Genomic DNA, 461,373 nt, shown 5'->3' on the forward strand with positions numbered 1-461,373 from the left:
TCAGGCTCGGGAAGTAAACCGTCCCGGCAGGGCCGCAACCCGAGCCGGGGCAGCCGACTGCTGGGTGTACTGCCGTTCATCCTGGCCCTGGCCGGAGCGCTGGTGCTGGCCTACCCGGTGCTGGCCACGCAGCACAATAACGCCCGCCAGCAGGAGATCGCCGACCAGTACCAGGCGGAGATGGACTCGGTCAGTCCCGACGTACTCGCCGCCGAGCTCGCCAGCGCGGATGAGTACAACCAGGAGCTGGCCTCCGCCCCGATCCTCGACCCGTGGCTGGACCAGCAGCGCCCCGACACCCCCCAGTACCAGGCGTATTTGGCAGAACTGGACCTGGACGAGGTCATGGCGCGGATCGTCATCCCCAAGATCCACGTGGACCTGCCGGTCTACCACGGCACCGAGGCCGAGACTCTCTCCCGGGGCGTCGGCCACCTGTTCGGCACCGCCCTGCCCGTGGGCGGGACCTCCACCCACTCCGTACTGACGGGCCACACCGGCATGGGATCGGCCACGCTCTTCGACGACCTAACGAAGGTGGAGGAGGGCGACGTCTTCTACATCACCGCCGCCGGCCGCACCCTCAAATACGAGGTCAACGACATCCGCGTGGTACTGCCCACCGAGACCGAATCGCTCAACAAGGTGCCCGGCGAGGACCTGGTCACCCTGATCACCTGCACCCCCTACGGCGTCAATACCCACCGGCTGCTGGTCACCGGTACGCGTGTGGCGATGGACCCGGTGCAGGCAGCGGCGGAGCAGGCCGCGGCCACCCCTGCGCCCATGCGGCCGTGGATGCTGTGGCTGATCGGTGCCGTGGTGTCCATTTTGGCCGTGCTCGCCGTCGCAGCCGGGCGGCGGGTGGTACGTCGGGTGCGCCACGCGCCCCGCTCCTAAGTCGCGGAATATCTCAGATATCTGACGTTTTAAATGCGTGCTTCAACTCAATAGGGTTACCTCGATAACCAGCTTGCCGCGACGCCGACACGGGTATGCCACAGGTTTGGCACAGGTCGGCTCGCACGGCCTATGCGTCTCCAGGGGGTACTAGGGTTGGGCCACCAATAAGTCAGATCTTGCGTCTTGTGCGTTAAGTGGCTGCGTTCCGCCGTCCCCATGGAGTTTGTGGCTCTTCCCTAACCCCTAGTGCTTTCAAGGAGCTGTCAGTGAAGCACATGCTGCGTCATGCTCAACGTGACGGTGCCCGCCGTGCGCGGCGCTGCCATCCTACGCTGTCTGGACTTACTGCGCTCTTTCTTTCGGGTTCCCTCGCCGTGTGTTACCTGGTAGCTCCTGCTGCTCAGGCGGTCTATGCGGCGCCTGATGGAGGGTCCGGCCGCTTCGAGTCCGTCATCGACTGGATCGATTGGACCGAGGCCTCAAACGTCACCGTTGACAACAGTGGTCGGATGATCCTTCCTGATGGAGCGAACTCTACGGTCTGGTCCACTCCATCGCGGGTTGGTGACGGCCTGTGGCGATCAAGCCAGTGCAGCATTAGTGAGGTCGAGACTCACTACGAGGTCACCCATGAGGGTGTGACCGAGACCTACGATGCCGGCCTTGTGGTCGGTTACGATACGGGGTCCTGGATCGGCGACGGCATGGCTCGTCTTTACAACGACTCGACACGATACGACAATGGCGTCGAGATCGACCCGAATTATGGCGTTCCCGGGATCTCATATCGGAATGTCAATGTGCGTTCGGGCCTTCCTATCGGCATCGCCAACGCCCAGGGTGGACGTTACAACGAGTCTGCGAACGCGTACTTCAAGATTCAGTGCAAGACCTACATCGTAGAATCCGCCGTCCAGCCGACGAAGTCGGAGATCGCGGACCTGCCCAAAACGGAGCTTCCCATGGAGGGCTTCGTCTACGCCGACGCAGAGGGGTCGAACTGGAAGAGCGGACAGTACGAGTCGGAGACGGTCGCCCCGATCCCGATGGACGGCTATGGGGCCTCCGATGTGAAGTGGCGCTACCTTGAAACCGCTCGCTCCGAGGGATGCACGGTGCACTCCTGGGTCGGTCAACGTGACTTCCCCTATCCGACTGGCGTGAAGAACGGCTTCCAGTTGCGTCCTGCCACCGCCTCAGGCGGCGAGGCCTCCGAGTGCGCGACACGGACCACGGGTAGTCCGTCCAATTACGAGGGCTACGGCCCCTCCTCGATACTCTTCATGGAGAAGGCCAATGGTGGCTATGTCGAGCTCAAAGGCGGTGGGGTCTCCGCCATCGCCTTCGGCGTCGTCACCTACTTGGACTACGGAGACGCGCCCGAGAGCTACGGAAGCGCCGCCTCTCTTTTCCAGCCCAACTGGGAACGAGGCGAGCTGGGAGAGGATATTGCTCCCAGCCCCGCCCCCGTCGGGGCCGAGGGAACCTGGTATGACCTCAGCGCCGCTCAGGAAGCCGGACAGGCCGTCCGGGTGAGCGCGCCCGACATCCGCTTGGGCAATTTCACCGACCCGGACATCTTCCAGTACTACTCGGAGAATGCCGACCTTGATGACCGCTACGACTCGAACGTCGACTTCAGTCCGCCCGATGACGAGGACGCGTTGTCAATCGACCCGACGGCTCCGGTCGGCTCTGACAACTGGGACGGTATCATCCGCACCGCCCCAGGTCTTGAGTGGACGAAGCACGACATCATCTGCCATGGCGAGGGCAATATCGTCGGATGGATCGATTGGAACCACAACGGTACTTTCGACGACGCCGAGGCATCCGCACCCACGGTGTGCCCAGCTTCCGGACGGGCTTCCCTGACATGGACTGTGCCCTCAGACGTTGTCCGAAGCGTCGATGGAGAAACGGGGAGTGCGTCCTCCACCTTCATGCGCCTGCGTATCACGGGAGACAGGAATCCGGATGGTTCCCTCGTTGTCCCGCGGGCCACCGGTGTGACCCTATCCGGTGAGGTTGAGGACTACGGGAAGATCACCGTGATGGTTCCCACCCTCGAACTTATCAAAACGGTGGATAACGCTTATGCCTCAGAGCAGGTGCCCGGCTTGTCAGCCGAGCAGTGGACTGTTGGCGCGAACGGAACGGTCCCCCTGTCCGGGCAGGGGAGTACGGGCGGGCCACGGGCCGTTGGCCAGGAGTCGATGACCCTGTATGAGAGCTCGGATGACCCCCAGGCCGTCGGATACCAGGCGGGTCAGTGGGAATGCACCGAGACACCGGGAACCGACTCGGAGACGTACTCCTCGACCGTCAGTGAATCGACCGACGGAGAGGCGACACTGACGGTCAGGAACCAAGACCGCGTCACCTGTACGATTGCCAACACCACCAAGCCCGGTACCTTGACGTGGAACAAGGTGGAAGTCGATGGTTCCACCGCCATCGGCGGGTCGCAGTGGACCCTGTCCGGGCCGGGCGTTCCGGAGGGCACCCTGGTCGCCGACTGCGTGGACACGTGCGAGGCCGGCGACTACGCGGACCAGGACCCGGCGGCAGGCGCCTTCAGGCTTACCGGACTTCGCTGGGGCGACTATGCGATTGAGGAGGCGGTTGCGCCTACGGGGTACAGGCCCGTTACCGGCTCCTTCGCCTTCACTAGGATCGAGGGTTCGTCCGTGGAAGGAGCCTTGATCGAGGCGGAAGGCGTTGTGAACGGTGGCGTGGTCAATGAGCGTCTAACCGGCTCGGTGAGTTGGACGAAGACCGATGCGGACAATGGCGAGCCTCTGGCAGGAGCCGCCTGGGGGCTGACCGGACCGGAGGTGCCCGAGGGCACGGTGGTCGACGACTGTGTCGCCGAACCCTGCACACCCGGTGCCTACAGGGACGAGGACCCGGCTGCGGGTTCCTTCAAAGTAGGCGGCCTGGTCTGGAGCGACGAGAGCTACGTCCTGACCGAGGTGGCTGCGCCGGCCGGATACCAGATGGATGCCACTCCACACGCGTTCGTCATTACGACCGACAGCCTCGACTACGCGTTCGCCGAGCCCTTTGAGAACTCCAAGACTTCCGTTCCGTCCCTCCCCCTTACCGGTGGCCTCGGCTCCGACTGGTTCCTGATCGGTGGCGGGGTCCTGGCCCTGGTCGCCGTGGTCGTAGGAATCGTGAGGAGGCGGCGCGCGCAGGCCTGACCAGTAATCACGTCATCCAATCGCATCCGCGCGGCCCGCCGCGCACGAACAAAGGACACTCGACCCCATGAGAACCACTTCCCACGGTCTCGGCAGCCGCGCGGCCGCGGCCCTCGGCATGATGGCGCTTGCCGCAACCGGCCTGGGCCTTGCCGCGACGGCGCAGGCCGCTGACCTGGCCAACATCGATACCGGGGCGACCGGATCGATCCTGATCCACAAGCACGAGGCAGGCTCGCAGAGCGCTAACGGAACGCCCGACGGCAAGACCACAACCGGTGGCGACCCCGTTGAGGGAGTCGTCTTCACGGCCTATCGGATTACCAACCTGGACCTGACCGTGCAGGCTGCCTGGGACGGCCTGGCCGACGTCGCGGTTCCCGCAGACGCATGCGGCTCCGATAACCGTTCGCCGCAGCTGGGCAGCTACACCTTCGATACGGGTACGGCTAGCACCCCCACCGATGCGAGCGGCGAGACCAGCATCAACCCGTTGCCGGTGGCGGCATACCTGGTGTGCGAGACCAGTGCGCCCAGCACAGTGAAGACCGCTGCTGCGCCGTTCCTCGTGACCATTCCCTTCCCGAACAACGCGGCCAACACCGCCAGCGCGGACGGGAGCTGGTTGTATGACGTGAACGTCTACCCGAAGAACGTCGTCGTCGAGGCTCCCACCAAGGGCGTGAACGTGACCGCAAATGGTCTGAACACCGATGATCAGGTCTCCTTCCCGGTGGCTGCGAAGGTCCCGAGCATCGCCGACACTGACTCGTTCAAGTACTTCGTAATCTCCGACCCGCTGGACTCCAGCCTGTCCGATGGGAACGTGGCGTCGGTGAAGCTCAACGGCTCGGACGTCGACGCGTCCTACTACACGGTGACAACGGGGCAGACGGTGTCGGTCGGCTTCAACCGGGCCGGTCTGGCCTATCTGAAGACCCAGCCGAACGCGCAGATTGAGGTCGTCTTCACGGCCAAGACCGGGACCGTGCCCTCTGGCGGGATCATTGAGAACACGGCGACGCTGTACGTAGACACCACTCCGGGTGACACTCCGGATGAACCGCCGGTGACTCCCCCGGACGAGCCGGGCACGCCTACCAATAAGGTGGTCACCTCGTGGGGCGACGCGCGCGTGTCCAAGGTCGACGCGGACAACAGCAAGGCCCTCCAGGGCGCTACATTCCAGGTCTACAACGCCGCAGACCCCTACGCGACCTCATGCGACAACGCCGTCAAGGTCGGCGATCCGATCGCGGTCAACGGGGCGACTGAGTTCGCCTCCGACGGGGATGGGCTGGTGTTCATTGCGGGTCTGTTCGTTGACCAGAAGGCCGGTGCCGCCACGGATGAGTCGGTTGCGCCCGAGCACACCCAGCGCTGCTATGTGCTGGTCGAGACCGCTGCTCCCGCCGGATACGTACTGCCCTCCGACGCGGACACGCCGCTGACTGTCACGGCTGGGGTCACCGCGGCCGCTGACTACGACCTGTCTGTGCCCAACACCAAGCAGAATGTGCCTCAGCTGCCCCTTACGGGTGCCAACGGCGCGCTGCTGATGATGCTGCTCGGCGTGGCCTTCGTGCTGATCGGCGTCGGCAGGGCATTCGTGTCACGCTCGAAGAAGCCGGCAGCATCGCAGGACTGACCCCACCAGTGGCGGCATCGCGCACTAGGCCCGGACCACCGATCGTCTGAGCCCGGCGGCGTGGCGGGGAGGACACACGGCCTCCCCGCCACGCCGCGTGCCTGTCACCGGCTTCGGGAGAGGAGGATCCTTGTCAACCAGACCCCGGCGCTCCCACCAGGTCGGTGATGGTGGCGACCGATGGCGCTTGTCGTGTCCGGCTTTGGTGTCTGCCCTGTTGGCGTTGGCCGGCATGCTGCTGTTCGCCTACCCGACCGTCGCCGCCTGGGTCACCCAGTACAACCAGTCCAAGATCATCACCACCTACGCCTCCGACGTCGACTCCGCCGACCCGGACGCCGCCGCCCAGCTCGCCCAGGCGCATGCTTACAACGACGCCCTTTCCACCGGCGCGGTGCTGGAGGCCAACACCAACGTCCCCACCGGCGTCGGCGAGGGCGGGGACGACACCCCCGACTACGACTCGGTCCTGGACGCCAACGGCGCCGGGCTCATGGCCCGACTGCGCATCCCCGCCATCAACCTGGACCTGCCCGTCTACCACGGCACCAGCGATGAGACCCTGCTGGCCGGCCTGGGCCACCTCGAGGGCACCTCCCTGCCTGTCGGTGGCGCGGGCACGCGCTCGGTGATTACCGGGCACCGCGGCCTGGCGGACGCCCGCATGTTCACCGACCTGAACCGGGTCGGCGTGGGGGACAAGTTCGTCATCGAGGTGTTCGGGGAAGCACTCACCTACCAGGTGATTGACACCAAAGTTGTTGAGCCCGATGAGACCGAGGCGCTGCGCGCCGAGGAGGGCCGGGACCTGGTCACCCTGGTGACCTGCACGCCCCTGGGCATCAACACCCACCGCATCCTCGTCACCGGGGAGCGCGTCTACCCCACCCCCCAGGAGGACCTCGACGCCGCCGGGCAGCCGCCCACGGTTCCCTCATTCCCCTGGTGGGCGGTGGGCCTGGCGGCCGGCTTCACCCTTGTGGGCCTGTACGTGTGGCGCTCCGGCTACCCGCCCCGCAAGCGGGTGGCCCGCTCCCGTGCCGCAGGCGCCCCCACGCCCCAACCGGTCGCCTCAGAGGTGACTTCAATGGAGGAAGCCGTATCATCCGAGCCTAATGACGTATCCCAACCACCGTCCGACTGACCTCCCTGACACCATTACCGGGTCCGGCCGCCGCTACCGCGTCCTGGCCGGACTGCTGGCCCTCGCCTGCGGCACGGGCGTGATCGGCGTCTGGTGGGTGTCGGTGGTGCACCCGACCGGACAGACCATGGAGCAGGCGGCCTTCGCCGGCTCGCTGATCGGCGCCCGCTTCGTCTCCGACCACGCCCGCAGCCTGCTGCACGTTGTGTCCCTGCCCGCGGCGATCGGACTCGTGCTCGCCGTGCTCCTAGGTGCCCTGTGGCGGGGCAGCAGACGCAGGGCCCTGTGGGCGGCGGGCGCCGTCGTCGCCATCAACATCTCCACACAGGTGCTGAAGTACCTGATCCTGTGGCGCCCGGATCACGGCCTGTCCCAGCGCTTCGGCGGTATGAACACCCTCCCCTCGGGGCACACCGCCGTGGCTGCCTCAGCGGCGGTCGCCCTCGTCCTGGTGACCCGGCCCCGTTGGCGTCCTGCCGCCGCCTGGGCGGGGGCGCTGCTGGCCGCCGCCATGGGCTACTCCACCCTCGTATGCCAGTGGCACCGGCCCGGCGACGTGCTCTCCGCGCTGCTGCTGGCCACCGCCTGGGGTGCGCTGGCGGTCGCCGGCGGCGCCTGGGCGGACGAGGAGACACAGGGCGCCGAGGCGCCCGGCGAGACCTCCCCGGTCGGCTACAGGGCGGCCCCGGTGGGAGTTACGTCCGCGGGGCGCCTGTCGGGGGCCGCAGTGCTCGGTGGGCTCGGGATCCTCTCGGGAGCGGCGGCACTGGCACTGGCGGTGCTCAACTGGAGGGGCGTCCTCGCCGTCGGCGGGACCCCCACCCCCGCCACTATCCAGGCCCTGGGCCGCACCGGCACCTTCATCGCCTACGCGGCCGGTGCCGTGGGAACCGTCGCCATGGCCTGCATGGGCATGGCGGCGCTGGCCCTGCTCACGCCGCGGGCCGCAGCCGACGGCGCACCGCGAGTGGCACACTGAGGCCATGGCTCTTCCCCAGAAGCTGCTCAGCAAGGACGAGATCGTTGTGCGCCACATGCGCACCCACCCCAAGGTCCTGCTGTGGCGCATCATTGTTCTCCTCGCCCTGCTCAGCGCCGGCGTAGTCGTCTCCGTCCTCCTCACTGACGCCAGCTGGCGCACCGGCGCGGTCATCGCGCTGTGGGTCGTGATCCTCGTGGTACTCGTGCCCGCCTTCTTCGTGCCCTGGCTGCGCTGGATGACGACGACCTACACGGTCACCTCCAAGCGCGTCATCACCCGCGCGGGCATCATCAACAAGACCGGCCACGACCTGCCGCTGTCCCGCATCTCCGACGTCCAGCAGGAGCGGACCATCACCGACCGCCTGTTCCGCTGCGGCAGCCTGGCTCTGCAGACCAGTGCGGATGAGCCCCTCGTGCTCGTTGACGTGCCCGATGTGGAGATGGTGCAGGTGGAGATCTCCAACCTCCTCTTCCACGACGTCGAGGGCGCCGTCAACGCCGACCCCGACGACTGAGCGGGGCGTATGAGGCACTCCGGCACGATGAGCGCCCAGTGGACCGGGTCGATCGGCGTCAGACGGCGGCCTCTGCGGACGGGGTCGCAGGCAGCGCCACGGTGAAGGTGGTGCCGTGGTGCTCCGCGCCGGTGCGGGAGTCCACGGTGAGGGTGCCGTGGTGCGACTGCACAATCGCCAGCGCGATGCTCATGCCCAGTCCGGTCGAGCCGGTGCGCCGCTCCCGGGAGGCGTCCCCGCGGGCGAAGCGCTCAAACAGGCGCTCGCGCACAGCCGGGGCGATGCCCGGGCCGTCGTCGGCGACGCGGATCACCAGGGTGCCGGCGTCGCCGCGCGAGAGGGTGGTGGTCACTCGGCTGCCCGCCGGGGTGTGGACGCGGGCGTTGGCCAACAGGTTGACCATCACCTGTCGCAGGCGCGCCTCGTCTCCCATCACCAGCGTCGGCGCGGGAATGAACTCCGCAGCCGCCTCGGGACTCAGCTGCGCGGGCGGCTCAAGGACCGCCAGGTTCAGCTCCCAGAGATGATCGGGTCCGGCGGCGCGGGCGTCGGAGACGGCGTCCACGACGATCTCCACCAGGTCCACCTCCGCGTGCTCGAGCTCGCGTCCCGCGTCCAGGCGCGCCAGCAGCAGCAGGTCCTCCACCAGGGCCGTCATCCGCACAGACTCCGAATGCACCCGCTCCAGGGCGTGCACGGCCTCCTCCGGCAGGGCGGTGTCAGCGCCGCTGCGCTGGATCAGCTCGGTGTAGCCGCGAATGGAGGCCAGAGGTGTGCGCAGCTCATGAGAGGCGTCGGCGACGAACTGGCGCACCTGTGTCTCACTGCGCTGCCGGGCCGTGAGCGCCTCATCGACATGGCCGAGCAGGGTGTTGAGCGCGTTGCCGACCTGCCCGATCTCCTGCGAGGAGGCCACGTCCGCGGCCTCGACCCGCTCGCGGATGCTGACCTCGCCGCGGGCGAGCGGCTGAGAGGCTACGTGTTCGGCCGTGTCCGCCACCCGCTCCAGCGGAGCCAGCGCCGTACGCACCATCGTCCTGCCCGCCAGCGCCGCGATCACTGCCCCGATGATGGCGATCAGCAGCTGAGCGAGCAGCTGGGTGCGGATCAGCTTCTCATCGCCCGCCGTGGACAAGCCGGTGATCACCACGTCGCCGCTGGAGGAGTCCTCGGTGACCAGCACGCGGTAGTTCCCCAATGAAGCGATGGATACCGTGACCGGTTCGCCGGTGGCCTCCAGCGCCAGCAGGGCCTTGCACTCGGCATTGGTGAGTGTGCGGTAGTTGCCGTCCTCGTCGATGTAGCCGGCCTTCACCATGGTGACCGCCGAGCCGGAGCCATCTGCGCCGTCGTGCGCGCCGGAGGCGATCACCGTCAGTGTGCCGGTGGACTGCCCGACGGCGTCCAGGCCGATCGGCACGTCGCCACTCGGCGCCGCCGGCGGGGTACTGCCATCCTGGGGGAACTGAAGACCTGGATACGGGCCCTTGCCCTGGTCGGCGGAGAGCTCGCCGCTGGGGACGGCGGCCTGGCGGCGGGCCGCGACGCGGTCGGATGCGGCCGTCAGCTGCTCGTCGAGCCGGTCTGTCAACGAGTGGCGCAGCATGAGGGTGGACAGCGCCCCGATGCTGCCCGCCATGACCAGGACGATGCCGATCACGCCGACGACCAGCCGGGTCCGCAGGCTGCGTGGTCTTTGGTGCACGAGCCCGAGACTAATCGAGTGCCCAGCACGGCGGCTGGCGGCGGGTTCCCGCCGACGGCGCCCGCCGGCCACGATCCGCACCATTGCGTGCCGGGACTACTGGGCGACGGCGGGCTTGAGCACGTAGCCGACCCCGCGCATCGTGTGGATCATGGGCTCGCGGCCCTTGTCGATCTTGCGGCGCAGGTAGGAGATGTACAGCTCGACGATGTTGGCCTGCCCGCCGAAGTCGTAGTTCCACACGCGGTCCAGGATCTGCGGCTTGGACAGGACGCGGCGGGGGTTGCGCATCAGGTAGCGCAGCAGCTCGAACTCGGTGGCGGTCAGGCGGATCTCGTCTCCGCCCCGCCAGACCTCGTGGGAGTCCTCATCCATGCGCAGGTCGCCTACCTCCAGCACGTTGGAGGGCTTCTCCGAGCCGACGCCCGAGCGCCGCAGCAGGGCCCGCAGCCGGGCGACCACCTCCTCCAGTGAGAAGGGCTTGGTGACGTAGTCGTCGCCTCCCGCGGTGAGCCCCGCCACCCGGTCCTCGACGGCGTCCTTGGCGGTCAGGAACAGGACGGGAACATTGGGCTGGTGTCCGTGGATGCGGCGCATGACCTCCAGGCCGTCGAAGTCGGGCAGCATGATGTCCAGGACGATGACGTCCGGGTCGAGCTCCTGGGCGTAGCGCACCGCGGCCCTGCCGGTGCCGGCGGTGGACACCTCCCAGCCCTCATAGCGCAGCGCTGAGGCGAGCAGATCGGCAAGGGTCTGCTCATCGTCAACGACCAGAACGCGTATGGGGGAGCCGTCAGGGCGGGTGAGCGTCTCGGTGGGGGTTGTCATGTAGGTGATTGAACACGCCCTTGCTGTGCTGAAGCTGTGAATTCTGAGTTACGAACGATGCGGTGCCGCCGCACCCATGAGGAGGGCGGGCACGCTCTGCGGAGGGGTGCAATGGGCCTCCACCGACGGGGGAGCACGGATTGCGGATGAGCATGGCGCCAGGCTATGGCACCATGGTCTCCGGCGAGTCGGGTTGAGCCTGATCACGCGGCTCGCGGATCGGCGTCGCCGGTCGTGGAGCCTTCCTCGTCCCGTTCCCACAGGAGTGTCATGGAATACGTTGTTGGCAACGAGCGCCGCTTCGGTGCCGCGGACCTGTTCTTCTCTACCACTGACGCCAAAGGTGTCATCCGGAGGACCAACAGGGTGTTCAACACGCTGTCCAGGTACAGTGCGGAGCAACTCGTCGGAGCTCCGCACAACATCATCCGCCACGACGACATGCCGGCGGGCGCGTTCCGGCTCATGTGGGATGAGCTCGAGCAAGGGCGTCCCGCTTGCGTCTACGTACTCAACCGGGCCCGTGACGGGCTGGACTACTGGGTCTTCGCCACCGTGGCGCCCCTGGCCGACGGCTACCTCTCGGTGCGTGTGCGCCCGAACAACCATGCGTTGTTCGCCCCCGTGAAGGAGATGTACGCGCGCGTGCGCGCCGCCGAGTGCGACTATGCCGCCCAGGGGCACAGCCGCCACGAGGTGGGGCGGTACGGCGCCGCCTTGTTGACCGAGGAGTTGCACCAGGCGCATTTTCGCGGGCTCTACCCCTTCGCGAGGGCCGCTCTGCCGCGCGAGTTGGCGCTGCTGGTGGCCGAGGGCGTACGGGTGCCACAGCGCGCCCAGGTGGATAGCCCCATGTCCGCAATCCTGTCGGTCATGTCCGCCATCGAACGCGACACTGATGAACTGGTCCGGCAGCTGGGCGAGTATCAGGACCTGATCAACAGCCTGGGATCGTGGATGACGGGGGTGCGCTCTGTCGGCGACCGGGCCGCTCGGGTGGGTGCGCTGGTAGCACAGGTGACCAGCCCTGACCCGGAGTCCTCCGTGCCGACCGTCTCCGTGCGGGTCAAGGAGCGCAGCGCCCGGGCCGTCGAGGTGCTGCAACAGTTCAACTCCTCCCTGGTGGAGTTGTATGAAATGGTTTCGGAGGTGCGCTTCCGCTCCTCGCTGATGCGCCTGCACACCTTGATGGCGGGTATCTTTGCTGCCGCAGTTCTGGACGGGGAGGAGCATGACTCCACCGAGGCGATCGGTGGCCTTGCTCAGTCGCTACTGACGGATCTTGAGTCGCTGGTGCCTTCCTGTCAGAACGCTGCGGATCTGGCGGAGCGCCTGGATGCGGACATGCGCTCGTTGGTCTCCGACCTGGACCGGATCAGGCGTCCCTTCCAACGGTGGATTCGCGCCCTACAGGAGGAGGGGGCACAGTCGTTGAGCGATGGCACCGACATCGGGGTCGTCTTGCAGGAGGCCGCGGAACTGAGCGAACGGGGATTCCCGGAGACCGCCACCCTGGCTGAGTTGGCGGCCAAGGCGCGCAGCGTCGTCGTCACTCTGGAGGAGGCTGTTATTCGCGAGCGGGTTGCGACGGTCCATGAGTCGCTGGCGCAGATGCAGGAGTGACAATCGTATAAAACGACGTCGACGCTCGAATTTGACCTTTAGAATGTTACGGGTCGGTGTTGGCGAGGACTGCCCAGGGCGTTGGGCTCTGGGTTGCCCGGGCAGTACGTGCAGCGGGCGGAAGGGAAGAGGGCCGCGTGGAATCGCAGATCGGATATGAGCGACTGTTCGATCCGGAGGACATCTTCTTCTCCACGACGGACACCAAGGGTGTGATCCAGAACACCAATCGGACCTTTGACGTCCTGTCGCGTTACTCGCGCGATCGGCTCATCGGGGCCGCTCACAACATCATCCGGCACCTGGACATGCCGGCCGGCCTCTTCCGGCTGATGTGGGACGACCTCCAGGCGGGCAGGCCCGTGTGCGCATACGTCACCAACCGTGCATTGGACGGGTTGGACTACCGGGTGTTCGCCACGGTGGTACCCCTGAGCAACGGCTACCTCTCGGTACGGATCAAGCCGATGGATGCCGCCACCCAGAAGCCGGTGGAGAAGGCCTATCGCAGGGTGCGTGCCTTCGAGCGTGACCTGGCCGCCCACGCAGCCTCACGCCATCAGATCGGCGAACACGGCGCAGCCGAGTTGGCCAAGGAACTTGAGGCGTTGGGATTCGACTCCCTGTACGAGATGACGCAGGTTGCGCTGCCCCGTGAGGTGGCATCTCTGGTCGGGGCCGGTGTGCGTGTGCCCGCGGTTGCCTCGGGAACGCGCGGACCGGTGACGCGTATTCTCGGAGCAGTGGCTGCGATCGAGAGGGAGACCAACGTCCTGGTCTACGAACTCGACGAGTACATGCGGCTCATCGTGGCTATGGAGGCCGCCCGCGGCGCGATCGTGGCGGCGCAGTCCCGGGCCGTGCGCATCAGCCGGCTGGTGTCGCGAGATGTAGGGGCAGGTGACCGCGCCCGGTTCCTCGCCGGGCAGATCGGTGAGTTGATTGAGGGTGCGGACGCCGAGCTGGACAGGCTGCCGGACCGCCTGCACGTCATGAACGACGCCGTCACCGAGCTGCGATTCGCCGTCGCCCTCATGCGTCTGCTCACTCTGATGGTGGGGCGCTTCGCCAGGTCGATCCTTGACGGCTCCGAGGAGGACCCGCTTCAGTCGCTGCGCGACCTGCATGAGGCTCTGGAGTCCGGTTTCGCGGGGCTGGCCCCTGCCCTGCGCGTTGTGGGTGCTCAAGCGGGTGAGCTGGACGACGCCCTGCGTACCGTGACCTCCGGCCTGGACCGGGCCGCGCGTCGTCTCGGGCACTGGGTGGACGTTCGCGGAGGCAATGGGGTCTTCGGATCAACCGCGGTGGTCACGGAGGTCTCCTCACTTGCGTCGCAGGGTTTCCCTGAGGTGCGTCCGCTGGCACAGCTGGCTGCGGAGTGCCGTGGGTTGAGCCTGGACTACAACGCGGCCGAGGCCGACAGGTGCTTGGCGGAGGTGCGTGAGGCTCTGGCCGAGCTGTCATGACTTCGCTAATGGCCGACCCCGCCGTGCCGATGTGGATTGCGGTACGTTACGCTCACTTGGGTGGGGCTCAGTCGGCTCCCGCCGTCACGGCTGCGGGACCGTGACGGTCCCGCCCTCTTGTGAGGTTTGCTCGTAATGAGAAAGGTCGCCCGTGTCCAAGAAGCTCGTCATCGTCGAGTCCCCCAACAAGGTCCGCTCCATCGCCGGGTACTTGGGTAAGGACTTCGACGTCGAGGCCTCGGTCGGTCATATCCGCGACCTGGCCCAGCCCTCCGAGTTGCCGGCCGCCGAGAAGAAGGGGCCCTACGGCAGGTTCGCCGTCGACGTGACCGACGGGTTCAAGCCCTACTACGTCGTCAACCCGGACAAGAAGAAGACGGTCACGCAGCTGCGCAAGGCGCTCAAGGACGCCGACGAGCTCTACCTGGCCACCGATGACGACCGTGAGGGCGAGGCCATCGCCTGGCACCTGCTGGAGGTCCTCAAGCCGAAGGTGCCTGTGCGCCGCATGACCTTCACCGAGATCACCAAGGAAGCGGTCACCCGCGCCCTGGACAACACCCGCGACCTGGACACGCACCGGGTGGACGCGCAGGAGACCCGCCGCATCCTGGACCGGCTGGTCGGCTATGAGGTCAGCCCCGTGCTGTGGCGCAAGGTCCGCGCCGGCCTGTCCGCCGGGCGCGTGCAGTCCGTGGCCACTCGGCTGGTGGTGGAGCGCGAGCGCGAGCGCATGGCCTTCAAGGCCGCCGGCTACTGGGGCGTGGAGGCGCGCCTTTCCACCGACCTCGCCGCCGGCAGCTCTCTGCGCTCGCCCGCCGGGGACGACTCCTCCTTCACCGCCCGCCTGACCGCCCTGGACGGGCGCCGCGTGGCCACCGGCCGCGACTTCACCGACGCCGGAGTGCTGCGCCCCGCCGCCGTGAAGGCGGGCACCGTCCACCTGCACGAGGGCGCCGCCCGCGCCGTCGCCGATGCCATCATCCGGGCGGTGCCCCGCGTGGCGGAGGTTGAGGACAAGCCGTACCGGCGGCGCCCGGCCGCGCCCTTCACCACCTCCACCCTGCAGCAGGAGGCCAGCCGCAAGCTGCGCATGAACCCGCGCGAGACCATGCGGGTGGCGCAGGCCCTGTACGAGAACGGCTTCATCACCTACATGCGTACCGACTCCACGGTGCTGTCGGGGCAGGCGGTCGCCGCCGCCCGCGGTCAGGTGGCCGAGCTATACGGGCCCGAGTATGTGGCGCCCAAGCCGCGCGTGTACGCCACCAAGACCAAGGGGGCGCAGGAGGCGCACGAGGCGATCCGCCCCGCCGGTGACCACTTCCGCACCCCCGCGCAGGTATCCGGGCGCCTGACCGGCCCCCAGTTCCGCCTGTACGAGCTCATCTGGCGGCGCACGGTCGCCTCCCAGATGGCTGACGCCACCGGCTCCACTGCGACCGTGCGCGTGGACGTGCCGCTGCGGCCGGCCGACGGCGGCTCCCGGGACGCCGGTATCACCTTCAACACCGCATCCCTGAGCGCCGCCGGCACCGTCATTACCTTCCGTGGCTTCCTGGCGGCCTACGAGGAGGGCCGCGACGCCGACCGCTACGAGTCCGAGGCCGCGCCCGCCGTGACGGCCGCGGCCGCCGGTGGTGCCGGCGACGGCGTCGGGCGCAGCGGGGCGGCGGGAGCCGTGAAGTCCGGTAAGGACCGGGACGTACGGCTGCCCGCCATGATCGTCGGGCAGGAGCTGAGCGCGCTCGCCGCGGAGGCGGCCGGGCATGAGACCACGCCGCCGCCCCGCTACACGGAGGCCTCCCTGGTCAAGGCCCTGGAGGAGAGGGAGATCGGCCGCCCCTCCACCTACGCCTCCATCATGTCCACGATCTCCGACCGCGGCTACGTGGAGCACCGGGGCCAGGCGCTGGTGCCCACCTGGCTGGCCTTCGCCGTCACCCGGCTGCTGGAGGAGAACTTCAGTGAGCTGGTGGATTACGACTTCACCGCCTCCATGGAGGCGGACCTGGACCGCATCGCCGCGGGCGAGGAGGACCGGGTCGACTGGCTGACCCAGTTCTACTACGGGCCGCAGGGGCGGGCCGGCGTGAGCGACGCCGCGCCGTCGGAGACGGGCACCGCGGGCGAGAGCCAGGGCCTGAAGGCACTGGTGGACGGCCTGGGGGAGATCGACGCCCGCGCCGTCAACTCCATCGACATCGGGGAGGGCATCACCCTGCGCGTGGGCCGCTACGGCCCCTACCTGGAGGACGCCGAGGGCAAGCGCGCCAATGTCCCCGGCGACCTGGCCCCGGACGAGCTGACCGTGGCCAAGGCCCGTGAGCTGTTCACCCGTGCCGCCGACGACGGTCGCGAGCTGGGCGCGGACCCCTCCACCGGCCACACCATCGTGGCCAAGGACGGCCGTTACGGGCCCTATGTCACCGAGATCCTGCCCGAGCCGGAAACCGCCCCCGAAGCGGAGGAGGGCGTCGGAACGACGGCGTCGAAGCCGGGTGGGAGGGCTACGGCGCGCAAGTCGCGGAAGGGGCCCAAGCCGCGTACGGCGTCGCTGCTCAAATCGATGGACCTGGCCACCGTCACGCTGGAGCAGGCCCTGGACCTGCTGAGCCTGCCGCGCGTGGTGGGCCAGGACGGCGAGGGCGTGGACATCACCGCGCAGAACGGCCGCTACGGCCCGTACCTGAAGAAGGGCACGGACTCCCGCTCCCTGGAGAGTGAGGAGCAGTTGTTCACGGTGACCCTGGAGCAGGCGCTGGAGCTGTTCGCGCAGCCCAAGCGCCGTCGCGGCCAGGCGGCTGCGCGGGGTCCCCTGCGGGAGCTCGGCACCGACCCGGCCACGGGGCGTCCGGTGGTGATCAAGGACGGCCGCTTCGGCCCTTACTTCACCGACGGGGAGACGAATGTGACGCTGCGCCGCGACGACGACCCGGCCACCGTCGCCCCCGAGCGCGCCTACGAGCTGCTCGCGGAGAAGCGCGCCAAGGGCCCCGCCAAGAAGCGCACCACTCGCAAGACCACGACCAAGAAGACGACGGCGAAGAAGGCGGCCACCGGCAAGTCAGCCCGCTGACCCCTTCGCCGAGATCGGTAGAAGTGGCGACATGTGTGACGCAAATGACGACGGGTGCCGCCGGTCGCCCTGCATAGGCGACCGGCGGCACCCGAGGCGAATCTGGTTGGTCGGCTTTTGTCGGCCGGCGCACATATGCGTCACGCTGTCTGAGCGGACGAGAGCTTCTCCTGCTTCCGCTTCTTCATGAGGAGCACAACTACGATGACGAGTTCGGCAACGTTCAGTACCGTGATCGCCCCGCCGAACACGGGTATCTTCGTAACCGCTCCACTGAAGATGAGGTAATCCCACAGGAAGTGCGAGGTGATCATGAGGCCGATGCTCTTGGTGTAGTCATACATCAGGGCGTAGAACAGCCCTGCGATGAAGGTGGTCACTAGCTGCAGCAGCATGTTCGGGAAGGGCAGTCCGGCGAGTATGTTCACCGAGTGAAGCAGGCTGAACACCACAGCGGAACCGAGTAGGGCGCCTCGGATCTGCGTTCCTCGGGGCTCCTGGAGCAGGCCGACGTAAAGAACCCGGCGGAACATCATCTCCTCAGCGAAGCCGATGAGCGCGGTGGCGACCAGCGGGGTTGCAAATGCGGGGGTGAGTTCTCCATGAGTTGCCCAGTAGTAGAGGGTCATGCCGACGACCGGAATGAATATGATCAGGAACAGGGGGTACCGTCGCGGTCCCTCAGGGGCGGGCAGCTGCTTCCGCATGGCAAGGAAGCTGCCCAGCGCCCATAGTGCCAGCAGGGAGACGAATGGCAGTATCGTCTTCACGAAGCCGGCATCGTTGTAGGACACGTTGAGGACGCGGTAGATCAAGAGGTTCGAGATCCCCATCCCCGCGATGTAGATGATGGCGCATATGAGCGCTAGTCTTGCTGTCCTGGTTGTCGGCATACGGCCTCCTCGTCGGAATGGTGATTCTGACTAGATCGGATGGAGCCCTTGCGGGCGTGGTGTACTGCGAGCACATATCGGTCTGTGCATCGGCGCGAGCTATCGCATCGCAAGCGCGCATGGTAGCACGCACATACTCGAATTAGATAATTGAAACCTCTGAAGTGGAGACTCTGGTTTCAGGGGCGCTTGCGCGGGTCTGGGCGAGGTCCGCTCAAGGGGCGGACGGTTCGGGTGCGCCCGTCTCGGCGTCGAGGGAACGTGTGGGGATGGGTGCCTCGCTGGTTATGCGCGTGCGGAACTCTTCGGGAGTGGTGTCGGTGAGTGTTGTGGAGCTCAGCTCTGACAGCTGCACCAGGCGTCGCAGCAGGGCCAGCGCCGTGCTGCGGACATCGCGATGCTCGCTCAGCGCCGTCACCGCGGCGCCGTCGACCGTGGCGATGACGGTCTCCGCTGTGAGGTACAGACCGAGCCCATTGACCACGCGGTCGACGGCGGCATTCAGCCTATTACGTCCCTCCCCGTAGGCGCGGCCGACGGGTGCAGAGCTGTTGGCGGAGATCAGCTGCATGTAGTGGCCCAGGTAGGGGCCGGCATCGGGCAGGGTGGCTGCGAGGAGAAGCTGGACGACCTCCTCCAGCGAGGGAGAGTGATCCAGCGCCTCGACCTTTCTGGCGACACGTTCGGCGCGCTCGGCCCACAGGGCGATGTTCACCCGTCCAGCCTCGTAGAGCAGGTCATCCAGGCCGGAGAAGTAGTAGGTGGTGGCGGACAGTGAGCAACCGGCTCGCTCGGCGACGCCACGATGAGTCACAGCGCTTGGGCCCCCCTCGCGGATGATGGCTGCGGCTGCGTCGATGATCGTGCGGCGTCGCGCCTCGCCCTTGGACGTGGTCGCACTTCTAGGGATGCCAGTGCTCACAATGCTATGATATTAGCTGCCGCCCATACCTTGCGCAGTCCGGTCTCAGCTAGCGGTTGCACCCGCCGCTTATGTGGCGCAGGCGGCGTCATCGTCAGTGGGATCGGTCTTTAGATCGGCACGCAGGCGTACACGAGAAGCGAGTAGCGACGCCAGCGCGAGAGCGGCGACTGCGGTGAGCAGGTATGCCGGAGCGATGGGTGTGCCGGCGACCTTGATCAACCAGGTGGCGATGAAGGGTGACGTACCCCCGAGCAGGGTGTTGGCCATGTTGAAGGACAGGGCGAAGCCCGAGTAGCGAACGTCGGTGGGGAACAGCTCGGCGAGGAAAGAGGCCAGCGTGCCGTCGTTCAAGGTGAGCATGAGTGCGAAGAGCAACTCACAGCCTATGAGCACTAGCAGCGAGGCATGTGTCATGACGTGGAATACGGGAACGGTGCCGATGATGAAGGCCACGGAGGCGATGATCATGATGCGTTTTCGTCCCAGCAGGTCGGACACATGCCCCATGACCATGATCAGTGCGATGTAGACCGCCAGAGTCACCGATGTCGACAGGGTTGCCTGGGACTCCGGGAAACCGAGTTGAGAGGTGACAAAACTGGGCATGTAGTTCAACAGTAGGTAGAAGGCCACAGCGTTCAGGCAGGAGATGCCGAAACCCGCCAACACGGCTCCGCGGTGGTGGCGCAGCAGTCTGCGCAGGGGTTCGATGCCCGACGACGGCGTGCCCGCCAGCTGCCCGGACGCAGCGACCTTCGCCTGCTCCAGCCTACTGCGCAGCTGCGTATAGGCGGGGGAGTCCTCCAGGTGGGTGCGAATGTAACGACCGACCAGTCCCAGTGGCCCGGCCACGAGGAAGGGGACCCGCCAGCCCCAGGTCACCATGGAGTCGTGGTCCAGCGCGGCGAAGAGCGCCGAGACCGCCAGCGAGCCGACGAGCAGGCCGGCAGCGGTGGATGCGGGCACCAGAGACACGTAGACGCCTCGCCGCGACGGCGGTGCGTACTCCGCCAGGAAGGTGGCGGCGCCGGCGTACTCGCCGGAGGCGGAGAAGCCCTGAACCATGCGCGCTGTCAGCAGGGCGACCGCCGCCCAGATACCGATGTGGTCGTAGCCGGGTAGGCAACCTACGACCACCGTCGAGCCGGACATGAGCAGAATGGACCAGGCCAGTGCCCACTTACGGCCTTTGCGGTCGCCCCAGGCGCCCCAAACGATCGCGCCCACGGGGCGCAGAATGAATGAGACGGCGAAGACGGCGAAGGCGGACAACAGGCGCGTGCTCGGATCCGAAGCGGGGAAGAAGACCTCACCGATGACGATGGCGAGATAACCGTAGGACGCATAATCGAACCACTCGATGAAGTTGCCGATGAAGGAGGCGCAGGCGGCGCGCCGTACCGCGCCCCGCCGCTTCCTCATCCAGATGCGTACTGTCAGGCATGGATCCGTCTCCGACCAAGGGCATCAATGACAATGGGTGCGAAGCCGCCGCCCACGATCAGCACGCCGCCGATAATCCCCGCGGGTGCCAAGCGTCTCGTGGAACAGCAACAGTCCGCAGACCACGGCCACTGGGCACTCCCAGTAGGAGATGGTAGACATCTCCACCGCGGGTAAATTGCGGCCGGCGACGACCAGGAATCCCAGGGCGAACAGGCCGCAGACCAGGAACAGGCCCGTGGCCCAGGTCCAGTTTGACGACGTAAATGAGGCCACTCCGTGCCATGGGCGAAGGATCACGGACATTATGGCGGTGGCGACGGCCGCCCACAGGAAGTTCCATACCCCGCGCACAATGGAGTCCACGTCCTTGCGGTAGCCGTTGAAGAACAGAGAGAGCCCGTAGAACACACCGGAGAGTAGCCCCATGAGATCGCCCAGGGCCTTCTGGGGATACTCCGCGGAGGACGCGGACAGGTCCAGTCCGAAGGCGATGGCGCCGTCGCGGAAGTCGATGATGCCCATGGTCAGGAGCATGCCGACGAATACCAGCAACAGGAACAGTCCGTTGAGCGGACTGATCATCTCCTTGCGGAAGATGCGTGCCAGCAGCGTGCAGAACAGCGGTCCGGTGTAGATCAGGAAGACGGCATTGGCGATCGAGGTCAGCAGGGTGGAAGAGATGTACAACCCGAGCGAAAGTCCGATACTGATACCTCCCATGACCACCGCCGGACTCAGGCGGGTGGACCTGAACAGCCCCAGCTTCTTGGTGAGCAGTAGCAGGAGCATGAAGCCGACGAAGCCGGTCCCCATGCGACCGAATGCTAGGAAGGAGCCGATGACGGCCTTGTCCTCGGAGATGAGCCCGGCGGTGGCGCCGCGGGAGAAGGTCCCCACCAGGCCCATGCCGGTGGCGGACAGGATCATGGCGATTGCGCCGAGCTTCTTGTTCATGATGTAGCCGCTCGTCGAGGCTGACGGCTCGGTGTGCATATCAGTTCCTTGCAGTGGGAGCAGTGTGATCGGTCGGTTTCGGATGTCGCGGGGGCGTGCGCCGTCATGTGTGACGATGGCGCACGCCACCACCTGACGCCCGGGGGAGGAGCGCAAGCAGGGGTGCGATCGGCTCCTCCCCCGGGGCTTGGCAGAGTACGTCCGACGGTGTGTCGAACGCCGCGGTGTTCAGTCCCCGCGGCCGGGGGCTTCAGACTCGTGTCGGGTCATCGACCTGGTTCGGGAAGTAGTCCTCGCAGCCGCCCTCGCGGTAGACGTCCGCGGTGGCGCAGTGCAGGGCGCCGCCGAAGGGGTAGGCGTCGCGGAACGGCACGGGGATGACGTTCATTCCGAGCTTGTCCATCTGCTCCATCTGGTGGACCTCGGAGGCCTCGCAGATGACCGTCTTGTGGTCGAGCACCAGGCAGTTCATGGACAGCCACACCGAGGAGTAGCACAGCGGCGGGGGCGTGTCGTGAGCCGGCTGGGCGGCGTCGACGATCTGCCAGTCGTTGGCCTCGAAGATCTTGCGCTGCTCCTCGGGCAGGCGACGCTGCGGGTTGTTGATGATCAGACCGGGCCGCAGCGGCACGAAGGTCGCATCAATGTGGATCGGGTAGGGGTCGCCCGGGAAGTTGACCGCGTGCACCCGCAGGTCCGGGTAGTAGCGCTTGAACCACTCCATGGCCGTGCGGTTGGTGGTCAGGCCGTGTTGGATGAACAAGTCCTTGCCCAGCCGGAGCACGTCGGCGGCGTCCCACATGGGCTCCACCTCGGTGGTGACGAAGTCCTTGTTCGCGGTACGTTCGAGCCGCTCCTCCAAGGAGATCTGCTCGTCGTAGTAGTTGTGCTTGTAGGACTTGTCGGTCAGGCGGGGGCGAGGGGCCTGGGTCCACTTGAACTCCGGGTCCTCGTCGAAGTACTGCTTCATGAGCGGCCAGTAGGCCAGATACTCGAAGTAGCGGCAGCGGAAGGAGTTGGCGGAGGCCATGATCTCGTTGCCGATGGTGAGCAGGATGTCGCGCGGCGGCATGCACGTCATCATCGAGTCGTTGCGGAAGTCCGGCGTCTGAATGTGCTGGTTCCACTGCAGCGGGGTGGGGCGGTCGACCTTGACGCCGTGCTCCTCAAGGGTCTTGGCGAGAAAGTCGAGTTGGGCGGCCGCCTTCTCCACGGTCTCCAGGGGGCGGGGCCCCCACATGCCGCGCATCTCGGAGTCGATCGGCACCTTCTCGGAGGTGGCGGGCTCCTCCGGCGGGATGACGGAGTGCTCGGCACGGCCGACGATGACGTGCTTGAGCGGGTCGAAGTCGTTCCATGAGTTGACGATCTTCGTCATGGTGGTCACTTCCTTAGTGAGTGTGTGTCTGTGCGTCTGCTGCCTGGTAGTTGCGGACGGTTGGTCGGTCCTTGAAGACCTGGTGGTTGATTGCTGGCATCACCTTCTCGACGTGTGTCTGGGTAGGTTCAGAACTGTTGGTGACGGGGGAACATGAGACCCGGCATAGGCGGGCGGATGTCCTCCGGTCCGCCGTAGTCCCCGCCCGCGGTGACGATGGTTCCCGCGGTGCCGTCGATAATCTCGGTGGCGTCCTCCAGGCGGCCAATGGCGGCCATGTCTCCGGTCAACTCCACGAAACGGCACACCGCCTCCACCTTGGGTCCCATTGAGCCGGCGGGCAGGTCCAGGGCGCGCAGTGATGCCGGGGTGGCCCTGTCGATGCGCTTCTCCTGCGGGGTGCCATAGTCGGTCCTCACGCCGTCGACATCGGTGAGAATGAGCAGGGCGTCTGCCTCCAGGTGCTCCGCGAGCACGGCGGCGGTCAGATCCTTGTCGACGACGGCCTCGACGCCCTCCAGCTTGCCCTTGGCGTTGCGGATCACCGGTACGCCACCCCCGCCGGAGCAGACGACTACGGCGCCGGCTTGAAGCAGGATGCGGGCCATGCGCGTCTCGATGAAACGCTGCGGTTTGGGAGAGGCGACCACACGACGCCAATGGGCGCCGTCGGGCTTGACGGTCCAGCCCCGCTCGGCCGCAAGCGCCCGGGCCGTGGCCTCGTCGTAGACCTCGCCCACGAACTTGGTGGGGTTGTTGAAGGCCGGATCGCCGGAAAGGACCAGGGTCTGGCTGATCAGCGAGGCGACGTGGCGGCCCGGCAGTGCGTTCTGCATGGCCTGGAGGAGCCAGTAGCCGATCATGCCCTGGGTCTCGGCTCCGAGTGTGTCGAAGGGGTAGGGCTCGCTCAGCCGCTCGTCGTTGGCGGACTCCAGAGCCAGCGTACCGACCTGCGGGCCGTTGCCGTGGGTGATGATGAGCTCATGCTCCTCGGCCAGCGCGGCCAGCGCCTTGGCCGCCCGCTTGACGTTGTCGATCTGGGTGCGGGCGTCGGGCTTGTCTCCCCGACGCATGAGCGCATTGCCTCCGAGTGCGGCGACGATTCTCATGGTCGCATCAGTCCCATTCGCCCAGGGTCGCCACCATGACGGCCTTGATGGTGTGCATACGGTTCTCCGCCTGGTCGAAGGCGACGTTGCGCTCGGTCTCGAAGACGTCGTCGGTCACCTCCAGGCCGTCCAGTCCTGTCCTGGTGTAGATGTCCTCCCCGACGGTCGTGTTGCGGTCGTGGAAGGCCGGCAGGCAGTGCAGGAATTTCACGTCCGGGTTGCCAGTCCGCTCTACTAGGGAGGCGTTGACCTGGTAGGGCTTGAGCAGGGCGATGCGCTGATCCCATACCTCCTTCGGCTCGCCCATGGACACCCACACGTCTGTGTACAGGAAGTCGGCTCCCTTGACGCCCTCATCGACGTCGGAGCCGATGGTGATCCGGGCGCCGGACTCCTCCGCCAGGCGCCTGGCCGAGGCGACGACGTCGTCGGCGGGCAGCAGTTCGGCGGGCCCGACCAGGCGCACGTCCATGCCCATGAGGGCCCCGGAGACGAGCAACGAGTTGGCAACGTTGTTGCGACAGTCGCCCAGGTAGGCGAAGGAGATCTCCTTCAGCGGCCGCTCCGCGTGTTCCAGCATCGTCAGCTGGTCGGCCAGGGCCTGGGTGGGGTGCCAGTCGTCGGTCAGCCCGTTCCACACCGGCACGCCGGACAGGTCGGCGAGTTGCTGGACGTGTTCCTGCTTGTGGCCCCGGAACTCGATGCCGTCGAACATGCGCCCCAGCACGCGGGCGGTGTCGGCGACGGACTCCTTGTGCCCCATCTGAGAGCCGGAGGGGTCGAGGTAAGTGGTACTGGCTCCCTGGTCGGCGGCGCCGACCTCGAAGGCGCAGCGAGTGCGCGTGGAGGTCTTTTCGAACAGCAGGGCGATGTTCTTACCCTTGAGGCGCTGGACCTCCCGGCCCGCCCGCTTGTCGGCCTTGAGCTGGCCGGCCAGATTGAGCAGGATGCTCCACTGCGAGGCCGTGAAGTCGAGCTCCTTGAGGAAGGAGCGCCCGGACAAAGGATGCGGCATGTTGTTCTCCTGATGTGTTTCGAATGTGGATGGATCAGTCAACGGGATTGCGCAGGACTGGACAGCTCATGCAGTGTGGTCCGCCACGGCCGCGGCCCAGCTCCGAGCCGGGGATGGTGAGTACTTCGATGCCCTGGCTGGTCAAGTACCTGTTGGTGTTGACGTTGCGCTCGTAAGTGATGATCGTGCCGGGGGCGATGGCCAGGGAGTTGGCGCCGTCGTCCCACTGCTCGCGGGCGGCGGAGCGGGAGTCCTGGGGGGTGGTCAACACGACGATCTCATCGAGCCCGAGGGCCTCGGCGATGACTCGGTGCATGAGCTCGGGGGCGTTCTCCCTGACCTCGATCTCATCGGGGCTGTCGCCGGGGCGCAGTGTGACGGTGGGGAGCATCCCGGCGCCCGCATACTTGGTGAAGGTGCCGCGGTCCACCATCGTCATGATGGTGTCCAGGTGCATCTGCGCACGCGACTTGTGCATGCGCACGGCGACGACCTCACGAACGCCTCCGGCGAAGAGCTTCGCCGCCAGATGCTCCACGCCCTGCGGGCAGGTACGTTCGGAAACGCCGATCATGACCGCGCCGTTGCCGATGATTTGGATGTCGCCGCCCTCGATGCTCATTTCGCGGCCGAGCGTGCCATCGTTCCACAGGGGGAAGTCGGCGTTGGCGAACAGCGGATGCCACCGGTAGATGGCCCGATAGTTGAGGGTCTCGCGGCGGCGGGCGGTGCGGCGCATGGTGTTGACCGAGACTCCGTCGTAGATCCAGCTGGAGGAGTCCCTGGTGAACAGGTGGTTGGGCAGAGGCGATAGCAGGAGGTCCTCGTCGTCGATGGAGGACATGACCATCGAGGAGACACCGGGAAGCTGTTCAAGGAGCTCTGCCTTGGTGATGCCGGCGATGAGTACCTCGGCCAGTACCGCGGCGGGGGCCTCCTCGGCCCACCGGCGCACCGTGGGGGCGGCCGTGAGGCCGGTGTGATCAGGGGTGAGCGCGCCTTCGAGCAGGTACTCCCGGGCCGCGGGGACCTCAATGGTGTCAGTGAGGAGGTCCTGGAGATAGAGGACATTGACGCCGCGCTGTTTGAGGATCGCCGCGAACTGGTCGTGATCCTGCTGGGCCCTCTCCAGCCACAGCACGTCGTCGAACAGGAGCTCGTCCTTGTTGTCCGGGGTGAGTCGGTTCATCTCCCTGCCGGGGCGATGAAGGATGACCGTTGCTAGTTCGCCGATCTCAGAGGCGACGGAAAACTTCATGTCGTGTCTCCAGGTCTTGATCTTCGGCACACCTGCGTGCCTGCGTGGGGTGAGTGCCCCGTCACGATTGGGACAAGCGTACCAATGTTCGTGTGAACCTAAAAGAGGGGTGGGCGCATTTCTGGTACGTTTGTGCGAAAAGTCTAGCCCGGGCGGCGGGCGGCCTTCCTCTGAGAGCCCAGCTCACGCAGGTATTCGCAGGCGATGTTTGGACTTCCTGGGGTGGGTGTGGTGAAGAGCGGTCAAACGTTGGTCTTTGTAGATAACCACAGTTTCGCTGGTCTTGCTTGCTGGTCGGCGGCCGGACGACGCCTCCGCGGCTGCCGACAGCTCGCCAAGGTCGGTCTCAGGCGCCGCCCCGCCGCGCTCTCAACGCGTAAGAGCTGTGAATGTGACTTGCGACCGGATCGCAAGATTGCGACAGGGCGGCGACAGCCTGGCGGTATGCGGGCCTGTAATCTTCCGATACACGATTTGTTGACCCCCGGAAGGAACACCTGTGCGTATCCCCAACAAGCTCCTGGTCCCCGCCACTGTCCTCGCCCTGGGCGCCTCCCTGGCCGCCTGCTCCATCAGCGTCGGCGGCTCCGACGGCGAGTCCGCACCCTCGCAGGAGACCACCGCCGTTGTCGCCACCGAGGAGGCCACGCAGGAAACTGACGACGCGGATGACGTCGACAGCGGCGACACCGCCACGGATGAAGCCGAGGGCGCTGACGCGGACAAGGCCGACGCCGATGGCACCGCGGCTGCCGGGGCCTCTGGCTCCGGCACCGACGGCATCACCAACCCCGACTGGCTCGGCGTCATCTCCGGCGGCATACAGGAGTCCGTCTCCGGCGATTACGGGATCCAGAGCTCCGGAGGCACATACAACCTTGTCGGCGAGCTCGACAGCCTGGCCATTCAGGGGTCTGAGGTCACGGTTTCCGCGCAGAGCGTCGGGACTCTCACCGTGCAGGGCTCGGACGTGACCGTCTACGTCCGCGAAGTGGACGATGTGGTGGCCTTCGGCTCGAACGTGAAGGTCTACTACCTTGAGGGCGACCCGACCGTGCAGGACATCGGCGCCAACAACACCGTCGAGAAGCTGAGCGACTGACCGGCGCGCCCGGACATCCCACTGCCCCCGGTCTAGAACCAATGCCCCGCCCCGCCCCGCCCGCCGCCTCAGCGGCACCTGTACCGGCCATCGCGCCTACCGCGACCGTCCTACTCGTCGACGACGAGGCCCCCATCCTCACCTCACTGGGCTCCTACCTGGAGCGCAGCGGCTACCGGGTGATGCGCGCGAGTGACGGCGTGGAGGCACTCGGCCTGCTAGCCGCCTACGACATCGACATCATCGTCAGCGACGTGCTCATGCCCCGCATGGACGGCCGCGAGCTGGTGCGGCGGGTGCGGGCGGGCGGCACCTGGACCCCGATCATCCTGCTCACCCAGGTAGACGCCACCTACGAGCGCGTCTCCGCCCTGGACGACGGCGCCGACGACTACCTTTCCAAGCCCTTCGACCCCGCCGAGCTGACCTCCCGTATTCGCGCCGTCCTGCGCCGCACCCGCGGGGTGGGGCAGCCACTGACCGCTGCGCCCCGGCTGGTGTCCGGGGAACTCGCCCTGGACCGGGCCGGCCGCCGCGTCACCCTGGCCGGCCGTGAACTGTCACTTACCCCCAAGGCCATCACCCTGCTCGACTTCCTGATGAGCCACCCCGGCGAGCTGCACACCCGCGAGGCGCTGCTGTCCGCCCTGTGGGGCATCGACTTCGTCTCCTCCACGCGCGCCGTCGACCACCGCATCCGCGAGATCCGTCGGGCTCTGGGCGACGACGCCGCCAACCCCACCTACATCGAGACGGTGCCCCAGGGCGGCTACCGCTTCCGTGCCGAGGTGCACGCATGAGCGCCGCCGAGCCACGAGACATGCGTGGGGCACCGCCGGGAGGCGGACGGCCCGAGGCCGGCTCCGGGGGTGACAGGCGGGGCGGGCGTGGCCGCCTGTGGCTGTGGTGGGTGTGTGGCGTCGTCGGCGTCGTGGCGCTGACGATCCTGGCGCAGCTGCTGTGGAGCGGATTGAGCCTGTACGTGACCGTCCGCGTGCCCGTGGTCGTGGGGACGGCAGGGGCGGTGGTGCTGCTCATCGCCGCACTGGCCGTGCTCATCCGCATCCGTCGGCGCGCCGCCGTCCGGCGCCTGCGCGAGTCCGTGCAGGCGGAGTCCCGCACCCGCCACCGCCAGTTCCTCCAGCGTCTAGACCATGAGCTGAAGAACCCACTGACGGCGGTGCGCGCCGCCGTCGCCGACGCCTCCCGTACCGCCGGCCCGGCCGTGGCCGCCGACCTGGAGGTGGTGGACGCCCAGTCGCGGCGGATGAGCCGCCTGCTCACCGACCTGCGCAAGCTCGCCGAGTTGGAGACCGCCCCGCTCGCCCTGGAGGAGGTCGATCTGGCCGAGACGGTCCAGGACGCGGTCTCCGCCGTAATCGAGGAGGCGGCCGGGCGCGGCGCCGCCGTGCGAGTGCGCCTGGACCTGCCGGCCGTGCCCTGGCCACTGCCGCATGTGCGCGGTGACGGCGATCTGCTCTACTCCGCCGTCTACAACGTGATCGCCAACGCGGCCAAGTACACCCCGGAGGGTGGCGCCGTTGAGGTGCGCGGCCGGGAGGAGGCCGGCGCCGTCACCATCGAGGTGGCCGACACCGGTATCGGCGTGCCCGAGGCGGACCTGGAACGGGTCTTCCACGAGTTGGAGCGCGCCGGCAATGCGGGCGGCCTGCCGGGCTCCGGGCTGGGCCTGGCCCTGGTGCGCACCATTGTCGACCGGCACGGCGGGCGGGTGCGCATGGCCTCCCGCGAGGGGGTGGGCACCCGGGTTTGGCTGACGCTTCCGGTGGCCGGTCCGCCCCGCAGCGTCCCGCTTCCACCCGAATGACCGCATGAGGCCGACGAGGCCCGAACCAGACCGCATACCGACAGGCCAGGAGATCAAGAGATGAGGAACACCACCATGTATTCCCCGACTACTTCTGCTCAGCTGTACCGCTCCGGCCGTACGCCGGTGGTACTTGTCGCCGCCGGGGCCCTGGCACTGGCCCTGGCCGGCTGCTCCGGTGCCGGCTCGACGGCGACCCCAGCCCAGACCCCGGGCGGGCAGGAGCCCGCGCCGCAGGCATCAGTTACCGAGTCACCGCAGCTGAGCCCCTCCGCCACGGCCGACTCCGCCTTGGCCGTACCCGGCTATCAGGTCGGTGAGGTGCCGCCGATCCCGCTGTTCACACTGCCCGACCTTGGCCTGCTGACCGCATCCACGGGCAGCCTCACCCCGGACCTGACCGGGAACATCCAGTCCCGCCCGGGGATCACCGTCTCCCCGGCGCGCTGTGACGAGGCGGGGCTTCTGGCCGGCGGCATGACCGTCGTCGGCGGGGACGGCTCGGTAGTCACCTCGGACGGCGACTCCTCCCTGGTCAATGACGGCGAGGGCGGCGCCGTCTATCAGGACGGCACGGTGAGCATCGTCAACAACGGCGACGGCTCGGGTACGTACACCGATGACACCACCAGCATCGTGGTGGAGACCGACGGCACCGGCACCTACACGGATGCGACCCTCAGTGTCGTCGTCGGGGACGATGGCGCCGGAACGTATGACAATTCCGCCACCGGGGAGTCGATTGTGATCGGTGGCGACGGCTCGGGCGTGTACTCCACCCTGACCGTCACCATCACCAATGAGGGAGATGGCTCCGGCACGTACACGGATCTCGCATCCGGACTGAGCATTGTCAACGAGGGCGACGGCACCGCGCTGGTCAGCCGGGGCGTGCTGAGCATGGAGGTCGGCGCCGAACCACTGGCCCCAGTGGGGAGCGTCGGGTCCTTCCCGAGCATTGACGCGGCCCAGCCGGTCGAGTCCTGCGGGACGGTCATCACCCTGGAGGACGGGGTTCTGTTCGACTTCGGCTCCGCCGAGATCCGTGCCGATGCCGCTGGCACCTTGGAGGAGCTCGCCGGCCTGCTCCAGGATGCGCAAGTGCCGACCGCCAACGTGTACGGGCACACGGACTCGATCTCGGATGAGGACTTCAACCAGGCCCTTTCCGAGAATCGTGCCCAGGCCGTTGTTGACGCGCTGGCCAACAAGGGCGTGACCGCCTCAATGGAGGCGACGGGCTTCGGCGAGACTCGGCCGGTGGCGCCCAATGAGAATGCGGACGGCTCGGACAACCCGGCCGGCCGTCAGCTCAACCGCCGCGTGGAGATCTACGTGCCGGCCTTCTGAGGCGGCCGGGTGCGTCAGCGGGTGCTCGGTGGTGTCATGGAATGCACCACTTTGGGAACTGCTGCCGCCGGTGGCGGCGACTGCGCCCTCGGATCACGCGGTTTGTCGGCTCCGGAACACGGCCACTACTTGGAAAGTGGTGCAGTCTGTGGCAGGGGCGGGTCCGTTGCGCGGGGCCGCCCCGCCCCGGCGCGGTCTCCGGCTACGCTGACGCCGTGAACTTGTCCGCTTTCGCCTCGGTGCCGCCCGCGCACGCCCATCCCGGCCTGTTCATCTCCTTCGAAGGTGGCGACGGAGTCGGCAAGACCACCCAGATTGAGCGTTTGAGCGCGCTGCTGGAGGCTGCCCACATCGAATTCCGGCGCACTCGCGAGCCCGGCGGCACCGAGCTGGGGGCACAGATCCGTCGGCTGCTGTTGCACGGCGGCCAGGTGAGCCCGCGGGCCGAGGCCCTGCTGTACGCCGCGGACCGCGCCCATCACGTCGCCACGGTGGTGCGCCCCGCCCTCGGCCGCGGCGAGGTGGTGCTCACCGACCGCTACCTGGACTCCTCGGTGGCCTACCAGGGCGCGGCCCGTGCGCTTGGCCCGCAGGAGGTGCGCGACCTGTCCCTGTGGGCCACCGACGGCCTGCTGCCCGACCTGACCATTCTGCTCGACGCCGACCCTGCCGTCGGTTCCGCGCGCGCCGGTGCACGTGGGTGCCGGGACCGGCTGGAGCGCGAGCCCGACGCCTTCCATGCCGCCCTGCGCGAGGAGTTCCTGGTACTGGCGCGGCAGGAGCCCGAACGCATCGAGGTCGTCGCCGCTGACCGGCCCGTGGAGGAGGTGGCCGCGGAGGTGGCCGGGCTCGTCGAGCGCCTTATCTCCGCTCGTGGCACGAGCGCACAGCTGAAGGCCTTCCGCGCCGCCGCTAGGCTGGAGGCGTGAACCAGTCCAGCTCTACCGCGGCCGCGGGCCGGATGCTCACTTCCTCCCCGCAGGAGCAGGCATGACCGTTTGGGACGACGTTGTCGGCCAGGAGCGCGTCGTCGCCGCCTTCCGGGCCGCCGCTGAGGCCGCCCGCGCCGTCGTCGCCGCCCGCGCAGGAGACGGCGGCCAGGCTCCATCCGCCCGGCCGACGGCGCCGGAGAACGCCGACGCAGCACCTGCCGCCGTGGCCAACGTTGACACCTCTGCCATGACCCACGCCTGGCTGGTGACCGGCCCGCCCGGCTCCGGCCGGAGCGTGGCCGCCCGCGCTTTCGCCGCAGCCCTGCAGTGCACCGGTGAGATACCCGGCTGCGGGCGGTGCAAGTCCTGCCGCGAGGTGATGAGCGGCGCCCACCCCGACGTGGTGCGCATGGCCACCGAGAAGCTCCTGATCACCATGGATGAGGTCAAGACGCTGATCGGCCAGGCGCAGCGCCGCCCCTGGACCGGCCGCTGGCGGGTGATCCTGGTTGAGGATGCCGACCGCATGGCGGAGCGCACCACCAATGTGCTGCTGAAGTCGATTGAGGAGCCCCCGCCGCAGACGGTGTGGATCCTGTGCACGCCCAGTGCCGACGACGTTCTGCCCACCATCCGCTCACGCTGCCGCCTGGTCACCCTGCGCATCCCGCCGGCCGACGCCGTCGCCGAGCTGCTGGTGCGCCGTGACGGCGCCGACCCGGACCTGGCGGCCCGTGCCGCCCGCGCCAGCCAGTCCCACATCGGGCTCGCCCGGCACCTGGCCACCGATGCCGGCGCCTGGGAGCGGCGCCGGCGCCTCCTGCTCGCCCCCATCTCCCTGCGCAGTGTGGGCGACGCCGTGCTCGCCGCCGCCGACCTGGTCGATGCGGCGGAGGAGGAGGCCAAGACGGCCACCGCGGAGCGCGACGCCGCCGAGAAGGCGGCGCTGATGCGGGCGCTCGGGCTGGAGGAGGGCGGGCGGGTACCGCCTTCTTTGCGCGCGCAGGTCCGGCAGCTGGAGGAGGACCAGAAGCGGCGTGCCCGCCGTGCCCGCACGGACGTGCTCGATCGGGCGATGATCGACCTGCTGTCCTTCTACCGGGATGTGCTGGCCGCCCAGCTCGGCAGCGACGTCGAGCAGGTGAACATAGACCTGTCGGACGCCGTGGCCCAGGTCGCCGCCGCCACCGGGCAGCAGCAGTCGCTGGCGCGCATCAGTGCCATTGAGGAGTGCCGCGGCCGATTGCGTTCCAATGCGGCGCCACTGCTGGCGGTGGAGTCCCTCATGGTGCAGCTGCGCCCCCAGGCGTGAGGGGCGGCGGCCGACGCCGGGGCGGCCTCAGCGCTGCCGGTCCGCCGCGGGGGCGAGCTCGGTGGCGGCCCAGGAGGACAGCAGCCGCAGCGCCTCCGCGCTTGAGCTGCCGGGCTCGGCCCCGTATACGAGCATGGTCATCCCCGGTGTCGACGCCATCGCGGCGGGCTCGTAGTACAGGTGCATCTGGCCGACGACCGGGTGGTTGACCACCTTCTCCGCGCGGCACACGTAGCCGACGTCGTGCCGCGCCCACAGATCGGCGAACTCCCGGCTGCGCGTGGACAGCTCGCCGATGAGGGCCTGCAGGCACGGGTTGTTCGGGTCCGAGCCGGCTTCGAGCCGCAGCATGGCCACCAGGTCCTCCGCCCCTGCCTGCCAGTCGGGGAAGAAGGTGCGCGCACGCGGATCCAGGAAGATGAACCGCGCCATATTCGGGTGCGCGCCGGCGACGTCGGGGATCGGGTCGATGAACATGGGGGAGTACAGCGCCCGGGCCATGTTGTTGGCGGCCAGGTAGTCGCCCGAGCCGTTGCGCACCGCGGCCGGCATCACCATCGCATCCAGGATCCACTGGGTGTCCTGCCGTATCGCGCAGCTCTTGGGACGCGCGCGACGACGCCGCACCCGCCCCGTGGGGGTGATGGTGCGAGCCAGGTCGATGAGGTGCTGGCGTTCGGCGTCGTCCAGCAGCAGCGCGGAGGCGAGCGCGTCCAGGACCTCTTCGGAGGCGCCGGCCGCGTTGCCGCGCTCCAGGCGCGTGTAATAGTCGACGCTCACCCCGGCGAGCATGGCGACTTCCTCCCGGCGCAGGCCCGGCACGCGCCGGTGTCCGGCGACGACGGGCAGTCCCACCATCTGCGGGGTCACCTTGGCCCGGCGCGTAGTCAGGAAGTCCTTCATCTCCCTACGGGCGTCGGCGGGCACGGAGGGCGGCTGCTGCTTCATGGGTGAAGGCTATGCGCCGCGATGGGACGGAGGGAGGACCGCTTAGACCCCGTCAGGTGGCGTGGGGTCTTCGGGCGGCGGTGGCGCGGGGCTGAGGGACCGGGCTGAGCCTGGCGGCGCCAGGTGGCTGTGCGAGGCGGCGGATCTTTAACAGCTGCGTCGCAATGGTGGGGAATCCGCCCGTCCCGCGGCCGGTCGGAACCAGGTCGGCTCGTAGGCTGCCCGGGTGAACATCCTCCAGGGACGCCCTCGCCACGCGCTCGCGGCGCTCACCATCGCGTTCACCGCGGTTGGCCTGGCTGCATGCGGTGCCATATTCCCCGCCACGAGTGTCAGCCCCTCGGCTGCAGCCAGGGCGACGCAGGCCGCCACCGCGGTCGTCCCCGCGGGGCTGGAGGGCTACTACAGCCAGGACATCGAGTGGTACCCGTGTGAGGAGGGGAGCATGACCGAGGCGGACGGCGGCGCCGACTTCGAGTGCGCATACGCCGCCGTGCCCCTGGACTACGCCGACCCCGACGGGCAGACCATCGACATCGCCATGAAGCGGCGTGCCGCCTCGGGTTCCGCAATCGGAACGCTGTTCATCAACCCGGGTGGGCCCGGGGGCTCCGGCGTGAACCTGGTGGAGTCGGTCGACGGCTACTTCTCCGACTCCCTGCTCAGGTCGTACGACGTGGTCGGCTTTGATCCGCGCGGCGTCGGCGCCTCGACGGCGATCGACTGCCTTACCGACGCGGAGCTGGATGCGGACCGGGCCGGCTCCGAGGTGGACTCGGCCGTGGGAGCCCCGGCCAAGGACGACGCCGCGGACGCGGCCGAGACTCAGGCGGAGGTGGAGGCGTACGCCTCGTGGTACGAGGACAAGTGCGAGGCCAACACTCCCGCGGACCTGCTCGACCACGTTGACACGGTCTCCGCCGCCCGTGACCTGGATGTGCTGCGCGCCGCCGTCGGCGAGGACGTGCTGACCTACCTGGGCTACTCCTACGGCACCTACCTGGGGGCGACCTACGCCGAGCTCTTCCCCGCCAACGTGGGCCGCATGGTCCTGGACGGCGCCATTGACCCGACGCTGAGCGCCGGCGAGCTCACCCTGGGCCAGGCCGACGGCTTCGAGAAGGCGCTGCGCGCCTATGTGGAGGACTGCCTCGCCGGCGACAACTGTCCTCTGAGCGGTGGCGTGGACGGCGGTGTCTCCCAGATCCGGGACTTTCTCCAAGTCACCGCCGACGCGCCGATCCCCACCTCCGATCCCGACCGCCCGCTTACGTACTCGCTGGCCGAGTCCGCGGTCCTGGGCATCCTGTACCAGTCCGAGTCCTGGCACGTGCTGACCCAGGGCCTGGACCAGGCGATGAACCAGGACGACGGCTCCGTGCTGTTGCGTGTGGCCGACCTGTTCGCCTCCCGGGAGGGCGACGGCTCGTACAGCGGCAACGGCAATGAAGCCATCAATGCGATCAACTGTTTGGACTATCCGGTGGTCGGTGACGCCGACAGCTGGGAGGAGGAGCGGGAGGCGCTTGAGGAGGTATCGCCGACCTTCGGCGCGGACCTGGGCTACTCCGACCTGTTCTGCCAGGCCTGGGGGCACGAGTCCACGCGAGAGCGCACGGAGATTCACGCCTCCGGCGCCGCCCCGATACTGGTGGTCGGCACCACCGGCGACCCCGCGACTCCGTACGCCTGGTCGCAGGCGCTCGCGGAGCAGCTCGACGACGCCCGCCTGGTGACCTGGAGGGGTAATGGGCACACCGCTTATGGGCGCTCGGACGCGTGCGTGAGCGACGCCGTCGACGACTACCTGCTGGCCGGCGTGCTGCCGGAGGCGGGACTCACCTGCGGCTGAAGGTGCGCCGTCGGGCGGGCGAGGGGCCGGCCGCCTCAGCGCTCGGTCGGCTCTGTGAGCTCTCCGGCCAGGTTCCGCCCCATCCAGGTCCCGAGCTCGGCCCCACGCATTCCCTGTGAGGCCAGGAACTGTAGTTTCGCGTAGGTGGCCTCCAACGTCATGTCGTGGCTGCCCACGGCACCCGCTTCGGCGGCTCCGGCTCCGGCGGCGTAGCGGCCAAGTGCGACCTCCGCCTGGAGGCACTGGGAGGCGACCACTACGGTGACGCCTGCCCGTGCCGCGCGGGACAGCGCGGACAGTGGGCCGTCGTCGGCCGCGGGCAGGTTGCCGACGCCGAAGGCCCGCAGGATCACAGCCACCGGTGCAGGAGTCAGCGCGGCCTCCAGGCGGGCGGCGGTCAGTCCGGGCACCAGGTCGATTACGACGACGTCGTGGCGGGTGTAAGGCGCCGGCGCGGGGCGCCCGGTGCTCGCGTCGTGCTCCGCGCGCTGCGCCGACCAGTGCCAGGGGGCGCCGGCGGTGGCGAGCGGGGGGATTGCGGGGGAGTCGAATCCCTGGAGGTCCCAGGTGGAGGTCTTGGTCGCCCGGTTGCCGGCCAGTAGGCGGCCGCCGAAGAACAGGTGCACTCCGCGCGGCGCACCGTGAGTAAGCGCGTAGACGGCGCCGGTGACGTTGGCGGCGGCGTCGGAGTGGGCGGCGCCCAGCGGCAGTTGGGAGCCGGTGACCACGACCGGCCGGTTGAGATCGGTCAGTGCGTAGGACAACGCGGCGGCCGTGTAGGCCATGGTGTCGGTGCCGTGCAGCACCACGAACGCGTCGGCCCGATCCGCGTGTCGGCGTATCTCGTCGATGATCGTCTGCCAGGTCTCAGGGGTGGTGTCTGAGGAATCGAGCAGCGGGCTCAGGGTCGTGAGCGTGTAAGTTGCACCGGACGACGACGCCTCCCGTGGCGAAGAGCCGGCAGGGCGCTGCGCCTTGGATATCGGGCGTGTGGGAGCGGGCGGGACCAGCCGGGACAACCAGCTGTCAAGGTCGGCGCCGGGGCGGAGTCCGCGGGGCGAATCGACCATGCCGATGGTGCCGCCGGCGTAGATGAAGTGGATGTGCATAAGTCCAGGGTACGCAGCTCTTGGCCCGGCATTGTGCTCCAAACCACCGTCCGGGATTGGGGTGGCGGATTGCGCGGCGCGGCCGTCAGGCGGTAACGTGCGTCTCGCCGCTTTGGCGGCAGGCCACCTTAGCTCAGTCGGCAGAGCGATTCACTCGTAATGAATAGGTCGTGGGTTCGATTCCCACAGGTGGCTCCGTCAATCGTTGGACCGAGGGTTTGTTCGATGATAGAACTAGCCCCGCCATGCCGTAATTTCCGATTTCCTTGCTTCAATTGGCTGGTTATGTCTATCCTGTTACCCGGGATGATCCCGCACCAGAGGTGGGACCCGCATGATCTGTGGCAAGGAGGACCAATATGGCACAGAAGACCCAGATTGTTCTTGTGGATGACATCGACGGCTCTGAGGCGACTCAGACCATTACCTTCGCTCTCGATGGTGTCACTTACGAGATCGACCTCAACGAGGAGCACGCGGCCGCATTGCGCGAGTCGATCGAGGAATGGACGGTGAAGGCCCGCCGCCGTGGCGGTCGCCGCACGCTCCGTCGTCGCCCGCCTACGGGCGTCACCCAGAAGATTCGTGAGTGGGCCCGTGCCAACGGCTATGAGGTCTCTGACCGTGGGCGCATTCCTGCTCCGGTGCGCGAGGCCTACATGGCGGCCAACAACCCCAGCAACAACGGCTGAGGCGAGCACGCGGCCGCCCCGGGGCGGCCGTGCGCGGCCGCGGCGGAATCGCGCGGCGCGGAACCGTCCGTGTCACCAGGCCCCTGGATCCGATTTAGGACCCAGGGGCCTGGTGACGTCTGCCCGGGCCTGGCACAATGTGCCCCATGGCTTACACCCTTGTGCTGCTCCGCCACGGCGAGAGCGAATGGAACGCTAAGAACCTGTTCACCGGCTGGGTGGACGTCGCGCTGTCTGAGAAGGGGCGTGCCGAGGCCGTCCACGGCGGTGAACTCCTCAAGGAGGCCGGCGTCCTGCCCGACAAGCTATTCACCTCCACGCTGCGGCGCGCCATCATGACCGCGAACCTGTCCCTGGACGCGGCCGACCGCCACTGGATCCCGGTGGAGCGGCACTGGCGGCTCAACGAGCGCCACTACGGCGCTCTCCAGGGCAAGAACAAGAAGGAGATCCGCGACCAGTACGGTGACGAGCAGTTCATGCTGTGGCGCCGCTCCTACGACGTTCCGCCGCCGGCCATTGAGCTCGGCTCGGAGTTCTCCCAGGACGCCGATCCGCGCTACGCCGGCGAGCCGATTCCCGCCACCGAGTGCCTGAAGGACGTCCTGGAGCGGCTGCTGCCGTACTGGGAGGAGACCATCGTCCCGGAGATCAAGACGGGCAAGACGGTCATGATCGCCGCTCACGGCAACTCTCTGCGTGCCATCGTCAAGCACCTCGATGAGATCTCCGACGACGACATCGCCGGTGTCAACATTCCCACCGGCATTCCGCTCGTCTACGAGCTCGATGAGGAGACCCTCAAGCCCATCAAGAAGGGTGGTCGCTACCTGGACCCCGACGCCGAGGCGAAGATCGCCGCGGTCGCGAACCAGGGCAAGTGACTTGCTGATTCGCTGAGCAGGGCGCGCGCTGCGCCGGAGTTCACGCTCCGGAGTCGTGCGCAGTGATGGACACGGCGGGGCGGGACGACGATTCATGAGTCGTCCCGCCCCGCCCCGTATGCCGCACGAGCGCATCCGACGGCTCGCGGCCGGGCACAACCGGGTTACGCCTGGTCACGAGCACCGCTCGCGGGGGCTATGGCCGCAGTTCCGGGAGGTGGCGGGGTCCGCGTGTGGCGGCGCCGCGGTCAGGACTCATTCGGGCCGGGCACGGTAATGCCCGAGACCAGGTAGGCCATGCGGCGAGCGACCGACGTCGAGTGATCGCCGAATCGTTCCAGGAAGCGCCCCATGAGTACTGCATCGACGACTTGCTGACGGGTGAGCTCGATTTCCGGGTCGAGGATCATCTGGAAGGACTGCCGGTGCAGCGCATCCAGCTCGGCGTCGCGGCGCTGGATCTCAGCGGCGAGCTCCAGGTCCTGGGTGTCGATCAGGGTGCGCACATCGCGGCCGGCCTGCACCGCCGCGTCAGCCATTTTCACCATGAGGCCGAAGATCGGCTCTGGCGCCGGCGGGAGCGGGTAGCGTCCCCGGGCGATGGCCGCGACGTGGCGGGCGAGGTCCCCCTGCCGTTCCAGGGTCTGGGCCATGCGTAGTGCGGAGATGACGTTGCGCAGGTCGCGGTCCACGGGCTGCTGACGCGCGAGCAGCATGACGCACATGTCGTCGATGTCGCGTTGGAGGTCGTTGATGCGCTCATCGGCGTCGATCACCTGCTCGGCGACGATGATGTCCCCGGTGCGCAGGGACTCGGCGGCACGCTCAATGGCGGTGGCCACCTGCGCCGCCATTGACGCCAGGTCGGTTCCCAGCTGTTTCAGCTCCTGGTTGAAGATGTCGCGCACGGTGAGCCTCCCAAGTCGCTGGCGCGGCGCCGGGCTCGCGGATCACCCGGGCACAGCTCTACCCTAGGGGGCGTGGGAACCGTTTGGTTGATCATCGCCGTGGCCGTAGCGGGTGTCGCCGCCGGCGCGGCGGCAGGACTCGCCCTCGGGCACGCCACTCGCGATGCCCGTGGCAACGGGATAGTAGCCGGGTCCACGCTCGAGCGCGATGGGCTGATCCCGATTCTCGCCGCGCTGAGCTCGACCGTCGTACTGCTCGACGACGACGGCGAGGTCCTGCGGGCCTCCGCGGCCGCCTACACCTACAACATCGTGCGCGACGACGAGGTCAGCGAGCCGCAGGTCGCCGCGATGATCGAGCGCGTACGCGCCACCGGCAGGGCGGAGGACGCCGAGATCACCGTGGCGCGGGGGCGCGTTGCGGGCGCCGGCAACTTCCACTTGCAGATCCGTGTGGCAGGCATCGGCCGCGGGCGCGTCCTGGTGCTCATCGAGGATCGCACCGCCGCCCGACGCGTGGAGGACATGCGCCGCGACTTCGTTGTCAACGCCTCCCACGAGCTCAAGACTCCGGTCGGCGCGATTTCGCTGCTGGCTGAGACCGTGCGCGAGAACGCCGACGATCCCACGCTGGTCGCCGACTACGCCGCGCGCATGAACCGGGAGTCGCACCGCCTGGAGCTGCTGGTGGGGGACATCATCGAGCTCTCCCGCCTGCAGGACGGGGATGCGCTGGTGGAACCGGAGGACGTGAGCGTCGACGACGTCGTCGTCGACGCCCTGGACCGGGTACGGGTGGAGGCGGATGCCAAGGAGGTCGCGCTGGTGTCCGGCGGCACCGAGGACCTGCACGTGCTGGGTGACGCCTCCCTGCTGGTCACCGCCGTCAGCAACCTGCTGGACAACGCCATCCGCTACTCCGACCCGCGCACGCGCGTCAGCGTGGGGCTGAGCACGGACGCCGACGACCCGGAACTGGTGCGCATCGCCGTCGTCGACCAGGGGATCGGCATCCCCAAGGACGCGCAGTCCCGCGTATTCGAGCGCTTCTACCGGGTGGACAAGGCGCGCTCGCGGGCCACCGGCGGCACCGGGCTGGGCCTGTCGATCGTCAAGCACGTGGCCGCCGACCACGGCGGCACCGTGGAGCTCTGGTCCACACCCGGGCGGGGGAGTACCTTCACTCTGGTGCTGCCCAGGCACCGTACCGCGGCGGACCAGTCGGCCCCCGACCTCGAGGCGGTCCAGGCGGTGGCCAGCGGCGCCGCCGGCGCCTCATTCGCCGCCATAGCCGCCATCTCCGATGCACCGGATCAGCGTGCCGAGCAGAGCACGCGCCTCCCGGGGCCGGACCCGGAGGAGGAACAGCCATGACTCGCATCCTGCTGGTGGAGGACGAGGAGAACTACCGTGAGCCGCTGGCACTGAACCTGCGGCGTGACGGCTTCGACGTCGTCGAGGCGCAGGACGGCGCGGCCGCCATCCATCGGTTCGAGGCCTCCACCGCACCGGATGGCCCCGGCTCCATCGACCTGGTACTGCTGGACCTGATGCTGCCACGCATGTCGGGTGCCGAGGTGTGTCGCCGCATCCGCCGCTCCTCCCGCGTACCGGTCATCATGCTCACGGCGCGTGACGCGGAGATGGACAAGATTGCGGGACTGGAGCTCGGTGCTGATGACTATGTCACCAAGCCCTACTCATACCGCGAGCTCGTCGCCCGGGTGCATGCCGTGCTGCGTCGCACCGTGGAGGAGGTGCCCGAGGAATCGGTGCTGACTGCGGGGAGGGTGAGCATGGATGTGGCCCGTCACGAGGTGAGCGTGGACGGACAGGTCATCGCCATGCCCAAGCGCGAGTTCGAGCTGCTGGAGCTGTTCCTGCGGCACCCCGACCACGTGCTCACCCGCGGCCAGATCATTGAGCGCCTGTGGGGCGCCAACTACGTGGGTGATACCAAGACGCTCGACGTACACGTCAAGCGCATCCGCGCCAAGATCGAGGTCGACCCGAGCTCCCCGAAGCTGCTGACCACCGTGCGCGGCGTGGGCTACCGGCTGGTGACCGCGCCTGACCCCGGGCCTGCCGTGTGAGCTAGCTCCCCGGCCTTCCGGCGTCATTTCCTGATAAACTAGTACCCCGCGACAAATCTGGAGTGACCTCACACATGACATTTGAAGTCGGCGAGACCGTTGTCTATCCCCACCACGGAGCCGCCCGGATCATTGACATCCGGCAGCGCAAGGTCAGGGGTGAGGAGAAGACCTACTTGCAGCTCGAGGTCGCGCAGGGCGACCTGACGATTCTGGTTCCGGCAGACAGCGTCGACCTCATCGGGGTGCGCGACGTCGTTGACGAGTCCGGGCTTGAGCGCGTCTTCGAGGTTCTGCGCGCGCCGCTGACGGAGGAACCCACCAACTGGTCGCGGCGCTTCAAGGCGAACCAGGAGAAGATCGCCTCCGGTGACGTCATCAAGGTCGCCGAGGTCGTGCGCGACCTGTCCCGTCGTGACACCGACAGGGGCCTGTCCGCGGGGGAGAAGCGCATGCTGGCCAAGGCCCGGCAGATCCTCGTCTCTGAGCTCGCGCTCGCGCAGAAGACCGCCGAGGAGGAGGCTGAAAGCACGCTCGATGAGGTGCTGGCCTCCGGCACGGCGGCCTGAAGGCATCCACCCCGGTTCCCGTTGTCTTGACACTCGTCGCGGCCTGAAACCCGGCTGCGGCCGCGCGGTCCCGCGACACTGGTAAGGTCCCGCGCATGTCGGATAAGACCGCTGGGATCGCCGTCGCCGTACTCACTGCTGCCGGCTCCGGCACCAGGCTCGGCGCCCGGTGCCCCAAGGCGTTGGTGGAGGTTGGCGGCGAGTCCCTGCTGCACCGGGCCGCCCGCGGCCTGCTCGCCTCCGGCGTCATCGACCACATCACCATCACCGCTCCCGGCCCCGAGGTCGACCGTTTCACCGCGGAGGTTGTCGACCTCGCGGGTGAAGGGGCTGTCGCCGTCGTTGCCGGCTCGCCGGACTCCCGGCAGGCCTCGGTCGCCCTGGGACTGGACGCCGCGCTGAAAGCACGCCCCGAGGCTGAAGTGGTGTTGGTGCACGACGCCGCGCGCGCCCTGACCCCGCCCGACCTGATCCGGCGCATCGTCGCCGCCGTGCGCGCGGGGCACGACGCCGTCGTCCCCGGGCTGCCCGTGGTCGACACCGTCAAGGAGGTGACCGACGAGGGGGAGCGGGTGGAGCGAGTGGTGGGCACCCCGGACCGTGCACGGCTGCGGGCGATCCAGACCCCGCAGGGCTTCGCCCGCGCCACACTCGAGGCCGCGCACCAACTGGGGGCGCTCCGCGCCGCCGATGAGGCCCAGGCCGCCAGGGACGACGCCGCTCTGGTGGAGGCGATGGGCGGCCGGGTCGTCGTCGTCGCCGGGGACCCGCTTGCCCTGAAGGTGACTACGCCACTGGACCTGGCTCTCGCCGAGGTACTCGCCCGCCGGGAGGGCATTCGGTCTTAGGCTCTAGGCCATGAGGCCACATATTCCGGGACGGGATGCCGAGTTCACCCCGGCCGGGGCGGCGGACGGTGACCGCGCCGCGCCGACGCGCGGCAAGCTGCTGACCTGGCCGGTCCTCGCCTGGGGGTTGTGGGACTGGGGCTCGGCGGCCTTCAACGCGGTGATCACCACCTTCGTCTTCTCGGTCTACCTCACCAGTTCAGCGTTCGGCGATCCCGCCGCCAACGGAGTCGGCCCTCTCGGTGGGGCTTGCCCTCGCGGGGGCATGCATTGCCCTGCTCGCCCCGGTCACCGGGCAGCGCGCCGACCGTGCCGGCAGCACCGTGTTTTGGCTGGGGGTGTACACGGCGATCGTGGTCGCTGTCAGCGCGGCTCTGTACTTCGTGCTGCCCGAGCCCGGCTACCTGTGGCTGGGAATCACGCTGCTCGGGATCGGCAATGTGTTCTTCGAACTGGCATCCGTCAACTACAACGGGCTGCTGTCCCGCCTGGCCACCAAGGACCGGGTGGGCGCCGTGTCCGGGCTCGGCTGGGGCATGGGCTACCTCGGCGGCATCGTGCTGCTGCTGATCCTGTACGTCGGCTTCATCAACCCGGAGGTCGGCTGGTTCGGGGTGACGGACGAGAACCGCATGGATATCCGTGTTTCCATGCTGGTGTCCGCCGGCTGGTTCGGTCTGTGCGCGATCCCCGTGCTGGTCACCCAGTCCGGCAAGCACGCCTGGCGGCGGTGGGCCGCGATCGAGGCCGCCGCCGGTGGGGACGACCGCGCCCTGGCCGGGTTGGAGAGCGAGCCCGTGGATCCGGTTGAGGCGCCGGCGCGGATCATGCGCCACGAGCCCCTGGCCGCCTCCTACAAGCACCTGTGGCGCACGCTCGTGGGACTGTATCGCACCCATCCGGAGGTGCTGTGGTTCCTGCTGGCGGCGGCGGTATTCCGCGACGGGCTGGCCGGGGTGTTCACCTACGGCGGGATCATCGCCCAGAACACCTTCGGCTTCACCTCCGGCGAGGTGATCGTCTTCGCCGTTGCCGCCAACGTGGTTGCCGGCGTCGCCACCATTGCCGCCGGACGGCTGGACGACCTGCTCGGCCCCCGCCGAGTCATCCTGGGCGCGCTGACGGTGCTGGTAGTGGCCGGCCTACTCGTGTTCGTCCTGCACACGGCGGGCGCACGAGTCTTCTGGATACTGGGCCTGGTGCTGTCCGGTTGTGTGGGGCCCGCCCAGTCCGCGGCCCGCTCCTATCTGGCCCGGCTGGCACCGCAGGGGCGTGAGGGCGAGATCTTCGGCCTGTACGCCACGACCGGGCGGGCCGTGTCATTCATGGCGCCCATGATGTACGGAGCATCCATTTGGGTGGGCACGCACATGGTAGGCGCCGGTGCCGGCTACTGGGGCATTCTCGGGATCGTGACGGTGCTCGCCGTCGGCCTGCTGCTCATGCTGCGGGTCCAGGACCCCGCCGGACGCATCATCGTTGGCGAGTGAGGCCCCGCGCGTTTACATGAGCGCGGGCAGAGGCAGCGGCACTGTTCCAGGCTGGCATGCGGGCCCCGCCGCACACATAGGAGTGCAGCAGCGGACTCAGCGGCGCTGCTCCCGGCCGACGTGCGTGCCCCCGCCGCACGCTTACGAGCATGACCTGCTCCGAGCGAAGAGGCTTTTCGCCCGTCATTTCAACGTTCTCGTATTTCGGACGAAAATGTGGATGTGCTCCTGCGTGCGCCGAGGAGCTCGGCGCACGCAGGAGCACATCGACGCTGCTAGCGTGATCGAGTTTTCCGCGGAATCTCGCGGATCTTGCAATCGGTCCCGATGGTTGAGCGTGCGGCGGTCTCAGTCGTCGGAGACGGTGATGGTCACCGGGATGTTGCCGCGGGTGGCATTGGAGTAGGGGCACATCTGGTGAGCGGCCTCTGCCAGCGCCTGCGCCGCATCATGCGGCTGCGCGGGAATGACAACCTCCAACTCGACGGCCAGGCCGAAACCGCCCTCGCCGTTGGAGCCGATGGATACCCGGGCGCCGACACTGGAGTCACCCAGTTCAGCCTTCTGCATGCGGGCCACACCCTGCAGGGCGGAGTGGAAGCAGGCGGCGTAACCGGCGGCGAACAGCTCCTCCGGGTTGGGCAGGTTCGCGCCGGAGCCGCCCATCTCCTTCGGCACGGCCAGGTCGGTGTCGATGCGGCCGGTGGAGGAGGCGACGTGACCGTTGCGGCCGTCACCGGAGGCCAGGGCTTCGATGGTGTAAATGGGAGTGATGGCGTCGGGCATGGTGGACCTTCTTATGCTGTGCGGTTACGTAGTGCTGATGTCTGTCCGTACAGGGCCGGCATCCGATTGGACGGCCGGCCCAGCACGGACGTCCGACGGGGGACAGGATTGCGTGTATCGGTAGCTTTGTCAGCCCCGCAGGTCCGGGAAGTCCTCGGCGGCGTCGGACTCGCCCTCGCGCGCTGCGTGCTCCTCGTACTCTGCGCGCAGGCGGTCCAGGTCCTCCTTGGTCAGCGGGCCCTGCGTGGTACCGGCGGAACCGTCCTGGCGCGTCCAGGAGACGACTAAGCCGTCCTCGTAGCCGAAGCGCGCCAGGTGCCGACCGGCGACCTCCTCCAGGCGCGGCAGCTCCTGCGCGGAAGCCGACAGGGTCAGGACGAGTGCGTCGTCCTCGCAGGCCAGGTCCGCCACGCCGGTCACGGCCCCGTCGCGGTTGAAGACCAGGTGACCGGTGGACTCGGCCCCATTCCACTCGCCGTCGATCCTGCGGCTCATGTGGCTGACAAGGCGGCGCCCGTAGTCGGCCGGCTTGACGGTCGCCACGCGGGCCACCGAGCGGGAGCCGAAGTCCGGAGTCTCATTCGCATTTGCTGAACTTGTGGTCATGTAATGAGGCTAGCGTCGTGATTGAGGCCCGCCTAGCCTTATCGCCCATGGCTGAGTACCCGGGATATCGCCCGCATCGGGAATACGACGAGTGCCTCAGGCGGGTCGCCCCATGGGCGCCGCGGGTCGGTTGCTGAGCCCGATGACGACGGTCTCACTGTTACCGGAACTCCCGGAGCCGAAGGAGACCCGGGCGGAGCCATCCGGGTCTTCGGCGGTGGCCGAGCGCGAGCACGCCAGGGCGATGATGCCGGGCGCCGGCACCAGGTAACCGTCGTCGAGGTAACGCTGGTCGGCCGCGGAGACCGCGGTGTGGCCCTCAATAGCGTCGCGGTCCAGGTGTACGGCGGTGGCGCCGTCCGGGGCGACGATGTCGAAGCCGACGTCGTCTGGGGAAGAAGTGCTTCCGGAGCGCCTGGTGGTGAGGATGTCGAGGTACCCGCGGCCGGAGGCCCGCTCGGTCAGCGCCTGGACGGCGCTGACCTGCCCGGTAGCGGGATCGAAGACGGCGTCGGTGGAGTCGGCCGAGGAACCGGCTTGGACGCGCAGCGTCCTGGCGGCGTGGTTCTGTACCGGTGCCGTGAAGTCACCCAGGGGCACGACGGATGTGGGCGTGGCGCCGGATAGGGCGTCGAGGTTGACGGCATCCAGGGGGTGGACGGTTGTCTCGGCGGTGTCCTGGCTCTGGTCCGCGAGCTTCTGGTAGACGGTGTCGGGGGCGTGGTAGCGCACGGTCCACCCGTCGACCACGACCGGGCCGCCATGGCGTCCGGCGGGGACGATGCCGTCGACGGTGGTGATGGCGGTGGGGTCATCATCGGGCGCGAGGGTCAGCTCGCACCATCCCTCCCGGTCGCTCGGGCAGTAGGTGCCCAGGATGAGGGTCGAATGCCCGCCCTGGAAGAACGAGGCGGGCTCCCAGCCGGAGATCGCGCAGCCCCAGTCGTCCTCGCAGACCGGGAGACGTGTCTCCGGCACTGTGGTCAGGAGGGAACCATCCGTCAGCGACAACACGTCGTCGTCGACCATGAGCACGTGGTCGGTGATCTGTAGGTGGTTCTCGGTGCCTGACCAATCAGGATTGGAGTGGTGGTGCATGTGTTCGAAGGCGATGCGCCCGGTGGCGGTGTCGATGCCCACGAGCAGGGTGCGGGTCGGGCCGGCGCCGTAGGCGACGACCAGGTGTGCGCGGTTCGGGCTGAGGGCCGCGTAGCAGGACGCCTCCCGCTGGTCGCCGTCGCAGTCGCCGATCGCAATGGTTGACGCCGCGCGGGTTTGGATCCAATCGGTGTAGCCGCTGTTGGGATCGAGTCCGAGAACGCCGTGGTCGGTGATGACCATGGGGGTGAACGCTCCCGCCACGACGCCTCGGACGGGCTCGGTCTCGTCGAACACCCGCTGCCAAGCGACGTCGTCGTCGATCGTGTCGGGGACCGTCACCGGGCGCACGGCGGTCAGCCACACGGACCGGGCGCGGTCCGGGAAGGACAGGTACGGGACGATGACCGTGGAGGCGGCGATGACCAGCGTGAGAACTGCGGCGGCCAGCGCTGTCGGCGTGGGGCGCAGGCGGCGTTGGAGCGGTCGGGGCGCCGCTGGGTGCCGCTGTCGGGTCAGGCGCAGCAGGACGTCGGCGGTGACGGTCAGGGCCAGCCCCGCGGCGGTGATGGTGAGTGGGAACAGCGTCGGATAATTCATGCCGATCTCCCCGGACTGTTGCAGCCACAGTCTGCCGAGGAGGACCGTCATAGTGAATGCCGGCACGATGACCAGGAGCAGCACGAGCAGAGTGACGACCCGGGTGCGGTGATGACGGGGGCGTACGCCGACCAGGCGCGTATAGCACACCCAGACCAGTATGGCCACGGGCATCAGTAGGGCGAGACCGAGGATGAGCACGTCGGCCGCGGCCTCCAGCATGCCGGGGTTGCGTGATGCCTGGCTCATGGCCCGGGCTCCGGCCACGACGGCGGTGATCGCTCCTCCTGCGCGCAGACCGCATAGGACCTCGAAGGTGCTCCGGGTCTCGGTGGCGGCTTCACGCATGGACGACGGCGGAGGGGGCGGGACCTCCGGGGCGGGGCGGGTGCCGTAATCGGCGGATCGAGCGCCTGAGGACGGTGCTGCGTCGTGGGAGGTGGAGCCGTGGGAGGGACACATGAGTTAAGGATGACAGCTGACGGCGGAGTAGGGGGCACTTCGTGGTGGCGTTGTCATCGGCCGATCGCGGTGAGTTCCTAGCCGAGGCCGACCACCACGGTTTGGTGGTTGCTGGAGGGTTATTCATGGGGTGTATGTGAAGGTGAGTGCGAGTATGGCGGTGACGGTTGTTGGGAAGGTTTGTATGGGTCCTCTGTAGCCGGTGTGCAGGGTGCGCCAGGTCTTGAGGTTGGCGACGGCTCTCTCGGCGACATAGCGGATGCGGTTGATCGAGGTGTTGCGGCCTGTTTTCCGAGAAGCTTGGACTACGACACCCAAAGCCTCTCAGGAGCAGGCCGTCCTAACCCCCACCCGCCACACGCGCGTGTCGACAATCCCCCACACCCCCATGAATAACCCTCCCGCGAGCACGTGGTAGTAGTGGCCGGCCTGCTGCCAGGCCCAGACGCCGGTGATCACTGCGATGACCAGGGCGCCGAAGCGCAGACCGCGCAGCGCCTCTGTGCTGCGACGCCGGGCCGAGGTGACCGGGGCGGACGCGGGCGCAGCGTCGTCGTCGGGGGAAGCATCCACGATCCCAGGGCGACATACGGTGCCGCGCCTGGCCATGGGAAGTGCTGCCGAGATACCACGACGCGCCCCACAGCCTCCTGCCGGAGATTGTGGGGCGCGGCGTCGTCGGGTGCGTGCCGATGCTCTCCCCGGATCAGCGGTTGTCGAAGTGGGAGTCGAAGGCGGCGTCGGGCAGGTCATAGACGTGCTCGCGCGCGAACTTCAGGGCCATCGGGGCGCCGTGGAGGCGGTCCATGCCGGAGTCCTCCCATTCGATCGAGATGGGGCCCTCGTAGCCGATCTGGTTCAGTGTGCGGAAGTAGCCGTCCAGGTCGGCCTCGCCCAGGCCGGCGGAGACGAAAGTCCAGCCACGGCGCGGGTCGTCCCAGGGCAGGTGGCTGGACAGCCGGCCGTTGCGCCCGTCGAAGTGGGTCTTGGTGTCCTTGCAGTGGACGTGGTAGATGCGGTCGGCGAAGTCGGTGAGGAAGACGGCCGGGTCGATCTGCTGCCAGATCATGTGGGAGGGGTCCCAGTTGATGCCGAAGGCCTCACGGTTGTCGATGGCGTCCAGGGTGGCCTTGGTGGTCCAGTAGTCGTAGGCGATCTCGCTGGGGTGGACCTCAAGGGCGAACTTGACTCCCTCGGAGTCGAAGACGTCGATGATGGGGTTCCAGCGGCGGGCGAAGTCCTCATAACCGTCGGCGATCACGTCGGCTCCCACCGGCGGGTACATGGCCACGTACTTCCAGATCTTGGAGCCGGTGAAGCCGGTCACGACCTTGGCGCCGAGCTTGGCGGCCACCTTGGCGGTGAGCCTCAGCTCCTCGGCAGCGCGCTCGCGCACACCCTCCGCATCGCCGTCGCCCCAGACACGATCGGACAGCAGGCCGCGGTGGCGGAAGTCGATGGGGTCGTCGCAGATGCACTGGCCGGTGGAGTGGTTGGAGATGGCGTACACGCTCAGGTTGTGGCGGGCCAGCGTGTCCTTCCACTGCTGGCAGTAGGCGTCATCCTCGGCGGCGCGGTAGACGTCCAGGTGGTCGCCGGCCACGGGGACCTCCAGGCCGTCGAAGCCCCACTGCTCCGCCAGGGTGCACACCTCCTCGAAGGGCAGATCCACCCACTGGCCGGTGAACAGGTTGATGGGACGCGGCATGGCGAAGCTCCTTTGCAAACGTATGGTCGTCCGGAGGCTGACGCGGCGGCGCACGACCGGAGCCCCCCGACGAATGCGAAGCTACCGATCTCGGGCGGGGTACGGACAGAGCCAGGGGCCCGCCTTCTGCGCGCAAGGTGCAGAAGGTCGGTGCTGTGCGCTCTTAGGTCATGTCGTGTTGTTCGTTTGCGGTTGTGGGTCGGTACTGGTGATGTGGGAGGTGGCCTGGTCGCCGGCGGTCGGCGGGGCGAGTGGGCCTTGCGCCGCCCCGTTGGACCGCTCACGCCCCGTTGGACCGCTCACTTCCCGTTGGACCGCTGTAACCGGCGGCTACGGCGGTCCAACGGGGGCACAGGGGTCCAACGGGGGGACAGCGGTCCAACCAGGCCCGACCGGCCACGCACACGGGCACCCGACCGCGCACCGCCGCCCAAGCACTCGGACAACCGGACCTAGGCGTCGTGCTCGCGCAGCCAGGCCAATGAGGCCGCGATGCCCTCGAAGACGTCGCCCGCATAGTCATCGAACTCGACCACGCGCAGTGCCCGCGGCGCCGCACGCAGCGACGCGGCGACGTCGACCTCGCCGCTGCCGGCCGGCCGCTGCTGGGCCGTGTACTGCGCCATGACGGCGGTGATTGCCTCGCTGCCGTCGGGAAGTCGCGGGGGAGTGGAGGGCAGGACGCCGTCCTTGACGTGGATCGCCCTGACCCGGTCGCCCAGGCGCCGCAGCAGCGCCGGTGCGTCCGCGCCGCCGAACGCGGCCCAGAACGCGTCCACTTCCAGGGCCACACCCGGCTCGAGGGCGTCGGCGAACACCTCAAGCGCGTGCCGGTCGTTGATCAGCGTGGACGTCTCCCAGGCGTGGTTGTGGTAACCGAGTGTTATCCCGGCCTGTGCGGCAAGGGCTGCCACCGCATTTGTCTTCTCCGCCAGTCGGGCGACGTCATCGGCGGTCCGCCAGCGGTCTGGCGGCAGGTACGGGTCGATGAGCAGCTCGACGCCGATCTCCTGCGCCGCCGCGAGGGTCGGCTCGGGGTCCTCGGCCTCGATGACTGAGGCGTGCGCGGTCGGGGCGGCGAGCCCGGCGGCGTCCAGGGCACCGCGCAGCCGCTCCGCCTGCTCGACGAAGGCGAAGGCCTCGACGCGGGTGTAGCCGATCTCGGCGATACGGGCGAGGGCGCCCTCCAGGTCTGCGGTGAGGGCGTCGCGGACGGTGTAGAGCTGGACGCTTGGAGCTGACATGGCGGGATCCTCCTTGACCGGTTCCCGCTATCCTCCCGCGGGCGTGCCGGAATCGCCAGGTCGGGGCGGTGCGCAACTGCACGTCCTGGGCGGAAGGGTCCTGCAAATCCCTACCTTCGGAGTCTGCGGATCCCTACCTTCAGCCATGCTGTGGGCATGGATACGGCACAGGAAGTGGGTATTGCCGACCTCCCGCGCGCCGTGGATGCGGCGGTCAGCAAAGCCCTCGAGTCCGTCGGGACCGTTGCGTTGTAGGGGCCGCGGGGATGCGGAAAGACCATGACCGGCCTGCATCACGCCGGATCGTACGTTCTGCTCGACGTCCCCGAGGCGCAGGCCGCCGCCGACGTCGACCCGCGCATATTGCTCGAGGGCGAGACGCCACGGCTGCTCGATGAGTGGCAGACCGTCCCGCAGGTCTGGAACCTTGCTCGCCGGGCGGTCGACTTCTCGAACCAGCCTGGGCGTTTCATCCTCACCGGTTCGGCTGTGCCTACCGCTGGCTCGGTAAAGGCACACCGGCGCGAGCCGATTCATCCGTATACGTCAGCGCACCATGACCTGGGCGGAGAAGACCGATGAACTGGCAACTCCAGGCATCGGGCTGCAAGACCTCTTTTCCGGCTCGCAGCTGACACCGTCAATGCGCACCAGCCCACTCGCCGATGTAGTCAACAATGTGCTCACTCCGGGCTTCCCTGCCTTGCGCGCAGCCGGCGCGCAGGTGCGGACCCGTGCGTTGAACGGCTATCTTCAGGACATCGCTACCACCTACTTGTTTACGCCGAGGCGGTGGGCGGCCGCGTGCATCGCCACCGGCGTTCCGGGCCGTCATCACCAGAATCGTCGTGACCCTTGCGACGGCCGTCCTCACTTTCTGGCTGATCGTGCGAAAGCCGGTCTCCGTTGCCTGGCCCGGAAGCGGCGCGGACCGTAGCGTAGTGGGCGTTCGGCGTCGACGGCGTCGGGGTGATCCCGCCCCGGACCGGTGACGACCGGGCTGGCCGGGAGCCGACGCAGACTCCCGGGTACCGGGGTTGAAAGGGCTATTCCCCCGGAACTGTGCGGTCGTCCGCGCTCGCAGTTCCGCGCGCCCGGCCCCGACCGCCTTACTTCCCACATGCAGAAGAAAGGACGGAAACATGGCACTCAAACGCGGAGTGACGCTGTACGCGCTCCAGGACGCCTACGGCCGGGGTGGCCTCGGGCTGGAGGGGTGCGTCAGTCTGGTTGAGAACATGGGCGCCCAGGGCATTGAGTTTCTCAGCGACCAGATGCTCAAAGGCGCCCAGAATGCCGGCGATGCCGCTATCGATGAGTTCAACGCGATCATGGAGCGACACCCGCTGGAGCGCGTTGCCAACGACATCTTCATCAATTCCTCCCTGTTCAGAAATCGGTGGCTGACCCTGGAGGAGCAGGTGGCCTCCCTTCAGGCGGATCTGCGGCTGGCGAAGCGACTCGGCTTCCCGCTCGTGCGCCTGGTCTCCCGAACCGACCCGGCCGTGGTACCGCCCGCGCTGCCGCTGGCGGAGAAGCTGGGCATCACCATGGCGGTCGAGGTACACGCAGGTATGAGCTTCGACCACCCCCTCACCGCCGCCTGGATCGGGCAGATGCGGGATCTGGACAACCCGCACGTCGGACTCGTGGTCGACTTCGGCATCTACTGCCACCGCTACCCCGAAATCGCTACGAACTACTTCCGTGTACAAGGGGTCAGCGAAGATGTGGTTGCGTACATCGCCGACATCTACGCCTCCGGATCCGACGGTCGCCGAGCCTTCCCGCGCGCTACTAAGGAGGGGAACCGGGACGTCTACGAGTTCCCCGAGGAGCTCACGCGCCTGTTCAAGTCGCCGGTGGATGAGGTGTACGCGACCAACGCCTCCGGCTATGAGAACACGTCCCTGGACACCTTGGACGAGTACCTGCCGTGGATCAAGTCCTTCCACGCCAAGTTCTGGGAAATGGTTCCCGACGGCGTCGGCGGCTACCAGGAGGCCTCCATCGACTACCCGGCCGTTGTCGCTCGCCTGAAGCAGCTCGACTACGACGGCTACCTGTGCAGTGAGTACGAGGGGCAGCGCTTCATCATCCCCGGGGACCCGATTCCCGACGTCGAGCAGTTGACCCGCCACCAGCAGATGCTCCAGGCACTGATCAGCGGAGAATGAGGCAGCCGGAACCGTCACGCCCTCAAGCCGGAACAGCCGCGTTTCCCGGGGCGATGGAGATCAGGTCGGCTCGTATTGGACGATCGCCGGAGCGCCGGTGGACAGGGCGAGCAGCTGGGGAATGATCGTTGTGAAGTGCGCCGAGGCGTTGTGCGTCTCAATGGCGTCGTCGTCGGCCCATGCCTCCAGGAAGGTGAGGGTCGCGGCGTCGTCGCGGGCGCGCAGCAGTTCGTAGGAGATGTTGCCGGACTCAGCGCGCGAGGCCTCCACCAGCTGACGCGCCGCGGCGGTGAACTCTGCGACGGCGTCGGGACGGACGGTGAATGTGGCGATGATGCGGATCATGGGAACTCCTTCGTGCAGGGGCGTGGCTGCCGGCGGTGCGGCTGCGGCATTACAACCGACCTCGGCATGTAACTTCTACCGACCTCGGTACGTAAGATCAACCGACCTCGGCATGTAACTTCTACCGACCTCGGTACGTAAGATCTACCGATCTCGGTGAGAGAAGGGGCGGGACGGGTGCGGGGTCAGGCGGGGTCAGGCGGTGGCGGCGGTGAACACCGAGTCGACGGCCAGCAGGGCGCAGCCGCGCAGCTCGTCGTCCAGTCCGCTGGCGGCGGGCAGGATCTCCAGGTCCGTGGTGGCCAGGGACAGCGCGCGCTCATCCACGATGCGCCTGATTACGTCCAGGAACATGGGGCACCCCTGCGGCATCGGCCCGGCCAGCACTACCCGTCCGGGGTTGAAGAAGCTGACGAGCATGGCCAGGGCGTCCCCGACGGCGGTCGCGGAGCGCACCATCAAGGTGACGCACTCGGTGTCGCCGGCATTCACGCCGACGACGATGTCCTCAATCGTCAGCTCGCCGCGTTGATCCAGGCATTCCTTCAAATGCGGGCTCAGCCCCTCGACTGCGGCCCGGCGGGCGTCACGCAGAAGCGCCCAGCCCCCCGCCACCGCCTCCAGGCAGCCGGTGCGCCCACAGCGGCAGATCACCGAGTCCACCCCGGACACCTGGACGTGCCCGATGTCGCCGGCGGCCCCCGCGGCCCCCAGGTGCAGGTGCCCGTTTGACATGATCCCCACCCCGATGCCGGTTCCCACCTGCAGGTAGAGGATATTGCCGGGCTCCCGGCTGGCCTGGTCGGGGAGTGCCGAGGCGTAGCCCAACAGCATGATGTTGACGTCATTGCCCGTACTCACCGGTACGTTCAGGGCCGCCTCAAGGGCGCCGACGACGTCGTAATTGTCCCAGCCCGGCATGATTGGGGGACTCGATGGCCGACCGGTGTCCTGATCGATCGGGCCGGGGAGCGAGACGCCGGCCGCCCACGCGGGTGGCTCGTGCCCGCGCGCCATCTCCTGCAACTCCGCGGCGGCGCGCGCCAGCGTGGCCTCAGGGCCGCGGGTGATGGGCCAGTTCAGGGTACGGTGCTCGAGCGGGTGCCCGGCCAGGTCCGTCACCGCCAGGCGCAGAGTCGAGGTGTGTACTCCCACGGTCAGCACCAGCCCGGACTCCTGCCGGAATCGCCAGGTGGCCGGGGCGCGGCCCCCGGTGGACGGTGCTGAGCCGTTCGGTGCGATCAGCCCGGCAGCGATCGCGGTGTTGATCAGGGCGGAGATGGTGTTGCGGCCCATCCCGGTGGAGCGTGCCAGCTGCTGCCGGGTAATCGCATGGCCAGTGCGGATGAGGTTGACGGTGGTGAGCACATCGGTGTCAATTGCGGCGATGGGACTGGACACGGCTGCCTCCCGGGATGAATGACCGCGGCGCCGCTGCGGGATGGGGCGTCGACCTGACATCAGCCTAATTCAGGCGTTAGCACAACCGCGCCCGCGCCGGCTGTGCTCGTGGCCTGCGGTGGCCCGCCGGCTCGCGCCCTCCGCTGTCACCAGCCCGCCGCATCGTGACCAGGGCGGGCTTCGACGTCGTCGCCGGGGCTAATGCCGTGATCGTGCAAAAGCCGCATCCGGGCGTCTGGCCGCCGGGAGCCGCCGCGCCATAGCCTCGGTGCATCCGGGGAATCCCGAGACAGTAGCGGCTATCAACCACGGGCAATCCCGCCCGCGGCGCCTGCCGGCCGCACGTGAACTCAGACCCTCCAGGAACCCTCCAAGGACGGAGAGAGGACGGATACATGACTATCAAGAAGGGCGTCTCCCTGTACTCACTGCAGGACGCCTACGGACGCGGCGGCCTCGGGCTCGAGGGCACCGTCGCTGCCGTCGAGGAAATGGGGACGCAGGGCATCGAGATCCTCTCCGACGAGATGATCCGCGGCGCCGCGCGCGCCAGCGAGGAGACCCTCACCGAGTGGGAGGCGATCATGGAGCGCCATCCGCTCGAGCGCGTCTCCAACGACATCTTCATCAACTCATCCCTGTACAAGAACCGCTGGCTGACACTTGAGGAGCAGGTCGAGCTGCTCAGCGCGGACCTGCGCCTGACTCACCGCCTGGGCTTCCCGCTGGTGCGCATCGTCTCCCAGACGGACCCGGCGGTCATCCGCCCGACCCTGCCGCTGGCGGAGAAGCTGGGCATCACCATGGCGGTCGAGGTACACGCCGGCATGAGCTTCGACCACCCGATGACGGAGGCCTGGATCAAGGAGATGAAGGAGGTCGACAACCCGCACGTCGGGCTCGTGGTCGACTTCGGCATCTACTGCCAGCGGCACCCGCGCGTGTCCACCAACTACTTCCGTGAGACGCTCGGGGTCAACGAGGACGTCATCAAGTACATCGACGACATCTTCGCCCGCGGTACCGACCCGCGCCAGTTCTTCCCCCGCAACCCGGAAAACCCGGACGACTACCTGTTCCCGGAGGAGCTGACCCGGCACTTCCGCACCTTCCAGGACCGCTTCTACGCCATGATGTCCACCGGGTATGAGAACACCCCGCTGGACACCCTGGACGAGTACCTGCCCTACATCAAGTCCTTCCACGGCAAGTTCTGGGAGGTCACCGATGAGGGCGAGGAGTACTCCATCGACTACGGCCGCATCTTCACCCGGCTGAACCAGCTGGGCTTCGACGGCTACGTGTGCTCCGAGTACGAGGGGCAGCGCTTCGTACTGCCGGGCGAGCCCATCGCCGACCTCGAGCAGGTGCGCCGTCACCAGGAGCTCATGGAACGGCACATAAGCGACGGCAAGGACGACGGCGCCGACGCCGCCCAGAACGACGGAAAGTGAGCAGCACTCATGTTCGACGGATACATTTTCACTGAGAACTCTCTGGCCAACGTCGTGGAGGACGGCAAGACCGCCGGCTTCCAGATGCGTACCCGCATCCCCTACTACCGGGGCATTCCGCTGTCCATGGTGCACGACGTCGAGGTCGAGGTGGATGGCGAGGCCGTGCCCCGCGAGGACATCCGCTTCACCGCCGACGACGGCGAGCACTGGTTCACCCTGGAGGAGATGGAGACGGTCACCTTCTTCCGCTGGGAGTACGCCGACGAGGCCACCGTGCGCGTGCTGCGCGAGGGCGGGCTCGCCCCCGGCGAGCACGAGGTACTGCTGCGGGTCTCGGCGCGCGTGGCCTACATTCCCGTGCCCTTCTCCGGCGAGATGAAGCGCACGGTCACCGTCTGAGGCCACCTCAGGCACATCCCGACGACGGCGGCCCGGTTGGCTCCTCGCCACCGGACCGCCGTCGTCGGACACCGGTTCCGCAACCGCCCACAACCGCCACAGCCCCGACCATTCCGAAAGCCGAAGGAGACGTTCCCATGAACCGTATCGACAGCCGCCACCTGGTGGTCGGGGGACACCCCCGGCTGCTGGTGGGCGGGCAACTGCACAACTCCACCAGCTCCGACATCGAGCTCGCCCGCGTCGCCTTCGACCGGGTGGTTGAGCTCGGCGGGAACGCCGTCACCGCCACCGCCAGCTGGCACCTGGTGGAGCCCCGCGAGGGCGACTTCGACTTCACGGGCGTGGACGCGCTGATCGGCCTGGCGCGCGAGCGCGGCCTGGCGCTGACCCTGCTGTGGTTCGGGGCGTTCAAGAACGCCGCCTCCACCTACGCGCCCCGCTGGGTGCGTGCCGACGCCGGGCGCTTCCCGCGTGCGGAGGCCGGCGCCGACGGCGCCACCGGTGCCTTCACCCGACCGGGCACCCCCGTGCTGTCGGTGTTCTCTCCCGCTTTGCTGGAGGCCGACCGGCGCGCCTTCACCGCCCTGGCCCGCCACATCGCCGAAGTGGACGCCGACGGCACCGTGGTCATGGTGCAGGTGGAGAACGAGACCGGCCTGCTGGGCGCCTCCCGCGATCATGCGGCCGACGCCGAGGCCGCCTGGTCCGCCCCGGTGCCGACGGCGCTGCTGGACTGGCTCGCCGCGCACCCCGAGGCCACCGGCACCGCCTCGCGGCTGTGGCGCGAGCAGGGAGCGCCCGCCTCGGGCACGTGGACCCAGGTGTTCGGAGCCGGTCCGGGCGCCGACGAGGTCTTCATGGCCTGGGGCTTCGCCTCCTACTGCGAGGCGCTGGCCGCCGCCGCGGCCGAGCACCTGGACGTCGCCTACTACGCCAACGCCTGGCTGGGCCCCCAGCCGGGGCAGGAGCTGCCGGGCCAGTACCCCAGCGGTGGGCCCGTGGCCGGCGTCGTGGACGTGTGGAAGGCGGCGGCGCCGACGCTCGCCCTGCTCGGCCCCGACATCTACGTCGACGACGTCAAGGGCGCCGTGGCCGGATACGTGCGGGAGGACAACGCGCTGCTGGTGCCCGAGTCGCGGGTGGCCGTCGGCAACGTCTTCTGGGCCGTCGGCTCGGGGGCGGTCGGCTTCAACGTCTTCGGGGTGGACGACCTGCGCCCCGACGGACAGTTCGCCGCCGCCTACCACCTGCTCACCGGGGCGGAGGACGTGATCGTGGCGGCGCAGCGCGACGGCCGTATCCGGCCGGTGCTGCTGGAGGCGGATGAGACCGCCGTCGTCGAGCTGGGCGGCCTGACCTGGACCATGCGCGGCGCCGCCGACGTGCTGAGCAGAATCTTCCTCGATGCCGGCGTACAGGTGCGCACGCAGGCCCGCGGCGAGCAGGAGAACCTGGAGGAGGCGCTCATGCCCGCCCCGGCGGACACGCGCGCCATGGGCGTGCTGATCGACCTGGGAGAGGACGAGGTGCTGGTGATCGGCCAGGGACTCATGCTGGAGGCGGCCGGTGCCCCGGGCGAGATCGTGGAGATCGACGACGCCGTCGAGGGCCGCTACGAGGCGGGGGAGTGGGTGAGTGGTCGCAACCTCAACGGCGACGAGCGCCTGAACCTGCTGCCGCTGGACCGCCTGGCTGCCGTGCGGGTGCGCGTGCTGCGGCGCTGAGAACGGCGACGCGCCGTCTTCACCACCGTCGACAGCTAGGGCGTGAAGGACAGTCCCCAACCGGTGGACGGGGGAGCCTGAGGACCACGTCCTGGGGACCTCCCGGGGCGGGTGGTCGACCAAGGTCCACGCCGCCGCCGATGCCGCCTGCGGGGTCCTGACACGTCTCCTGACTGCCGGTCAGGCGGCCGACTGCCCGATGATGATCCCCGTCCTAGACAAGATATGTGTCCAGCGCCCTGCCGGTGGGCGGCCCCGCACGCGCCCGCAGATGATGCTGGCCGACAGGGCCTACTCCTCACGCGCGAATCGTGACTGGTTGCGCGCCCACCACATCGCAGCGACCATCCCCGTCAAGGCAGACCAGGCCGAAAACCGCCGCGCCAAGGGATCCCGAGGCGGGCGCCCTCCCGCCTTCGACCCTACGGCGTACAAGGACCGCAACGCTGTGGAACGCTGCTTCGGCCAACTCAAGCAGAACCGGGCCATGGCCACCAGGCACGACAAACTCGCCGTCCGCTACCAAGCCACCACCCACATCGCCAGCATCGGCCACTGGCTCAAACGACTTACATAACACGCCCTATTTGAGTGGGCTGCGTGCGCCCGTGGGGGACGCGGAGTCGCCTTCGTGAGCACGCTGGCGCTGTTGGGAGCGTCGTCCCGGAGCCGGGTTGTCGACGTGGGTGCCTGTGGGCGGGCCGGTTGTGTGCTTAGCGAGGATTGGTGTGCGCAGTCAGGCGCGTAGGGCGTTCTCGCGGTGTCGGGGGCCTGGTTGCCGACAGTCGAAGGGGGCGAGTGGGTCTTGTACCGCCCCGGTTGGACCGCCCACGCCCCGGTTGGACCGCTCACGCCCCGGTTGGACCGCTCACGCCCCGTTGGACCGCTCACGCCCCGTTGGACCGCTGTAACCAGCGGCTACGGCGGTCCAACCGGGGAACAGGGGTCCAACGGGGGAACAGCGGTCCAACCGACAGGCTCAACGGCCACGTACACAGACACCCAACCGCGCACCGCCACCCAAGCACTTACACAACAGGACCAAATGCGGGCGTGACGAACGGTGGTGTCAGCTACGCACTCATGCTTCTGTTTCGATGGGGTGCGACGTGCTGGCCTGTCTGGATTCGTCGGCGTTGTCGATCGCGGCGAGTGCGCACGCGAGCACTTCCTCCGAGGTGAAACGCTCCGTGGTTGTCTCCATCTCGACTTCCGCCGCGGCCAGCGCCTCGGTGATCTCCCGGTTGAGCGCGAGCGCCTCGTAGTGCTCGATGCTCATCACCACCATGTCACCAACCCCATTGCGGGTCAGGAAGACCGGGCGATTGTCCTCATGGACGGTTGCGGAGATCTCCGTGAATTTGTTGCGCAGGTCCGAGAGCGGGCGGATGACGGGCACGGGTGTCTTCTCTCATCAGCGACGATCTATCATGAAGATGATAGTAAGCTGGCGAGGTCGGGGTGGTTTGGCTCGTGACAACGCACGGTTTCGGTGCGTCACTGGTTCCGGTCTTGATGAAATGGGGCGGGAAGCGGTAGGCGAAAGGCGGTCACGCGTCCTGACGGCGGTGGGTGACCAGCTCCTGCACCCCCACCGGGGAGCCGTGGGGGAGCCAGACGTGCATGACGTGAGCGGATAGCAGGCGGTCGGTGACCATGCGGCAGGCACCTGCCAACGCGTCGTCGCCGTTGCCCATGCGTACGCGCAGGCGCTCGGAGGTGGCCGGCAGGACGCGACGCCGCAGAGCCTGACCGACCGCGCGGGAGAAGAAGCCGCCGGCCTCGGCCACGCCACCGCCCAGCACGACCTCCCCGGGGTTGTAGGTGGTGGTCAGTACCGCCAGCACCACCGAGAGCCGGTCCGCGGCCTCGGTCAGCAGTCGCATGCATACGGGGTCGCCCTCCGCTGCGCCGCGGAAGACGTGTTCGCAGCGGATGCCTCCGGATTCGTCGAGTCGGCGCAGATAGGAGGAGCGCTTCAGGGCCTGCGCGGTGACGGCCGCCTCCTCCATGGCGCCGCCGGATAGCGTCGTCTCCAGGCACCCCTTGCGTCCGCAGCGGCAGGCGCGTCCCCCCGATCCCGTCATCTGGATGTGGGCGATCTCCCCGGAGGCCGCGGCGGCGCCCCGGTGCACCTGCCCGCGGGAGACGATGCCCATGCCGAGCCCCAGGCTGAGGCGGACATATAGAAGGTCCTGGGGGGCGCCGATGCGCTTCGCGGCGGCCAGCGCCAGGACGTTGACCTCGTCGTCGACCCACACCGGTAGGCCCAGCGCCTGCGCCAGGCGGCTGCGCAGCGGGAAGCCGGTCCAGCTGAGGGTGTCCGAGGCGCCGCCGGTCCTGGCCGTGGCCGGGGCGATCAGGCTCCCGTCGCGGAAGTCCACGGTGGTCGGGATGCAGGCGCCCACGCCCCAGGTAGGTGGAAGCTCGGGGTGGCGGTCACGCAGCGCGGTGAGGTGCTCCAGGGCGTGCCGGGTGACCGTCTGCGGATCGCTGAGAATGCCCTCCTCCCAGCTGGCCCGATCGATGATTGCGCCGTTCAGGTCCGTCAGTGCGGCGGTGCTGGAACGGTAGGAGATCGACAGGGCCAGGATTGTGGCCGCGGACGGATTGAACCGCCACATCTCCGGGGCGCGGCCGCCGGTGGACACGCCCCGGCCGGCGGGGGAGAGCAGCCCGAGCTCGACGGCGGTCTTGAGCCGCCGGTCGACGGCGTTCCGGCCCAGCGTCAGGGTCTCGGACAGGTCGGCGCGGGAGACTCCCTGGGGATACTGCCGTGCCTCAGCGACGAGGTCGGCCAGTTGGGATACGTGGGCGAAGGAGGGGCTGCGGGGCTGCGTGGCAGCGCGCGTGGGAGTCCCCTGCGGGGACGATGAGGAGTTGGGCGGCCGCAGCTCGTCATGCCTGCTACGTTGGGGCGTCACACGGGCAGTGTCCGCCGCGCTTCGGTGCGCGTCAACCGAAATCAGGGCATCAATGCTGCGACTTTTGCCTCTAACGTGCAAAACATTCGGATTATCGTCTGGGCTCCAACTCTTTTGCTGCATGGGTGGCGAGAGTCCCCTGAGCGGGGGCGATGGGTTGCGAGGGAGGCGATGTGGGGTATGCGATGCGGGCGGGGCATACCTGGCCTTATGCACGGGGAGTGCGAAAGTGTGGCCTGCTCCACTTGTTGGTCGTCGTGGGTGCGCGTTGACTGGCTGTCAGAACGCAACGAGGTGCGGACGTCGCAGTCCCTGGCCTCGGGAGTTCCGGGCAGAGCAGCCCGCACTTCGCATCACAGAAAGGCCCGTCATGACGACGCAGTCTGCGGCACCCGCCAAGAAGGGGGCCCAGGTCCCCCTCAAGGAGAAGATCTCCTACGGCTTCGCCGAGTTCGGCTCCCAATTCATCTGGACCACAGTCGGCTCCTACCTCATCACCTTCTACACCGACATCGCGCTCATCCCAGCGGCGGCGGCGGCGAACATCCTGCTCGTCGCCCGTGTTCTGGACGGCTTCCAGGACCTCGCCTTCGGCTACGTGGCCGAGCGCACGAAGAGCCGCTGGGGCCGCTTCCGTCCCTACGTGATCTTCGGTGCCCCGCTGCTGTCGATCAGCATGATCCTGGCGTTCTGGATGCCGTTCCACGGCGGTAACGGCGCCAAGATCGCCTGGGCGGGCATCGCCTACGTGCTCCTGTGCTTCCTCTACACCGTCGCCAACATGTCCTACGGCTCACTGGCCGGCGTCATGACCACCGACTCCGGCGAGCGCGTCATCCTCAACTGGGTCCGTAACATCGGCTCTCAGGCGGCCGGGCTGATCCTGGACGTGGCCACCCCCTTCCTCCTGGTCTCCCTGGTTGCCTCCGAGGCCGCCAAGGATCGCGGCTTCGATAACCGCTCCTACTTCCTGACGATGCTCATCTTCGCGCTTATCGCCTTGCCGGCCTTCCTCATCACGGGTCTCAACGTTCGCGAGCGCATCACCATGACCCCCGAGCAGCAGAAGGTTCCCTTCAGCCGGACTGTTAAGGCGGTCGTGACCAACGATCAGCTCATGGTCGTCTTCTTCACGCTGCTGTTCCAGCTGTTCGGCCTCTTCGGCCGTATCGGCATCATGTTCTACTACTGCCGCTGGATCCTGGGTAACCCGCTCCTCATGGCCGGTGTCATGCTCGCCTTCCGAGTCGGCACGATCATCGGTAGTGTCACCCTGCCGCCCTTCGCCCTCAAGCTGGGCAAGCGCAACATGATGATGGCCTCGGTGCTCTCAGGCGGACTTATCCTCCTGCTCATCTTCTTCTTTGGGCAGACCAACATCACGGTGCTCCTCGCGCTGCAGTTCCTTTACGGCCTGTCCGGCTTCGCCTCTCCGATCGCCCTTTCCATGGTGCCCGACGCCGTCGACTACTACGAGCACAAGACCGGCATCCGCGCCGATGGCACCTCCTACGCGACCGTCTCCCTGTCCACCAAGTTCGCCAACGCGATCGGTGGCGCCGCCGCCCTGTACATCATGGGCTGGTTCGGTTACAACGGGGCCCTTGAGGTGCAGAGCGCCAGCGCGCTCACGGGCATCAATATCGCCGCCAACCTGGTGCCGGCCATCATGGCCTTCCTCGCCTTTGTCCCGCTCCTGTTCTGGAAGCTGGACACCAAGACGATGGCCAAGATCTCCGCTGAGCTCGAGGTCAAGCGCGCCGCCCGGGCGGAGGCCCTCGCCGAGGGAGTCAGCCGTGAGGAGGCCGAGCGCCTCGCCGAGGCGGCCGAGCGCGCCGCCGCGGAACGCGGCGAGATCTGATTACGCCGCGGGCGGGCGCAGGCGGATGATCGGTCCCAGGACCGGCACCCTCCTGCGCCCGCCCGACCCAACTCAAAGCCGCCCGCCCCATCCACCGCCGAACCGCTCAACGAGGAGCCCCACATGAACGCCGCCGCAGCCGTCAACTCCGCCGACCACGCCGACACCAGCCCGAAGAGCCCCGCCGCCCAACTCACCGACGCCCAGCGCGAGCGCATCGAGTCCATCCTCGCCTCCCTCACCTGGGAGGAGAAGCTGGCGCAGGCACAGGTCACCTTCAAGATGACCACCGAGGAGTGCCTGGAGGCGGCGCGTGCCGGTATCGGCGCCCTGTTCTGGCCCGGCAACGCGGCCGACGCCAATGCGATCCAGCGCGCCGCGGTGGAGGAGACCCCGCACGGCATCCCCCTGCTCATCGGCCTGGACGTCATCCACGGCCAGCGCACCATCTTCCCCACCCCGCTGGCCATGGGGGCGTCCTTCTCCACCGCCGTCGCCCGCTCCTGCGCCGCCGTCTCCGCCGTCGAGGCCCGCTCCGGCGGCGTCACCTGGACCTACTCGCCCATGGTGGACGTCGCCCGCGACCCGCGCTGGGGCCGCGTCGCCGAGGGCTTCGGGGAGGACCCCCTGCTGACCGGCGAACTCGGCGCCGCCATGGTTGCGGGCTACCAGCACGAGCGCCTGGACGAGCCCGGCACCATGGTGGCCACCGCCAAGCACTTCATCGGCTACGGCGCCGTCGAGGGCGGTCGCGACTACAACACCGTGGACATGTCCGACCAGCGGCTCCACTCCGTGTACCTGCCACCCTTCGCCGCCTGCGTGGACGCCGGCGTCGGCTCCGTCATGGCCTCCTTCAACACCGTGAACGGCCGCCCTGTGCACGCCAACCGCCGCCTGCTCACCGACCTCCTCAAGGACGAGCTCGGCTTCACCGGTGCGATCGTCGGCGACGCCTCCGGCGTGGAGAACCTCATCCCCCACGGTGTGGCCGCCGACCTGCGCGACGCCGCCCGCATGTCGCTGTTCGCCGGGCTCGACATCGAAATGGGCGGGCACCTGCACGACCCGGCCGCCCGCCCCGACCACCCCGCCCTCCTGGACGGTGACGACCCGGCCCTGGTGGCCCGCGTCGACGACGCCGTCCGCCGCGTTCTGGCCCTCAAGCTGGCCCTCGGCCTGTTCGACAACCCCTACGTGGACCCCGCCGCCGAGATCACCGCCCCCACCCCGCAGCACCTGGCCGCCGCCCGCGCCGCCGCCGAGAAGTGCCCCGTGCTGCTCACTAACGACGGCTCCCTGCCGATCGCCCCCACCGCCCGCCGCATCCTGCTGGCCGGCCCGGCCGCCACCCACACCGACCACCTGGGCGCCTGGGTGCAGCACTTCGCCGCCCCACCCACCCGCTCTCTCGCGGACGCGCTGGCCGCGGCCCTGGAGGCCCGCGCCGCCGACGCCGGCACGCCCGCCCCCGAGCTGACGGTGCTGGGTGGGCAGGACCCGCTCGGCGTCACCGGGGAGGAGGTCGACGCCGTCGCCGCGGCCGCCGCCGACGCCGACCTGGTGATCCTCGCCCTGGACGAACCCAGCCAGCTCACCGGCGAGGCCACCTCCCGCGCCGACCTGCACCTGCCCGGCGACCAGGCCGCCCTCGTCCACGCCGTCGCCGCCACCGGCACGCCCCTGGCCGTGGTGCTCGTGGCCGGGCGCCCGCTGGTCGTGGAGGACTGGATCGAGGAGCCGGGCGCCGTCCTGGCCGCCTGGCACCTGGGCACCACCGGCCCGGAGGTCATCGCCGACGTCCTGACCGGCGCCATCAACCCCTCCGGTCGCCTGCCCATCGGCTTCCCCCGCCACTCCGGGCAGCTCCCCGCCACCTATGACGCCCACGAGAACACCGGCCGCCCCGCCACCCGCGGCGGGGAGATGATCAAGCCCGTCTTCGACATGGGCCTGGACGGCCCCGCCAACCTCCAGGAGTTCTTCACCTCCAAGTACCGCGACCTGCCGCTCGGCCCGCGCTTCCACCTCGGCCACGGCCTGTCCTACACGAGCTTCGCCTACCGCGACGCCGCCCTGAGTCGCGCCACCATCTCCCGGGCCGAGCTCGACGCCGGCGCTACCGTGGAGGTCACGGCCGCGGTCGCCAACACCGGGGAGCGGGACGGTGAGGACGTGGTGCTGCTGTTCACCCGCGACGTGCTCGCCTCGCTCGCCCCCGCCGTGCGCAGGCTCGCCGGCTTCCAGCGCGTCACTGTTCCCGCCGGCGGCAGTCAGGCGGTCTCCTTCCGGCTGGACCGCAGCCACCTGGCGCTGTGGGATGACGACGGGGAGGGCTGGCGCGTCGAGCCCGGCGATTTCGAGATCCGCCTCGGGGACGACCCCGACGCCGAGCCCCTGCTGCTGACCGTCACCGACTGACCTCGCGCACAAGCACCCGTAAGTACGTACGAGGAGGTACGACCCATGCGCTTCAACTCGATCCACGACCCCGTCGTCGTCACCGCGGGCCCCGAGAAGGTCGGCCGCGTCGCCGGCGTCCACGGCGAGCGGATTCACGTCCTGGACGGCCTGCCCCCGCGCGGCCCCGGATTCACCGCCGAGCATCAGGCCCAGGCGGCCCGCTACGACCTGCCGGTCGAGCCGGTCGACCTGCCCGAAGTGGACCGCCGGGACGATGCGGCCCCCGGCCCGCACGGGGACGTGCCCGTGCGCGTGTACACCCCGCACGGGCTCGCCGCCCCCGACGCCGCCGGCTGCCGCGGCGCCGTCGTCTGGATTCACGGGGGCGCCTTCATCTTCGGCGACCTGGACATGCCCGAGGCCGACCACACCGCCGCCCGCCTGGCCGAGGCCACCGGGCTGCCCGTGATCAGCGTCGACTACCGGCTCGCCGTCGACGGCGTCACCCATCCCGTCCCGCACGACGACTGCTGGGCCGCCTACCAGTGGGTGCGCGCCGGCGGGCATGGACTGCCCACCGACCCGGCCAGGGTGGCCGTCGGCGGCGGCAGTGCCGGAGCCTGCCTGGCGGCCTCGGTCGGCTTGCACGGGCGCGACGCCGGGCAGGCCCCCGTCGGCGTCTTCCTCGCCTACCCGCTGGTGCACTACCCGCTGCCGGAGCCATCCGCCGAGCTTGCCGCCGTGCTCGCGACTCTCCCTCCTCTACTGTGGGCCGGCCGTGAGGCCGCTGTCGCCCAGAACGACTACCTCATCGGGCAGCTCCTCGGACCCGAGATGACCGGCGTCGAGCACTTCGACTACGCCATGCCCGGGAACGCCGAGTCCCTGGCCGGCTACCCGCGCACCTACATCGAGAACTGCGAGGCTGACGACCTGCGCGCCTCCGGGGAGCGCTTCGCCGAGCAGCTCGCCCAGGCGGGCGCCGACGTGGAGCAGCACACCGTGCCGGGGGAGACCCACGGGCACCTGTCCGTGCCCGGCCTGCCCACCGCCAAGGCCACCTGCGCCCACTTCGCCGCCTTCATCGGCGACGTGCTGCGCTGAGCCCCACCCCACCTCCCCCGACCACCCGAATGCTGTACACAACCGCCGTCGCACCACCGGAGTAACCAAATGACTACCACCGACATCCCGTCCGTCGCCCCCGCCTGGGGGCGTGGCATCGAGAACCAGCGCCGCGCCAACCTCGGCGACGGCACCTACCGCAACCCCGTCATGGGCGGCGACTACCCCGACCCCACCGTCCTGCGGGTGGGGGACCGGTACTACCTGACCTACTCCTCCTTCGAGTCCAGCCCCGGCATCGTGCTGTGGCGCTCGGAGAACCTGGTGGACTGGGAGCCGGTCGGCCCCACCTGCCCGGAGCCCTGGGGCAGCGTCTTCGCCATCGACCTGGTTGAGCACGCCGGCCGCTACTACATGTACATCCCCTTCATGCCCACCTCCTGGTCGCGCGTGGACGCCCCCACCATCGCGGTGATGTGGGCCGACGACGTCGAGGGGACCTGGCACGGCCCCATCGACCTGGGCCTGCGCGGCTACATCGACCCCGGGCACGCCGTCGGGGAGGACGGCGAGCGCTACCTGTTCTTGAACGGCGTCGCCCGGGTCCGGCTCACCCCCGACGGCCTGGGAACCGTCGGCGAGGTGGAGCACGTCTACGACGGCTGGCACTACCCGGAGGACTGGGTGGTGGAGGCCTACTCCCTGGAGGGCCCCAAGCACGTGCAGCGGGACGGCTGGCACTACCTGGTCTCCGCCGTCGGCGGCACCGCCGGCCCGGCCACCGGGCACATGGTCATCGTGGCCCGCTCCCGCAGCATCGACGGCCCCTGGGAGAACATGCCCACCAACCCGCTGGTGCGCTGCACCGACGCCGCCCAGCCCTGGTGGTCCCGGGGCCACGGCACCCTGCTGGAGGGACCCGGCGGGCAGTGGTACGTCATCTACCACGCCTACGAGCGGGGCGCGCAGGGGCTGGGTCGGCAGATCCTGCTGGAACCGGTCGACTGGACCGACGACGGCTGGCCCGTCGCCCGCGGCGGCGACCTCACCGCGCCCCTGCCCCTGCCCGGTGGCGGCAGCGAGCAGCGCCCCCACGGCGTCGCCCTGTCCGACGACTTCCACGCCCCGGCCTGGGGCTGGCGCTGGACCTTCGACCGGCCGGGTGCCGACGAGACCGCCCGCGCCGCCTTCACCGAGGCGGGCCTGGTGCTGGCCGGGAAGGGCCAGGACCCGGCGTCGGCCTCACCCATGACCGTGCGCGCCCCCGACCGCTCCTTCCGCGTTGAGGTGGGCGTCGAACTGCTGGACGGCGCCGGCACCGGGGACGAGCCGACGGCGGGCCTGCTGCTGTTCTTCAACCACCGGCTCTTCCTCGGGCTGGAGCTGGCCGCCGGGCGCCTGCAGGCCTGGACCGGCGGCACCCGCACCTGGGGGAGCCAGCCGCTGCCGGAGGGCACCCGCGCTCTGGAACTCGCCCTGGAGAAGCGCGAGCACATCGTGCAGATGTACTACCGCAGCCCCGGGCACACGGAGTGGACCCACTACCCGCTCACCCTGGAGTGCTCCGGCTACCACGCCAACACCGCGAACGACCTGGTCTCGCTGCGGCCCGCCGTCTTCGCCGCCGGACCCGGCAGCGCCCGCATCACCGACTTCCGCTACCGGGCCCTGTAAGGGCCGCACGTCACAGCCAGGAGCACACCATGACCGCGCCCGCCGACCTGCGCCGACCCGCCACCCGTGCCGCCCTGACCCGGGCGCGCTTCGCCACCCCGGAGATGACCGACCGGCCCGGCATCCGCTGGTGGTGGCAGCAGCCGGTTCCGGTTGAGGAGCTGCTCGAGGAGCTGCGGGCCATCGCCGCCGCCGGCTTCGGGGAGGTGGAGATCGCCTTCTCGCCCGGCTTCTGGGCCGACGCCGCCCAGCGTGAGGCGCTGGCGGCCGTCCTGGCCGAGGCCCGGCAGCTGGGGGTGGGGGTGGCCATGACGCTCGGCGCCGCCTGGCCGCTGCAGACCCCCAACACCACCCGCGGCACCGCCTACGCCGCCCAGGAGCTCCAGTACGGGGTGAGGTGGGTTGAGGGCGAGGGCCGGGCGGAAATCCGGGGCGACGCCGGCCGGGCAGGCGCCGAGGAGTCCGCCGAGACTCATGGGCCCGGCGGTGGCCGTGGCGGCGCGGTCACCACCCCCGTCCCCACCCCCTTCGACGACGCGGAACTGACGCGCGGCGGGAGGCTGGTCGCCGTCGTCGCCGCCCGGGTGGTCCGACGCGGCACACCACCGCGGGTGGTGGACTCCGGCAACCCCTGGGGCAAGCCGACCAAGATCATCGCGCCCGAGCACTCCACCCTCCTGGACGAGACCACCCTGACCGACCTGACCGGGCAGGTGCGCGGGGAGGGGGCCGGCGCCGTCGTCGACTGGGAGCCCGGGCCGGCGCAGTGGGCGCTCATGGCCTTCTGGAGCCGCGACAGCGAGCAGGGGGTGACCAGCTTCCTGGACGGTGCCGCCGCCCGCGCCGCCCTGACCTACCTGGACGAGCACCAGCTCGGGCCGGAGGGTGCTGCCGCCCTGGGGGCGGAGGGGGCCACCGGCACCGAGCTGTTCGAGGACTCCCTGGAGCTGAACGCCGACTGCCTGTTCTGGAGCCCCGACCTGCATGAGCGCTTCCGGGCCCGGCGCGGCTACGACCCCACCCGCTACCTGCCGCTCCTGATCGCCCACGGCCAGTGCCGGTACTGGGTGCCCGAGGCGCCCCCGCGTCCCGACTTCGACTCCGCCGACCCCGACGGCGCCCCGACCTCGCTGGGGCGGCGCGTGCGCGCGGACTACGACCGCACCGTCACCGACCTGTACGTCACCGACCACCTGGCCCTGATCCAGGACTGGGCCGTCGGGCACGGCATGCGGCACAAGGCGCAGGCCGCCTACGGGCAGAACCTGGAACCGGTCCGCTCCTTCCGGGAGCTGGTGCGCTGCGGCGGGCGCGCGGAGGTGGAGTCCCTGAACTCCGGGGACCGTGTGCCCATCAGTATGGGCCACCCGAACTGGCGCTTCGCCCTGGACTGGCAGCGCAGCTGCGTGGCCGGCGCCCACCAGGGCGGGGCCGTGCGCGTGTCCACCGAGCTCGGCGCCCAGATGGACAAGTGCTACGACTTCTCCCTGGCCGACTACCGGCACATGCTGGACAAGGAGTGGGCGGTGGGCATCACCAAGCCCTTCGTGCACGGCTTCGCCGCCCAGGATGGCGAGGCGCCCTGGCCCACCCGCGGCCGATTCGGCACGGTGGTCTCCGAGTCCTGGAACCACCGGCACTTCCCCCAGTGGGAGCACTGGAAGGGCCTGACCGACTACTGGGCGCGCGGCACCGCCGTGCTGGAGACCGGCACGCCCCGAGCGGATGTGGCCGTCTACCGGGACGGCTTCCTGACCACCGCCGCCCGCGGCAACGCCGAGGCCGACGCCACCGCCCCCGGCCGGCTCATCGACGCCGAGCCCCTGGAGCGCGCCGGCTACAACGTGCAGATCCTCGACCCGGTCGGTCTGGCCGAGGAGGGCGCGATCGGCGTCGGACGTGACACGGAAGCCGGTGGGACGGTGCTCTTCCCCGGCGGGCCCGCCTACCGGGCGCTGGTACTGGATGCCGCGCTTCAGGGCGGCGCGATCCCGTTGGATGCGGCCCGCGCGCTGGCGCGCGCCGCCGCGGCGGGACTGGCGATTGTGCTCGTTGGTCGGCCGCCCACCGGGGATGCCGGCTGGGGTGGCGCCGACGCCGACGCGGCGGTGCGTGAGGCGGTCGCTCCGTGCTCGCGGGGCCGCGCGTGCAGCGGGTGGACGCCTGGGCGCAGGTGCCCGGGGCGCTCGTGGCACTCGGGGTGCGGCCTCGCGTGGCCTGGAACGGGCCGGTGCTACTGACCCAGGTGCGTGACGCCGCCGAGGGCCGCTACGTGCTCGTCTACAACCCCGCCGCGCAGGCGGTGGCGCTGCCGCTGGAGATCGAGGGGACCGGGCGCATGGAGGTGTTGGACCTGGACACCGGCGAGATCACACCGGTGGGTGCCGAGGCGGCCGCCGGGTGCACGCGGGTGGAGGCCTGCCTGGAGCCGCTCGGCTTGGCGATGCTGCGATTGGTATCCGCGCAGCCCGGGCCGGGTACCGGTGAAGTTGCGGGGGCGGGCGGGGCCTGTGCCGTTGCCGGGGCCGTCGTCGGTGCGGGTGCGGCCGGGCCCGGGCGGCGAACCGGAAGCGGCGGCGGGGAGTTCGTGCTGACGGACTGGAGCCTGACCGTCATAAGTGAGGAGCCCGCCGGGCCCCGCACCATCGTCCTGCCCGGGCAGGGACCCGGCGACTGGCGCGACATCGCGGTGCTGAAGGACATCTCTGGAACCGGCGTGTACCGGGCGCGCGTGGAAGTCGGTAGTGGCGCCGACGCTGGCCGGGCTGCGCTCGCGGATGCGGTGCTGACGCTCGGGGAGCTGGGCGGAAGCGCCCTGGTGCGGGTGGGCGACCGGGTCTTCGGGCCGGTGCTGCGCGATGACGCGGCCGTCGCGATCGGGGGCGCGCTGGCGGCGGCCGTGGCCGCGGGCCGCGAGCCGATCATTGAGATCGAGGTGCGCACGACGCTGCGCAACGCCACCCTCGCGGCCGACGCCTACATGACCGGCCCCTGGGCGGTCGAGCACCCAAGCAGCCCCCACGGCCTCCTCGGCCCCGTCCACCTCCACTACCCCCTTCGCCGAGGTCGGTAGATCTTACGTACCGAGGTCGGTAGATCTTACGTACCGAGGTCGGTAGATCTTACGTACCGAGGTCGGTAGATCTTACGTACCGAGGTCGGTAGATCTTACGTACCGAGGTCGGTTGATCTTACGTACCGAGGTCGGTAGATCTTACGTACCGAGGTCGGTTGCTATAACGGCTGCTGCCGGGTTGTGCCCTCCGGGCGGGCCGGCCGGCACAGGAGACGGCGCGCTGCGCGATGCGGGCCGGCGGTGGGAAGTCGATGAGAGCGGTGCTCGTGGAGGACCAAATGGCGGCCCCGGCGTGCCCGCGACATATTCAGTGTCGCAGGCACGCCGGGGCCGTCTCTTCCCTGCCGATACCGGGCGAGCCAACTCGCGGATCGGGTACTCCCGCACCCAGACTGGGGCGGCGTCAGACGTTGGTTATGCCCAGGTGGTCCAGTAGGCCGGGCACGTTGATGCCAACCCCGTCCGCGGGGGTGCGCACCACATACTCGGCGATGGCGGCCAGCGGGTCCGGGCCGAGCGCGGCCTGCACGTGGGCGAACTCATCGGGCAGGCCGGTCTGCGCTCCGGCGTAGATCCGCTCCAGCGCGCTGCGCAGCCGACGGCGGGTGCGGTACTGGTCGTACTTGACCTTGACCATGTGCTGACGGGCGTCAGTGAGCACCACGCCTTCCACGGGACGGTCCTGGCTTGCCAGCGCATCGTCGTGGAGCACCCGGTCCAGCTCGACGCGGGACCCCACAGTGGCCAGCACCTCCACGCATGCCAGGCCGAGCCCGGCCAGCTCAGCCAACAGCTCGTCGCGACGGCGGAAGGCGAAGCTGTTGTCAATGACAGCTAGGGCCGTGACCTCGGGACGGTGTGACTCGTCCACGAGGTGGGGGTCGCAGGGCAGCGTGACCTCGAGGGCCACTGACACGTCGTGGTCGGACAGGAAGCTCATGAGTAGTCGGCGCGCCTCACCGGCTACTGCCCGCTCCACCGCCTGGGCTGCGGCCTGACCGTGGCCGGTGTCCCCGGCCTTGGTCCACACGTGAAGATCTCCGTCCAGGGCGAACATGATGCCGAGGAACCCGTTGACCTTGCGGGTCAGGGTCACGGGGTAGGTGAGTTCGTCCAGGGTGGTGCCGCGCTCACCGACGTTGAAGAACTTGTCGAACCCGCGGCCCACGACCTTCCCATCGCGCACGAACAGCCCGCGGGCGGTGGTGGTCAGCTCATCCCAGTTGCCCTTGAAGAAGGCTCGCCGGGTGAACATGTAGGACACCACCCCGTCAGGTCCCTCGCGTCGACGGATATCCGGGTGGGCGTCCAGGCGGGCGACGACGTCGGAGCCGGAGTCGGCAACGTCGCAGGCGCCCCCGTCGTCGCGGTACTCCTGGACACGGACCTCCAGGGCGCCACCCTTACCGGCCCGCAGGCGGGCCACGCGCAGCGCGCCGCCATCCTCCACCTGGTTCTCCAGGTTGTAGACGCCCGCCACGGCGTCGGCAGGGGCGGGGTGGCTGTGATGCGTACCGTTGCGGTGACCGTGGAGCTGGACCACCTGCCCGTCGTCCAGGACCAGGAGCTCGTCGACGTGGTCATAGGTGGAGCGCCCCGAGTAGGTCAGGGCACGCCGGGAGGTGCCGTACATGAACTCGTGGTCAACCAGGTGCGCCAGGCCGCAGCCCGACTGCCGCCCGGCCAGGGCACGCTCCAGCGCCGCCTGAGTGACGCCCCCGTGAGTAACCACGCACACGGTGTCACAGCCGTGGACCTGGAAGGTACACAGCGGCACAGTACGCCGCAGCAGGCCCAGGATGTCGCGGTCGCTGTAGCGGGTCCTGATCTGGTCACGGCTCGTGCTGGTCTGTTCGGACGGCCGACCGATACGGCGGATGAGCTGCAGCATTCGCAGCTCGTGGTTTCCCTGGATCAGCACCACGCGGGTGGGATCAAGGGCACGCACCTGTTCGAATACGCCCAGCGCGTCGGGCCCGCGATCGAATAGGTCACCTGCGAACACGATCACGTCACCGTCGGGGGTGTCGGCCAGCGCCTGGGACAGTGCATGGGAGCACGACTGGACGTCACCGATGACCGTCACGCCCTGGGTGGTGAGCATGACGTCCTCGGCGGAGAACAGGCTGGTGCCGGTGGCTGCGGCCGCGGAGGTGCCAGCGGCAGGGGCGCCGTCGATCGACGGGGCGTCGTCGATCGGCGAGGCCGTGCCATCCGCACAGGGTGCGGCGACAGGCGCTGCGTCGGCGTCGGCCCCTGGCGCGCCGGCAAGCGGTTCGTCAGACGCACCGGCGGCCACGTCTGCCACGGTGTCCGCGTAGGAGAAGAACCTGGCCACAGCGGCCGGGTCGGTGGGGCTGATCCTCTCTACGGACCCCACCACGGCATTGGCCTGGGCGCGCTGGAGCATACGCTCCAGGGCGGCCTCGTCCAGCCTGTCGGGACCACGGGTGATGTTTCGCCGACGCAGTTCGGCGTCGCTGATGCCCTCCTGGCAGTCCACCAGGCCCACCCGGTAGTGGTAGCGCATCGCCAGCTCACGCCACTGGTTCTGCTCCTTGGGGGTGAGATTGGTGGAGTCGACGACGACAGTGGCTCCGCGGCCCATGCGCGCCTCGGCGGCGTCGAACACCATCCGCCAGATCATCTTTTCCGCGCCGCCCAGCAGCGAGGTGGCGCCGTCCAGGGTCATGGCGCGCGGGTACACGAGTTCACGAAACTGGTCGGCAGAGACCACTAGGTTCTCCAGCCCATGGCGACGTATCCAGGTGGTCTTGCCACTCCCGGGCGCCCCTCTCATCAGCAGTAACCGACGCATTTTCTTATTCTCCTTCCTGTCAGTACCTCGTTTCAGCTTTCCGTTATCCGTCGACTCGTTCGCAGTCGTTTGCCAGCACGCGTGCGCTCATGCTCCCTCACAGTCGGAGTGGTCTGCGGTCCGACGGCGACTGGGCCAGGCCACCGGGTCGAGCTGCCGCGGGGGAGTCGTGGGCTTAGCGCCCTGGCGTTTTTTGGCGGGGAGCAGGCCCGACGACGCCGGTGTGCGTAGCGCGGGTCCGTACCGCGGCTCCTAACGCTCCTACGGGGCTGATTGACGTCACAGTCCCGGCCGCGAGACCCTTGCGAAAGGGAGGGCCTGCGGGCTACCCGGAGCCGTAGCGCGAGCGCTCACCGCCATTCCTGGAACGGCAGTTACCCGCGGAACCCGGAACGCCCTGAGGTCCTGCTTTTCAAGAGCAGCCAGCCATTCGCGCGCAATGCCGCGAGGTGCGGGCACCACCCGTGCCGGAGCTAGGGACGGCTCAACTGAGCTTTCGTCGTGGACTCAACTGCTCTCGCCCCCGCGTGGCTGCAATGCGCACGTCACTCTGGTGCCGTTTGACATGAAGCAACGACACTGGAGGCATTGAGGATGAGGACAGCACGGGCCATTTATACATCCTTGATGGCTCGCTGGCAAGACGTGCTCCTGGGGCGGGGTGTCCGCGCGGACCCCGGCAGGCCTCGGCGCCGTCGGCCTCGCGGCTTGACAGGCCAGGTCGTTTCCGGGGTGATCGTAGGACTGAGCTAGCCGGGGGAGGGCGGTGAGGCGGCGGTGGTGCAGGGGTCAGACGCCGGTTCTGTGGTGGGTTTTCCACAGGCGCTGACTCCGGGGTGGCGCCACCGCGCTGGTCTCGGTACGGTTGCGGGCGTCGGTGACAAGCCGGCATCCCAGCTAGTCCCATCCGGGTCCTCACTGAGGAGGCCGCCCTCTCATGTCCGCTACTCCCGCAACCCGCTCATCCCGCCGGCGCCGCAGACCACTGTCCACTGTTTCCCTGGCCCGGCTCGCCGCCGCGCTCGGCCTGGTTCTCCTCGGGGCCGGCTGCTCGCACGACAGCGGGGCGAGTGGCCTGCCCACCCCTGCCTGGACCCCCTCGCCCACCGCCAGCGCCACGCCCACGCTCCCGCCCGAGCAGGCCGAGGCCAGGGCCACCGCCCTGGCCATGGAGCCCCCGGACCCCTACACCCCGGAGTTCACCCCCACCGGCGCAGCCGACGCAGCCACATACTTCTTCGAGCTGTTCCCGTACGTATTCGCGACAGGCGACCTGGACGCCTGGAAGAACATGAGCGAGGACAACTGTTCCTATTGCGTAACCGTATCCGACAATGTCAAAGAACTACACGATTCGGGCGGCTGGGCCGATCCCTGGGAGCAGGAGATCACGCCGCTGGAGTGGTGGACCGACCAGGAGGACCCCAACCGCTACGTCGTACGAGCAGACGTCACCTCACATGCCCACACCGAACATCCGGGAAACAACAATCCCCCAAGAACAGTCGAAGAGTCTCGCGGCGTTTTTCTGTTGCAGGCATATTGGACCGACGGCTGGAAAGTAGAAGCAGTTCAGCTTGAGGAAGAGGATGACTCAGAATGAGGCTGGTTTGCACAATGCGCAGGACTGCCTGGGCCTCGGCATTGCTACTACTTATCTGGTTTGTCGCCCCGAGCGTGAATGCCGACGAGCCCCCGCTGAGTGACGTCAAAGCTGGCGCGCATGGTAATTCTGTGACTGTTTCTGGTGGGCGGTCGCAAGAGGTGGTGGAGTCGGTTCCGGGCGCGCCGGTCCCCGGGGGCGGCTACCCCGGAGGCGCGCAGCAGCCAAGCGCCGAGGGCGTGCGCTACAAGTACGGGCCACCCACCCCCAGTGCCCCTACGGCACCATCTCCTCCCCAGCGGCGTACGCCCCATCTGGCTAAAGTGCCTGGACGCCCCCCAGCACCGCCGGAGGCACAGTAGTAGTCACGTCACCGCCACCGACGCCGCCACCCTCCTGGCCGACGGCTCGGGCATCACCGCCAGCCCCCGGGCGACCAGGTCCTGATCAGCAAGGACTTCATCGTCTACACCAGCCCCGACACCCAGGTACTGACCACCACCGTCGCCGGCACCCCGGTAACCATCCACGCCACCCCCACCAGCTACACCTGGGACTGGGGCGACGGCACCACCACCACAACCACCACCCCCGGAGCCCCGTGGCCCAACCAGACCGTCACCCACGCTACACCCACACCGCCCAAGACGTAACACCACCCTGACCACCACCTGGAAAGCCACCTACACCCCCGCCGGAGGCACCACCACCCCCATCACCGGAACCATCACCACCACCAACACCACCACCCCCTACGACCTCGTACGCACCCTCACCTACCTCACCGACCAAGCCGAAACCCAACAAGGACACTGACACCACCACCCACACACCACCCACACACCACGCCGGAACCGAACCCTCCCCAGACCGCCACCACGGCGCGTCCCAGGACACCGGTCCGACGTCGTCCGTCACTTATGCACGCACAGGGCGTAAGCCTGTGCGGTTGGCCTTGGGTTCGGCCACGCTTGCCGAGTTGAATCGATCCTGTGAGGCGGGAACGCATCCTGCCGGGCCCAGCCACCGCCGGCGGGCTCAACCCGAACACAGGAGTTCAGACATGAGCAAGAAGCTTCGCATCGGCATCGTGGGCCTGGGATTCATCGGAACCCAGAAGCACCTGGTGGGCCTGGCGCAGCACAAGGACAAGTGCGAGATCGTCGCCTTCTGCGACTTCGACATTGAGCGCGCCGAGGCCGGCAAGGCCCAGTGGGGCAACGAGGACGCCTACACCACCACCGATTACAAGGACCTCGTGAACGACGACTCCATCGACGTCATCCACGTGTGCACCTGGAACGCGAACCACTGCGAGATCACCTGCGCCGCCCTGGAGGCCGGCAAGCACGTCATGGTGGAGAAGCCCATGGCCGTCACCGGCGAGGACGCCCGCAAGATGCGCGACACAGCCAAGCGCACCGGCAAGAAGCTCACCGTCGGCTTCCAGTACCGCCAGCGCGAGGAGTACCAGTTCCTCAAGGCCCTGGCCGACGAGGGCAAGTTCGGCGAGATCTACGCCGCCAAGGCCCACGCCACCCGCCGCCGCGGCGTGCCGATCTGGGGCGTGTTCACCGACAAGACCAAGCAGGGCGGCGGCCCCCTCATCGACCTGGGCGGCCACTCCATCGACGTCGCCCTGTGGCTGATGAACAACTACGAGGTCGCCTCCGTCACCGGCGTGGTCAACTACAAGCTGGCCGACAAGCCCGCCGGCAACATCGGCGGCGAATGGGACCCGGCCACCTACGAGGTTGAGGACTCCGCCTTCGGCTTCGTCACCTTCAAGAACGGCGCCTCCCTGTTCGTCGAGGCCTCCTGGGCCCTGAACATCAAGGCCGCCCGCGAGGGCTGCATCACCATCATGGGCACCGAGGCCGGCGCCGAGACCATCCAGGACCCGGCCGGCTCGGCCAACCTGGTCGTCGACGTCAACTCCATCGAGGGCGGCAAGCAGGTCAACACCGGCTTCGGTGAGGGCGGTGCCTACTTCTCCGCCGGTGCCGCCGGCGGCGCCCAGACCGGCTTCTCCTACATGGGCGGCCTGGAGGCCGGCCTGTGGCTCGACGCCATCCTGAATGACACCGAGCCCTACGTGACCGCCGACCAGGCCGTCGTCGTCACCGAGATCCTCGACGGCATCTACAAGTCCGCGGCCCAGGGCGGCAAGCCCGTCTACTTCGACTGACGGCCCGACGGCGTCGCTCGCCCGGCCCGACGGCGTCGCCCGCCCGGCCCGACGGCGTCGCCCGCCCGGCCCGACGGCGTCGCCCCTGCCGCAGTCCTAATCCATCAATACCCGCCGCACCGTCCCGGCCGCGCCCTCGGGCGCAGCCTGACGGACAGCAACAGGTTCGGCCCCGGTCCCCACCGCGGGGCCGGGGCCGAACCGCACCGCGGCCGGTTCCCGGCCGCACCAACCTGCAAACCGCACTCAGAGAGGAGCGCATCAATGACCTCGCAAATCAAACGCGGAGTCAGTCTGTACTCATATCAGCACGAATACGTTCACGGCACCATGGACCTCGAGGATTGCGTCGCCGCAGCCGCCAAGGAGGGTGCGCTGGGGATCGAGACCCTCGGCGAGCAGATGATCCCCGGTTTCCCCTTCCCCGGGCAGGCGGATCTGCCGGACTCCTTCTACTCCTGGTGGCAGGACCTCATGGCGAAGTACGGCACCACGCCGACCGTCCACGACATGTTCCTGGACACCAAGCGCTACCGCGGCCGCCTGCTCAACCACTCCGAAATGGTCGACTCCCTCAAGCGGGACATCCGGCACACCGCCAAGCTCGGCGCCAAGGGCATCCGCATCATCGTCAACACCCCGCCCGAGGTCGTCGAGTCCGCGGCCCCCTATGCGCGCGACCACGGCGTGTGGATGGGCGTGGAGGTCCACTCGCCATACTCCTTCGAGGACGACTGGATCAAGCGGCACCTGGAGGTCGCCGCGCGCGTGGGCTCCGACGTCGTCGGCTGCGTACCGGACATGGGCATCTTCGTCCACAAGCTGCCGCGCGTCGTCGTCGACCGGGCCCTGCGCGACGGCGCCGACCCGGAGCTGGCCCACGAGATCGTGAACACCTACAACTCCCACGGCGACACCCAGGCCCTCTTCGACCGCCTGGAGCGGCAGGGAGTCGACGGCGTCACCCTGGGCCTGGCCCGCAATGGCATCCACATGATCGCCCAGCCCGTGGACTGCCTGCGCGACCACGCCGAGTTCATCAAGCACATCCACGCCAAGTTCTACGAGATGCACCAGGTGGAGGGCTTCGACTACTGGCACGAGTACTCCATCCCCTACCACGAGATCGTCCCCGTCCTGGAAGAGATCGGCTACGACGGCTACCTCTCCAGCGAGTACGAGGGAAACCGCCACATCGAGGACGCCGAGCCCGTCGACTCCGTCACGCAGGTCGCCGCCCACCAGAACATGCTCAAGGCACTGATCGGGAAGGAGAACTGACATGTTCGACGAGATGATCATTCGCGAGGGAAGCGTCCGCAACGTCACCGGCCCCGACGGCGAGGCGGTGGGCTTCTCCTTCGAGGCCCACATCCCCTACTACCGCGGCCTGGGACTGTCCATGATCGAGACGCCCGACGTCGTCGTCGACGGCGAGGCGGTGCCCGCGGAGGACCTGCGCTTCACCTACGACGGCGTGACCCGCACCTTCGCCGAGCTAGCCGACGTCTCGGACGTGCGCTGGGAGCTGCGCACCTTCGCGACCATCACCGTCCTGCGGCCCGGCGGCCTGGCCCCCGGCGAGCACGACGTGCACGTGAACCTGCGCCTGCGCGTGTCCTACCTGCCGTTCGTCTCCGAGAACCGCTTCACCCGCAGGGTCGCGGTGGCCTAAACAGTGTCACCTCACTGCTGCCTCACTAGCTACCAAACTCGAACCAACCGAAGGAATCACCCATGCCCACCAAATTCATGAAGCTCGGCTTCGACGAGCAGGTGCTGCGCCGGCTCGCCAACGACTCCGACGGCTACGTCCTCGACGTCGGCCTCAACTACTACCGCGGCACCCCGATCTCCGCCGTCGAGCGGATGGAACTGAGCGTCGACGGCGAGCGGGTCGACGACGACCGCATCCTGGTGGAGATCAACGGTAAGTTCCTGCGCCTGAAGCAGGTGCCGCTGGCATTCACCGAGTACTGGGGCGTCAAGACCCCGATCCGCCTGCACGTGACCGGCGAGCCGCTGGCGGCCGGGCCGCACCACGTCGACTTCGTGTGCGAGGCGCGCGTCGTCTACATGCAGTTCGCCCCCGGCGTCTACGGAATGTTCGACGCCTCCGCATCCGCCACCCTCGCCGTCGCCGAGAACTCTGAGAACTGAGGAGCAAGACCACCATGGCAACGATCAACGGCATTGAACAGGGCATTTCCTGCTACAGCTACACCCAGGAGTTCATTGAGAACGACGACTGGAGCATCAACACGATCTTCGAGCATGTCGCCGCCAAGGGCGTCAGCAAGGTGGAGCTGGTCGGTGCCCAGACCTTCCAGCAGTACCCCACCCCGCGGCCCGAGGAGATCGACGCAGTGCTGGCCGCCGGCGCCAAGCACGGCGTGGAGGTCTTCTCCTACGGCGGTTACGTGGACCTGGGGCGCATCACGGGCTACCGGATGAGCCGGGAGGACATCCTCTCCGACATCCGCCTGGACATCATGACCGCCCGCAGTCTCGGCGCGAAGTATCTGCGCGCCACCGGCTTCGAGCCGGAGCTCGCCCCCGCCGTCAACGACCTGGCCGAGCGCTACGGCGTGCAGATCGGCTTCGAGATCCACGCCCCGCACACCCCGGCCGACGCCACCACCCGCGGCTTCATGGAGACGATCGAGAAGAATCAGCTCGGGTGCTTCGGACTGGTGCCCGACTTCGGCATGTTCATTGAGCGGCCCACCGAGATCGCCATCAACCGCTACGTGGGCCTGGGCGCCAAGCGGGAGACCCTCGACTGGATCATTGCCAACCGCCACAACGGCATGACCGAGGAGGAGATGCAGGAGCACGTCGCCAAGAACATGGGCGGCGGCGAGGGGGAGAAGGTCGCCATCTCCGAATGGTTCGGCTACCTGTCCTTCGCGCCGGCGGAGCTCGACTCCTTCGCCGCGATGGTGCCGTATGTGAAGTACGTGCACGGCAAGTTCTACCACCTGGAACTCGACGCGGATGGCAAGGTCTTCGAGCCGACGATCCCGTATGAGAAGGCACTGTCCATACTGGCCGACGGCGGCTTCCAGGGCGCCTTCATCTCCGAGTATGAGGGCCACGCCTTCTACCTCAACGACGCCGACGAGCAGCTCGACCGCCACCTGGCTCTCGGGAAGAGCATCCTCGAGAGCCTGTGACGGGACGGACCGGCCCCGCCCCTCTCGCCGAGATCGGTAGATCTTACGTACCGAGGTCGGTAGATCTTACGTGCCGAGGTCGGTAGGTGTTACGTGCCGAGGTCGGTAGTTGTTACCGTACCAACGTCGGTTGAAAAGGGCGGCTGCTCTGGCAATTGGGGCGGTGAAAACGGGCTCTTCCGGTTCGAGGGGGTGGTGGTTCCAGCTTGGGTTGCGCGGTGTGGGTTAGTGGTTGGGGCGATGAGGTAATCGTCGGGCCGACGAGGACGACCCCGCTGCAGGCAGGACGGTCGTCGATGGGATCATCTGCAACGCCACTTCGGGGTTAACAACGCTACTTGACGGTCTGCTGAAGGGCACTGAGGTGTACAACAGACGGTTAAGTAGCGTTGTTAACGTCCAACCGGCGCAGCAGACACCCAGCCCGGCGCCATCACCACACCCACAAACCGAAAGCGCCGGTTTTGGTCGATATGGCTCATCCCCGTAACCATATCTACCGACCTCGGTACGTAAGATCTACCGACCTCGGCGGCGGGGAAGCGGGATCACTCCAGCTCGAAGGCGCCGGTGTAGAGCTGGTAGTAGGTACCGCGCTGCTCGATCAGCTGGTCGTGGCTGCCGCGCTCGATGATGCGACCGTGGTCCAGCACCATGATCGCGTCCGAGTTGCGCACCGTGGACAGCCGGTGGGCGATCACGAACACCGTCCGGCCCCGCATCAGGTTGTCCATGCCGGCCTGCACCAGTGCCTCGGTGCGGGTGTCGATGGAGCTGGTCGCCTCGTCCAGGATCATCACCGGCGGGTCGGCGACGGCGGCGCGCGCGATCGACAGCAGCTGCGCCTGCCCCTGGGACAGGCTCGAGCTGTCGCCCGAGATCACCGTCTGATACCCGTGCGGCAGACGGCGGATGAAACCGTCGGCATTCGCCAGCTTCGCCGCCGCGATGCACTCCTCATCGGTGGCGTCCAGGCGCCCGTAACGGATGTTGTCCATGACCGTGCCGGTGAACAGGCGCACGTCCTGCAGCACCACGCCCAGTGAGCGGCGCAGGTCCGCCTTGGCGATCTTGTTGATGTTGATGCCGTCGTAGCGGATCTTGCCGTCGTCGATGTCGTAGAAGCGGTTGATCAGGTTGGTGACCGTGGTCTTCCCGGCGCCGGTGGCGCCCACAAAGGCGATCTTCTGCCCGGGCTCGGCCCACAGGGAGACGTCGTGGAGAACCTCCTTGACGCCGTCGTAAGAGAAGTCGACGTGCTTCATGACGATCTCACCGCGCAGCCGCGTGTAGGTGACCGTGCCGTCCGCCTGGTGGGGGTGACGCCAGGCCCACACGTCGGTCTTGTGATCGGCGGGCTGAACACCGCCGTCGGGCGTCTCGACGGCGTCGACCAGACCCACATAACCGCCGTCCTGCTCGGGCTGCTCGTCGATCAGGGCGAAGACGCGGCCGGCACCCGCCAGGCCCATGGCGATCAGCGCGACCTGCTGGGAGGCCTGGTTGATGGTCTGGGACAGCTGCCGCACCATCGTCAGGTAGGAGACGATGATGCCGACGGTGATCGTGCCCATGCCGGCGAAGCCGATGTTGGTGACCTGCAACTGAATGAGCAGACCACCCACCATGGCGACCAGCACATACAGCAGGTTGCCAAGATTACCCATGACGGGCCCGAGGATATTGCCGTACTGGTTGGCCTTCTCCGAGTCGGAGAACAGCTGCCGGTTAAGGGCGTCGAAGTCGGCCTTCGCGGCCTCCTCGTGGTTGAAGACCTGGACCACCTTCTGCCCGCCCATGATCTCCTCGATGAAGCCCTCCTCGGTGGCCAGCGACTGCTGCTGGGCAACCATGTAGCGCGATGACTTCCCGCCGAGGTTGCGGGTGGCGCCGACCATGATCGCTGCCACCGCCAGCACCAGGATCGTCAGCCACAGGCTGTAGTAGAGCATCATCGCCAGCATGGCGCCCAGTGTCAGACCGGACTGGATCAGGGTCGGCACCGACTGACCGATCAGCTGGCGCACGGCGTCGGTGTCATTGGTGTAGGTCGACATGATCGCGCCGTGCGCGTGGGTGTCGAAGTACTTGATCGGCAGGGACTGCATGCGGTCGAACATGTCGTCACGCATGTGCTTGAGCGAGCCCTGCGTTACCACCGCCATGATCCGCGAGTACAGGAAGCTGGTGATCACACCGAGTGCGTAAACCACCCCCATGGCGGTGATGATCCGCACAAGCGTCGGCATGACGGCGTCCAGCCCCATGCTCAGGCCGGGGGTGATCACCTCGTCGACCACCCGCTGCATGAAGATCGAGGCGATGGTGGAGGCCACCGAGGCGATCACGATGCTGACGGCGACGATGATCAGTTGCCACGGGTAGTAGTGGAATACGTAGGCGAGCAGGCGGCGTGCCGGGTGCTCGATATGCGGCAGGTCGTGCGGGTCGGGCTGCTCGTTCCGGCTCGGCGCGGACCGGTCGGCTTCGGCTGGGGAGGTGCCGACGACGGCGGTCGCCTCACCGGAGCCGGGGCGCTCCTCGGGCTGGTGCTTGCGGTTGGGCGCCATGGTCAGGCCACCTCCTGTTCCTGACTGGTGCGGTTCTGCGAGGCGTAGATCTGCTGGTACTCCCCGCCGGCCGCCATGAGCTCGGCGTGCGTGCCGCGCTCCAGGATGTGGCCGTCGTCGAGCACGATGATCTGGTCGGCATGCTCCACTGAACTCAGGCGCTGGGCGATGATGATCTTGGTGGTGTCCGGGATCTGCTCGGCGAAGGCGCGGCGGATGAGTGCGTCGGTGCGCGTGTCGACGGCGGAGGTGGAGTCGTCCAGGATCAGGATCTGCGGCTTCTTCAGCAGGGCGCGGGCGATGCACAGCCGCTGCTTCTGGCCGCCGGAGACGTTGGTGCCTCCCTGCTCGATGCGAGTGTCGTAGCCGTCGGGGAACTGGCGGACGAACTCGTCGGCCTGGGCGAGCTCGCAGGCGTGGATGAGCTCGGCGTCGGTGGCGTCGGGGTCGCCCCAGCGCAGGTTCTCCTTGATGGTGCCGGCGAACAGGACGTTCTTCTGCAGGACGACGGCGACGGCGTCGCGCAGGGTCTCCAGGTCGTAGTCGCGCACATCCACGCCACCCACGGTCACCCGGCCGGAGGTGGTGTCATACAGGCGGGAGATGAGCTGGATGAGGGTGGTCTTGGCCGAGCCGGTTCCGCCCACGATTCCGAGGGTGGATCCCGACGGGATCGTCAGGTCGATGCCGTGCAGGACGTCGGACTCGGCGTCGTCGGAGTAGCGGAAGGAGACGCCCTCGAAGCGGACCTCGCCGTCGGGAACCGAGGTGCGTCCGTCGGCGGGAGAGGTGAGGCTGGGACGGTGCTCGATGACCTCGGCGATGCGGTTGGCGGACTCCACCGACATCGACACCATAACGAAGATGAACGCGAGCATCATCATGGAGGCGAGGATCTGCACGCCGTAGGTCATCAGGGAGGAGAACTCGCCTGTGGTCAGCTCGGTCGCGCCGCTGGCCACAACCACGCGCGCGCCCAGGTAGTTGACCAGCATCAGTGCCACGTAAATGAAGAAGACCATGATCGGGCCGTTGAGGGCGAGGATCTTCTCGGCGTAGGTGAAGTCCTTGCGGACCTGTTGGGAGGCGGCGCGGAACTTCGTCTTCTCGTGCTCCTCGGTGACGAAGGACTTGACCACCCGGATGGCGGAGACGTTCTCCTGCACGGAGTTGTTCAGGGCGTCGTACTTCTTGAAGATCCGCCGGAAGATTGGGAACACGTAGGCGGCCAGGCCGATAAGTGCGCCTCCGAGCAGCGGCAGCATGATGATGAAGATCAGCGCCAGGCGCGCGTTGATCGTGAGCGTCATGATGATGGAGAAGACCACCATCAGCGGCACGCGCACGGCCACGCGGATGATCATCTGGTAGGCGTTCTGTACGTTGGTGACGTCGGTGGTCATGCGGGTCACCAGCGACGACGTCGAGAAGTGGTCGATGTCCGCGAAGGAGAAGTCCTGCACCCGGTAGAACAGGTCCTGGCGCAGGTTGCGGGCGAGGCCGGCGGCGGCTGTGGCGGCGCGCACGCCGGACATGACGCCGCAGGCGAGCGAGATGAGCGCCATGACCACGAGTGCCAGGCCTATGCGCAGGATGGGGCCCATGGAGCTGCCGGTGAGTGTGTCGATGAGCTCGGCCATCATCAGGGGCAGGATGCACTCGAGCCCGGCCTCGCCCACCATGAACAGCGGCGCCTGCAGCGACGGCTTGCGGTACTCACGCAGGCTGCGCATGAGTGTGCGTACGGTCTTCACAGAGGTCTTCCACCAATTGTTCGGGCGGTTGGATGGCGGCATAGTCTACCGAGCCGCGGTTCCCGGGCACAATGTGCACCGGCGCAGTATTGGTGATATGCGGTTGAGGGTGGCCTCAGTCGCCGTCGAGTGCGCGCACGACCCTGGCGGGTATACCCCGGCGACGACGCTCCCGCCGGGCACGTCCTTGGTGACGACGGCGCCTGCGGCCACGACGACGCTGCTGTCGATGGTCACGCCCGGCAGCACGGTGACGTTGCCGCCCAGCCACACGTGGTACTCCAGGCCGACCTCGAGCCTGTCGAGCTCGCTCATTGACTCCGGGGGAATGCCCGAAATAGCCCTGGTAGGCCCGGTAGAAGTTGCTCGTGCTGGAGTAGCCCACGGTCCGGGTGATCTCCTCCACCGGCAACGTGGTCCGCTCCACCAGCAGGGCGGCTCGTTCCACGCGCAACTGGAGGACCAGTTGGGAGAAGTTCTTGCCGGTCTCCTTACGAATCAGCGTGCTCAGGTAGTTGGGGTGGTAGCCCAGGCGGTCGGCCAGCACCCGCAAGCTTGCCCTGCCCAGGTCCCGGGATTGCGTGTCGGACGTGCTCTGCCCGCCATTCCCGGGCCACGAGCTCCACCAGCGCCAGTGCCAGCGGCTTGAGCACCTGCTGGGAGTCGCCGCGGCAGTTGGCGTATTCCACCATCATGATCTCCAGCAGCCCGTGCACGGGGGAGGAGGCGGGGATGGTGACGTGCCGGAAGGCGTCACTGAAGGTGTCGTCGCGCAGACCCAGATAGAGGTCCAATAGCTCGGCGTCGGCCATGACCGGTGGGAGGAAGTCCCGGTAGAAGGCCTGGGCGCGCACCAGCACGCCCACAGTGGTGCACTGGTCTCCCGCGCTGGAAGCGCAGCGCGTAGCCGTTGAAGGGCTGCCCGGCGTACATCTGGCCCCCGTGGACGGTCACCAGGTTCCCGGGCCGGTGGCTGAGCGCCCGGTAATCGCCCTGGTAGGCGTAATTGAGGAAGAAGAACCCGTGGCGGTGGAAACGCTCACCAATGCTGCTGCCGCGGAAGGCACAGACCATGACGTCCTCGTCGTCCCCGCCGAACCACTCGAAGCCGACCTCGGCGCCGTCGGTTCCGGGTACCTCCCGGATGGAGAAGTGTCCAAATCCGGCATAAACGAGTCGGCGAGGGCGGTGCTCGTTTCGCAGATCGTTGGAATTACACCATTCCTCCAGCCACCATAAGACGCACCGGTGGTGTTCGTGCCGAATCTGGACAGCACGCGGGGCGTTCACTGGGAGTGGGCGTGGACGGGTTCGCGCTGGGGCTGTGCGCCGCAGCCGGGGCGGAGGCGACGGGAGCGTCGGTGGGTCGGCCCGGAGGCGCGGCAAGGCGAGCGGGATGGCTTACTACGCCGATTCGCCGTCTACTACGCCGGTCAGCGGTCGGTTGAACGCCTGACAGGTACACAACCGACCGCTAACCGGCGTACCCAACGCCGAAGTGGCGTAGTAGAAACGGCCGACTATGAGCAACGACGACCTCGTATAGCCCCCCGTGATAGCAGAACTGCTGCAGCAGCTGGTTGACTGCGGACCGCGGAAGCACCGGGGCGTTTAGAAGGAGGTGTCGAAGGCCGAACCCAGTCGGCGCGACGCAGATGCCTCCGGCAAGCGCACTCCCAACAACACTTCAAACCCGGAGGACTAACGAAGCCTCCTCCTAGCTATACCGGCAGCGGTAAGGGGCACAGGTCGGAATCGGCATGGCGCGCTCAGCCACCAACCATTGAGGGCGCGCCACTGCCATATCGACCGACCTCAATGGTTATAGCGAACGACCTCGACGAGAGAGGGCTAGGCGGTCAGTCCGGCGGTCAGGTTGCGGGCGGAGACGGCTAGTAGCGCCGCCATGAGCACAATGTAGAAGCGGCGCACCGCGGCGTTTGAGCAGCGGCGGTTGATCCGTGTGCCCACCAGCCCGCCGACGACGGCCGCAGCCACCACCACCGGCAGGGCCCGGAACGTGAAGTCGGCGGGCACGCCACTGATGGCCACCGCGGCCAGCTTGGTGATCTGGGAGAAGAAGATCGTCGCCAGCGAGTAGACGGTCGCCTCCTTCATCTCGAAGGAGAACAGCAGTGTCAGCAGGGCGATGTTCAACGGCCCGCCGCCGATCCCGAGGAACACCGAGATCGCCCCCAGGAACACCCCGACCGCGGCCACCGCCGCCGCATTGCGCAGCCGCCAGTGCGGCAGGCGCTGCGCCGCCAGCGTGTAGGCGAGGATGCCCAGCAGGGTGACGCCCAGCAGGCCCGCCTGGACCGCCTTGATCCGTCCCTCGCCCAGCGAGTCCGCGGCCAGGTTGAACAGCCGTTCGCCGATCCAGCCGCCGGCCATGGACCCCGCCGACACCGATATGACCAGGCGCGCCTCGAAGCGGAAGCCCGCCCGCAGCTGGGCCGCGATCGAGACCAGGCACATGGCGAATACCGCCACCGCCGAGTACACGCCGATGGAGGCGGCCCCGTGCACGCCCATGAGGTCGAGCAGGGGCTTGATGATGACGCCGCCGCCCAGGCCGGCCACCGCTCCCGCGGTGGTGGCGGCCAGGACGACGACGGCGTACAGGGCCTCGGTCACGATCGGGCCCAGGTACGGGTGAACTCGGCGACTCGGGCGGCCGCCGCCTCGGCGTCGAGCCGCACCGGGGCGATGGCCTCGATGAGTACCTCGGCGCATTTCTCCCGCGACAGCACCCCGCTGTTCAGGGCGAGGTCATAGCCGCGCAGGTCGCCCCAGCCGGTGGGGGAGACGGCGTGGTGGTAGGCGGCGCGGGCGCGGTCCTGAGCGGCGATGTGGCGGTCGAGTTCGGTGGCCGTGGCCCCCACCAGCTGCGGGAAGTGCGGGTCGTACTCGGCCCGCGGTCGCAGCGCCTCCCGGTCGCTGCTGTAGACCATCACCCGCAGCACGTCGTCGCGTCCCGCCAGGAGCGCCGTCGCCGCACGTCCGTGGATGATGCAGGGCCCGGCGTCGGCCGCGGCCCGGATCGCCCGGGACAGCGCCGCCTGTACCTCGGCGAGTGGGCGGCCGTCCGGGAGCTCCGGGGAGATCGTGGCCCCGGCGACCGTGGAAGCCCCGTGGGACGCGGCGGGCGCTGCAACCGAATGCGTGCCGGCTGCGGCCTCGGCGGCCGCGGCGTCGGACAGCACCCGGTCCAGGCGGGCCAGGTACTCCGGCGTCAGCCAGTCCCCGCCCGCCAGGGTGCACAGCTCCCGGTCCTCCACCAGCTGCATGCCGGTGGCCGCACCGGCGATCACGGAGATCCATCGCCCCATGGAGCAGTACTCGCTGTCCATGGCCACCGCGCGGATGCTCCGGCTGGGCAGCACGGTGCGGGCCACGGAGTCGTCGACGGCGGCGCCGGCCCCGGTGGCGTGCGCGCGGCCGCCACCCGCGCGATCCCGACCATCGCCTACAGCGGCGCCCTCACTCATCGCCCGCCTCCTCCGCGTCCTCCGTGTCGGCCGCCTCCGCAGCCGCGTCGTCGGCCCCCTCATCCCCGAGCCAGGCGCCGTTGGAGGCGATCACCCGCCGGTACCAGTCGAAGGAGTCCTTGCGGTACCGCTTGAAGGTGCCCTGCCCGGCGTCGTCGACGTCCACGTAGATGAAGCCGTAGCGCTTGGACATCTCCCCGGTGGAGGCGGCTACCAGGTCGATCGGCCCCCAGGAGGTGTAGCCCATCACCGGCACGCCGTCGATGTCGATCGCCTTGCGCATCTCCCGCAGGTGCCGGCGCAGGTAGTCTATGCGGTAGGGGTCGTGGACGGTGCCGTCGGCCTCCAGGGCGTCCACGGCGCCGAGCCCGTTCTCCACCACCATCACCGGCAGCTGGTAGCGGTCGTACAGGAGGTTCAGGGAGTAGCGCAGTCCCATCGGGTCGATGCCCCAGCCCCAGTCGGAGCGCTCGATGTGGGGGTTGGTGTAGCCGGTGTCCAGGCCGTTCAGGCCCCGCAGGATCCCCTGGGTCTTCTGCCCGGTCACATGCGTCATGTAGTAGGAGTAGGAGATGAAGTCCACGGTGCCCGCACGCAGGACCTCCGCGTCGCCGTCGCGCACCGGCAGCTCGATGCCCTCCCGCTCCAGCTCGCGCAGCTTGTAGCGCGGGTAGGCGCCGCGGCACTGCACATCGCAGTAGAACAGCATCTTCTGCATGAACTCCATGGTGCCGATGACATCGGCCGGATCCGGGCTGGCGGGGTAGGCGAAGTGCCCGCAGAACATCATGCCCACCTGGTTGTCGGGGTCGATCTCGTGGGCCAGGCGCACCGTGCGCGCGCTGGCCAGGAACTGGTGGTAGGCGGCCCGCATGCGCACCGCCTCATCCTCGGAGTCGATGCCGCCGGCGTTCCACGGGTTGGTGGACATCACATTGATCTCGTTGAAGGTGAGCCAGTGGCGTATCCGCCCCCGGTAGCGCTCCAGCAGGGTGCGGGCGTAGCGGACGTAGAAGTCCACCACCTTCCGGTTCTCCCAGGAGCCGTAGCGTTGCAGCCCCAGCGGGTTCTCGAAGTGACTGATGGTGACCAGCGGGGTGATGCGGTACTTCTCCAGCTCGTCCAGGATCCGGTCGTAGAAGGCCAGGCCCGCCTCGTTGGGCTCGGTCTCGTCCCCGCTCGGGAAGATGCGCGACCAGGCGATGGAGAAGCGGTAGACGTTGAAGCCCATCTCCGCAAACAGGGCGATGTCCTCGGCGTAGCGGTGGAAGTGGTCGATGGCGGTGTGGCTGGGGTAGAACTCGCCGGGCTCGACGCCGTCGGTGATGCGGCGCTGCTTCACGCCGCGCACGCCCGCGGTCAGTACGTCGGCGGTGGACGGTCCCTTGCCGTCGGCGTCCCAGGCGCCCTCGATCTGGTTGGCGGCGGTGGCGCCGCCCCACAGGAAGTCAGCGGGGAATCCCATGGTCTGGTTCCTTTCAGTGCTGGTCAAGTGCTGGTTGGGTGCTGGTTGAGTGCTGGTTGAGTGGTCGGTGCGGATGGTCGGTTTCGGACCCGCATTTGCGGGACTGGGCGGGTGCGCCGGACGGGCTCAGGTGGTCAGGACGAGCACGTCGTCGCCGGCCGCGACCGGCCCGGAGGCGGCCGGGCGCACCGAGGAGTACTGGGCGGTGTTGGTGACGACGACGGGCGTGGTCACCTCGTAGCCGGCGGCCTTGATGGCCTCCACGTCGAACTCCACGAGCAGGTCCCCGCGCTTGACCGCGGCGCCCTGCGCCACGTGGGTGGTGAAGTGCTCCCCGTCCAGGGAGACGGTGTCGAAGCCGATGTGCATGAGCAGCTCGGCGCCCGCAGCCGTGGTCATGCCGACGGCGTGGCCGGTGGGGAACATGACCGTGACGGTGCCGTCGGCGGGGGCCACCAGGCGCCCGGAGGCGGGGACGATGGCGATGCCCTCGCCGAGCGCGCCCCCGGAGAACACCGGGTCGGACACCTCCGCCAGTGCGATCGCCTCCCCGTCCAGGGGCGCGTGAATCTCCTCGTCGACGATGGTCACGTCCTTCTGGTTGCCCAGGTCGTCTGCGCCGTTAGCGGGCGCCGCAGCACCTTCGACGTTGGCGGCGTCGGCCTGCTCGTCGATGCCCCAGGCCAGGGAGATGACGAAGGCGGTCAGGAAGGCGATGACGACGGCGACGATCGCCCAGATGAGAACGGACAGGTTGCCGGGCTCCTCGGGGTTGATGTAGGAGGGCAGGGCGAGCAGGCCGGGGGCCACCTGGGCGAAGCGGCCCACACCCATGACGCCCACGACCAGGCCGCCCACGCCGCCGCCGATCATGGCGGCGATCAGCGGCCGCTTGAAGCGCAGGTTGATGCCGTACAGGGCCGGCTCGGTGATGCCCAGGACGGCGGTGAACCCGGTGGAGGCGGCCACGGAGCGGGTGTTGACGTCCTTGGCGCGCAGGGCCACCCCCAGGGCGGCGCCGCCCTGGGCGACGTTGGACACGAGCATGCCGGGGCCGACGAAGGGGTCGCGGTGGGTGGTGGCCAGCAGGTTGATGCCGATGGGAATGATCGCGTAGTGCATGCCCACCATGACCAGCAGCGGAGTGAGCGCGCCCATGAGCGTGGGCACGAGCCAGGGCGCCACCCCGGAGATCGCGTTCACGCCGGCGGCCAGTCCCTGCCCGGCCCAGTTGCCCAGCGGCGCCAAGACCACGAATCCGGTCACGCCCACCACCAGCGAGGTGATCAGCGGCGTGGAGACCATGTGGACGGCACTGGGCATGATCCGCTTGGCCAGCGGCTCCACGTAGGACTGGAGCCAGACCATCAGGAAGATGGGGATGACCGAGGAGGAGTAGGTGCCGGCCTGCACGGGCAGGCCGAACAGGCTCAGGGACGGACCCCCGTCTTGGGCGGCACCGGCCAGGGACACGAAGGTCGGGTGGATGAGCATGGCCCCCAGGGCGGCGGAGACATACGGGTTGACCTGGAACTTGTGGGCGGCCGACACCCCGATCAGCACCGGCAGGAAGTAGAAGGCGGCATCCCCCATGAAGGTGAGGAACTGGTAGCTCATCGACTCGGCGTCGAGCAGGTGGGCGGCCAGCAGGATGGCGGCGATGGCCTTGAGCATGCCCCCGCCCACGATGGCCGGAATGATGGGGAAGAAGGACCCGGCGATCATGTCCAGGGCACGCGCCAGCAGGTTCTTGTCCTCCTGCGGGCCCGCCCCGTCGGCGGGTGCGGTCGCGAAGGACGCCTGGGAGTTGATGTCCTGGTAGACGTCGGCGACGCCGGGGCCGATGACCACCTGGTACTGGCCGCCCTTGGCGACGACGTCGATCACCCCCTTGGTGGTTTTCAGGGCGGCGGTGTCCGCCAGGGACTCGTCCTTGAGAACGAAGCGCAGGCGGGTGGCGCAGTGGCCGAGGCTGGAGACGTTGTCCTGGCCACCGACCTTCTCCAGAATCGTGGAGGCGAGCTGGGAGTCAGCCATTGAGAACTCCTTGGTGCGAGGCGGGAATGCGAGGCGCTCTCAGTTTGCGTTGGTTTTCCGGCTATATGTGGGTCGGGGTCGATTCCTCGAACAGTGTTTCGCCGCGGCGGGATCGAGCAGACGTCGGCGCTGGAACAGTGTTGCGGCCGTGGGACGGGGAGCCGACGGGGCCGTAACGGCGTCGGCGGGTCAGGGGAGGCGGCGACGGCGGGGTGGGAGGTGACGACGGCGAGGAGCAGCGGGGGACGCCGTCGTCGGGTCAGAGGGTTCCGGCGTCGTCGTCCCGGCGGCTCCAGCGGTCGCGCAGCACCGGGTTGGTAGAGCCGCGCCGGAACTCATAACCGTGGACGAGCGCAGTGCGGTGACGCAGATTCGCGTCGTGATCCAGGTTGAAGACCGCCGAGTACAGGGAGTCGAGGAGGAACAGCGTGGACAGGGACATGGCGTAGCCGCCGAGCTTCTCCACCAGGCGCTCGCGGGTGGACACGTGCAGCACCAGGTCGGCCAGATCCGCCAGGCGGCTGCGGCCGTAGGAGGTGATGGCGATGAGTGCGGCGCCGCGACGGGTGGCCATGGCGACGGCCCGCAGAGTGCCCGCGGTCTCGCCCGAGTAGGAGATGGCCAGCGCCAGGTCCTCCTTAGCCAGCGTCGAGGCGGTGTAGAAGCCGCGGTCCGCCAGGGGGTGGACGGTCACCTGCCGGCCGATGCGACTCATCTTGTCGGCGAAGTCGGCGGCGACGTCGGCCTGCACGCCCTGGGAGAAGACGTGGACGGTGCGGGCGGCGGCAATGCGCGCGGCCGCCGCAGTGAGGACGGCCGGGTCCAGCAGCCCGGCGGTGTCGTCGATCGTCTCGTGGTAGAGGACGGTGAGCTTCCCGGCGAGGGACGCGTCGTCGTCGGCCGCGGTGAAGGGGTGGTTGGCGTCGATATCGGTGAAGGCGCTGGACAGGTAGCGCAGTTCATCCAGGTAGGCGTCTCGGAAGTCCGGGTAGCCCTCGAAGCCGAGGCGCTGGCACAGACGGACCACGGTGGAGGGGGCGGTGTGCACCTGCCGGGCGATGGCCCGGGCCGATAGTCCGCGGATGGCGGCACCGAGCTGGAGCAGGTGGTCGGCCACGGCGCTCTCCGCCGCCGAGAACCCGGTTTTGTCCTGCAGATCCTCCCTGATCATTCAGTCATGGTAGCGGGTGGGCGGGGCCGGGGGATGAGTCTCATCGCGGCCTTGACGGCCCCGTTTGGCCGGGTAGATGGAGGACTGGCCGTCTTCCGGGTGTGGTTCCTGGCATGGCGCGGTGGCCGGCAAGGGATGCTCAGGCAGCCCCGGCCGGTGGACGGCTGGTGGACGGCTGGTGTGCTTCGGTTGACGGTTCGTGGGTTTCGACGACGGTTCATCACTTGGCACCAACGGTTCGCCACTTGTTGCGACGGTTCGCGGGGTAGACACACGAACCGTCGCAGTTCCTGACGAATCGTCGACCCGAACACACGAACCGTCACCGGAGATGACGAACCGTCAACCGGAAGGCACGAACCGTCGTCGTAAGAGACGAACCACCGCGAGACGACCCACCCGGACCGCCACGCGCAAGCAGGAGGACCATGCGCCCAAACCCCACACACTCACACCGATAACCCGCGGTGTCCGGGCGTACGTCCGCGGGGGCCGTAGCAGGGATACGGGCCGACGGCGCCTGCGGCGGGTGCAACAAAGGCCGGAGACCTCGCTGTCTCCGGCCCGAATGCGTTGGCCTCGTCCTGCACGTGCAGGGGGCGTGATTGCTCGTGATCGCTACTGACGCGGCGCGTCGGCCGGTCAGGGGTGAGTGGTCACTGCTGCTCGTCGGTGGTCTTCTCGGTGAGGCGGTCGTTGACGGCCTCGGCGATGGCGCGAGCGGTGTTGGCGTCGATGGCGCTGAAGAACATGTGTTGCTCCTTTAGAAGAGTTGAATCGGTGTTGTTTGTACCGCCGAGCTGACCCAATCGGATCGCCCGGGCATTCGGGCCATCCGAGCCGGTTACCTGCTCGGTGGCTGGTGGCATCACGCTATCAACGCCGGTGGCGCACAAATGCGCCCTGATCGCGGTGACCCGCGCCACCGGCTCCATGATCAGGTGTTGTGGGGCTTGGAATTTCAACGAAAAACAGCATCGTGTCGGGGTGCTTGCGCGGCCGTGCGCTTCTGCCCGCACCGGGCATTTCGGGGGACCCGGGTCACCCTGGGGCCGTGGCCGATACTCCGGTGCGAGGCGGTGCGGCGTCGGCCCCGGGACGGCCCCGGAAATGGGGGTGGCGCGGGCCCAGGGCGGTCCGGGACCGGGCGCGGCGCGGGTCTCGGGCGGCCCCGGCGCCAGGTGCGTCGTCGAACCCCGGGCGGCCCGGGAACGGGTCGTGTCGCCGCGACACGTCGGATCGGAAGCCCGCCCGGTGCACGCCGTTTGCGCAGGGCTAAAGCGTCACGTCCTGGGTGGGGCGGGACAGCTCCCCGGCCGCGTGCGCGCGAGCGATGTAGTCGCAGGCGCGGGCGGTGACCGCCATGATCGTCAGCGCCGGCCCCTCCGTGGAGCCGGTGGGGAAGGAGGCGGCGTCCGTGACGAACAGGTTGGGAACGTCCCAGGCCTGGGCGACGCCGTTCAGCACGCTGGTGGCCGGGTCGTGGCCCATGCGGGCCCCGCCCGCCTCATGGATGGAGACCCCCATCATCAGACTCATACGGATCCCGACCCGGAACATGGCGCGCTGGGCGGGGTTGAAGTCCGGCCACACCTGCTTGGAGTGCACCCCGAAGGTCGAGGCCACGAAGTTGGTCCGGTAGCCGCCGGCCTGCATCATCTCGGTGACGTCCCGAACCGCGGCGGCGACCATGGTGCGGTCGTTGTCGTCCGGGCGGCACACGATGTGCGCCGCGGGAATGCCCCACTTGTCCTTCACTCGCCGCGAGAGGGTCACATGGTTGCCGTACTGGGGCAGCATCTCGCCGCCGGCGCCGAAGCCGAACATGGCGGGGGAGTCCTCCGGCACCGGCACCCGCCCGGCCAGCCCCTGGAAGGAGTAGCCGCGCTTGTAGGCCTCGGTCTGGCCGTGCAGGTTCTGGTAGCGGGGGATCAGGAAGCCGCCGGAGTTGCCGTAGAAGGGATCCTCCTCGCACTGTGAGGAGGGACCGAAGTAGCCGGGGCGACGGGCGTCGTCGCCGAAGCCCAGCGTCATGGACTGCTCCATGAGGTAGCGCCCCACCAGCCCGTTGGAGTTCGCCAGCCCGCCCGGGTGGCGGCTGGACCCGGAGTTCAGCAGCAGCCGCACCGACTCGATCGCCGAGGCGCACAGCATGACCACATCGCCGGTCACCCGGTGCTCGCGCCTGGTGCGGGCATCGATGAAAACAGCGCCGGTGGCCAGGCCGGTGCGGGCATTGGTGGTGATGCGGGAGACGACCGCGCCGGTGCGGATGGTCAGGCGGCCGGTCTTGCGGGCCTCGCGGATGCCCGGGGGGACGCGGTCCAGGAAGGGGGCCTGGAAGCGCCAGGAGATCACATGGCGGTCGGGCCACCGGGATTCAACAACCTGCTTGAACTCCTGCTCCATGTCATTGAGGTGTCCGGGGCCCACATACCTGCCGGCGGGAGGGTGCTCCACCCCGGGGTCGGCGTCGCCGTAAACGCCGACCAGCTCCTCCACCCGGTCGTAGTAGGGGGCCAGGTCCGCGTACTCGAAGGGCCAGTCGATGCCGACGCCGTCGAGGCTGGCGGCCTTGAAATCGACGTCGCTCATGCGCTGGAGCACCCGGCCGTAGGCGTGCATGCGCCCGCCCAGCAGCCGGGAGCGCACCCACAGGTAGGGGGCGTCTAGGGGGTAGGTGTAGGGGTTGGACACGTCGTCGACCAGGAACCGGGAGGAGGAGTCGGAATAGAAGGAACGGCGGGCCTGGTTGAACTGGCGGCTGCCGAGCATGCGCTTGGCGCGGGTCATAATGTCCATGCCCATCGGCTTGGGCTTGCCGTACACCGGCGGTGTGAAGTCCTCCTCGGTCAGCTCGCGGCCGGCCTCGAGCAGGAGCACGTCCATGCCGGCGGCGGTCAGCTCGCGCACCGCCGTCGAGCCGGCGGGGCCGGAGCCGATGACGATGGCGTCGAAGCGGCGGTCGATGTTGGGGGATGCGTTCTCCTGGTCCAGGTTGCTCATGTTGTCCACGTCCTTTGTGGGCCCGGATGGGAGCCCGCGGTGGCTCCAATCCGGTGCTGGTTGATGCGTGCAGCGCCCGCTCAGCGGGAGTACCGCCCGCGGCGCAGCGCGCCACGGCGCTGCGGGCCGACTGAAGCCACCGTATGAATCCGCCCCGATGACGGACAATGTCGCGGCCCCGGGCTTTTGCCCCGAGCGGGCGAAAGCCGTTCTCAAGTCGACGAGAATCGGATGAAAGGCCCGGTAATGTGCGGTTTGCCGTCAGGTACAGGACAAGGAGGTGCCACATGGACGATCAGGACGCCCGCGCCCGCGCCGGCCTGCTGTTCGACGCCGCCTGGCCTCCCTACCGCACGCTCAAGGCCCGCGCCCACGACCTGTGCCGCCGCTACAACGCGCTGGACGAGCTGGACCCCGCCCGCGCCGAAATCCTGCCGCAGCTCTTCGCCGGCCTCGGCCCGGAGGCGTACGTGCGCGGTCCGCTGTACGTCAACTGCGGTTTCCACACGACCATCGGCGCGCGCTTCTTCGCCAACTTCAACCTCACCCTGCTCGACGACGTGCCCGTGACCATCGGCGACGACGTTCAGCTCGGCCCCGGCGTCACCATCGTCGCCGGCACCCACCCCCTGATCGCCTCCGAGCGCCGGCACCTGACCTACCCCGACGGGCACAGCGGCGGCGCCGAGTACGGCGACCCCGTCGTCATTGAGGACCGCGTCTGGCTCGGCGCCAATGTCACCGTCATGCCGGGCGTCACCATCGGACACGACGCCGTCGTCGGTGCCGGCAGCCTGGTCACCCACGACGTGCCCGCAGGCTGGCTCGCCTTCGGCACTCCGGCCCGACCGGTCCGCGAGATCACCGACGCCGACTCCGTGCACAGCCCCACCTCCGCCGTCTATGGGCGCCTGAGCTCGCAGCGCCGCCCGGCCGGAGCCGACGGGCATTGACCGCCGGGACGGTGCGCCTGCCCGGCCCGCCCGGCGTACCGCCCCTCAACGCGCACCACCCCTCCCACCCGGGCGGCTTCGTGCAGTGCGCAGCTCGGACCTCAAAGCCCGCCGTGAAGAAAGCAGTACCCGTGTCCGCACAATCCCCAGTCGCCCCCGGCAAGACCATGCCCAGTCCTTACCGGGTCGCCGCCGTCGTCATGATCGGCTCATTCATGTCCGTCCTGGACGGCACCATCATCAACGTCGCCATCCCCGCACTGCAACGCCACTTCGCCGCGCCCGACGGCGTCCTGCCCGCATACTCGACGGTGGCCTGGACCGTGACCGGCTACGCGCTCGCGGTGGCGGCAATCATCCCGCTGACCGACTGGGGCCTGAAGCGCATCGGCGCCCGGTGGATGTACATCGGCTCGATCACCCTGTTCACAATCGCCTCCGTGCTGTGCGCCCTCTCCCCGAGCCTCGCCTTCCTGATCGTCATGCGGGTGGTGCAGGGCCTGTGCGGCGGCTGCATCATGCCCGTGGGCACCACGCTGGTCGCTCGCGCCGCCGGCCCGAACAACCTCGGCCGCATGATGAGCCTGATGGGCATCCCCATGTTGATCGCACCCGTGATGGGGCCGATCCTGGGAGGCTGGCTGGTGGAGGCGGCCTCTTGGCAGTGGGTGTTCCTCATCAACCTGCCCTTCGGGGCGGCGGCCGCCGGGCTTGGGCTGGTCCTGCTCCCGCGCGACGACGAGCGCGGCACCGTCCGCCTGGATGTCCCGGGCGTGGTGCTGATGTCCCCCGGCCTGGCCCTGACCCTGTGGGGCGTGTCGAATGCGGGCGGCGGCGCGGCCGTCACTGCACCGGTGGTATGGGTGCCGCTGGTGCTGGGCCTGGTGATGGTGGCTGCATTCGTGCGCCGGAGCCTGCGCGCCGAGCATCCGCTGCTGGATCTGACCGTCCTGCGCCTTGGCGGATATCGCAATGCCATTGTCCTGGCGATCTTCTTCCAGGCGGGATTCACCGCGGACCTACTGCTTCTGCCCGCCTACTTCCAGCAGGTGCGTGGTCTGGGCGCCATGGCGGCCGGTTTCTTCATCGCCCCTACTGGTCTAGGGGCACTCATCTCGATGCCCATCGCCTCCAACCTTGTGGACCGGCTGCCCGCTGGGCGGGTGGTGCCCTTCGGTATGGCGGCCATGTTCGCCTCCGTGCTTGCGTTGACTCAGGTTGGAGCGGACACGAGTCTGTGGTGGCTGGGGGTCGTGCTTTCGGTGCAGGGCTTGGGGATCGGCGGCACCATGATGCCGGTGTCGACGGCGGCCCTGCAGGCGGTCGACCGCGAGGAGGTCGGCAACGCCACCACGCTGTTCAACATCGGGCAGCAGGTTTTCGGCGCCGTCGGCATCGCGATCGTGTCCGTGCTGCTAGCGCTGTTCCTGGCGGGGACGGATGCGGGCGCGGCGGCGGTGGCCGGCGAGCTGAGCGGGACGGAGTTGGCGGACGGCCTCGCCCAGGCCGCGGGGGCGTTCGGCCGAGCCTTCTGGATGCCGACCGTTTCCATGGGCCTGGCGCTGTTCATGGCCTTCCGCCTGCCCATGCGTCGTGAGCGCGCCACCATCCCGGCCGAGTCCTGAGTTTGTGAGCGCGTCCCGGCCGCGCCCTTCACCGTACGTGTTGGCTTTTCACGTACGCGTTTTGGAGGTTTCCCCGTGCCAGGACATCGAATAACTCTAGAACGCGTACGTGTGACGGAAAGTCGTATGCGAGGCAGCGTCCTCCGGTTGTCTGCGTCGGCAGACGCCCGACTCCGGGTTCGCATCTGTAGGCCGTGACGGTGCGGGGCGTGGTGGCGTCCCCGACCCTCGGCCGACTGTGCTTCGCGCTTGAGGGTACGGCCGCTCGGAACAACAATGCGGAGGCCGTCCACGGGCGCCGCAGGCCACGTTCGGGTGTGGCAGGCTGCGCGCGGGTGCGGGAGAGGCCGTCCTCGGGCCGACCAGAGCACGCCACCAGCCGCACCCCCCAAACACGAAGAGTCCGGAGAGCGCAACCGACCTTGGCACGTAAGTTCTACCGACCTCGGTACGTAAGTTCTACCGACCTCGGTACGTAAGATCTACCGACCTCGGTACGTAAGTTCTACCGACTTCGGTACGTAAGTTCTACCGACCTCGGCGGGTGTGGCGGTGGGCGAAGGCGTGTACCAGGGCACTCACGAAGGCCCGCTGCGCGGGCGTGGCACCGCCACCGTGCCCGCCTGCGGCGCTCTCGAAGTATGTGACTGCCTGTCCCAGCTGCTCCAGGCGAAAGGCCATGGCGCGGGCATGCGCCGGATGCACGCGGTCGTCTGCGGCCGAGGTCACCAGCAGCACCGGCGGATACCGTCGCCCCGCCCGTAGAAGGTGCAGTGGCGAGTACTCCCGCATCCACGCCCACTGCTCCGGGTCATCCGGATCACCGAACTCCGCCGCCCACGCCGCCCCGGCCGACAGCTGGGTGTACCGGCGCAAGTCAGTCAGTGGCACCTCCAGTACGGCCGCCCCGATACGTTCGGGATGCCGGGTCAGTACCTCTCCCGCGAGCAGGCCCCCGGCCGAGGAGCCGTACAGGCAGATGTCCTCCGGGGCGGCGATCCCGCGCTCCACCAGCGCATCCAGCACCGCCACCAGGTCCTCAACCACCCGGTGTCGGCCCGCGGCGGTGCCCGCCAGGTGCCATCCCGGCCCGTACTCGCCGCCGCCGCGCGCGTTGACCACCACATAGGTGCCGCCCCGCTCCAACCACGCCTTCCCGGTGACGGGCTCGTACCCCGGCGTGAGCGACTTCCCGAACGCCCCGTAGGCGTGCACCAGCACCGGCGCCGACGACGCCGTCGGCCGGCCGATCTGGAAGTAGGGCACCCGGGTGCCGTCCGCGCTGGTGGCCACATGTTGACTCACCCGTACGCCGCGCGCGTCGAACCGGGCGGGCGCCTGCCGCACCACCGTCATTCCGGTGAGCTCCCCCGACGCCGTCAACCGGGCGACGGCGAGCGTCGAGGGCGTGGTCCAACCGGACGCCGAGATCCACAGGTAGTCGGTGTCCGCCGGGCGCAACGGCGTGGCGGACACCGACAGCAGCGCCCGTCCCGGACGCAGTTCGGTGCCGTCGGTGGTGTGGGTCGTCGGCAGGTCGGCGGCGCCGGTCAGGTCGATCCAGTGGTGCCCCCAACCGCCCGCCGCTGCCCCCGTGCCGGAGACCCCGTCGCCACGCCCGGGCGGCGTGCACACCTCCAGGCGGTGGGCGACGTCGTCGAGCACCGTGAGCACCAGGTGGCCCGCGGTCCAGGCGGCCGACAGCAGCGTGGATGAGGCGGAGGGCGCGAACAGGACCTCCGCCTTCCGGTGCCCGTCCAGGAAGCCCGCCAGGCCGGCGCCCAGCAGGGTGCCGGCCGGATGCGTGACACCGCCCGCCTCCCAGGGACTGCGCAGCTCGATGGTCAGCCAATCCCGGCCGACGCCGGCAAGGCTGTCCTCCGGGACCTCAAGCCGGATCGCGTCCGCCGGGACGACATCGCCGTCAGCAGTGGTTACCGTGCCGACGCGCGCCCTTCCGTCCAGCGCGGCGCGGGCGGGCCCGGTGCCTGCCGGGCAGCCGGCCTCGTCGGGCAGCAGCCAGATGCGTGTTTGTTGGAAGCTGGGCATGGTGGTCAGCCAGGTCCGCCCCCACGGGTCGCGGGTGGCGAAGGCGGCGACGGCGTCGCCTCCCGCGGTCACCAGCACCTCCGCCTGGTCGGGTGCCTGCCCGCGCCGCAGGCGCCGCACCTGCCGGGGGTAGCCGGCCCGCGACACCGTCCCGGGCCCGAAGTCGGCGGAGACGATGACGGACTCGCCCGCGTCGTCACCCCAGGTCATCGTTCCCTTCGACGCCGGACGGTGGAAGCCCCCGTCGGCAGGTGCGATGAAGCGTCGTGCCTCCAGGTCGTACTCCAGGGTGAGGCTCGCGTCGCCGCCGCCCGGAGACAGCGTGACCAGGGCGCGGCGGCCGGCGCACGGGCCGGTGGTGAGCACCTGCGCCCCGCCCCACACCAAGTCGGCGTCGCCGGTGTACCCGATTTCTGGGGGCCGGGCACCGGGCGCATTCAGGGCGTCCAGGTCCAGTAGGACCTCCCACTGGGCGGGGGTTGGGGCGCGGTCGGCGCGGGAAGGGGCGCCGGCGGCATAGGAGTCCCAACTGGTGCGGCGCCAGAGGCCCCGGGGATGATCGGCGTCGGTCCAGAAGTTGTAGAGCATGCCGGCCCGGTCGGCGACGGCGGGAATCCGGTCCGGGCAGTCCAGCACCGACTTCAGGTCGGCGGACAGGCCTACGAAGTCGGGGGAGGAGCTGTACTCCAGGCGGGTTTGCCGGTTATGGGCTTCCGCCCAGGCCGTCGCCCGCGTCCCGCCGGCCTCGTAGAGCCAGGCGGGGGCGACGCCGTCGCCGGGAGGAGAGTCGCTCGCGGCGCCGGCCGGGGCGAGGGTGCTCACGGGAGTGCGGCGGGAAAGCCGGTCAGGCCTGCTCGGGGTGGATCACCTCGTGTGTGCGGGAGGACTCCACGATGGCCTCCAGGACCGTCAGGCAGCGGATCACCGACTCGTTGGTGATCACCGGCTCGGCGACGCCGTCGACCACGTCGCGGGCATTGCGGTAGAAGTCCATGACGTCCACGTCCACCTCGGGCAGCGGCAGCACCTCCACCGGCGGGGTAGTGCTCGCCAGGGCCTTGTAGTCGAGGATGCGCGGAGCCATCGTCTTGGTCAGGCCGACGCCCGCCTGCACGGGGGTGGCGTCGTCCTCCTCGGCGCCGGTGCGGCGCACCATGCGGCCGTTCATCTCCCAGTCCTCGATGACCACGGTGCCCTCGGCGGACTGCATCCAGAACTTGGCCTCCGGCAGGAAGGAGGTGGTGGACACGTCCACCATCGCCCGGAAGCCGTTGGCGAAGGTCAGGTGCGCGCGGAAGCCGTCGTCCACCTCGTGGCCGAGCGCGAAGGACAGCTCTCCGTGGACGTCTACCACGGGGGAGTCCACCATGGTCAGCAGGCGGTCCACGGTGTGCACGCCCCAGTCCAGGATCATGCCGCCGCCGTGCTCCGGCAGCTGCCGCCAGTCGCCGGGGATGCCGCGCGAGCCGTGGATGCGCTGCTCCAGGTAGGTGGGGGCGCCGATGAGCTGCTCGTCGTAGATCTTCTTGATGACGTTGAAGTCGGGGTCCCAGCGGCGGTTCTGGTGCACCATGAACAGCTTGCCGGCCTCATGGGCGACGGCGGCGACCTCACGCATCTCGGCGGAGTTCATCATGGCGGGCTTCTCACACAGCACGTGCTTGCCTGCATGCAGGGCGGCAATGGCGTAGTCGCGGTGGGAGTCGTTGGGGGTGCAGATGAAGACGATGTCCACGTCCGCGTCGGCCAGGAGGTCGGCGGCGGAGGCGTACACGTGCAGGCCGTCGGCCTCGGCGTCCTGGTTGGCGCGCGGGTCGGTGTCGTAGATGCCGACGACGTCGATGGCGACGTCGTCCAGTGCCCGCAGGTTGCGGGTGTGGTAGACGCCCTGGGTGCCGTAGCCGATGACGGCGAGCTTGTGGGTGGGAGCGGGGCCTGAGTTCACGGCTTCCTCGGACACGGTGACCTCCGAAAGTGTTTGTGCGGCGCAGTTGCGGCCGGCTGCGATCGGTTGCTCGCGGCGACTTCGTTGCCGCCGCCGCGTATACCGCGACAGTAGGCGGGGCACGGGCGCGTGCGGCAGGGCGCAGGGGGCCGCTTCCGCCCGGATCGGCAATAAGGGCGGGGGCTGCGGACGTGGCTCCTGGGCCCGACTACGGCGCCGCGTGCCCGAACACGTCCGCGCCGGAGGCGGCCCGCCGGGCGAAGGCGTGGATGAGGGCGGTCGTGGCGGCCCGCTGGGCGGAGATCGCCGTGCCTGCGTGCCCGCCCTCGGTCTGCTCCACGTAGCCGACCTCAAGGCCCAGTTCCCGCATGCGGTAGGCCATGGCGCGGGCGTGCGCCGGGTGCACGCGGTCGTCGGCGGTGGAGGTGAGCAGCAGCAGCGGCGGATACTCCCGCCCCGGCACCAGGGCGTGGAAGGGGGACAGGGGTCGCATGGTCTTCCAATCGTCGGGATCGTCCGGGTCCCCGAACTCGGAGCGCCACATGGCGCCGGCCAGCAGGCGCGTGTACCGCTCCAGGTCCAGCAGTGGCGCCTCCGCAATTGCCCCGCCAATCAACTCGGGGTGGCAGGTGAGCATCTCACCGACCAGCAGCCCACCCGCGCTGGCGCCGTGTACCACCAGCTGCCCTGCCGAGGTCACCCCGCGGTCGATCAGCGAGCGCGCCACCGCAGCGAAGTCCTCCACCACCCGGTGCCGTTCCCGGCCGGTGCCGGCCCGGTGCCAACCCGGCCCGTACTCGCCGCCGCCACGGGTGCACGCCACCACGTAGGTGCCGCCCCGTTCCAGCCAGGCCTTGCCGGTAAGCGGCTGGTAGCAGGGGATCTGGCTGGTGCCGAAGGCGCCATAGCCGTACAGCAGGGTTGGGCCGGGCGACGGCTCCCGCGCCGGGGACCCCGTCGCAGGCGCGCTCGCAGCCGGAACCGACGCCGTACCGCCGTCGCCGGTGCCTGCATTCGCACCGGTGTGTGGCCGACCGATCTGGAAGTAGGGGACGCGCGTGCCGTCCGCACTGACCGCCACATGCTGGCTCACCCGCACCCCGCGGGCGTCGAAGCGGGCCGGCGCCTGCCGCAGCACCGACATGCCGGTCACCTCGCCCGCGTCGGTCAGGCGCGCGAGGGTCAGCGTGGGCGGGGTGGTCCAGCCCGAGGCGGAGATGAACAGGTAGTCGGTGTCCCGCTGCCGCACCGCCTGCGCGGTCACCTCCAGCAGTGGCCGACCCGGCCGCAGCTCGGTGTGATCCCGGACGGCGGCCGTGAGGCCCCGTCCTGCGCCGTCTCCGGCAGAGACCGGCTGTGCGACGCCGTCCCGTTCGTCCGGGCGGTAGGCGGCCCCGGTCAGGTCGATCCAGTGGTGGCCCCACTCGCGCCCGCCCATGCCCCGGGCCTGCTGCGACGGCGGGGTGCACACCTCCAGCCGGCCGGCGACGTCGTCCAGCACCGTGAGCACCAGGTGATTCGCGGTCCAGGCGGCGGCGGAGATGAAGGAGGACGGCGTCGGGGCGAACAGCACCTCCAGGCCGTCTCGTCTCCCGTGCAGCCACTCCTCCAGCGGCGCCGCCAGCAGCATGCCCGCCTCATAGCGGCGCCCCGCCACCTCCCAGGGCTCGCGCAGCTGGATCGTCACCCAGTCGCGCCCCACCCCGACGGAAGCCGACGGCGGGGCTTCAAGCAGGACCGCGTCCGTCGGCACGATCTCCTCGTCGGCCGCGAGCGCCCGCCGTGCCTCCGCCTCGCCGCCGGGCACGACGGCGTCGTCGGGCAGCCACCACACGCGCGTGCCGCCCAGGGCATCCATGCGCATCAGCCAGGTGCGGCCCCAGGCGTCGCAACTGGCCCGGGCGACGACGGCATGAGGGTCCGCGGTGATCAGTACCTCCGCATCCTGGGCCGCCTGTCCGCGGCGCAGCCGGAGCGCCTGCCGGGGCATGCCCGCCGGTGACAGTGATCCGGCGCCGAAGTCGGCGGCGAGCAGGCAGGTGTTGCCATCTGCGCCCCAGGTCAGGGTCCCCTTGGACAGGGCCTTGTTGAAGCCGCCCTCGGCGGTGGTTAGGAAGCGCCGCTCCTCCAGGTCGAACTCCTGGGTGGTGGTGGCGTCCGTCCCGCCGTCGGACAGGCTCACCAGGGCGCGGCGTCCGGCCAGCGGGCCGGTCTGTAGCACCTGCGCCCCCGCCCAGGCCAGGTCGCGGCCGCGCCGACGGCGCTCGGCGTCCAGGTCGAGCAGCACCTCCCACTCGGTGGCGGAGGCGTCGTCGGGGCGCGGTGGGCGGGAGGGGGCGCCGGCCGCGTACGACGCCCAGGTGGTGCGTCGCCACACTCCGCGTGGGTGGGCGGCATCGGTCCAGAAGTTGTAGACCATGCCCGCCGCCTCGGTGACCGCGGGGAGCCGGTCGGGAGCCTCCAGAATCTCCTGCAGGTCCCGGGTCAGGCGCAGGTAGTCCACGTCGTCGGTGAAGGCGGACATGGTCTCATCCGTGCGCGCCGCCGCCCAGGCCAGGGCGCGCTCGCCGGTGGGCTCGTCCAACCAGGCGGGCACCGGCGGCAGGCCGGGGCCGGCGGTGGCCTGCGACCAGTCCGCCTGCGACGGCGTGCTGCTCCGCTCTGGGGCGGCTGCGGCGTCGGGCGGAGGGGCGGCGTCGGTGCGGTCCACCGCTCCATTGCAGCACATCCCGGGCGGACGCTAACCATCTCCCCGCGGGGTGTGGTGTTGGAATGCGCGGTGACCTCGGCGCACGGGCGGCGTGCCCGCCCGCGGCGGCTCTCCGTTGGCGCTCGTTCCCGTGCGTGGCGGCCCAAAGTGTCCAGGATCGGCACAAACGACGCCGACGTCGCCGACAGCGGTGGGCAGAACGTTGGAATCATGCGGTTTCAGAAACGGTCCCAGTGGTCATCGACGGCCTTTGTGCCGAACTCGGACATTCTGCCCCGCGGCCAAGGCGCCCGGGCACACCACCCACCCACCAGCACCCAACCCACCCGGCCGGCAACACCCAGCACCGGCACACCCGAACCGGAAGAGCCGGTTTACTGTCGAGGACGTCCTGCCGGGCAGCGCTCTGGAGGGCCGGGCCGCGTCGTCACGGGCTAACCCGCGTCTTCGAACTGAGATGAGGCTCGTTTGCTTGTCAGGCGAGCGCGCGAGCGGGCACAATAGAGGGGAGTCACCCGGAGGCAACCGGATGACTCCCCGACGTAAGCGGCTCAGCCGAACCACTTACTGAGGGCATCCACAAGGACACCAATGGCCCGGATCAGTTGAGCGAGTGATTCGAGTATTTCGCTCAGCTTCCGGGCCATTCCCTTGTCCTTGCGGACTTTGGCATGTCGGCCTTTCGGCTTGGACACGGCCCCCACCTCCTCCCGTACCTCATCTTCTTCCCCGGCAAGGACACTGGGTGTTCCGGGAGAAGGTGCCGGAGAAGGCGGGTTCAGTGTAACTTCGAGCACAGACGCATATCGGTGCCGACAACCGCCGGGCGGCCTAATGAGTCGTTCAGACGCCGTCGCGCACCATGCCCGCCCGCATGTGGCACGCTGGGGCCATGCGCAAGGAAGCCTTCCCCCGGACCGACTGGCCCCGTGTCGTGGTCACCACCGACCCTGAGCTGGATGACCTGAACTCCATGATCCGCCTGCTCACCCACTCCGCCGAGATCGACCTGTGCGGCCTGGTGTACGCGGGCAGCAAGTTCCACTACACCGGCGACCCCGCCCGCGGCATCGCATCTCACCGCTGGCCCGCGCCCGGCGCCAGGCTCCACATCGACGAGGCCATCGACGCCTACGCGCAGGTGGAGGACACCCTGCGCGTGCACGACCCCCGCTTCCCGACCGCCGCCTTCCTGCGCTCACTGGTGCGCATGGGCAATATCGCCGCCGAGGGGGAGATGGACGAGGTCACCCCCGGCTCCACGCTCATCGCGGACCTGCTGCGGGACATCGCGCTGACCCCGGACGGCGCCACCGGCGAGGGCGGCGCCCTCCAGGACGCCGCCCGCCCCCTGTTCATCCAGGCCTGGGGCGGCATCTCCACCTTCGCCCGCGCCCTGCGCACCGTCGAGGAGGAGCTCGGCGGGCGGGAGGACTGGCCGGTACTCAAGCAGCGGGTACTGGATCGGGTGGTGCTGTCATCCTTCGGGGAGCAGGACTCGACCCTGGAAGGCTATATCCGCCCGCACTGGCCCGGCCTGGAGCACCGCGAGGTCGCCACCCTCACCTGGGGGTACACCACCCGGGACGTGCTGCTCCCCGCCGACCTCGAACTCGTCGGTGCGCAGTGGACGCGCGAGCACGTCAGTGCCCGGGGCCCGCTGGGGGCCGCCTACCGGGTGTGGGGCGACGGGCGGCGCATGGCCGCCGACTTCGACCCCGAGGACTACTTCGGCCAGACCGGCAAGACCGAGGCGCAGCTGCGCGAGGAGGGCTATCAGGTGTGGATCCCGGTGCAGGAGCCCGGCGCCTTCATCTCCGAGGGCGACACCTCCAACTTCACCCTGCTGATCCCCAACGGCCTGCACTCCTGGGAGGACGCCACCTTCGGCGGCTGGGGCGGCCGCCAGGTCCCCCACCCTCAGCTTCCCGACACGCTCACCTCGGATATGCGTTTCGACCTGCCGGGCCTGCCGCAGCCCGACTACCCCCAGCAGGTGGTCGACCGCGCCGCCGACGGCACCACCCCGCCCGAGTACCACATGACCCGCTGGTGGCGGGCCCTGCAGCACGAGTTCGCCGCCCGCCTGGCCTGGTCGGTGACGCCCCGCTACGAGGACGCCAACCACCCGCCGGCCGTCGTCGTCGAGCACCCCGACGGCGGCAGCGGGCTGGTGCGGCACGTGCGCCCCGGCGAGGTGGTCACCCTGACCGCCACGGCCACCGACCCCGACGGCGATCACGTGCTGCTGCGCTGGTGGGCCTACCCCGAGGCCGGGCCCAACCCGTGCCCGACGCCGCCGCGCATCCGGGACGACGGCGCCGGCACCGCCGTCGTGACCGTGCCCGCCGAGGCGCGCCCCGGCCAGGCCATCCACCTGATAGTGGAGGGCACCGACACCGGTACGCCGCCGCTGACCCGCTACCAGCGCGTGGTGCTGGAGGTCGCCTGAGACCGGTGCGCGCCTCGACGCCCCAACCCGGCCGACGGCGTGGGCGTCCCGGCGCTCAGCGCCCGGTCGGCTCCACCACGAACGTCAAGCGCTGCTCACCCAGCTCCCCGGCACGGACACCGACCTGCACCGTCCCCGGCTCGGCGCCTGCGCGCACAATCGCCAGGGCCCTGCCGCGGTACAGCGGGGTGGTGGTCTCGTCATAGGAGGAGGCGGGTCGAGGGTCGGCCGAACCCAGGGCCGCCAGGCGTCCCGCGCCCGACACCTCCACACTCACCGGCGTGCCGCCGACCATGGCGACGTTCCCGCGCTCGTCCACCGCCTCCAGCTCCAGGAAGGCCAGGTCCTGGCCGCCGGCGCGGAGCCGACCGCGGTCGGCCCTCACCCGCAGGCGCAGCGCGCCGCGCTGAGCGGGCAGCGTGGCGCGGCCGACCTCGCGGTCGCCGACCCTGGCGACTGCGGTCAGGTCCTCCGGGCCGTAGGGGACGATGAAGCGGGCCACGCAGCCATGGGCGACGCCCGCCGGCCGCGTGCCCAGGGAGCGGTCACCCACGAACAGCTCCACCTGCGGCGCATAGGAGTACACCTCCACCTGCGCCCGCGTTCCGGCGGCGACCTCGGGCCACACCCACGACGGCACGGCGTCGGTTCCGCGCCAGGCCGCCTTATGCACCCGTCGGCCCGCCCTATCCAGGGGCCGCACGGCGATCTCCGGGTTCTTGGCCCGAGTCCACACGGTGCGCGCCAGCGCCATCGACCCGTCCGGGTGTCCGGTGATGTCGATGGCGCCGACACCGGCCGTCACATACGGGTAGGGCTTGTCGAATCCACCGGGCTCCTCGCCGTAGGTCCACAGCCCGATGCCGACCTCGCCCAGATAGTCCCAGCCGGTCCACATGAAGTCCCCGATCACATGATCCAGCTCCTCCACCAGGCGCCAGTTGCGCACGATCTCGTGCGGCATGGTCTCGCTGCCCACGATCACCCGCCCCGGATGCAGGACGGCGTCCTTGCGGTAGCGGGAGGCGGCGTAGTTGTAGCCGGCCACGTCCAGGGCGTCGAGCACGCCCGCGCTGGCACGGTCGGCCGCGCGCGTCGCCGCCGCCCGGGACATCAGCGAACCCATCCGGGACACCAGCAGGTTGTAGGCGGTGGACCCGAAGACGGACTGCCGCTTCGGACCGCCGGACTCGCCGCGCGCCCGCTCCTCGTCCTGCTTGCGCCGCTGCCCGGCCGCGTTGTTGTCCGCGACGAGGTCCCGTCCCCGGGCGGTCATCAGGTTGATCATGAGGTTGATGCCCGCCGTCGTCGGCCGGGTGGGGTCCAGGCGGTGCAGCCGGGAGACGATGCGGCGGGCCGTGCGGATGCCGCGCGGGGTGGCGGACTCGCCCACCTCGTTGCCGATCGAGTACATGATCACGCAGGGGTGCAGGCGGTCCTTGCGCACCAGCGCCTCGGCGTCGCCCGCCCACGACTGCTCGAAGTGGGAGGCGTCGTCATGGGGGTTCTTGGCCTGGAACCACATGTCCCACAGCTCGTCCATCACGTACAGCCCCAGCTCGTCGCAGGCCGCCAGCAGGTCGCGTGAGGCGGGGTTGTGGGCGGAGCGGATGGCGTTGAAGCCCTGCTTCTTGAGTATGCGCACCCGCCGGCGCTCGGCGTCGGCGAAGGTCGCCGCCCCCAGAATGCCGGAGTCGTGGTGGATGCAGGCGCCCCGCAGCGCCGTCGGCCGACCGTTGACCAGCAGCCCGCGGTCGGCGTCGACCTCAATGGTGCGCAGGCCGGTGCGGGTGGTGGCCGCATCGAGTACGACGTCGTCACCGGCCTCATTCGCCCCGGTCAGGGTGACCGTCAGCTCGTACAGGTGCGGGTCGGTGTCGGACCAGGGGTGGGCCGCGGCCACCCGCAGCGGCAATTCGACGACGCCTCCGTTGGTGGACACCGAGCCGCGGGCGGCCTCACCGGAGTCGTCGGTGAGGACCGCCGTGACGGTGACGGCGGCGGCGTGGGGGTTGTCGATCTCGATGCGGGCGGTGGCCGTCGCGCTCGTGCCGGTGGGGGAGTGCTCCAGGCAGACCACCGGCAGGGAGGTGCCGCCACGCGTCAGGCGCACCGGGCCGGTGCGCCGCAGCCACACGTGCCGGTAAATGCCGGCGCCGGAGTACCAGCGGGTGGACGGCTGCCGCGAGTTGTCGACGAGGACTTCGATGACTGCCTGTGTACCCGGGGCAGGCGACCCCAGGTCGACCTCGAACTCGGTGTAGCCGCCGCGGCACCCGCCGACGCGCACGCCGTCGAGGAGCACCGTGGAGTTCTTGTACACGCCCTCGAATACCAGGGATAGGCGGTCATCGCCCAGGTCGTCGGGCACGTGCAGTGACTTGCGGTAGCGGTAGGTGCCGCCGGGGAACCAGCCGGCGCCGGAGGTGGTGGCCGTGGCGGCGCTGCGGGGCTCATGGATCATGGCGTCGTGCGGCAGATCGACGGCGGTCCAGGGCCCAGGGGCATCCGGGACGTCGGAGGCGGCGTCGGTCTGGCGGGCCGCGGCGTCGCCGTCGGGCTCACGGCGCAGCTGCCAGCCGGCGTCGAATAGAACGGTGGTGGACATGACGGTGCTCCTTGAACAGTCGGACGGGGTGGGCGAGCGGCCGCGAGGTCGGCGGCATCAGGCGCCGGGCTCCAGTGAGGCGGCGTTCTCGGCGGCGATCCGCCCCAGCCAGGCCAGGGAGGGCTTCGGCGTGCGGGCGAAGTCGCGCTCGCGGTCCACGGCGATCAGCCCGAAGGTCGGCTCCCAGCGGCCCCACTCGTAGTTGTCCAGCAGCGACCAGTGGCAGTAGCCGCGCACATCCGCGCCGTCGGCCACGGCCGCGATCAGGCCGCGCAGTGCCTCGGTGGTGTAGGCGATGCGGCGGGCGTCGTCGGCGGTGGCGATGCCGTTCTCGGTGACCAGCAGGGGCTTGCCGCAGCGCTCCCAGTAGCGGCGCAGGTTGATGCCCAGCGCATCGGGACGGTAGGCCCAGCCGGTCAGCGTGTTGTCGGGCGAGTCGGGGTGCGGGACGGGCCCGGAGGCGTCCACCGGCTGGGAGGTGTAGGCCTGCACGCCGATGAAGTCGTCCTCGGCGGTCGCGTCCAGGTACACGCCCTCCCACTGGTGGAAGACCTGCTCGAATACCTCCTCATTGCCCGGAGTAGGGGTGAAGGCCTGAGCCGCGAGCGCCCAGCCGACCTGCGCGTCCGGCACGCTCTGGCGCAGCACGGCACGGGCGGCGGCGTGCATGGCGATCAGCTTCGGCGCCAGCTCGAGCGACGGGGCGGGCAGGGCGGCCCTCTGGTCGGTGGAGGCGAGGCCGGCCGCGCGCAGCTCCTCGGCGGACTTGCCGATGACGGCGGTCATGCCGCTCATCAGGTTCAGGATATTGGGCTCGTTGATCGTGACGATCCAGTGCACGTCGTGCAGGATCTCGGAGACGTAGCGCACATAGGCGGCGAAGCGGTCGGCGGCGTCCGCACGCTGGATGCCACCGCCGAGCGCGAACCACAGCGGGCAGGTGAAGTGGTGCAGGGTGATGATCGGTTCCAGGCCGTACTCGTGGCAGGCGTCGATCATGTCCCGGTAATGCAGCAGGGCGGCGCGGGAGAACTCGCCGTCGGCCGGCTCAATGCGCGCCCACTCGATGGAGAAGCGGTAGGCCTTCAGACCGCCCGCGGCGGCCAGGCGGATGTCCTCCCGGTAGCGGTGGAAGGAGTCGCAGGCCGAGCCGGATTTCTCCGGCAGCAGGCGGGCGGGTGAGTGCTCCACGGCCCAGAAGTCTGAGGCGATGTTGTCGCCCTCCACCTGGTGGGCGGCGGTGGCGGCACCCCAAATGAAGTCGTCGCGTAGGACGGTCATGGTGTTCCTTTCGTCTTTGAAAAGGTCCAATCGGGCGGTATAACGTGTTGAGGGAGTGCGTGTGTGAGGGATTCGTGCTGTCTAATGGATGTGGGTCACCCCTTCATTCGTGGTGAGTCTTCCAGGGCGCGCCGGTAGATCCGCGCTGTTGTAAAGATTGATCCGGAACCAGCCGCCGCGGCCGAGTTCCGCCGTAATGCGTCCCTTGCGTATCTCCGACGAACGCAGGGTCACCGTGTCATTATCCGCTGTGGCGGGGATGCTGCTGCAATCCAACTCCTCATCGCCGAGGGCGAGTGTCAGACCTCCCAGCCGCGCCGGGTGGGTCTGTGCGCCATCGGGGGTGTGAGCGGCCAGATGCAGTCCCGTCCCGACGTTGCCGAACCGCAGACGCAGCTGTCCGTCCTTCACCTCCATGCCCAGTAGTGTGGGCGCCTCACATAACACGTCCTCGCCGTAAATGATCTTCTCCGCGAGCAGCGCCAGCCGCTCGCCCACGGGCTTTTTCTTCTTCGGGTGAATGTCCAGCTCCATGCCGATATCGGTGATCACCGCCATGCCGACGCCGGGAACGGTATCCGCAGTGTGCTGCTGCGCCTCACGGATGATGGCGTATGGCTCGCCGACGCACTGCATCCAACGGCCGAAGGGCGCGAGTTGGACGAAGAGGAAGGGGAGCTCGTCATTCCAAAGTCTACGAAAGCACCTGATCAGTGCGGGGAACAGTGTCGCATACAGTTCTGGGTGGGCATCGCCGTCGGACTCGCCCTGATAGTACAGAATGCCCCGCACCCCGTAGGGGGCCACCTGGCTGAGCATGCTCTCGTACAGGCCGCAGGGACGCTTCTCATTCTTCGGTCCCATGGGTGGGGCCATGGCTGAGAAGTCGATCTGGGGAGGGGGCGTCATGTCCCCGTACAGGTCTCTAAGAATTTCCTCCAGGCTCCTGCCCTCCATCAGCATTACGCTGGCGGCGTCGGCAAACGGTTCGGTGCGCCAAGAAGCGGGGTCGGTGCGGAAGCGATTCTCGTAGGTCTCCGGGTCAAGGTCCGCCAAGGCCTCCCGGTACTCCTCCAGATACAGTCCGCCTCCGCCCTCCTCGATGGCCTCCTCGCTCATCCAGGCACATGCGGGAGTTCCACCCCAGTTACAGCCGACGATGCCTATCGGAACACCGTATCTCGCCTGTAGTGTCTTGGCGAAGTAGTATGCCGGTGCGGAGAACCACTGTAACTGGTCTGCTGTCGCCCTTCTCCAGAATCCGAAGTTTCTCCCGTAGTCGGCCTCGTTGATTTGATCCGGGTAAGACACCTCCGGGTAGTCGAAGAACCGGATGTCGTCATTGGTGCAGGTCTCCATCTCGTCGGCGAAATCCGCGTCGTACCGCATGTAGAACTCCATGTTGGACTGTCCGGCGGCGAGATACACGTCTCCGACCTGCACGTCGTGGAGGAAAACGGAGTCGTCTCCGGAAGCGATCTGGATCGTCTCCTGGAAGGAGGCCTCCAGCGGGCCGATCTCGGCGCGCCAGCAGCCGTTCGTCGCTGCGCGGCAGCTGGCAGTCATGTTCTGTACGGTTATCGACACCTCGTCGCCGGCCCCGGCCGTGCCCCAGAAGGCGATCGGCTTGCCGCGTTGTAACGTCATGTGATCTTGAAATATCAGGGCGAGTTTCAACAATCTAGGGCTCCTCGTCTCTGGGATCTCGTGAAGGATGATGGGTGGGACTAAAGCGGCCAGGACGTAAAGCCCTCGGCACGGATGCGCCAGGTGCCGTCGTCGGGGAATCCCGGATGCTCCTGTGAGCCCTCCCAGCCGCCGACCATGAGGGCGACGGCGGCGAGCAGCCCGCCGTTCCCGGGCAGGTAGATGGGGATCATCGAACCCATGCCCGGGTTGTTTCCCACGGCGTCGTAGCGGTTCTTCGCCCCCTGTTGCAGGAGAAGGTCCACGGCGTCCCCGGGGTGGCCGAGCCGTGTGGCCGTCATTGCCATCACCGGGTAGTCCCAGCCCCAGGCGGAGTCCCACTGCCAGCCCTGCCGCACCCAGTCGAGGGTGGCTGACATGGCGGTCGCGTCGATGAGCGGCGTGGGCGGCAGGAATCCGAGGGCCTGCAGGAATGACGGGTGGTCGTCGGTGCGTACATCGGGGCTTCCCGCCACGGCGGTATAGCGGCCTGCGACCCGCTCCGGGGCGGGCAAGGCTGCCTGGATGGTGTCCCAGGACTCCTTACGTCCTAGGCCGCGTCGGAGCCGGAAGCGCTGGGCGATCTCCAGGCCGAACCACCAGTAGGCGAGCTCGAAGGTGGGGTCCCGGGTGGTGGCGGCGTCGTAGAACTCCTGGGCGGGCATCACCGGCGGGCCCAAGTGAGCGACTCCGCCGCTGACGCTGGGGAAGGACGCCATGAACTCGGCGGTCTCATCGAGCAGTTCGGCGACGGCGCCCAGCAGGCGGGCACGCCCGGTGGCGGCCTGCGCCTCGGGGCGGGTGCCGTAGGCGCTCCAGCACAGCTCGGCCAGGTACAGCAGGTGCGGCTGCTGCCAGATCAGGAAGGGTCCAATGTCGCCCGGGGCCTCGCGGGCGTCCGGACCTATTTCCTTGGGCCAGCGGGCGCCGCGGCAGCCCTGGGCGGCGGCGGTCTCCCGTGCTACAGGTAACGCACAGCGGTACCAGTCGAAAGATCGCTCCAGGAGTTCGGGGCGTCCCCAGGCGGCGAACTGTGCGGCATGCCACCAGTGCATCTCCAGGTGGAACTTGCCGCGCCAGGTGTTGGTCACCAGGCCGCTCTCCTGCGGTGGGGTGAGGCCGCCGCCGCCGGCTCGCAGCAGGTACTGGGACAGGACGATGCGGCGTTCCAGTTCGGCGGCACGTGAGTCCGTGGAACCGGCCAGCTCCACGGCGGCGCCGGAGTTCCAGTACTCCTCCCAGAAGGCGGCGGAGGAGGCGAGGACCGCGTCGACGTCGTCGGGCGGGGTGGCGGGTGCCGCATACAACTCACTGCCCGGGCCGGATACGGGCGCGAAGGCGGCAACGACACCGAGCGTCGCGGTCCCGCGGGCGGGAGCGAGTACCAGGGTGCGGGCGTCGGTCAGGGCTGCTGCCGCCGGGGCGTCCCAGGTGAGTGTGATTCGGTAGGCGGTGGTGTCGATGCGGCGCTCGACGACGGCACCCCACTGCCCGGCCTCGCGCAGGATCACCTCGCCTTCGGGCTCCTCCCCCCAGAGGGCCGCAGGGGAGAAGCCCGGGTTCGGATCGGGCAGGGACAGGCGCACAACGAGGCCGCCGTCGGCGAGCAGCGGGGAGGACACGCGGGTGCCTACGATCGCGCCCGTTCCGGCGACGGCGGTGACCACCCGCACCGGGGCGCCCTCGTAGTTGAACTGGGAGGTAAGTATCCCGCGCCACAGGTCCAGGTGCGCAGTCAGTCCCGTCAGCGCGTCGTGCTCCAGCTCGGTTATGGCGGGCGCGGCCAGCCCCAGGCGTCCCAGGTCCAGCCGGTGCGGGTTGGAGCCGAGCCACATGCCGGCCAGGTCCGGCGGCTCGGGCGCGACCTTCCCGGAGGCGATCGCCATCATCCGCTGCAGGGAGGGGCGGTCCGGGTAGTGCACCGGGCCGCGGGCGGTGCTGTAGGCGGTCATGGCGTCGGCGAGGGTGTGACCGGATGGGTTGGGCTGCTCGTGCCAGCCCCAGGTGGATTGGGTGGCGCTCTCGACGATCCTGGTGTTCAGGGAGTCGGGAGCGCGCGGGTCGAGTCGGGACGGGTCGTGGGCGGCGGTGAAGGTCTGCAGGCCGGTGGCGTCGGCGCTGAAGGCGAAGTCTCCGTTGCCCAGTGTGAGCACAAGCTCCGGGGAGTCGGCGTGCAGGTGGACATTGTGACGGGATACCAGGGCATGGCGGTCGATCATCTTTGATCCGGGTCCTGTTCTACGGGGTCGTATCGTCGCGTTGATGGCAGCGTGGGCGAGGTGTCAGATGCCGCGAATCACCTCTGCCATGGCGTCCCGGGCGCGCAGCAGGTCCCGACCGGTTATGTCCGCGAATGCCTGCAGGGTCTCCGCCTCCAGGTCGAAGTCCGGGGCTACCACCCACAACTGCTGCAACCCGTCCCAGGCCGCCAGGAACCGCCGCGCCATCGCTTCGGCGGGCTGATCGGTGCGCGCCAGGCCGTGCTGCTGCAGGGCGCCGATGATGATGCCGATGCCGTCGATGGCCTCCGCGTAGTGAGCGGTGAAGTGCTCATGCGCCGCGGATCCCGGAATCTGCGCCTGTCCGGCGAGGTAGGAGTACAGGCGGAGCCGGGCGTCGTCGCAGGCGGTGCCTCGGACCAGGCGAGCGATGATCGCCTCCGCGTCCCGGGCGGTGAGCGCCTGCTCGCCGGCGGTCTTGCCCTCCCGGAAGTCGACGAGTGCGCCCCGTCCTTGGATCACCTCGTCGAAGTAGGCGAGGGCAGCGACCAGCAGGTGGTCGCGGCTGGGGAAGTGGTAGAGCATGGTGCGCTCGGCCATGCCGGCCCTGCGCGCCACGGCCGCGGTGGTGAGGCGTTCGTGACCGACCTCCTGGACCACCTCGTAGGCGGCCCGGGCGATCGCCTCCCGCTTGACGGCCGTCTTGGCGTACGGGCCGCGGGAGCGTTGCGCGGTTGGCATGCTTCTCCTCCAAAGTTGATGCAGACCCAAGTTTCGAAGGTTCCCGCTCTTGCGTCAACCCCCTTGACACCGTTTCAATTTCATACTTCACTTCAGTTTCATTGATCCGTCTTCGTCAATGACGACCGAAGTCAGAAGGAATCTCATGACCGCATCCGCAACCGGAGGGGCCGTTCCCTCCACCGCCGTCGAACCGGGCCGCGAGGAGGCCCGGAAGCCGAGCAACGGCCGGAGGGCCGATCCCGACTACGTCTCCTGGCCCGTCAGGCTCGGCTGGTCCGCCCGCGCGCTGTCGCTCGCCGCCAACGTCATCATCCTGGGGTACTTCAGCCTCTACGCCACCGACACCCTCGGCATGAGTCCCGCCCTGCTGGGCACGCTCATGCTGGCCTCCAAGCTCTTCGACGGCTTCACCGATCTGTTCGCCGGATGGGTTATCGACCGCACCCACACGCGCTGGGGGAGGGCCCGCCCCTACGAGTTCGCCATGCTCGGCCTGTGGATCTCCATCTGGGCGCTGTTCTCCATCCCGGCCGGGTTGCCGACCGGCGCCAAGGCCGCCCTGCTGTTCGTGCTGTACACACTCGTCAACTCCGTCTTTGCCACGCTCGCCCAGGCGAACCAGACTCTATACACTGCGCTCGCCTTCCCCACCCGCGTGGCCATCGGCAAGGTCTCGGCCTTCGCCGGCCTGTTCATCTCCGTGGGTGCCGTCGTCATCTCCGTGATCATCCCGCAGGGACTGGCCTGGGCGGGAAAGGAACCCGGCCGCTGGTCCGTGCTTATCCTCGCCCTGGCGGCGCCAATGGCCGTCCTGGGGATGATGCGCTTCGTCTTCGTCAAGGAGACCGTCGTCCAGCCCGCAGACACCACGGAGAAGGTCACCTTCCGGGAGATCTTCGCCGCCCTGCGCGACAACAAGTGGATCTGGATCATCTTCGTACTGGGCGTACTGCAGAATCTGCTGTTGAACGTCGGCGCCGCCGCCTACTACTTCCGCTACATCGTCGGAGACATCGGCATGCAGTCCTGGATCTCGCTCGCATCCCTGGTGGCGATCCCGGCAGTGATGGCTATTCCGCCCCTGATGAAGCGCTTCAAACTCAGCTCGATCATTATCGCGGGCCAGCTGTTATGCGTCCTGGGCAACTGTGTGCTGTTCCTGGCGGACACCAACATCGCCCTACTCCTGATCGGCACCCTCATCATCGGCATAGGCACACTGCCGCTGTCCTACATGATCGGAATCCTCATCATCGACTGCGCTACCTACAACGAGTGGAGAGGCCACCGGCGCCTGGAATCGATCATGGGTGCGGTCCAGTCCTTCTCCGCCAAGATCGGTACCGGTCTGGGCCTGGCCGCCGCCGGAGCCTTCCTCGGCGCCTTCGGCTATGACGGCAGCCTTGACGCGCAACCGGATTCCGCCGTCTTCGCCATACGCGCGCTGTTCACCTGGATTCCGGCACTGATTGCCCTCCTGATGGTGATCACTCTGCGCTTCTACAAGCTGGAGGACCTGCTGCCACAGATCAATCAGGACCTGGCTGCCCGCCGCGCCGCGGAGGCTACTGCCGCGGGACGTATCGCCGACAGCGACTCCGTCAACTCCACCGACACCCCCACCGACAGACCGTGAAAGGAACGACGCCATGTCCGCCAACAAATACCCCTACCAGGACCCCGCCCTGCCCGTCTCCCAGCGCGTCGAGGAGCTGCTGGGACGCATGTCGACGTCCGAGAAGATCGGCCAGCTGCGGCAGTACTTCTACTTCGCCCCCACCGACGAGGATGTGCTCGAGGAACTGATCGCCGCCCTGCCGTCCGAGCATCAGGAGTACGCCCGCCAGCCCGCGCGCATCCGTGCCGCCCTCGACCGGGGCGAAGTGGGATCCCTGCTGTTCCTCACGGACCCGAGGCTGATCAGGCGGTTGCAGGAGCGCGCGATCGCCGGAAGCCGCTGGGGGATTCCGCTGCTGTTCGGATTCGACGTCATCCACGGTCTGCGCACCATCTTCCCGGTGCCGATCGCCTCTGCGGCCTCCTGGAACCCGGCGGGCGTTGAGGCCGCACAGCGCATCGCCGCCAGGGAGGCCGCCGCCGTCGGCATCCGCTGGACCTTCGCCCCGATGATCGACATCGCCCGCGACCCCCGCTGGGGCCGCATCGTCGAGGGCGCCGGGGAGGACCCCTGCCTGGGGGCCGCCATGGCCGCCGCCCAGGTGCGCGGCTTCCAAGGCGGAGCCGAGGGAACCGCGGATGCGGAGCATCCGGCCTCCGGCACCTCCGCCTTCCCCGCCGACGCCATCCTGGCCGGTCCCAAGCACTTCGCCGGTTACGGTGCGGCCGACGGCGGGCGCGACTACGAGGACGTCGACCTGTCCGACGACGCCCTGCACAACGTCTACTACCCGCCCTTCCACGCGGCCATCGAGGCCGGTGCGGGCAACATCATGGCCGCCTACATGGACCTCAACGGCGTTCCCGCCGCCGCCAACCGCCACCTGCTGACCGATGTGCTGCGCGGCGAGCTCGGTTTCAACGGCTTCGTCGTCTCCGACGCCAATGGCGTCAACAACCTGACCACCCAGCGGCTCGTCCCCGACACCGCGGAGGGCGCCGCCCGCGCCCTCACCGCCGGACTGGACATGGAGATGGCCAACGGCCCGGCCGCATTTGAGCACCTCCAGGCCGGTCTCGATACCGGTCGTGTAGACGAGGCCGCGCTGGACACGGCGGTCCGCCGGGTGCTGGCCGCCAAATTCCGCCTCGGTCTGTTCGAGCACCCCTATGCCGACGCCGACGCGTCCGCCGTCCTGAATGACCCTGCGCACCGGGAGGCCGCCCGGCGGGCGGCGGAGGAGACCCTGGTGCTGCTGGAAAATGACGGTACTCTGCCGCTGACCGCCGGTGATGGTGCCGTGCACCGGATCGCCGTACTCGGGGACCTGGCGGACTCCAAGCGCGATGTGCTCGGCCCGTGGGTGTTCGACAAGGACGTGGAGGAGTCCGTCTCCATCCTCGATGGAATCCGGGCGCGCGCCGGCGAAGGCGTCGCTGTCGAGTACGCCCGTGCGCTGGCGACCGCCGAACGCACCCAGCCCTCCATATTCGACCATTTGGATACCGGCCGCCTGCCCGCCACCCCGGAGGGCTTCGACGCGGATGCGGAACTCGACCACGCCGTAGGCCTGGCCGCAGCCAGTGAGGTGGCGATCGTCGTCGTCGGCCAGAACCAGAACATGATCGGCGAGAAGTCCTCCGCCTCCACCCTCGACCTGCCCGGCCGCCAGGCCGAGCTGCTGCGGCGCGTCATCGCCACCGGCACCCCCACCGTGGTGCTGGTGATGAGCGGTCGTCCTCTGGACCTGTGCCCGGCCGACGGCGCCGCCGCCATCCTCCAGGTCTGGTACCCGGGTACCCGGGGAGGGGAGGCCGTAGCCGCCGCTCTCTTCGGGGACGTCTCCCCGGCGGGACGCCTGCCCTTCACCTGGCCCCGGCACGTGGGGCAGCTGCCGACTTATTACGCACACCGCACCACCTTCGCCCCCGAGGGCGCAGATACCCGTTACTGGAATGATGCCTCAACCGCACCCCGTTACGTCTTCGGGCACGGCCTTAGCTATGCGGCCTTCGCCTACGGGCCGGTGCGCGTGCCCGAGTGCATGGTGGTGGGTGAGACCGTGACGGTGAGCGTGGACGTCACCAACACCTCCCGCATCGACGCCGATGAGGTGGTCCAGCTGTACATTCACCAGCGCTACGGTACGGCCACCCGTCCGGTGCGCGAACTCAAGGGATTCCGGCGCGTGCATGTGCCCGCGGGGGGGAGACGGTGACGGTGAAGTTCCCTCTCGGACCGGATCAGTTGCGCTACTGGTCCACGGCGACGTGCGAATGGGTGCAAAGTGAGACCACCCTTGATGTCGCCGTCGGGGGCAGCTCCGCGGTGCCGTTCAGCGATCGAATAAAGGTAACCGCCCGATGATCAGTAACCCCGCACCACTCGTTGGTCCCGTCCTGACCGACCTGGACGATGCCGCCTGGCTCGCCACACCCACGCCGACCCCTGTGGCCGGAAACCGACCCGCCTATGAACTGCGCACCCACCTGACCGTCTCCGCCGCCGAGGCCGCCGGGCCGGCCCGACTCACGGCCACCGCCCACGGCATCTACGAGGCGTTCATCAACGGCGCGCGTGTCGGCGACGTCGAACTCGCCGCCCCCGGGGCCACCAGCTACCGCAAGACCCTGTACGTGCAGACCTGGGATGTCGCCGGAATGCTGTGCGAGGGGGAGAACGAGTTGCGGCTGGTGGTCTCCGACGGCTGGTTCCGGGGCCGCTGCGGCCCCAGTCGAGTTCCGGACAACTATGGCGAGGTCACCGCCGTAATCGCCGCTCTCACGGTCGGCGGCTCGCCGCTGGCCGGGGATGAAGCCGGGACCCCGGCCCCCGCGCCGGGTGGTCACCGGGCCCGGCTGGGAGGTCGCCGTCGGCGCCATTACGGCCGCGGATCTCATGGACGGACAGACCACCGATCTGCCCCGAATCGGGCGGGAGAAGTGGGAGCCCGCCGCCATCGCCGACACCCCGCTGACCCGCGACCGCACGCGACTGGCAGCATCACCCGCCCCGCCCGTACGGCGGGGGGAGCCGCTGCCCGCGCGGCACATCTCCCGTCTGCCCTCGGGACGACAGATCGTCGACTTCGGGCGAATGCTTAGCGGCTGGGTGCGTCTGAGCGATCTAGGCCCCTGTGGCACGCGCCTGAAACTCACTCACTTCGAGGTGCTCGACGCCAACGGTACATGACGACGAGGCACTTACGGTACGCTCCGCCCTTCCGAAAGGAGCCCTACCCGTTGGGTCAGGTGGACACGATTATTTCGCGGGGAGTCGCCGAGGACGTCGTCGAGCCCCGGCACACCACTCACGGCTTCCGCTACGTCGCCATCGACGGCGCCGATTGGCCCTTGGATCCGGGCAGGATAACCGCGATCGAGGTCCGTAGCGACCTGATGCAGCGCGGTGGCTTCACCTGCTCCAACCGGGACATCAATCGACTGCACGCCAACACGGTGCGGGCCTGGCGGTCCAACTCCTGTGACCTGCCCACCGACTGTCCGCAGCGGGAGCGCTGGGGCTACACCGGCGACTTTCAGGTCTTCGCCCGCACCGCCGCCTTCCTCGACGACGTCGGCGGTTTTGCCCGCAAGTGGCTGCGCTCCCTCGCTGACGAGCAGCGGGAGGACGGCACCATCCCCAACGCCGCACCGGACACGGGAACCGATGACTCCAGCCCGCTGCCGGATCTGTCCGGTGCCGCCGGCTGGGGTGATGCGGCCACCATTGTTCCCCTGGGAGATGTACCGTGCCTACGGCGATGTCGAGGCACTCGCCGAGGCCTATCCGATGATGCGGCGGTGGGTGGAGCGCGTCGAGCGGGTGGCCGCCTCCGACCGTCATCCCACACGGGCCAAGAAGCACGCCGAGTGGCGCGAGCACGACCGCTACCTGTGGGACACCGGTTTCCAATGGGGGGAGTGGACTGAGCCGGGTGTCCAATGGGATCCCCGAGGAGACTTCGGCATTGTGGCCACCGCCTACTTCGCCCGCTCGGCGCGCATACTCGCCGATACCGCCGAGATCCTCGGCAAGCGGGACGACGCCGTGCGATTCGGCGAGTTGTCGGATCGGGTGGCGGCCGCCTGGCGCGCCGAGTTCGTCGATGCGACCCCGAAGTCGGCTCAGTCGGGTATGCGGCTGACCCAGCCGACCCAGGCGAATTACGTGCGTGCTCTCGCCTTCGACCTGGTTGAGCCCGCACAGCGGGAGGACGCCGCCGCGCGCTTGGCCGAATTGATCCGCAAGAACGGCTGCCGACTGTCGACCGGTTTCCTGTCCACCGGCCTGCTCCTGCCCACGCTGGCCGACGCCGGCTACCTGGACCTGGCCTACCAGGTGCTGCTTCAGCCCAAGGAGCCGGGCTGGTTGGTCATGGTCGAGCGCGGTGCCACCTCCATCTGGGAGGAGTGGGATGGCATTGACGCCGAAGGGCGGCCGCACAACTCCCAGAACCACTACGCCAAGGGCGCGGTCAGTACCTTCCTGCACGAGTACGTGGCTGGCATTCGTCCTGCCGCGCCCGGTTACACGGCGGTGGAGATCGCGCCCAGTCCCGGAGGCGGCCTGTCCAACTGCCAGGCGATCCTTAAGACGGCCGCCGGTCTGATTGACATTGCCTGGACGATCACCGACGGCGTCTTCCGGATGCGGGGAGAGACACCGCAGGGAACGCCGACCACGCTGCGTCTTCCCGACGGGGGTGTGGTGGAGACCGTCGGCGGGAGGTTCTCGGAGTCCTGCCCGCTTCCCGAAGCGACTGACATTTCAAAGTAATGCAGCCCGCCCGGTCCGGCCCGAACCGTTTCGACCGACCTCGGCGGTTATATCGACCGACCTCGGTGAGGGGGAGCGGCGGGGTGGGCCGCCAGGTCGACGGCGGTGACGACGACGGCGCTGGGGTGGGCGGCGTCGTGCAGCACCCGCATGGTCACCGGGGCCCCGCCCGCCGGGTCGGCCACGCTGTAGCGCGGCCAGTTGGAGCCCGCCAGGTCTACGCGCAGGCGGTGCCCGGCGGGCAGGTGCACGCCGGTGGACCACATGTCCACATCCACCTCCACGGGTTCGCCGGGGGTGAGCGGGTCGCGGCGCTCGGCCCCGGCGCGGGCGCTGAGCCGCAGCACGCCGTCGGTCAGCAGGGTGGAGGTGCCGTCCGGGCTCACCTCGGTCAGGGCCGCGTGCAGGTGGGCGTCGACGGCGTCCGCCGCCACCCAGGCGCGCAGCCGCACCGGGCCGAGCAGCGTCACCGGCTCGGTCAGCGGCGCGCTGGTGAACACCGCTACGTCGTCGCGCGCCTCGATACTGCGCTGGTCGTGCGGGCCGGCGTTCTCCGGCGGACCCATGAGCATCTGGCCGCCCGCGGTGGGCACCGGCTCGGCCGGGTCGTGCACCCAGGCGGTCCAGCCCGTTGAGGCGTCGTCCCGCTCCGCCTGGCCGTCGGGAGTGTGCAGCACCCCGCCCGCGCCCAGGCGCCAGGCCTGCTCGACGGCGTCGGGGGCGGGCCAGGCGGGCAGGTCGATCCACCGATCCGCCCCCATGACATAGACGCGCACGGGGTCCTCCGGCAGGCGCGCCGCCGCCTGCTCATCCCCGAGGGCCGCCTTCCAGAAGTCCAGGCTCAGTTCCCCCAGGCCGACGTCGTCGGTGCCGCCGCCGGGGAAGTCACGCCCGGCCAGATGCCCGTCAAAGGTCAGGTGCGTCCAGGGGCCGACCACCAGGCGCACGTCTCCGGGACGGCCCCGCGCGGCGGCGCCTGCGGCCATGGCCGTGAAGTTGCGCAGGGTGCCGCCCTGGAACAGGTCGTACCAGCCGGACACGTGCAGCGTCGGCACCGCCAGGTCCGCCAGCCCGTCCACCGGGTAGACGAGCCGCTCCCAGTAGGCGTCGTGCAGCGGGTGGCGCACCCAGTCGACCACGTGCCCGCCGGCCCGGTGCGCCGTAGCCAGGTCCTGCGCGGCCTGTGCGATCCCGACCCGTTCCAGGTAGGGCGTGAAGGCCTCAACCGGTTCGGGCAGCGTCTCCTGTGGGGCGTCCGGGCGCCCGTCGCGCCAAAGCCCGGTGCGCACCTGCTGGCGCGCCCACTCGTACGACGGCCCCTCCAGCAGTACGCCGCCGCGCATGGCCAGGTCGTCGTCATAGGTGGAGGGGGACACCCAGGCGGTCATGGCGGCCAGGTGCTCGGTGTCGGCCAGGGCGGCGGTGAACTGGGTGGTGGTCAGGTAGGAGTTGCCGAAAGTGAGTATCCGCCCGTCGCACCAGGGCAGGGCGGACAGCGCCGCGCGCGTGGCGGTGCCGTCCGCGGCCTCGTCGACGTAGAAGCGGAAGTCGCCGTCGGAGATGTCCGTGCCGCGGCAGGCCTGGGCGACCACCGCGAAGCCCTCGGCGATGGCCCGGTCCAGGCTGACAGCCGCCTGCATGCCCAGCACTCCCGCCATGAGGCCGGGCGTGGCCGGGTCGACGCCGGACACCTCGGACACCATGGGCCGCCAGGCCCCGAAGTAGGGGCAGCGGGTCAGCAGCACCGGGTGGGTGCCGTCGTCGGCGGGGCGTACGACGTCGGCGCGCAGCACGGTCCCGTCCGGCATGGGGAGCTCCAGCACCTCATGGATGGCGTGGGAGGCGGGGCCGTCTGCCTCAGGCAGCTTCAGGGCGGCGCGCACGGAGGCGGGGATGTTGCCGGCCGGTTCGGGCGCCGGGCCACCGGGCGACGGCGATGGCCGTACCGGGGTCCGGTCCGGCTGCGCGGCGGCTTGACTGTTGTCGGACATGATGCGGGCTCCTATTGCGCGGATTCGGCGTCGGCCAGCATGGCCAGCTCCAGGGGATAAACGATCTCGTCGACGGCGCCGGCGGGGGCGGCCGGGCCGCCGTAGCGGCGTCCGGTGCCGGCCCGTGCCCAGGGCGCCCAGCCCGGTGCGCCGTCGCGGATGAAGCGCACCCAGTCGGCGTGCATGACATCGGCCAGTGACTGCGGGCGTGGTGAACCCTGGACGCCGTCGGCGTGCGGGTGGGCCAGGCAGTCGAAGACGAAGGGCACCTCCATGCAGTGGGTGGACAGGCCGCCCGCCGGCGCGGGCAGGGCCGAGCACCAGGAGAAGTCGTACAGCCAGGTGCGGTCGGCCGCGACCGGGTCGGCGCCGCGCCGCCGCACCCACTGAAGTACCGGCAGGCGGAACAGGCCGTTGGAGACCACCTGGCCCACCAGCAGCTCCTCGTCGCCGGCCAGTTCCGGGTAGGTGGCGGCCAGCTGCGTGATCCGCTCCGGGCGCATGCCGGCCTCGGCCAGCAGCTCCGCGGCGCCGCGCCCGGCCATCTCTCCGGCGAGCGCCCGGCCAATGGGGGTGAGCTCGTGGCGCACTCCGCCGCACAGGACCGGCACATTCGCCGCCGCGGTCGCCGCGTCCAGGGTGGCGGCGGGGATGATGTCCCCGTCCACCACCGGCATGAAGGTGCGGGAGATGGCCCGGGGCGGGCGGATGAAGCGCGACAGGTCGGCGGAGACGTCGAACAGCGGGAACTCCCGGCCGAGCTGCTCCGAGACGTCCAGCACCCGTTCCTCCGACACGGAGCGCCAGCCCGCCAGCTCCGGGGTGATGCCGGCGATCTGGGCGGCCCGCTCCCCGATCACGCGGGCGTCGGCAGTGGTCGCCGCCGTCGTACCGCCCGACTCGCAGATCACCCCGTGCAGCAGGCCGCGGGCGCGCGGGGACACCAGCAGCACCAGGGCGGATGCGCCCCCGGCGCTCTGCCCGCCGACGGTGATCCGCTCCGGGTCCCCGCCGAAGGCGGCGATATTGTCCCGCACCCACTCCAGGGCGAGGATCTGGTCCAGCACGCCGCGGTTGACCGGGGCGTCGGAGTCGGGGATCCAGCCGAAGCCGTCGAAGCCCAGCCGGTAGGAGATGGACACGGTGACCACGCCGTCGCGGTTGAAGGCGGCCCCGTCGTAGAAGGGGCTGGCCGGGCTGCCCGCGTAGAAGCCGCCGCCGTGAATCCACACGAGCACCGGCAGGCGGGCGTCCGCGTCCCCGGGTGCGGAGGTGAAGACGCTCACCGCGAGGACGTCGTCCCCGGGGATAGACGGCTCGGGGATGGCGGTGGTCTCCCCGAAGGGACGCCGCTGCGGGGTGGGACCGGGGCGGGAGGCGTCCCGCACGCCCTCCCAGCGTCCGCGGCGCACCGGCGCCAGGAAGCGGCGTGGGCCGGTCGGCGGCTCGGCGAAGGGAATCCCGTAGAAGACGGCGGAGCGGCTGAAGCGGGCGGGGGAGCCGGTGGCCGAGATGATCCGCCGCCAGACCCCGCGCACCGCCCCGCAGGGGGCCGTGACCACCGGGCCAGGGCCGGGCTCGGGGACGGCCACCGGCGTGGAAGCGGGGTGGGCGACGGGACTGGGCGCGTCGGGAGTCGGCTGGTCGGCGGGCATGTCACTTGACCTTCTTGACCGGGTAGATGGCAAGTGCCGCCAGCAGCAGCATGACCATGGCGAAGACGTAGATCATGCGGTACCCGGCGGCGCCGGCGATGCGGGCTACCAGCTGGCCGGCGATCACGGGGGCCAGCATCTGCCCGATGTTCGTGGCCGCGTTGGCCACACCCAGGTCGCGGCCCGCGGCCTCCGGGTCCGGCAGGACATCGATGAACAGGGCCTGGTCCACGGTCATGAAGGCGCCGAAGGCGAAGCCGGACAGGGCCGACATGATCAGCAGGCTCGCAACCGTGGGCCAGACGGCGGGCAGCGCATACAGTGCCATGAGCGCGAAGGAGGAGTAGATGACAAAGGGCTTGCGGCGCCCCAGCTTGTCCGACAGCCGTCCGGAGACGAGCATCATGATGATCATGCCGGGCATGGCCACCAGGCTCAGGATGGGGACCATGGCATTTGCCTCTGCCTGGGTCAGGGCCGGGCGCACATAGGACTGGAGGACGTACAGGTTGAAGGTGGTGGAGGAGGTGTAGCCGAGGAACATGAGCAGCCGGGCGAACCACACCCAGCGGTAGTCGCGGTCGCGCAGGGCGATGGTGAAGCCGATGATGAAGGTCTTGACGTCAAAGCGCGGCAGTTCCAGGTCCTTGGAGGAGCGGTCCTTGGCCAGCAGTACGAAGCAGGCGGCGCCGAAGGCCACCAGAATCGCGAAGATGTAGTAGGCGTCCAGGCCCATCGCGTTGAAGGCGTTGCCAGCGACCAGTGAACCCGCCAGGCCGCCGATCATGGTGCCGATTCCGGAGAAGGCGGAGACCGTCGCCAGACGGTTCTCCGGAGTACGGTCGGCGATGGTGGTGACCAGCGGCGCCTGCATGAAGTTCAGGGCCACCTGGGCCACCACCCAGAATATGGTGATCAGTAGGATGGTGCTGGAGTAGCGCAGTCCGATCATGAGCAGGGCGCCCACGAACCCGCCGGCGCAGATCCAGAAGGAGCGCCGTCCCCAGCGCGAGCGCCACCGGTCGGAGATGACCCCGACGATCGGCTGGGCGAACATGGTGAAGAGGGAGCCGATGGCGCTGACCACGGACATGGCACTCGCGCGGGCGCCGTCGTAATGGTTGTAGATGTCCGTCAGCTCGGCGGCGTCCGCCCCGGTGTAGGTGCCGGAGGCGAGCTGCTGGAGCACCTCTGAGGTGACGTGCGGATAGTCGCCGAAGAACGCCTGGAACTCCACCATCTGCACCTGGTTGGGCAGCAGAATGCCGGGAATGGCGGAGTAGCACGAGAACAGGAACATGCCCGCGATCGTGTAGGCGAACAGGTACTGGTAGAACGGGCGCCCGCCCAGGTACTTCATGGAGGTGCCGGGGCGGGTGGGCTCCTGGATATTGGGGTCCTTGCCCACCTGCGGGACCGTGGATGGTTGGGACATGGGAACTCCTTTGTTCTCGTGTGGATGTTTGCTCAGGCCACCAGGTGGTGGCGGCCGTGAGACAGCTCGAGGGGCGGCTCCCCCTCGCGTCCCGGCAGGGTCACCCGCGCCCGCGCCCCGACCGGGACGACGACGTCGAGTTCCAGGCGGCCCTCGCCGGCGGCGGCCGCCTGCGCGGACACCTCACGGCCGGCCTCGTCCACCAGCCGCCAGGAGGAGGCCGCCCAGCCGTAGGGGGTGCGGTGCACGGCCTCTGCGCGGGTCAGGCCCCCGCCCGGCGTCGGGGCCACCTCGATCACCCGGTAGCCGGGCTCGGCCGGCGCCAGGCCCGCGACGCTGCGCTCCAGCCAGGCCGCCACCGCTCCCAGGGCGTAGTGGTTGAAACTGGTCATGTCGCCGGGGTTGATGCTCCCGTCCGGCAGCATGGAGTCCCAACGCTCCCAGGTGGTGGTGGCCCCCATGGTGACCGTGTACAGCCAGCTCGGGCAGGAGGTCGTCAGCAGCAGCCGGTAGGCGGCGTCGGCGTGACCGGTCGCCGTCAGCGCCCCGGTGAGCACGGGCGTGCCCGCGAAGCCCGTGGACACGTGCCCGCCGGAGGCATCCACCAGCTCGGCCAGCCGGTCCCCGGCCACCTGGCGTTGCTCCTCCGAACCGGTCAGGTCGAAGGTGATCGCCAGGGCGTAGGCGGTCTGCGTGTCGGAGGTCATGTGCCCGGCTCCGTCGGTGAAGCGGGCGCGGAAGCCCTCCCCGATCGCGTCCGCCAGGGCGGTGTAGTGAGCGGCGTCGTCGTTCTTGCCGAGGACGCCCGCCCAGCGGGCGACGATCCGGGCCGACTGGGCGAAGAAGGCGGTGGCCACCAGGTAGGGGTCGGTCATCGCCTGCATGGGGTTGTCCGGCGGGGCGGAGGGGTCCAACCAGTCGCCCAGCTGCATGCCGGAGTCCCACACGTGGTCGGCGGCGGCCAGGGAGTCCACCAGATCCACCCAGGCCCTGGCGGAGTCGTACTGCTGGGCCAGCAGGCCGCGGTCGCCGGTGGCCCGGAACAGCTCCCACGGCACCACGGTGGCGGCGTCGCCCCACACGGCCGCCGGCCGCGGCGGGGTCCAGAGCCCGCCCGGAATCACGGGCACGTACCAGGTGACGGTGCCGTGCGCGGCCTGCTCGATCGCCAGGTCCGCCAGCCATGAGGACAGCAGCCCGGTGCAGCCGTAGTGGAAGGCCGCGGTGGGGGCGAAGGCCTGGATGTCGCCGGTCCAGCCCAGGCGCTCGTCGCGCTGCGGGCAGTCGGTGGGCAGAGCGACGAAGTTGTCCCGCATGGACCACCGCGAGTTCTCATGCAGGCGGTTCACGCGCTCGTCCGAGCAGTCGAAGGCGCCCAGCCGCTCCATGGAGGTGTGCACGACGACGGCGGTGATCGCCCCGGCCTCAATGTCCCGCTTGGCGGCCGCCGCCCCACCCGGCCAGCCGGCCACGTCCGCGTAGCGGAAGCCGTGGATGGTGAAGGCGGGCTCCCACTCCTCCACGCCGTCGCCGGCCAGCGTGAAGCGGTCGGTGGCGGCGGCACCGCGCAGCGGGCGCGTACCCAGTCGGCCGTCCTCCAGCACCTCGGCGTGCCGCAGTGTGATGGTGGTGCCTGCCGGGCCGGCCACGCGGATGCGCAGGCGGCCGGACATGTTCTGCCCGAAGTCGATCAGTACGCGCTCCGGGGCGGTCTCGATCTCCGCCTCCCCGATCGACATCGCCTGCCGCTCCTGCACCGTGACCGCTACCGGAAGCAGCGTCTCCTGCGCGCGCACCGGGGCATCCAGCGGCATGATCAGCTGCTCGGCGTCCGAGGCGCCCACGGCCACCGGCGACCATTCGGCGTCGTCGAACCCGGGCGCCGACCAGCCGGGAGTGAGCAGGCGGGCGTCCACCGTCTCACCCTCATACAGGCCGGTGAACAGGATCTCGCCGGCGCCCGCCCGCCAGCCCGGGCCGGTGGCGACCGTGGTGCGGGTGCCGTCGGCGTGGGTGAGCTCGAGCTGGATGATGGCGGCGACGTCGTCGCCATACAGGTTGCGGTAGCCGCCGTCGAAGCCGATGTGTCCGCGGTACCAGCCGTCGGCCAGCTGCGCGCCGAGCGCGTGGCGGCCGACGCCGTCGCCGGCGGGGGAGGAGTCCAGCAGTTGAGCGGTGACGTCGTAGGCGCGGGCCACCAGGCGCTGCCCGTATACGGTCCAGCCGGGCACCAGCTCGTCGGCGCCGACGCGGCCGCCGTCGAGCTCGGCGCGGATCAGGCCGTGGGCGCTGACATAGACGCGGGCGGCCACCACCGGGCGGTCGACCGTGAACTCGTGGCGCACGCGCGGCGGACGGCGATCGCTCTCGGGGTTCTCCGGCCAGGCGGGGCCGACGGGCAGCGCCTCCCAGTCGGCGGCATCCAGCAGGCCGGCCTCGTAGACGACCGGCTCGGACCATTCGGTGGTGGCGGGTGCCGAGGCCGACGGCGCGGTGGCGGAGGCGGCCACGGCGACGGAGCCGGTCACGCGCACCCGCACCACCGCGCGCTCGCGGGAGGCGAGTGCGGGGGCGGGCCAGTCCACCAGGACGCCGTCGGCGGAGGGAAGCGTGAGTGTTTGCGGGTTACCGAGCGGGTTTCCGGCGGCGTCGGTGCGGGTCAGCTCGAGCTCGGCGTCGGTGCGGGTCAGCTCGAGCTCGGCGTCGGTGGGGGTCCAGCCGGCGGGGGCGGTGGGGATCTCCCAGGACAGGCGCGGTGTGGGGGAGGCGCCGCCCAGGATGTCGCCGGGGAGGTATTGATCGAACTTGAGGTGAGTGGGGGCCGCCAGGTCGCCGACGGGGTCGGGCAGGGCGGCAGCGGTGATGGCGGGCTCGGGGACGGCGGGCCGGGCGGTCGGGAGGACGCCGTCGGGCTTGGAGGCTGCGACCTCGGGGAGTGAGCCCGGCGCCGCGGCTGACGGGAGCTCGGACGCGGTGGCGGGCTGCTGCGGTGCGTGAGGTGCTGGTGTTGTCTGCGTTGACACGATGTGGCTCCGTCTGCGGTGACAAGGGGCGGGCGTTGAAACGACTCAAAGGTTAATTGTAGGGGTGGGGCCGAGTCAATGGGCGAGTGAGCGAAAGGGGGTGAGGAGGTCAAGGGACGCGCGGTCGACTTCCGGGTTGGCGGCAGCCCGGCAGGCGGTGTCCGAAGCGCGCGTTGAAGTCCCCGCAGACCTGAGTGCGACCCTGAGCGGGCGAGCACGTCCTGTTCATCCCGGATACGACCTCCTCACCCCGAATACGACCACGGCCGCCCGAGTACGACCTCCTCGTCCCGAATGCGACCCCGGGCGGGCGAACACGTCCTTTTCAGCCCTAAACCCTCCCGAATGTGGAGGGTATCGGGCGGATGAGGTCGTATTCGACCGGCGTGGGGTACTCGAATACGACCTCGTCGGACCGAAGACGTCCTCGCAAGCCTCAGAACGACCCCGCCCGACCGCCCGAGTACGACCACGTGCGCTCGAGTACGACCTCGCCGCCCCGAGTACGACCTTGGGTGGGCGAACACGTCCTCGTCGGCCCGAGAACGTCCTGCGTGTCGTTCGGACATGTTCGCCCACCCGCGCAAATGGACCCGCACTACTCCCACAGGCCGGGAACGCGGCGGGCGTGCAGCGTCACGCTTGGCGGCATGTGCTCCATGACTCTCGACGTCAGTCGGGCCTCGTCATTGAGGTCTGCGTACGTCACTCGCATGAACGACCAGCCCATGGCGCCGATGGCGTCTTGTCGGAGCTTCTCCTCCCAGAGGTCGTCATTCACGCTGTACTTGCTGCGGCCGTCGAACTCGATCGCCAGCCGCAGATCCGACCAGGCGAGGTCGAGGAAGCGCTGGCCGCCGGCTTCGAGCAGGATTTCGTATTGCAGCTCCGGTGGCGGCAGCCCGAGTGCCACAACCAGCCGCCGGGTCAGGCTTTTCACCGGGTGACTCCGAGAAGGGGCTCGCCATGGCGACGATGGCGCGGGCGCGCACCGCTCCCCGCCGTGGTCCTTCGGCCTCCACCGCCGCCAGCAACTGGGGGCGAACGTGCTCCCACCGGGACTGGGCCTGCTGCGGGTTGAAGCGGTCGGGGCGGCACAGCGCCCGCATGGCCGAATCGACGATCGTGATCGACTCGCGCGCAGGCAGGTCGAAGGCACAGTCGACCGCCGTTCTCAGCAGGGTCGTGACCGGTAGCCCGTTGACCACCTCCACATCTTCGGGCTGCAGGCGGGAGCGACGGCGTCTCAGACTGACGGCACGACCCGCCCCGGAAGGGTGTGGAAGGCTCGCATCCGCGAAGTCGATGGGAGCCAAGGGCTGCCGTGCGCGCTTGGGGTTTGTGGGCACTGCGATGCGAATGTCGGTTTCGCCGCGGCGCAGCCACAGGCCGTGTACGAGTGCCCCGGCCTCATGGGTGAGTACGACCGCGGATCTGGCTGAGTGAACGGCAGCGACGCAGCGGGCCAGGCCAACCTCGCGCTGCTGTGCCCACACTGCCTGCCCGGGAGTCGGAAGCAGGCTGACGCCGGGAGAGATCTGCACGCGGGCGTCCACGGTCCGAGCTCTGCTGGGGCGCCCGGCGTAGGCGAACTCGATGGTTGGTAGCGGAGGCGGTGCGGGTGCGCTGCGACTGAATTGGAGGGTGTTCTTGCACGCAATAGTCGTTGGGGTGAACCCGTCCGATCTTGAGTTTTTGTTGGTACTATGCGGAATTGTCGGTTGGGTTGGAGTTGGGTGGTGCGGCTCCAGTGTGCAACGGGCGCCTCGTTGCACGCTGGAGGCGGCTCATGGCTGCTGGCGGTCTCAGTAGAACCGCGGAATCGTGCGGATTGTGGGATTGGGCTCCGAGGAGAAGTGTGCAATGCGGCGGGCTACGGCGCGAGCGCGCACTGTTCCCCGTCACGGCCATCACCGCATAACCAGGTCTACGCCACATCAAGAGACTTGACTCGAGGAGATCGCAGCTTGTCCACGGGCGGCCGGTCGGTCCTGTGGCGAAGAATCGATGCGGGCGGCAGATAGTAAGCAGGTGGCGCCGGAGATGAATCGGGACCGCTAGCGAGGGTGCTCCCATCACTTGCGGTTGACGCATGCCCTAGGTGTTGACAGCATCGCACGGACGGTCTACCTTTCGTATGTAGAACGGTCTACGAACAACTGAAGGGGCGCTGGCGCCTCCTCCGGGTCGACCGTTCGCGGTTCGCGCCGTCGATGACGGTGTGCGCGTCTAGGGCCCCCGGCGGGGTGATTGCATGAAGGAAGACCAATGACAGAGAAGCCAATGCCGCCCTCTCAACTACGACCGACATCGTCGCGACGGCGTCGCCCGCTCTGGGGTGGCTGGCGTAGAGGGATACGCCGCATGATTACGCCAACGGGGCGTCTGCTGTGGCTGGGGGCATTCCTGTGTTGCGCATTGTCGTTGATGGCCGGCGGTATGCCGGTCGCCCGCGCCGCCGCGGCGCCTCTGGGGAGTGGTGAGTCGTGTGCTACTTCGACTACGGGTGCGGTTATTGTCACTGCCGAGTGCCTCGACGCTACCTACGCCGATGCCGTCATCGAATCGGAGGAGGATGTTACCTCGCCGACAACGTTGCACATTGTGCGGGGCTACTTCGAGGGGACGTCATCGCGGTTCGCCGTTTACCTGCCTCCCGCTGGGCGGTGGCAGGGCCGCTTCTTCCAATACACCTACCCGCTCACCGATGAGAACGCCGCGGATGAGACGATCCTGTTCGGTGTTAACTCCGGCGGATACACCGTCCAAGCCTCCGGCTCAAGCGGCTACAGGCACGCGGCGGCGGCCGCCAAAGTGTCCCGTGAGATCGCCGCCTCCTACTACGGCGACGATGGGCGCCATATATACGGCTACTTGTATGGGCCCTCTGGTGGTTCCTTCCAGACCGTCGGTGCCGTCGAAAACACCACCGGCGTCTGGGACGGCTTTGTCCCCACGGTAATGGGCACGCCCGTGTCCATCCCCAATAACTTCTTCATCCGCGCGATGGGACGATTGGTTCTCGGTGACGTGCGCCAGCAGATTTCCGGCGCCGTACTCAACGGCTCCGATCCGTACGCCGGTCTGAACGATGCGCAGACCCTGATGCTGGAGGAGATGACTGCCCTGGGCGTCCAGCTCGAGGGCTGGGAGGACCCCGACTACCTTCTTGGCTACAGCTTCGATGACGGTCTGCTCGGTTATGTCGCAATGGTGAAGAGGATGGACCCGACCTACGCCGACGATTTCTGGAATGAGTCCGGCTACCTCGGCACCGAAGACTCCCCGTTGGGTGAAGTCGTCAGAGCGGCACTGGTGGATACGACTCTTTCCGTCACTGCTGTGGAGCGCGACGGTGCCGGGTCCCCGGCCGCGCTCATGACGGAGGGTTTTCCCGCTGGTGCCTTGGATGAAGGCCTCGACATGCAGGTACTGGATAACGATGGCGCCCCCGTGGGAGAGCTTGTCGGCACGCTCGACGCTACAACCGGACGCATTCACCTGGATGAGGGGAGCGATGCGGCGGCGTTGGCGGCGCTGGCGGAAGGTACACAGATCGCTGCCGACAACCGCTGGTCGATAGCGGCGCGCTCTTATTACCGCCACCAACTTCCGCCCCAGGAGGAGGGCTTCACGGTATACAACCGCTTTTACGACGACGCCGGTGAGCCGCTCTATCCGCAGCGGCAGTCGCGCATTGCAGGCATGATGGCGAGTTCGATCTCGGGTGGTGCCACCTACTCGGGCCTGTTCCAGGGGAAAGTCATTCTGGTGTCGAACTTGCAGGACGTCGACGCCTACACCTGGCACGCTCCCTGGTATGTCGAGCGCGTGCGTTCAGCCCAGGGCGATGCCGGGGTGGATGAACGGTTGCGGATCTACGTAAACGAGAACGCCGATCACCTTGAAGGCTCGGTAACCGGCGAGAAGTCGACCCGGATCGTCTCCTACGATCCCATGGTGCAACGAGCCCTGCGTGAACTGGTGGCGTGGGTGGAGGAAGACGTCGAGCCGGCGTCTTCCACCTCATACACCGTTGCCGGTGGTCAGGTCGTCCTGCCGTCCACAGCGGCGGAGCGGGCGGGTGTGCAGCCCGTGGTGACTCTTGCTGCCGACACCACCACTGCTGAAGTCGGGCAACCGGTCCGATTCGAGGTGAGTGCCGATATGCCGGCGTCCGCAGGAGAGGTGGTCCGTATCGACTGGGAGTTCACCGGAACCGGTGATTACGTCGAGGCCATGCAGACGTCCGAGGAAAACGTACGTGCGAGTGTCGAGCACGTATTTTCTGAGCCGGGTGCCTACTGGGTCACCGTGCGGGCGACGTCGGCTGCCGCAGAAAACTCCGATTCTTTCGCCCAGGTGCAGAACCTCGCCCGGGTCCGCGTGGTCGTGCGGGAAACCGGGAGCCAGTCGGACCCGACTCCGATGTCGACACCCTCGGCCACCGATGCGGCGCCTACGCCGCTCGCGACCCGCCCCGCAGTGCAGTCGGCCTCCACCATCGCGCCGAGTACCGCAGTGACTGCGAGCGCGACAGTGCCCGGCGCCGCGGTGTCGGCGACCACGACGCCATCTGCGACGAGTGACTTGGCGAAGACATTGGCCCGGACCGGTGTACCGGCAGTAGCGCTGATGGCAGGTGCTGTATCCGTTCTCGCGCTCGGCGCGCTATTGGTGGCTCGACGACGCGCCTGACTGCGTCCGGTCCGGAGGCGTGCAGAGGTCGTTCGCACGCCTCCGGACCGTGCTGTGGGAGTCACAGGTCGGGGCTGCCGCGCGCGAGAACAGGATGGCCCCGGCGAGGCGTCACCGGCGGGCAGGGGGAGGCGCGGTTGTGCTACGAGTCACCAACGTGGGCTCGATGATGCGCCGGGTCGGCTCAGCGCGCCCGTTGATCCGTTCCAACAGTAGGTCGATCGCTGCTTTGCCGGTCTGCTCCCCCGATTGGTCGATGGTGGTCAATGAGACGCGCCGCAAGGCCGTGGCGTGGACATTGTCGTAGCCACTCACGCTCATGTCCCCGGGGACGGTCAGGCCTTGTTCTTCGATATAATCAAGTACTCCGAAGGCGACGGCGTCGGTTCCGGCGAATATGGCGGTAGGGCGATGCCGTCGTGTGAGTGCACGTTCGGCGGCGTCACGTCCCCCGGCTTCCGAGTAGTAGGTCTCAATTACGTCCGGGGTGAGCCCGTGGTTTTCCATCGCTCGGACGAATCCTCGGCGCCTCATCGTTTGCGACAGTAGATAACCGTTCTCAACGCTGGAGAGCGGCATGGCGGTGTGAGCGATCCACTCATGTCCCAGCGACACCAAGTGGTCGACCATGAGCTGTGCGCCATGATGCTCGTCGGTGACGACGGTGTCGAAGAGTTCCGGCTCCCCGTGGAGCGCCACCGTGGTCAGGGGCATGGTCTTGGCCAGTCGATTGAGAGACGCCATGTCGAGCCTGGGGGAGATCAGAATGATGCCGTCGACTTGCAGATCCACAAGCGAATCGATACGTCTGCGGTAGCCTTCAGGTGAAGTGCCGGCGATGGTGAGGATGTCCTGGTAGGGGGTGTCGGCGAGGCGGGAGGCAACGGCTTCGGCCACCTCGAACTGGAAGGGCGATTGGAAGTCCGTGAGTACCAGGCCGATGGTCTGCGAGCTGCCGCGCATGGTGCGCGCCCCGGTGCGGGGGCGATAGTTCAGTTTCTCGATGGCGGCCTCGACCCGCTGCCGCATCTGATCGGAGACCCCGTAGGCGTTGCGGAGCACTTTTGAGACGGCGGCGACCGAAACCCCGGCCTCGGCCGCAACATCCTTGATGGTGGCGCGCTTGCGGGGCTTCGACTGGCCTGATGGTACGGGAGATGCGGACACGTGGGCATTCTAGATGTAGTGCACCGTTCTACATAGCGTGAGATGGTGGCGTGGCTGTCGCGGTCGTTGCGCGAGATGGCAGGTCTGGGGGCTTGAGTGGCCGACTCTCGTGTATGTTGCGTCGCGAGACCATCTCCTTGACAACCGTCTTCGGAGGTTCTATCGTCGTCGTAGAACGTTGCACAGTCCGGTTGTGCAAGGTTCCGGCCGACAGTCGACGCCGACTCGGCCAGGAGTTCGTATCCCATCCGTCCAAGGGAGGACATCATGCGACTCGTCACCCGTCGCTCCATGCTCACCGGCTCCGCTGCTGTAACTATCGGTGCGATACTCGCCGCCTGCACCGGAGGAGCCAACAATACCGGCGGCGGTGCGGCCTCCGGAGGCGCCAAGGACACTCTCACCCTTGGCATGACCGCCGATATCGAAGGCTGGGATCCCAACAATCAACCCGGCTATCAGGGCTGGCCGGGAGAGGCGATTTGGGGGCTGGTGTGCCGTCCGAACGAGTTCGGCGAGCTCGAGCCCAGCCTGGCCGAATCCTGGGAGATCAGCGACGACCGCAGGAGCTTCACGGCGCACCTGCGCCAGGGCACCACCTTCTCCGACGGTGCTACGGCTGACGCCGAGGCCGTCAGAGCGAACTTCGAGTTCGCCGCTACCAATGAGGCCACGCGCAGCCTGTACGAGGGCATCACCTTCGATGTTCCTGATGCCCAGACCATCACGCTCACCTGGCCCGAGCCGCAGCCCCTCATGAATGACCGAATCTCCCGGGTCAAACTCACCTCGCCCGATTTGATCGACTCCGGCAACCTGAACGACAAGCCCGTGGGATTCGGCCCCTATCTGCTTGATGAGGCAGGAACCACCCGCGGATCCGTGTACTCCTTCACCAAGAACGAGGAGTACTGGGAAGCCGACGCCTACCCCTACGCCAAGCTCGTCTGCAAGGTGTACGCCTCCGAGACCGCCGCGCTGAACGCCCTCAAGACCGGCCAGATCGACGGCACCCTGGTTAACGCCCAGTCCTACGACGAGGTGACCGGCTCCGGGTTCGAGGTCAAGGAGATGAACGGTCAGACCACCCGGCTGCTGCTCACCGACCACAAGGGCGAGATCATCCCAGCTCTGGGTGATGTCCGCGTGCGCCAGGCCATCAACATGGTCTTCGACAAGCAGGCCATGGTCGACAACCTGTACGCAGGCCACGGTGAGGTCTCGCACCAGATCTTCCGCCCCGGTTCCACTGCATACCTAGATGACCTCGCCGACCCGTACCCCTTCGACGTAGACAAGGCCAAGTCCCTCATGGTCGAGGCGGGCTACGCCGAGGGTTTCGAGCTCGAGCTGCCCACCATGGATGGCCAGAACCACGACGTGCTCATGCCCTACGTAACCCAGCAGCTCGCCGAACTGAACATCACCGTCAAACAGGTGCCGCTAACCGGAGCCAACGCCATCGGCGACCTGCTCTCGGGTACTTACCCGGTGGTGCTGTGGCAGTTGGGCAATATCGGCGACTCTGTCCAGGACATCGACATCGTGGTACGCGACACCGGCTACTGGAATCTTGAGCATCAGAAGGACGAGTACGTCGACGAACAGTGGGACATCATCTGCACCGGCACCGACGAGGAAGCCGAGGCCGCGCAGAAGGCTATCAACCAGTACGTCATCGACCAGGCCTGGTTCGCCCCCATGGTCAACCCCACCTCCTTCTACGCCCATACCGCCAACGTCGTCATTGACAACGTCTCCGACCTTGAGGGCCTGGCCCCCAAGCTCCGCGACTTCCAGTGAATCGCCGCACAGGCTGAAAACCAGACAGGAAGTATTGATCATGCTTACCTCGGTATGGAGGAACCTGCTGCGATCGGTGGTCGTGCTCGCGGTCGTCACCTTCGTGGTCTTCTTCCTCATGTACGGCAACGGCCCGGGCATCGCCCGCGCCGTCATGGGGATGCAGGCCGAAGTCACCGAAGAGAATGTGGCCGCCAAGATGGTCGAACTAGGGCTCGACCAACCCCTCCTGGTTCAGTACGGGCATTGGGTGCAGGGGCTGTTCACCGGAGACCTCGGCCGCTCCTTCTACACCGGTCAGTCCGTGACCGAGGCCCTGGCCACGCGCGTGCCCGTCACCCTGGCCATCACCGCTGTCGCGCTCGTCCTCACGGCGCTGCTCAGCGTACTGCTGGGAGTCACCGCGGCGGTCAAGGGCGGTCGGATCGACAGGGTCCTCCAATTCCTTTCAATCCTCGGAACTGCGGTGCCCTCATTCATCACCTCGATCGTCTTGGTATTCCTGTTCGCGATCTTCTGGCGGGTGCTGCCCGCCACCGGCTATGTATCCCCGGACGTTTCTCTGGGAGGGTGGGCCGCGTCCATCACCCTGCCCGTGCTTGCCCTGCTCATCGGTGCCGTCTCCAGCGCTGCTCAGCAGTTCCGAACCGCCACCCTCGATCAGCTCGGTAAGGACTACGTGCGCACGTTGCGCGCCCGCGGCGTGAGCGAGCGAGCCGTCATCTTCCGCCACGTGCTGCGCAACGCCGCCGCACCGGGGCTGACCGTCCTCAGCCTCACCGTCTTCTCCCTCCTGGGCGGGGCGGTATTCATCGAGCAGGTCTTCGCCCTCCCGGGTCTGGGACAGCTCGCCAACTCCTCGGCGCAGATATTCGACGTACCCATGGTCATGGGGACCGTCCTGGTCACCGCTGTCATCGTACTGGTCGTCAACTTCCTGGGCGACCTGGCGATCACCCTCCTCAACCCGAAGGCGAGAACACGATGAGCACGCCAACCACTCCCACAACCGAAACAAACGTCTCAGATACTGTTACAGACACGTCCGGCGGCGATGGCAGAGAGAGCGCGGATAGCAGCGTATTACTCCGACTCCTGCGCAACCCCCTCGCGGACATTTGTCTACTCATTGTGGCAGCGGTCGTCCTCACCGCCGTCTTCGCCCCGCTGCTGGCTCGGTACGGTCCGAACGTCACCGACCTCGCAGCCACCAACGCCGCGCCAGGTACCCCCGGGCACCCGCTCGGCGGTGACGGCTCGGGACGTGACATCCTCTCCCGCCTCATCTGGGGGTCCCGGCAGACCGTCATCTCCTGCCTGCTGATGCTCGGCGTCTCCCTACTGGTGGGCGTGAGCAGCGGACTCGTGGCCGGCTTCTACCGCGGCCGCTTCGAAACCGTGGCCGGCTTTGTCACCGACGTGCTGATGTCGTTGCCCTCCATCATCCTGCTCATCGCCTTGTACGCGGTCACCGGCCCGAACATCCCGGTCATGATGGCCGTCTTCGGCCTGCTGACCGCGCCGACCTACTACCGCCTGGTGCGCTCTGTGGTCGTCTCGGTACGCAACGAGCTCTACGTCGACGCGGCCCGCGTTGTCGGGCTGTCCGACGCCCGCATCATCGGTCGCCACATCCTGTGGGCCGTGCGCGCCCCCATCGTCATCCAGGGCGCCTTCATCCTCGCCTCCGGCATCGGCACCGAGGCGGGAATGTCGTTCCTCGGGCTCGGCGATTCGGCCGGCGTCTCCTGGGGCGTCATGCTCCAGGTCTCCTTCAACGGCATCTACAACAACCCCGTCGCCGTCCTCTGGCCGGCTCTGGTCATTTCGGTGACCATCCTCGCCCTCATCCTCCTGGGTAATGCCCTGTCCGATGCGCTTCAGGCCTCCGCCCGGGCGCGCGTCGTCACCCGCCGCCAGCGCCGCGATGCGCTGGAGGTCACCATCGCCGCTCACCGGGACGACGTCGTCGCCGCCCCGGACCCGCAGGCCGCCGTTTCCATCCGCGGTCTGCGCGTCGGCTACACCACCGACAGTGGTTTCCGGGAGGTCGTCCACGGTATCGATTTGGATGTGCACAAGGGAGAGATTCACGGGCTCGTCGGGGAATCTGGATCCGGCAAGTCACAGATCGCCTTCTCTGTGCTGGGCATCCTCCCCAAGGAGGCGCTCAAACTGGGCGGCACGATCATGATCGACGGCGTCGACGTACTTGCCGACGAGGGCGCCATGCAGGCCACCCGCGGACACAAGGTCGCCTACGTGCCTCAGGAGCCCATGAGCAACCTCGACCCGTCCTTCACCATCGGGAAGCAACTCGCCTACGGCATGCGTGCCGTTACCGATCTGTCGAAGGATCAGATACGGGAGCGGACCATCTCCCTGCTGCACTCCGTCGGCATCGACGACGCCGAACGCGTCATGGGCCTGTATCCGCACGAGATCTCCGGTGGCATGGCCCAGCGGGTGCTCATCTGTGGTGCACTCGCATGCGAGCCGGATGTCATCGTCGCCGACGAGCCGACCACCGCCCTGGACGTCACCGTACAGGCCGAGGTCCTGGATCTGCTGCGCGAGTTTGCCCGCGAGGGCGGCCTAGCCCTCATCTTCGTCACCCACAACCTCGGTGTCGTCGCCGACCTGTGCGACACCGTCTCGGTCATGAAGGACGGGGAGATCATCGAGACCCAGGACGTCGAGTCCCTGTTCGCCCACCCCCGCGAGGAGTACACGCGCGACCTGCTGTCCTCCTCCCTCAGCGTCGAGCTCATGGAGGTCGAGTCATGACCAGTACGAAGGCCCAAGCCAAGTCCACCGGCACTCCACTCCTGGAAGTCGATGAACTCGTCGTCACCTTCCCGGGTGCCAGGCGCGGGCAGGGCACCACCGTGATCCACGGCGTCAGCCTTGACCTGCACGCAGGCGAGACCCTTTCCGTGGTCGGCGAGTCTGGCTCCGGTAAGACCACCATTGGTCGCGCCATCCTTGGCCTGGCCCCCGTCTCCGGCGGGGAAATCCGCTTCCGCGGCAGACGCATCTCCAATGTCTCCCGTGCCGAGCGCCGCGCCATCGCCAGAGACATTCAGGTCGTCTTCCAGGACCCGTACACCTCACTGAACCCCGCCATGCGAATCGGCGACATTCTCACCGAGCCCCTGCAGGCCGCCGGCATTGAGAACTCCCGGAAACGAGTCCTGGAGCTGCTCGACGCCGTCAACATGCCTGCGGACACCGCGGGGCGTTACCCCCGCGAGTTCTCCGGCGGCCAGCGCCAACGCATCGCCATCGCGCGGGCGCTCGCGCTGGACCCCGCCGTGATCATCTGTGACGAGCCCACTTCCGCCCTGGACGTCACCACCCAGGCGCGAGTGCTAACACTCTTCGAGGACATCCAGCAGGCCACCGGCGTCGCCTACCTGTTCATCAGCCACGACCTGGGCGTGGTCAACCGGGTCAGCGACCGCATCGCCGTGCTGCTGAAGGGGCGGGTCGTCGAGCTCGGTGACGCGCACCAGGTCGCCACCGCCCCGGCGCACGAGTACACGCACCGCCTGCAGATGGCCGCGCCCGTCGCCGACCCGGTCAAACAGCGCGCCCGGCGCGAGGCGCGCCTGGCACTCGCCCGCACCGCCTGAACGTTGCCGCGCCCGGCGGCCGGTCCTCGTCGCCACCGCCGGGCACGGTACCCCTACCGCTCACACCGCCCACTTCGCCACCGGAGACCCCGCAATGTCCGTACCCGCCGCCCCGTCCGTCGTCGCCCTGCGCTTCGAGCACCACCGCGCCACCAGCCGGCTCCTGGCCGTAGAAACCGCAGCCCCACGACTGTCCTGGCGCGTGATCGGTGCGCCGGCCGGCTGGCGGCAGGACGCCTACGAGGTCGAGGTGACCAGCACCGACGGAAACAGCACGCGCGTCACGGTCGAATCCGCCGAGCAGATCCTCGTGCCCTGGCCGACTGCGCCGCTCGCCTCTCGCCAGGCGGCAACCCTCCGCGTCCGCGTGCGCGGGGGAGCGGGTGACGTCGCCTCCACCCCCACCGGCGGCGACGCGGCGCGTCCCGACTCGCCCGAGCCCGCCGAAGTCGCGGCCTGGTCGCCCTGGTCGGCCCCGGCGGAGGTAGAGGCCGCCCTCTTCGACGACGCCGAATGGGAGGGTGCCTTCATCTCCCCGGTCGGCATTGGCGGCGTCGGCGAGCGGGCGCCCGTAATCTCCCGGACGGTCGAGGTACCGGAAGGTCTGCTCGCAGCCCGTCTACGGGCCACTGCCCACGGGATCTGCGAGCCCCGCATCAACGGCGTCCGCGTGGACGACTCTCTCCTGAACCCCGGCTGGACCTCCTACACCCATCGCCTCCAGGTGGTCACCTGGGATGTCACCGACATGCTGCACCCTGGCACTAACACCCTCGACGTCCTCCTTGGCAATGGCTGGTGGCGCGGTCGTTTGGGCTATTTGGGAGACTCGGCCGTGTACGGCGACCGACTCGCCCTAGCCGCTCAACTCGAACTTATTCACGACGATCGATCTCGAACCGTCTTCGCCACCGACGAGTCCTGGACCGCCCGCGAGTCCGCCGTCGTCGCCGACGACCTCTACGACGGGCAGACCACGGACCTGCGCCTGACAGACGGGTCCATCAATGCAGAAGAGACTGCTGAGCACCGTGTTGAGATAGTTCCTGCCACCCCGTCCGGCACCACCCGCGGAGCCACAGCCCCACAGCTCATCCCCCATGCCGCACCCCGCATTCGTCCCACCGGCGCTCTGCCCGCCCAGCGGGTCTGGAACTCGCCGAGCGGCAAGACTCTGGTCGACTTCGGACAGAACGCCGTCGGCGTCGTCCGCCTGACCGTACGCGGACTGGAATCCGGCACCGAGATCACCATCCGCCATGCTGAGGTCCTCGAGGACGGTGAACTCGGTATCCGCCCCCTGCGAGCGGCACGCGCCACCGACACCTGGATCCTGCCCGACGCTGGAGAACATGTTCTCCAGCCCACGCTCACCCTCCACGGTCTGCGCTACGCCGAGGTCTCCGGTATTCCGGACTTGGCCGCCCAGGATGTCGAACTGGTAATCATCGGCTCCGACCTGGAACCGGCCGGCGCCTTCCGCTGCTCCCATCCGCTCCTGAACCAACTGCATGACAACGTCGTGTGGTCGACACGCGGCAACTTCGTCTCCATCCCCACCGACTGCCCCCAGCGCGACGAACGGCTCGGCTGGACCGGAGACATTCAGGTCTTCGCACCCACCGCCGCCTACCTGTTCGACACCACCTCGTTCCTGCAGTCCTGGCTGATCGACCTCGCAGCCGAGCAGTACGAGGACGGAGGCGTGCGGCACTTCACCCCCACCTTCGAGCCGACCGTGAAGCATGCTCCCGCCGCCGCCTGGGGAGACGCCGCCACCCTGGTGCCCTGGGCCGTCTACGAGGCCACGGGCGACCCTGAGGTGCTGCGTGCCCAGCTGCCCTCTATGCGCGCCTGGGTGGACCGCGTGGCCACGCTGGCCGGGGAGGACCGCATCTGGTCTGGTGGATTCCAGTTCGGCGACTGGCTGGATCCCACCGCCCCGCCGGACCGTCCGGCCGATGCCAAGGCCGACCCCGACGTGGTCGCCACCGCCTATTTCATCCGCTCAGCCCGCGTCGTCGCCGACACGGCAGACAGACTTAACGAGGCCGTCGTCGCAGCGCATTACCGGCGTCTGGCCGATGAAGCACGTGCCGCCTTCAACCGCGCCTTCGTCACCCCTGCCGGGCGGATCCACTCCGACGCCCAGACCGTCTACGCGCTCGCCATCTGCTGGGACCTGCTTCCGACCGCGCAGCAGCGGGCCTTCGCCGGGGAGCGCCTGGCTGATCTGGTGCGCCTGTCAGGATTCCACATCGCCACCGGCTTCGTCGGCACCCCACTGGTCATCCCGGCCCTGGTCGCCACCGGGCACGCCGACGTAGCCGGTCGTCTGCTGCTCCAGACCGAGTGCCCATCATGGCTGTACCCGGTGACCATGGGGGCCACCACCATCTGGGAGCGCTGGGACTCCATGTTGCCCAACGGGGACATCAACCCCGGGGAGATGACCAGCTTCAACCACTACGCGCTGGGCGCCGTCGCCGACTGGCTGCACCGGGGCCTGGCGGGACTGTCGCCCGCAGTACCGGGGTGGGGGCACGTTGAGATCGCGCCTGCGCCCATCGACGGCGTCACCTCCGCCGCCACCAGCCACCTGAGTCCCTACGGTCGGATCGCCGTGAGTTGGGAGGTTCACAACGGCGTCCTGGAGCTCACGGCGGACCTGCCCGTTGGCGTGACCGGTACGGTCCGCCTGCCCGACGACTCACCGGACACTGCGGCCGTGGACATCGGCCCCGGCCATCATGCCTTCGCGGCGCCGCTGCCCGCCCGCGAGCGGCCGCGCCCCCGGACCGTGCGCGAACTCATGGACGACCCCGCCGCCTGGGAGGCGCTCATCGCAGTAATGGCGGACGCCGGGGACCTCACCGTCGACTCCGCCGGTCTGGCTCGTCGCATGCGACCGCTGCTCGACCGGCCGCCGTCGACCATCGCCCCCGAGTTGACGCCTGACCCCCGTTTCGCCCCACCTGGCCTGCGGGAGCGGATCGAGACCGTGATAGGTGCTGCCATCAAGGAGCTGCGATGAGCATGAACGTTCCGAACCACCCGCCAGTGGCCGGCACGAATGATGCGGATGCGTCACCTTTCCACGTCGCAGCATTTCCGCCCATTCACCCGGAGTCCCTACCGGATGCGGGGCGTGTGTGTCGCCGCACCTGCTTCACTCCCGGACGTCCCTGGTACGACACCGAGGGCAAACGCATCCAGGCCCATGGCGGATCAATCATCGTCGTCGACGGCGTCTACTACTGGTACGGCGAGAACAAGGAGCGCACCACCCCCGACGGTTCCACCTGGCACTGGGGTGTGCGCGCCTACCGCTCCACCGATCTGTACAACTGGGAGGACTGTGGGCTGATCATCCCGCCGGAGCCGGACGATCCCTCCTCCCCGCTCCACCCGGCCGCGAAGCTGGACCGTCCACACATCGTCTTCAATGCGGAGACGGGATTGTTCGTATGCTGGGTCAAGGTCATGAGCCGACACGGGCAGCGCTCCAGCGTGCTGGTTGCGGACAATCTGCTCGGCCCCTACCGGATGGCACACCGAGACTTCAAGCCGTTGGGCATGAACGCCGGCGACTTCGACCTGGTCGTGGACCCCACCGACGCCAAGGGCTACTACTACTACGAACGGGTCCACTCCGAACTGATCTGCGCCGACCTCACCACCGACTACACCGACGTCACCGGCTACTACTCCACCCACTTCCCCCGGCTGCAACCTCCCTACGTGCGTGAGGCCCCCGCATACTTCGAGCGGGGAGGGCGCCACTATTTGATCACCTCTGGGACCACCGGCTACCTGCCCAACCCATCCATGGTCGCAACCGCTCCCAGCTACCACGGGCCGTGGAGTGAGCAGGGCGATCCACACGCCGGTGATATCACCGGAACCTCTTACCGTTCGCAGATCTCGTCGGTCTTCCGGCATCCGGGCAAACAGGACCTGTACATCGCGTTGGCCGACCGTTGGCTGCCCGCCTGGAACGGTGACGCCCGCCTGGTGCAGCAGGGCTTCGCCGAGCGGTTCAGGCCCATGGGCGGGCAGCGCGCCGACGCCGAGACAATCCTGGACCCCGCGCCCAGCCCCGCCGTCGAGGCCTCTCTCTATGAACTGAATGGCGCCGACACCGCCGTGGCCGACTATGTCTGGCTCCCGATTCGCTTTGACGACGACCGCGTCCGGATCGACTGGCACGACGAGTGGCGCGTCGAGGACTTCGACTGACCGCCGACTGCGGCCGCAACAGATTGCCTGCAAATACACGACCCGATAAGGAGACCCCGAATGCACAGCGCACCCTGGTTGGACACCAGCCTCAGTCCGGCGCAACGCGCCGACCGTCTACTCGCAGACATGCCAACGGCCGAGAAGCTCAGCCAGCTGCAATGCGTGTTCCCCCGCAGCTGCGACGCCGACACGGACATCCAGGCCGTTGTCGCGGGGACGCCGCTCGGAGTCGGTCACGTCACCACCCTGGAAATGCGACGAGTCACCGATATTGCCGAGGTAGCGGCGTTCCAGCGCCGCCTCCAGGCCGAGATCATTGCCCGTCAGCCCCACGGCATCCCCGCGGCCTTCCACATGGAGGCCGTTTGCGGCGCGTATCTGCCCGGTGCCGTCTCCCTCCCCAACGGAATCGGTCGCGGCGCCTCCTTCGACCCGGAGCTGGAGGAGGAACTCGGACGGATCGTCGGCGCTCAGGAACGGGCTGTCGGCATCACCTATTCCCTTGCCCCAGTACTCGACATCGCCCGAGACCCCCGCATGGGACGTTTCGGCGAGGCCTACGGCGAGGACCCCACGTTGGCCGGTGCCCTGGGTGCCGCCTTCACCCGTGGCCTTCAGGCCGACGACGGCACCGGCCGGCGCACCGAGGCGGTTGCCAAGCACTTCGTCGGCTTCCACGGCTCAGAGGGGGGTATCCATGGTGCTCACGCACCCGTGACCGCCCGCCTCCTGCGCGAGGTCTACGCCAAGCCCTTCCAGGCTGCTATTAATGCCGGGCTCGGGGGCGTCATGCCCTGCTACAACTCGATCAATGGCGAAGTCGCATCCGGCTCCCGCAGCCTGCTCACCGGCCTGCTCCGCGAGGAGATGGGATTCACGGGTGTGGTCGTCTCCGACTACGGCGCCATCGGCAACATGCACGCATTCCAGAAGGTCGCCGCGACCTTCGCCGACGCGGGGCAACGCGCCCTTACCGCCGGCATGGATGCCGAATGGCATGAAATCCAGGGGTTCAACGATGAGCTTGCCGCCCGCTTCGACTCCGGCCGGGCGGACATGGCCGCGCTGGATCGTGCAGTGCGCCGAGTGTTGGAGGCCAAGTTCCGCATGGGACTGTTCGAGGATCCCTACGCCCGCGAGGGGGCCGGACTGACGGTCCCCTTCACCGGAGTCGCTCGCGAGCGGGCCCGTGAGACCGCCCTGCGCAGCGCCCGCGAGTCCATCGTGCTGCTGCGCAACGACGGTATCCTGCCGCTCCCCGCGACGGGCGACCGCGCCCCCGGACGCGTGCTCGTCGTCGGCCCCCAGGCCGTGAATGCCCGCTTCCACTTCGCCGGTTACACGCACGAGTCCATGGCCGAGGGCGTGCTGGCCGCGCGTGCCTCCATGGCCGGCACCATCGATGCCGAGGCCGAGACAACCACCGGATACGACACGATTCCCGGAACGCCCGTCCAGTCCGACGAACGGGAGGAATTCGACGCCATCCTGGGCGCCTTCCACCCCGATGCCCGCTGTATCCTCGATGAGTTGCGTGAGCGCCTGGCCAACAGCGAGATCGATTGGGTACGTGGATACGAAGTCGCGGGAGACTCCGACGCCGGGTATGAGGAAGCGCTTACGGCGGCAACGGATACAGACCTCGTCATTCTCATGCTCGGCGGCAAGAACGGGACGGGTTCCATTGCCACAATGGGTGAGGGAATCGATTCGACGGAGGTGGGTCTGCCCGCCTCGCAGGAGGGGCTGCTGCGACGGATCGAAGCGCTCGGCGTTCCCGCCATCGGCATTCACATGGATGGTCGGCCCGTCTCCTCCGATGCCGCCGATGGGCTCAGCGCCCTACTTGAGGTGTGGAACCCGGCCGAGGTCGGGGGACAAGCCATCGTTGACGTCCTGACCGGCGCCGTCGACGCTACCGGGCGCCTGCCCGTGTCCGTCGCCCGCAGCGCCGGACAAGTGCCGGTCTACTACAACCACCCCAACGGTTCCCAGTGGCATCAGGGCGAGTCGGTGGGTTTTCCCGAGTACGTCGACATGCCTCACACTCCGCGTTATGCGTTCGGACACGGCCTGTCCTACACGTCTTTCGCATACTCCGAACTTGAGTTGGACGCTGATTCCATCGCGCCCGACGGCACTGTGTCGGCACGCGTCACGGTGACCAATACCGGGGAACGGACCGGCACCGAGATAGTCCAGCTCTACGCCACCGACCGCTACGCCACGACGACTCGTCCCGTTCAGGAACTAATCGGCTTCCAGCACATCGAACTTGCGGCCGGTGAGTCTGCCATCGTTGTTTTCGAGGTGGCTCCGAGCCTGCTGGCCCTGCTGGACGGGGACATGCACTGGATGGTCGAGGCCGGAGATGTGGATCTGCGGGTGGGCTCCTCCAGCGATAATGTGCGTGCAGAGGCATCCTTCCGAGTCACCGGGTCCGACGCCGTCGTTGGGCGCCACCGCACTCTGCGCGCACCCGCTCGCATCGAGCAGCCGTGACGGATGCGGCTGTCATCCTCATTCACATCGTCGGAGGCGATTGCTATGAACCACTTCAGCCCGCAATCCACCCTGGGGGCGGTCCTCAGCGTGCCGCAGGCACGCGCTCTCCTTCAACACGGCATCCCGTGGCTTACCGACCTCCAGGTCGCCGTCGAACACCCCGAGTTTCCCATCGGCGGGCTGCTGGGGATCACGCTCGGCTGGGACAACCCCGCGCGTGCCGAGCTCCTCGCCGAGCTCGCCGAACTCGAGGATCCCACTGTGCTGCCCGTGCGCCGCGCGGCCCGCCCGCTCGCCGCGCCAACGCTAGAACAGCAGGCGCGAGCACGATTGAGCGCCCCGGTGTCGGCCCGCTGCTACGTGCCGGTCGAGGTGACTGTCACCGTCCCCGGTGCGGCCGCCATACTGCGCGACGTCGAGGCCGCCGGAAGCGTCAGTCTCACGGCGACGCTCACCCGGGGTGAGGGTGCGAGCCTCGCCGTCGTCGCCAACGACGCCGGGACTGCGGCGGGTGGGGACGCAGCCGGGAGTCACCCAGAAGGCGGGTCCCACACCGAGGTGACCTCTCGCGCCTTCTACCGCCGCGGGGAAGAACTGGTGATGCGTTTCCTGCCCGAGCATCCCGGCAACTGGCACCTGTGCGTCGACGGCATCGCCGCAGCCGACCCGCTTGAAACGGATGTCTCCGTCGAGCCGGCGGCCGCTGGCGAACACGGTCCCGTGCGCGTCGTCGACGGGCAGTTCACCCATGCCGACGGCGCCCCCTTCACACCGCTGGGTACCACCGCTTACGCCTGGATTCATCAGGGTGCCGACATGCGCCGCCGCACCGTGGAGACGCTGGAGTCCAGCGGCTTCAACAAGCTCCGCATGTGCATCTTCCCTAAGCATTACGACTACAACCACGCCGATCCGGAGTCCGTCCCCTTTCGCTCGGCCGGAGCGGGGGCGCGCGAGTGGGACTGGGACGCGTTCGATGCAGACTTCTTCGACAAGCTTGAGCAGTGCGTGCGGGAACTGGGGCACCTCGGGATCATCGCCGATCTCATCCTCTTTCACCCCTACGACCGTTGGGGCTTCGCGGAGATGACTCCGGACGTCGACGACGCCTACCTGAGGCACGTGGTCCGGCGTTTGGCCGCCTTCCCCAACGTGTGGTGGTCCATGGCCAACGAGTACGAGCTGCTGACAACTAAGCGCCTCTCGGATTGGGACCGTCTGGGGCGGATTGTGGTGGAGGAGGACCCGGTGGGGCACCCCATCGGCGTACACAACATCTTCGAGCCCTTCGACGCCTCCGCCGACTGGGTCAGTCACGTGTCCTTCCAGGGCGGCGGTTACGAGATGGGACGCAAGGTGGACGAGCTGCGCGACCGCTTCGGCAAGTCGGTCGTCATCGACGAATACGGTTATGAGGGCAACCTGGAGCACGAGTGGGGAAACCTCACCGCTGAGGAGGAGCTGCGCCGCTTCTGGGAGGGCATTATTCGCGGTGCCGGCATGACCCACGGTGAGACCTACTTCCATGAGGAGGGGATCTGGTGGGCCCACGGCGGTGTCCTGCGGGGTGAGAGCTGGAAACGCATTGCCTTCCTGCGCCGGCTCATTCAGGAGGCGCCGCGTGGGCGGCTGCTGCCTGCGCCTCCCGGCCTGGGCACGAAGACTGCCGTCGATGGGGATGACTACATGTTGACCTACTTCGGCGGTGCTCAGCCCTACCGGAGCGCCGTGACGGTTCCCCAGGGCCGCACCGCGGCGATCGATGTGATCGACACCTGGAACATGACAATCGAACAAGTCGCCACCGGCGCGAGCGGAAGCGTGGAGGTGGCACTGCCCAGCCGCCCCTGGATGGCCGTGCGCGTGCGCTGCGACTGATCCAGCGGTCATTCGGAGTCGCCGTGGACGTTGATGCTCTGATGATTCACCTTGCCCACCGGAAGACCGCGGACGCATAATGGTGGGGAGCCACCCGGATGCAACCCGGATGACTCCCCGAGGCAGATAGTTCAGTTGAACCACCTGCCGAGGGCGTCGGCAAGGACACCGACGGCCCGGACTAGACGAGCGACAGCACTGATCAGCTCGCTCGTCTGCCGGGCCGTTTCCTTGTCCCTGCGGACCTTGCGACGCTTGTCCTTCGACTTGGCCACAGCCCCCACCTCCTTCCTGGCTCCTACCTTCCCGGCAAGGACATGAAGCGTTCCGGGAGGAGGTGCCGAAGAAGGCATCTCAAGCGTATATGACCGGTGTGGCAGTAATCGGAGGGGTATCGGCTATGACCGCAACGTTCATAGCGCGACGAGTTGGGCCGCCATCACTTATCTGGACGTCCCGGCGTGTATCAGGGGCTGCACTGGCTGTCTCTTTTTTTTCTTCAGTTACGCCACTTCGCTGTTGGGTACGCTGGTTAGCGGTTTGCTGAAGGTTCCGGAGGCATACAACCGACGGCGAACCCGCGTAGTAGACGTCCGATCAGCGCAGTAGACGCACTGGGGCCTTATGCCCTGGACGGCTCGCGGCAATCGAACTCGGGCTCGGTTAGGAGGAACCGGTGATGAAGTACACGACCAAGAGCGGCAGGACGCTCACAGACGATGACATTGAGGCACTCGCGCGGGCGGCCGAACGCGGCGACTTTCCGGGCGAGCCGGGCGCCTTCGTCGTGGGCCCGCCCGGGCGCCCGCGGCTGTCTGAGGAGGAACTCGTAACGGTCGCCTTCAAGGTGCCGCGTTCCCGACGCGATGCGCTGGACCGCAGGGCGCAGGCGCGTGGGGAGACCCGAAGCCAACTGCTGCGCGAGATCCTCGAACGCGAACTCGCGTCCTGAATGGCGACGCTCCAATCCGCATCTTCCCTCCAGCGAGCAAACGGTCGAGGCGCTCCTTCCGGCCGCCTCCCGTGCACCTAAAGCGGTCGGTAGGCGAAGCGCTCCACCGTCGCGGTGCCGCTGATGGCGCGCACGCCCACGACCCGGCCGGTGAAGCCGCCGGCCACCTCGGTGGACAGGTAGCGGCCGTCCAACCGCCCCAGCTCTACGTCTCGCCCGTCCAGGCTCGCCCCGAGTGCGACCTACACGGGCCGAGTACGACCTGGTACGCCCGAAAACGTCCCGCACGCGCCGAGTACGACCTCGTGTACCCCAATCCCTACCGAATGATGAGGGGTTCGGGCTTACGAGGACGTTCTCGGCCGATGGGCGATGGTCGAATACGTCCTCACCGACCCCACAACCCCCTTCTTGCGTCCGAGGACGACCCCGTCCATGGTCACCGACAACGTCCCCTTACACCCGAGGACGACCCCCACCCACCGAATACGACCTTCCATGCCCGAACACGACCCCTGGCAACTCCGCGGCAGTCAGGCAGCCCGCCCCACAGCCACCTGCCGCAGTCGCGAGGCCAACCGAGGAGCGGCAAACAGTAGTGATGGCGCCGTTACGGATCATCCCGGAGCCGTGTACCACATACCGCGGCCTGTTAGTGCCAGGCGTACCGGATCACGCCCCACCCTTGACTGGCCCCGACCTTTACCTGCCACTTCAACGAAAAACCCCGATCCAACACACATCCACGCCGACAACACTTTCCTTGTCCCTGCGGACCCTGGGCTGATAATCCAGAACTGCAGGGTGTTCGCCGAGGAACCCCGAGCTCAGGTGGCGGGGTTGCACGCAACGACTGTTGGCATGACCCGGACTGACCCGTAGTATTTGTTGGTATTACGCGAAAAACGTGGTTGAGTTTGAAATGGATGATGATGCTCCAGTGTGCAACGGGCGCCTCGTTGCACGCTGGAGGCGGCTCATGGCTGCTGGCGGTCTCAGTAGAACCGCGGAATCGTGCGGATTGTGGGATTGGGCTCCGAGGAGAAGTGTGCAACCGGTCAATCGGGCTCATTCTGTCCGAGCCTGATGTGTCTACAGCGGCTGGTAGGCGAAGCGCTCCACCGTCGCGGTGCCGCTGATGGCGCGCACACCCACGACCCGACCGGTGAAGCCGCCGGCCACCTCGGTGGACAGGTAGCGGCCGTCCAACCGCCCCAACTCGACGCCGCGCCCGCCTCCTCCGCCCGGGCCAGCGGCATCCTCGCTGCGGGCCACGCCGAGCACTAGTTCGTCAGGAAGCTGCTGCCCGAAGAACCCCGACTCTGGCAGCTGCGCGCTCGCCCACAGACGCACCGTGGAGCCCTCCGGCACCTTTAACTCGCCCAACTGCTGCTCGAAGGGCGCCACGGTCGCGACGGCGATGACACGTTCCCCATCCCAGCGCACCGCGGCGCGGTGGTCGGGATCCAGGTACACGCACAGCTCGACCACGGCACCCGGCCCACACTCCAACTTCACCTCGGCCCGCCAGCCGACGTCGCGGCACCGGGTCGCCAGCAGCGGACGCGGCGCGGCGTCGTCGGCGGGCGCGGTGATGGTGAGCCGACCGGCGTCGTCCCGGGCAAGGGCGGCGCGGGCGAGCCCACCGGGGGAGATCCACCGATCGGGCAGATCCCAGGGCGCGTCGCCGTCGGCCACCGGGCCCGGTCGCCCCCGCAGCACATCGGTGAAGGCACGACTGTCGGCGCCGTCGTGCGCGGCGATCGCCTCTGCATAGCGGTCCTCGACGACGACCGGCCAGTCCCCCTCCCAGTCGACGCCGACCAGGAAGGTCTCCCGGCCATTGACGTGGTAGCCGGGGAAGGGCTCCAACTGGCGGATGCCCAGGTGCACCATGGCGAAGCGAACTCCGTCCCAGCCGGCGTCGTCGAGCGGGACGAGGTCGGCGTGCCCGGTGGCCTGCACCGGATGGTCGGTGGAGCGGTGGGTGAGGATCGGGTTGCCGGGGTGCTGCTCCCACGGGCCGGTCAGCTCGCGGGCGCGCGCCATGGTCACGCAGTGGCCGACGCCGGTGCCGCCCTCGGCCAGCAGCAGGTACCACCAGCCTCGGCGCCGGTACAGGTGCGGCCCTTCGGCGTCGCGCATGCCCGTGCCCTGCCAGAGATCCACCACTTCGCCCAGGCGTTTGCCGGTGTCCGGGTCGATCGGCACCGAGCGCAGCGTGGAGACCGCGGTGCCGGTCTCGAAGGACACCCCGCGCCAGCTCAGGTGGCAGATGCCCTCCTCGTCCCAGCACAGGTCTGGGTCGATGCCCGGGGTGTCGGGCACTTCCACCGGGTCGGACCAGCCGGCGGCCGGGTCGGTGGTGCGCACGATGCGTTGGCTCAGCGGGTCCTGACCCATATTGGTGACGATCACGTAGAAGGTGCCGTCGTGGTGGCGGATGGTGGGCGCGAAGGTGCCCTGGGAACCGGCGTCGCCGCCGGGCAGCGGCAGGGCGGTCGGACGCGTGTAGGCGTGGCCGACCTGCTCCCAGTGCACCAGGTCGGTGGAGCGGTGCACCGGCACGCCGGGCAGGTACTCGAAGCTGGAGTTGACCAGCCAGCACGTATCCCCGACGCGGCAGATGGATGGGTCCGGGTAGTAACCCGGCAGGATCGGGCGAGTGGAGCGGATGGGCATGGCGCTTTCCTTCTGGGGCTGGGGCGGTGGCCCGTGAGCGCGGGGCGCCCACCGGCCACCGCCATAACGACCGACCTCGGTACGTAAGATCTACCGACCTCGGTGGAGGGGAGGGGGAGGGGGAGGGGAGGACGAGGCGGGGGTCAGCCGCGCTGGGCGGCGGGGACCTCGGCTGCCTCCGGCGCCACCTCCGCGATCACTGCATCCAGTGCCTCCTTGACCGCCTCCATGCCGGGGATGAAGCCGTACATGGTGGCCGCGCCCGGGATCACCTTCACGGTCGAGCCGAGCTCGTGGGTGAGGAAGCCGGTGAGCGTGGACGCCGGATCGGCCATGTAGGCGCCGTGCTTGCCGGCCACCGCCTCCACCACGCGCGCCCAGGCCGCGTCATCGTCCATGAGGTCCCGCACCGTGCGGATCGTCCGGCCGCCGTCGCGCAGCTGCGCGGGCAGGCTTACCGTGCGCTCGTGCACGCCGTGCCCGAGCGTCTCCGGCGCGGCACCGGGCAGCACCAGCTCCGCGGAGGAGCCGACCGGCACCTGTACGCGTACATGCAGCGCCTCGCCGTCGAGCTCCCAGGCGACCCGGGCCGTGCCCAGCGGCAGCCGCCGCACCACGCTCGCGGAGGTGAAGCCGTGGCCGACCTGCGGCGCCACTCGCAGTGCGCGCCCGCCGGCACCGACGACGTCCAGGCCCGCCAGGTCGGTGATCAGCCACTGGGTGACGGCACCCAGCGCGTAGTGGTTGAAGCTGGTCATCTCCCCGGGGTTGATGTCCCCGTTCGGAAGCATGGAGTCCCAGCGCTCCCAGATGGTGGTGGCGCCCATGGTCACCGGATACAGCCAGCTGGGGCACTCCCGCTCCAGAACGAGCCGGGCCGCCGTCGCCGCCTGCCCGCCCCTGACCAGGGCGGCGGGCACCAGCGGGGTGCCGACGAAGCCGGTGGAGATCCGGAAGGAGCGCAGCCGCACCAGGTCCGCCAGGCGCTGCCCCGCCCCGGTCACGCGCCGCGGCGTGTCCAGCAGGTCCCAGGCCAGCGCCTGGGCGTACACGGTGGCGCAGTCGGACAGGATCAGCCCGTCGGCGGTGACGTAGGCGTCCAGGTACGCCTCCCGCACGCTCGCGGCCAGTGCCTCGTAGTGGGCGGCGCGCTCGGCGTCGCCGAGGATCGCCCAGGCGCGGGCGGTGATGCCGGCGCTGCGGGCGAAGTAGGCGGTGGCCACCACGTCCGGGTCGGCCTTGGCGGCGGCCGGCTCCTCCGGCGGCGCGTCGGGGTCCAGCCAGTCGCCGAACTGGAAGCCGCCCCGCCACAGGTGGGAGGCCCCGGCCACGGCGTCGACGCCGTCGACGAAGCAGCTCATCGCCTCCACGCTTGCCGCCAGCACGGCTGGATTGCCGGTGGCCTCGTAGACCGCCCAGGGCACCAGGGTAATGGCGTCGCCCCAGGCGCAGGTCAGCTTGTTGCCCTCCAGCACGTCGGGGGAGACCACCGGCAGGGCGCCGTCGGGCGTCTGGGCGGCGGCCAGGTCCTTCGTCCAGGAGTTCAGGAAGGCGGCGGCGTCGTACAGGCTCAGGGAGGTGGGGGCGAAGGCGCCGATGTCGCCGGTCCAGCCCAGGCGTTCGTCGCGCTGCGGGCAGTCGGTGGGCACGGTGATGAAGTTGTCGATGGTGGACCAGCGGGTGTTCTCCACCAGTCGGTCCACGAGCGGCTGGGAGCTGGTGAACCAGGCCGCCCGTTCCATCCCGGCCGAGACCACGCGGGCGGTGACGGAGGCGAGCAGGGCGTCGTCGTCGCCGGGGAAGCCGTCGACCTCCACGTAGCGGAAGCCGTGCTGGGTGAGGGTGGGGGTGAAGACCTCGGGCCGGTCGGCGGTGCCGGTGCCCGCCAGGGTGACGCGGTCGGTGCACTCGGCGTTTCGCAGTGGGCGCGTGCCCAGCTCGCCGTGCTCGAGGACCTCGGCGTGACGCAGGGTGACCACGTCCCCGGCCCGGCCGCCGGGGACGGTCAGGTGCAGGTGCCCGGTGAGGTTCTGCCCCAGGTCCACCACGCGCCTGCCCGACGGCGTGGTGATGACCTCCGCGGGCCGCACCTCGCCGATGACGGTGGGCAGCGGCAGCGTGGTCGGTTCCAGCGCCGCCTGGGGCAGGTCGAGGGTGGCGACCGGGGACTCGGCCTCCGCCTCGCCCAGCGCCGGCAGGCGCAGGTCCGTGGACTGGCCGTTGTACAGGTCGTTGGCGGTGACGTTGGAGGGGCGCCAGGTCCACGCCTCATCCGTGCCGATGACGGTGGTGTCCTGCCCGTCGCTAAGCTCCACCTGCGCCAGCAGCCACAGGTCCTTCCCGTAGACGGCCTCGCGCATCGCCCAGGTCAGGTGGCCGCGGTACCAGCCATTGCCCAGGACGACGGCGAGTTCGTGCTCGCCCGGCGTCAGCGCGGTGGTGACGTCGTGTGTCTGCACGAGGACGCGCCGGGAGTACTCGGTCCAGCCCGGGGCGAGTTCGTCCGCGCCGACCTTGACGCCGTCGATGAAGACCTCGTAGATGCCGCCGGCGGTCAGGTGCAGGCGGGCGGCGGTGGTGCCGGCGGGGACGGTGAGGCGGCGGACCATGACCGGCGCCGGATCGGCGCGCCGGTTGCCGGGGGCCGTGATGGGGCGGGCGGGCCAGTCGTCGTGTTCCAGCAGCCCGGTCTCGACGACGGCGGGCGCCGACCAGGGCGACCAGGTTCCGTCCTCCCCGGCAACACGCACCCGCCAGGCGGCGCCCTCGCGTGAGCTCAGCGGCGGGGCGGGCCAGGGGACGAACAGGGAGTTGGCCCCCTCCAGGGTGAATGTCTGCGGGGCGGCGGGGAGCGCGCCGACGGGCCCGCGGACCACCTCGACCTCGGCGCGGGCCTGGGTCCAGCCGACGGGCGCGCTCGGCACCTCCCACGACAGCGCGGGAGTGGGGCCGGTGCCGCCGAGGACGGGCTTATCGGGGCGGTGGTGGTCCACGCGCAGCCGCTCCGGGGCGGCGAGCGGGCCGACCGGGTCGGCGGCGTCGGGTGCGGCGGCGGTGAGCAGGCTGGTGTTGGGCGCGCCGGGCGTGGCTGTGAGTGGGGCGTCTGAGCCCGAGCTCCCGGTAGCGGCGGTGTTGGGCAGGCCGGGGTGGTGTGTGGTCACGAGTTCCTCCGGATCTTCGTTGAACCGTTTCATGGATGGGTGTGAGCGTATTCGGTCCGCGGTGGATCCGTCAACCTTTGCGGTCTCTTCGCGTTTGAGGGTGTGTTGGCCCGGGGGCTTGTGTGCTGACGCGACGGTTCGTACCTTCGCGTGAGGGTTCGTATGTTCTGGTCGGCGATTCGTACTTTCTTGCGACGGTTCGTACGGTAGGGGTACGTAGCGTCGCCGGAAGTGCCGAATCGTTGGCGCAAAGTGTCGAACCGTCAGGCGAAGTGCCGAACCGTCACGCGAAGTGCCGAACCGTCACGCGAAGTGCCGAACCGTCATCCGGTGCGCGCGGGCGAACACGCCTGGTCCGCACCCCGAGCGCTCATGTCTGCGCCCGGGGCCTGTCGAGTGGGGCACCAAGACCGCTGCCGTGCGTCGTCAATGGCGGCAGTCCCGGTCCAGCACCCAGATACTCCCAACGGCCCCGACGACTCAGCGCAAGCCAGCACCACCCACCGACAACGACGACGACCTCGCCAACCCGACAACGACCACCCCCACCGCAGCCCCGACCCCAACCACCACACCCACAAACCGGAAGATCCCCTTTGCGCAGCTGCGGTCGGGATGGACCGCGAGGACGGCGCGGCGAAGCGCGTGGGGCGAGTCCAGCTCGCTCCACGCGCTTCGGGCCGGCTAGTGCTCCGCCGTGGAGCCCTCGGCCTTGGAGGGGTCGGCGGCGTCGGCGGGATCTGCGGGGCCGCCGCAGATGAGGCGCGCAACGGCGACTCCCCACTGCGCGTCCGGGTTCGTGCCGGCACCGAGCCAGCTCGAGAACACCTTGACCACCAGGTCGCGCCGCTCCGGGGCGCGCTCGGCGTCGGCGCGCCCGAGCGCTGCGGGGAGCGAGTCGAGCGTCAGGTCCGTGCCGTATGCGGGCGTTCCGGGCTGCTGGCGCCACGACTCGGCCAAGGAGCCCGCGTCGAAGGCGTCGAAGCCCGTCTCCTCGACCAGTGCCATGGCCCGCTGCTTGTCGATGCTCCGGTCTGCGGCCACGGGCAGGGCGATGCGTCCGGGGGTTCCCGCGGGGGTGCCCTTGGTGGCCAGTGACGCCGAGCCGATGGCGTTCCACGCCTTGGCGACGGGGCGACCCAGCTGCTCGGACACCCACAGGCTTTCGACCATGCCGGCGGGCAGTAGGTCTGTGCCGTCGCGGCCCGGGTAGTAGTTCGAGGTGTCGATGACGGTCGCGTCCTCGGGGAGGTCGGTCAGGAGCGGTGCCAGTGTGGGGATCGCGCTCAGCGGCACCGAGAGGATGACCACCTCGGCGCCTTCGACCGCCTGCGCGGGCGTGACGGGACGGGCGCCGTCAACGAGCAGCTCGGCCGGGATGGTCTGCGGGCCGCGGGAGTTGGCGACGGCGACGTCGTGCCCGGCGGCGCTCAATGCGCGCACGATGCTGGCGCCGATATTGCCGGTTCCGATAATGCCGATCCGCATGGGTGTTCCTCTCGTCGGTTGATTCGGGCACGTGGTGCGGCAGTGCTGCCCGCTACGGTATTCAGAGACTCGTGACGCCTCAAGGGGTGTGGTTCTCCTCCAGGTGCTGACCTTGGAGCGGCCGATGTCGCGGAGCCCGGACCGTCCCGTACCGCCGTCGCTGCCCCAGAAGTCCGCGGTGCTTGCGTCGTCCCGTGTACTGCACGACCCCGGGCGGCGTTTTACGACCTTGGTGCCTGTTGCACGACCCCGGGGTGGTCGTGGAATGTACCCCAAGGTCGTGAAGTGTCACCAAGGTCGTGGAATGCACTCCAGGATCGTGGTGGAGACCGCCGCCAGGACTGCGGAAACTCGGCAGCGGGTGGCGGCTCCGGGGGCCGGCGGCTAGGCCCTGCGCAGGTGTTCGGCGAAGTCGCGTACGACGTCGGCCATGTCGACGTCGCGGTCCAGCAGCCACTCCGCTTGCACACCCTCAATTAGTGCAGTCAGTTGCATGGCGGCCAGGTCCAGGTCGACGTCGGTGCGCAGCCGCCCCGCGTTGCGCTCGCGCTCCAGGTCGGTGCGCACTGCGGCCCGGAAGCGTTGGGCGAGGCCCACGATGTAGTCATGTGCGGGATGGTCTGGATTGACCGCCTCGGCGCGCATGACGGCGTCGAGCTGGATGAGGCCCGGAATCGAGGCGTTGTGCTCCATGATCAGGGGGAGCGCTTCAAGCAGGCCGTGCTCGGCGAACAGGGCGGCCCGCCACTCCGACTCGGCCTCCTCGCGCCGCTTCAGAACCGCCTCAAGCAGCTTCTCCTTCTTGCCGAAGTGGTGGCGCAGCAGAGTGTGGCTCACTCCGACGGCGTCGGCGATCTGACGCAGCGAGAGGTTGTTGTAGCCCTGCTCGGCGAAGACCTCCATGGCCGCGTCGGTGATGGCGGCGCGGCGACGCTCCCCGTTGGCGTAGCGCGTGCGCCCGTCCGGAGGGGCGACGGCGTCGGAAGCGGACACTGTCAACCTCGTCTCTGGCCGGTCGTGTGTGCGGGGGGCGGGCCTGTGCGGTAACGGTCGGCCCGGGTGGCGATCCTAGTTGATCGTCGTGCGGGGCGGTCCGGTGTGGCGGAGCCGTCCGGTGTGGCGCAGGGTGCGGGTGGTCGGGCGGGCGCGCCGAAGAAAGGTGATGTAGACCGAATTGGAAGTGATGTAGATCTTGACCAAGGTGGTGCAACTTGAGCTATGGTGGTACGGACAGGCGCTGCGGCTCCCGTGAGCGCGTCGTAGCCGGCACTGCCGCCGGCCGCATATCAAGGACGATCAATGACCACCCCACCCAGCACCAGGCACGAAGGTGCCGAAGACGCCTACACCTCCGCCGTCGTCGAGGGCTATGAGCCTCGTGGCGGTGAGGGCATGTACTCCGCGCAGGCCGCCCCCATGAGCCCGGAGGAAGAGGAGGCCGCCCGCATCACCGCCAAGTTCGGCAACCCGCGCAAGACGATCTGGCTGGTGCTTGTCGCCGCCATCGGCGGCTACATCATGATGATGGGCATGGGCACGGCTCTGCAGCTGCGCCTGAGCGTCATCGATGAGGGGCTGGCCACCCTGGTCTACTCGCGGGCCACGTCCCTGTCCGCCCTGCTCATGCTCGCCGTGGTCCCGATCGTGGGGGCACTGAGTGACCGCACTCTCCTGCGCTTCGGCCGCCGTCGCCCCTGGATCGTAGGCGGCTACCTCGTCGCCTTCACATGCTTCCTCGTCATCGGATACTCGGCGAGCTCCATCGTCATCATCGGCGCCTACATCGTCGGCATCGCCTCCGCCCAGGCCGGATTCAACGCCTATTCCGTCATTCCCGTCGAAGGCGTTCCCGCCAACATGCGTGGACGCATCATGGGCTTCATGGGCCTGTGCGGCGCACTCGCGATGAGCGCCGGGTCCTACATCGCCGGCGCCCTCGTCGACATCTCCACCATCCTGCTCATGACTGTTCCCCCGGCGCTCGCGATCATCAGTGCCCTGCCGCTCCTGCTCCTCTACAAGGACCCGCAGCACAGCCGCGAGGAGATCCCGCAGGGCGGCACCCTGGACATGTTCGCCCACATGTTCGTCAACCCGGTCAAGCACCCGAACTTCGGCATTGTCTGGCTCGCACGCTTCCTCGCCGGCGCGGGCATGGCGGCCTTCCTCGGATTCTTCGTCCTCTACCTCATCATCGGCCTGCACATGAGCCCCGCGGAGGCGGGTGCCCAGGCCGGGCACCTGTCCCTTATGAGCGCCCCCGTGTCCATCGTCGTATTCATCGGCTCCGGCTGGATCTCCGACAAGCTCGGCATGCTCAGGCCCCTCGTCGCCCTCGCCGCCATCATCATGGCGGTCGGCCTGATCGTCGCCGCCACATCCACCACGGTCGCCGGATTCACGGTTGCCTGGATGATCTTCGCCGTCGGCCAGCCCATGTACCTGACGGTAGACCTCGCCCTGTGCGCCAAGGTCCTGCCCAACGAGGCCGACGCGGGCAAGGACATGGCCGTGTTCGGTCTCGCACTCAACCTCGGAAACGTGCTGGTGCCGGCCGTTGCCCCGACGCTGCTCGGCCCGGCGTCGAACAACTACCCGTTGCTGTGGGGCACGGCTGCTGCGCTCGTCTTCGCAGGCGCCCTGCTCATGCCGTTCGTCAGGGGCGTCAAGTAACCGTGCCGACGACGACGGTCTGCCGCGCCACCGTCGTCGTCGGCCGGCCGGGCGGATTCGGCCCGGCAGCGACCCGACGTCGCACCCGCTGCGGCTTCCCCCAACCACCCAATACACGACGGAGATAATCACCTCATGACCACCCCTGCATCCGCACCCGCCCCGACCGCCCCCGCCCCGTCCTTCCCCGAGGGCTTCCTGTGGGGCACCGCCACCGCCTCCCACCAGGTGGAGGGCGGCAACGTCAACAACGACGTCTGGCTGTACGAGCACGTACCGGGCACCATGTACGCCGAGTCCTCCGGGGACGCCTGCGACCACTACACCCGCTACCGGGAGGACATCGCCCTGCTCGCCTCCCTGGGGCTGAACTCCTACCGCTTCTCCCTGGAGTGGAGCCGCATCGAGCCGGCCGAGGGCGAGTTCTCCGCCGTCGCCATCGCCCACTACCGCGACATGCTGCGCGCCTGCCGCGAGCACGGGCTCACCCCGCTGGTGACGTACCACCACTTCACCTCCCCGCAGTGGCTCATCGCCCGCGGCGGCTGGGAGGACGCCGACACCCCCGCCCTATTCGCCCGCTACTGCCGTCGCGTCACCGAGGAGCTCGGCGACCTGTTCGACATCGCCTGCACCATGAATGAGCCGAACCTCGCCATCCTGCTGGGCGAGATGGGCATGTGTGAGCGGGAGCCCGCCCAGCGGTTCGGTAATCCCACCTGGGAGGGCGCCGCCCGCGCCCTGGGGACGACGGCGGACAAGGTCGCCGGCTTCCAGCTGTCGGCCACGCCCCAGGCCTACGAGATCAAGTGCGCCGCCCACAAGGCCGCTGTCCAGGCCATCAAGGCGGTCAAGCCCGAGATGCAGGTCGGCTGGACGCTGGCCAACTCCGACTTCCACGCGGCCCCCGGCGGCGAGGAGCGGGTGGCGCGCATGAACGAGGAGAACAACCTGCGCTACCTGCGCGTGAGTGAGGGTGATGACTTCGTCGGGCTGCAGACCTACAACCGCACGGTGCTGGGCCCCGACGGGCCGGTGCCGCCCGAGGAGGGCGCCGTGCTCAACCAGGGCGGGGAGGAGATCTGGCCCTGGGCGATCGGTGCCGTGGTCCGGCAGGCCTGGGACGCGGTCAAGATGCCGATCTACGTCACCGAGAATGGGTTGAACACGGAGGACGACGCCCAGCGGGTGGACTTCCTGCGCACCGCCATCGGTGAGGTCGGTGCCGCGATCGCCGACGGCGTGGACGTGCGCGGCTACATGTGCTGGTCGGCCATGGACAACTTCGAGTGGATCTTCGGCTACGGTCCCAAGTTCGGCATCATCGCCGTCGACCGGGACACCCAGGCGCGCACTCCCAAGCCCAGCGCCCATGTGCTCGGGGAGATCGCCCTGTCCAACGGGGCGTGCCTGAGCCGGGACTGAGGCGAGTGGCCCGCAGCCCCGCGCCCCCGCGCCCCCGCAGCCCCCGCCGAGGTCGGTAGATCTTACGTACTGAGTTCGGTAGTTGTTACGTGCCGAGGTCGGTAGTTGTGGGCTGTGGGGCTGCGCCTGTTCTCGGGTTGCGCGGTGTCATCGGGAGCCGCGGCGGCGGGCAGCAAGAAGGGCGAGGACCTCTTCGTCCTCGCCCCGTATAATCCGTGGCCTCATGGCCGTCGCGGGAGCGCCCGCGGGGTGAGCCGCGTCAGGCGGTCACCGTGTTGCAGTCGCTTTCAGCGCTGCTCGTTCTCGGCGGCAATCGCACGCTCGAGCTCACGCTCACGGGCGGCGGCGGCGCGGACGGCCAGATCGATGTCGAAGAACATGTTCGGTTCCTTTCGGTTGAGTTCTCCCGGCCGGTTCTTCGACCGGGGCCGGCTGGCTGTTCCTGCCGACGCCCATAAATGTACCTATCGGTCGGCACCCGATCCAGTTCTGAGAGTGTGCAGTCTGTCATGCTTTCAGTAACTCCATGAAACAAGTTGCAGCCTGTGCTCCAGGCTCGCCCGCGGCGGTTATGCGACCAGCACCGTGCGCCCACTGGTCAGCTCGCGCAGGTCGCCGTTGGGCGTCACGAGCTCTCCGGTGACGCCGGACGGCAGGGTCACCTCGTAGTGCACGGTGGAGTCGGGAGCTGCGAGCCCTGCGGCTGCGGCGTCAGCGGCAGCCTCCGCGCTGTTCGCGTCCTGCGCCGCCCGGTCGACGCGCTCCCAGGCGACCTCCACCCGGCCGAAGGGCGTGTCCCTGTGTGAGCGCGCCCAGGACACTGGCCCGCCGGTCAGCGGCGCCACCCGCACCCGTCGGTAGCCGGGCGCCAACGGGGAGATCCCGCCCAGGCGGCGGAACAACCAGTCATCCACGCAACCGAAGGCGTAGTGGTTGAAGCTCATCGCCCCCACGGTCCCGTCCGGGGCGACCGCGTCCCAGGACTCCCAGATCGTGGTCGCCCCCTCGGCCACCTCATACAGCCAGGACGGCACCGTGTCCTGCATGAGCACCGCCCAGGCCGCGTCCGCATGCCCGGAGTCGACCAGCACGTCCAGCAGGAACGGCACCGACAGGAAGCCGGTGTCCAGGTGGTCGCCTGCCTCATGCACCAGCCGCACCAGCCGGTCCGCCACGGCCCGACGCCGCGCGCCGCCGTCCGGATCGTCGGCACCGACGATGTCGAAGGCGAGCGCCAGCACGTACATGCCCTGCAGGTCCGGGGCCATGGCGCCGTCGGCACCGATGTACTCCGCGGCCACCGCGGCCCGTACCGCCTCCCAGCGCTCCCGATAGGCGGCCGCGTCGTCCGAGTGCCCGAGGACCTGCGCCACTTGGGCGAGGGTGCGCAGCGCCTCGGCGTGGAAGGCGGCGCCGACGAACTCGCTGGTCAGGTGCGGCGCCGTCATGATCGCGTCCTGGGCACCACTGGACAGGGTCGAGGGCGCCAGCCAGTCGCCGAAGTGCATGCGCGAGTTCCACAGCAGCCGCTGCCGGGCGGCAGCGGCGTCGTCGAGCCCGTCCCAGCCGGAGGTGCGGTCCGTGTCCTCCCAGTCGCTGCCACGCAGGCGGGGCGGCAGCTCGGTGGCGGCCTGCCGCGACTGCATCTCCACCCAGGCTTGCATGGCCGGGTAGTTGGCGCGCAGGGTGTGGACGTCGCCGTAGCGCTCCCACAGGGTAAGCGGCACACGGATGATCGCGTCGCCCCAGCCGGCCGCGGCGGTGATGCCGCCGATGCCGGGCTGTCCCTCCATGGCCGCCTGCCGCGGGGCGAAGGGGGAGATGATGACCACGCGGCCGTCGGCGAGCTGGTCTGCGCGCACGTTGCGCAGCCAGCGGGCCAGGAAGGTGTGCACCTGGGCGTTGTTGGTGGCGGCAGGGGCGAAGACCTGGATGTCGCCGGTCCAGCCGACGCGCTCCCGCTGCGGGCAGTCGGTGGGGATGGACAGGAAGTTGGCGCGCTGGGACCACACCGTGTTGGTGTGCAGCCGGTTCAGGCGCTCATCGGAGCAGGTGAAGTCGCCCGCCGGCTCCAGGTCCGAGCCGACGACGACGGCGACCGCGTCACCCGCCCGCAGCTCGCCGGGGTAGCCGGTCACCCGCGCGTAGCGGAAGCCGTGGAAGGTGAAGGTCGGCTCGTAGGTCTCGGGATCCTGGGGCGTGCCCGTGCCGGCCAGGATCCAGACGTCGCGCTGATCCTTGTTCGGGCCCTGCACGTTGGAGAAGAAGTTGCCGTCGGCGTCCAGGTGCTCGGAGTGCTCCAGGGTGATCTCGGTGCCGACCGGGCCTACGGCGCGCAGCCGCACCCGCCCGGCGATCACCTGCGCGAAGTCCAGCACCGTCTCCCCGGCCGGGGTGGTGATCACCCGGGCGGCGGGCAGCTCCAGCAGGCGGCGCACCGGTTCACCGCGGAAGGGCTCCAGGACGGTGGCCGGGTCCAGCTCGGCGGTCGGGATGATGCGCACCGGATCCCAGTCCGAGTCGTCGAAGCCGGGGCGGTCCCAGCCGACGACGGCGGCCGCGAGCCGGTCGTCACGCTTCTCGCCGATCATGATGTCGCTGTAGCGCAGCGGCCCGGACTCGGTGCAGCGGGCGTTGGCGGCTGGCCCCCAGGTTAGGTGGGTGCCGTCGGCCCGGGTGATCGACAGCTGCCACCAGCCGCGCAGCAGGGTGCCGTACTGGCCGGACTCCCCGGTGATGGTGGCCCGGCCGGCGAACCAGCCGTCGCCCAGGCGCAGGCCGAGGGTGTGGGGCCGGGGCGCCCCGGCGGGGTCCGCCAGGAGGGCGGTGACGTCGTGGACCTCGAACTCGGTGTAGGTGTGGTAGCTGGTCCACCCCGGTGCCAGCACGGTGTCGCCCACCGCGGCGCCGTCGATACTCGCCTCGATCACGCCCTGAGCGCTCAAGTACAGGCGGGCGCGGGTGATCGGGGCGGCGTGGACGTCGGCGCGGGGCAGATCCTGACGCACGAGCTTGACCGGGTGCAGCTTGTCCCCGGCCGGTACCGGTTCCTGCGGGGTGAACAGGGTGGCGAAGGAGGCCTCCGGCTCCAGTTCCACCGGCGTCTGGGCCGGCTCCACCCAGTCGGCGACGACGTCGGCCCCGTCCAGCAGGGAGGTGGAGAAGGCCGAGTCGGCCCAGGGTGAGGGCTTGGCGTTGGCGGCGGAGTCGGTCCAGATGCGTACCCGCCAGGTGTAGTCCGCATCCGAGGTCAGGGGCTCGCCGTCGTAGGGCAGCCAGGGCGAGGCGGGCGGGTCGGGGATCTCCACGCGGCCGGTGGCCCACACCGGCGGCTCGACGGCGGTGCCGGTGGCCGGGTCGAGGCCGCGCACCTGCAGTTCGTAGGCGCTCGCGGGTGCCTCGCCCGGCACCTGCCAGGACAGCACCGGCCGCGGCACCGCCACTCCGAGCGGGGCGTGCTGGTGGTCGACGGTCAGGTTGACGGGGGCGGGTGCGGGACCGGTTTGGGTGATCTGCATGGGGAGCTCCTTAGTCCGGGACGGGACTTGTACGGCTGTGTTCGTCCGGGCGTGCGCGCGAGCCTCAGTTCTCGACGAGTAGGCGGACCGGGCCGGTCAGGCCGTAGTCACGCACCGGCACGTCGTGCGTGGCCTCCGCCTTGCCGCTGAGAGCGGCGGAGATGTCCGGGATGGTCTCGTAGTAGCCGCGGGCCTTGAGACGGTTGGAAAGCGAGGAGGACACGCGCACGACGACGTCATTGGCCCCCGGCCGCAGTACGTCGGTGACGTCCACGCCCGGCGCCGAGGTGTCGAAACCGATCGGTGCGCCGCCGTTGATACTCACCGACCCCAGGCCGCCGCAGACGTCGCCAAGATCGAGCGCCAGACGCCCGTCCGGCACCACGTCAAGCCTGAGCGTGGTGCGGTACTCGCCCACGCCGGAGACCTCCGGGCCGACGCCGTCCAGGTCCTTCCACGGCGCCAGGGCGGTACCGTTGGCCCGCAGACGGGTGACGGCGGTGGCAGGACGCACCTCGCGGGTCGCGTAACCCAGGCCGCGGTCCTCCTCGATCAGCTGGGCTTCGCCGGCGTCCCAGGACTCCACCGTGATGTCCCAGTCGGAGAGCTCGGCGACGACGGAGACGGTGCGCCTATGCGGAGCGTCTGCGGCGCCGTCGGCGGCCGCCGGAGCCGAGCGGTCGAGCGTGATGACGGCGGCCTCGCCCGGGCGTAGGCGGACTGGGACGACGGTGACATCGGAGTGACCGGGGCCGATCGGCTCGGTGTGAGCGTCGCCCAGCTCGCGGAATCGGCCGCTCCACTGGTCCAGTCGGTAGGCGATGCCGGCGCCGGGAATCTTGATATTCACGCGGGTGGGCGCCTCGGTCTCGTACAGGAAGTGGTAGACGTACACATGGGTCAGGTCCCCGTCGATGCGCTCGTAGGCGAGCACGTTCTGATTCGGGACGGCGAACTCGTGGTAACCGGTCACCCCCAGCGCGCGCAGCGCCTCCACGGCGCGGGCGGGCTCATCCACCTCGGCGACGCTCGGCAGCACCTTCAGCGCCGCCATGGTCGCGGCCAGCTCCGCGTCGCGCCCGTCCAGTCCGGGCGTGCGGGCGGCCGCGGCCCCGTAGTGGAAGTACTCGCCGGTCTCCAGGCGCTTGAGCTCGCTGGCCCCATTGACGATCAGCACCCGCAGGCCCGCGCGCGCCCAGTCGAGCAGCCGGGCGGCGACGTCGGCGTCGAGCGCCTCCTGGTAGACGATGAGGGCCTGGTAGCCGGGCCCGTCCGGCTGAACGACGCCGTCGGCGAAGACCACGTCGTCGCGCAGCAGCAGCGAGCCGTCGAAGAACTCGTACCCCCAGCCGGCGTCCTGCATGCCCAGGTCACGCCACCAGTGGTTCTGGCGGTTGCGCATCCACATGCGCCCGTAGGCGACCTCGTCCGGAATGCGACGCTCGCCGTCGTAGAACATCATGCCGGAGGAATTGTCCGTGAAGTGGTCGGTGCGCAGGATGCCGACGTCGATGCGCGGACGGCCCCGACGCAGCACCTGCTGCACGCGCCCGACGGCCCGGTTCCACAGCGGATAGAACTCGGCGGCGGGCTGGCGCGTGTCGAAGCGTTCGGAGAACATGGGCAGCATGCCCTCATGGCCGGGCCACTCGGTGCTGCCCTCGGCGCCGGCGGGACTGGACCAGCCGTGCAGGACGGTCTTGGTGATGCCGGCCGCCAGCTGCGTGTTGATGATCTGGTCGTAGAAGCGGTGGGGCAGCATGTGGTTGCGGGTGGTCGCCCCGGTCTCCGAGGAGTACTGCTTGCCCAGTAGGTGCGCCGGCCCCGCCATGAGCCGGTAGGCGTCGATCTGGGAGCCGAACTCCAGGGACTCGGTCTCAATGCCGTCCACGGCCACGCCCGGGCGGGTCAGCTCGAAGGGCAGCCCATAGGAGATCTCGGCGCGCAACGCGATGCCCTGCTCGTGCAGGAAGTCGGCGAAGGGCTGGAGCATATGCTCGATGTACAGGTCGGTGAGGGTGGCCACGTAGTCGTGGCGGACCTTGGCGACCTCGGTGACGTGCGCGGCGTCGGGTTCGAAGTGGTACCGAGTGGACACCGCCATCAGCGGTGCGGAGCGCACCAGCAGGGGTAGCCAGGGGGTGATGTCGTAGCCGCGACGGGCGCGGAACTCCTCCGCGACGCAGCGCCCCCAGAACATGCCGCCCTCGCCCCAGGTGTTCAGCTCGAGGGAGTCCATGTACATCTGGGCGCGGGGATTGCGGGCGATGTCCGTCTTTAGGGCGTCGGTGAGGACGACCTCGCGCCAGTAGTCGATTACGGCGTCGACGCCGTCACGATCCAGGTAGTTGACCGTGTAGTTGACGGACGCCGACGGGCTCGCGGTCTGCCCGGTCCCGTGCATCCAGAACACGAACAGCCGCCAGTCGCGCGCGTCCGGGGCGCTCCACTCCAGCGCCTCGGCACCCTCGGCGCCGACGACGAGGGGTGTCAGGTCGGTGAGGGTGCCGACGTCGATAACCGGTGTGGGGGCTTGGGCGGCGGTTGCGCCCGCCGCGCCGTCGGCCAGGGTTGCGGCGCCGTCGGAGGCGGGTGCGCTGAGTCCGGAGGCTGTTGTTCCGGAGTCGGCGACCACGGCGGCCACGACGGCCACCAGGTGCTGCCGCTTCGGCGCCACCCGGGATCCCGGCAGTCCGCCCTCGCCGCGGTCGGCATCCAGGTCGACGCGGGGCAGGAGGCCGGTGCGGCGCTCGCGGACGTCCTCGTACTCCACGTTGAGCTCTTGCGCGGCGGCGGGGTCGTCCGGGGTGATGGTGGGCAGATTCGCGTTGGACCAGTTGGTGCCGGAGGTGAAGGAGAAGGACATGCCGCGGGCGGTGGTCTCGGCGACGATCGTGTGGGAGTCGTGGGTCCACTCCTCACTGCCCCAGCCGTAGCGGGAGGAGTCGATGTTCTCCTCGGGCATGGTCAGGAACTCCATGCCGCCGAAGCCGAGCCTGTGGGCGGCGGCGATCTCGCGGCGAATGGTGGCGTCGGTGTGCAGACCCTCGGCCAGCCACCAGCGCAGTTCCGGGCGGTACTCGATGGGCGGCTCGGCGAGGGCGGCGCGCAGCGCGTCCAGCGTGGGTATTGTGGCGGTCTGGTTCACGGGATTCTCCTTTGAAGCGCGCTAGGAAGACTGGCTCTTCCGGTTTGTGGGTGTGGTGGTTGGGGTCGGGGCTGCGGTGGGGGTGGTCGTTGTCGGGTTGGTGAGGTTGTTGTCGGTGGGTGTTGCTGGCTTGCGCTGATTCGTCGGGGCCGTTGAGATCATCTGGGCGCTGGACTGGGGCTGCTGCCATTGACGGCGCGCGGCGGTGAGCTTGGTGCCCTGCTCGACGGGCCCCCGGGTGCAGGCGTGAGCGCTCGGGGTGCGGGCCTGGCGTGTTCGCCCGCGCGCACCGGATGACGGTTCGGCACTTCGCCTGACGGTTCGGCACTTCGCCTGACGGTTCGGCACTTCGCCTGACGGTTCGGCACTTCGCGCCAACGATTCGGCACTTCTGACGACGCTACGTACCCCTACCGTACGAACCGTCGCAAGAAAGTACGAATCGCCGACCAGAACATACGAACCCTCACGCGAAGGTACGAACCGTCGCGTCAACACACAAACCTCCAGCCCAACACACCCTCAAACCGGAAGAGCCGGAAGACTGTCCGGAATAGGCGCAAACGCTCATGCGGCGCGGAAACGCCGATTGTGTGCCGATGGAATCATGCGGTTGCGGTTTTGGCGTCGCGGGCGCTGATCATCGTTTGTGCCGACTCCGGGCGATCTGGGTACGTAAGATCTACCGACCTCGGTACGTAAGATCTACCGACCTCGGTACGTAAGATCTACCGATCTCGGTGGAGGAGAAGGGCGGCGGGGCGGCGGGGCGGCAGGGCGGCAGGGCGGCGGGGGGCGGGTCAGTACAGGTCGGTGTCGACGTTGAAGGCCTCGACGACGGCGTGCAGCTCGGCGTCGGTGACGCCCTCGCCCAGGCCGCCGGCCATGATGTTGCGGACCTCGTACATGGCGCCGGTCTCGGCGTACTCGACCTTGTCGACGGCGGCCAGGGGGGCGACGTCGGAGCGCACCATGATGCCGTGCTTGGCCCACAGCACGATCACGTGGTCGCGCAGGGCGCGCACATTGTTCTCCATGAGGGTGGCCGACCCGGGCACCATGAAGTCGAGCACCTCAATGCCCTGGGGCAGCTGCACGATCGTCTCGGGCTCCCAGCGCAGGATGCGGCGGTTGAAGTCCGCGGTGTTGCGGATGTCCTTGATGTGGGAGAGCTGCACCAGGTACGGCGGCTGGGCGTGGATGACGGCCTGGAAGTCCACACCACGCTGCGCCACCTGGTCGTTGTGGACCGCCAGGTGGGAGTTGAACTCGCTGGTGGGGCGCACGTAGGCGCGGTCGGGGTGGGTGTACCAGGTGCCGGTGACGCCGCCCTCGTCCACGACGAAGGCGGATACGTTCGCCTCCGGGGATGCGGCGACGTCTCGCAGGCGGCAGCCCGAGCCGGTCACCAGTACGGTGCGGCCGGCCAGCGCCGGGGCGGGCAGCGGCAGCTCGGTGCCGGGGGTGAGCTGCGGGAAGCGGTCGGCCAGGCCCAGCTGCTCGGCCGAGGCATTGATGGACACGGAGATGTTGCCCGCGCCGGCCTCGACGGCGCCCATGTGGTCAAGGCGGCGTCCGGCGGCGCCCATCTGGGCGAGGATCTCTGACAGGGGCATGGTGGTCACGGTGGTTGTCCTTTCCGATCGGTGTTCTTGGAAGATTGTGGATGAGTGCGGCGGGGCGCTCGTACCCCGTCGGGGGTGGCCGTTTCAGACCGGGCGGGTCAGCCTTGCGGCGAAGCGGTCCAAGCTGGCGGCGGTCAGCGGCGAGCCGACGGCGTTGAGGTGCCCGTGGGGCACACCCGCGCAGGTGAGTACCTCGACGTCGGCCCCCGACTGCCGCAGCTGGCGGGCGAATGCCTCGCCGGAGGCGCGCAGGTCATCGTTCTCGCAGTTCTCGATGTAGGTGGCGGGCCAGCCCGCCAGACGGGCGGCATCGGCCAGGTCCCCCGGGAAGGCGTAGGCGGGTGCGCCCGCGCCGGCGTCGAGCCTGGCGCCGAGGTAGTTGGCGTTCATTGCCTCCATCATGTCGGCGGGGAACCGCAGGATCTGCGGCATCTGCCCCAGGCGGGCGGCCAGTTCCTCGCTGGGGGTGGGCCAGCGCCCGCCGTGGGCCACCGGGTAGGCGAGTAGCGCCTGCCAGGGGGCGGCGGCGTCGTCGATTCCGTGCAGTGTCACCCCGGCGGCCAGGTTCCCGCCGGCGCTGGCCCCGCCGACGGCGATGCGTGTGGCGTCAATGCCGAGCTCGGCGGCGTGCCCGCGCACCCACTGGTAGGCGGCGTAGGCGTCGTCGTGCGGGACCGGGTAGTGAACGCCGCCGGTGCACAGCCGGTAGAAGACCGAGACGACGCTCGCCCCGGTGCGGGTGGACAGGCCCCGGGAGACGGCGTCGGCCTCCGGCATGTCCAGGTCGCCGCCCATGAAGGCGCCGCCGTGGTACCACACCAGTCCGGCGCGCAGGCCCGCGTCCGTGGCCGGTGAGGGCGTGGGTGGGTTCCAGCCGGGTTCGGGACGGTAGATGCGCACCGGGATCGACCCGTGTGGGCCCGGCAGCTCGCGGTCCTCGACGAGCGTGTGAGTGGGCTCCGGCTCCCCGAAGGGAGCCTCCCATGCCTCCATGGCGGCCAGCGCCTCCGCGGCGAAGGGTGCCCCGGCGGCCGCGGCGGGGTCGGCGGCGGCCAGGTCCTCGGCGCGTGGGGCCGGGAAGCCGGCGATCAGGTGCAGGCGTTCGGCGTAGGGCGGCAGGAAGCCGCCGGCCAGCGGGGCGACGGGCACGCCGTCGCGGGTGGCGGTGGGCTGCGGCGTGGTTGGGGCGGCGCCGGGAGTGTCGGTCATGGATCTTCTCCGTGTAGTCGGCGGATGGTGCGTATGCGCGTGTCGCGGGCGTGATTCATTGGAACAGTTGTCGCTCGGCGGCCTCCCAGCCGGCGGCTGCGGCCGGGTCGGGGGCGTACTCGGTGATCTCGGTGGAGTCGTGCACCAGCTTTCGCAGCGCGGTCAGGTCTCCCTCGATCAGTCCTGCGCCGCGGGCGGCGACGACCATGTTGCCCAGGGCGGTGCCCTCGGCGGGACCGGCCACCACCTTCAGGCCGGTGGCGTCGGCGGCCAGCCGGCACAGCAGCCGGTTGCTGATACCGCCGCCCACCATGTGCAGCACGCCGACGTGCTTGCCGGACAGCTCGCTCGCCTCGCGCACGGCGCGGCGGTAGGCCAGGGCGAGGGAGTCGTCGATGCAGCGCACGTACTCGCCCACACTGCGCGGGCGCGGCTGGTCGGTGCGGATGGCGAAGTCGTCGATGCGGGCGGCCATGTCACCGGGGTCGAAGAAGACCGGATCATTGATGTCGACGACGGTGCGGAGCGGCTCGGCGGCCTCGGCAGCGGCGTCCAGCTCCCGGTAGGACAGCTCCAGGCCCTGTGCGCGCCAGGTGCGCACGGCCTCGTTGAACACCCACAGCCCCATGACGTTCTTCAGGTAGCGCACGGTGCCGTCCACCCCGAGCTCGTTGGTGAAGTTGGCGGCCCGGGAGGCCTCGGTGAGTACCGGTGCGTCCAGTTCTAGCCCAACGAGCGACCAGGTGCCGCAGGAGACGTAGGCGAAGTCGTCCCCGGCCGCGGGCACGGCTATGACAGCGGAGGCGGTGTCGTGGGAGCCGACGGCGACCACCGGCGTCGGGGCGCCGTCGGGGCCGAACACGTCGACGACGTCGCGGCGCACCGGTCCGACGACGGTGCCGGGCTCCACGATTCCCGGCAGCACGCCGTCCAGGTCGACGCCCACTGCTGTGCGCAGGCGCTCCAGCAGCGGCGCGGACCAGGCGCGCTCGCGGGCGTCGACCAGCCCGGTGGTGGAGGCGTTGGTGATCTCGGCGACCGGTCTGCCGGTGAGCCAGTAGGTGAGCAGGTCGGGCAGCAGCAGCATGGTGCGCTGGGCATCACCCGCGCTGGGAGCAGCGCCGTCGGCCGTGGCGGTGGCGCGCGGCAGGCCGCCGTCGCGGGATTCTGCCACCAGCTGGAAGACCGTGTTGAAGTCCTGCACCTGCAGGCCGTTGACGGCGTACAGCTCGGCGGCGGGGATGGCGGCGAAGACCTCCGCCGGCACGCCTCGCGTGCGCGGGCAGCGGTAGGCGGCGACCTGCCCGGCCAGCAGGCCGCTAGGGCTCAGCAGTCCGTAGTCGACGCCCCAGGTGTCGATGCCGACGGCCGACAGCGGGCCGACGTCGCGCACGGCGGCGAGCAGGCCCTCGCGGATCTCGTCCCACAGGTGCAGCACGTCCCAGTACAGGCGCTCGCCGTCGGGACCCGGCAGGGGGATGGGGCCGTTGGTGAAGCGGCGGGTCTCGGTCAGTTCGATGCGGCCGTCGGCGATGGTGCCGACCATGACGCGCCCGGAGGAGGCGCCCAGGTCGACGGCCCCGACGTGGATGGGGCGGGCGTTGGTCATGGTCAGAACCTTTCTCGGTTTGGGGATCAGGGGCGGCGGGGCCGGGTGGCCCGGGCGAGTGCTCGGCCCCGCCGTCGGGTTTTGGCTCAGGCGCCCCAGCCGGCGGCGGTGCCGCCGACGCGCTCGGAGCGGATCTGGTCCAGGTAGCCGGAGTCCAGGAAGGCGCGCATGGGGTCGGGGGCGAGCCCCTGGGACTCGCGCAGCTCGGCCAGCAGCGGGCGCACGTCGGTGTTGAAGGCGTCGACGAACACGTCGTTGGCGGCCAGGACGTCGCCGGCGCGCTGCGCCTGGGCGAGCGCCTCGCGGTCCACCAGCAGCGCCTTGGCGGTGGCCTCCTGCACATTGGTGGCCGAGCGGATCTCGCCGGGGATCTTCTCCTCCAGGTTGTGGCACTGGTCGAGCATGAAGTTGACCCCGGAGTCGGGGGCGAGCGCCCCGACGGCGACGATCTCGTTCATGATGCGGAACAACTGGTAGGGGTCGGCGGCGCCCACGATCAGGTCGTCGTCGGCGTAGAAGCGCGAGTTGAAGTCGAAGGCGCCCAGGCGACCCAGCCGCAGCAGCTGGGCGACGATGAACTCGATGTTGGTGCCCGGGGCGTGGTGGCCGGTGTCGAGCACGACCTTGGCCCGCTCTCCCAGCGCCAGGCAGTGCACCAGGGAGGTGCCCCAGTCGGGCACGTCGGTGTGGTAGAAGGCCGGCTCGAAGAACTTGTACTCCAGGACCAGCTGCTGATCGTCGTCGAGCGCGGCGTAGATCTCCGCCAGGGCATCGGCCAGGCGGTCCTGGCGGGCGCGGATGGAGTCCTGGCCGGGGTAGTTGGTGCCGTCGGCCAGCCAGATCTTCAGGGCGGGCGAGCCCGTGGCGCGCATGATGTCGATGCACTCCAGGTGGTGGTCGATCGCCTTGCGGCGGATCCTCTCGTCCGGGTTGGTCAGGGAACCGAGCTTGTAGTCCTCGTCCTGGAAGACGTTGGAGTTGATGGTGCCGATGGTGACGCCCTGGTCCTCGGCATGCTTGCGCAGCGCCTCATAGTCGTCGACCTTGTCCCACGGGATGTGGAGGGAGACCCGGGGGGTGACGCCGGTGTACTTGTTTACCTGGGCGACGTCGTCGATCTTCTCGTACGGGTCGCGGGGAACGCCGGCGGTGGTGAAGACGCGGAAGCGGGTGCCGGAGTTTCCGAAGGCCCAGCTGGGCAGCTCGATGGTCTGGGTCTGGAGCAGGCTGCGGGCCTCGGCGCTGAGGTCGGATAGCGAGGGGGTGGTTGCCGACATGATGTTCTCTCCTTCGTGAGTTCGGCGCGGATGGTGATTGGTGTTGGTTGGGGTGCTGCCCGGCGGTGCGGGCTCAGGCGGTGGTGACGTGCTCGCCGTAGCGCTCCAGCTCGATCTCCTCCAGGGACTTGCCCTGGGTCTTCGGAGCGCCGATGGTGCCCACGAGCGTGGAGACGACGAGGAAGCCGATGAGGATGAGGCCATCGATCATCAGACCGTTCTCCCACTTGAGGATGATCGGGAAGATCAGCGAGATCAGGCCGGACGCCAGGCGGACCGCGAAGAAGACGATGCCCTGCGCGGCCGAGCGGTACGGGGTGGCGAACAGTTCGGGGGACCACACCGAGTAGAAGGCCTGGGCGGACGGGCCGGCGGACAGTCCCCAGATGATGGTGTAGCCGAAGGCGGTCCAGGCGGCGTCGGAGGGGCCGAAGACCAGGACGATCCAGGAGACGATGGCCGCCAGGCCGCCGACCAGGAAGTGCCAGCGGTAGGGGACGCGGTCGACCAGGTTCATGAAGATGAAGGTGGAGACGATCACGAAGCCCCAGGAGAGCATGGAGAACAGGTCGGTCTGGATGGTCTCGTAGCCCATGGAGCTGAGGATCGTGGGCAGGAAGATGCCGTTCTGGGAGGCGGCCTGGTTCCAGCAGGTGTAGATGACGGCCAGGAAGATGAGCGCGGTGATGTTCACGCGGCGGCTCAGCAGCTTGCGGAAGGCCGCCCACATCGACGGCGGCTTGGCCTGCGCCCCGCCCTTCGCCTGCTGCCAGGTCTCGGACTCCTCCAGGCCCTGACGGATGTACCAGGTGACCAGGGCGATCACGACCAGGTGGGCGAAGACAATCCGGCTGCCTAGCAGCCCCAGCGGAGCGAGGGCGGCGGCCAGGCCGAAGCCGATGAAGGGGCCGAAGGACCAGGCGAGCTGGGTGGCGCCGATGTGCTTGCCGCGCTGGCTGGTGGGGGCGAACTCGGCGATGTAGGTCCAGCCGGCCGGCACGGAGGCGCCCACGGCCAGGCCGACGATCACGAAGCCGGTGAACAGCATGGGCAGGTTCACGGTGAAGACGACGATCAGGCCGCCGAGCGCGTACAGCAGCAGGTCGTAGGTGTAGATGAACTTGCGCCCGTACTTGTCGCACAGCGGGCCGCCGATGAGGGCACCGATGGCGGCGCCGAAGGCGTTGGAGCTGAAGGCTGCCAGCAGGCCGGCGATGGTGCCGTCGTCGCCGGGGAAGTAGGCGGCACCCCAGAAACCGAGTGAGGTGGCGATGGCGATGATGGAGCCGGAGTCGATGTAGTTGGACATGGAGACGGCGGCGGTCGCCTGCCAGCCGGTCAGTGGCTTACGGGCCACGGGATCCTCCTTGAATCGTGGGCGATGGGTGTGGGGCGGGGAGGGTCAGGGCAGGTAGAAGTACTGGGGCAGGACGGTGGAGGTGCCGCCATCGGGCTGGGCGAAGTACTGGGCCATCTCCGCCTGCCAGCGGGTGTTGACCTCCTCGTCCTCCATGGCGGCCATGGCTGCGGCGGCGTCGTCGGACTCGAAGTAGCCGACGACGAGCCCGTCCTGCGGGCGCAGGAAGAGGGAGTAGTTGCGCCAGCCGCAGCGGCTCAGGGCCTGGCGCATCTCCTCCCAGACGTGCTGGTGGACCTCGACGTACTCGGTGAGTCGGTCCGGCCGCACGCGCAGTAGGAAGCAGCAGCGGTGCGGGGAACGGGCCGTGGTGGTGTTCAGCAGCTCAGTGAGGGCGGCCGGGACGGCGGCGGAGGCGGCTGTCGCGTTGGGGACGGGCGGCGTGGCCGGGGCGGCACCGGCTGTGGCGGCCGCGGTGGCGGGAGCGTCGGCTGCCGACGTGGTCGGGGCGTCTGCGCTGGGGGAGTCGGTCATGGAACGTCCTTGTTCGGGTTGTGCCGCGACGGGAGGCCGGGGCGTGAACGACGGTGTGAACCGTTTCAACATGGGCGACGATAGACCGCGACCGGCCGCGAGTCAAGGGCCGTGCAGGATTCGTGCGGGCCGCCTAGTTGCTTGCGCGTGACGTGTGGGCGTGTGAGACTACATAACGTCCTGATGACGTGACCTGCAGGTCAGCCTTATGCGTACGAGGAGTTGCCCATGGCTCGTTTCCCGACTGGTTCACCCGGGCTGCGTCGTGCTGCCGCAGGTGCGGTGGCGCTGCTGCTGTCCTGCGCGCCGTTAGTGGCGTGCTCGTCTGATTCCGACGACAACCCCCTGGGCATCGGCACCTTCGACCCCGAGGCCATGGCCTCGGCTGAGGCCTCCGAGTCAGCCGCCGCCGCGGCTGCGTCCGCGTCTGCCGCGGCCTCTGCGGAGGCGGCTGGGGTGGTGACCGCGGAGTCCTTGTCGACTGAGCGGCATGTGATCACCTCTATCCCCGAGGATCTGGATGAGCAGCAGACCGAGATCCTGAAGGCTTTCGTCCACTACGACGAGGTGACCTGGAACATCTGGTTCACCCGCACCGGCGTGGAGAACGCCGAACCCCTCATGACCGCCGAGGCATACCAAAGACTTAAAAACAACCTGGACCAGACCGTCGCCGGACACACCGACGGTACGGTGAGGGTCGCAGTGACCTCGGTGTATTTGACGTCTCCCTATGACTCGCCGCCTAAAGCCACGGTCGAGATTTGTGACGACCAGACAGATCTAGTGAAGTATGACGCTGACGGCAATGATGTCAGTGATCCTGAGACTCTGCAGGTGCGCTACAAGATCAGGATCACCATGGTTGATGAGGACGGTGCCTGGAAGGAATCCTCCGAGGAGCGCCTGTCGACCAACGAATGCACGGTGTGAGCCATGGCGCGGATGACTCGAAAACTAGCCGCCTTAGTAGGCGCGGTGCTCCTGTTGGCGGCCCCACTCGTAACCGCAGCTCCAGCCTGGGCCCTTGAGGAGGATGGGGACGCTGTTGGTGGTTCGTCTTCTGGTTCGGTGTCTGCTGGTGGGGATGGGTCGGTGACTATGACGGTGACCGCCCAGTACACGTCGGCTGCGGCAGACGGCTCGGGCGGTAGCTCTGGTGACGTGGTGTCGTCGCAGTCGGTGACCGCGAGTGTGCATCCGGTGTGCTGGTACGAGCAGAGCGACACCGGGGCGGAGCGGGCGAAGTATATTGACTCGCCGAAGGCCACCGATTACATGAGTACTACACGTGGCGACACGTGGGATGACTATAAGGCCCGCTTCCCGGACTACGAGTCGTACGCGGATGACACCAAGGGGCGCTGGTACATCCCGGTGTGCGATTCACGGTACATGGCCGACGGTGACGAACGCGATTTCGGGGAGGTCATGGCGGACTACTACGCCAACAACAGCCCCGTCTATGTGCCTGCCGGGAGTGCGCCTCCGGAGCCGGTAATTGATGGGACCACCCTGGCGCGGGCGGCGTGGGATGCGGTGACGATCCCTACCGCCATGATCGGCTACAACCCCATGGTGGGGGACTTGCAGGCCACGATCGTGGGCTGGGACACCTGGATCTGGGCCACCGGTGATACGCCTAAGGAGGTGCGTGTGACGGCTACCGCCGGCCCCGTAACCGCCACCATCACTGCCACTGCCTCTATGCTTACTCTTCAGCCCAAGGATGGGGTCGCCAAGTGCACCGGGTTCGGGATCCCGTGGAGTGAGGGCAACGACCGGATCGGCACCGACTGCGTGATCGTGTTCGACCGCTCGTCGGCGCACTTCAAGGACAGTGTGACCCCGGTGGATGTGAAGGTGTCCTACGCGATCACCTACTCCGCCACCGACGGGGCCGCCGGCAGCCTCAACACCCACACCACCAGCACAACCACCACTATCCCCGTAGCCGAAATCCAGACGATTATCGTCCGCCCCACCGACGAACCATAAGCCAGGCGGTGTTCTGGTCGATTGACGGGAACGGAGCGCCGGGGCTCGTGCCAGTGCTGGTGGTGTCGGTTGCGTTGGATGGGTCGGGGGGTGCTGGGGTTCTTGCTGGACGTGTAGTTCGGGATGGCGTGGTGTTCTCGTGCCTGGGTGCCGATGTAGGTCAGTAGTTCCGGCATGATGTCCATGGCCTCCTGGGTGGTTTTGGGACCGTCCAGGCTGCCTTCTGGGTCAAGCAAGGCGACGGCCAGTATGAAGCCGTTCCCGAAGCAGATGCCGTTCACATAGTTTTCTGAGCCGGACCCCCTGACCCAGAGGTAGGTGTTTCCCTCCAACTTGGGGGTGTCGAGCTTCTGGACGCCGTTTTCGGTGTCTGCGGCCATGGTCTCGTCGGTCCACTTATAGCCATTGCCTGCGTCGTACTCGTCGTCGTGCCAGTATTCGGTGAACATGATGGTGTTTTACAAGTAGTGGCCTCTGGTATTCGTGGCCGGTGGCATTCTCGAGGAAACAGTGCAACGCCTATCCCAACCGCCGTAGTTCTGTATCGTGGAGCTGCCGATACTGCTGCCGAGGATTCGGTTGAGCCCGGCGGTGTTGTAGACGTCCTGGCATACGGCCTCCGGCGGCGGCAGCTCCTCCGGCTGGTCCCAGGGGCGCCACCACCAGGCGAAGGCACCGGCGCACAGGACGGTGATGGCGAGCAGGATGGCCAGTATGCGTCGTCTTGGCCGCGTTTCCCGGCTTCCTGGGGCGTCGTCGGACTCGAAGTAGCCGACGACGAGCCCGTCCTGGGGACGCAGGAACAGCGAGTAGTTGCGCCAGCCGCAGCGGGTCAGGGCGTGGCGCATCTCCTCCCAGACGTGCTGGTGGACCTCGACGTACTCGGTGAGCCGGTCTGGGCGCACGTGCAGCAGGAAGCAGCAGCGGTGGGGGGAGCGGGCCGAGGTGGTGTTCAGCAGCTCGGTGAGGGCGGCCGGGACGGCGGCGGAGGCGGCTGTCGCGTTGGGGACGGGCGGCGTGGCCGGGGCGGCACCGGCTGTGGCGGCCGCGGTGGCGGGAGCGTCGGCGGTGGGGGAGTCAGTCATGGAACGTCCTTGTTCGTGGGTGCCGCGGCGGAGGGCCGAGGCCTGAACGACGGCGTGAACCGTTTCAACGCGAGCGACCATAGCCCTGCGGCTGCCCGAGAGTCAAGGGCTGTGCAAGAGTCACGTGGACCGCCTAGTTGCTTGTGTGTGACATCTGGGTGTGTGAAACTACGTAACGTCCTGATGACGTGACCTGCAGGTCAGCCTTATGTGCGAGGAGCTTCCCATGACTCGTTTCCCAACAACTTCACCCCGATGGCGCCGCGCCGCCGCAGGCGCCGCGGCGCTGCTGCTGGCCTGTGCACCCCTGGCGGCATGCTCGTCCGACTCCGACGACAACCCCCTGGGTATCGGCACCTTTGACCCCGAGGCCATGGCCTCAGCCGAGGCGTCTGAGTCGGCCGCCGCCGCGGCTGCGTCCGCGTCTGCGGCGGCCTCGGCGGAGGCCGCAGGCGTGGTCACCGCGGAGTCACTGTCCACTGACCGCTACATAGTGACCGCGATCCCCGAGGACCTGGACGAGCTGCAGACCGAGGTGCTCAAGGCCTTCATCAACTACGACCAGGTCACCTGGAACATCTGGTTCACCCACACCGGCGCAGAGAACGCCGAACCCCTCATGACCGCAGAGGAGTACCAGGTCTTAAAGGAAGGCTACGAGCAGTTAGGAGATGGGCGCACAGACGGAGTAGTCCGCGTTTCGGTAAATCAGGTCTTCGCATTCGACATGCGAAAGGCTCAGGTGTTGATCTGTGGCGACCACTCGGACCTAGTCGACTATGACGCTGACGGCAACGACATCAGTGACCCAGAGACGCTCCAAGGCCGCTATGAGGTGCTTATAACCATGATCTACGAGGATGGGACCTGGAAAGAATCGGATGAAACAACGCTATCGACCAACGAATGCGTGGCGTGAACAATGAAACACAAAGATCGAGTGACGCTAACAGTGATAGTCGCTCTTTTGGTTTTCGCTTCTGCTGTGATCGTGCCGAACGCATGGGCGCAAAGGCTTAAGGGCACGCCCACTGGTTCTGGTTCGTCTTCTGGTTCGGTGTCGGCCGGTGGGGATGGTTCGGTGCAGATCGCGGTGTCTGCGGAGTATGTGTCGGCTGCGGCGGATGGGGCCGGCGGGGGTGGTGTGTCGGTGTCGGCGCAGTCGGTGACCGCGAGCGTGCATCCGGTGTGCTGGTACGAGCAGGATCGGACGGGTGCGGAGGTCGCGGAGTGGATTGACTCCAACCAGGCGGAGAAAGAGTATTCGGTGCACGGCAACTGGGGCGGTATCCGGTCGTATATCGAGTCTGAGTATCCCGATTACGACTCCTATGCGGATGATACGGAGGGTTACTGGTATAAGCCGTGGTGCGACTGGAAGTACTACAACGGTGACGATCCGATGGAGTACCAGAAGCTGTTCGCGGAGTTCACCTCGAATGGCCCTGTGTACGTGCCTGCTGGCCAGGCGGCGCCGGAGCCGGTGATCGACGGCGCCACCCTGGCGCGGGCGGCGTGGGATGCGGTGACGATTCCTACGGCGACGATTGGCTACAACCCTTCGGTTGGTCAGTCGCGGGCCACGGTCGTGGGTATGGACACCTGGATCTGGGCCACCGGCGACACGCCGAAGGAGGTGCGTGTTACGGCTACGGCGGGCCCGGTGTCGGCGACGGTCACGGCTACGGCGTCCCGGTTGACTTTGCAGCCCAAGGACGGAACCGCCACGTGTACTGGGTTTGGTATCCCGTGGACTGAGGACAACGACCGCCTCGGCACCGACTGCGTGATCGTGTTCGACCGCTCGTCGGCGCACTTCAAGGACAGTGTGACCCCGGTGGATGTGAAGGTGTCCTACGCGATCACCTACTCCGCCACCGACGGGGCCGCCGGCAGCCTCAACACCCACACCACCAGCACAACCACCACTATCCCCGTAGCCGAAATCCAGACGATTATCGTCCGCCCCACCGACGAACCATAAGCCAGGCGGTGTTCTGGTCGATTGACGGGAACGGAGCGCCGGGGCTCGTGCCAGTGCTGGTGGTGTCGGTTGCGTTGGATGGGTCGGGGGGTGCTGGGGTTCTTGCTGGACGTGTAGTTCGGGATGGCGTGGTGTTCTCGTGCCTGGGTGCCGATGTAGGTCAGTAGTTCCGGCATGATGTCCATGGCCTCCTGGGTGGTTTTGGGACCGTCCAGGCTGCCTTCTGGGTCAAGCAAGGCGACGGCCAGTATGAAGCCGTTCCCGAAGCAGATGCCGTTCACATAGTTTTCTGAGCCGGACCCCCTGACCCAGAGGTAGGTGTTTCCCTCCAACTTGGGGGTGTCGAGCTTCTGGACGCCGTTTTCGGTGTCTGCGGCCATGGTCTCGTCGGTCCACTTATAGCCATTGCCTGCGTCGTACTCGTCGTCGTGCCAGTATTCGGTGAACATGATGGTGTTTTACAAGTAGTGGCCTCTGGTATTCGTGGCCGGTGGCATTCTCGAGGAAACAGTGCAACGCCTATCCCAACCGCCGTAGTTCTGTATCGTGGAGCTGCCGATACTGCTGCCGAGGATTCGGTTGAGCCCGGCGGTGTTGTAGACGTCCTGGCATACGGCCTCCGGCGGCGGCAGCTCCTCCGGCTGGTCCCAGGGGCGCCACCACCAGGCGAGGGCACCGGCGCACAGGACGGTGATGGCGAGCAGGATGGCCAGTATGCGTCGTCTTGGCCGCGTTTCCCGGCTTCCTGGGGCGGCGTCGGTGTGTCTCACCAGTCGTCACCACCGTAGTACTCTTTAAAGTCGTCGGTGGTGCGCCATCTTTCTGGATTGCCGTTAATACCGTTCTGATCGAGGATGTCTGCTACCTCTGGACTGTTTCCGGATCCGTCGGTTACCCAGGTGTAGAAGTTCCTTTGTTGGTCGTTGGTTTTGAGTGTGATGTGGTGGGCGCCGTTGGTGTCTGTGGTGTACCAGGTGGTGGTGTTGGGGTCGGGTGGGTTGTTGATGAGTCCGGCGTTGAACGCGTTGGTGTAGATGGGTGCGGGTAGGCCGGGTGTGCCGGTGGGGATGGTGGGGTTGGGTTGGGGTGTGGTGGTGGGGGTGTGGGTGATGGTGTGCTGGCCGTTGGTGTTGGTGGTGATGGTTAGCTGGTCGGTGGAGGCTGCGGCTCCGGCGTTGGCCGCGTCGATGATGCCAGTGTCGGTGGTGTCGGCTAGTAGGGTGAGTAGGTTCAGGGCGTCGGCGTTGCGGGCGTAGAAGTCGGCCAGGGTGTCGGTTGAGGCGCCGTGGGTGTTCATGTACTGGGAGGCTTGTGCGGCGGTGTAGGCGGTTGTGGCGCGGGCGATCTCGTAGGCCGCTCCGGTTGAGTCCGCTACTTCGTACAGCAGGTGCGCGGTAGCGGTGGTGAGGTCCTGCTCGTTGGTGCCTGCGGTTGTTATAGGGAATGCCTTGTAGTAGTTGTCGGGGCCGGTGGCGGTGATGGGGAGGCGTTGGGCCAGGGCGATGAGCTCGGTGGGGCAGTTGCCCAGGATGACGCCGGTGTTGGCCTTGGCCTGGTCGGTCAGGCGGTTGGTGTGGTTGGCCAGGAGGATGATGCCTTGGGCGGTGGCCCAGGTAGCGCGCTGGCCGTCCTGGCCTGTGTCAGTTCTTAGGGATGAGGCGGCTGCGAGGGCCTGGGTGAGGGCGGTGATGCCCTTGGTGCCCCAGCGCCGTCCGGTTAGCTGGTCCCACCTGGTTTCGGGCCTCACCGGACGGCACCCACCCGCCACTGAAGTCATCGTCATCACCATCGCTATCGCTGCCGCCGGTGCCGGTGGTGCTGGTGGTGGGGACGAGGTAGTCCAGGGCGGCGGCCGGGTCGCCGGCCAGACCAGACAGCTGCGCCTCCAGTGGGTCCTCCACCCACACCCGCCACCACACACCACCAGCAACCCCCACCACAACCAGCACCAGGACCAACACAACCGCCACAGTGCGGCGCCGGACGCCATGGGCAGGGCGCTGGTCGGACTCCGGGACGGGAGTGCTTTGTGCGGGGGAGGTGGCGGTGGCTTCCATGGGTCAGGGTGTGGTTGGGGTGCTCGTGGATGTTGGCCCCGTGCCTGGGGGTGCTGGTTGCGTCGGATGGTTCGGGGGCGCCGGGGTTCTTGGTGGACCTGAAGTTTGGGATGGCGTGGTGTTGTCGTGCCTGGGTGCCGATGTAGGTCAGTAGCTCGGGCATGACGTCCATGGCCTCCTGGGTGGTTCTCGGGCCGTCCAGGCTGTTTTCTGGGTAAAGCAAGGTGACGACCAGTATGAAGCCGTTCCCGAACCAGATGCCGTTCACATGGTTTTCTGAGCCGAGCTCCATTACCCAGAGGTAGGTGTTGCCCTCGAGTTCGGGGTTGTTGAGTTTCTGGACGTCGTTCTCGGTGTCCGCGGCCATGGTCTCATCGGTCCACTTGTAACCGTTGCCCGCGTCGTACTCCTCGCCGCCCCAGTATTCGATGAGCATGATGGTGTTCTGCAGGTAGTAGCCGTCGGCGTCTGTGGCCGGTGGCTTGCCCGATATAACGCCGCAGCGCCTGTCCCAACCGCCGTAGCTCTGCATCGTGTCGCTGCCGATACTGCTGCCCAGGATTCGGTTGAGCTCGGCGGTGTTGTAGACGTCCTGACACACGGCCTCCGGCGGCGGAACCTCCTCCTCATGATCCCAGGGGCGCCACAACCAGGCCAGGGTACCGGTGCACAGGGCCGTGATGGTGAGCAGGACTGCCAGCATGCGTCTCCTATACCTACACATGCCAGGCCCCTGGGCGGTGGCGCCAGCGGCGCGGGTGCTGTCGCTGTGGTCCGTGTTGGGGGTGGTTGGGTTCATGGTTGTGTGCTGCCAGTGGTTGTGTCAGTAGTCTTCGGGCAGGTCGGTGTCTTTAGGGTCTGCCGCGGTCTGGCTGACGGTCATTAGGCCTTCGGACAGGCCGATGTCGTCGCCGTTGGTGGCCCACCACTGCTGGAACTGCTCCTTCTGGGTGTCGTCGGTGATGGTGACGGTCTTGGTGTCCGGGTCGTACCAGGACTGCGGGTTATCGGCGTCGGGGAAGTAGCTCTCGTCTACGAGCCCGTGCTGGACGGCGACCTCGGTGATACTGGCGTTGTAGGCGGTTGCGTCGATCTTCAGGTCGGTGACGGTGTCGCTGGAGGCCGCCTCCCATAGCGACAGCCCGGTGGAGCCCGCGGCGGACACGGCTGCGGCGGCGGGGTGGGGAATCGCGCCCACGATGGCGAAGGCAGCACCGGCCTGCGCCCGCTCCTTATCGCGCTGAGTATCCGAACGTTCATTGGCCAGGTCGGCGACCTCATCCACCCAGGCCGCCGCGCTACGCCCATTGGTATAGGCGCGGTTCATGCCCTTTTGTGCTTCTTGAATCTGTTCGGAGGTTGGGGGTGTTCCGTCTGTGGGGAGGTCTTCTGCGGCCTCTGCGTGCGCGGCGCGCTCGGTGTAGTTCGCGATCCCCTGGCCGGCCGCGGACACCGCGTCGTCGGAGTCGGCGATGGATGCGACCACGTGCTTCAACGCCTTGCGCTTGGACTCGGCATCGTGGGCGTGGTCCTTGGCCGTGGGGTACCCGTACTGGCTGTCTGGCTTCGCGCCGGTGGCCATGCCGGTGATCTCGGCGGCGTGGTTGCCGGCGAATACGCCGAGGTTGACCTTGGTCTGCTCAGAGGACTTGGAGAAGTCATGGCTGCCGAAGTACTCCAGAGCCTGGCCGCACGCCCAGGTCGCCCGCCTGTCAAGGGCGCCGTCGGTGCTCCCGCGCTGGCTTGAGACCGCCGCGTAGGCGGCGGTCAGCGCGTCTTCATTTCCATATACCCAGGTCCTGGTGAACAACAGGTCAGCGCGCTCCTGCGCGGTGATGGTGCGGCCGTCCCGGGTGGTGAACGAGATGTTCGGGTCGTAGTCGGTTATCGGGATGGTCGCGTTGCCGTTCTCATCAATGACGATGGGTGGGTTGACCAGGGTAGGTGTGAAGTACTTGTCGGCGGCCTCCAGGTTGCGGCTCATGGCGAAGAGCGGCCCCGCCATCGGATCAACCGCATAGCCGTCAAGGTAGTTGCCGGTCCCGGTTACCAACGGGGCATCGGTCACCATGGCCGTTTTCACCAGTCGTCACCACTATAGTATTCCCTGAACTCGTCGGTGGTGCGCCATCTTTCTGGAACGCCGTTAATGCCAATTCGCTTCATGATGTCTTTGACGGCCAGGCTGTTTCCGGATCCGTCGGTTACCCAGGTGTAGAAGTTCCTTTGTTGGTCGTTGGTTTTGAGTGTGATGTGGTGTGCGCCGTTGGTGTCTGTGGTGTACCAGGTGGTGGTGTTGGGGTCGGGTGGGTTGTTGATGAGTCCGGCGTTGAACGCGTTGGTGTAGATGGGTGCGGGTAGGCCGGGTGTGCCGGTGGGGATGGTGGGGTTGGGTTGGGGTGTGTGGTGGGGGTGTGGGGTGTGTGTGCTGGCCGTTGGTGTTGGTGGTGATGGTTAGCTGTCGGTGGAGGCTGCGGCTCCGGCGTTGGCCGCGTCGATGATGCCAGTGTCGGTGGTGTCGGCTAGTAGGGTGAGTAGGTTCAGGGCGTCGGCGTTGCGGGCGTAGAAGTCGGCCAGGGTGTCGGTTGAGGCGCCGTGGGTGTTCATGTACTGGGAGGCTTGTGCGGCGGTGTAGGCGGTTGTGGCGCGGGCGATCTCGTAGGCCGCTCCGGTTGAGTCCGCTACTTCGTACAGCAGGTGCGCGGTAGCGGTGGTGAGGTCCTGCTCGTTGGTGCCTGCGTTGTTATAGGGAATGCCTTGTAGTAGTTGTCGGGGCCGGTGGCGTGATGGGGCGTTGGGCCAGGCGATGAGTTCGGTGGGGCAGTTCCCAGGATGACGCCGGTGTTGGCCTTGGCCTGGTCGTCAGGTGCTGGTGTGGTTGGCCAGGAGGATGAGCCTTGGCGGTGGCCCAGGGGCGCGCTGGCCGTCCTGGCCTGTGTCAGTTCTTAGGGATGAGGCGGCTGCGAGGGCCTGGGTGAGGGCGGTGATGCCCTTGGTGCCCCAGCGCCGTCCGGTTAGCTGGTCCCACCTGGTTCGGGCCTCACCGGACGGCACCCACCCGCCACTGAAGTCATCGTCATCACCATCGCTATCGCTGCCGCCGGTGCCGGTGGTGCTGGTGGTGGGGACGAGGTAGTCCAGGGCGGCGGCCGGGTCGCCGGCCAGACCAGACAGCTGCGCCTCCAGTGGGTCCTCCACCCACACCCGCCACCACACACCACCAGCAACCCCCACCACAACCAGCACCACAACCAGCGCAACGGCGGTACGCCGCAGAGCGCGGTGAGGAGACCTGCGGTCAGACGCCGAAATAGACGTATCCGGGGCGGGGACGGCATCAGAAGACGTCACCAGTCGTCACCACCGTAGTACTCTTTAAAGCCGTCGGTGGTGCGCCATCTTTCTGGATTGCCGTTAATGCCGATTCGGTTCATGACGTGTTTGACGTCCAGGCTGTTTCCGGCGCCTTCATAAATCCACTCGTAGAAGTCTTTCAGCTGATCTGTGGTTTTGAGTGTGATGTGGTGTGCGCCGTTGGTGTCTGTGGTGTACCAGGTGGTGGTGTTGGGGTCGGGTGGGTTGTTGATGAGTCCGGCGTTGAACGCGTTGGTGTAGATGGGTGCGGGTAGGCCGGGTGTGCCGGTGGGGATGGTGGGGTTGGGTTGGGGTGTGGTGGTGGGGGTGTGGGTGATGGTGTGCTGGCCGTTGGTGTTGGTGGTGATGGTTAGCTGGTCGGTGGAGGCTGCGGCTCCGGCGTTGGCCGCGTCGATGATGCCAGTGTCGGTGGTGTCGGCTAGTAGGGTGAGTAGGTTCAGGGCGTCGGCGTTGCGGGCGTAGAAGTCGGCCAGGGTGTCGGTTGAGGCGCCGTGGGTGTTCATGTACTGGGAGGCTTGTGCGGCGGTGTAGGCGGTTGTGGCGCGGGCGATCTCGTAGGCCGCTCCGGTTGAGTCCGCTACTTCGTACAGCAGGTGCGCGGTAGCGGTGGTGAGGTCCTGCTCGTTGGTGCCTGCGGTTGTTATAGGGAATGCCTTGTAGTAGTTGTCGGGGCCGGTGGCGGTGATGGGGAGGCGTTGGGCCAGGGCGATGAGTTCGGTGGGGCAGTTGCCCAGGATGACGCCGGTGTTGGCCTTGGCCTGGTCGGTCAGGTGGCTGGTGTGGTTGGCCAGGAGGATGATGCCTTGGGCGGTGGCCCAGGTAGCGCGCTGGCCGTCCTGGCCTGTGTCAGTTCTTAGGGATGAGGCGGCTGCGAGGGCCTGGGTGAGGGCGGTGATGCCCTTGGTGCCCCAGCGCCGTCCGGTTAGCTGGTCCCACCTGGTTCGGGCCTCACCGGACGGCACCCACCCGCCACTGAAGTCATCGTCATCACCATCGCTGCTGTCGTTGGCTTCGTCGGCGCCGTCATTATCGTTTGCGTCGCTGCCGCCGGTGCCGGTGGTGCTGGTGGTGGGGACGAGGTAGTCCAGGGCGGCGGCCGGGTCGCCGGCCAGGCCCGCCAGCTGCGCCTCCAGTGGGTCCTCCACCCACACCCGCCACCACACACCACCAGCAACCCCCACCACAACCAGCACCACAACCAGCACAACCGCCACAGTGCGGCGCCGGACGCCGCGGCGGGGCTGGAAACCGGCGCCCTGAGGGAGCCCGCGTGCCGGGGGCGAGCCAGCTCCAGCGCGGTTCACCACGCATCACCACCATAGTATTCCTTATAATCATCGGCACTGTTCCAACTCGTTGTTCCGCCGTCAATACTGATTTGGTTTAGGGTGTTTTTGACGTCCGGGCTGTTTCCAGCGCCTTCATGAATCCATTCGTAGAAATCTTTGAGCTGATCCGTAGTGTTGAGTGTTATGTGGTGTGCGCCGTTGGCGTCAACGGAGTACCACGAGGTCGTGGAAGGGTCGGGTGGGTTGTTGATGAGTCCGGCGTTGAACGCATTGGTGTAGGCGGCGCCGAGTAGCACTGACGGGTCGTCTGCTCCGGTCACATCAACCGCGGGTGCGCCATTGAGAGCCAAGCCAGCGTTGGCAAGTGTTGCGGGGACGTTTACGCCGGGAACCAGTGATAGCAAGGTGGTGGCGGCAGTGGCGCCATTATAGACGCTGTCGGCATGTTCTTGGCCCAGTACTGTGAGCAGACCTAAAACACTGCCCTCCTCGTCGTAGTTGCTACGAATGGTGTCTGTGGAGAGACCGTCCTCTGTCGCAGCCAAAGAAGTGTGTGCGGCGGTGAATGCGGTGGTGCCGCGAGCAATCTCGTAAACTGCTTCCGACGAGTCGGAGACTTCGTATAGCAGGTGTGCGATGGCCTGTTGAATAGCTGTGGGATCTCCTCCGGCTACAGTAATAGGTGCTTGTGGATAAGCAGCGTAGTCATAGGGAACACCTGTACCGCGATTCGCGATGCTGAGAATCTCGGGTCCGCAGTTTCCGAGCATGATGCCGATGTTGTGTTTGGTCTGCCCGTGTGCGGGGATGTCTTGTGCTTCGATTATGGTGATGCCGTTTGCTGTGGCCCAGGTGGCGCGCTGGCTGTTTTCAGTGCCGGATGGGGTTCCGACGTTGTCCGCCGAAGGGCTGCGCGAGGCGGAGGCCGCGGCGAAGACGGCTGACAGGCCCTCCATGCTCAGCTCCGTCCACTCCCGGTTGGTCAGCATCTCCATGCGTTTCTTGGCCTGTGGTGAGGGCACCCAGGCGCCGTCTTCGCTGTTCCAGTCCTCTGGGGCCAGGTAGTCCAATGATGCCTCGGTGTTGCGCGCCATGCCGTTGAGGACGGCCGCCAACGGGTCGGTGGTGTGGCCGGGCAGGTACTTGTCCGCGTAGTCATCGCTGCCGTAGTTGTTGCTGCCCCAGGTGACGCCCTTGGGCTCGGCGGGCCAGTCCTCAATGGTCTCCATCAGCCCCGCCAGGCCGACTAGGAAATCGGCGTCGTAGACGGTGCCGTCAGCGGTGAGGTAGGCGTCCAGCACGGTGGCGCGGCCCTCGTGCCCCTTCTCCGTAACGGCGTTGTAGATGGCCGATGCGAGCGAGTACTGGTGCGGCGAGGACGGAGATGAGACGGAGGGCTGGTAGGAGGTCTCATCGTAAAGGGTGGAGGCGGCACACATGACATGCCCGAAGGTGTCGACCATCCGGTCGATGATCTCTGGTTGTGATTGGAAGGCGTAGTTGGTGTCCTTCTGTGCCTCTAGCGGGGCGTCCAGCATATTGTCCACGCCCATGGTCTGGCAGAACGCCAGGCCGTAGGTGGGGATGTCGCGGTGCTTGTCGATTTGGTCGAGGATTTCCTCGGGGGTGCGGCCTTGGGTGGAGGTGCCGTTCTCCAGGGCCTCCTGCAGCTCGGCCGCCTCGGCCTTGGCGGTCTCAACTGAGCCGGTGTTGTAGGCGTGGACGTTGCTGACGGTGTCCATGTTGCGCCAGTAGGCGGCTTCGTCGGTGGTGCCTGGTGGTGGGTCGGGCAGGTAGTAGGTCAGGGTGCCGTCGGGGCTGGCCATGGTGATGCCGGAGGCGTTGATGTCGATGGCCTCCTGGCGGCGCGAGCGCAGCTGGTCGGCCAGGTCGCGCAGGTCGTAGGCGGACTGTGCCAGGGGTCCTGGGCGTGGTCCTGCGTCGGTTGCGTCGACGACGGATGGCACCGGGTCGTGGTAGTAGTTGCTGGTGTGGTTGATGGCGTTGCGCTCGTAGTCGATCGCTGCGGCGCGGTCCTCGAGGTTGTCGACGACGGTTTGCATCTTGTCGGTGTCGATCTTGATGAAGGCCATGGGGGCCGGCTCCGTGCTTTGCGGTTGGTTCAGAGGGGGGCGGGGCAGGGGGTCAGGTGTTGGGCCACCTGGCCAGGGCGGAGCCCTCGGGCACCCTCTCCTGCCCGGCGTCGTAGAAGGCGTTCTCGGCGTCGGTCAGGTCGGAGACGATGTCGGCGATCGCGTCGTAGGCGCCGGAGTCGGCGGTGTCGACGCTGGTGCGGTAGTCGTCGGCTACCGGCGAGGTCCAAACGTCTTCGCTCAGCCCGGCGTCGAAGGTGTCGCTGTACTGGGTGGTGGTGCCCGTGGTGGGGGTGGGCTCCCAGCTGTCCAGGCGGAGTCGCGAGCCCTGCGCGTACTCCAAGACTGCCTGGATCGCCTCCAGCTTGCGGTTGGGCACCATGGGGATGTCCTCGCCGACGGCGGCATCGGCATCGTCGTCGGCGTCGTAGGTGGGGGAGGACGGCATCAGGGCCTCGCTTTCGGCTGCCGCGGTCGGGGCGTGGCGCCCCTGGTAACGATGGGGACAACATACCCTAGAAATCACGCTCCCGTCACAGCGAGACCGGTTCCCGGCCGGTGGTGTGTCCGGGCGGGCTCCCGGCCACACCGCCGGCGGAGTGCCGTTCGGCGTGCCGGGCGCCCGCCCGTCATCGAGATGCTGCCGCTGCTACGCCTTGACCCCGAGCTGGTCCAGCCAGCGGCGTACGCCGTCGGCGTTGATGTTGGCCTCCAGGCGGGTGCCCGGCCTCCAGTCACCGCTGCTGCTCAAGGCGGACAGGTCGCGGGCGCTGGCGCCGACAGGGGAGGAGAATGAGGTGCAGAACGGGATCACAGTCTTGCCCGAGAAGTCATTGTGCTTCACGAAGTCGTTCAGGACCCAGGAGGCCTCGCCCCACCAGATGGGGTAGCCGACCAGCACGACGTCGTAGTCGGCGAAGCCATCGGGGGTGTCCTGCAGCAGCCCCACGTGGCGCAGGCCGTGATCGACGTGCTCGCGCGAGACTCGGCTGCGCGGGTCGTTGTAGTCCAGGTCGGGCTCGGTGTAGGGCTCGGCGGGGGACAGTACGAAGGCGTCGGCTCCGAGCGCCCGCGTAAGCGTCTCGGCAACACGGCGGGTGTGTCCGTGCGCGGAGTAGTGGACGACGAGCGTTCTCGCGCCCGTGCTGTTCTCAGCGGTCATGACGGGTCCCTCCTTTGGGAGTAGATGGGGTAATGATAACGGCGCGGCTGCGTGACGGTAACTGACATCCGCGGCCGCCGGGGCGGCGCCGTCGTCGCCACCCGGAGTCGGGGACGACGACGGCGCTCGCTGTCCGGAAAGAACCCGGACTCAGTGCTTGGGCTCGGGGGAGACGGTGAAGTCCAGGCCCGCATCCTCGGCTGCGGCGACGTCGGCTTCCGCATGGTGCTCGACGGCGAACTCGTTGCGCTGCTTGCCGCGGAAGCCCCAGACGGCGAAGGCGTAACCGACAATGGCGAAGCTCACCAGGATCATGTAGGCCACGCGTGGGTTCAGGCTCATCAGCGACGGGGTGACCGAGGCCGCCAGCGTGGCGACGATCCGGGCGACGAACACGATGTCGCCCTGGGCGGTGGCGCGCACCAGGGTGGGGAAGGACTCCTGCGTCCACACCTTCATGATGCCCTCGAAGGCGAAGGCGCCGCCGAAGCCGTTGATCAGGGAGACGGCGATGTAGCTCCACACGTGGAAGCCTCCGATGATGTAGATGAAGTAGGAGCCCACATAGCAGGCGGCGCCCAGGTAGAAGTAGGGCATGCGTTTTGGTGTGTCTACGATCCGCATGAACCAGAGGCCCCAGATGAAGCCGAGCGGCATCATCAGCAGGCCGATCTGATTGGAGAAGGCGATCTCCATGCCGATGATGTTGTGGTTGATCCAGGTGGTGAACTGGCCGCCGGTGTTCGCCGGGATGTTGACCAGCGCGTAGAAGAAGATCAGCGCGATGAAGGGCCTGAAATAGGGAGGCCGGAGCAGTGTGCCGATGGTCACGCGCTCGGCGCGCACGGTGCCGCTGCCGGACTCTCGCTCGCGGCGGGCGGCCAGCCAGATCTCGGATTCGGGGATGGGTAGGCGCAGCAGCAGTGTGATCAGGGCTACAACAAGGATCTGGCCGTACATGACCTGTCCGCCCAGCCGGCCCCAGTTGCCGACCACGGATCCGGCGACGACCGCGCCAAGGATTCCGCCGGTCCACAGCATGTTGGACAGGCCGATGATCTTGCCGCGGTTCTCGTCCGTGGCGGACTCGGCGATCGTTGCCAGCGAGACCGGTAGATCGGCGCCCGTGCCGAGGCCCACGAGGATGGTGCCGACGAGCAGGATCGGGAAGCTCGGAGCGCAGACCTGGCAGGTCGCTCCCAGAACAATCATGAGCATGGTGGCGGAGAAGACGTGCTTGCGGCCGTAGCGGTCGCCGAGCGGCCCGCCGAACAGGGCGCCGAAGGCGATGCCGAGGGTCAGTGCCGATGAGGCCAGCCCGACCTGGCTGTTGGTGATCCCCAGTGCGTCCTGGTAGATGACCAGAGCGGTGGAGTTGGAGACGATGGCGCAGGCGTCAATGTAGGACGCCATGCCGGAGACAACGCCTACGAACCACGGGTTAGGGGGTTTGCGCGTAGAGACTGCTGTGGACACGTGCTCTCCTTCGAGCATGGGGTGCGGCTTGCTCGGATCGAACCGGCAAGATGGTTGTGGAGCCGACCGCCTTGGCTGTCAGCGACGTATTGAAACGAATCAATCGTTGTCACTGTAGCAGGCCTTGCAGCTTCGTACAAGGATGTGGCGGATCGATTGAATCGATTGATGGTTGCTGTGCGCTGCCGCTCGAGGTGGTGCTCCCCGGGCGACGCGCGGCGGATACTCGTTGCAATGACGCGCCTCGCGGGCTGTTTGGCTCCGCCCTCGCCGCCGACCTGGAATGATGGTCTCGCACGCACGCCGCTGCTTCGCGCGGTCAGGCAGCCGCGTGCGGAGCAAGCGGAGTGACGCTGCCACGCGTCCCCGGCGGAGTGAAGAGCTAAGGAGCGAACATGGCACGTCCCTCGGTGCGTGACGTAGCCGAACGTGCGGGAGTGTCGGTGGGCACCGTCTCTCACGTCCTGAACCATCCGGAGCGCGTCGCCCAGCCAACGATCGACCGCGTGCGCGCCGCCATCGACGAGCTCGGCTTCGTCCGCTCCGAGGCGGCTCGCCGCCTGCGCCACGGCGGCTCCTCTCTGGTGGGCGTGCTCGTCCACGACATCTCCAACCCCTTCTTCACCGAGGCCGCCCGCGGCATTGAGGACCGCCTCCGCGAGGACGGCCGTGTGCCCATGCTCGGCTCCACCGACTCCGATCCCGAGCGCGAGCGCGAACTAATGAGCCTGCTGGCCGGTATGGACGTCCACGGCATGATCGTCACCCCCTCGGCCTCCACCCTCGACAACCTCGCCGTCCTGGCCGGACGCGGAATCCGGGTGGTGCTCATGGATCACCCGCCGATCTCCGCCGAGCTGTCCACCGTGTCCGGGGACGACGTCGCCGGGGCCCGCGCCGCGGCGGCTCACCTGATCGAACTGGGGCACCGCCGCATCGGCTTCGTCAACGGTCCGCTCACCGTGCGGCAGGCCGTCGACCGGCGCGACGGCGTCATTGCCGCGTTGGTCGAGGCGGGCCTAGACCCGGCGGAGGCCCTCGCGGAGATCGAGGCCGTCAGCGGCGGACAGGGATTCACCGCCGACGCCGGCGCCGTCGGAGCGGCCGCCCTCCTTGGAGCCGCCCCCGCACCCACGGCACTGCTGTGCGCCAATGACCAGCTCGCCATTGGCGCGATGCGGGAGGTGCGTCGTCGTGGCCTGAGCATCCCCGACGACGTCGCCATCGTCGGCTATGACGACGTCTCCGTCGCCGCCGAGCTCATCACCCCACTGACCAGCGTGCGCCAGCCCATGCGGGAGATGGGAGCGGCCGCGGCCGACCTGCTACTGGCCAAGGGCGGAGACGTGCAGCACATCGTCTTCCCACCCGAGCTCATAGTGCGCGAGTCCACCGCGGGCGGGCGGCACCGCGCGTGAGCGTCGCCCGACTCGCAAGCGCCGGGAACGATTCGCCCGCCGCAGTGCCGCCCGCGAGCGTGCGACCGGCAGCCAGGCCGACGGCGTCCCTTCGTCATTCACTGGGGACGGGAGAAACGCACCGCAGTGCCGGAGGCCGTCACCATCAGCATGCCGTTGTCGCTGCCGAGGGTCTCATAGTCGATGTCAACGCCGACCACGCCCTCCGCCCCTAGTTCCTGGGCGCGCTGGACCATCTCGGACAGTGCCGTCTCGCGCGCCTGAATGAGCTCGTTCTCGTATGCCTGGGAGCGGCCGCCCACCATGTTGCGGATGCCGGCGGCGAAGTCCTTGAACATGTTGACTCCCGCGATCGTCTCCCCGCACACCACACGCAGGTACTGCGTGACGGGGTAGCCCTCAACGGTGGGAGTGGTGGTCACAATCATCGGTTCTCTCCTGATGCTCGATACTCGCGGCTGGAGACCGGCCAGATGGGCGGTCCCCGCGAGATTGTGCAGCATTGAACCCCTCGGCGGCTCATCCCCGTGGACGATGCGCAGGAGGAACAGCTCAGCCCGGATCAGCCTCCAGGCGCGCCAGGGCCCGGGCATATCCGGTGCCGATCTCCTGCGGGCTCACGGGCACGCCGTCGTAGGACCAGCTCAGCAGGTGGTCGGCGCTGAACCGGCGCGCGCACCGGGAGCAGGAGCTCGGCAGCGCCGGGCGCCGCATCCGGTCGACGGTATGGCCGGCCGGGCAGGTCCCCACCCAGCGCCCGGCCACCCGCGGCGCCTCGGCGCTGACCAGCCGCGCACCACTGGCCCCGATCCGGCGGGCCTCCGCGCGCCACACGGCGTCGTGCCCGTGGGCGGCGCCCACCCGGGCGTGCGCGATCTCGTGCAGCACGGTCTCGCGCACCTCCGACTCGTCATACATCGCCATCAGCTGCCGGGACAGGGTGATGCGCCTACGGGAGTGGTCGGTCTGGCCGGCGCGCCGCCGAGCCCGGTCCAGGGACACCGACCAGTCGCCCACGCCGTGCTCGGCCATCAGCCGCCGGGCCAGCAGAAGCACCTCGGGCAGGTTCACGCCCCAAGCCTAGACGATCGCATCCGCCGCCCGGCTGAGCGCCATTGCCGCCCCTGCGGGCGGAGACCTGCCGGAACTGGCTGCGTGTGACGGGCCGGGCTGTGGCAGCATTACTGCAATGTCACCCCCCGCCGCCCGGCCGACGCGCCGCTCCCCACAAGGCGCACCGCGCCGCACCGCCGCAGACCACCGCACGAGCCCGAACCGGCGGCGTGCACCGGCGTCCGCCCGCGGCACCCGGCTGGCCAATGCGGCACGCGCCGGGGCGCGCTCCCCCGCTACGCGTCCCTCCGGCGGCAGACGCGGACGGCGCAGGTCCCGTCGTGCCGGTCCCGTGCGCATCTTCCTCAGCTCGTTCCTGATCACGCTGCTGCTCGGCCTGCTGGTCATGAACGCCGTCGGCACCGGGTCGGCGCCGCCAGCCCCGACGGCGTTCACCGAGCCCGACCCCATCGGCCGTGACATGACCGGCTTCGATGCCGCCCACATCATTGACGACGACGTCTTCTACGACTCGACCACCATGACGGCCGCCGATGTGGCCGCATTCATCGACACGGTCAACGCCGGCTGCCAGGCGGGCACGGACGGGACCCCCTGCCTTGCCGACGCCACCTTCGACACCGAGGACCGCGAGGCCACCACCGCCTGCCCCGGAGGATACGCGGCCGCGTCCGGGGAGACGGCCGCGGCGATCATCTCCAAGGTGGCCGACTCCTGTGACATCAACCCCCGCGTGCTGCTCGTGCTGCTGCACAAGGAGCAGGGGCTGCTGACCGCGTCAGGGCCCAGTCTGACCGCCCGCCGCTACGAGGCTGCCGCCGGCTACGCCTGCCCCGACGGGCAGGAGTGCGACGCCGAGTACGCCGGCTTCTTCCGGCAGGTATACGGAGCCGCCTCCCAGTTCCAGACCTACCGGCTCGACCCGGACGGATTCCAGGTGGTCGCGGGCACGACCACGCAGCTGGCCTACTCGCCCAACTCGCAGTGCGGAGCCGGTGAGCTGACTGCCTCCAACCAGGCGACTGCGGGCCTGTACAACTACACGCCCTACCTGGCCAATGCGGCGGCGGCCGACGGCGGCGACGACTGCACCAGCTGGGGCAACTGGAACTTCTACGGCTACTACCGGGTGCTCTTCGGCGATCCGACCCCGTCGACCGCTCAGTGACTCGGCGCGAACCACCGCCTGGCATGGCAATGGCCACCGGGCGCGCCGGTAGGCCGGGACTCGGCAACGTGTGAGGATTACCTGCATGGAGTGGCACCCGGTGCTGACGACTGCGTGGGTCGTCCTGGAGTACGTGATCAAGTTCGTGGCGCTGGGAACAGTCCCGGAGAACCGGCGCCCGTCGTCGTCGACCGCCTGGCTGCTGCTGATCTTCCTGCTCCCCGTCGTCGGGCTGCCCCTGTACGTGTTCCTGGGCAGCCCCTGGGTGCACGGCAAGCGCTACCAGCAGCAGCTGGAGGCCAATGCCGCCGTTAACGAGTTCACCGCGGACATGCCGGATGCGCCCGCCGGTGCGCGCCCCTCGTCCCACCTCGGGTCGATCGTTCGAATGAACCGCAGGCTCACCGGCCTGCCCTGCGTCACCGGTGAGGTCGTCGCCCTGCACGCGGACTCCGCCGAGACCTACACGGCCATGGCCCGCCTCATCGACGCCGCCCAGCATCACGTGCACGTCGAGTTCTACATCCAGAGCTGGGACGAGGTGACCGACGTCTTCTACTCCGCGCTCGCGCGGGCCGCGGCCCGCGGCGTGACCGTGCGCCTACTGGTGGACCACCTCGGCTCGCGCAAGTACCCCGGCTGGAAGGACTTCGGCAGGCGGCTTTCCGAGGCCGGAATCAAATGGCGACTGATGATGCCACTGCTGCCTCACAAGCGGCGCTTCCGGCGACCCGACCTGCGCAACCACCGCAAGGTCCTCACCATTGACGGAGAGCGCGCCTTCATCGGCTCGCACAACATCATCGACCCCACCTACCGGCTGCGCTCCAACATCCGTGCCGGGCGCACCTGGGCGGACCTGTCGGTGGAGGTCACTGGCGACATCGTCGTCGAGGCGGAGACGGTGTTCGCGATGGACTGGTTCTTCGAGTCCGGCGAGGTCCTGCAGGTCCAGGATGCACTTCCTGGCGCGCCGGATGTGACCGAGGTGCTGGAACGGCGTTCCCCGGTCGGCACGTCGGCTCCGCAGCCCGGACGCCCCGACGCCGTCGTCAACGCCATGCAGCTGGTGCCCTCCGGCCCGGGCTACCCCACCGAGCCGAACCTGCGCATGTTCCTGTCCCTGATCCAGAACGCCACCCGGCGCGTATCCATTACAAGCCCCTACTTCATTCCCGACGAGGCGCTGCTGGCCGCCATGACCACTGCGGCCTACCGGGGAGTGGACGTCGAGCTGTTCGTCGGCAAGGAATCCGACCACCTGATCGTCAACCACGCCCAGCGCTCCTACTATGGGGCTCTGCTCGCCGCCGGAGTGCGCATCTTCCGCTACCCGGCGCCCACAGTCCTGCACGCCAAGTACATGACCGTGGACGGCGAGGCCGCAGTGATCGGCAGCGCCAACATGGACTTCCGGTCCTTCGCCCTGAACTACGAGCTGATGCTGCTCGCATTCGGCGGCGACCTGGATGACCTGCTGCGCGAGAACGACGCCTACTACCGGCGCGTGTCCACCGAGCTCACCGCCGCGGAGTGGGCCAAGGAGCCCCGGTGGCGGCGCTACATCGACAACGTCTGCCGCCTGGTCTCCGCCGTCCTGTAACAGCTCCTCGCGACGGCCCCGCGTGCATTCCCCATCGAGGTCGGTCAAAATAACCATCGAGGTCGGTCGACGTTACCGTCGAGGTCGGTCGAAGTGGCGGCGCCGCCTCGCCTGCTCCCGGTCGGCCGAAGGCTCCGGCGCCGCCCACCAGACCTCACCCGGGTGCGATATCACTTCCGCGCGTCCGACTCCCAGCCCGTGAGCTCCGCGAAGTAGGCGTCACGCCGTCTATGCCTGCTTGTCCGTTGCCCGCGCTCGTCCGGTCTGGAACCATGGGGCCATGGCAAGGCGCTGGCAGATCATCAGGGTGGAGCTGGTCTCCGGGCGTGGGCAGGTGTTCATGCCGCCGCCGGGACGGGACCTGATACTCCCGCCGTCGACCACCTTTGAGGAGCTCGGGCTCGCAATCGACCAGGCGCTGGCCCGCTGGGACCTGGCGCACCTGCGTGAGTTCGCGCTGGCGGACGGCACCCGGGTGGTCGAGGACCGGGTGGAGACGGCGGATTTCAGCGGCTTCGTGGGGCCCCTGCTGGACAAGCTGCTTGAGCAGACGAAGAAGGTCAAGGCATACGCGCAGGTCGGCGACGTCTTCCGCTACGTGTTCGACCTCGGCGACGACTGGACCTGCCGTTGCACGGTCACGGGGCTGGGCGATCCCGAGCGGTTGTACGGCATCGTCCCCGATACGCCCGTCGTGTTCTGGGGCTGGGGCAGCCTGCCGGACCAGTACGGGCGCACCCGCCCGGACGACGGAGCCGCCGACGGCGAGCAGCCCGACGCCCGCCGGCAGGCGCAGGAGGAGCAGGAGGTGCTGCGCTTCGTCGCGGAGTTCGGGCGGGGAAAGCCAGCCTTCGTAGAGCTGGGCGCGCTGCGCGCGGCGGACGCGAGCGGCGACGCGCGTGCCGTGCTGGACGCGCTGATCGCCGTCGACGTCGAGCCCGCGCTGCAGCAGGTGGGGCAGGCGCTGGCGCACGTCTGGGACGCCGGAGCCGCTCCCGGGGCCGGGCGGCCGCGCGGCCGGCTCCGCGACGACCTGATCGCGCTCACTCTGGCGCTGGCGGGCAGGCTGAATGTGCGCGACGCCCCCGGTGACGCGCTGCTGAGCAAGGCGCTGCTCGCGCGCGCTCGCGGGGAACAGCCCGAAGGGGACCCACTCCCGGTGGACCTCGAGGTGCTCGCCGACACCATGGCCTCCTACGGGGATGCCGCCGACGGCGCATACCTCGACCTCGACACCGGCCAGGTGCTGCCCGCCGACCTCGTCGACCAGACCGGCCGGCACGGGGCGGGCGCCTCGGGCCTGGAGGAGGGGATTGAGGAGCTCGACGTCGAGCCCGGGCACCGCTGGGAGCGGATCGATGGCGGCGGGCGGCGGGAGCAGGGCGCCGAACGGCGGGCCTTCATCGACTACCTCAACGCCCCGACCATCGGGCGCCAGGCGAACATCGACGCCGCCGACGCGCTGCGTCAGGCCCTCGACCAGCGTGGCGGCAACCGGCGGTTCCACGACGCGCTGGGGGAGCTCGGCCTCGTCGACCAGTGGCTGGCGTTCCGCGACGACCGCCGCTGGGGCCGGGCCCGCGTGGAGTTGGCCTCCCACGGGCTGCGGCCCGTGCGGCCGCAGCGGCCGTGACTGCGACCGGTCTCGGCATGCTACTGCTGCCGGTCTGAGCACATCACTTGATGCCGGTTTCGGTACCGGGGACGGCAAGGCGGCCGGGTAAGGCGGAATAGTCAGACGGGCGGGCTAGCAGACCGGGTCAGGCGCGGGCGCGTAACCAGGTCAGCACCGCGCGCACCCGCCGGTTGCCCTGATCGGGCGGCAGATCCAGCTTGGCGAAGATGTTCGCCACATGCTTGGCCACGGCGCCGTCGGACAGCACCAGCCGCTCGGCCACCTGCGGGTTGGACAGCCCCTCCGCCATCAGGGCGAGTACCTCCTGCTCACGCGGAGTCAGCCGCGCCAGGGCGGTGTGCTGCTTGCCCGACCCGGGGGTTCCGGCCGCCGCGCCGCGCCCGCCGCCGTGCTCGTACCGATCGATGCGGGGGAGTGCGCTTCCAGCATCAGCGGATGGTGCGGCATTGTCGGCGTGCATGAGTCGGGCGAGCACCTCCGGGTCGACCACCACCCCGCCGGCGGCCACCACCTCCAGGCTGCGCATGAAGTCGCTGACCCGGCCGACTCGCTCCTTCAGCAGGTAGCCGACCCCGCCCGCGGCGGCGTCCGGCCCGTCGAGCAGCTCGCGCAGATACGGGCCGGCCACATACGCGGACAACACGATCACGGGCAGTCCCGGGTGGGCGGTGCGCAGGTCGATGGCCGCGCGCAGGCCGTCGTCGGTGCCGGTGGGAGGCATGCGCACATCGGTGACGACGACGTCGGGCAGCGCCCCCGCCGCGGCCAGCCGCTCGACCTCCTCCCGCAGGGCGTCGGCGTCGGCCACCTGGGCCACCACCTCGTACCCGGCCGCGATGAGCAGCCCGGCCAGGCCCTCGCGCAGCAGGGCGGCGTCGTCGGCGAGCACGATCCTCATGGGCACATCCTGCCGTAGACGGCGGTCCGGCAAGGCGGGCGCCCGCGGCGCGGGGCGCGCCGACTGCACCCACTCGGATGAATCAGTCCTGCGCCCACGGTGGGGTGAGCGGGGCGCTCACCGTCAGCCTGGTGCCGGCGCCCGAGGGCGAATCGATCTCCAGGCGTCCTCCGATGGACTCCATTCGTTGCGCCATCCCCGCCAGGCCAGTGGCCCCGGGCACGTGCGGAGCGGCGCCGCCCACGCCGTCGTCGGCGATGATTACGGTCAGTCCCCTTGCGGTCGCCGTCAGCTCGACCCGGGCCCGCGCATCGGGCCCGGCGTGCTTAGCCGCGTTGGTGAGCGCTTCGGCGACCGCGAAGTAGACGGTGGTCGCCACCGGGGAGGTGATGGCCGCCAGGTCGGCCTCCTCCCCGACGACTGCCACGGCGGTGGGCAGGGGCGCGCGCCCGGCCAGGTCGCGCAGCGCTGGGATCAGGCCGCGCTCGGTCAGGATCGCCGGACGGATGCCCTGGACGGTCTCCCGCAGACTGCGCAGCACCGCCTCCGCCTCCTCCTGTGCGGCGCGGATATCCGCACGCAGTGTCGCGAGCGCCGCGACCCGGGCGGAGTCGTCGACACGTGCCAGCTGGTCGGCGTGCAACTCTGCCGCGCCCAGGCGCATGGACAGGGAGACGAGCCGCTGCTGGGCGCCGTCGTGCAGGTCCCGCTCGATGCGGGCGCGCTCGGCGTCGAAGGCATCTATGAGCGTGGCCCGGCTGGAGTGCAAGTGCCCCACCTCGGCGGCCAGCGCCGCCAGACGCGCGTCGTCGTCGGGGCGGGAAAGCGCCTCTGTCATGCGACAACGCAGCCGGCTCAGTGCCGTCAGCAGGACCAGCAGCAGCCCGAGGCCGACCAGCGCGATCGGTTCCATCCACCAGATCTGTCCGAAGGATGTGGCCGTTCGTGACCACCCGGGCAGATCAGAGAATGTCAGCTCAATCGGCTGCTCGGGCGAGACGGTGAAGGGCGAGACCGCCAGGACGCCGACCAGCGCCCCACCCATGCCGGTGATGAAGAAACTGACGGCGCTGAGCAGGGTCCCGCCCAGAACCAGGGGGACGTCCTGCTTCCAGAAGCCGGCATGAGCGATGCGGCCCAGCAGCCACGCCCGCCGCCCCACCCCGGTCGGCAGCGCGCTTGGTGCATTCGCGCCGGCAATGCGGGCGAGCGCCCGGTCGGCCTCGGCCAACAGCGGGATGGTCAAGTGAAAGCCCAACAGCAGCGGAATCGCGACGATCGCGAGGGGGAGAAACGCCGCCGCGTGGACCAGTTCGGCGAGTATCGGCAGCGCGCGGCCTCGCCCGCGGCGGGTGCTCGCGGCGTCGGCAGCGGCGGGGAACTTACCGCCGGTGCGGGCGGCCCCGGTGTTGGCGGGGTCGGCTGTGGTGGGCATGTGTAGACCCTACGGTCACGGACCGCGCCGCACACGGGTGCCAGCACCCGCTTGCGGGGTGGCCCTGACACTACCGGCCGGCCCGCACACGGGTGCCAGGGCCAGTGACCCGGCGGTGGAGGGCCGGGTTTCATAACCGCCATGACCCCTTCCACCGATCCCGTCGGTGCGGCGGCCGAGCCGGTCGCCGCACCGGCCGCACACACGCCCGACTCCGCGCCCACAGCCGCCGGCCCGCATGCCGTCCGGAGTGGCGTCCCGGCGATCGACGTGACCGCACTCAGACGCGTCTTCACTCTGCCCGGCCGGCGCCGCACCGCCGTCACCGCCGTCGACGACGTCGCCCTGCACCTGCCGCCCGGAACCTTCACCGCCCTGGTGGGCGCCTCCGGCTGCGGGAAGTCGACCCTGCTGCAGTGCGTGGCCGGCCTGGACCGTCCCACCGCCGGCACCGTGCGACTTCTGGGCACTGACACCACCGCCCTGCGCCCTAAGGAGGCGGCCGGCTTTCGGGCCGACCACGTCGGCTTCATCTTCCAGGACGACAACCTCATCTCCGCCCTGTCCGCCCGCGACAATGTCGCCCTGCCCGGGCGCCTGCGCCGCCGTCCGCTGCCGCGCGCCACCGTCGACGACGCGCTGGAGCGCCTCGGACTGAGCGGTCAGGCCCGGCATCTGCCCCATGAACTCAGCGGAGGGGAGCGGCAGCGGGTCGCCATCGCCCGTGTACTGGCGTCCCGGCCGGACGTGGTGTTCGCCGACGAGCCCACCGCCGCCCTCGATGTCGCCGCCGGCGCGGACGTACTGGACTGGCTGCGAGAGTTGACCGCGCTGGGCACCACCGTGCTCATGGTCACTCACGACGCCTCCGCGGCGGCCCGCGCCGACGAGGTCCTGGTCATGTCGGCGGGGCGGCTCGCGGCCGCCATGCCGGGCGGCGATGCCGACGCCGTCGCCCGCGCCGTCCTGCGCACCCGCCGGGGAGGTGAGGGGCGGTGATCCGGCTGTTGCTCGCCGACCTGCGGCACCACGCCTCCTCCTGGACCTGGACCTGCGTGGTCGCGGTGGCGGCCGGGGCGTGCGTATCCGGGCAGTTCATGGCCATGCGCGGCTCGCTCCTGTCTGCGGCCGCGGCCACCGGCGTGGACCGCTGGGGCGTGTCCATCAGGGCCGGTATGACCGACGCCGCCCACACGGTCAGCGCCTTCATCATCGCCGCCGTGGTCATGGCGACGGCGGCGGTGCTCACGTCAACGGCGGCACTCGTCATCGCCCAGCATCAGCGCGACCATGGGCTGTGGCGGGCACTGGGGATGCGCCCGGGGATGCTACGCGCGATCCTGCTCGGCCAACTCGGCGTCGTCGGCGCCCTGGGATCGCTGGGCGGCGGGGTGCTCGGCTGGCCGGTCGCCCGCATGATGGTGCCGCTGCTGATAGATCAGGAGGTGGCCCTGCCCGGGACTAGGGCGCAGTGGGAGCCGGGCGACCTGATTTGGACCGCGCTGGTGGTTGCCGGGGGCGTGATGCTTGGCGGCTGGGGCGCTGCGCGGCGGGCCGCCCGGGCCACTGAAGTGGAGTTGATCGCGGGCCGTGCCGCAGGGACCACCTGGAGCCTGCGGCGCGTGCTCGGGGTACTGGTCAGGCTGGGGCTGATCGGCGGGTTCGCGACCGGAGTAGCCGCTGCGGCGGTGGCGGCGGACCGCTCCGGGGCGATGACCGACGAGGCCGTCAACGCCGCGATCCTGGGGTCTTTCAGCACATTGGGGCTGGTGTGCATGCTCGCTCCGTGGCTGGTGCCGGTGATCGAGCGTGCGTTCGGGCTGCTGCCGGCGCGGGGCCCCGCCTGGATGGTGGCCACCAGGACGGCGTCGTTGCACTCGCGCCGTTCCTCGGCCACGGTGCTGCCGTTCCTGGTGGCGATCGGCCTGGTGGCGGTGATGTTCGGCGCTGTGCGCGCCGGGCTCGGCAGCATGCGTCTGTCCGGTTTTCTGTCCATGTTCGGTCTGGCCCTGGTGACTGCCTGGACTGGTGGAGTGGCAGTGATCGCCATGAGTGCGAGCAGCAGGCGTCGTGACGCGGCGCTGCTGGAGGCTGCCGGCGCTCGGAAGCGCACGGTGCTCGGGGCGCAGGTCCTGGAGGGTGTGCTGCACGCCGGCGGCGCTGTGGCGCTCGGCCTGGTCGTCTCGGTGATCACCGGCGCCTTCATGGCGGCCGCTTCCGGTGCGGGTGTACTCGCCACGATCGGGCGGGGACCGTGGGCGGAGCTGGGCACAGTGGGAGGGCTGACGTTGGCGACGACCTGCGTGTCTGTGGTCATGTCCGCGCGGGCAGGCCGGGAGCCAACCGTGGCGCAACTTCTCCGCGCGCGGGACTGAGCCGGAGCGGCCTCCGGAGTCGCCAGCATGGCCGGACGAACTCCTGGGCGGGAGGATAAGCTCAGGAGTCACCGACCTCGTCCAGATACTGGGCGCGAGCCTTCATAGCGTGGATCACAAGCTCGTAACCGTCGTCAAAGATGAGTACCACGAGTTCCAGCAGGCCCCCGGAGCGGTCGGCGCCGATCATCAGCCAGCGGCGCGGGTCGTCCTCATCGTCGAGGGGGCGAGAATTGAGGACATGGGCCACGGCGTACTGGACGGCGTCGTCGTCGAGACGATCTCGTCGGTAGTGCCTGCGTGCGGAACGGTGTATGTCAGGCAACGTGGGCCCACTCGCGCACAGCGGCACGGATGGCCTCCGAGCGTGTGATGATTCCCGGCCGTCGAACGCGCAGACCGATGGCGGCTCCGAAGCCTCTGCCGGTCGGTGGCTGCGGGATCGCCGTAAGCGCGCGGGGTGTCCGCGTGGCGCGTGGTGCTTCCAACGCTGCCTGTGGACTTCGGCGCCCGGGGAAAGGACTGGTTCTGCGCTGGGGCGGGTGGGGAGAGTCGACGGCGTCGTGCCGCATTCCACGACCTTGGGGTACGTTCCACGACCATCCGGGGGTCGTGGAACGTACCCCAAAGTCGTGATTTGCAGGCGGCGGATCCGCGCCGGACGGCCGCCTGAAACCGCTCGGTGGACCTTCGATAGGCTCTGCTGCCATGAACGACGCCGCACGCACAAGTTTGCTCTCCTGGTTATTCGGCCGCCGCAAGTCGAAGACTACGTCGGCACCGACGCCGATGGCCGGCGGGGTGTCTGCCGCCGGTGCCGGACCCGGTGCAAGTGCGGCAGCTGCGAGCGTGCCCGCGGAGGCAGACGCCAGCCTCGTTACAGCCGAAGTATCTGTCGAAGAACTGGCCTTCATTTTCTTCGACCAACCGCTTGCGGCGGTCAAGGCCTACCGCGAGCGCACCGGGGCTGACCTCAAGACTGCCAAAGCCGCGGTCGACGCCGCAGCCGCCGAAGTCGCCGCGGGCCACTTCCCGGCCGTCGCCTCGCGGGCTGCCGGACCCGCTTCCTCCTTCCCGCCGCCGAGCTCGCAGGAGACCGAGCTGGTGGTAGCCGGAAAGCCGATCGCGGCGATCAAGGCCTACCGCGAGCGCACCGGGGCAGACCTGAAGACCGCCAAGGCCGTCATGGATACGGTAAGCGGTAAGTGATTTCCCACCGGGCCGACGGCGTTTCCGCGTCGTCGAAGGCGGAACCGCATGCTCGGCCGGCGATGTTATTGGTGCTGGTCTCAGTAGGTCACTTACGCTGACCTCGGCATGCCACTTCGACCGACCTCGACGGTTATTTCGACCGATCTCGACGGTTACTTCGACCGATCTCGGTGGGCTGGAGGGGTTGCCGGGCGGCCCGGTGGGTCGGCGTCACACCTTGGCGAGCAGCTTGCCGATGCGCTGCACGCTGACCTTGCGGGCGGTGCCGAGCGTCTGGGCGAACAGGCTCACGCGCAGCTCTTCGATCAGCCAGCGCGCCTCGACCAGTACGGCTTCCCGCTCGGGATCCGTCGGTAGCGCCGCGGCCCGGGCCCGGGCATCGGCCAACAGCCGCTCGGCCTGCTCCACCTGGTAGGCCAGCGCCGTATCCTGGCTGGGGGAGGACTCCGCCTTACCCACGCGCATTGCCAGCGCTTGCAAATAGCGGGGCAGGTGCCGCAGCTGCTCCGGCGGGGTGTCGGCGATGAAACCGTCGTACACCAGTGCCGCCGCATGCTCGCGCACCTGCTGCAGCGTATTCAGCAGCGCCAATGAGGTGTGGGTCGACACCTCCCGCTCGACCTCCCGCTGGGCGGCGAGCGTCTTGGCGGACACCTGCGCCACGCGGTAGACCTCGTCCTCCAGCTCCTGACGCATGGTGGCCACCAGCTGCTCGAACACGGTCTGCTCCCGCACACCGGCCAGGGGTGTGTGCCGCGCCGCGGCCCACCGGCCGGCGACCACCCGCGCGGCCGTCAGCTGCATGTCCTCCACCAGTGCCTCGGTGCTCCGATAGGGGCTGGCCGCCAACGTCAGCGTCTCCGTGGGGTTCCACCGGGAGGTGATGCGGGCCGTGGGCAGGGCGGTACGCGCCAGCGCCAGCGCCGTCACCCCGGCGCCGTGCGCGCGCTCCTGGGCGACGGCGTCGGGCAGGATCCGCAGATCCGCACGCCGCGCCCCCACAGCCACCAGCGCCGGGTAGCCGCGCACCACCAGGCCGGCCGTGCCCGGGGTCTCGATCGTTGCCGGAATCGTGGAGCGCTCCGGGCCCTCCAGGCCGGTGACGCCCTTGGGCCAGTCCGTCAGCCCCGCACGCTCCGCCAGGCCCGGCCCGACGGCGCGGGTCCCCCTGCCGTCCGCCGCGGACGTGACCCCGCCCTGGTTCCGTGGCGCGACCGTGCCCGCAGCGACGCCGCCCTGGCTGCGGCGCTTGCCGCGCCCGCCGCGACGCCGCCCCTGGGAACGCTGCGCATCGGCCATGGCCTGGGCGATGGCGCCATGCACGGCGTCGCGCACGGCCGCCTCGGTGCGCCCGGCCTGGCGGCGCTGCAACACCACCAGGTCCTTATCCCGGTCCAGTTCCCGGCCGGCCCCATCCACGGCCACGAAGGCCATGCGCAGGTGCGCGGGCAGCCGCGCGGCGGCCTCCTCCCAGTCGGCCTCGGTGATCTCCACCTGCCGCAGGCGCGCCACCGCCTCCGTGAAGGCCTCCCGGAAGGGAACTTCCGGCGCCGACGGCGCCCCCGCGCCTCCGGCCGCACCGGGGACGTCCCGGCGGATCTCCTCCCACACCTGAGCCCCGACGTCGGGCGCCGGCACCAGGGTCCGGCGCACCCGCTTGGGCAGGGCACGGATGGTGGCCACCACGAGCTCGGGGCGCAGCCCCGGCACCAGCCAGTCGAATCCCGTCGGCTCCAGGCGCCCCAGCACCTCCACCGGAACCAGCACACTCACGCCGTCGCCCGGGGTGCCCGGCTCGAAGACGTACTCCAGGCCGAGCGTGAGGTCGCCCTGCACCCAGGCGTCGGGGTAGCCGGCGGTGTCGTCCCCGCCGGGCAGCAGCAGCTCGCGGGTGAAATCGAACAGGTCCGGACGGTTGCGGCGCTCGCGCTTCCACCAGGCGTCGAAGTCGTTCGCCCCATAGACGTCGTCGGGCAGGCGGTCGTCGTAGAAGTCGAACAGGGCCTCGTCGCCGGCCAGCAGCCCGTGCTCGCGGCGCCGCTGCTCGACGTCGGCCAGCTCCTCCAGCAGCGCCCGGTTGCGCTCCACGAAGCCGTGGCGGGCGTGCCAGCCGCCCTCCACCAGCCCGGAGCGAATGAACATCTCCCGCGCCAACTCGCGCGCGTCGGCGGTGCCGACCGAGGCGAGCGTGGCCGGGCGGTCGGCCACCAGGGTCATCCCGTACAGCAGCAGCTTCTCGTGCACCATGGCGGCGCCGCGGCGCGTGGACCAGTACGGCTCCCCGTACACCCGGTGCAGCAGCCCGGCCGCCCCGGCCGCCTCCTCGATCCAGCGGGCATCCACCTTGGCGACGGTGCGCGCGAACAGGCGGGAGGTCTCCACCAGCTCCGCCGTCATCACCCAGTCATAGGTCTTGCGGCGCAGACCAGAGCCCGGCCAGACCACGAAGTGGCTGCCGCGCGCCCCCGCATACTCCCGGCGGCGCTCATCCCAGGTGCCCACATTGGACAGCAACCCCACCAGCAGAGAGCGGTGGATGGCGTCCGCGCTGGGTGTGTCCGCGCTGCGCCCCAGGGCGACGACGGCTGCCGCCACATCCCCGTGGGCGATGGTGGCCGCCTGCGTGCCCGGCTCCAGGCCGGCGGCGGCCGCCCGCACAGCGCTCGCGGTGGGCAGGTCCACCGGGGCGGCGGCGAGTCCCAGCGGGCGGGCGAGTTGCCGCAGCTGGTTGTACACGTCCTGCCACTCGCGCACCCGCAGGTAGTGGAGGAACTCGGCGCGGCACATGCGCCGGAAGGCGGAGCCGGACAGGTCGCGCTGCTGGGTGCGCAGGTAGCGCCACAGGTTCAGGTAGGTCAGGAAGTCGCTGGTCGGCTCGGCGAAGCGCCGGTGCAGGGCATCGGCGGCCTCCTGATGGTCGGCCGGGCGCTCGCGCACGTCCTGCATGGACAGTGCTGCCACAATCACCATGACCTCGCTGACGCAGCCGAGTTCACCGGCCTGAAGCAGCATGCGCCCCAGTCGCGGGTCGATGGGCAGCCGGGCCAGGCGCCGACCCACCTCGGTCAGCCGCGGCCCACGGACGCCGTCGCCCCGGCCGCCCCGACGCCGTCGACCGGTTCCGCCGTCGGCCGACTCGATGGCGCCGATCTCGCCGAGCAGCTGGATGCCGTCGCGCACGGCGCGGGCGTCGGGGGCATCCAGGAACGGGAAGTCCTGCACGTCGCCCAGGCCGAGCGCCGCCATTTGCAGAATCACTGAGGCCAGCGAGGTGCGCAGGATCTCCGGCTCGGTATACTCCGGGCGCGACTCGAAGTCGGACCGGGAGTACAGGCGGATGGCGATGCCGTCGGCGACGCGCCCGCACCGTCCGGAGCGCTGGTTGGCGCTGGCGCGGCTGATCGGCTCGATCGGCAGGCGCTGCACCTTGGTGCGGTTGGAGTAGCGGGAGATGCGCGCCAGCCCCGGGTCGATCACGTAGCGGATGCCGGGCACGGTCAGGGAGGTCTCGGCCACGTTGGTGGCCAGCACGATGCGCCGACACGTGTGCGCCTCGAACACGCGGTGCTGCTCGGCGGCAGACAGACGCGAGAACAGCGGCACCACCTCGACCGCGCCGGGGGTGGAGGTGCGCCCGTGCGGGGTGTAGCGCGGGCCCAGGTGGTCGATGAGGGCGGATTCGGTGTCGCGAATGTCCCGCTCCCCGGCCAGGAAGACCAGGATGTCGCCGCTGCCGGCGGCCATGAGCTCGTCGACGGCGTCGAGGATGCCGGTGACCTGGTCGCGCTCGGTCTCCGGCGCGGGTTGCGCCGCCCCGGTGCCCTGCCGTCCCCGGGCGGCGGCGGAGGAACCGGTGGCATCGGCCTCGGCACCGTCGGGGTCGTCGAGGTCGGGCACCAGCGGCCGGTAGCGGATCTCCACCGGGTAGGTGCGCCCGGACACCTCGATCACCGGCGCCGGCACGCGGGCGGGGCCCGGGTGGCTGGAAATGCCGGGGTGGGCGGCAACGTCGGCGCGGCCGCCTCCGGCGCGCGGAGCGTCCTGCGCGCCGGGCGCGGTCTGGCCGAAGTGGGTGGCGAAGCGCGCCGAGTCGATGGTGGCGGAGGTGATGATGACCTTCAGGTCCGGGCGCTGGGGGAGGAGCCGAGCCAGGTAGCCGAGGATGAAGTCGATGTTCAGGCTGCGCTCGTGCGCCTCATCCACGATGATCGTGTCGTAGCGGCGCAGCAGCGGGTCGGACTGAATCTCCGCCAGGAGGATGCCGTCGGTCATGAGCTTGACCAGCGTGTTGGGGCCAGTCTCCTCGGTGAAGCGCACCTGGTAGCCGACCACGCCGTCGGGGCCGATGGGGGTTGCCAGCTCGTAGGCGATGCGCTCGGCCACCGAGCGTGCGGCGATGCGGCGCGGCTGGGTGTGGCCGATCATGCCGGTGATGCCGCGGTCCAGTTCCAGGCAGATCTTGGGCAGCTGGGTGGTCTTGCCGGAGCCGGTCTCCCCGGCCACGATCACCACCTGGTTGTCGCGGATGGCTGCGGCGATCTCCTCCCGGCGGGCGCTGACGGGCAGCTCCTCGGGGTAGGTGATCACCGGGACGGCGGCGCGGCGGGCCTCAATCTGCTCGGGGGTGAAGCCCTGCCACTTGTGTTGGTCGCGCCGCGGGCGCGGGCCCCGGGAACGCCGCCCACGCCTGCCACCGCCGTTGTTGCTGCCGGCCTCAGGGCGGTCAGCGCGCCGGGTTGGTCGCTCGTTGTCACTCATCAGGCCGCCCATTGTCCCCCATCCCTGATCGTCCCCTCCCCTCCCCTCACCGAGGTCGGTAGATCTTACGTGCCGAGGTCGGTAGTTGTTACGTGCTGAGGTCGGTAGTTGTTACGTGCTGAGGTCGGTAGATATTGGGTGGAGGAGCCGACATCGTCCTCGTTGCGCGTGATGTCCTCGCGCCGGACGCGTGCGAATGCTCGAGGAGGCGTTGACCTCCGTGATCGAACTCGTCTACTACGCCGGATCGTGCTCTTGTACGCGGGCTAGGGGTCTGCTGAGGGGGTCCGGAGCCTTCAGCGCAGGTCTAACCGGCATAGGAAACTCCGAACAGGCGTTCCCAACGCCATCTCCCTCCACGGCCCCGGTGGCGCGGGCCCGCACCACCACACCCGCAAACGCGCAGAGCCCGTGAGCATCCGATGGTGGCCCCAGCTGTCACAGATTGCACCACTTTCGCCGGGACACGCCGGGAACTTGGCCGACACAACCGCATAATTTCAACGATTTGCCCAAGGCGGCTCGCGTGCGGGCAGGTAAAGTGGTGCAACCAGTGACACCTGGGCGACAGCCACCGCGCCCCGTAGCGTGAGCGGCGCTACAGCACATCCAGCATGGCGGCGACGAAGGCGTCATAGGAGTCGACCGCAGCGAGACGGGTTACCTTGGCCGGATCCACTAACGCCCTGATCACGGCGTCGAACACATCCCCGAAGGAGTCACGACTGTCCGCCGACAGGCACAGCATGGCGACGAGCCTGACCGGCATGCCGTCCCAGTCGATCGGCCGATCAGCCAGGCACACCGCAATCGCAGTACGCGCAGCAGTCATCTCAATCGTGTGCGGAATCGCAGCGCCAGACGCGAAAGAGGTAGGAGACAACCGCTCACGCTCCCTGACCTGGCCCAGGAACTCAGGCCCAACAGCACCCGCCCGAGCCAGGAGTCCCGCCGCCGTTGCCAACGCGCCGTCCCGGCCCTGCCCGCCCGGAATCCGCGTGAACAACTCCGGCTCCATCACCGTGGTCAGCCAGGCCGCAGCCTTGAAACGCTTGTGGCCTGCAGCAATATTCGCCGTCATCTCCCGAATTCGTTCCAAGTCGGCGTCGGTGAGCAGCAGCCCCGTCCGGATCACCGGCACATCGGGCGTAAGCGGCAGCGGTACCGTTGTCACAATGAGATCGGCGGGCAGGTCGGGGCCGACGTCTTCAAGCTCGGTGATCACCCGATCCACCCGCCCGTTTCCGGTGACTGCGGCCGCAACGGCCCGTGTCAGGGGCACGTGGACGTCGTAATAGCGGGGGACGACAACGGCGACGCTCACCTCGTCGTCCTCCGCGTGCATGGTCAGCAGGCGACCGCCCACGTGAAAGGCGATGAAGCCGATCTCGTCCTCGGTTACCTCGATACCCGTCTCCCGCTCGATCTGCCGGGCGATGAAAACCGCGAGCTCGTGCACGAGCGGATGAGTGTTCTTCACCGACTGCCCCACAGGCATCCGCTCGGAATCGTGGTGCGAGGCCCGTTGCACCAGGCTACGTACATGTAGGGCGAGGAAGGCGATGAAGCGTTCGTCGGCCAAGTCCACCAGGTAGTTGTGGTTGAGACGCTCCACGATCCGGGTGACCAGCGTGATGTAGTGCTGGTCAAGGAACGCCCTGACCTCGGGGCTGCCCGCATTCTCCGGTGACATGGGTGTGGCCTTGGTAAGCAGCAGGAGCGCCAGGTAGGCGACCTCCCGCTCCGGCACCCGTACGCCGAATACCTCCGCAATGAGTTCGCTGACCGCATGCGAAACCGGTGCGAGTGCGTCATCCGCCGCCAGGAGCGAATCCTGGACCGAATGCCCTTGACGCACTCGGTCGACCATGACGGCGATATGTGCAACCAGTTCATCCGCGGCCCACTCGTTGACGGACAGTTGGAACTCGTTGAGCACGTTGCGCAAACGCTTCTTGAACCCCAGCAGCTCGGGCTCACGCAGTTGGTGGGCGACCGCCGCGACGTCGATGAACTGGCGTCTGTGCGCGGCTGCCCCGGTGAGGACATGGCGCATGAGCCGACGCTGATCCGACTCCTTCCCTTGCAGGGTCAGGAGATCATGCTTACGGACCAGGCGCAGGCCGAACTGCGCTACCAGCGCCCTCGCCTTACCCAGGTCGCCCTCGATCGTGGAGTCGGATACGCATAGTCGTTCCGCCAGGTCGAATACGCTCACCGGCCCCTGGTCGGCGGCCAGCGCGCGCAGGAGCCGGACCAGTCGGGCCTCGGGGCCTTCGCCCCGGGACCCGACTGTTGAGCTCTTCGCGCGTGCGTGCGCCAGTGCGCCCGCGTCCAGGCGGTAACCGGAGTGCGAGGAGCTGACCACTTTCCCGTAGTGGCTGTTCGCGGCAGTCACGTAGTTACGTATGGTGCGCGTGGAAACCGCCAGTCTGGCCGCCAGCTCGGAGGAGGGGAACGGCCGTGGTTCCTCCTGGAGGACCTGCAGCAGGTCCTCAAAATCCGTCATGGCGCCAAGCTCCGGGCGGCGATCCAGCTAAGGATCTCCTCATAGTCGACTGCCTCCAGGTCGGTTGCGTCGACTTCAAGCAGGTCACCGAGCTGGAAGGTGTCGTACCCGCGTGTGGTGCAGCGCCGGTAGAACTCGTCCCGGGTAAGCAGCCCCGTGGCAGAGGACCGATCCTCCAGCGTGTCGCCGGGGTGGTAGCGGACGACGATGTGCCCCAGGTGCCGTGCAGGATCCAGGTCCCGCCTTCGTTGCCGCTCGAAGAGCACCGCCAGGTCGGCGGTCAGGCGGATCGTCAACGCGGTGGCGCCGTGGTGCTTGCACAGCGCCTTCAGTGTTCCCAGCTGCTTGGCGCTGAACGGATAGTCCGACAGAACCAGCGGAGGCGCGGACCCGCCTCCCGCGTCGCTACTGCGGGTGTCTCGGTTCAGGGCAGCGTCAATCTCATTGAAGAAGATTCCGAGCGCCTTGCGCTCCAGATCCTGCTTCTGCTCGATGTCGTCGAACCCATACTCCTCCCACAGGCGCTCCTTGATGTCATCGATGGACACCTGCGCGCATCCGGGGAAGCGCTCCTGAATACGAGCGCATAGGCGGCTCTTACCGGTCCCGGGTGGACCCGCAACCAGGACGAGGACTGTTCCGCTCATCGTCGCGTCACCGCTTATAGGGATCATTCGGCTCGGCGCCCCATGAACAATGCGATCTTGTGGGCGACGACGTCGCCGACAACGTCATTGCACGGGACGATGTTGTTGCGCAGCGAGTTGTTGACCCTGGTGGCGCCGAACGTCTCCTGCGCCTTGCGAGTCCATCCGACCAGCAGCTCGGTGCCGACGTTGAACTTGCGGATGCCCTTGGCAGTCAGCTCGGGGTAGTCCGCCTCGTCTACGCCCGTGCCGCCGTGCACCACCAGGGGCACGTCGACGGCGTCGTTGATGCGGCCGAGCAGGTCCAGGTCGATCTTGGTCTTCGACTTGAACTGGCCGTGGTTGGTGCCGATGCTTACGGCCAGCGCATCGCAGTCGACCTCGGCGAGGAATCGTTGCGCCTCCTCCGGCTGGGTGTACCTGCCCTCCCGGTTGCGAATGCCCTCCTCGGTGCCGCCGATGGTGCCGATTTCCGCCTCCACGGAGACGCCGTGCTCGTGCGCGAAGCCGACGACGCGGCGGGACTTGGCCACGTTCTCGGCGAAGGGCAGCTGGGATCCGTCGAACATGACGGAGGAGTATCCGGCTGTGATCGCGTCACGGATATCGGTCAGGTCGGTGGCGTGGTCCAGGTGCAGGGCGACGTCGACGATCTCGTCCTCCGCCATTGCCCGGCAGACCGCCACCAGGTTCTTCATGCCCACGTAGCGGGCGGTGCCGGGGGAGGTCTGGATGATGACGGGGGAGCCGAGGTCGCGGGCGGCGCGGATCATCGCCGGGACCATTTCCAGGTTGTGGGCATTGAAGGCGCCGATGGTGTAGCCGACGCGCTTGGCCTCGGCGAGCATTGGGGTGATGGGGAGATACATGTCTCCTAGTTCCTTTCGAATCTGGGGGTGCGGGGCGAAGGCGCCAGGCCGGCCGCCGAGTGTGTGGGAAGGGGCCGGCGGAGACGGCTAGAACTGCGAGCGCATGACGCGCTTGGAAAGGGCGGTCAAGCCGTCGAGCCTGTCCGTCCACCGTTGGATCGCGGCGTCGTCGCGTGCCTTCGCGGCAGTCCTGAGCTGTTCGTTGTAGAGCGAGAGCAGGCCGTTGTAGGCAGGGCCGAACTGCTCGCGGATGGCCATTGAGGCCTCATAGCTGCTGATGGCGGAGTCGGTGTCGCCAACCTCTTGCTGGAGCCCGCCGAGCTCGTTCAGGAGCTTGACCCGCTCCTCGGGGTCTGCCTGTTCCTCCAGTCGACTCATTAGCGCAGTGATGCGTTCCTGCAAGTCTCCGACTTGCTCGGCGTCGGACATTGCACGGTCGGGGGCGGAGACGGGCGCTGATGAGTTCTTGGCGGCGGGGTGCTGACGGCGTTTTCTGCTGAACAGTCCCATGGTGTCCTCAGAACGCATTCATGATGGGGCGGACGATGTAGGCGAACAACAGGCCGGCGGTGATGGTGTCGACGTCGGTTGCAGACAGGTTGGGGAATCCCAGGTTCATGAAGGTGGTCACCAGCAGCGCCGGAAGCAGCGTGATGAACAAGCCGTGCACCACGCCTCCGATGATGGCGCCCCGGCGCCCGCCGACGGTGTTGCCGAATATGCCGGCGGTGCCGCCGGCGAAGAAGTTGGTCAGCATGCCGGGCACGATCACGGCGAAACCGATCGCGGGCAGGGCCACCATGGCGATCAGGGTGCCGATCGTCGTCGTGATGAAGCCGATGACCACTGCGTTGGGCGCGTAGGGGAACAGTACGGGGCAGTCCAGCGCCGGCTTGGAGTCGGGCACGAGCTTCATGGAGATGCCGCGGAAGGCGGGCACGATCTCCCCCAGCAGCAAACGCACGCCGGCCATGAGTACGTAGACGCCGACGACGAACTGGATGGCCTGCAAGAAGGCGTACATCATGTAGTTCATGGTGCCGATGTCCTCGGCCACGGGTTCGGGGCCGGCGACTGCCGCGACTATGAGGAACAGCGGGATCATGACTACTGCGAGGGACATGTAGGTGTCCTGCAGGAACTCCAGCGACCGGGGCAGCTTCAGGTCCTCCGTGGAGGGCTGCTTCTCGACGTTGCGCTTACGTACGAGCCAGGCGACTCCCGCCTCGACCAGGTAGCCGATGGTGCAGAAGTGCCCCAGGGCGATTGCGTCATTGCCGGTGATGCGACGCACGATGGGCTGTGCCAGAGCGGGCATGGCCACGCAGAAGAATCCGCCCACCAGGCTTGCGGCTAGAATCAGCCAGGCCCCGCGCAGGCCGGCCGCATAGCCGAAGATGACGGTCATGGTGGACATCCATAGCAGCGCCTGCCCGGTGAGGAAGATGTACTTCCAGGGGGTGAACCGTGCCAGCACGATGTTGACGATGAAGATGCCCAGGAAGGCCAGGGCGATCTGCCCGCCGAGTCCCAGATTGTTGGTGGCGTAGCCGTTGACGGCCTCAATGCTGGGCACGATCCCGGTGGTGTGGAATGCCGCCTGGAACATCACCCCGAAGTAGGTCAGCGTGGTGACCAGCACGGCGGATCCCGCGGACAGTACGTAGAAGCCCAGGATCGTCTTGAACGTGCCGATGACGACGGCGCCCACGCCCTTCTTCTGCAGGATCAGGCCGAGCATGGCGATCAGGCCGATGATGATGCCGGCCTGGGTGAGGACGTTGTTGATAATCCAGTTGATGACACTCATGACTGCGCCCCCTTGCGCTGTACGACCGGGAGTAGCTTCGCAGCGATCTCGGTCTTGTCCACGATGTTCTTCAGGAAGACGAACGTGATATCGGGGTCGAGCTCGTACTTCTCAATGGTGGGCTTGAAGTTCTCGGCGGACACGATGATGTCTGCGCGTACACCCGGGATGCCGGAGATGGCCTCGTGCCCCAAGTTGGCGCGGATGCCCGCGGCGGCGAGGACTTCTTCCGCCTCCATCTGGCAGGCGAGGCTGCTTCCCAGCCCCGCTCCGCAGATGAAGCAGATGTCGAGTGGTCTGGTCATTTGGATACTCCTTTGTGTCTTGACCGGCGGTGGGAGGCTTGGGGATTCGGATGGCGGATGCGGCCTGGGCCTCATCCCTCCCGACGGAGGATTCGTTGGAACTCCTGGATCGTGGCGGCGGCGACGAGCTGCTCCTGCAAGGGACGATCCCCTGCGATCACCACGAACTCCTTGAGCGCCTGGATGTGGGAGTCGGCGTCAACGGCGGCCAGGCAGAAGACGATGTCCACCGGATCGTTCTCTGGGTGATCGAAGCTGATGGGGTGCTTCAGAGTCATGACGCTCATTGCCTGCCGGTTCACTCCTGCCTCGGGGCGGGCGTGGGCCAGAACCAGGTGCGGTGAGAGCACGATGTACGGTCCGAAGCGGTGCACTGCGTCGATCATCGCCTCGACGTACTCGTCCGTGATGGAGCCGTCGGCCAGCAGCGGCTCGGCGACGGCGGCGATCGCCTGCTGCCAAGTCGCCACGTCCCTGTGAATGACGACGCGGTCATCGGTGATCAAGTCGGTCAGTGCTGTGCTCATGTGTCCGGTCCTCCGTGAGCACGAGTATCGGAGGAGCATGTGTGAGCCCGCCAACAGAGGTTTTTCCGCCTGGGCGCAGCTTGGCGGAAAGCGGCGGAGCGGGCCGGTGCCCCCGCTTCCTGCCGTTGCTACCGACCTCGGTGGTTGTATCTACCGACCTCGGTGGTTGTATCTACCGACCTCGGTGGTTGTTTCTACCGACCTCGGTGGTTGTTTCTACCGACCTCGGCGAGGAGAGGGGTCAGCGCAGGCGGCGGGTAACCCACTCGGTGCTCAGGCGCGCGATCTCCTCGGCGGCCGCGTCGCCGTCGGCCTGCACCTGGCACAGTCGGCTTCCCTCCGGAAGGAGCGGAAATGCCTCGGTGGCGGCCTGCGCCGTGTCCGGTAGCTCATCGGTGAGACCACCATGCAGCATGAGAATCGGCCAGGGCAGGTCGGCCATGGTCTTCTCGGGTGATTGCAGTGAGACGTCGGCAAGTGTCTCCTTGCTGACGACGTCCCACTGGCGGGCATTCGGGTTGTCATCGGGCAGGCGGGTGAGCCCATGCCGGTCCAGTTCGTCAAGCTGCTCGGGGGAGAAGACGTTCTCCCACAGGATCGACTGCGGGCCGACGACGGCGCCGACTACCACCGCAGTGCGCACCTGAGCGGGGCGGGCCAGCAGTGCCGCAGTGGCTCCGAAGCCGTTGGCGTGGATGGCCTGGCGGACGTAGCCCCGGTTTGCGAGCCAGGCTGAGATGGCCTGCAGATCCTCGATCTCGCCGGCCAGGGTGATTACGTCGTCGTCGGACTCACCCAGGCCGGAGAAGTCGAACTGGAGCGTGGCCAGGCCCGCGCGGCGGTACTGCTCGGCGAGCTTGTCCAGGCGATGCGCCAGACCGTGCCGGTCGGTGAGGAAGTCGTGAGCGAGGATGACGATGCCCTCCTCGCGTGGGGGGACGGCACGCCCGGAGCGTACGGCTTCCTCATCGAAGACGTCGGGGTCGAAGGGTGCGGCGCCGTCGGGCAGGTGCATCGTCGCGGCAAGGTTGATGCCGCGTGCGGTGTCGATGCGCAGGTTCGCCATGGCTTCAAACTAGGTCACGGCCCGCTGCAAGTCACGACCGCAGGGGCTGTGGCCGGGCTGATTGCGCTGGCAGCGTGATGGTGCGGACTCGGCGTCAGCTGCGACCCGATCCGATACCAGGAGGTGGAGGCCTGCGCGGCCTCGGGCCCATTCGTACAGCCGAAGTCGTGCGTGTGAGGTGCATGCGTCGGCGCCCGCCCCGCGAACGGGACGGGCGCCGAGTCGTCCGCAACGTGACGGCCGCACGAGTACGCGGCTCAGTATGAGGACTGCTCGTCCTCGTCGTCCGGGGTCTCCTCGGCCTGCTGCGCGCCCTCAGCCTTGAGCGCGGCGAACGCGGCGTCGACGTCGCCGTCGGTGATCTGCGCGGGGGCGGGAGCCCCGGTCAGTGCGGTGTTGCCGCCGGCCTTGAGCGCCGCCAGGCGCGCCTCGGCCTCCAGCTGCTGGTCGGAGGACTCCAGCTCGGCGAACTGGGCCTCCAGGGAGGCGCCGGCGATCTCCATCTGCCCGGCGGCCTGCGCCTCGACGCGGCGCACTTGGTCCTCGTAGCGGGCCAGCTCGCTGGTGGGGTCCATGACGTTGATCGAGCGGATGGCGCCCTGGACCTTGACCTGCGCCTCGGCGTTCTTCTGCCGGGCGACCAGCTGGTCGCGCTTGGTCTGCAGCTCACCGAGCTTGGCCTCCATCTGCTGCAGGCCGGCCTTGAGCTGGTCGACGACCTGCTGCTGGGAGGCGATCATCGGCTCGGCCTGCTTGGCCTCGTTCTCAGCGGTGATCTGCTTGGTCAGGGCGACCTTCGCCAGGGAGTCCCACTTGTCCGCCCCGGCGGTGTCCCCGCCGGCGCGCAGCTCGTCCGCCTTGCGGGATGCGGCCAGCGCCTTGTTGCCCCAGTCCTTGGCCTCGGCGACGTCGGCGTCGTGGTCCTTCTCCGCCAGGCGCAGGTTGCCGATGGTCTGGGCGACGGCGTCGCGCGCCTCGGCGATCGAGGCCCGGTAGTCGCGCACCAGCTGGTCGAGCATCTTCTCCGGATCCTCGGCGCGGTCGATGAGGGCATTGATGTTGGCGCGGGTGAGCTGGGCGATGCGGCCCAGGATCGACTGCTTCTCAGCCATGTGGTTTCCCTTCGTTGTAGCATCCCGGAGGTTGGCCGGGAGGGTCGGTTACCGGAGCCATACTTCCAGCAAACGTGGCGGTTTTGGCTCATCACGGCCGGTTTCGCCGACGACGGATCCGTGCTCCGCCCCATCGGTACGTGCGCATGTGAGGGCGGAGCGCAGGTGCGGCGAATGCCGTTGGCCCGCTCAGAAACGGCCGCCGCCCCCGCCGAAGCCGCCGCCCCCGCCGCCGAAGCTGCCGCCTCCGCCACCGAAGCCCCCGCCGCCGAAGCCGCCGCCACGTGGACCGCCGAAGCCTCCGCCCCGGTAACCGCCGCCGCGGGGCGGTTGCGGCGGGCGCGGGCCTGCGCCCCAACCGCCGTAGTTGCGGTTACCGCCGAGCAGAATGCCCCCCAGCACCAGCGAGCCCAGATCAATGCCGCCGGAGCCGGAGGACCCACCTGACCCGGAGCCCCAGGAGCCGGACCGCCGCACGTCGGCCTCGGCCTGTGCCTGTGCCTGCGCCACCAGCGACTCCCCGGAGGCGACCTCGGCCAGGGCCGCCGTCGGATCGGTGCCCTGCAGGGAGGTGGCGGCCGCAGCGTGCCGGGAGGCCTCGGCCAGGGCGGTGCGGGCGGGGGAGCCGACGGCGCCGCGGTAGCTGGTTATGTACGAGGTCACTGCCGAGATCTGGGAGTTGAGGCGTCCCAGGCGGGAGACCAGGGAGGCGCGGGCGCGTGAGTCGTTCTCCTCCTTCGCCCGGGCCGGCGCCAGGGCGGCGTCCAGCGCTGACTCGGCTCGCTCCAGGTGGTCCAGTGCGGCCAGCGGATCGCCGTCGGGACTAGAAGCGGCGCGGCCCTCGGCCACGGCCGCCTCGGCGTCGGCCACCAGCGGCTGCAACGACGCCGCGGGCACCTGCCCCGCCAACCGCTGGGCGTCCACCAGGTCCGCGGAGATGGAGGCGATGGCCGCTGCCAGGTCGGCGTCGGCCCGCTCCAGGCGTTCACGCACGCCGCGCACCTGTCCGGCCAGCTCGCCCGCCTGGGCGACCGATGCCTGGGCGATGCGTACCTGCTCGACGGCGGTGGACTGATTGCCGGCGTCCATGCTGGCCCGCGCCTGCTCCAGGGCGGTCCGGCCCGCCTCGACCAGCTTGCGGGCGCGTGTGGGTGCCTCGGCGATGGAGGTGAGCGCGCTGTCCGGGTTGGTCGCGTGCAGCGTGGTCAGTAGCGTGTCGGCCGCAGTGATGGCCTGCTCGGCCTCGTCGGCGCGCTGGGCGGTCTCGGCGATGGAGCGCGGCAGGTTCTCCTCGATGCCACGACGCTCCTTGAAGGCAGCCTCCTGCGTCTGGATGGCGGTGGTGGCCTCGGCGCAGCGCGCCAGAATCTCCTGGCACAGCTGCCGCTGGTGGGCCTCATCGCCAGGGGCGTCATCCAGCTGGCCGCGCAGTTCGAATGCTCTCGCCACCTGCTCCTGGGCGGTGGCCAGGGCGGCGGTGAACTCATCGGTGGCGGACAGCCCGAACTGGGCCTGCGCGTAGGACAGCTCCTCGGCGGCGGAGCGCACGGCGTCGTCGGTGCTCACCAGGGTGGCGCCGGTGCGGGTGCGCAACGCCTCCAGGGGCTCGGCGGGCTGGACGGCCCTGCCGGAGCCCTGCTTGCGCTTGCGGCTGCGGCTGTATGCGGCGATGCCGATAGTGCCCGCGGAGACGGCGCCGAGGCCCAGGACCAGGGCGGTGCCGGAGACGCCTGAGCCCGAGGACCCGGCGGCGTCGGCGATCGCCGTGACCGCGCCGTCGTAGTCGCCATCCGTCAGCTCCTTTTGGACGTCGGTGCGTACGGAGTCGAGCTTGGATTCGGACCAGACGGAGTCGTAGGCGGAGCCGCCGAAGGCGAAGCTGTTGGCGCCGTCGGCGGGCAGGTTGATCACCAGCAGCAGGTCGGTGGTGTCCAGGCCGGAGTCCGCCCAGGCCTTGGCGGCGTACTGTTCGGCACTCTGGGAGTCATCGCTCATGGTGACGATCCACAGGCCGACGCCGTCCTCGGCCAGCCGTGCGACTGCCCGCTGTGCCGCGTCGTCGTCGAGGATGCCGGCGTCGTCCGTGACATGGTCGGCAATGCGGGTTGACACCTCGAACGGTGCCACGGCGGCGTTTGCGGCGCCGCCGATGCCGGTGGTGGACAGGACGGCTGAGGCGTGAGACCCGGGATATGGCGCGGCGGTCGCCGTCGCCGCAGCCCCGGCCGCAGCCGCGCCGAGGAGCAGCGCGGCGCTGAGCGCGAGGCGACCCGCCCGGTGCGCCGCGGGCGTGCGCAAGGGCTCTGAGGCGACGTTGGCCCTGCAAGAACGATGGGTGCCGATGAAGGACGTGGTGCCCGTGAACGGGCGGGCAATGGATCTCATCGGTGACATCGTCCCTGGTGAGGGGTGTAACGGCAAGCGGTTTCGCCCGCGGCGCGCCATATCAACCGACCTCGGTACGTAACAACTACCGATCTCGGTGCGTAACAACTACCGATCTCGGTGCGTAACAACTACCGATCTCGGTGAGAGGGGACGGGCCGGCCGTAGTGCAGCTCACAACCGCGGTGCCGGGTTTGCGCGGGCGATGCTCGCGGTTTCAAATGTCCCCATGACTGACGCCATCCGTACCTCCGCCGACGCCGCGGCCCTACCCGCCGGCCCCGCAACCACCGGCCCGATCGTCACGGTGGTCGAGCCCGAGCCGCAGGCGCCCATCGGCCGCCTGCGCGAATGGCTGGCTGCGGAAGGCCTCACCGTGCGCATGGTGCGCCCCGAGGCCGGAGACCCCCTGCCGGCACTGGAGGAACTCGGGGACGCCCTGGTGGTGCTCGGCGGCCCCATGAGCGCCCACGCCGAGGCGGACTACCCCTGGATCACCCCGCTTCGCGACCTGCTGCACGGTGTTGTCGACACGCGGCTGCCCGCCGTCGCCATCTGCCTGGGCGCCCAGATCGCCGCCGAAGCGATCGGCGGCACCACCGCCGCCCCGTCGCCGCACGGCACGGAACGCGGCGTGGTGGATCTGGAGCTGACCGACGCGGCCGCCACCGACCCGCTGTTCTCCGAGATCATCGACGAGGCCGTGCGCGCAGCAGTGCGGGCAGGCATCCCCACCCAGGACGGCACCCGGCTGCCGGTGCTCGTCTCCCACGACGACGGCGTGGTGCGCCTGCCCGAGTCGGCCACCCTGCTGGCGTCCTCCGCGGGGGCACCGGTTCAGGCCTGGCGCGCCGGCAGCCTGCTGGCACTCCAGCACCACCCGGAGTCCACGCCCGAGCGGATGGAGCGGGTGGAGTCACGCGTGACCGCGTGGAAGCTGGGAGCGGTAGCCGACATGGAGGAGCTGAAGGATCTCACCGACGACGAGCTGCCCGCCGAGGCGGTGGCGGCCGGGCGGCGCGTGCGCGCCGACGCGGAGCGGGCCGAGCCCGTGGTGCAGGCCTTCGGCCGTGCACTGGCCCGCGTGTTGGCGCGGCAGGCTCGTGCTCACCGCGCCAGCGGCTACCGCGAGGCCTGAAGCCCCTCCAGGTCCTCGGCGTCGATCACCTCGTAGGCGTAGCCCTGCTCGGCGAGGAAGCGCTGCCGGTGGGCGGCGAACTCCTGGTCCACCGTGTCCCGGGCGATCACCGTGTAGAAGTGTGCCTGCCGGCCGTCGTCCTTGGGGCGCACGATCCGCCCGAGCCGCTGCGCCTCCTCCTGCCGTGACCCGAAGGTGCCGGACACCTGCACGGCCACCGATGCGCCGGGCAGGTCGATGGAGAAGTTGGCGACCTTGGAGACCACCAGCGTGCTCACCTCCCCGGAGCGGAAGGCCTCGTACAGGCGCTGGCGCTCGCGCACCGTCGTCGCCCCGGTGATCAGCGGCGCCCTCAGGTGCTCGGCCAGCTCCTCCAGCTGGTCCACGTACTGGCCGATCACCAGCGCCGACTCCCCGGGGTGGCGGGCCAGCAGGGCGTCGACGATGCGCAGCTTCGCCGGGTTGGAGGCGGCCAGGCGGTAGCGCTCGTCGGCCTCGGCGGTGGCGTAGGCCATCCGCTCCCCGGCGTCCAGGGTCAGCCGCACCTCCGTGCACACCGCCGGGGCGATCCAGCCCTGGTGCTCCAGGTCCTTCCAGGGCGCGTCGTAGCGCTTGGGGCCGATCAGCGAGAACACCTCGTCCTCACGCCCGTCCTCACGCACCAGCGTCGCGGTCAGCCCCAGCCGGCGGCGCGCCTGCAGGTCCGCGGTCATGCGGAAGATCGGGGCGGGCAGCAGGTGCACCTCGTCGTAGACGATCAGCCCCCAGTCGCGGGCGTCCAGCAGGTCCAGGTGCGGGTAGACGCCCTTCCGCTTGGTGGTCAGCACCTGGTAGGTGGCGATGGTGACCGGGCGGATCTCCTTGCGGGCGCCGGAGTACTCGCCGATCTCTTCCTCTGTCAGGGAGGTGAAGCGCAGCAGTTCCTGCTTCCACTGGCGGGCGGAGACGGCGTTGGTCACCAGGATCAGGGTGGTGGTGGCCGAGCGGGCCATGGCGGCCGCCCCCACCAGCGTCTTGCCGGCCCCGCACGGCAGCACGACGACGCCGGAGCCACCCGCCCAGAAGGAGTCGACCGCCTCGCTCTGGTAGGGGCGCAGCGCGAAGGCTCCCTCGACCCCCGCCGCCACATCGGCCGCCGAGTCCTTGAGCGCGATCGGGTGGGCCTCGCCGTCGACGTAGCCGGCCAGGTCCTCCGCCGGCCAGCCGAGCTTGATCAGCACCTGTTTGAGGTGCCCGCGCTCGGAGGGGTGGACGATCACATCCGCGTCCCCCAGGCGCGTCCCCAGCAGGCCCTTGGTGCGCTTGGAGCGCATGACCTCCGCCAGCACGGGGGCGTCGATGGCGTGCAGCACCAGGCCGTGCGCCGGGTCGGTCACCAGCTGCAGCCGCCCGTAGCGGCCCATGGTCTCGGCGATCTCGGTCAGCAGCGAGTGCGGCACCGGGAAGCGCGAGTAGGTGATCAGCACATGGACCACCGTCTCCGCGTCCAGCCCGGCTGCGCGCGCGTTCCACAGCGCCAGCGGGGTGATCCGGTAGGTGTGGATGTGCTCCGGGGCCCGCTCCAGCTCGGCGAAGGGCGCGATGGCCCGGCGCGCGTCGGCGGCGGCGGGGTGGGAGACCTCGAGCAGGACGGTCTTGTCGCTCTGGACGATCAGCGGGCCGTCGGGCGGGGCGGGGGAGTGGCCGGGTTCTGACATGGCCGGAGTATCGCAGGGGTGCGGCGCCGGCCGCCGTGACCCAGCAGACGCCTTCACCGCCGGCGGATCGACGTCGAGATCGGTAGGAGTTATGTGCCGAGATCGGCTGATATGACGGCATCCTGACCTGGGCGACGGCGATGCCGTGCGGCTACTGCCATAGACTCGCCGGTGAGGTGGAGGGGAAGTAGTCCGCCTCGCGTACGATGGAGTCGATGCCGTCCAGGATGTCGTCCAGGGCGAGTCTGAGGCCGCCCATAACGACGGCGTCGTCGCCCAGTCGGGACGCCGCTACCTGCGGGGGGAAGGGACACAGCTCACCGAGCTTGCGGGTGAATCGGGGCAGGAACAGGTCCGCCTGGGCGGAGAAGGCGCCGCCGACGACGACCACCTGCGGCGCTACCGCGAGCACCATGGCGGCGGTTCCCGTGGCCAGCACATCGGCGTACTTGTCGAGTGCGGACAATGCCTGTGCCTCCCCGCGTCGAGCGGACGCGAACAGTTGCTCGCGGCGTGGGCTCGCGCCGTCGTAAAGGGAGTCGGCGAAGGTCTCGTCCTCCAGTTCGCGCCACCGCAGCTGCGGCAGCTCACCGATCAGGCCGGCGGCCCCGTGGAGGCCCTCGTGAACCCGTCCGTTGATCACGCTGGCGGCGCCGGTACGGCTGCCTGCGAGGATGAAGACGACGTCGTCAACCCCCGCGGCAGCGCCCTTCCAGGACTCTCCCCGTGCTCCCAGCGTGCAGTCGCCGGCGCTACGAACCCTGGAGCCCAGTGCGGCGCGGACCGCCTCATCCAACTCAATGCCCTGCCATCCGGGCATGCCGTAGCCGCCGAAGTAGGCCACGCGCCCGTCATGCACGACGCCGGGTGAGGCCACAGTGCAGGTCCACAGGGGGCCGCCCCCGGCGCGCGACAGGGTCTTGCGGGCGAGTTCGGTGGACGCCTTCAATCTGGCGTCTGCCGATAGATCCTCGGCCAGTTCCCGCCGACTGCGCACCAAGACGGTGCCGGCCAGATCGGCGGCCATCGCGGTGACGTGGTGCGCGCCGATGTCCAGGGACAGCACATGGCCCGCGTCCGGACTGAGGCCCACATAAGTGGCGGGTCTGCCCGGCCGGGGCGTTTGGGGGGTTACGGCGGTCTCTGTCAGCCAGCCGAGCTCGCTCAGATCCGCCACCACCGACTCGGCTGCCGGGCGGGTGATACCGGTTCCTGCGGCGATGTCCGCCAGGGTCTGTGGCCCGCCCAGGCAGTAGCGCAGGACGGCAGACATGTTGGCGCGGCGTTGGATGCGGCGGGGTGCTCTCACGACAGGCTCCAGGCAAGGGTGGTGGCGGACTTGACTTTAATAAGTAAGTATAGTTTTAATGGTTGCATCACAACTCCTCCTGAGGACTCAAGGATGACAGACCTCGCTCATACCGCAGCTCAGATCGAGCCCGTATCGCGGTCCGCAAGCCGGTCCGCGCGGCGACGCCGCAACGTGCTGACCGCTTACGCCTACCTCGCGCCCGCGCTCATCGGCTTCCTGGTGTTCTATCTGATCCCGATGGCGCGCGGACTGCAGATCTCGTTGACCGACTGGGACCTGATCACGCAGCCCCGCTTCGTCGGACTGGGCAACTACCGCCGGCTCCTGGCCGATGAGAACTTCCTGCACAGCCTGGTGATCACGGCCACCTACGTGCTGGTCAACATCACCACGCAGACCGCCGCCGGCCTGGGGATCGCGCTTCTGATGCAGCGCATCAGCCACTCCACGCTCGTGCGCTCGATGCTGCTGGTGCCGTGGCTGGTGCCCAATGTGACCATCGCGGTGATCACCCTGTTCGTCCTCGATCCGAATGTCGGTCTGCTCAATCACCTGCTGGGCGGCGTGGGTGTGGGCCCCATTGCCTTCTACGGCAACCCCGACCTGGCGATCATCACTGTGGCACTGGTGAACTCGTGGCGGAACATGGGTTACACGGCGCTGCTCATATTCGCCGGCATGCAAACCGTCCCCCGCATGGTCTACGAGGCCGCCGAACTGGACGGCTCCTCAACCGCTCGCACCCTGTGGTCCGTCACCCTGCCGCTGATCAGACCGGTGCTCGTAATGGTCGTCGTCGTCTCAATGATCGGCTCCTTCCAGATCTTCGACACCGTCGCCGTCGCAACCAAAGGAGGTCCCGTGGGAGCGACCCGGGTGATCTACTTCTACATCTACGAGAAGGCCTTCCAGCAGGGGCAGATGGGTTACGCCGCGGCCATGGCCGTGGTACTGCTGCTGATCATCTTGGTCATGACACTTATCCAGCTGCGGGTCTCCCGGGCAGCGGAATCGGATCTGGGGTGAATGACATGACCGACACCGCACGCACCGTTACTCGTCGGCCCGCCCTGCTGCGCCGCCCCGGCCGAGTCCTGGGCTGGGCCCTGCTGATCCTGCTGCTGCTGATTACGCTGACGCCCTTCGCCTGGGCGATCCGCACCGCGCTGATCTCCAACGCCGAGGTCTTCAACGGCGACTATTCCCTCATTCCGCGCAACCTGACTCTGATCAACTTCAAACGGGTACTCGGGCTGGTCGGCGTGGAGGAGAGCCTCGCCGCCGGCGGGTCGGGCGCCAAGATGTACTTCTGGCTCTATCTGCGCAACTCGCTGATCTTCACCGCACTGCTGGTCGTGGGCCAGGTGACTACCTCCACCATGGCCGCCTACGCCTTCTCCCGGCTGCGCTTCCCCGGACGGGACCTGCTGTTCGGGCTGCTGCTGACCGGCATGATGATCCCTCCGATCTTCATCGTGCTGCCGAACTTCGTGCTCATCAAGAACGCGGGCCTGCTGAACACCTTCACCGGCCTGCTCGCCCCCTACGTGCTGGTCAGCCCCTTCGCGATCTTCTTCCTACGCCAGTTCATGCTCTCGCTGCCCCGGGAGGTGGAGGAGGCGGCCATGCTCGACGGCGCAAGCTCGTGGACCACCTTCCGCAAGGTGATAGTCCCGATGACTGCCACGCCGATCACCACGGTGGCGATTATCCAGGCGGTCTTCGCCTGGAACGAGTACCTGTGGCCACAGCTGATCGGCCAGGACCACGGGGTCCGCCTGCTCAACGTGGCGCTGGCCGTCTTCCAACAGAGCTCGCCCTCCACCCGCCCCGACTGGACCGGCCTCATGGCCGCAGCCACCCTGCAGACGATCCCCATGCTGATCGTCCTGCTGGTACTCGGCCGCAAGCTCGTCTCCTCCATCAGCCTCACCTCAGCCAAGTGAAACCGCGCCATCGGCGCCCAATCCCATCTCGAAGGAGAGAACCATGAAACGCACCATTGCGCTCCTGACCGCCGTCGCCCTATCCGGGGTGACGCTGGCGGCCTGCACCCCGGCGGAGCTCAGCTCCGACGGCGACGGCGAGAACATCGTCTACTCGCTGTGGGACCCCAACCAGCAGACGGCCTACCAGAAGTGCGCCGATGCCTTCACCAAGGAGACCGGCATCGGCGTCACCATCGATCAGAAGGGCTGGGACGACTACTGGCAGAACCTCACCGTCGGCCTGAACTCCGGGACCGCCCCGGACGTGATCACCAACCACGTCGCCCACTACCCCGAGCTCGCCTCCAAGGGAGCACTGGCGGACCTGTCCGATCGCATTGAGAAGGACGGGATCGACCTGGACCAGTACACCGGTGACCTGGCCTCCCTGTGGAACTACGACGGCAAGACCTACGGCATCCCCCAGGACTGGGACACCATAGCCCTGGTCTACAACGTAAAGGACGTAAAGGACGCGGGCGTCGATCCAGCCGATCTGAAGGACCTGGACTGGAACCCGACCGACGGCGGCTCCTTCGGCAAGCTCATCGCCCGCCTGACCGTCGACGAGAACGGCGTGCGGGGAGACGAGCCCGGCTTCGACAAGACCAAGGTGGCCACCTACGGCTGGGGCCTGGAGACCGGCGGTGGGGTAGTCGGTCAGGGCCCCTGGTCCTGGCTGGCCCTGTCCAACGGCTTCGACTACCTGGACAAGAATCCCTTCGGGACCCGCTACAACCTCGACTCGCCCAAGCTGATCGAGGCCATGGCCTGGTGGCAGAAGCAAATCGATGCCGGTTATGTCACTCCGGTAGAGCAGGCCGGAAACCTGGGGCTGGAGCCAATGATGGAGCAGAACAAGGCGGCCCTGGTTCCCGACGGCTCCTGGCGGATCAACACCTGGGCCGGTTCCGAGGCGCAGGAGTTCGCCTTCGCCCCGCTGCCCAAGGGTCCCGAGGGGCGCAAGACCATCATCAACGGTCTGGCTCCCTCCATCACCGCCTCCTCCAAGCACCAGGATGAGGCCTGGCAGTGGGTCAAGTACCTCACCTCCGAGGCCTGCCAGTCGGTAATCGCCCAGGAGGCCGTCGTCTTCCCCTCCATCACGGCGCAGTCCGAGGCCGCCGCCAAGGCCCATGAGGACGCCGGAGTCGATGTGTCCGCCTTCCTCGACATCGCCCAGGACCCCGAGGCGCTGTCCTACTACCCGATCACCTTCAAGGCCGATGAGATCAACTCCGAGGCCGACGTCGTGATCGAGCGAATCCAGCGCGGTGAGGCGGATCCCGCCACCGCCCTGCCCGAGCTGGCAACCAAGGTCAACTCCCTGCTGGAGGAGTGATAGCCATGACGTCCCCCGTGCCCGTACAGCTGATCCTGACGCGTCAAGACACCACCTGGACCCTCCAGGGCGACCTCATCGGACAGAGCCCGCAGACAGCCGACCCATCAGTCGGCGTCGTCCTGCCCGCCGGCTCCCTGGTGGTCGAGCACCCCGGCCGGGACACCGCGGAGCTCTACCGGCACGGGTGGACGTCATGGTCACCGACCTCTTGGTGGTCTCAGGAGCGCCGCCCCTGGAGAGTGTGGGAGAACCCCGAGCGCACGGCAACCGCGGAGGACCCCGCGACCGACCGCTATGACCGCCACCGCTCCTACCTGCTCACCGCCGTGGAGCTGCCCGAGAGCCCCGACGCACCCGGGGAGGTGGAGTATCTGCTGGTGGGCAGTCTCGGCGGCAGGAGCGGTGTCCTTGATGTCCTACCCGGTCGAATCGAGGCGACCACTCTGGGCCGGGCCGCCGGGGACTACGGAGAAGTAGTCGAGGGCGCCGACGCAGAGGCCGGAATCGACTGGTGGATCGGCGTCGGCCCGGAACTGGAGGTGTTCGCACGTTGGACGCGCGCCCTGGCGAACTCCGTCGGGCTGTCCGTGGAGGCGCAGGCACAACGCGAGGACCCGGGTCCCGTGTGGTCCTCCTGGTACTCGTGGTTCGAGGAGATCACCGCCGAGAGGATCGAGGCGGAGATTCTGCCCGCCGCGGCCAACGGCTACGGCGTCGTTCAGATAGACGACGGCTGGCAGCGCGCCGTGGGCGACTGGCGGCCCAACGGGGACTTCCCCGAGGGCATGGCGGTCCTGGCCGAGCAGATTCACGACGCCGGGATGGAGGCCGGTCTCTGGCTGGCCCCGTTCATAGTCTCCGCGCAATCGCCGCTCGTCCGCGAGCGCCCCCAACTGCTGGTCCACACCGAGTCCGGCGAGCCCGCGGTCGCCGGCTACAACTGGGCGGCGCCGTACTACGCCCTGGATTGCACCCATCCCGAGGCACTGGCGTACATCCGGCAGCTCATCGAGCGGGTGACCGGATGGGGGTACGGCTACCTCAAGCTCGACTTCCTCAACGCTGCGGCCATACGTGGAGTCCGCCACCGCCGACTCGACCGGGAGGCCGCCTACCGGCTCGGGCTGGAGGCCATACGGGAGGCCGCCCCCAATGCCTACCTGATGGCCTCCGGAGCCGTAATCGCCCCGTCACTGGGCGTGGTGGACGGCATGCGGGTGGGTCCCGACACCGCCCCCTACTGGGACAACACCGAACGCAGGCGTGATCCCAGCGGCCCGGGCATGCGCAACGCCCTGCGCGCAGCAGTGGCCAGGTACTGGCTGAGCGGCATCGTCGACACGGACCCCGACGTCGCCTTCACGCGCTCACGGGGATCGCTCCTCAGCCCCGAGGCCTGCGCCATCACCCACGACCTGGCGCTGGTGACCGGCGTCGTCGGCTGCTCGGACCCGGACGCGTGGCTGACGGACGCCGAGCGGCGACAGGTGCGCGATCTTTGTATCCGTGCCTTGGCGAAACCGAAGGTCTGGCGCACGGGCAGGTACTGCTTCGAGGTGGACGGACGCGGCATCGACTTCGAGCCCTGGATCAATCCCCGCTCACGCGTCAGCGACCGGATCCTGGCCAAATGAAAAGTGGTCATACATACATGGAGGGATTACGTCGGCCTGTTCCCGGTCAAGCAGTCGTTCGCGCTGCCGAATGGAGCCAGCTTCGCCGATGACTTCCATCTCTTCGAGTTCGATTGGGATGCACACGGAATGACGGTTGCGGTAGACGGTGCCGCGGTGGCGTCCACGCAGGTCACCGTGGGCTATCCCATGATGACCCTGCTGGGAATCTATGACAATCTCAAGGGAGGGTGGACCGGGCCTTACGATCCCGCAGTGCCGTACCCGAAGTACTTCGATATTGATTACTTCCGGGCATATCAGAAGACTCCCGCCCTCCCGTACGAGCTCACTATCGCGGACGGTTATCTGCGTGGCCAGACTCGCTCCGACAGGTGGGTTACGCGGTGGCTGGGCGGGGAGGGGAACGACGCCACCCTGGCCAATGTCTGGGTTCCGGAGGATGGCGAGTACACGCTGACATTCAACTACCGCTGTGCCGAGCCGCGTAGCTTCCGAGTGCTGGTGGCGTGGAGGAGTGAGGCCGAGATCAAGGGGGTGTCGAACGGCACCTTCACCGGCAGCTTCTCCAAGCTGTCCATCAAGGCGAGGCTCTCGGCGGGAGTGAACTCCGTAACCGTGGACAACCCGGACGGTCCGGCGCCGGACTTCGGAAACCTCAGGGTCGACTACTAATCCTCGCGCGCGGGCAGGGGGGAGGGCGGCGGCGCTACATTGGTGCGGATGAGCGCAGGACACGCCGACCGCATCCGGACCGAGGGCTCGCCTAACGCGGCTGGGGCGAGACGTGAGGGCGAGTTCGCGGTCGCGAGCATCGAGCAGTTGGCCGCCCACCTGATGGCCCTGCCCGATCGCGACGTCGCCGCGCTTCTCGCCGCCCGTCCCGATCTGGTGTCTCCGCCCTCCGCCTCCTTCACCGCCCTGGCCGCGCGCGCCTGCGCCCGTCCCAGTGTGGAGGCCGCCCTGCGTGACCTGGATGCAGTCACCATCGCCGTTGCCGAGGCCGTCGTCGCCCTGGGCCATACCAACGCCGACGCCCTGGCGCCCGCCCTGGAGCTGGCTGTCGAGGACGTCGCCGCTCGCCTGGTGGTGCTCGCCCGCTTGGCGCTGGTCCTGGAGGCGGGCCCGGTACCCGGACTCGCCGACGCATTCGGGCCGTATCCCTTCGGGCTGGGCCCCTGGGCCGCCGAACCGCTCACCGCCGCGCAGCTCCCGCCCCCGCTCACCGCCCTGGAGGAGGCGGAGGGGGCGGACTCCGCCCCGGGCACTGCGGTGTTGAGGGCCCTGACCTGGGGGCCGCCGGTGGGCACGCTCGACCCCGGCAACCACTCCGCCGCGGCGGCCCAGCTGGTTGCGCGCGGTTGGCTCGAGCGCGCTTCGGACTCGGCCGGGCGCACTCGCTTCATACTGCCGCGAGAAGTCGGCCTCGCCCTGCGCGGAGGCAGACTCACCCGCCGTCCGCCGGCGCCCCCGTCCGCCGATGCCCTGGACGTCGTGGCCTCCGACGCCGTCGCCTCCGAGGCCGTGAGCCGCGCCGAGGAGGCGGTCCGGCTGGTCCGCGAGCTTCTGGCCGAGTGGGACCGTGAAGGCGGGCAGATCCTGCGCACCGGGGGCGTGGGCGTGCGGGTTCTGGACCGCACCGCCGCCGCCGTCGGACTGGAGCGCGGCGAGGCCGCCACGGTCATTGAGCTCGCGGCCGGCGCCGACCTGCTGGGCCTGGACGAGTCCGGCGCCGCCTGGATCCCGGCGACCACGGTCCCCGCCTGGCTGGAGGCGGAACTGCCCGAGCAGTGGGCGGCGCTCGCGGCCGCCTGGCCGGAGTCTGCGCGCACCCCTTGGCTGGTCGGTACGCGCTCCGACGACGGCGTCCTGCGGCCGGTCCTGGGGGCCGACGTCGAGGCCGGCTGGGCCGGCAGGCTGCGTCGGCGCGTCCTGATCCTGCTCGACTCGCTGCCCGAGGGGACAGTCGTCGACGCCGCCTGGGCGCATGACGCGCTCACCTTCGCCCGTCCCCGTCGGCAGATCCCCGAGGGCGCCGTCGGGGCGGTATTGGCTGAGGCGGAGCTCCTCGGCCTGACCGGCGGCGGTGCCCTCAGCCGTGCCGGCAGGGTGCTGGCCGCGGCACTGCGCACTGCGGCACCCGCCGCCTCCGGTGCGGCCACGCTGAACGCGGACGCCGCCGAGCCCGTCGACTCCGGGCAAGGCGGTGGGATGCTGCCCGCGGCACTCGAACAGGCACTGGCCGCGGACCTGCCTGCCGGCGTCGACACCCTGCTGGTCCAGTCGGACTTGACGGCCATCGTCCCCGGTCGCCCCACTCCCGCCCTCGCTGCGGTCCTGGAACGCAGCAGCGTGGTCGAGTCCCGTGGGGGCGGTCTCACTGTCCGCTTCACTCCGGAGTCCGTCCGCCGCGCCCTGGACGACGGGTGGTCCGCCGGCGAGCTGGTGCAGGCGCTGACCCGCTTCAGCCTCACCCCGCTGCCCGGCGCGCTGACCGTCCTCATCGACGACGCGGCCCGCCGCCACGGCGCGGTGCGCGTACGCGAGGTGGCCAGCGTGCTGCGCGTGGAGGATCCGGCAGTCGCCGCCGGGATCCTCGCCGACGCGTCCGTGCGCGACCTGGGCCTGGACCAGGTGGCTCCCGGGATCATTCTGTCGTCGGCTCCCGCGGGGGCGGTGCTCCGCGAGCTGCGCGGCGCCGGCCTGGCCCCGGTGCTGGAGAACGAGCGCGGGAGCGTCGTGGTGTCAGGCGTCGGCGGAGGCGACCGCCGCCGGCGGGTACTCGCGCCGCAGCCCGCCCGCCCCGGCAATCAGCACTCCGTGCGCCTGCGGCGTCCCGGTCGCCGTGAGCTGGCCGGCCTCGTGGGTCGGCTGCGCGCGGGGGAGGAGACGCAGCGTGCAGCCGGCGGGGCGTCGTCGTCGGCCGGCGACCCGGTGCAGGTGCTTGCCCTGCTGCGTCAGGCGCAGGCCACGCGCGCGCGGGTGCGTCTGCGCCTGACCGGCGCTGACGGAACGCAGCAGGAACGCACCGTGCGGGTGCTCGCCGTCGAGGCGGGGCGCGTCCGGCTGGCGGACCTGGGGCGTGAGACCGAACTCACCGTGGCGGTGCACCGGATCGTGTCGGTTCAAGCGGGCTGACGGATGCGGCGGCCCGGGGGCTGCCGGTGAGGGACGTCCGCCGCCCCGTCCGCTTACACTGGAACCGTGACTGACGCAGCGACAGATACGTCGAAGAACACCGCGAGCGGAAGGCCGGCGGCCCCGGCGGCGCGCCCCGGAGCCCTGCCGACGGCGGCGCAGCAGGCTGTTGCCGCGAAGGACAAGGTCCTGACCTCCCCCGCTGCCATCGATGCGGCCCGCAGCGCCCTGGGAGAGATCACTGAACCGCTTTCGGTCGGGCAGTACGCCGCGTCCCGGCAGTTGGACAAGCGTCTGATCACTCACCTGTTCGACTGCAACCTGACGGGTTACCGCGGTTGGCGCTGGGCGGTGACCATGTCTCGGCCGCCGCGCGGCCGTACCGCCACGATCTGTGAGATGGAGCTGCTTCCGGGGGAGGAGGCGCTGCTGGCGCCGGCCTGGGTGCCCTGGGCCGATCGGCTGCGCCCGGGGGACGCCACCCGCTCCGACCGCCTGCCCAGGCGAGAGACGGATGAGCGCCTCGAGCCCGGCTGGGAGGCCACCGGCGAGGACAGCGACGCCGTCGCCCTGGACGAGCTCGACCTCGGCCGCGCCCGCGTGCTGTCCGCCGAGGGCTACCGGCGCGCCGCGCAGCGCTGGTACGACGGCGAATCCGGCCCCGACGCCGACGGCGTGCGCAAGGCGCATGCCACATGCTCAACCTGTGGCTTCCTGGTGCCCATGGCGGGGCGCCTGCGCAACACCTTCGGAGTGTGCGCCAACGAGTGGGCGGCCGACGACGGGAGGGTCGTCTCCTTGGACCACGGCTGCGGAGCCCACTCCGAAACCGACCTGCCCGATCAGGGCCCCGAGTGGCCGGTGTCGCCGTCGCGCCTGGACGAGGAGGCCATGGAGCCGCTGGCCACGAATGGCACTGACCTGCGCGGCGGACGCACCCGTGAGGAGGAGCAGGCGGAGCCGGAGGCTGGGCAGGCTGCGGAGGCCGAGGTGCCGACTCCGGAAGCGCCCGCGCAGGCGCCGGAGGCCGATTCGGTGCGGGAGGAGTCGCCGCGGGAGCCGGAGGCCGGGACTGCGCCGGAGGAGTCGCCGCGGGAGCCGGAGGCCGGGATTGCGTCGGAGGAGTCGCCGCGGGAGCCGGAGGCGGCCGCCTCTCGCCGTGCCGCCTCCGCCCGTGACGCGGTCGCCGATCTGGCTCTGGAGCGCGAGCACCATGACGTCACGCAGCGCCATGCCGCCGCGGATGCCCTGGCCGAGCTTGAGGCCTCACTGCCGACGCGTGCCTGAGCCGACGTACTCACCCTGACGCCCCACAAGCGGGCGGCCTCCGCCGGGCCCGGTGGGCACGTCGGGCGGTGGCCGCTCGGCGCTTTGGGCCTTCCCTGCGTAGGCGTGCGCTCGTGTCCAAGGGGCGACCGGAGTTTCATCACAGTCCAGGCGTCTGGGAGAATCCGGGCCTGTGACCACACATGCCCCTATTCCCACAGCAGCACAATCATCGCGGCCAGCGCCCGCCCGTGGCGCGATAGACCGCTTCTTCCACATCACCGAGCGAGGCTCCACGGTGGCACGTGAGGTGCGCGGCGGTTTCGTCACGTTCTTCACGATGGCCTACATCCTCGTCCTCAACCCGCTGGTGCTGTCCACCCCGCACGAGGGGATCGCGCCACTGGGCACTACCGAGCAGATCGCCGCCGGCACCGCCTTCATCGCGGGCATCATCACCATCCTCATGGGCCTGGTGGCGAACTACCCCATGGCACTGGCCGCCGGACTGGGCATCAACGCCATGATCGCCTACACCCTGGTCGGGATGAACGGCATGACCTACGCCGACGCCATGGGCCTGGTGGTGATCGAGGGCATCATCATTCTGGTGCTCGTGCTCACCGGATTCCGGGAGGCCGTGTTCAAGGCCGTCCCGCCGGACATCAAGACCGCCATCTCGGTGGGCATCGGGTTGTTCATCGCGCTGATCGGCCTGGTGGACGCCAAGGTAGTGCGTGCCGGCGGTACGCCGCTGGAACTCGGCCTGGGCGGCTCCCTGCAGGGCTGGCCCGTCCTGGTGTTCCTGTTCGGCCTGTTCCTGATCCTCGTGCTGCACGTGCGCAAGGTGCGCGGCTCCATCCTCATCGGCATCGTCGCCTCCACCATCCTGGCGGCCCTGATCGAGGCCTTCGCCCACCTAGGCGCCTTCGACGCGGCGACCAACCCCACAGGCTGGTCGCTGTCCATCCCCGCCCTGGAGGGGACGCCCGTTGAGCTGCCCAGCCTGGCGACGCTGGGCCACTTCAGCCTGCTGGGCAGCGTGGAGAAGGTCGGCGTCGTCTCCGTCGTGCTGCTGGTCTTCTCGCTCATGCTCGCCGACTTCTTCGACACCATGGGCACGATGGTCGCCATCGGTGCCGAGGGTGACCTGCTGGATGAGAACGGCAACCCGCCGCGCACCCGTGAGATCCTCGTCGTCGACTCCCTGGGTGCGATCGCCGGCGGTGCCGGGGGCGTGTCCTCCAACACCTCCTACATCGAGTCCGCCGCGGGCGTCGGCGAGGGCGCCCGCACCGGCCTGGCCTCCATCGTCACCGGCGTGCTGTTCCTGGCCAGCATGTTCATCGCCCCGGTCGTCTCCATGGTGCCCTACGAGGCGGCCACCCCGGCGCTGGTCGTGGTCGGCTTCCTGATGATGACGCAGGTGACGGACATCGACTGGAAGACCCCGGAGATCGCCCTGCCGGCCTTCATCACCATCATCATGATGCCGTTCTCCTACTCCATCACCAACGGCATCGGCGCGGGCTTCGTCTCCTACCTGGTCGTTCAGCTGGCCCGCGGCAGGGTCAAGCAGATCCACCCGCTGATGTGGGTGGCCTCGGTGCTGTTCGTCATCTACTTCACGCTCGAGCCCATTAAGGCGATCCTCGGCGTGGGCTGACGCCGGTTCGCCTCACAACCAGCCACCCGGAGGGGCGGCGACGCGGCCACGGCTGCGTCGCCGCCCCTCCGCGTCATGTGTCCTGTACAGGCGTACAATTAACCGTTTCCAAAAAACTGCGCCTCCCGACGAATGCGCCGGACGTCTGGTCCCGAGATTGGAGTCGACTCCCCACCGTGAGCAGCACCTTCGAGTCACTGAAGTTTCACAACTATCGGATCTGGTTCTTCGCCGCGCTCGTGGCCAACACCGGCACCTGGATGCAGCGCGTGGCCCAGGATTGGCTGGTGCTGCGGATCCTGACCGATGACTCCGCCTCCGCCACGGGCATCACGACGGCGCTCCAGTTCCTGCCCGCCATGCTGTTCAGCGCCCACGCCGGGCTGATCGCGGACCGCGTCGACCAGCGCAAGTTCCTGATCGTCACTCAATGCGCGATGGGTGTGGTCTCACTGGCGCTTGCCGTGGACGTGCTCGCGGGCCACGCGGCGCTGTGGCACGTGTACCTCGCCGCCTTCGCCACGGGACTGGCCTCCGCGTACGACGCCCCGGCGCGGCAGATCTTCGTGGCCCGCATGGTGCCAGCAGAGAACCTGGCCAACGCCGTCGGGCTGAACTCGGCCTCATTCAACGCCGCGCGACTCCTGGGCCCCGCGGCCAGTGGCCTGGTGATCGCCTGGATCGGCCCCGGCTGGGTGTTCCTGGTCAACGCCCTGACCTTCCTGTTCCCGGCGCTCGCCCTGGCCACCATGCGCCTGACCGAGCTGTACGACGTCCCGCGCGCGAAGCGCGCCAAGGGACAGCTGCGTGCGGGCCTGGCCTACATTCGCCATCGCACCGACATCATCGTCATCATCGCGGTGATCTCGGTGGTCTCAATGTTCACCCTCAACTTCCAGGTGACGATGGCGGCCATGGTGCGCTCCACCTTCGACATGGAGTCCGACGCCTACGGCACCGTCTCATCCGTCTTCGCCGTCGGTTCTCTCGCCGGCGCCCTGTGGGCGGCGCGCCGCAAGTCGCCGCGCGTGCGCACCCTGGTGGTGGCCTCCTTCTTCCTGGGAGTGTTCACGATCCTGATGGCGCTCACGCCCAACTACCAGCTCTTCGCGGTTTCGACGATCCCGGTGGGGCTGTGCGTGCTCACGGTGCTCACCAGCGCGAACCAGACGGTCCAGCTCAATACGGAGCCGGCCATGCGGGGACGCGTGATGAGCATCTACATGATGTTCTTCCTCGGCACCACACCGGTCGGCGCCCCGATCATGGGGTGGGTGTCGGACCAGTGGGGGCCGCGCGTCTCAATCCTGGCCGGCGGCATCGCCGCGGTTGCCGCAGCCGTCGTCGCCGGCATCTGGGCGCGGCGTCACTGGCACATCGACTTCGCCTACTCCTCCACCCGCCCGTTCCTGGCCACGATCGGCCCGCGCGAGCGAGCCGGCCTGGGTGAGGCGGAGGGGGCCGCGGGCACGGACGCCGACGCACCCGGCGCAGGCCAGGACCGCGACCCTGGCACCGGCTCCCACTGACGTCGGCGACCGGGGCTGGTGGCCTCGGACACGGACGCCGATATCCTGTACGCGCACGTGCGTACGCGTCGGCCGTCGGCCGCGGGCGACCGTGCCGCATTGGGTAGCGGCCACCGGAGGAGACACCAGATGAGTGGGCTAATCGACACTACCGAGATGTACCTCAAGTCCGTGTACGAACTTGAGGAAGATGGCGTGCTCCCACTGCGAGCACGGATCGTGGAGCGGCTGGGGCACTCCGGGCCGACGGTCTCCCAGACGGTTGCGCGCATGGAGCGAAGCGGGCTCATCTGGGTTGCCGACGACCGCTCCTTGCAGCTCACGGATGAGGGGCGGCGCCGGGCCACTGAGGTTATTCGCAAACACCGCCTTGCTGAAAGGCTGCTGCTGGACGTGATCGGAGTCGACCGCAGACTCGTTCACGAAGAGGCCTGCCGCTGGGAGCACGTGATGAGTGAACAGGTCGAGGACCGTCTGGCGGTGATTCTCGACGACGTCTCGGCCGATCCCTTCGGCAATCCGATTCCGGAGCGGGCATCGGCGCTCCCGGCCCCCGCGGCCGACGAGATCAGCGCCGAGCGGCTGGTCCGCGACGGCCGCTCGGAGGCCGTCATCTCACGCGTGGGCGAGCCCATTCAGGCCGAGGCCGACCTGATCGTCCGCTTCGAGGACGCCGGTATACGCGCGGGCGTGCCGGTCCGGCTGACCTCGACGGTCGGCGGCATCCGGGTCACCCGCCGGGACGACGACGCCGCCTCACTCCTGCTGCAGGGCTCCCTCACCCGGCACCTCTTCCTCAAGCGCTGACTGACGCCCCCGGCTCGGTGACGTCGTCGGCGCAACGCTCGACGGCGCCACCCATTCCTGTGCGCCTAAGGCCGATCGCCTGGGCGGTCCTGGCGTGGGAGATTCCACAGTGCATGAGGTAGGGGAGAAGTCCCCAGTGTCGCTAGATTGGGGGGCGCGGCCAGCACTCTGGTCGCAGAGCGACGCGCAGAGCCTAAGCCTGCCGGTGCGGGTCGCCTCCCCACAGACTGTTCTTCGGCAGGCCCGGGGGAACCACTTCTCCGGCCGTAACGTCCCACAGGGCGCGGCCTCGGGGTGAAGCCCGCGTGACGCGGGCCGGGCGTCTCCCGCCCGAACCCGACAGCTAACCTCGGAGGCTCCGCAGGAGAATCCATTGACTACAAATGTCAAGGCCCGTCACCGCAAGGCCGCCCGTCCGCTGACCCCGCTGTCGGAGGCGGCGCCCATCGCCCGCCGCGGACTCGCCGTCGCCGCCTCGTCCGGGCTCGCACTGACGATGATCGCCTCCGGTGCCAACGCGGCAGGTGAGGATGCCGAGGCCGGCGCTTCCGCCGGCGCGCTTGCTGACGCCGGCGTGGCGGCACTGGCCAATGACGCGCGCGAGGTGGTTACCACCAACGCGGCAATCGCGGCCGGCGCCACCTCGGAGTGGAGCTCGGACGTCGTCGAGGCCGCCGCCGTTACGGCCACCGCACCGGTGGTCGAGGAGGTCGCTGAGGAGGACGACGCCGATTCCGCCGCTGACGCGAACGCGGCCACCGAGGCGGATGAGAGCGCCGCGGAGGTCGTATCCGCCGGCGCCTCCTCCGGGCAGGGCATGGTCGCGCTGGCCATGCAGTACGTCGGAACCCCCTATGTGTGGGGCGCCTCCGGTCCCTCCGCCTTCGACTGCTCCGGGCTGGTGTCGTACGTCTACGGCCAGTACGGCATCAGCATCCCCCACCAGTCCGGTCAGATCCGGGCAATCGGCACGCCGATCTCCGCGGCCGAGGCACAGCCCGGTGACATCCTGTGGTGGTCGGGGCACGTGGCCCTCTACGCAGGTGATGGGATGATGGTGGACGCCTCGCCGTCAACGGGCGTGTCCTACCACGCCGTCTACTCCGGGGCGACCTACCTGCGCGTCGGCTGACCGCCGTCGGCCCGCTCGCGCCCCGCCCCCGGTCCTGGGAGCGGGGCGCTGTGCATGTCCGGCAAGGCGCTGACCTGGGGTTCTGTCCACCGCAGTCCCGTGTGCCACTTGTCACGGCGGTGTGTGTGATCTCCCCGTGACGGCTCCGGGGAACTTCGGGTAACGTGTTCACCGTTGCGGAGCTCAATGGCCGCGACGCTGAGAGCGAGGCTCAATCCTGCCGCTCGGTCTCGGTTGTCATATCCCACATACATGGCAGGAACGGGGGAACCAAACGCGGTCCCGGCGCAGCCGGGGCCTTGGGGTGAAGCCCGCGCGATGCGGGCCGGGCGTCTCCAGTCCGAACCCGACAGCTCACCTCGTAGGCATCTCAGAGGAGAACCACTACATGACAACACGCACCTCGGCTCGGCATCGTAAGGCTGCTCGTCCGCTGACTCCGATGACTTCTGTGGCCCCGGTTGCCCGTCGTGGCTTCGCGGTTGCTGCATCCTCCGGTCTCGCGCTCGGCATGATCGCCTCCGGCGCTTCGGCCGCTAACACGAATGAGGCGGCGCAGTCCGCCGGCTCCCTCGAGACTCAGGGCGTGGGTGTGCTCGCCGCCGAGGCGCGCACCGTCGTCTCCACGAATGAGGCAGTGCAGGTCGCACAGTCCGTCACCGTCCCCAGCGACGTTGAGACCGTGGACGCCCCGACCGCCGAGGCCCCCGTGGTAGAGGTCGAGGAGGAGACGGAGGCAGAGGCGGAGGTCACCGCGGAGGCGGAGGCCGTCGTCGAGACCGCCAATGCGGACAGCACCACGGATGCCGAGCAGTCCGTCGCCCCGGTGAGCACCGCGGCCGCGAACCCCTCCGGCTCCTCGGTCGTGTCCATCGCGATGCAGTACACGGGCATGGCCTACATCTGGGGCTCCAACTCCCCGGCCAACGGCGGCTTCGACTGCTCCGGGCTGGTCCAGTACGTCTACTCCCAGGTCGGCATCTCGCTGCCCCGCACCTCCTACGCCCAGGGCGCCTCCGGCACGATCGTGTCCGCTGCGGAGGCGCAGCCCGGCGACATCGTCTACTACGGCGGCCACGTCGGCATCTACGCCGGCGGCGGCATGATGATTGACGCGGGGACCCCCGCCACGGGCGTCTCCTACCGGGCCGTTTACGGCTCGCCGCAGTACGTGCGCGTCGGCTGAGTACACGACATCCCGCTCCACCGCGTGGGGGCGACCGGTCAGCAGGCCGGCAGCCCCCACGTGCTATTTTGAAAACGTGTTTTGGAACACGCCCGCACACGGGGCAGAATGAGTGTGGTCGAGTACTCGACGCTCGCAGAAAGGGGCACACCCATGGCCGAAGACAAGGTCGTCCTCGTCGGAGTTGACGGCTCACCCGAATCCCTGGAGGCGGTCGACTGGGCGGTCGACCGCGCCGCCTGCAACGGCTGGCGCGTTCACATCTTGTGCGCCTACTCCCTGCCCTCCTTCACTACAGCCTCGCTTGACGGCGGCTATGCCGCCCTGGACGACTCGGCGGTTCGCGCAGGTGCCGAGGCGGTTGTCAACGAGGCCGTTGCCCGCGCGCAGGGGCGCGGTGTGACGGTGACCAGTTCCCTGGAGACCGGTGACCCCGCCGGCGTGCTGGTGGACCTGTCGGCCGATGCCGCGCTCGCCGTCGTCGGCACCCGTGGCGGTGGCGGCTTCGCCGACCGTCTGCTCGGCACGGTCTCCTCGGCGCTGCCGGCGCACAGCCGCTGCCCCGCAGTCGTGGTTCCGCGCCACACGGAGGGCTCCGCCTTCACGCCGGTGCGCCGCATCGTGGTCGGCGTGGACGGCTCCGACTCCGCCCGCAAGGCGCTGAAGTGGGCGGTGCGTGAGGCCGAGGCCTGGGGCGCCGAGCTGACCGCCATTGCCGCCGTACCCATGGCGTCGGGCGCCGGCGCCCTCGCCTGGCTGCCGGCGGCGGTGGACCGCGAACAGGTCCTCACCGATGTCCGCTCCGGACTGGACCGGGCCATCGCCGAGGCCACCGAGGGTCACCCCGACGTGGTGGTGCGCCGTCACGCCCTCGACGGCAACGCCGCCGAGCTGATGTCCGAGTTCTCCACCGCCGTCGACCTGGTGGTGGTGGGATCCCGGGGCCGGGGCGGCTTCTCCGGGCTGCTGCTCGGATCCGTCAGCCAGGGGGTGCTGTCGCACGCGTCCTGCCCCGTCATGGTCGTGCCCGCACGCACCCGGGACGACGACATCCGCGTGGGCCGCACTCAGACCACTCCCTGGTCCCGCGCCTGACCGGTATCGGGGCGGCGGGCGGCGGCACTCGGCCGCCGCCCGGCGCCGTAGCCGGGCACGGTGCACGATCGGGTAGTATCGCAGCCGTCCTCAGCCGGCCCTCGTAGCTCAGGGGATAGAGCACCGCTCTCCTAAAGCGGGTGTCGCGCGTTCGAATCGCGCCGGGGGCACTGTAACCGTTGCACGGTCCAGGCGCAGATGCCCGACTTCTCGGTGCGTCGGCGCCGTCCCGGGCGGAGGGACGGATATCGTGAGGCGATATGACGCCTTCACTGTTCTCTTTGGGCCGCGGCCGGCGCGACGCCGGCCCTCAGCCGCGTGACCCCGAGGGTGCAGATCTGCCCGCCGAGCCCGCTCCCGCTCAGTCCGCGGAGGCGGACCCCGTTCCCTCGATGGATGCCGAGCGGCGGGACCGTATCGAGGCCGCGCTCGACTGCTGGCGTCAGGAGCTCGCCGACCTGGGCGGCACCTCCAGTCTTGACGCGTTCTCCGATCGCGACGGCATCGTCGACCTCACTGCGGCGCATCCCTCGGGGCTGGCTCAGTTGTACGCGGGTCGGCCCACGCACCTGGGAAGCCTGGTGAGGGAGCGGGTCGCCCTGGGCATCGCCAGGCAGTCCCTGCGCGAGTTGGCGGGGCGCACCGACCAGCTGTCCCGGAGCTTCGGCGTCGCCCCGGTCTACCTGGCCATCGGCGTGGCCGGCTGGACGGAGCCGGTCACCGACCCGAAGGATGCCGAGGTGCCCGCAGGGGAGGGCTCGGCCGCTCCCGGCGGCGCCGTCGCGGAGACCGCGCCGACGGCCGTGCGTACCGTCAGCGCCCCCGTGCTGCTGCGACCGGTACGCCTGTCCAGCGCCGGTGCGGACGCCTCCCTCACCCTCGACCGCTCGATCGAGGTCAACCCCGTCCTGACTCGGGCGTTGCGTAGGCACGGCTGCGCCGCTGATGTGAACGTAGTCGCGCGGACCACCCTGGCCGACGAGGGCTTCACCCCGCGCGATGCCCTCAGCACCATCGGCTCCCTCGGGCGCGAGTACCTGCCCGGATTCGAGATCCACGAGCGACTGGTGGTCGGCGCCTTCGTGCACCCCGGCCAGGCCCTGGTGGAGGACTTCGACGCCACCATTGAGCGGGCACGCGCCTCCGCCCTCGTGGCGGCCCTGGCCGGCGACGGCGAGGCCCGTGCCGCCCTCGACGTCCCCCTGCCCCAACCCGATCGGACCGATAGGGCGCCCGAGCGTGAGCGCGGTGTGGGAGACCTGGACCCCGCTCAGCTGGACGCCGTTGAAGCGGTCGGCTCAGGTGCCTCCCTGCTCCTGGACGCCCCTCCGGGATCCGATGTCGCCGCCACGCTCGCGGCGATCATGGCGGATGCCGCCGCCCTGGGACGCACTGTCCTGCACGTCCCGGCGACCAGCGCCGACGGGCATGCGGTTGCGGACGCCCTGCGCGAGCTCGGGCTGGGCTCCATCGTGCTGGACCTGACCGAGGACCCGGCGTGGCGTCGCCACGCCGCCGAGGACATCAAGGCGTCCATGGGGGTGACCGTCCCCGATCTGGACGTCACCGCCGTCGTCGGCATGCGCAGCCGACTGACCTCCGTACGTGAGAAGCTCTCCCGCTACGTGACCGCACTGCACCGGCAGCGCGCCCCCTGGGACGTCTCCGCCTACAACGCCCTCCAGCGGCTCGCCGAGCTCACCTCCGGCAGGGTGCGCGCCCGCACCAGTGCGCGCGTGGCCCCCGGACGCCTGGAGCACCTGGATGCCGCCGGCCGTGAGCGCGGCGCGGAGCTGCTTCGCAGGGCACACGCGCTGGGACTGTTCACGAGCGCGCTGGCGGACTCCGCCTGGAACGGGATGGCGGTTGCCGACGTCGACGAGGCGACCGATGCACTGGCGCGCCTGACCCGGCTGGCCGATGAGCTTCTGCCCGCGGTCCGGGAGCAGGCGGGTGCGGCGGCCGATTCCACCGGCATCACCCGGGCGGACACGCTCGCCCAGTGGTGCGAGCAGCTGGAGATGCTCGATGGCGTGCGCGATTCCTTGGACGTCTTCCTCCCGGAGGTATTTGAGCGCTCCGCCGCAGACATGGTCATCGCGACCGCCTCCAAGCAGTGGCGGCAGGACCACAGTGTGGAGATGGGGCGTTCCACCCGGCGCCGCTTCATCAAGCAGGCCAAGGATCTCGTGCGTCCCGGTCGGGAGGTCGCCGACCTGCACGGGGAGCTGGTCAAGGTGCAGCAGCGCCGTGACGTGTGGCGCCGCTACGACCCCGATGGCGGCTGGCCACGACTGCCGCAGGGACTGGACGAGATGCAGCGCGTGGCCGCGCGCGCGCGCGATGCCGTCACCGCGCTGCAACCCGTCATTGGTGCGGGTGCCTCGCTGATGGAGCTGCCGCTGACCGAGCTGGAGGAGCGCTCCCGCGTCCTGGCGGCCGACGATGTCACGGTCCACAAGCTCCCGGAGATCAACCGGGTGGCCACCGCCCTGGATGACTTGGGGCTCACCCCGCTGCTGGATGACCTGGCGGCCCGGAACGTCGAGCCCGAGCAGATCGAGGATGAGCTCACCTACTGCTGGTGGTCCTCGCTGCTGGCGCAGATCATGCGGGAGGACCCCGACCTGGGCGGGCTCGACGCGGGTGCCCTGAGCGACCTGGCGGTATCGCTGCGCGAGCTTGACGCCGCGCAGTCCGACTCGCTGTCCGGCCCGGTGGCGCAGGCCTGTGCCCGGCGCGTCCGGGCGGCCGTGGACGCCGACAAGGATGCCGCCCGCAGCCTGTACCGGGCGCTGTCCCTTCAGGAGGGGACGTCGCTGCGCGATGTCATCGCCGCCCATCCCATCGCCATGGTCGCCAAACCGGTGTGGATCATTCCGCCCACCCTGGTGCCGCAGGTGTTCCCCGCCGACGCCGTCGTCGACCTGGCGATCCTGGACGCCTCGACGAATGTCCCGGTATCGCGGGTCATCCCCGCATTCGTGCGTGCCGAGCAGGTACTCGTCGTCGGGGACCCGCGGCGCTCGTCGTCCGGGCTGGCGGCCGAACTCGGTCCGCTGCTGCCGCAGGTGACGCTGCCCACGGGCCGCAACACGTTGGACGCGGAGATCGCCGCGTTCCTCGCCGCGAACGGCTACGGCGACGTCGTGGAGGCGGTCCCGGCCCCGCCCGGGCGCTCCCGCCTGTCACTGGAGCTGGTCGATGGGCGCGGCATGCCCGCCCCGGGCCGCACGGCCGTGGAGTCGGTTCCCGCCGAGGTCGGGCGGGTGGTGGACCTGATCATCGACCACGCCCTGACGCGTCCCGAGCAGTCACTCGGCGTCATCGCCTTGAACCCGCGCCACGCAGAGGAGATCCGGCGCGCGACGGCGGCCGCCGTCTCCGGTTCCCCCGCCTTGGCGGACTTCTTTGAGATGGGTGTGTCCGAGCCCTTCGTCGTCGTCGACCTGGGGGAGGCCCGTTCGCTGCGCCGCGACCAGATCATCGTCTCCGTCGGCTATGCCAAGACCCCGCACGGGCGCACGATTCACAGCTTCGGCGAGGTGAGCGACGTCGGTGGCATGGTCAGCCTGGTTGAGGCGCTGTGCGCCTCCCGGGGTGCGACTCAGATCGTGTCGTGCTTGGGGCCGGATGACATCGACGCCGGGCGGCTGCACGCCCCCGGGGCGCGCCTGCTGCGTGAGGTCCTGGTCCACGCCGCTGACTCCGGGCGGCAGTATCCCCAGCAGGAGGAGACCGCGCCGGAGCGCCTGCTCGTGGAGCTCGCGGAGCACCTGTGGCGCAGGGGCCTGGTGGTTGTGCCCCGCTACGGGATCGAGGGCGGTGCCCGCATCCCGTTGGCGATCGGCCACCCCGACCTGCCGGGGGAGCTGCTCGTCGCCGTGCTCACCGACGATGTCGACTATGTCGCGCAGCCGAGTCTGCGGCGGCGCGACCGGCACTGGGTCGAGCGCCTGCAGCGGCGCGGTTGGCGGGTACACATGGCCTACTCCGTGGGCGTGTTCGTCGACGTCGAGGCTGAGGCCAAGAAGATCGAGGCGCAGGTGCTGGCGGCGGTCTCCGCCCGTACCGAGCCCGTTCCCGCTCCCGTGCCCCTGCCCGAGCCCCCGGAGGGGGACGAGTCCGCGGGGGAGACGGCGTCCGCCGTGCCGGGGGAGGACCCTGCCCCGGCCCCTCGCGCCGACCTGGAAGAGGCGCCCGCGCGAGCCGAGCGTCCGCCGATCGCGCGTGGCCTACCCCTGCAGGCCTACTCCGATGACCAGCTCGATGAACTGGTCGCCTGGATCCGCTCCGACGGCGTGGAGCGCAGCGAGGCCGATGAGGTCGAGGAACTCCGCCGTGCGCTGGTGCTGAGCCGACGGGGCGCGGGGATCGACGCGGTGCTGGCGAACGCGGTTCGGCGGACGCGATGAGTGAGCCCGCACCGTCCCGCCGGAGACGTCGTGCCGTGGCGCTGTCGCCGCAGGACGCCGCTCGCGTCGCCCGCGGGGAGGCCCCGCAGGCGCAGGCGGAGGCGGAGCGCCGCCGGAGCTTGGATGCGCTGAGCGATGCCCGTTCCCGTGATGGCGGTGTGCTCGGACGCGAGTCCACTGACCACGTCAATGACGCCCGCCTGCTGCGCGAGGTCCCGCCGCACTGGGGGTGATGGCGCGAATGACGGGTTCACCGGTGCACACCGCCACCGCTGAAGTCGCGACGCATCGGCGCGAACGTGCTGCTTTGGACCGCCAAGGCCGGTTTGGACTGCCTGGCAGGCGCTCTCAAACGATCCAGACTGAGAGGACGCGGTCCAGACTGCCGAGGCAGTCAACGGCCGCCTGGAACACCTGCCCGCCAGCGCCCTAGGGTTCCGAAAGCTGGCCACGTACACCGCCACCTACACCACATGCGGCGCCTCCGGTTTGTGGGTTGGTGCCCGCGGGCCGGTCGGGACTCCTGGCTCGGGCGGGTGCTGTTGGGCCTGAGTTCCTGGGCCAGGTCAGGGAGCGTGAGCGGTTGTCTCCTACCTCTTTCGCGTCTGGCGCTGCGATTCCGCACACGATTGAGATGACTGCTGCGCGTACTGCGATTGCGGTGTGCCTGGCTGATCGGCCGATCGACTGGGACGGCATGCCGGTCAGGCTCGTCGCCATGCTGTGCCTGTCGGCGGACAGCCGTGACTCCTTCGGGGATGTGTTCGACGCCGTGATCAGGGCGTTAGTGGATCCGGCCAAGGTAACCCGTCTCGCTGCGGTCGACTCCTACGACGCCTTCGTCGCCGCCATGCTGGATGTGCTGTAGCGCCGCTCACGCTACGGGGCGCGGTGGCTGTCGCCCAGGTGTCACTGGTTGCACCACTTTACCTGCCCGCACGCGAGCCGCCTTGGGCAAATCGTTGAAACTATGCGGTTGTGTCGGCCAAGTTCCCGGCGTGTCCCGGCGAAAGTGGTGCAATCTGTGACAGCTGGGGCCACCATCGGATGCTCACGGGCTCTGCGCGTTTGCGGGTGTGGTGGTGCGGGCCCGCGGGTGGGGTCGTGCCCGGGCGTGCTGTTCGGTGTGCACCGGGCCGGCTAGGTGGACGTGCTCGGCGCGGACGGGTCCGACTTGGTGGTCGTGCTCGGGACGAGGTGGTCGTGCTCGGGCGTCCGGGCGGGGGTCGGCGTGGGTGCCTGCGCGGACGTTCTGGGACCGACGAGGACTTGTGGCCGGCGGGGGGGTGTCCTCGGGGCGGCGCCGCGGGCGTAGAGCGAGCTGGGGTCAGGGCGCAGTCGTCGGGTACGCCCCTTCGGCCTCTACTAAGCTCCTTCGGCGTCTGCTACGCCAGTTTGGCCTTAGCTGAAGGGCCCAGAACCCTTCAGCAGACACCGAACCGGGGTAGTAAACACTGACCCGGCGTACTAGACCCCGAACCGGCGTAGCAGACGACTTCAGCGCAAGGCACGCCGGTGAACTGGCTCCCGGCTCCACCCACTCCCACAAACACGAAGAGCCCGAATGGCGGGAGAAGGAAGTCGGACGCGTCCTGCGCAGCGCGCCAATGACCGTGAGCTCGATCCTCGCCTCAGCGCGCGCCGCTACGGACGACCCGCACGCCACCGGGAAAAAGCATGCGTTCACGCCGCCCCGTGGCCCAAAGCACCACGTTCTCTCCGATGACCCGGGCGTGCAGCGTCCTGGTAGTAGAACAGTGGCGCCCGCCGGCAAAGGCGGACGCCACTTGTTGGAGGCGCGGTCGCGGCTGCCGCGAGGCGGCCGCGAGCACGGCTCAGGACTGCTGCTGCTTGATCAGGTCGCGGATCTCGGTCAGGACCTCGACGTCGGTGGGCTCGGCGGCCTCCTCTTCTTCCTTCTTCAGGCGCGCGGTGAGCTTGTTCATCGGGGCGACGACGCAGAAGTAGACGGCCGCGGCGACGAGCAGGAAGTTGACGACGGCGGTGATGATCGTGCCCGGCTGGATCGGGTCGGAGCCGTTGATGGAGAACTGCAGCACGGAGTTGAAGTTCGGCTGCTTCACCACGGCGCCGATGATGCCCATGATGACGTCGGTGATGGCCTGGACAATCGGGGCGAAGGCGCCGCCGATGATGACGGCGACGGCCAGCTCCAGGACGTTGCCCTGGGCGATGAAATCCTTGAATCCCTTGAGCATGTGGTGCCTTTCGGTGTGGGGCGAGGGCGCACGTATGCCGCTCGCGAAGGTCTGGGCGAGGTCGAGCCGGCGTTCCGGGGTAATGGTCCGCGGCGGCTGACCGGGCGCGGACCGGGATCACGGGCTCAGCACGATGCCGAGTGCACCATTAGTGGCCGCGCCGACAATTAGACTAGCGTCCACGGCGGGAACGGCAAGGGTGACGAGTGTGACCTTCGTCTGTGTGGTCCACTGGTTTTCCCCTCCCTCTACCTGGGACAGCACGACCCGCGCGCCGGAGCAGATGACGGCAGAGGTGTTGCCCGGTTCCTCTCTGCCGGCCGCAGCGGCGCTCCGTTCCGCGACTATGTCGACTCGTGCTCCCGGTTCGGCCAACTGGGCGCCGACGTCGATCGGCACTTGCACGAGCCGCTCCGATGGCGTCAGCGCGACAGCCAGGGATGCGCTCGTCATCGAGGTTGTCAGCACCGTCCCCTCCTCGAGAGCGATCGCGGCGCGCGTGCCCACGACCTCCGGTCCCGCCAGTCCGGCCTCCGGCAGGGCGGACTGCGCCACCGCACGGACCTCGATATCCGCATCGGTCAGCACGGCGCCGGCGCTGACCGGTCGGGCGGCCACGATCACTTCCTGCTGACCCTCCGGCGCGGGCCGCAGCACCCCCAGCACGGCCATGACCGCCGCTCCCAGGCAGACGGCGACCACCAGGTGCCGCTGCCGCCACAGCAGCAGGGAGGGACGCGGCGGACGCCGTCGGCCCGGTCGGCGGGGGCGTTCATGTTCGGGTTCGGTGCGGCGGTGACGGCGTGTGAGCTGAGGCATGGGGACAGACTGGCACCCGGAGCCAGCACGCGCAGCGGCCCTGTGGATGGGGGCGCTGATGGGTGTCGCCGAGTGGACCTGTGGAGGACGGCGGGGCTGAGCGGGGCGCCCGCGCCCGCACTCGGCTCTGGCCGCGGCGCTCAGCCGCGGCTGTGCGTACTGCCGTTTCCGCCGGCGAAGGCGGATCCCTCCAGGAGGAACCACTCGTCGGGGGTGATGACGGCGTCGACCGGCGCGTCGTGCGCCTGAGTCGGCAGCGGCCCCGCCACCAGCTCGTCGTCGTGCACCACCGCGAAGACGGGTGCGCCCCGCCTCCGCAGGGGCAGTACCCGGTCGTACCAGCCGCCGCCCTGGCCTAGGCGGCGTCCCGAACGGTCGACCGCCAGCGCGGGAATGATCACGGCCTCGGCGTCGGCGATCGCCGTGGCGGGCAGTACCTCGCCGCTCGGCTCCGGGGGCCGTCCCGGGGAGCGCTCGGCCAGGTCGGCGAGTCCCCGGAAGTACCCCCAGGAGCGGGACAGATGCGGGCCGAGCACGGGCAGCAGCACGCCGGTGCCCGACTCCTCCAGCTGCTCCAGCAGCAACCGCGTGCAGGGCTCGTGCCCAACCGACACGTAGGCGGCAACCGTATTCATGTCCGCGATGGCCTGGAGGATATGGGCGGTCAGCCGTCGGCACGTGGCGTTGTGACCGTGCTCGGGATGACGGTGGTGGGCGGCTCGATGCTGACGCAGCACCTGGCGCAGCTGCTCCTTTGCGTCGCCCGCCGCCAGGGAACTGGTGTCTGGCAGGACACGTGCCTGAGTGCTCATGACCGCATTGTCTCAGGCGGAGCGCCGGGCGCGGGGCTGTGAGCATGGGGTGTTGTCCCCCGACGGCGGGCCGCGCCTTGTGCCGGTTTGTCCCCGGGCCTGCGGGCGCGGCCGGGTAGCCTGGTGCGGTAGCCCCGGGAGCACTGCCCGGGCGGGAGGAGGACAAGAGCCCATGCGCACCGTTGCCGAGCACCTGGCGGCCTGCCTGGAGATCGCCCGGGCCGCGGCCCCGCTGGACGTGGTCCTCCTGGACGCGGTCGGCTGTGTCCTGGCTGAGGACGTCGTCGCCGACATTGACCTTCCCGCCGTCGACCTGGCGGGGCTGGACGGTTATGCGGTCGCCGCCACCGATGTTGCCGACGCCGCCCCGGACGAACCCGTCACCCTGGAGGTGATGGACGCCGTCCGTGCCGGTGACATGCGTCCCACGCGCCTGGTCCCGGGTGCGGCCGTTCTCATCGACTCCGGCGCGCCCCTGCCGCTGGGCGCCGACGCGGTCGTGTCTTGGACCGACACCGACCGCGGCGAGTCGCGGGTGCAGGTGCGAGCGGCGGCCGCTGCCGGGGACAATGTGCGACGCCGTGCCGAGGATGTTCAGGCAGGCACCACGGTGCTGCCGCAGGGCTCGCGCATCTCTGCCCGTCAGATCGCGCTGTTGGCGGGGATCGGTCGGCACCGGGTCAAGGTGCACCCGGCGCCCCGCGTGGTGATTGTGTCCATCGGTGACGAGCTCGTCGAACCCGACCACGCCCGGGAGGCGGGGGACGTGTTCGACGCCAACGGCCACGCACTGGCGTGCGCAGTGACCGATGCCGGAGGCCAGGCCTTCAGGGTGGCCGCGGTGCCGGACGACCTGGGTGCGTTGGCGGAGGCCATTGAGGATCAGCTCGTGCGCGCCGATGTGCTCATCACCACCGGTGGGCTGAGTGTCGGCCAGGGGGACACCGTCAAGGACGTGCTGGCGCCCCTGGGCACGGTGCGTTTCGACGCCGTGGCCATGGCCCCGGGCAGGCAGCTGGGCGTGGGTACGGTTGAGGGCACTCCGATCTTCTGTCTTCCCGGTGATCCGGTGAGCGCACAGGTCGCCTTTGAGACCTTCATCCGCCCGGTGCTGCGGCAGATTGCCGGCTGGCAGGACCTGCACCGTGCATCCGTGCCCGCGACCGTGTCGGCCGGCTGGCACTCCCCGGCTCGTAAGCGGCAGTTCGTGCCCGTGCACCTGAGCGGCTCGCCGTCGCGCGGGTACACGGCACAGCCGACGGCGCAGCCCGGAACCACCCGGCTGCTTGCCCTCGCGCGCGCCAATGCGATCGCCGTCGTCCCGGAGGATACCCAGACGGTTGTCTCCGGTGACACGCTGCACTGCCTGCTGCTTGATGCCTGAGCGCCGGACTGCAACGGTGGTTGACCGACTCGCCGACGTGTTCACGCCCCGGCCGCGCAGACGCTGTTTTCCGTGGCCCGTGACGTTGACCGAGTCTGCGGTCAGCGCCCGAGGCCTGGCGCGTGGCGTGCGTACCGTGGTGCTGCGTCCCATTCGGGCCGGTGATGAGTCGGCCTGGCAGCGGCTGCGCCTCGCCGACGACGCCCGCCTGACTCCTTGGGAGGCAACGCTCCCGCCCGGTAGCCCCGACACGCTCGGATCCTTCAGGGAGTATGTGCGCTCACAGAGCCGGTTGGCGCGCCGCGGCGAGGCGATGCCCTTCGTGCTGGAGGTTGACGGGGCGCTCGCGGGCCAGGTGCCGGTCTCATCCGTTCGCTGGGGCGCGCTTGAGTGCGGCACGGTCGGATACTGGATCGGTGCCTCGTGGGAGGGGCGCGGGTTGATGACGCTGGCGGTGGCGATGGTGCTGGATCACTTGTTCGGCGAGCAGGTGGGGTTGCACCGGGTGGAGATAGATGTCAGGCCGGAGAACACTCGTAGCCTCGCGGTCTGCCGACGGCTCGGCCTGCGCCGGGAGGGGCTGCGGCGAGGTCTGATGCACATCAATGGTGCCTGGGCGGACCACATCGCCTTCGCCGCTGTTGCGGAGGACGCGGTGGTCCAAGGAGGATTCGTGAGTCGCCTGGGGCGAATGTGAAAGCTGAGGTCTGCGGGGGAGCCTGCGGCGCGTACCGCATGGAATAACCGTTGCGGAAATGCGGGCGCAATACCCGCCAACACGCCGAGTTGGTGTGCGAATTACGGTGTCCCGTGAGCTTACGGTTGAGCCGTGGGAATCGAAACGTGGGCGCTGCTCGCACTCGTCGCGGTTCTCGCCGTGTACCTACTGCCGTTCCTGGTCAGGCGCCGTGAGGCGATGGGCATGGCCAACGCGGAGGACCGCTACTCGGCGGGGCTTCGGCTCCTGGCCACCGGGGATGCGGCTGCTCCGGAGGGCGGCTGCGGCGGTGGGCACGCCATGATTTTCCGACGCCGACCGGAGGTGAGGGCGATGAACAGGCCCGAAGTCAGGAATGTGCGTGCGCTGCGCAAGGAACGCGAGCTCGTTCGCGTTCGCGCTGCGCATGAGCGCAACCGGGAACGGCGTCGTGTGGCCGCATCCCACCGCGCAACCGTCGCACTGGTGCTTGCGGGTGTGACCCTCGGCACGCTGGTGATCGCCGGGGTTACCGTCATGCCGTGGTGGCCCGTGGTTATCCCAGCCGCGCTGCTGTGCCTGTCGGCGACGGCCGGCCACCGTGCGGCGCGGGCCTCAGCGGCGACCGATCTGCGTGAGCGTCGTCGCATCGCGGCGCTCGAGCGCGAGCTGACGGCACTGACCGGCGGCTCCGGTGGGCGTCGTCTGGTTGAGAACGCCTCCGCGCCGGCTGCGGGGGCAGCACAGGTGAAGGCCGAGGAGCCCACGGACGTAAGCCGGGGCGGACACACGCAGTTCACGCACGAAGGCGGGGCTGAGGCGGATGCCGCTGCCGCCGTCGTGACCCCCGTGGCGGCAGAGCCGACGGAGGCGGCGGAGCGCGGCGATCTTGTCGAGGCCGGGGACGACGGCGAGGTTGGCGCGCCCGCGAGCGCAGCGGCGGCAGTTGTGGAATCCGCCGTCGTCGAGTCCGCCGCTGGCGAGGTGGACCGCAGTGAGGAGTCGAGCACGGATGCGGGAGCCGCGCCGGTCGGGTCCGGCGGGGGCACTTCCGAGGCGGACGTGGCGATGACCGCGGTGGAGGCTGTAACCGGGGCTGAGGTCCGGGGGCGGGCAGCGGCCGATGCGGCGCGTACTGTCAAGCCTGGCGTCAAGGCGGATGTAAAGGCTCCCGCGACCCCGCCCCAGGGCTGGCATCCGGTGAGCGTGCCGGCTCCCACCTATACCCTGGCCGCCCGCGCGCCGCGCCGCAGCTACGAGCCGCCCGCGGAGCAGGCATTCGACTCCGCACCGGTTCCGGAGCGGCCCCGCAACCTGCGCACCTATCCGACCGCGGACCTCGGCGTAGAGGCGGATGAGCCCGTGTTCCACCCGATCGACCTGGAGGCCGTGCTCGAACGGCGCCGAGCCGGCGCTTGAGCGCGGCGCGGCGGTGCACTCGCGCCGGGGCGGAGACGGTCGGCGGCGCCCGGGAGGGCATGTCGTAGCGGTGGTCGGATGCACGGCGAACTGCTGCCCGGGTACCCGACCGCTTCGACAATGTGCGCGGTGGCATGAGTCACTGCTGCACGACTTGCGGGCCGCCATGGCTGGGGTGCTACGATCAGCTTCGCCCAGGGGCTATGGCGCAGTTGGTAGCGCGTCTCGTTCGCAATGAGAAGGTCGGGGGTTCGAATCCCCCTAGCTCCACCACGTGCTCGAGTCGCCCCACCCGTATTACGGGCGGGGCGTTCTTCGTACTCATATGTGCTTACGGCTGCCTGGCGCCGGGCGATACTCAGGAATCGTCGGAGATGGACCGGGGCCGGGAATCGCGGCGCAAACGAAGGAGCCAGTAGATGTCGATGAGGGCTATGGCCGTGTTCATGCCGACCGCCGGCCAGACTCCGAGGATCGCGTTGTAGGCCGTGGCGATGAGTGATCCGGCGAGGTTGAGCCCACGGAAAGCGCGCTGACTGGCGACCACCAGGGAGATGACAACGAGGCCGGAACCGGCCCAACCGACGATCTCGAGGATTGTGCGAGTGTCCATGTTTGCTCCTGGACCTGCCCGGCGGGTCAATGCAACTCAAGGCAGGGCACTGCCGTCGCACTGGTCGAGTCTGAACGCCTCGCTGCCGGTGTGCTAGAGAATAACTGGCCGCTGTGCCACGGACAAGGCGAGCGGTCGCGCTTGCTCACCGGATCACATGCGGGCGCCTTTGGGACTGCTGTGCGAGCACCCAGTCAGCAAGAGCCGGGCCTTCGGATTGCGAGTGTCCTCCCCGCGTGGCTCCTTGCGGCGGGCCTCGCCGAGCTCACAACCTCCACCGGCAGCAGTCCTCCCCACGCGCCTCCTTGCGGCGGAGAACCTGGGGAATCCGCACAATTGCATGAGTGCGCCGCGTCCCGGCGCCGCGGGCAGATGGGGTTGGGCCAAGGGGGTTTCAAAGGGACCTGCCCGCTGGGCGTGGCTGCCGACGAGTGCGGGCCTGCCCGCAGGGGGCGCGGGAACCGCGGAGAGATACGGGAGCGCATGCGGGGCTCACTCGGGTCGGCACGTATCGGGGGAAGTGAGTTGGTGCCAGGTGATAGACACGCCGTCGACCTGTGTCAGGGCATCGAACACGGCATCGGCGCCTGATTGGATGCCGTCCGCCACGTCCTCGCCTCCGGAGACGATGTCGACCGCGGCGGCGCCGCAATCGGTGTCGACCGGGAACACCGCCCATCCTGCGCGCCCGCGTACACCCCGGGAGTCGGCCGGGAGTGAGGCGATGAACCGGTCCAGCGTGCTATGTGCAACGTCCGGCGAAACGTGGGACACAACCGCCCGTAGAGCTGCCCTTGCGGTTGGGTCGTGCCGTTGCCACAGCCAGTCATAGTCGACGACGTAGCGCCGACGGCGGGCCTTGCGCAGTCGGGCAGCCATGGGCACAGGCTACTCCGGCACGCCGGACTGTGGCCCGCCGACCCCAAACGGGGAACGCGGGAAGAGCCGTAAACGCGGCGCAGCCGTGAGTGCCGGAGGTCACGGCAATGCCATTTGACGCCTCCGGTGGCGCTGTGCCTAAAGTACTCCCCGCCGCCGCAAGCGCCTGCGGGTGCGAGCAGCGGAACGGAGTTGATTCCAGGACTCAGATGTAACACGTCTGGGCACGGAGCGCCGAAGAGACCAGGGTCACTGATCCTGAGCTTGACGGGCCTCGGATCTCCTGGCTAATCTACTCCGGTGCCTTGAGAGAGGGGCCCGCCCGGAAGGGCTGGCGGCGATCTTATGGGTGTGTTGTTTGGGATCTCGATAGTGTGTCGTGTTTGTTTGTTTGGTTGGTGTTTTTTTGTTGGTTTCTTTGTTTGGTTTTTGTTTTGTTTGGAGAGTTTGATCCTGGCTCAGGACGAACGCTGGCGGCGTGCTTAACACATGCAAGTCGAACGGGCTGGCCTGCTTTTTTGGTGGGTTGGTTAGTGGCGAACGGGTGAGTAACACGTGAGTGACCTGCCCTCTTCTCCTGGATAACTGCTTGAAAGGGCGGCTAATACGGGGTGGTCTGGCCTGCCTGCATGGGTGGGTTGGTATAGGTTCAGCTTTTTGTTGTTCCGGTGGGGGATGGGCTCGCGGCCTATCAGCTTGTTGGTGGGGTGATGGCTTACCAAGGCTTTGACGGGTAGCCGGCCTGAGAGGGTGGACGGCCACACTGGGACTGAGATACGGCCCAGACTCCTGCGGGAGGCAGCAGTGGGGAATATTGCACAATGGGCGGAAGCCTGATGCAGCGACGTCGCGTGAGGGATGGAGGCCTTCGGGTTGTGAACCTCTTTTTCCGGTGGTGAAGGCCTGCCTCGTTTGTGGGTGGGTTGACGGTAGCCGGGTTAGGAAGCGCCGGCTAACTACGTGCCAGCAGCCGCGGTAATACGTAGGGCGCGAGCGTTGTCCGGAATTACTGGGCGTAAAGGGCTTGTAGGCGGCTGGTCGCGTCTGCCGTGAAATTCCCTGGCTTAACTGGGGGCTTGCGGTGGGTACGGGCTGGCTTGAGCGCGGTAGGGGAGACTGGAACTCCTGGTGTAGCGGTGGAATGCGCAGATATCAGGAGGAACACCGGTGGCGAAGGCGGGTCTCTGGGCCGTTGCTGACGCTGAGGAGCGAAAGCGTGGGGAGCGAACAGGATTAGATACCCTGGTAGTCCACGCCGTAAACGTTGGGCACTGGGTGTGGGGCCCTTTCCGGGGCTTCCGCGCCGTAGCTAACGCGTTAAGTGCCCCGCCTGGGGAGTACGGCCGCAAGGCTAAAACTCAAAGGAATTGACGGGGGCCCGCACAAGCGGCGGAGCATGCGGATTAATTCGATGCAACGCGAAGAACCTTACCAAGGCTTGACATGGGTCGGCTGCTGCCGGAGACGGTGGTTCCCGTGCTGCTTTTGTGGTGCGGGCCGGCCTGCAGGTGGTGCATGGTTGTCGTCAGCTCGTGTCGTGAGATGTTGGGTTAAGTCCCGCAACGAGCGCAACCCCTGTCCCGTGTTGCCAGCGCGTTGTGGCGGGGACTCGCGGGAGACTGCCGGGGTGAACTCGGAGGAGGGTGGGGATGACGTCAAATCATCATGCCCCTTATGTCTTGGGCTTCACGCATGCTACAATGGCCGGTACAGTGGGTTGCGATGCCGTGAGGCGGGGCGAATCCCTTAAAGCCGGTCTCAGTTCGGATCGGTGCCTGCAACTCGGCACCGTGAAGTTGGAGTCGCTAGTAATCGCGGATCAGCAACGCCGCGGTGAATACGTTCTCGGGCCTTGTACACACCGCCCGTCACGTCATGAAAGCCGGTGACGCCCGAAGCCCGTGGCCCTATGGGGAGCGGTCGAAGGCGGGGCTGGTGATTGGGACGAAGTCGTAACAAGGTAGCCGTACCGGAAGGTGCGGCTGGATCACCTCCTTTCTAGGGAGACTGTTTGGCGCTGGCCGGGCAGGCAGGCACTCCGTGTGGTTTTTCTCGGGCCTGTTGTGGGCCTGGCCGTGCGGGGCCCCGTGGTTCTCCTCCTGCTGTGTTGGTGGGTGGGGGTGGGGTGGCATGCTGTCGGGTTCCGGGGCTGCGCGCCCTGGGTGGGTCCTGCTGGCGCGGCTGGTTGCCTGGTGGTGGCTGGTTGTGGTGGTGTGGGCTGGTTGGTTGTGAACTGTATAGCGGACGCGAGTGTTTTTGTTGTTTTGTTTGTCGCGTGTTTGTGGTTGCTGTTCTGCGTTTTTTGCTTGTGTTCTTGTTTGTGTTGTTTTTTTGGGCGCTCGGTGGATGCCTTGGCACAGGGGCCGATGAAGGACGTGCGGCCTGCGATATGCCTCGGGGAGCCGGCTTGCGGGCTGTGATCCGAGGGTTTCCGAATGGGGGTACCCGGCGCGGGTTGTGCCGCGCCACCTGTCCCTGAATTCATAGGGGGTGGGGGGTTACGCGGGGAAGTGAAACATCTCAGTACCCGTAGGAGAGGATATTCCGTGAGTAGTGGCGAGCGAAAGCGGAGGAGGCTAAACCGTGGTCGTGTGATTACCCGGCAGGGGTTGCGGCTGCGGGGTTGTGGGGCGCGTCTGGGGCCTGCTGCCGTGGGCCCGCGCTGTTGCTGGTGGCTAGCCGGATCCTCTGGGAAGGGGGGCCGTAGAGGGTGATAGCCCCGTAGGCTGAAGCTGCTGGTGTGGTGTGGGGCGTGTTTTTCCCCTTTTTGTAGCGTGGGGTTCGTGGAGTCCTGCGTGAGTCTGCCAGGACCACCTGGCTGCCTAAATACTTCCTGGTGACCGATAGCGGATTAGTACCGTGAGGGAATGGTGAAAAGTACCCCGGGAGGGGAGTGAAAGAGTACCTGAAACCGGGCGCCTGCAAGCCGTCAGGGCCTGGTGGGCTCCTGCCTTTGGGTGGGGGTGTGCCTGGGTGGTGGCGTGCCTTTTGAAGAATGAGCCTGCGAGTCAGGGCGTGTCGCGAGGTTAACCTGTTGTGGGGTAGTCGTAGCGAGAGCGAGTCCGAAGTGGGCGTTTTAGTGGCACGTTCTGGACCCGAAGCGGGGTGATCTACCCATGGCCAGGTTGAGGCACGTGTAAGAGCGTGTGGAGGACCGAACCCACCTCGGTTGAAAACGGGGGGGATGAGCTGTGGGTAGGGGTGAAAGGCCAATCAAACTCCGTGATAGCTGGTTCTCCCCGAAATGCATTTGGGTGCAGCGTCGCGTGTTGCCGGGCGGAGGTAGAGCACTGGTTGGCTGAGGGGCCTTACTGGGTTACTGATGCCAGTCAAACTCCGAATGCCGTCGTGGTTGTAGCGCGGCAGTGAGACTGCGGGGGATAAGCTTCGTGGTCGAGAGGGAAACAGCCCGGACCGCCGGCTAAGGCCCCTAAGAGTACGCTAAGTAAAAGGATGTGCGGTCGCGGTGACAGCCAGGAGGTTGGCTCAGAAGCAGCCATCCTTGAAAGAGTGCGTAATAGCTCACTGGTCGAGTGGTCGTGCGCCGACAATGTAGCGGGGCTCAAGCGTACCGCCGAAGCCGCGGATCCCGTGCCCTTGTGTGGTGCGGGGTGGTAGGGGAGCGTCCTGCGCTGGGTGAAGCCCGGGGGTGACCGTGGGTGGACGGCGTGGGAGTGAGAATGCAGGCATGAGTAGCGAGACCGGGGTGGGATTCCCCGGCGCCGTATGACCAAGGGTTCCAGGGGCAGGTTCGTCCTCCCTGGGTGAGTCGGGGCCTAAGGCGAGGCCGACAGGCGTAGTCGATGGATGACGGGTTGATATTCCCGTACCGGTGGTGCACCGTCCATGCTGACGTGCGGGTGCTAACCCACGCCGGCGCCCTCTTGCTTGGGTGCTGTGCCGGTCTTCGGGCCGGGCGGTGCCTGTGGGGGTGTTGGTCTGGGGGTCCTCCGTGCTGGTAGGCAAGCGTGTTAACAGGGGTGACGCACAGAGGTAGCCCGGCGGGGCTTATGGCTTGTCCCGTCCAAGCGTGTGGCCCGGCGCCCAGGTAAATCCGGGTGCCATGCCCCCCGTGTTGGGGGGTGGGGTGAGGCGTGATGGTGACCCCGCCCGTTGGGGTGGGGGATAGCAGGGTGATCCTGGGGTGCCTAGAAAAGCCTCGGCGCGAGGTGCGCTACCGCCCGTACCCAATAACCGACACAGGTGGTCGGGCAGAGTATGCCCAGGCGGGCGAGTGAATCATGGTTAAGGAACTCGGCAAAATGCCCCCGTAACTTCGGGAGAAGGGGGGCCCGAGCCCTGAGGCCCCGTGCGGGCTGGGGGTGAGGGTCGCAGTGACCAGGGAGGAGCGACTGTTTACTAAAAACACAGGTCCGTGCGAAGCCGTAAGGCGATGTATACGGACTGACGCCTGCCCGGTGCTGGAAGGTTAAGAGGATCCGTCAGCCCCACGTGCTGTGGGGTGAAGCGGTGAGCCTAAGCCCCAGTAAACGGCGGTGGTAACTATAACCATCCTAAGGTAGCGAAATTCCTTGTCGGGTAAGTTCCGACCTGCACGAATGGCGTAACGACTCCTCTACTGTCTCAACCATGAGCTCGGCGAAATTGCATTACGAGTAAAGATGCTCGTTACGCGCAGAAGGACGGAAAGACCCCGGGACCTTTACTATAGCTTGGTATTGACGTCCGCCATGGCTTGTGCAGGATAGGTGGGAGACTGTGAGGCCGGCACGCTAGTGCTGGTGGAGTCGTCGTTGGGATACCACTCTGGCTGTGGCGTGCGTCTGAACCTCGGCCCGTGATCCGGGTCAGGGACAGTGCCTGGTGGGTAGTTTAACTGGGGCGGTTGCCTCCTAAAGAGTAACGGAGGCGCTCAAAGGTTCTCTCAGCCTGGTCGGCAACCAGGTGTTGAGTGCAAGCGCACAAGAGGGCCTGACTGCGAGACTGACGGGTCGAGCAGGCACGAAAGTGGGAGCTAGTGATCCGGCGATCCCGTGTGGGTGGGTCGTCGCTCAACGGATAAAAGGTACCCCGGGGATAACAGGCTGATCCTGCCCAAGAGTCCATATCGACGGCATGGTTTGGCACCTCGATGTCGGCTCGTCGCATCCTGGGGCTGGAGCAGGTCCCAAGGGTTGGGCTGTTCGCCCATTAAAGCGGTACGCGAGCTGGGTTTAGAACGTCGTGAGACAGTTCGGTCCCTATCCTCTGCGCGCGCAGGAGACTTGAGGAGGCCTGTCCCTAGTACGAGAGGACCGGGACGGACGAACCTCTGGTGCGCCAGTTGTCCCGCCAGGGGCACGGCTGGTTGGCTACGTTCGGGCCGGGTAACCGCTGAAAGCATCTAAGCGGGAAACCGACTCCAAGATAAGGTCTCCGCACGCTCCCCGGCTATTGGGGGGCGTGGAAGGCTCCCAGTAGACTACTGGGTTGATAGGCCAGATGTGGAAGCAGGCAGCCCCGGGAGGGGTCAACCTGCTGCTTGAGCTGACTGGTACTAACAACAGCCGAACACAACACGAACCCACCCCCGCACGGCCAGGCCGTAAGTGGGGGCGGGCACAAGCCAAAAAAAGGGGGCAGGGCAGCAGCCGCCCGCAAGGGGCGGGCGGCAGCGAGCACGCCGGCATCCAGGCAACAACACACACGCACACTCCTTTGTTGTTGGGGGGGGCGCCGTTCGGGCGTGACAACCCCCAACGGGTGGGTGCGGGCGTCCGCTGTACGGTCCACGACCAACCACAACCCGCCCGCAGAACCGCCCCCCCCAGGGGCCCGGGCCGGGTGCGCGACCCGCCCCCCGCAGGCCACCAGCCGGCCCGCCACCAACCAGTGGTGGTTGTGGCGGGGTGGGGGGTTATAACAGCACAGTGCTTCAGCAGGCACAGGCAGCCACTGCCGTGCGACCACGCCACCCCAAGCGGCACACACGCCCCCGGGGGGGCGCGCAACCCCCCGGGACGAACAGTGGGGGTGTGGTCGTGGGTGGGTGGGTCGTGCCGGTGGTCATAGCGGGGGAGACAACGCCCGGCACCCATTCCGAACCCGGAAGCTAAGCCCCCCAGCGCCAATGGTACTGCCCCCGACAGGCGGGCGGGAGAGTAGGACACCGCCGGCACACCCACCCACCCACAACCACACCCAAAACAAAACAGCCGGACCGGACCTGAGTGCTCGCCCGGCCACCGCGTCCTCCTTATGCGAGGTGCGTCTTCCGGGCTAGTCGGTCTGTTCGGCTGTTGGATAGCGTCCGTTGGTGATGGTGCCGACGACGCGCCCGTGATTTCCTGCGCTTCGTATTCTGCGTGGCTTGCTCCTGGCTGGTTGCACGGCTCGTTGCCTTGAACAGGCGATGATGGAGATCCTTTATCCTCTGAGCGTTGCGGTGATACCCGGGTCTGAGTCGCCATCATCGGCCAGGGCTCTACTGGTTGCGTATCGGGGCGGCGGGGTGACTGTCGGCCATGCGACGGCACCGGTCCCCAGGCCGACCGGTTGTAACCGGAGAAGCCATGCGGACGCGGCTCTGACGGCGGCGATCTTTTGCGCGCGCTTGGTGTTTGTGGGTGTGGGTGGAGCCTGGAGTCGGCTTGCCCGCGTGCTTTGTGCTGACGTCGTCTGCTACGCCGGTTCGGGGTTTACTACGCCAGTTCGGGGTCTACTACGCCAGTTAGGTGTCTGCTGAACGGTTCTGGGCCCTTCAGCGAAGGTCAAACTTGCGTAGCAGACGCCGAAGGGGCGTACCCAACGACCTGCCCCTGGCCTCGATCCCAACTCGTTCTACGCCCCGTGCCGCCGCCCTGCCTCGGTGCTCGCGCCGCTGGCCTCCATGCCCCTGCGAAGAAGCGGTTCGTCATCGGGCCTACAGGCTCCTCGCACTCGGGAGCGTGGCTGTCACTCGCCAATCGGTCTCAAAATCCCTAGAACAGGCTCCTTGCACTCGGGGGCGGGGCGAGCCAGGGGGCTGCGGCTGGCCGGGGGTCATGGGCGCACGCCCCGGCGGCGCGCTACACGGCGCGACGGACGGGAGCCGGGCCAGAGCATGCGCGCCAGGTCCTGTTGTGTGAGCGCTCGGGTGGCGCTGCGCGTTCGGGTGTCTGTGTGCGCGGCCGTTGAGCCTGCCAGTTGGACCGCTTGTGCCCCCGTTGGACCCCTGTGCCCCCGTTGGACCGCCCTAGCCACCGGTTACAGCGGTCCAACCGCGCGTGGGCGGTCCAACCGCGCGTGAGCGGTCCAACCAGGGCAGCACAAGACCCCGCCCGCCCCCTCGACTGCCGACAACCAGGCCCCCAACGGGTGGGTCTCGTAGTGTGGTGGCAATTCCCGCGAGGGGTCCCTCTAGCGGCGGCGTAGGCGCTGTGGGTGGGGCATCGTGGGAGCCCGTTTGTTCATCTGTCCAAGGAATCACGAAGGAGACCCACGATGCCCGAGAACAAGTCTGCCGTGTCCACGCTGATTCAGGAAGTCCTTGCGGACCCCGACCTGGCTCATGATGATGTCTTCCGCCGGCTGCTTCAGGCTGGCCTGCAAGACCTCGTGGACGCCGAAGCCACCGCGGTGATCGGTGCCGACAGGTATGAGCGCACCGAGAAGCGCACCAACCGGCGTAACGGTACGAGGGCTAAGAGGCTGGCTACCACCGCCGGGGAGGTGGACCTGGCCATCCCCAAGCTACGCACCGGATCGTTCTTCCCGTCTCTGCTGTCCCCGCGTAAGCGGGTGGACAAGGCCCTGTACGCAGTGATCTGCACCGCCTGGATAGAGGGTGTGTCCACCCGCAAGGTCGATGACCTGGTTAAGGCCCTGGGCAACGAGTCCGGGATCTCTAAGGCGACCGTCTCCAGGGTCTGCAAGGACATCGACGAGGGCGTGCACGAGTTCCTGTCCCGACCCCTGGACCACACCTGGTTCCCCTACCTGTTCGTGGACGCCACCTACGTGGACGTAAGGCTGGGCCACCGGGTCGTCTCCCAGGCCCTAGTAGTGGCCACCGGGGTCTCAGCCCAGGGCAGGAGGGAGATCCTGGGCATGAGCGTCGGCGACGCCGAGACCACGGACTTCTGGACCGCTTTCCTGCGGTCCTTGCGCGAGCGCGGCCTGAAAGTGCCTACCGACCAGGACCCGGAGGGCGTCGTACTAGTGACCAGTGACGCCCACTGGGGCATCAAGAACGCGGTCAAGGCCATCCTGCCGGGCGCCTCCTGGCAGAGGTGCCGGGTTCACTTCGCCCGCAACGTTACCTCCAAGCTCGGCTCGGCCCGCTCCAAGCCCGTGAACGCCCTGATCTCCACGATCTTCGCCCAAACCACCCGCGAGGCCGTGATCGACACCTACAAGCAGGTCACAGCCTCCCTGCGTTCCTCGTTCCCTGAGATAGCCGAGATGCTGGTCGAGGCTGAGCCGGACCTGACCGCGTTCGCCGCCTTCCCCCGCGAGCACTGGCAGAAGATCTGGTCCAACAACCCCATTGAGCGCCTCAACCGTGAGATCAAGCGCCGCACGGACGTGGTCCAGGTCTTCCCCGACCGGGACTCCGTCACCAGGCTGGTCGGTGCGGTCCTACAGGAGCAGCACGAGGAATGGCAGTACGGGGAGCGCCGCTACCTATCCGAAACCTCCCTACGCCGCCTGACCCACATCCTCCACGAACAAGCCGAAACCACCCACCCCATCATGGCCATCACCGCCTAGAACATTTACACCACACCAAGAGACTTGACCCCCCCAACACCGCGGAAGCCGCCCTGGACGCTCGACTGCGCACAACAATCCTCACCGAGCACACAGACCCGCCCGCCCGGAGGCACCCACACCGCCAGCACCGCCCCACCAGCACAAACGACTCACACAACACGACCCAGCCACGACGCGCCAGACACCACGGCCCGCGCGTTCAGGTCAACGTCCACGTATCCAGCCCGACCTCGGCCCAAGGAAGTCCCCGCCAGCCCGGCGACAGCCCTCTGACCGGCCAAAACTTCCTCAACAGCCCGAACACGAACCTGCACAGGCGAACACGACCTCCTCGCCCCGAACACAACCACCTAGCCGGACCAGTGCGCCCCGAACACAACCACCCACGGCACCCAACCACCACACCCACAAACACGAAGAGCCAAGAAACCGCCGCAGGCGCCAGGTGCCGACTGCGCCTCGGCTCCGGGCGCGTTCCGTTGAGTGGTGATGCGGCGGGCCCGTCCGCTTTTCAGACCCAGGACTTGAGCCACATGTGCCAGTGCCAGAACGTATACGGCACGGTTTGACCAGTCCAGATCGGCCACCACAGGAAAGCGAACGTTATCGCAACCACCACCAGGCTGCCGATCAGAGCCAGCCCTTCGGCACGTACCCGCCACCCGGGCACGCCCGTCCAGGTCTCGGGTAGACGTGTTCTTCCGGGATTCAGACCGAAGCCGAAGTACGTGGCGACCCGCCCGCGCGGATAGGGCAGTCCCGGTCCGATACTTCCGGCGGCGAGGAGCTCGGCCTCGCGTTGAGCCTGCGCGGAGCCGGGCACGGGCGGGAGCAGGCCGGCGATCGAGCCGAGAACAAGCACGAGTAGCAGCACCACGCACGGCACGAACGAGACGGTGTAGAAGGTGAATATGGTCCGGCGGAAGTAGATGAACCACGGCAGGTACAGGCCTACATACCCGATCAGCGGCACCCAGACCCGCCAGTCGCGGTTACGGATCGCGAGCACGGCGATCGCGAACGCTAGTGCAAGTACGGCCGCCCACCAGATCGGGATGTTCCCGATGGAAGTTATGGCCTGAATACAGCGGTCGGATCCACAGTCGACGGCAGCCATATCCTGCTCGCTCTGCCAGTACAGCGACGTGGGACGCCACTGCACCAGCCAGCCGATCGGCTTGGACATGTAGGCATGTTCGGGATCAAGAGCGACGTGGAAGTCGTACATCGAACGGTGATACTCGAACAGGTCATTAAGTGAGTCAGGCAGCCAGGACCGCGGAACGGAGCCGTTCTCGGCCCGCTGCCCCGCAGCCCAGCCCCGATAGTAGGCGTCGTCGTGTGCGAGCCAGTAACCCCAGCCGGCCGTCAGGTACACCACGAAGGCCACCGGCACCAGGCGCATGAAGTCACCCACGCCGCGGGCGATGATCCCCTCCAGGAACCAGGCACGCGCCTTCACCCGGTGCAGCGCCTGTGTGTCCCAGACAACGACCAGGATCCCGATCGCAGCCAACAGGTATGCTCCCGACCACTTGATCGAGCAGGCCAGCCCCAGCATGACGCCGGTCGCCAGCAGCCACGGCCGCAGGTGCGCGCCCGGCGCCCTGGCATTGGGCGGCTCGCCGGCGAAATCCTTGGCCAGACGCGCTCGCGACCACTCCCGGTCACGGACCAGGCAGTACAGTGCGATGGTTGCGAACAGGGCAATGAATCCGTCAAGCAGGCCGATACGTGACTCGGTGATGCCGACGCCGTCGATAGCCAGTAGCTGGCCGGCCAGGCCGGCCAGCAGCGGCGAGCGGGTCACACGAAGGGTCAGACGGGCCAGCACGATCACTGTCAGGATGCCCGCCAGCGCCGGTATGAAGCGCCAGCCGAAGGAGGAATCCGCACCGAAAAGCTGCATCCCCAGGCCGATCAACCACTTCCCGAGCTGCGGATGCACCACATAGCTGGGGTCTGTCGTGAGCGCCGAGAAGTCCCCCTTGGCGAAGAGCTCATTGGCGTCGTCGGACCACGTCGACTCGTACCCGTTGCGCCACAGCGCATAGGCGTCCTTGACGTAGTAGATCTCGTCGAACATGAGCTGGTGCGGGTGCGCCAGGCCGAGCAGGCGCGTCAGCGCGGCCACCACTCCGGCGACGGCAGTCGCGATCCAACCGTTCACACGCGTCGCCCGCGGCAGCGTGCTGCCGAGCGGCTCCAGCCCGAGCAGAGAACGCAGCTGGTCCTCGCTGTGCTCCCCGGCGCCATCCTCGGTGCCGGCGTCGCCTTCGGCGATCGCTGACGGACTGGTCGCAGAGACGTCAGGAGCCTGCCACGGATCGTTCCCCTCGGGAACCGAGGGAACACTGCCAGGGGTGGAGGGCGAGTCGGAACCATCCGGCGAAGCAGCACAGGGTGAAGTCACGTCTTCGAGTCTATGGCGGGCCGTCATACTGGGGCCATGAATGAGGCCATGAGCGATACCACCCCGCCGCGTGGTGCCGGACCCGAGGCGTCGCCCTCGGATACGGGCGCCGAGCCGTCGCCGCCGGAGGTCATCGCTCCGCCGTCGGGCACAATCACCCTGGCTGCAACCCCGATCGGGAACGTCGCCGATGCATCGCCACGCTTGCGGGCCGCCCTGGAACAGGCCGACGTCGTCGCTGCCGAGGACACCCGGCGCCTGTTCGCCCTGGCACGGCGAATGGGGGTGCACGTGGGTGGACGTGTGCTGGCCCTCCACGAGCACAACGAGAGTGCCAGGACCCCGGAGCTGCTTGAGGCGGCGCGAGCGGGCGCCGCGGTACTAGTCGTATCAGACGCCGGTATGCCCGGCGTCTCCGACCCCGGCTTCCGGCTGGTCGGGGCCGCCGCCGCCGCAGGTGTTCCCGTCACGGTGGCACCCGGGCCCTCAGCAGTGCTCACCGCCCTGGTGCTGTCCGGGCTGGCCAGTGATCGCTTCACCTTCGAGGGCTTCCTCCCGCGCAAGGTGGGTGAGCGGCAGCGTGCCCTGGCCGAGCTGGCGGAGGAGCCGCGCACCATGGTGTTCCTGGAATCGCCGAGGCGCACCCATGAGACGCTGCGTGCCATGGCTGAGTGCTTCGGCTCGGGCAGGCGTGCCGCACTGTGCCGTGAGCTGACCAAGACGCATGAGGAGGTGCGGCGGGCGACCCTGGGCGAATTGGCGCAGTCGACCGCCGACGGGGTGCTGGGCGAGGTGGTTCTGGTCGTCGCCGGGGCGCCGCCGCGGACGGTGGACCTGGAAACGGCCGCCGCCGAGGCGTTGAGCCTCGCTGCCGGCGGTATGCGGCTGAAGGAGGCCGCTGCCGAGGTCGCCCCGCGTGCGGGTGCGCGCCCGAACGAGGTTTACCGTGCGGCCCTCGCCGCGCGCGGCTGAGTGAGTCGCACATTCACGCCGACGGCGGGGTGGGTGCGACTGCGGGCGGAACGCCGGACCTGCCCGGGGCGTGCCGAGGCGGGCCCTGCTGAGGCGGCCGTGCCGCCCCTGGCCTAGCAAACGGCGAGCTCAACTAGCGGCAAACCGCCGGCCAGGGGACGGTCAGGGCTCCTGCTGGCCCTCGGGTGGGGGCAGTGGACGGTAGACCACCTGCTGAGGGGCGAATCCGTAGCTGTTCTGCGGTGGTGCGGACGTCGGCGGCGTCACCGGCGGAGGGCTCGGCGGCAACGGCGTAGCCGGTGCCGCAGTCGGCTGAGTGGGCCCATAGGCGCCTGGAGCGGCGCCCGCGGCGGGCGGAAAGGCCGACTGGTCGACGGCGGGGAAGGGCTGGAATCCGGGAGCGCCCGCCGGGCCTGCCGTGAACAGCCGGGAGACGACCGCGCGTGAGCGTGCCCGCCTGCGCACCACCAGCCAGGTCGCGCCGCCCGCAGCGACGGCGGCACCCAAGACGCTGAAGGGCAGGGCGACCAGTGCGAGCCTGGAGACCCGGTCCCACTCGGGGGAGATGCTGGCCACGTTGATGGTGATGGCGCTGTCCCCGGTGCAGGCGACCTCGTAGGTGCCGGCGTCGGTCGAGCGGAATCCCAGTGCCTGTGGCGGCTCTCCGCTCTTGTAGCCCGGCGGGTAGACATCCAGGGCGGTGCCCGTGGGATCGCTCACCGTGCAGGCGATATCGGGATCGTCGGAGTACAGGCCGTACTCGGTGTCCTCAAGCAGGATCAGCGGCGCCACCGTGCCGTCCCTGTCCACTTCCACCGCGTTCTTGTCGAGCACGCTCGGCGCCGTCTGCACCGCGATCAATAGCAACGCGATTCCCAGGAGCAGCATTGCCACGCCCACGATCGTGACAATACGTGGTGCCTTCAGGGACGGCAGGCCGTCGCCGTGTGCGCCCTGAGCGGGTTGCGGCGCGCCGACCGTGACTGGGCCGGGCTGATTCCACACCGTCACTGCTCTCACCTCTCCTGCTACCGGAGTCGCTGTCGCCTTGCGTGCCGACTCTACGGCGAAACCTGAGAGGTGTGCCAGGCGCCTCAGATTCCGGGATACGCGCCGGCGCCGGCGGCGGGCGGGGCCTGGTGCAGGCGTCGGTTGTGCGAATGACGAACAGCGAGCCAGATGGCTCCGCCCACCGCCAGGGGCAGGCCCACTATGAACATGCCGACCACAACGAACACGCCGGCCACCATGCGCCCGATGTCACCGCCGTCGACCAGCGGTCCGAACCACACGTCATAGCCCGGGAACGAGGTTGAGCAGGTGATCGTGTAGTCACCGGAAGCGGCCGGCGCGACCATCCCGAACAGGCGACGCTCATTGACCTCCACATACGACGTCGGGGAGATGACCTCAACCTCGGTGCCGTCGGCAGCGGTAACCGTGCACTGAGAGCCGCCGTTGCCGTACAAGCCGTATACGACGCTCGAGTCCAGCTGCGCAGTGTCCGCGCCGTCGGCCTCAATCGGTTGCAGGTCGTTGATGGCCCGCGCGCTCGAGGCGATGAACACCATGGTCAGCACGACCGCGACCACGCACAGGGCCAATCCCGACAGCAGCAGGATGAGCGGCCCCTTGCGTCCCTTCGGGGCCGGCGTGGGGCCGGCACCGAAGGATGCTGCCCCATAGGGGTAGCCGGAGTGCGGGGGGAGTGACATGAAGGGCTCCTTCGACGAGATGCGGTGCGGGGGAGGGGCCGCCCGCCCGAACGCGGGTGGTCGGGTCCGGGGCGGCGCTGCTGCACCGGTTGCGGTGGCGGGATCCTGCGGTCCCGACGGCGGCGTCCGGCGGGCGCACTGGCCGTCACCCTAGAGCGGCAGCAGGCCGCGGTACATGGGTACAACAACCCAGAGGCGGCCCCCGGGCGCCGGAGCGGATAGGCTGCCCCCATGAGCCGTATCCTCTCCGCCGTCGCCTGGCCCTACGCCAACGGTCCCCGCCACATCGGACATGTCGCCGGCTTCGGCGTCCCCTCGGACGTCTTCTCCCGCTACATGCGCATGGCCGGGCACGACGTCCTCATGGTTTCCGGAACCGACGAGCACGGCACCCCGATCCTGGTGGCCGCCGACGAGGAGGGCGTCAGCCCGCGCGAGCTCGCCGACCGCAACAACCGGCTCATCGTCGAGGACCTGGTGGCGCTCGGCCTGTCCTACGACCTGTTCACCCGCACCACCGCCGGCAACCACTACCGGGTGGTGCAGGAAATGTTCCGCACCGTGCGCGACAACGGCTACATGGTCGAGCAGGTCACCCGCTCCGCCATTTCCCCGTCCACCGGGCGCACCCTGCCCGACCGCTACATCGAGGGCACCTGCCCGATCTGCGGCGCCGCCGGCGCCCGCGGCGACCAGTGCGACACCTGCGGCAACCAGCTCGACCCCACCGACCTGATCGACCCCCGCTCCCGCATCAACGGGGAGACCCCCGAGTTCGTGGAGTCCACCCACTGGTTCCTGGACCTGCCCGCACTGGCGCAGGCGCTCGGCGCCTGGCTGGACGAGCGGGAGGCCTCCGGCGCCTGGCGGCCCAATGTCATTCGCTTCTCCAAGAACATCCTGGCGGAGATCCGCCCGCGCGCCATGACCCGCGACATCGACTGGGGCATCCCCGTTCCCGGTTGGGAGGACCAGCCGAACAAACGCCTGTACGTGTGGTTCGACGCCGTCATCGGCTACCTGTCCGCATCCATCGAGTGGGCGCGGCGCACCGGGGACCCCGAGGCCTGGCGCCAGTGGTGGAATGATCCGCAGGCCCTGTCCTACTACTTCATGGGCAAGGACAACATCGTCTTCCACTCCCAGATCTGGCCTGCCGAGCTGCTCGGCTACAACGGCCAGGGCGAGCGCGGCGGTGAGAGCGGCGACATGGGCGTGCTGAACCTGCCCACCGAGGTCGTCTCCAGTGAGTTCCTGACCATGGAGGGACGCAAGTTCTCCTCCTCCCACGGCATTGTGATCTACGTGCGCGACTTCCTGGCACGCTACCAGGCCGACGCCCTGCGCTACTTCATCTGCGCCGCCGGCCCCGAGACCGCCGACGCCGACTTCACCTGGGCGGAGTTCGTGCGCCGCACCAACGGTGAGCTGGTGGCCGGCTGGGGCAACCTGGTCAACCGCACCGCCGCCATGATTCACAAGCGCTTCGGCGCCATCCCCGCCCCGGACGAGCTGGAGGACGTGGACCGGGCCCTGCTGGACGCCGTCGCCGCCGGCTTCGCCACCGTCGGCGACCTGATCCGCCACCACCGGCAGAAGGCCGCGCTCGCGGAGGCAATGCGGCTGGTCGGCGAGGCCAACAAGTACATCGCCGAGACTGAACCCTTCAAGCTCAAGGGGGAGCCGGGCACCCCCGCCCACCGGCGCCTGGCCACGGTGCTGCACACCCTCGCCCAGGTGGTGGCCGACCTGAACCTCATGCTCTCCCCATTCCTGCCGCACGCCGCCAACGACGTCGATCGCGTCATGGGCGGCGAGGGCGACATCGCCCCCATGCCCCGCATCGAGGAGGTGGACGAGCTCGACCCGCAGGTGCTGCCCGAGGCCTTCGCCGGCCGCACCGGCTACCCGATCATCACCGGCGACTACACCGCTGTGCCGGCCTGGGAGCGCCACGACGTCGTGATCGGCACGCCCATCGCCAAGCCGAAGCCCGTCTTCACCAAGCTCGACGAGGCCATCGTGGAGGAGGAGCTGGCCCGCTACGCCGACTCCCTGCCCGACGACGTCACCGGCGCATGAGCCGCAAGCACCGCGACCGCTCCTGGCCGCCCGCCGACGCCGCCGCCCCCCTGGTGGCGCCAGTCACCGACAACCACACCCACCTGCCGGTTCCCGGTGAGGCTGCCGCCGGGCCCGGCTCGGATGCGCCGCTTGACGCCGCTGAACTGGTTGCCCGGGCGGGCGCCGTAGGTGTCCCTGCGATCATCACCTCCGCCTGTGAGACGACCACCTGGGCGCCGAGCCTCGCCCTGGCGCGCGAGCTTCCCGGAGTGCGGGTGGCCCTGGCCATCCACCCCAACGAGGCCGTCGCCCACGCCGGGGTGCGGGAGATCGGACCGGACGGTCTGGAGCCCCTGCGCCTGCCCCACCACGACGAGCCCCTGGACGAGGCCCTGAGCCGGCTGGAGGAGCAGGTGCGCGGCAACCGGGACGTCGTCGTCGCCGTCGGGGAGACCGGCCTGGACTACTTCCGCACCGGTCCTCGTGGCGCCGCCGTCCAGCGCCAGGCATTCCGCGACCACATCGCCCTGGCCAAGCAGCTGGATCTGCCCCTGCAGATCCACGACCGCGACGCCCACGCCGAGTGCGTCGCCGTCCTGGAGGCTGACGGCGCCCCGGAGCGGACCGTCTTCCACTGCTTCAGCGGGGGAGCGGATCTGGCCCGTGCCTGCGCCGAGCACGGCTGGTACGCCTCCGTTGCCGGCCCCATCACCTATCCCGCGAACGATGACCTGCGCGCCGCGGTCGCGTCCCTCCCCGAGGACCTGCTGCTGGTAGAGACCGACGCGCCGTACCTGCCCCCCAAGCGTTGGCGCGGCCGCCCCAACGGCACCTACCTGATGCCTGACACGGTGCGCTTCCTCGCGCAACTGCGCGGCGTGGAGGAGGCGGAGATGTGCGCGGTGCTGGAGCGCAATACGCGACAGGTCTACGGCACATGGCTGTGAAATGTGTCAGGTTGTGTTGCTGAGGTGACGGCAAGTCGGTAGCGTGACCGGCAGTTGTCAACCGTTAGGAAGATTCCCAGTGGGCCGTCACTCCCAGAGCAGTTCCTTGAGCACAACGCTGGTTGAGCTCGGAGCACTCGCCTCGAAGAGCCTCACCAACACCACCGCCGAGCACGGGCGCCGCCGCGCCGCCGGCCCGGCGAAGACCTCGATCTCTCCGGCCATGTACCGGGCGGGCGGGGTCGCCGCAGCGCTGTCACTGGCGGTGTCTGGCGGCGCCTATGCCGCAACCCAGTTCGGCGAGTCCGACATCGCCCCCCTCACCGAGTCCCAGGCACGCATGCAGGCCATCGCCGCATCCGGCGAGGACACGGCCGATGGCCTGGTAGTCGGTGGTGACGTGGCGGAGGTCTCCTCGGTGACCGAGGAGGTTACGGACAAGTTCGAGCGGGTTGAGCAGGAGTCGGACTCGCTGGCTGAGGGTGAGGAGAAGGTTCAGACCGAGGGTGTCAATGGGGTCACCCGGGTGGTTTACCGGGTGACGAGCGTGGACGGCAAGGAGATCGCCCGTGAGGTGGTCTCCCGTGCGGTGGTCACCGAGCGCGTCGACGAGGTGGTGCTGGTCGGCACCGGCAGCACCTCCGACGCGACCGCCGACACCGGCAGCGGCAGTGCGACGACGACCGCCACAGCCTCGGGCGACGGCACCACTGCCGCCTCCGCTCAGTCCATCGCCAAGTCGATGATGTCGTCCTACGGTTGGGACGACTCGCAGTTCAGCTGCCTGGTGAACCTGTGGAACCGTGAGTCCGGCTGGAACTACCAGGCTCAGAACCCCTCCTCCGGCGCCTACGGCATCCCGCAGTCCCTGCCGGGATCCAAGATGAGCTCGGTGGCCTCCGACTGGGCCACCAACCCCACCACCCAGATCACCTGGGGCCTGGGCTACATCTCCGAGCGCTACGGCAGTCCCTGCTCCGCCTGGGCCCACTCCGAGTCCACTGGCTGGTACTGATCCCCGCCGCGGTCGTCCTCGCGGCCTGCGCTGGGGGTGCCTGACCGGGCGGCCCTGCCCGGGGGCCGCCGCAGGAACGGTGCAGGGCACACCCGATTCGTGATCCAAGCCATTGTCCGTCCCCTCCGCCTTCGTTAGCGTGGTCGGCAGTTGGCGCCGTGGTAGCCGATCCGGTGGTTCCCGGCGCTGAGGAAAGGACGCTATGACCCGCATCAACGAACTCCTCAAGCCCAACATCATCCGTGCCGGGGGCATCGCCGCGGTGCTGGCCCTGTCGGTCTCCGGCGGCGCTTACGCCGCCGTCGAGGCGACAGCGCCGGGTGTCGACGCCGAGGTACTCCCCGAGACCGTGGTGGTGGCCTCCGCCGCGGACATCTCCGCCGACGGCGCCGCCGCCGAGGAGGCTGCCGAGCTGGTGGCCGGTGGTGACGTGGCGGAGGTCTCCTCGGTGACCGAGGAGGTTACGGACAAGTTTGAGCGGGTTGAGCAGGAGTCGGACTCGCTGGCTGAGGGTGAGGAGAAGGTTCAGACCGAGGGTGTTAATGGGGTCACCCGGGTGGTTTATCGGGTGACGAGTGTGGACGGCAAGGAGATCGCCCGTGAGGTGGTCTCCCGTGCGGTGGTCACCGAGCGCGTCGACGAGGTGGTGCTGGTCGGCACCGGCAGCACCTCCGACGACACCGCATCCGACGGTGCAACCGGCAGCACCGGTTCCTCCAGCAGCTCGTCCGCAGGAGCCTCGGCGGGCAGCTCCTCCTCCGGCGGCGCCTCCGCCGGCGACGACTCGGTATGGGCGGCCCTGGCCCAGTGCGAATCCGGCGGCAACCCCACCACCAACACTGGGAACGGCTTCTACGGCCTGTACCAGTTCTCCCTGTCCACCTGGCAGGCCATGGGCGGCACCGGCTACCCGCACGAGGCGGATGTGGCCACCCAGACCGCCATGGCCAAGAAGCTCCAGGCCCAGTCCGGCTGGGGCCAGTGGCCCCACTGCGCCGCTCAGCTCGGCCTGCTCTGACCCGACCATCCGGGCGGCGCGGCCCCGGCGAGGCGTTGGCCCGCCAGCTCCCGCCGCCCCGCCGCTCGTGGTGGTCTGGTCGCGGCGTCCCCGCCGCCGCTTGTGGTGGTCTGGTCGCGGCGTCCCCGCCGCCGCTCCTGACATAGGCTGAGCCCCGTGCCCATGCCCGACGCCAATCAGACCGCTCCCGGCCTGCTCGGCCCCGCCGACATTCGTCGCCTCGCCGCCGCGCTCGACCTGCGCCCGTCGAAGGCCCGCGGGCAGAACTTCGTCCACGACGCCGGCACGGTCCGCCGCATCGTGCGTCTAGCGGGCGTGCAGCCCGACGAGACCGTACTTGAGATCGGACCCGGCCTCGGTTCCCTGACACTGGCGCTGCTCGAGGCCGGCGCCCGGGTGATCGCCGTCGAGGTCGAGCCCGTGCTCGCCCGCGCCCTGCCCACAACCATCGCGAACCGCCTGCCCGCCGTCGCCGACCACCTGACCGTACTCAACGCCGACGCCCTGACCATCACCGGGCCGCAGACGCTGCCGGCACCGGACGGCGCCGCCCCGCCCACCCGGTTGGTCGCCAACCTGCCCTACAACGTTGCCGTACCCGTGCTGCTCACCGCACTTGCAGCACTACCGGGCCTACACACCGCCACAGTCATGGTCCAGGCCGAGGTCGCCGACCGGCTCGCCGCAGCCCCGGGCTCACGCACCTACGGAGTTCCCAGCGTCAAGGCCGCCTGGTACGGCACCGTACGCCGCGACGCCCGCATCGGACGCAGCGTCTTCTGGCCCGTACCCAACGTCGACTCCGCCGTCGTCACCCTCACCCGCCGCGAGCCCCCGGCCACCACCGCCACCCGCGAACAGGTATTCGCCGTCATCGACGCCGCCTTCGCCCAGCGCCGCAAGACCCTGCGCAAGGCCCTGGCACCGCTCGCGGGCGGCCCCGACCAGGTGGAGGCCGCCGCCCGCGCCGTCGGCATCGACCCGACCGCCCGCGGCGAGAAGCTCGACGTCCTCGCCTTCGCCGCGCTGGCACAGGCGCTCGCCCAGGCCGGGGCCTTCGCCCCAGCCCCAACCGCAGACGCCGTCGGCCCGAGCGCCGACCCGCGTCCCCGTAACACCGGGAGGCAGTCATGAACCCCCTGCACGCCGTCCCCGGGAGCGGCGGCACACCGCGCCCGTCCCGCTCCGGCTCCTCCACCCAGGTACGCGTGGAAGCGCCCGGCAAGGTGAACCTATTCCTGTCCGCCGGTGCCCCGGCCGCAGACGGCTACCACCCCCTGACCACCGTCTTCCAAGCCGTACGGTTGATCGAGACCGTCACCGCACGCCGCCAGGCCGCCGACCTGCACGGCACCATCACCGTCACCCTGGAGGAACCCGACCCCTCCGTTCCCACCGACGCCACCAACCTGGCCGTACGCGCCGCCGCCCTGCTGGCCGAGACCGCCGGGGTGAGCGACGGCGTCGACCTGCTGTTGCGCAAGCGCGTGCCGGTCGCCGGCGGCATGGCGGGCGGATCCGCCGACGCGGCCGCCGCACTGGTCGCCTGCAACGCCCTGTGGGGCACCGGACTCAGCCAGGCCGAACTCTCCGGACTCGCCGCCGAGCTCGGCGCGGACGTGCCCTTCCCCCTGGTCGGTGCCACCGCCGTCGGCCACGGCCGCGGCGACCGGCTCACCCCGCTCATGGCACGCGGCACCTACCACTGGGTGTTCGCCACCTCCACTCAGGGACTGTCCACGCCCGCCGTGTTCCGCCGCTTCGACGAGCTGGCGGGCACCGGGGCCGCCGCCCCCGAGGACGTACCCGCAGCCCTCACCGCCGCACTGCGCGACGGCGACGCCGCAGCCCTGGCCGCATCCCTCTGCAACGACCTGCAGCCGGCCGCCCTGGACCTGCGCCCCCAGCTCGCGGACGTGATCGCACTCGCTGAATCCGCCGGGGCCCTGCGCGCCATCGTCTCCGGCTCCGGCCCCACCATCGCCGCACTGGCGCCAGACCCCGCCGCCGCCGTGCGCGTCGCAAACGCCCTGACCGCCTCCGGGCTGGTGGCCGGCGCCCTGCGCGCCGACGCCCCCGTGGCCGGTGCCCGGATGGTGGGCTGATGGCACACCTGCTGGGAGTCGAGGCCGTACGTGTCACCGTCGGCCCGCGCATTCTGCTCGACCAGGTCGACCTCGGCGTCGAGGACGGGGAACGCATTGGCGTGCTCGGCCCCAATGGCGCCGGCAAGTCCACGCTACTGGGGCTGCTGGCCGGCACCCGCACACCCGACGGCGGCCGCGTCACCCGCGCCGGAGGCACACGGGCCGCCATGCTCACACAGGCCGACCAGTTCACGCCGGGCGCCACCGTGCGCACCGCCATCCACGGCGGCGCCCCCGAGCACCAGTGGGCCTCCGACCCCAAGGTCCGAGACATTCACGCCGGGCTCCTTCCCGACCTGGACCTGGACGCCGACGTCGCCACCCTGTCCGGCGGGCAGCGCCGACGCGTGGCCCTGGCCGCCACCCTCACCGCCGACGCCGACCTCGTCATCCTCGACGAGCCCACCAACCACCTGGATGTTGAGGGAGTGGACTGGCTCGCCCGACACCTGGCCGCCCGCTTCTCCCGCCGCCGCGGCGCCGGCGCCCTGGTCACCGTCACTCACGACCGCTGGTTCCTGGACGCCGTGTGCACGCACGTGTGGGAGGTCGTACCCGGCGTCGACCCCGGCGGGTCCCGCCCCCAGATCCCCGGGCGGATAGAGACCTATGACGGCGGCTACGCGGCCTACGTACTGGCCCGTGCCGAACGCGCCCGCCAGGCCGCGGCCGCCGCCACCAAGCGGGAGAACCTGCTGCGCAAGGAACTCGCCTGGCTGCGTCGCGGCGCGCCCGCACGCACCTCCAAGCCCCGATTCCGCATCGACGCCGCCGAGGCCCTGATCGCCGACGTGCCACCGCCGCGCGACACCGTGGAGCTGACCGCCATGGCCACCGCCCGGCTGGGCAAGAAGGTCATCGACCTCGAGGACGTGACCGTCGACTACCCGGACCCCGGCTCCAGCGACGGCCGGCGCCGGGTACTGCACGGGGTCACGTGGCGCCTCGCACCCGGAGAACGCGTGGGCATTGTCGGCGTCAACGGCGCCGGTAAGACCACCTTGCTGCGGCTGCTGGAAGGCAGCCAGAACCCCACCAGGGGGCGGGTCGTTCGCGGCAAGACCGTGGCTGTTGCGACCCTGTCGCAGACCACCCACGAGCTGGAGCCCTTCACCGACATGCGAGTGGTGGACGCCGTCGCCGCGGCGGGGGAGCGCGTCGTCGTGGGCGGACGTGAGCTCACCGCCGCCCAACTGGTGGAGCGCCTCGGCTTCACCCGCTCGCGGGCATGGACCCGGGTGGGGGAGATATCCGGTGGGGAACGCCGCCGCCTCCAACTACTGCGCCTGCTGATGGGGGAGCCCAACGTCCTGCTGATGGACGAGCCCACCAACGACCTGGACACCGACACGCTCGCCGCCGTAGAGGACCTGCTGGACTCCTTCCCCGGAACGCTCGTGGTCGTCTCCCACGACCGCTACCTGCTTGAGCGCGTCACCGACCGCCAGGTCGCCCTGCTGGGCGACGGCAGCCTCCGGGACCTGCCCGGAGGAGTCGAGCAGTACCTGCAGCTGCGGCGGGATGCGGCCGCCACCACAGAGGCGGAGCCCCGCAGCGTCCCCGCCCGGGAGAGCAGCGGCGCCGCCCTGCACGCCGCCCGAAAACAGCTGGCCGGCATCGAACGCCGCCTGGACAAGGCCACGGCCCGCGTCAAGGACCTGCACCAGCGCATGGAGCAGGCCTCGGCGCAGCTGCGCGTGGAGGAACTGACCGAACTGGGCAGGCAGTTGGCGCAGGCCGAGTCCGAGCAGGCCGACCTGGAGGCCCAATGGCTGCAGGCGGCCGAGGTCGCCGAGTACTAGGCCGTGTTGTGCGAGTTGTTTGTGGCGGTGGGCCGGTGCTGGCGCCATGGGTGGTGGCCTGGTAGCCGGTGGTGAGCTCGTCGCATCTGGTGGCTACGGGGGCCCAGTCTGAGTGGGCTGCGCGTGCCCGTGGAGGACGCAGAAGTCGCCTTCGTGAGCACGCCTGCGCCCCGGTTGGACCGCTCACGCGCCGTTGGACCGCTCACGCCCCGTTGGACCGCTGTAACCGGCGGCTACGGCGGTCCAACGGGGGAACAGGGGTCCAAGCGGGGCACAGGGGTCCAACGGGGGAACAGCGGTCCAACTGGCAGGCTCGACGGCCGCGCACGCAGGCACCCGACCGCGCACAGACACCTAGGCACTCACGCAACCGGACCCAGCCGCTTGAGCCCGGGACGGTTTCGACCGCCCGGCTCAGTTATCGGGCGTCTGCGGCAGCGCATCCACCGGTGCGACCGCCTGGCCCAGGGCGACGACGTCGTCCAGTGCGGAGGCGACCACCTCCGGCGCCGCCTTCCACGCGCGCATGACCAGGTCTACCGGGACGGTGGGCAGCCCCGCCATGCGCAGGACCACGACGGCACTGGGGCGACTCGTAGTACCCGCATCGGTGCTCTTCGACACCGCCTGGAAGCCGGCCATCCGCGGGTCCGGACGTAGCCGTTGCAGCTCCTCGGCCTGCGGGAGCAGATCGGCTATGAGCGCGCGCTGGGTGGCGTGCCGTCCTTCCTTCGTGCCGTCATCCCGGGCAATCACGAGGGTGAGGTCAACGGCGAAGATCTGGTGGCCGCCCTCACCCACGTGCAGCAGTCGGGCCATGGAGGTTCCCCGCGCGGTGCGGCGCAGCTCCTCCAGCAGGTTCGCGAAAGCGGCCCGCCATTGCGGGCCCGTCATATCCAAGAGGAGGCTGCGGGTCTGCGCCTCCGTGCGGGCCCAACCCGGTGGGGGGAACTCGGGGATGACGACCCAACTCCCCGGATCCGGAGTGACGGCTATCTGCATTGTGGTACTCCTTTGACAGACTCGTGCAATATAGCCGATCTATGCTGTGCCGGTGGCAGCCTCCGCACCCTCACCGCTTCCCGCGTCCCGGTTACGGCGCGTGCTCTCAGGCGTGGTCGACGTTGTGACCACCGTCGGCGTCGGAATCCTGCTGCCCGCGCCCGCAGCGGCCCGCCTGGCCGTGGGAATCGCCGTGGCAGGGGTAATGACACTGGTTCAAGCGAGGACAGGGGCCAGCCTGGGACAGGCCCTCACCTCCGTACGGTTGCGGCGGGCGGTAAGTCCCACCCAGCCGCCGGGGATGGCCGCCATTGAGCGGGCCTGGCTGTTCCTGCTGGCGGCCCTGCCGACGTTCGGGTTCCTCCCCATCGTGATGGTCATGAGCACCGACGACGGCGGCTGGCGCCGAACCTGGTACGACCGCATGGCGGGGACGGTCGTCATCGCCAAGGAGCACGGCCCGAAGCCGGTGCAGCTGGTCGCCGCTAACGGTCGCCTGCTCACCATCTCACAGCCAACGGTGCTGGGGCGCGCACCGGATCCGCTCCCCGGCGGGGCGGGCCGGGTCGTGGCGGCCTTCCAGGACGACCCCTCCGTCTCGAAGACCCACGCGTTGATCGAGCCGGCACGCGGTGGTGTGCTGGTCACCGACCTGAACTCGACCAACGGCACCCACGCGGAGGACGCCGAGGGTGTTCACCGCCTGATCCCCGGGCAGGCGCGGGCCGTGGAGCGCGGACGGCGGGTGTACTTCGGCGATAGCGAATGCACGATTCGCTAACGGCTCGACGGCGGTTCGCCGCAACGTCCGCACCACCCCCGCATGAGATCCCGGCCCTGGACGTAGGGTCCGGAACCGGCGCATATCCTGGTTGCGGCGGGGGAAGGATGTGCACGCCGGATGCCGGGGAGCTGGGGGACTGGTGATGGATCACGCGGTACCAGGCGATTGGCGGCTGCCTGTGTCTGTGAGACACTGCCTGAATGAATGGCGGTGGCTCGGCGCCGTCTAGCGAGCTGTTGAAGGAGAAAACGTGACCGACACTAGCGCCGAACGCGGAACTCTGTGGGCTGAGGGCACCTGGAGCGCGGCGGTTACCCCCCGGGGCGTGCTGTTGCTGCCACCGGAGGTACCTGAGGAGCTGGTGACAGGACTGTGGAGGCTGCTACGGGACCCTGAGGGGACGCTAACCGCCATCCTTGATCGCCTTGTGATGGGAGCGGGTGGGCATCTCTCCCGCATTCCCGACTTCGCCCTGGTACTTCTTGAGCAGTCCGGCACTCACCTGGCCCTGCGCGGAGCGCCGTCCTTGCAGATCGACGGCCAGGCCTTCGACGCCGCCGGCGTGGCAACCTGGATGGAGTCCTTCCTGCCTGGAGAGTCCTCTGTAGTGTTGACTGCGCCCGAGCAGCCGGGGACGGTGCTGCGCCCCGCTGTGGACGCCGTGGTGCGCACTGCGCGCCTGCAGCTGGGGAGCCTTGACGCCGAGGCCGAGGACACCACTGAGATGGAGGCGGACGCCGCAGCGGAGCCCGACGCTGCGGCAGCCGCCACTGAGACCGAGGCTGCTACCACTAAGGCGGAGGCGGATACCGTGGCGGAGGCACGCCCGGATGCACAGGCCGACGCGGCACCGGCAGGGGAGGCCGATGCCCCCGCCGTCGTGGACTCGTCGGCACCGGCGGAGCCGGAGACGGCCGAGCTGGAGCCGGTCCAGGCGCCCGAACGCCCCGCAGCCCCCGGTGACCACGACGGGTGGACGGTGGCGGACCTGCCCGACGACCTCGTCGATGAGCTGAGCGGCATGCTCCCGGAGCAGGACCGTCACGAGGAGGCACCGGTGCAGGGAGCCGATACGGAGGTGCCCGACACCGAGGTCACTCGCATGGCCCTGTCTGTCGTCTGCCCCTCCGGGCACGCCAACCCCACGAACTATGTCAGCTGCCGTGAATGCGGCGTCGAACTCACACAGCCCGCGCGAATTATCGCCTGCCCGCCGCTGGGCCGGGTACGTGTCTCCTCCGGTGGTGAGGTCGTGCTCGACCGGCCGGTGCTAGTCGGGCGCGAACCCTCCGCGGAGCGCGTCAACGAGCTCAACGGCACCGCGCCCGCCCTGATTACAGTGCCCAGCCCGGAGCAGGTCATCTCTCGCAACCACCTGCTCATCCGGCTCGACGAGTGGTCGGTGCTGGCACGCAGCCTGTCGACCGGCAACGGCACCGTGCTGCGACGTGACGGCGTATCCCCGATGCGAATGTCCTCTACCGAGCCCGTGCTGCTGCGCAGTGGCGACATCCTGGACCTGGGTGACGGACAGTCGCTCCTGCTGGAGGATCTTCCGTGACCGCGGACCGCGAGGGATCCCCGCCATCCATACCCGGATTCACCTACCTGCGGGACCTGGGGGCGGGGGGCTACTCGCGGGTCTACCTGTACGAGCAGCACATGCCGCAGCGTGAAGTGGCTGTCAAGGTCATGGACTGCGGTGTCAGCGGCGGCCCCTACTCTAGCTTCGAGTCCGAGGCCAACCTGATGGCGCGGGTCTCCTCCCATCCGGCGATCCTGTCCATATACGGCGCGGGCGCGGCGGCCGATGGCCGCCTGTTCCTGGTGATGGAGTACTGTCCGCCGCCGCAGCTGAGCATGGTGCTGCGCCGTGGCCCACTGAGCGTCGCCGACGCCCTGAGCACCACCATCCAGATCGCCGGGGCCGTCGAGTCAGCGCACCGGGTCGGCATCGTGCACCGGGACATCAAGCCCGCGAACATCCTGTTCACCGCCTACCGTCGCCCGGTGCTGTCGGACTTCGGTATTTCCGCCATGAGCGGTCCCCGCGGTGATAGTGATGAGAATGACGCGCTGCGGGGTATGAGCGTCCCGTGGGCGCCCCCCGAGCAGCTGGTCGGCTCGCACATGGCCGATCCTGCCTCGGACATCTACTCCCTGGCCGCAACCGCGTACGCCATGCTCACCGGCCGCAGTCCGTTCGAGATCCCCGACGCCTCCGACTCCGTCTACGAGCTGTCCCGGCGCATCATCAAGAACCCGTTGCCGCCCCTGGGACGGCAGGACCTCCCTCCGTCGTTGTACCGCGTGCTCAGTGTGGCCATGGCCAAGGACCCCGCCCGCCGCTACCCGACGGCCCTGGCCTTCGCCCGTGCCCTGCAACAGGTGGAGGCCGAGCTGGGCCTGCCGATGACAGCGGTCGACCTGTTTCACACCGCTGCTGACACGGAGGTCGTCCCCGACGCCGACGACCTGATTGAGGACACCAATGCCACTCGCCTGGGGGTGTTCGAACCGGTCGCGGAGGCCGCGATGCACCCACCCGCCGTCGATATCCACGCGGAGGCAGACGGTGAGCAGGAGAACGGGACGCGGCGCTCGCGGCTGCTGATCGGGGCGCTGGCCGCGGTCGTCACCGTGGTCGCGGTCACGGCCGCACTCGTTTCCTCACGCATGTCTGAGCAGAACCGACCGGCGGCCACATTCGCGACACTCGCCCCCGCGCCCAGCGCGGACCCACTCGGAGTGTCCGTGACCCCACCCCGCGGCCTGTCCGGTGCCCTGTCGGAGGACGGGAGCACGGTGACTTTCACCTGGGAGGCGCCGACGGATGACTGGGAGGGAAGCTACCTGTTCCGTGAGGATGTCCCCGGTGACAGCGACGCCGCCATGCAATCGACGCAGCAGACCTCGGTCCAACTGCCGGCCCGCCCTGACAACACCTGCATAGAGGTCTACTCGGTGCGCTCCGACGGCAGGACCTCCGGCGCAGCGGCGGCGTGTGTACGCACCCCTGCGCAGGATGGCGCCGCTGTCGGATAGCGCCGCGTATCAGCCCTCGATTTGGTAGGCGGCGCGCCCCAGGAGCAGCATCGAGCCGATCGGCGCAGGAGCCGGCACCTCCGGCTGCGCCTCCTTAATTACGCCCTGCTGCTCGATGCGCGTGCCGTTGGTGGAGTGCAGGTCCGTCACCCACAGGCCTCCGGGAACGGGGGCGATGGCGGCATGGGTCTTGGAGATCGACCGGCTGACATCGGTCAGCGGCACGCGCGCCGCATCGGGGTACTCGGAGATGTTCTCCGGATCTCGCCCCACGACCGTAGGGGTCGTCAGCAGGATCGGTGCACCGCCATCGGTCGGCACCAGCCGGATGCCGACCGTGTCCGGCTCGGACTTGCGATGCTGTGCACGGGTACGGCGGCGCGGTTCTGCAGCGGTGGCAGACGCGTCCTGCGACTGCGCGGGCGGCTGCGGGTCGCGACGGGAGGGAACGGCGGTTCGCGTGCTGCGGACGACGCCGGAATCCACGGCCTCCCCGAGGGGGGCGGCAGGCGCGTCATTGGTCGTGGAGTCGAGCGGCGTCGGCACCGCGGACCAGGGAACGGAGTCAATGATCACGGACCGGGTGTTCGGATTGGAGAATGCCGCCCTGGAGCTGTCGACGGTGTCATCCGCCTCCGCGATCGGGCTGCCGGAGGGAGCGAACGAGAAGCGTCCGTCTGAGAACGGGCCCCGCCTGCCCGCCGCGGTGGAGCGGGCCGCGGCGGCGGACGCCGGGGAGTCGGCCCCTTGTCGGGTGTGCAGCTGCACCAGCTTCACGCCGGTCAGCCGGTCGTGCCAGCCTCTGCCCTGCGGGTCGGTGGCGGCGGTGCGCATGAGGACGATGGCGCCGAGACCGAGCGTGGGGACCACGCAGATGAAGGTGAGGTCTGCGTGCAGGAGCAGCGCGGGCCCCGGGGGCAGCCCGGTCCGCTCACTGATCAGCTGTACGCCCATTAGTCGGCCCCCCGGGCTCCAACCGGTCCGCCCCAGGACGACTTCACGCACTGCCAGCACGATCAGGATCGCCAAGGCCAGGGCCCCGATCCAGTTCAGGCCGCTGAGCCGGTTCAACAGTGCGCCGAGCATCCCGCATACCACGGCGCCTCCGGCCAGGTCGATCAGGCCCGCAATGACGCGCGCGCGCACCGGCGCGGGGGAGACCATCCCCGCGCCGGGGGCGGACGGAACCGTGCCTACAGAGCCGTACGTGGCCTTGGCGGCAGCCCCGTCAGTCGGGGTCGGCAGAGACGTAGGGCCGCCGCTGGTGCAACGAGATGCTGAAGTGGCCGTCACGAGCCTGTCCTCCTAGAAATGCGTGTCTGAATCCGTGTCCTGCGTCCAGCGGGTCGAAGCAGCGAGCTCGGCGAGAGCTGGGCCAGCAGACGGCGCCAGCGGGGACGGTCGGATGCCATTACCGGAACAATGGCGTCGGCCGAATCCCAGATCTGGTTCAAATCGTACGATGACGGGTCGCCTGCGGCGAAAACCTGAGCGTCAATCGCTCGGGCGAAGCGGGGCAGATCCGCCTGGGGGAACGCTTTCGACAGATCCGCCGCAGCCTCCCGGCGGGTCAGCCCCATCGGCGCGCGCCCGCCGAGATCACGGGCGCGGTCCACGATCTCGTCCCAGGCGCCCAGGGCGCGGTCCACGCCATCGCGGCGTCGTCGTCGAGCCCGGCGCACAGCCTTGGCGGCGATCATGGCCGCCAGCAGTGCCGCAATCCCCAGCGCGATCGCCACGGAGATGATCACGGCGGCGGGCACAGCCGCGGGCCGATCCTCATCGGAGCTGTCCCGATCATCATCCTCATAGACGGGTGGCAGCTCCGCTGGGTCCTGCTGGGGCAGCGGTGGCTGCAGCACCTGCGGCTCGGGATTGGACACCTTGCGCGCGTTCTGCTGCTGGGGCACCTGGTCGCGTTCGGGGGTGACGTCGAAAGCGACCCAGCCGACCTGCTCGAAGGCGACCTCCACCCAGGCGGCGATGTCCTCTCCGGTGACATTGGTGGAGTCGCCGTCAGTAGCCGGCTGGAAGCCCATCACCACCCGCGCAGGGATGCCGAGCGAGCGGCACATGAGCATCATGAGGACCGCGTACTGCTCATCATCGCCGACCAGAGAGTCGGCGGCGACCATCGAGGCCAGGCGGGCGGCACCGTGACCGGGCTCGGAGGGGCTCTTGGTGCCGTCGGAGTAGTAGCCGGTGCGCAGCGCCTGCTGCAGGGCGTGGATCTGGTTGAGCGGTTCGGACTCGGAGCCGACCAGCGAGTGCGCCAATGCTTGCACCGACGGCGGCACATCCTCCACCGCACCGAGGGTGACGTCGGCGAGCGGCAGCTGCCTCAGGTCGGCGTCAGCGGGCGTGGAGGGAATCCTGACGTTCTCGGTAAGGATGTCCCCGGGGGCGAGCCTGGCGGTGACCAGGCCAGTTGAGGAGAAGGTGTCGTAGAACAGGGAGTCGCTGATCGCCTTGGCCCGTGCGCCGGAGGGGGTGATGCTCAGCGTGTCCGTAACGGTGGGAACCCACGGGTAGGTGTAGCCGTCGAGGGTGAAGGTGACAGTTGCGTCGGCCTCCGCAGAACCCGCATCCGCACCGCCTGCGGAGGAGTCCCCGGGCTCCACGTCGGCGGTGAAGGCGTCGGACAGCAGCGGAGTGCCCTCACCGACATGCTGGAAGTGCGCACCTCCTCCGGAGTCCTGGCTGATGCGGGCGGACAGGCCGTCGTAGGAGTCGAGCGCGGCGATGCGGACGCGGGCATTCGCGGGTAGGCCGGAGACCTCCATGAGCCTTGTGGAGGACAGCTGCGTCTCCAGTGTGCGGATCAGCGCCAACGGGGTGGCGTACTCGGTCAGGTCCAACGGCGGGTTGAATGCGTCGCGCAGCACCGTGCGGGCGTTAGGCGCGGCAGGCGCAGCAATGGCGACGATGAGCGTGATCGCGGTGAGAAGGACTCCCGCACGGGCGATGCCGCGTCGTGCTCCCGCGGTCACACCCGAGTCGGACTCCTCCAGCGCCTCGGCCACCCGGTCGCGTCGGCCCCACTGGGCCGATATAGCCCACAGCCCCAGCACGCCGGCGGTGAGCACCGCGCCGACGACTGCCCCCAGGGGCGTGACGGTGTCACCCCAGGCGATGCCGACCGCGGCCTCCCCCAGGACCACGAAGCCGACCGGGTGGAGCCTGTCGGCGCTGACGGCGCGGATTGCCATAACCCCACAGGCCAGTCCCGTCAGCCAGGGCAGGACCGTCATCGCGGAGAAGGCGGTCAGCGGCAGAGGCAGGGTGAGGGCGTCGCGCCACACCGTGATCGTGGACGCCAGGACCGTGTACACACCCTCCGGGCCGTGCTCTACGTCCGGTAGCAGCCAGGGGGCGAGCAGCACGTGGGCGGCGGCGGTAACGGCGAGTGTCGGCAGCGCCGACAGTCCCACACGGGCCGTCCCCAGCCCGATACCGACGCCGAGCGCCACCCCGCAGGCGCCGACCACGACTCCGATCACAGAGCCGAAGGGGACGATGAAGGGGACGGTGCCGATCAGCAGCAGGACGGTGACCAGTGCCTGGTAGAGACGACGCTTGCCCACTGAGGTCTTCATGCGACCTCCCGCATGACCAGGGGCAGTGCCTCGAGGCGGTCGATGTCGAAGGCGGTCAGCGCACCCACGGCGTGGCGGCCGAGCGGGCTGGAGCCGCACCGCAGCGCTATCACGAGAGTGTCGATCGGGGTGACGGTACGCACGCGGCCCAGTACGGCGTCGTCACAGCTCTGCCCGGTGACCAGCACCATCACGGAGGTCTCGGGGTAGCGGGCGGTGGCATGGCGGGCCAACTCGTCGCAGCCGTATGCGTCCGGCGTCTCCTCCAGCAGACAGGAGGCGTCCAGCATCCGCAGGGCGGTGACGGTGGGCAGGTCGCCGGCCTGGGTGAGCACGAACACCTCTCGGCCATCGGTGATGGCATTGAGCGCCAGCGAGCAGGCCACGGACACGGCCGTCTCGAAGTCCTCGTCGGTCTCGTAGTCGCCCGGCAGTGTGTCCAGGAGCACCAGCAGGCTGGCTCGGTGAGTCTCCTCGAACTGCCGGACCATGAGCCGCCCGGTGCGTGCGGTGGTGCGCCAGTGCACGTTGCGGCGGTCGTCCCCGGGTACATAGTCGCGCAGGGCGTGGAATGACACGTCCGAGCTGGACAGCTCCTGGGTGACGGCGCCTTCGACGTCGCGCATGACGCCGCGCAGGGTAACGCCCAGTCGAACCGTCCGCGGGTGGATGTGCACCAGCTGCGCCTGGGTGTGGCTGCGCTCGCGGCGCAGCAGGCCGACCGGGTCTGAGGCCACGGAGACGACCGGCCCGACGGTCACGACGCTGCGACGGGCGGTGGGCAGGATGAAGCCGCGCTCATGGTCGGCCCCCGAGCGCAGGGTGGGTACCGCGAAGACGGCGTTGGCGGGGCCCACCGGCATTTCCATGCGGGCAGGCAGCAGCAGATGCCCGGTCGGGTTGTGGACACGCAGGTGAATGATGGCGTTATCACCGACCGTCACGCGTCGTTCCAGCAGCTCGTGGGAAACGGTATGGCCGCCCCGTGGGAGCAGCCAGAGCCAGGCGGTTGCCACGACCGTGCCCAGTACCGCTGCGGCGGCCCAGGCCTCCTGCCAGCCCAGTCTGCGACCGGCAATGACGCACAGTGCCAGCAGTGCCGCACAGGCCCAGCCGGTATGGGTCACCACGTCGATGCCACGGCGCACAGCCGCAGCCGGCTGCGACCCGAACCAGCCGAGGCCCTGGAATCGGAGCCGGGTGGTGGCGAGGGCGGCTTGCAGTGTCTGCCTCACGGAGGAGGCAGACGCATCCTGGGGCGGGGACGAGTCGCTCATGCGTTGGCTCGCTAGCAGGTTCACCGGGTGGTGGGGGCAGGAACGTCGGCCAGGGCGCGAGTGATGACGCCGGCGGCGGTGGCGCCGGAGAACTCCGCATCCGGGTCCATCACCAGCCGGTGCGCCCACACGACCTCCGCCAGGTCCTTGACGTCGTCGGGCAGCACGTAGTGGCGGCCCTGGGCGGCGGCCCACACGCGTGTTACTCGGGCCATGGCGATGGCGCCACGTGTGGACACGCCCAGCAGGGTGTCCGGCGACTCACGGGTGGCCTCCACCAGGGCGCCGATATAGTCCAGGATCGAGTCCTCAATGTGGTTCTGCGCGGCGATGTCGGACATGGAGGCGATCGCACCGGAGGTGATCACTGTTTCCAGTCCGCGGGAGCGATCGGGGCTGTCCGAGCCGGCCAGGATGCGGGTGAGCGCCTCACGGCCGGGGTAGCCGATGGAGGTCTTCATCAGGAAGCGGTCCAGCTGAGCCTCGGGGAGCCGGTAGGTGCCCGCCTGCTCCACCGGGTTCTGGGTGGCGATCACCATGAAGGGGCGTCCCGTCTCATGCCGGACGCCGTCGACTGTGACCGTGGACTCCTCCATGACCTCCAGCAGGGCGGACTGGGTCTTGGGCGAGGCGCGGTTGATCTCGTCGGCGAGTACCACGGAGGCGAAGATCGGGCCGGGGTGGAACTCCCAGGTGGCGGTCTTCTGGTTGTAGATCGTCACACCGGTGATGTCCGAGGGCAGCAGGTCCGGGGTGAACTGGATGCGCGAGTGGCTGCCCTGCACGCTGGCCGCCAGGGCGCGGGCAAGGGCAGTCTTGCCGGTGCCGGGGGCGTCCTCCAGCAGCAGATGCCCCTCGGCGAGCATGGCGGTCAGTGCCAGGCGGATGACATCGCGCTTGCCGAGCAGGGCCTCACCGACGTTGTCCACCACCTTGTTGAAGGTCTCGGCGAACCACGTCGCGTTCTCCTGGGTCATGGGCATGTGGCGGGCTGCTCCTTGGGTTGTAGGCGTGCGTAAAGTGGACTGGAATTACTCAGCAGCAGGCTAGCTTCAGATTTGCGGTTGTGGTGGGCCTGGGGGATCACGAATCACTGAGGGGTGCAGGTGAACCATGTACCGCGATCAAGCGTGTCGTGGAGTGGTCCTCGATACGGATGGTCAAGGTCCTTCCAGGAGGGGTAGCCCGAGTAGCTGCCAGTGCTATCCGTGGTGATGGTAGTGGTGTAACGGTGGCCACTGGGCGGGTAGGTGCCATTGCAGGTCACGCTACTGTTCGGCGTATAACCTGTGAGTTTCACAGTGACGGTCCCGTTGAAAAGTCCACCACTGTAACTGCCGGGTGCCGAAGGAGGAGGTGCGGACAGGGAGACCTCGACCGGACCGGCATTGGCGGACTGGTAGTTGGAATCGTCCCTGTTGGACTTGACTACCACGCGTGCCCAGACCTGATAGGTGCCCGGCGAGAGACTCTCGGCTTCGTCGTCAGTGGTCCAGCCATGCACAACGGCACCGGAAGCCTTGTTGAGCACCAGGTACTGAATCTCCAGCTGCCCGTCGGTCCAACCATTGCGATCGCCCAGTGACGCGGTCATCTCGATCTCGTCATCGTCGTCCTTCCACGCCCGAAGACCGGTGGGAGCTCCCGGTTTACGGTTGATGGTGAAGCTGCCGGAGCCGCTGGACTTGGCGGAACCCTCCGAGTTCTTGGCAGTGACAGTCACATTCACGGTGTGGGTGCCCGGGCCGAGTGACGAGGTCGACACACTCGTTGAGGTGGCTGAGCCGACGCTCTTAGAGGCGGTGAGCGAGCCGGACACACTCACGCTGTAGCTGACCGCGGATCCATTGGGCTCTGCGGCGGACCAACTGATGTTCACATTGGAGCCGTCCCAGTTGACATTCGGCGTGCCGGGGGCGCCCGGGGCGCGGACAATGGTGAAACTGCCGGTTCCGCTGGAGCTGGCGGACCCGGCCGCGTTCGTGGCAGTGACCGTGACACTCACGGTGTAGGAGCGCGGATCGAGTTCTGAGGTCGGTACAGTCCATGAAAGGGCCGAGCCGATGTTCCCCGAGGACTTGGGGAGTGAGTCGGGGGCGCCGGAGACTTCGACGCTGTAGCTGACGGGGGAGCCGTTGTCGGCCGCGGCGTTCCAACTGATTCTTAAGTTCTTGCTGCCGTCCAAGCCGACGCTCGGCGTGCCGGGGGCGCCTGGAGCGGCTGTAAGGGTCTTCGGGGCGGAGGGGGCGGAGGAAGCGGAGTCGCCCACCGCATTGGTGGCCACCACCTGGAAGGAGTAGGTGCCGCCCAGAGTCAGGCCCGTCGCCCGGCACGGTGAACTCGGGCAGTTCCAGGAGCCGGCCCCGTTCACCTCGGTGACGATGTAGCCGGTGATCGGGGAGCCGTTGTCCGCGCCGGCGGTCCAGGACACGTTCATGGCGGTGGTGCCGGACGGGATGGCCGAGACCCCGGTGGGTGCGTCCGGCACGGCGGTCACCGTGACGGTGATGGTGCCGGTGACGGCGCGGGTGGCGGACCCGGTGGCGTCCAGCACCTCGTAGCCCACTACCAGGCGGCCGGTGAAACCGGCCCCGGGAGTGATCGTCAGGGTGGTGCCGGAGGCGCTCACCTCACCGGTGCCGGAGGTGACCTGCGGGGAGCCGGACAGGCTGATCGGCTCGTCCGGGAAGGGGTTGGTGACCAGCGTGGCGACGTCGATGCTCACGGGGGAGCCGTCGGATGAAAGCGTCGCCGGCGCGGTGGTCATCAGCGGCCGGTTGGACTCGGTCACTCGCAGCGGCAGCTGGCCGGTGACCGGATCGTTCTGCCCGTCCTCCACGGTCACCGACAGCGTGCCGGTGGTACCGACCGCCGTGCCGGCCTCGGCCGAGACCGAGAGCGTGCTGCCGGACAGCGACGTCGTGAAGCCGGCAGGAGCGGAGCCGATCGTGAAGGACAGCGCGTCGCCGTCTCCGTCCACGGTCATGGCCGCCAGGTCAGCGGTGGCCGCATCCTCCCCGGCCGCCACGGAGACCTCGGTCGGGGTGAAGACGGGCGGGGTGTTGTCGGTGGCCTCCACCACCACCGGCAGGGTGAGGGTGGAGGACAGCGCGTCCGCCCCCGCCGAGTCGGTGACCGTGAGCGTCACGGAGGCCTGCCCGGTGAATCCCGCGGCGGGCGTAAGGTCCAGGCCGCTTCCGCCGCCGGTGACCGCGGCCTCGTCCAGGCCAGTGCCGGTGCGCACCGTCGAGGCGTCGGTGATGAGCGGCGTGGTGTCGGCGTGGGTGAGGATGTAGTCGGCCAGGTCCACTGCGGTGGTCGTATCCGCGGGGATGCGCACCGGGATCGCGGTCGAGTCCAGCCGCGGCCGCAGGTCCTCGCGTGAGGGCACCACGATCACGGCGTTTCCGGTGAGCCCGTCCTGATCGGTGATCGTGTACAGCACCAGGTGCTGCTCATTGGAGACCCGGACCCGGATGGAGGAGTCGATCACCTCGGCGGTCGTGTCAGTGGTGGTGACCGTCAAGTCCCACGGGGAGCCGTCCGCGTCCTGGTCATTGTCCAGAACCGAGACGACCGCCTGGCCGTTGGCGTCCACCTGGTCCACCGTGACGTAGTCGTCCACGCCTAGCGGGCTGAGCAGGGGTGCGTCGCGGAGCACCTGGTAGGTGATGGTGCCGACGTCGATTCCGCCCTGCCCGTCGGACACCCGGTAATGCGCGGTGTAGACGCCCTCCTCGCCGGGCAGGTCTGCAACCGCTCTCCCCGAGCGCACCGAGATCGTCAGTGCCGGGTCGTCGCTTACAGGAGTGTCGTCCAGAGTGAGGGTGTCGCCGTCGGCGTCGAAGTCGTTGGAAATGAGATCGGTGACCACGGTGCGGCCCGGCTGCGCCACCACCAGGTCGTCGGTGGCCACGGGCGCGGTGTTCGTGGCCGGGGCGGAGGCGACACCCACGCGCACGGTCCCGGTGGCCTGCGCCCCGAAGCGGTCCTTGACGGTGTAGGTGAAGGTGTCGGTGCCGCTGGCGCCCTCGTCGGGGGTATAGGTCAGGTAGGTGGAGGACGCCTCCACGGTTCCCGAAGTGGGCGCCTGATCCAGCCCCACCAGGCTCACCGAGTCGCCGTCGGGGTCGATGCCGTCCAGTGGCACGGTGATTGCCACCGGCGAGCCGGAGACGGTGCTCGCCTCCAGGCTCTGCGGGCTGGGCGCGGCGTTGGCGTCGTCGCGCGCGCGCACCTCGATGTCGATGCGGCCGGAGGCGGTCTGCCCCTCCGTGTCCGCGACCGTGTAGGACAGGGCGGTGCGGCCGGGGGCGTCATCGGCCTTGAAGCGCACCACGTCGCCGCTGGTCCAGGCGGTGCCCAGCTCCGTGCCCGCCACGCCGAGATCGTCGGCGACGCTCAGCGCCAGGCCCGAGGGGGAGGTGTCGTTGTCCAGCACCGAGATGGTCACCACGTCCCCGACCCTCACGACGGCGGAGTCGGCGCTGGCTATCGGCATCTGCAGCTCGGCGGTGGTGACGGGCACGACGGTCATGTGGCCGGTGGCGGAGGCGGTCCCGTTGGAGACGGTGTACTCAACCTCCACGCTCTGGCCGATCGTTCCGGCGGCGGACACCTGCAGCAGCGAGTGGTCCACCACCGTGACGGTGACGCCCGAGTCGTAGGGCGCGCTCGCCGACTGGAGCACCAGGATGCCGCCGGCCGGGTCGAAGTCATTGCTCAGCGGAGCCACCGTGGTGGAACCGCCCTCCCGCAGCAGGGCCGTGTCATTCTCCGTGACCGGAGGGACGTCGGGGTCCGACGGCTCGATCACGTCGATGCGGACGATCCCCTGGGAGATGGCGGAGCCGGAGGCGACGTCGTAGGTGATGTAGTGGGTGCCCGCCTGATCGGCGGAGAAGGTGAAGGTGCCGGCCTGCTGGTTGACCTCCACGCTGGTACCGGCGGGGGGCTCCTCCACGCCCGCCAGGCTCAGCGGGTCACCGGTGGGGGAGACGTCGTTGTCCAGCGGGGCGACCACGACGGATGCGCCGGCGACGACGCGCACATGGTCCGCATTCGCGACGGGGGCGACGGATCCCGAGGCCTGAACGTCCACGGTGACATCGCCGGACGCGGCCTGCTGCCCATCGGACACCACGACCGTGAGGGTGCGCGTGCCCGCGGTGCCGGCGGTGTCCCGCACGTTAATGGTGCCCTCGTTGGTGGTGCGCACGTCGAAGCCCTCACCCCGCGCGGACACCAGGTAGAGGGTGTCGCCGTCGGGGTCGAGCCAGTTGCCCAGCACGTCCAGCGAGCCGGATGCGTCCGCGGCGATGACCAGCGTCGGGGTGGAGGTCTGCTCCGGGGCGGCGTTGACGCTCCAGTCGTGCACCTCGACCGTGGCAACGGCGGAGTCCGCACCGCCGCGCCCGTCGGATGCGGTGTAGGGGATCGTGTAGGAGCCGGTGGCGTCCGCGGGAACGTCGATGCGCAGCGCCAACCCGGCCTGGGCGGTGGCCACCTGCGCCGTGCCCGTGTCACCGGCCTCGGCCGTGAGCACGTCGCCGTCCGGATCGGAGTCGTTGGCGAGCACCGGCAGCACCGTGGAGCGGCCCGGGCGCACACCGAAGGTGTCGTCATTGGCCTGCGGCGGGTGATTCTCCTCGGTGCGCTCGGGCTGCGACTGGGAGTCGGAGGTCTCCGCCGAGTCGTCCTTGTCCTCGGCCTGGTCGTCCGTCTGGGAGGTGATATCGGTCCAGTCCTCGACCAGCACGAGGTTCTCGTCGGGAAGCCACACCGTCCCGTGGGTGATGTCGTTGAGGACGATCGCGTCCCGGTTGACGCGGAAGACGGGCTGGGAGGATGCGGCCAGGGCGTCGTCGCTCACGGACTCGACGTCGTCGCCGCACTGGCGCAGGAAGTGCCCCGAGCCGGACCAGGCTGCATAGATGCAGCCGCCCAGGCGCACCGGCTGGGCGGCGACGCCGACGGCGGCCTCGCCGTCGCCGGACGCGGGAATGGTTGTGATCGGTGAGCCGTCCAGCGGAACCGACATCAGGGCGCTGCGGGAGGCGACCAGGACGGCATCGGCGTCCGGGCCGGGCTGCTGGAGCACTAGCCCCGACGCCCCCAGGTCGGTGGTGGCGCCGCCGGGCAGGTGCAGAATCCCGGTGCCGCGCTCCAGAACCACCGCGCGGTTCCCGACGGCGGTGATCGCCAGGTCCGTGGCGTCGGTGAACGACAGTGCCTGCGGGGAGGCCTTGCCCCAGCCTGACGACTCGGCGGGAACCGTCGTCACGGTGCCGGCCTTGGCGGAGACGGCATGCAGTGAGCCGTCGGTCCCGGCCACCGCCACGACCCCGGGCATGCCCTCGATCAGCGTAGGCGCGGCGGCCAGTAGGTCCACGGCGCCGACTGTGGTACCGGCGACGCTGCCGGCCGAGGAGTCGACGGCGAAGACCCGATCGGCCCCCTGCAGCACGTTCACCCCGCTGGGCAGCTGTGTGCTCGCCGACAGCGCCACCGCGGTCGGATCCACGGAGGCGACCGCGGCGGACGCCAGGTCGGGGACGAGTACGTTCTCCCCGCTCTGCGTCACGTCGAAATCGGCCGACGCGGTGCGAATGGACCCATCAACCTGCTTGGACGGGTAGTTCAGGCGGGCGACCAGGTGCTCGGCGGTGCTGGTCACCCACACGCCGCCGTCGTTGAGCGAGACGTCTGCCTGGGGGACGCCGTCGTGCAACCAGGCGGCGGCACCCAGCGTCAACGCGGCCAGTCCCGCCAAGACGGCGGACAGGCGTCTACGCCGTCGGCGGGACAGGCCGGGGCGTCCCGTGCGCAGGCTTCGCAGTCTCATCAGTGTGGGCACGCGCTTCACCTGCTGGCGGCACCGGAGCGCGAGGCGACCTCCTGGGCGAGCATGCGCCGCAGCATGCTGGAGGACGTCGTGGGCGTGTACGGCAGGTATACGACGGTGGCGCCGACCTCGGCCATCTGCTGCTCCAGCAGGTTGCCCTTCTCGGTGCCCTGCCAGTCGGTGCCCTTGAACAGGATGTCGAAGGGCTCGCGCTGCCAGGCCAGGCGCTTGTCCTGGTCGAAATCGGGTACGACGGCGTCGACGACGCGCAGTGCCGCAACGAGCGCCATGCGCTCGTCCTGGGGGACGATGGGTGCGCGCCCCTTCATGCGTTCCAGGGACTCGTCGGTCGCCACGCCGGCGATGAGGCGGTCGCAACGGGTGGCGGCGGCGGTGAGGATGTTCAGGTGCCCGATGTGCAGCATGTCGAATCCGCCGGGCACATATCCGGTGATCATCAGTACGCTCCCTTGCCGCCGACGACGGCCTTGAAGGTGGACAAGAAGATACTGGCGTCCAGGCGGGCGCCCCGGTTCTCGACGTAGTGGCGGTCCAGCGCGACCGTCGAGTCCCAGGAGAGGTCCGAGCGTCCGGACACCTGCCACAGCCCCGTCAGGCCGGGCTTGACCAGGAGCCGGCGGCGGGCCTCGTCGTCGTACTCGGCCACCTCGCTGGGAAGCGCCGGCCGCGGGCCCACCAGGCTCATCTCTCCCCGGACCACATTGATCAGTTGCGGCAGCTCATCAATGGAGGTGCGGCGGATGAAACGGCCCACCCGGGTGATGCGGGGGTCGGTCCGGTTCTTGAACAGGACCTCGTTTCCGGCGTCTCCGCCGGCATCCACAACGGTGGCTCGGCGCGCGTCGGAGTCGGCGCTCATGGAGCGCAGCTTCCACAGCGTGAAGTGCTTGCCGCCCTGCCCCACCCTGGTTTGGCGGTAGAAGGCGGGGCCGGGGGAGTCCAAGCGGACGGCGGCTGCGGCCACCCCCAGGACCGGGCATGCCAGTATGAGCAGCACTGCGCCGGCGACGCGGTCGAAGACCGTCTTGGCGAGCATGCGCGTGCGGCGCAGGCGCACGTCGATCAGGCCGGTCCAGCCGTGTGTTACCGGCAGGCCCCGCATGCGCCCCGGAACCACGTCCTGCAGGCCGGGGGCCACTACGAGTCGCGCGCCGGTGGAGGTCAGGCCACGCATCAGGGTCACGAGGTCCTCCGGGCTGACGCCCCCGAGCGTCATGACGACGTCGATGCGCTCGGTGGAGACCATTGCACGGATCTCCTCTTCGCTGCCGAGGCGCGCGGCGGCGTGCGAACGGTTGTTCCGGGAGGAGACGTAGCCGACGATCAGGAATCCGTCCCCGGGGTGTGAGCGCAGATCGCGCAGGATCGGCTCCGCGCCGGGGCCCATCACGATGAGGGTGCGGCGCAGACCGCGTCCCTCCATGCGGCGCGCACGCAGCCAGCGGCTCTCGGTGGAGCGTCCAAGGAGTGACAGCACGAGTTGTGCGGCCAGCGGTGCGAGCACCGATGGCGCTGGGAGGCCGGGCGTGAACGCATGACCGAGAAGCAGGGCCACCGGAGCGGTGGCTGCGGCCGACAGGGCGACCCGCCCGGCGCCCGAGCGGGCCTGGTCCACAACGTCGACGCCCAGCGCTCCCGCCATCCAGGCGATCAGGACCATCAGTGTTCCGGTGACAACGGTCAGCAGCAGCCTGATCGGTTCCCAGGCCAGGCAGATGGCCGCCACCCAGGCGGGCAGGACGACGGCGGTGAGGTCGCCGAGGAAGACCCAGGACAGCAGGTCCTGGTGCATCGTCGGCCAGGCGGTGAACAGCGGGGACTCCAACGGCGGCAGGAACCGTGCCTCGCCCGCGGTCCGCCCGGGCCGCTTGGCGGGCTGCGCTGCGGGTGTTGTGCTGAGCGGGCTGGTCAAGACGACTCCAATAGCTTTACTGGCGTTGCTGGAAGTAACTTGTGGGGAAGCGCCGAGCGCTGCTAAAAGTCCTGACGTAGTCGGCCAACGTGCTGCGTGTGGCTCCCGGTGTGGACTTTTTCGTCGGGTTCGTGACCGAATCTACTACCTATTCCGGCCGCGTGGGGACGAACGTGAACAGGTGCACATATATTCACCAGGATATGTCCGTGAGCCGCGTGCGCTTGGGCGTGACCGGGCCGCGACGTCGGGACTCCGGGGGTGGCTCGATCGGCGTCCTGCGGCGGATGTTCGGGTGTGTGGCGGTGACGGCGTGTGCAGTGGAAGAATGTAAAGAAATGGGCATGGGGGTGCAGGTCTGCGTGACATATTCGAGATGTTGTTTGTCTGGAAGGCGTGCCCCGCGAGCGGATATGGGCGTCGTGCGTCACATAAGGCAACGTAGCCGTAACATTCGACGGGAAATCGTGACCATTCGGTGGCCTGAAGGGCTGAGGGTGGTGTGTGGTGCGCAGTCAGATTGCGGTCGCGGACGGTCGGCGGTAGCGGCCGCCTGTGCCGGATTGAGACCATGGTTGCCGGTGGGGCATGTACGTGGGGCGGGCTGACCGGTGCGCCGGAACCCACCTGGCACGCGCTCGACGGCTCAGCCGGCCCCGTCTGCTGTCGTGGGCGCGCTCCCGAGGGCGGGCTCGGTGTTGTGACCGGCCCCTGGGGCTGATTGCGCCCGCCTCCAACCGGCTGTGCTTGGCGAGGGGGCGTCGTGTCGTTGTCCGGCTGATCGTGCTTGCGGGTGTGGCGATGGGTGCTTATGCGTCCGCCGGTGTGCGGGCGTGTGCTGGGTCCGGGTGCGGGTCGGCACTCGGGGCGGCGCTGCAGGGGCGTGCTGCGGGGGCGGGTGCTCCAGGGGATGCCGGGCTGCCGAGGGAGGGGGGCCGGTCGCGGCAGCCCGGAGCCTTCTTGGTGGTTCCGGGCGGGTGTGGTGATTGCTGCCGGCGGCGTGGCGGGCGTGGCGGTGGCTGGGCGTTTACTACTCCGGTTCGGGCTCTACTGCGCCGGTTATGTGTCTGCTGAAGGGCTGCGAACCCTTCAGCGCGTGCCGAAGTGGCGTTGGAGAGGTTGAAGGGGGGGGTAGTCAACGCCGTCGCCGCCACAACGACCGACCTCGGTGCGTAAGATCTACCGACCTCGGTGCGTAAGATCTACCGACCTCGCGGAGGGGTGGGCGGGCGGGATGGGGTGGAGCGGGGGCGGGGCGCCGCCTATGAGTTCGTGTCCGCGGTGTCTCGCAGCGCGGGCCTGGGAGTCATGGCCCGCAGGCCGTTCCATGCCAGGTTGACCATGTGGGCTGCGACCTCCTCCTTGCTCATGGCCGGGTTCTCGAGCCACCACTGCGAGGGCATTGCCACTATGCCCACGAGCATCTGCGCGTACAGCGGCGCGGTGCGTGGATCGAGTCCATGCGCGGAGAACTGGGTGGCCAGCAGTCCGGACACCTGGATCGCGACGTCGGCCAGCAGTGTGGAGTAGGTGTCCGAGCCGTGGTTGTCCGTGGCGGCGGGCGCGCGGAAGTTGTTGGAGGACAGGATGCGGAAGCCGTCGGACGACTCCTCGATGTAGGTCAGCAGTGCGAGCGCGGCTCGTTCGACGATCACCGAGGCGGAGGTGGAGGACTCCAGCGCCTGGGTGATCGTGGTGTAGATGGCCGTCAGCTCGCGGTCCACGATGACGGCGTACAGGCCCTCCTTGCCCCCGAAGTGCTCGTAAACCACCGGCTTGGACACCTTCGCCCGGTTGGCGATCTCCTCAATGCTGGTGGCCTCGAAGCCCTTCTTGGCGAACAGGGCGCGCGCCACGGCGATCAGCTGCTCGCGGCGCTCGGACGCGCTCATCCGCGTGCGCTTGCCGGCCTTGCCGCTCATGGGGTGCCTGCCGTTAGCGGATGGGGTGTGACCAGGGTGAGAGCTACGCCTGCGGCGCTACGGTAACAACCGGTAAACAACCGCATTAGGCCTCCTTTTGCTTCGGCAGCAGCCTAGCATGCGGCGCGAGGCTAGTGGCTAGGCGTCCGGCGGTTGCAGGCACTGCGCCTGCGGCGCGGTACGGCCCGCGCTGTTGATGCCGACGCAGCGGTCGGAGTGGGCGCTGGTTGGTGTGGCGCGGGGCGGGTCGCCGGTGGTGCCGCCAGGGCGTGGGGCCGGCGCTCCGCTGTCCGGGAGCCACGGGTGGACGTGTCGATGTGAGTGCGGGCGACAATCCTGCTATTGTGACAACCGAATAACGCATTGGCAGTGCTGGCGTAACGTTCTTCTCTGTCTGGAGGGGTGGCGGCGTCGCCATGGGCTTGTGAGAGGAGACGGTGTGCACGCACTCGGTCGACGGCGCCTCGTCGCGCGTGTTATCGCAGATCGCCTGAACCGAGGGCTGGGCTCGTTCTGCATGGTTGCGGCGCCGTCGCTCCCGGGGGTCTGGACGCTCGGTCCCGCGCTGGCGGCCGACGTGGCAGCCCTGCAACGAGACGTGCGGATCATCGAGGTGGATATCGCGGCAGGCCGGTCGCTCCGGCTGACCCGCCCCGAGCTCAGCGCCGACAGCGCCCTGCTGATCGCTTCCGTCGACCAGATATTCGATGACCTCTGCGCCGGTCCCGAGCAGGCTCATCTGCACCGAAAGCTCGAGTCGTTGCGCACGGCGGTCCAGGACGCGGCCACCGTCCCCGAGCGCGTCGAGGCGGCGGGCGCCTTCATCGCCGCGGCCTGTAGGCATCCGATCCTGGTCACGATCTGCGCCGGTCGAACGAGCAACGAGTTCTCCGTGGAGCAGATGCAGCGCGCCGCCGCGTTCATCGCCGCCACCCCGGTGGCCGTCGTCGTCCTGGTGCCTGAGGACGCCGCCGCCGAGGCGGACAACCCGCCCTTCTTCGCCACCGCCATCCGGCGCCTCGGCGCAGATGATGTCCGGGACCTCCTCGCCGCGGCGACCTCCGCCTACGTCGACCCCATGGTGGCGGGGCTGGTCTGCCGCAGCGCGGCGGGGCGGTTCGCGGATGTGCTCGCAGCCGGCACCAACCTGACCGCGGCGGAGCTGTCCGGCCGCGAGCTGCCCCAACGCGACCTTGCGGTGTCGGCGCAGACCCGCCGCGAGCTCGGTGAGCGCATCCAGGCCCTGGCCCCGGAGCACCGCGATGCACTGGTGGCCGTGCACCTGCAACTCACCGCGGATACCGACGTCGTCCAGGGCGTCTTCGGCGTGACGCCGCCGCCCGAGGTGGAGGACCTGCTGCCCGCGCCCGACCCGAACCCCGCGCCGGCCTGTGCGACGGCGACCGCCGTCGTCGCGACGACGGCGTCGGCAGCGGTTCGCAAACTGCATGCCGCCCTCGCCCAGGCCTACGAGGTCGGCACTCCGGAGCGCGCATGGCACCTGCTGGGCGCGCATGCCGCCTCAGCGGAGGACCTCGACCGCCTGCTTGCGGCTGCCGACGCCGAACTGCGGCTGGGTGACATCAATGTCGCCTGGCGGATCAGCGACGCCCTGGAGCAGGGCCCGACGATGCGGGGGGCCACGGCCTCACAGGTGGGACGCGCGCGCGAACTGCGGGGGCAGCTCGCGCTGCAGCTGGGCTGCACGCTGACCGCAGCATCCCAGCTGCTCGAGGCGGCCAGGACGCCCACGGCAAGCCCGGAGGAGGAACTGGCGGCGACCGCCGGCTACATCGTCGCGCGCGGCTGCGAGGGGCTCAGCCTCAGCGAGGACGCGCGGCTGGCCGCCCGCCTCACGGAGCTGGGGGCGCACACCCCTGCGACCGCGGCGCGCTGCCTGGTTCTGCTCGCCGCCCAAGAACGCATCGCGGGGGAGGCGGACGGAGCAGGCGAGTATCTGCGTGCGGCTATAAGGCTGCTGGAGGCCTACGCCGCCCGTACCCACCTGACCCCGCTGGATACTGACACGCTCATCCTGGCGCGGGCCCTGCTGGCCCGCACCCAGGGGCGCCAGGCCGATGCTGCAGCGCTGCTCGAGGGCGGCCCACTGCTCACGACTGTCCCCGCAGGCACTGCGCGCAGCGACGTAACCGCCTGGGGGCAGGTGGTGACCCGTGCCCTCCTGGCCGCCGAGGGGGAGCCGGGCCAGCCGCCGGTGATCCTGGAGCCCAGCCTGTCCGCGCTGGCGGGCGTCAGCCCCCTCTACGACGCCCAGGCGGCGTCACTGCGGGCCTTCCTGGCCGACCGACTCGGATGGACCCGCCAGGTGCAGGAGGAGCTGAGGAGCGAGTGCTTCCGCGTACCGCTGCGGGTCGGGCTGGCCGGTCTGGGAATGACCATGGTCGCGCAGGGCGCCATGCTGTTCGACGACGCGGCCTCTGTGGCCGCGTGGCGCTCGGCCGTGGCAGTAGCACCTCCCGGCTCGAGCGCCGCACCGCAACAGCTGTGGCTGAGCGTGCTCGAGGCGGCATCCCGCCTCGCCGACGGTGACGATTCGCTGGCCGGCCTGCTGCTCGGTCCCGCCGTAGCAGCAGGCATGCAGCGCGAACGGCTGCGCCCCGTGTGGTCGAGCATCATCGACATGGTGATCAGCGAGCCCATGCTGCTTGAACGCGTTCCCGGGTTGAAGCGCTGGCTGGAGTCCAGGCGCGGCCAAGGGCACGGCGAGCCGAATGACCGCCTGCTCGCCGTGCTGCTGGCCGACGACGCCGAGGCGGCCTCCCTGATGTCCGGGCTCCTCCTGGAGACCGTCTCCTCCGGCAGCGCGGTCCGGCAGGTGCGTGCCGACATGGCCTGCGCCGCCCGCCTGCGGCGCTCCCCGGGACTGGACGTCACCGAGCTGGGGATCGGCCCGGATGCGCCCTCCTGCGTGCGGATGCTGGAACGGCGCGCCGCAGAGCTGGCCGCCGCCAACGGCATGTCCTTCTGGCGGCGCGTGACCGAGCGACAGGCGCGCTGCGACGAGACGCCTGCGGCGGCCTCGTCGGGTGCGGCGCGCGCCACGCCGGAGCTGACCGACACCGAGCTGCGGGTAGCGCGATTGGCGGCCCAAGGACGGCGCAACAAGGAGATCGCGGCCGAGCTGTACATGGCGGTGCGCACCGTGGAGCTGCGGCTCACGGGCGTGTATCGCGCCCTGGGCATCGCCAGCCGCAAGGACCTGCCCAAGGCGCTCGCCGCGCACGGCCTGGCGGGGGACTGAGAGGACTCCGCCGTGAGTGTGTGCCGAACGCGGCGGGCCTGCGCGTTGACTGCGACGAAGCCCGGGCCCGGCGGGCCCCGTGTTAGCTTGTGCATTGTCACCCTACCGATTGGAGCTCCTAAATGAGCGCATCCGCGCCCCAGGTGAGTACCCGCCCCACGATCCGGGAGAACATCCGCTCCCTGGCCTCGGCGCAGAAGGCGAAGGCGGGGGCCCCGCTGTACTCGCGGCTGGTCAACCGGCCGGTGGGGCGGGTGCTGGCGGCAGTCGCACATCGGCTGGGCATGACGCCGGACCAGGTCACGGCGGTCTCCGCCTGCTGCACCTACGCGGGCATCGTGCTGCTGGCCGTGCTGCGCCCGTCGGTGCCGGCATGCGTGGCCACCTCGCTGCTGCTGATGCTCGGATACGCTCTCGACTCCGCCGACGGGCAGCTGGCGCGGCTGCGCCACGGCGGCTCGAAGGCAGGGGAGTGGCTGGACCACGTGGCCGACGTGATCAAGCTGTCCACGATCCACGGCGCCATCGCCGTCGACCTGTTCCGCTTCGCCGACCTGCCGACGCCGACGCTGCTGCTGGTGCCGCTGGCCTTCGGCGCGGTGCAGAACATCCACTTCTTCAGCTACATCCTCACCTACCAGCTGCGCTACGCCGGCGGCACTCCGCTGGCCCAGGACGAGGGCCGCGCGGGCGTGCTGAAGTCGCTGCTGTCGGTCCCGACCGATTACGGGCTGATGTGCCTGGTGCTGGTGCTGCGCTTCACGCCCGTGGTGTTCCTGTGGGTGTACGGGCTCATGCTCATCGGCTATGCGGGCTACGTGGTGCTGGCGCTGCCCAAGTGGTACCTGGAACTCAAGGGGCGGCGCTGATGCCATCATCGAGTCCGCTTGACCTGCTCGCCGGTGCGCCGGCACTGCTCATCTACACCGGCCGTAAGGACGGCCTCGGCAACCGGGTGCGGGCGTTGCTGTCCGCCAAGGCGCTGGCCGAGCGCGAGGGGCGAGAGCTGTTCTACGTGTGGGGGACGGACCGCTACTTCGGTCCGGCCATGGATGAGCTGTGGCACTTCGACGCCGGGCGCCGCATGCCGCGCTGGGCCTCTCGGGTCGTCTCGCCGAGGTACCGCTTCTACGGTCCCGGACCGACGGCGATCACCGAGTCCATGCGGCGCAAGCACCTTTGGCAGATCCGCTCCGGCGGGCAGCCGGTGACCTGGGACGACGACATACGCCCCTGGGCGGAGGACTTCCGCGCCCTGACCCCGGTCGGGGAGATCGCCGAACGGGTCAATCGGGTCTTCGACGACTCCCTGCGTGGACAGCGCTATGTGGGGGTGCAGGTGCGCTCCCACACCGTTTCGCACGCCAAGACCCTCCAGTCCTCACCGGTGGAGTGGTTCGAGCAGCGTATGCGCGCGGTGCGTGAGCGCTTCCCCGACGTGCGCTTCTACCTGTCGTGCGACACCGTCGCGGCGCAGGAACGGCTCATGAGCCGCTTCGAGGGCTGTGTGGCCCTGCACGACAAGGGCGGCTACAACACCATCGAGGGCGTGCGCTCGGCGATCGTCGACCTGTACCTGCTGGCCTCCTCCCAGCACTTCATCGCCCCGGCGTACTCCAGCTTCCCGGAGATGGCGATTCACCTTGCCGGTCGCGCCATGTCCTTCGAGCGCCCCGGCCAGCCGTTCGTGGGGGAGCTGAGGCTCAATGCCGGGCTGGTGGACGATCCCCTCAGGCCCGCAATCCGCAATTGAGGGCGGCGGTGCGGGCTCGCCCTCCAGTGCAGCTCGCGCGCCGGAGAACCAGCTGAAAGCACGCTGCTCCGGCGGCAAGTCGTCTCACGCCGTGATGAGGTCGCGGATGACGGCGTTCATGGCAGCCCGGTAGCCCGCGACGCTGAAGCGGCTCTGCGCCTCATGCGCCGCCTGCCCGGCCAGGCGGGCGGCGAGGCCGGGGTCGGCGGCGAGCCTGCCCAGTGAGGCCGCGAGTGCCGCGGGGTCATCCGGGGGCACGAGCAGGCCGGTGACGCCGTCGTCGACCACTTCCTTCAGCCCCTGCACGCCCGAGGCGATCAGCGGTCGGGCTGCGTGCATGGCCTCCACGGCCGTGTTGCCGAAGGGCTCCTGCCGTGAGGGCACGACGACGACATCCGCCCGTTCCAGCACCGGCCAGGTCGGGTGGACGTAGCCGAGGAAGTCGACGCGCCCGGCCAGGTCCGGCGCGGCGGCCCGCTCGCGCAGCTCGGACTCGTACCACTCGTATCCGGGGAAGATCGAGCCGGCCACCTCCAGGGAGGCATCCACGCCGCGTCCGCGCAGGAGCGCGACCGCCTCAAGCAGTACGTCCACACCCTTGCGGGGGGACAGCCTGCCCACCATGGCGATCCGCAGCGGTGTGTGGGGGCCGCGCTCGCGCAGCGGGGCGAGCGGCTGCGGCGGGTCCGCGACGCCGTTGTGCACCACCCGGGTGCGCCCCGCCAGCAGCGGCTGTGCGGACAGCAGTGCGCGCCGGGCGGCCTCGGAGTTGGCCACAATCCGCGTGGCGGCGAGCAGCGGCGCATTCAGGCCCGCGCGGATGAGCAGGTGCTGGGTGTCCTCGGCCTCGTGCACGTGTGACAGCACCGGGATGCCGGCCGCGCGTCCCGCCAGCGGCCACCAGGGGATCGTCACGGTGTTGGCCAGCAGCGCGTCGGCGTCGCATGCCTTGATCAGGCCGCGCAGCCGGGTGAGCTCGCCCGGCGCCCGCGCCGCCAGGCCCGCCAGGCCGCGGGGGCTCAGCAGGGCCTTGCGCAGCACGGTGAAGGGGACGACGGCGACGCGCGCGCCCACCTCCCTCAGCACGGCCACCAGCGGGCCGTCCGACGGCAGGGCGACGTTGACGCGGTACCCGGACTCGATCAGTCCGGTGATGGTCTCCACCAGCTGCCAGTCGGAGCCATACAGGTCCGGGGAGGGGTGGGCGACCAGCACCAGGGGGGAGTCGGATCGTGATGAGGTGGGAGTGCTCATGCGGGGAATGCCCCCGTTCGCCGTCCGGAGGGGCGTCGGCGTCGCGGGCCCTGCTCGGCCAGGCGGCGGCACAGCGCCTCGTAGCGGTCGGTGACTTGATCCCAGTCGTACAGGGCGGCGCGCTCGCGGGACAGGTTCCCGCGGAGCACCTGCGCGTCCGGATCCGCCTCCGCGGAGTCGACCAGGGCGGCGACGTCAGCGGCCGTGGCCCAGTAGCGGCCGGCGTCGTCGAGCACCTCCCGGTTGAAGGAGACGTCGAAGGCGTCCACTGCGGCCCCGGCGCCGATGGCCCGCAGCAGGGAGGGGTTGGTGCCGCCCACGGAGTGGCCGTGGTAGTAGACGAGCGCGCCGGCGTACAGCTGGTCGAGCAGCTCCTGGTCCCAGACCCCGCCGAGCAGGCGGACGCGGGAGTCGGCCAGCTGCTCGATCCGGGCCGTGTACTCATTCGCATAGGGGGCGGAGCCGACGACGACGAGCGGCAGTCGCGCCCCCGAGCGGACGTAGCCGTCGACGATCACGTCCACGTGGTTCTCGATCTCGAAGCGGGCCACCACCAGGTGGAAGCCGCCGGACTGAAGCCCGAGCTCGGCCAGCCGGTCGGTGCCGACGTCGACCCGCGGGGCCCCGTAGGCGATCAGGTCCGTGTCCGCCTCGAACTCCTCGGCGTAGTAGTCGGCGATGCCCTGGGCGTCGGCGATGAGCGCGTCCGAGTAGCGCACCGCCAGCGCCTCGGCCGCCCGGTAGTAGCGCCTGCCCGTGGGGCCCCACTTGCCGCGCCGCCACTCCAGGCCGTCCACGTGGGTGGCCACGGGGATGCGGGCGGCGCGCAGTGCGGGCAGGAAGGGGGAGTTCGCGGAATTGAAGACGATGGCGACGTCCGGGTGCACGCGCGGCAGCAGGTGCCGCACCGACAGCGCGGTGTGGGAGAGCGTCTCCAGAGAACGCTTCTTCAAGGCCGGCAGCTCCACCACCCGCATGCCGCGGTACGTGCGGGGCAGGGGCGTGCCCGGTTCGGGGTTGCGGGAGTAGACGAGTACCCGGTGGCCCCGGTCGGCCAGGCGGCGGCCTACTTCCTCGATGGCGGTTTCGAAGCCCCCATAGCGTGCGGGCACGCCGCGCGTGCCGAGCATGGCGATGCGCAGCCGGCCTGGCTGTGAGGCGGAGGCGGTGGAGCTAGCGGTCATTGGGCCTCTCTCGTTGGGTGAAGCGTTCCCGGTGGACGAGCCGCAGCCCGTCGATCGCCCCGCGCAAGGCGGGCACCAGGGTGCTGGTGGGGTGGGTGAGCAGCTGGCGGCGGCCACCGCGCAGGAGGATCCGCCAGGACTCCTGGGGCGTGAGTCGCACCCAGCGGGCGAGCTCCTCGCGGCGTGCCCAGCGGGTGCCCAGTAGCAGGCGGTTGCGCACGTTCCAGTAGTAGTAGGTGGCCGAGTGACGCGGCTCGCCCGGCCACCTGCCCGCCGTGGTGCCCGCTGCGGAGGCGGGGCGCGCAGGTGCGCCGTCGGACGCGGCCCGTCCGGGGCGCTGCGTGCCGCCCTCCACATGGCGGGCGACGATGTCGGTGTCGTTGAGCAGACGGCCGCCGGCCTGAAGCACGCGCAGGGAGAAGTCGACGTCCTCCCAGTACAGGAAGTAGTCCTCCGCCAGGCCGCCGGTCGCCTCCCACAGGCTGCGGGACAGTGCGAAGCAGGCACCGGTCAGCCACTCCGCGTGACGGTGCCCCGCGATCAGGGACGCGCGCGGGGAGCGGGTGGCGCCATCGGTGAGGTCCACGCGGTAGCCGTAGAAGACGGGGCGATCATCGGCGTCGACGATCATGGGGGCGACGAGCGCCATCGGGTCCGCGTCCACATGCGCCACCAGGGCGGCAAGCTGATCGGGGGCGATGGTCGCGTCCGGGTTGAGGACTACCAGCGTGCGGGCGCCTGCGTCGAGCGCCGCCCCGACTCCCCGGTTCACACCGGCCCCGAAGCCGAGGTTGGCGTCGGGCAGAACCGTGCTCCAGCCGTTGGAGCGGGCCTGGGCTTCGACGGCGGCTCGCTCCGCCGGCGTCGTCAGGTTGTCCACGATCACGATCCGAGGCGCTCCGGCACCCGTGGGCAGGCCATGGGACAGCGGAGCAAGATTCGTCTCCAGCAGCTCGTGCGAGCCGTAGTTGACAACTATGACTGCCGTGGAGGAGAGGTCTGCCATACCAGCCCCATCTTCTTAACCGGGGTCCAATCGGGTTTCGAGTGGTCGGATCCAAGGGCACGCCTCAACGGGCTCGTGCACTTGGGCGATGATACTATGCCGCGACTATTCATGAGCGGTCTCATCAGTGCGGGCTGCTCCTGTGAATCGTTGGGAGTACCCCATGTCCGCAGACCCGCTCACCATTGACGTGGCGGTGTGTACTTACAGGCGCCCCGAGCGCGTGGTCGGACTGTTGCCGCGGCTGCTTGCGCAACTCCAGGAGCTGCCGGGGGCCGATGCCCGGGTGGTGGTCGTGGACAATGACGCGGCAGGCTCCGCCCGTGCGCGCATCCTGGCCGACGGCGGATTATGCGCGGACGGGCCCGTGCACGTGGTGGTGGAGTCGACGCCGGGCCTGGCGGCGGCGCGTAATCGTGCGCTGAGCGAGGCCGTTGAGCGCGACCTGCTGGTCTTCATCGACGACGACGAGCTGCCGGGCGACGGATGGCTCACCTCCCTCGTGGAAACCTACCGGCAAACCGGCGCGGCCGGGGTGACGGGACCGGTGGAGTCGGTCTTCGAGCGGCGGCCCGATCCGTGGGTGGCCGCTGCCCCCGTGTTCCGCAGGACGCGGCGTCCTACAGGAACGCCCGTTCGCAGTGCGGCCACCAATAACCTGCTGCTGGACATGGCGGCCGTGCGCCGCCTGGGTCTCGAGTTCGATCAGCGCTTCGCCTTCACCGGCGGGGAGGACACCTTCTTCACCCGCGCATTGACCGCCCACTCCGGCACGCTCGCATGGTGCGATGAGGCGGTGGTGACGGAGGCGGTGCCTCCCGAGCGGGCCACCCGCGAGTGGGTACTCACTCGCGCCCGGCGTAACGCCGAGACCTGGGCCTGGGTGCGGCTGCTGGATACGAGCGGCTGGCGGCGCGTGGCGCGGCGCCTGGAGTACACGGCGCGTGGGGCGGTGCTGTGGCTGGTCGGCTCGGCCCGCGCCCTGGCCTTCCGAGGAGGGGACGGCGACCGCCAGGCGCAGCGGGCGCAGCATGAGTACCGCGCCGCGGGCGGCCGCGGCATCCTACGGGCTGCGTTGCGCGGGCCGGCCACGGCGCCTTACGCGCGTACTCGCTGATTCGCCGCTACGCGCGCTTACCGGGGTCGACCATGCCCGGGAGGGCGGACTTGCGGGATGTGGTCGGCGCTCTCCGGCCGTCGTCCTCCTCGGTCTGGCGTCGCGAGTAATTGATTGAGAGGGCGACGATGAGTCCGGCCGCCCCGCCAAGGATGGCGCCGTAGAGCGAGTTGCGCTTACGTGAGGGTGCGGAGGGGGATGCGGGGAGTGAGGCCGTGTCGATATCCGTGAGGGTCAACGATGCCTCCTCCTGGGCGCGCACCGACAGGGTGCCGATGATGTTGCGTATCGCTTCAATCTCGGCTGCCGCTATCTTCTGGGCTCGTTCGGGGGATGATGACTGTGCTGTTACCTCAATGATCAGGCTGTTCTCCGTGTTGGACACGGAAATCGAGTGCTCGATCTCCCCCTTGTCGATGCCGGTCGAGTTGGCGACCTCGGTGAGCACCGAGTTCGAGGTCCCGATCTTCGCCAGCGTGGGCATGACGGCGGTGATAATCGTGTTGGCGGACGTGACGCTCCGTGCGCCGGCGTTTCCCTCCGCCGCGACGAGACCGGAGGCGGTCGACGTGTAGACGGGTGATCCCAGTACAGCCGTGCCCAGGCCGAGCAGTGCCCCGATGGTTATGTGGATGACGATGAGGGGGGCGTGTTTCCACAGCAAAGTCAGAATATCGTCTGTGTACATGGTGCCCCTTAGAATCTGATGGTCGGATCTGGCTCTCGGCGGGTACTCAATCATCCGGTCGGACGGTGGTACGGCGCGGCGAGGCGGGTGTGGTCCCGACGAGCCGACGCTTGCTTGCGGAGGAACCAGCCGTTGCGAGAGACCGGTGCCTGGACCGATGCTACAACGGTCACCGTGCCGATCAGGTTGAATCTGGGAAATCTCACTTCCGCGACCTCGGTGTCGCCGATGCCGACGGCGCTTGGTGGAATGGCGGCAGGCAGTTTGCCAGTTCGTAACTGCCTTGAGGGGTGTGCATCGTGGCCGTGTGCTCACGGGGTTCCCAACGATTTCGGTTCGAGGGTGCGGGTGCGTGTCGGCGCGGCGCCCTTGGTGTAGGCAACATTGTCACGACATTCACGCTCTGCGGGCTGGGGTTGACGCGGCGCCTGGGGTGTCGGCAGCAAAGTCATGACCTCCACGCACTGTGGGGCGGGGCCCGCCTCTCATACCCAGAACGTCCCCGGCGCAATGACCTCCACGCACTGTGGGGCGGGGTCGACGCGGCGCCTGGGGTGCGGCTGTCGGTGGTTCGTTCGAGCGGCCGTGCGTTTGGGCTGCCAGGCTCTGCTGGCTCCTTGTGTCTGGGGTGTGGCTGTCGGGGTGTTGTGGCGGGCCGGAGGGTGACCTCGTGGCTCCTACGCCGGCCTTCTGTAGTCGAGTTCGGCCTCCTGTGCCCGAGCTCGGCCTCCTGTGTCCGGGGTCCGCCTCCGCATCGTTGTTCTGTGCGGCCGCGCCCGCAAGCGCGAGGCAGAGGTTTCCGGCATTGGGGGCGAGCACGGGGCCGACCGCGAGGACGTCCCCATCACCGGCCCCGGGGCGTTGCGGACGACTCTGCCGATCGGTGCAGAAGTTGTGTTCAGGTGGGTGATGTGGGGGAGAGGCTCTGGGGCAAGGGCTGTCCTGTTGCGGTGCTTCCGGCGTGGGGTGTGGTGGCTGTGGGGGTGTGGTGGGCGTCTGCGGCGCCGGTTGGGGGTTAACAACGCTACTTAACGTTCTGCTGTATACCTCTGGGGCCTTCAGCAGACGGTTAACTGGCGTTGTTAACCCCGAAGTGGCGTTGCAGACGGTGAAGTGGCGTCGCAGATGATCCCCGTCCACAACCTCCCCGCCGTCCCGAGGACGACCTCGCCGACGAGGTGGCGGTGTTGGGGGCCTGGTTGTCGGCAGTCGGAGGGGGCGAGTGGGTCTTGTGCTGCCCCTGCTTGGACCGCTCACGCGCGGTTGGACCGCTCACGCCCCGTTGGACCGCTCACGCGCGGTTGGACCGCTCACGCCCCGTTGGACCGCTGTAACCGGCGGCTACGGCGGTCCAACGGGGGGACAGCGGTCCAACTGGCAGGTTCGACGGCCACGCGCACGGACAACCGACCGCGCACAGACACCCAGGCGCTCACACAACCGGGCCTAGTTCTGCACAGCTCACACGTCTACCTGCGAATCGCAAGCATCACCCCGGAATAACCTCGCAGACCACAAACGCCCCAACTTTCCCGCACCGCAGCAAGCAGAACCCCGTTCCGTAGCGCCGCCGAAAACCCGCGTTGGTCGAACACGTCCTCTTCAGCCCGAGCCGAGACCACCGTGCGCACCCTCAAGCCGCAAGAGCTGCGTTGACCGACGGCGTGGGTGAGACGCGCACGGGAGGGTGTCGATCCCGGGGGCGAGACTGGCTTGGGCTCGACCTGGGGTGAGGCGCGCACGGGAGGGTGTCGAGAGTATGAGAAACTGTGTCGGCGCCTGCCGTGCGAGAGGACATCCGTCCGGGCATGTCGGCGCTCTTCCGCCCTGGTGTAGAGGCAGCACGCAGGCCTTTGGAGCCTTGAGGCCCGGGTTCGAATCCTGGGGGCGGAGCTGCGCGCGACGACGTTCCGGCGAGCGCGTGCCGACTGCACCTGAACACGTGAGTCGGGTTGGGGCCGAGTGGCAGGCGACGTAGGATGATGCCGCCGGGCCGCCAGCGGCCTTGAGACCCACCTTGCGATCCACTGAGAAGAGGACCCGTGGCTTCCACCTCACCCGCCGCCGTCATCGTCATGGCTGCCGGCAAGGGCACCCGCATGCGCTCATCCCTGCCCAAAGTGCTGCACCGCATCGGTGGACGCAGTCTGCTGGAGCACGCCGTCGTAGCCGCCCGCGGCCTCGAGCCCGCACACCTGGCGGTCGTGGTGCGTCACCAGCGAGATGCGGTAGTGGCCCAGCTGGCCGAGTTCGCGCCGGACGCCCTGCCCGCCGACCAGGATGAGATTCCCGGAACCGGACGCGCCGTGGCCTGCGGGCTGGCGGCCCTGCCCGAGGACCTGACTGGCCCGGTGGTGGTCACCAGTGGTGATGTCCCCCTCTTGGACACCGCGACGCTGCGAACTCTCGTGAGCCAGCACAACGAGCGCGACGACGCCGTCACCGTGCTGACCACCGTGCTCGACGATCCCACCGGCTACGGGCGCATCCTGCGCGACGACGACGGCTCCGTGACCGGAATCGTTGAACAGCGTGACGCTTCTCCGGACCAGCTCGCCATCGACGAGGTCAATGCCGGTGTGTACGTCTTCGACGCCGCCCACCTGCGTCGCGCCCTGGCCACCCTGGGCACGGATAACGACCAGGGTGAGGTCTACCTCACCGATGTGGTCGCCCACGCCCACCGCGAGGGCCGGGCCACCTCCGCCCTGGCTGTAACCGACCACTGGCTCGTCGAGGGCTGTAATGACCGCGCCCAGCTCGCCTCGCTCGGCGCCGAGCTCAACCGGCGCGTACTCGCATCCTGGATGGAGCAGGGCGTCGGCGTAGTCGACCCTGCCGGAACCTGGGTGGACGTCACCGTCGAACTCGCCCGCGACGTCCGCCTGGAGCCCGGCGTGCTGCTGCGCGGGTCCACCCGCATCGGTGAGGGCGCCGTCGTCGGCCCCTACTCGGTGCTGACGGACGCCACCATTCCGGCGGGCGCCGTCGTCGCCCCCTTCAGCCTGCTCGGATCGGACCTGTCAGCCACCGGGAACCCGGTCTGAGCGAGTCTCCCCACCGTCCCGAGCCCGGAAAGACCGGACCGCACCGGCCACGAGAGAGGAACCACGTCATGACCGGCATCATCACCAAGGGAGAGAAGCGGCTCGTCATCGCCTCGGGCCGGGCTCACCCGCAGCTCGCCCAGGACGTGGCCTCGGAGCTCGGCACCGAGGTGCTGTCCTCCACCGCTTACGACTTCGCCAACGGTGAGACCTACGTACGCTTCAACGAGTCGGTGCGCGGCTGCGACGTGTTCGTCATGCAGTCCCACGGTGATCGCGTCAACGACTGGCTCATGGAGCAGCTCATCATGGTGGACGCGCTCAAGCGCGCCTCCGCCAAGCGCATCACGGTGGTCGCCCCCTTCTACCCCTACGCCCGCCAGGACAAGAAGCACCTGGGGCGTGAGCCCATCTCCGGGCGGCTGGTCGCAGACCTGTACAAGACCGCCGGCGCCGACCGCATCATGAGCGTGGACCTGCACTCCAGCCAGGAGCAGGGCTTCTTCGACGGTCCCTGGGACCACTTGTGGGCGCAGCCGGTACTGGTGGACTACATCCGCAGGCGGGTCGACCTGTCCGCCACCGCCGTGGTCTCCCCGGACGCCGGGCGCATCCGCGTCGCCGAGCGCTGGGCGAACGCCCTGGGCGGAGTGCCGCTGGCATTCGTGCACAAGACCCGCGACGTCACCCGTCCCAACGAGTCTGTGGCCAACCGCGTGGTAGGTGACGTGGAGGGGCGCTCCTGCGTGCTCGTGGATGACATGATCGACACCGGCGGCACCATCGCCAAGGCCGTGCAGGTGCTGCTCGCCTCCGGCGCCAAGGACGTCATCGTCGCCGCCACGCACGGCGTGCTCTCCGGCCCCGCGGTCGAGCGCCTGTCGAGCTGCGGTGCGCGCGAGGTCGTGGTCACCGACACCCTCCCCATCGCGCCTGGCAAGCGCTTCGACTCCCTGACAGTGCTGCCGATCGCACCGCTGCTGGCGCGGGCCATCAAGGCCGTGTTCGACGACGGCTCGGTGACCAGTCTGTTCGAGTCGTGACGGTACTGGGGCGGTGAGGCGCCTTAGGATGCCCGCAGCCCCTTGAGTTGGGCGCCGGCTGTCGACGCGCCGGGCGTTATGTAACAGTGCTCAGCGTTGCGTATTTGCAATGTGATCTTCGGTGCTGCGCCCGTCTGGGCAGATGTGCGACGTCACGGTTTGTGTATATTCTCCGAGTGGCCGATGGGCCACCTGTTCCCAAATAATAGCTCGGAGGAATCGTGAAAGTGTCTCGCGTCACTCACGGCCTCGCTGCTGCCCTGGTCAGCTTGTGCCTCGCAATCAGTCCTGCGCTGGTTGCTAACAAGGTTTATGCCGCTGTTGATCAAGAGTCAGGGCGGATACAATCGGAGTACTTGGCCCAGCCGCTGCCCACCGTTCAGGTGGACGGCGTCGTCTGGGACCAGCTTGTTGTCGGTGACGTCGTATACGTCGTGGGCCAGTTCAGCAATGCGCGTCCAGCCGGGTCCGCCGCCGGCCGGAATGAGACGCCTCGTCTCAACATGCTCGCCTATGATCTGCGAAGCGGTGAGTTGATCGAGGACTTCGCGCCCGAGCTCAACAATGCGGGTCGGTCCCTGGCGCTGTCCCCGGACAAAACAACTCTGTATGTGGCAGGATCCTTCGACAAGGTCAACGGTGAATGGCACGGGCGCGTCGCCGCGTTCGACCTGACGGCGGGGTACGGCACCCTGATCTCCTCGTTCCGCCCCATGTTCTCAACCACGGTCAACGACATCGCCGTCTCGGACACGGCCGTCTACGCGGGCGGGGCCTTCAAGGCCGTCAACGGGGTGGCCCGCACCAAGCTCGCGGCGGTGGACGCCAGCACCGGAAGGACCCTCGACTGGGCGCCGAGCGCGGAGGGGGACAACTCCCAGGTCTACTCCGTGGCGCTGTCGCCCGATGGCAGCAAGGTCGTGGCGGCCGGGTCGTTCCAGACGCTGAATGGCTCCTCGAACCCCGGCTATGGCCTGGCTCTTTTGAGTGCGGCCGATGGCGCGCTGCTCCCGGCGCCGGTCAATGGCCATATCCGTAACGGTGGCCGCAATGCTGCCATCAACGATATTGCCGTCGATGAGAGCGGCTTCTACGGCGTCGGTTGGTCCCAGAACCAGAAGCAGGGGAGGCTCGAAGGCGCATTTAAGGCGGACTGGGACGGCAATCTCAGCTGGGTCGAGCCCTGCCACGGCGACTCCTACTCGATCCTTCCCGGCGGGGACCAGGTATACGTGACCAACCACGCACACTCGTGCGAGACCATCTATGGCTTCCCGGATGTCACCTGGAAGCAGAATGGCCAGACGCAGACGAAGTACTACCGTGCGATGGCGTTCACCAACAACGGTGACGTCCAGGTGCGTTATCAGGGCACCGGCGGGTATTACGACTGGACGGGTTACAGCAGCCCTGACATCATCGATTGGTACCCGGACCTCACGGCGGGAACCTTCACCGGTATGGGCCAGGCCGCGTACGACGTCACCGTGAGCGAAGACGGCCAGTACCTGCTCATGGGCGGTGAGTTCGTGCGCGCCAACGGTGCGGTGCAGCAGGGGCTGGTTCGTTACGCCCGGCGCGACACCGGGACTGGCAATCCGCCCGAGGGCAGCGGCTCCGACCTCGCCTTCCAGGCGCGCACCACCACCACCGGGGTCTCCTTCAGCTTCACACCCACGTGGGACCGTGACGACTCCTCGCTGACCTACTCCGTGTATCGGGACGAGGAGACCAACCCGGTCGCCTCCACCACGGTCTCCGACCGCCACTGGAGCCTGTCCGGCCGCACCCTGCGCGATAGTGACGCACCCGCCGGTGAGCACAGCTACCGGCTGGTCGTCACCGACCCCGCCGGAAACACCCTCAGCACCGACCCGGTGACCGTGACGGTCGGAAATGCGCAGGGGATCTCCGCCTACGACCAGTACACCCTGGATCTGGGCGCCACCCACCTGTGGACCTTCGATGAGACCGAGGGCAACGTCCTGGAGGACATCGTGGGCAACGCGAGCATGACGATCGCGCATGGCGTCACCCTGGGCTCGGCCGGAGCCAGGTCCGGGTCCACGGGCGTCACCCTGGCCGGGTACTCATCGGGAGTGGCCACCTCTAGCGCCACGGACCGTGATATCCAGACCTTCACGCTGGAGACCTGGGTGCGGACGAGCTCCCGGCGGGGAGGCGCCATAATCGGATACTCCTCCGGGAGTATGCGTGACCGGATGCTGTACATGGACACCAGCGGGCGCATCCGGTTCGGCGTCTATCCCGGCGCCACCAAGGCGGTGACCTCCACGCGACGCTACAACGACAACCGGTGGCACCACGTGGTCGCAAGCCTGGGCGCCCAAGGGCAGCGGCTGTACGTCGACGGCGTGGAGGTCGCCTCCGACCCCGGTGTCACCAGCGCCCAGTCGTTCTTCGGGAACTGGACCCTCGGCGTCGGCACGACCTCGGGATGGCCCGGCAGCTCGTCCAGCGGCGTCCTGGCCGCCACGGTTGACGGTGCGGCCGTATACCCGACCCAGCTGTCCGCGGAACAGGTCGCGGCGCATTACGCCCTCAATGAGGCGAAGGCGCCGACGGCGTCCTTCTCCGCCGAGGCGGTGGACTACACCGTCACCGTCGACGGGACGGGATCCTCCGTCCCCGACGGCGCAATCGCCTCCTGGAGCTGGGAGTTCGGCGACGGCCACACCGCCGACGGTGCAACGGCAACACACACCTACGCGGAAGCGGGCACCTATACCATTCGGCTGACGGTCACCAGCAACGCTGGGGCGGTCGCCGCCACCACGCAGCAGGTGACTGTGGGCCCGCAGGATCCGAACCTCGCGATCGACGCCTTCGACCGCAACGTCGGCAACGGATGGGGAGCCGCCGCAGTCGGCGGAGCCTGGTCCGTGAACCCCGCTAGCCGATTCTCGGTGGCCGACGGGACCGGGACGATCCTGCTCAATCGGCAGGGTTCCACCTCCACCGCCACGCTCACACAGGTCTCCTCCGACTCCACTGAGCTGAGCGCCTCGTACACGCTGGGCGAGCAGCCGACGGGAGGAGGCGTGTATGCCAGCTTCGCCGTCCGGAGCATCGGAGCGAACAGCTACAACCTGAAGCTCCACTCCAATGCCAGGGGCGTTCACGTCGCAAGCATCACGGCGGTCACCCCTGCGGGGGAGCGCACGCTGGGAAGCGTCAGGGTGCCGGGAGACTGGACGCCCGGCGATGAGATCCATCTGCGCGTGCGCGCCGAGGGAACGGCACCAACGCAGCTGAGCGCCAAGGCCTGGGTCGGGGACGCCGAACCCGAGGGCTGGCAGCTCAACGCCTCCGACGGTACCGAGGAGCTGCAGGCCGCGGGAGCGGTCGGCCTACGGGTGTACACGTCCGCCTCTGCGACCTCGACGGCGGGCACCTTCCAGCTGAACGACTTCAGCGTTCGCCGCGCGGATGTGCTGGGCTGACCCGTGCGACCGACACTGCGATCCAGCAAGGCCGTCGGCGCCGCCGTCGCTCTGACGCTGCTCATGTCCGCTTGCAGCATCGGGGACTCCGGCTCGCACACGGAATCGGCGGCGCCAACCGCGTCAGTTTCCGCCTCGGCGACGCCAACGGCGCCGGCTACCGGCGCGGTTGCGTCGCCGGACCGGCCCTCCGCTCAGCCGACGACGACGCCGGACCAAGGCGACTCGACGGGCGGCTCCGCCCCGGCGGCACCGGGAGACGCCGGATACGTGCCTCCCGAGACTGATCCGACCGCGTTGGACAGCACGGTGGAGGCCGGAGGGGCGGTGGTGTCGATATCCTCCTTGGATGCGGTCGACGCCGTCGCCGCCGGCCCGGGAGAGGTATCCGGACCCGCGATCCAGGTCGAGGTCTCCGTCACCGCGCGCGAACAGGAGGTGGACCTGGCGGCCGCCTCTGTAGAGTTGACGTACGGAGACGACCAGACACCGGCAGTCGCCTTCGCCACCGCGGAACAGGCGCAGGACCTGCCGGCGAAGGTTGACGCGGGTAAGACCGTCAAGGGCACATATGTCTTCGCGGTGCCGACCGACTCCCGGGACCGCGTCGATGTCAGGGTCACCGTATCGACCGCGGATCCTGTTGTCGTGTTCCGAGGAGCTGTTGAGTGAGACGTCCCGCTCCGCACCGCCATAAGGCGGTGCGGAGCGGGGCTTCCGCCCGCTAACACATTAAGGCCAAGGAGTAGCGGTGCCTCGTATCGTCTTCTTACTGGGGCTGTTGACTCTCGCCGCGATCGTCGGCGCACTTCTGCTGCGCCTGGCCGGGCGAGGCCCGCAACGAGGCGCCTGGCTGTTCCTGACCACCGTGGCGTTCGTGCCCGTGTGGGTCTGCCTACCGGTTCAGCCCTATGTGCCGCCCGCCACGATCGCCGCCTCGTTGGTGGCGCTGGCTCTCCTCCCGGCGTTCTCCCTGCGCCTGACCATTGGGGACCTGATCGTTCTGGGAGCGCTGGGACTGCAGTGCGTCTCAGTGCTCGCGGGCGGATCAATGGGGTACGTCCTCGGCGACGTCGTCTTCGGGGCGCTGCCGGCATACATGGTCGGCAGGCTCCTCACGGAGAGGCTGGGCGAGCGCCGACTGTGCGGGATCATCGGCTCGGTGTGGATGGCCGTTGCGGTGCTCGCCCTGATAGAGGCCGCGGTGCACTGGAACCCGTTCCAGATGATCCGCTTCTCAAACGCGCTGTATGACCAGTGGGCCGTCGATCAGATCCGCGGCAGCATGGTGAGGGTGGAAGGCGCTTTCGGGCACTCCATCGCGCTGGGCGCCTCGCTGGCGGCGGGGATACCCTTCGTGGCCCGGGCCGAATGGAGGCCGGGACTGCGGGTCGTGGGCATGACGCTGCTTCTGGCGGCGAGTCTTCCGACGCTTTCGCGCACGGGCATCGTGTGCTGCGTGATCGCCTACCTGCTGTCACTGACCCTCCTGCGCTCCGATATCGGCTTCGGCCTCAGGGCGGGCACACTCCTGGGACTGGCGGCGGCGATGCTCCTAGTGGTTCCCAGGATCCTGGCGGTGTTCGAGAGCGCCGGCAACGAGCAGGAGGGCTCGGCGGACTATCGCAGCGCGCTACTCGTGCTCGTGCAGCACCTGGTTCCCGTGGGCCAGTCGCCGGCGGCCACGAGAGCCGGGGGAGAGGTGAGCTGGGCCGGCTTCAACTCGATCGACAACCAGGCGCTGCTGATGGCGCTGCGCTTCGGCTGGGCGCCGGTCGCCCTACTGGTGCTCGGTCTGGTACTCGTTGTGATCCGGGCCCTCACGCGCCGGGGCAACTGCGCCGACATCGCGCTGGTGTCCTTCATACCCGCATACGTCACCGTCGCCTTCATCACTCAATTCGGGACGGTGGTGTGGTTCGTCGTCGGCGTCGCCGCCGCCTTGCGCGCGCGCGGCGGGACTGAGGCGTGGGCGCCCCCCGGCTACCAAGGACCTACGCGGGCTGAGCAGCCGATCACAGCCCTGGCGCGAAGTCGCGGAGCCGCCGGCCCCGGTAACCGGTCAATGAACCGGCGCACCGACGCGCCCGGATCCGAGGAGGACGCGGTATGAACACGCCCACAGGGCAGCACCCCGGCCCGCCCGGGTCCGTGGCGGTCGCCGTCCTGACCTATAAGCGTCCCGAGCACGCGGCGCACATCGTTCCCGTGCTTGACGCGGCGCTGTCCGAGCTGGACGACGGCAGGAGGCTGCGGCTGATCGTCGTGGACAACGACCCCGACGCCGGCGCCGCCCGGATAATCAAGGACAGCGCCGTGACGGCGCGCAACCGGGTCAGCTACGTGCATGAGCCGCGGCCCGGGATCGCCGCGGCACGCAATCGCGCCCTCGCCGCGTGCGAAGAGGACGCGGTCGTCTTCATCGACGATGATGAGCGGCCTCGGCCCGGGTGGCTTCCCGCACTGGTCTCCCAGTGGGAGCAGACAGGGGCCGCCGGGGTCGTCGGCCCGGTGGTGCCGGAGTTCTCAAGCCCACCGGATCCGTGGATCACCGCAGGAGGATGGTTCAACCACGGGCGCAGGCCATCCGGCACGCCGATGCCGGCGGCGGCGACGAATAACCTGCTTCTGGACACGGCATTCCTACGCCGCAACGGCCTGAGCTTCGACTTGGACTTCGGCATGTCCGGCGGTGAGGACACCATGCTCACGCGGCAGATCGTCAAGGCCGGCGGGAGAATCGTCTGGTGTGACGAGGCCGTAGTCGCGGACCAGCTGCCCGCCGCACGGCTGACGCGCACGTGGGTGCGCAGGCGCGCATACTGGTCGGGAAACTCCTGGGCCGCGGTGGACATCAGGATCGCGGATCCCGGATGGCGGCGGCATTTCGCACGATTACGGCAGCTCGCCCGGGGGTGCGTGCGAGTCGTCGGAGGCCTGGCGAAGACAGCGGTGGCAACCGTCATGCGGGATGAGGCGGGCAGCTCGCGCTCCCTACGTGTTTATGAGCGCGGCCGCGGAATGTGCGCCGGTGCCCTGGGGCGGCGTCGCCTGCCCTACCAGCGCGAATGAGGGCGATAGCATCGTCAAGTACTGCTAGGTGCCCGGCCCCGCCGCGGCCCCCTGCGCCCCCTACCGCGGCGCCGCGGTATTGAAACTGTTTAAGGAACCTATGCGCATTCTGATCCTCTGGGCGTCGCTCGACCAGCCGAACCTCGGCGTGCGGGCACTCGCCGTCGGTACACGGGCGGTGGCCGCACAGGTGTTCCCGGACGCGGAGATACAGGTTCAGGGCACCGGCCGCGGCGACGCGCCCACCTCCCTGTTCCTGAGCCGGAGGGGACTGCTGAAGGAGCGCATCACCGGGGCCAACGGCCTGTTCGACTGGCTCGCCTCCTTCGACTTGGTGCTGGACACCCGCTCCGGTGACTCCTTCGCCGACATCTACGGGCTGGAGCGCCTGCGGAACATGTCCCGCTTCCCCGAGATCCTGCACCGCCTGGGCGTGCCCCTCGTGCTTACTCCCCAGACCATCGGTCCCTTCAATACCCGGCGTGGAACCCGGCTGGCCCGCCGCGCCCTGAACCACGCCCGGCTGGTGGCCAGCCGGGACGCCCGCTCGGCCGCCTGTGCCGCGCAACTGGGGCGCCCCGTGGACGTGGAGTCCACCGACGTGGTCTTCGCCATCGCCCACCAGCCGGTGCCCGAGACTCGCGACGTCATCCTCAACGTCTCCGGTCTGCTGTGGGGCGACAACCCCCACGTCGACGCCGCCCGCTACCGCCGCGACGTGCTCAGGCTCGCTCGTCGGCTCCAGGCCGAGGGACGCACGCTAACCCTGCTGGCGCACGTCGTCGGCCCCGACGCCGCCGCCGGGGACAACGACCGCTATCCGCTGGCCGATCTGCGCCGCGAGCTCGGTGACGTGGAGGTGATCGTGCCGCAGGGGCGCGACGCCCTGGAGCAGGTGCGTGACGTCGTTGGCTCGGCCCGGGTGGTGCTGGGCTCGCGCATGCACGCCTGCCTCAACGCCCTGTCCATGGGCACGCCCGCCATCCCGCTGGCGTACTCGCGGAAGTTCGCGCCGCTGCTGGCCGGGATCGGCTGGCAGCATGTGGTGGAGCTGCAAGGCGACGACGTCGTCGAACGCGCCCTGGCGGCCATCGGCTCCCCCCAGCTGCAGGAGGACGTGAGCGAGGTCCGGCGCCGTGCGGACCGGGACCTCGCCCGCTTCACCGACGCGCTGGGAGAGCTGCTGTGACGGGAGCCGCCGCCGCGGGCTCCCAAGCCCCGCAGCCCCCGCGGCCCCAGGGCGGGGACGGCCTCGGTAAGCGGGCCGCCAAGGCCGCCGGGCAGACCATCTGGACCCAGGGCCTGCGGATTGCGCTGCAGCTGGGGAACGTAGTGGTACTGGCGCGGCTGCTCGACGACCGCGCCTACGGTGTTGTGGGCATGGTCACGGCCGTGGTCGGTGTGGCCACCATCTTCCAGGACTTCGGTCTTTCCACCGCCGCAATCCAGGGGCGCACGCTCAGCCATGGGCAGCGTTCCAACCTGTGGTGGATCAACACGGCGGCCGGGCTGGCGCTGACCGGCATCGGCGTGGTCATCGCCCCACTGCTGGCCTCCTTCTACCATGAGCCGGCCGTGGCCGGCGTCTGTGCCGCGATCGCACCGACCTTCCTCATGGCGGGCATGGTCAACCAGTACCGTGCCGACCTCAACCGCAAGCTCCTCGTGGGGCGGGCCCTGGCCGTGGACCTGACCGCCGCGGCCCTGGCCCTGGCCCTGGGGGCCCTGACGGCCGCCTGGGGCTGGAGCTACTGGGCGCTGGTGGTGCAGCGCATCGTCACGGCCCTCGTCCCATTCGTCAGCCTGCCGGTCATCGCCGGCTGGCTGCCGCGGTGGTACGACCGGCGTGAACCGATGCGCGCGCTGCTCGGCTTCGGCGTGCAAATGGTCGGCACACAAATGGTCTCCTACCTGGCCTCCAACCTGGATTCGATCCTCATGGGACGGCTCTTCGGGGCGGGCACCCTGGGCCTGTACAACCGCGCCGTGCAGACCCTGCGCACCCCGCTGAACCAGTTCCGCCCCCAGGTCACCACGCTCGGGCTGTCCGTCGTCGCCAAGCTTCAGGACGACGACGAACGCACCCTCGCCTACCTGCGCCGCGGCCAGCTCGCACTGGGGTATCCGGTGTTCCTGACCATGGGCATGGTGGTGGCCGCGGCTCCGGCCGTGGTCTCCGTGGTGCTCGGCGACCACTGGCTCAGCGTGGTCCCCTACATGCGCCTGGTGGCCGTGGGGGAGGGCCTCACCACGTTGTCGATGGTCGGCGGGTGGATCTACACCTCGCGCGCGCTCGGGCGCGCATACCTGCGCTACACGCTGTTCTCCGCGGTGATCCGGCTGGTGGCCATCATCATCGGGGCGCACTTCGGTGCGCTTGGAGTCGCCTACGCCTACGTGGCCAGCCCCCTGGTCCTGTGGCCCGTCTCCCTGCTGTGGTCCGGGCGCGCCTCCGGGCTCGGCACCGTGCCGCTGGTGTGGAACGGGCTGCGGATCCTCGCCGTCTCCGCCGCGGCGACGGCCGCCGCGTGGGGGCTGTGCGCGCTGGTCTCCGGCCTGCCGGCGATCGTGGTCTGCCTCGTCGCGGCCGTCGGCATCGGCCTGGCCATGGCACTGCTGTGGCTGGCTTTGCCCATTGTCCGGGCAGACATGCGCGACCTGGCCACGATGACCCGAATGATGTTCAAGCGCTGATGCCTGCAGACCCGACTTGGAGGACAACATGACCAGAATCAACGTGCGGCCCACTGGCGTGGCCACCGAGATCAACCGCGTGGTCGCCTCCCTGAACTGCTCGGGATGCGGGCTGTGCGCCCAGTTCAAGGGCGTCACCATGCGGCTGCAAGGCGGATTCATGCGTCCCGTCGTCGACCCCGGGGCCGCGTCCCGCACGGACGCGGACGAGCTGCGGCAGTTCCGTGCAGCCTGCCCGGGTATCCGCATCCAGGCACAACATCCGGCGGGCTCCGGCTGGGACCCGGACTTCGGGCCCGTCCTGGGGGCTTGGGAGGCTCACGCCACCGATGCGGCCATCCGCCACGAGGGCAGCTCCGGCGGCGTGCTCACGGCCATCGCGACCTGGCTGCTGGAGTCGGGGCGCGCCTGCCGCGTCGTCGGGGCCCGCAAGGATCAGGACGACCCCTCGCTGACGCGGTCAGTGGCAGTGGAGGCTGCCGACGAGGTCCGCGCCCTCGCCGGCAGCCGGTACGCGCCCGCCGCCAATGCCGCCGCGCCCGCGGCGGCGGACAGCGGGACGGCGTTCATCGGAAAGCCCTGTGAGGCCCAGGCCATCCGCCGTCTGAGCGAGGCGCGCGCGCAGCGCCCCATCATCCTGAGCTTCTTCTGCGCCGGCACCCCCGACCAGCGGGCCACCGACAGGCTCCTGGATGAGCTCTTCGCCGGAACCGGCGCCGACCGCACCCAGCCGCTGTGCGACATGCGCTACCGCGGTCACGGCTGGCCCGGCGACTTCACGGCAGTCGCCGCAGACGGCACCACGGTGACCACCTCCTACTCCGAGTCCTGGGGCCGGGCCCTGGGGCCGACGGTGCAGTGGCGCTGCCGGGTGTGCCCCGACGGCGTCGGGGAGTACTCCGACATCACCGCCGCGGACTTCTGGCGGGCGACCCCCGACGGCTACCCGGACTTCACGGACGGCGCGGGAGTCAGCGCCCTACTGGCGCGCACCCCACAGGGCCTGGAGATCATCCGGGATGCCGTGGAGGCGGGCGTGATCGGGGTGACCCCGCTTGACCTTGACGCCCTGCGCGCCGTCCAGCCCTATCAGCATGAGCGCCGGGACTACCTGCTGCCCCGCCGGGTCGCGGCCCGCCTGATGGGGTTGCGCACCCCCCGCATGACCGGATTCCGCGCCCGTCGGCGGGCGCTGCGCCGTCCCCGCGACTCCTGGCGCCAGCTACGCGGCTCCGTCAGTCGGCTCAGGAGCAAGTTCTCGGTCGACTGGCCGTGGAGGCGGTCGGCTGCGGGGCGGGGCCGCGGCTGAGGGGGCCGCTCGCATGGCCGCGGGGTGCCCGCAGGGGCGTGCGGGCCTCGTACACTCCCCACCGTGCGTCTGACTGCTCTTCTGCCCCCGCTGCTGACCGACCCCGCCATCGACTCCCTGATGACGGCCGCCGGCAGCCGCTCGCGCACCGACCGCAGCGTCGTCGTCGCCCCGGGCGCCCGCCCCGCCGTCCTGGCCGCCATGGCCCTTGGGGAGGCCGGCGTCGCCCACGCACCGGGGGCGGGCCGGACCACTCGGGCCGCCTGACGCGCCCCGGGGACACGGTCGCCGCCGACGGCACCCCCCTGCTGGTGGTCACCGCCACCGGACGGGAGGCCGACGAGCTTGCCGCCGCCCTGCGCTGCTACCTGCCCGACCCCGCCGTCGCCGTGTTCCCCGCCTGGGAGACCCTCCCGCACGAGCGGCTCTCCCCGCGCGCCGACACCGTCGCCACCCGCCTGGCCGTGCTGCGCCGCCTGGCCCACCCCGAGGACGGTGACCCGGCCGGCCCCGGCGTCGCACCGGACCCGTGGCGCGGGCCCATTCGCGTGCTCGTCGTGCCCGTGCGCGCCCTGCTCGCCCCCATCGTCGGCGGCCTGGGGGAGCTGGAGCCGATCCACCTGGCCGCCGGAGACCACGCCGACCTGGAGGAGCTCGCCACCCGCCTGGCGGAGGCCGCCTACACCCGGGTGGACATGGTCACCGGCCGCGGCGAGTTCGCCGTCCGCGGCGGGATCCTCGACGTCTTCCCGCCCACGCAGCCGCGGCCGGTGCGTGTGGACTTCTTCGGCGACGAGATCGAGTCCGTCTCCTCCTTCGCCGTCACCGACCAGCGCACCATCACCGACCTCGGCGCCGTGACCGCCACCGCCTGCCGGGAGGTGCTGCTCACCCCGAAGGTGCGTGAGCGCGCCCGTGCCCTGGCAGGCGTCATCCCCGCCGCGGCCGACATGCTGGACAAGCTCGCCGCCGGCATCCCGGTGGAGGGCATGGAGTCCCTCGCCCCCGTCCTGGCCGAGCGCATGGTGCCGCTGCTGGACCTGGTGGGGGACCGCCTCGTGGTCCTGGCCGAGCCGGAGAAGGTGCGCAGGCGCGCCGAGGACCTGGCCGCGACCACCGAGGAGTTCCTCGCCGCCGCCTGGACCTCCGCCGCCTCCGGCGGGACCGCCCCGATCGACCTGTCCGCCGCCGCCTTCGCCCACCTCGCCGAGGCGCGCGCCCTGGCGCTGTCCACGAACCGCGGCTGGTGGGCCTTCACGTCCCTGAAGGCCTCCCCGGACGTCGTCGAGCTGCCCGTGCGCGACCCCGAGAGCTACCGGGGCCGCCTGGACGCCGCCGTGAAGGACATCGGCGAGCTGACCCGTGGCGGCTGGAGCGTCGTCGTCGCCACCGAGGGCCCCGGGCCCGGCCGCCGCATGGCCCAGCTGCTGGCCGACGGCGGCGTGCCGGCCCGCATCGTCACCGGCCTGGACGACGCCGCCGACCTCTCCTTCCAGGACCCCGACGGCGTCGTGCGCGTCACCCAGGCCTCCGCCGGGCACGGCTTCGTGGCCGAGGGCCTGCGCCTGGCCCTGGTCGCCGAGTCCGACCTGACCGGGCGGGCGCCCGCCGCCGCCCGCTCCGCCAAGACCCTGCCCGCCCGTCGCACCCGCAAGAGCGTGGACCCCCTCTCCCTGCACCCCGGCGACCTGGTGGTGCACGCCCAGCACGGCGTCGGCCGCTTCGTGGAGCTGCTGCGCCGCGACGTCGGCTCCGGGCGCGGCGCCGGCAAGGAGAGGGCCACCCGCGAGTACGTCGTCATCGAATACGCCCCCTCCAAGCGCGGCCAGCCCGGCGACCGGCTGCTGGTGCCCACCGATGCCCTGGACCAGGTCACCAAGTACGTCGGCTCCGACAACCCCGCCCTGAACCGCATGGGCGGCGCCGACTGGGCCAAGACCAAGCAGCGGGCCCGCAAGGCGGTGCGGGAGATCGCCGGGGAGCTGGTGCGCCTGTACGCCGCCCGCTCGGCCACCACCGGGCACGCCTTCAGCCCCGACACCCCCTGGCAGGCCGAGCTGGAGGAGGCCTTCCCCTACACCGAGACCCCCGACCAGCTGGCCACCATCGACGACGTCAAGGCCGACATGGAGAAGACCCAGCCGATGGACCGGCTCATCTGCGGGGACGTCGGCTACGGCAAGACCGAGATCGCCGTGCGCGCCGCCTTCAAGGCCGTCCAGGACGGCAAGCAGGTGGCGGTGCTGGTTCCCACCACCCTGCTGGTGTCCCAGCACGCCGAGACCTTCACCGAGCGCTACGCCGGCTTCCCCGTCAACGTCGCCCAACTCTCCCGCTTCCAGACCGCGGCCGACTCCGAGCGGGTGCTGGCGGGCCTGGCCGACGGGACCATCGACGTCGTCATCGGCACCCACCGGCTGATCACCGGGCAGGTACGCTTCAAGGACCTGGGGCTGGTGATCATCGACGAGGAGCAGCGCTTCGGCGTCGAGCACAAGGAGACCCTCAAGGCGCTGCGCACCGACGTGGACGTGCTGTCCATGTCCGCCACCCCCATTCCACGCACCCTGGAGATGGCGGTGACCGGCCTGCGGGAGATGTCCACACTGTCCACCCCGCCGGAGGACCGCCACCCCATCCTCACCTACGTGGGCGCCTATGAGACCAAGCAGGTCAGCGCCGCCATCCGCCGTGAGCTGCTGCGCGAGGGGCAGGTGTTCTTCGTCCACAACCGGGTGGAGGACATCGAGTCCGTCGCCGCCCGGCTGGCGGACCTGGTGCCGGAGGCGCGGGTGGCCACCGCCCACGGGCAGATGCACGAGTCTCGGCTGGAGCAGGTCATCGACGACTTCTGGCACAAGGAGATCGACGTGCTGGTGTGCACCACCATCGTGGAGACCGGGCTGGACGTGACAGACGCCAATACCCTGATCGTGGACCGGGCCGACCGCATGGGCCTGTCCCAGCTGCACCAGCTGCGCGGCCGTGTGGGACGCGGTCGGGAGCGCGCCTACGCCTACTTCCTGTACCCGGCAGACAAGCCGCTCACGGAGACGGCGCTGGAGCGGCTGCGCACCATCGCCACCAACACCGACCTTGGCGCCGGTATGCAGGTGGCCATGAAGGACCTGGAGATCCGCGGCGCCGGCAACCTGCTGGGCGGTGAGCAGTCCGGGCATATCGCCGGGGTCGGCTTCGACCTGTACGTGCGCATGGTCTCCGAGGCGGTGGCGGCCTACAAGAAGTCCCTGAAGGTGGCAGAGGCGGGCGGTGCGGATGCCGCCGGGGTCGCCGGTGAGGACGAGGAGGACGTCGAGCTGCGCGTGGACCTGCCCGTGGACGCCACCATCCCCGAGGAGTACGTCCCCCACGAGCGGCTGCGCCTGGAGGCCTACACCAAGTTCGCAGCCGCCCGCAGCGAGGCGGATGTGGCCGATGTACTCGACGAGCTCACCGACCGCTACGGGCCGGTGCCCGAGCCGGTGCGCCGCCTGGCCGCCCTGGCGCGGCTGCGGGCGCTGGCCGCCGAGCTCGGGGTGCGGGAGATCGTGGCGCAGGGCAAGTCGATCCGCTTCGCGCCGGTGCGCCTGCCCGACTCGGCGCGCATGAAGGTCACCCGCCTGTACCCGGGCACGGTGCTCAAGCCCGCCACCCGCACGATCGTGGTCCCCGCGCCCGGCACCGCCCGCATGGGCGGTGGCGCCATCGAGGGGGAGGATCTGCTGCGCTGGGCGGAGGTGCTGCTGCACGCCGTCGTCGCGGGGGAGGCCGACTGGGAGACAGAGGCCACCAAGTACCGCCGCCGCCGCTGAGATCGGTAGTTGTTACGTGCCGAGGTCGGTAGTTGTTACGTGCCGAGGTCGGTAGTTGTTACGTGCCGAGGTCGGTAGTTGTTACGTGCCGAGGTCGCCGCCGGAGACGGGGCGGCTTCGACGAAGCTGCGGACCATGGGCGTAAGGTGACGGATTGTCGTGCGCAACCGCCCGGGCGCCGTCAGCGCCTCACTACGGCACTGGCTCCTGAGCCGGCCGGCTGCGCCGTGCCGTAGTCGCCGACCCTGCAAGGAGCAGACCGTGACCCAAACCACCACAAGTCTCACCCGGCGCGCCCGCGTACTGGCGGTTGGCGCCGCCCTGCTGCTCGGCGTCGGCGCCCTTGCCGGCTGCTCCGCCCACCCGGGGCAGGCCGTGATCGTGAACTACACCGATGCCGACGGCCGCTCCAGCACGGTCGTCATTTCCGAGCAGGAGCTGCAGGGCGCCGTCGAGGATCTCAACGAGTACTACGCCGCTGTGGGCGGTCAAGGTACTTCCGCCGTCTACGCGGCGAACGCGCTCATCGAACTGCCCCTGCTCGAGCAGGCGGGAGCTGAGTACGGCGTGACGTATTCGGACGCGGAAGCCCTGGCGGAGTTGCGGCAGGGGGCGGGAGACGTCGACTACTCGCCCGCCGCAGTCAGCGTATTCCGGTATTCCGAACTCGCTTCGATGATCGTCGCCCGGGATGATCAGGATGCGGTCGTGGCCCGGCTCGAGGAGCTGCGAGGCGGCGTGAGCCTTGAAACCTCGCCGCGTTACGAAGGCGGCGGTGCCTGGCTGCTGAGATACGACACGCAGTTCTAGCCGAGTCGGCGCCGTCGGCGCGGTGCCTCAGCCCGGCAGTGGGCGAGCGGCTCGGTGGGCTCGCTTCGCCGTCGTCCCCGTTGGCTGGATCTCGCCCGGCGTGAACAAGATTCGAACTGACGGGTGCAATGCACTCGTGGTGAAGGACGCGGGCCGCTAGGCTGGCCCTGCATGTGCCTGTCCCCAGGCAACACAACTTCAGCAAGGAGCATCAAGTGGCCCTCATCGAGAACGTTCACGCGCGCGAGATCCTCGACTCCCGCGGCAACCCGACCCTCGAGGTCGAGATCCTCCTGGAGGACGGCTCTTCCGCCCGCGCCGCCGTCCCCTCCGGCGCCTCCACCGGCGCATTCGAGGCTGTCGAGCTCCGCGACGGCGACAAGGGCCGTTACCTCGGCAAGGGTGTCGAGAATGCGGTCGCCAACGTAAACGACACCATCGCCCCCGAGATCATCGGCTACGACGCCGCCGACCAGCGCGGCCTCGACCGCCTCATGATCGAGCTGGACGGCACCCCCAACAAGGGCAAGCTCGGCGCCAACGCCATCCTGGGCGTGTCCCTCGCCGCTGCGGCCGCCTCCGCCGACTCCGCCGGCCTGGACCTGTACCAGTACATCGGCGGCCCCAACGCTCACACCCTGCCCGTCCCCATGATGAACATCATGAATGGCGGCTCGCACGCGGACTCCAACGTGGACATTCAGGAGTTCATGATCGCCCCGATCGGCGCTCCCACCTTCCGTGAGGCGCTGCGCATGGGCGCCGAGGTCTACCACTCGCTGAAGGCCGTGGTGAAGGGCCGTGGCCTGTCCACCGGTCTGGGTGACGAGGGTGGCTTCGCCCCGAACCTCGACTCCAACCGCGAGGCCCTCGAGCTGATCGTCGAGGCCATTGAGAAGGCCGGCTACACGCCCGGCAAGGACGTGGCCCTGGCTATGGACGTCGCCTCCACTGAGTTCTTCGACGCCGAGACCAAGACCTACCAGTTCGAGGGCGAGGCCCGCGACAACGACTTCATGGTCGAGTACTACGAGAAGCTCATCACCGACTTCCCGATCGTCTCCATTGAGGACCCGCTGTCTGAGGACGAGTGGGATGACTGGAAGGCCCTGACGGACAAGATCGGCGACCGCGTCCAGCTGGTTGGTGACGACTTCTTCGTCACCAACCCCGAGCGCCTGGCCAAGGGCATCGAGCTCGGTGCCGCCAACGCCCTGCTGGTCAAGGTCAACCAGATCGGTTCGCTGACCGAGACGCTGGAGGCTGTGGAGATGGCGCACCGCGCCGGATACAAGACCATGACCTCGCACCGTTCCGGTGAGACCGAGGACGTCACGATCGCCGACCTGGCGGTGGCGACCAACTCCGGCCAGATCAAGACCGGTGCTCCGGCCCGCGGCGAGCGCATCAACAAGTACAACCAGCTGCTGCGCATTGAGGAGGCTCTGGGGGAGGACGCCGTTTACGCCGGCGCCGCCGCCTTCCCGCGTTTCAAGGCCTGAGCCGAAGCGGTAGCGGAGGCTTGGGGCGGGCACGGCGCAAGTCAGCTGCCTGAGCCGAAGCGGTAGCGGAGGCTTGGGGCGGGCACGGCGCAAGTTGTCTGCCTGAGCCGAAGTCTGCTTTCCCGGTTTGGTCCCGGGGTGTGCACGCGTTCATCGCGTGCGCGCCCCGGGACCGCACTATTTTGAGGTGTGGTGGCTGGCGTGCTGCGGGGTGACGGGCCTGGTGAGCCTGCCGGTTCGCCACGGCGCAAGTGTCTTCCGGGCGCCCCCGGCGCCCGGAAGCGGGTTCATCTGGAACGCCACTTCACCGTCTGTAACGCCACTTCGGGGTTAACAACGCCAGTTAACCGTCTGCTGAAGGGCCCAGAGGTATACAGCAGAGCGTTAAGTAGCGTTGTTAACGGGATCTTCGTGTTTGTGGGTGTGGGTGGAGGCGGGAGCCAGCTCGCCGGCGTGCTTTGCGCTGGCGTCGTCTGCTACGCCGGTTCGGTGTTTACTGGCTCTTCCGGTTTGAGGGTGTGTGGGGCTGGGGGTTTGTGTGTTGACGCGACGGTTCGTACCTTCGCGTGAGGGTTCGTATGTTCTGGTCGGCGATTCGTACTTTCTTGCGACGGTTCGTACGGTAGGGGTACGTAGCGTCGTCAGAAGTGCCGAATCGTTGGTGCCAAGTGCCGAACCGTCACGCAAAGTGCCGAATCGTCAGGCGAAGTGCCGAACCGTCACGCCAAGTGCCGAACCGTCATCCGGTGCGCGCGGGCGAACACGCCAGGTCCGCGCCCCGAGCGCTCACGCCTGCGCCCGGGGGCCTGGCGAGTAGGGCACCAAGACCGCTGCCGTGCCCCGTCAATGGCGGCAGTCCCGGTCCAGCGCCCAGATGATCTCAACGGCCTCGGCGAATCAGCGCAAGCCAGCACCACCCACCGACAACAACCTCGCCAACCCGGCAACCACCACCCCCACCGCAGCCCCGACCCCAACCACCACACCCACAAACCGGAAGAGCCGCAAAACCACACCTTCGTGCCAGTAGCCTCGAACCGCACACATATTCGCTCCGATCACCCTCCACTCGGACCGCGAAAGTCTCTTTGGACCGCCCGTGTAGGTTCGGACCGTCCCAGCGGCACACTACGGCGGTCCGTGTGGAGGTCGGAGGTCCGGACAGGGACGTTGACGCCCAGATGTCGTCGCCGGCTTGCCGCTGTCCTGCCGCGGTGCCGCTGTCCTGCCGCGGTGTCGGGGCCGCGCAGTGCACCGGGCACACTTGCCGCTTCGTGTGGCCGACGCACCGGCCGTGCAGGCTCGCCACAGGACCGTGCGTGAGGCAGTATCGGTGCCATGACGCCGCGCCGACCCGCACCTGCACGCCCTGGCGCCCGCAGGACCTCCCGCCCCGGACCGGCGCGGGACACCCGGGGCGCCGCCGGTGGACACGCCAAGACGACCGCCGCCGAGCGTGGCGCTCACAGCGGCGCGAGCTCCGCCGAGGATCGTGCGGCATCTGCGGAGCCGGACTCCGCCTCCGAGCGTCGGCTTTCGGGCATCGGTGGCGCGGAGGGGCTCTCACTGCCGATGCGCCTGCTGATCCTGGCCGTCGTGCTGGTTTTGGCGTTCGTCGTCGTTTTCCCGTCGTTGCGCGGTTATCTCACTCAACGCGCGCAGTACGACACGGTCCTGGAGCAGATTGACGAGGCCCGTGCCTCATCCACCGCCCTGGAGGAGGAGCTGGCCCGCTGGGAGGACGACGACTATGTCAAGGCGCAGGCCCGTGAACGCCTGTCCTACGTCATGCCCGGCGAGACCACTTATGTCGTTGTTGGTGCCGACAGCTTCGAGGACGATGCCGAGACCGGCGATCCTCAGAGCCATGCCGAGGACCGCCTGCCCTGGTATCAGGAGCTGCGCGAGTCGGCGCGCGTGGCCGGGCAGGTGGAGGAAGAAGAGCGTGAGGATCCGGGGCGGCAGGGATGGTCGACGCCCACGCCGCAGGCCCCTGCGACGCAGCAGGGCTCTGCCCCGGAGTCCTCAACCGCCCCTGCGGTCCCATCCACAGACACAGGAGACGAGCAGTGACCGTTACCGAATCCGACTTGGAGACCCTGCGCGTGCAGCTGGGGCGCGTGCCGCGCGGCGTCGTCGACGTCGCGGCCCGCTGTGCATGTGGTCGCCCCACCGTTGTGCGCACCGCTCCCCGACTGCCTGATGGGTCGCCCTTCCCGACCACGTATTACCTGACTCACCCGGCGGCTGTGCGCGGCTGCTCCACCCTTGAGGCGGAGCACCTGATGGAGGACTTCAACCGCCGCCTCGCCGATGACCCCGAGCTGGCCGCCGCCTATGCCGCTGCGCACGCCGACTACCTGGCTCGCCGCGCCGAACTGGGCAGCCCCGCGGAGATCGAAGGCATTTCGGCAGGAGGTATGCCCACCCGGGTGAAGTGCCTGCACGCGCTGCTTGGGCATGCGCTCGCCGTCGGCTGTGGCATCAACCCGATCGGTGACCTGACCCTGGGCGTGCTGCGGGAGCGCGGCCTGTGGGATCCCGACCGCTGCTTCTGCTGAGCGCGGGCCACCGCCGTAAAGTTGCCGCTGAAGCCGTCGGCACAGCCATCCGAGGGGGACTCAACCATGACCCGCGTCGCCGCCATTGACTGCGGCACCAATACCATTCGCCTGCTCGTTGCCGACGCGATTCGGGAGCAGCGCACCGGCACTGTTCGGCTCCACCCGCTGCACCGCTCCAGCACCATCGTCCGCCTCGGCCAGGGTGTGGACCGCACCGGCCGCCTCGACGCCGATGCCCTGGCGCGCACACTGCAGGTGGTGCACGAGTACGCCCGCACCTGCGCTGATCTTGACGTCCCCCTGGATGCCGGGCATGCCCGTTTCGTCGCGACCTCCGCCACCCGCGACGCCGAGAACCGTGATGAGTTCGTCGACGGGGTGCGTGCGGCACTGGGTATCGTCCCCGAGGTCGTCTCCGGCCAGGAGGAGGCTCGCCTGTCCTTCGCCGGCTCCCTGCTGGGGAGCGGGGGAGGGGCCGCTGCGACCGACGCTCAGGGCGGGGATGCGGCCGACGCCGACGACGGCGAGAGGCCGGGCGGTCATCCCGCGTTGCCCGGTCCGCGGCTGGTGGTCGACCTGGGTGGCGGCTCAACCGAGCTGGTGCTCGGTGTCGACGCCCCGCAGGCCGCCTGCTCCATGAACACCGGCTCGGTGCGTATCACCGAGCGTTACCTGGCCGACGGCGTCACTCCCGCCGCGGAGGATGCGGCCCGCGCGGAGGTACGTGGGCTGCTGGACCGGGCCGCCGACGCCGTCGATCTGGGCGCCGCCACCCGGCTGGTCGGGCTCGCCGGCACGATCAGCACGGTCACGGCGCACGCGCTGGGCCTGGATGCCTTCGATCGTGATGTCATCGACGGCGCCGAGCTGAGTGTTGAGCGCGTGCTAGCGTCCTGTGACGCGATCGTGCATTCGACCGCCGCGCAGCGGGAGTCCTGGGGGTACCTGCTGCCCGGGCGCCGTGACGTCATTGCCGCCGGCGCGCTGGTGTGGAGCGAGGTGGTGGCGCGGGTTGCGGCCGATACCGCCGTCGCCGGACAGCCGCTGACCACCACCGTCACCAGCCTTTCTGACATTCTGGATGGTATCGCCGCCTCGCTCGCCTCGGCGGGGGAGGCGGCGTGAGCTTGGGCAGCGCGTGGGAACGGTGCGCCGCGCCGTCGGCGGATGATGCGCCTGCGTCGGACAGGGCGGCTTCGGCGCCGTCGGCGGAGCTGCGCACGCACGTGCACGGCCTGACGGCTCGGCTGGAGGCGTGTGGCGTGGCGGTGCCCGGATCGCCGGCGTGCGCACGCCCGGTTGTCTGGCGGGACGCACGGTTGGGCGGGTCGCGTCCGGCGGTAGCGGTCGCCACGACCGGGGCCGACGCCGCTGCCTGCGCCGCCCAGGCGGCGGCGGCCCGCGCGGCCGGGGCGGAGTTGGTGGAGCTTCGCGCCGACCTGCTGTCTTCGCCGGGGTCTGCTGCGTCGGGGCGGGGGCACGCTCCGCGGGGGCCGGTGGACCTGTGGCTGGGGGCTGTTCGCGCCGTGGACCAGCAGCTGCGGGGCACGGGTCTGCCGGTGCTGCTGACCGTGCGCACGGCTGCCGAGGGCGGCGGGTTCGACGCCGACGACGCCGCCTACCGGGATGCTCTCGCGCTGGCTATTGACCGGCTGGGGCGGGAGCGTGGCGCGGACGCTGGCGGTGACAACGGCGGTGGGAGCATGGGGGCGTGCACTGGAGCCCCCATGGTTGCGGCGGTGGACGTCGAGCTGGCTCGCGGCGAGCTGGCGCAGCTCGTGCAGCGGGCGCGGCGGGCCGGGCTGGATGTGGTTGCATCGAGCCACGACTTCAGTGCCGTCCCGGATGACGCTGAGCTGCTGCGGCGGCTGCGCGTCATGCAGGAGGCGGGCGCCGCGGTAGCCAAGGTCGCTGTCACTCCGAGCGGGTCCGCCGATGTGGAGCGGGTGCTGGGCGTGGCTGCACGGTCTCGGGCGGAGCTGGACATTCCGGTGGTGGTCATTGCCATGGGTGAGGTTGGTGCCGTGACCAGGCTGGCGGGGGGAGTGTTCGGCTCGGCACTGACTTTCGCGACCGCCGGATCGGCCGCGTCTGCGCCGGGACAATTGCCTGTGGCGGAAGTGCGTGCAGCCCTGGCCGCGCTCCACCCTCGCCCCTGACGCATCACCCGCCCCATCCGCCGAGGTCGGTAGAAGTTACGTGCCGAGGTCGGTAGTTGTTACGTGCCGAGGTCGGTAGTTGTTACGTGCCGAGGTCGTTCGCTGCTTGAGCGTGCTTGAGCGTGGGGCGGGTCACCGCCGACGCCGTCGTCGGCCGATGCTGCCATCGCGTACAGTTGGAGCATTGCCCCGGCGAGGGATGCGCCCAGCGTATCCGTGATCGACGTGGTGGTTCCGGAAGGTGCTGCACGTCGTCGTGCCCGCCGGACCACCGAAATGCGGGGCAGGCTCCCCGCCTACACCGAGGAGAAATGCATGCCCACCAACGCCATCGCGCTTGACGCCACCGACCGCACCGAGTTCGGCAAGGGCTCTGCCCGCCGGGCCCGCCACGCCGGCCAGGTCCCCGCCGTCGTCTACGGCCACGGCACCGAACCCCGCCACCTCCTGCTGGACGAGCACGCCACTCGTCTGGCCCTGCGCGGCAACGAGAACGCCCTGGTCGAGCTGAATGTTGACGGTGAGACGCTGCTGGCCATCGCCAAGGACGTGCAGCGTCACCCCATCCGCCCGGGTGTGCAGCACGTCGACTTCCTCCTGGTCAACCGCAACGAGAAGGTCGAGGTTGAGGTTCCCGTCGTCGTGACCGGCGAGCCCGCCCCCGGCACCATCCACATGATCGAGCTGGCTCACGTGCTGATTTCCGCCCCGGCGATCTCCATCCCGGAGACCATCGACGTGGACATCACCGGTATTGAGGCCGGTACCGCGGTCCGCGTGGCCGATCTGGTTCTGCCCGAGGGCGTCGAGGCCGTCACTGAGGCGGACACCGACGTCGTCAACGTTGCCGCCGAGGCCGTGGCCGGTTCTGAGGCGCCTGCCGAGGCTGCCGAGGGCGACGCTGCTGCCGAGTCCGAGTGACGACGCCGCACGCGGAGAATTCATGAGCACCCCATGGCTCGTCATCGGGCTGGGGAACACCGGGGCCCGGTACGCCCACAACCGCCACAACATCGGGCACATGGTGCTCGACGTGCTGGCCGGGCGTACCGGGTCCCGCCTGTCCAGCCACAAGACCCGCGCTTTGGTTGCCGAGGCGCGCTTGGGCATCCTGCCGGGCGGTGCCCCGGGGCCGCGCGTGGTCCTGGCGCGCACCAGCGGCTACATGAACGAGTCTGGCGGTACGGTCAAGGCGCTGGTCCGCTTCTACGATGTCGACCCTGCGGCAAGCCTGCTGGTGATACACGACGACCTCGACCTGCCCGCGCACACGCTGAGGCTGAAACGGGGCGGCGGCGAGGGCGGGCACAATGGCCTGCGGTCGATCTCCAAGGCGCTCGGCACGAAGGACTACGCACGCCTGCGCATTGGGGTGGGGCGTCCGCCCGGCCGTCAAGACCCCGCTGACTTCGTGCTCAGTGACTTCCCGGGGAGGGAGCGGGCGGAGCTCGCTGTCACCCTGGAGCAGGCGGCCGACGCCGTCGAGCAGGTGGTACTGGACGGGTTCGTGCCCGCTCAACAGCGGCTGCACTCCGCCTGAGCCGTTGGTTGCCGCGCCCGGCACGCCATATCTACCGACCTCGGCATGTAACTTCTACCGACCTCGGTACGTAACTTCTACCGACCTCGGCATGTAACTTCTACCGACCTCGGCATGTAACTTCTACCGATCTCAGCGCATGAGGCCGGTCTCGTAGGCGACGACCACGGCCTGCACGCGGTCGCGCACATCGAGCTTGGCCAGCACATTCCCGACGTGGGTCTTCACCGTCGTCGCCGAGACGATCAGGTGGTCGGCGATCTCGGAATTGCTCAGCCCCTGCGCCATCAGCGTCAGGATCTCCCGCTCGCGCGGAGTGAGTGAGGCAATACGCGCATCCTCCTGCGACTCGGTCCCGCCGCTCTCGGGCAGGTGCGAGGAGAACATCTCCAGCATGCGCCGCGTGATACGCGGGCTGACCACGGCCTCGCCGTCGGCGACAGTGCGGATCGCCTCCGCCAGCTCGCCCGGGCGGGTGTCCTTGAGCAGGAATCCGCTCGCCCCGGCGCGCAGGCCCGCAAAGGCGTACTCGTCCAGGTCGAAAGTGGTCAGGATGAGGATCTTGGTGTCAGGGCACTGCGCGGTGATCGCGGCAGTCGCGTCGATGCCGTTCATACCGGGCATGCGCACGTCCATGAGGATCACGTCGGGTTTCAGGGCACGTGCCTGCGCCACGGCGGTGGCGCCGTCCGAGGCCTCTCCGACGATCTCAATGTCATCGGCCGGGTCCAGCACCATACGGAAGCCCATACGCATCAGCGCCTGGTCATCGGCCAGCACTACAGTGATCGGTCGGGACCGGTTTGCCGCTTCCCCACCTCCGGGAGGCACCGGAGCGCCCATACCGGTCGGATCGCCTGCCTGATTCATTGCGGCATCTGCCACGGCGCTGTCCCTTCGTCGTATTCGTCCCAGTCCTCATCCCAGTGCAGCACGGCCCGTACGCGCCAGCCGGTGGCGGTCGGTCCTGCCTGCACGGTTCCACCATAGACGGCCGCGCGCTCCCGCATGCCGATGAGTCCCTTCCCGGACCCGTGCAACGGGGTGGATCCGGGGGCGGCGTCATTGTCGATGGTCAGGACGGCGGTTCCCGCGTGCCGGTCGACGACGACGCTCACCGCGCGAGTAGTGGGGGCGTACCGCAGCACGTTGGTCAGCGCCTCCTGGGCGATGCGGAACAGTGTCAGCTGCAGGCCCTTGTCTTCAGGCAGCTTGCGCCCGTCCCACCGGTAGGTCACGGGCACGCCGGCGGTACGGAAGCGCTCGACGAGCACCTCCAGGTCGGCCTGCTCGGGCGCGGGTGCGAGCGGCGTCTGACCGCTGGAGGCGTCGGCCTCCGTGTCGGTCGCCCGGCGGCGCAGGTCGGCGATCTCCCGGCTCGGCTCGACCGGGGCGACCGTCCCGGGCGGGGCGAACTCGGGCACCGGCAGCTCACGCACAGTGGCGCCGTCCGGGCCGCTCCGCCCGGCGGCTCCGCCGGCTGCATGCCCGGACGGGGCGGCTCCGCCCGCGGTGGCAGGAGGGGTGCCGGGCGTCCCCGGTGCGACGGCGGCATCGGCCCGGGCGGGGAAGGGTGCCGGGTCCTCGCGCAGCACGCCCACCAACCGACGCGTGTCGGCCAGGGCTGAGCGGCCGGTCTCCGCCAGTGTGGTCAGCGCCTCTTTGGCCATGGCGGGGTTGCGGTCGACGGCGGCGGCTGCGCCGTCGGCGAGGGTGATCATGACGGCCAGGGAGTGCGCGACGACGTCGTGCATCTCGCGGGCGATGCGGCTGCGCTCATTGGCCGCGGCCAGTGCGGCCTCCTGCTCGCGAGCCAGTAGCAGGCGGGCCGAGCGCGCCTCGGCCTCGCGCAGCTGGGTCGCCTGGATGCGGATGACCGTGCCTACGAGCACGCCGATGATGTTGATCAGCCCGTTTGGCATCAGCAGGCCGCTGAGGGTGTCGACCGCGTAGCTGCCGAGTACGGCCTGGCCGACCACTGTGGTGAGCGTGGAGACCGCGCACGCGGTCCACACCCAGGCGGCGCGGAAGCGCATGGCGAGCGTGGCCAGAGTGAAGGGAACGCCCAGCAGGGTGAAGGCGCGCAGCGTATCGGCCACGTAGCCGATCTCGACCACACCCATGTCGTCGAAGCTCCGAGTGATTACCGCCTCGTGCAGGATGGGCAGGAAGGTGAGCACCGCCCAGGTGGAGACCAGGTGACGACGTCGGAAAACCAGGGAGAGGGTGCACACCAGGCATGCGCCCAGCGTGAGCGGCAGCCAGGATTGCGCCGAGGGGATGTCGGCCTGGAGCAGCGGCCACAGCCCCATGAACACGTTGAGCACCAGCACCACCGTCGCCATGGCGGCATCGGCCAGGTACGGGTGAGAGGTCTGCCAGCGCAGCAGATGGGCGGCGGTCGACGGCGTACTCAACGTGTTGCTCCCCTCTGCCTTGCCTCGCGAGGCCAATCAAGCCCCTTACGAATTGTCGGCGAATTGTTGATGTGATGTCGGTGGATTGGTGAACTGCCGCCGGATTGGCAGCTGAAGCACGGCTGCGCTCGTAAGTACTGGCGCCGCGGTGGTGGCGCCGACCCGATCAGGCCGGCGCCACCACCGCGGCCGCAGTCCCGGTCAGGCGTCACGCCGTGAGAAGACCACGAGGCCGAGTGCGAGCGGCACGAACGCCCAGGCGCCGAAGACGAGAGCCGCCTGCCACTGCTGGAGGAAGTACATGGAGCCGGCCTGCCCCCAGGCCACCATGTGGTGGAACGGGTCATAAACAGCCATTGCCGCCTGCAGGGGCTCGAACCCCTGCAAGGAAATGGCCCAGTCCCACTTGAGGGCCATCAGCGACAGCGGCAGGTCGATGACGAACAGCAGTGTGAGTGCCAGGGTGATCGTCCCCGCCGTCGAGCGCAGCAGGAAGCCGAGTCCCAGCGACATGAGCGCAATCCCGGTGAAGGACAGCCCCGTACCCCACACGAAGCCGAGGTACTCCGGGTCGGTCAGTGAGCCGCCGTGCCCGTCCATGAAGGGGGTGGAGACCGCCCAGGTCAGCAGCGTGGACAGTGCACCGATGACGAAGCTCAGTGCTCCTACCACGATGGCCTTCGCCACCAGCAGGCGCCACCGGTTCGGCACCGCCGCCAGCGAGGAGCGGATCTGCCCGGAGGAGTACTCGCCGGTGATGATCAGTGCCCCCAGGACGGCGACGACGATCTGGCCGAACTGATTGCCGGCGATGACCCCGTCGGCGGCGCCGTCGGCCATCTCGGGGATGGAGGCGTAGGCGATGGAGATGGCCGTGCTGAACAGCACGGTGACGCCGACTGCGATGAACGCGGTGATCCAGGTTGAGCGCAGGGTGCGGACCTTGACCCATTCGGCGTGCACGGCGCGGCCGAAAGTCTGGCGGCCGGAGCGGTCGGTGGGGCGGGGGGAGCCGGCACGACGGACCGGGCCGCCGTCGGGGCGGGAGCCGCGAGCTCGCTCACGGTTGCCGGTGGCGGCGTCGGAAGTGAGGTCGTCGGCGGGGGAGGAGCCGGTGGGCTCAGTGGTCTTTGCAGGGGCGGTGGTGGACATGTGACTGCTTTCGTGTGTCTGAAGGCTTGTGGGATGCGCGGGCCGGACCATCGGGCGCCCGTGGGGCGGGCGGCGGACTCGGCGCTCAGGAGCGGGCAGCGGCCGGGGACGGTGTCGGCTCGGGGGCGCCCGTGGTGTACTCGACGTCGTTTCCGGTCAGCTCCAGGTAGGCCTCCTCCAGGGAGGCGCGCTGGGTGGCCAACTCGTGCAGGACGATCCCGTGTGCGGCGGCGATCTCGCCGACCCGGGCGGCGGGCGCCATCGTCGTGGTGAGTACTCCGGGCTCGGGGGCGGCGGTGTCGATGCCGGCGGCGTTCAGCGCAGAGGCCAGGTCGGAGGCCTGCGGGGAGGCCACGCGGACGACGTCGTTGGTGGTGGAGGCGATCACCTCGTCGACGGGGCCGGAGGTGAGGATGCGCCCGCGGCCGATGACCAGTAGGTGGTCTGCGGTCTGGGCCATCTCACTCATCAGGTGGGAGGAGATGAAGACAGTGCGTCCCTGATCGGCCAGGTGGCGGCAGGTGTCGCGCACCCACTTGACACCCTCGGGGTCCAGGCCGTTGACGGGCTCGTCGAAGATCAGCACCTGCGGGTCCCCCAGCATGGCGGCGGCGATGCCCAGGCGCTGGCCCATGCCCAGGCTGAAGCCCTTGACCCGCTTCTTGGCGACCGGCGTCAGCCCGGTCAGCTCCAGGACCTCGTCCACGCGGCGGGTGGAGATGCCGTTGGAGACGGCCAGCTGGGTCAGGTGGGCGCGGGCACTGCGGGAGCCGTGCAGGCCCTTGGCGTCCAGGAGGGCACCGACCTGGCACAGTGGGGCGGACAGGTCACGGTAGGCCTGGCCGTTAACCTTGACGCTGCCGGCAGTGGGCTTGTCCAGCCCCATGATCAGGCGCATGGTGGTGGACTTGCCGGCTCCGTTGGGTCCCAGGAAGCCGGTGACGGTGCCGGGCTCAACGGTGAAGGAGATGTGGTCCACTGCGGTCTTGGAACCGTAGCGCTTGGTGAGATCGACGGCTTCGATCAACGGGATCAACTCTTTCCGAGACTCATGGATGCGCGGCGGCTGGGGTCGGTGGGATGGCCGGCCTGCGCCCGAACGACTCCAGGTTAGAAACAACGCCGACCCGGTCTCATCGGCCCGGTTGGGGAATCTGGAGGCCCAGGTGGTGGGCTCGGCGGAGGAACGGGGTCCTACTTCAGGAGGACCCCGGTGCTCCCGGGTATTCAGGGGATCCTCAGGAACGACAGGGATAATCCACCCGGTGAGCAACCCTTACTTCTCTCGCAACCCCGTGTTCAGTGGGAGTGGTGCTCCGGCGTCGTCGGCGCAGCGCACCCCCAACGGATACCCGACCATGCCCGGCTACCAGCCCGGCCAGGCCTCGCAGCCCTACGGCCGGCAGTCGGGCTCCGGCTACCAGACCACCCAGGCCTACGGGCAGGCGCCCGCCTACGGGCAGCGTGACGGTTATGGCAGCGTCTCCCCGCAGCAGCTCTCCGACCTGGAGGCCCAGTACGGCGCGCCGGCGGCCACCAACGTGGACCGCGGCCGCATGACCTACGACGACGTCATCGTGCGCACCTTCGGGATCTTCGCGATGATCATCGCCGTCGGCGCCGTCAGCTGGACCCTGGCCGTCAACGAGGCCACCGCAGGAATCGGCATGCTGGCCCTGGTCGGCGGGGCGATCGGCGCGCTGGTGCTGGGGCTGGTCAACTCCTTCAAGCGTGAGCCCAGCCCCGTGCTGATCTTCGCCTACGCCATCTGCGAGGGCGCCATGCTCGGCGCGCTCTCCGGCGTCATGGAGATGATCTACCCGGGCATCGTCCTGCAGGCCGTGCTTGCCTCGGCGGCCACCTTCGGGGTGGTCCTGGTGGCCTACAAGTTCGCCGGCTTCCGCCTCAGCTCCAAGGCGCAGCGCATCCTGCTGACCGCCATGGGCGGCTACCTGATCTTCAGCCTGATCAACTTCGCGCTGATGCTCACCGGCGTCCTGTCCGACCCCTGGGGCCTGCGCGGCATCACCGTCATGGGAATCCCGCTCGGCCTGATCATCGGCCTGCTGGCGGTGGTCATGGCCGCTCTCAGCCTCACCATGGACTTCGAGTCCATTCAGAATGGGGTGGAGCGCGGCCTGCCCACCCGGTACGCCTGGTCCGGCGCCTTCGGCCTCGTGGTCACCCTGGTGTGGCTCTACGTGGAGTTCCTGCGCATCCTCGCCATACTGCGCGACAACTGACGCCTCGGTGCCGACGACGGTGCCCGCGGTCCGGTCTCCGGCGCCGCGGGCACCGTCGCGTTCCGAGTGGGGCAGACGACGCCGTCGGGCCGTGCGGCGAAGTGGGCGCGGCGGCGCCCCCTGCCGTAGCCTGGCCCGCATGATCAACAGCAACATGCCCACCGTTTCCGGCGCCAAGGGCGCCAAGCCCACCTTGACCTTCCCGGGGCCGGATGCCCCCGAGGGCCTGCAGGTGCAGGTGCTCGACGCCGGCGACGGCAAGGTGATCGAGGCCGGGGACACCGTCGTGTGCCACTACCTGGGCCAGATCTGGAACGGGCGCGTCTTCGACAACTCCTACGACCGCGGCCAGCCGCTCAACTTCCAGGTGGGGGTCGGCATGGTCATCCGCGGCTGGGACGACGGGCTGGTCGGCCAGCGCGTCGGCAGCCGCGTGATCCTGTCCATTCCCTCCGAGCTCGGCTACGGCTCGCGCGGCGTGCCGCAGGCCGGCATCAAGGGCGGCGACACCCTGGTGTTCGTCACCGAGATCCTCGGCACCATGTGACGCGGGCGCCCCGGGCGGGCGTGCCCGCGGCGGTCCGCTCCTGGAGCGCTTATCTACTCGGCCGGAGACGCGAGTTCGTGCTCTGAGTTCATGCTCTGGTACGAGCTTTCGCCCCCGACACGAACTTTTGTACCCTGGTGTGCGGCAAAAAGGCGTACACCAGGGTGCAAAAGTTCGTAGTAGAAGGCAAAAGCTCGTAGCAGGGGACGGGGTGTAGCTGGCGGGGACGAGGCGGCGTCCTCCGGAGTGAGTCGCTGCCGCCTAGTGGGTATGCAGCTGCGCTGCTACCGCCAGCAGTAGGTCCTCGCGCCCGGTGCGGGCCACGAGCTGAGTGCCCACCGGCAGTCCTTGGGACAGCCCCGCCGGCACGGACAGTGCCGGATGCCCCGAGACGTTGAATATCGCAGTGTTGGACACCACCGGCGTCGAGGCGAGCATGGCCGCCGTCCAACCGCGCCCGCGCAGGTCCTGCGCGCCGCCGGGCAGGTCGAGCAGGGTGGGCAGCATCAACAGGTCCGCGCTTCCGAAGGCGGCCTCGACGCCGTCGCGCACGCGCTTAGCCTGACGCAGCGCCGCGCGCACCACCGGCTGCGGAATGAGCGCGCCCAGACGCGCCGAGGTCCTGGTGCGCGACTCCAGACGGTCCGGGTGCTCAACCTGCTGCGCCTCGACGTGCATGCCGGCGAAGTACAGCGTCAGGAACGGCGCGGTCGGCACCGGCCAGGCGACCCTAGCCGTGCGCACGTCATGGTCCAGCTTTCGCAGGCGGGCAGCCAGGCCATCCACGGCCTGAGCGACGGGCGGCGTCGAGCACGCGCCGGGCATGACCGCATTGGCTGCCAAGAGGATGCGTAGTCGGGGCGGTGGTGCGTCCACGGCGTCAACGAACCGCCGGGTAGGGGCATCGAGCCGCCACCGGTCCACCGGCTCGTTGCCGCTGATGACGTCCATGACCACGGCCAGGTCGTGGGCGGTGCGCGTGAGCGCCCCGAAGCCCGCCAGTCCGAACCAGTGGTCCGCCGACGGCGCCGAACTGACCCGGCCGCGTGTCGGCTTCAGCCCCAGCACCCCGCAGGCCGAGGCCGGAATGCGCAGCGAACCCCCGCCGTCGGAACCCATGGCCACCGGAACCGCGCCGGTGGCGACGGCGACCGCCGAGCCCGCAGAGGAGCCGCCGGGGGAGCGTGCAGGGTCCCAGGGGTTCAGGCAGTCGTCGTGATGGGCGGACTCTCCCACCGGGAACTGGCCGAACTCGGGCATATTGGTGCGCCCGACGATGATCGCCCCCGCCTGCCGCAGGCGCCCGACGACGGCGCAGTCCGCCCGGGCGGGACTGCTATTGCCTCGGCCGCCAAGTGTGGTGACTTCCCCGGCGACGTCGTACTCCTCCTTGACCGCCACCGGCACGCCGGCGAGCGGTCCGGCTGCGCCCGGGCCGGCTGCCGCGATGCGCCGGTCGAGGGCATCGGCCTCCCGCAGGGCGGCTTCGCGGCGCACCACGGTGAAGGCGTTGAGATTCGGGTCCAGTGCGTCAATGCGTTCCAGCGCGGCCTGGATCGTGGCCCGGGCGGTGATGCTCCCGGCGCTGACGGCACGGGCGATGTCGACGGCGTTGCGCGGAATGGTCATGCGGCCTCCGTTGATCTGGTGCTCAAGAGTGTAAGGGGGCGTCGTTATGGGCTCCGGCGGGTGGGACGGGCCCGGCGGCGGGGCAGGAGATGGGAGGCGTGAGGGGTGCGTGCCGTAATTCGGCAGGTGCCGACGGGGCTTTTCGCTCTCCGGCGAGCGGGGGCATCGTCGTCGGATCGTTGCTGTACCGCGGAAAACCGGCGGTCTGGTGAGCGAACGCACACGGCCTGCCGGCGTTGCTGACACTACGCTGTGGCCATTCGAAAATCGTCCGCATCCCAGGAGACGCTCATGCCCCGCTATCGCAGCGCTACCTCCACCACCGGCCGCAACATGGCCGGCGCCCGCGCCCTGTGGCGCGCCACCGGCGTGAAGGACTCGGACTTCGGCAAGCCCATCATCGCCATCGCCAACTCCTTCACCGAGTTCGTCCCCGGGCACGTGGGCCTGCGGGACGTCGGCCGCGTCGTCGCCGAACAGGTGGAGGCCGCCGGCGGCATCGCCAAGGAGTTCAACACGATCGCCGTCGACGACGGCATCGCCATGGGGCACGACGGCATGCTCTACTCCCTGCCCAGCCGCGAGCTGATCGCCGACTCCGTGGAGTACATGGTCAGCGCCCACTGCGCCGACGCCCTGGTGTGCATCTCCAACTGCGACAAGATCACCCCCGGCATGCTCATGGCCTCGCTGCGCCTGAACATCCCCACGATCTTCGTGTCCGGCGGTCCCATGGAGTCCGGGAAGATGGTCGCCGCCGACGGCACCACCCGCAAGCTCGACCTGATCGACGCCATGATGGACGCCGCCGACCCCACCGTCCCCGACGAGACCATCTCCGCCATCGAGCGCCTGGCCTGCCCCACCTGCGGCTCCTGCTCGGGCATGTTCACCGCCAACTCCATGAACTGCCTGACCGAAGCCCTCGGGCTCGCGCTGCCCACCAACGGCTCGCTGGTGGCCACCCACGCGGACCGCAAGGCCCTGTTCCAGGAGGCCGGCCGCCGGATCGTTCAGATCACCAAGGCCTACTACGAGGAGGACGACGCCTCCGTCCTGCCGCGGTCGATCGCCACCAAGCCCGCCTTCGAGAACGCCATGAGCCTGGACATCGCCATGGGCGGGTCCACCAACACGGTGCTACACCTGCTGGCCGCCGCCCAGGAGGCGGAGGTCGACTTCAAGATGGCCGACATCGACCGGCTCTCCCGCAAGGTGCCCCACCTGTGCAAGGTGGCCCCCTCCACCAACCTCGTGCACGTGGAGGACGTCCACCGTGCCGGCGGCATCATGGGCATCCTCGGCGAGCTCGACCGCGGTGGCCTGCTCGACACCACCACCCGCACCGTGCTGCGCGGCACCCTGGCCGACGAACTCGACCAGTACGACATCGGCCGCCCCGGCGAGGACGGCGTACGCGACCCGCAGGCGAGCCGCGTGGATGAGGCGATCCGCACCCTCTACCTGGCCGCCCCCGCGGGCGTGCGCACCACCCAGATGTTCTCCCAGAACTCCCGTTGGGAGGCCCTGGACGTGGACCGGGTAGGCGGCGCCATCCGCGACATCGCCCACGCCTACTCCGCCGACGGCGGCCTGGCCGTCCTGTTCGGAAACGTCGCGGAGAAGGGCTGCATCGTCAAGACCGCCGGGGTGGATGCCTCGATCCTGACCTTCTCCGGCCCCGCCGTCGTCTTCGAGTCTCAGGAACAGGCCGTGGACGGCATCCTCGGCGGCAAGGTGAAGGCCGGGGACGTCGTCATCATCTCCCACGAGGGGCCGCGCGGCGGTCCGGGCATGCAGGAGATGCTCTACCCGACCACCTACATCAAGTCCATGCACCTGGGCAAGGAGTGCGCGCTGCTCACCGACGGGCGCTTCTCCGGCGGCACCTCCGGGCTGTCCATCGGGCATGTCTCCCCGGAGGCGGCAGCGGGCGGGCTCATCGGGTTGGTGCGCACCGGCGACCGCATCGTCATCGACATCCCGAACCGCTCCATTGAGCTGGATGTGGACGAGGCGGAGATCGCCCGGCGTCGCGCCGAGGAGGAGGCCCGCGGGGAGGAGGCGTGGACGCCGCACAGCCCGCGTCCCCGCCACGTGTCCAAGTCGCTGCGCGCCTACGGCATGCTGGCCACCAGCGCCGACCTCGGCGCCGTGCGTGACCTGAGCCGGATCCGCGTTCGCTGACGCCTGCCGCATTCGGAACTGGCGCAGCTGAGCGGGGGTGCGCGCGCCGTCGTCGTCGGGGCCGCACCCGCTCAGCGCGTGAGCGCCCAGCATGCGGTGGAGAGCATGCAGGCGACGAGTGCGGGAACGTACTTGCGCGGGTGGCGGATTACTTCGCGCTCGGACTTCCAATCGAGCAGCGGCCAGCGCCATTCCATGAGGACGGCGGCCAGGGCCGCGGATGAAGCCGTGGTGACCACGAAGGCGACGTCGTTGCCGAAGTGTGCGAGCGTTGGCTCGGGTCCGAACACGGCGACGGCACCGCATATCAGATACAGGGCCGCGAGTTGGAGGGCGTAAACGCATAGCGTGCGCCACGTGCGCGGGCAGGTCTTGACCACGAGCCAGGTGCTCGGATGCCGGGAGAAGTAGGCATTGAGCGGGGTGTTTTGCACCACCATGACGGCCCCGAGCGGCAGCGCGGCACCGTGGTTGTGGAGCATTGCGTTGAACAGCCAGCCGAAGGCGACCAGCGCGGCGGTGTTGATCTGCGTCATCCGGGAGCTCGCCAGCTCACCGAGTATGAGGCTGGAGGTGCGCGGTCCGGCTCTGCGCCGTCGTGCGGCGTCGTCAACCACCTCGAAGCCGAGCAGGAAACAGACGGTGCCCTCGACGGCGAGCATCACGGCCGCTGTGAGCGGACTTAGGACAATGCCAAGGACGATCCCCGCCGCCAATGCGATGAGCGCTCCCAGGCGATGACGGCGCGTGGGGCCGGTCCAGAGCAGGAGGACCAGGGGCGCCATTCCGAGGGCGAGCAGAGTCACCGTGATGGCATTGGGCCAGGTGATGCTTTGAGCCGTGGAGATGAACGCGATCACGGGTAGAACGACTTCAAGGAGCACCACCAGCGAACCGACGAGGTAGGCGGCACGCGCCAGGTCCCTGGCGGCGATCGGGAACCGCGTCACGTCAGGCCCGGCCAGCGTTCGCTGTGGACCCAGGTCCAGGCGATTGATGACATGGTTGCCGCCGTGGCCAAGAAGACCCCGGCGGAGGCGACCCGCAGGTTGACCACGACGCCCAGGTGCATGCCAACCCATGCCGCGACCGCCGTCAGGATCAGGCTGGACCATACGGTCCGTTTGCTGAGGAACTCGCCCGCCACGGCCCGAGCTGCCAGAGCGCTAGTTGACGAGGGCTGCGACAGCATCGGAATCCCCAGGAGTGTCGAAGGGGCCGCTGAGCCGGCCCGAGGAGAGCACGTAGAGTCGAGTGGTGCACCGGGTGAAGGACTCGGCGATGTGGGAGCTCAGTAGTACCGCCTGCCCACGTTCGGCGGCGGCGACTATGCAGTGGTAGAGATACTCCGTTGCCGAGAAGTCGAGGAAGTCCACCGGCTCGTCGAGGAACAGGATGTCGGCCGGTGTTTGGAAGGCGGCGATGAGCGCGGCCTTCTTTCGGGTGCCGCTGGACAGCTGTCCGAATGGGGTTGACCGATAGCCGCGGAAGTTGAAGCCGTCGATGAGTTCGTCGAGCAGCTGCGGGCGTTCTCGCTTCCCGTAGGCGCGGTCCAGGAAACGAATGAAGGTGTCCAATGACCAGGTGGGGAACGAGGCGTCGTTGGTTAAGGCGAAATAGCGCTGCTGTTTGAATGTGGGCGTATCCGGTCTGCATGCGCGTCCGCGGTACCGCATGGACCGGAGCTCGTAACCGCGGTGCGCGTCGCAGAGCGCCTTGAGCATGGTGGTTTTTCCGGCGCCGTTGACGCCCAGTAACCCCACGGCCTCGCCCGCATCGAGTGTCAGCGAGACATCGGTCAGGACGGGGGCGGAGCGGTTGTACCAGGCGCGCAGGCCGCTGACCTCGAGGACGTGTTCCATGATTACCTCCTCAACCGGGGTGAAGAGAAGAGCGGGGGAACGGGTGGTCAGTGTGGGGCTCGGGTCTTGGATGATCTGGGGCGCCCTAGAAGCGCGGCGGCGACAAACAGTACCCCTAGAACGAGGCTCGCGATAGCTTCGATGGTATTGCCGATCATGAGTGCTCGCACCGCCACCGCCAATGCTAGCAGGCCAATTATCGAGCGTACTGTGCGACGTGAGCGGGTGGCGGGTTCGGAGGGCATTGTTGATCACGCCTTTCAAATGCGGGTATCGCCCTTCATAAATGTATCAGATATGTAATGAAGGTGCAAGGCGTAGTGTTGAATTGGTCTTAATGTGGCGATGTTTAGAGGCGCTTCCGGTTTGCGGTTGTGGGGTTTGGCCGGGGCTGTGGGTGGGGGTGGTGGTTGGGGTGATGCGGGGGTGGTCGGGTCGGTGGGACATCGTCGGGCCGCCGAGGACGCTTTCCCGGGAGGTGTCCTTGAGGGCCGGGGCGTGTCCTCTAGCAGCCCCGCCAGGTCATCTGGACCGGCTCGTCGTGCTTGTGGATGTGGCGGCCGGCGTGTCGCCGGGTGAGGAGACCGGTGGGCCTGCCGGTTCGACACGGTGACCGTCGCCCGGCTGTCACTGATTGCACCGCTTTACCTGCCCGGACGCGAGCCGCCTAGCGCACATCGTTGAAATCATGCGGTTCTGTTGGCCAGGTTCCCGGCGCGTCCCAGCAAAGTGGTGCAATCTGTGACAGCTGGGAGCACCATCGGATGCTCGCGGGCGCTGCGCGTTTGTGGGTGTGGTGGTGCGGGCCCGCGGGTGGTCGCGCCCGGGCTCGCGGGTGGTCGTGCCCGGGCGCGCTGTTCGGCGTGCACCTGGCCGGCGGGTGGTCATGCTCGGGACGAGGAGGTCGTGCTCGAGCGTCCGGGCGGGCTCTGCGTGGGGCCTGCGAGGACGTTCTGGGGCTGACGAGGACTTGTGGCCGGCGGGGGGTGTCCTCGGGGCGGTGTCGCGGGCGTAGAGCGAGTGGGGTCAGCGCCAGGGGCAGATCGTTGGGTACGCCCCTTCGGCGTCTGCTACGCCAGTTTGACCTCCGCTGAAGGGCACAGATCCCTTCAGCAGACACCAAACCCGAGTAGTAAACCCCGAACCGGCGTAGCAGACGACGCCAGCGCAAAGCACGCCGGCGAACTGGCTCCCGGCTCCACCCACACCCTCGAACGCGAAGAGCCGGTTAACCGTCTGCTGCAAGGCTCCGAGGTGTACAGCAAACCGTTAAGTGACGTTGTTAACGCCCAACCGGCGTAGTGGAGCCCCCAGTCCACTCGCTCGCCAGCCCAGGCTCTCGACCGGCCCGTGGACACCACACCCACAAACCGGAAGAGCCCCTTAACGCGAAGAGACCGCTGAGGGTGCAACCGACCTCGGTACGTAAGATCTGCCGACTTCGGTACGTAAGATCTACCGACCTCGGTACGTAAGATCTACCGACTTCGGTACGTAAGATCTACCGACCTCGGTACGTAAGATCTACCGACCTCGGTACGTAAGATCTACCGACCTCGGTATGTAAGATCTACCGACCTCGGTGAAGGGGTTGCGGCGGGGCGGCGGGGTCAGCGGGCCAGGAAGAAGCGGGCGGAGGGGTCGTCCGTCTCCTCGTGGTAGGCGTAGCCGAGCCGGTCCATGTGCTCGGTCAGCTCGGCATCGTCCGGGCCGGCCTCGAAGGCCGTCAGGATGCGCCCGTAGTCGGCGCCATCGGTGCGGTAGTGGAACAGGGTGATGTTCCAGCGGGTCCCCAGGATCTCCAGGAAACGGGTCAGCGCCCCGGGGGACTCCGGGAACTCGAAGCTGAACAGCCGCTCCACCAGGCCCTCCGGGGCGCGCCCGCCGATCATGGAGCGCACATGCACCTTGGCGAGCTCGTCCTCGGTCAGGTCCACCACGCCGTAGCCGGCGGCCTCCAGGTCGGCGACGATCTCGCGGCGCTCGTCGCGTCCGCGAGTGAGCCGCACGCCCACAAAGATCCGGGCCGGTGCGCCCGCGGGGGCGGAGGCCGAGACCCGGTAGTTGAACTCGGTGACCGCCCGGCCGCCGAGCACGGAGGCGAAGCGCAGGAACTCGCCCTGCACCTCCGGGATGGTCACCCCCAGGATGGCCTCGCGCTGCTCGCCGATCTCGGCGCGCTCGGAGATATAGCGCAGCTGATGGAAGTTCAGATTCGCGCCCGACAACACGCAGGCCAGCCGCTCGCCGGCGAGGTAGTGCGCGGCCACGTACTGCTTCAGCCCCGCCAGGGCAACAGCGCCGCTCGGCTCCGGCACGGCGCGCAGGTCCTCGAACAGGTCGCGCACAGCGGCGGAGACCTCATCGGAGGAGACGGTGACCACGTCGTCGAGCAGCTGCGCGCACAGGCGGAAGGTCTCATCCCCGATGCGGCGCACCGCCACACCCTCGGCGAACAGGCCGACGTGCTCGAGCGTCACCGGCTCCCCGGCGGCCAGGGCGGCATTCAGGCAGGCGGACTCCTCGTGCTCCACGCCGATTACCTGCACCTGCGGCATCAGCTGCTTGATCAGCACGGCGATGCCGGAGACCAGGCCGCCGCCGCCCACGGGCACGAACACGCGATCCAGATCGGCGTCCTGCTGAATCATCTCCAAGCCAATGGTGCCCTGGCCGGCGATGACGCGGGGATCGTCGAAGGGAGCGATGTAGGTCAGCCCCTCCGCCTGGGCCAGGCGCAGCGCCTCGGCCTTGGCGGCGTCGAAGTTGTCCCCGCTCAGCAGCACCTCGCCGCCCAGGGCGCGCACGGCGTCGACCTTGATGCGGGGGGTGACGGTGGGCATGACGATCAGTGCGCGCACCCCCAGCAGGGAGGCGGAGCGGGCGACCCCCTGGGCGTGGTTGCCGGCGGAGGCGGTCACCACGCCGCGCTCGCGCTCGGCGTCGGACAGGGAGCGCATGGCGTTGTAGGCGCCGCGGATCTTGAAGGAGTGGACCGCCTGCAGGTCCTCGCGCTTGACCTCAACCGTGTTGCCCAGGCGGGTCGACAGCGTGGGCATCGGCTGTAGGGGGGTGTGCTCGGCGGCCTCATAGACGGGGGCGCGCAGAATCTCCCGCAGGTAGCGGGCGCCGTCCCAGGGGGAGTCGGGGTCGGCGTGGTTTCCGTTGCTTCCAGCATCGCTCACACTCTCAGCCTAACTGGGGGCCGGTGTTGGCATCGCAAGCCGTTCTAGAAGTCGAGTCGATGAGTATGAGCAAGCTCATTGAAGTGTCTATATGTAGACTGGGACGTATGACCTAGAGTCCGATCTGCTTGATTTGCTTCCAACTGTGCTTCCAAGGAGTACAACATGACCAAGATCGCCGTGATCACCGGTTCCATCCGCCCCAACTCCGTGGGTGGCCCCGTCGCCCAGTGGGTTGCCGAGAGGGCCAACACCGTTGCGGGCGTCGAGGCCACCGTCCTCGAGCTCGCCGACTTCAACCTGCCGGTCTTCGCCGAGGAGCTGCCCCCGATGGCCGCCCCCGCCAAGGACCCGGCCGCGGTGAAGTGGAACGAGACCCTGGCGGCTTACGACGCCTACGTCTTCGTGACCCCGGAGTACAACCACTCCGTCCCGGGCGCGCTGAAGAACGCGATTGACTTCATCACCCCGTCCGTGCTGGCCAACAAGGCCGTCGGCCTGGTCGGCTACTCCTTCTCCGCCGGCCACCGGCCGATCGAGGCCCTGCGCCTGATTCTGTCGAACTTCACCACCGGCGTGGTGGGGCCGCAGGTCAACCTGCACCTGGCCACCGACTTCGAGAACATGTCCAGCTTCGCCCCGGCCGCCTTCCACGACAGCGAGGTCCCCGCGATGGTTGAGGCAATCGTCGCCCAGGACCGGGCGCTGGCCGCGCTGCGCTGACCCCGCCCCGGCGGGGTTCAGCCCCGCGGCGCACGCTCAGGCAGGCCGCGCCCAACCTCCGTAATCGCCACTTATCCCTGCAATGGCGGGCGAAAGTGGTGATTATCCGGAGTGGGCCGGTAATGCGATAAGGGGTCTCCCGTGTGCGGCCGAGGTCGCGGCGCACACGGGAGACCCCTTATCCATTTTGAGATCATTCGAGAAACCGCATGATTCCGCGGTTTCCCCTGACCCGTAGGAAAAACGAGCGTGCGGGGCGACGCCGAGCGCCGCCCCGCACGCGCTCAGGCCAGCTTGAGCCTGCGGTAGCGGTTGACCGCCGCCGCCACGTCAACCATGCGCGGACGCACCAGGAAGGCCGGGCGGCGATCCAGCGCGTCCAGGCCCTCGTCGTCCAGCAGCGCGTCCAGGTCCTCCAGGCACTCGGCCAGCGTCGACTCCCCGTCGAAGCGCTGCTCCAAAAGCGCCCGCAGCGCGTAGGCCACGGCCTCCGCCTGCCCGGAGTCGACGACCCCGGCGACGTCGGAGATGTCGATGTCCTCCCGGTCCAGCGTGAGCGAGTCGGTGCCCCGTGCGCGCGTGCGTACCGGGCCGCGCTGGGTGCGCTGCGAGGGCAGCGGCACCCGCGGGGACTGCATGGGGAAGTCGGCCAGTGCCGTAGTCTCCCGCGGCTGTGCCGCGGCCACCTCGGCGGCACGCTGGGTGGCGTCATGCAGCACGTAGGAGTCCAGCAGCAGCACCCGGTCCGCCACGTCCAGGTAGTCCCCGGATCCGCCCATCACCAGCACCGTGGACACGCCTGCCTCGGCCAGCGCGCCCACGCGGTCCACGAAGGGAGTGATCGGCTCCTGGTCATCAGACACCAGCGTGCGCATGCGTGCATCACGGATCAGCAGGTTGGTGGCGGAGGTGTCCTCATCCAGCAGCAGCGCGGACGCGCCCGCCTCAATCGACTCCACGATGGAGGCCGCCTGTGAGGTCGAGCCCGAGGCGTTGGTGGTGGTGAAGGAGGCGGTGTCCCGCTCTCCGGGCAGGTGGGAGATGAAGGGGGTCAGGTCGACGCCGGTCACCGCCCGCCCGTCGGCGGCCCGCACCTTGACGGCATCGGGAACCGTGGCCACCAGCTCGCGGCCGTCGCCCGGGACGTGGGGGTAGACGCCCCGCTCGATCGCGCTCAGCAGCGTGGACTTGCCGTGGTAGCCGCCGCCGACGACGAGTGTTACGCCGGAGCCGATGGCGGTGCCGCGCACCTCGCCGGCGTGCGGCAGGGTCACGGTCGCCGCCAGCGAATCGGGGGCGCTCAGGGGGACGGCGCCCTCCTCCATGGGGGCGTTGCTGACGCCGGAGCGGCGCGGCAGGATCGAGTCGTCCGCAAGGAAGGACACCCAGCCGTTGTCGAGCACCGCCTGAGTCAGGGCCCGGTGGTCCTCCAGGGTGGCGACGTGCTCCAGCAGGCGCTCGGCCCGCTCCCCGGTCAGGTCCAGGGCCGCGTTGACCTCGCGGGTCAGGTCGTGGCTGAAGATGTTGGCGGCCTCCCGGCCGCGAATGGTGCGGCCGCGGGCCGGCAGCGCCACGCGGGCGCGGATCTCGATGATGACGCCTGCGGGGGCCTTGCGCTCGTTGTCGGCGTCGGCACCGGGTGCGTCCGCGTCGTCCGCATCAGCCTCGGCGTCTGCGGCGGAGGCTGCGGACGCGGGGGAGGAGGCCGACTCCGCGGCCGTGTCGGTTGCGGGGGCGGCGACCTCTTCGGGGTCGGCTGTCTGGGTTGAGCCGATGGCTGCGGCGAATGCGTCCGCTGTGTCCGTGTCAGTGTCCTCGGCGGGGGCCGTGGTCTCCTCGGCGGCGTCGCCCTCCTCGGACTCCGTGAGCACCGTGAAGAGGTCGACGACGGCGCTGTCCTGCCCGTCCTCAGCGGGTGAGCCGTCCGTGTTGGCGGCAGCGGCCGCAGCGGCGTCGGACTGGGCGTCGCCGTCGAGGGCGTCGTCGGACGGTGTGGAGACGATCACCGAGCAGCGCTCGAGGATCTCCTGCCCCGGTGCGGCGATCGACAGGTTGGTGCCGCGGAAGCCCCGGTGCAGCTCACGGGTGAGGAAGTCGGAGACGGCGATGCGCCGGTCGCGCGTGGACAGCAGGTCCGCGTCCTGCAGCAGCTTCAGGCCGGGCAGGTCGGCCGGGGCCTGGATGCGGATGCGCGTGGGCGGTGCGTAGGGGTCGGGCTGGACGTAGTCGACGTGCAGGGTCCAGCCCTCCGTGGCGCGGTAGTGGCCGATGGTGTCGCGGTAGGCGCCGTAGGGGCGGTTGTCCAGCACGTGCAGGTAGTCCACCAGGTCGCTGAGCGTGCCTGTGCGCGGGCCCTTGTCGTAGCGGCGGCCTTCGCGGCGGTCGTCGCGGCCGTAGCCCTGACCGCGACGGTCACGGTCATACCCCCGGTCCCGGCCGTAGCCGCGGTCGTAGCGGCCCTCGCGGTTGCCCTCGCGCCGGTCGCCGTAGCCGCGGTTGTTGTCCCGGTCGTAGCTGCGGTTGCCGCGGTCATATCCCCGGTTGCCGCGGTCGTAGCCGCGGCGGTCGCTGTAGTCGCGGTCTCGGTCGTAGCCCCGGCCGCCCCGGTTGTCCCGGTCGTAGCCGCCGCGGTCGTAGCGGCCCTCGCGGTTGCCCTCGCGCCGGTCGCCGTAGCCGCGGTTGTTGTCCCGGTCGTAGCTGCGGTTGCCGCGGTCATATCCCCGGCTGCCGCGCTCGTAGCCGCGGCGGTCGCTGTAGTCGCGGTCTCGGTCGTAGCCCCGGCCGCCCCGGTTGTCCCGGTCATAGCCGCCGCGGTCATCATAGCCGCGCCCGCCGTCGCCCCGGTAGCCGCGTTCGCTCCGCTCGCCCCGGTCATAACCCCGGTCGTTTCCCCTGTCATATCGGTCGTATCGGTCGCGACGGCTGCCGCGATCCCCGTAGCCGCGGCTGTCTGTGTAGTCACTGCGCTCAGTCATGCCCTGATATTGGCACATTTCCGGCGCAACTCCCGACGCGCGTGCCGACGACGGCGGGTCGCGCGTGCGCTCGCCCGGCTTACGAGGTGTTGCCGGAACCCATAGGGTCACCCCCATGACGCTCCTGTTCGCCCCGTCGACTTCCCTCCAAGTCCTGGCTGCTGCAGGGACCGTCGCAGCCGCCCCCGCGCTCGGGGGCCTGGTCTCTGCCCCGTTGGCGGTTTCCGCGTCCTGGTCCGGCTTCGCGCCCGCCGTCACCGGCTTCGCCACGGGGCTGGGGCTGATCGTGGCCATCGGAGCGCAGAACGCCAGGGTGCTGCGCCAGGGGGTGCGGCGGGAGCATGTGGGGCTGGTGGTTGCCATCTGCGCGCTCAGCGACCTGGCACTGATCGCTATCGGCACCGGCGGGATCGGCGTGGTCGCCCGCCTGGCACCGTGGGTGCTGGAAGTGCTGCGCTGGGGCGGGGTGCTGTACCTGCTCGGCTTCGCGATCTCCAGCTTCCGCTCGGCCATGCGCCCGGGCGCGCTTGAGCAGGAACAGGCGCGCCCGGCGTCGTCGGTGGCGCTGACCACCCTGGCGCTGACCTGGCTGAATCCGCACGTCTACCTCGACACCGTGCTGATGCTGGGCACGGTGACCAACGGCTTCGGGGCGGCCCGGTGGGTGGCCGCGGCCGGCGCCGGGGCGGCGTCGATCCTGTGGTTCACGGCGCTGGGCCTGGGGGCGCGGGCGCTGTCCGGGCCGCTGTCCAGCCCGCGCACCTGGCGGGTGCTGGACGTACTGGTCGGCCTGGTCATGCTGGGGGTGGCACTCCACCTGGCCCTGGGCTCCTGACCGGCGCGGCCGCGTCGCTCGTCCGCCCCCACTCACCGAGATCGGTAGATCTTACGTGCCGAGGTCGGTAGTTATGGCGTGCTGGTTTGGGCACGTCGGCGACGGGCGATCCATATACTTCCAGCCTGGGCTGCGAGGTGGCGGGCTGAGGAGGCAGTAATGGTGATGCCGCTGGTGGTGGTGCTTCCCGGGATCGGTGGCAGTGAGCTCGCCGACGACGACGGTCGTTCCGTCTACTCCATCAACACGCGAGCACTGCTGACCCGGATACTTGCCCCCGCGGCTTTGGATGCCTCACGTCCCTTGCGCGCCACAGGCCTGATTGGTAGTTATGGCCTGGCCTGGAAGCAGCTGATTACCGGATACGACGGATTGATGCGCGAGCTGATTGGCGCACTTCAGCTGCGCCCCGAGGTCGTCGCAACCGCGGGGCGGGACCAGCCGAACCCACTCGTCTCCCTACTGGCCTTCCCGTATGACTTCCGGCAGTCGGTGGGCGCCTGTGCGCAGGCGCTGGACCAGGAGCTGCGGAAGTGGCTTTACGGGCGCCCAGTGGTAATGGTGGGACACTCCATGGGCGGTCTGGTGGCCGCCTGTTGGTGGGCGCATCTGAGCGACGGCGTGGACGTCAAGGAGATCATCACCCTGGGCACCCCGTTCCGCGGGGCCACCAAGGCGCTCGACTTCCTCGTCAATGGCGTGCATGTGGGCGGACTCGGCCTGCCGGAGATCAGCACGGTGCTGCGGGGCTGGGACTCGGTGTTCGATCTGCTGCCGCATGCGCAGGTGATCGAGGGGAACAGCGAGAGGAACAGCGGGGGGAACAGGGAGAAGAACCATGACGGTCTCTACCCTTTCCAGCTGCCAACGGAGCTGATGGCGGCGGTGCCGGGATTCGCGGAGCGTGCCCGGCGGGCGTATGAGACCAATCAGAGTCTGCACAAGGCAATGGTCGCGCGTGCGGAGCGAAATGGCGGGCATCCGTTCACGCACTACTACTCGCAGGGGCACACCACGTCGTCGATGGCCCTGCTGGACGGGGACCGGCTCGCGGTCAACAAGACTGACCCCGACTGGGTGCCCCGAGGCTGGGAGGCGGGGGATGGCACGGTTCCCAGGTTCTCGGCGATTTCGCGGCTTGCCGAGCAGGAGCCGCGGGCGTGGCGCCGACTCGCGCGGCGGCACGGAGAACTGGTGGATGAGGTGGCCGTCGTGCAACATGTGCGCGACTACGGGCTCGCGCCCCTACCCGCGGCGGCCCGTGGCGGAAGCGAAGCAGAAGCCGCCCCTTATCTGCGCCTGGACCTGGATGAGGTGGTGCTGGCGGAGCGGCCGGTGCCGCTGCGCATCAGTGTGGTGAGTGCCGATGGCGAGCCGCTGCCGGCCGGCGAGGTGGCTGGCAGGGTCGCCAGGGTCGGCTTGCGTGCCGCGGCTGACGGAGACTCCTGGGCTGCGGAGTTGCCGCCGCTGTCTGAAGGACTGCATGAACTCAGGATCACCGCGACCGGTGTGCCCGGCGTGGACCGTATTACTACCCGAATGAGGATTGGAGCCGTGTCATGAGGGAACCTCTGCGCTGGGACTCCCAGGCCGAACCGACCGCCTTGGCGCAGGTGGTGCACGCGGGCTGGCTGCAGCGCCTGCTGCGTGCCGAGGATGCACGCCGATTTCCGGGGCCGGGCGGGGGCGTTGGGGTTGGGGCCCTGGCGCGTCGAGTCTTCGAGGGCTTCGTCGAGTTGGGCATCAGCTACGTGCATGAGCCCGCCGATTCCGGGCCCGGCACGCAGTTGCTGCGCCCGCTAGATGAGGTGGTGTCACTGCACCAGGCGACCTGCCTGGATATGTGCGCGGCCTTTTGCAGCGCGGCGCTGGACGCCGGGGTCTACCCGCTGATCCTGACAATTCGCAAGGAGGGGCGGCGGCACGCACTGGTGCTAGTGCCGCTGGAGCGGAACTGGTCCAGGGGCTGCGAGCCGGTACTTGAGGCTGGCTTCAGCAGCGAGGTGCTGACTGTCGATGGTGCGCCCGTGGTGCAGCTGCTCGCGGCACATCCGGGTGATGCCCTGGCCACATGGCTGGCTGTTGATGTGCAGCAGGCGAGTACCGTGGGCGGCTCGGTCGGCGACTGGGAGAGTGCCCTCGACCGCGGGGCGGAGTATGTGCGCGACTGGCAGTGGGAGGTCTGCGTTGATGTTGGGGGACTGTGCGCGCAACGACGTGCGGACGACTCCTTGCCCCCGGTGGTGCGGGCGGGGGAGGTGCTGGCGCAGGCGTATACGGAGCTGCCGCAGGACTTCACCGCCCTGCAGCTGATTCGGAGCCGGTACAACGTGGTCCCCTTCTGCCCGCGGCCGGAGCTGGCCCAGCTGCGCGAGTGGGCGCTCAGCACGGCGGAGGCGGGAAGCGCCTCTGCTGGCTCCGCGGGGGCGAGGACGGCGCCGGACCTCGCCATTGCCGTGGTGGCGGGCGCGGGCGGTACGGGGAAGACGCGTCTGGCCGCGCAGCTGTGCCACAGTCTCTCGGCCATCGGCTGGTGCACGGGCTTTGTGCCCAGTACCAGCGAGCTCACCGAGGCGGACCTGGAGGTCTTGGCGGAGCTGACCACGGAGCTGCTGATCGTGGTGGACTACGCCGAGGAGGCCCGGAAGGAGCAGCTGGCCACCCTGCTGCGGCGCCTGCGGGAGCGGAGGTCGCCCACGCGCATTGTGCTCACCGCGCGGGGCACGGATGTGTGGTGGCAGCAGTTCCAGGAGGAACTGGTGCAGGACGGCATCCGCCTGGGGCGGACGCTGATGATCGCCGGCCTGGGGCGGCACCCCGACTCCCCACTGCTGTTCCGCAAGGCGGTGCGCAGGTTCTCTCAGCGGCTGGGCCTGCCTGCGCCCCAGAAGCTGGAGGCGCCTGCGGAGCCGGGGACGACGGCGCTGGAGGTGGTGCTGCGGGCCTGGTTGGCCGTGGTCGGGCAGGTCGGCGAAGCGGAGGTGCCTGATAGCTCAGTGGGGCGAGAGGCGCTGTTTGACCGCGTTCTGGATGTGGAGTTTGCGCGCTGGAAGCAGTTCCCGGCCCTGGGCGAGGTCAGTGCTGTGCAGCTGCGGCGGGCGGCGGCGACCGTGAGCCTGCTGGCTCCGCGAGGAGAAACCGGGGTTGATGAGGTGCTGTCTCGCCTGCCCGAGTGGGCCGGTGCTCCGCGGGAGCGGAGCCGCTTTGCGGAGTTGCTGACCACGGCGCTGCTGCGGCCGGCAACTGCTGGTGAGGGGGTGTATTTGCAGCCCGACCCGGTGGCGGATCACCTGATCTGCTCGGAATTTGGCGAGGACCCGGGACTGCTTGAGCACATTCTGCCCGCTGACCTGGAGAGCGATGAGCGCCTGCGGCAGGCGGTCAACGCCTGCGTGGTTCTAACACGCGCGGCCGGCGCTGACCAAGCGGTGGCACAAAGCCTTGCGAGCGCTGCCCTTCACACGCGCTCACAGCTATGGCGTGAAGCGCTGGACGTTGCACTCACACAGGGAGGTCCCTTCGCAAGTGCGCTTGATGAGCTCGCCAAGTCCGGCTACGAACTGCCCTTCGCTGAGATTGATGCCGCAATCCCCCTCGGGCATAGTTGGCTCCGAGGCCTGGCGGTGACAGCGGCGCGCCGCTTGCTGGAGGCCGGGGGCCAAGAACCGGCGCGCCGGGCCGCACTACTCAACAACCTGGCGAACAGATTGTCTGAGGTGGGTCGGCGGGGTGAGGCTCTGGGGGCGGCTCGTGAGGCGGTGGGGCTGCGGCGGGTGCTGGCCGAGCAGGACCCGGCTGCCTTCACCCCGGACCTGGCGATGTCGTTGAACAACCTGGCGAACATGCTGTCTGAGGTGGGCCGGCGGGGTGAGGCGCTGGAGGCGGCCCGTGAGGCGGTGGGGCTGTACCGGGGGTTGGCTGAGCAGAACCCGGCCGCCTATGCCTCGGGCCTGGCGGGGTCGTTGAGCAACCTGGCGAACATGCTGTCTGAGGTGGGCCGGCGGGGTGAGGCGTTGGAGGTGGCCCGTGAGGCGGTGGGGCTGTACCGGGGTCTGGCCGAGCAGAACCCGGCCGTCTTCACCCCGGACCTCGCGACATCGTTGGGAAACCTGGCGATCATGCTGTCTGAGGTGGGCCGGCGGGGTGAGGCGCTGGAGGCGGCCCGTGAGGCGGTGGACCTGTACCGGGGTCTGGCCGAGCAGAACCCGCCGCCTTTACTCCGGGCCTGGCGGGGTCGTTGAGCAACCTGGCGGCCAGGTTGTCTGAGGTGGGCCGGCGGGGTGAGGCGCTGGAGGCGGCCCGTGAGGCGGTGGACCTGTACCGGGGTCTGGCCGAGCAGAACCCGGCCGCCTTTACTCCGGGCCTGGCGGGGTCGTTGAGCAACCTGGCGGCCAGGTTGTCTGAGGTGGGCCTGCGGGGTGAGGCGTTGGTGGTGGCTCGTGAGGCGGTGGGGTTGAGGCGGGGTCTGGCCGAGCAGGATCCGGCCGCCTTTACTCCGGGCCTGGCGGGGTCGTTGAGCAACCTGGCGGCCAGGTTGTCTGCGGTGGGCCTGCGGGGTGAGGCGTTGGTGGTGGCTCGTGAGGCGGTGGGGCTGTACCGGGGTCTGGCCGAGCAGAACCCGGCCGCCTATGCCTCGGGCCTGGCGGGGTCGTTGAACAACCTGACGGCCAGCTTGTCTGCGGTGGGCCTGCGGGGTGAGGCGCTGGAGGCGGCCCGTGAGGCGGTGGGGCTGCGGCGGGTGCTGGCCGAGCAGAACCCGGCCGCCTTCACCCCGGACCTGGCGATGTCGTTGAACAACCTGGCGATCAGCTTGTCTGAGGTAGGTCGGCGCGATGAGGCGCTGGAGGCGGCCCGTGAGGCGGTGGGGCTGCGGCGGGTGCTGGCCGAGCAGAACCCGGCTGCCTTCACCCCGGACCTCGCGACATCGTTGGGAAACCTGGCGAACAGATTGTCTGAGGTAGGCCGGCGCGATGAGGCGCTGGAGGCGGCCCGTGAGGCGGTGGACCTGTACCGGGGTCTGGCCGAGCAGAACCCGGCCGCCTTCACCCCGGACCTGGCAATGTCGCTGAACAACCTGGCGATCAGCTTGTCCGAGGTAGGTCGGCGCGATGAGGCGCTGGAGGCGGTCCGTGAGGCGGTGGGGCTGTACCGGGGTCTGGCCGAGCAGAACCCGGCCGCCTATGCCTCGGGCCTGGCGGGGTCGTTGAACAACCTGACGGCCAGCTTGTCTGCGGTGGGCCTGCGGGGTGAGGCGCTGGAGGCGGCTCGTGAGGCGGTGGGGCTGCGGCGGGTGCTGGCCGAGCAGGACCCGGCTGCCTTCACCCCGGACCTGGCGATGTCGTTGAACAGCCTGACGGCCAGCTTGTCTGAGGTAGGTCGGCGCGATGAGGCGCTGGAGGCGGCCCGTGAGGCGGTGGGGCTGTACCGGGGTCTGGCCGAGCAGAACCCGGCCGCCTATGCCTCGGGCCTGGCGGGGTCGTTGAACAACCTGACGGCCAGCTTGGCTGAGGCGAGCCAGCGCGATGAGGCGTTGGAGGTGGCCCGTGAGGCGGTGGGGCTGTACCGGGGTCTGGCCGAGCAGGACCCGGCCGCCTTCACCCCGAACCTGGCGAGCTCGTTGAACAACCTGGCGAACAGCTTGGCTGAGGCGAGCCAGCGCGATGAGGCGTTGGAGGTGGCCCGTGAGGCGGTGGGGCTGCGGCGGGGGTTGGCTGAGCAGGACCCGGCCGCCTATGCCTCGGGCCTGGCGGGGTCGTTGAACAACCTGGCTAAGTTCCTGTCTGAGGTGGGGCAGCGGGGTGAGGCTCTGGAGGCGGCCCGTGAGGCGGTGGGGCTGTACCGGGTGCTGGCCAAGCAGGATCCGGCTGCCTTCACCCCGGAACTGGTTATATCGCTTCACGTCCTGGCGAGTCTTCTAGCGGAGGGCGGCAACGACGAGGAAGCGCTTTCGGTGTTCACGGCGCACAGCGAGAGCTTCAGCCCCTCCACCCGCGCCCGCCTCCTGCTCGCCCGTGCCAACTGGCGCGCTCACGGCAAGGCAGAAGACCTGGTCCAAGCGGCCCAAATGGCGGACGACTCGGACGATCCGGCGCTACTCGGCCCGGCCCGCCGCGAGGTAGCACAAGCAATCCGGACTGCCGAGGTGGACATTCACCCAGAGGCGCTTCCGGCCTGGGCATTGCTGCCCCCACAGGACCCACGGATGGAACTGCTACAGGGATGGCTGAAGTGTTCGGACATCTCCGAACACGCAGACTTCCTGGAATGGAACTGCCCCGATCCCACAGCGGATGACGTGGCTTTCTACGCTGCCGTCGCCGAGCTGTATGCGGACATCCCTGCGATCGGGGTGCTGGCGCAAATGGTTGAGAACATCGCGGAGACGGGCATCGAGCCGGTGGCCGAGCAGCTGCGACTCGTTGCACGTGCCGATTCGCTTGCCCAGCGCTGGCTGGGCGCCCACCAGTCCGGCAGCGGCAGCAGCTTCCTGCGCGAGCAGCTCTCCGCCGCGGACGGAACACCTCGGGACCAGCCTGCCTGGGAACGGAACCTGTCCCATCCACAGATGCGCGACGCCGTGACTTCCGTACTGGATGACAATCTCCCAGAAGCACTGGCCCAGCGCATGCGCGCCGTACTGGACCTCGCTTTGCTCGCCGACCCGGAGCTCGCCTATGCGGTCCACGACAGCTCCGAGGGTGCGGAGGATGCCCTCCAAGAACTGCTCGAGGCCCACAACTGGCGAGCACTCGCGGCGGCGGTGAAGGTGCGCGCGGAGCTATCGGAGGGCACCTACGGGCGCGTAGCCCTGGCGGTTTCCGCGGCTGCGGCAGGTGATGTGGACGAGGCCCTCACGCGTGTGCAACCCGTCTGGCAGGGGGACCCGGTAGACTGCCGCCTTATCGACGACCTCCTCGCACATGCGGCGCTCGACCCCGAGTGCCCCGAGGGCCTGACCGAACTCCGCACCCGCCTGTCCGCCCCCACTCACCGAGATCGGTAGATGTTACGTGCCGAGATCGGTAGATCTTACGTGCCGAGGTCGGTAGTTATGGCGGGCCCGGGCGGCCCGAACCCGCCAAACGCGGCGTACTTGAGCGCCTGCACGGCGACTTCTACACCGCCTCGGGCGGCAGCACCTCCGTCTGTGCGGGCACGTTCGCGATCCCGATCGGGCAGGTGATCCCGTTGGGGCCGTGGTTGCAGTAGCCGTCGGGGTTCTTCTCCAGGTAGCCCTGGTGGTAGTCCTCCGCCAGGTAGAAGGGCCCGCCGAACTCGTCGTACAGCTCCGTGGCCGGGGCGATCGTGGTCACGCAGGTTCCGCGACCCAGCCGGGTCAGCTCCCCCTGGAAGGCGGTGCGGATCGCCAGGGCTGCATTGGCCTGCGCCGACGTCGTCGTCCACACCGCCGAGCGGTACTGGGTGCCGACGTCATTGCCGTGCCGGTTCAGCTGCGTGGAGTCGTGGTTCTCCCAGAAGGTGCGCAGCAGGCTCTCACCGCCCTGCCCGCACACGGTCGGGTCATAGGCCACGCGCACCGTCTCGGCGTGACCGGTGGCGCCGGTGCACACCTCCCGGTAGGTGGCATTGGGGGTGGTGCCGCCCATGTAGCCGACGGCGGTTGCCACCACGCCGGGCTGGCGCCACAGGAAGCGCTCCACGCCCCAGAAGCAGCCACCCGCCAGATAAATGACCTGAGTGCCCTCGGGCCACGGTCCGTCCAGCGGCGTGCCCAGGACTACATGCTCGCCCGGGCTTGGCAGGAGGGTGGTCTCCCGGCCGGGAATCTGAGGATTGCGGGACGGGCGGGGCGTCGTCGTGCCTGACTGTGCGGATACTGCCATGGAGGCGAAGCTACTCGAGCGAACTGGGCGAGCACAGGACGTCCCAGGGGTGTACGCCGGGAGCGTAGGCGCGGAAAACGACGGAATAGGGCGGATACCCGCGTAACGAGCGAACTGGGGCGGGACGCCTCCCGGGAAGGGGCGCGCCCCGCTCCCACCGCGATGGCCGGGAACGGGGCGCGAGACCGATGCGCAGCGGCGAGTCAGAGCGCCTTGACGTCGACGATCTCCGCGGTGATCTCCCTGCCGTTGGGCGCGTTGTAGCTGACCGTGTCGCCGGCGCGGTGGCCCATGAGGGCACGCCCCAGGGGAGCGTCGGGGGAGAAGACCTTGACACCCTCGGGGACGTCCTCGGTGATCTCCTGCCCGCCCAGGGCGAAGGTCTGCTCGCGGCCGGCCACCTTCGCAGTGACGATCGTCCCCGCGGTGACGGAGCCGTCGAAGGGGGCGGCGCCGACCTGCGCGTGCTCCAGCATCTCGGTGAGCGTGACAATGCGGGCCTCGTTGAGCGAGGCCTCCTCGCGAGCCGCGTGGTAGCCGGCGTTCTCGCGCAGGTCGCCCTCCTGGCGCGCGGCCTCCACGCGCTGGGCGATCGCCTTGCGCTCAACGCTCTTGCGGCGCTCGAGCTCCTCGGTGAGTCGGTCGTACGCCTCCTGGGTGAGCCAGGTGCCCTGCTGTTCGGTGGTCTCGTCGGCCATGGTTCCTCCTTGCGAACGGGCGGCAGTAATCCTCAGAAATCCTCAGGTGCTGTCTGGATATAAAGGGCGAGTCTATACGCTCCCGCCGGATCGTGCCTCGGCGGCCGCTGCATCGACGACGGCGTCCTTGCCGTTGGCCCGCCTCAGCCGCTCCTTGCTGCGGGCGTCGTAGCGGGCGAGCGCCCCGGGGGAGAGGGTGGAACGAACACGCTCCCGCTCCGCCTCGACGTCGAACGCGGCCAGCGGCCAGGAGACCTCCTGGTCGGCCAGGGCGTGCAGCAGCAGCTCGGTGACCACCAGCCGCGTGTACCACTTGGAGTCCGCAGGCACCGCATACCACGGAGCCGTCTCGAAGGAGGTGGCCGGCAGCATCCGCTGGTAGATCGCCTGGTAGTCGAACCACTTGGCGCGCGTGCTCAGGTCCGACGGCGAGTACTTCCAGCGCTTGTCCGGGCGGTCGATGCGCTCCAGCAGACGCAGCCCCTGCTGCTCGTGCGAGATCATCAGCGCCACCTTCAGGATCGTGGTGCCTGCCGCGATGAGCTCCTCCTCAAAGGCCCGGATCTGCTCCACGCGCTCAGTGAAGGCGTCGTCGTCGAGCATGCCGCTGGCTCCGGGCACGAGGATGTCCTCGTAGTGGGAGCGGTCGAAGAAGCCGATCATGCCGGGGTCGGGAACGGCCTTGCGGATCCGCCACAGGAAGTCGTGCGCCAGTTCCTCCTCGGTGGGGGCCTTGAAGGCCTTCAACTGCACGCCCTGCGGATCTACCAGGCCCATGACGTGGCGTGCGAGCCCGCCCTTGCCGGAGGTGTCCAGGCCCTGGGCAACCACGAGGATGCGCTTGGGGGAGCCCTCCCTTGAGGCGGCGAACAGGCGCTCCTGCAACGAGGCCAGCAGCGGCGTGGCCGCCTCCACGTAGGTGGCCGCCTCCGCGTCGCCTCCCTCCCATCCGGGGGTGGCCGCGTGTTCGAAGGACGCCAGGACGAAGGAGGGCCCTACGCGCAGGGCCTCGCGCGGGTCGCGGGACCAGCGGCTCACATCGCGCAGCGGGCCCCGGCGATGGTGGTTGTGTGCGGAACTGCCGTTCTTGCCGTTCTTCTTGGGCATCTCGGTTCCCCGTCCTGTACCGGTCGCGTGGATCACAGCGTAGCTGTGCGCGGGTCTGCCTCTCGCACACGACTTCGCCTCTGAGACACGCGTTTTCGGCGCTTTGCGGGTGTTTAGAGCGTGTAGAACTCCAAAACACGTGTTCGTGGCGGGATCGCGTGTCTATGAGGCGAGTGCGCGCCGCGGTGGCTTCGCCGGGCTGGGGCGTGCGAGGCCGGTGGAGGGGTGCGGCTCCTACTCCATCATCACAGCACAGCCAGGTAGCAGGCCGTGCACTGGCAGGCCCAGGCGGCCACCGTGCACGCGTGGAAGATCTCGTGAAAGCCGAACCAGCGGGGGAAGGGGTCGGGCCGCTTGCGGGCGTAGATGACGCCGCCGACCGTGTAGACGACGCCGCCGGCCACCAGCAGCCACACGATGGCCGGGCCGCCGGTGATCCAGAACTGGGGGAGGAACCACAGTGCCACCCAGCCGAGCAGGATGTAGAACAGTGTGCCCAGCCAGCGCGGCGCCGTCGGCCACAGCAGGGTGGTCAGGATGCCGAGCGCGGCCCCGCCCCACACGATCCCCAGCACCACTCGGGCGGTGCCGGCGTCGAGCAGCGCCACCGACAACGGCGTATAGGTGCCGGCGATCAGCAGGTAGATGTTGGCGTGGTCGAAGCGCTGCAAGACAGTGGATACCGCGCGGGGGAAATGACCGTTGGAGATGTGGTAGACGCCCGAGTTGGCGAACAGCAGCAGCGAGCAGACCAGGTAGGCCGCGCAGGCCCACTTCAGGCCCGCTCCCGGCGCCAGTGCCGTCAGCACGATGCACGCCGCCAGCGCCAGCGGCGCGGTGCAGGCGTGGATCCACCCGCGCAGCTTGGGCTTGACGACGCGGGCGAGCTCGTTGGCGGCGCTGATCGCGGCCGCACCGCGCGACTGGATGGTGGTACGCATCGACGGTTCTCCTCACGGGCGGTGGCCCAACTGCAACTTACGCTACCGTAGGTTACGCTGCCGTAGGTTTGTTGGAAAGGTGGGCTGCGGCTCACTCGCGCGCTACCCTCGGACCTGGGCGCGCCCGCCGACCCTGGTGCGGTGGCGTCATGGGCAACCGGCGCGCACAGAAAGAGACGAGTTATGGCGGGCGACAACCTCCTCTACAACCTCTACGAGCGCCGCCTCGCCGCTCAGGTCAAGCCCGAGCGCGTGCCCCAGCACGTCGGCGTCATCCTCGACGGCAACCGCCGCTGGGCCCGGGCCATGGGCATAGGCACCGCCCAGGGCCACAAGCGCGGCGCCGACAAGATCGAGGACTTCCTCGGCTGGGCGGAGGACGCCGGGGTCGGGGTGGTCACGCTGTGGCTGCTGAGCACCGACAACCTCACCCGCGACCCCGCGGAACTCTCCCCACTGCTGGACATCATCGCCCACGCCGTCGACGAGCTGGCCGCCACCGGCCGCTGGCGGCTGCGCCTAGTGGGGGCCGTCGACCTGCTGCCCGCGCCGGTGGCCGAGCGGCTGCGCGCCGCCGTCGCCTCAACTGCTCGCGCCGACGGCGCTGCCGGGGATGGCGTTTCTGCAAGCGGCGGCGGCGGGAAGGCTCGGGCGGCTGTGACGGGATCCGCGGGCTCCCGGGACGCGGCGGACAGTGGCGAGGGTGACTCGCGCATGCAGGTGAACGTCGCCGTCGGGTACGGCGGGCGCCAGGAGATTGCCGACGCCGTCCGCGACCTGCTGCGGGAGCGCGCCGCCGCCGGCGCCACGCTGGAGGAGGTGGCGGGCTCCCTGTCCGAGGAGGACATCACCGCGCACCTGTACACCAAGGGGCAGCCCGACCCCGAGCTGGTCATCCGCACCTCAGGGGAGCAGCGCCTGTCCGGCTTCCTGCTGTGGCAGTCGGTTCACTCCGAGTACTACTTCTGCGAGGTGTACTGGCCGGCCTTCCGCCGCATCGACTTCCTGCGGGCGCTGCGCGACTACGGTCAGCGCGAGCGACGCCTGGGCAGGTAGCCGGAGCCCTCCGGGAGGCGCGACTGCCGCCCCGGCGCGCCTGTGGCGGGTGCGCCGGGGAGGACTTGACCGCCCGACGACGCAGGCGTGGTCACCACACCGTCGTCGGCCAGCATCCCGACGGCAACTGCGGGTATGGTGAGCAGCATCACAGGCGGGCCTGGTGTGGGCCCCCGCACCACCCGCCGCGCACAGACGGAGACAACCATGCGAACCTACGTCCTGGACACCTCGGTCCTCCTGTCCGACCCCCGTGCCGTACTGCGCTTCGACGAGCACGCCGTCGTGCTGCCGGTGGTGGTGATCACCGAGCTGGAGGGCAAGCGGCACCACCCCGAGCTCGGCTACTTCGCCCGCGCCGCGCTGCGCCTGCTCGACGGCCTGCGCGAGCAGCACGGAAGGCTCGACCGGCCCATCCCCGTCGGTGACCGCGGCGGCACGGTGCGGGTGGAGCTCAACGGCGCCGACGACCACGTGCTGCCCGCCGCCATGCGCCTGGGCGACAACGACTCCCGCATACTGTCCGTGGCCGTGACCCTCGCCCGCCGGACCCGCCAGGGCAGTGACGAGGAGGGAGGCGAAGTCGTCGTCGTGTCCAAGGACCTGCCCATGCGCATCAAGGCCGCTGCCGTGGGCCTGGCTGCCGAGGAGTACCGGGCCGAGCTCGCCAGCGAGGACATCTACTCCGGCATGACCGCCTTGTCCGTCACCGAGGAGGAGGTCTCCCGCCTGTGGGACGACGGCGTCCTGGACCTGGCGGGACTTGCGGACGAGGAGGCTGCCGATGAGGTCGCAGCCCAGCCCACTCACACCGGCGTCGTGATCAGCTCCCCACGCGGGTCGGCACTGGCCACCGTGGTCGGCGGGACCCTGCACCTGGTTGATCCCTCACGCGAGGTATTCGGTGTGCGCGGGCGCAGCGCCGAGCAGCGCATCGCCATCGACCACCTGCTCAACCCCAGCATCGGCATCGTCTCGCTCGGCGGCCGCGCCGGCACCGGCAAGTCCGCCCTGGCGCTGAGCGCCGGACTGGACGCCGTCGTCAATCGGCGCGAGCACCGCAAGGTCATGGTGTTCCGGCCCCTGTACGCGGTGGGTGGGCAGACCCTCGGCTTCCTGCCCGGCGACTCTGCGGAGAAGATGTCCCCCTGGGGGGACGCGGTGTTCGACACCCTCAGCTCGGTGGTGCCCACGGACCGGATCGAGCGGATCGTCGCCGCCGGCCAGCTGGAGGTGCTGCCGCTGACGCACGTACGCGGCCGCTCCCTCCACGATGCCTTCGTGATCGTGGACGAGGCCCAGTCGCTGGAGCGCAACGTGCTACTGACGGTGCTGTCCCGGATCGGCCAGAACTCCAAGGTGGTGCTCACCCACGACGTCGCCCAGCGGGACAACCTGCGGGTGGGGCGCTGGGACGGCGTGGTCAGCGTGGTCGAGTCGCTGAAGGACCGGGACCTGTTTGCGCATGTGGACCTGGTGCGCACCGAGCGCAGCGAGATCGCCGAGCTGGTCACGCGCATGCTCGATGAAGTGCCGCTGTACTAGGCGGGAAGTCGCGGCTCTGCCTGTCAGTCTGCCAAGTTCTTAGTCGTTGTCGGCGCCGATCCCTGAGGCCTGTTGCACCTCTTCCGGTTTGAAGGCACGGAGTTGGGGGTGCGGTCCGGGCGTGTGTACCGCGCCGTCGGGCCTAGCGCAGTCGTGTCTGGCACCGCCGTCGGCCGGGGCGGGCGCTCCCTGGTCGCGAACGAGCCGAAGGGCGCGGGTGGCGAGGCCGGTGACGCCTTCGTGCCCGTGGCGGGGGTCGTCTGTTACGCCACTTCGTCGTTGGGTACGCCGGTTTGGCGTTTGCTGAAGGCTCCGGAACCCTCAGTAGACACCAAACCGGCGTAGTAGACGTCAAAGGGGCGTACTCAAACCCCTCCCGTGCCTGTGCGCTCACAGCATCCCCTACGCAGGCGAGGCGGAGACCGGCTCCTTAGGTGCGGGGTGTGGTTGAGCTCTGGCGGGTGTGGGGTGTCCGAGCTCGGCGCAAAGGCGGTTGGTGGCCGCTGGGGCCGATCTGGGGCATCGTGCTCTACCGTTTGTGGTGTCGGGCGCCAGCGGTGGGGTGCGGGGCGGGGCGGTGGACTGAGCCGCAAACAGCCACACATCCCGAACACCGCCGCGCCCTCAAGCCGGAAGAGCACGCAACTTCTACCGACCTCGGTACGTAACTTCTACCGACCTCGGTACGTAACTTCTACCGATCTCGGTGAAGGGGTCAGGCGCTGGGGCGGGCGTCCAGCTCGGCGCGGGTGGGCGGGTTGGCGCCGGCGCGGGAGACCGTGATGTCCGCGATGGCGGCCGCATGCCGCAGGACGCGCTCCAGGGCGGCGGCGTCGATGTTGCGCAGCGCCTCGCGCTGGTCGGCACCCACCAGGCCCTCCGCCCAGATGCCGTCCTCGAGCCCGCCCATGAAGGAGTCGCCCGCGCCGACCGTGTCGGAAACCACCACGGTGGGGTCTGCCGGCACCTCCATGCGCAGGCCGGAGGCGGTCACGGCAAGCGAGCCCTGCTTGCCGCGGGTGACGACCACGACGGCCGCGCCCAGCTTCAGCCAGCCCCGCGCCACCTCCTCAATGTCCGCGTCCTCGCCGTAGAACCACTCGATGTCCTCGTCGGAGCACTTGACCAGGTCGGCCAGGGAGATCAGCCGCTCGACCTGCGTGCGGGCCTGCTCGGGCGTGCCCATCAGCTGCGGGCGCGCGTTGGGGTCATAGCAGATCGTGGAGGTGGCCCGGAACTCGGAGAGCACACGCTCTACCGTGGCGGCGCCCGGTTCCAGGATCGCGGCGATCGAGCCGGTGTGCACCAGCAGCGGAGCCGCGGTGCCCTCCGCGCGCTGCGGGAAGGGCGGGTTCCAGTCCAGGTCGAACACGTAGGTGGCGGCACGGTTGGCGCCGATCGTCGCCTGTGCGGTCGAGGTACGCGCGGCGCCGTGGGAGCCCGGTGTCAGCCGCACCCCGGAGGCCTCCAGGTGCTCGCGCACGGCCTGCCCGCGCGCATCGGTGCCGATCCAGCAGTCGAGCTCGGCGTCGCGACCGAGGCGGCTGAGGCCCAGGGCGACGTTGGCCGGTGACCCTCCGGGGATGTCTTGGGCGGGCTGGCCGGGGTGAATCACGACGTCGACGAGCGCCTCGCCGATGACGAGGGCGGTGCCTGCGGGGCCGGGTACGGACATGTTTGGGCTCCTCATGGGTGGCGGCCGGGGCCGGATGCGAACTGGATGGTCAGGCTGGTCAGAACGGGGTGGAGGCGGCGTTGCGCGGATCGTCGGTGCCGTTGGCGGCCTCGCCGGTATTGCCGGCGTCGGCTACGGCTGCCAGGCGGGCTCGCGCGTCATCCAGCCAGGACTGGCAACGGGCTGCCAGGGCCTCGCCGCGTTCCCAGAGCTTGAGTGCCTCCTCCAGGGGAACCTGGCCCGCCTCGAGACGCTGGACCACGCCGACCAGTTGCTCGCGGGCCTGCTCATAGGGCAGGGAGGCGACGTCGGCGTTGGCGTCTGCGGGGCTGATCGGCTCAGCGGGGGAGGGCGCGCTCATGGATCCGATTGTTGCATGCGCGCGGCGGATGCGCGCCGGTTCGCGGAGAGCTCCGCGCCGGAGCCGAGGACGGTTGCAAAAACGTCTTGACACGGTTGCGATGGACGTGCAAGATGTGCCTGCCAAATCGTTTAGGGCGCCAGTTTCCCGCCGTCTGAAGCGAACGGCGCCCGCTCCCCACCCATATGGAGGACAACGATGTCTAGTCCCGCTCCCGCCGTCCCGAAGCGACGCCGCACGTCCCTGTGGGCCCGCGTCGCCCGCCACTGGCAGCTGTACCTGCTGCTGGCGCCGGCCCTGATCTACCTGGTGCTGTTCAAGTACTGGCCCATGTACGGCGTCCAGATCGCCTTCCGCAACTACAACCCCATTGACGGCTTCATGGGCAGCGAGTGGGTGGGTCTGGAGCACATCACCCGCTTCCTGCACTCCTTCCAGTTCTCCCGGATCTTCTTCAACACCATCGCCATCAACGTCCTCGGGCTCGTCTTCGGCTTCCCGGTGCCGATCATCCTGGCGCTGCTGATCAACCAGCTGGCCTCCCGCAGGCTGAAGTCCTTCATCCAGACGGTGCTGTTCTCCCCGGCCTTCATCTCCACCGTGGTGGTGGTCGGCATGCTGTTCGTGCTGCTGTCGCCCCGCTCCGGGCTGGTCAACAACCTGATCACCCTGACCGGCGGGCAGCCGATCAACTTCATGAACGAGGAGGGCTGGTTCAGGCCCATCTACGTCCTGAGCGACATCTGGCAGAACGCCGGCTTCTCCATGATCGTCTACCTCGCCGCGCTTGCGGGCATCGACCCCAGCCTGCACGAGGCCGCCCGGGTCGACGGTGCTAATCGCTGGCAGCGCCTGTGGCACATCGACCTGCCCGGCATCCGCCCAATCGTGTCCATCATGCTGATCCTGGCGGTCGGCAACCTGCTCAACCTCGGCTTCGAGAAGGCGCTGCTCATGCAGACCGACCTGAACCTGGGTGCCTCGCAGATCATCCAGACCTACGTCTACGACGTGGGCCTCAAGAGCGCCCAGTTCTCCTACTCGGCCGCCATCTCCCTGTTCAACTCCGTCCTCAACATGATCCTGCTGCTGGTGTTCAACCAGGTCGCCAAGCGCGCGGGTCAGTCGAGCCTGTTCTGACCCCGCCCGCGAACCAACCGAGGAATCATCATGACCACCCCAACCGCGTCCGCACTCGACGCCGCCCCCACCTTCCGCGCCTCCGGCCCGCGCCGATTCATGGAGCGGATCGCAGACCCGCTCTACACGCTGTTCGTCGTCCTGCTACTGGGCGGCGCCGTGATCGCGATCATCTACCCGCTGTACTTCGTAGTCATCGCCTCCATCTCCGACCCCAACCAGGTCTACGAGGGCAACGTGTGGCTGTGGCCCAAGAACATCACCTTTGAGGGGTATCAGCGCATCTTCTCCACCTCCACCGTGATGCGCGGCTTCGGCAACTCGCTGCTGTACACCGCCCTCGGCACCACCATTTCGGTGTGCTCCATCCTCGGCGCCGGCTACGCCCTGTCCCGCAAGTCCCTGCCCGGCCGGAACTTCTTCATGGTGCTGTTCATCGTCACCATGTTCTTCGACGGCGGCATGATCGCCCGCTACCTGGTGGTGCGCGACCTGGGGATGCTTGACACCATGTGGGCCGTGGTACTGCCCGGGGCGATCGGCGTCACCAACCTGATCATCGCCCGCACCTTCTTCGAGACGACCATCCCCGAGGAGCTGCATGAGGCGGCCGCCCTCGACGGCGCCAGCGAGTGGCGCTACTTCTTCCGGATTGTGCTGCCCCTGTCCAAGGCGCTGATCATGCTGCTGGTGATCACCCACGCGGTGGCCTACTGGAACTCCTTCTTCGACGCCCTGATCTATCTGAACGACGACGCCAAGTACCCGCTGCAGCTCGTCCTGCGCAACATCCTGATCCAGTCCGACGTCTCCGGCTCCGGGGTCTCCGCCACCGGCATGGACTCCTACGCCGAGTCCCAGCGCATCGCCGAGCTGATGAAGTACGGGATGATCGTCGTCTCCACGTTCCCGCTGCTGTCCATACTCCCCTTCACCCAGAAGTACTTCGCTCAGGGCGCCCTCATCGGTGCCGTGAAGAGCTGAGAGGCCACTCAAATGCTGCCCCACCACACCACCTCCAATAGCGCCGTCAACACCGCCGTCACCGCCGCCGAGGCCGCCCTGAAGGCCGCCCCCGGAGTCCCTGCGCCCCACCCGATCAGCCGCCGTCTGCTGCTGCGCGGCTCGCTGGCCGGTGCCGGGCTGCTCGCCCTGGCCGCCTGCTCGAGCAAGAAGACCGACGCCGACTACCGAGTGCCGGACGAGTCCGCCTCCGCCGGCCTGGCCGAGGCCGCGGACTCCCTGCCGATCGTCTCCACTCCGATCACAGTCACCGCCACGGGCTCGCGCTCGGCGCTGTCCGTGCCCTACGGTCAGATGGAGCTCACCCAGCAGTGGGAGCGGGACACCAACGTCCAGGTGCAGTGGAACATGCTCACCGAGGACGTGTACGCGGAGAAGAAGAACCTGCTACTGGCCTCCGGGGACCTGCCGGACATCCTGTGGAACACCGGACTGACCGACGCCGAGGTCGCCACCTACTCCGCCAACCACACGCTGGTGCCACTGGACGAGTTCTTCGCCGACAACTGCCCCAACATCTCCGCGCTGCTGGATGCCCGCCCCGACATCCGCTCGGCCATCACCAGCGAGGACGGGCACATCTACACGCTTCCCAGTGTGGAGGAGCTCGGGCTCGTGCCCTTCCCGAACTTCCTGTACATCAACACCGACTGGCTGGCCGCCGTCGGCCGCGAGATGCCCACCACGATCGAGGAGCTGCACGAGGCCCTGCTGGAGTTCAAGGCGCAGGACCCCTCCGGGACCGGCAAGCTGCTGCCGCTGTCCTTCATCCCGGGATCCTTCTGCGCCAACCCGTGGGACATCATCGCCGCCTACGGCGGCCAGGCGGACAACAACGACCACCGCATCGTGATTGACCGCAAGGCGGTGTTCACCGCCAACACCGAGCAGTGGAAGGAGGGCGTCAAGCAGCTGCACAACTGGTACGCCGAGGGACTGATCGACTCCGAGTCCTTCTCTCAGGACGACACCGCCTACCTGGCCAAGGGCAAGACGGAGCAGGAGTCGCTGGCGGCCTTCTACTGGTGGGAGGCCACCGAGTTCGTGGGGGCGGACCGCGAGGACCACTATGCGCTGTGCCCGGTGCTGGCGGGCGTGGACGGCGTGCGCCGCGCCTCGGTGTCGAACAACCAGGAGATCTCCCGCGGCGCCTTCGCCATGACCCGCACCTGCCGCTACCAGGCGGCCGTGATGCGCTGGGTTGACCGCATGTACGACCCGGTCATGTCCGCCCAGAACAGCTGGGGACCGATCGGCGTCACCCTGGAGTACGACGACGCCGGCATGCTGTCCCAGATCCCGGCCGCCGAGGGCGAGTCGGAGGGGGAGCGCCGGCAGAAGGTGGCCCCCGGCGGACCCAAGTCCACCACTGCGAAGGACTTCGAGGAGGTGGTTCTGCCCGAGCCGCGTGCCTCCCTGCGCCAGGAGCAGGTAACCGCCGAGTTCGCCGACTGGGCCGCCAATGACGCCTTCCCGCCCGTGGTGTTCACCAACGCCGAGCTCGATGACCTGTCCCTGATCGACTCCGACGTGTCCACCCTCGTCAAGCAGCGGTTCGCCCAGTGGGTGGTGAACGGCGGCATCGACGCCGAGTGGGGCGGTTATCTTAAGGACCTTGAGACCACGGGTCTGAGCCGGCTCATGGAGATCTACCAGGCGGCGCTGGACCGTTACTACGAGGAGCTCGACGCACGCTCATGACAACCACCGTCCCCAACGCCACCAGCGCCCCGTCCCGCCCGTGGATGGTTCGGTCTGAGGACCGCCTCAGCCTCGCGCCCGCCGAGCAGGCGGCCCACGCCCAGGCGGATCCGGCCCGCCCCCGCTGGCACGTGACCCCGCCCTGGGGGTGGATGAACGACCCCAACGGCCTGAGCGTCTGGCCCGGGCCCGACGGCGCGCCCCTGGTGCACCTCTTCTACCAGCACAATCCCCACGCCCCGGTGCACCAGCGGATCGAGTGGGGGCACCAGTACTCCTCCGACCTGGTGCACTGGCACGACCTGCCCACCGCCATCCGCCCCGGCGACGACGGCCCGGACGCCTACGGCTGCTGGTCCGGCATCGTGCTGGCAGATGAGCGCACGGGGCCGGACGGAACCGCCACCGTGGTGCCCACGATGCTCTACTCCGGGGCCTCGGAACGGGACACGCAGACCGCCTGCCTGGCCACCGCGGTCCCCGGCGACCCGTTGCTGACCCAATGGGTCAAGCACCCGGGAAACCCGGTCATCGACGCCGCCCCGGCCTCCACGGAAGGCCTGGTGGTGCCCGAGATGCGCGATCACTCGGCGTGGCGTGAGAACGGGCGCTGGTACCAGGTGATGGGAACCGGCCTCCCGGGAGCCGGGCGCGACGGTGCCCAGGCGGGTGCGGCCCTGTGCTTCTCCAGCGAGGACCTGCGCAGCTGGGCCTACGAGGGCCCGTTCGCCGTCGGCGACGGTGACGTGACCGCCACCGGCACGGTGTGGGAGTGCCCGGAGCTGATACGGCTGGGAGAGGCCGATGTCCTCTTCGTCTCCGCCTGGCACGCCTCGCGCACCCTGCGCTCGATGTGGATGCGGGGTCGACGCGTCGGCACGCGCATGAGCATCGACGCCGTCGGCCGCTCCGACTTGGGTGAGAACTACTTCTACGCGCCCCAGTCCGTGCTGCTGCCCGATGGGCGGCGCGTAACCATCGGCTGGATGCAGCCCAACGCCACACGCGCCCAACGGCTGGAGGTGGGCTGGGCCGGCTCCATGTCCGTACCCCGGGAGGTCACCCAGGCCCCGGACGGCACGCTCCGCTTCCACCCGATCGTGCAGGTCGACTCCCTGCGCGCCCGGCACCTGGCCGACGCGGCCGGCGCGCAGGACGTTGCCGCGGCCGGTTCCGCCCTGCACGGCGACAGCCTTGACCTGGTGCTGACCGGACGGCTGCGGGAGGGGGAGGTCGTCGTCGACCTGGCCGTGTCGGCGGACGGCGCGCGGCGCACCCGGCTGCGACTGGCCCGTCGCGCCCCGAGCGGACGTGCGGGGCAGGACGCCTGGACGGGGTGGCTGTCCCTGGACCGCTCCGCCTCCGCCGCGCCCGGTCCGCCCTGGGAGGCGCCCGATCGCCGGGAGCTGTGCGGGCCGGTGCCGCTCGGCCCGGACGGGGAGGTGGCGCTGCGGGTGCTGCGGGATCGTTCCAGCCTGGAGGTCTTCGTCAACGGACAGCCCCTGTCCGCCCGCCTGGGTACCGACCCGGGCGACGACGGCGTGAGCATCGACGTCGGCTCGCTTACGGATGCGCGCCTGCAGGTGTGGTCCATGGCCGACGCCTACGCGCGCAGGCTCGCCCCGCAATCCTTCCCCGACGCCGCCCCCATCGCCGAGGTCGGTTGATCTTACGTACCGAGGTCGGTAGATCTTACGTACCGAGGTCGGTAGATCTTACGTACCGAGGTCGGTAGATCTTACGTACCGAGGTCGGTTCAGCCGGTTTGCCCCGGGGCCGGAGCGGGGAGGCGACCTGTGCGGGGTGGCGGACGGTGCAGGGAATATGGGGGATACTGACCGCCTGCACAAAAGCTCGCCGGAGGAGGGGACCGATGAGCCCTGGCCGCTCGAACGACCGGGTCACGATCAAGGACGTTGCCAGGGAGGCCGGCGTTTCCGTCACGACGGTCTCGCACGCCCTCAACAACCCGGAGGGCTCGCGTGTCTCCGAGGAGACTCGCACCCATGTCAAGTCCGTCGCGACCGCCCTCGGCTACCGGGCCAATCCCTCCGCCCGCGCCCTGCGCACACGCCGCACGGACACAATCGCGCTGGTCGGGCGGCAACTCGCGACCACCGAGCACTTGGGCCGCATGGTGCGGGGGGCGCAGGACGCCGTACGCGCGCACGGCGGTCTGCTGATCGTGGCTGACACCGCCGACGACGAAGACGGTGTGATCGACGCGCTCATCGACCACCAGGTCGACGGCATCATCCTCGGCGCGCTCTACCACCAGGAGGTCACGGTGCCATCCGCCCTGGCGGGCGTGCCCACGGTGGTGGTAAACGCCTTCACCTCTGACACGCGCTACTCCTGGGTGGTGCCCGATGAGGTGGCCGGTGGCAGGGCGGGCGCAGAAGTACTGCTGGCCTCAGGACACCGACGCGTAGCCATGATCAACAACCGTGATGACATCCCCGCGGCCCATGGCCGTGCCGAGGGATTCGTCGCTCGCTGCCGTGAGAGCGGCGTCGAACCGGTGGTCGCCGCCTGTGGACCGTCTGGCCGCGCCGCCTACGACGTCGCCCTCCGGCTACTGGACGCCCCTCCCGCCGAGCGCCCCACGGGGATGTTCTGCTTCGCCGATTCCATGGCTATGGGAGTGTATGCGGCCGCCGCCCAGGCGGGGGTGCACGTCCCGCAGGAGCTGTCCGTGGTCGGATTCGACGACATGGTGCTGATCAACGAGTCGCTGTCTCCGCCGCTGACCTCCATCGCCCTGCCCCACGCCGAGATGGCGGCGTGGGCGGTGGAGCGGCTCTACGAGCTGCTGGACACGCCCGACGCGGCTGCGCAGAACCTGCGGATCGTCGGGCGCGTGGTCGAGCGGGGGTCGGTGATGCGGCCGAGCAGCTGATCCTCGCGCCCGAACCAGCCCCGCATGAGCCGCCGCGCCCGGCCCCGTCGCCTGTGCCCGTAGTCGGCGGAGGAGGGAGAGGGTCAGGGCTCGACTGTGGGCTTGGTGGTGCCGACCACCTGCGCCACCAGGCGGCCCGAGGCCAGCACCCCCTCGATCAGGTCGCCCTTCTTCAACTGCTGGGCGGAGGTGATGATGCCGCCACCCGGGCTGCGCAGGATCGCATAGCCCCGGTCGAGCACGCCCTGTGGGGAAAGCGCCCGCAGGCGGGCGTGATCCGCGCGGAGCTCGGCGCCGGCCAGTGACAGCACGGAGGACAGGGCGCGACGCATGCGCTCGCGGGCCTGGTCCAGCTCGACGACGCGGTCGCGCACGATGAGCGTGGGGTCCGCCATCACGGGCCGGGCGAGTACCTGGTCCAGGCCCCGCTGCTCGGCGTCAAGGCGGGAGCGCAGCACCGTGCGCATGCGCTCGCGGGCCTGGTCCAGTCCCATGACCTCCTCCGCCAGGTCCGGCACGATGCGGCGGGCCGCATCCGTCGGCGTGGAGGCCCGGTAGTCAGCCACTAGGTCCAGCAGCGGGCAGTCGGTCTCATGGCCGATCGCGGAGACGATCGGGGTGCGCGCGGCCGCCGCGGCGCGCACCAGCCCCTCGTCTGAGAAGGGCAGCAGGTCTTCCACGGCTCCGCCTCCGCGAGCCACCACGATCACGTCCACCTCCGGGTCGGCGTCGAGCTCGCGGATGGCGGCGGTGACCTCCCGTACCGCCTGCGCGCCCTGCACGGCGACCTCACGGATCTCGAAGGGCAGGCCGGCCCACCGCAGGCGGGCGTTGACTATGACGTCGTCCTTGGCCTTGGCGTTGCGGCCGCACACGAGCCCGACCTTGCGGGGCAGGAACGGCAGCGGGTGCTTGCGCTCGGCGTCGAACAGGCCCTCGGCGGCCAGGATCCGCCGCAGCTGCTCAATGCGGGCCAGCAGGTCGCCGATTCCGACCGGGCGGATGTCGTCGGCCCGCAGCTCGAGGCTGCCGCGCTTGGTCCAGAACCGTGGCTTGGCATGGACGACGACGCGTGCCCCCTCCGTCACCTGTGCGCCGGTGGCCCGCTCGATGGTGGCCAGCTCCCGGGTGAACACGGACACGGACATGGACATGTCGGCGTCCGTGTCGCGCAGGGTCAGGTACTGCATGCCCGATCCGGGGCGGCGGTTGAACTGGACGATCTGCCCCTCGACCCACACGAAGGTCATCTTGTTGATGTACTCGTCGATCTTGGTCGACAGCAGCCGCAGCGGCCAGGGATTGTCCGGTGTGGTCTCCCGCGCCAGGCGGGCCATTGGTCGGCCCGCGGCGCTTCCTGCCGGAGTGCCGGCGGGAGCGCTCGCCGGGGGCTGCGCAGGCGGGATGGTGCTCCGGCTGCGGTTGGGCGGATACTCGGTCACGGGCCCCACTGTGCCACGTTAAACGCCCGGCGGTCGTGTTCGCCGGGCGGGCACCTGTGGCACAGTGGTGGGCGTGACCACGAGTGACACCACCACTGCCAGTACCGAGGCGATCACTGCGGGCTCCGGCAAGCGCATCCTGCTGGCTGCGCCGCGCGGCTACTGCGCCGGCGTGGATCGCGCAGTCGACGCCGTGGAGCAGGCCCTGGCCCACTACGGGGCACCCATCTACGTGCGCAAGGAAATCGTCCACAACAAGTACGTGGTGGAGGCGCTGAGCAGGCGTGGGGCCGTGTTCGTATCGGAGACCGACCAGGTTCCCGAGGGAGCACGTGTGGTCTTCTCCGCCCACGGCGTGTCCCCGGAAGTGCACGCGCAGGCCGCCGCACGCCACCTGCAGACCATTGACGCCACCTGCCCACTGGTCACCAAGGTCCACAAGCAGGCCATCCGCTTCGCCAAGGACGACTACGACATCATCCTCGTTGGCCATGCCGGGCACGAGGAGGTTGAGGGAACCCAGGGTGAGGCCCCCGAGCACATCCAGGTGGTCAACGGGCCCGCCGAGGTCGACTCCGTGCAGGTGCGCGACCCCGATAAGGTCGTCTGGATCAGCCAGACCACCCTGTCGGTGGACGAGACCATGGAGACTGTGCGGCGCCTGCGGGAGCGCTTCCCTCACCTGAGCGACCCGCCGGGCGACGACATCTGCTACGCGACCCAGAACCGGCAGGGCGCTGTGAAGGCCATCGCCCCGCGGGTCGACGTCATGATTGTGGTCGGCTCCGGGAACTCCTCCAACTCGGTGCGGCTGAAGGAGGTTGCCCTGGAGGCCGGCGCGCCTGCTGCGCATCGGGTCGACTTTGCGCGCGAGCTGGAGGCCTCCTGGTTTGACGGCGCCGCCACCGTCGGTCTGACCTCCGGGGCGTCCGTGCCTGAGATCCTCGTGCGTGAGGTCATCGAACGGCTGGGGGAGCTGGGGTTCTCCGAGGTCGAGCAGGTGCGCACGGCCACGGAGAAGATCGCCTTCTCCCTGCCCAAGAACCTGCGGGCGGACCTGAAGGCGGCAGCCGGTGGCCAGGTGCCGGAGCGACGGCGTCGCCCGGCCCAGGACCACACCTGCTGACGGCAGTGGCCGACGGCGTCGCTCCGGGCGGATGCTCAGCCGATGATGCGGCTGAGCGCCTCGGCGTCGGCAATCACTCGGTCGAAGGGGACTACCCACACCGAGCCATTCGGTCCGGTGACCTGCACCACCAGGTTCTCGGCCCGCAGGCACTCCAGGCGGGAGGCGGTGTCATCGCCCTGCGTCTGCCATGAGGGTTCCTCGGTGGGGATGATGTAGCCGCCGAGCGCCGGGTTGGCCCAGCGCAGCAGCAGGACTCGGGCGCCTGCACGTGCCGGCACCGCCGGGTTGGTGGCAAGCGATGAGGCGACGCCCTTGGCCGATCCGATGCCCACGGCCTCGGCGAGCGCGCCGTAGGTGGTGCAGACCGCGGGGGTGTGCGCGACCAGCTTGGACATCGCCTCCGCTACGCGCTCGCGGGCGGAGGAGTCCGCAGCGGCGTCGGCGATCGCGCGGACGCGCGCCCCGGTCAGCTTGGCCTTTGCGGCCAGTTCGGAAGAGCTCAGGCCGCTGGCGAGACCACGCAGGATGAGGTCATCGCGTTCGCCCCGAAGCGTGTTGAGCTGGTCTTGCAGCTGCTGCTGCCTGGCTGCAAGCGTGTTCAGGTGGCTTAGCACCTCGGCGGGGTCGTCGCCCCCGGTACGCGCGGAGGCGTCAGGGACTTGGGCTGCGCCGACGTCGGACGGGGTGCTGCTTGTGGTTGCGGCTGCCATAGGAAGGTGGTCCTCCACATGTTGCGGTCAGAGGTTGCCAGGTACGCTACGGGGCGTACCTGGGAGGTTGCTGCGAAATATCGCACGAGGCCAGTTTATGTGAATGGTACCGCAGATGTAACCCGGCCGTTGTGATTATGGCGGTATGTGGGCGCTGGCTGCGGCCCTCTGCGGCCGCGGCGGGAGGCTTGCCCAAGTCCTTCTATCGGCGTCCTGGAGCCACTTTCGGCGCCCCGCTGACCTCCAGGTTCGGCTCGGGGCGGAGCGACTCGCAGGTGCTACTCGGAGGGGCGCGTCAGCTCCGCGCTGGCGAAGATCCTGACCTGGGCGTCGTCCGGCGAGACGGGCTCCGGCGTGGTGAGCCCATCGCCCAGCGCCTCGAACCGGCGCGCCGTCACCAGGAGCCGTGACTCCATGGACCCGACCGCCCGGTTGTACGCGGCGACCGATCGTGTCAGCGAGCTGCCCAGTGTGTCCAGGTGCTTGGCCACCGTGCCCAGTCGCTCGTAGAGCGTACGGCCCAGGGCGAGCAGCTCGCGCGCATCGTCGTTGATGGCGGTGCGGGCCCACGCGGACGCGCAGGTTCGCAACAGTGCCAGGAGCGACGCGGGAGTCGTCAGGGATACCCCGCGATCGAGGGCGTGCTCCATGAGCGTGGGGTCCGCGTCCAGGGCGGCGGCCAGGATCGGCTCCGCCGGCACGAACAGCACTACCAGCTCCGGGGAGTCCTGAAGCGTGCGCGCATAGTGGCGCTCCGCCAGCGCGTCGACGTGCCCGCGCAGCGCCTTCGCGTGCGCGGCCAGCAGCTTGGCGCGGTGCCGCTGGGTGTCCGCCTCGGAGGCGCCGCCGTCGTCGCCCGTGCCGAGGGCGCAGGCCTCTAGGTAGGAGTCCAGCGGCACCTTGGCGTCCAGGGCCAGGTAGCCGTTGCCGGGAAGGTGCACGACGACGTCGGGACGGGCCTTCGCCGCGCCGTCCGGGCCGGCTCCGGCGCCGTTTCGGCGGCCGATCACCGAGGCCACCGAGCGCTGCTCGACGAAGTCGATGTGCCGCATCATGCCGGAGGCTTCGAGCACTCGCGCCAGCTCGACCTCCCCCCAAACCCCGCGGGATGAGCGCGACCGCAGCGCGCCCGCGAGCGCCGTCGTCGTGCGGCGGAGCTCGCGATCGGACTCGGCGCCCGCACGCAGCTGCTCGGTCAACGTGGCGTGCTGGGCGGCTCGCTGCTTCTCCATCTGCTCCACCCTGGCGCCGACCTGCTCCAGCTGGGCTCGGACCGGGGCGAGTGCGCGCAGGACGGAGCCGTCGCGCTCGGCGCGCTCCTCGGCAACGTTGGCGCGGGCCGCCAGTTCCTCCGCGCGGGCGCGCCACTGGGCCGCCTCCGCGTGCAGTGCGGCGGCCTCATCGCGGCCGCCGGCCCGGGCTGTGGCGGTGCGCGCCACTGCCAGGGCATAACCGGTCACGGCCCCGACGAGCAGGCCGATGAGCAGGAGCAGGATGGGAAGCGCTGTGGACATGGAGACAACATGCCACGGGCCACTGACACGAATCCCGGGGCGGTGCCTCGTGGGTGAGACGCCGGAGGGGCCGGGGTGCCGTCCTGCCGGGCGGACTCATCTACACTCGCCCCGTGGCACTCACTATCGGAATCGTTGGACTGCCCAACGTCGGCAAGTCGACCCTGTTCAACGCCCTGACTCGGGCGACCGTTCTCGCGGCGAACTACCCCTTCGCCACGATCGAGCCGAACGTCGGCGTCGTCCCCCTGCCTGACCCGCGGCTGGACGCCCTGGCCCAGATGTTCCACTCCCAGAAGGTCGTGCCCGCCACCGTCTCCTTCGTGGACATCGCCGGGATCGTGCGCGGCGCCAGCGAGGGGGAGGGCCTGGGCAACCAGTTCCTCGCCAACATCCGTGAGGCCGACGCCATCTGCATCGTCACCCGCGCCTTCGACGACCCCGACGTGGTCCACGTCGCCGGGAAGGTGGAGCCCGCCTCGGACATTGAGACCATCACCACCGAGCTGATCCTGGCCGACATCCAGACCATGGAGAAGACGATCCCGCGCCTGGAGAAGGAGGTGCGCGGCAAGAAGACCGACGCCGCCGTGCTGGAGGCGGCGCGGGCCGCGCTGAAGGTACTGGAGGACGGCGAGCTGCTGTCGGCCGCCGCGGCCGGCAAGGCGCTGGATGAGGAGATCCTGCGCGAGTTCCAGCTGATGACCACCAAGCCCTTCATCTACGTGTTCAACCTGGACGACGCCGGTATGCACGACGCCGCCCGGCAGCAGGAGCTCGGCGCTCTGGTGGCGCCGGCGGAGGCGGTGTTCCTGGACGCCCAGTTCGAGGCCGAACTGGTGGAGCTTGAGCCCGAGGAAGCCGCCGAGATGCTCCACGAGAACGGCCAGGACGAGTCCGGCCTGGACCAGCTGGCGCGGGTCGGCTTCGACACCCTTGGCCTGCAGACCTACCTGACCGCGGGGGAGAAGGAGTCGCGCGCCTGGACGATCCACAAGGGCTGGACCGCCCCGCAGGCCGCGGGCGTGATCCACACCGACTTCGAGAAGGGCTTCATCAAGGCCGAGGTCGTCTCCTACGAGGATCTGGTCGAATACGGCTCCATGGCCGAGGTCCGCGCCCACGGCAAGGTGCGCATGGAGGGCAAGGACTACGTCATGGCCGACGGCGACGTGGTCGAGTTCAGGTTCAACGTGTAGCGAGTCGGCTTAGTCGTTGTACACCTTGTCGCGGCGTCCGATGGAGAAGACCTCGATCGTGACGATGTCGTCGTGGATGAGCGCGAGGATCCGGTAGGAGCCCACGCGGTAACGCCATTCGCCCGAGCGGTTCGCGGTCAGCCCCTTGCCGAAGGCACGGGGGTCGGCACACCCATCGAGGTTGTTCTTGATCCAGGTGGCGAGGATCCTGGCGTCAAACCGGTCCATCTTCTTCAGTTGTCTGCGGGCCCGCATGGTCAACTCGACCCGGTACGGGCTGGTCTGCGCGGTCATGTGGCGAGTTCGGACAGGATCTCGTCGATGCTGAAGCGCTCGCCGGAATCATGCGCGATCGCCTCGCGCAGCTCCTGTAGATCGTAGGAGTCCTCGATCTTCTCCAGGATCGCTGTACGGGCGAAATCGGAGACGGTTACGCCCTCGAACTGGGCGAACTTGCGGACGAGTTCGGCATCTTGCTCGTTCATGCGCACTGTCATGGTGCTCACGGTCGGCTCCCTCTCGTGGCTCGTGAATACATTGTATTCACGCCGCCGCGGCGGGCAAGGCGCTGGACGCTGAGATTATGGGCGAGTATGGCCAGGACGAGTCCGGCCTGGACCAGCTGGCGCGGGTCGGCTTCGACACCCTTGGCCTGCAGACCTTCCTGACGGCGGGGGAGAAGGAGTCGCGCGCCTGGACGATCCACAAGGGCTGGACCGCCCCGCAGGCCGCGGGCGTGATCCACACCGACTTCGAGAAGGGCTTCATCAAGGCGGAGATCGTCTCCTACGACGACCTCATGGAATACGGCTCCATGGCCGAGGTCCGCGCGCACGGCAAGGTCCGCATGGAGGGCAAGGACTACGTCATGGCCGACGGCGACGTGGTCGAGTTCAGCTTCAACGTGTGACGCTCTAGGTGAGTGATCGGATCATTCGGTGACCGGGACGTGGCTCACGACCATTCCGGAAGGCCGACGGCGTCGGCCTCGACGTGGTGGCCCTGGCGACAGGACAGGCGCGCCTCGACTGGGCTGCCGCAGCCCAGGTGAACCGGCTCCGGCGCTATCGGTGCCACGTCCGGCAGGTGCTTGAGCCCCCACTGCTGCAGCGCCGCCAGCACGAGGGCAAGATCGCGTCCCTTGGTGCTGAGGGTGTAGGCGTGTCGCTGCCTGCGGCCGGGCTCCCGGTAGGGCTCGGCCCGCAGGATGTCGTGTTCGACGAGTTTCCTCAGTCGCGCCGACAGTACCGAGCGCGGGCAGCCGAGGCTCTCCTCCAGGTCGCTGAACCGGTGTATGCCCCGGTGGACATCGCGAAGGATCAGTAGAGTCCACTTCTCGCCCAGCAGCTCCAGGCTGGAAGCGATGGGGCAGGTGGTTTCTGGTGCCGTCATGGTCTCTGGTACTCCCTGATCCGTTGCGGCTGCCGACGGCGCCGCGGTCTGCTGGATGGGTATGTGCGGCGTCGATGTGGGCGGAACGGGGTCGTTGGCTCGCCTGCAGGTGCGACGCGCATCCGTGCATGTTTGCCGCGTCTGCGCCCGCTCGTCGCCTGCGAGCCCGGCGCCACTCTGAGTCCGCTATTGATACCCAGGGAGCGTAGCACTGAGCTCCGCGGCTCGCGACCGGGATGTGCGCAGGCTCTTCGTGTTTGTGGGTGTGGTGGTGCGGGCTGCGGGTGGTTGTGTTTGGGGTGCTGTTCGGTGCGGACTGCTCCGACTACGTGGTCGTGTTCGGGCGCACGTGGTCGTGTTCGCCCGTTCAGGGTCGTGTTCGGGCGCATGTGGTCGTGTTCGGGCGTCTGGGTGGGGTCGTTGTGGGGCTGGCGAGGTCGTTTTGGGGCTGATGAGGTCGTGTTCGAGCACCCCATGTCGGTCGAATACGACCTCATTCGCCTGAAACCCTCCACATTCGGGAGGGTTTGGGGCGGATAAGGTCGTGTTCGCCTGTTCAGGGTCGTGTTCGGGACGAGGAGGTCGTACTCGGGCGCACGAGGTCGTGCTCGGGCGTCCGGGCGGGCTCGTCGTGGGGCCTGCGAGGACGTTCTGAGGTTGGCGACGACGTTATGGCCGGTGGGAACGTTGTTGGGCTGGCGGGGACGTCCACGGATCCGCGTCACGGACGTAGAGCCAGTGGGGTCAAGGCCAGAGCCCGATCATTGGGTACGCCTCTTCGGCGTAGTAAACCCCGAACCGGCGTAGCGGACGACTTCAGCGCTAAGCACGCGGGCGAGCCGACTCCGGGCACGATCCACGCCCACAAACACGAAGTGCCCCATTGGGTGCCGCGCCCAAGACGCCCCGGGCCCTCGCACCGGCATTCCAGACGCGCACGCCGACCGCCGGCCCGCCGCACCCTGCGAACGCGAAGAACCCGTGAAGGCTGTGCATGACAGGTCGGTGTCGGCTGGACTGTCCGGTTGACAGCGCAGTCGGTGCAGGCTAGGTTCGGATTCCGAACTTAGATGGTTGCTCCTTCTCAGACGGCTTAGTCGCCAGGAGCATGACCGGGACAGGAGCACATGTGATGAAGGCCTACGCCCTTACCTCCTACCGCAACGGTGGGACGCTCGAGCGGCTGGACGTACCCGAGCCGACGGCCGGCCAGGGGCAGGTGGTGGTTGGAGTCCGCGCGGCCGGCCTCAACCCGCTGGACCGCATGATCGCCGCCGGGCAGTTCCGGCAGCTTATTCCCTACCGGTTGCCGCAGGTGCTGGGGCAGGAGCTCGCCGGCGTGGTCACCGAGGTCGGCCCCGGCGTGGAGGACTTCGCGGTGGGTGATTACGTGTTCGGGCGCCCGGCCATCAACCGGATCGGCACCTTCACGCGGGCCATCGCCGTCGACGCCGCCGACCTCGCCCCCATGCCCGCCGGGCTCGGCTTTGCCGAGGCGGCCTCCCTGCCGCTCGTGCTGCTCACGGCCGCGCAGGCCTTCATGGAGAAGGCACGAGTCAAGCCGGGGGACAAGGTCTTCATCCAGGGCGGCACCGGGGGCCTCGGCTCAGTCGCCATCCAGGTGGCCAAGCATCTCGGCGCCACGGTTGCGACCACCGTGAGCACCAAGAACGTCGACCTGGCCCGCGAGCTGGGCGCCGACGTCGTCGTGGACTACCGCACCCAGAGGTACGAGGACCATGTCCAGGACTACGACGTCGTCCTGGACACCCTGGGGAAGGATGAGACCCTGCGCTCCATGAAGGTGCTGCGACCGGGAGGCACCATGGTCTCGGTCGTTGGCGCGCCCGACCCCGACTTCGCGGCACAGCTGGGCAAGCCGATTCTGAAGCCGGTCATGTGGCTGATGGGCCGCAAGGTGCGCCGCGCCGCCAAGCAGCAGGGGGTCTCCTACAAGTTCCTGTTCATGCGCGCCGACGGCGGCCGCCTCGCGCAGCTCACCCCCGCCATTGAGGACGGCAGCATCAAGCCGCTGGTGGGGCACACCTTCGGGTTGGACGAACTGGAGCAGGCCATGGAGTTGTCCGCCTCCGGGAAGGCCGCCCCGGGCAAGGTCATCGTGGAGGCAGGGGAGTGAGCGCCGTGAAGTACTTCGACGGCCCATACGTGGACGCGCCGGTCGAGCGCATGAGCACACCCCAAGGGGCGCATTTCGCGTACCGGGCGGTCGGTTCCGACGGCGGGGTACCCCTACTGCTCCTGAACCATCTGGCGGCCACCCTCGACGGCTGGGACCCGCTGCTGGTCGACCGGTTGGCGCAGGACCGCCCGATAGTAGCGGTCGACTACCGCGGCATGGGCGGCTCCTCCGGATTAGCGCCAACCACGGTTGCGGGAATGGTCGACGGCGTTATCGAGTTCCTGGACGCCGCAGGACTGGAGCGGGTCGACGTCCTCGGGCTCTCGCTGGGCGGCTTCGTTACCCAGCAGCTGCTGCTGACCCATCCGCAGCGGTTCCGCAGGGCCGTGCTGGCCGGAACCGGTCCGGCGGGAGGTGCGGGCATCACCAGGGTGCCGGGCCTGACCTTCCGGGCCATGGCGAAGGCGGCGCTGACCCGGAAGGACACCCGTCACTACCTGTTCTTCCCCGTGACCGCCTGGGACAGGGCGGATGAGTTCCTGGGCCGCGTGGCGGCCTTCAAGCATCCCGACACGGCTGCGCGGGTGCCCGGGCTCCTGCGCCAGCTCAGGGCCGTGCGTGGCTGGGGGCGGCAGGAGCCGCAGGACCTGTCCCGGATCGAACACCCGGTCCTGGTGGTGAACGGCGACAACGACCTCATGGTTCCCAGCCCCAACACGCTGGACCTGGGGCGGCGCCTGCCCGCCGCCAGGCTCGAGGAGCTCTACCCCGGCGCCGGCCACGGCGCCATCTTCCAGGAGCCGGACCTCTTCGCCTCGCAGGTTCGCGCCTTCTTGGACTGACGGAACTGCGTTGCCCGGATAGCTTCGTTCATCGGGGCATGCCCTCCCACGGGTTGACGACCGCTACCTCCAGCGGTGCGAAGTCCTTGACGTTGCACGTCACGACGGTCAGGCCGTGGACCGCGGCGGTGGCCGCGATCAGTGCGTCGCGCTCCGGCCGCGGGTCGGGGACATGCAGGTGTGCGGCGCGGCGGGCTTGCGGAGCTCGCTGACTACATTGGTATCCAACAGGTAGCTCATAACTCCGGAACCTTCAGACCGATAGAGGCCGGCTCGAACTCGACGTCGACGTCGTCATCCATGCTCAGCCTGTCCACGAGCGAGGCGCCCGTCTCCCCGAGTCGGTGGTAGTCGTTGATGGTCAGTAAAACGTAAGCCGGCTTGCCTCGGTCCGTGATGATGACCGGTCCCTCATTGGCCGCCCGCTTGGCGGCACTGACATCGTGGTTGAAGTCGCGAGCGGTGATCGAGGGCATGTCAACACCTCCTGTGTAGCTACATACCCTACGTTATGTCGGGTGTATAGCCCGTGCGAGGGGATGACGCGCCCCCTTGCATCTGACACGGTGTGAGGATGTTCCATGGAGGCATGGATCACGACGAGGGACTGCTGCGTATTGGTCTGTTCTCCAGGCTCACGGCGATCAGCGTGAGGATGCTGCGCTACTACCAGGAGCAGCGTGTACTCGAGCCCGCCGCCATTGACCCATTCACCGGGCACCGGTCCTATGCGCCCTCTCAGCTCACTGACGCGCATTGGATCGTGCGACTGCGTGACGCCGGAATGCCGGTCGGCGAGATCGCCGAGATTATGGCCAACCGTGGTGATCCGACGCGTGTGCGCGCCATCATGTCCGCCCACGGCGACCGCTTGGATGCCGAGCGGGAACGTCTGGAACGCATGAGCGCCGCGTTTGAACATATCAACGCCTATCTCAAGGAGTCGACCATGGATATCGATGTCCGCCAGATTCACATGCCTGCCATGACCGTGGCAGTCCTGCGCCGCGTCCTGCCGTCCTACAACGACGAGGGCCGACTGTGGCAGGAGATCGTGCCGCTCATGGAACGCAGCGGCCTGGAACTGCCCAGCCATGACGAAGGGTTGGGCGGGGCGACCTACCTAGACCCGGAGTACAGGGAGACCGATGTGGAGATCGAGGTCTGGATCAGGGTCCCGGAAACCTTCACGCCGGTGGCGCCGCTGGAATGCCGCGAGGTGCCTGCGCGCGACGTCGTGGCCGCCACGCTACATGGCGGATATGACGGCATGCCGGAGGTCACCGCGGCGATCGGTAGTTACATCGCGGCCCACAACCTTCGCACGGGACCCATGCTCAACATCTACCGGGTCGGCCCGGCGCACAACCCCGACCCGTCCACCTGGGTTACGGATGCGTGCTTCCCGATCATCGAGGAGTGACCGCGCGCCCGTGTGCGACGTCTGCGGTGTTACCGGTTCTTCCGGTTTGGGTGTGTGGTGATTGCATCGGGGCCGAGGTGTCTGCTGCGCCGGTTGGACGTTAACAACGCTACTTAACGTTCTGCTGTATACCCCAGGAGCTTTCAGCAGACGGTTAACCGGCGTTGTTAACCCCGAAGTGGCGTTGCAGACGGTGAAGTGGCGCAGCCCAGGGCTGAGTGACATACGTTGCTGGGAGCAATTCCGCCGTAGGATCCCCGCCATGGACGAGCTGACCTACCTCACCGGCCGCGGCGCCGTCGCTCCCGGACAGATCGAGGGCATGTTCGTCGGCTGGCCGTCTCCTCCCTCCCCGCAGCAGCTGGTGGCGGTCATGGACGGCAGTTACCGGCGCGTCTGGGCGCTCGACGGCGACCGCGTCATCGGCTACATCAACGCCATCAGCGACGGCGTGCTCAACGCCTTCATCCCCTGGCTCGAGGTCCACCCCGACTACCAGGGCCGGGGGATCGGCGCGGAACTGGTGCGTCGACTGCTAGCCCAGCTCGACGACATGTACGCCGTCGATCTGTGCTGTGATCCGGGAATGCTGCCGTACTACGAGAAGCTCGGATTCACGCGCCTGGCCGGCGCGGGCCTGCGCAATCCCGGTGCGTTGACGGGCGGGGAAACTGCAAAGACGCTCGCGGGTCTCTGAGACCGCTCGCCCACATCCCTGCCGCCCGGCAAGCGCCCGCGGCTCTACTCGGCGGGCGGTCTGCGCCGGGCCTACCCTGGGCGCATGCCTCCGTCCCAGCCGACCTCGCCCGTGTTCACCGCCGCGGGCCGGCATTCGCTTGCCCTGGTCGCCCGCGAGGTCCGTGCCGACGGCGTCCGCGAGGTCCTCACACCCCGCGTGCGCTGCACCGCCATGGCCATCCCCTTCGAACTCGAGGGCCTGCGCGTCACCGACATCGAGTGCGGCCCCTCCGGCCTGCTTGCACCCGGCGCGCTCACCACAGCGCTCGCGGCCTGCACGCGCCCGCCACAGCGGGGCGCTCATCGTCGTTGACGCCACACACGGCAACACCCCACACCCGCACGCCAGAACCAACCCCGACCAAACCAGTCCCGGCACCCCCAAACTACACCCGGACGCTTGCTGAAAAACCGAGGCTTATCCCTGGTGGCCGGGCCGTTTGACCAGGAGGCGGCCCGGCCACCAGGGATCGGGAAATGACCTAGTGTCGCTCGAGGATCTCGTTGGCGCCTCCCGCCTCGACGTCTGCTATGAAGCTGAAGAACTCGGCTGCCACGCGCTCCGGGCAGTCGATTTCCATCAGGTGGCACTCGCCCTGCAGGAGTACCGTACGCGCCCCGCGCGTGTTTCTGATGGCGTATAGGTTGCTGTCGTAGAAGTCGTTGAAGAACGGGTCGTCAGTGCCAAAGAGATAGCCCACGGGAATGTTCACGCTGCGCAGGAACTCGTCGCACTCCTCCAGGCTGTCCCACACGCCTTCTGATGCGCCGGCATACTTCTGGATGATGCTCGCCATGGCCCTTGCCCGCTCAGGGTCGGCCTTGTTTATGCCGATAGCCTGAACCTCTTCCATCTTCTTGGTCAGACCTGCTTCGGGTTTGCGCAGACCGGCAGCCATCATCTGGGCGGGGTCGCCTGAATTCATCATCTGGAACCACTGATTGTCGGTCTGGCCCTTCAGATGCGGCGCCAGGAAGAAGCTCGCAAGTGCCTTCACCATCTCGGGGTGATTCTTTGCCATGTACCAGCCCGGCGTGGTGGAGTGGCACTTACCGAAGTGGATGAAGCGATCAATGCCGAGAATCTTGCAGAACTCATACTCGTCCCTGCCCCACTGCTTGGCCCAGTTGATGCTTTCGTCTGCATCAAATTCGTTGACGGGGCCGTCAAAGCGCATGACCAGGCCGTACACGTGATAGCGCTCGGCTATGGCCTCAACTAACTCCATGAACGTGTAGAAGAAGAAGCCCGGGAATACGACTATCTCGTCGTGCTCTTCGCCGCGCTCGCAGTAGGTAAGTTCCGCGCCGTAACTCGTAGTTACGGACTTCGCCTCGCCCTTGACCTTGAAGTCCTCCATTGTCGGCCTCCTGTGTTGGTTGACTTGTATCTGGTGGGTTCAGAGTGCCCTGTATGGTTGGTCTTCGCAACCATCAAAACGAGATGCAGTATAATGATAAGCAACATCGTCACCCGATCTGTATGTGTATATCGACGGAACGGCAGGATCGTTCCGGGGAAGGACTGCCATGAGAGGCAGGGAGGATCTGCGCGTCGTTAAGACGCGCGCCAACATCCAGGCCACGTTCGTGAAGCTGCTGGCCGCTAAGGGGTTCCGACATGTGACAGTGCAGGACATCTTGGATGATGCACTCATCAACCGCACGACATTCTACCGCCACTACAGCTCGAAATACGACTTGGCCGACAAAATGGCAGCCGAATTCTTGGCGCGGTTCGCCGCAGCGCTCGACTCCGCGCGTGAGGACCGTGCAAGCGGGATAGCTGCTGTTTACGCCGTTCTGGTTGAGGATCGGGATCGTACTATGGCGCTGTGGGATCTGCGTACCCATAACACGGATGTTCGCGCCGAAATGGAGTTGGTGCTCCGGAAGGCGTATCCAATGCTCGCGGGTGTACGGCCCCGCGGCGGGGAAGGGTTCCCTGCCCGCGTGTTCTCTGCGATAGCGCTGGCTGCCTTCGGCTATGTTCTCGAGGGTGGTGATCAACATTCCATGGATGACGTGCGTGCGGGCATGCGAGAATATATAACGGCATCCACCAAGGTGCTGTCCGCGTTTGAATGATCGTGGTTATGTCCATCGGCGCATAAGGTCTTCTCGTGGTGATGCGCCCCATGGTGAAAGACTCTCCTATCCCCGCGCGGCTTGACGGAGAAAACGTGGTTTACACAAACGGGGGCGATGTGCGTCAGGTACGCCGCGAGTGCTTTGTCCCTCTCGACCAGTGTGCGCCGGGCCTACCCTGGGCGCATGCCTACGTCCCAGCCGGCATTGCCCGTGTTCACCGCCGCGGGCAGGCACGCGCTGGCCCTGGTGGCCCGCGAGGCTCGCGCCGACGGCGTCCGCGAGGTCCTGGCGCCCCGCGTGCGCTGCACCGCCATGACCACCCCCTTCGAGCTCGAGGGCCTGCACGTCACCGACGTCGACTGCGCACCATCCGGCCTGCTCGCCCCCGGCGCCCTCGCCGCCGCGCTCGCGGCCTGCGACCGGCCGCCACTGATCCTGCACGCCGAGACCTTCGGCAACCGGGCCGACGGCGAACTCCGCACCGTGCTCGCCGCCGCCCGCTCGACCGGGGCGCGCATCGTCGTCGACGCCACCCACACGGCACTGGAACGTGCCGAAGAACTGCTGACAGACGCCGGACCCGGGACCGGTGCCGCTGACCTCGACAACGCCGACTACCTGGTGGCGAGCCTGCGCAAGCTGCTGCCCATCCCGCTCGGCGGCGTGGTCCACGGGCTCGTCCGCCCGGCGGCGCCGACCGGGGACGAGCTGAACGCGGACCTGGCCGCCGTCGCCGCGATCGCCGAGCGCCACCGGGATGTGCCCGCGCTCATGGACGCCGTCGAGGACCTGCTCGACCTCGCCTGGGCGCCCGCCCCCATGCCGGGCCCTTACCGCGCCCGGCTCGCCGCCCCGGGGATAGGTGCCGAGCTCACCCGGCGTCGCACCCGCCTGGCGCGCCTGCACGCCGCCGTCGCCGAACTGGACGTCATCAACCCCGGGGCCGCCTACCCGCCGGTGATCGCCCATCCCCAAGCCGCCGCCATCCGCACGGCGCTCGCGCGAGCCGGCTTCTCCCCGCCCCTGCACTGGCCCGGTGCCACCGATGGGCTCGTGGCCCTGCCCGACGATCCTTGGGCAGCAGCCATTGCACGCCGCGCGGCGGGGCCGACGGCACTGCGCGAGGCGCTTGCGGAAGGCGAGGCGAGTGGGCCTGCTGAGCCCTTAGACTTTGACGCCTTCATTGCCTCCAAAACCTCAAAGACGGCATGAGCGTCTATCGGCTGACCCCGGCCGCGCGCTGAGCGCGACCGCTAAACCCGCAGCACGCCGCGCCAGCCACGCGCCCCGTAGTAGGAGTCGGCGCCGTTGTGGTAGACGAAGACCCGGCCGAAGCGCCGGTCGCCGAACAGTGCGCCTCCCAGCGTCCGCACATCCACCGGCGTCGCCAGCCAGGTCGAGGTCTTCCGATCGAACTCGCCCAGGCTCTGCAAGTGGTGGTAGTCCGCCTCGCCCATGAGCTCAACGCCGATCTCCGCCGCCTCGCCCGCGGCACTGCCCCGCGGCGGGTTCTTCTTGCGGGAGCGCAGGGCCTCATCATCCAGGCACAGGCTGCGCCGGCCGGCGGGCGTCTCGGCCGAACAGTCGTAGAAGACGAATTCGTCCGCCTGCGCGTCGTAGCCGACCACGTCCGGCTCCCCGCCCGTGTCCTCCATGCGTCCGAGCGCGGCCAGCGCCTCGGGATGCGCGGCCAGGCGGGCGGCGACCGCGTCCCAGGAGATGCCCTCATGCCGGTGCGGATGCGCCTCGAACCGTTCCCTGAGCAGATCGATCATGCTGCCTCTTCCGTTGTGCTGCGTCATTGGCCGGGCACATTGTCCCCTACACGCGCGCGGGACGGTTGATCCTCCTGAGGAGACCACTTCCTGGCCTGTCACACGGCGGCAACACGGCTGGTCTCTAGGATCGTCCCGAAGCAAGCACATCAGGAGGAAGCATGATCAGGGTAGCGATCAACGGATACGGCAACCTCGGGCGCGGAGCCGAGCAGGCCATCACCAAGAACGAGGACATGGAACTCGTCGTCGTCTTCACCCGGCGCGACCCGGCCACGGTCACCACGCAGGGCGCGCCCGTCGCGCACGTGGACGACATGCCCGCCTGGGCGGACAAGGTCGACGTCTGCCTCAACTGCGGCGGCTCGGCCACCGACCTGATCGAACAGACCCCGGCCGCCGCCGCCCTGTTCAACACGGTCGACTCCTTCGACACCCACGCCCGCATCCCCGAGCACTTCGCGGCCGTCGACGCCGCCGCCAAGGCATCCGGGCACGTGGCCGTGATCTCCACCGGCTGGGACCCGGGCCTGTTCTCCATGATGAGGGTCCTGGGCGAGGCCGTCCTGCCCGACGGCGCCACCACCACCTTCTGGGGCCCCGGCGTCTCCCAGGGGCACTCCGACGCCCTGCGCCGCATCGACGGCGTCGTGGACGCCAAGCAGTACACCCGCCCGGTCGAGGCGACCGTCGCCGCGGTCAAGGCCGGTGACGACGTCGAACTCACCACCCGCTCCATGCACACGCGCGAGTGCTACGTGGTGGCCGAGGAGGGTGCCGACCTGGCCCGCATCGAGCGGGAGATCAAGGAGATGCCCAACTACTTCGCCGACTACGACACCACCGTCAACTTCATCACTGCCGAGGAACTGGCCGCCGAGCACGCCGGCATCCCGCACGGCGGCACCGTGGTTCGCCGCGGACACACCTCCGACGACGTCGCCGAGACCGTGAACTTCGAGCTCCAGCTCGACTCCAACCCGGAGTTCACCGGCTCCGTCGTGGCCGCCATGGGGCGGGCGGCGGTGAGGCTGGCCGCCCGGGGCGAGTCCGGCGCGCGCACGGTCTTCGACGTGACGCTGGCGGACCTGTCCGCCAAGTCACCGGAGGACCTGCGCGCCCACTACCTGTGAGGCCCGACCGGACGCGGGCGACGGCCCGCCGATCGCTCACGCGAGCGGGGCGGCGTGACTGCGTCCCGCGGGAGCTGGCCGCCGTGGCCGCTTGGGAGGCGAACGCGCTGCGGTCTCAGGGGCCGCGCCGTTAGCACACCAACCGGAACGGCCCTGAACGTGTCCGTGGTCGCATGCCGATGACAGGCGCGTCGTCGTCGAGGCGGAATCAACTCTTCATGTCGAGGCATTCAAAACGTTATGTTGGTAGCTTCGTGGCTGTAGGCGCCCCGAGGCGCCGTCCGCCCAGCACCTCCTGACAGACGGGATCACCAAGATGAACACTCCTCTCCTTAAGACCGCTTCCACGGCGGCCGCACTCGTACTCGCGCTCGGCCTTGCCGCCTGCAGCAGCGACTCGAACGACGCCGAGCAGTCCTCCTCACCCGCAGCCGCCGACTCCGCGACTGAAGCCGGTGCGGGAACCGACTCTCAGGCGGATCCGGGCGCGGACGCTCCCTTGCCCGTCGACGGCGTCGAGGTAGGGGGCTCCTTCTCCGGCACGCTAGGGGGTGAGCCCTTTGAAATCGAGAACGTCGGGGTGGCCTGCACTTCGCAAGACGGGCAGACCACGATCGGTGTTGGCCCGCTAGACGCCGTGGTCACTGACCAGGGAGTCCGCTCGGTGTCTATGGCGATCGACGACTCCTCAAGCGAGGTGCGCCTGATCACAATCGTTCCTGGTGATGACGCATCCCTCAACTTCACGAATATCGAGGGCTACCGCAGTCAGGCGGGCAGCGCGGAGGCTGAAGTCGACGGAACGACCTACACCGTCACCGGCGAGGCCGCCCCGAGCGGATCCACGGAGACGAAGAGCTTCGACTTCGTCATTACCTGCCCCTGAGGCGCGCAAGCGCAATCGGCTCGCGCTGCGGGCGGCGTCCTTCCAAGTGGAGGGCGCCGCCCGCCGCCATCTAGGGGCGGCTTCATCGGCGGCGGCTAGCGGAAGCGGCTCCTGCGGGGGAATCTGCGCAGGAGTGGCGCAGGAGACGGTGCCCCGCAATCCGTTGACGTCGAATCGAGGTAAACTGGATTCGTCTGGGCGGTTTGGCGGAATTGGCGCGCCCCGCCCCGGACTCGGCATCGCCCGCCCCATTAGGAGGAAAGTGCACGACACCTGGAACCCCTGGCACGGCTGCCGTCGCGTATCCGAGGGCTGCGACAACTGCTTCATGATGTTCCAAGACGCCTCGCGAGGCGTCGACGGCGAGCTCATCCGCCGCGTCGGGTCCGACGGCTTCCGCTACCCCCTCGCCGTCGACCGCACCGGCGCCTACAAGGTGCGCGCCGGAGAGATGCTGCGCGTATGCATGACCAGCGACTTCTTTCTGCGCCAGGCCGACCCCTGGCGCGAGGAGGCCTGGGACATCATCCGTGCCCGCCCGGACGTGAAGTTCTTCCTGCTGACCAAGCGCCCGCACCGGGTCGCCCGCTGCCTGCCCAATGACTGGGGCGACGGCTGGGACAACGTCATGCTCTCCGTCTCCATCGAGAACCAGCGCCGCGCCGACCAGCGCCTGCCCGTGCTGCTCGACCTGCCCTTCACTCACAAGGGCGCCATGGCCGCGCCCCTGATCGGCCCCATCGAGCTTGGCCGCTACCTGGCTGATGGGCAGATCGAGCAACTGATCGTGGGCGGGGAGAACTACGGCGGCGCCCGCCCGCTCGATGTCGACTGGGTCCGCTCCCTGCGCGCCCAGTGTGAGCAGGCGGACGTGTCCATGACCTTCATCGAGACCGGCTCCACGCTGATCAAGGACGGGCGCACCTACCGGATGGGCTCCAAGCGCAACCAGTCGGTGCAGGCCCATCGCTCCGGCCTGTCCTACACCGCTCAGGGCCGCAGGCCCTGGCGCCTGCGCGCCCCGCTCGGCTGGGAGATTCCCGCCGCCCAGCTGCACGTGCCCCAATTCGACGGCGACTGCCTGAACTGCGGCTCCCGCCCCATCTGCAACGGCCTGTATCGGGGGCGCTGCGCCTGAGGCGCTTCGTTTCCCGGCGCCAAGCGCGCGACAGCGGCTAGGCTCGGATCATGACGACGCTTCCCTGGTCCGCAGGACACTGGCTGAACCCGCCCGCCGCAGTCGAGGAGAGGGACGGAGACCTGCTGGTCACCGCCGTGGAGAAGTCCGACGCCTGGCGACGCACCAGCTACGGCTTCATCGTCGACACCGCCCACGCCCTGCTGGCCCCCTTCGAGCAGAACACCGCGGTCGAGGTGGACATGACCGCCGCCTTCACCGAGAACTTCGACCAGGCCGGCATCATGGTGCGCGTCGACGCCGAGAACTGGGTCAAGGCCGGGGTGGAGTTCTCCGACGGCGCCTGCCAACTTGGCGCCGTAGTCACGGCCGGCAACTCCGACTGGTCGGTGGCACCCGTGCCCGACTGGCAGGGCAAGCGCGTGCGCATCCGCGTCAGCCGCAAGGGCGATGCAATCACCATGCGCGCCGGTCTGATCGCGCCCGACGGCACCGCTGCACTGCGCATGGTGCGCCTACTGCCCTTCCCGGAGGACGCCGTAGCCGAGGCCGGCCCATTCCTGTGTGCTCCCAGTCGAGCCGGGCTGACCGTGCCCTTCCACGCCTGGCGGGTCACGGACGCGGACATCTCCCTTCACTGACTTCCCCTAGCGAGGGGATGTTCGCCTGCGGAAGGACGGATCTTCACGCCGCAGAGGCCGTGAGGGTCTGTCGAGCGAACTCGGACCTATTGACTCCGGCTCGGGCGGTGGTATCACGGGTGGTTGACGGGGTACCGGGCGAGCGTTACGGTACAAGCGTTCGGGCGGGCCGGAGATGGTCGGTTATCGGACCGGCGGTTCGGGGTTCGAGTCCTCGTCGGCGCTTCGCCGGTAGCTCAAGGGTAGAGCGGTCGGCTCCGGTCATCGTGCCACGCCCGCTCGGACAGTCCGCCAGGTTCACGCCCGCTCGCGCACATATGTTGCCCGGGCCGATGGCGTGGGGGGCGTGGGAGTCGGCGCGGTGGCAGGAACACGAGTTTGCGTCGGATACACGAGTTCCGGAGCTTTGCGCGTACACAGCGCACGCGAAGCTCCAAAAGTCGTGTCTTTGCAGAGAACTCGTGTACGAGACGCGGCCCGGAGTCGGAGGGCTCTGAGACGGTCTCGCGTGCTGGTAGGGAGCCGGTTCTGGCGGGCGGCGTGGTAGGGCGGGTGTGTCACCTCACAAACATCACCGGTGAGGATGGATTGAGTTCCGGGTGTGTAGGGGTCTACACTCCTGCGAGTCGGCCACGGCCGATATGCGCGAACGGTGCGCCCGCGGGCCGGAAGGTCTTCGGTTATCGGTATTAGTTGGTTCGACCCCAACCCTCCTCGGAGGATCCGGAGGCCGAACACACGCCCGCCTCCGCCGTTCGTGCAGCCTGAATACGGGCGCACCCCCTGTGCTCGTGCGGGATGGCGGCGGGCCGAAGCCGGTCGGTTATCGCTCTCCAACAGCGCGGTTGACACCGCTTGTCCGGCGGGCAAGAACACGCCCGCCGCCACCCCGGCACATCTCATATCCCCGTAAGCAGGAAAGGAGAGGGAAGAAGAAATGGATTTCTTGAAGGGCATCAGTACTCGGCGCACGCCGCAGCGTGAGTCGGCTCGAACCGGCCAGGTGCGTAACGCCGCCGGCGGCTACGGCTTCGCGCTCGATGACGCCGCCCGCCTGCGTCGCTTCCTGATCCTGGGGGTGGACGGCGGTACCTACTACACCGACGCCCGCACGCTGGCACTCGAGAACGCCGAGGTCCTGCACCGCATGGCGGTCGCCGACCCGCAGGGGCTGGTGAACACGATCATCGAGGTCTCCACCGCCGGTGCTGCGCCGAAGCAGAACCCGACGCTGTTCGCCCTGGCGTACGCCGCCTCCGTGTCGCAGGCCCGTGACGCCGCGCTCGCGGCGCTGCCGCGTGTGGCCCGCACCGGAACGCACCTGTTCACCTTCGCCACCTACGTCGAGCAGTTCCGTGGATGGGGGCGCGGCCTGCGCCGCGCCGTCGGCTCCTGGTACACGACCAAGACCGCCGAGCAGCTCGCCTACCAGGCGGTCAAGTACCGCCAGCGCGACGGCTGGACGCACCGCGACCTGCTGCGCCTGGCTCACCCGGCCGCCGCGGAGGCCGACATGCGCGCCACCCTCGACTGGATCGCCCACGGCACCGTAGGGGAGGAGGTGCCCTCCCTGATCGAGGGTTTCGTCAAGGCTCAGGAAGTGGATGCCGCTCGGGCCGACGCCGATGCCACCTGGGCGCGGATCGTCCGCGACTACCGCCTGACCTGGGAGATGCTGCCGGATGCGGCGCTGGCCCGGCCCGAAGTCTGGGATGCGCTGCTCGACGCCGGGGTGCCGCTGACCGCACTCATGCGCCAGCTGCCGCGCCTGACCCGACTGGGGCTGCTGCCCGCAATGGGCGGGCGCACCGATGAGGTCTGCGCGCAGTTGACCGACACCGAGCGCCTGCGTGCCGCCCGCGTGCACCCGGTATCCGCGCTGATCGCCCAGCGCACCTACGCCTCCGGGTTCTCCCGGCGCGGCAAGAGCGCCTGGACGCCGACGACGAAGGTTGCCGACGCGCTGGACGCCGCCTTCTACGCGGCCTTCGGTGCCGCGGAGAGTGCGGGGAAGCGCACCATGCTGGCCGTCGACGTGTCCGGCTCCATGGGTATGCCGATCTCCGGCATGGCCTTGACGGCCCGCGAGGCGGCGGCCGCGCTGGCGCTGGTGCAACTGGCCACCGAGCCGGGCTCCGCCGCCTTCGCCTTCTCCAGCGCTCGCCCGGGATACTGGCAGCCGGCCGCCATGGCCCCGCTGGACATCAGCCCCCGCCGTCGTCTCGACGACGCGCTGAAGGTGGTGGACGCGATGCCCTTCGGTGGTACGGACTGCGCACTGCCCATGCTGTACGCCGCCGAGCACGACCTGGAAGTGGACACCTTCGTCATCTACACCGATAACGAGACCTGGGCCGGTGACATCCACCCGTTCCAGGCGCTGCGTCGCTACCGCGAGCACAGCGGCATCCCCGCCAGGCTCGTCGTGGTGGGAATGACCTCCACGGGCTTTTCCATCGCCGACCCGGACGATGCCGGCATGCTCGACGTCGTTGGCTTCGACACCGCGGTGCCGAGCCTGATCACGGAGTTCTCGCGGGGGCTCTCAGGTGGGCTCTGACCCGCTGCGCACAGTGCGCAACCGGAGGGCGGCCGTCCCAGACGGGGATGGCCGCCCTCCGGCACGCTCAATGGGAGTATCCGACCCGTTGGCGGCCCGGGCCGCCGAGTTGCACGCACAGGCCCTCGAGGCCGACGCCTTGGCCGCCCGCTACCGGGCCGAGCGGGACGAGCTCATCGACCGGCTCCGCGAGGCCGAGCCGAAGCGCTGGTCCTACACCGCCCTCGCCCAGGCACTCGGCTGCAGCCGGGAACTGATCGCCCAGATCGTGCGTCGGCGGCGCTGAGTAGGACCTGCGGAGCGAACGTCTAGCAATTCGTGTCGTGAGGAGCCGGTAGCCTGCTCGAGTCGGCTCCACCCCGCCCTGTGGAGCCGTCCGCCGGGGAGTGCTGGGCATACGCTCAAACGCCCGGTAGCTCAGGGCAACCTCAACCATCTCCGCACCGAAATCCATGAAGCTCAGTAATCACGACCTGGCCCTGCACGGCATGCTCAGCGTTCTCCCGCCTTACCTGGAGCGCTACCTGCGCAACACGCTGGGGAATCGTTGCACACCTGAAATGCTGCGTGCTCTGCTCGCCGGGTCGGGCCCGGTTCCGGAGCTCCCCGACCTGGCGGACCTGTCCATCCAGATCCGCATCCTTACCGCGCGTGGCTCCAACGGCCGCTACCTCATGCCGCTGCCACCGGGCGCGGGCAGCAAGCTGCACGAGGTGCGCCGCTTCCGCAATCAAGCGGTACACGGGGCTCGTTTCGACGCCGACAAGACCCTCGCGGCCCTGGTGGCCGTGAGCGAGCTGCTGCGGCTGATTAGAGCTGAGTCGGGGCGTGAGCAGATACGCGAGCTCATAGGCAGCATCGACGACGGCCGGGGCGCACGCCGCGGCCCGCTCGACGCCGTCGGTATCAAGGTCGAGTGCGCGCCCGTGATCGGCTACGCGCACGCGGTCGCAGGCCTGGAGGCGGAGGTATCCGTTGCCCTGAGCCTTCCCGACTCTGTGGCAGGCGCCCCGGGCCCCGTCGAGGCGACCGTGACCATTATTGAGGACGACGGCGGCCACGAGCTGGTCGAGCCGTGGCGGTTCACCTGGGACGCGGGTGCGCAGCGCGAACTGCACACCAGCAGGGCCTTGAAACTGAACCGGGACAACCTGGCGCAGGTCGATCAGCCGGGTCCTGCGCACGGGCGCGTGGAGCTGCGCACTCGGGATGGTGCGAAGCTGGTCCGGCGGATTGATGCCCTGTCCGCATTGCCCCCGCGCCAGTGGCAGCAGGCCGGAGGCGACTGTTGGGCCGGCCCGGCGCTGGCGACCTTCGTCCAGCCCGATCAGCCTGCGGTTCAGGCGCTGGCAGCGCAGGCGCGCTTGCGCGCCGGCCTGGGTACAGCCGCCTCTGCACCCGACGACGTTGCCGATGCGGCCTGCGCCCTACTGCGCAGTCGCGGCATCGCAGCGGACGGGGATGGTTTTCGAGGGCGGGATCCGCTTACGGTCCGCACCGCGGGCGAGGTCATGGATGCGCGTTCCGGCAGCGCGCTCGACGTCGCAGTCCTGCTCGCCGGCATCCTGGAACAGCTCGGGGGCCACCCGGTGCTGGCGCTGACGCCCGCCTCGGTGCTGCTCGGCTACGCGAGGAATGACGCGGTGAGCACGGATGGCTCCCCGGAGGCCTTCGCCGCAGGGGTGCGGCAGGGCGGCATCGGACTGATAGACCCGGTTGCCGCGCTGCGCTCGCCCGCGGGGGTGCTACACGCGCCGGGTGACGCGGCCCAGCAGATCGTGGAGGCCACCCTCGCAGAACTGACCCTGGTGGTTCCGCTCGCTGCGGCACGCTCCGGCGGTGCGGTGCCGCAGCCGGTGCTCGAACGCGACGAGGACGACGTCGTCGTGGAGCTGCCCCTGCCCCCGTCCGCCGCCCGGGCGGAACAGGATGCTGCGGGCCTGTCCGCTCCGACGCCCGCGCCCGCAGACCAGACGCGCCCGGCGCCCGAGCCGGGCACCGGGCGGGCGGCGGATGCGGCACCGGCGCGCGTGGAGGAGTGGAAACGGTCCCTGCTAGACCTGTCCCTGCGCAACCCGCTGATCGACCGCACCGCGCGCTCAGCGATCGAGCTCAAGGTGCCGCCGGAACTCGTCGGCGACTTCGAGGACATCGTCAACAAGCGCGACAACCTGGGCCTCAGGGCCGCAGCCGGCTTCGGCGGCAGGCCCGCCCGGGGCGCCGCGCAGGCGGCGGATGACGCCACGGAGTTGCTGAAGGCGCACACCGTGGGTGCGGTTCTTGGAAGCAAGGAGTACGTGCGGCGCCTACAGAACCTGGCCGCATCCGCTCGCACCACCCTGGAGGAGACCGGGGCGAACAACCTGTACCTCGCGATCGGCACGCTCTGCTGGTACGCCGATGGTCAGCGTGTGCGCTCTCCCCTGATCCTTATCCCCGTGAAGCTGGAACGGGAGGGGGACACGTTCATTGTGTCGCTGGATGAGGCCGGCGTGTCCACCCCCAACTACTCCCTGCTCGCACGCTTCCAGGCGGATACGGGCATCGAGCTGACGGCGCTGCGTGAGCCCGTATACGACGACCACGGCGTCAATGTTGAGGCCACGCTGGACAAGCTGCGTCAGCAGCTGCGTGCCGCAGGTCGCCGCGACCGCGTCGAGCCCACCGTCCACCTCGGGCTGTTCCGCTTCTCCACTTACCGCATGTGGCGGGACCTCGCGGAGGACTGGCCGACCATAATCGCCAATCCGCTGGTGGCGCGCCTGCTGGGCGGCACTCCCGGCGCCGGCGCTGCGGATCAGGCGGCCGGGTCGGCGACGGATCTCGATGAGGTGGTGGAGAACCTGCCCCTGGTGGCGGACTCCGCCCAGGCCCAGGTGATCGCCGACGCCGTCTCCGGGCGCAACCTGGTGGTTGAGGGGCCTCCCGGCACGGGGAAGTCCCAGACGGTCGCCAACCTCATCTTCCGTTCCCTGGCGCTGGGGCGCACCGTCATGTTCGTGGCGGAGAAGCAGTCCGCGCTCGACGTCGTCGCCCGGCGCCTGGGCGAGGAGACCGGCATCGGGGACCTGCTGCTCAACCTGCACGACAACGGCATGCGCCCCACCCGGGTTCGCGAGGCGCTACGCAGGGCACTGGAGCTGCAGGCACCCGGCCACGACGCCGCGGCAATGGCGGGACTGCGTCGCCAGCTGGCGGACTCGCGGGGCGAGCTGGAGGCGTATCGCGAGCACCTGCACGCACCGGGGCAGGAGGGCAAGTCCTACTATGCGGCTCGCCAGGCACTGGTGGAGGCCATGGGGACGTCCGCGGCGCCGCATGTGCAGGCAGTCTTCAACGCCTGCGCCACCCGTAGCGGGCTGGACGGCTTCGACGCGGGCAAGCACGAGGCGCAGCTGGACGAGTACCGGCGGTTGCAGGCGAGCCTGCGCGAACAGCTGGCGCCGGAGCTGCTCGATGCGGTCCTGAGGCGTCGCGACCGCGTGCTGCGCGAGTCCGGTGACCGCGCCGAGAAGCTGCGCCGCGAGCTCGAGCGCCGCAAGGGCACTTTGAATGTCCGTGAGCTGGTCAACTCCTACTGGGACCTGATCACCGCGATCACCCCCTGTATCCTCGTGTCCCCGGACTCGGTGGCCCGCTTCTTCCCGGCGAACAGGCGTTACGTGGATATGGTGGTCTTCGACGAGGCCTCCCAGATCACCGTCGCCGACGCCGTCGGCGCCCTGGGGCGGGGCCACACCGCAGTGGTGGTGGGGGACCCCAAGCAGATGCCGCCCACGCCCTCGCCGGGCACGGCGGCCGCAACTGGTCGTAGCGCCTCCGGGGACGGCGGCGCGGACTCGATCCTAGACCGCTGCCTGGAGCTAGGCCTCCCAACCCGCCGCCTGACCTGGCACTACCGCAGCCGGGTCGAGTCACTCATCGCCTTCTCCAACCGGCACTACTACGACGGAAGGCTGCTGTCCTTCCCGAGCCCGCTGGTGATGGCCGCAGCTCCGGACGACGGGCCGGACGGCTACGGCATCTCGTTGCGGCGCGTCAACGGCACCTACTACCGCGCCGAGACGGCCAAGCACCGCGGTATCAGACCCAACACCAATCCCGTGGAGGCCCGGCAGATCGTAGACGAGGTCAGCAGGCGCTTTGAGGCATCACCGCAGGCCACGCCGTCGCTGGGAATCATCACCTTCAACAATCACCAGTGCGAGTTGATCGAGGCCGAGCTGCGCAACAGCGGCCGCAAGCGCATCATTGACGCGCTGAAGGCGCCTGATGGCCTGTTCGTGCGCAACCTGAACAATGTTCAGGGGGAGGAGCGCGACACGATCCTGGTGTCGGTGACCTTCTCAGCCAACGAGCGCGGCGACCTGCCGCTCAACTTCGGCTCCCTGAGCCAGGCCGGCGGTCAGCGGCGGCTGAATGTGGCGATTACTCGGGCCCGCAGGCAGGTGGTCGTATTCTCCAGCTTCGATCCGGAGGACCTGCACGCCGAGCGCTCCACCCACCAGGGGGTGAAGGACCTGCGCGAGTACCTGGGGCGGGCCCGCAGCGGCATCGCGCCGCACGGCCGACCCCGCTCGGCCGCCTCCGTGGACCTGCACCGAGATCAGATCGCCGAGCGCTTGCGGGAGGCGGGCGCGGAGGTGATGTCCGGCGTCGGGCACTCGGACTTCGAGATCGACCTGGTGGTCACCGGGGCCGGGGGACAGCGCGTTGCGGTGCTGCTCGACGGGCCCGGCTGGAGCCGGCGGGCGAGCGTCGCGGACCGTGACCTGCTGCCGGTCGACGTGCTGCATTCCATGGGGTGGGAGCGGATTGAGCGCGTCTGGATGCCCACATGGGTGGCTGATGCGGATGCCGTGGTCGCGCGCCTGCTCGCCGCCTCCGGAGGCGCGCCGGAGCCGACAGGCGTGCAGGCCGCAGCCCCTGCCCTGCCGGCAGCGTCGACGGTGTCTGCGGCGTCTCCAGCCTCGCCGTCGACGGCGCCCTCTCAACCACGGCCGACGGCGCCGGAGCCACAGGCGGCAACGGCGCTGGAGGAGGACGTGGCGCCCGCGCCCCGGCCCGAGCAGACGCAAGCCGCGGCGTCGGCTGATGCGGCCGCCCCGGAGGCCGCACCACGGACTGCTACGGAGTACCGGCAGTGGCGGCCCGAGGGCGTGCAGCCAATCGAGGTGCTCGATCGCGCCCAGGACAAGAACTCGCCGGAACGTGCGCAGGTGGTCGAAACGGCTCGTGCCATCTGCGACGTCGAGTCCCCACTCACCCGGCACCGGCTGATCGTCAAGCTCTGCCGCGCCTATGGGCTCACCCGGGTGGTGAAGTCACGGGAGCAGAAAGTCGATGAGCTGCTGGGCGACGCATTCGCCTACACCGATGGCGAGGGCTTCGTGTGGCGGAGCATGGACGCCGCCCAGTTGCCCATGCACTATCGGCGTCACGCGCTCGATCACGTGGACTCCATCAAGGAGATCCACCCCCGTGAACTGCAAGCGCTGATGCGTGAAGTCCGTGCCGGCTCGGCCGGATGGGTATCCACCGAGGATCTTTGCAATCAGGCGCTCAAACGGCTCAGCGTCAAGAAGCGCAGGCTCAGCGCCAGCGGAGTAAAGGACGCCCTGACCGATGCGCTGGCGCAGGTCGAGCGGGAGGACGACGGGTGGTAGCACCGCGGGGCTGAGGGACTCGGAGGTTCGTGCTTCTGCGCGGCCCGCCACTGCGCTGAGCCGGTTCGATAGGTGTCGGACCCCGCCCGTATGGTGGGGACATGGCCCGAGAGATCACGCCTGAGGACTGGCCGGCACGGATAGCCGATGCCGAGATCGCGGCCGTGGTCGGCGCGCCGGCCTTCGGCCGCGGACGCTGCTACGCGGAGCAGGGACGGGTAGCCAACCTCTCCATGTCGGGCAACGGCGAGATTCTTGCCGCCGCAGTGCGCGGCGCGCAGGGGCGGGTTTATCAGACCATGGTCTATGCCCGCACCTCAGGTGAGCGCGTGAACTGGTCCGGCACCTGCTCCTGCCCGGTGAGCGGGAACTGCAAGCACACGGCCGCCCTGGTGCTGACCGCCCGCCACCTGGCGCATGCAGCCTCCGCCCCGCCCGGCGACGTCGACTGGGAGCGCCGCCTGGCCCAACTGCTACGCACCCGGCAGACGGCGAACCGTGCGGTCGCCATTGAGGTAACCGCCGCTCCGGGCGGCGGCCGCGGCGCCTACGGAATGGGCCGTTTCGCCGGCGCCTCCGGCTCCGGCCGCCTGCACCTGCGACCACTGATCGCCGGCAAGCGCGGCTGGGTCAAGCAGGGCATCTCCTGGCGCGGCCTCATGAACGGGGACCTGGCCGGTGAGGTGGCTCCGGACGCACTGGCCGCCCTGGCCGAGTTGGCGGCGGTGGATCCCTACGGCGACTTCTACTACAGCAACTCCGTCATCGATCTGGGGGCACAGCCGGCCCGCGTCTGGGATGCGCTGCGGCGTGCCGTCGCCGCCGGGGTGACGCTGACGACGGCCCAGCGCGAAGGCAAGGCGGTGCGCATCCTGCCCGGGCTGCGGGCCGGCATTGGGGTTGAGCGGCAGAAGGACGGGACCGCGCTCATCAAACCTGCTCTCGATCTCGCCGCCGTCGAGGGACTCACCCTCGGCCGGGGTCGTGCGCCCAAGGCCCGCGCCCTGGGCAGCCCCACCCACGGCTATGCGCTTACCGGCCCAGACGGCACCCTCAACCTGATGCCGCTGGAGCCGCCGCCGGGTGAGGTACTGGGGCGACTGCTGTCGCGCGATGAGCGGATCACCATTCCAGCCGCGGATGTCGACCTTTTCGAGGCCAAGCACTTGGGGCGCCTGGCCGCCGCAGTGCCGATCGTCGAGCTGGACCCCACCCTGGAGCTTCCCGACCCGGGTACCCCCGTCGCCGTGCTCCAAATCGCCGTGGACGCCACCGCTCACCTGGCCGACACCTCCTGGTCCATCCGCTACGAGACGGCGTCCGGGGCGGGGCGGGGCGAGGTCGCCGTTGGTAGTCTCACGGAGGTCCTGGTCGGTTCCGGGCCACTGGACTGGGGCTGGCCCGCCGGCACCGCCGCGGCGGCACAGATACGAGCCGACGGCGCTACCGCGCCTGCATCGCCCGAGCGCTCCGGATCCGGCGGCTCTCGCCGCGTGCCCACAGTTCGCGACTCCAAGGCCGAGGACGCTCTCGCCCGCCGCGTCGTCGACGCCTGTCTTCCGCTGGCGCCCACGCACGGTCCGCTGTGGCGGCCGGGCGCCTTCACCGGCATGGGCACGGCTCGGCTGTTCGCCCAGGCTGTGCCCGCGCTGGAGGCGATCGACGGCGTCGTCGTGGAGGTGACCGGGCAGGTGCCCGACTACCGGGAGGCCGCCGAGAGCCCGCTGATCACCACCGACGTCGCCGATGACGACTATCGGCCCGACTGGTTCTCACTGCGGGTGCGCGTGAAGGTGGGGGAGGAGGACGTGCCCGTGGAGCGGCTGATGACCGCGGTCGCCCAGGGCGCGGATGAGGTGCTGCTGGATTCTGGCCAGTGGATCAGCCTGGCCGACCGCCCCGAGATCGTGCGCCTGGCCCGGCTCATGGAGGAGGGGCGCGACCTGCGCGATCCGCAGTCCCGCAGCGCCGGTGATCTGGCGGTCACCGCCTTCCAGGCGGGCATATACGCCGAACTGGAGCAGCTCGGAGTGATTGGCGAGGCGACCCGTCGCTGGCGCGAGGGAGTGGACCGGCTGCTGGCCGTGGCCGCTGCGGCAGAGGGCGGAGTGACCGACGGCGCGAATGGGGAGCCCGCCGGGGCGGTGGACGCGCCCGTGCCTGCGGGGCTGCACGCACAACTGCGTCCCTACCAGCTCGACGGCTACCGCTGGCTCGCCCTGCTACAAGCCACCGGGCTCGGCGGCGTCCTCGCCGACGACATGGGCCTGGGAAAGACCGTCCAGGTGCTCGCCGTCGTCCAACGCGTGATGGAGCAGCGCAGGACGGGCGCCGGGGCGGCCCCGGACGGGACCGTGGCCGAGGCAGCCTCTCAGCGGCCCGGGATGCACGAGGACTGCCCGGTGCTGGTAGTGGCACCAACCAGCGTCGTCGGAGCCTGGGCGGAACAGACCGCCCGTTTCTGCCCCGAGCTGCGGGTGCGGACCATCACGCGCACCCGCGCCAAGCGGGGGGAGGACTTGGAGACGGTCCGCGCGGATGCGGACCTGGTGGTCACCAGCTACACGATCGCCCGCCTCGAGGAGGAGGACTTCACCGCCGTCGACTGGGCCTGGGTCGTGCTGGATGAGGCCCAGTTCGTCAAGAACCACAACGCGGTCACGTACAAGACCATGCGGCGCCTGCGCACGCCGTCGACGGTCGCCATCACCGGCACGCCGCTGGAGAACTCGCTGATGGACCTGTGGAGCCTGCTGTCCATCACCGCGCCCGGCCTGCTGCCCGGGCCGGAACGCTTTGCCGAGCTGTACCGGCGGCCCGTGGATCACGGGGACGAGGCCGCGCTGGCGGCACTGCGCGCGCGCATCCGCCCGTTCATGCTGCGCCGCGCCAAGGAGGACGTCGCGGCCGACCTGCCCGCCAAGAACGAGCAGATCCTGTCGGTGGAACTGGCACCGGGGCACCGGCGTGCCTACGACCGGCGCCTGGCCCGCGAGCGGCAGAAGGTGCTGGGGCTGCTGGAGGAGGACACCGCCCAATCACGCTTCACCGCGCTTAAGTCCCTGACCACGCTGCGGCAGATGGCGCTGGACCCGGCGCTGGTGGAGGGCACCGACGCCGCTGCCGGGAGTTCTAAGACCGGCCGGCGGCGCAAGCCCACCGCGAAGGTGGAGGTATTGCTGGAGACGTTGCGGCCGGTGGTCGCGGAGGGGCACCGGGCGCTGGTGTTCAGCCAGTTCACCCGCTACCTGGGCGGGGTGCGCGAGGAGCTCGAGGCCGTCGGGATACGAACGGCATACCTGGATGGTGGCACCAGCAACCGGCAGGAGGTGATCGACGCCTTCCGCGGCGGGGATGCCGACGTGTTCCTCATCTCGCTCAAGGCCGGCGGCTTCGGGCTGACGCTGACGGAGGCGGACTACGTGTTCCTACTGGATCCGTGGTGGAACCCGCAGGCCGAGGAACAGGCGGTGGACCGCACCCACCGCATCGGCCAGGACAAGCCCGTCATGGTCTACCGGCTGGTTTCCGCCGGCACCATCGAGGAGAAGGTCATGGCCCTGAAGGAGAAGAAGGCCGAGCTGTTCGACCGCGTGGTCGAGGGCGCCGCCGACGATGCCGCGGGCGGGGTGGCCGACGGAGCCGGAAGCGGGGGCGCGGCCGGCCCGGGTGCGGCGGCGAGCCGTGCCCGCCTGACGGCCCAGGAGATCCGCGAGCTCCTCGGCGGCGAGTAGCGCCCTCCACCCCTCGCCGAGGTCGGTAGATCTTACGTGCCGAGGTCGGTAGATCTTACGTGCCGAGGTCGGTAGATCTTACGTGCCGAGGTCGGTAGATCTTACGTGCCGAGGTCGGTAGATCTTACGTGCCGAGGTCGGTAGATCTTACGTGCCGAGGTCGGTAGTTGTTACGTGGCTCTTCGCGTTTGTGGGTGTGGCGGCCGGCGTGTCGCCGGGTGAGGAGACCGGTGGGCCTGCCGGTTCACCACGGTGACCGCCGCCCAGCTGTCACTGATTGCACCACTTTACCTGCCCGGACGCGAGCCGCCTTACATGCGTCGTTGAAATCATGCGGTTTTCCCGGCCAAGGTTCCGGCATGTCCCAGCAAAAGTGGTGCAATCTGTGACAGCTGGGAGCACCATCGGATGTTCACGGGCGCTGCGTGTTTGGGGGTGTGGTGGTTCGGGCCCGCGGGCGGTCGTGCTCGGGGCGAGGAGGTCGTGCTCGAGCGCCCGGGCGGGGTCGGCGTGGGGTCTGCGCGGAGGTTCTGGGGCTGACGAGGACTTGTGGCCGGCGGGGACGTCCTCGGGGCGGTGTCGCGGACGTAGAGCGAGTTGGGATCAAGACCAGGGGCAGATCGTTGGGTACGCCCCTTCGGCGTCTACTACGCCCCTTCGGGCTCTGCTACGCCGGTTAGACCTCCGTTGAAGGGCCCAGGACCCTTCAGCAGACACCCAACCGGCGTAGTAAGCACCGAACCGGCGTAGCAGACGACGCCAGCTCAAAGCACGCCGGCAAGCCGACTCCCGCCTCCACCCTCACCCCCAAACACGAAGCGCCGGTTTTGGGTGGTTGGTGGGTGGTTTGGGTCTGGTTGGGTGAGTGCTTGTGGGGGTGGCGCACGCTCAGTCATCTTGCTGCTTTGAGCGGGCAGTGAGTTTTGCCTGGTATTTCGGCGTTCTTGGTATTGGGTTGAAGGAGGTTGGTCGGCTCCTGCGTGCGCCGCGGGGGTTGGCGCACGCAGGAGCCGAGCGCCCTGTTCGTCGCCGGAGATGTTTTCCGCATGATTCCGCGGATTCTCTCGAAGAGCTCCGCAAGTGAGCGTGCCGTGTGCTCGTCGCTGGGCACACCCGTGCGCGGGTTCGTGGTCGCACCGACGGGCGTGCCGTCAGTCGGGCCACCGGAGTCCACCCGTGCGCGGGTTGGGTTCTTGGCACTTGAGGACGTGACTGCGGGGAGAGCCCGAGGCCGCACAAGTAGGTGGGGGTTCCCATGGCGGGGCGCCCCGCGGCTGCGGAGGGTCCGCCGCCACCGACGCGGCCGGCACCACTCGCGCCGAACCCGGACACCCCGACCACCCGCCACCACACCCGGAAACACAAAGGTTCCGATTACGAGGAGGTCGGCCGGTAGGCAATGAACTCGCCGGACTCGAATTCAATGATGAGCAGGTCTCCGAGCGCTGTGTAAGACGCGAACTCGTCTCTTGTGCCAAGGCTTATGGGGTCCGAGCTGCGTCCGGTGAGCATGTCCACCAGCACCAGGGAGCGCTCATCTCCGTCTCTCCTGCTGAAGTCCTGAACCTGTCCCTCCCCGGAGTGATACATCGCCTGCAGAGCGCTGGTGGATGTGCACTTTCCATTGCGGTTCGCCGTGAACAGGGAGTTCTCCTCACCCAGCACGATGTCGTTACCGTTGACAGTGATCGACTCGCAGTTGCGGTCCGCCTCTGAGAGCGTGTAGGTCGACGGGGCCCAGGAGGTATCGAAGTCCTTGAACCAAAGCCGGGCCTGCTCGCGCGTGAAGAGTGTGGGTGACCAGGGATAGGTGGAGAACGGTTCGTCGGTGTGGGATTCGAATGACTCGCTGAAGGTGCCGTCGGGCTCGTACAGGTAGATGGTCTCGTCCGTGTAAGACTTTCCGCTGGTGTGAACCAGCCAGCCGTCGGCGAGCGGCCGCTGTATGCTTTGTCCGTTGGTCTTCAGTGGGTTGGTGGCGCCGGTATTCAAGTCAACCACGAAGTACTCGTAATCGGATGAGGCGGCGAGTACATGCTCATCCACGACTGCATATGAGTGCACCCTCATCGGGCTGTCCGTAGCGAAGTCGGTCTCCCACAGCATTTTGGAGGGACTGGACCAGCACCGGCAGGTGGCTTCGACGCAGGAGATCGCTCCCCTCGACGTGACGGCAACCCTGGAGTCAGTGCCCCAGGGTGCGGTACTGCGTTCATGGGAAGTGATGTCAATCAGTGTGTTCTCGACGACGATCTTATTGCCCCATATCAGTGTACGGTCAACGGTTTCGGTTACCTGCTGCTGGATCTCCCACAGCTGCTTGGGGCTATCTTTGGAGATATCGAAGACGGTGACGGTCGCTGTCGAAGATGTGCTGACAATCCGGACCATGCGGTTGCCGCTGGTGCGCATCGACATCTCCTGCCGACGGAAGTTCGCAGGAGCCTCCAGGGACCAGGCCTCCTCGAAGCCGTCCACCCAGCCCTGCGACCAGGTTCCGCGCTCACGGGCGTCGTCGGAGCCTCGGTTGCGCAGTACCAGGACGGTGGAGCCCGCGATGGCCAGTACGAGGATGACGACCACCGCGGTGATCAGTGCACCCCGTCTCCGTCTCGACTGTACGGGAGGTACCGGAGGCGGAGACGCGATGGGCCCGGAAGCTGGTGGCTGCTGCCAGGTGCTGGGCTGGGGCTGCTGCCAGGTGCCGGGCAGGCCTTGCGGCTGAGGGCCGCCGGGGTGCGGCGTGTACCCGGGGACGGGCGTGCTGTGCGGGCCGGGAGGGAACTGATTCGGGTAACTCACGTACCCATAATGTCACGAATCAATCAACTGTTTGTGACAGTGACCGTGTCTCCGGCTCTTCACGGTTGGGACCGCGGCGGGGCGGGGCGTGTGGACGCGGGACTTGCCCCGGTTTGTGCGGACGCGAGGGCCAGGTTCATGCGTCGGAAGACGTGGATGCATGCCGGTCGGCTCGAGGCAGGGTGCGGGATCATCCGGAGATGACGACGCCCCGGCGCACCCAGCGGCCCGCGTGCGCCTCGTCGTGCAGGAAAGCGCCTACATCGGCGCGGGCGATGCGTTCCCTACCGCGCATGACCAACGACTCGCCGATTCGGAACCGTCCCTGGGCGGGGCCATTGGTGGTTCTTCCGGTTTGTGGGTGTGGTGGTTGGGGTCGGGGCTGCGGTGGGGGTGGTCGTTGCCGGGTTGGTGAGGTTGTTGTCGGTGGGCGGTGCTGGCTTGCGCTGATTCGTCGAGGCCGCTGGGATCATCTGGGCGCTGGACCGGGACTGCCGCCATTGACGGCGCACGGCGGCGGTCTTCTTGGTGCCCTACTCGCCAGGCCCCGGGCGCAGGCGTGAGCGCTCGGGGTGCGGGCCTGGCGCGCCTGCCCGCGCGCACCGGATGACGGTTCGGCACTTTGCGTGACGGTTCGGCACTTGGCACCAACGATTCGGCACTTCTGACGACGCTACGTACCCCTACCGTACGAACCGTCGCAAGACGGTACGAATCGTCGACCAGAACATACGAACCCTCACGCGAAGGTACGAACCGCCGCGTCAACACACAAACCCCCAGCCCAACACACCCTCAAACCGGAAGAGCCCCATTGGTAAGCGTGGTCGGGTAGACGAGCGTCCAGTCCAGATCGGAGGAGCGCAGCAGTTCCTCCGCTGCGGCCTTGTTCGCGTAGATGCCGCGTAGGACTGCGGTAGACGAGGCGTTGCGACAGCGTCGCGGCGCGGATCGTGTCACCGACTCCGAAGGAGGACAGCCAGACCAGGCGCCTGACTCCGGTGGCGTGTGCGGCCTCGACGACGGCTTCGGCCGCATCGGTGAACAGTCCGCCATTGCGGGGAGAGGTGCCGCGGCCCAGCGCTGAGACCACGGCCTCGCAGCCGGCCATCGCATGGGACAGGTCCTCGGTGTCGCGTGCATCCCCGACGGTGACGGCGATGCCGCCGGAGTGCTCTCCCAGTTTCTCCGGGCTGCGTACCAGGACGCTCACGTCGTCACCGTGGTCCAGGGCGCGGGTCAGGACGTGCGTGCCGGTGGGGCCGGTGAGGCCGAGGATGAGGAGTTTCATGGCGTGTCTTTCAGGCAGGCGGTGGAGCAGGGGCATTGCAGGTCGCTTGCAGTCTGCCGGAGTGTGCAGCCGGATGAGTGCGAGGGCGAAGAGTGGGGTTCAGGATCTCCTGCGCCTGAATTCAGGTGGCATTCATGTTTGCGGGGCCCGTTGGGGTGCGGTGCGCAATGTTGGCGCGCGTGTCTTCAGGAGGTTCTCGGGTGCCTTTCAAGCGGCTCGCGGCACTACTCGCTATAAAGGAAGGCTTGAAGAAAGCTGGTAGGTGAAGCAAGTGTTGCGGAAAGCTGGGAAGATAGCCTTGGTAAATTGCGAGTGTTGGCATATTGGCGCATTGAGGCGCCGGTAAAGCCTGCTGTGGTGATATCCCTATGTCAATCGTTTCCGACCGAAAGGAGAATCCGACATGTCACGGCCAGTATTCGACGGTTCCTCCGCCCCGGACCCGGGCAGCAGCGAGCTCAACCCGCTGTTCGCCCGCCCGGGTGAGGCCTACGACCTGCCGAAGTTCCGCTTCCCCGCGGGGGAGGCCCTTCCGGAGACCGCCTACCAGGTGGTTCACGACGAGGCGATGCTGGACGGCAATGCCCGCCTGAACCTCGCCACCTTCGTGAGCACCTGGATGGACGAGCACGCCAACCGCTTGTACCTGGAGGCGGCCGACAAGAACATGATCGACAAGGATGAGTACCCGCGCACCGCGGAGATTGAGACCCGCTGCTGGACCATGCTCGCGGACCTGTGGCATGCGCCGGACCCGTGCCACACCATCGGTACCTCCACCATCGGCTCCTCCGAGGCCTGCATGCTCGGAGGGCTGGCCCTCAAGCGCCGCTGGCAGCACGCGCGTCGCGCCGCTGGCAAGCCCGCCGACCGGCCCAACCTGATCATGTCCAGCGCCGTACAGGTGTGCTGGGAGAAGTTCTGCAACTACTTCGACGTCGAGCCCCGGTACGTGCCCATCACCGAGGAGCACAAGGTCCTGGACGGCTACCGGCTGGAGGACTACGTCGACGAGAACACCATCGGCGTCGTCGCCATCATGGGGGTGACCTACACGGGCATGTACGAGCCGGTCGCCCAGATCGCCCAGGCGCTGGACGCTATTCAGGAGCGCACCGGACTGAGTATCCCGATCCACGTCGACGGCGCCTCCGGGGCCATGATCGCCCCCTTCGTGCAGCCGGAGCTGGAGTGGGACTTCCGTGTGGAACGGGTCGCCTCCATCTCCACCTCCGGCCACAAGTACGGCCTGGTCTACCCCGGCATCGGCTGGGTGGTGTGGCGCGAGGAGGCGGCACTGCCGGAGGAGCTTATCTTCGAGGTCTCCTACCTCGGCGGGCAGATGCCCACTTTCGCCCTGAACTTCTCCCGCCCGGGTGCTCAGGTGCTGTTGCAGTACTACATGTTCCTGCGGCTCGGCTTCGACGGCTACCGCCGGGTGCAGTGCAACAGTCGCGACGTCGCCCGCTACCTGGCCGGGCAGATCGCCGACATGGGGCCCTTCGACCTGTGGAACGACGGCTCCGACATTCCCGTGTTCGCGTGGCGTCTGCGCGCCGACCACACGGACAAGTGGAACCTGTACGACCTGTCCGACCGGCTGCGCATGAAGGGCTGGCTGGTGCCCGCCTATCCGATGCCCGATGACCTCACCGACGTCACCGTGCAGCGGATCGTCGTCCGCAACGGGCTCAGCCACGACCTGGCCGACGCCTTCCTTGAGGACATGCGCGCCGAGGTCGCCTACCTCGACCGGCTCGACGGGCCGCTGCCCCACGAGTCGGACCGTCCCGCCGCCTTCCACCACTGAGGGGTAGAGATGTCCAGCAAGATCATGTCCAATCATTCCGGCGGATCCTCCGCGCATCCGCCTGCCGGCACGCTCGGGGAGCTGCCGGCCGACGACGCCGCTGCTTCCGAATCTGCGCCCGGCGGCTCCACGGCCGGCCCGGCTGCGGCGCGGTCAGCTGCAGGCATGTCGGTGTTCAACCTGGCGATGCTCACGGTGGTGGCCGTGGCCTCGCTGAGGTCGCTGCCGGCCATGGCCGGCTACGGCCTGTCCTCGATCGTGCTCTATCTGATCCCGGCGGTCCTGTTCATGGTGCCCACCGCGCTCGTGGCCGCCGAGCTGGCCACCGGCTGGAAGGGCGGGGTGTTCATCTGGGTGCGCGAGGCCTTCGGGGAGCGCTGGGGCTTCGTGGCCATCTGGCTGCAGTGGGTGCAGAACGTGGTGTGGTACCCCACCCAGATCGCCTTCATCGCCGTGAGCCTGTCCTATGTGGTGGGTGGCGGCTCCTTGGCGAGCAACGGCGTGTACGTGGCCGGCGTCATCATCGTCCTGTACTGGGTATCCACTCTCATCACCCTGGCCGGCGGCAACCTGTTCGCCAAGGTGGGTTCGTGGAGCGGCATCATCGGCACGCTCTTCCCGGCGGCCCTGCTGATCGTCCTCGGCGCCGCCTGGCTGATCTCCGGAACGCCCTCCCAGGCGGAGCTGACGACGTCGGCGATCCTGCCGCCGTGGACGGGCCTGGCCTCCATCGTGCTGATCGTGTCCAATGTGCTCGCCTACGCGGGCATGGAGGTCAACGCCGTGCACGCCAATGACCTGGATGACCCCGGCCGCGGGTACCCGCGCACGGTGCTGGTCTCGGCGGTGATGATCCTGGCTGTCTTCGTTCTGCCGACCCTGGCGATCGCCGTAGCGGTCCCCAAGGCGAGCCTGGGCGTGGTTGACGGCATCAACCTGGCCTTCCAGACCTTCTTCGACCACTGGCACCTGGCCTGGGGGACCCCGGTGATCTCCCTGCTGATCGCCCTGGGCGCCTTCGCCTCCGTGGTCACCTGGATCGCCGGCCCCTCGAAGGGCCTGCTCGCCGCTGCCCGCACCGGCCTGCTGCCGCCGTTCCTGCAACGGCGCAACAGCGCCGGCGTGCAGCGCTCCATCCTGTTGCTGCAGGGTGTGATCGTGACGGTTCTGGCGCTGCTGTTCGTGGTCATCCCCAATGGCAACACCGCCTTCGTCACCCTGATCGACATGGCAGCAGCGCTGTACCTGATCATGTACATGATGCTGTTCGCCGCCGCCATCCGCCTGCGCGCCACGCGCCCGCAGGTGCGGCGCACCTACCGCACCCCCGCCATGGGGCTGGTGGCCGGCGTCGGCTTCGTCGCGTGCGCGGTGGCCTTCGTGCTGTCCTTCGTGCGCCCGTCCGGGTTCACGGGGCTGAGCACCGTCGGCTACGCGCTCGTGGTGGGGCTGGTGATCGTGGTCCTCGGGGTGCCGCCGCTCATCTTCTACGCGCTGCGCCGTCCCGGCTGGCAGCTGGAGCCCGACCACGCCGTCGGCGACGCCATCCTGGTCAACCCGCCGGATGCCCGGGACGCGGCGGGGGACAGCCCGGCACGTAGCCCCAAGCGCCACCTGCGGGTGGTTCCCCGGCGGCACGGGACTCACCCCGTGGGGAGGGCCTCGTAGCCCGGGCGCGGGCCACCGGGTGAAGCCACCGGGCCGGTGACGGAGCCGAACGGCCCGTGGCCCACACCCGCCGCAGGAGCGCGTGCACCCGCGGGCCCCGGCACCGACTCAAAGCCGGTGCCGGGGCCCGCGGGTGCATGATGAGACCATGCGTGTCACCGGCATCGACCACCTCGTCCTGACCGTCGCCTCGGTCCCGGCCGCAGTCGACTTCTACACACGCGTACTCGGCCTGGAGGCCTTCACCTTCGACGGCGGCCGGGTCGCGCTGCGGCTGGGGGAGCAGAAGCTGAACCTGCGGCCCGCAGACGGGCGCCTCACCCCGGAGGCGGCCGCCCCCGCCGTCGGCAGCACCGACCTGTGCCTCGTGGTTGACGCCCCGCTTGACGACGTCGTCGCCCACCTGGCCCGGACGGGGACCGAGATCGAGCTGGGCCCGGTCGCCCGCTCCGGGGCCCGCGGCCCCATGCGCAGCATCTACCTGCGCGACCCGGACGGCAACCTCCTGGAACTCGCCTTCTACGGTGAACAGGGGGTTGGCCCGGCCGCCGCCGGGGAGACACCCGCCGCGACAGGCGACGACGCTGACGACGCCGATGACGCCGCGCTCACCGCCGAGGGGGAGCCGGCATGAGCCCAGCGTCGAAGGTACGCATTCGTCCCGCCCGCCCCGACGACGCCCCACGGGTCGCCCGCCTGCTCGCGCTGCGGGGCATCTCCGTGGAGGAGGCGCTGGACCAGGCGCCGCGCATGATTGACGCCCTGCCCGTACTGCTGCTGGCCTCGCTGCCGGCGCCGGGCGGCGCCGCCGAGTCGAGCCCGGACGGGGCTAGTGAGCTCACTGGCCAGCCGGCTCGGTCCGCGCATGGCGAGGATCCGGCCCTGGCCGACTCCCGCGCCGTGCCCGTCGCCCTGTCCGGTGCCTTCCTGCTTCCCGGTGATCTGCAGGAGGGCCGCCCGGAGCGGTGGATGGTGTCCGGCCTCATCGTGGACCCGGATGCGCGCCGCCGCGGAATCGGTCGCAGCCTGCTGACCGCCGTGGGCGCGGCAGTGCGGGAGATTGACCCGGGGGAGGACCTGTTCAGCGTCGTCGAGACCGCCAATCATGCCTCTGTTGCCGCTCACCTCGCCGCAGGCTTCGAGGAGACCGCCCACGTGGACGGCTACGCGGGCCTCGTATTCGACGGCGACGCGCTGCTCATGCGTCTGCCGGGTGCGGCGGAGGCCTGAGCGACACCGGAGCCCGAGCCGGCGGCTGCGCCTGGATCCGGGTCTCAGTCCAGCAGGGGGAGCAGGTCCCGCAGGCTGGCGACCACGAGTGCGCCGGGGGCGTCATCCGGCAGGGTCACGGAGGTGCCCGGGCGGACCAGCAGCGCCGCCGGCATGCCCGCCTCCCGGGCGGCCATCACGTCTATCGGCCGGTCTCCGACGCACAGCACCTCCGCCGGGTTCAGGCCGTGCCGCATCGCCAGCAGCAGGTTCATGTCCGGAAGGGGCTTACGGGCGATGCCGTCGGGGGCGCAGACGACGTCGTCCATCTCCAGGTGCAGCCCCTGCAGCAGTGCGGAGGCGGAGGCCCGATCCCGGTGCGTGGCAACCAGGTTCAGGCCGCCCAGCTCGCTCACCCGCGCCATCACCTCCCGTGCGCCGTCCATGATGGGTGCGGGGCGGGTGCGCCACCGCTCCTTCAGGTCGGCGTATGCCGCCTCCAGCAATTCGGGGTCCAGGCGCCGTTCGGCGCTCAGGGTTGCGATCGCATGGGCGATGGAGTGCCGGGTCAGGCCGGTGACGTGGCGCAGGTGCTCGGCGGTGGTGTCCCCGAACGCCGCCTCGCACAGGGCGCGGTCGACCTCAGGGTAGGTGTCCACCAAGGTGCCGCCCATGTCCCAGATAATGTGACGCATGCAGTCATTGTCCCCGCATTCCGGTCCCGTGGCAGCCGATTGGGCATCCTCGTCCGGGAATGCCGATCACGCCGTCCCCTGGGCCATGCAGATCGCCGTCCACTACGACAAGGTCCGCCCGCCCCGCCGCATCGACGTCGCCGAGGCCACCGCCCGCGCCGTCGTCTCGCTGCTGGCAACAGCCGAGGCCGCGCCGGGCGGCCCCTGGCATGAGGCCGTCGAGTACTGGCGGGACGGGCGTATCCGCAAGCTGGTGCGGCGCGCCCGCGGCCGGCGCTGGGAGGAGGTCCAGGAGTTGCCCGGCGTCACCGTCGCCCAGGCGGGGCCCGCCGGGTGGGCAGTGGCCGAGGCGCGCGCGATCGTCCCCGGCCCGGTGCGTCCACTGCCGCCTGCCCTGGCTAAGACGCAGGTGGAGGGCACGCACTTCCCGCACGGGGAGGAGCTGCCGCCACCGCCCGCGGCGATCACCGCCGCCGTCGCCCGGGACCCCGACGCCGCCCGGGGGATTGCCCTGACCGCCGAGTCCGCCTCCCCGCAGGCACTGGTGACCGTGGAGGTCACCCCGTTGGAGGAGATGACCAGTGGGAAGCTGTGCGCCCAGGTCGCGCACGCCGCCCAGTTGGCCTGGGAGAGTCCACAGCTGCCCGCGGAGCTGCGGGAGCAGTGGGCGGCGCAGGGGTACCGGGTGCGGGTCGTGTTCCCGACGGCAGCGGCGTGGCGGGAGCAGCTGCGACCGGTGTCGGTGGTGGACGCGGGCTTCACCGAGCTGGACGGGCCCACCGAGACCACGCGCGCCTACTGGTGAGGGTACGACGGCGCCCCGCCGCCCAGTTGGGCGGTGGGGCGGAGGGGCCGCGGGCGGCTGGCCAACCGCAGGCTCGGGTGTCCTTGTCCGCGTGGCGGGCGTCGGCGCAGGCGGGATTCAGGCGGCCGCGGGCTCGGGGGTGCCGCGGAACACCCACAGCCGCATCAGCACGTACAGGTAGATCCCCTCGCAGCAGGCGGAGGTGAACCGCGCCAGCTCGGCGTTGACGCCCACCAGGTGCAGCAGGCTGGACAGGCCCAGGATGAAGATGACGTACTGGGAGACCAGGCCGACCGCGTAGCGCGACCCCTGGGAAGTCAGCGATCCGTGGGACTGGAAGTTCAGCCACCGGTTCAGCAGCAGCGAGTACACGCCCGCGATGGCATAGCCGACGGTCACCGCCAGCGGGTAGAACCAGTGCAGGCGCTCGTAGAACAGCCACAGGAAAGCGATGTCGATGACGAATCCGGAGCCGTTGATCAGGGCGTAGCCGATGAATGTCACCGGCACCCGGCGGCGCAAGAACCCGGGCAGCAGCCGGTGAATTCGGCCGAGCAGGCTCCGGAAGACGCGCGGGGCACGACGAGCGGGGTCCTCCAAGCGGGCGTTGAAACGGCGGTGGGCCGCGGCTGCCGCCGTCACGGTGTGCGGCGCCCGGGCGGCAGTGGGGACGGGGCACTGCCCCCGCACTTGTCCGGACGTCGTGATGCTCGTCATGGTCTTCCTTTCGGGCGCCTGCGTCGGACGCGCCTTACAGGTCTGAGTCTTGTGCGTCCGGGAAGGCCTCGCAAGCCCGTGTGGATGAACTCTGGATTCCGAAAGTATGAGGTCTCCGACCGGCATCTCCTCCTCAAGGACGAGGCGCGTCCTGGAGCGCGGCGACGACCTCCTGGCGCAGCAGCGCACCACCGGCGTCGGCCGGGTGGTGCACCGTGCGGATGCCGAGCGCCCCCGCCGCGGAGATGTTGGCCGCGTTGTCATCCACGAACAGTGCCTCCTGCGGAGTCACCCCCGCCAGCTCCAGCACGGCGCGGAAGTAGCTCGGGCTGGGCTTGGCCGCCCCGAGTGTGCAGGAGTAGGCGTCGATGTCGCACAGGCCGTCGTAGCCGAGTGCCGAGCGCATCCAGGCGCGCCGCTCATGCTGCTGGTTGGTGGCCAGCACCGTGGTGTAGCCGGCCTGCTTGAGGTCGCGCACGATCTGCCAGGCGACCGGGTCCGGCGTGGCCCGCCACCACAGTTCCAACAGCTGCTCCGCGCTCGCGGTGAGCCCCAGCTCGCCGGACAGCCGCTCCAGCAGCGTGCGCAGGCTCTCGCGTCCCTCCAGCGCGGCCCCCTCCTCGGCGAGGAGCCGACGGCAGAACTCCGCGCCCCCGCCGGCGGTCAAGGCCTGGTCCCAGGGGGTGCCGATCAGCTGCAGTACGCCGTCGGCATCGAAGAGCACGGCGCGTACCGGACCGGTGCCGAGGGCGGGGATGGCGGGCGGAGCGGGGCGGGGGGTCGGCGTCATGTGGTGATCGTGGCGCAAAGCAGGGTGTTTGGCCAGTGGTCGCCGGGGCGCTGACCGGATGGCGGGTGGGTGCGTTCGGGGGCCGGGCGGCGGCGTAGGCGTGGCGTTAGCGGGCGGGTGCCGCTAGCGCTCGCGGGATACGGCTGAGCGCCGGGGGATGAGCGTGGGGACGGCTACACGGCTGGGCGGCTGTTCGCCGGTGCCCGCAGCCTGCGCGGCCAGCAGATCGAGTGCCCCGGCGGCGATCAGGTCGAAGGGCACCCGCACGGTCGTCAGCGGCACGGCCAGCTGGGTGGCCAGCGGGGTGTCGTTGTAACCGACCACGCTCAGATCCCCGGGCACGGCGCGTCCCAGGGCGTTCGCGGCGGCGAGCGCCCCCAGGGCCAGGTTGTCGTTGGCGGCGAATACCGCCGTCGTGTCCGGGGAGCCCGCCAGCATGCCGCTAGCGGTCCGAAGGCCCGCCGCATATCCGAAGCCGCAGTGCCGGACCCGCTCCGCGGGCGCCTCCAGGCCGGCCTCTGCCATGGCGCGGTGGTACCCGGCCAGACGCTGCTTGGCGGTGGAGGTGAAGTCGGGGCCGGGCAGCACGGCGATGGCGGTGTGGCCGAGGTCGATCAGATGCCGGGTGGCCAGATAGCCGCCGAGCTCGTCGTCGCACACGGAGGAGGGGGACACGCCGTCGGTGCGCAGCGCGAGCACATGCGGCACGCCCCGTTCGCGCAGGGAGTTGGGCAGGGGGTCGTCGAGTCGTGCGGTGGCCAGCACCAGGCCGTCGACGCGCCGGGCCAGCAGCGAGTCGACGGCGTGGGACTCGGCGGCGGAGTCGTCCCCGCATACGGATACGAGTGCGAACAGGCCCCGGGAGGCGGCCTCGGCGTATATGGCCTCGAACAGGAGTGCCATCACGGTGTCAGACAGGCGCGGCACCAGCACCCCCACCGTGCCGGTGTCGCCCCGGCGCAGCGCGGAGGCGGCGGCGTCGCGGCGGTACCCGAGGCGTGCGGCCGCCTGCCTGACGCGTTCAGCGGTGGCGGTGTGGGAGGGAGGTAGGCGTTCGTCGAGGATCCGGGAGACGGTCGATGTGGACACGCCTGCGGCGGCGGCAACGTCCTTGAGAGTAACGGTCTTCACGGCTGCGCCTCCTCGCTCGCTGACCGCATCGTAGCGGGGCCCTGGCGAATGAGGAGGTGCCTAGAGCGCGGCAGCGCTCATATGTGACCGCTTCTCCTGGGGCGGGGTCACGCGCCCGCCGGCAAACCCGCCGCGGAACACGGCGGTTAGACGACGACGGCGGCCAGCGCGAATCCGTAGAGCACACTCAGCCCGGTGGCCATGAGGCCAGGGATCAGGAAGGGGTGGTCGAAGAAGTGCGTGCCGAGCTGGGTAGAGCCGGTGTCATCGAGCTCGACCGCTGCCAGCAGGGTCGGATAGGTGGGCAGGATGAACAGGGAGGAGGTCGCCGGGAAGCAGGCGACTACGGTGGCCGGGGCGACGCCTATAGCCAGCGCCGTCGGGAACAGTGCCTTGGTGGATGCCGCCTGCGAGTAGAGCAGCGAGGAGGCGACCACCACGAGCAGGGCGAACAGCCAGGGCCTGCCTGCGAGCGCATCGCCCAGGTGCGCCTGGATCCAGTCCTGGTTGGCGGTCATGAAAGTGGTGCCCAGCCAGGCGACGCCGAGGATGCAGGCGCAGGCGTTCATGCCGGTGCGGAAGATGGAGGATCCTGGAATTGCCTTCGGGTTGGCCCGGCAGGCCACGACGATCGCCCCGGCGGCGGCGAGCATGACGCTGATGCGGCACTGACCGGCGTCCATGACGGGGTTGGCGATCAGTCCGACCTTCTCGGAGATGGCGATGGAGTAGGCCAGCACGATCACGAGGGCGATCACGAAGATCAGCACCGACAGCTTGGCGCCCGGGCGTAGATCGCGGACCTGGTGCCGCGGCGGGGAGACCTCACCCGCCTCCAGCCGGCGCCGATACTCCGGCACGGCGTCGAGCCGGTCGTCGCCGCGGGCCTTGTCCCACAGCATGAACAGCAGGGCGGTGGTCATGGTTCCCAGGAAGGTGGCGGGGATCGACACCAGGATCAGGTCGATGAAGGTCCACCCGGTGTTCGTCTCCTCCAACTGGCCGGACAGGAACACCACGGCGGCGGAGATCGGTGAGGCGGTGATGCCCAGCAGGGATCCGGCCACGCCCACCGCCAGGGAACGGGTGGGGCGGATGTTGTTCTCCTTGGCGACCTCGACGATCACCGGCATGGTTGCGAAGGAGACCTGTCCGGTGGAGGCGGCGAAGGTCAGCAGGTAGGTCACCATCGGCGCCAGTAGCGCCAGGTACTTGGGATGTGCCCGCAGCAGCCGGTCGGTGAGGTTCACCAGGTAGTCGATCCCGCCGGCGACCTGCATGGCCGCTGCCGAGTAGATGACCACCATGATGAATACGATCACCTGCATGGGCAGGTCGCCGGGGGCGGCGCCGAGCAGGGACAGTACGAATACTCCCGCGCCTGCGGCGAAGGCGATGCCGATGCCGCCGATTCTGGCGCCGATGATGATGAAGGCGATGAAGACGAGGAACTGTAGGAGGATCACGGCCTACTCCATTGTGGGCGGTGGTTGGGAGACGGGCCGACGCCAGGCATGATCGCCGCGACGCCGGGTGAGGCGGGGCGTGGCGGCCGCGGTGTACGCCGGTGACCGCCACGCCCCGTCCGGTCAGGCCGGGATCTGTGCCTTGCCGAGGCCGGCGGCGGCCAGCGCGGCGGCGATCTCCTCGTGGGCACCCTCGGCCAGGGGCCGCAGCGGGGAGCGCACGGTCGCCGTCTCCAGCACGCCGCGCTCCACCAGCGCCTCCTTCAGGGCTACGGTGCCCTCCATGTGGCTGCCGCGGTGGTAGACGGCCTTGGTTACCGGCAGGAGCTGGTCGTGGATGGCCCGGGTGGCGTCGTAGTCGTGTGCCTGGCCGGCCTTTAGCAGCTTGATGAGCAGCTCGGGGGCGATGTTGCCGTAGCCGACCAGGAGGCCGTCGACGTCGAACATGGTGTGCAGCAGGTACTCATCGTGGCAGCTCATGATCGTCAGGTCCGGGAAGGCCTCCCGCAGCACCGGGATCTCGGTGTCCCAGCGCTTCATGTTGCGCACGCCGTTCTTGGTGTAGTGCACGCCGGGCAGTGCGGCGATCTCCAACTGGGTGTCCAGGTCGTAGCTGCACTTGGTGTTGTCCGGGTACTGGAAGAGGATCTCGTTGAGTCCGGTCTCCTCGTAGATGGCCCGGTAGCGGTCCTGCGGGGCGCCGGGCTGGAAGCCGAAGCGCAGCCAGCCGTGGGAGGGGTAGACCAGGCCGGCCGTGGCTCCGGCATCAACGGCGCGCTGCGCCTCCTCGCAGGCGACCTTGGTGCCCTCGCCGGTGATGCCGGCGACTACCGGCACGCGGCCGTCGGTGGAGGCGACGAAGGCCTCGATAACGGCCACCTGCTCGGCCTGGGTGAGGAAGGTGCCCTCCCCGGCGTGGCCCAGGACGACCAGCGAGGTTACCTCCGGGAAGGATCCCAGCCAGGAGCCCAGGCGCTTGATGGCGGGGAAGTCGATATCGCCGTCGGGGGTGAAGGGGGTGACGGGGGCGGGGTTGAGGCCGCGCAGGTTGGGTACTGGAACGCTCATGTCGGTTCACTTCCTTGGGAATGCGAGCGGATTCGGGACTCCCGGGAACCGATGCAATCGTTCCCGGGAACGATTGCAAGCATATGGGTGCGGCCACCTGCCTGTCTATAGGCCCTAGGGCCCAGGGGGGTGCGTATACGGCTCTCCCGACAGGGCCATACTTGGGCCCATGGCAGATCCCGATACCGCGCTCGATGCGCTGCACGACGACGACGCCTACGCCGACTCCATCTGCGGGCTCGTCACCGCCTCGCCCACCAGCTACCACGCGGCCGCGGAGGTCGCGCGGCGCCTGGACGCCGTCGGCCTCACCGCCATCGACGAGCACGAGCCCTGGGGCGCCGACCTGCCGCGGCGCGGCTACACCATCCGCGACGGCGCCATCATCGCCTGGCTGCTGCCCGAGCGGCTGGGCGCGGACGCCGGACTGCGGATCGTCGGCGCCCACACGGACTCACCCGCCCTGCGGCTCAAGCCCCGTGCCGCCATGGTGCGCGACGGCGTGCAGCTGCTGAACGTGGAGGTCTACGGCGGGCCGCTGCTGAACTCCTTCCTGGACCGTGAGCTCGGGCTGGCCGGACGCCTGGTCACCCGCGACGGCGCCACCCGGCTGGTGCGCACCGGCCCCATCGCCCGCGTCGCGCAGGTGGCCCCGCACCTGCACCGCTCCGTGAACGACTCCCTGCACCTGGACAGGCAGGCACACCTGCTGCCGCTGTGGACGCTGGCGGACCCCTCCGACGTCGCGGCCGCCCGGCCCGGCCCCGACGCGCCCGAGCGCTACCTGTGCGAACTGGCCGGCATCGACCCCGCCGACCTGGCCTTCGCCGATATCCTCACCTACCCCACCGAGCCCCCGGCGCGCTTCGGGCGCCGCGGCGAGCTCCTCGCCTCCTCGCGCCTGGACAACCTCTCCTCCGTGCACGCCGCACTGGTTGCCCTGGAGGCGCTGGCGCGTGAGGGTGCGGACATCGGCACGACCGACCCGATCGTCTTCGTCGCCAACGACCACGAGGAGGTCGGCAGCGGCACCCGCGCCGGCGCCGCCGGACCCTTCCTGGAGACCGTCCTGGAGCGGCTGGCCCGGGCAATGGGCGTGGCCGACGACGCCTATCCCGCCCTGCTGGCCCGCTCGCTGTGCCTCTCCGCCGACGCCGGCCACGCCGTCCACCCGAACTACCCGCAGCTGCACGATCCCGCCGTGCGTCCCGTCCTCGGCGGGGGCCCGCTGCTGAAGATCAACGCTCAGCAGCGCTACGCCACCGACGCCGCGGCCGTGGCCGCCTGGATGCGCGCCTGCCGTGCAGCGGCCGTACCCACTCAGGACTTCGTGTCCAACAACGCCGTGCCCTGCGGCACCACGATCGGCCCGCTGACCGCCACCCGCCTGGGCATCCCCACGGTCGACGTCGGCCAGGGGCTGCTGTCCATGCACTCCCAGCGGGAGATGTGCGCCGTCGCCGACGGCGGCCGCCTGGCCCGGGCCATGCACTCCTACTGGCAGGGAGCCTGAGCGGCGGTGAACCCGGCATACCGCCGTCCGCCCGCCCGGCTGGGGCGCCCGCCCGGGCGCCGACCGCGCAGGCTGATGCCGGGCGGCCGCCGACCGCAACCGCCCGGCGTCACCGCTCAGGGGCGGCCCGCGCTCAGCGCCAGGCTCCCCGCCAGTACTGAACCGGCAGGTGGGCGGCGCGCCAGTCGTTGACCCCCAGCTCGTGGCTCCAGCGCACCGGCAGGTACGGGTCGCGCAGGGCGGCACGGCCGGCTGCGACGGCGTCGGCCAGGCCGGCCACCAGGATCTGCTCGGCCTGCAGCCCGGAGTCGATGATGCCGACGGCGACCACCTGCGCCTGCCCGCCCCCCGGCGTCGTCAGCCCGGCGACCGCCTGCTTGACCTGCGCCGCGAAGGGCACCTGGTAGCCGGGCCCCACCGGCACCTTCCCGGGCACATTCCCGCCGGTGGACACGTGCAGCACATCCACGCCGGCCCGAACCAGCTGCCGGGACAGCTCGGCGGTGTCCTCCCCGGTGAGCCCGCCCTCTGCCCAGTCGGTGGCCGACAGGCGGATGTCCAGGACCGTGTCATCCCCGATGGCCTCGCGTACCGCAGCCACGACTTCCAGGGGGAAGCGCCGCCGTCCCTCCGGGGAGCCGCCGTAGGCGTCGGTGCGCGTGTTGGACAGGGGGGACAGGAACTGGTGGATCAGGTAGCCGTGCGCGCCGTGCAGCTCAATCACGTCATAGCCCGCCGCCACGGCGCGGCGGGCGGCGTCGGCGAAGGCACGGACGGAGTCGGCGATCTCCTCCGTCGCCAGCGCCCGCGGCATGGCGTGCCCGGGATAGGGCGCGGCGCTCGGCGCCACCAGCTCCCAGCCGGGCAGCGTGCCCGACCGCGCGCCCTCCACGTCGGGCCGCCACGGGGGAGTGCCCGCCTTGCGGCCGCCGTGCCCGAGCTGCACCCCGGCCAGCGCCCCGCCGGCGTGGATCGCCTCGACGATGCGGCGGTGCCCGTCCACCTGGGCGTCGTCCCACAGGCCCAGGTCGTTGGGGGACAGGCGCCCCTCCGGGGTGACGGCACTGGCCTCGACGATGATCGTGCCGAAGCCGCCCTGGGCGCGGGTGCCGTAGTGCAGCACATGCCAGTTGCTGGGGCGGCCGTCCTCGGCGGTGACCGAGTACATGCACATGGGTGGGAGCCATAGGCGATTGCGGGCGGTGAGCCCCCGCACGGTCAGGGAATCCAATAACAAGGGATGCGCCATGAGTCAACGCTACGCGACACGGCCGTAATCCGTAAGGGGGCAACAAAAGGTAATGCGGTCGGGATCACTGCAACGGCCCGCGCGGGCTCGATAGCCTTTACTCATCATGACCACTTCTACCCTCGCCCCCTCTCGTCCTGTTCCCTTCGGCGATCCCGCCCATGCGCCCGCCCCGATCACTCGGCGCGTCGACGACGTCGCCCTCGTGTTCGAGGGCGGCGGCATGCGTGGCACTTACACCGCAGCGCTAGTGCAGGTGCTGCTGGAGGAGGGGCTGTTCTTCCCCTGGGTCGGCGGCATCTCCGCCGGATCCACGAACACCGTCAACATGGTCTCGCGCGACCTGTGGCGCACGCGCGAGGCATTCGTTGGGCTGACCACCGACCCGGACGCCGGCGGCTGGGGCAGCTTCGCGCGCGGGCGCGGCTACTTCAACTCCGAGCACATCTACCAGCACACCTCCCTGCCGGGTGAGCTGTTCCCCTTCGACTGGGAGACCTTCAAGGCCTCGGAGGCGACCGTGCGCATCGGCTCCTTCCGCTGCGACACCGGTGAGGAGGTCTACTGGGGCCTGGAGGACATGCAGGTCATGAACGACCTGCTGGTGCGCTGCCAGGCCTCCTCATCCATGCCGGTGCTCATGCCCACCGTCCACATCGACGACGCCCCGTACCTGGATGGCGCACTCGGCCCGACCGGCGGCTTCGCCACGGACGCGGCCGCAGCCGACGGCTATGAGCGCATGCTCGTGGTCTCCACCCGGCCGGCCGGCTACCGCAAGCCCGCGGAGAAGCGTGCCGCCGCCTACCGGCGCATGTTCCACAAGCAGCCGGAGGTCGCCGAGGCGATCATCAACCGGCCCGCCGCCTACAACCGGACCATTGAGGAGCTGGAACAGGGGCGGCGCGAGGGACGCGTCTACCTGTTCCAGCCCGACCGTATGGCGATTGAGAACGGTGAGCTGCGCTACGACCGCGTGGTGGGCGCCTATGAGGCGGGCCTGGCCCAGGCGCGCCGCGAGCTGCCGGACATCCTGGACTTCCTGGGCGCCTGAGTCGTGCCGCCCGGAGCGGCGGGGCCTGACACGCACCGCCCGGGCCGGCCCGGCGACCGCACCCGTAACGGGAGTGTGACAGTGTCAACGTTCGGTTTCGCTGGCCCTGGGGCCGGCTCCCGTGTTGAGTTGGGCCCTGTGCCGCCCGGACCCGGGCGGGCTATGGCGTGAAGGAGCATTCTCATGACCAGTAAGCCCAAGATCGGGATCGTCCTCGGATCGGTGCGGGAGGTCCGCCTCGGCGAGCAGATCGCCGAGTGGGTGCTTGAGCACGCGCGCGCCCGCGGCGACGCCCACTACTCCATCATCGACGTCAAGTCCTTCGACCTGCCCCTGTTCACCTCGCAGGTTCCACCCGCGATGGCCAACAAGCAGTATGACGACCCGCGGGTGCAGGCCTGGTCCGAGGCCATCGACTCCCAGGACGGCTTCGTGTTCGTCACCTCCGAGTACGACCACGGCATCCCCGGCGCCTTCAAGAACGCGACCGACCACCTCTTCTCCGAGTTCCAGAACAAGACCGTCGGCTTCGTCGGCTACTCCGGCGACGGCGCGATCCGTGCCGTCGAGCAGTGGCGCACGGTGCTGGGCGGATGGAGCGTGCACACCGTCTTCCCGGCGGTGCAGCTGATGCTGTACACCGACGCCTCCGCGGACATGAGCACCTTCACTCCCGCCGACCTGCGTGACGGCGAGCTCGCCGCCACCCTTGACGCCGTGGTCGCCTCCATCAACGCCCGTAAGGCCTGACGGCCACTGTGCGGGCTTCAGTCCCCGGGGAAGCCGAAGGACGTGATTGCCGGTACCGGCAGCCCGCAGTCGAGCGCAGTCGCCAGTAGCCGCAGCACCGATAGCTCGTGCGGCGCAATCGGCTCGGGCAGGTCGTCCAGCGCGAACCACTTCAGGCCGCCGCACTTGGCAGGCTCCTGAATCGTCGGCGTGCCGCGCCAGCGGTTGAGGGTGAAGAAGAAGTCCGCACGCTGCTCGCGGGCCGGCCCGCCGATGGCATTGGAGCGGTGCATGGCGGTCAGCGGCACCAGGTCGCCGGGGGTGACGTCCAAGCCCAGCTCCTCGGCGCCCTCGCGCACCGCCGCCGCGGTCACCGACTCGCCGGGCTCGACGTGCCCGGCGATCCCCGCGGCCCAGTGCCCGTCCATGAAGCCGGTGTTGCGGCGCAGCTGCAGCAGCACCTCGGTTGCGGCGGCGCCGTCAGGCCCGTCGGCAGGGGAGCGGGGCGCGCGGTCGACGCCGATGGGATGTCCGGTGCCGAGTGCCCCCGTGGTCATGACTGTGGCGGCGTCCTTTCGGGGACGCAGCAGCAGCACGTAGGCGGCGGGCACGAGCGCGAAGGGAGCGGCGGTGCCGGCGGGCACGGCGTCGTCGGCGCCGGTGGGACGGGGGAGAGCGGGCATGCCTGCACGCTAGCGCAGCGCTGCAGCCTCGTGGCTTTCACGCCGGAGCCCCACGGGGTGCACAGGTGGCGCATAAGCGGGATCACCAGACTGGTCGGTGACCAGCAAGCCGATGCCGCGGCGGCGGTGGAACATGGGCACCGTTGTCGGGCGCCGGCAGCACACCTGAAGGAGATCCCCATGCGTATGAGCCGAACCACCGAATACACCGCCGACCTCGACGAGGACCGTTTGGGCATGCGGCGCCGCTCCGTGCTGCTGGGCGGACTCGGCCTGGCCACGGTCAGCGTGCTGGCGGCCTGCGGCCCCTACAACGGCTCCGCCTCCACCGCCACAGGCACCACCGAGGCGGCCGCCGATGCGGACACCACCGCCACCTCCGCCGCCGCGGAGGCCTCCGTCGGCCCGGAGTACCACGAGGCATCCGAGTCGAACACCGCCCTGTCGGGCGGTTCCTGGACCGGCTCGATCGGCGACAAGGAGATCACCCTGAGCGGTGCCTACCTCGTCGACGGCATCACGGCCACCATCGACGGCGGCACCTTCGAATCCACCAACGGCGACGAGACCGTCTTCCTGGTCGTCAACGGCGGGAGCCTCACCGTCACCAACGCCCGCGTCAGCAAGTCGGGCGACGCCTCCACCGACGGCGAGCACGGGGTGGACGACTCCTACAGCTTCTACGGGCTCAACTCCGCGATCGTGGTCGTCGGCGAGGGCAGCAGCGCCAGCATCGACCAGACCACGCTGACCACCGGCGCCTCCGGCGCCAACGCCGTCGTCGCCACCGGCGGCGCCAGCGCCACCATCACCGCCAGCGCCATCGCCACCACCGGCGAGTCCTCCCGCGGCCTGCACGCCACCTACGCCGGGGCGATCACCGGCGCCAACCTGACCATCACCACCGAGGGCGCCCACTGCGCCGCCGTCGCCACCGACCGCGGCTCCGGCACCGTGACGGTGGACGGTACGAACACCTTCACCACCGCCGGCGACGGCTCGCCCTGCATCTACTCCACCGGTGAGATCACCGTCTCCGGCCTGACCGGTGCCTCCGCGCAGGGGCAGGCGATTGTGGTTGAGGGCAAGAACCACGCCACCGTCTCCGACTCGACCTTCACCACCGACTCGGAGACCGCCGGCGTCATGCTGTACCAGTCCATGTCCGGGGACGCAGCCGACTCCGACGCCGCCACCGAGGCCTCCACCCTCGCGCTCACCGACGTCTCCTTGACCTGCAGCCGGGAGGTGCCGATCCTCTACGTCACCAACACCACCGCCGAGGCCACGCTCACCGGCTGCGCCCTGGAGACCACCGGCGGCCTGGCCACCGCCGACGAGGACCGCTGGGGCAACTCCGGCTCCAACGGCGGCATCCTGACCCTCACCCTGGACGGAACCAGCTTCGCCGGTGCCATCACCGCCGGGAGCACCTCTGCCATCACCGTCAGCACCACCAACGGCGGCGCCGCCACCGGCACCACGTCCGGCGACGTCACCGTCTCCTGAGCCGGCGGCTCAAGTGGGCTGCGGGCGAACTTGGAGGTATCCCACAAGATGCGGTCGCGGATACGGGCGGCAAACGGCGGTGCGTCGCGGCGAACTCAACCCCTACGGTGGTGGCATGAGCACAAACCTGCGCCCTGCCATCCGCGTTAACACCGATTCCGAAGCTGTGCCCCTGGCTCGCCGTGTCGTCCGCGAGGCGGCGCTCATCGCCGGTGGCGCCGCCGCCATAGCCCTGATCGGCCAGGTCGCCCTGCCCCTGCCCTTCACGCCGGTGCCGGTGACCCTGGGCACCCTGGCGGCCCTCGGAGTGGGCGGCGTGCTCGGCTCGCGCCGCGGCCTTGCCGCCGTTGCGCTGTTCGCCGCTGCGGCCGCGCTCGGCGCCCCGGTGCTCGCGGGCTGGAGCGGCGGTATCACCGTATCCTTCGGGTACGTGCTCGGCTACGGGCCGGCGGCGCTCCTGGCCGGACGGGCCACGCCCATCACCCTTGATCGGGGTGCGGGCGCGGCGACTGCGCGCGCGGTGGCGCTGCGGGTGGGCCTGATGCTGGCTGCCTCCGCACTCGTCTACGCCCCCGGGCTGGTTTGGCTGCACGCCGCCACCGGTGCCTCCTGGGCCACTACCGTCTCCCTGGGGCTCGCGCCGTTCATCATCGGCGACCTGCTCAAGTCCCTGGCGGCTGCCCTGCTGCCCCGCCCGGCGGCCCTGCGCTGACCCGCCCCACTCCCGGATCCTGAGATCGGGTGTCCATTGCCCACTAAGCGGCGATAGGACTGCAACATGGTCAACTCAGTCGATTCCCCCGAGTCCTCCCGGCCTGCAGGCTCCCGCCCCGTGGCCGCGCAGCGCAGTGACGAGGACCGCTCGGCATACATCGCCGTCACGGTCTTCCCGCTGCTGATCCTGCTGGCGTTCGCCGCCGCAATGACGGCCCCCGAGGCGCTCAGCCCACTGGCGGCCGGCACCAACTATGCCCTGGGCATCATCATGTTCGGCATGGGCCTGACCCTGACGCTCCCCGACTTCGCCCTGGTGGTGCGCCGCCCCCTGCCGGTACTGGTGGGGGTGGCCGCCCAGTTCGTGGTCATGCCGCTGATCGCCTGGACCCTGACCCGCGTCTTCCAACTGGACCCGGCCCTGGCCGCCGGCGTCATCCTGGTCGGCTGCGCCCCCGGCGGCACCTCCTCCAACGTCATCTCCTACCTCTCCCGCGGAGATGTCGCCCTGTCGGTGACCATGACCTCGATCTCCACCCTGCTGGCCCCGCTGATGACGCCGTTACTGACCCAGTGGCTCGCCGGCCAGTACATGCCCGTCGACGCCGGCTCCATGGCCATGTCGATCGTCAAGATCGTGCTGGTGCCGGTTATCGGCGGCCTGGTGGTCCGTGCCCTCCTGGGGCGGTTCGTGGAGCGGGTGCTGCCGGTCATGCCCTGGGTCTCGGTGCTCGGCATCTGCTATGTGGTGATTGCGGTCGTCTCCGGCTCGGCCGACAAGATCGCCTCCGCCGGAGCGCTGGTGCTGGTGGTGGTCGCCGTGCACAATTGCCTGGGCTACCTGCTCGGCTACGGCATCGGCCGGGTGACCAGCCGTGACGAGAAGGCCTCGCGTACCACCGCCATTGAGGTCGGCATGCAGAACTCCGGCCTGGCTGCCGGGCTCGCCGCCCAATACTTCAGCCCGGAGGCGGCCCTGCCGGGTGCGGTCTTCTCCATCTGGCACAACCTCTCCGGCGCCGTGGTGGCGGCCCTGTTCCGCCGTCGGGACGCTCGCGCCGCCGCCTTGACGCCCATCATCTAGCGGCTCGTGGTCGGTGGCCGTCGGGAGCTCCTACGAACTCTTAGTGTAGCCTTGGGTAATGTGGCGAATTTCTCGGTGGATCTGCATACATCGGGCATTGCCCGATGACGTCCCGTGGCTAAACTCGTGAGCTGGGTAACGGCGCCCCGTGCTTGAAGCGACGGTCTGGTGTGGCTTGGGCTCTGCCAGGCTGGATTCGGTAGGTCTCTCGGACGCGGGTGGTGTATAAATCCTCGCAACAGCCTTGCGCGACCCGCCGAGGCAGGCTCGGACCCTCGCGGTTGCGTGCCACCAGACTCATATCGGAGGTCCTCATGACTACAACGAAGATCACACGCCGTATGTTCGGTGGGCTCGGCGCCGCCGGTGTTACTGTACTACTTCTTGCCGCTTGCGGCTCCAACGACTCCACCTCATCGTCCTCCGCTGACGCGGCCTCTGGTCAGGGCTCCGCCTCTGGCGGCAAACTCACCCTGGCCTACAACTCTGACGGCCCCCACAAGGCCTGGGTCGAGGCCGTGTGCAATTCAGTGAGCAACACCTTGGGTATCAAGATGGAGCCGCTGCCCTTCGCCCAGTTCTCTGAGCTCCGCTCCCAGATCACCGACCGCACCCTCGTAGGTGCCTTCCGCACCGGCTGGCAGGCTGACTACCCGTCGATGGCTAACTTCCTCGGCGCCGTGTACCAGACCGGTGCCGGTTCCAACGACGCCGACTACTCCAACGCGGACTTTGACCGGCTCCTCGCCGACGCCGCCGCTAGCACCGATGAGGCTGCCGCCGCAGACCTCTACCTTCAGGCGCAGGCGCAGCTGCTCAAAGACCTTCCTGCCGTGCCGCTGTGGTACCAGAACGGCTTCGGCGGACACTCCAACAACGTCGCCAACGTAGCTTTCAACTGGAAGTCCGTCCCGGTATACAACGAGATTACGACCAATGCAGCTGACGGAATCGTCATCGCCAACGACACTGAGCCGCAGAATGCTCTCGTTCCCTCCAACACCAACGAGGTCGGTGGCGGACGCATTATTGACCTCATCTTCTCCAACCTCGTGCGCTTTGAGACTGACGGAAGCGTCGTCAATGAAGTCGCCGAGTCTATTGAGACCGATGACAATCAGAACTACACCGTCAAGATCAAGGACGGCTGGACTTTCACCGATGGCAGTCCAGTAACCGCCGACTCTTTCATCAAGGCGTGGAACTATGGCGCACTGCTGTCAAATGCCCACCTGTCTAGCTACTTCTACGAAGTTATCGAAGGTTTTTCCTACGATGAGGACTCTGAACTCACCGGTCTGACTAAAATTGATGACCTGACTTTTACTATCAAGCTAACGGCCCCCGCTTCGGACTTCAAGCTCCGCCTGGGCTACTCTGCCTTCGCGCCGTTGCCCGAGGTTGCGTTCGAAGACATGGACGCCTTCGGCCAGGCGCCCATCGGAAACGGCCCCTACAAGGTTGACAGTTGGACGCACGACGCTGAGATCGTACTGTCCAAGAACGCTGACTATAGGGGCGGTCAGACTGTAGCTAACGAGGGTGTCACCTTCACTATCTACACCGATTACGATTCCGCTTACAATGACCTGCTCGCGGACTCCCTCGACGTGCTTGATGCGATCCCCGACTCCGCGCTGTCCTCCTTCACCAGTGAGCTGGGCGAGCGTGCGATCAATCAGCCGGGTGCTGTTATCCAGACCCTGTCGATCAATGTCAACGCCGATCACTTCAAGATGGACGACGAGGGCCGCCTGCGCCGTGCCGCCATCTCTCGTGCTATCAACCGCAAAGAGATCTGCGACACTCTCTACTACGACACCCGGACTCCCGCCTCTGACTTCACATCGCCGGTCATCGCCGGATGGTCTGACACTATCGAAGGTAGTGACGTTCTGACCTACGATGAGACCGACGCCAAGGCTTTGTGGGACCAGGCAAATGCCATCGCCGAGTTCTGATCCTGGCATGAGCTCAGCATTATGAGGGTCCCGGCCTCAACATGCTCCGCCGGGCCCGCACTCTGCGTGGTGCGGGCCCGGCGCACGTCGGGCCCCCGACACTGCCGCTACCACTCGACCCAGCCAAGGAGACGCATATGGTCCGCTATGCCGGACGCAGGCTGCTGCAGATGATCCCTGTCTTCTTCGGGGCCACCGTTCTAATTTACGCTATGGTCTTCGCTCTTCCGGGTGATCCCGTCGCTGCGCTTGGCGGGGAGCGGGCGTTGAGCCCCGCAGTCCAAGACCAGATCCGCGCCGACTACAACCTCGACAAGCCCTTCATTGTGCAATACCTGCTCTACCTTAAGGGTGTATTCACGCTTGACCTGGGTACTACGCTGCGCGGCTCGAGGCCGATTATCGACGTTCTGGCCGGTGCTTACCCAGTTACAATCAAGCTTGCGTTTATGGCCCTGACCTTTGAGGCTGTTGCCGGCATCGCCGTTGGCTTCATCGCAGGTGTGCGCAAGGGGCGCTGGTTCGACGCCACTGCCCTGGTTATGTCTCTCGTTGTCATCGCCGTGCCGACCTTCGTCATCGGCTTTCTCCTGCAGTTCTTTATCGGCGTACGCCTAGGCTGGTTGCCGGTGACTGCGGGCAACAGCCCCGGTTTTAGGGAGCTACTCATGCCTGCGGTCGTGCTCGGTGCCGTTTCTTTCGCTTACGTGCTGCGCTTGACCCGCACCGAGGTCGCGGAGAACTTATCTGCGGACTATGTGCGTACTGCCCGCGCCAAAGGCTTGTCCGGATTTCGCGTTATGGTGGTTCATGTCCTGCGCAATTCCCTCGTACCGGTAATCACTTTCCTTGGTGCCGACCTCGGCGCTCTCATGGGCGGAGCGATCGTGACTGAGGGTATTTTCAATATCAATGGCGTAGGAGGTACGCTCTACAAAGCCATCTTGCAGGGCGAGGGCCCCACCGTAGTGTCCTTCACGACTGTCCTCATCCTTGTATTCGTCGTATCCAACCTTGTCGTGGACCTGCTCTACGCCGCTCTCGACCCGAGGATTCGTTATGCCTGAGAACCAGCCATCCCGAGCCCGCCCCGGACAAGACCGTTACGTCGCCGAAACTGATGAGCAGGGCCTGGGGGCAGTCGACGCTGTCTCCGACGAGACTGCCCCCTCGTCCATGTGGGGTGAAGCGTGGAAGCAACTGCGCCGACGTCCGATTTTCTGGGTGTCCGCAGTCCTCATCGTCTGTGCCCTCGCTTTGGCCATCGCTCCCGGATTGTTTACTCGCGTCGACCCTGCCTACTGCCAGCTGCGAGACTCCTACGGACCGGCCAGCAGTGGTCACCCATTCGGTTTCGACCGTCAGGGCTGTGACATTTACTCCCGTACCGTCCACGGTGCCCGCGCCTCCGTGACGGTGGGTGTGCTCACTACTCTTGTCGTTGTTGTCGTGGGTTCTGTGATCGGGTCGGTCGCTGGCTTTTTCGGTGGCTGGATTGATGCCCTGCTCGCCCGCTTCACCGACATCTTCTTCGCCGTGCCCTTTGTGCTTGCTGCGATCGTCGTCATGCAGATGTTCAAAGGACGCTCCTCAATCATCACCGTCGTGCTGGTTCTGGCGGTCTTCGGTTGGCCCCAGATCGCTCGTATCACCCGTGGCGCTGTCATGAGCGTCAAGAACGAGGACTTCATTACCGCCTCGCGCTCACTGGGCTCGGGTCGCCTGGCGATCCTTCTGCGCCACGTGCTGCCCAATGCTGCGGCCCCCATCATCGTCACCGCGACCGTACAACTAGGCTCTTTCATCGTTTCCGAGGCGACCTTGTCATTCCTCGGAGTTGGGCTGCCGCCGTCGATGGTCTCGTGGGGGGCGGACATCGCCACCGCGCAGGCTGCCCTGCGGGACCACATCTCTGTGCTTCTCTACCCGGCCGGGGCGCTGGCTCTGACCGTACTTGGATTCATCATGATGGGCGATGCCGTGCGTGACGCCCTCGACCCGAAGGGCCGCAAGTGACCGTCGAAAGCACCACCGTCGTCGCGGATACCGCCGCGCTCCTAGAGGTCCGCGACCTTGAGGTCGCGTTCCGCTCGTCCACAGGCCTCGTGCCCGCCGTCCGCAAGGCGAACCTGACCTTGTACCCCGGCCAGTCCGTCGCCATCGTCGGCGAGTCCGGATCGGGCAAGTCTACCCTAGCCTCAGCTGTCATCGGTTTGCTGCCCGGTACAGGTCGCGTAACCGGCGGCAGCATCGTCTTCAACGGCAAGGACATCACCCACGCCAGCGCCCGTGAGTACCAGTCCCTGCGTGGCAGCGAGATCGGCTTGGTTCCCCAGGACCCGATGAGCAACCTCAACCCCGTATGGTCTATCGGTTTCCAGGTCAAGGAGGCGCTGAAGGCCAATGGGCTCGCTGGCGTTGCCGACGATCGCCTGGCCGCCTTGGCTGCCGTCGACCGTGGCGAGTCTGCGCCCGCGGGTGTGAGCATTGACGTCGATGACCAGGTCGCCCTCCTGCTGGAGGAGGCCGGGCTTCCCGACGCCGCCCGTCGTGCTCGCCAGTACCCGCACGAGTTCTCCGGCGGTATGCGCCAACGAGCCCTCATCGCTATCGGCCTTGCCGCACGCCCCCAGCTGCTCATCGCCGATGAGCCGACCAGCGCTCTCGACGTCACCGTCCAGCGCCGCATCCTCGACCACCTTGGGGAGCAAATCCGCAGCCTGGGCACCGCCATGCTGTTCGTCACCCACGACCTGGGCCTGGCCGCTGAGCGTGCCGAGCACATCATTGTTATGCACCGCGGACGCGTCGTTGAGTCCGGGCCCTCCATCGAGGTGCTCCAGGACCCTCGTCACCCCTACACCCAGCGCCTAGTCCAGGCCGCTCCCTCGCTCGCCTCACGTCGTATTCAGACCGCCCACGCTGCCGGCGTCCAAGTCATCGAGGACGAGTTGGGCGTGCGTGAGATTGCCGACGACGTTGACGAAGTCCTGCGCGTCGAGCACCTGACGAAGATATTCGACGTGCGTGGTGCCAAGGGCGAGGCCAAGATCCTCAAGGCGGTCGATGATGTCACCTTCGGGGTACGCCGTGGTACGACCACCGCGCTCGTGGGAGAGTCCGGCTCTGGCAAGTCCACGGTCGCCAATATCATCCTCAACCTTTTAGACCCCACCTCTGGCAAGGTCTTCCACAACGGGGTAGACCTATCAACGCTCGGACCCAAGCAGCTCTTCGCACTCCGGCGCATCATGCAGCCGGTCTTCCAGAACCCGTACGGGTCCCTCGATCCCATGTACTCCATCTTCCGGGTCATAGAGGAGCCGTTGCGTGTCCACCATGTCGGTACGCGCAAGGACCGTGAGGCCCGCGTGGCCGAGTTGCTTGATCTCGTGTCACTGCCGCGCTCAGTCATGCGCCGTTACCCCAACGAGCTCTCTGGTGGCCAGCGCCAGCGCGTCGCCATTGCGCGGGCGCTCGCGCTCAGGCCGGAGATTATCGTGCTCGACGAAGCGGTGTCGGCCCTTGACGTGCTCGTCCAGGCCCAGGTGCTGCGCCTGCTCGCCGATTTGCAGTCCGAGCTCGGTCTCACCTACCTGTTTATCACCCATGACCTAGCGGTTGTGCGCCAGATCGCTGACGATGTCGTCGTTATGGAGCACGGGCGGGTCGTCGAGTCCGGTCCCTCCGACGATCTCTTCAACCAGCCTCAACAGGACTACACGCGTGAGCTCATAAACGCCGTGCCGGGGGCGGCCATCCCGCTGTATGGAGGCTGAACCACTGCCGCACGCCGTAACCGAATGGTTGGGGCACTGACACCTACTCAGGGGATCTCTACACGCTCAAGGGGATGAGACAGGAATGGTGCGGCGCCCACCACCGGCCTGGATTTAGTGGTAGGCCGTACCGGGACCGTGCTGGTCGCGATTACCTGCTTCTACCCGGTTTTGGGCAAAAGGCGTATCCATCTTGGTGCCAGTGGGTTGGTCAGTGGGGCTGGTGCCAGGGGTAGTTGGTGATGGTGCCTTCGAGGGTGCCGGGGCGTGAGCGGGGGCCGGTGCGGCCTGCGGCGGTGGGATTGCCCGGCCTCGCGGCTGCGGTGAGGTCCTGGTAGCGCGTGGGTGGGGCGTTCACGGCCCGCTGGAGCAGTCTGAGGAAGACCAGCCCTCGGTGGCGGGAGCTGCGGCGGTTGAAGCGGAAGACGAACTCGTCCAGGTAGGAGTCCAGGTGCTCCCTGGACGCTGAGCCGCGGTAGGCGCCGGCCAGGAAGTGGTCCATAAGCGCGAACAAGCGGTGGACGGCAGGCAGCTCCTCGTGCGCGGGGCGCCCCGACGCGCGCACGCTCCTGATCTCGTGGGTGTAGGGGCCCATCAACGGCGGGTAGGACGCCCAGGCGTCCGTGACCACGGTGGAGCCGGGGGCCACCGCCCAGGACAGGAACGGGCCCAGTGACTCCTTGGAGGCATCGGGAACGACGCGTAGGCGAGCCCTTCCCCACCTGTAAGAGCCGGTCTCGATAGCGCCCGCCACGAGCACCTTGCCGGCAGCGCCGCGGCCCGCGGTGCCGGGCCTTGGGCCGCCGACGTAGGTCTCGTCGACCTCCACCCGCCCCGACAAGGGCGCGCCATCCTGGCCCATCGCCGATCGGAGCCTGGCCAGGGCGGCCCAGGAGCGTCTGGTACGAACCGATCGGCAGTACCCGCTGAAGATGAGCAGCGCTTATGCCGTCCTTACCGGAGGTCATCTGCCAAGCTATCTCCAACCACACCGTGGGCGGCAGGCGGGTCCTGTCCAGGAGCGCGCAGGAGGTGACGCTGACCCTTCTGCGACAGCCCGTGCAACGCCAGATACCGCTGAACTAGCCGGTAGCGCCGTGACCAGCGTAATGAGGGCACCGGAACCCATCTGGCCAACGCAGCCAGGCCAGGTAATCGCGGCACGCCCCATCAGTAGAGAACCAGGCCCTGAACTCCGCCAAGTCGCGCGGGTAGTCCGCGCCCGCCACCAACCCCTCTGCGAGCCCGGCACGGGTATCGTCACCCACGACGACCACCCCCTCATGGTGTCGTCCACGCCCCCGGCTGCTCCAACAGCGCGGCGGCACTCTCACCACCCGACTCTACCCACCCCCACTGGCACCAAGATGGATACGCCTTTTGGGCAATTTCGCTCTCCGTTAGCTGTGGTAATGGCTAGAAGTCGGTGGCGGTTGTCCTTGCGGTCTGGCTGCTGTGGTGGCGCCCGCAGCCATCACATCCCCTGGGAGGCGTTGCGTGGCACCCGCACCCGCTGGGGACTGGTGCTGGAACTCGTGTTGGATGTCCCCGCTAGCGGCGTGACCGCGTCCGTCTGCCAGCCGTAGGGGTATTCACCGCCGCACCGCGTGGGTGTGGCGCCGTCCGCGTCAACGAGGCCTACCTGGCTGCCACGTCCTCCGATCCGTCCGCCCCTTCAGGTAATGCGTCTAAGCGCCGCGCCTACCGGACCCGTATGGACGCCAGCGACAGTGCCTAGGTGATCGGGTTGCTTCAGGACGCCCGCGCCGGAACAACCGGTACTGACCCGTCGGCGGCGGCGCGCCCAGAGATCAGACAAACTGTCGGCAGGCACTGCCGAGCCTGCCGACTACTCCGCCAGTGCCGGCTCCGCAAGCATAGGCACCCAGTCTTTGGTTGCAGTCGCCCAGATTCCAATTGTTCGCTCGGGACGCGAGTCCCATGGCTACGACTGCCGTAGTACTCCTGCTGTCGGACGGCTCGCAGCGCCAGGGATATCGAAATGCCGGCGTGCCTTTCTCGCGCTATAACGCGGAGAATGTGGGAGCTTGATAGAGGGGGTAGTGCCTGTGGGGCCCCTCCGGAAGACCTAATCTGGGCGTTCCGGACCATTGTTGATCTTGTTGCAAGTTAGTTTCACGATTTATTTACGCGGTACATGCAGTCAATTTACCCATATAAATACAGTGGTTGCGAACCGGGCCTCGTAGGGGTGGATAGGGGCGAGGGCCTGGAGTCGGGTTAGGTACCCGGGCGGCGTACACCACACCTGACAGGGAGCCGGAAAGTGTGGCGGACAAGCCTGAGGCGTCGCTTGCAGGGGTGGTGCTGGTAGCTCCTCCCATAACGGATATCGCGAAGAGGGCAGCCAGCGTCGCAGTTACTACTCGCTTCAACATTGCAGCTTCTTCCTTCTTGTCAGGGACTGCGGGCGTGCCGCTCGGCACTTTGTTCATGAATAACGCAGCTGCGGCAACCCTAGCACGGCGCTGGTGCGATAAACAACCCGCGGGCGGTTCTCACTCTAGTTCTGCGCAGCAAGAGGTGAGCGGCCGCACAGGCGGCATGTCGCGCCTGTCATGGCCCGGCGGCCCGCCCGGCGGTACCCTTGCCGAGTTTGTGCGCCCGCGGGCGCTTGCCTAGGGGAGGAATCAGCCCATATGACCGTGCGCCAGGACCTGCGCAACGTTGCCATCGTCGCCCACGTCGACCACGGCAAGACCACCCTCGTCGACGCGATGCTCTGGGAGGCCGGCGCCTTCGGCAGCCGCGCCACCCAGGACACCACCGGTGAGCGCGTCATGGACTCCGGCGAGCTGGAGCGTGAGAAGGGCATCACCATCCTCGCCAAGAACACCGCCGTCCACTACGCGGGTCCGGCCGCCACCGATGCGGGCCTGCCCGCCGGCATCACCATCAACGTGATCGACACCCCCGGGCACGCCGACTTCGGCGGTGAGGTGGAGCGCGGACTGTCCATGGTGGACGGCGTGCTGCTGCTCGTGGACGCCTCCGAGGGCCCGCTTCCCCAGACCCGCTTCGTGCTGCGCAAGGCCCTGGCCGCCGGCCTGCCCGTCATCCTGGTGGTCAACAAGGTCGACCGCCCCGACTCCCGCCTGGACGAGGTCGTCTCCGAGACCACCGACCTGTTGCTCTCGCTCGCCTCTGACCTGGCGGACGAGCACCCGGACATCGACCTGGACGCCGTGCTGGACGTGCCCGTCGTGTACGCCTCCGCCAAGGCCCGCCGCGCCGACACCGTCAAGCCCGCCGACGGCGAGCTGCCCGCGTCCAAGAACCTCGAGCCCCTGTTCCGCACCATCATCGAGCGGATCCCCGGCCCCTCCTACGACGAGTCCGCGCCCCTGCAGGCGCACGTGACCAACCTGGACGCCTCCCCGTTCCTGGGCCGGCTCGCCCTGCTGCGCATCCACTCCGGCACCCTGCGCAAGGGCCAGGCCGTCGCCTGGGCCCGCCACGACGGCTCCCTCGCCTCTGCCCGCGTCTCCGAGCTCCTGGTCACCGAGGGCCTGGAGCGCAAGCCCGCCGAGGAGGCCCATGCCGGTGACATCGTCGCCGTCGCCGGCATTGAGGACATCACGATCGGCGAGTCCCTGGTGGACCCCGAGGACCCGCGGCCCCTGCCGCTGATCAAGGTGGACGATCCCGCCATCTCAATGACCATTGGTATTAACACCTCCCCGATGGCCGGCCGCACCAAGGGCGCGAAGGTCACCGCACGCCAGGTCAAGGACCGCCTGGACCGGGAGCTGGTCGGCAACGTCTCCCTGCGGGTGCTGCCCACCACCCGCCCCGACGCCTGGGAGGTGCAGGGCCGTGGTGAGTTGGCTTTGGCCATCCTGGTGGAGCAGATGCGCCGCGAGGGCTTCGAACTGACCGTCGGCAAGCCGCAGGTGGTCACCAAGATGGTGGACGGCAAGCGGCACGAGCCGGTTGAGCGCATGACCATCGACGTGCCCGAGGAGCACCTGGGCGCCGTCACCCAGCTCATGGCCGCCCGCAAGGGCCGCATGGAGACCATGGCGAACCACGGCACCGGCTGGATCCGCATGGAGTTCCTGGTGCCCGCGCGCGGCCTGATCGGCTGGCGCACCCAGTTCCTCACCGAGACCCGCGGCACCGGCATCGCCTCCTCCATCGCGGAGGGCTACGAGCCCTGGGCGGGCCCGATCACCGCCCGCACCTCCGGCTCCCTGGTCTCCGACCGCGCCGGCGCGGTCACCGCCTACGCCCTGATCCGGCTGCAGGACCGCGGCACCTTCTTCGTCGCGCCCGGCCAGGAGACCTATGAGGGGCAGGTCGTGGGGGAGAACCCCCGGGATGAGGACATGGACGTGAACGTGGTGCGCGAGAAGCAGCAGACCAACATGCGCTCCTCCACTGCTGACGTCTACGAGGCACTCACCCCGCCGCGCCGCCTCACCCTGGAGGAGGCCCTAGAGTTCGCCTCCGACGACGAGTGCGTGGAGGTGACCCCGGACGCCGTGCGCATCCGCAAGGTGATCCTCGACTCCCAGGAGCGTTTCAAGGACGCCGCCCGCCGTCGTCGTGCCGGCGCCTGACGGCCCGAGACTCAACCCGGGAGGCCGCATATGAACGAGCCCCATCCGCCCGCGCGCGCCCGCGCCTTGGCGCGCCCGCTGCTGGTCGCGCTGGGCGCCGCACTGCTCATCGCCTGGCTGGGGCTGGCCTGGGCGACCACCCGCACCCTGGCGCCCGGCTCCGTCGTCTCCGGCGTAGACGTATCCGGCATGACTCGTGCCGAGGCGGTCGTGGCTGTGGACAAGGGCGTCGGGGCCGTGCTTGAGCAGCCGGTCACGCTCACCGTCGATGACGCCTCCGACACGCTGGTTCCCGCGAGCTCGGGCGTGAGCGTCGATGCTGACGCCAGCATCGACCGGCTCACCGGGCCGACTCTCAACCCGGTCACCCTGGTGCGGCGGCTGTCCGGCACCGCCGTCGACGCCGTCACCCGGGTCGACTCCGACGCCCTCACCCGCGCACTCAACGCGCGCCTGGGCACGCTCGCCACCGGCACCGCAGACGCGGTCGTCACCCTGGACGGCACCACCCCCGTGCTCACGCCCGGGTCGGTGGGAACCGGACTGGACGTGGCGGCGAGCGTCACGGCCCTGGCCGACGCCTGGCCGCTGGGCCAGACCACCGTCGCCCTCGCCTCCGGCACCGCCAACCCCGCCGTCACCGACGCCGAGGCGCAGGAGTTCATCGACTCCGTGCTGACGCCGCTGCTGTCCGACGACATCACCGTAACCGCCGCGGGCACCGGCGCCGCGGCCGCCGCCGGCGAGGTCGTCCTGAGCCCGCAGGCGGTGGCGGCCCTGACCACCATCGACTCCACCGACGGTGCCCTGACCGCCGTCCTGGACGCCGACGCCCTGCACGACGCCGTCGTCGCCGAGCTGGGCGAGGGGATCGAGACCCCGGCGACCGACGCAACCTGGACCATCGACGGCGATCCCGCCACCGCAGCGACGGCGCGCCCCGTCTACCACGCCGCCGCCACGGGCACGGGCATCGACCCGGACGACCTGGCCGACGCCGTCCTGGCGGCCGGCACCGATGACGGCGGGGACCGCACCGCGACCGCAACCGTCGCCGTGCTGCAGCCGGATGTCACCACCCCCGAGGACGACTGGGGGATTGTCGAGATCGTCGGCGAGTACTCCACCCCCTACGTCTCCCAGTACGGGCGCGACCAGAACCTTCAGCGCGGCACCGAGATGATCAACGGCACCCTGGTGGCGCCGGGGGAGACCTTCTCCACCACCGACGCCCTCGGCCCGGTCGACCTCGAGCACGGCTACACCTACGCCGGCGTGGTTACCGACGGGCAGCACACCGACGCCATGGGCGGCGGCCTGTCCCAGGTGGGCACCACCGTGTTCAACGCCGGCTTCGAGGCCGGCATGGACGACGTGGAGCATTGGCCCCACACCTACTGGTTCACCCGCTACCCGGCCGGCCGGGAGGCCACCATCTGGACCGGTGTCAAGGACGTCAAATGGCGCAACTCCACCCCCTACACGGTACTGGTGCAGGCCTGGGCCGGTGACGGGGAGGTACACGTGCGGCTGTGGTCCACCCCCTACTACGAGGTCACCATCACCGAGGGGGAGCACACCAACTACCGGGCCTATGGCACGGTGCGCGGATCCGGCCCCGGTTGCGAGCCGTACGGCGGCGGCACCCAGGGATTCGACGTCACCGTCACCCGCACCCGCAGCCACGACGGCGTGCGCCTGCCCGACGACGTCCTGACCACCGCCTACGACTCCGACAATCCCGTGGTGTGCAGCTGAACCCGTGGGAATTCGCACCCGGTGCGTGACGCAAAGCAGGGCGCCGGGCGGACTGGAATCGGCGTATTTGCTGACATCTTGCGCGGCTGTTGGGCCCGGCGCCGCGGCGGGGAGATACTTGGGGACGCAGATGCACCCGGCCGCGGCCCCGCGCGGTACGCCCGGATACAGAGAGGAAGCAGTCAATGACCTACGTGATCGCTCAGCCCTGCGTGGACGTCAAGGATCGTGCGTGCGTGGACGAGTGTCCGGTCGACTGCATCTATGAGGGTGAACGCAGCCTGTACATCAACGCAGACGAGTGCGTGGACTGCGGTGCCTGCGAGCCGGTCTGCCCCACCGAGGCGATCTTCTACGAGGATGACGTGCCCGAGGAGTGGGAGGACTACACCCGGGCGAACATCGACTTCTTCTCCCTCAAGGGCCTCGGCTCGCCGGGCGGCGCGCAGAACGTCGGCCCGCAGGACTACGACGATCCCATGATCGCCGCCCTGGAGCCTCAGAACCAGGACTGGAAGGCCGCCAACGGCTACTGAGAGCCCCGCACTCTCCACCGAGATCGGTAGATCTTACGTACCGAGGTCGGTAGTTGTTACGTACCGAGGTCGGTTGAACTGGCCCCGCGAGCGGCACTTGTAACAAGTTGCCGAGACTGAGCGTAAGATACTTCGCAACGTTGATGACAGCTCCCTGGACCTTGGTGGGTGACATGTTCGAGGTTCGTCCGACCGTGAGAACGCTCAAGATGTTGCCTGCGGAGTCGTACAGCGGTCTGATCCCGGATGCGATCCGTAGGTCACGTTGGAGCGATCTTGCTGATGTCGATGTCAGCCAACTGCCACACCCGTTGATCGAGGCCGGTAAAAAGGCGCTCGCCCACGGAGCAGATAGGCATGTCGAGGCCACTGCCGCCGCTGGTAGACCTGTCTTCGAGTTGCGGACCCGTGAAGGTGCGGCGTGGCGTGGGGCCATGATTATCGACGACGATGGAACCGGGTGGATTGTCTACGCGCAGCGCCATGACCGGTTTCACTCCACCGTAGCGGGCCAACTCACCTCCGCTCGCGCGCACGACTGGATGCCCCGCTCGGTGGATCACTCTCTTCGAAAACGGGAACAGGCTCGAGCCGAAATACGTAGGTGGCGCATACATACGCTAGCGGCGATCATCGGAGCGGCTGGCGCTGCGGCGGTGGCGAATGACCACAGCAGTGAGCTCCTGGTGCGGCGGAAACAACCCGGCCGAGATGCATCCGAGCGTTCAGCTACCTTCTCGTCGACGATCACGGTGTCAGTCGTGGCAGACCTATCGGAGGTCGATGCGGCTAAGGGCTTGCGAGGCGAGGCGCTCCTAGACATGGCGGTCGTGACAAGGCGGGCGGAGGATGTTTTGCTGCGTACAACCATCGCCGAGGCGGTGACACTTCTGGCCGGTCCTACACGTCCTGAAGCCGTTGCACTTCCGGACGGCTCGGGTGTCTACTACTCCTTCGTCGTCCCGGCGTCTCGTCTGCAATGGCTCGTGGCGGTGGAGTGTGCAGATGAAGTGGGCGAGTTGGCGGAGACGTCCCTTGGTGAACGTCTCCGGCCTACTCATCTTCATTACACCCGCAAGGAACTGATTGCCGAGAGCGCGGTGGAGGGGCGAGCTGTGCGTGCCTTGTGCGGTGAGTGGTTGCGGTAGCTGCACGCGCCGTAAGGCGAGCGGATCAGAGTTCTTCGAGCTCGGTGAGATCCTCGGCGGACAGCGGCGCAATTGCGTCCACCGCCTGGGCGATGGTGTGGTCGCGGTTAGCCAGGTCCTCCGCCATCTGCGCGCTGGCACGCTCTCGACGGTCGAGGTAATCGACCAGGGCAGTCGCCGGAATGCGGCGGTCCTTGCCGACGTAGTGGAACTTCAGGAGGCCAGAGTCCATGAGCTTGTATACGCTCGGACGGCTCATACCTAGAGCTGTCGCCGCCTGATTAGGGGTGACTGGACGATCGAGGCTGAGCGATGCGACGTCGACGCCGTTGCGCAGGGCTGACAACATGTTCTCCAGCAGAATCGCCAGCGGCGATCCCTGGGGGAGGCGGCGAGCGGCGTCAAGCAGGACATTGATGCCCTGCTCATCAATGGAGGAGGCGTTAACAGTGGTTACAGTGCTGATCGTGGTGGCCATCGGGATCTCCTTGGACGAGCAGCAGGCGCTGCATCGTCTGCGATAAATGTAGCAGATGCATCAGGTGTAGCAAGTGTTTGAGAGGCATCGGAAGATGAGACGCCTCACGCCGTGGTTTGCCAGAGCGCCGACGCCGACGCTAGAACGCGACACAATGGTGGCGTGAACGCCTCCACGCCCCCAGCCCCCGGCCCCGCCGCCCCGGCCGCCCTGCCCCGCCCGCTCGCGCTGCCCGACTTCCCCTGGCACTCCCTGCGCCCCTACCGGCAGCGCGCCGCTCAGCATCCGGGCGGCGTAGTCGACCTGTCCATCGGCACGCCCGTGGACCCCAGCCCCGCGGTCGCCCGCGAGGCCCTCGCCGCCGCCGCCAACGCCCCCGGCTACCCGCCCGCCGACGGCACGCCGCAGGTGCGCGCCGCCATCATCGACTGGATGCGCCGCCGCCGCGGCGTGCTCGGCCTGACCGACGCCGCCGTCATCCCCACCATCGGCTCCAAGGAGTCCGTGGCTCAGCTGCCGCTTCAGCTCGGCGCCCGCCCCGGCGACCTCATCGCCCATCCACGCGCCGCCTACCCCACCTACGACGTCGGCGCCCGCTTGGCCGGCGCCACCCCCGTCCCGGTGGACACCGCCGCCGACCCCGACACCTGGGAGCTGCCCGACGGTCGGCTCGTCGCCATCTGGCTCAACAGCCCTGGCAACCCCGACGGGCACGTCCTCTCCGTCGACCAGCTCGCCCGCATCGTCGCCTGGGCGCGGGCGCGCGGCGTCGTCGTCCTGTCCGACGAGTGCTACGCCGAGCTCGCCTGGGAAGAGCCCTGGGCCACCGATGGCGTTCCCAGCCTGCTCGATGCGCGCGTGACCGGCACCGGCCCCGACGGCGCGCCGGACCTCAGCGGCCTGCTCGCCCTGTACTCCCTGTCCAAGCAGTCCAACCTCGCCGGTTACCGCGCCGCCTTCCTCGCCGGCGACCCGGAGCTGGTGGCCGCTGTAACCGAGGTGCGCCGCCACACCGGCATGCTTCCGCCGGCGCCCGTGCAGGCCGCCCTGGCTGCCACCCTCGCCGACGACGCGCATGTAGTGGCGCAGCAGGCTGTCTACCGGGCCCGGCGTGAGGCGCTGGTGGAGGCGACGGCCGCCGTCGGCCTGGTCAATGACTCCGAGTCGGTTGCCGGCCTGTACCTGTGGCTGAGCGGGCCGGCGTCAATGAGCGCCTGGGACCTGGTGGGGGCCTTCGCCGAGCTGGGGATCGTCGTCGCCCCCGGGGACTTCTACGGCGCGGCCGGCGCCGGGCACGTGCGCATGTCCCTGACCGACACCGACGAGCGGGTGGCCGCCGCCGTCCGCCGCCTGCACGCTCCCGGCGCGGCCGCGCTGTTCGCCGGCTGACGGGGGGCGCGCCCGCGCTCGTGCGGTCGCGGGACCGGCACCGCCGCGCCCCGGCGCCGCCAGCTTCCGGAGTGTCCCGGAAAACGACGGGATGGAGGCTGCCCGCCGATCCCAATACCTTCTTGGTCGTCAGCGACGACGGCGAAGGAGGCGGACGGTGGACGAGCGCATCTGGGACGTGCTGGACGCCTTCCAGGAAGCCGATGTCGTCACCGCCGACGATCTCGCCGGGCGCCTCGGAGTGACCAGCCGCACCATCCGCAACCTGCTGTCGCGCTCACGCCGGGCCCTGGCCGACGGCGGCGCCCGTATCGAGTCCAAACCCGGCACCGGCTACACCCTCACCATTACCGACGCCGACGCCTTCGCCGATCTCAAGGACACCCGCGGCGCCGTCGACGGCACTCCCGTGACCGCGGTGGAACGCCAGCGCTATCTGCTGCGGCTGCTGCTGACCGCGCGGGACTACATCAAGCTCGAGGTCATCGCCCAGGCACTGTTCGTGTCGAAGAAGACGGTGACGGCGGATCTGGCCCAGGTGGAGCGGATACTCGCCGAGTGCAACCTGCTCGTCGACCGGCGCCCCTACAAGGGTGTGCGCGTGATCGGCGCAGAACTCGACATCCGCACCTGCCTGGCAACCGTCTACAACCCTTCCGATCGGGGGCCGCGCTTCGCGGCCGAGGACCTCAAACCGGGTGTGGGCCGGGCGGACCGGCATGTGCACCAGGTGTTGGAAGCACACGGAATCCCCGTGTCGGAGGAGGTGGTGCGCAGCGTCGTTCTGCACCTCGCGATCGCCACCAACCGGGTCCGGGCCGGCCGCACCATCACGGGCGAGACCACCGGCCTGCGGCAGTACGTCACCGACGCTGAACTCGATGTCGCCGCCGAGATCCTCGACCGCTTGGAACGGGACCTGGCACTGACCTACCCCTTGCAGGAGCGCTACTACCTGGCGCTGCACTTCGCCGGCCGCAGGGTGCTCACCTGCCCCGCCGACGCCTCCGACTCACAGTCCATCGTCGAGGCCCGCCAGGTGGTCGATGAGATGCTCCGCATTGTCGATGAGGGCTTCGGTCTGGGTTTGAAACACGACGATGAGCTGCGGGCCTCCCTCGTGCAGCACACGATCCCCCTGCTGGTGCGCCTGCGCTTCCAGATGCGGATGCCCAACCAGAGCCTCAAGCGCATCAAGCAGGCCTACCCGCTCGCCTACGCGGTGGCCGTGCAGGCCTGCACCGCACTCGCCCGTCACCTGGGCCGCACCGTCTCCGAGGACGAGGCCGGGTACGTCGCCCTGTGGTTCGCGCTTGCCCTCGAACGCCGACGCCCCGAACAACGGCGCAAGCATGTGGTGCTCGTGTCCGACGCCGACGGCGCGGCGACCCGCCTCATCGAACTGCAGCTGCGCGAACGGCTCGGAGACTTGATCGAGTCGCTCATCACCGTCGGCGCGGGGGAGCCCGCACGGCCGCAGCCGGACACCGACCTCGTGCTCACCACGCTCCCCCTCGACGCCGGGGCGGGTCCGCCCGTCCTCGCCATCGGCCCGCTCCTCGACGACGCCGATATCCGGCGGGTGCGGCGGGCACTGACACGAGAGCCGAGCACCCGGATCGACCAGGTCTTCTCACCCGAACTGTTCATTCCCCACCTGGATGCCCGCACTCCTCGCGAGGCGATCGAGGCGCTGACCCGACTCGCCCGCACCAGGCACGACCTGCCCGCGGTGTTCCTCGACTCGGTCCTGCGGCGAGAGGCGCTGGCGCCCACGGACTTCGGCAACCGGGTCGCCATGCCTCACGGCGAGGTGGCCATGAGTGAGGAGACCTTCATCGCCGTCGGCGTCCTGGACGAGCCCATCGGATGGACCCGCAACTCGGTGCAGGTCGTATGCCTGGTGTCCATCTCCATCCGGGAGGGCAAGGACCTGCAGCTGTTCTACCGGGACCTGTCCAAGTACCTCATGAGCGAAACGCACATCACCGAGCTCATCACCACCCGCGACTTCTCCACCATTGTCCGCTCAATCCGAGAGATCACCCAACAACCACAGGAGGAAGCATGAGCGAGCAGCAAGCGGGGGCCGATAACCCCGATGACCCCTACGCCGTGTCATTCGAGCTGATCCTCGCCGCCGGGACGGCCAAGTCCAAGGCCGTGGAGGCCGTCGAGCTTGCCCGAGACGGCCGGCTGGATGCCGCCCGTCAGGCGCTGGTCCGGGCCGACGACGACTTCCGGCGGGCCCATGACATCCAGTTCGCCCTCCTGCAGCGGGAGGCCGGTCAGGACCGTGTGGACGTCGACATCGTCCTGGTGCACGCCAACGACCACCTGACCATGGCGCTCATGGCCAAGGAGAACGCCGAGATGCTCATCGAGGTCTACTCCCGGATCCACGAGTTGGAGGCGCGACTCCCGCCGGCGGCAGCTTCGCGCACCAACCCAACCGCCCCGGCGGAACAGACCACCGCAACCGACACCGACACGAACACAAAGGAGAACTGAAATGACCGACCAGACGCCCCAGACCGGCGGGACCGCCGACCAGGGCGAGCCCACCCTGCGCATCATGCTCGCCTGCGCGCTCGGCATGTCCACCTCCATCCTCGTCCAGCGGATGAAGGACGCCGCGGCGTCGCAGGGCAAGCACTATCGGATCTGGGCAGCCGATCAGGCGTCCATCGAGTCCGAGCTCGGCAACTTCGACGTCGTGCTACTCGGCCCGCAGGTGCGTCACGTCCTGCGCAAGGTGCGCGCCGTCGTCGGCGACTCCGCCCCCGTTGAGGTCATCGACGCGCGCGCTTACGGACGTGGCGACGGTGCCACCGTCATCGCCCAGGCCGAGGCACTCACTAAGGGCGAGTGACATGGCCTCATTCTCCGACCGCTTCTCCGACGGCCTGACTGTCGTCGCCGAGAAAGTCGACGACAACAAGTACCTGAACTCGCTGAAGAACTCCTTCAGCTACTTCCTGCCCTTCATCCTCGTGGGCTCATTCGCCAGTCTGCTGCGTTCCCTGGTCTCCTCGCAGGAGACGGGGCTGGCCCGCTGGCTCCCCGCGCTCGCCAACCTCGACGGTGCATTCACCGCGATGAACTTCGCCACCATGAGCTTCATGACGATTCCCATCGTCATCCTGCTCGGCTGGCAGCTGGCCAAGCGCAACGACACCCCCACGCACGCCACCGCAATCCTGTGCGTGGCCGCCTACGTCACCGTCGTCCCGCAGAGTGTGCAGGCACTGCTTGAGGACGGGGCCGACGGCGGCACCGCGGCCGGGCTCGGTGAGGGCGCGCTCGGCGCTCAGGGACTGTTCATCGGCATCATCTGGACCGTCGTCATCACCGAGCTGTTCCGCCGCCTGTCCGGGATCGAGGCGCTGCGAATCAAGATGCCGGACTCCGTCCCACCCGCCATCACCCAGTCCTTCAACTCGCTGATCCCCGTGTTCCTCATCCTGACCTTCTCCGCCGTCTTCGGGGTGCTGTTCCGGCTGGCCACCGGCAGTTACCTGAACGAGTGGGTGTACGCGGTGCTACAGCACCCGCTGGAGGTCATCTTCCAGTCCACGGCGGGCATCATCTTGATGGCCGTGTTCGCGCAGCTGTTCTGGTTCCTCGGCATTCACGGCGGGCTGGTGATCTCCCCGATCCGCAACCCGCTGTTCGCCACCGCCATCGCCGCCAACATCGCGGCGGTCAATGCCGGTGCGGAACCGACCCAGCCGCTCACCTACGGGTTCTGGGTGACCTTCATCGTCCTCGGGGGCGCCGGCGGCATCCTCGGCCTGACGATCGTGGGTGCGCTGATGTCCAAGCAGGAGGACCTGAAGATGATCTCCCGACTGGGCTTCGTCCCGGCCGTCTGTGGCATCTCAGAGCCGCTCGTGTTCGGCGTCCCGCTCGTGCTCAACCCGATCTATGCGATCCCATTCGTCTTCAACACCGGTATCTCGGCGGCCATCGCCATGGTGGCGATGAACCTGGGGTTCATCCAGGCCAACACCGTGGACGTGCCCTTCGGGGTACCGGTCTTCATCAACGGATTCATCGGATTCGGCTGGCAGGGGGTGGTGGTGCAGGCGATCATCCTGATCGCCACCACCCTCATGTGGGTGCCCTTCGTCGCCATCGACGACCGCCGCGCCACGCGCGAATCCCAGGACCAGGGCGCCGCCGCGCCCACCGACAGCAAGGAGGCTGTTTCCGCATGAACGCATTGGACGAACTGCAGCCGGTATTCCCCGAGGACTTCCTGTGGGGAGGGGCGCTGGCCGCCAACCAGTGCGAGGGCGCCTGGAACGAGGACGGCAAGGGGCCGTCGGTCGCCGACGTCACCCGGCACAAGCCCGAGATCGATCCGCGCGACTACCGGGCCGGCCATGCCATCACCATGGCCGACATACGGGCCGCCCTGGAGTGGACCGACTACAAGGGCCCCTACGCCAAGCGGCGCGGCAACGACTTCTACCATCGTTACCGGGAGGACCTCGACCTCATGGCGGAGATGGGCTTCAAGACCCTGCGGGTCTCGATCCAGTGGAGTCGGCTGTTCCCCACCGGGGAGGAGGACGAGCCCAACGCGGCCGGGGTGCGCTTCTATCATGATCTCTTCCAGGCCATGCGTGAGCGGAGCATTGAGCCGCTGGTCACGCTGCACCACTACGAGCAGCCGCTCGCCACGGTCTTCAACCACCGGGGCTGGTACGACCGCACCATGGTCGATATGTTCATGCGCTTCGCCGAGGTGTGCTTCCGGGAATACGGCGATGAGGTGAAACTCTGGCTGACCTTCAACGAGGTCGACTCGATCTTCCGGCATCCCTTCACCACCGCCGGGCTGCTGGCCGAACAGTTCGAGGGCATGAACTTGGAGGAGGTTTGCTATCAGGCGCTGCACCACCAGCTGCTTGCCTCGGCGCGCGCCACCCGTCTCCTGCACGAGCTCGTCCCCGACGCCCGGATGGGGTGCATGCTAACCAAGCTGCTGCACTATCCGCTCACCGCCCACCCTCAGGACCAGCTGTTGGCGCAGCGCGCCAACCGGGACAACGAGATGGCCGCGGACGTCCACGTGCGCGGAGAATACCCGCGGTGGGTGGAGCGGGACTGGGCCCGCAAGGGGTTGCGCATCGACGTCACCGCGCAGGACCGGGCCGAGCTCGCCGTCGGGACCGTGGACTTCCTGTCCTTCAGCTACTACATGTCGCTCGTCTCCGCCCGCGATGAGGGCGAGCGCGAGCGGGTGAGCGGCAACCTGTCCTCGGGGGTGAAGAACCCGTACCTGGAGGTCAGTGAGTGGAACTGGCAGATCGACCCGGAGGGTCTGCGCTACTCGCTCGTCTCTCTGTATGACAAGTACCGGCTGCCGCTGTTCATCGTGGAGAACGGGGTGGGCATACGCGAGACCCCCGGTCCGGACGGGGTCGTCCGGGACGAGGCCCGCATCGACTACCTGCGTCGCCACATCCGTGAGCTGGGCAGGGCGATCGACGACGGCGTCGAGCTCATGGGGTACACGCCCTGGGGCTGCGTCGACCTGGTGTCGATGTCCACCAGCGAGATGAGCAAGCGGTATGGGTTCGTGTACGTGGACGCCGACGATGAGGGCAACGGCACCTATGACCGTGCGCGCAAGCAGTCCTTCGACTGGTACCGGCGCGTGATCGCTTCGAACGGCAGGGAGCTGTAGCCCTCGGGTGCGGGCCGGGGCGGGGCACGGTCCCCGCTCCGGCCCGCGCACGCACCCGGCGCGGCCGCGCTGTTCGCCGGCTGACGGGCGGGGGCGCGCCCGCCGTCGTCCGGGTCCCCGGCTGGAGTACGGACCCGGAGGGACGACCGGGGCGACGACGACGCCCGCGGGCCGGTATGGTTCCGGGCAGGCCGGGGTACGCTGCCGCGGCCCGCCGTCGCCAGCAAGGAGACATTCATGACCGCAACGCCCACTGATCTCAGCGCCCAGGACGCCCCCGGGGTGCTCGCCGTCGGCGAGACGAGCCTGGAGCTGCCGCGTGCGCTGGCCACCGATGGCTCCGACGGGCTCGCCATCGGCAAGCTGCTGGGGACCACGGGCCTGGTCACGCTCGACCCCGGCTTCACCAACACCGCCGCCTGCACCTCGGACATCACCTATATCGACGGCGGCGCCGGCATCCTGCGCTACCGCGGCTACCCGATCGAGGAGCTGGCCAAGTCCTCCACCTTCCTGGAGGTCGCCTACCTGCTGATCAATGGGGAGCTGCCCGACCCTGAGACCTTCGAGCGCTTCCAGCGGCGCATCGGCCGCCACCGGCTGCTGCACGAGGACTTCCGCAGCTTCTTCACCTCATTCCCGTCATCCGGGCATCCCATGGCCATTCTCCAGGCCGGCATCGCCGGCCTGGCCACCTACTACGAGGACACCCTCAACCCGCACGACCCCTATGAGACCGAGCTGGCCACGGTCCTGCTGCTGAGCAAGATGCCGACGATGATCAGCTATATTGCGCGCCGCGCGATCGGGCTTCCGCTGCTGTACCCCGACCCCAAGCGCGGCTACGTCGAGGACTTCCTCAACATGACCTTCGGCATGCCCTACCAGGCCAGTGACATCGACCCCACCGTGGTACGCGCCCTGGACATGCTGCTGATCCTGCACGCCGACCACGAGCAGAACTGCTCCACCTCCACGGTGCGTCTGGTGGGCTCCTCCGACGCCAACATGTACGCGTCCGTGGCCGCGGGTGTCGGCGCCCTGTCCGGGCCGCTGCACGGCGGCGCCAACGAGGCCGTGCTGCGCATGCTGGACACCATCCAGTCCGAGGGCATGAGCACCTCCGAGTTCGTCCGCAAGGTGAAGAACAAGGAGGACGGTGTGCGGCTGATGGGCTTCGGGCACCGCGTATACAAGAACTACGACCCGCGTGCCGCCCTGGTGAAGGAGACCGCCCACGAGGTGCTGGCGCGGCTGGGCTCCAAGGACGGGGATCGCAAGCTGGAGATCGCCATGGAGCTGGAGGAGGTCGCCCTGTCGGACGACTACTTCGTCTCCCGCAGCCTGTACCCGAATGTCGACTTCTATACCGGCTTGATCTACCAGGCGATGGGATTCCCCACGAAGATGTTCACCCCGCTGTTCGCGCTCGGGCGGCTGCCCGGTTGGATCGCCCAGTACCGGGAGATGATGCACGACCCGGCCAAGCGCATCGGCCGCCCGCGCCAGGTGTACACCGGGGAGGTCGAGCGTCACTACGTGGCCATGCACCGTCGCAAGCACGTGCGCGAGTACCTCGACACCCGCGTCGGTGAGCCCACCTTGGACCGCGTTCCGCGCGTGTGACGCCGGAGCCGCTCTTCCGGCGTCACATGCCCGACACGTGCCGGGGAGCTGAGGTGAGGCTACACTGCTTCACATGAATGATCAGCTCCCCGCTCCGGATGCATCCGCAGGTTCCGGCGAGCCGCCTCTGCCCTATGCCGACCGCCCCGTGGCGACCGCGCCCGGGCACTGGGTGCTCGCCCGTGCGGGCAAGCGCGTCCTGCGTCCCGGCGGTGCCGCCTTGTCGGCCGCCATGCTCGGTCACGCTCGCCTGGCGGGTGCCGACGTCGTTGAGCTGGCCCCCGGGCTGGGGCGTACGGCGGCGGAGATCATTGCGGCGGACCCGACTTCCTACACCGCCATCGACCGGGACCCCGACGCCGCCCGGCGCGTGGCCGCCGTCGTCGGCGACCGTGGCACTGTCCGTCAGGGGGAGGCCGCGCACACCGGCCTGCCCGGCGCGAGTGCCGACGTGGTCGTCGGCGAGGCCATGCTGAGCATGCAGGGGGACAAGGCCAAGGCGGCGATCGTCGCGGAGGCGGCGCGGGTGCTGCGCCCGGGTGGCCGTTACGCGATCCACGAGCTGGGCGTGGTCCCGGATGACATCGATGAGGCGCGCTACACCGAGCTGCGCAAGGACCTGGCGCGCGCCATCCACGTCAACGCCCGCCCCATGACGACGGCGGCCTGGCGGCAGCTGCTCGAGGACGCCGGCCTGGTGGTCGACTGGGTGGACACGGCCCCCATGGCGCTGCTCAAGCTCAGCCGCAACCTGCGTGACGAGGGCCTGGGCGGCTTTGCGCGCATTGCCCGCAATGTGCTCACCGACGCCGAGCTGCGCCGTCGCGTGCTGCTCATGCGCCGCACCTTCAAGCGCTACGAGCGGGACATGGTGGGCGTCGCCCTGGTCGCCCACAAGCCCGAATAGCCTCTGGCCGCATCGGGGGCGGCTGTCTCTGGTGTCGTGCCCGCCGGAGAGTCTCGAATGGACGGGGCTCGGGGCCCGGGCCGTGCCGGCGAGGGCTCGGGGCTCGGGCCGTGTCGGCGAGGGCTTGGGCGGAGCGTGTGACTGTCCCAGAGTCCGACGACGTCGCAAAGTTGCGGCGTCGCGCCGCGTCTGAGTCCGGTGGCGTGGGTGCTTGGGCGGGGGTGCGCGGTTAGGCGGCGGTGTGCGGCTGTTGAGCCTGCCGGTTGGACCCCTGTCCTCCCGTTGGACCCCTGTGCCCCCGTTGGACCGCCGTAGCCGCTGGTTACAGCGGTCCAACGGGGCGTGAGCGGTCCAACGGGGCGTGAGCGGTCCATCGGGGTGTGGGCGGTCCATCGGGGTGTGGGCGGTCCATCGGGGCGTGGGCGGTCCATCGGGGCGGGAGCGTGCGCCCGAAGGCGCGAATGTGGTGTGGTCCCGAAGTCGCGAGCGTGCCCCCGAAGGCGACTCCGCGTCCTCCACGGGCACACGCAGCCCACTCAAAGTACGGGCCCCGTAGCCACCAGCTGCGACGAGGTCGCCATCCGCTACCAGACCACCACCCACATCGCCGGCATCGCCCTACCGCCTAAAACGACTCACGCAACACCACCTAGCGGTGCGTAGGGGCGCCGTGTCCGTGTGGCGTACGTCGCACTAACGTCCTGTGTTCGGGTCTTGACACTTTTCCTGTATCGGCGCGTAACATGTGCCCGCAATCAACTTACGCGCGTTAGTAACTCGCGTAATTGTGTCGCGGCATTGCTCGCCGAGAATCGAGGAAGACTCATGGCTGCACGACGACGTAGCGCGACGATGGCCGATGTTGCGCGGGCTGCTGAGGTGTCCCGTACGACGGTGTCATTCGTGCTGAACAACCGTCCGGGCAGCGCCATCCCGGAGGGGACTCGGCGCAAGGTGCTCGCGGCTGCCAAGGAGGTCGGCTACCGGCCCAACGCCGGTGCGCGTGCGCTTGCGAAGCGGCGCACGGGCGTTCTGGGCATGGTCACCGAGATCGTCACCGGCCCCTTCGCCGTCGAGACTGTGGTCGGTGCGCAGCGGCGCGCCGCCGAACTCGGGATGACGATCTTCATCATGGCTTCCACCGGCGAGCCTGAAGTCGACCGGCAGGCCTTCGCCACGATGCTTGAGCACCGGGTCGAGGGGGTCATTTACGCCACCGGCTCGCACCGGGAGGTGCGGCTGCCGGACGAGGCCCGTGAGCTACCCACTGTGCTGTTGCACTGCTTCGATTCTGCGACCGACCTGCCTGCGGTGCTGCCTGATGAGGAGCAGGCCGGGGTGCTGGCGACGCGTGCTCTCACGGACGCGGGTCACCGCAGGATCGGACTTATCGGCCTCGATCCCACCATTCCAGCGGCCGTGGGGCGCTGCCACGGCTATGAGAAGGTGCTGTCGGAATGTGACGTTCCGCTTGACGAGTCCCTCGTCGTCGTCGGCGGAGCCACCGCCCAGGGCGGATATGCCGCAGCCTGCCGACTGCTTGATCGGGATGATCCGCCTACCGCCATCTTCTGCGCCAATGACCGTATGGCGATGGGCGCCTATGACGCCATCAAGGAGCGCGGACTCAGCGTGGGCCGGGACGTCGCGGTGGTCGGCGTGGACAACCAGGAGATCATCGCGGCGGGACTGCATCCGGAGCTGACCACGGTGGCGCTTCCCTTTGACGCTCTGGGGCGAAGCGGCGTCGACGCGCTCGACGCCATGGCCCGGGGGAAGGAGGTGCCCCGCCGACAAGTCCTGGACTGCGCGCTGGTGGCGCGCCATTCAGCCTGACCGACCCCCATTCTTAGTGTCCCGGCCGTCCGCGTACTCCTGCGCGAATGGCTATCCACCCTCTCTGAAGACCCGACTCTCCCTTCAAGGATGAAAGGAAACACCACTATGTCCCCGATTACCCTGTCCCGCCGTCAGGCCCTTGCCGGAGGAGCG

The 461,373-nt window shown here is 68.9% G+C and carries 342 protein-coding genes, 4 tRNA genes, 3 rRNA genes, 5 pseudogenes and 2 riboswitches (2 of these 356 only partly in view); of the genes and pseudogenes, 200 read left to right on the forward strand and 154 right to left on the reverse strand.

Going from position 1 to position 461,373, the window contains the following annotated elements:
* The 6 genes from E4J16_RS01770 to E4J16_RS01795 all read left to right on the forward strand — a co-directional run.
* Positions 1-900: the 3' portion of a class C sortase gene (locus tag E4J16_RS01770; protein WP_136313082.1), read on the forward strand. 120 nt of this gene lie to the left of the window's left edge; only the last 900 of its 1,020 coding nucleotides appear in the window; its start codon lies off the left edge, out of view; it ends in the stop codon at positions 898-900.
* 278 nt (positions 901-1,178) lie between these two features.
* Entirely contained in the window at positions 1,179-4,109 is a 2,931-nt protein-coding gene (locus E4J16_RS01775) for a CshA/CshB family fibrillar adhesin-related protein (protein WP_240038370.1), read from the forward strand.
* Between the two features lie 67 nt (positions 4,110-4,176).
* Complete coding sequence (locus E4J16_RS01780; protein WP_136313084.1) at positions 4,177-5,757, forward strand: SpaH/EbpB family LPXTG-anchored major pilin; 1,581 nt, start codon at positions 4,177-4,179, stop codon at positions 5,755-5,757.
* A 205-nt stretch (positions 5,758-5,962) separates the two neighbouring features.
* Positions 5,963-6,901 carry a class C sortase gene (locus E4J16_RS01785; RefSeq protein WP_240038373.1) on the forward strand — a complete coding sequence of 313 codons (939 nt, stop codon included), beginning with the start codon at positions 5,963-5,965 and terminating at the stop codon, positions 6,899-6,901.
* Positions 6,873-7,880 carry a phosphatase PAP2 family protein gene (locus E4J16_RS01790; RefSeq protein ID WP_136313085.1) on the forward strand — a complete coding sequence of 336 codons (1,008 nt, stop codon included), beginning with the start codon at positions 6,873-6,875 and terminating at the stop codon, positions 7,878-7,880. The genes E4J16_RS01785 and E4J16_RS01790 overlap by 29 nt, the downstream gene beginning before the upstream one ends.
* Before the next feature lie 4 nt (positions 7,881-7,884).
* Positions 7,885-8,400, forward strand: a complete 516-nt coding sequence (locus E4J16_RS01795) for a PH domain-containing protein (RefSeq protein WP_136194213.1) — start codon at positions 7,885-7,887, stop codon at positions 8,398-8,400.
* A 58-nt stretch (positions 8,401-8,458) separates the two neighbouring features.
* Here E4J16_RS01795 and E4J16_RS01800 read toward each other — a convergent pair whose 3' ends face one another.
* On the reverse strand, positions 8,459-10,039 hold the full coding sequence (locus E4J16_RS01800) for a sensor histidine kinase (protein WP_240038374.1): 1,581 nt from the start codon (positions 10,037-10,039) through the stop codon (positions 8,459-8,461).
* Positions 10,040-10,201: 162 nt separating this feature from the next.
* Positions 10,202-10,933, reverse strand: coding sequence for a response regulator transcription factor (locus E4J16_RS01805; protein WP_136313086.1), 732 nt, complete (start codon positions 10,931-10,933; stop codon positions 10,202-10,204).
* 270 nt (positions 10,934-11,203) lie between these two features.
* Here E4J16_RS01805 and E4J16_RS01810 point away from each other — a divergent pair, with 270 nt between their 5' ends.
* The 3 genes from E4J16_RS01810 (at position 11,204) to topA (ending at position 17,101) form a co-directional block, all read left to right on the forward strand.
* Positions 11,204-12,556 carry a PAS domain S-box protein gene (locus E4J16_RS01810; RefSeq protein ID WP_136313087.1) on the forward strand — a complete coding sequence of 451 codons (1,353 nt, stop codon included), beginning with the start codon at positions 11,204-11,206 and terminating at the stop codon, positions 12,554-12,556.
* A 137-nt stretch (positions 12,557-12,693) separates the two neighbouring features.
* Positions 12,694-14,022, forward strand: a complete 1,329-nt coding sequence (locus E4J16_RS01815) for a PAS domain-containing protein (RefSeq protein ID WP_136313088.1) — start codon at positions 12,694-12,696, stop codon at positions 14,020-14,022.
* A gap of 151 nt (positions 14,023-14,173) precedes the next feature.
* Positions 14,174-17,101, forward strand: a complete 2,928-nt coding sequence (topA, locus tag E4J16_RS01820) for a type I DNA topoisomerase (protein ID WP_136313089.1) — start codon at positions 14,174-14,176, stop codon at positions 17,099-17,101.
* A gap of 140 nt (positions 17,102-17,241) precedes the next feature.
* Here the strand turns inward: topA and E4J16_RS01825 are convergent, their stop codons facing one another.
* The 8 genes from E4J16_RS01825 to E4J16_RS01860 form a co-directional block, all read right to left on the reverse strand.
* Positions 17,242-17,994, reverse strand: coding sequence for a CPBP family intramembrane glutamic endopeptidase (locus tag E4J16_RS01825; protein ID WP_136194219.1), 753 nt, complete (start codon positions 17,992-17,994; stop codon positions 17,242-17,244).
* A gap of 214 nt (positions 17,995-18,208) precedes the next feature.
* The gene (locus tag E4J16_RS01830; protein ID WP_275669573.1) at positions 18,209-18,916 is read right to left on the reverse strand and encodes a TetR/AcrR family transcriptional regulator; all 708 of its coding nucleotides are present in this window, start codon (positions 18,914-18,916) and stop codon (positions 18,209-18,211) included.
* A 69-nt stretch (positions 18,917-18,985) separates the two neighbouring features.
* Positions 18,986-20,341 carry an MFS transporter gene (locus tag E4J16_RS01835; RefSeq protein ID WP_136313090.1) on the reverse strand — a complete coding sequence of 452 codons (1,356 nt, stop codon included), beginning with the start codon at positions 20,339-20,341 and terminating at the stop codon, positions 18,986-18,988.
* A gap of 45 nt (positions 20,342-20,386) precedes the next feature.
* Entirely contained in the window at positions 20,387-21,358 is a 972-nt protein-coding gene (locus E4J16_RS01840) for a DMT family transporter (RefSeq protein ID WP_240038222.1), read from the reverse strand.
* Positions 21,359-21,569: 211 nt separating this feature from the next.
* Positions 21,570-22,697: a serine/threonine protein kinase gene (locus E4J16_RS01845; RefSeq protein ID WP_136313091.1), complete on the reverse strand. Its 1,128-nt coding sequence runs from the start codon at positions 22,695-22,697 to the stop codon at positions 21,570-21,572.
* 128 nt (positions 22,698-22,825) lie between these two features.
* The gene (gene arcC / locus E4J16_RS01850) at positions 22,826-23,806 is read right to left on the reverse strand and encodes a carbamate kinase (RefSeq protein WP_136313092.1); all 981 of its coding nucleotides are present in this window, start codon (positions 23,804-23,806) and stop codon (positions 22,826-22,828) included.
* Between the two features lie 7 nt (positions 23,807-23,813).
* Complete coding sequence (gene argF, locus E4J16_RS01855) at positions 23,814-24,821, reverse strand: ornithine carbamoyltransferase (protein ID WP_136313093.1); 1,008 nt, start codon at positions 24,819-24,821, stop codon at positions 23,814-23,816.
* 34 nt (positions 24,822-24,855) lie between these two features.
* Complete coding sequence (locus E4J16_RS01860; protein WP_136194224.1) at positions 24,856-26,079, reverse strand: arginine deiminase; 1,224 nt, start codon at positions 26,077-26,079, stop codon at positions 24,856-24,858.
* Positions 26,080-26,578: 499 nt separating this feature from the next.
* On the opposite strand from E4J16_RS01860, the gene E4J16_RS01865 reads away from it, so the two are divergent.
* From E4J16_RS01865 to E4J16_RS01890, 6 genes are all read left to right on the forward strand, one after another.
* A complete protein-coding gene (locus tag E4J16_RS01865) occupies positions 26,579-27,181 on the forward strand; it encodes a DUF3060 domain-containing protein (RefSeq protein ID WP_136194225.1) in 603 nt (200 codons plus the stop codon).
* 41 nt (positions 27,182-27,222) lie between these two features.
* Entirely contained in the window at positions 27,223-27,981 is a 759-nt protein-coding gene (locus E4J16_RS01870; protein WP_136194226.1) for a response regulator transcription factor, read from the forward strand.
* Positions 27,978-29,009 (forward strand): sensor histidine kinase, encoded by a 1,032-nt coding sequence (locus E4J16_RS01875; RefSeq protein WP_240038223.1) that lies wholly within the window; start codon positions 27,978-27,980, stop codon positions 29,007-29,009. Before E4J16_RS01870 ends, E4J16_RS01875 begins: the two co-directional genes overlap by 4 nt.
* A 60-nt stretch (positions 29,010-29,069) precedes the next feature.
* Entirely contained in the window at positions 29,070-30,359 is a 1,290-nt protein-coding gene (locus E4J16_RS01880) for an OmpA family protein (RefSeq protein ID WP_240038224.1), read from the forward strand.
* A gap of 215 nt (positions 30,360-30,574) precedes the next feature.
* Complete coding sequence (gene tmk / locus E4J16_RS01885) at positions 30,575-31,288, forward strand: dTMP kinase (protein ID WP_240038225.1); 714 nt, start codon at positions 30,575-30,577, stop codon at positions 31,286-31,288.
* Positions 31,289-31,349: 61 nt separating this feature from the next.
* Positions 31,350-32,603, forward strand: coding sequence for a DNA polymerase III subunit delta' (locus E4J16_RS01890; protein ID WP_136313095.1), 1,254 nt, complete (start codon positions 31,350-31,352; stop codon positions 32,601-32,603).
* Between the two features lie 27 nt (positions 32,604-32,630).
* On the opposite strand, the gene E4J16_RS01895 is transcribed toward E4J16_RS01890, so the two are convergent.
* Entirely contained in the window at positions 32,631-33,551 is a 921-nt protein-coding gene (locus tag E4J16_RS01895) for a helix-turn-helix domain-containing protein (protein ID WP_136194229.1), read from the reverse strand.
* Positions 33,552-33,777: 226 nt separating this feature from the next.
* On the opposite strand from E4J16_RS01895, the gene E4J16_RS01900 reads away from it, so the two are divergent.
* Positions 33,778-35,403 carry an alpha/beta hydrolase gene (locus E4J16_RS01900; protein WP_240038226.1) on the forward strand — a complete coding sequence of 542 codons (1,626 nt, stop codon included), beginning with the start codon at positions 33,778-33,780 and terminating at the stop codon, positions 35,401-35,403.
* A gap of 35 nt (positions 35,404-35,438) precedes the next feature.
* Here E4J16_RS01900 and E4J16_RS01905 read toward each other — a convergent pair whose 3' ends face one another.
* Positions 35,439-36,512, reverse strand: coding sequence for an asparaginase (locus E4J16_RS01905; RefSeq protein ID WP_136194230.1), 1,074 nt, complete (start codon positions 36,510-36,512; stop codon positions 35,439-35,441).
* A gap of 122 nt (positions 36,513-36,634) precedes the next feature.
* On the opposite strand from E4J16_RS01905, the gene E4J16_RS01910 reads away from it, so the two are divergent.
* The 3 genes from E4J16_RS01910 to E4J16_RS01920 all read left to right on the forward strand — a co-directional run bounded on the left by E4J16_RS01910 (position 36,635) and on the right by E4J16_RS01920 (position 38,088).
* Positions 36,635-36,707, forward strand: a tRNA-Thr gene (locus E4J16_RS01910).
* Between the two features lie 164 nt (positions 36,708-36,871).
* A complete protein-coding gene (locus E4J16_RS01915; protein WP_136194231.1) occupies positions 36,872-37,204 on the forward strand; it encodes a histone-like nucleoid-structuring protein Lsr2 in 333 nt (110 codons plus the stop codon).
* 146 nt (positions 37,205-37,350) lie between these two features.
* Positions 37,351-38,088 carry a phosphoglyceromutase gene (locus E4J16_RS01920; RefSeq protein ID WP_136194232.1) on the forward strand — a complete coding sequence of 246 codons (738 nt, stop codon included), beginning with the start codon at positions 37,351-37,353 and terminating at the stop codon, positions 38,086-38,088.
* Positions 38,089-38,336: 248 nt separating this feature from the next.
* On the opposite strand, the gene phoU is transcribed toward E4J16_RS01920, so the two are convergent.
* A complete protein-coding gene (gene phoU / locus E4J16_RS01925) occupies positions 38,337-38,996 on the reverse strand; it encodes a phosphate signaling complex protein PhoU (protein ID WP_136194233.1) in 660 nt (219 codons plus the stop codon).
* Between the two features lie 72 nt (positions 38,997-39,068).
* On the opposite strand from phoU, the gene E4J16_RS01930 reads away from it, so the two are divergent.
* The 5 genes and pseudogenes from E4J16_RS01930 (at position 39,069) to E4J16_RS01950 (ending at position 43,996) form a co-directional block, all read left to right on the forward strand.
* Positions 39,069-40,370, forward strand: coding sequence for a sensor histidine kinase (locus E4J16_RS01930; RefSeq protein WP_136313096.1), 1,302 nt, complete (start codon positions 39,069-39,071; stop codon positions 40,368-40,370).
* The gene (locus E4J16_RS01935) at positions 40,367-41,089 is read left to right on the forward strand and encodes a response regulator transcription factor (RefSeq protein WP_136313097.1); all 723 of its coding nucleotides are present in this window, start codon (positions 40,367-40,369) and stop codon (positions 41,087-41,089) included. The genes E4J16_RS01930 and E4J16_RS01935 overlap by 4 nt, the downstream gene beginning before the upstream one ends.
* Positions 41,090-41,163: 74 nt before the next feature.
* A complete protein-coding gene (locus E4J16_RS01940; RefSeq protein ID WP_136194236.1) occupies positions 41,164-41,658 on the forward strand; it encodes a CarD family transcriptional regulator in 495 nt (164 codons plus the stop codon).
* A 95-nt stretch (positions 41,659-41,753) separates the two neighbouring features.
* Positions 41,754-42,506, forward strand: a complete 753-nt coding sequence (ispD, locus tag E4J16_RS01945) for a 2-C-methyl-D-erythritol 4-phosphate cytidylyltransferase (protein ID WP_136313098.1) — start codon at positions 41,754-41,756, stop codon at positions 42,504-42,506.
* 10 nt (positions 42,507-42,516) lie between these two features.
* Positions 42,517-43,996 (forward strand): annotated as a pseudogene (locus E4J16_RS01950) (MFS transporter).
* A gap of 348 nt (positions 43,997-44,344) precedes the next feature.
* Here E4J16_RS01950 and E4J16_RS01955 read toward each other — a convergent pair.
* The 6 genes from E4J16_RS01955 to E4J16_RS01980 all read right to left on the reverse strand — a co-directional run bounded on the left by E4J16_RS01955 (position 44,345) and on the right by E4J16_RS01980 (position 50,500).
* Positions 44,345-44,782 carry an organic hydroperoxide resistance protein gene (locus tag E4J16_RS01955; protein ID WP_204519916.1) on the reverse strand — a complete coding sequence of 146 codons (438 nt, stop codon included), beginning with the start codon at positions 44,780-44,782 and terminating at the stop codon, positions 44,345-44,347.
* A 129-nt stretch (positions 44,783-44,911) separates the two neighbouring features.
* Positions 44,912-45,388 carry a DUF2218 domain-containing protein gene (locus E4J16_RS01960; RefSeq protein WP_136194239.1) on the reverse strand — a complete coding sequence of 159 codons (477 nt, stop codon included), beginning with the start codon at positions 45,386-45,388 and terminating at the stop codon, positions 44,912-44,914.
* Positions 45,389-45,484: 96 nt separating this feature from the next.
* A complete protein-coding gene (locus E4J16_RS01965) occupies positions 45,485-47,548 on the reverse strand; it encodes a hypothetical protein (RefSeq protein ID WP_136313099.1) in 2,064 nt (687 codons plus the stop codon).
* Between the two features lie 324 nt (positions 47,549-47,872).
* Positions 47,873-48,121 (reverse strand): hypothetical protein, encoded by a 249-nt coding sequence (locus tag E4J16_RS01970; RefSeq protein ID WP_136313100.1) that lies wholly within the window; start codon positions 48,119-48,121, stop codon positions 47,873-47,875.
* Between the two features lie 133 nt (positions 48,122-48,254).
* A complete protein-coding gene (locus E4J16_RS01975) occupies positions 48,255-49,256 on the reverse strand; it encodes a sugar phosphate isomerase/epimerase family protein (RefSeq protein ID WP_136194242.1) in 1,002 nt (333 codons plus the stop codon).
* A 452-nt stretch (positions 49,257-49,708) separates the two neighbouring features.
* Positions 49,709-50,500, reverse strand: a complete 792-nt coding sequence (locus E4J16_RS01980; protein WP_136313101.1) for a sugar phosphate isomerase/epimerase family protein — start codon at positions 50,498-50,500, stop codon at positions 49,709-49,711.
* Between the two features lie 279 nt (positions 50,501-50,779).
* Here E4J16_RS01980 and E4J16_RS01985 point away from each other — a divergent pair, with 279 nt between their 5' ends.
* The 3 genes from E4J16_RS01985 to E4J16_RS01995 all read left to right on the forward strand — a co-directional run bounded on the left by E4J16_RS01985 (position 50,780) and on the right by E4J16_RS01995 (position 52,677).
* Positions 50,780-51,082, forward strand: coding sequence for a hypothetical protein (locus E4J16_RS01985; RefSeq protein ID WP_136313102.1), 303 nt, complete (start codon positions 50,780-50,782; stop codon positions 51,080-51,082).
* On the forward strand, positions 51,057-51,437 hold the full coding sequence (locus E4J16_RS01990) for a hypothetical protein (protein WP_136313103.1): 381 nt from the start codon (positions 51,057-51,059) through the stop codon (positions 51,435-51,437). The genes E4J16_RS01985 and E4J16_RS01990 overlap by 26 nt, the downstream gene beginning before the upstream one ends.
* Positions 51,438-51,642: 205 nt before the next feature.
* Positions 51,643-52,677 (forward strand): sugar phosphate isomerase/epimerase family protein, encoded by a 1,035-nt coding sequence (locus E4J16_RS01995; protein WP_136313104.1) that lies wholly within the window; start codon positions 51,643-51,645, stop codon positions 52,675-52,677.
* A 60-nt stretch (positions 52,678-52,737) separates the two neighbouring features.
* On the opposite strand, the gene E4J16_RS02000 is transcribed toward E4J16_RS01995, so the two are convergent.
* Together E4J16_RS02000 and E4J16_RS02005 are read right to left on the reverse strand one after the other, a co-directional pair.
* On the reverse strand, positions 52,738-53,022 hold the full coding sequence (locus E4J16_RS02000; RefSeq protein WP_136313105.1) for a putative quinol monooxygenase: 285 nt from the start codon (positions 53,020-53,022) through the stop codon (positions 52,738-52,740).
* A gap of 195 nt (positions 53,023-53,217) precedes the next feature.
* Positions 53,218-54,423 carry an ROK family protein gene (locus E4J16_RS02005; RefSeq protein WP_168708189.1) on the reverse strand — a complete coding sequence of 402 codons (1,206 nt, stop codon included), beginning with the start codon at positions 54,421-54,423 and terminating at the stop codon, positions 53,218-53,220.
* A gap of 395 nt (positions 54,424-54,818) precedes the next feature.
* On the opposite strand from E4J16_RS02005, the gene E4J16_RS02010 reads away from it, so the two are divergent.
* From E4J16_RS02010 to E4J16_RS02025, 4 genes and pseudogenes are all read left to right on the forward strand, one after another.
* On the forward strand, positions 54,819-55,877 hold the full coding sequence (locus tag E4J16_RS02010) for a sugar phosphate isomerase/epimerase family protein (protein ID WP_136313106.1): 1,059 nt from the start codon (positions 54,819-54,821) through the stop codon (positions 55,875-55,877).
* A 9-nt stretch (positions 55,878-55,886) separates the two neighbouring features.
* Entirely contained in the window at positions 55,887-56,279 is a 393-nt protein-coding gene (locus tag E4J16_RS02015; RefSeq protein ID WP_136194249.1) for a C-glycoside deglycosidase beta subunit domain-containing protein, read from the forward strand.
* Positions 56,280-56,416: 137 nt separating this feature from the next.
* Positions 56,417-58,006: a DUF5597 domain-containing protein gene (locus tag E4J16_RS02020; protein WP_136313107.1), complete on the forward strand. Its 1,590-nt coding sequence runs from the start codon at positions 56,417-56,419 to the stop codon at positions 58,004-58,006.
* A 79-nt stretch (positions 58,007-58,085) separates the two neighbouring features.
* Positions 58,086-58,583, forward strand: a pseudogene (locus E4J16_RS02025) (IS5 family transposase); the annotation flags it as partial.
* Between the two features lie 504 nt (positions 58,584-59,087).
* On the opposite strand, the gene E4J16_RS02030 reads toward E4J16_RS02025, so the two are convergent.
* Positions 59,088-59,405, reverse strand: a complete 318-nt coding sequence (locus E4J16_RS02030) for a type II toxin-antitoxin system Phd/YefM family antitoxin (RefSeq protein ID WP_136194252.1) — start codon at positions 59,403-59,405, stop codon at positions 59,088-59,090.
* Positions 59,406-59,556: 151 nt separating this feature from the next.
* The gene (locus E4J16_RS02035; protein ID WP_168709439.1) at positions 59,557-60,930 is read right to left on the reverse strand and encodes an ROK family protein; all 1,374 of its coding nucleotides are present in this window, start codon (positions 60,928-60,930) and stop codon (positions 59,557-59,559) included.
* Between the two features lie 370 nt (positions 60,931-61,300).
* Here E4J16_RS02035 and E4J16_RS02040 point away from each other — a divergent pair, with 370 nt between their 5' ends.
* The 6 genes from E4J16_RS02040 to E4J16_RS02065 all read left to right on the forward strand — a co-directional run bounded on the left by E4J16_RS02040 (position 61,301) and on the right by E4J16_RS02065 (position 71,006).
* Complete coding sequence (locus E4J16_RS02040) at positions 61,301-62,791, forward strand: MFS transporter (protein ID WP_168709440.1); 1,491 nt, start codon at positions 61,301-61,303, stop codon at positions 62,789-62,791.
* A gap of 123 nt (positions 62,792-62,914) precedes the next feature.
* Positions 62,915-65,212 (forward strand): glycoside hydrolase family 3 N-terminal domain-containing protein, encoded by a 2,298-nt coding sequence (locus E4J16_RS15910; RefSeq protein WP_136313111.1) that lies wholly within the window; start codon positions 62,915-62,917, stop codon positions 65,210-65,212.
* A 45-nt stretch (positions 65,213-65,257) separates the two neighbouring features.
* A complete protein-coding gene (locus E4J16_RS02050) occupies positions 65,258-66,298 on the forward strand; it encodes an alpha/beta hydrolase (RefSeq protein ID WP_136194256.1) in 1,041 nt (346 codons plus the stop codon).
* A gap of 69 nt (positions 66,299-66,367) precedes the next feature.
* A complete protein-coding gene (locus tag E4J16_RS02055) occupies positions 66,368-67,933 on the forward strand; it encodes a family 43 glycosylhydrolase (protein WP_136313112.1) in 1,566 nt (521 codons plus the stop codon).
* Between the two features lie 29 nt (positions 67,934-67,962).
* Entirely contained in the window at positions 67,963-70,173 is a 2,211-nt protein-coding gene (locus tag E4J16_RS02060) for a glycosyl hydrolase (RefSeq protein ID WP_136313113.1), read from the forward strand.
* Positions 70,164-71,006, forward strand: coding sequence for a hypothetical protein (locus E4J16_RS02065; protein WP_136313114.1), 843 nt, complete (start codon positions 70,164-70,166; stop codon positions 71,004-71,006). The genes E4J16_RS02060 and E4J16_RS02065 overlap by 10 nt, the downstream gene beginning before the upstream one ends.
* A gap of 406 nt (positions 71,007-71,412) precedes the next feature.
* Here the strand turns inward: E4J16_RS02065 and E4J16_RS02070 are convergent, their stop codons facing one another.
* The gene (locus E4J16_RS02070) at positions 71,413-73,827 is read right to left on the reverse strand and encodes an AAA family ATPase (RefSeq protein ID WP_136313115.1); all 2,415 of its coding nucleotides are present in this window, start codon (positions 73,825-73,827) and stop codon (positions 71,413-71,415) included.
* Between the two features lie 937 nt (positions 73,828-74,764).
* Here E4J16_RS02070 and E4J16_RS02075 point away from each other — a divergent pair.
* The 6 genes from E4J16_RS02075 (at position 74,765) to E4J16_RS02105 (ending at position 80,794) form a co-directional block, all read left to right on the forward strand.
* A complete protein-coding gene (locus tag E4J16_RS02075) occupies positions 74,765-75,430 on the forward strand; it encodes a DUF6318 family protein (RefSeq protein ID WP_136313116.1) in 666 nt (221 codons plus the stop codon).
* 1,063 nt (positions 75,431-76,493) lie between these two features.
* A complete protein-coding gene (locus E4J16_RS02085) occupies positions 76,494-77,618 on the forward strand; it encodes a Gfo/Idh/MocA family protein (protein ID WP_136194157.1) in 1,125 nt (374 codons plus the stop codon).
* Positions 77,619-77,882: 264 nt separating this feature from the next.
* Complete coding sequence (locus E4J16_RS02090) at positions 77,883-78,899, forward strand: sugar phosphate isomerase/epimerase family protein (protein WP_136313118.1); 1,017 nt, start codon at positions 77,883-77,885, stop codon at positions 78,897-78,899.
* 1 nt (position 78,900) lies between these two features.
* Entirely contained in the window at positions 78,901-79,293 is a 393-nt protein-coding gene (locus E4J16_RS02095) for a C-glycoside deglycosidase beta subunit domain-containing protein (RefSeq protein ID WP_136194156.1), read from the forward strand.
* Between the two features lie 62 nt (positions 79,294-79,355).
* The gene (locus E4J16_RS02100) at positions 79,356-79,778 is read left to right on the forward strand and encodes a C-glycoside deglycosidase beta subunit domain-containing protein (RefSeq protein WP_136313119.1); all 423 of its coding nucleotides are present in this window, start codon (positions 79,356-79,358) and stop codon (positions 79,776-79,778) included.
* A gap of 14 nt (positions 79,779-79,792) precedes the next feature.
* Positions 79,793-80,794, forward strand: a complete 1,002-nt coding sequence (locus E4J16_RS02105) for a TIM barrel protein (protein ID WP_136313120.1) — start codon at positions 79,793-79,795, stop codon at positions 80,792-80,794.
* Between the two features lie 548 nt (positions 80,795-81,342).
* On the opposite strand, the gene E4J16_RS02110 is transcribed toward E4J16_RS02105, so the two are convergent.
* The 5 genes and pseudogenes from E4J16_RS02110 to E4J16_RS02130 form a co-directional block, all read right to left on the reverse strand.
* Positions 81,343-83,364 (reverse strand): ABC transporter ATP-binding protein, encoded by a 2,022-nt coding sequence (locus E4J16_RS02110; RefSeq protein ID WP_136313121.1) that lies wholly within the window; start codon positions 83,362-83,364, stop codon positions 81,343-81,345.
* A 2-nt stretch (positions 83,365-83,366) separates the two neighbouring features.
* Positions 83,367-85,118 carry an ABC transporter ATP-binding protein gene (locus E4J16_RS02115; protein WP_136313122.1) on the reverse strand — a complete coding sequence of 584 codons (1,752 nt, stop codon included), beginning with the start codon at positions 85,116-85,118 and terminating at the stop codon, positions 83,367-83,369.
* A gap of 45 nt (positions 85,119-85,163) precedes the next feature.
* Positions 85,164-85,433 (reverse strand): LbetaH domain-containing protein, encoded by a 270-nt coding sequence (locus E4J16_RS02120; protein ID WP_168708184.1) that lies wholly within the window; start codon positions 85,431-85,433, stop codon positions 85,164-85,166.
* A 64-nt stretch (positions 85,434-85,497) separates the two neighbouring features.
* Positions 85,498-85,665: pseudogene (locus E4J16_RS16155) on the reverse strand (helix-turn-helix domain-containing protein); the annotation flags it as partial.
* Positions 85,610-85,978 (reverse strand): hypothetical protein, encoded by a 369-nt coding sequence (locus tag E4J16_RS02130; RefSeq protein ID WP_136194151.1) that lies wholly within the window; start codon positions 85,976-85,978, stop codon positions 85,610-85,612. The gene E4J16_RS02130 and the pseudogene E4J16_RS16155, both read right to left, overlap by 56 nt.
* Before the next feature lie 109 nt (positions 85,979-86,087).
* Here E4J16_RS02130 and E4J16_RS02135 point away from each other — a divergent pair, with 109 nt between their 5' ends.
* Entirely contained in the window at positions 86,088-86,357 is a 270-nt protein-coding gene (locus E4J16_RS02135) for a hypothetical protein (RefSeq protein ID WP_136194150.1), read from the forward strand.
* A gap of 612 nt (positions 86,358-86,969) precedes the next feature.
* Here E4J16_RS02135 and E4J16_RS02140 read toward each other — a convergent pair.
* The 6 genes from E4J16_RS02140 to E4J16_RS02165 form a co-directional block, all read right to left on the reverse strand.
* Positions 86,970-87,755 (reverse strand): sulfite exporter TauE/SafE family protein, encoded by a 786-nt coding sequence (locus E4J16_RS02140; protein ID WP_136313123.1) that lies wholly within the window; start codon positions 87,753-87,755, stop codon positions 86,970-86,972.
* Positions 87,752-88,609 (reverse strand): cytidylate kinase-like family protein, encoded by an 858-nt coding sequence (locus E4J16_RS02145; RefSeq protein WP_168709441.1) that lies wholly within the window; start codon positions 88,607-88,609, stop codon positions 87,752-87,754. Before E4J16_RS02145 ends, E4J16_RS02140 begins: the two co-directional genes overlap by 4 nt.
* Positions 88,602-90,074: a glycoside hydrolase family 1 protein gene (locus E4J16_RS02150; protein WP_136194147.1), complete on the reverse strand. Its 1,473-nt coding sequence runs from the start codon at positions 90,072-90,074 to the stop codon at positions 88,602-88,604. Before E4J16_RS02150 ends, E4J16_RS02145 begins: the two co-directional genes overlap by 8 nt.
* 126 nt (positions 90,075-90,200) lie before the next feature.
* A complete protein-coding gene (locus tag E4J16_RS02155; RefSeq protein WP_136194146.1) occupies positions 90,201-92,111 on the reverse strand; it encodes a beta-glucoside-specific PTS transporter subunit IIABC in 1,911 nt (636 codons plus the stop codon).
* 259 nt (positions 92,112-92,370) lie between these two features.
* Positions 92,371-93,282: a MurR/RpiR family transcriptional regulator gene (locus tag E4J16_RS02160; protein ID WP_136313125.1), complete on the reverse strand. Its 912-nt coding sequence runs from the start codon at positions 93,280-93,282 to the stop codon at positions 92,371-92,373.
* Positions 93,283-94,557: 1,275 nt separating this feature from the next.
* Positions 94,558-96,288: a GMC oxidoreductase gene (locus E4J16_RS02165; protein ID WP_136313126.1), complete on the reverse strand. Its 1,731-nt coding sequence runs from the start codon at positions 96,286-96,288 to the stop codon at positions 94,558-94,560.
* Between the two features lie 287 nt (positions 96,289-96,575).
* On the opposite strand from E4J16_RS02165, the gene E4J16_RS15915 reads away from it, so the two are divergent.
* Entirely contained in the window at positions 96,576-97,241 is a 666-nt protein-coding gene (locus E4J16_RS15915; RefSeq protein ID WP_136313127.1) for a sugar O-acetyltransferase, read from the forward strand.
* 131 nt (positions 97,242-97,372) lie between these two features.
* Positions 97,373-98,866 (forward strand): DHA2 family efflux MFS transporter permease subunit, encoded by a 1,494-nt coding sequence (locus E4J16_RS02175; RefSeq protein ID WP_136313128.1) that lies wholly within the window; start codon positions 97,373-97,375, stop codon positions 98,864-98,866.
* A gap of 528 nt (positions 98,867-99,394) precedes the next feature.
* Here E4J16_RS02175 and E4J16_RS02180 read toward each other — a convergent pair.
* The 4 genes from E4J16_RS02180 to E4J16_RS15020 form a co-directional block, all read right to left on the reverse strand.
* Positions 99,395-101,737, reverse strand: a complete 2,343-nt coding sequence (locus tag E4J16_RS02180) for a prolyl oligopeptidase family serine peptidase (RefSeq protein WP_136194141.1) — start codon at positions 101,735-101,737, stop codon at positions 99,395-99,397.
* Positions 101,738-101,759: 22 nt separating this feature from the next.
* On the reverse strand, positions 101,760-102,860 hold the full coding sequence (locus E4J16_RS02185; RefSeq protein WP_136194140.1) for a Gfo/Idh/MocA family oxidoreductase: 1,101 nt from the start codon (positions 102,858-102,860) through the stop codon (positions 101,760-101,762).
* A 208-nt stretch (positions 102,861-103,068) separates the two neighbouring features.
* The gene (locus E4J16_RS02190) at positions 103,069-105,570 is read right to left on the reverse strand and encodes a prolyl oligopeptidase family serine peptidase (protein WP_240038227.1); all 2,502 of its coding nucleotides are present in this window, start codon (positions 105,568-105,570) and stop codon (positions 103,069-103,071) included.
* Between the two features lie 551 nt (positions 105,571-106,121).
* Positions 106,122-106,265: a hypothetical protein gene (locus E4J16_RS15020; RefSeq protein WP_168709442.1), complete on the reverse strand. Its 144-nt coding sequence runs from the start codon at positions 106,263-106,265 to the stop codon at positions 106,122-106,124.
* 197 nt (positions 106,266-106,462) lie between these two features.
* Between E4J16_RS15020 and E4J16_RS02195 the strand changes: the two genes are divergently transcribed.
* Positions 106,463-108,022: a DUF1593 domain-containing protein gene (locus E4J16_RS02195; protein ID WP_136313130.1), complete on the forward strand. Its 1,560-nt coding sequence runs from the start codon at positions 106,463-106,465 to the stop codon at positions 108,020-108,022.
* 55 nt (positions 108,023-108,077) lie between these two features.
* On the opposite strand, the gene E4J16_RS02200 is transcribed toward E4J16_RS02195, so the two are convergent.
* The 5 genes from E4J16_RS02200 to E4J16_RS02220 form a co-directional block, all read right to left on the reverse strand.
* Positions 108,078-110,630 (reverse strand): glycoside hydrolase family 2 TIM barrel-domain containing protein, encoded by a 2,553-nt coding sequence (locus E4J16_RS02200; protein WP_136313131.1) that lies wholly within the window; start codon positions 110,628-110,630, stop codon positions 108,078-108,080.
* Between the two features lie 57 nt (positions 110,631-110,687).
* On the reverse strand, positions 110,688-111,911 hold the full coding sequence (locus E4J16_RS02205) for a glycoside hydrolase family 1 protein (RefSeq protein ID WP_136313132.1): 1,224 nt from the start codon (positions 111,909-111,911) through the stop codon (positions 110,688-110,690).
* 81 nt (positions 111,912-111,992) lie between these two features.
* Complete coding sequence (locus E4J16_RS02210) at positions 111,993-113,558, reverse strand: sialate O-acetylesterase (RefSeq protein WP_136313133.1); 1,566 nt, start codon at positions 113,556-113,558, stop codon at positions 111,993-111,995.
* 80 nt (positions 113,559-113,638) lie between these two features.
* Positions 113,639-115,816 carry a hypothetical protein gene (locus E4J16_RS02215; protein WP_136313134.1) on the reverse strand — a complete coding sequence of 726 codons (2,178 nt, stop codon included), beginning with the start codon at positions 115,814-115,816 and terminating at the stop codon, positions 113,639-113,641.
* Positions 115,817-115,879: 63 nt separating this feature from the next.
* Positions 115,880-116,557 carry a TetR family transcriptional regulator gene (locus E4J16_RS02220; protein ID WP_136313135.1) on the reverse strand — a complete coding sequence of 226 codons (678 nt, stop codon included), beginning with the start codon at positions 116,555-116,557 and terminating at the stop codon, positions 115,880-115,882.
* 145 nt (positions 116,558-116,702) lie between these two features.
* On the opposite strand from E4J16_RS02220, the gene E4J16_RS02225 reads away from it, so the two are divergent.
* The 7 genes and pseudogenes from E4J16_RS02225 (at position 116,703) to E4J16_RS15930 (ending at position 122,957) form a co-directional block, all read left to right on the forward strand.
* Positions 116,703-118,196, forward strand: a complete 1,494-nt coding sequence (locus tag E4J16_RS02225; protein WP_168709443.1) for an MFS transporter — start codon at positions 116,703-116,705, stop codon at positions 118,194-118,196.
* Positions 118,197-118,209: 13 nt separating this feature from the next.
* Positions 118,210-120,396 (forward strand): glycoside hydrolase family 3 N-terminal domain-containing protein, encoded by a 2,187-nt coding sequence (locus E4J16_RS02230; RefSeq protein ID WP_275669576.1) that lies wholly within the window; start codon positions 118,210-118,212, stop codon positions 120,394-120,396.
* A gap of 2 nt (positions 120,397-120,398) precedes the next feature.
* A complete protein-coding gene (locus E4J16_RS15920) occupies positions 120,399-120,545 on the forward strand; it encodes a hypothetical protein (RefSeq protein WP_275669596.1) in 147 nt (48 codons plus the stop codon).
* Positions 120,542-121,282: an alpha-L-rhamnosidase N-terminal domain-containing protein gene (locus E4J16_RS02235; protein WP_136313137.1), complete on the forward strand. Its 741-nt coding sequence runs from the start codon at positions 120,542-120,544 to the stop codon at positions 121,280-121,282. Before E4J16_RS15920 ends, E4J16_RS02235 begins: the two co-directional genes overlap by 4 nt.
* Positions 121,275-121,370, forward strand: coding sequence for a hypothetical protein (locus tag E4J16_RS16160; RefSeq protein WP_168709444.1), 96 nt, complete (start codon positions 121,275-121,277; stop codon positions 121,368-121,370). Before E4J16_RS02235 ends, E4J16_RS16160 begins: the two co-directional genes overlap by 8 nt.
* Positions 121,367-121,894, forward strand: a pseudogene (locus tag E4J16_RS16045) (family 78 glycoside hydrolase catalytic domain); the annotation flags it as partial. The gene E4J16_RS16160 and the pseudogene E4J16_RS16045, both read left to right, overlap by 4 nt.
* Before the next feature lie 28 nt (positions 121,895-121,922).
* A complete protein-coding gene (locus tag E4J16_RS15930; RefSeq protein WP_275669577.1) occupies positions 121,923-122,957 on the forward strand; it encodes an alpha-L-rhamnosidase-related protein in 1,035 nt (344 codons plus the stop codon).
* 47 nt (positions 122,958-123,004) lie between these two features.
* Here the strand turns inward: E4J16_RS15930 and E4J16_RS02245 are convergent, their stop codons facing one another.
* From E4J16_RS02245 to E4J16_RS02265, 5 genes are all read right to left on the reverse strand, one after another.
* Positions 123,005-124,948 (reverse strand): CocE/NonD family hydrolase, encoded by a 1,944-nt coding sequence (locus E4J16_RS02245; RefSeq protein ID WP_136313139.1) that lies wholly within the window; start codon positions 124,946-124,948, stop codon positions 123,005-123,007.
* 11 nt (positions 124,949-124,959) lie between these two features.
* The gene (locus E4J16_RS02250) at positions 124,960-126,603 is read right to left on the reverse strand and encodes a carboxylesterase/lipase family protein (protein WP_136313140.1); all 1,644 of its coding nucleotides are present in this window, start codon (positions 126,601-126,603) and stop codon (positions 124,960-124,962) included.
* A 1-nt stretch (position 126,604) separates the two neighbouring features.
* Complete coding sequence (locus E4J16_RS02255) at positions 126,605-128,038, reverse strand: MFS transporter (RefSeq protein ID WP_108968629.1); 1,434 nt, start codon at positions 128,036-128,038, stop codon at positions 126,605-126,607.
* Between the two features lie 32 nt (positions 128,039-128,070).
* Positions 128,071-131,061, reverse strand: coding sequence for an alpha-L-rhamnosidase (locus tag E4J16_RS02260; RefSeq protein WP_204519917.1), 2,991 nt, complete (start codon positions 131,059-131,061; stop codon positions 128,071-128,073).
* A gap of 598 nt (positions 131,062-131,659) precedes the next feature.
* Positions 131,660-132,001, reverse strand: coding sequence for a hypothetical protein (locus tag E4J16_RS02265; protein ID WP_136313141.1), 342 nt, complete (start codon positions 131,999-132,001; stop codon positions 131,660-131,662).
* A 1,424-nt stretch (positions 132,002-133,425) separates the two neighbouring features.
* Between E4J16_RS02265 and E4J16_RS02270 the strand changes: the two genes are divergently transcribed.
* Entirely contained in the window at positions 133,426-135,759 is a 2,334-nt protein-coding gene (locus E4J16_RS02270; RefSeq protein WP_168709446.1) for a PKD domain-containing protein, read from the forward strand.
* Positions 135,760-135,870: 111 nt separating this feature from the next.
* On the opposite strand, the gene E4J16_RS02275 is transcribed toward E4J16_RS02270, so the two are convergent.
* Entirely contained in the window at positions 135,871-136,926 is a 1,056-nt protein-coding gene (locus E4J16_RS02275; RefSeq protein ID WP_136313143.1) for a LacI family DNA-binding transcriptional regulator, read from the reverse strand.
* A gap of 267 nt (positions 136,927-137,193) precedes the next feature.
* On the opposite strand from E4J16_RS02275, the gene E4J16_RS02280 reads away from it, so the two are divergent.
* The 8 genes from E4J16_RS02280 (at position 137,194) to E4J16_RS02315 (ending at position 150,989) form a co-directional block, all read left to right on the forward strand.
* A complete protein-coding gene (locus E4J16_RS02280; protein ID WP_136313144.1) occupies positions 137,194-138,729 on the forward strand; it encodes an ABC transporter substrate-binding protein in 1,536 nt (511 codons plus the stop codon).
* Positions 138,730-138,769: 40 nt separating this feature from the next.
* Positions 138,770-139,717 carry an ABC transporter permease gene (locus tag E4J16_RS02285; RefSeq protein WP_136313145.1) on the forward strand — a complete coding sequence of 316 codons (948 nt, stop codon included), beginning with the start codon at positions 138,770-138,772 and terminating at the stop codon, positions 139,715-139,717.
* Positions 139,714-141,516, forward strand: a complete 1,803-nt coding sequence (locus E4J16_RS02290) for a dipeptide/oligopeptide/nickel ABC transporter permease/ATP-binding protein (protein WP_136313146.1) — start codon at positions 139,714-139,716, stop codon at positions 141,514-141,516. Before E4J16_RS02285 ends, E4J16_RS02290 begins: the two co-directional genes overlap by 4 nt.
* Positions 141,513-142,364, forward strand: a complete 852-nt coding sequence (locus E4J16_RS02295; RefSeq protein ID WP_136313147.1) for an ATP-binding cassette domain-containing protein — start codon at positions 141,513-141,515, stop codon at positions 142,362-142,364. Before E4J16_RS02290 ends, E4J16_RS02295 begins: the two co-directional genes overlap by 4 nt.
* A 94-nt stretch (positions 142,365-142,458) precedes the next feature.
* Positions 142,459-145,398 (forward strand): alpha-L-rhamnosidase, encoded by a 2,940-nt coding sequence (locus E4J16_RS02300; protein WP_136313148.1) that lies wholly within the window; start codon positions 142,459-142,461, stop codon positions 145,396-145,398.
* The gene (locus E4J16_RS02305; RefSeq protein WP_204519918.1) at positions 145,395-146,603 is read left to right on the forward strand and encodes a family 43 glycosylhydrolase; all 1,209 of its coding nucleotides are present in this window, start codon (positions 145,395-145,397) and stop codon (positions 146,601-146,603) included. The genes E4J16_RS02300 and E4J16_RS02305 overlap by 4 nt, the downstream gene beginning before the upstream one ends.
* A gap of 60 nt (positions 146,604-146,663) precedes the next feature.
* On the forward strand, positions 146,664-149,108 hold the full coding sequence (locus tag E4J16_RS02310) for a glycoside hydrolase family 3 N-terminal domain-containing protein (protein WP_136313149.1): 2,445 nt from the start codon (positions 146,664-146,666) through the stop codon (positions 149,106-149,108).
* A 45-nt stretch (positions 149,109-149,153) separates the two neighbouring features.
* On the forward strand, positions 149,154-150,989 hold the full coding sequence (locus E4J16_RS02315; RefSeq protein WP_136313150.1) for a DUF5605 domain-containing protein: 1,836 nt from the start codon (positions 149,154-149,156) through the stop codon (positions 150,987-150,989).
* A 131-nt stretch (positions 150,990-151,120) separates the two neighbouring features.
* Here E4J16_RS02315 and E4J16_RS15035 read toward each other — a convergent pair whose 3' ends face one another.
* A complete protein-coding gene (locus E4J16_RS15035; RefSeq protein WP_168708182.1) occupies positions 151,121-151,264 on the reverse strand; it encodes a hypothetical protein in 144 nt (47 codons plus the stop codon).
* Between the two features lie 404 nt (positions 151,265-151,668).
* Here E4J16_RS15035 and E4J16_RS02320 point away from each other — a divergent pair, with 404 nt between their 5' ends.
* Complete coding sequence (locus E4J16_RS02320) at positions 151,669-151,941, forward strand: hypothetical protein (RefSeq protein ID WP_073329038.1); 273 nt, start codon at positions 151,669-151,671, stop codon at positions 151,939-151,941.
* A 77-nt stretch (positions 151,942-152,018) separates the two neighbouring features.
* Here E4J16_RS02320 and E4J16_RS15040 read toward each other — a convergent pair whose 3' ends face one another.
* The 5 genes from E4J16_RS15040 to E4J16_RS02340 form a co-directional block, all read right to left on the reverse strand.
* Entirely contained in the window at positions 152,019-152,165 is a 147-nt protein-coding gene (locus E4J16_RS15040) for a beta-xylosidase family glycoside hydrolase (RefSeq protein ID WP_275669598.1), read from the reverse strand.
* A gap of 868 nt (positions 152,166-153,033) precedes the next feature.
* Positions 153,034-154,623: a glycoside hydrolase family 43 protein gene (locus E4J16_RS02325; protein ID WP_136313151.1), complete on the reverse strand. Its 1,590-nt coding sequence runs from the start codon at positions 154,621-154,623 to the stop codon at positions 153,034-153,036.
* 143 nt (positions 154,624-154,766) lie between these two features.
* Positions 154,767-157,784, reverse strand: a complete 3,018-nt coding sequence (locus E4J16_RS02330; RefSeq protein ID WP_204519921.1) for an alpha-L-rhamnosidase — start codon at positions 157,782-157,784, stop codon at positions 154,767-154,769.
* A 684-nt stretch (positions 157,785-158,468) separates the two neighbouring features.
* On the reverse strand, positions 158,469-159,272 hold the full coding sequence (locus tag E4J16_RS02335) for an NAD(P)-binding domain-containing protein (protein ID WP_136313153.1): 804 nt from the start codon (positions 159,270-159,272) through the stop codon (positions 158,469-158,471).
* A gap of 384 nt (positions 159,273-159,656) precedes the next feature.
* A complete protein-coding gene (locus tag E4J16_RS02340; RefSeq protein WP_240038229.1) occupies positions 159,657-160,265 on the reverse strand; it encodes a TetR/AcrR family transcriptional regulator in 609 nt (202 codons plus the stop codon).
* Positions 160,266-160,571: 306 nt separating this feature from the next.
* Between E4J16_RS02340 and E4J16_RS02345 the strand changes: the two genes are divergently transcribed.
* Both E4J16_RS02345 and E4J16_RS02350 read left to right on the forward strand, forming a co-directional pair.
* Complete coding sequence (locus tag E4J16_RS02345; protein ID WP_136313154.1) at positions 160,572-161,945, forward strand: MFS transporter; 1,374 nt, start codon at positions 160,572-160,574, stop codon at positions 161,943-161,945.
* 135 nt (positions 161,946-162,080) lie between these two features.
* Positions 162,081-163,370: a glycoside hydrolase family 1 protein gene (locus E4J16_RS02350; protein WP_136194121.1), complete on the forward strand. Its 1,290-nt coding sequence runs from the start codon at positions 162,081-162,083 to the stop codon at positions 163,368-163,370.
* A 569-nt stretch (positions 163,371-163,939) separates the two neighbouring features.
* Here the strand turns inward: E4J16_RS02350 and E4J16_RS02355 are convergent.
* From E4J16_RS02355 to E4J16_RS02390, 8 genes are all read right to left on the reverse strand, one after another.
* Positions 163,940-166,888: an alpha-L-rhamnosidase gene (locus E4J16_RS02355; protein ID WP_136313155.1), complete on the reverse strand. Its 2,949-nt coding sequence runs from the start codon at positions 166,886-166,888 to the stop codon at positions 163,940-163,942.
* Positions 166,889-166,952: 64 nt separating this feature from the next.
* Positions 166,953-170,036, reverse strand: coding sequence for a glycosyl hydrolase (locus E4J16_RS02360; RefSeq protein WP_240038230.1), 3,084 nt, complete (start codon positions 170,034-170,036; stop codon positions 166,953-166,955).
* A gap of 800 nt (positions 170,037-170,836) precedes the next feature.
* Positions 170,837-171,652 carry a class II aldolase/adducin family protein gene (locus E4J16_RS02365; RefSeq protein ID WP_168709539.1) on the reverse strand — a complete coding sequence of 272 codons (816 nt, stop codon included), beginning with the start codon at positions 171,650-171,652 and terminating at the stop codon, positions 170,837-170,839.
* A 93-nt stretch (positions 171,653-171,745) separates the two neighbouring features.
* Positions 171,746-172,870, reverse strand: a complete 1,125-nt coding sequence (locus tag E4J16_RS02370) for an alpha/beta hydrolase (RefSeq protein WP_136313157.1) — start codon at positions 172,868-172,870, stop codon at positions 171,746-171,748.
* A gap of 55 nt (positions 172,871-172,925) precedes the next feature.
* A complete protein-coding gene (locus tag E4J16_RS02375; protein ID WP_136313158.1) occupies positions 172,926-174,479 on the reverse strand; it encodes a rhamnulokinase in 1,554 nt (517 codons plus the stop codon).
* Positions 174,480-174,565: 86 nt separating this feature from the next.
* Positions 174,566-175,756, reverse strand: coding sequence for an L-rhamnose isomerase (rhaI, locus tag E4J16_RS02380; protein ID WP_136313159.1), 1,191 nt, complete (start codon positions 175,754-175,756; stop codon positions 174,566-174,568).
* Between the two features lie 73 nt (positions 175,757-175,829).
* Positions 175,830-177,113 (reverse strand): MFS transporter, encoded by a 1,284-nt coding sequence (locus E4J16_RS02385; protein ID WP_136313160.1) that lies wholly within the window; start codon positions 177,111-177,113, stop codon positions 175,830-175,832.
* A gap of 45 nt (positions 177,114-177,158) precedes the next feature.
* A complete protein-coding gene (locus E4J16_RS02390; protein ID WP_136313161.1) occupies positions 177,159-177,647 on the reverse strand; it encodes an L-rhamnose mutarotase in 489 nt (162 codons plus the stop codon).
* A gap of 228 nt (positions 177,648-177,875) precedes the next feature.
* Between E4J16_RS02390 and E4J16_RS02395 the strand changes: the two genes are divergently transcribed.
* A complete protein-coding gene (locus tag E4J16_RS02395) occupies positions 177,876-178,580 on the forward strand; it encodes a hypothetical protein (RefSeq protein WP_136313162.1) in 705 nt (234 codons plus the stop codon).
* Positions 178,581-178,925: 345 nt separating this feature from the next.
* On the forward strand, positions 178,926-179,645 hold the full coding sequence (locus E4J16_RS02400) for a hypothetical protein (RefSeq protein ID WP_240038231.1): 720 nt from the start codon (positions 178,926-178,928) through the stop codon (positions 179,643-179,645).
* On the opposite strand, the gene E4J16_RS02405 is transcribed toward E4J16_RS02400, so the two are convergent.
* Complete coding sequence (locus E4J16_RS02405; RefSeq protein WP_136313163.1) at positions 179,528-180,094, reverse strand: hypothetical protein; 567 nt, start codon at positions 180,092-180,094, stop codon at positions 179,528-179,530. The two genes, E4J16_RS02400 and E4J16_RS02405, sit on opposite strands and share 118 nt — an antisense overlap.
* 9 nt (positions 180,095-180,103) lie before the next feature.
* Positions 180,104-180,730 carry an L-rhamnose mutarotase gene (locus E4J16_RS15570; RefSeq protein WP_240038232.1) on the reverse strand — a complete coding sequence of 209 codons (627 nt, stop codon included), beginning with the start codon at positions 180,728-180,730 and terminating at the stop codon, positions 180,104-180,106.
* A 226-nt stretch (positions 180,731-180,956) separates the two neighbouring features.
* Between E4J16_RS15570 and E4J16_RS02415 the strand changes: the two genes are divergently transcribed.
* Positions 180,957-181,649: a hypothetical protein gene (locus E4J16_RS02415; protein ID WP_136194111.1), complete on the forward strand. Its 693-nt coding sequence runs from the start codon at positions 180,957-180,959 to the stop codon at positions 181,647-181,649.
* 3 nt (positions 181,650-181,652) lie between these two features.
* Positions 181,653-182,714, forward strand: a complete 1,062-nt coding sequence (locus E4J16_RS15575; protein ID WP_240038233.1) for a hypothetical protein — start codon at positions 181,653-181,655, stop codon at positions 182,712-182,714.
* Here E4J16_RS15575 and E4J16_RS02425 read toward each other — a convergent pair.
* The 11 genes from E4J16_RS02425 to E4J16_RS02475 form a co-directional block, all read right to left on the reverse strand.
* Positions 182,597-183,163 carry a hypothetical protein gene (locus E4J16_RS02425; RefSeq protein WP_136313163.1) on the reverse strand — a complete coding sequence of 189 codons (567 nt, stop codon included), beginning with the start codon at positions 183,161-183,163 and terminating at the stop codon, positions 182,597-182,599. The two genes, E4J16_RS15575 and E4J16_RS02425, sit on opposite strands and share 118 nt — an antisense overlap.
* Before the next feature lie 317 nt (positions 183,164-183,480).
* Complete coding sequence (locus E4J16_RS02430) at positions 183,481-184,461, reverse strand: DUF6571 family protein (protein ID WP_136313164.1); 981 nt, start codon at positions 184,459-184,461, stop codon at positions 183,481-183,483.
* 44 nt (positions 184,462-184,505) lie between these two features.
* Positions 184,506-185,474, reverse strand: coding sequence for a hypothetical protein (locus tag E4J16_RS02435; RefSeq protein WP_136313165.1), 969 nt, complete (start codon positions 185,472-185,474; stop codon positions 184,506-184,508).
* Between the two features lie 120 nt (positions 185,475-185,594).
* A complete protein-coding gene (locus E4J16_RS02440; protein ID WP_136313166.1) occupies positions 185,595-186,854 on the reverse strand; it encodes a DUF6571 family protein in 1,260 nt (419 codons plus the stop codon).
* A gap of 371 nt (positions 186,855-187,225) precedes the next feature.
* The gene (locus E4J16_RS15045) at positions 187,226-187,378 is read right to left on the reverse strand and encodes a hypothetical protein (protein ID WP_168709447.1); all 153 of its coding nucleotides are present in this window, start codon (positions 187,376-187,378) and stop codon (positions 187,226-187,228) included.
* Between the two features lie 255 nt (positions 187,379-187,633).
* Entirely contained in the window at positions 187,634-188,122 is a 489-nt protein-coding gene (locus E4J16_RS02445; protein WP_136313167.1) for a DUF6571 family protein, read from the reverse strand.
* Positions 188,119-189,360, reverse strand: a complete 1,242-nt coding sequence (locus tag E4J16_RS15050) for a DUF6571 family protein (RefSeq protein WP_168709448.1) — start codon at positions 189,358-189,360, stop codon at positions 188,119-188,121. The genes E4J16_RS02445 and E4J16_RS15050 overlap by 4 nt, the downstream gene beginning before the upstream one ends.
* A gap of 86 nt (positions 189,361-189,446) precedes the next feature.
* Positions 189,447-191,528 (reverse strand): DUF6571 family protein, encoded by a 2,082-nt coding sequence (locus E4J16_RS02460; protein ID WP_136313169.1) that lies wholly within the window; start codon positions 191,526-191,528, stop codon positions 189,447-189,449.
* 52 nt (positions 191,529-191,580) lie between these two features.
* A complete protein-coding gene (locus tag E4J16_RS15055) occupies positions 191,581-191,976 on the reverse strand; it encodes a hypothetical protein (RefSeq protein WP_168709449.1) in 396 nt (131 codons plus the stop codon).
* A gap of 201 nt (positions 191,977-192,177) precedes the next feature.
* A complete protein-coding gene (locus tag E4J16_RS02470; RefSeq protein ID WP_136313171.1) occupies positions 192,178-192,690 on the reverse strand; it encodes a flavodoxin in 513 nt (170 codons plus the stop codon).
* Positions 192,691-192,840: 150 nt separating this feature from the next.
* Positions 192,841-194,166 (reverse strand): MFS transporter, encoded by a 1,326-nt coding sequence (locus tag E4J16_RS02475; RefSeq protein ID WP_275669580.1) that lies wholly within the window; start codon positions 194,164-194,166, stop codon positions 192,841-192,843.
* Between the two features lie 395 nt (positions 194,167-194,561).
* Between E4J16_RS02475 and E4J16_RS02480 the strand changes: the two genes are divergently transcribed.
* Complete coding sequence (locus E4J16_RS02480; RefSeq protein ID WP_136313173.1) at positions 194,562-195,584, forward strand: LacI family DNA-binding transcriptional regulator; 1,023 nt, start codon at positions 194,562-194,564, stop codon at positions 195,582-195,584.
* A 98-nt stretch (positions 195,585-195,682) separates the two neighbouring features.
* Here E4J16_RS02480 and E4J16_RS02485 read toward each other — a convergent pair whose 3' ends face one another.
* Positions 195,683-196,012, reverse strand: coding sequence for a putative heavy metal-binding protein (locus E4J16_RS02485; protein ID WP_136194441.1), 330 nt, complete (start codon positions 196,010-196,012; stop codon positions 195,683-195,685).
* A 124-nt stretch (positions 196,013-196,136) separates the two neighbouring features.
* On the reverse strand, positions 196,137-196,655 hold the full coding sequence (locus E4J16_RS02490; protein ID WP_136313174.1) for a SprT-like domain-containing protein: 519 nt from the start codon (positions 196,653-196,655) through the stop codon (positions 196,137-196,139).
* Positions 196,656-196,773: 118 nt separating this feature from the next.
* Between E4J16_RS02490 and E4J16_RS02495 the strand changes: the two genes are divergently transcribed.
* The 3 genes from E4J16_RS02495 (at position 196,774) to E4J16_RS02505 (ending at position 201,062) form a co-directional block, all read left to right on the forward strand.
* Entirely contained in the window at positions 196,774-197,826 is a 1,053-nt protein-coding gene (locus tag E4J16_RS02495; protein WP_240038235.1) for a hypothetical protein, read from the forward strand.
* Between the two features lie 85 nt (positions 197,827-197,911).
* Complete coding sequence (gene cls / locus E4J16_RS02500; RefSeq protein ID WP_136194443.1) at positions 197,912-199,429, forward strand: cardiolipin synthase; 1,518 nt, start codon at positions 197,912-197,914, stop codon at positions 199,427-199,429.
* A 280-nt stretch (positions 199,430-199,709) separates the two neighbouring features.
* Complete coding sequence (locus E4J16_RS02505; protein ID WP_136194444.1) at positions 199,710-201,062, forward strand: plasmid pRiA4b ORF-3 family protein; 1,353 nt, start codon at positions 199,710-199,712, stop codon at positions 201,060-201,062.
* A gap of 127 nt (positions 201,063-201,189) precedes the next feature.
* Here E4J16_RS02505 and E4J16_RS02510 read toward each other — a convergent pair whose 3' ends face one another.
* Together E4J16_RS02510 and E4J16_RS02515 are read right to left on the reverse strand one after the other, a co-directional pair.
* A complete protein-coding gene (locus E4J16_RS02510) occupies positions 201,190-201,963 on the reverse strand; it encodes a response regulator transcription factor (RefSeq protein ID WP_136313175.1) in 774 nt (257 codons plus the stop codon).
* A gap of 82 nt (positions 201,964-202,045) precedes the next feature.
* Positions 202,046-203,398: a sensor histidine kinase gene (locus E4J16_RS02515; protein WP_136194446.1), complete on the reverse strand. Its 1,353-nt coding sequence runs from the start codon at positions 203,396-203,398 to the stop codon at positions 202,046-202,048.
* 141 nt (positions 203,399-203,539) lie between these two features.
* Between E4J16_RS02515 and E4J16_RS02520 the strand changes: the two genes are divergently transcribed.
* A complete protein-coding gene (locus E4J16_RS02520; protein WP_136313176.1) occupies positions 203,540-204,397 on the forward strand; it encodes an ABC transporter ATP-binding protein in 858 nt (285 codons plus the stop codon).
* Complete coding sequence (locus E4J16_RS02525) at positions 204,394-205,773, forward strand: FtsX-like permease family protein (protein WP_136313177.1); 1,380 nt, start codon at positions 204,394-204,396, stop codon at positions 205,771-205,773. Before E4J16_RS02520 ends, E4J16_RS02525 begins: the two co-directional genes overlap by 4 nt.
* A gap of 61 nt (positions 205,774-205,834) precedes the next feature.
* Here the strand turns inward: E4J16_RS02525 and E4J16_RS15580 are convergent, their stop codons facing one another.
* Positions 205,835-206,098, reverse strand: coding sequence for a toxin (locus E4J16_RS15580; protein ID WP_136194449.1), 264 nt, complete (start codon positions 206,096-206,098; stop codon positions 205,835-205,837).
* A 383-nt stretch (positions 206,099-206,481) separates the two neighbouring features.
* Between E4J16_RS15580 and E4J16_RS15585 the strand changes: the two genes are divergently transcribed.
* On the forward strand, positions 206,482-206,982 hold the full coding sequence (locus tag E4J16_RS15585; RefSeq protein WP_240038236.1) for a hypothetical protein: 501 nt from the start codon (positions 206,482-206,484) through the stop codon (positions 206,980-206,982).
* A gap of 213 nt (positions 206,983-207,195) precedes the next feature.
* Here E4J16_RS15585 and hrpA read toward each other — a convergent pair whose 3' ends face one another.
* The 11 genes from hrpA to E4J16_RS02590 all read right to left on the reverse strand — a co-directional run bounded on the left by hrpA (position 207,196) and on the right by E4J16_RS02590 (position 222,973).
* On the reverse strand, positions 207,196-211,743 hold the full coding sequence (gene hrpA, locus E4J16_RS02540; RefSeq protein WP_204519923.1) for an ATP-dependent RNA helicase HrpA: 4,548 nt from the start codon (positions 211,741-211,743) through the stop codon (positions 207,196-207,198).
* A gap of 598 nt (positions 211,744-212,341) precedes the next feature.
* Positions 212,342-214,252 carry a BglG family transcription antiterminator gene (locus tag E4J16_RS02545; protein ID WP_136194451.1) on the reverse strand — a complete coding sequence of 637 codons (1,911 nt, stop codon included), beginning with the start codon at positions 214,250-214,252 and terminating at the stop codon, positions 212,342-212,344.
* Positions 214,249-214,899: a P-loop nucleotide/nucleoside kinase family protein gene (locus E4J16_RS02550; RefSeq protein WP_168708208.1), complete on the reverse strand. Its 651-nt coding sequence runs from the start codon at positions 214,897-214,899 to the stop codon at positions 214,249-214,251. The genes E4J16_RS02545 and E4J16_RS02550 overlap by 4 nt, the downstream gene beginning before the upstream one ends.
* A gap of 23 nt (positions 214,900-214,922) precedes the next feature.
* A complete protein-coding gene (locus E4J16_RS02555) occupies positions 214,923-215,768 on the reverse strand; it encodes a class II fructose-bisphosphate aldolase (RefSeq protein WP_136194453.1) in 846 nt (281 codons plus the stop codon).
* A gap of 87 nt (positions 215,769-215,855) precedes the next feature.
* Entirely contained in the window at positions 215,856-216,296 is a 441-nt protein-coding gene (locus E4J16_RS02560; RefSeq protein ID WP_136194454.1) for a hypothetical protein, read from the reverse strand.
* Entirely contained in the window at positions 216,286-217,578 is a 1,293-nt protein-coding gene (locus E4J16_RS02565) for a PTS sugar transporter subunit IIC (RefSeq protein ID WP_136313179.1), read from the reverse strand. Before E4J16_RS02565 ends, E4J16_RS02560 begins: the two co-directional genes overlap by 11 nt.
* Positions 217,575-217,883, reverse strand: coding sequence for a PTS sugar transporter subunit IIB (locus E4J16_RS02570; RefSeq protein WP_136194456.1), 309 nt, complete (start codon positions 217,881-217,883; stop codon positions 217,575-217,577). The genes E4J16_RS02565 and E4J16_RS02570 overlap by 4 nt, the downstream gene beginning before the upstream one ends.
* 71 nt (positions 217,884-217,954) lie before the next feature.
* On the reverse strand, positions 217,955-218,410 hold the full coding sequence (locus tag E4J16_RS02575; RefSeq protein WP_168709450.1) for a PTS sugar transporter subunit IIA: 456 nt from the start codon (positions 218,408-218,410) through the stop codon (positions 217,955-217,957).
* A 241-nt stretch (positions 218,411-218,651) separates the two neighbouring features.
* Positions 218,652-219,476 (reverse strand): alpha/beta hydrolase family protein, encoded by an 825-nt coding sequence (locus E4J16_RS02580; RefSeq protein WP_136313181.1) that lies wholly within the window; start codon positions 219,474-219,476, stop codon positions 218,652-218,654.
* A gap of 257 nt (positions 219,477-219,733) precedes the next feature.
* A complete protein-coding gene (locus E4J16_RS02585; RefSeq protein ID WP_136194459.1) occupies positions 219,734-220,588 on the reverse strand; it encodes a PspA/IM30 family protein in 855 nt (284 codons plus the stop codon).
* Positions 220,589-220,777: 189 nt separating this feature from the next.
* A complete protein-coding gene (locus E4J16_RS02590; RefSeq protein WP_136313182.1) occupies positions 220,778-222,973 on the reverse strand; it encodes a TPM domain-containing protein in 2,196 nt (731 codons plus the stop codon).
* A gap of 229 nt (positions 222,974-223,202) precedes the next feature.
* Between E4J16_RS02590 and E4J16_RS02595 the strand changes: the two genes are divergently transcribed.
* Entirely contained in the window at positions 223,203-224,111 is a 909-nt protein-coding gene (locus E4J16_RS02595; RefSeq protein WP_240038237.1) for a type 1 glutamine amidotransferase, read from the forward strand.
* Here E4J16_RS02595 and E4J16_RS02600 read toward each other — a convergent pair.
* Positions 224,096-225,808, reverse strand: a complete 1,713-nt coding sequence (locus tag E4J16_RS02600) for a DNA repair helicase XPB (RefSeq protein ID WP_136313183.1) — start codon at positions 225,806-225,808, stop codon at positions 224,096-224,098. The genes E4J16_RS02595 and E4J16_RS02600 overlap by 16 nt on opposite strands.
* A 151-nt stretch (positions 225,809-225,959) precedes the next feature.
* Positions 225,960-227,117, reverse strand: coding sequence for an ROK family protein (locus E4J16_RS02605; RefSeq protein WP_136313184.1), 1,158 nt, complete (start codon positions 227,115-227,117; stop codon positions 225,960-225,962).
* Between the two features lie 93 nt (positions 227,118-227,210).
* On the opposite strand from E4J16_RS02605, the gene E4J16_RS02610 reads away from it, so the two are divergent.
* The 17 genes from E4J16_RS02610 (at position 227,211) to E4J16_RS02690 (ending at position 249,189) form a co-directional block, all read left to right on the forward strand.
* Positions 227,211-228,146 carry a carbohydrate ABC transporter permease gene (locus tag E4J16_RS02610; RefSeq protein WP_136194464.1) on the forward strand — a complete coding sequence of 312 codons (936 nt, stop codon included), beginning with the start codon at positions 227,211-227,213 and terminating at the stop codon, positions 228,144-228,146.
* A 5-nt stretch (positions 228,147-228,151) separates the two neighbouring features.
* A complete protein-coding gene (locus tag E4J16_RS02615; RefSeq protein ID WP_136194465.1) occupies positions 228,152-229,066 on the forward strand; it encodes a carbohydrate ABC transporter permease in 915 nt (304 codons plus the stop codon).
* A 43-nt stretch (positions 229,067-229,109) separates the two neighbouring features.
* Positions 229,110-230,450, forward strand: a complete 1,341-nt coding sequence (locus E4J16_RS02620) for an ABC transporter substrate-binding protein (protein ID WP_136313185.1) — start codon at positions 229,110-229,112, stop codon at positions 230,448-230,450.
* Between the two features lie 5 nt (positions 230,451-230,455).
* Entirely contained in the window at positions 230,456-232,087 is a 1,632-nt protein-coding gene (locus tag E4J16_RS02625; RefSeq protein ID WP_136313186.1) for a glycoside hydrolase family 36 protein, read from the forward strand.
* Between the two features lie 3 nt (positions 232,088-232,090).
* On the forward strand, positions 232,091-232,762 hold the full coding sequence (locus tag E4J16_RS02630; RefSeq protein WP_136313187.1) for a family 16 glycosylhydrolase: 672 nt from the start codon (positions 232,091-232,093) through the stop codon (positions 232,760-232,762).
* A gap of 48 nt (positions 232,763-232,810) precedes the next feature.
* A complete protein-coding gene (locus tag E4J16_RS02635; RefSeq protein ID WP_136313188.1) occupies positions 232,811-235,225 on the forward strand; it encodes a helicase-associated domain-containing protein in 2,415 nt (804 codons plus the stop codon).
* Between the two features lie 66 nt (positions 235,226-235,291).
* Positions 235,292-236,512 carry a DUF3027 domain-containing protein gene (locus tag E4J16_RS15935; RefSeq protein ID WP_275669581.1) on the forward strand — a complete coding sequence of 407 codons (1,221 nt, stop codon included), beginning with the start codon at positions 235,292-235,294 and terminating at the stop codon, positions 236,510-236,512.
* A gap of 190 nt (positions 236,513-236,702) precedes the next feature.
* Complete coding sequence (locus E4J16_RS02645) at positions 236,703-238,157, forward strand: NCS2 family permease (protein WP_136194477.1); 1,455 nt, start codon at positions 236,703-236,705, stop codon at positions 238,155-238,157.
* Between the two features lie 176 nt (positions 238,158-238,333).
* Positions 238,334-239,686, forward strand: coding sequence for an MFS transporter (locus E4J16_RS02650; RefSeq protein ID WP_136194470.1), 1,353 nt, complete (start codon positions 238,334-238,336; stop codon positions 239,684-239,686).
* Between the two features lie 129 nt (positions 239,687-239,815).
* Positions 239,816-240,493 carry a metal-dependent transcriptional regulator gene (locus E4J16_RS02655; RefSeq protein ID WP_136194471.1) on the forward strand — a complete coding sequence of 226 codons (678 nt, stop codon included), beginning with the start codon at positions 239,816-239,818 and terminating at the stop codon, positions 240,491-240,493.
* Positions 240,494-240,708: 215 nt separating this feature from the next.
* Positions 240,709-240,865, forward strand: a riboswitch (cyclic di-AMP (ydaO/yuaA leader).
* A gap of 1 nt (position 240,866) precedes the next feature.
* Positions 240,867-241,625 (forward strand): C40 family peptidase, encoded by a 759-nt coding sequence (locus E4J16_RS02660; protein WP_136194472.1) that lies wholly within the window; start codon positions 240,867-240,869, stop codon positions 241,623-241,625.
* Between the two features lie 225 nt (positions 241,626-241,850).
* Positions 241,851-242,008: riboswitch (cyclic di-AMP (ydaO/yuaA leader) on the forward strand.
* A 59-nt stretch (positions 242,009-242,067) separates the two neighbouring features.
* Positions 242,068-242,811 carry a C40 family peptidase gene (locus E4J16_RS02665; RefSeq protein WP_315970236.1) on the forward strand — a complete coding sequence of 248 codons (744 nt, stop codon included), beginning with the start codon at positions 242,068-242,070 and terminating at the stop codon, positions 242,809-242,811.
* Positions 242,812-242,964: 153 nt separating this feature from the next.
* Positions 242,965-243,906: a universal stress protein gene (locus tag E4J16_RS02670; protein WP_136194474.1), complete on the forward strand. Its 942-nt coding sequence runs from the start codon at positions 242,965-242,967 to the stop codon at positions 243,904-243,906.
* Positions 243,907-244,003: 97 nt separating this feature from the next.
* Positions 244,004-244,076, forward strand: a tRNA-Arg gene (locus E4J16_RS02675).
* Between the two features lie 90 nt (positions 244,077-244,166).
* Positions 244,167-248,321 (forward strand): DNA helicase, encoded by a 4,155-nt coding sequence (locus tag E4J16_RS02680; protein ID WP_136313189.1) that lies wholly within the window; start codon positions 244,167-244,169, stop codon positions 248,319-248,321.
* On the forward strand, positions 248,318-248,554 hold the full coding sequence (locus E4J16_RS02685) for a transcriptional regulator (RefSeq protein WP_240038238.1): 237 nt from the start codon (positions 248,318-248,320) through the stop codon (positions 248,552-248,554). The genes E4J16_RS02680 and E4J16_RS02685 overlap by 4 nt, the downstream gene beginning before the upstream one ends.
* Before the next feature lie 266 nt (positions 248,555-248,820).
* A complete protein-coding gene (locus E4J16_RS02690) occupies positions 248,821-249,189 on the forward strand; it encodes a PTS sugar transporter subunit IIA (RefSeq protein WP_168708213.1) in 369 nt (122 codons plus the stop codon).
* 967 nt (positions 249,190-250,156) lie between these two features.
* Here E4J16_RS02690 and mscL read toward each other — a convergent pair.
* From mscL to E4J16_RS02705, 3 genes are all read right to left on the reverse strand, one after another.
* A complete protein-coding gene (gene mscL / locus E4J16_RS02695; protein ID WP_136194548.1) occupies positions 250,157-250,540 on the reverse strand; it encodes a large conductance mechanosensitive channel protein MscL in 384 nt (127 codons plus the stop codon).
* 117 nt (positions 250,541-250,657) lie between these two features.
* A complete protein-coding gene (locus tag E4J16_RS02700) occupies positions 250,658-251,359 on the reverse strand; it encodes an RcpC/CpaB family pilus assembly protein (protein ID WP_338028873.1) in 702 nt (233 codons plus the stop codon).
* Between the two features lie 140 nt (positions 251,360-251,499).
* Positions 251,500-252,171 carry a 5-formyltetrahydrofolate cyclo-ligase gene (locus E4J16_RS02705; RefSeq protein ID WP_136194549.1) on the reverse strand — a complete coding sequence of 224 codons (672 nt, stop codon included), beginning with the start codon at positions 252,169-252,171 and terminating at the stop codon, positions 251,500-251,502.
* 172 nt (positions 252,172-252,343) lie between these two features.
* On the opposite strand from E4J16_RS02705, the gene E4J16_RS02710 reads away from it, so the two are divergent.
* The 4 genes from E4J16_RS02710 (at position 252,344) to E4J16_RS02725 (ending at position 255,944) form a co-directional block, all read left to right on the forward strand.
* On the forward strand, positions 252,344-253,555 hold the full coding sequence (locus E4J16_RS02710) for a molybdopterin molybdotransferase MoeA (protein ID WP_136313190.1): 1,212 nt from the start codon (positions 252,344-252,346) through the stop codon (positions 253,553-253,555).
* Between the two features lie 79 nt (positions 253,556-253,634).
* On the forward strand, positions 253,635-254,252 hold the full coding sequence (locus E4J16_RS02715) for a GNAT family N-acetyltransferase (protein ID WP_240038239.1): 618 nt from the start codon (positions 253,635-253,637) through the stop codon (positions 254,250-254,252).
* Between the two features lie 132 nt (positions 254,253-254,384).
* Complete coding sequence (locus E4J16_RS02720) at positions 254,385-255,671, forward strand: hypothetical protein (RefSeq protein ID WP_136313191.1); 1,287 nt, start codon at positions 254,385-254,387, stop codon at positions 255,669-255,671.
* A gap of 197 nt (positions 255,672-255,868) precedes the next feature.
* A tRNA-Ala gene (locus tag E4J16_RS02725) sits at positions 255,869-255,944 on the forward strand.
* An 85-nt stretch (positions 255,945-256,029) separates the two neighbouring features.
* Here E4J16_RS02725 and E4J16_RS02730 read toward each other — a convergent pair.
* A complete protein-coding gene (locus tag E4J16_RS02730; RefSeq protein ID WP_136194553.1) occupies positions 256,030-256,284 on the reverse strand; it encodes a YgjV family protein in 255 nt (84 codons plus the stop codon).
* 492 nt (positions 256,285-256,776) lie between these two features.
* On the reverse strand, positions 256,777-257,163 hold the full coding sequence (locus E4J16_RS02735) for a hypothetical protein (protein WP_136313192.1): 387 nt from the start codon (positions 257,161-257,163) through the stop codon (positions 256,777-256,779).
* 435 nt (positions 257,164-257,598) lie between these two features.
* On the opposite strand from E4J16_RS02735, the gene E4J16_RS02740 reads away from it, so the two are divergent.
* From E4J16_RS02740 to E4J16_RS02755, 4 genes are all read left to right on the forward strand, one after another.
* Positions 257,599-259,161, forward strand: a 16S ribosomal RNA gene (locus E4J16_RS02740).
* Between the two features lie 321 nt (positions 259,162-259,482).
* Positions 259,483-262,686: ribosomal RNA gene (locus tag E4J16_RS02745) — 23S ribosomal RNA — on the forward strand.
* Positions 262,687-263,161: 475 nt separating this feature from the next.
* A 5S ribosomal RNA gene (gene rrf / locus E4J16_RS02750) occupies positions 263,162-263,281 on the forward strand.
* The 16S, 23S and 5S rRNA genes sit together here, the layout of an rRNA operon.
* A gap of 1,304 nt (positions 263,282-264,585) precedes the next feature.
* A complete protein-coding gene (locus E4J16_RS02755) occupies positions 264,586-265,854 on the forward strand; it encodes an IS256 family transposase (RefSeq protein WP_136313193.1) in 1,269 nt (422 codons plus the stop codon).
* A 514-nt stretch (positions 265,855-266,368) separates the two neighbouring features.
* On the opposite strand, the gene E4J16_RS02760 is transcribed toward E4J16_RS02755, so the two are convergent.
* Positions 266,369-268,270, reverse strand: coding sequence for a dolichyl-phosphate-mannose--protein mannosyltransferase (locus tag E4J16_RS02760; protein ID WP_420809319.1), 1,902 nt, complete (start codon positions 268,268-268,270; stop codon positions 266,369-266,371).
* 36 nt (positions 268,271-268,306) lie between these two features.
* Between E4J16_RS02760 and rsmI the strand changes: the two genes are divergently transcribed.
* Positions 268,307-269,242, forward strand: a complete 936-nt coding sequence (gene rsmI, locus E4J16_RS02765; protein WP_240038240.1) for a 16S rRNA (cytidine(1402)-2'-O)-methyltransferase — start codon at positions 268,307-268,309, stop codon at positions 269,240-269,242.
* 162 nt (positions 269,243-269,404) lie between these two features.
* Here the strand turns inward: rsmI and E4J16_RS02770 are convergent, their stop codons facing one another.
* Together E4J16_RS02770 and E4J16_RS02775 are read right to left on the reverse strand one after the other, a co-directional pair.
* Entirely contained in the window at positions 269,405-270,262 is an 858-nt protein-coding gene (locus E4J16_RS02770; RefSeq protein ID WP_136313195.1) for a hypothetical protein, read from the reverse strand.
* Between the two features lie 74 nt (positions 270,263-270,336).
* Positions 270,337-270,957, reverse strand: coding sequence for a hypothetical protein (locus E4J16_RS02775; protein ID WP_136313196.1), 621 nt, complete (start codon positions 270,955-270,957; stop codon positions 270,337-270,339).
* A 231-nt stretch (positions 270,958-271,188) separates the two neighbouring features.
* Here E4J16_RS02775 and metG point away from each other — a divergent pair, with 231 nt between their 5' ends.
* The 7 genes from metG (at position 271,189) to E4J16_RS02810 (ending at position 279,950) form a co-directional block, all read left to right on the forward strand.
* Positions 271,189-273,039 carry a methionine--tRNA ligase gene (gene metG / locus E4J16_RS02780; protein ID WP_136193597.1) on the forward strand — a complete coding sequence of 617 codons (1,851 nt, stop codon included), beginning with the start codon at positions 271,189-271,191 and terminating at the stop codon, positions 273,037-273,039.
* A complete protein-coding gene (locus tag E4J16_RS02785; RefSeq protein ID WP_136193596.1) occupies positions 273,036-273,968 on the forward strand; it encodes a TatD family hydrolase in 933 nt (310 codons plus the stop codon). The genes metG and E4J16_RS02785 overlap by 4 nt, the downstream gene beginning before the upstream one ends.
* 79 nt (positions 273,969-274,047) lie before the next feature.
* Positions 274,048-274,983: an aggregation-promoting factor C-terminal-like domain-containing protein gene (locus tag E4J16_RS02790; RefSeq protein ID WP_136193595.1), complete on the forward strand. Its 936-nt coding sequence runs from the start codon at positions 274,048-274,050 to the stop codon at positions 274,981-274,983.
* Between the two features lie 202 nt (positions 274,984-275,185).
* Positions 275,186-276,001, forward strand: coding sequence for a resuscitation-promoting factor (locus tag E4J16_RS15940; RefSeq protein WP_136313197.1), 816 nt, complete (start codon positions 275,186-275,188; stop codon positions 275,999-276,001).
* 162 nt (positions 276,002-276,163) lie between these two features.
* A complete protein-coding gene (gene rsmA / locus E4J16_RS02800; protein ID WP_136314553.1) occupies positions 276,164-277,135 on the forward strand; it encodes a 16S rRNA (adenine(1518)-N(6)/adenine(1519)-N(6))-dimethyltransferase RsmA in 972 nt (323 codons plus the stop codon).
* Positions 277,132-278,106 carry a 4-(cytidine 5'-diphospho)-2-C-methyl-D-erythritol kinase gene (locus tag E4J16_RS02805; protein WP_136313198.1) on the forward strand — a complete coding sequence of 325 codons (975 nt, stop codon included), beginning with the start codon at positions 277,132-277,134 and terminating at the stop codon, positions 278,104-278,106. The genes rsmA and E4J16_RS02805 overlap by 4 nt, the downstream gene beginning before the upstream one ends.
* Positions 278,106-279,950 (forward strand): ABC-F family ATP-binding cassette domain-containing protein, encoded by a 1,845-nt coding sequence (locus tag E4J16_RS02810; RefSeq protein ID WP_136313199.1) that lies wholly within the window; start codon positions 278,106-278,108, stop codon positions 279,948-279,950. Before E4J16_RS02805 ends, E4J16_RS02810 begins: the two co-directional genes overlap by 1 nt.
* Before the next feature lie 414 nt (positions 279,951-280,364).
* Here the strand turns inward: E4J16_RS02810 and E4J16_RS02815 are convergent, their stop codons facing one another.
* Positions 280,365-280,952 carry a hypothetical protein gene (locus tag E4J16_RS02815; RefSeq protein ID WP_136193591.1) on the reverse strand — a complete coding sequence of 196 codons (588 nt, stop codon included), beginning with the start codon at positions 280,950-280,952 and terminating at the stop codon, positions 280,365-280,367.
* Between the two features lie 52 nt (positions 280,953-281,004).
* On the opposite strand from E4J16_RS02815, the gene E4J16_RS02820 reads away from it, so the two are divergent.
* From E4J16_RS02820 to E4J16_RS02830, 3 genes are all read left to right on the forward strand, one after another.
* The gene (locus E4J16_RS02820; RefSeq protein ID WP_136313200.1) at positions 281,005-281,733 is read left to right on the forward strand and encodes an FHA domain-containing protein; all 729 of its coding nucleotides are present in this window, start codon (positions 281,005-281,007) and stop codon (positions 281,731-281,733) included.
* Positions 281,734-281,986: 253 nt separating this feature from the next.
* The gene (locus E4J16_RS02825; RefSeq protein WP_240038241.1) at positions 281,987-283,297 is read left to right on the forward strand and encodes an FHA domain-containing protein; all 1,311 of its coding nucleotides are present in this window, start codon (positions 281,987-281,989) and stop codon (positions 283,295-283,297) included.
* A complete protein-coding gene (locus E4J16_RS02830; protein ID WP_136313201.1) occupies positions 283,294-284,781 on the forward strand; it encodes a serine/threonine-protein kinase in 1,488 nt (495 codons plus the stop codon). Before E4J16_RS02825 ends, E4J16_RS02830 begins: the two co-directional genes overlap by 4 nt.
* Before the next feature lie 9 nt (positions 284,782-284,790).
* Here E4J16_RS02830 and E4J16_RS02835 read toward each other — a convergent pair whose 3' ends face one another.
* The 8 genes from E4J16_RS02835 to E4J16_RS02870 all read right to left on the reverse strand — a co-directional run bounded on the left by E4J16_RS02835 (position 284,791) and on the right by E4J16_RS02870 (position 300,353).
* A complete protein-coding gene (locus E4J16_RS02835) occupies positions 284,791-286,074 on the reverse strand; it encodes an RDD family protein (RefSeq protein ID WP_136313202.1) in 1,284 nt (427 codons plus the stop codon).
* Positions 286,071-288,377: a transglutaminase-like domain-containing protein gene (locus E4J16_RS02840; protein ID WP_136313203.1), complete on the reverse strand. Its 2,307-nt coding sequence runs from the start codon at positions 288,375-288,377 to the stop codon at positions 286,071-286,073. Before E4J16_RS02840 ends, E4J16_RS02835 begins: the two co-directional genes overlap by 4 nt.
* Complete coding sequence (locus E4J16_RS02845; protein ID WP_136313204.1) at positions 288,374-289,654, reverse strand: DUF58 domain-containing protein; 1,281 nt, start codon at positions 289,652-289,654, stop codon at positions 288,374-288,376. Before E4J16_RS02845 ends, E4J16_RS02840 begins: the two co-directional genes overlap by 4 nt.
* A 20-nt stretch (positions 289,655-289,674) precedes the next feature.
* The gene (locus E4J16_RS02850) at positions 289,675-290,637 is read right to left on the reverse strand and encodes an AAA family ATPase (RefSeq protein WP_136313205.1); all 963 of its coding nucleotides are present in this window, start codon (positions 290,635-290,637) and stop codon (positions 289,675-289,677) included.
* A 107-nt stretch (positions 290,638-290,744) separates the two neighbouring features.
* Entirely contained in the window at positions 290,745-296,498 is a 5,754-nt protein-coding gene (locus E4J16_RS02855; protein WP_136314555.1) for an Ig-like domain-containing protein, read from the reverse strand.
* A gap of 17 nt (positions 296,499-296,515) precedes the next feature.
* On the reverse strand, positions 296,516-296,956 hold the full coding sequence (locus E4J16_RS02860; protein ID WP_136193584.1) for an FAD synthase family protein: 441 nt from the start codon (positions 296,954-296,956) through the stop codon (positions 296,516-296,518).
* Positions 296,956-298,431, reverse strand: a complete 1,476-nt coding sequence (locus E4J16_RS02865) for a sugar transferase (RefSeq protein ID WP_240038243.1) — start codon at positions 298,429-298,431, stop codon at positions 296,956-296,958. The genes E4J16_RS02860 and E4J16_RS02865 overlap by 1 nt, the downstream gene beginning before the upstream one ends.
* A 1,262-nt stretch (positions 298,432-299,693) precedes the next feature.
* Positions 299,694-300,353, reverse strand: coding sequence for a TetR/AcrR family transcriptional regulator (locus E4J16_RS02870; protein WP_136193582.1), 660 nt, complete (start codon positions 300,351-300,353; stop codon positions 299,694-299,696).
* Between the two features lie 439 nt (positions 300,354-300,792).
* Between E4J16_RS02870 and E4J16_RS02875 the strand changes: the two genes are divergently transcribed.
* From E4J16_RS02875 to E4J16_RS02885, 3 genes are all read left to right on the forward strand, one after another.
* Positions 300,793-303,615 (forward strand): helix-turn-helix transcriptional regulator, encoded by a 2,823-nt coding sequence (locus tag E4J16_RS02875; RefSeq protein WP_168709451.1) that lies wholly within the window; start codon positions 300,793-300,795, stop codon positions 303,613-303,615.
* A gap of 122 nt (positions 303,616-303,737) precedes the next feature.
* On the forward strand, positions 303,738-304,484 hold the full coding sequence (locus E4J16_RS02880; protein WP_136313207.1) for a CDP-alcohol phosphatidyltransferase family protein: 747 nt from the start codon (positions 303,738-303,740) through the stop codon (positions 304,482-304,484).
* The gene (locus E4J16_RS02885) at positions 304,484-305,368 is read left to right on the forward strand and encodes an O-fucosyltransferase family protein (protein WP_136193579.1); all 885 of its coding nucleotides are present in this window, start codon (positions 304,484-304,486) and stop codon (positions 305,366-305,368) included. The genes E4J16_RS02880 and E4J16_RS02885 overlap by 1 nt, the downstream gene beginning before the upstream one ends.
* Before the next feature lie 84 nt (positions 305,369-305,452).
* On the opposite strand, the gene E4J16_RS02890 is transcribed toward E4J16_RS02885, so the two are convergent.
* The 3 genes from E4J16_RS02890 to E4J16_RS02900 are packed head-to-tail and all read right to left on the reverse strand — an operon-like array spanning position 305,453 to position 308,812.
* Positions 305,453-306,622, reverse strand: coding sequence for a glycosyltransferase family 4 protein (locus E4J16_RS02890; protein ID WP_136313208.1), 1,170 nt, complete (start codon positions 306,620-306,622; stop codon positions 305,453-305,455).
* Positions 306,619-307,806 carry a DUF1972 domain-containing protein gene (locus tag E4J16_RS02895; protein ID WP_136313209.1) on the reverse strand — a complete coding sequence of 396 codons (1,188 nt, stop codon included), beginning with the start codon at positions 307,804-307,806 and terminating at the stop codon, positions 306,619-306,621. The genes E4J16_RS02890 and E4J16_RS02895 overlap by 4 nt, the downstream gene beginning before the upstream one ends.
* A complete protein-coding gene (locus tag E4J16_RS02900; RefSeq protein WP_136313210.1) occupies positions 307,796-308,812 on the reverse strand; it encodes a glycosyltransferase in 1,017 nt (338 codons plus the stop codon). The genes E4J16_RS02895 and E4J16_RS02900 overlap by 11 nt, the downstream gene beginning before the upstream one ends.
* 163 nt (positions 308,813-308,975) lie before the next feature.
* Here E4J16_RS02900 and E4J16_RS02905 point away from each other — a divergent pair, with 163 nt between their 5' ends.
* Positions 308,976-309,929, forward strand: coding sequence for a glycosyltransferase family 2 protein (locus E4J16_RS02905; protein ID WP_136313211.1), 954 nt, complete (start codon positions 308,976-308,978; stop codon positions 309,927-309,929).
* Positions 309,930-309,936: 7 nt separating this feature from the next.
* On the opposite strand, the gene E4J16_RS02910 is transcribed toward E4J16_RS02905, so the two are convergent.
* Positions 309,937-310,617 (reverse strand): YveK family protein, encoded by a 681-nt coding sequence (locus E4J16_RS02910; protein ID WP_168709452.1) that lies wholly within the window; start codon positions 310,615-310,617, stop codon positions 309,937-309,939.
* A 1,821-nt stretch (positions 310,618-312,438) separates the two neighbouring features.
* Here E4J16_RS02910 and E4J16_RS02915 point away from each other — a divergent pair.
* The 20 genes from E4J16_RS02915 to pth all read left to right on the forward strand — a co-directional run bounded on the left by E4J16_RS02915 (position 312,439) and on the right by pth (position 337,633).
* Positions 312,439-312,510 (forward strand) — tRNA-Gln (locus tag E4J16_RS02915).
* Positions 312,511-312,659: 149 nt separating this feature from the next.
* Positions 312,660-313,664, forward strand: a complete 1,005-nt coding sequence (locus tag E4J16_RS02920; protein WP_136193573.1) for a bifunctional UDP-N-acetylglucosamine diphosphorylase/glucosamine-1-phosphate N-acetyltransferase GlmU — start codon at positions 312,660-312,662, stop codon at positions 313,662-313,664.
* 68 nt (positions 313,665-313,732) lie between these two features.
* On the forward strand, positions 313,733-314,707 hold the full coding sequence (locus E4J16_RS02925; protein WP_136193572.1) for a ribose-phosphate diphosphokinase: 975 nt from the start codon (positions 313,733-313,735) through the stop codon (positions 314,705-314,707).
* 356 nt (positions 314,708-315,063) lie between these two features.
* Positions 315,064-318,171, forward strand: coding sequence for a LamG-like jellyroll fold domain-containing protein (locus E4J16_RS02930; protein ID WP_136313213.1), 3,108 nt, complete (start codon positions 315,064-315,066; stop codon positions 318,169-318,171).
* 330 nt (positions 318,172-318,501) lie between these two features.
* Positions 318,502-318,843, forward strand: a complete 342-nt coding sequence (locus E4J16_RS02935; protein WP_136193570.1) for a hypothetical protein — start codon at positions 318,502-318,504, stop codon at positions 318,841-318,843.
* Between the two features lie 79 nt (positions 318,844-318,922).
* A complete protein-coding gene (locus E4J16_RS02940) occupies positions 318,923-320,284 on the forward strand; it encodes a hypothetical protein (RefSeq protein WP_136313214.1) in 1,362 nt (453 codons plus the stop codon).
* On the forward strand, positions 320,281-321,243 hold the full coding sequence (locus E4J16_RS02945; protein WP_136193568.1) for a glycosyltransferase family 2 protein: 963 nt from the start codon (positions 320,281-320,283) through the stop codon (positions 321,241-321,243). The genes E4J16_RS02940 and E4J16_RS02945 overlap by 4 nt, the downstream gene beginning before the upstream one ends.
* A gap of 100 nt (positions 321,244-321,343) precedes the next feature.
* Entirely contained in the window at positions 321,344-322,432 is a 1,089-nt protein-coding gene (locus E4J16_RS02950; protein ID WP_136313215.1) for a polysaccharide pyruvyl transferase family protein, read from the forward strand.
* Positions 322,429-323,937, forward strand: coding sequence for a lipopolysaccharide biosynthesis protein (locus tag E4J16_RS02955; protein ID WP_136313216.1), 1,509 nt, complete (start codon positions 322,429-322,431; stop codon positions 323,935-323,937). Before E4J16_RS02950 ends, E4J16_RS02955 begins: the two co-directional genes overlap by 4 nt.
* Positions 323,938-323,965: 28 nt before the next feature.
* Positions 323,966-325,246, forward strand: coding sequence for a Coenzyme F420 hydrogenase/dehydrogenase, beta subunit C-terminal domain (locus tag E4J16_RS02960; RefSeq protein WP_136313217.1), 1,281 nt, complete (start codon positions 323,966-323,968; stop codon positions 325,244-325,246).
* A 63-nt stretch (positions 325,247-325,309) separates the two neighbouring features.
* A complete protein-coding gene (locus E4J16_RS16165) occupies positions 325,310-325,513 on the forward strand; it encodes a hypothetical protein (RefSeq protein ID WP_168709423.1) in 204 nt (67 codons plus the stop codon).
* Between the two features lie 44 nt (positions 325,514-325,557).
* Positions 325,558-329,058 (forward strand): transcription-repair coupling factor, encoded by a 3,501-nt coding sequence (gene mfd / locus E4J16_RS02965; protein WP_420809320.1) that lies wholly within the window; start codon positions 325,558-325,560, stop codon positions 329,056-329,058.
* 261 nt (positions 329,059-329,319) lie between these two features.
* On the forward strand, positions 329,320-329,868 hold the full coding sequence (locus E4J16_RS02970; protein ID WP_136193563.1) for a hypothetical protein: 549 nt from the start codon (positions 329,320-329,322) through the stop codon (positions 329,866-329,868).
* A gap of 215 nt (positions 329,869-330,083) precedes the next feature.
* A complete protein-coding gene (gene eno / locus E4J16_RS02975) occupies positions 330,084-331,370 on the forward strand; it encodes a phosphopyruvate hydratase (protein WP_136193562.1) in 1,287 nt (428 codons plus the stop codon).
* A gap of 1,338 nt (positions 331,371-332,708) precedes the next feature.
* Positions 332,709-333,443, forward strand: a complete 735-nt coding sequence (locus E4J16_RS02985) for an FtsB family cell division protein (RefSeq protein ID WP_240038244.1) — start codon at positions 332,709-332,711, stop codon at positions 333,441-333,443.
* Entirely contained in the window at positions 333,440-333,931 is a 492-nt protein-coding gene (locus E4J16_RS02990; RefSeq protein WP_420809321.1) for a DUF501 domain-containing protein, read from the forward strand. The genes E4J16_RS02985 and E4J16_RS02990 overlap by 4 nt, the downstream gene beginning before the upstream one ends.
* Before the next feature lie 66 nt (positions 333,932-333,997).
* Positions 333,998-335,059, forward strand: coding sequence for a Ppx/GppA phosphatase family protein (locus E4J16_RS02995; RefSeq protein ID WP_136313219.1), 1,062 nt, complete (start codon positions 333,998-334,000; stop codon positions 335,057-335,059).
* A complete protein-coding gene (locus E4J16_RS03000; protein ID WP_136313220.1) occupies positions 335,056-336,093 on the forward strand; it encodes a type I 3-dehydroquinate dehydratase in 1,038 nt (345 codons plus the stop codon). Before E4J16_RS02995 ends, E4J16_RS03000 begins: the two co-directional genes overlap by 4 nt.
* A gap of 315 nt (positions 336,094-336,408) precedes the next feature.
* Entirely contained in the window at positions 336,409-337,014 is a 606-nt protein-coding gene (locus E4J16_RS03005) for a 50S ribosomal protein L25/general stress protein Ctc (RefSeq protein WP_136313221.1), read from the forward strand.
* A 22-nt stretch (positions 337,015-337,036) separates the two neighbouring features.
* Entirely contained in the window at positions 337,037-337,633 is a 597-nt protein-coding gene (gene pth, locus E4J16_RS03010; protein ID WP_136193558.1) for an aminoacyl-tRNA hydrolase, read from the forward strand.
* A gap of 132 nt (positions 337,634-337,765) precedes the next feature.
* Here the strand turns inward: pth and E4J16_RS03015 are convergent, their stop codons facing one another.
* The 4 genes from E4J16_RS03015 to E4J16_RS03030 all read right to left on the reverse strand — a co-directional run bounded on the left by E4J16_RS03015 (position 337,766) and on the right by E4J16_RS03030 (position 342,229).
* Positions 337,766-338,476, reverse strand: coding sequence for a response regulator (locus tag E4J16_RS03015; RefSeq protein WP_136314558.1), 711 nt, complete (start codon positions 338,474-338,476; stop codon positions 337,766-337,768).
* Between the two features lie 23 nt (positions 338,477-338,499).
* Entirely contained in the window at positions 338,500-339,978 is a 1,479-nt protein-coding gene (locus E4J16_RS03020) for a sensor histidine kinase (RefSeq protein WP_136193611.1), read from the reverse strand.
* A gap of 273 nt (positions 339,979-340,251) precedes the next feature.
* Positions 340,252-341,202, reverse strand: coding sequence for an ABC transporter permease subunit (locus E4J16_RS03025; RefSeq protein WP_136313222.1), 951 nt, complete (start codon positions 341,200-341,202; stop codon positions 340,252-340,254).
* Positions 341,203-341,287: 85 nt separating this feature from the next.
* A complete protein-coding gene (locus E4J16_RS03030; protein WP_136313223.1) occupies positions 341,288-342,229 on the reverse strand; it encodes an ABC transporter ATP-binding protein in 942 nt (313 codons plus the stop codon).
* A 238-nt stretch (positions 342,230-342,467) separates the two neighbouring features.
* On the opposite strand from E4J16_RS03030, the gene E4J16_RS03035 reads away from it, so the two are divergent.
* Together E4J16_RS03035 and E4J16_RS03040 are read left to right on the forward strand one after the other, a co-directional pair.
* Positions 342,468-343,445, forward strand: coding sequence for a Bax inhibitor-1/YccA family protein (locus E4J16_RS03035; protein WP_136193556.1), 978 nt, complete (start codon positions 342,468-342,470; stop codon positions 343,443-343,445).
* Positions 343,446-343,584: 139 nt separating this feature from the next.
* Entirely contained in the window at positions 343,585-343,992 is a 408-nt protein-coding gene (locus tag E4J16_RS03040; protein ID WP_136193555.1) for an FKBP-type peptidyl-prolyl cis-trans isomerase, read from the forward strand.
* A gap of 261 nt (positions 343,993-344,253) precedes the next feature.
* Here the strand turns inward: E4J16_RS03040 and E4J16_RS03045 are convergent, their stop codons facing one another.
* Entirely contained in the window at positions 344,254-345,621 is a 1,368-nt protein-coding gene (locus E4J16_RS03045; RefSeq protein WP_136313224.1) for an amidase, read from the reverse strand.
* 291 nt (positions 345,622-345,912) lie between these two features.
* Here E4J16_RS03045 and ilvD point away from each other — a divergent pair, with 291 nt between their 5' ends.
* The gene (ilvD, locus tag E4J16_RS03050) at positions 345,913-347,808 is read left to right on the forward strand and encodes a dihydroxy-acid dehydratase (RefSeq protein ID WP_136313225.1); all 1,896 of its coding nucleotides are present in this window, start codon (positions 345,913-345,915) and stop codon (positions 347,806-347,808) included.
* A 71-nt stretch (positions 347,809-347,879) separates the two neighbouring features.
* Here the strand turns inward: ilvD and E4J16_RS03055 are convergent, their stop codons facing one another.
* From E4J16_RS03055 to ilvA, 4 genes are all read right to left on the reverse strand, one after another.
* Positions 347,880-348,758, reverse strand: a complete 879-nt coding sequence (locus E4J16_RS03055; protein ID WP_136313226.1) for a hypothetical protein — start codon at positions 348,756-348,758, stop codon at positions 347,880-347,882.
* Entirely contained in the window at positions 348,755-349,000 is a 246-nt protein-coding gene (locus E4J16_RS03060; RefSeq protein WP_136313227.1) for a hypothetical protein, read from the reverse strand. Before E4J16_RS03060 ends, E4J16_RS03055 begins: the two co-directional genes overlap by 4 nt.
* A complete protein-coding gene (locus E4J16_RS03065; protein WP_136313228.1) occupies positions 348,975-349,670 on the reverse strand; it encodes an ABC transporter ATP-binding protein in 696 nt (231 codons plus the stop codon). The genes E4J16_RS03060 and E4J16_RS03065 overlap by 26 nt, the downstream gene beginning before the upstream one ends.
* Before the next feature lie 1,610 nt (positions 349,671-351,280).
* The gene (ilvA, locus tag E4J16_RS03070; RefSeq protein WP_136313229.1) at positions 351,281-352,855 is read right to left on the reverse strand and encodes a threonine ammonia-lyase, biosynthetic; all 1,575 of its coding nucleotides are present in this window, start codon (positions 352,853-352,855) and stop codon (positions 351,281-351,283) included.
* A 165-nt stretch (positions 352,856-353,020) separates the two neighbouring features.
* Here ilvA and E4J16_RS03075 point away from each other — a divergent pair, with 165 nt between their 5' ends.
* Positions 353,021-353,578 carry an NADPH-dependent FMN reductase gene (locus tag E4J16_RS03075; RefSeq protein WP_136313230.1) on the forward strand — a complete coding sequence of 186 codons (558 nt, stop codon included), beginning with the start codon at positions 353,021-353,023 and terminating at the stop codon, positions 353,576-353,578.
* 284 nt (positions 353,579-353,862) lie between these two features.
* Here E4J16_RS03075 and E4J16_RS16170 read toward each other — a convergent pair whose 3' ends face one another.
* Positions 353,863-356,553, reverse strand: a complete 2,691-nt coding sequence (locus E4J16_RS16170; RefSeq protein ID WP_240038246.1) for a P-loop domain-containing protein — start codon at positions 356,551-356,553, stop codon at positions 353,863-353,865.
* 115 nt (positions 356,554-356,668) lie between these two features.
* On the opposite strand from E4J16_RS16170, the gene E4J16_RS03095 reads away from it, so the two are divergent.
* From E4J16_RS03095 to E4J16_RS03110, 4 genes are all read left to right on the forward strand, one after another.
* Entirely contained in the window at positions 356,669-357,388 is a 720-nt protein-coding gene (locus E4J16_RS03095; protein WP_136313231.1) for a LysE/ArgO family amino acid transporter, read from the forward strand.
* 159 nt (positions 357,389-357,547) lie between these two features.
* Positions 357,548-358,951 carry an esterase/lipase family protein gene (locus tag E4J16_RS03100; RefSeq protein WP_136313232.1) on the forward strand — a complete coding sequence of 468 codons (1,404 nt, stop codon included), beginning with the start codon at positions 357,548-357,550 and terminating at the stop codon, positions 358,949-358,951.
* Complete coding sequence (locus tag E4J16_RS03105; protein WP_136313233.1) at positions 358,948-361,629, forward strand: tetratricopeptide repeat protein; 2,682 nt, start codon at positions 358,948-358,950, stop codon at positions 361,627-361,629. Before E4J16_RS03100 ends, E4J16_RS03105 begins: the two co-directional genes overlap by 4 nt.
* On the forward strand, positions 361,626-364,391 hold the full coding sequence (locus E4J16_RS03110) for a tetratricopeptide repeat protein (RefSeq protein WP_136313234.1): 2,766 nt from the start codon (positions 361,626-361,628) through the stop codon (positions 364,389-364,391). Before E4J16_RS03105 ends, E4J16_RS03110 begins: the two co-directional genes overlap by 4 nt.
* Positions 364,392-364,503: 112 nt before the next feature.
* On the opposite strand, the gene msrA is transcribed toward E4J16_RS03110, so the two are convergent.
* The 4 genes from msrA to trhA form a co-directional block, all read right to left on the reverse strand.
* Positions 364,504-365,232, reverse strand: coding sequence for a peptide-methionine (S)-S-oxide reductase MsrA (gene msrA, locus E4J16_RS03115; protein WP_136313235.1), 729 nt, complete (start codon positions 365,230-365,232; stop codon positions 364,504-364,506).
* Between the two features lie 203 nt (positions 365,233-365,435).
* Complete coding sequence (locus tag E4J16_RS03120) at positions 365,436-365,930, reverse strand: GreA/GreB family elongation factor (protein WP_136313236.1); 495 nt, start codon at positions 365,928-365,930, stop codon at positions 365,436-365,438.
* A 72-nt stretch (positions 365,931-366,002) separates the two neighbouring features.
* The gene (locus tag E4J16_RS03125; protein WP_136313237.1) at positions 366,003-367,037 is read right to left on the reverse strand and encodes a PPK2 family polyphosphate kinase; all 1,035 of its coding nucleotides are present in this window, start codon (positions 367,035-367,037) and stop codon (positions 366,003-366,005) included.
* A gap of 245 nt (positions 367,038-367,282) precedes the next feature.
* Positions 367,283-367,978: a PAQR family membrane homeostasis protein TrhA gene (trhA, locus tag E4J16_RS03130; RefSeq protein WP_136313238.1), complete on the reverse strand. Its 696-nt coding sequence runs from the start codon at positions 367,976-367,978 to the stop codon at positions 367,283-367,285.
* A gap of 183 nt (positions 367,979-368,161) precedes the next feature.
* Between trhA and E4J16_RS03135 the strand changes: the two genes are divergently transcribed.
* Positions 368,162-369,034: an undecaprenyl diphosphate synthase family protein gene (locus tag E4J16_RS03135; RefSeq protein ID WP_136313239.1), complete on the forward strand. Its 873-nt coding sequence runs from the start codon at positions 368,162-368,164 to the stop codon at positions 369,032-369,034.
* Between the two features lie 207 nt (positions 369,035-369,241).
* Positions 369,242-370,579: a PhoH family protein gene (locus E4J16_RS03140; protein WP_136313240.1), complete on the forward strand. Its 1,338-nt coding sequence runs from the start codon at positions 369,242-369,244 to the stop codon at positions 370,577-370,579.
* 715 nt (positions 370,580-371,294) lie between these two features.
* Here E4J16_RS03140 and E4J16_RS03145 read toward each other — a convergent pair.
* Positions 371,295-372,254 (reverse strand): carbohydrate kinase family protein, encoded by a 960-nt coding sequence (locus E4J16_RS03145; RefSeq protein WP_136313241.1) that lies wholly within the window; start codon positions 372,252-372,254, stop codon positions 371,295-371,297.
* Positions 372,255-372,312: 58 nt separating this feature from the next.
* Positions 372,313-372,615, reverse strand: coding sequence for an exodeoxyribonuclease VII small subunit (locus E4J16_RS03150; RefSeq protein ID WP_136193538.1), 303 nt, complete (start codon positions 372,613-372,615; stop codon positions 372,313-372,315).
* A gap of 198 nt (positions 372,616-372,813) precedes the next feature.
* Here E4J16_RS03150 and E4J16_RS03155 point away from each other — a divergent pair, with 198 nt between their 5' ends.
* The 5 genes from E4J16_RS03155 to E4J16_RS03175 all read left to right on the forward strand — a co-directional run bounded on the left by E4J16_RS03155 (position 372,814) and on the right by E4J16_RS03175 (position 379,378).
* Positions 372,814-373,755 (forward strand): ABC transporter permease, encoded by a 942-nt coding sequence (locus E4J16_RS03155; RefSeq protein WP_136193537.1) that lies wholly within the window; start codon positions 372,814-372,816, stop codon positions 373,753-373,755.
* A gap of 30 nt (positions 373,756-373,785) precedes the next feature.
* The gene (locus E4J16_RS03160) at positions 373,786-374,739 is read left to right on the forward strand and encodes a carbohydrate ABC transporter permease (RefSeq protein WP_136193536.1); all 954 of its coding nucleotides are present in this window, start codon (positions 373,786-373,788) and stop codon (positions 374,737-374,739) included.
* Between the two features lie 12 nt (positions 374,740-374,751).
* Positions 374,752-376,479 (forward strand): type 2 periplasmic-binding domain-containing protein, encoded by a 1,728-nt coding sequence (locus E4J16_RS03165; protein WP_136313242.1) that lies wholly within the window; start codon positions 374,752-374,754, stop codon positions 376,477-376,479.
* Entirely contained in the window at positions 376,476-378,146 is a 1,671-nt protein-coding gene (locus E4J16_RS03170) for a glycoside hydrolase family 32 protein (RefSeq protein ID WP_136313243.1), read from the forward strand. Before E4J16_RS03165 ends, E4J16_RS03170 begins: the two co-directional genes overlap by 4 nt.
* 206 nt (positions 378,147-378,352) lie before the next feature.
* Positions 378,353-379,378, forward strand: a complete 1,026-nt coding sequence (locus E4J16_RS03175) for a LacI family DNA-binding transcriptional regulator (protein ID WP_136313244.1) — start codon at positions 378,353-378,355, stop codon at positions 379,376-379,378.
* An 83-nt stretch (positions 379,379-379,461) separates the two neighbouring features.
* Here E4J16_RS03175 and xseA read toward each other — a convergent pair whose 3' ends face one another.
* Positions 379,462-380,715 carry an exodeoxyribonuclease VII large subunit gene (gene xseA / locus E4J16_RS03180; RefSeq protein ID WP_136314559.1) on the reverse strand — a complete coding sequence of 418 codons (1,254 nt, stop codon included), beginning with the start codon at positions 380,713-380,715 and terminating at the stop codon, positions 379,462-379,464.
* 169 nt (positions 380,716-380,884) lie between these two features.
* On the opposite strand from xseA, the gene E4J16_RS03185 reads away from it, so the two are divergent.
* Positions 380,885-381,946, forward strand: coding sequence for a 4-hydroxy-3-methylbut-2-enyl diphosphate reductase (locus tag E4J16_RS03185; protein WP_168709453.1), 1,062 nt, complete (start codon positions 380,885-380,887; stop codon positions 381,944-381,946).
* 35 nt (positions 381,947-381,981) lie between these two features.
* On the opposite strand, the gene E4J16_RS03190 is transcribed toward E4J16_RS03185, so the two are convergent.
* Together E4J16_RS03190 and E4J16_RS03195 are read right to left on the reverse strand one after the other, a co-directional pair.
* Positions 381,982-382,659: a hypothetical protein gene (locus E4J16_RS03190; RefSeq protein ID WP_136313245.1), complete on the reverse strand. Its 678-nt coding sequence runs from the start codon at positions 382,657-382,659 to the stop codon at positions 381,982-381,984.
* A gap of 278 nt (positions 382,660-382,937) precedes the next feature.
* Complete coding sequence (locus E4J16_RS03195) at positions 382,938-384,173, reverse strand: DNA recombination protein RmuC (RefSeq protein ID WP_136313246.1); 1,236 nt, start codon at positions 384,171-384,173, stop codon at positions 382,938-382,940.
* A 113-nt stretch (positions 384,174-384,286) separates the two neighbouring features.
* Here E4J16_RS03195 and ychF point away from each other — a divergent pair, with 113 nt between their 5' ends.
* Positions 384,287-385,372, forward strand: a complete 1,086-nt coding sequence (ychF, locus tag E4J16_RS03200) for a redox-regulated ATPase YchF (protein ID WP_136313247.1) — start codon at positions 384,287-384,289, stop codon at positions 385,370-385,372.
* A 9-nt stretch (positions 385,373-385,381) separates the two neighbouring features.
* On the opposite strand, the gene E4J16_RS03205 is transcribed toward ychF, so the two are convergent.
* Both E4J16_RS03205 and relB read right to left on the reverse strand, forming a co-directional pair.
* Entirely contained in the window at positions 385,382-385,666 is a 285-nt protein-coding gene (locus E4J16_RS03205; RefSeq protein WP_136193530.1) for a type II toxin-antitoxin system RelE family toxin, read from the reverse strand.
* A complete protein-coding gene (gene relB / locus E4J16_RS03210) occupies positions 385,663-385,869 on the reverse strand; it encodes a type II toxin-antitoxin system RelB family antitoxin (RefSeq protein WP_240038383.1) in 207 nt (68 codons plus the stop codon). The genes E4J16_RS03205 and relB overlap by 4 nt, the downstream gene beginning before the upstream one ends.
* 80 nt (positions 385,870-385,949) lie before the next feature.
* On the opposite strand from relB, the pseudogene E4J16_RS03215 reads away from it, so the two are divergent.
* A pseudogene (locus E4J16_RS03215) lies at positions 385,950-386,282 on the forward strand (DUF933 domain-containing protein); the annotation flags it as partial.
* 44 nt (positions 386,283-386,326) lie between these two features.
* Here the strand turns inward: E4J16_RS03215 and E4J16_RS03220 are convergent.
* Positions 386,327-386,764, reverse strand: coding sequence for a winged helix-turn-helix transcriptional regulator (locus tag E4J16_RS03220; RefSeq protein WP_136193528.1), 438 nt, complete (start codon positions 386,762-386,764; stop codon positions 386,327-386,329).
* A 1,132-nt stretch (positions 386,765-387,896) separates the two neighbouring features.
* Here E4J16_RS03220 and E4J16_RS03225 point away from each other — a divergent pair.
* Together E4J16_RS03225 and E4J16_RS03230 are read left to right on the forward strand one after the other, a co-directional pair.
* Positions 387,897-388,901, forward strand: a complete 1,005-nt coding sequence (locus tag E4J16_RS03225) for an NADP-dependent oxidoreductase (protein ID WP_136313248.1) — start codon at positions 387,897-387,899, stop codon at positions 388,899-388,901.
* Entirely contained in the window at positions 388,898-389,746 is an 849-nt protein-coding gene (locus E4J16_RS03230; RefSeq protein WP_204519924.1) for an alpha/beta fold hydrolase, read from the forward strand. Before E4J16_RS03225 ends, E4J16_RS03230 begins: the two co-directional genes overlap by 4 nt.
* Before the next feature lie 236 nt (positions 389,747-389,982).
* Here E4J16_RS03230 and E4J16_RS03240 read toward each other — a convergent pair whose 3' ends face one another.
* The gene (locus E4J16_RS03240) at positions 389,983-390,222 is read right to left on the reverse strand and encodes a type II toxin-antitoxin system Phd/YefM family antitoxin (RefSeq protein ID WP_136193526.1); all 240 of its coding nucleotides are present in this window, start codon (positions 390,220-390,222) and stop codon (positions 389,983-389,985) included.
* A gap of 113 nt (positions 390,223-390,335) precedes the next feature.
* Here E4J16_RS03240 and E4J16_RS03245 point away from each other — a divergent pair, with 113 nt between their 5' ends.
* From E4J16_RS03245 to E4J16_RS03255, 3 genes are all read left to right on the forward strand, one after another.
* Complete coding sequence (locus E4J16_RS03245; RefSeq protein ID WP_136193525.1) at positions 390,336-391,169, forward strand: MerR family transcriptional regulator; 834 nt, start codon at positions 390,336-390,338, stop codon at positions 391,167-391,169.
* 262 nt (positions 391,170-391,431) lie between these two features.
* Positions 391,432-391,866, forward strand: a complete 435-nt coding sequence (locus E4J16_RS03250) for a GNAT family N-acetyltransferase (protein ID WP_136193524.1) — start codon at positions 391,432-391,434, stop codon at positions 391,864-391,866.
* An 84-nt stretch (positions 391,867-391,950) separates the two neighbouring features.
* On the forward strand, positions 391,951-392,220 hold the full coding sequence (locus E4J16_RS03255; protein WP_136313249.1) for a hypothetical protein: 270 nt from the start codon (positions 391,951-391,953) through the stop codon (positions 392,218-392,220).
* A gap of 169 nt (positions 392,221-392,389) precedes the next feature.
* On the opposite strand, the gene E4J16_RS03260 is transcribed toward E4J16_RS03255, so the two are convergent.
* Positions 392,390-393,268 carry an alpha/beta fold hydrolase gene (locus E4J16_RS03260; protein ID WP_136193521.1) on the reverse strand — a complete coding sequence of 293 codons (879 nt, stop codon included), beginning with the start codon at positions 393,266-393,268 and terminating at the stop codon, positions 392,390-392,392.
* Positions 393,269-393,437: 169 nt separating this feature from the next.
* On the opposite strand from E4J16_RS03260, the gene E4J16_RS03265 reads away from it, so the two are divergent.
* Positions 393,438-393,995 carry a TetR/AcrR family transcriptional regulator gene (locus E4J16_RS03265; RefSeq protein WP_136193520.1) on the forward strand — a complete coding sequence of 186 codons (558 nt, stop codon included), beginning with the start codon at positions 393,438-393,440 and terminating at the stop codon, positions 393,993-393,995.
* Between the two features lie 186 nt (positions 393,996-394,181).
* Positions 394,182-395,210: a type II toxin-antitoxin system ParD family antitoxin gene (locus E4J16_RS15620; RefSeq protein ID WP_240038248.1), complete on the forward strand. Its 1,029-nt coding sequence runs from the start codon at positions 394,182-394,184 to the stop codon at positions 395,208-395,210.
* A 41-nt stretch (positions 395,211-395,251) separates the two neighbouring features.
* On the opposite strand, the gene E4J16_RS03275 is transcribed toward E4J16_RS15620, so the two are convergent.
* Complete coding sequence (locus E4J16_RS03275; RefSeq protein WP_204519925.1) at positions 395,252-395,773, reverse strand: DUF4256 domain-containing protein; 522 nt, start codon at positions 395,771-395,773, stop codon at positions 395,252-395,254.
* Positions 395,774-395,934: 161 nt separating this feature from the next.
* On the opposite strand from E4J16_RS03275, the gene E4J16_RS03280 reads away from it, so the two are divergent.
* The 8 genes from E4J16_RS03280 to E4J16_RS03315 all read left to right on the forward strand — a co-directional run bounded on the left by E4J16_RS03280 (position 395,935) and on the right by E4J16_RS03315 (position 411,531).
* On the forward strand, positions 395,935-396,906 hold the full coding sequence (locus E4J16_RS03280; protein WP_136313251.1) for a diaminopimelate dehydrogenase: 972 nt from the start codon (positions 395,935-395,937) through the stop codon (positions 396,904-396,906).
* A 316-nt stretch (positions 396,907-397,222) separates the two neighbouring features.
* Positions 397,223-397,792, forward strand: a complete 570-nt coding sequence (locus E4J16_RS03285; protein WP_136313252.1) for a lipoprotein LpqH — start codon at positions 397,223-397,225, stop codon at positions 397,790-397,792.
* Between the two features lie 262 nt (positions 397,793-398,054).
* Positions 398,055-398,930 (forward strand): DUF5131 family protein, encoded by an 876-nt coding sequence (locus E4J16_RS03290; RefSeq protein ID WP_136193514.1) that lies wholly within the window; start codon positions 398,055-398,057, stop codon positions 398,928-398,930.
* A gap of 50 nt (positions 398,931-398,980) precedes the next feature.
* Positions 398,981-399,571, forward strand: a complete 591-nt coding sequence (locus E4J16_RS03295; RefSeq protein WP_168708153.1) for a DUF1349 domain-containing protein — start codon at positions 398,981-398,983, stop codon at positions 399,569-399,571.
* Positions 399,572-400,508: 937 nt separating this feature from the next.
* Positions 400,509-402,131 carry a TROVE domain-containing protein gene (locus tag E4J16_RS03300; RefSeq protein ID WP_136313253.1) on the forward strand — a complete coding sequence of 541 codons (1,623 nt, stop codon included), beginning with the start codon at positions 400,509-400,511 and terminating at the stop codon, positions 402,129-402,131.
* Positions 402,132-402,201: 70 nt separating this feature from the next.
* The gene (locus tag E4J16_RS03305; RefSeq protein WP_073328436.1) at positions 402,202-402,417 is read left to right on the forward strand and encodes a hypothetical protein; all 216 of its coding nucleotides are present in this window, start codon (positions 402,202-402,204) and stop codon (positions 402,415-402,417) included.
* 166 nt (positions 402,418-402,583) lie between these two features.
* The gene (locus E4J16_RS03310; protein WP_240038249.1) at positions 402,584-407,797 is read left to right on the forward strand and encodes a DUF4011 domain-containing protein; all 5,214 of its coding nucleotides are present in this window, start codon (positions 402,584-402,586) and stop codon (positions 407,795-407,797) included.
* A gap of 101 nt (positions 407,798-407,898) precedes the next feature.
* Positions 407,899-411,531 carry a DEAD/DEAH box helicase gene (locus E4J16_RS03315; protein WP_136313254.1) on the forward strand — a complete coding sequence of 1,211 codons (3,633 nt, stop codon included), beginning with the start codon at positions 407,899-407,901 and terminating at the stop codon, positions 411,529-411,531.
* A 1,374-nt stretch (positions 411,532-412,905) separates the two neighbouring features.
* Here E4J16_RS03315 and E4J16_RS03320 read toward each other — a convergent pair.
* Both E4J16_RS03320 and E4J16_RS16320 read right to left on the reverse strand, forming a co-directional pair.
* A complete protein-coding gene (locus tag E4J16_RS03320) occupies positions 412,906-414,114 on the reverse strand; it encodes a hypothetical protein (RefSeq protein WP_136313255.1) in 1,209 nt (402 codons plus the stop codon).
* A gap of 958 nt (positions 414,115-415,072) precedes the next feature.
* Positions 415,073-415,624: an NAD(P)-dependent oxidoreductase gene (locus E4J16_RS16320; protein WP_168709454.1), complete on the reverse strand. Its 552-nt coding sequence runs from the start codon at positions 415,622-415,624 to the stop codon at positions 415,073-415,075.
* Between the two features lie 403 nt (positions 415,625-416,027).
* Between E4J16_RS16320 and gad the strand changes: the two genes are divergently transcribed.
* The 4 genes from gad to E4J16_RS03345 all read left to right on the forward strand — a co-directional run bounded on the left by gad (position 416,028) and on the right by E4J16_RS03345 (position 420,332).
* Entirely contained in the window at positions 416,028-417,434 is a 1,407-nt protein-coding gene (gad, locus tag E4J16_RS03330) for a glutamate decarboxylase (RefSeq protein ID WP_136313257.1), read from the forward strand.
* A gap of 9 nt (positions 417,435-417,443) precedes the next feature.
* On the forward strand, positions 417,444-419,102 hold the full coding sequence (gene gadC / locus E4J16_RS03335) for a glutamate/gamma-aminobutyrate antiporter GadC (RefSeq protein ID WP_204519926.1): 1,659 nt from the start codon (positions 417,444-417,446) through the stop codon (positions 419,100-419,102).
* Positions 419,103-419,250: 148 nt separating this feature from the next.
* Entirely contained in the window at positions 419,251-419,736 is a 486-nt protein-coding gene (locus E4J16_RS03340; protein ID WP_136193508.1) for a VOC family protein, read from the forward strand.
* Positions 419,733-420,332, forward strand: coding sequence for a GNAT family N-acetyltransferase (locus E4J16_RS03345; protein ID WP_136313258.1), 600 nt, complete (start codon positions 419,733-419,735; stop codon positions 420,330-420,332). The genes E4J16_RS03340 and E4J16_RS03345 overlap by 4 nt, the downstream gene beginning before the upstream one ends.
* Before the next feature lie 44 nt (positions 420,333-420,376).
* Here E4J16_RS03345 and E4J16_RS03350 read toward each other — a convergent pair whose 3' ends face one another.
* Positions 420,377-421,006, reverse strand: coding sequence for an HAD family hydrolase (locus E4J16_RS03350; protein WP_136193506.1), 630 nt, complete (start codon positions 421,004-421,006; stop codon positions 420,377-420,379).
* A gap of 85 nt (positions 421,007-421,091) precedes the next feature.
* Between E4J16_RS03350 and E4J16_RS03355 the strand changes: the two genes are divergently transcribed.
* The gene (locus E4J16_RS03355; RefSeq protein WP_136314565.1) at positions 421,092-421,811 is read left to right on the forward strand and encodes an aminoacyl-tRNA hydrolase; all 720 of its coding nucleotides are present in this window, start codon (positions 421,092-421,094) and stop codon (positions 421,809-421,811) included.
* A gap of 117 nt (positions 421,812-421,928) precedes the next feature.
* Here E4J16_RS03355 and E4J16_RS03360 read toward each other — a convergent pair whose 3' ends face one another.
* The 5 genes from E4J16_RS03360 to E4J16_RS03380 all read right to left on the reverse strand — a co-directional run bounded on the left by E4J16_RS03360 (position 421,929) and on the right by E4J16_RS03380 (position 426,983).
* Positions 421,929-422,528 carry a GtrA family protein gene (locus tag E4J16_RS03360; protein WP_136193505.1) on the reverse strand — a complete coding sequence of 200 codons (600 nt, stop codon included), beginning with the start codon at positions 422,526-422,528 and terminating at the stop codon, positions 421,929-421,931.
* Between the two features lie 133 nt (positions 422,529-422,661).
* A complete protein-coding gene (locus tag E4J16_RS03365) occupies positions 422,662-423,318 on the reverse strand; it encodes an HAD-IA family hydrolase (protein ID WP_136313259.1) in 657 nt (218 codons plus the stop codon).
* Between the two features lie 123 nt (positions 423,319-423,441).
* A complete protein-coding gene (locus E4J16_RS03370) occupies positions 423,442-424,449 on the reverse strand; it encodes a LacI family DNA-binding transcriptional regulator (RefSeq protein ID WP_136313260.1) in 1,008 nt (335 codons plus the stop codon).
* A 146-nt stretch (positions 424,450-424,595) separates the two neighbouring features.
* Positions 424,596-425,915, reverse strand: coding sequence for an anaerobic C4-dicarboxylate transporter family protein (locus E4J16_RS03375; RefSeq protein ID WP_136193502.1), 1,320 nt, complete (start codon positions 425,913-425,915; stop codon positions 424,596-424,598).
* Positions 425,916-426,038: 123 nt separating this feature from the next.
* Positions 426,039-426,983 (reverse strand): dihydrodipicolinate synthase family protein, encoded by a 945-nt coding sequence (locus tag E4J16_RS03380; protein ID WP_136313261.1) that lies wholly within the window; start codon positions 426,981-426,983, stop codon positions 426,039-426,041.
* A gap of 169 nt (positions 426,984-427,152) precedes the next feature.
* Here E4J16_RS03380 and E4J16_RS03385 point away from each other — a divergent pair, with 169 nt between their 5' ends.
* Positions 427,153-428,496, forward strand: a complete 1,344-nt coding sequence (locus E4J16_RS03385; protein ID WP_136313262.1) for a M18 family aminopeptidase — start codon at positions 427,153-427,155, stop codon at positions 428,494-428,496.
* A gap of 133 nt (positions 428,497-428,629) precedes the next feature.
* On the opposite strand, the gene E4J16_RS03390 is transcribed toward E4J16_RS03385, so the two are convergent.
* Positions 428,630-429,745, reverse strand: coding sequence for an oxidoreductase (locus tag E4J16_RS03390; RefSeq protein ID WP_136193499.1), 1,116 nt, complete (start codon positions 429,743-429,745; stop codon positions 428,630-428,632).
* Positions 429,746-429,851: 106 nt separating this feature from the next.
* Between E4J16_RS03390 and E4J16_RS03395 the strand changes: the two genes are divergently transcribed.
* Together E4J16_RS03395 and E4J16_RS03400 are read left to right on the forward strand one after the other, a co-directional pair.
* Positions 429,852-430,799 carry a patatin-like phospholipase family protein gene (locus E4J16_RS03395; RefSeq protein ID WP_136313263.1) on the forward strand — a complete coding sequence of 316 codons (948 nt, stop codon included), beginning with the start codon at positions 429,852-429,854 and terminating at the stop codon, positions 430,797-430,799.
* 183 nt (positions 430,800-430,982) lie between these two features.
* Positions 430,983-431,549, forward strand: coding sequence for an NADPH-dependent FMN reductase (locus tag E4J16_RS03400; protein ID WP_136193497.1), 567 nt, complete (start codon positions 430,983-430,985; stop codon positions 431,547-431,549).
* Between the two features lie 17 nt (positions 431,550-431,566).
* Here E4J16_RS03400 and E4J16_RS03405 read toward each other — a convergent pair whose 3' ends face one another.
* Positions 431,567-432,211 (reverse strand): NUDIX hydrolase, encoded by a 645-nt coding sequence (locus E4J16_RS03405; protein WP_136313264.1) that lies wholly within the window; start codon positions 432,209-432,211, stop codon positions 431,567-431,569.
* A 186-nt stretch (positions 432,212-432,397) separates the two neighbouring features.
* Here E4J16_RS03405 and E4J16_RS15300 point away from each other — a divergent pair, with 186 nt between their 5' ends.
* From E4J16_RS15300 to E4J16_RS03440, 7 genes are all read left to right on the forward strand, one after another.
* Entirely contained in the window at positions 432,398-433,720 is a 1,323-nt protein-coding gene (locus E4J16_RS15300; RefSeq protein WP_136313265.1) for a hypothetical protein, read from the forward strand.
* A 115-nt stretch (positions 433,721-433,835) separates the two neighbouring features.
* Positions 433,836-434,432, forward strand: coding sequence for a biotin transporter BioY (locus E4J16_RS03415; protein WP_136313266.1), 597 nt, complete (start codon positions 433,836-433,838; stop codon positions 434,430-434,432).
* A 66-nt stretch (positions 434,433-434,498) separates the two neighbouring features.
* Entirely contained in the window at positions 434,499-435,518 is a 1,020-nt protein-coding gene (locus tag E4J16_RS03420) for a bile acid:sodium symporter family protein (RefSeq protein WP_136313267.1), read from the forward strand.
* Between the two features lie 314 nt (positions 435,519-435,832).
* Positions 435,833-437,479, forward strand: coding sequence for an ABC transporter substrate-binding protein (locus E4J16_RS03425; protein ID WP_136313268.1), 1,647 nt, complete (start codon positions 435,833-435,835; stop codon positions 437,477-437,479).
* 137 nt (positions 437,480-437,616) lie between these two features.
* Positions 437,617-438,546 (forward strand): ABC transporter permease, encoded by a 930-nt coding sequence (locus E4J16_RS03430; RefSeq protein WP_092611010.1) that lies wholly within the window; start codon positions 437,617-437,619, stop codon positions 438,544-438,546.
* On the forward strand, positions 438,539-439,495 hold the full coding sequence (locus E4J16_RS03435; protein WP_136313269.1) for an ABC transporter permease: 957 nt from the start codon (positions 438,539-438,541) through the stop codon (positions 439,493-439,495). Before E4J16_RS03430 ends, E4J16_RS03435 begins: the two co-directional genes overlap by 8 nt.
* Positions 439,492-441,258 carry a dipeptide ABC transporter ATP-binding protein gene (locus tag E4J16_RS03440; RefSeq protein ID WP_136313270.1) on the forward strand — a complete coding sequence of 589 codons (1,767 nt, stop codon included), beginning with the start codon at positions 439,492-439,494 and terminating at the stop codon, positions 441,256-441,258. Before E4J16_RS03435 ends, E4J16_RS03440 begins: the two co-directional genes overlap by 4 nt.
* 211 nt (positions 441,259-441,469) lie before the next feature.
* Here E4J16_RS03440 and E4J16_RS03445 read toward each other — a convergent pair whose 3' ends face one another.
* Both E4J16_RS03445 and E4J16_RS16185 read right to left on the reverse strand, forming a co-directional pair.
* Positions 441,470-442,120 (reverse strand): IS1595 family transposase, encoded by a 651-nt coding sequence (locus E4J16_RS03445; protein WP_240038250.1) that lies wholly within the window; start codon positions 442,118-442,120, stop codon positions 441,470-441,472.
* A gap of 220 nt (positions 442,121-442,340) precedes the next feature.
* Positions 442,341-442,595 (reverse strand): transposase, encoded by a 255-nt coding sequence (locus E4J16_RS16185; protein WP_136313272.1) that lies wholly within the window; start codon positions 442,593-442,595, stop codon positions 442,341-442,343.
* A gap of 1,323 nt (positions 442,596-443,918) precedes the next feature.
* Here E4J16_RS16185 and typA point away from each other — a divergent pair.
* The 4 genes from typA (at position 443,919) to E4J16_RS03470 (ending at position 449,283) form a co-directional block, all read left to right on the forward strand.
* Positions 443,919-445,841, forward strand: a complete 1,923-nt coding sequence (typA, locus tag E4J16_RS03455; protein WP_136193836.1) for a translational GTPase TypA — start codon at positions 443,919-443,921, stop codon at positions 445,839-445,841.
* A gap of 30 nt (positions 445,842-445,871) precedes the next feature.
* Positions 445,872-447,599, forward strand: a complete 1,728-nt coding sequence (locus tag E4J16_RS03460; RefSeq protein WP_136313273.1) for a VanW family protein — start codon at positions 445,872-445,874, stop codon at positions 447,597-447,599.
* 185 nt (positions 447,600-447,784) lie between these two features.
* Complete coding sequence (gene fdxA, locus E4J16_RS03465; RefSeq protein WP_136193834.1) at positions 447,785-448,135, forward strand: ferredoxin; 351 nt, start codon at positions 447,785-447,787, stop codon at positions 448,133-448,135.
* A gap of 173 nt (positions 448,136-448,308) precedes the next feature.
* Positions 448,309-449,283, forward strand: a complete 975-nt coding sequence (locus tag E4J16_RS03470; protein ID WP_168709456.1) for a DUF3039 domain-containing protein — start codon at positions 448,309-448,311, stop codon at positions 449,281-449,283.
* 25 nt (positions 449,284-449,308) lie between these two features.
* Here E4J16_RS03470 and E4J16_RS03475 read toward each other — a convergent pair whose 3' ends face one another.
* Positions 449,309-449,761: a helix-turn-helix domain-containing protein gene (locus E4J16_RS03475; protein ID WP_136313275.1), complete on the reverse strand. Its 453-nt coding sequence runs from the start codon at positions 449,759-449,761 to the stop codon at positions 449,309-449,311.
* A gap of 162 nt (positions 449,762-449,923) precedes the next feature.
* Between E4J16_RS03475 and dapC the strand changes: the two genes are divergently transcribed.
* From dapC to E4J16_RS03525, 10 genes are all read left to right on the forward strand, one after another.
* Positions 449,924-451,150 carry a succinyldiaminopimelate transaminase gene (gene dapC / locus E4J16_RS03480; RefSeq protein WP_136313276.1) on the forward strand — a complete coding sequence of 409 codons (1,227 nt, stop codon included), beginning with the start codon at positions 449,924-449,926 and terminating at the stop codon, positions 451,148-451,150.
* Between the two features lie 157 nt (positions 451,151-451,307).
* Positions 451,308-453,221 carry a BglG family transcription antiterminator gene (locus E4J16_RS03485; protein WP_168709457.1) on the forward strand — a complete coding sequence of 638 codons (1,914 nt, stop codon included), beginning with the start codon at positions 451,308-451,310 and terminating at the stop codon, positions 453,219-453,221.
* On the forward strand, positions 453,218-453,661 hold the full coding sequence (locus tag E4J16_RS03490) for a PTS lactose/cellobiose transporter subunit IIA (RefSeq protein WP_136193828.1): 444 nt from the start codon (positions 453,218-453,220) through the stop codon (positions 453,659-453,661). Before E4J16_RS03485 ends, E4J16_RS03490 begins: the two co-directional genes overlap by 4 nt.
* A 1-nt stretch (position 453,662) precedes the next feature.
* Positions 453,663-454,022, forward strand: coding sequence for a PTS sugar transporter subunit IIB (locus E4J16_RS03495; RefSeq protein ID WP_204519927.1), 360 nt, complete (start codon positions 453,663-453,665; stop codon positions 454,020-454,022).
* Between the two features lies 1 nt (position 454,023).
* Complete coding sequence (locus E4J16_RS03500) at positions 454,024-455,370, forward strand: PTS sugar transporter subunit IIC (protein ID WP_136193827.1); 1,347 nt, start codon at positions 454,024-454,026, stop codon at positions 455,368-455,370.
* Positions 455,367-456,848 (forward strand): glycoside hydrolase family 1 protein, encoded by a 1,482-nt coding sequence (locus E4J16_RS03505; protein WP_136193826.1) that lies wholly within the window; start codon positions 455,367-455,369, stop codon positions 456,846-456,848. The genes E4J16_RS03500 and E4J16_RS03505 overlap by 4 nt, the downstream gene beginning before the upstream one ends.
* 237 nt (positions 456,849-457,085) lie before the next feature.
* Entirely contained in the window at positions 457,086-458,474 is a 1,389-nt protein-coding gene (locus tag E4J16_RS03510) for a citrate synthase (protein WP_136313278.1), read from the forward strand.
* Between the two features lie 73 nt (positions 458,475-458,547).
* Positions 458,548-459,381 carry a class I SAM-dependent methyltransferase gene (locus E4J16_RS03515; RefSeq protein WP_136313279.1) on the forward strand — a complete coding sequence of 278 codons (834 nt, stop codon included), beginning with the start codon at positions 458,548-458,550 and terminating at the stop codon, positions 459,379-459,381.
* Positions 459,382-460,206: 825 nt separating this feature from the next.
* Positions 460,207-461,217 carry a LacI family DNA-binding transcriptional regulator gene (locus E4J16_RS03520; protein WP_136313280.1) on the forward strand — a complete coding sequence of 337 codons (1,011 nt, stop codon included), beginning with the start codon at positions 460,207-460,209 and terminating at the stop codon, positions 461,215-461,217.
* Between the two features lie 108 nt (positions 461,218-461,325).
* Positions 461,326-461,373, forward strand: partial view of an ABC transporter substrate-binding protein gene (locus tag E4J16_RS03525; RefSeq protein ID WP_240038251.1) — the 5' end (the start) only. It continues 1,608 nt past the right edge of the window; only the first 48 of its 1,656 coding nucleotides appear in the window; it begins with the start codon at positions 461,326-461,328; the stop codon falls past the right edge of the window.

It is taken from the genome of Actinomyces procaprae (assembly GCF_004798665.1).
GTDB lineage: Bacteria > Actinomycetota > Actinomycetes > Actinomycetales > Actinomycetaceae > Actinomyces > Actinomyces procaprae.

What these genes read in the sequence shown, in the direction of transcription:
- E4J16_RS02270 (WP_168709446.1), top strand. Translation starts at nt 133,426, where the DNA reads ATGATTACGCCAACGGGGCGTCTGCTGTGGCTGGGGGCATTCCTGTGT.
- E4J16_RS15575 (WP_240038233.1), top strand. Translation starts at nt 181,653, where the DNA reads ATGAAACACAAAGATCGAGTGACGCTAACAGTGATAGTCGCTCTTTTG.
- E4J16_RS02055 (WP_136313112.1), top strand. Translation starts at nt 66,368, where the DNA reads ATGACTACCACCGACATCCCGTCCGTCGCCCCCGCCTGGGGGCGTGGC.
- argF (WP_136313093.1), bottom strand. Translation starts at nt 24,821, where the DNA reads ATGCCGCATCCTTTGTCCGGGCGCTCCTTCCTCAAGGAGCTCGACTTC.
- fdxA (WP_136193834.1), top strand. Translation starts at nt 447,785, where the DNA reads ATGACCTACGTGATCGCTCAGCCCTGCGTGGACGTCAAGGATCGTGCG.
- E4J16_RS02635 (WP_136313188.1), top strand. Translation starts at nt 232,811, where the DNA reads ATGAGCGCAGGACACGCCGACCGCATCCGGACCGAGGGCTCGCCTAAC.
- E4J16_RS03105 (WP_136313233.1), top strand. Translation starts at nt 358,948, where the DNA reads ATGAGGGAACCTCTGCGCTGGGACTCCCAGGCCGAACCGACCGCCTTG.
- E4J16_RS02090 (WP_136313118.1), top strand. Translation starts at nt 77,883, where the DNA reads ATGACCTCGCAAATCAAACGCGGAGTCAGTCTGTACTCATATCAGCAC.
- E4J16_RS02785 (WP_136193596.1), top strand. Translation starts at nt 273,036, where the DNA reads ATGAGCCGCAAGCACCGCGACCGCTCCTGGCCGCCCGCCGACGCCGCC.
- E4J16_RS02460 (WP_136313169.1), bottom strand. Translation starts at nt 191,528, where the DNA reads ATGGCCTTCATCAAGATCGACACCGACAAGATGCAAACCGTCGTCGAC.
- E4J16_RS02375 (WP_136313158.1), bottom strand. Translation starts at nt 174,479, where the DNA reads ATGACCAACGCCCGCCCCATCCACGTCGGGGCCGTCGACCTGGGCGCC.
- E4J16_RS02075 (WP_136313116.1), top strand. Translation starts at nt 74,765, where the DNA reads ATGTCCGCTACTCCCGCAACCCGCTCATCCCGCCGGCGCCGCAGACCA.
- E4J16_RS03095 (WP_136313231.1), top strand. Translation starts at nt 356,669, where the DNA reads ATGACGCTCCTGTTCGCCCCGTCGACTTCCCTCCAAGTCCTGGCTGCT.
- E4J16_RS02355 (WP_136313155.1), bottom strand. Translation starts at nt 166,888, where the DNA reads ATGCAGATCACCCAAACCGGTCCCGCACCCGCCCCCGTCAACCTGACC.
- E4J16_RS02925 (WP_136193572.1), top strand. Translation starts at nt 313,733, where the DNA reads ATGACCGGCATCATCACCAAGGGAGAGAAGCGGCTCGTCATCGCCTCG.
- E4J16_RS03400 (WP_136193497.1), top strand. Translation starts at nt 430,983, where the DNA reads ATGACCAGTAAGCCCAAGATCGGGATCGTCCTCGGATCGGTGCGGGAG.
- E4J16_RS02545 (WP_136194451.1), bottom strand. Translation starts at nt 214,252, where the DNA reads ATGACGGATTTTGAGGACCTGCTGCAGGTCCTCCAGGAGGAACCACGG.
- E4J16_RS01795 (WP_136194213.1), top strand. Translation starts at nt 7,885, where the DNA reads ATGGCTCTTCCCCAGAAGCTGCTCAGCAAGGACGAGATCGTTGTGCGC.
- E4J16_RS01915 (WP_136194231.1), top strand. Translation starts at nt 36,872, where the DNA reads ATGGCACAGAAGACCCAGATTGTTCTTGTGGATGACATCGACGGCTCT.
- E4J16_RS03170 (WP_136313243.1), top strand. Translation starts at nt 376,476, where the DNA reads ATGACAACCACCGTCCCCAACGCCACCAGCGCCCCGTCCCGCCCGTGG.
- ilvD (WP_136313225.1), top strand. Translation starts at nt 345,913, where the DNA reads ATGCCCCGCTATCGCAGCGCTACCTCCACCACCGGCCGCAACATGGCC.
- E4J16_RS02895 (WP_136313209.1), bottom strand. Translation starts at nt 307,806, where the DNA reads ATGACCGCTAGCTCCACCGCCTCCGCCTCACAGCCAGGCCGGCTGCGC.
- E4J16_RS02855 (WP_136314555.1), bottom strand. Translation starts at nt 296,498, where the DNA reads ATGAGACTGCGAAGCCTGCGCACGGGACGCCCCGGCCTGTCCCGCCGA.
- E4J16_RS02470 (WP_136313171.1), bottom strand. Translation starts at nt 192,690, where the DNA reads ATGACCGCTGAGAACAGCACGGGCGCGAGAACGCTCGTCGTCCACTAC.
- E4J16_RS02850 (WP_136313205.1), bottom strand. Translation starts at nt 290,637, where the DNA reads ATGCCCATGACCCAGGAGAACGCGACGTGGTTCGCCGAGACCTTCAAC.
- E4J16_RS03460 (WP_136313273.1), top strand. Translation starts at nt 445,872, where the DNA reads ATGAACGAGCCCCATCCGCCCGCGCGCGCCCGCGCCTTGGCGCGCCCG.
- E4J16_RS02700 (WP_338028873.1), bottom strand. Translation starts at nt 251,359, where the DNA reads ATGCCTCAGCTCACACGCCGTCACCGCCGCACCGAACCCGAACATGAA.
- E4J16_RS01980 (WP_136313101.1), bottom strand. Translation starts at nt 50,500, where the DNA reads ATGTCAGCTCCAAGCGTCCAGCTCTACACCGTCCGCGACGCCCTCACC.
- E4J16_RS02095 (WP_136194156.1), top strand. Translation starts at nt 78,901, where the DNA reads ATGTTCGACGAGATGATCATTCGCGAGGGAAGCGTCCGCAACGTCACC.
- E4J16_RS03140 (WP_136313240.1), top strand. Translation starts at nt 369,242, where the DNA reads ATGCGAACCTACGTCCTGGACACCTCGGTCCTCCTGTCCGACCCCCGT.
- E4J16_RS03470 (WP_168709456.1), top strand. Translation starts at nt 448,309, where the DNA reads ATGTTCGAGGTTCGTCCGACCGTGAGAACGCTCAAGATGTTGCCTGCG.
- E4J16_RS03285 (WP_136313252.1), top strand. Translation starts at nt 397,223, where the DNA reads ATGAACACTCCTCTCCTTAAGACCGCTTCCACGGCGGCCGCACTCGTA.
- E4J16_RS02310 (WP_136313149.1), top strand. Translation starts at nt 146,664, where the DNA reads ATGCACAGCGCACCCTGGTTGGACACCAGCCTCAGTCCGGCGCAACGC.
- E4J16_RS03220 (WP_136193528.1), bottom strand. Translation starts at nt 386,764, where the DNA reads ATGACGGCACCAGAAACCACCTGCCCCATCGCTTCCAGCCTGGAGCTG.
- E4J16_RS02365 (WP_168709539.1), bottom strand. Translation starts at nt 171,652, where the DNA reads ATGCCCCTGTCAGAGATCCTCGCCCAGATGGGCGCCGCCGGACGCCGC.
- E4J16_RS02225 (WP_168709443.1), top strand. Translation starts at nt 116,703, where the DNA reads ATGACCGCATCCGCAACCGGAGGGGCCGTTCCCTCCACCGCCGTCGAA.
- relB (WP_240038383.1), bottom strand. Translation starts at nt 385,869, where the DNA reads ATGACAGTGCGCATGAACGAGCAAGATGCCGAACTCGTCCGCAAGTTC.
- rhaI (WP_136313159.1), bottom strand. Translation starts at nt 175,756, where the DNA reads ATGTCGGCAACCACCCCCTCGCTATCCGACCTCAGCGCCGAGGCCCGC.
- E4J16_RS02020 (WP_136313107.1), top strand. Translation starts at nt 56,417, where the DNA reads ATGAACCGTATCGACAGCCGCCACCTGGTGGTCGGGGGACACCCCCGG.
- E4J16_RS02590 (WP_136313182.1), bottom strand. Translation starts at nt 222,973, where the DNA reads ATGAGATCCATTGCCCGCCCGTTCACGGGCACCACGTCCTTCATCGGC.
- trhA (WP_136313238.1), bottom strand. Translation starts at nt 367,978, where the DNA reads ATGCGTACCACCATCCAGTCGCGCGGTGCGGCCGCGATCAGCGCCGCC.
- E4J16_RS02505 (WP_136194444.1), top strand. Translation starts at nt 199,710, where the DNA reads ATGGCAAGGCGCTGGCAGATCATCAGGGTGGAGCTGGTCTCCGGGCGT.
- E4J16_RS01860 (WP_136194224.1), bottom strand. Translation starts at nt 26,079, where the DNA reads ATGAAGTTTTCCGTCGCCTCTGAGATCGGCGAACTAGCAACGGTCATC.
- rsmA (WP_136314553.1), top strand. Translation starts at nt 276,164, where the DNA reads ATGCCCGACGCCAATCAGACCGCTCCCGGCCTGCTCGGCCCCGCCGAC.
- E4J16_RS02015 (WP_136194249.1), top strand. Translation starts at nt 55,887, where the DNA reads ATGTTCGACGGATACATTTTCACTGAGAACTCTCTGGCCAACGTCGTG.
- E4J16_RS02575 (WP_168709450.1), bottom strand. Translation starts at nt 218,410, where the DNA reads ATGAGCACAGCACTGACCGACTTGATCACCGATGACCGCGTCGTCATT.
- E4J16_RS02210 (WP_136313133.1), bottom strand. Translation starts at nt 113,558, where the DNA reads ATGACGTTACAACGCGGCAAGCCGATCGCCTTCTGGGGCACGGCCGGG.
- E4J16_RS02685 (WP_240038238.1), top strand. Translation starts at nt 248,318, where the DNA reads ATGAGTGAGCCCGCACCGTCCCGCCGGAGACGTCGTGCCGTGGCGCTG.
- mscL (WP_136194548.1), bottom strand. Translation starts at nt 250,540, where the DNA reads ATGCTCAAGGGATTCAAGGATTTCATCGCCCAGGGCAACGTCCTGGAG.
- E4J16_RS02350 (WP_136194121.1), top strand. Translation starts at nt 162,081, where the DNA reads ATGACCACCCCTGCATCCGCACCCGCCCCGACCGCCCCCGCCCCGTCC.
- E4J16_RS02150 (WP_136194147.1), bottom strand. Translation starts at nt 90,074, where the DNA reads ATGGGATTCCCCGCTGACTTCCTGTGGGGCGGCGCCACCGCCGCCAAC.
- E4J16_RS01835 (WP_136313090.1), bottom strand. Translation starts at nt 20,341, where the DNA reads ATGAGGAAGCGGCGGGGCGCGGTACGGCGCGCCGCCTGCGCCTCCTTC.
- E4J16_RS03345 (WP_136313258.1), top strand. Translation starts at nt 419,733, where the DNA reads ATGAGCCCAGCGTCGAAGGTACGCATTCGTCCCGCCCGCCCCGACGAC.
- E4J16_RS02230 (WP_275669576.1), top strand. Translation starts at nt 118,210, where the DNA reads ATGTCCGCCAACAAATACCCCTACCAGGACCCCGCCCTGCCCGTCTCC.
- E4J16_RS02215 (WP_136313134.1), bottom strand. Translation starts at nt 115,816, where the DNA reads ATGATCGACCGCCATGCCCTGGTATCCCGTCACAATGTCCACCTGCAC.
- E4J16_RS03305 (WP_073328436.1), top strand. Translation starts at nt 402,202, where the DNA reads ATGGGAGTATCCGACCCGTTGGCGGCCCGGGCCGCCGAGTTGCACGCA.
- E4J16_RS03205 (WP_136193530.1), bottom strand. Translation starts at nt 385,666, where the DNA reads ATGACCGCGCAGACCAGCCCGTACCGGGTCGAGTTGACCATGCGGGCC.
- E4J16_RS03005 (WP_136313221.1), top strand. Translation starts at nt 336,409, where the DNA reads ATGCCCACCAACGCCATCGCGCTTGACGCCACCGACCGCACCGAGTTC.
- E4J16_RS02665 (WP_315970236.1), top strand. Translation starts at nt 242,068, where the DNA reads ATGACTTCTGTGGCCCCGGTTGCCCGTCGTGGCTTCGCGGTTGCTGCA.
- E4J16_RS03165 (WP_136313242.1), top strand. Translation starts at nt 374,752, where the DNA reads ATGCTGCCCCACCACACCACCTCCAATAGCGCCGTCAACACCGCCGTC.
- E4J16_RS02815 (WP_136193591.1), bottom strand. Translation starts at nt 280,952, where the DNA reads ATGCAGATAGCCGTCACTCCGGATCCGGGGAGTTGGGTCGTCATCCCC.
- E4J16_RS03420 (WP_136313267.1), top strand. Translation starts at nt 434,499, where the DNA reads ATGGTCAACTCAGTCGATTCCCCCGAGTCCTCCCGGCCTGCAGGCTCC.
- E4J16_RS02235 (WP_136313137.1), top strand. Translation starts at nt 120,542, where the DNA reads ATGATCAGTAACCCCGCACCACTCGTTGGTCCCGTCCTGACCGACCTG.
- E4J16_RS01825 (WP_136194219.1), bottom strand. Translation starts at nt 17,994, where the DNA reads ATGCCGACAACCAGGACAGCAAGACTAGCGCTCATATGCGCCATCATC.
- E4J16_RS16160 (WP_168709444.1), top strand. Translation starts at nt 121,275, where the DNA reads ATGCTTAGCGGCTGGGTGCGTCTGAGCGATCTAGGCCCCTGTGGCACG.
- E4J16_RS02050 (WP_136194256.1), top strand. Translation starts at nt 65,258, where the DNA reads ATGCGCTTCAACTCGATCCACGACCCCGTCGTCGTCACCGCGGGCCCC.
- E4J16_RS01920 (WP_136194232.1), top strand. Translation starts at nt 37,351, where the DNA reads ATGGCTTACACCCTTGTGCTGCTCCGCCACGGCGAGAGCGAATGGAAC.
- E4J16_RS03495 (WP_204519927.1), top strand. Translation starts at nt 453,663, where the DNA reads ATGACCGACCAGACGCCCCAGACCGGCGGGACCGCCGACCAGGGCGAG.
- E4J16_RS03510 (WP_136313278.1), top strand. Translation starts at nt 457,086, where the DNA reads ATGACCGCAACGCCCACTGATCTCAGCGCCCAGGACGCCCCCGGGGTG.
- E4J16_RS02985 (WP_240038244.1), top strand. Translation starts at nt 332,709, where the DNA reads ATGACGCCGCGCCGACCCGCACCTGCACGCCCTGGCGCCCGCAGGACC.
- E4J16_RS01880 (WP_240038224.1), top strand. Translation starts at nt 29,070, where the DNA reads ATGAGGAACACCACCATGTATTCCCCGACTACTTCTGCTCAGCTGTAC.
- E4J16_RS02100 (WP_136313119.1), top strand. Translation starts at nt 79,356, where the DNA reads ATGCCCACCAAATTCATGAAGCTCGGCTTCGACGAGCAGGTGCTGCGC.
- E4J16_RS02245 (WP_136313139.1), bottom strand. Translation starts at nt 124,948, where the DNA reads ATGTCCGACAACAGTCAAGCCGCCGCGCAGCCGGACCGGACCCCGGTA.
- E4J16_RS02165 (WP_136313126.1), bottom strand. Translation starts at nt 96,288, where the DNA reads ATGAGCAACCTGGACCAGGAGAACGCATCCCCCAACATCGACCGCCGC.
- E4J16_RS02395 (WP_136313162.1), top strand. Translation starts at nt 177,876, where the DNA reads ATGGCTCGTTTCCCGACTGGTTCACCCGGGCTGCGTCGTGCTGCCGCA.
- E4J16_RS02560 (WP_136194454.1), bottom strand. Translation starts at nt 216,296, where the DNA reads ATGCGTTCTGAGGACACCATGGGACTGTTCAGCAGAAAACGCCGTCAG.
- E4J16_RS01995 (WP_136313104.1), top strand. Translation starts at nt 51,643, where the DNA reads ATGGCACTCAAACGCGGAGTGACGCTGTACGCGCTCCAGGACGCCTAC.
- E4J16_RS03175 (WP_136313244.1), top strand. Translation starts at nt 378,353, where the DNA reads ATGAGCCCTGGCCGCTCGAACGACCGGGTCACGATCAAGGACGTTGCC.
- E4J16_RS02060 (WP_136313113.1), top strand. Translation starts at nt 67,963, where the DNA reads ATGACCGCGCCCGCCGACCTGCGCCGACCCGCCACCCGTGCCGCCCTG.
- E4J16_RS03125 (WP_136313237.1), bottom strand. Translation starts at nt 367,037, where the DNA reads ATGCCCAAGAAGAACGGCAAGAACGGCAGTTCCGCACACAACCACCAT.
- E4J16_RS02305 (WP_204519918.1), top strand. Translation starts at nt 145,395, where the DNA reads ATGAGCATGAACGTTCCGAACCACCCGCCAGTGGCCGGCACGAATGAT.
- E4J16_RS03160 (WP_136193536.1), top strand. Translation starts at nt 373,786, where the DNA reads ATGACCACCCCAACCGCGTCCGCACTCGACGCCGCCCCCACCTTCCGC.
- E4J16_RS03340 (WP_136193508.1), top strand. Translation starts at nt 419,251, where the DNA reads ATGCGTGTCACCGGCATCGACCACCTCGTCCTGACCGTCGCCTCGGTC.
- E4J16_RS03295 (WP_168708153.1), top strand. Translation starts at nt 398,981, where the DNA reads ATGACGACGCTTCCCTGGTCCGCAGGACACTGGCTGAACCCGCCCGCC.
- gadC (WP_204519926.1), top strand. Translation starts at nt 417,444, where the DNA reads ATGTCCAGCAAGATCATGTCCAATCATTCCGGCGGATCCTCCGCGCAT.
- E4J16_RS03245 (WP_136193525.1), top strand. Translation starts at nt 390,336, where the DNA reads ATGGATCACGACGAGGGACTGCTGCGTATTGGTCTGTTCTCCAGGCTC.
- E4J16_RS03145 (WP_136313241.1), bottom strand. Translation starts at nt 372,254, where the DNA reads ATGTCCGTACCCGGCCCCGCAGGCACCGCCCTCGTCATCGGCGAGGCG.
- rsmI (WP_240038240.1), top strand. Translation starts at nt 268,307, where the DNA reads ATGAATGAGGCCATGAGCGATACCACCCCGCCGCGTGGTGCCGGACCC.
- E4J16_RS16170 (WP_240038246.1), bottom strand. Translation starts at nt 356,553, where the DNA reads ATGACTGAGCGCAGTGACTACACAGACAGCCGCGGCTACGGGGATCGC.
- E4J16_RS03395 (WP_136313263.1), top strand. Translation starts at nt 429,852, where the DNA reads ATGACCACTTCTACCCTCGCCCCCTCTCGTCCTGTTCCCTTCGGCGAT.
- E4J16_RS02320 (WP_073329038.1), top strand. Translation starts at nt 151,669, where the DNA reads ATGAAGTACACGACCAAGAGCGGCAGGACGCTCACAGACGATGACATT.
- E4J16_RS02845 (WP_136313204.1), bottom strand. Translation starts at nt 289,654, where the DNA reads ATGAGCGACTCGTCCCCGCCCCAGGATGCGTCTGCCTCCTCCGTGAGG.
- E4J16_RS01975 (WP_136194242.1), bottom strand. Translation starts at nt 49,256, where the DNA reads ATGCCGCGTCCCATCAACCTGTTCACCGGCCAGTGGGTGGATCTGCCC.
- E4J16_RS02335 (WP_136313153.1), bottom strand. Translation starts at nt 159,272, where the DNA reads ATGCGGATCGGCATTATCGGAACCGGCAATATCGGCGCCAGCATCGTG.
- E4J16_RS15585 (WP_240038236.1), top strand. Translation starts at nt 206,482, where the DNA reads ATGAACGACGCCGCACGCACAAGTTTGCTCTCCTGGTTATTCGGCCGC.
- E4J16_RS02680 (WP_136313189.1), top strand. Translation starts at nt 244,167, where the DNA reads ATGACGCCTTCACTGTTCTCTTTGGGCCGCGGCCGGCGCGACGCCGGC.
- E4J16_RS02405 (WP_136313163.1), bottom strand. Translation starts at nt 180,094, where the DNA reads ATGTTCACCGAATACTGGCACGACGACGAGTACGACGCAGGCAATGGC.
- E4J16_RS03260 (WP_136193521.1), bottom strand. Translation starts at nt 393,268, where the DNA reads ATGGAGGACTTCAAGGTCAAGGGCGAGGCGAAGTCCGTAACTACGAGT.
- E4J16_RS02880 (WP_136313207.1), top strand. Translation starts at nt 303,738, where the DNA reads ATGAGCGCATCCGCGCCCCAGGTGAGTACCCGCCCCACGATCCGGGAG.
- E4J16_RS03155 (WP_136193537.1), top strand. Translation starts at nt 372,814, where the DNA reads ATGTCTAGTCCCGCTCCCGCCGTCCCGAAGCGACGCCGCACGTCCCTG.
- E4J16_RS03190 (WP_136313245.1), bottom strand. Translation starts at nt 382,659, where the DNA reads ATGGCAGCCGCAACCACAAGCAGCACCCCGTCCGACGTCGGCGCAGCC.
- E4J16_RS15915 (WP_136313127.1), top strand. Translation starts at nt 96,576, where the DNA reads ATGGACGATCAGGACGCCCGCGCCCGCGCCGGCCTGCTGTTCGACGCC.
- E4J16_RS03045 (WP_136313224.1), bottom strand. Translation starts at nt 345,621, where the DNA reads ATGACCATTCCGCGCAACGCCGTCGACATCGCCCGTGCCGTCAGCGCC.
- E4J16_RS02615 (WP_136194465.1), top strand. Translation starts at nt 228,152, where the DNA reads ATGACCGACACCGCACGCACCGTTACTCGTCGGCCCGCCCTGCTGCGC.
- E4J16_RS03475 (WP_136313275.1), bottom strand. Translation starts at nt 449,761, where the DNA reads ATGGCCACCACGATCAGCACTGTAACCACTGTTAACGCCTCCTCCATT.
- E4J16_RS02400 (WP_240038231.1), top strand. Translation starts at nt 178,926, where the DNA reads ATGAGTACTACACGTGGCGACACGTGGGATGACTATAAGGCCCGCTTC.
- E4J16_RS01985 (WP_136313102.1), top strand. Translation starts at nt 50,780, where the DNA reads ATGACCGGCCTGCATCACGCCGGATCGTACGTTCTGCTCGACGTCCCC.
- E4J16_RS02565 (WP_136313179.1), bottom strand. Translation starts at nt 217,578, where the DNA reads ATGAGTGTCATCAACTGGATTATCAACAACGTCCTCACCCAGGCCGGC.
- E4J16_RS02595 (WP_240038237.1), top strand. Translation starts at nt 223,203, where the DNA reads ATGACTGACGCCATCCGTACCTCCGCCGACGCCGCGGCCCTACCCGCC.
- E4J16_RS02890 (WP_136313208.1), bottom strand. Translation starts at nt 306,622, where the DNA reads ATGAGCACTCCCACCTCATCACGATCCGACTCCCCCCTGGTGCTGGTC.
- arcC (WP_136313092.1), bottom strand. Translation starts at nt 23,806, where the DNA reads ATGAGAATCGTCGCCGCACTCGGAGGCAATGCGCTCATGCGTCGGGGA.
- E4J16_RS02885 (WP_136193579.1), top strand. Translation starts at nt 304,484, where the DNA reads ATGCCATCATCGAGTCCGCTTGACCTGCTCGCCGGTGCGCCGGCACTG.
- E4J16_RS02730 (WP_136194553.1), bottom strand. Translation starts at nt 256,284, where the DNA reads ATGGACACTCGCACAATCCTCGAGATCGTCGGTTGGGCCGGTTCCGGC.
- E4J16_RS02585 (WP_136194459.1), bottom strand. Translation starts at nt 220,588, where the DNA reads ATGGCTGAGAAGCAGTCGATCCTGGGCCGCATCGCCCAGCTCACCCGC.
- E4J16_RS02415 (WP_136194111.1), top strand. Translation starts at nt 180,957, where the DNA reads ATGACTCGTTTCCCAACAACTTCACCCCGATGGCGCCGCGCCGCCGCA.
- typA (WP_136193836.1), top strand. Translation starts at nt 443,919, where the DNA reads ATGACCGTGCGCCAGGACCTGCGCAACGTTGCCATCGTCGCCCACGTC.
- E4J16_RS01965 (WP_136313099.1), bottom strand. Translation starts at nt 47,548, where the DNA reads ATGTGTCCCTCCCACGGCTCCACCTCCCACGACGCAGCACCGTCCTCA.
- E4J16_RS02550 (WP_168708208.1), bottom strand. Translation starts at nt 214,899, where the DNA reads ATGAGCGGAACAGTCCTCGTCCTGGTTGCGGGTCCACCCGGGACCGGT.
- E4J16_RS02610 (WP_136194464.1), top strand. Translation starts at nt 227,211, where the DNA reads ATGACAGACCTCGCTCATACCGCAGCTCAGATCGAGCCCGTATCGCGG.
- E4J16_RS03075 (WP_136313230.1), top strand. Translation starts at nt 353,021, where the DNA reads ATGACCAAGATCGCCGTGATCACCGGTTCCATCCGCCCCAACTCCGTG.
- E4J16_RS03390 (WP_136193499.1), bottom strand. Translation starts at nt 429,745, where the DNA reads ATGGCGCATCCCTTGTTATTGGATTCCCTGACCGTGCGGGGGCTCACC.
- E4J16_RS15055 (WP_168709449.1), bottom strand. Translation starts at nt 191,976, where the DNA reads ATGCCGTCCTCCCCCACCTACGACGCCGACGACGATGCCGATGCCGCC.
- E4J16_RS02105 (WP_136313120.1), top strand. Translation starts at nt 79,793, where the DNA reads ATGGCAACGATCAACGGCATTGAACAGGGCATTTCCTGCTACAGCTAC.
- metG (WP_136193597.1), top strand. Translation starts at nt 271,189, where the DNA reads ATGAGCCGTATCCTCTCCGCCGTCGCCTGGCCCTACGCCAACGGTCCC.
- E4J16_RS03195 (WP_136313246.1), bottom strand. Translation starts at nt 384,173, where the DNA reads ATGTCCACAGCGCTTCCCATCCTGCTCCTGCTCATCGGCCTGCTCGTC.
- E4J16_RS03405 (WP_136313264.1), bottom strand. Translation starts at nt 432,211, where the DNA reads ATGCCCGCTCTCCCCCGTCCCACCGGCGCCGACGACGCCGTGCCCGCC.
- E4J16_RS01810 (WP_136313087.1), top strand. Translation starts at nt 11,204, where the DNA reads ATGGAATACGTTGTTGGCAACGAGCGCCGCTTCGGTGCCGCGGACCTG.
- E4J16_RS03060 (WP_136313227.1), bottom strand. Translation starts at nt 349,000, where the DNA reads ATGCTGTCGCAGCCCTCGTCAACTAGCGCTCTGGCAGCTCGGGCCGTG.
- E4J16_RS02200 (WP_136313131.1), bottom strand. Translation starts at nt 110,630, where the DNA reads ATGTCCACCACCGTTCTATTCGACGCCGGCTGGCAGCTGCGCCGTGAG.
- E4J16_RS02735 (WP_136313192.1), bottom strand. Translation starts at nt 257,163, where the DNA reads ATGGCTGCCCGACTGCGCAAGGCCCGCCGTCGGCGCTACGTCGTCGAC.
- E4J16_RS02145 (WP_168709441.1), bottom strand. Translation starts at nt 88,609, where the DNA reads ATGAGTGAGGGCGCCGCTGTAGGCGATGGTCGGGATCGCGCGGGTGGC.
- E4J16_RS02510 (WP_136313175.1), bottom strand. Translation starts at nt 201,963, where the DNA reads ATGAGGATCGTGCTCGCCGACGACGCCGCCCTGCTGCGCGAGGGCCTG.
- E4J16_RS03310 (WP_240038249.1), top strand. Translation starts at nt 402,584, where the DNA reads ATGAAGCTCAGTAATCACGACCTGGCCCTGCACGGCATGCTCAGCGTT.
- E4J16_RS02860 (WP_136193584.1), bottom strand. Translation starts at nt 296,956, where the DNA reads ATGATCACCGGATATGTGCCCGGCGGATTCGACATGCTGCACATCGGG.
- E4J16_RS01905 (WP_136194230.1), bottom strand. Translation starts at nt 36,512, where the DNA reads ATGCACATCCACTTCATCTACGCCGGCGGCACCATCGGCATGGTCGAT.
- E4J16_RS01790 (WP_136313085.1), top strand. Translation starts at nt 6,873, where the DNA reads ATGACGTATCCCAACCACCGTCCGACTGACCTCCCTGACACCATTACC.
- E4J16_RS02480 (WP_136313173.1), top strand. Translation starts at nt 194,562, where the DNA reads ATGGCACGTCCCTCGGTGCGTGACGTAGCCGAACGTGCGGGAGTGTCG.
- E4J16_RS02670 (WP_136194474.1), top strand. Translation starts at nt 242,965, where the DNA reads ATGGCCGAAGACAAGGTCGTCCTCGTCGGAGTTGACGGCTCACCCGAA.
- E4J16_RS02155 (WP_136194146.1), bottom strand. Translation starts at nt 92,111, where the DNA reads ATGGCTGACTCCCAGCTCGCCTCCACGATTCTGGAGAAGGTCGGTGGC.
- E4J16_RS01840 (WP_240038222.1), bottom strand. Translation starts at nt 21,358, where the DNA reads ATGCACACCGAGCCGTCAGCCTCGACGAGCGGCTACATCATGAACAAG.
- E4J16_RS15045 (WP_168709447.1), bottom strand. Translation starts at nt 187,378, where the DNA reads ATGAACACCCACGGCGCCTCAACCGACACCCTGGCCGACTTCTACGCC.
- E4J16_RS03385 (WP_136313262.1), top strand. Translation starts at nt 427,153, where the DNA reads ATGGCAGATCCCGATACCGCGCTCGATGCGCTGCACGACGACGACGCC.
- E4J16_RS02370 (WP_136313157.1), bottom strand. Translation starts at nt 172,870, where the DNA reads ATGACCGACACTCCCGGCGCCGCCCCAACCACGCCGCAGCCCACCGCC.
- E4J16_RS03015 (WP_136314558.1), bottom strand. Translation starts at nt 338,476, where the DNA reads ATGGGCGCTCCGGTGCCTCCCGGAGGTGGGGAAGCGGCAAACCGGTCC.
- E4J16_RS01805 (WP_136313086.1), bottom strand. Translation starts at nt 10,933, where the DNA reads ATGACAACCCCCACCGAGACGCTCACCCGCCCTGACGGCTCCCCCATA.
- E4J16_RS02315 (WP_136313150.1), top strand. Translation starts at nt 149,154, where the DNA reads ATGAACCACTTCAGCCCGCAATCCACCCTGGGGGCGGTCCTCAGCGTG.
- E4J16_RS02255 (WP_108968629.1), bottom strand. Translation starts at nt 128,038, where the DNA reads ATGTCCCAACCATCCACGGTCCCGCAGGTGGGCAAGGACCCCAATATC.
- E4J16_RS03025 (WP_136313222.1), bottom strand. Translation starts at nt 341,202, where the DNA reads ATGTCCACCACCGCCCCTGCAAAGACCACTGAGCCCACCGGCTCCTCC.
- E4J16_RS03500 (WP_136193827.1), top strand. Translation starts at nt 454,024, where the DNA reads ATGGCCTCATTCTCCGACCGCTTCTCCGACGGCCTGACTGTCGTCGCC.
- E4J16_RS02555 (WP_136194453.1), bottom strand. Translation starts at nt 215,768, where the DNA reads ATGTATCTCCCCATCACCCCAATGCTCGCCGAGGCCAAGCGCGTCGGC.
- E4J16_RS02960 (WP_136313217.1), top strand. Translation starts at nt 323,966, where the DNA reads ATGACCAGAATCAACGTGCGGCCCACTGGCGTGGCCACCGAGATCAAC.
- E4J16_RS03300 (WP_136313253.1), top strand. Translation starts at nt 400,509, where the DNA reads ATGGATTTCTTGAAGGGCATCAGTACTCGGCGCACGCCGCAGCGTGAG.
- E4J16_RS02515 (WP_136194446.1), bottom strand. Translation starts at nt 203,398, where the DNA reads ATGCCCACCACAGCCGACCCCGCCAACACCGGGGCCGCCCGCACCGGC.
- E4J16_RS02810 (WP_136313199.1), top strand. Translation starts at nt 278,106, where the DNA reads ATGGCACACCTGCTGGGAGTCGAGGCCGTACGTGTCACCGTCGGCCCG.
- E4J16_RS02195 (WP_136313130.1), top strand. Translation starts at nt 106,463, where the DNA reads ATGCGCAAGGAAGCCTTCCCCCGGACCGACTGGCCCCGTGTCGTGGTC.
- E4J16_RS02220 (WP_136313135.1), bottom strand. Translation starts at nt 116,557, where the DNA reads ATGCCAACCGCGCAACGCTCCCGCGGCCCGTACGCCAAGACGGCCGTC.
- E4J16_RS01990 (WP_136313103.1), top strand. Translation starts at nt 51,057, where the DNA reads ATGACCTGGGCGGAGAAGACCGATGAACTGGCAACTCCAGGCATCGGG.
- E4J16_RS15570 (WP_240038232.1), bottom strand. Translation starts at nt 180,730, where the DNA reads ATGACTGACTCCCCCACCGCCGACGCTCCCGCCACCGCGGCCGCCACA.
- E4J16_RS03350 (WP_136193506.1), bottom strand. Translation starts at nt 421,006, where the DNA reads ATGCGTCACATTATCTGGGACATGGGCGGCACCTTGGTGGACACCTAC.
- E4J16_RS01940 (WP_136194236.1), top strand. Translation starts at nt 41,164, where the DNA reads ATGACATTTGAAGTCGGCGAGACCGTTGTCTATCCCCACCACGGAGCC.
- E4J16_RS02655 (WP_136194471.1), top strand. Translation starts at nt 239,816, where the DNA reads ATGAGTGGGCTAATCGACACTACCGAGATGTACCTCAAGTCCGTGTAC.
- E4J16_RS03250 (WP_136193524.1), top strand. Translation starts at nt 391,432, where the DNA reads ATGGACGAGCTGACCTACCTCACCGGCCGCGGCGCCGTCGCTCCCGGA.
- E4J16_RS02250 (WP_136313140.1), bottom strand. Translation starts at nt 126,603, where the DNA reads ATGCCCGCCGACCAGCCGACTCCCGACGCGCCCAGTCCCGTCGCCCAC.
- E4J16_RS02110 (WP_136313121.1), bottom strand. Translation starts at nt 83,364, where the DNA reads ATGGCGCCCAACCGCAAGCACCAGCCCGAGGAGCGCCCCGGCTCCGGT.
- E4J16_RS02085 (WP_136194157.1), top strand. Translation starts at nt 76,494, where the DNA reads ATGAGCAAGAAGCTTCGCATCGGCATCGTGGGCCTGGGATTCATCGGA.
- E4J16_RS01870 (WP_136194226.1), top strand. Translation starts at nt 27,223, where the DNA reads ATGCCCCGCCCCGCCCCGCCCGCCGCCTCAGCGGCACCTGTACCGGCC.
- E4J16_RS03355 (WP_136314565.1), top strand. Translation starts at nt 421,092, where the DNA reads ATGCAGATCGCCGTCCACTACGACAAGGTCCGCCCGCCCCGCCGCATC.
- E4J16_RS02300 (WP_136313148.1), top strand. Translation starts at nt 142,459, where the DNA reads ATGTCCGTACCCGCCGCCCCGTCCGTCGTCGCCCTGCGCTTCGAGCAC.
- E4J16_RS02900 (WP_136313210.1), bottom strand. Translation starts at nt 308,812, where the DNA reads ATGGCAGACCTCTCCTCCACGGCAGTCATAGTTGTCAACTACGGCTCG.
- E4J16_RS03265 (WP_136193520.1), top strand. Translation starts at nt 393,438, where the DNA reads ATGAGAGGCAGGGAGGATCTGCGCGTCGTTAAGACGCGCGCCAACATC.
- E4J16_RS02775 (WP_136313196.1), bottom strand. Translation starts at nt 270,957, where the DNA reads ATGTCACTCCCCCCGCACTCCGGCTACCCCTATGGGGCAGCATCCTTC.
- E4J16_RS03415 (WP_136313266.1), top strand. Translation starts at nt 433,836, where the DNA reads ATGAGCACAAACCTGCGCCCTGCCATCCGCGTTAACACCGATTCCGAA.
- E4J16_RS02840 (WP_136313203.1), bottom strand. Translation starts at nt 288,377, where the DNA reads ATGAAGACCTCAGTGGGCAAGCGTCGTCTCTACCAGGCACTGGTCACC.
- E4J16_RS02120 (WP_168708184.1), bottom strand. Translation starts at nt 85,433, where the DNA reads ATGAGCGAGCTCGACAGGCTCGAGGTCGGCCTGGAGTACCACGTGTGG.
- E4J16_RS01775 (WP_240038370.1), top strand. Translation starts at nt 1,179, where the DNA reads ATGCTGCGTCATGCTCAACGTGACGGTGCCCGCCGTGCGCGGCGCTGC.
- gad (WP_136313257.1), top strand. Translation starts at nt 416,028, where the DNA reads ATGTCACGGCCAGTATTCGACGGTTCCTCCGCCCCGGACCCGGGCAGC.
- E4J16_RS02205 (WP_136313132.1), bottom strand. Translation starts at nt 111,911, where the DNA reads ATGACCGTCCTACGCGACGACTTCATTTGGGGTGCCGCCACCGCCGCC.
- E4J16_RS02570 (WP_136194456.1), bottom strand. Translation starts at nt 217,883, where the DNA reads ATGACCAGACCACTCGACATCTGCTTCATCTGCGGAGCGGGGCTGGGA.
- cls (WP_136194443.1), top strand. Translation starts at nt 197,912, where the DNA reads ATGGAGTGGCACCCGGTGCTGACGACTGCGTGGGTCGTCCTGGAGTAC.
- E4J16_RS03380 (WP_136313261.1), bottom strand. Translation starts at nt 426,983, where the DNA reads ATGAGCGTTCCAGTACCCAACCTGCGCGGCCTCAACCCCGCCCCCGTC.
- E4J16_RS03065 (WP_136313228.1), bottom strand. Translation starts at nt 349,670, where the DNA reads ATGGAACACGTCCTCGAGGTCAGCGGCCTGCGCGCCTGGTACAACCGC.
- msrA (WP_136313235.1), bottom strand. Translation starts at nt 365,232, where the DNA reads ATGGCAGTATCCGCACAGTCAGGCACGACGACGCCCCGCCCGTCCCGC.
- E4J16_RS02755 (WP_136313193.1), top strand. Translation starts at nt 264,586, where the DNA reads ATGCCCGAGAACAAGTCTGCCGTGTCCACGCTGATTCAGGAAGTCCTT.
- E4J16_RS02805 (WP_136313198.1), top strand. Translation starts at nt 277,132, where the DNA reads ATGAACCCCCTGCACGCCGTCCCCGGGAGCGGCGGCACACCGCGCCCG.
- E4J16_RS01800 (WP_240038374.1), bottom strand. Translation starts at nt 10,039, where the DNA reads ATGGCGGGCAGCATCGGGGCGCTGTCCACCCTCATGCTGCGCCACTCG.
- E4J16_RS02600 (WP_136313183.1), bottom strand. Translation starts at nt 225,808, where the DNA reads ATGTCAGAACCCGGCCACTCCCCCGCCCCGCCCGACGGCCCGCTGATC.
- E4J16_RS03505 (WP_136193826.1), top strand. Translation starts at nt 455,367, where the DNA reads ATGAACGCATTGGACGAACTGCAGCCGGTATTCCCCGAGGACTTCCTG.
- E4J16_RS02710 (WP_136313190.1), top strand. Translation starts at nt 252,344, where the DNA reads ATGCGCACCGTTGCCGAGCACCTGGCGGCCTGCCTGGAGATCGCCCGG.
- E4J16_RS03255 (WP_136313249.1), top strand. Translation starts at nt 391,951, where the DNA reads ATGCCTCCGTCCCAGCCGACCTCGCCCGTGTTCACCGCCGCGGGCCGG.
- E4J16_RS02000 (WP_136313105.1), bottom strand. Translation starts at nt 53,022, where the DNA reads ATGATCCGCATCATCGCCACATTCACCGTCCGTCCCGACGCCGTCGCA.
- E4J16_RS02950 (WP_136313215.1), top strand. Translation starts at nt 321,344, where the DNA reads ATGCGCATTCTGATCCTCTGGGCGTCGCTCGACCAGCCGAACCTCGGC.
- E4J16_RS02910 (WP_168709452.1), bottom strand. Translation starts at nt 310,617, where the DNA reads ATGTACACAGACGATATTCTGACTTTGCTGTGGAAACACGCCCCCCTC.
- E4J16_RS01875 (WP_240038223.1), top strand. Translation starts at nt 27,978, where the DNA reads ATGAGCGCCGCCGAGCCACGAGACATGCGTGGGGCACCGCCGGGAGGC.
- E4J16_RS01955 (WP_204519916.1), bottom strand. Translation starts at nt 44,782, where the DNA reads ATGCCCGACGCCATCACTCCCATTTACACCATCGAAGCCCTGGCCTCC.
- E4J16_RS02870 (WP_136193582.1), bottom strand. Translation starts at nt 300,353, where the DNA reads ATGAGCGGCAAGGCCGGCAAGCGCACGCGGATGAGCGCGTCCGAGCGC.
- E4J16_RS02390 (WP_136313161.1), bottom strand. Translation starts at nt 177,647, where the DNA reads ATGACCGACTCCCCCAGCGCAGACGCCCCGACCACGTCGGCAGCCGAC.
- E4J16_RS01890 (WP_136313095.1), top strand. Translation starts at nt 31,350, where the DNA reads ATGACCGTTTGGGACGACGTTGTCGGCCAGGAGCGCGTCGTCGCCGCC.
- E4J16_RS02495 (WP_240038235.1), top strand. Translation starts at nt 196,774, where the DNA reads ATGTCACCCCCCGCCGCCCGGCCGACGCGCCGCTCCCCACAAGGCGCA.
- E4J16_RS03360 (WP_136193505.1), bottom strand. Translation starts at nt 422,528, where the DNA reads ATGACGAGCATCACGACGTCCGGACAAGTGCGGGGGCAGTGCCCCGTC.
- E4J16_RS01935 (WP_136313097.1), top strand. Translation starts at nt 40,367, where the DNA reads ATGACTCGCATCCTGCTGGTGGAGGACGAGGAGAACTACCGTGAGCCG.
- E4J16_RS02485 (WP_136194441.1), bottom strand. Translation starts at nt 196,012, where the DNA reads ATGATTGTGACCACCACTCCCACCGTTGAGGGCTACCCCGTCACGCAG.
- E4J16_RS03100 (WP_136313232.1), top strand. Translation starts at nt 357,548, where the DNA reads ATGGTGATGCCGCTGGTGGTGGTGCTTCCCGGGATCGGTGGCAGTGAG.
- E4J16_RS15620 (WP_240038248.1), top strand. Translation starts at nt 394,182, where the DNA reads ATGCCTACGTCCCAGCCGGCATTGCCCGTGTTCACCGCCGCGGGCAGG.
- E4J16_RS01895 (WP_136194229.1), bottom strand. Translation starts at nt 33,551, where the DNA reads ATGAAGCAGCAGCCGCCCTCCGTGCCCGCCGACGCCCGTAGGGAGATG.
- E4J16_RS03040 (WP_136193555.1), top strand. Translation starts at nt 343,585, where the DNA reads ATGATCAACAGCAACATGCCCACCGTTTCCGGCGCCAAGGGCGCCAAG.
- E4J16_RS02625 (WP_136313186.1), top strand. Translation starts at nt 230,456, where the DNA reads ATGACGTCCCCCGTGCCCGTACAGCTGATCCTGACGCGTCAAGACACC.
- E4J16_RS03315 (WP_136313254.1), top strand. Translation starts at nt 407,899, where the DNA reads ATGGCCCGAGAGATCACGCCTGAGGACTGGCCGGCACGGATAGCCGAT.
- E4J16_RS15930 (WP_275669577.1), top strand. Translation starts at nt 121,923, where the DNA reads ATGTACCGTGCCTACGGCGATGTCGAGGCACTCGCCGAGGCCTATCCG.
- E4J16_RS02290 (WP_136313146.1), top strand. Translation starts at nt 139,714, where the DNA reads ATGAGCACGCCAACCACTCCCACAACCGAAACAAACGTCTCAGATACT.
- E4J16_RS02995 (WP_136313219.1), top strand. Translation starts at nt 333,998, where the DNA reads ATGACCCGCGTCGCCGCCATTGACTGCGGCACCAATACCATTCGCCTG.
- E4J16_RS03520 (WP_136313280.1), top strand. Translation starts at nt 460,207, where the DNA reads ATGGCTGCACGACGACGTAGCGCGACGATGGCCGATGTTGCGCGGGCT.
- E4J16_RS03515 (WP_136313279.1), top strand. Translation starts at nt 458,548, where the DNA reads ATGAATGATCAGCTCCCCGCTCCGGATGCATCCGCAGGTTCCGGCGAG.
- E4J16_RS03430 (WP_092611010.1), top strand. Translation starts at nt 437,617, where the DNA reads ATGGTCCGCTATGCCGGACGCAGGCTGCTGCAGATGATCCCTGTCTTC.
- E4J16_RS02010 (WP_136313106.1), top strand. Translation starts at nt 54,819, where the DNA reads ATGACTATCAAGAAGGGCGTCTCCCTGTACTCACTGCAGGACGCCTAC.
- E4J16_RS03365 (WP_136313259.1), bottom strand. Translation starts at nt 423,318, where the DNA reads ATGACGCCGACCCCCCGCCCCGCTCCGCCCGCCATCCCCGCCCTCGGC.
- E4J16_RS02435 (WP_136313165.1), bottom strand. Translation starts at nt 185,474, where the DNA reads ATGCTGGCAGTCCTGCTCACCATCACGGCCCTGTGCACCGGTACCCTG.
- E4J16_RS02425 (WP_136313163.1), bottom strand. Translation starts at nt 183,163, where the DNA reads ATGTTCACCGAATACTGGCACGACGACGAGTACGACGCAGGCAATGGC.
- E4J16_RS03150 (WP_136193538.1), bottom strand. Translation starts at nt 372,615, where the DNA reads ATGAGCGCGCCCTCCCCCGCTGAGCCGATCAGCCCCGCAGACGCCAAC.
- E4J16_RS15940 (WP_136313197.1), top strand. Translation starts at nt 275,186, where the DNA reads ATGACCCGCATCAACGAACTCCTCAAGCCCAACATCATCCGTGCCGGG.
- hrpA (WP_204519923.1), bottom strand. Translation starts at nt 211,743, where the DNA reads ATGAGTGACAACGAGCGACCAACCCGGCGCGCTGACCGCCCTGAGGCC.
- E4J16_RS03275 (WP_204519925.1), bottom strand. Translation starts at nt 395,773, where the DNA reads ATGATCGATCTGCTCAGGGAACGGTTCGAGGCGCATCCGCACCGGCAT.
- E4J16_RS02705 (WP_136194549.1), bottom strand. Translation starts at nt 252,171, where the DNA reads ATGAGCACTCAGGCACGTGTCCTGCCAGACACCAGTTCCCTGGCGGCG.
- E4J16_RS02285 (WP_136313145.1), top strand. Translation starts at nt 138,770, where the DNA reads ATGCTTACCTCGGTATGGAGGAACCTGCTGCGATCGGTGGTCGTGCTC.
- E4J16_RS02520 (WP_136313176.1), top strand. Translation starts at nt 203,540, where the DNA reads ATGACCCCTTCCACCGATCCCGTCGGTGCGGCGGCCGAGCCGGTCGCC.
- E4J16_RS15910 (WP_136313111.1), top strand. Translation starts at nt 62,915, where the DNA reads ATGAACGCCGCCGCAGCCGTCAACTCCGCCGACCACGCCGACACCAGC.
- E4J16_RS02325 (WP_136313151.1), bottom strand. Translation starts at nt 154,623, where the DNA reads ATGCCCATCCGCTCCACTCGCCCGATCCTGCCGGGTTACTACCCGGAC.
- E4J16_RS03120 (WP_136313236.1), bottom strand. Translation starts at nt 365,930, where the DNA reads ATGGCCGACGAGACCACCGAACAGCAGGGCACCTGGCTCACCCAGGAG.
- E4J16_RS02070 (WP_136313115.1), bottom strand. Translation starts at nt 73,827, where the DNA reads ATGCGTCGGTTACTGCTGATGAGAGGGGCGCCCGGGAGTGGCAAGACC.
- E4J16_RS02620 (WP_136313185.1), top strand. Translation starts at nt 229,110, where the DNA reads ATGAAACGCACCATTGCGCTCCTGACCGCCGTCGCCCTATCCGGGGTG.
- E4J16_RS02580 (WP_136313181.1), bottom strand. Translation starts at nt 219,476, where the DNA reads ATGGCGAACCTGCGCATCGACACCGCACGCGGCATCAACCTTGCCGCG.
- E4J16_RS02905 (WP_136313211.1), top strand. Translation starts at nt 308,976, where the DNA reads ATGTCCGCAGACCCGCTCACCATTGACGTGGCGGTGTGTACTTACAGG.
- E4J16_RS02160 (WP_136313125.1), bottom strand. Translation starts at nt 93,282, where the DNA reads ATGATCAGGGAGGATCTGCAGGACAAAACCGGGTTCTCGGCGGCGGAG.
- E4J16_RS02945 (WP_136193568.1), top strand. Translation starts at nt 320,281, where the DNA reads ATGAACACGCCCACAGGGCAGCACCCCGGCCCGCCCGGGTCCGTGGCG.
- E4J16_RS02040 (WP_168709440.1), top strand. Translation starts at nt 61,301, where the DNA reads ATGACGACGCAGTCTGCGGCACCCGCCAAGAAGGGGGCCCAGGTCCCC.
- E4J16_RS15300 (WP_136313265.1), top strand. Translation starts at nt 432,398, where the DNA reads ATGAGCCGAACCACCGAATACACCGCCGACCTCGACGAGGACCGTTTG.
- E4J16_RS03240 (WP_136193526.1), bottom strand. Translation starts at nt 390,222, where the DNA reads ATGCCCTCGATCACCGCTCGCGACTTCAACCACGATGTCAGTGCCGCC.
- E4J16_RS02280 (WP_136313144.1), top strand. Translation starts at nt 137,194, where the DNA reads ATGCGACTCGTCACCCGTCGCTCCATGCTCACCGGCTCCGCTGCTGTA.
- E4J16_RS03280 (WP_136313251.1), top strand. Translation starts at nt 395,935, where the DNA reads ATGATCAGGGTAGCGATCAACGGATACGGCAACCTCGGGCGCGGAGCC.
- E4J16_RS03445 (WP_240038250.1), bottom strand. Translation starts at nt 442,120, where the DNA reads ATGGGCCAGGATGGCGCGCCCTTGTCGGGGCGGGTGGAGGTCGACGAG.
- E4J16_RS01780 (WP_136313084.1), top strand. Translation starts at nt 4,177, where the DNA reads ATGAGAACCACTTCCCACGGTCTCGGCAGCCGCGCGGCCGCGGCCCTC.
- E4J16_RS03490 (WP_136193828.1), top strand. Translation starts at nt 453,218, where the DNA reads ATGAGCGAGCAGCAAGCGGGGGCCGATAACCCCGATGACCCCTACGCC.
- E4J16_RS03225 (WP_136313248.1), top strand. Translation starts at nt 387,897, where the DNA reads ATGAAGGCCTACGCCCTTACCTCCTACCGCAACGGTGGGACGCTCGAG.
- E4J16_RS03425 (WP_136313268.1), top strand. Translation starts at nt 435,833, where the DNA reads ATGACTACAACGAAGATCACACGCCGTATGTTCGGTGGGCTCGGCGCC.
- E4J16_RS03020 (WP_136193611.1), bottom strand. Translation starts at nt 339,978, where the DNA reads ATGGCGACGGTGGTGCTGGTGCTCAACGTGTTCATGGGGCTGTGGCCG.
- E4J16_RS03435 (WP_136313269.1), top strand. Translation starts at nt 438,539, where the DNA reads ATGCCTGAGAACCAGCCATCCCGAGCCCGCCCCGGACAAGACCGTTAC.
- E4J16_RS01845 (WP_136313091.1), bottom strand. Translation starts at nt 22,697, where the DNA reads ATGACGAAGATCGTCAACTCATGGAACGACTTCGACCCGCTCAAGCAC.
- E4J16_RS16320 (WP_168709454.1), bottom strand. Translation starts at nt 415,624, where the DNA reads ATGAAACTCCTCATCCTCGGCCTCACCGGCCCCACCGGCACGCACGTC.
- pth (WP_136193558.1), top strand. Translation starts at nt 337,037, where the DNA reads ATGAGCACCCCATGGCTCGTCATCGGGCTGGGGAACACCGGGGCCCGG.
- E4J16_RS01960 (WP_136194239.1), bottom strand. Translation starts at nt 45,388, where the DNA reads ATGACCACAAGTTCAGCAAATGCGAATGAGACTCCGGACTTCGGCTCC.
- ispD (WP_136313098.1), top strand. Translation starts at nt 41,754, where the DNA reads ATGTCGGATAAGACCGCTGGGATCGCCGTCGCCGTACTCACTGCTGCC.
- E4J16_RS02295 (WP_136313147.1), top strand. Translation starts at nt 141,513, where the DNA reads ATGACCAGTACGAAGGCCCAAGCCAAGTCCACCGGCACTCCACTCCTG.
- xseA (WP_136314559.1), bottom strand. Translation starts at nt 380,715, where the DNA reads ATGGCCCGCCTGGCGCGGGAGACCACACCGGACAATCCCTGGCCGCTG.
- E4J16_RS03135 (WP_136313239.1), top strand. Translation starts at nt 368,162, where the DNA reads ATGGCGGGCGACAACCTCCTCTACAACCTCTACGAGCGCCGCCTCGCC.
- E4J16_RS02345 (WP_136313154.1), top strand. Translation starts at nt 160,572, where the DNA reads ATGACCACCCCACCCAGCACCAGGCACGAAGGTGCCGAAGACGCCTAC.